Origin of the sequence: Amycolatopsis sp. VC5-11 (assembly GCF_037034185.1) — a bacterium.
Taxonomy (GTDB): domain Bacteria; phylum Actinomycetota; class Actinomycetes; order Mycobacteriales; family Pseudonocardiaceae; genus Amycolatopsis; species Amycolatopsis nivea.
Map to the genome: position 1 here is coordinate 56,512 of NZ_JBAGKF010000005.1, position 437,639 is coordinate 494,150.

The following is a 437,639-nucleotide window of genomic DNA, read 5'->3' on the forward strand; positions in this document are numbered from 1 at the left end:
CCCGAGCTGGTTCCTGCAGTTGCACGTGCTGCCGCCGCAGCTGCACGTGATCGCCAGCATCGTCCTGCTCGGCGCGGGCGTGGCGGTGCTGTTCGCGAACCGGGCGCGCAACCGCCGCCGCGGCTAGACTCGGGAGCATGGCGGCCGGTCCGGTTCTGCTGTTCGCCGTGGTCAGCGTGGCCCCCTCGGCGTTGTTCTGGGCTGCCCTCCGCGTCCCGGCGCTCTGCCGCTGGCTGCGTCGGGGACGTGGCGCTCCCGTGCCGTCCGCACCGCCGGTGGAGCAGGTGGCTGCGGACTTGCGCCGAGTACGCCGGACCCTCGCGCAACTCCCCGCCGGAACGCCTGCCGCGCGCCGCATCGGCACCCGGCAGGCGTACGACGAACTGCTCGTCACCGCCTGCCGCGAGATCGGCGTCGAACACCGGCTCGACGGCTTGCGCGAGGGTGCCGACCGGGATCTCGAACGGCTGCGGATCGAGGAATCGCTGAGCCGTAAAGGATTAGTGCTGTCCTGAGCGGAGTGGCAGGATGCTCCGGTGGACTTCCAGCCTCAAGACCGGCCTTCGGACGCGTTCCAGCAACCCCTCTCCGCCGACCAGATCGAACTGCTGTGCCGCCGCGCGCTCGGCACCAGCGTGCGGTCCGCCGTCGAAATCGGATGGGGCGGCTACAACAACACCTACCGGGTGGAACTGGCCGACGGTCCGGCGATCCTGCGCGTCGCCCCGGAACCGGCGCGGCAGACCCGGATCGAGCCCCAGTTCATGCGCAACGAATACCTTGCCGCGCCGTACTTCGCGCCGATCTCGCCGCTGATGCCGCGCACGCTCGCCGCCGATTTCACGCACCAGGTCATCGGCCGCGATTACGTGCTGCAGGCCGTTCTCCCCGGAGAGCCCGGCCCGGAAGTCCTCCGGGGCCTCGAGCCGGAGGAACGGGCGCCGTACTTCCGCCAGCTCGGCGAAATCACCCGCGCCATCCACGACGTGCGCGGCCCCGGCTTCGGTCTCGTGGCCGGGCCGCATTTCCCGACCTGGAGCGAAGCGCTGATCGCGTACTTCGAGGACAACGCCGCGGACGTCGAAGACCTCGGCCTCGACGGATCGGACCTGCGCGAGGTAGCCGCTTGGGCGAAGCGCGACGCGGCGCTGCTCGACGAGATCGCCGAACCGCGTCTGCTGCACGGGGACCTGTGGCACGTGAACGTGATGCTGACGCCGGAACTGGAGATCGTCGGGGTGTTCGACCACGACCGCAGCTGGTGGGGCGACCCGGCGGCGGACTGGACGATCCGCATGGCGTCAGCGAAAACCGGCTCGAGGCGGGACTGGTTCTGGGACACCTACGGCCAGCCGGACACATCCCCGTCGGCGCGGCGGCGAGCGTTGTACTACGAAGCCCGCCATCTCGGTGCGGTCCGGTTGGAGCGGTATCGGCTGGGCAAGGAGGGGAAGGTCGAGGAGTCGTATCCGGAGGTGGCGGAGATCCTGACGGCGCTGGAGTCATCGGAGTAGCGGTTTTGCCATCGCCGCCGCCACACCGAGGATGACTGCGCCGGCGAGGAACGTCGAGGTGGTCGTTCCGTGGTCGACCAGGAGCCCGGCGGTGGTGGAGCCTGCCGCGGTGCCGAGGTTGTTGGCGGTGTTGACCCACGTGCTGGCTTCGGTGCGCTGGTGTTCGGGAACCAGCTTGTCCGAAGCCAGGTAGGACACGATGAACAACGGCACCACGGCCAGGCCGGCGGCGGCCATGACGATGCCCAGCACCACCAGGTTTTCCGCGGTGGCGGCGAGCGCGATTCCCGCGGCGAGGACGAGGATCAGCCCGGTCAGCTGGGTGGACGCTGGCCGCTTGTGTTTCCGTTGTCCCCAGGCGAGCCCGCCGAGGACGCTCCCGGCGGCGAGCGCGGCTTCGAGGTAGCCGGCGGCTCCTGGGTTGCCGTGTTCTTGTGCGCGGGCGGCGACGGTGGTGACGGCGATGCCGGTGCCCGCGGCGGTGATGAGGATGATCGTGGCGAGTGCGGAGAATCGGCGGCTGCGCAGCGGTCCGAGGCTCCAGCTGAGCGGTTCTGCCGACACGGCCGACCGAGTGGACCGGACCACTGGCGTCGCGCAGAGCGCCAGCGTGCCGCCGAACAGCAACCCCGCGGCGGCGAGCAGCGCGGCAGCCGGGAAGGCTGTCGCGACTATCGCGCCGGTGATGACCGGACCCGCGAGATAGAGGGTTTCCTCGCAGGCAGAGTCCAGGCTGTAGGCGCGCTCGAGGAGCGCGGTGTTCGCGGTGAGGCTTCGCCAGAGCATCCGCATCACTGGCCCTAACGGCGGGGCACAGACGCCGAAGAAGATGCTGAGCAGCAGATACGGGGCCGAGGCAGTGACGCCGGACCAGGCCAGCAGCGCTAGTGCGGCGAGTGGGGCGGCAGTGGCGGTGGCGAGAACGGGAAGGGTCCGAGCTGGCCCGAAGCGGTCGATGACGCGGGCTTTGAACGGCATGAGGATCGAGGAGAGCCCGAAGCAGGCGACGGCGGAGCCCGCGGCGGTGAAGGATCCGGTGGCCTCTTGGACGGTGAACAACAACGCAAGCGGGAGCACCCCGAACGCGAGACGGCCCGTCAATGCCGCGCCGAAGGTCGCGGCGGCATGCGGGATCGTCAGGACAGCACGGTAGCTCCCAGCACTCGATGTGCTGGACAAGAACAACTCCTGGGAACGGCGACACGGCCGCAGGGGACTGCGGCCTTCAGGACAAGGCAGGGTCGCGAGGGACGGGTAGACCCGTCCGGGTTCCTAGGGCCGTTCGAACGACATGGCGCGACTGTAGCAGCGAATCCGCTCAGAGTGACGGGTCCGAGCCGCGCAAAGCGGCCCACCAGAACCCGAACGCCGCGATCAGCACGCTGACCGTCAGCCAGCCCGCGAATCCGCTCCCGTCGACCAGCGCCCAGAACGCGCCCACCACCGGGGCGACCGCCAGCACCGGCAGGTCGGCACGGAACTGCCGCGCGAGCCGTACCGGCGTGGCAGCGGCAAGTGCGCGTTCCTCGTCCGGCTCGGAAGGGTTGTCCAGGCGACGGCCGCGAGGCTCGCCCGTGCGCACCGAACCCGCTGGGTACAGCACCTCGTCGTTGATCCGGACGGCAACGTGGCGGTCCGTACGCAGGTCGCCCAGCACCTCGACGCGCGAAGGCGACGGCAGGCCGATCAGCGTCGGCGAGAAATACACCGGGATCCAGCGCGGCGTCGCGGTGTCGGTCTCCAGCCACGACCGCGTCAGCAAGCCGCGCTGCACCTTCACCCGGCGCATCGGCACCGACGCGCTCGCCTTGCGCCGAGAGGGCTGCACGAATCGCGTGAAGAGCAGGAAGCCGTTCACCGCCAGCATCGCGAGCACCGCGACCACGGTGACGGTCGCGTACGTCGAGGCACGGTCGGCGGTCACCAAAGCCGAAGCGCCGGTCGTGACCGCGCGCGAGGGGGCCGACGGGTCGTAGCGCACCGGAACCTTCGTGCCCAGCGGCGGGGGAGTGGTGTCCAGTTCGACCGCCGCGCTCGCTTCCGGCTGGTTCGGCACCGGGAACCGCACGGTGACCGTGTTGTCGTCGACCCGCGAGACGATCCCGGTCGCGTTCACCGTCAGCCCCTGCAGCCGCGGCCGGGCGCTGTTGAATTCCAGCAGCTGCACCACGAACACCGCGGCACATGCGACGAGCACGACCGCGCTCGTCACCAGGATGTGCCGCACCGGCCGCAATCGCAGGAACTTCCGCACAAGGATCACCTTAACTGTCCAAAAAGGAAGGAGCGGCGCGGGGAGTCCGCGCCGCTCCTTCGATTCCCGCTGGGGGAGGATTACTTCACGAATCCGATCTTCGGGTAGTCGTACGGGTTGTTCGCGTAGCCCGGCGAACCGAAGTTGGCCACCGTCTTGCGGACGGCGAAGGCTCCGACCGACTGGAAGATCGGAAGCTGGTGGCCCAGCGCCCAGATCTCCTTGTCCGCGGCGTTGATGTCCGCGGCCCGCTTGGTGTCGTCCAGTTCCTGCGCGGCGGTGTCGAGCAGCTGGTTTTCCTTGTCGCTGCCGATCCGGCCGTAGTTCTGGTTGACGTTCTTCGGGTCGAGGTAGTAGATGCCCTTGCTGCCGCCGATCGGGAACGAGTTCGAGATCCAGCGGAACAGCGTGAGGTCGAAGTTGCCGACGTTCACGTAGTTCTTGAAGAACTCGGTCGACGGGACCGCGACGATGTCGATGCCCACGCCGATCGCCTTCAGCTGCGACTGCAGGATCTGGCCGGTCTGCTGGCTGATCGGGGTGCCCGACGGGATGACCAAGCGCAGCTTCAGCTGCTTGCCGTCCTTGGCGCGCAGGTCGCCGGACTGCTTCCAGCCCAGCTTGTCCAGCTCGGCCTTGGCCGCGTTCTGGTCGAACTTGTACGGGCCGCTGTTGTCCTCGTAGGTCTTAGATCCCTTGAGGAACAGGTGGTTGCCGATCGGCGTCGTGTCCTTCTGCATCTGGCCGAGGATCGACTTCGCGATGGTCACCGTGTCCACGCCGCGCATGACCGCCAGCCGCAGGTCCTTGTCCGCGAGGATCGAGGACGGGGCGCCGTTGAGCGTCATGTGCGTGTAGTCGGGGTAGGCCGACTGGCGCACCACCGCGTTCGGGTCCGCCTGGGCCCGCTTGAACGCGTTGATGTCGTTGTTCAGCGGGTAGAAGTCGATCTGCCCGTTGGCGAACGCGTCCGCCAGCGCGGGACGGTCCACGACCTTGTAGGTCACGGTGTCCAGCTTCGGCTTGTCGCCCCACCAGTTCGGGTCGCGCTCGAACACCGCGGTCTTGGCGGTGTAGTCGACGCTCTTGATCTTGAACGGACCCGCGGTGATCTGGGCCTTCTGCGCCCAGCCCTTGTTGAAGGTGTTGGCGTCGGCCATCGCCTCCTTCGGGTACAGCGGCGAGAACAGCGACTTCCACTCCGCGAACTTCTTCGCGAAGGTGACCTTGACGTCGAGGTCGTCAGTGCCCTTCTCGACCTTGGCGATGTCCTCGTAACCCGTGGTGCTGGACACCTGGTAGGCGGTGTCCTTGCCGTTCAGCGCCTTCGCCATCGCGGCGAAGTCCTCCCAGGAGAACTGGCGCCCGTTGCTCCACTTGGCCTTCGGGTTGATCTTGTACTCGATGACCTGCGGGTCCTTGCTGACGATCTCAGCAGAGGTCAGGTAGTTCTTGTCCAGGCCGACCGTCGCGTCCGCGTTCTGCGGGAACGGGTAGGGCAGGATCGCGCCGAACATGCTCGCGCCGTCCAGGACCGTGCCGTCGACCTGGTAGTAGTTCCAGTTGTCCGGCAGCTGGTCGACCGGCCACTTGAAGTCGCCGCCGTCCTTCACCTTGTCCATCGGCTGCGCGTTGATGTCGGCGGTCTTGACGCCCGAGGAACCGGTGTCCTGCAATCCCTTGTCGCCGCCGCCGCTGCCTCCGCCGCAAGCGGCGAGCAGGAGCCCCAGAGCGGCAACGGGGGCCACGATCGCGGCCATTCTCCGTCGCATGTGTTTACCTTCCTTCTTCTGGTGTGCCAACGGATCGTGGCTACACGACTTCGCGGGTTTTGGCGTAGTGGCACGCGACGTCGTGGTCCTCGGCGCGGGATTCGCGCGGAGGTTCGACGTCGACGCACTTCTTCTTGTCCTCTTCGGACAGTTGGGAGAAGACGAAACACCGGGTGCGGAACCGGCAGCCCGACGGCGGGTTCGCCGGGCTGGGCAGGTCGCCGGTGAGGATGATCCGGCCGCGTTCGCGTTCCTTGGCCGGGTCCGGGATCGGAATCGCGGACAGCAGCGCCTGCGTGTACGGGTGCTGCGGCGCCTCGAAAACCGTGCGGACGTCGCCGATCTCCACGATCTTGCCGAGGTACATCACCGCCACGCGGTCGGCGATGTGCCGGACCACCGACAGGTCGTGCGCCACGAACAGGTACGACAGGCCCAGCTTGGCCTTCAGCTCGTCCAGCAGGTTGATCACGCCGGCCTGGATCGACACGTCGAGCGCGGACACCGGCTCGTCGAGCACGATCAGCTTCGGCTCCAGCGCGAGCGCCCGCGCGATGCCGATGCGCTGGCGCTGCCCGCCGGAGAACTCCGCCGGGTACCGGTCGGCGTGTTCGGGCCGCAGCCCGACCAGCCCGAGCAGTTCCGGCACCCGCTGGTCGATGCGCTCCTTCGAGAACCCGTGCGTCACCATCGGCTCGGCGATGATGTCGCCGATCGGCAGCCGGGGGTCGAGCGCGGCCATCGGGTCCTGGAAGACCACCTGGAGGTCGCGGCGGATCGACTTGCGGTCCTTGCCCGCGAGCTTCGCCACGTCCTTGCCGAGCACCGCGACCGAACCGTGCGACGGGGCCGCCAGTTCGAGGATCTCCATCAGCGTGGTCGACTTGCCGCAGCCGGATTCCCCGACCAGGCCCAGGGTTTCGCCCTCGACGATGTCGAAGGTGATCCCGTCGACCGCGCGCACGACGCCGACCTTGCGCTTGAAGACGGTGCCCTTGCTGACCGCGTAGTGCTTCTGCAGGTCCTGCACGTCCAGCACGGTCGAGCGCTCGGTGCGCGGCAGGGACGCGACCTCGGCCTCCTCGATCACCTCGGCCCCGTAGACCTCGGCGGCGTCCGCGTCGGGACGGGCGAGTTCCTCGGTGCGGATGCAGGCGGCCCGGTGCGTCGTGTCGACCGGCGCGTTCGGGTTGCCCGGCGTGATCGTGAACAGCTCCGGCTCGGCCGTCCGGCAAGCGTCGATCGCCAGCGGGCAGCGCGGCGCGAACGGGCAGCCCTGCGGCAGGTTCACCAGCGACGGCGGCTGGCCCTCGATCGGCACCAGCGGCTGCTTCTCCCGCGCGTCGACGCGCGGAATCGAACCGAGCAGGCCCAGCGTGTACGGCATCCGCGGCTGGGCGTAGATCGTCTCGACCGGACCCTGTTCCACCGCGCGCCCGGCGTACATCACCATCAGCCGGTCGGCGAACCCGGCGACCACGCCGAGGTCGTGCGTGATGATCACGATGCCCGCGCCGGTGACCTCCTGCGCGGTCTTCAGCACCTCCAGCACCTGCGCCTGCACCGTCACGTCGAGCGCGGTGGTCGGCTCGTCGGCGATGATCAGGTCCGGGTCGTTGGCGATCGCGATGGCGATCACCGCGCGCTGGCGCATGCCGCCGGAGAACTCGTGCGGGAACGCCTTCGCCCGCGCCGCCGCGTTCGGGATGCCGACCAGGTCGAGCAGTTCGACCGCGCGGTTGTTCGCCTGCTGCTTGGTGATCGTGCCCTTGCCGTGCACCAGCAGCGCTTCGGCGATCTGCGCCCCGACGGTGTACACCGGGGTCAGCGCCGACAGTGGGTCCTGGAAGACCATCGAGATCTTCTTGCCGCGGATCTTCGACAGCTCGGTGTCGGACTTGCCGATCAATTCGCTGTCCTGGAACCGGATCGAGCCCGAAACGCGCGCCTGCGGCGGCAGCAGCCCCATCACCGCCAGCGACGACACCGACTTGCCCGAACCGGACTCGCCGACGATGCCGAGCACCTCGCCGGCCTCGACCTGGTAGTTCAGCCCGCGCACCGCGTGCACGCGGCCGGACTCGGAGGGGAAGGACACTTCGAGGTCGGAAACCTCGAGCACGGTGCCAGTCGGCTTGCCCGTTTCCGCGCTCAGTTCGAGTGCGGCGCTCATGCTTCTGCTCCCACGGTCTGCGTCGAGGCGGTCGACTGGGTTTTTTCTTCGATCCGCTTGCGTTCCTTGCGCCGCGAACGGCTGGACGACGGGTCGAGCGCGTCGCGCAGGCCGTCGCCGACGAAGTTCACCGCGAGCACGGTGAACACCAGGAAGCCGGCCGGGATGTAGAACAGCCACGGGAACGTCCGGACCGCGTCGGAACCCGCCGAGATCAGCGTGCCCAGCGAAACGTCCGGAGCCTGCACGCCGAAGCCGAAGAACGACAGCGACGTCTCCATGATGATCGCGACGCCGACGTTGATCGTCGCGTCGATGATCAGCAGCGAAGCCATGTTCGGCACGATGTGCTTGAAGATGATCCGCCACGGGGACTGGCCCATGAACTTGGCGGCCTTCACGAACTCGCGCTCGCGCAGCGTCAGCGTCATGCCGCGGACGATGCGGGCGGTGATCATCCACTGGAACAGCGCGATCAGGCCGACCAGGATCAGCCAGGTCTTGCCGCGGAAAGCGGGCGACAGGATCGAGATGATCAGGAACGGCGGCAGGATCAGCAGCAGGTCGACGACCCACATCGACACCCGGTCGGTCCAGCCGCCGAAGTAGCCCGCCGCGGAGCCGACGATCGAGGCCACGCCGGTGGAGAACAGCGCGGCCAGCAGGCCGATGGTGAGCGACTTCTGCAGCCCGCGCATGGTCTGCGCGAACATGTCGCCGCCGATCTGGTTGGTGCCGAACCAGTGCGTGCCGTCCGGCGGCATCAGCGTCGAGGTCGGGTCCAGTTCGTCGTAGCCCCACGGCGAATACCAGCTGTAGGTGAACGCCAGCACGTAGAACAGCAGGATCACGACGAGCCCGACGAGGGCCAGCTTGTTGCGGAAGAACCGGCGGGCGACGAGCCTGCCCCGGCTGGAGGACTTCCCGGTCTGCTGCGAGGTGTCCGTTTCGGTGGCGGCGACGGCCGAGTCGGCGAGGTCGGCCTCGTTCAATGGGGCGGCCATCAGATCCTCACCCTCGGGTCGAGCGCGGCGTAGAGCACGTCCGCGAGCCAGCCGGCGAGCAGCACGCAGATCGCGATGAACAGGGTCACGGTGGTGACGATGTTGGTGTCCTGCTTCTGGATGCCGGTCACCAGCCAGTCGCCCATGCCGTACCAGCCGAAGATCTTCTCGGTGAAGACGCCGCCGGTGATGAGCAGGCCGAAGCCGAACGCGAACAGCGTCGCCATCGGGATCAGCGCGGTGCGCAGGCCGTGCTTGAACAGCGCGCGCCTGCGGGTGAGGCCCTTCGCCTGGGCGGTGCGCAGGAAGTCCGAGCCGAGCACGTCGAGCATCGCCGAACGCTGGTAGCGGCTGTAGTAGGCGACCTGCGTCAGCACGATCGCCAGGGTCGGCACGATGATGTGCTGCAGCCGGTCGAGCAGGACGTCGCCGAAACCGCCGTCGACCGCGCCGCCCTCGCCCTGCACGATGAAGAACTGGTAGCCGTCGAGCAGGTTGTCGTTGACCGACTGCGCGCCCGCCTTGAGGATCGTGGCGATCACGAACACCGGCGTCGACAGCACCACGAAGGAGAACGTGGTGGCGATGTAGTCGCTGATCTTGTACTGCCGGATCGCGCTGACCACGCCGACCAGCACGCCGATGATGATGCCGATCGTGATCCCGAGCAGGAACAGCCGCAGGCTCACGCCCGCGCGGCGGAACAGTTCGTCGGTGATCGCCTGATCGGCCACGGTGCGGCCGAAGTCGCCCTGGAACACGCCGCCCAGCCAGGTGAAGAACCGGTGCGGGATCGCCTGGTCCAGGTGCAGCTCGGCGGCCTTGGCGTCGATGGTCGCCTGCGGAGCCGGCGGATTGCGCAGCTTGAGCGCGTCCAGCGGGCTGAACGACAGCGACGCCAAGGAGAACGCCGCGAAAGTCGCGACGAGGCACAGGGCGATGTAGTTGACGAGTCTGCGGAGGAGGAACCCGATCACAGTTGCCTCGCTTCACCGGGGCCGGAGGATCCGCTCCGCGCCGCCGGGCATCCCTGGCTCGCTCGCGATTGAGTTTTCGTCGAAAACACTGGGCGGTGCTGCCTTCCAATACTGACGCTCGTTGTGGGCGCAGCTTAATGGCGATCACTCGTTGCGATCTTCGTTTTCAGGCAACCAAACAATCACGATTTCCGTGTTCGGGCAGAGAACAACCGACTTTCGCCTCTTGCCCGGGTCCCAGTGTCGCGGTGGGTGCGCGACTGTGCACCGGCGATGAGTATTCCGGAACGGTTCCGGGGGTTCCGGGTGAACGGTTGTGAACAGGAAACGGACACGCGCGCAACACCGCCGCGCCGAGTCGCCGCGGACTTGCATGTTCGGGTGCACGTTCGCCCGCCGCGATTCACTGCGCGGATTACCCTTGCGCCGCAGCGTAATTCGCATCGGGATCCGGTGTCGCCGGGTTTTCCGGAGTCGTCCGCGTCCACTGTGGTCAGACGAAGGAAGGATTTCGCGGAAATGCCGGGCCGATCCCGCGGCGGCGTTGTCGGTAAACGCAGAAACCCCGCCGCCGCGTAGTGCGGGGCGGGGTTTCTCGCGGGAACCGGAGAAGCTCAGTCCAGGTAGTCGCGCAGCACCTGCGAACGCGACGGGTGACGCAGCTTCGACATCGTCTTCGACTCGATCTGCCGGATCCGCTCGCGCGTGACCCCGTAGACCTGGCCGATCTCGTCGAGGGTGCGCGGCTGGCCGTCGGTGAGGCCGAAGCGCAGCCGGACCACGCCCGCCTCGCGCTCGGACAGCGTCTGCAGCACCGACTGGAGCTGGTCCTGCAGCAGCGTGAACGACACCGCGTCGACCGCGACGACCGCCTCGGAGTCTTCGATGAAGTCGCCGAGCTGCGAATCGCCCTCGTCGCCGATGGTCTGGTCCAGCGAGATCGGCTCGCGCGCGTACTGCTGGATCTCCAGGACCTTCTCCGGCGAGATGTCCATCTCCTTGGCGAGCTCCTCGGGCGTCGGCTCGCGGCCGAGGTCCTGCAGGAGTTCGCGCTGTATGCGGCCGAGCTTGTTGATGACCTCGACCATGTGCACCGGGATGCGGATGGTGCGCGCCTGGTCGGCCATCGCGCGGGTGATCGCCTGGCGGATCCACCACGTGGCGTACGTCGAGAACTTGTAGCCCTTGGTGTAGTCGAACTTCTCCACCGCGCGGATCAGGCCGAGGTTGCCCTCCTGGATCAGGTCCAGGAACGCCATGCCGCGGCCGGTGTAGCGCTTGGCCAGCGACACGACCAGCCGGAGGTTCGCCTCCAGCAGGTGGTTCTTGGCCCGCTCGCCGTCGCGCACGATCCACTTGAGGTCGCGGCGCATCTGGGTGACGAGCTTCTCGCCCTCCTCCTCGGCGGTGCGCACGCGCTCGGCGGCGTAGAGCCCGGCCTCGATCCGCTTGGCGAGCTCCACCTCCTCCTCGGCGTTCAGCAGCGCGACCTTGCCGATCTGCTTGAGGTAGGCGCGGACCGAGTCGGCCGACGCGGTGAGCTCGGCGTCCTTGCGCGCCTGGCGCAGCGCCTCGGACTCCTCCTCGTCCCACACGAAGTCCGGGTTGTCCGAGGACTTGCCGCCCTTCTCGGCGGCGCTCGCGCGGCGGCGGGCGGCGGTGGACGTCGCGGCGCCCGCGGCCCCCTCGGTCGCCTCGGCCTCGTCCTCGGAGTCGTCGTCATCGTCGTCGGTCTCGTCGTTGACCGTCTCGTCGACGACGTCGACCTCGACCTCTTCGAGATCGGACAGATCCGGGCTGTCGAGTTCGGCCTCGTCGAGGTCGACCGGGCCGTCGGGATCGCCGTCGTCGGTCTTCGGACCCTTCGCGGCGGCCTTCTTCGCCGGAGCCTTCTTGGCCGGAGTCTTCTTCGCGCCCGCCGGCTTCGCGGCGGTCTTGCGCGCCGGGGACTTCGCCGCTCCGGTGGCTGCCTCGTCGGCCGGCTCGCCGGCTTCGGTCGCTGTCTTCGTCCCGCCTCGGGTTGCGGTTCTTGCGGCTGCCACTTACGCCCTTTCGCAGCGGTCGATCATGACGAGCCGAGATGTCGCCACCTCAGCTGCCTCACATTCGGGGAACACGCCTCGGCCTGCGGTTTTGCCTCCGCAGCTCCTGCGCCGTGTTCCATTGTAACGACGTCGGCCCACTGCGTCGCGAAGCGATCACCCTCCGGCCCCCTTCCCGGCGCCTCCCGGTGACCGGTCCGAGACCCGGCGCGGACCCGGCGGTCAGTGCCCGGCGCCCTCCGCGGCGGCCGCGGCGGCCCCGACGATGCCCGCGTTGTTCTGCAGCGACGCGACGACCACCGGCGTGCGGATGTCCAGCAGCGGCACCCACTTCTCGGCCTTCTTGCTGACGCCGCCGCCGACGATGAACAGGTCCGGCCAGATCAGGTTCTCCAGCACCGAGAGGTACCGGTGCACCCGCTTGGCCCACTGCGGATACGACAGGCCCTCGTTGTCCTTCACCGAAGCGGCGGCGCGTTTTTCCGCGTCGTGGCCGTCGACCTCAAGATGGCCGAATTCGGTGTTGGGCACGAGCTTGCCGTCGTGGAACAGCGCGCTGCCGATGCCGGTGCCGAAGGTGAGCAGCGCGGTCACGCCGGTGCGCGCGGCCGCGTCGCCGAAGCGGATCTCGGCGAGGCCCGCGGCGTCGGCGTCGTTGAGCATCGTGACCTCGCCGACGCTCTTGCCGAGCCGCTTCGCGAAGAGCGCCTCGGCGTCGGTGCCGATCCACTTGTGGTCGATGTTCGCCGCGGTGTGCGCGGTGCCCCTCTTGACCACCGCGGGAAGCGTCACGCCGACCGGGCCGTCCCATTCCGCCGCGCGGACGATCTCGGCGACGACGTCCGCCACCGCGTCCGGCGTCGAGGGCTGCGGCGTTTCGATCCGGTGCCGGTCCCCGATGAGCTGTCCCTGTTCCAAATCGACCAGCGCGCCTTTGATCCCGCTGCCGCCGATGTCGATTCCGAAACCTCGGGTCGCCGTCACTGACGTGGTCCCTTCTCGCACGATTCAGAAGTCTGCTGCGGAGACTTTAACCGGATGTGGTGACATGGCGGGCGTGGGAGTTGACGAGGCGATGCTGAACGACCTGAAGAACACCTCCGAACAGGTCGCGGTCGAGGCCGCGCACCTGGTCCGGACGGCCTGGGTGCGGATGCGGTCCGGCGGCGAGGTCGCGGTGGACACGAAGTCCGCTGAGACCGACGTGGTGACCGCGGTGGACCGGGAGTCGGAGGAACTGGTCCGCGCCCGGCTGGAGCGGATCCGGCCCGGGGAACCGGTGCTCGGCGAGGAAGGCGGGGGAGCGCTCGGGGGCGGCGTCACCTGGGTGGTCGATCCGATCGACGGGACCGTCAATTTCCTGTACGGCCTGCCGGCCTTCGCGGTGTCGATCGCGGCGCAGATCGACGGGGTGTCGGTCGCGGGAGCGGTCGTGGAGCCGGTGAGCGGCCGGCGCTGGACGGCCGTCCGCGGCGGCGGTGCGTGGCTCGACGGCGAACGGCTGTCGGTGTCCGCGGCGGACCGGCTGGACCTGGCGCTCGTCGGGATGGGCTTCTCCTACGCGCGGGACCGCCGGATCCGGCAGGGCAAGCTGACCGCGGACCTGGTCGGCCAGGTCCGCGACATCCGCCGCCGGGGCGCGGCTTCGCTGGACCTGTGCGCGGTCGCCGCCGGATGGCTGGACGGATTCTTCGAGCACGGTCTGCACCGCTGGGACTGGGCGGCCGGAGCGCTGGTGGCGCAGGAGGCGGGCGCGACGGTGCTGCTGCCGGGCGAAGCGGCGGATCTGGGGGAGGACGCGACGTTCGCGGCCTCGCCGGGGATCGCGACGGAACTGCGCGCGGCGCTGGTCGCGGGAGGCGCGGCGGAGGTGTGACCGCGGGCCGGGCCTGCTGACCTCGTTCGCGGGGTCAGCAGGTGACGGAGCGCGCCGAGGCCAGGAGCGTCTGGTCGATCACCGGCGCGCCCGGACTGGCGGACTGCTCGCTGCTGCCGCCCCCCTGATGCGCCTGCGACCAGGCGGTGAGCTGCTTGAGGATCTTGACCGCCTCGGGCCGCGGCTGGACGTCGGTGAAGAGCTTGCCGGTGGCCAGGTCGACGGAGGCGTCCTTGCGGGTGTCGTGCACCAGTTCCGCGCAGGGGACCACCAGGCTGACCGTGCGGGCCGCGGCGGCACCGTTGTCGCCGTACCGGATCTGGCCGCGGCAGCGCGCGTCGCCCTTCGGGTACGCCGGGTCGTTGGCGGGGTCCCCGATCGCGGTGAAGCCGAGTTCGCGCAGCGCGTTGGTGGCGATGCTGCCCTGCCCGCGCGTGCTGCTGGCGTTGAGCACCTTCAGCGCGACCTTGTCCGGGGGCATCGGCGACCGGTCGTCCAGGCCGTTGTGCGGGACCGAGGTGTAGGTGATCCCCGGCGGCGCCTTGGGCTCCGGGCTGCAGCGCACCGCCTCGTCGATGTCGCCGCGGCCGACCACGGCGTTGACCCAGACGAACACCGCGCCGAGCGCGAGCACGCCGATCACGATCAACGCGGGCAGCGGACGGTGCTTGCGGTAAGGCCGCGCACCACGGTTCCCCGCCCCGTTCCCCGACGCCACCTGCCCCGTCCCTTCCCCTCGCAGAACCGGCCGCGGTCGCCCCGCCGCGCCTCGCGGTAACCGCCAGCGTACGCACCGGCGTGGTAGCCGGTGAGCCTAGGCGCTGTTCGCGACGCGCGGTGTCGCGGGTCACCTTCACCCGTTCCGCGTAATGCCCCTCGGTGGCGATCGCACCACGGACGGCTCCGCGCGAGCAAGCCGACTCGGCGGCGAGGTGATGTTTACGACGCCGGGGCAACCCGAACGGAGGACAGGCGTCTCACCTGCGCGTTCCCCCTCCCGGGTGACGCTGGACCGGCAATGTCCGACTCGGTGCGAGACGCGTCCGGCGGTGAGCTACCCTTCCCGGGCTCCGGCCGCAGAACGAGGCCCGCCAGGCTGAGACCTGGGTCACTCGCGGGCCGGGCACAAACAGGGGCGCTGGAACGTTGACCAGCGGCACGACCGGTATCGGGCGCCTCCGGAACCGGTGCAGGACGACACGCTGAATCGCAGGGGTGAGGGACACCATGGCTACCGACTACGACGCTCCGCGCCGCAGCGAAGCCGACGAGCTGGCCGAAGACTCGTTGGAGGAGCTGAAGGCCCGGCGGAACGAGAACCAGTCCGGCGTCGTCGACGTCGACGAGGACGCGACCGCGGAGAACTTCGAACTTCCCGGCGCGGACCTTTCCGGGCTCTCCGGGGAAGACATGACCGTGAAGGTCGTGCCGAAGCAGGCGGACGAGTTCACCTGCTCGGTCTGCTTCCTGGTGCACCACCGGAGCAGGCTCGCCGAGGACAACGGCGGCAGGCTGATCTGCCGCGATTGCGCCTGACCTGGGGATTTTCACAGGGAGATCTAGGGGAGATTCACGGGGTCAGCGTTTTCGCGGTCTTGGGAAGACCGGGTAAGCACGGGGGTCGGCCGGTTGGTCGGCCCCCTTACTCGTGTTCGGGGGGTCTGGTTCGGCTCGTCGCCTGGCGGCGACATCGCTTGTGGGTGCGTGGGGCACCCCGAAGCTTGATTGTGCTGACGGTTCGGGGGTGCTTGTCAAGGCGGGAAAGATGCCTTGACAAGCACCCCCGAACCGCAGATGCGCTTCGTATCGGGGTGCGGGGGAGGTGTGGGTGCCTCGCTCGTTGAGTGCACTGGCCGCGGGTGGGGGCTGGGTGCCTCGACCGTTGGGTGCACTGGCTGCGGTTGGCGGGTGGGATAGCGCCCCAATGTGGCATTGGGTGCATGGGACGCACCCAATGTGGCGTTCGGTGCATCTGACGCACCCAATGCCGCATTGGGTGCGTGTTCCGGCGGCGGTGGGGCCGTGAGGGGAACCCTGGGGGAATCAGCGGCTGTGAGGGTTCCCCTCACGGCCGGCGCGTGGGGTCAGGCGTTGTTGCGGAGCAGTTCCACTACTCGCTTGGGTTTGCGGGTGCTGAAAAGCCAGTACGGGGTGGGGTCTGCCGGGTCGGTCAGGGTGATGCGGACTGCGGGGCCTACCCAGCCTCGGTGCAGGACGAAGGCGGCTGGGTCGCCGTCGCGGCCCAGGGCGTGGCGTTTGGCGTCTTTTTCCACGACGGTGATCTCGCCGACGTAGCGGAGCGGCAGGTGGGCGTCGCCGACCCAGAGTTCGGGGTCGTCTCCGCTGGTGATCTTGATTTTCGCCCTGCCCAGCGAGAGCAGGAGGGCGGCCATGACCGGCACGGCGATCGCGAGCGGGATCCACAGCGGGATGGACGGGTAGCCCAGGTGGACCTCGACGCCCAGCAGGATCGCGCCTGCCATCGGCAGGGGCCAGCCCCACCACGGCAGGTAGAGCCGTTCGGAGTGTGCGACGACGCCCGTCGCGGCGGTGTTCACGCGGTCAGCCACAGGACAAGGGTAGTCTCGCCGCCCGTGTCCAGCGTTCAGGTCCTCCTCCAGCGGCTCGACCCCGAAGTCCCGCCGCCCGCCTATGCCCGGCCCGGCGACGCCGGGGCCGATCTCGTCACCACCTCGGATATCGTGCTCGGACCCGGAGAGCGCGGGGTCGTCGGCACCGGGGTCGCGATCGCGCTGCCCGCCGGGTACGCCGGGTTCGTGCATCCTCGCTCGGGGCTCGCGGCGCGCGTCGGATTGTCCGTGGTGAACACTCCCGGCACGATCGACTCGGGCTATCGCGGCGAGATCAAAGTCTGCCTCGTCAATCATGACCCGCGCGAGAAGATCGTGCTGGCGCGCGGCGACCGGATCGCGCAGCTGGTGGTCCAGCGGGTCGAGCACGCGGAGTTCGTCGAGGTCGCCGAACTCGAGACGACCGAACGCGGCGCGGGAGGTTACGGCTCGACCGGCGGGCACGCCACACTGGCACCCGGCGCCGGAGACACCGGCGCGGGCACCGGGGAAGGAACGGAACGATAGTGGGGATTTTCGGACGCAAGCGCCGGTCCGGCGACGACGAGACCGGAGGCGTCGCTTCCCAGCGCGGCGAGAACGCCGAAGCTGACGGCGCCGACGACGCGCTCGAACCCGAGGACCAGCTTTCGGAGACGACCGACGGCCCGTTCGACGCCGCCGAAGCCGAGGAAGACGGCATCCCGCGCATCGACCTGGGCTCGGTGCGCGTGCCGGTGCCCGACGGTTCGCAGGTGCAGGTCGAAATGGACCCGGAGGAAGGCGGCGTGCGCGCGGTGCACGTCGTGACCGAGGTCGGGCAGATCACCGTCAGCGCCTACGCGGCCCCGAAATCCGGCGGCCTGTGGCGCGAGGTGAGCAACGAACTGGCCGACCAGCTCCGCGCGGACGGCGCGAAGGTCAACGTCGGCCGGGGCGAATGGGGCATGGAACTGTCCGCGATCGTCGGCGACGTGGCCCTGCGCTTCGTCGGAGTCGACGGCCCGCGCTGGATGCTGCGCGGCGTGATCGCGGGCCCGCAGTCCACCGCCTCGCAAGCTCCCGAGGTGCTGCGGGCGATCGTGCGCCGCACTGTCGTGGACCGAGGCAACTCCCCGATGCCGGTGCGCACCCCGCTGCCGATCACCCTCCCGGACGCGGTCGCCCAGCACATCGCCGAACAACAGGGCTGACCGCTTTCGCTCTCCAGAAGGCCCTCGCGGACACCGTTCCGCGAGGGCCTTTTCGGCGCATCCTCACAACGCCCGCAAAAACGCCAAAACAGTCGCCCGCCCCAACGCCTCGCGATCCCGCCCCATCGCGGCGAGCGACGTCTCCCCGTACCGCCCTCGCGGCAACGCGCGAGCCCATTCCCGGGCAACCGAAGCGGGATGAACCGGATCATCCGCGCATCCGCCCACCCCGGCCGGAACGCCCACGCCCCGCAAGTCCGCCAAAACCGGCGCGGCTCTCCCCGCCGCAGCCCGCAACCCGGCCTCCAGCCCCGCCCCGTGCCGCCGCCAAGCCCGGTCCAGCTCCTCCGCGAGCCACCCCGGACTCCCCGCCGCCGCCTGCGCCAGCGCCCCGTCCACCCCCTCGGCGGCCACCAGATCCGCTGTGACCGTCGCGGCCAGCGCCGCGGGTGCTTGCCCGGATTCCCCGTTCCAAGCCGGGAGCGCCGCGAGCAGCCCCCCGCAACGCCCCGGATTCGCCGCCGCCCACTCCGCCGCGAGATGCGCCCCGAACGAGATCCCGCCCACCAGGACCGTCCCGTGCCGGTCAGCGAGACGGTCCAGTTCGGCCAAAAACGCTTCCGCGAGACCCGGTCCGGGCGCCGGCGCGGGCGTGATCATCGGCACGCCGAGCGCCGCGAGCGGGCCGCCGAACACCGAGCGCACGAAGATGTCGTCCGAGCCGGTGCCGGGAAGCAGGACGGCGGCCGGGAGACGGATTGCGGACGTCACGTTGCGATCTTGCCGCAAACCCGTTTCCCTGGCTGAGACCGCAGCTACGCTGGAATACGCACGGGCCGAACGAAGTCGGGGGCCCCGGAGCACAGGAGCACACCATGTCCGCCAAGGACGGCGGCTACTTCAGCCGGTTGGTTCGCAAGCTGACCAGCGACGTCGAGGACCTCGACGCCGACGAGATGTCCGAGAGGTCGGGTGCCGAAGGCGCGCAGCGCGCCTGTGACTGCCGGTCCGGCGAAGAGGTGACGGTGCTCGGCAGGCTCCGCAGCGTCGAGCTGTCGCCGACCGACGGGCCCGCCTCGCTGCAGGCGGAGCTGTTCGACGGCACGCAGGGCGTGACGCTAATCTGGCTGGGCAGGCGCCGGATTCCCGGCATCGAGCCCGGCCGTACCGTCAAGGTTCGCGGCCGGATGGCCGAACGGGACGGGCAGAAGGTGCTCTACAACCCGTATTACGAACTCCAGAGCCCGGTAGGGTGATCAACACTCGTGACTGAACCCGCTGCTCCCCGCGACGACAAGGACGCGCCCGGAAACGGGGACGAGCCCGAGCGGCAGCCGACGCTGATGGAGCAGATGGGCGGGGTTTCCGGCCTGTTCTACTCCTCGGTGCCGGTCATCGTGTTCGTCCTGCTGAACGCGTTCTTCGGGCTCACCGTGGCGATCTGGGGCTCGATCGGCAGCGCGGTGGCGATCACCGTCCTGCGCGTCGTGCGCAAGGAGCCGCTGCAGCCGGCCATCTCGGGATTCTTCGGCGTCGCGATCGCGGCGTTCATCGCGTTCCGCACCGGGTCCGCGAAGGGGTTCTTCCTCTTCGGCATCTGGGCGAGCCTCGCGTACTGCGCCGTGTTCGTGATCTCGGTGGTGGTGCGCTGGCCGCTGGCGGGCGTCGTGTGGAACGCGCTCAACGGCAACGGCACCGCCTGGCGCAAGGACAAGCCGTCCCGCTACGGCTACGACGTCGCGACGCTCGCGATGGCCGTCATCTTCGCCGCCCGGTTCGTGGTGCAGCGCTGGCTGTACGACGGCGACCAGACCGGCTGGCTCGCGTTCGCCAAGATCGCCATGGGCTACCCGCTGTACGCGATCGGGCTGCTGGTGGTCGTCTGGGCGGTCCGCCGGTCCGACAAGCGGCTGAAGGCGCTCGCCGAGGAAGAACCGGAGCCGGAGACCGACGCGCAGGTCGAGGCGCGGCTGCGGCAGAAGTACGCGCAGGCGCCGACTCCGGAGACCTGATCCGACTTACGAAAAAAGGGCGGACCCGTCGCGGGCCCGCCCTTTTTCGCGTCTCAGTAGCCCAGCGCCGTCCGGATCTCCGGCTCGACGTCCGAGGTCGCGACGAACAGCAGCTCGTCGCCCGCCTCGAGCGGGTCCTCCGGCTGCGGCACGATCACCCGGTCGCCGCGCAGGATGGTCACCAGCGCCGCGTCGCGCGGCAGCGCCAGTTCGCTCACCGGCTTGCCCGCGAGCGGCGTCTCCTCCGGCAGGGTGAGTTCCACCAGGTTCGCCTGCCCCTGGCGGAACGTCATGAGCCGCACCAGATCGCCGACGCTCACCGCCTCCTCGACCATCGCGGCGAGCATCCGCGGGGTCGACACGGCCACGTCGACGCCCCACGCGTCGGTGAACAGCCATTCGTTGGCCGGGTTGTTCACCCGCGCCACCACGCGCCGCACGGCGAACTCCGTCTTCGCCAGCAGCGACACCACGAGGTTCGCCTTGTCGTCGCCGCTCGCCGCGATCACGACGTCGCAGCGTTCGATGCCGGACTCCTCGAGGATCGACACCTCGCACGCGTCGCCGAGCACCCAGTCGGCCTGCGGAACGGATTCCGGCTCGAACTGGTCGGCGTCCCGCTCGATCAGCATCACCTGGTGGTTGCCGTCGATGAGCTCGGCGGCGATGGACTGCCCGACGGCGCCCGCGCCCGCGATCGCGACCCGCATCAGTTCTCCTCCTCGGGGGCGCGAGCGGCCAGGCTCGTCACGTCTCCGACGGTGCCCGAACGCGCCGCCACCCACACGTCGTCGTCGGCCTGCACGACGGTTTTCGCGTCCGGCAGCACCGGGGTGCCGAACCGCATCATGAACGCGACCCGCGCGCCGGTGGTCTCCTGCAGCTCGTGCACGCTGCGGCCGACCCAGCCCTCGTGCAGCGGCAGTTGCAGCAGCGCGACGTTGCCGGACGGATCGCGCCACGCGGAGGCGACGCCGTCGGGCAGCAGGGTGCGCAGGAACCGGTCGGTCGTCCACGGCACGGTCGCGACGGTCGGGATGCCCAGCCGTTCGTAGACCGCGGCGCGCTTGTGGTCGTAGATGCGCGCGACCACGTGCTCGACGCCGAAGTTCTCGCGCGCGACCCGCGCGGAGATGATGTTGGAATTGTCGCCGCTCGAAACGGCCGCGAAAGCGCCCGCGCGCTCGATCCCGGCCTCGACGAGCACCCGGCGGTCGAAACCCGCCCCGACGACCTGCTGGCCGTGGAAGTCGCTGCCCAGCCTGCGGAACGCCTGCTGGTTCTTGTCGATGACGGCCACGTCGTGGCCGAGCCGCTCCAGCGCCGCGGCCAGAGACGCGCCGACGCGGCCGCATCCCATGATCACCACGTGCACGCTTAGCCTCCTCGCAGGGTGCGGATGACCCGTCGGTGGGTACCCTCGGACACCAGCGCCGAACCTACCTTGCGGCGACCCGGTTACGCTCTCGTGGTGTCGAAGTTCCCGACAGTGCTGAAGCGACTGGTCCTAGGGCGCCCGTTCCGCAGCGACCGTCTCGCCCACACGTTGTTGCCCAAGCGCATCGCGCTGCCCATTTTCGCCTCCGACGCGCTGTCCAGCGTGGCCTACGCGCCGGAGGAGATCTTCCTGACGCTGAGCGTCGCGGGCCTGTCCGCGTACGCCTTCGCGCCGTGGATCGGGGTCGCGGTCGCGCTGGTCATGCTCGTCGTCGTGGCGTCGTACCGGCAGAACGTCCACGCGTACCCGAGCGGCGGCGGCGACTACGAGGTCGCGACGACCAACCTCGGCGGGAAGTTCGGCCTGACGGTGGCGAGCGCGCTGCTGGTCGACTACGTGCTGACCGTCGCCGTGTCCACTTCGTCCGGCGTCGCGAACATCGGCTCGGCGATTCCGTGGGTGGCCAACCACAAAGTGCTCGCCTCGGTCGTCATCGTGGCCGTGCTGACTGCGCTGAATCTGCGCGGAGTGCGCGAATCCGGCAAAGCGTTCGCCATTCCGACTTACGGGTTCATCGCCGGCATCCTGCTGATGGTCGTCTGGGGGCTCTTCCAGACCGTCACCGGCACCGAGATGCGCGCCGAGAGCGCGGGTTTCACGCTGCACGAGGAAGGCAACTGGGCGGGCATCGCCTTCGTCTTCCTGATCCTGCGGTCGTTCTCCTCCGGCGCGGCGGCGCTGACCGGGGTCGAGGCGATCAGCAACGGCGTGCCCGCGTTCCGCAAGCCGAAGTCGAAGAACGCGGCCACCACGCTGCTGCTGATGGGCGTGCTGGCGGTGACGATGCTCGTCGGCATCATCACGCTCGCGATCGTCACGAAGGTGAACTTCGCCGAGGACCCGGCGCGGCAGCTGGCCGGCGCGCCTCCCGGCTACGAGCAGAAGACGATCGTCGCGCAGATCGCGCACGCGGTGTTCGCCGACTTCCCGCCCGCGTTCTACTACATCTCGTTCTCCACCGGCATCATCCTGCTGCTGGCCGCGAACACCGCGTTCAACGGCTTCCCGGTGCTCGGCTCGATCCTCGCCCAGGACCGCTACCTGCCGCGGCAGCTGCACACCCGCGGCGACCGGCTGGCGTTCTCCAACGGCATCCTGTTCCTCTCGATTTTCGCGCTCGTGCTGATCATCGCGTTCGACGCCGAGGTCACCCGGCTGATCCAGCTGTACATCGTGGGCGTGTTCGTGTCGTTCACGGTCAGCCAGGCGGGCATGATCCGGCACTGGAACCGGTTGCTGGCCAAGGAAACCGACGCGGCGGCGCGGCGGCGGATGCGCCGTTCGCAGACGGTGAACGCGATCGGCCTCACCATGACCGGCACCGTGCTGGTGATCGTGCTGATCACCAAGTTCCTGCTCGGCGCGTGGATCGCGATCGCCGCGATGGTGGCGATTTTCGCGTTGATGACCGCGATCCGGAAGCACTACGACCGGGTGTCCGAGGAACTCAAGGACATGGGCGACGCGCCGACCGTGCTGCCCTCGCGCAACCACGCGATCGTCCTGGTGTCCAAACTGCACCGGCCGACGCTGCGCGCGCTGGCGTACGCGAAGGCGATGCGCCCGGACGTGCTCGAGGCGGTGACGGTCAATGTGGACGACGCCGACACCCGCGCGCTCACCCACGAGTGGGAAGCGCACAAGTTCAAGGTACCGTTGAAGGTCGTCGAATCCCCGTACCGGGAAATCACGAAGCCGGTGCTGGATTACGTGAAGCGGGTCCGCGGCGCCAACCCGCGCGACGTCGTGACGGTGTTCATTCCGGAGTACGTCGTGGGGCACTGGTGGGAGCAGGTGCTGCACAACCAGAGTGCGTTGCGGCTCAAGGGAAGGCTGCTGTTCCAGCCCGGCGTGGTCGTGGCGAGCGTGCCGTGGCAGCTGGAGTCGTCGCAGAAGGCGGTGGCGCGGCTGCGCAAGGCCCGTCCGTCCGCCGGTGACGTCCGGCGCGGCTTTACGCCGACGACGCCGCGTCCCCCGGACGCCCCGAAGCCAGCCCCTGCGACAAAGGAATCATCAGAATGACCGAGAGCTGGCTAGGCCGGATCCTGGAACTGGAAGTCGGCCCAGTCGCGCACGGCGGGCACTGTGTGTCGCGTGTGGACGGACGAGTGCTGTTCGTGCGGCACGCGCTGCCCGGCGAACGCGTCCGGGCCGAAGTGACCGAGGACAAGGGCGGCTCGTTCTGCCGCGCCGACGCGATCGAGGTGCTGAGCGGGTCCGAGCACCGGGTGACGCCGCCGTGCCCGCTCGCCGCTCCCGGCGGTTGCGGAGGCTGCGACTGGCAGCACGCCGAACCGGCCTACCAGCGGGAACTGAAGGCCGCGGTGGTGGCCGAACAGCTGCAACGGCTCGCCGGGATCACCCGCGACGTGGTCGTGGAACCGCTCGAAGGCGGCCCGCTCGGCTGGCGCAGCCGGGTCCGCCTCGTCGCCGGACGCGACGGCCAGGCCGGGTTGCGCGCGCACCACAGCCACCGCGTCGTCCAGATCGACGACTGCCCGATCGCGGTGCCGGGCTCGCTCGACACCGCGCTGAGCAAGCGCTGGCGGCCGGGCACCGAACTGGAAGTCACCAGCGACGGCGAGAACCACCTCCACCTGCGCGAACTCGCCACCGTGCGCGGGCGGACGCAAGGCAAGCAGCTCTCCGGCGGCATGGCGATCCAGCACGCGGCCGGCCGCGACTGGCGGCTCGACGCGCACGGCTTCTGGCAGGTCCACCCGCAGGCGGCGGACACGCTCGCGGAACTCGTGCGGGAGTGGGCGGCCGCGCCACGCGGCGGGGTCGCCTGGGACCTGTACGCCGGGGTCGGCCTGTTCGCCTCGGTGCTAGCCGACCAGGTCGGCCCGGACGGCCAGGTGCTGGCCATCGAATCCGGCCGGCGCGCGGTCTCCGACGGCGAGCGCAACCTCGCCGACCTGCCGCAGGTGAGCTGGCGTTCCGGACGCGTGGAACACCTCATCGGAGACGCCCCGACGCCGGTCGACGTCGTGGTCCTAGACCCGCCGCGCAAGGGCGCCGGCCGAGCGGTCGTCAACGCGATCGCCGAGGGCGAACCGGACCGGATCGTCTACGTGGCATGCGACCCGGCGGCTCTCGCGCGGGATGTGCAGTTCTTCTCGGAGCACGGGTATTCGCTGACGGATCTGCGGGCTTTTGACGCTTTCCCGATGACGCATCACGTGGAGTGCGTGGCGCTGCTGCAGTGACTTTTATTGCGCCCGTTGGACATTGGCTGCCGCGGCGAGTCCTGTCGCGGCCAAACCACGGGAGCGTGATCACGAGGTAGCGCAGGAGGATTCCCGCTACCGTGATGCCGGTCAAAGTGGTGAACGCCAGCGGTTCGCCTTGGCGTCGGCGGATGGTCAGGATCGCCAGCGCGAACGCTCCGATGCAGGCCAGCCGGAGGTCGGGTTCCACGGTGCCCCCGGCGGATAGTGCGCGGTCGGTAGAGCAAGCCCGACACCGCCGACCGCAGCGATCGCCCCGGCCTACGCGAGCGCCTGATTTCCTGCCATGCAAGGAAGTCCACGTTGCTGGGCCGTGGTTTTCGCCCAGCCTGGTCTCCTCACGAGGCCAGATGCGGACGGGGGCTGACTCGGCGTTTGGCAGCTTCCTGCCTTCGATTTCGCTGCTGTGCAACGAAATCCGCGGTTCGTGCGGCGCCGGGCGAAGGTGACTGTTGGTAACGATTCGGTTACCCGAGAACCTCAGCGCTCTCGCTGGCGACTGACCTGATGTGCATCGGAAAAGGTGCGCTCCGGCAGCCGCCGGAAGACGAGGCGAGGAGTGGACATGATTCTGCGCGCGATGCTGGCAGCGGCACGTGCTCTGGTGATTGGCCGTCGGACCAATCCGGCAAACCGGGGCGAGCGGGTGGTGGGGCCTAATCGGACACCACCACCCGCCGCGAGGTCAGCCCCGGTCTTCCTTCAGCATGTCCGCGCACTTCTCGCCGATCGCCATCGTCGTGATGCACGGGTTCACCGTCACGAGGAACGGCATCACCGAAGCGTCGGCCACCCGCAGGCCCTCGACTCCGCGGACCCGCAGCCGCTCGTCCAGCACCGCCTCGGGGTCGCCGTCCGCGCCCATCCGGGCCGTGCACGCCGGGTGGTACACGGTGTTGTGCGTTTTGCGCAGGTAGTCGGCGATCTCGTCGTCGGTCGTGCAGTCGCGGCCCGGCGCGAGTTCCACGCCCGCCCATTCGTCGAGCGCGGGCTGCGCGGCGATCTCGCGGGCGAGCTTCACGCCGTAGGTCATCACGCGCATGTCGTACTCGTCGGTGAAGTACCGCGGGTCGACGCGGGGCTTGTCGCGGAAGTCGCGCGTGCGCAGCCGCACCGTGCCCCGCGAGCGGCTGCGCGTCACGTTCGGCGTGAGGCAGAAGCCGTTCTCCGTCGTCGGGTAGCCGTGCCGGACGGTGTTCATGTCGAAGGGCACCGAACCGTAGTGGAACATCAGGTCCGGGCGGTCCAGGCCCTCCTCGGTCATGGTGAAGATGCCGATTTCCCACCACTGCGTGGATTCGGTGACCATCGGCTGCAGGGCGTCCCACATCACCAGGCCCTCGGGGTGGTCCTCGAGGTTCGAGCCGACGCCCGGCGAGTCCACGAGCACCTCCACGCCGACCTCGCGCAGGTGGTCGGCGGGCCCGATGCCCGACAGCATCAGCAGTTTCGGCGTGTCGATCGCGCCGGAGCTGACCACGACCTCGCGGCGCGCGGTGATCGTGCTGTGGTGGATGAGGTCCGCGTCCAGCACCTCGACGCCGGTGCAGCGGCGGCCGTTGAACAGCAGACGTTTCGCGCGGGCGCCGGTGCGGATTTCCAGGTTCGGCCGCTTGCCCATGATCGGGTGCAGATAGGACACCGACGCCGAAGACCGGGTGCCGTCCTCGCGGGCGTTGATCTGGAACCAGTTCGCGCCGTGGGTGACGGTCTTGCCGGAGTTGAACTCCGTCGTCGGGATGCCCGCCTGGGCGCACGCCGACAGCAGGGCCGCGCCCGCCGGGTCGTGCGGCGGGACCGACCGGATGGTGACCGGGCCGGAGCGGCCGTGGTGGTCGCCGGGGCCGTCGTTGGTCTCGAGCCGCTGGTACAGCGGGAAAACGTCGGCGGCCGACCAGCCGGGCAGGCCCATCGAGGACCATTCGTCGAGGTCTTCGGCCGGGGCCCAGAAGGCGATGCACGAGTTGTGCGACGAGCAGCCGCCGAGCACCTTCGCGCGGGCCTGGCGCAGGTAGGAGTTGCCCGCCTCCTGAGGTTCCACCAGGTAGTCCCAGTCGTACCCGGATTCCAGCAGACTCATCCAGCGCGTCAGCTCCAGCACCTCCGGCACGTCCGTGTCGGACGGCCCGGCCTCGAGGAGGCAGACGGTCACGTCCGGATCCTCGGACAGCCGGGCGGCCACCACCGATCCGGCCGTTCCGCCGCCGACCACCACGTAGTCGAACTCGCTTGCGCTCACCGGGAAACCTCCTCATCGGGCGCCGGGGCGGCGGCGTGGTCCGCCAGCACCCCGACCTTGTGCCGTTGCACGAACCAGTAGTAGGCGAAGCCGCCGGCCGCGAAGACGCCGACGAACAGCACCGAAATCCACTTCAGATACCAGTGGAAGGGCGGGGAAGCGTTGTAGATCTCGTTGCGGGGCCAGGCCAGGTTGACCGTCATCGCGCCGCCCCACAGCACCGCGAGCACGTTCACCGGGAGACCCCAGCGGCCGAGGGAGAACCGGCCGGCCGGGGTGCCCTCGCGCGGCCACCGCCCGCGCAGCCTGCGGATCAGCATCGGCACAGTCACGAGGAGGTAGGACAGGTAGATCAGGATGATCGCGAGGCTGGTCACGGCCGAGAAGATCTGCGTGGAGTTGATGTTCAGCACCAGCAGGGCGACCGCGAGCACGCCGATCACGATCGCGGGCAGCACCGGGGTGCCGGTCTTCTTGTTGACCCGCGCCAGTTTCCGGCCGCCGGGCAGTGCGTTGTCCCGTGCCATCGCGAACGCGATCCGGATCGCCGCGGTGTGCACCGCCAGCACGCACACGGTGATCGCGATGAACACGACGAACAGGAACACGCGTCCGATCGCCGGGCCGAGCGCGTCGGTGAGCACGTACTGCAGGCCGACCGTGCCGAGTTCCGGTGCGTTGATGTTGCCGACCGCCATGAGCGCGAACAGGATGATCAGCCCGCCCAGCACGAAGGAGGCGACCAGCGCGCGCAGGATCGCCTTCGGCGCGTTGCGGTGCGGGTTCAGCGATTCCTCGCCGAGCGAGGCGGCGGTGTCGAAGCCGTACATCACATACGAGGAGGCGATGCCGGCGATCAGGAACGCGCCGAGGTAGCCCGACGAATGCCCGGCCTCGGTGCCGTTCGTCTGGGTCACCACCGACGGGCCGCGCACGAAATGGAAGGCGAGGAACACCACCAGCAGCACCGCGAACAGCAGCTCGACGAACACGCCCGCGCTGTTGATCCGGGCCATCAGCTTCACGCCGAACGCGTTCACCAGCGTGGTGAACACGATCAGCACAGTGGCCAGCAGCACGCCGTTGGCCGCGTCGCTGGTGCCCGTGCCGTCGCCGATGAACTGGAAGAACGACGTGATCTGCGGCAGCGTCCGCTGGTAGGCGAGCGCGGTCGCGGAGATCGAGACGATCGAGGCCAGCAGCATCATCCAGCCGGCCATCCACGCGATGTGCGGGTTGCTGAGCTTCTTCGCCCAGTTGTAGACCGACCCGGCGACCGGGTACTGCGCGGCCAGTTCGGCGAAGCAGAGAGCCACCATCAGCTGCCCGACGAACACCGCGGGCCAGGACCACCAGTAGGCCGGTCCGCCCTCGGACAGGCCGAGGTAGGACAGCTGGAACACCCCGGTGAGCACCGAGATGTAGCTGATGCCGGCAGCGAAGGTGTGGAAACTGCCGAGCGTTCTCTTGAGCTGGTTGGTGTAGCCGAATTCGCCGAGTTCGCGGTCGCCGGTGTCGCTCAAGGGCACGGTCCTTTCGGTGGGGGAGGGGGGATCAGCCGGAGAACCAGTGCTGGGGGCCGGGCTTCAGGTTCTGGTGGATGTGCTTGACCTCGGTGTACTCGGCCAGGCCGGTCGGGCCGAGCTCGCGGCCGAAGCCGGACTGCTTGTAGCCGCCCCATTCGGCCTGCGGCAGGTACGGGTGGTAGTCGTTGATCCACACCGTGCCGTGGCGGAGCCGGTTCGCCACGCGCTGGGCGCGGGCCGCGTCCTGGGTGAACACGCCGCCGGCCAGGCCGTAGTGGGTGTCGTTGGCGATGCGGACCGCGTCGTCCTCGTCGGTGAACGTCTCCACGGTCAGCACCGGGCCGAAGGACTCCTCGACCACCGCGGTGCTGCCCTGCTGGACGTTGTCGAGGATCGTCGGCAGGTAGTAGAAGCCGTCCTGCAGCGCCGGGTCGTCCGGACGCTTGCCGCCGGTGCGCAGGACAGCGCCCTCCTCGATGGCGGTGGCGACGTAGCGCTCCACCTTCTCGCGGTGCGCGGCGGAGATGAGCGGCCCGGTCTCGGCGTTCTCGTCGAACGGGCCGCCGAGGCGGATCCGCTCCGCGCGGCGCACCAGCTCGTCGACGAATTTGTCATGCCATTCCTGCTGGATGATCAGCCGCGCACCGGCCGAGCAGACTTGCCCGGAGTGCAAGAACACCGCGGTCAGCGCGTAGTCGACAGCGGTCTCGAAGTCCGCGTCGGCGAACACGACGTTCGGGTTCTTGCCGCCGAGTTCGAGCGCGACCTTCTTCACCGTCGCCGCCGCGTTCGCCGCGATCACCCGTCCGGTGGCCAGGCCGCCGGTGAACGACACGAGGTCGACGTCCGGGTGCTCCGACAGCGGCGCACCGGCCGACGGACCCGCGCCGAGCACGAGGTTCGCGACCCCGCCGGGCAGCCCCGCCTCGGCGAGCAGCCGCATGAACAGGATCGAGGTGTGCGGCGTCAGCTCGCTCGGCTTGAGCACGAACGTGTTGCCCGCGGCCAGGGCCGGGGCGATCTTCCACACCGTCTGCAGCAGCGGGTAGTTCCACGGGGTGATGAGGCCGCAGACGCCGACCGGTTCGTGCACGATCCGGCTGAACGAGTCCGCGCTGCCGGTGTCCACGACCCGGCCCGCGTCGTTGCCCGCGAGCTTGCCGAAATAGCGCAGGCAAGCCGCGATGTCGCTCATGTCGTAGCGGCTCTCCACCAGGCGTTTGCCGGTGTCGAGCGATTCGGCGCGGGCGAATTCCTCGGCGTCGCGGTCGAGCAGGTCGGCCGCGCGCAGCAGCAGGTTGCCGCGCTCGCCCGCCGGGGTCGACGGCCAGGGTCCGGTGTCGAACGCCCGGCGAGCCGCGGCGATGGCGGCCTCCGTGTCCTCCGCGGTCGCTTCGGCGACCTCGGCGACCAGGCTGCCGTCCGCGGGGCACCGGATCTCGCGCCGCCCTCCCGCACGCGCGTCCACCCATTCGCCGCCGATGTACAAGTCCGCCATGGGGTCCTCTCGAGCTCGGGGGTCCGTCCGGGATTATCACGGCCACGCGGGGTGACCGCGACTTGACTGACCGGCCTCGTGATCTTCCCCGCTCGTGGAGTTGCGTTTCCGCCGGAGCTGTGATCCGGGACGCGGGCGGCCGGACCGAGGTGGCGGCCGTCCGTAGACTGGCCGGAACCGGCGGAGGAAGAGACGGACGGGGTGGAGCGGTGACCATGCTGGACTCGGTGCACGGACCGGCGGACCTGAAGCGCATGAGCGTCGAGGACCTCGGGGAGCTGGCGGCCGAGATCAGGGACTTCCTCGTGGACAAGGTCCGCCGCAGCGGCGGGCACCTCGGTCCCAACCTGGGCGTCGTCGAGCTGACGCTGGCGCTGCACCGCGTGTTCGACTCGCCGCGCGACGCGATCGTGTGGGACGTCGGACACCAGGCGTACGTGCACAAAATCGTCACCGGGCGGCACGGCGACTTCGACAAGCTGCGCCAGCAGGGCGGACCCACCGGGTACCCGTGCCGCGGCGAAAGCGAGCACGACCTGGTGGAGAACAGCCACGCGTCCGCCGCGCTGTCCTATGTGGACGGCATGGCGAAGGCGTTCGAGCTGTCCGGCGGCCCGCGCAGGCACGCGATCGCGGTGGTCGGCGACGGCGCGCTCACCGGCGGCATGTGCTGGGAGGCGCTCAACAACATCGCCGGGCGCAAGGACCGCCCGGTCGTGATCGTGGTCAACGACAACGGCCGGTCGTACTCGCCGACCATCGGCGGGATGGCCGACCACCTGGCTTCGCTGCGGCTGCAGCCGGGCTACGAGCGGCTGCTGGACGGCGGTCGCGAACTGCTGCGCAGCACCCCGGTGGTGGGCAAGCCGATCTACGCGGCGTTGCACGCGGCTAAGGCGGGCATTAAGGATGCGTTGAGCCCGCAGGTGATGTTCTCCGACCTCGGCCTGAAGTACCTCGGCCCGGTCGACGGCCACGACCTGGTCGCGCTGGAGAAGGCGTTCCAGAGCGCGCGGGCGTTCGGCGGTTCGGTGATCGTGCACGTGGTCACCGAGAAGGGCCACGGCTACGCGCCCGCGGTGAACCACCAGGCCGACCAGATGCACCAGACCGACCCGATCGACCCGGAGACCGGCCTGCCCCCGGTGAAGGGCCCGAGCTGGACCGGCGTGTTCGGCGACGAGCTGGCGAAGATCGGCGAGGAGCGCGAGGACGTCGTGGCGATCACCGCCGCGATGCTGCGCTCGACCGGGCTGGAGAAGTTCTCCGAGCGCTTCCCGGACCGCTGGTTCGACGTCGGCATCGCCGAACAGCACGCGGTGACGTCCGCGGCGGGCCTCGCGATGGGCGGCTGCCACCCCGTCGTCGCGCTGTACTCGACGTTCCTGAACCGGGCGTTCGACCAGGTCCTGATGGACGTCGCGCTGCACCGCCAGCCGGTGACGTTCGTGCTGGACCGCGCGGGCATCACCGGACCGGACGGCCCGAGCCACCACGGCATGTGGGACCTGTCGCTGCTGGGCATGGTGCCGGGCATGCGGGTGGCCGCGCCGCGCGACCCGGGAACGCTGCGCGAGGAACTGCGCGAAGCGGTCGCGGTCCAGGACGGCCCGACCGCGCTGCGGTTCTCGAAGGGCAGCGTCGGCCCGGACGTGCCCGCGGTGGAACGCATCGGCACGGTCGACCTGCTGCGCCGCCCCTCGGGTTCGACGGACGTGCTGCTGGTCGCGGTGGGTCCGTTCGCGCAGCTGGCCCTGTCGGCCGCGGACCGGTTGGCGGACCAGGGCATCGGCGTGACGGTCGCGGACCCGCGCTGGGTGGTCCCGGTGCCCGCGGAGCTGGTCGCGCTGGCTGAGCAGCACAAACTCGTGGTGACAGTCGAGGACAGCGGCCGCCACGGCGGCTTCGGCTCGGCCTTGGCGGCGGTGCTGCGCGACGCCGAGTGTGACGTCCCGCTGCGCGACCTCGCGGTGCCGCAGGCGTTCCACGACCACGGAACCCGCGCGGAGGTGCTGGACCGGATCGGCCTGACCGCCCAGGACGTGGCGCGGCGGATCACGGAGTGGGCGTCGGGTCGGCTGGGTGCCGATGTGGAGGAGACGGCGGGCGAGAAGCCGCGCGCCTGAGCGGAGTGGGCTCCGGGGCGGCTGGCTGCTGGCTTGGCGGGAGCGCGGAGGTAGGGCGCGCTTGAGCAAAGCGGGCTTCGGGTCGGCACTGGCTCGGAGGGACCGCAGGAGACAAGCGCGCCTGAGCGGAGTGGGGCTGGGGTCGGCACTCGGTGCCGACTTGCAGGGAGCAGCGGGGAGAAGTTGCGCGTCTGAGCCGAGTGGGCTCCGGGTCGGCGCTGGGTGTCGATTCGGCGCGGACCTCGCGTCGGCTGGCTGCTGAAATGGCGGGAACGCGAAGGACCAGCCGCGAGCCCGCGCGCAGTGGGGCAGGAGCGAAAGAAGTCCCGCGCTTGAACGGCGGGTCCCCGGCGCAGAAACCCGCCGTGTCCATTACTCAGCGGCAGCGGCCGGGACCTCGGCAGCGAAGGTCTGGTCAATGTCCGGGATCCAGTAGCAAATCTCGAGCGTCTTGATCCGCGACATGTGCCAGACCTTCCGGCTGCTGCCCAGCGCCCCGGCCGCCCCGAGCAGCGAAAGCGCGGCGGCTCCGGCGGCGATCACCCGGTGCGGCCCCGTCGCGGTCTGGACGAGTGCGACCACCGCGGCCAGCGCGAACGCGAACGCGATGTTGCGCAGCATCACCGACTGCGCGCGCATCCGGACGATTTCTCCCGCCGCGTCCTTGTCGTGCAGTTCAGCCGCGGCGACGAGCAGCGCCGGGTTGGACTGGACGTAAGCGCGGTCGCGTGCCTGCGGAACCTGGGCGACGAACTCCTGCCGCGCGGCCTCCGCGTCCCGGCGGGGGCGGAGTCGCTCCAGTTGTGCGGCCAGGGGGTGGAAGAGGTGTCCGAGCAAGTAACTGGCTACGACGGCGCCGGCGACCAGCAGTGCGCCCGGTGCGGACGTCAGTGCGGCGACGTGCAGCACGCCCAGCCGGTCGAGTACGTAGACCAGCAGCGACAACTGGACCGCTCCGGGCACGGCGAAGCTGAACAAGTCGAAGATGCCGACTGCGAACGTCACGAATCGCCTCCAGGACCGGGGTTTCCGGGATCCTCCCACAACTGTCCCGCGCGGGTACCGTGTTTGGTCATCGCTGCGCGCGATAGCTGTGATCCGCGCCGGGCCCTTTCCGTTTTCCGCGTTCCCGGAAGAATCAGGGGAGCAGGTTATGGGAAAGGTGGAGAGAATGTCGGAAATCAGCAGGCGTGGCGCGCTCGGGGCAGGTGCCGGAATCGCCGCGGCGACCGCGCTCGGGGCGAGTGGGACCGCGCGGGCGAGCACGGAGAAACCAGCGGAACCGACGTACGTTTTCCCGCTCGCCAAATCCGCGCCTGCCGTCCACGACGGCGGGACGTTGCGCGGGGCTCACGAGAAGAACTTCCCGGTATTGGCAGGTCAGCAGGGTTCGGTGTATCTGGTGCATCTCGACCCCGGCGGCGTGCGCGAGCCGCATTGGCATCCGTCCGCGTGGGAGTTGAACTACATCATTTCCGGCAGGGCGGACTGGAGCATTCTCGGGACGCACGAGGATGGCAGTTACCACAATGCGGTTTTCAGTGCGGAAGCCGGGGAACTCGTCTTCGCGCCGCAGGGATTCTTTCATTACTTCGCGAATTCCAGCAACACCGAGGGGCTGGATGTGCTCGTCATGTTCAACACCAGCACCGGGGAGCCGCACGACGACATCGGCATCGTCGGGACGCTGAACTCGCTGCCGCGGGAGATCCTCGCCGCCTCGTTCGGGGTTCCGGTGTCCGCGTTCGCCGCGGTGCCGAAGGATCTCAAGCCGGTGGTGATCACCCGCCGCCGGTAGTGGCAGTGGACACACCTGGTGCACGGTCGCACACCGAGAGTGGTACTCCGGAGTAGTGATCGATCCGGTGCTGCTGCGCACTTTTCTCGCGGTTGCCGAGGCGGGCGGGTTCTCCGAAGCCGCCCGCAGGCTGGATCTCGGGCAGTCGACGGTGAGCCAGCACGTCCGCCGCCTCGAAACGGCGCTCAGTTGCGTGCTGTTCGAGCGCGACACGCACAGCGTGCGCCTCACCGGCGACGGCGAGACGATGACCGGCTTCGCCCGCGGCATCCTCGACCAGCAGGACCGCGCACTCCGCTATTTCTCCCGGCCGGGCCCGCGCGGGCGGGTCCGGTTCGGGGTGTGCGAGGACTTCCTGCTCGGCCACGCCGCGGACGTCCTCGGCCGGTTCCGCGGCGCGCATCCGGGGATCGACCTCGAACTGTCGGTCGAGCTGAGCGAGGTGCTGCATTCCCGGCTCGCCGACGGAGACCTCGATCTGGTGCTCGCCAAACGCGATTCCGGACAGGGCGTGCGACGCGACCCGCTCGTGTGGGTGGGCGCGCCCGGGCTGGAGTTGATCCCGGGCGAGCCGGTGCCGCTGGTCCTCTACCCGGAGCCGAGCGTCACCCGGGCCCGCGCGCTGACCGCGTTGCGCCGCAACGGTGTCCAGTGGCGGATCGGCTGCGTCAGCGAACGGCTGAACGGCCTGCGGGTCGCGCTCGAAGCCGGACTCGGCGTGGGCCTGTTCGCGGAATCCGTGGTCCCGGACGGGCTGGACCCGATCGCGGGCCTGCCCGATCCGGGATCGGTGACGTTCGTGCTGAGCCACCGAGGGACGGCGCGGGGTTCGGCGGCTGCGCTGGCGGACGCGATCCTGTCCGCACAGTGGAGCCGCCCGCCGCTCACGCTTCGGCAACCACCGCTTCCGCAGCGACAGCCGGCGAAGGCCCGAAAACCTCCCGAGGCTCCGGAAACACCTTCACCAGCACTGGATACGCCACCGCGGCCGTGCACAGCGTCACCACCAGGCTGATGTCCACCCCGCCCGCGATGCCTGCCAGCGGTCCGGTGATCATCGGCGTGTTCGCGCACAGCAGGCCCAGTCCGGTGGCCGGGATCCAGGCCGCCATCGCGCGCCAGTTGACGCCCCGGTGGAACCAGTATCGTCCGCCGGTGCGGCCCTCGTTGAAGACTTGCAGGTCGGCCGGGTCGTAGTAGCCGCGGCGTTGTACGTAGCCGATCATCATGATCACCATCCACGGCGACGTGCACAGCACGATCAGCGTCGCGAACGCGTTGATGCTGGACACCATGTCGAGCACGAAATTGCCGACGAAGATGAACAGCACACTGAGCGTCCCGATCAGCAGCGTCGCCCGTACGCGGGACAGGCGCGGGAAGATCGAGCTGAAGTCCAGTCCGGTGCCGTACAGCGCGGTGGTGCCGGTGGACAGCCCGCCGATCAGCGCGACCACGATCAGCGGGATCGCGTACCAGAGCGGGGAAATCGCGGTCAGGCCGGTGACGTAGTCGGCCGGATCGGCGACCAGGGTCGCGGTCGCGATGCCGAAGCCGAACGGCAGCAGCGTCGCCAGCTGGGCGAGGAACGGCGCGGCCAGCAGCGAGCGGCGCGAGTGGGTGGCCGGGATGTAGCGCGACCAGTCTCCGAGGAACGCGCCGAACGAGATCGGGTTCGCCATCACGGTCAGCACGGCGAGGATCCACGTCGGCCAGAAGCCGCCGAGGGCGAAGTTGCCGCTGCCGGCGAACGACGGGTCGAACGAGCCGCCGTAGGCGAAGATCCCGACCAGCATGATGAGCGTGCCCAGCGTTACCGCGACACGGTTGACCAGCAGCATGAAGCGGTAGCCGTAAATGCACACGACGAGAACGGCGATCGCGATCACGCCGTAGGCGACAGCGCGCAGCACAGGACCACCGTCGATGCCGAAAAGCCGTTGTGCCGCACCGGCTACCGCGTCGCCGCTCACCCACACCGAGATCGCGAAGAAGGTGATCGCGGTGAGCAGCGACAGGAACGAGCCGACGCACCGGCCGACCACGCCGAAGTGCGCGCCGGACGAAACCGCGTTGTTGGTGCGGGTGACCGGGCCGAACAAGGCCATCGGAGACAGCACGAGCGCGCCGAGCACCACGCCCACGACAGTCGCCGCGAGCGCGGCCCAGAAGCTCAGCCCGTACGCGATCGGCAGCGTGCCGAGGATGATCGTGGCGAACGTGTTGGCCCCGCCGAACGCGAGCCGGAACAGGTCGCGCGGCCGGGACGTCTGCTCGGCTGGCGGGATCGGCGCGATGCCGTGCTGTTCGACCTCGGTGACCTTGTCGCTCATCACTCGAACCTCGTCATCACGTGCTTGACCCGGGTGTACTCGGCGAACGAGTACGCCGAGAGGTCCTTGCCGTGCCCGGAGTGGCCGAACCCGCCGTGCGGCATCTCGGCGGTCAGCGGGCCGTGCGTGTTCACCCACACACAGCCGAAATCGAGGTCGCGCGACACCCGTGCGACGCGGGCGACGTCGTTCGTCCAGACCGAAGAGGCCAGCCCGTACGGGACCCCGTTGGCTAGTTCCAGCGCTTCCGTCTCGTCGGCGAACGGCTGGACGGTGATCACCGGCGCGAAGACTTCCTCCTGCACCAGTTCGTCGTCCTGGCGGAGGCCGGACACGACGGTCGGCGCGAGCTGGAAGCCCGGTCCGGACGCGGCGCCGCCGGTTTCGACGCGGGCGTGCGACGGCAGCCGCTCCAGCAGGCCGAGCACGCGGTCGAGCTGGGCGCGGCTGTTGAGCGGGCCGTAGTCGACGTCCGGACGGCGGGTGGCGGCCGTTTTCGCCAGCGCGGCAACGAATTCGTCGTGGACGCTCTCGTGCACCAGCACGCGGCTGCCCGCGGTGCAGTCCTGCCCGGCGTTGTAGAACGCGGCGTCGGCGATCCGCTCGGCGGTGTCGGCGAGGTCGGTGTCCGGGAAGACCAGCAGGGGAGCGTTGCCGCCCAGTTCCAGGTGGGTGCGCTTGAGATCGGCCGCGGCGACGGTGGCCACGTCGATGCCGGCGCGCGTCGAGCCGGTGATGGACACCAGGTCGGTGTGCGGGTGCCGGACCAGCGCGCGGCCGGTTTCCCGGTCGCCGCACACGACGTTGAACACGCCTGGCGGCAGGAATTCCGCCGCTGCCTCGGCCAGCAGCACCGCGGTGGACGGCGTGGTTTCCGCCGGCTTGAGCACCACGGTGTTGCCCGCGGCGAGCGCCGGGCCGATCTTCCAGACGGCCATCATCAGCGGGTAGTTCCACGGCGCGATCTGCGCGCACACGCCGATCGGCTCGCGGCGGATCACCGACGTGTGCCCGGGCAGGTACTCGCCCGCGCCGGTGCCTTCGAGCTGCCGCGCGGCGCCGGCGAAGAACCGCAGCGTGCTCACGCATTCCGGGATTTCCTCGTCCAGCATGACCGAACGGACCTTGCCGGTCTCGCGGACCTCGGCGTCGGCGAACTCTTCCGCGCGGGCTTCCAGCGCGTCGGCGATCTTGAGCAGGGCTTCCTGACGCTGCGCGGGCGTGCTGCGCCGCCACGACCGGAACGCGCGCGCCGCCGACTCCATCGCGAGGTCGATTTCGTTCCGCCGGGAAATGACGCTCGTGCCGAAGACCTTGCCGGTGGCCGGATTGGTCAGTTCGAGCGTCGCCTCGGTGTCGGGCGTGTCGACCAAGGCGCCGCCGACGAAGTTGCGGACGTGGGTCATGAATGCTCCAAATGGGTTGGGGCGAACATCTTCAGCAGCGCGGGAAGCACGACGACCGACGGCCCCGGCGTGCGCAGCGCTTCGGCGAGATCCGTGCGGACACTGTCCACAGTGGTCTTTCGGGCGGGGATGCCGAACGATTCGGCGAGCGCGACGAAATCCGGTCGCGGCAGTTCTGTCGCGGTCGTCTGGCCGAACGCGCCGGTGAGGTACTCGCGGAGGATGCCGTAGCCGCCGTCGTCGACGACCAGCCAGGTCACGTCGAGCTGGTGCTGCACGGCGGTGGCCAGTTCGGCCAGTCCGTACATCGCGCCGCCGTCGCCGGACACGGCCAGCGACCGGACGCCTGCTGCGGCAGCGCCGAGCGCGCCGGGAAGGCCGTAGCCGAGGCCGCCCGCACCTTGCGCGGTGTGAATCGGCGCGCCGTCCGGATTCCAGACCGACCACGCCCAGTAGGCCGCGATGGTCATGTCCCAGAAGGTTTGCGTGCCTTCGGGAAGCGCGGCACGGATGTCGTCGATCAGCTTCCGTTCGAGCGTGAGCGGCTGACTGTCCAACCTGGACTCGACGCGCGCGAGCAGATCCTTCACCGCGGCTTCGGCGCGGCCGTCCGGAGTGCGCGGCGTGAGCTGGCCGAGCAGTGCGCGAAGGGTGTGCCGGACATCGGCGTGCAGCCCGAGCGCGGGGTAGTTCGACTCCAGCTTCCCGAGATCCGCTTCGACCTGCACGACCTGGCCGCGCGGCGCGAACTCGCGGTAGTTGCTGGACAGCTCGCCGAGCCCGGAGCCGAGCACCAGCAGGACGTCGGCGGCGGAGAGGAATTCCGTGGTGTGCCAGTCTTCCATCCACGATTGGGCGGACAGTTCGTGGTCCCAGGCGAAAACGCCCTTGCCGCCGAACGTCGACACCACCGGTGCGCGCAGCGTTTCGACGAGCTGGCGCAGTTCCTCCTGCGCTCCGGACCGCAGTGCGCCGCCACCGGCGAGGATCACCGGATTCTTCGCTGCGTCAAGGAGTTTCGCGGCTTCGGCCACCAGCTCCGGCAACGGTTCGAGCGGAGCCGGAGCCGTGGTCACTGACGTCAGCTGCGGCAGGATCGTCTCAGCGAGCAGCACGTCCTGCGGGATTTCCACCCACACCGGCCCGTACGGCGCGGTCGCGGCGGATTCCCACGCCTCGCGCAGCGCGGTCGGGATCTGGCTGATCGACCGGACCACGTGCACCGACTTCGCGACGTCCCGGAAGCTGGCCTGCTGGTCGGTGAGTTCGTGCAGGTAGCCGTGCCGCCCGCCGCCGAGTCCGGCGACCGGGACCTGGCTGGAGATGCCGAGCACCGGCACCGAGGCCGCGCGCGATTCCTGCAGCGACGCCAGCGTGAGCAGCGCGCCGGGGCCGGTCGACACGATCATCGGCGTGACCGGCACCGGACCGTGCGGATCGGCGGCGAGCCGGGCGCGCGCGTGGCCGTCCGCGGCGAAGGCGAGATTGTTCTCCACCCGCGAACTGACCACGCGCACGTCTTCAGCGCGGCGCAGCGCTTCGAACAAGCCGAGCGCGTGCTGTCCGGGCAGGCCGAACACAGTGTCCGCACCGAGCGCCCGCAGCGTCTCTACGACAACGTCGCCGCCGATCCGGGTCATGCGCCGCGTCCCAGCGCCAGCAGGCTGACCAGGTCGTAAGCGACGTGCGAAGCGGCTACCGCGGTAATCTCGGCGTGGTCGTAGGCCGGGGCCAGCTCCACGACGTCCGCGCCGACCAGGTTGAGCCCGCGTAGGCCGCGCAGGATCTCCAGCAGTTCGCGGCTGGTCATGCCGCCCGCCTCGGGGGTGCCGGTGCCGGGGGCGTGCGCGGGGTCGAGCACGTCGATGTCCACGGACACGTACAGCGGACGGTCGCCGATGCGCTGGCGAAGCGCGTCCACGGTCTCGTCGATGCCGCGGCGCAGTACGTCGCCGGAAGTGACGATGCCGAAGCCGAGGCGACGGTCTTCCTCAAGGTCGCGCTTGCCGTACAGCGGGCCGCGCGTGCCCACGTGCGACACGGCGCTGGTGTCGAGGATGCCTTCTTCGACCGCACGACGGAACGGCGTGCCGTGCGTGTACGGCTCGCCGAAGTAGGTGTCCCAGGTGTCGAGGTGGGCGTCGAAGTGAAGCAGCGCAACGGGACCGTGCTTCTTCGCCGCCGCGCGCAGCAGTGGGAGTGCGATGGTGTGGTCGCCGCCGACCGTCACCAGCTTCGTCTCGCCCGCCGTAAGCGCTTCGGCTTCCTGCTGCAGCTTCTCGATCGCTTCGCCGATGTGGAACGGGTTGACCGCGATGTCGCCGGCGTCGACGACCTGCTTCTCCGCGAACGGCGAAACGTCCAGACCCGGGTGGTAGGGCCGCAGCAGCCGGCTCGCCTCGCGAAGCGCCGAAGGACCGAACCGCGCGCCGGGGCGGTAGGACACGCCGGAGTCGAACGGCACGCCGACCACGGCTACGTCGGCGCTCGGTACTTCGTCGATCCGCGGCAGCCGCGCGAAGGTCGCGAAGCCGGCGAAGCGCGGGATCTGCGACGAGTCGAGCGGGCCGACCGGACGCTGTTCACTCACTGGGTCAACTCCTGTCGGGTTTCGGATGCGCTGAGATCTTCAGCGGCTTCGGAACCGTGGAGACGGCTTGTCCACACGGAAAGAATGCTGTCCGGCGTACGCGGTGTCGCGAGGCTGACGCCGACGTACACGACCAGGCTGACGCCGAGGCCCCAATAAATCGGACTGTTGGCCGCGACACCGTCGATGATCATGAAGGCGATGACGGACACCGTGCCGGCCACCATCGACGTGTACGCGCCTTCGCGAGTGCCGCGCTTCCAGAACAGCGCGCCGACGATCGTGACGAGAAGGCCGCCGACGAGGATGTCGTACGCGATGGTGAGCGCGTTGACGACGTCGTCCACGAGCATTGCGATACCGATGGCCACGATGCCCAGCACAAGTGTCGTCACTCGGTTACGCAAGACCTCGCCACTCTTAAGGCCGATCTTGCGGAACAGGTCCGAAGTCGTCGTGGTGGCGCACGCGATGAGCGCGCCGCTCGAAGTCGACATCAGCGCCGAGAGCGCCGCAGCGAGTACGAGACCGCGTACGCCGGTGGGCAGGAGCCGTTCGGCGATGGTGGCGAAGGCGTCCTGCGCGCTGCCGAGGTCTGGGTACAGCACCTTCGCCGCCGTACCGATCAGCGCGCCCGCGATGCCGTAGACGAGGCAGTACACGCCGGAGATGACGCCGCCGCCGGTCGCGACGCGCGGCGTGCGCGCGGTGAACACGCGCTGCCAGATGTCCTGCCCGATCAGCAACCCGAACGTGTAGATCAGGAAGTAGGTCAGGATCGTCTCGCCGCCGATCGAGGTGAACTCGAAGTACGACGCGTCCAGCTTCTCGGCCATCCCGCTGAAACCGCCCGCCGAGACGAGCGCGACCGGCAGCAGCACGAACAGGATGCCGATCGTCTTGATCACGAACTGCGCGATGTCGGTCAGCGTGATCGACCACATGCCGCCCAGCACCGAGTACAGCACCACGATCGACCCGCCGATCGCGATCCCGGCCCAGCTCGGGATCGAGAACAGCACCTTGAAGATCGACGCGAACGCCAGCGTCGAGGTGACCGTGAGCATCAGCGTGTAGCCCCACATCACCGCGCCGGACACCGCGCTCGCGCGGCCGCCGTAGCGCAGGTCGAGCATCTCGCCGACGGTGTAGACGCGCAGTTTCACCAGCCGCCGCGCGAAAACCGCGTGCAGCACGAGAATTCCGACGCCGATCGTGATCACCAGCCACGCGCCGGAGATGCCGTAGGTATATCCGAGCTTCACGCCGCCGACGGTCGACGCGCCGCCGAGCACGACGGCCGACATCGTGCCGGAGTACATGAACCAGCCGAGCCGCCGCCCGGCGACCAGGTAGTCGGATTTGGTCTTGGCCAGCCGGAGGCCGATCCAGCCGACCCCGATCATGCCCGCGATGTACAGCGCGATCACCGCATAGTCGCCGCCCACGGGTCCTCCTCGAAACGGGGTGGGGTTCTTGCGGGACACCGTAGGGTCGGGCGACCCCGCGGCGGCATGGGACGATGTATCCAGGACTTCGCCGGAGATTGGTTGAAATGACCCACCAGGACGTGCTGTTGCCCGCGGAGGTGACAGTTCCACTACGCACCGTCGCGGGCAACCCGGAGCTGGCGCTCGACGTCGTGCCCGAAACGCTCCGCCCGGGCGCGCTGGACCGGCCGGTGCGGTGGGCGCACGTGAGCGAACTGGCCGACCCCGCGCCGTACCTGGTGGGCGCCGAACTCGTGCTGACCGCGGGGGTGAACCTGCCGAAGGACGCCGACCGGTACGTCCGAGGGCTGCGCGACGCGAGCGTCACCGCGCTCGGCTTCGGCCTCACCCCGACGGTCTCGGAAACTCTGCCGTCCTCACTGCGCGACGCCTGCGCGGAGCACGGCCTGCCGCTGCTGGTCGTGCCGCCCGCGACGCCGTTCCTGGCGATCAACCGCGCCGTCGCAGTAGCGCTCGCCGAAGCGGGGCGGCATGAAGAACGGCGACTGGCGGAAGGCCGCGAAGCGCTGACGCGAGCCGCTGGCGGCGGCCTGGGGGAGTTGGTCGCCGCGCTCGCCGGACGCTTGCGCGGGTGGGTCGCGATGGTCGGCTCCGGGGACGTACTGGCGGCGGGCTACGACGCGCCGCAGCCGTTGCCGTCGCCGGTGAAGGAATTGCTCGCGACCTTGCGCGCTCGCTCCGGAATCCGCATCGCCTCCACTGAATTGCCGGACGGCACCCATGTTGTCGCGCAGCCGGTCTATCCGCAGGCGACCGCCGCGCACCTGGTCGTGGTCGGCCGGGCGCAACGGTTCGACAGCGGAGACCGGGCGATCCTGGCGGTCGGTGCGGCGCTGCTGGGGCTCGTCGGCCGCGCCGGGTCAGACAGCGCGGAACTCGGTGCCGCGGCGACAGCGTTGCTGCTCGGCGGTCCCGGCGCGGATGCGCTTGCTGGAGTCGTCGGCAGCGATCAAGCCCGGCTCGTCGCCGGAATCGCCCACCGAAAGGGTCCGGACGCGCTCGCCCGGCGGCCGGACTGGCTGCGCGCCCGCCTCGACACCCCGCTGGTCCAGGTCCTGCCCGGCCCCCGGTTCTACGCCATCGCAGGCGAACCCAGCGACCTGGACGGTCTTCTGGAACACGGCTGGCTCGCAGTCGCCAGCCCGCCGCACCCCGCCGCGGACCTGCCCGCCGCCGTCGCGGAAACCGAACTGCTGCTTGCCCGCGCCCGCGCGCTGGCCCGTCCGCTGGCCGCCAGCGCCGACCCGCTCGGCTTCGACGAACTGATCCCGCCCGCCGCGGCGGGCGCGTTCGCCGAACGACTGCTGGCCCCGCTGCGAGAACTGGACCGCGCGCACGGCCGCGAGCTGGTGCCGACGCTGCGGACGTGGCTGGCGAACCACGGAAGCTGGGACCGGACCGCCGCCGAACTCGGCGTGCACCGCAACAGCGTGCGGCATCGGATCGGTCAGGTGGAACGGGCGCTGGGCGTCGAGCTGGCCGACCCGGAAACGCGGATGCGGCTGTGGTTCGCGTTGCGGTGGGGCTGAACGCGAGCGTCCCCCTCCGGTATTGTGTGCTGGTCCGCCGGAACTCGGTCGCATGCCGGACCGCGTGAAATCTGTTCAAGACCGGAAAACGAGCTTTTTTAGCAGGAACTGCGCCGATCGGCGCAGAACCCGCTATGCGTCAGCGAGATCATGGAAGGCAGGATTGAGACATCGTGACTGTTGTCCGTTCGTTTCGGCTGCATTCCAGTGCCAACGAGGGCAAGCACGCTCAAGTGGCAGCTCTGTTGCCGCGGTGGCAAGCCGGTCTGGGCCGAGCGCAATCCGAAGCGGTCGCTGTCTTCTTCACCACAGGAAAGCTGCCGCGGTGGATCGACGCCAAAACATGGGGCGGCGGGTTGTCGCAGCGCCAGTGGGATTCGGTCGTCGCGCAGGCGATCGCGGCGCACCGTTCGTGGCTGGGCAGTTGCGAGAACGAGTTCCGTCGAATAGTCGCTCGCTCCGCTCTTTCAGCCGCGTGCAAGCGCGACCTGTTCTACCTCAACAAAGCACACGCATGGCATGCTCCCGCGACCGGCGAGCAGGTGGCGATCTCCGGCAAAAGCAGTATCCCGGCAGAGGTGCTGAGGCTGGCCCGCCGTATCTTCAAACAGGCCAGGACTCGTGTCCGGCATCCGGATTTGCGGCGGGTCCGCACGATGGTGATGGACGGTAAAATAGCCGCCGTGGAGACCTCCGAAAGGGAGCACGCCGACTATTGGGTGCGGATTTCCACGCTGCGGGCGGGCAAGCCGGTGCGGATTCCGCTGCACGCTCACCGTGCCTTCCTCGAACGCCTCGCCACACCGGATGCGCGGCTGGCCAGCCACTGCCAGGTTCGAGTTGCGGAGGACGGCACCGTGACCTACCGGCTGGCTGTCCATACCCCCGTCGCCAGACCACGTGAAGGCGGACGCACTGTCGGCGTGGACTGGGGTCTCTCGACACTGCTGGCCACCAGCGACGGCCATCTGCGCGGACGTGGCTTTCTCGCCCGGCTCCGTGCGTACGACGACCGATTGCGGCCTTTGGCGGCGGCGTTGCAGCGCAACGGAATCAAGCTCGGCAACTCCCGGCGTTATCGGGCGCTGGTCAACGACATCCGCGAGTTCGTCACCAACGAAACCAACCGCTGCCTCAACCGCATCGCGGCCGACCCCGCGATCTCGACGCTGGCGGTCGAACGGCTGGACCTGCGAGGCATGGTGCGGCAAGGCCAGCTCTCCCGCCGCATGCGCCGTCTGATAACCGTCGCGGGACGCGGGGCTGTGCGAGCCAAGCTCGATTCCTTGCGTGAAGACACGGGACTGTCCACTGTCGAAGTCAATCCTGCCCACACCAGCCGCGAATGCGACGGCTGCGGATACACGCACCCTGGCAACCGCCGAACCCAGGACATCTTTCGGTGCCGGTTCTGCGGAAAAATCGTCCACGCCGACATCGGCGGCGCCCGCACAATCCTGGGACGTTCCCAGCTCGAACGGCACTGGCTCGACCGGCCTCGTGGACACATCCTGACCGCACTCGACAACGACTTCCAGGCCCGCTGGGGACTGAGATTTGCCGATGTGGTTCAGCGACGCAACACCATGGTGCCACGAGTCGCACCCGCGCCGGCTGCTTCAGCGGCGGAAGCAAACGCTCATCCACGCGTTGCATGACTCTCTCAGGTGCTCTCAGGAAACTATGGGATTGTGGTCTGGTGCGAGTTCTGGTAGTCGAAGACGAAGAGCCGTTGGCCGACGCGATCGCCCGCGGGCTGCGGCGGGAGGGCATGGCCGTCGACATCGCGCTCACGGGCGACGACGGGCACGAGAAGTCGTCCGTCACGCGGTACGACGTGGTGCTGCTCGACCGCGACCTGCCCGGGATGTCCGGCGACGACCTGTGCCGCGAGATCGTGACGTCCGGCGAACTGACGCGCGTGCTGATGCTGACCGCGAGCAGTTCGGTGTCCGACCGGGTGGACGGGCTGTCCCTGGGCGCGGACGACTATCTCGCCAAGCCGTTCGCGTTCCCGGAGCTGGTCGCGCGCGTGCGGGCGCTGGGCCGCCGCGCGACGCCCGCCGCGCCGCCGCTGCTCACCGCGGGCGACGTCGAGCTGGACCCGGCGAAGCGCACCGTCCGGCGCGCGAGCGGGCCGGTCGAGCTGACCCGCAAGGAGTTCGGCGTGCTCGAGGTGCTGCTGTCCGCCGGCGGATCCGTGGTCAGCAGCGAGGAACTGCTCGAACGGGTGTGGGACGAGAACGCCGACCCGTTCACCACGACCGTCCGGGTCACCGTGATGACCTTGCGCAAGAAGCTCGGCGAACCGGGCATCATCGAGACCGTGGTCGGCTCGGGCTACCGGGTGTCGGTCGCCGGTTCCGAGTGAAGCTTCCCGGCGCCCGCAGCCTGCGGGTGCGCGTCACCGTCCTGGCGACCGTCCTGGTCGCCGCGGCGGGGTTGCTGCTGCTGTGGCTGGCGTGGACGCTCGTCGGCGACGCCGTCGACGCCGTGCCGCACATGCCGCCGGGCACCATCGTGCGGGTCGACGGCACCGACGTGGACGCGTCCACGCTCGCGCAGCACCTGCGTCAGCACGCGGTCACCCGGGTGCTGATCTTCGGCTCGTTGGCGTTCTGTTTCGTGGTGGCCGCGGCGGCGATCCTCGCCTGGACCTTCACGTCCCGCGTGCTGCGGCCGCTGCGCGAGATCACCGGGACCGCGCGTCGGCTGTCGATCGAGTCGATGGGGGAGCGCATCGGCGAGATCCGCTCGCGCGACGAACTGGCCGAGCTGGCGCGGACGTTCGACGACATGCTCGACCGGCTTCAGGACGCGTTCGATTCGCAGCGGCATTTCGTCGCCAACGCGAGCCATGAATTGCGCACGCCGCTGTCGGTGATCCGCACGGAATTGGACGTCACGCTGTCCGACGAACACGCCGACGAGGCCGAATTCCGCCGGATGGCCGGGGTCGTGCTGGACGCGACGAACCGGGCGGGCCAGCTGGTGAACTCGTTGCTGTTGCTGGCCAGGACCGACGGAGCCGGTCTGGTGACGCGGGAGCTGGTCGACCTGACCGTGCTCGTGGAACGGGCTTGGTCCGCGGTCCGCGGCGAGGCCGAACAACGCGGCCTGCGCGCGGATTTCGCGATGCAGCCCTCGCCCGCGATCGGGGATTCGGCTTTGCTGGAACGGATCGCCGGGAACCTGGTCGAGAACGCAGTGCGGCACAACGTCGACGGCGGCTGGATCGAGGTGACGACGGAGCCGGGCGCGCAATGGTCGACGCTGCGGGTGCGTTCGTCGGGCGGGCTGCTGGACCCGGCGGCGGTGCCGGAACTGTTCCAGCCGTTCCGCCGCGCCGGGGTGGCCCGGACGGCGCGTTCCGGTGCGGGACTGGGACTTTCGATCGTGCGGGCGGCGGTGCAGGCCCACGGAGGGACGGTGTCCGCGGAGCCAGTGGTCGGCGGCGGGCTGGCGGTGACGGTGCGGCTGCCGTCGGTGTAGCACTTATGTAGCACATGAGAGAAAAGGTTGCTACACTCCTGCCTATGGGGTACGCAATCGGCCAGCGAGAGCTGCGCAACGACAACGCGGAGATCATGCGTCGCGTAGCAGCGGGCGAGTCGTTTGTGGTGACCCGCAACGGGAAGCCGGTAGCCGACCTGGTGCCGCACCGCGCCCCGGAGGAGCCGCGGCGAGACCGGACGCTCGGCGAGATCCAGGAAGCTTTCCGCGGGCTGCCGCCGATGGACAGCGCCGAATGGCGTCGCGAGCGGGAAGCCGACGACGCTGTCTTCGGGCCGGACCGCATCGGCGATCCCGGCGAAGACCAGTGACCGCTCCGTCCCGGGTGCTGCTCGACACTTCGGTGGTCATCGATCTCGAGCGGCTCGATCTGGGCCGGTACGCGTCCTCGGTGCCCGCGGTCAGTTCGGTGACCGTCGCGGAGCTGGCCTACGGCCTCGTCACCGACGATCCGGTCCGGCTCGCGGAACGGATCGAGCGCTACCGCCGTGTTCTCGACCAGTTCGCGGTGCTGCCGTTCGGCGTCGACGAAGCCAAGATGTACGGAACGGGTGCGGGACTGGTCCGGCGGTTCGGGCGGGATCCGCGTCCCCGCCGGATGGACCTGCAGATCGCGGCGACGGCGGCGGCGCACCAGATCCCGTTGCTCACCAGGAATCTCAAGGACTTCGCCGGGCTCGACCGGCTGCTGACCGTCATCGAGGTCTGAGCACGGCCGTCGACTGTCCTCATTGGACTGGACGGCCTTCGGTCCCGAACTCCCGGAGGCAGAATTCCGTGAGCTCGGCGAGCGCGGCCGTGGGTTTGCTGCCGCGGACCCGGGCGAGCACGACCGCGTTCTCGGGCAAGTCGTCGGCGATGCGCCGGTAGATCAGCGGCAGCCCGTCGTAGCTGAGGTCGCCGTGCGGTCTCCCCATGAGCAGCGAATAGCCGAGCCCGCGCGCGACCATCGCGCGGATGGTGTCGACGTTGGACATGCTCCAGCCGACCCGCGGTTCGACGCCGACGTGCCGCATCAGGTTCTCGACCAGATCGCGCGCGGGCTGCAGGGACGTCAGCACGGCGGGCTCGGCGCTGAGTTCGGCGAGGGCGATCTCGTCGCGGCCGGCGAGGCGGTGGTTCGCGGGCAGCACCAGGCGCAGCCGCACCGGGGCGATGCGTTCGTGGTCGAGTCCGCGGCGCAGATGCGCGGAATACATCAAGCACGCGTCGATGTCGCCGTCGGCCAGTTGCCGCTGGAGTTCGTCGGACGGGCCTTCGGCGATCTCCAGGCGCAGCGCGGGATGTTCGCGGAGGAAGTGCTCGATGATGCTGGGCAGCAGCCACGGCGACAGCGTCGGGAAGCAGCCGATCCGCAGCGTGCCGACCAGCTCGCCGCGCATGACGTGCGCGGTGTCGCGCAGCCGGTCGGTCTCGGCGAGCACCGCGCGTGCCTGGTCCGCGGCGAGCCGTCCGGCGCGGGTGAGCGTCACGCCGGTGGCTCGTCTGCGCAGGGTCAGCTGAACGGCGAGGCTGGACTCGAGGTCGGTCAGCGCTTGCGAAACGGCCCCGGGTGAGACGTGCAGAGCACGGGCCGCGTCGCTGATCGACCCTTTCTCCGCCACCGCGACGAAGTACTGGAGCTGTCTGAGAGTGAGTTCCTTCATCAGTTCTTCTTAAAAAGATCCGCATCTTTTATGGCTTTTCCTGAGATCGGGAGCCTCCCATACTGAGCCGGACTTGCTCAACGTGGAGGTCCGCATGCAGCCAGAATCCCCAGAATCCGCCCCGCCGTACGCCGTCGCGCTCGGCACCGCGGGCGGGCCGAGGTGGTGGGGCTCCGGCCCCGGTCCGCGCCGGTCCGGCATCGCCACCGCGGTCGTCGTGGGCGGCGCCGCGTACCTGGTCGACTGCGGGCAGGGCGCGGGGGAGCAGCTGAGCCGGGCCGGCATCCCGCTCCGGTCGCTGCGCGGCGTTTTCCTGACGCACCTGCATTCCGACCACACCGTCGACCTGGCGGCGCTGACCGTGTTCGGCTTCATGTCCATGCGGAGCCCGCGGCAGCGTCCGGTCGCGATCCTCGGGCCGGGCAACCGCGGCGCGCTGCCGCCGGTCTCGCCGGTCGCGGACGTCGCACCTCGTCCGGCGTTCCCGGACAACCCGACGCCCGGCACTGCCGAGATGGTGACGAAGCTGTTGCAGGCCTACAGCACCGACTTGACCGACCGCATGCTCGACTCGCTGCGGCCGTCCCCGCTGAGCTTCTTCACCGCCAGCGACATCGCGGTGCCCCAGGACATCGGCTACCACCCGAACGACAACCCGTGCCCGCCCGGAATGGAGCCGTTCGAGGTCTACCGGGACGAACTCGTGCGTGTCACCGCGACACTCGTGCGGCATCCCCCGGTCGCGCCGGCCTTCGCGTTCCGGTTCGACACCGACGCGGGATCGGTGACGATCTCCGGCGACACGGCCTACTGCGAGAACCTCGTCCGGCTGGCCGAGGACACCGACCTCCTGATGCACGAAGCGATCGACTTCGACTGGGTCGAGCGAAGCTACGCCGACGAAGACCCGAAAGTCGCGCGTGCGGCCAAACAGCACCACCACAAGTCGCACAGTTCGCCGCAGCAAGCCGGGCGAGTGGCCGCCGAGGCAGGCGCGCGGGCATTGGCCTTGCACCACCTCGTTCCCGGCGACGCGGACCCGTCGGTCTGGCGTGGCGCGCGGGACACCTACGACGGCCCGGTCCTGGTGCCCGACGACTTGCAGGTGATCAGTTTCGCGCGGGCCGGATCCCGTGTCCCGCAGCCGGTCGGTGAAGCGTGACCGCGAAGTCCGCCCAAGAGGCACCCGCTCTCGTCGACGGGCTCGGCCGCAAGCACCTGCGGCGGGTTCTGGCGTCCAGTTTTCTGGGCAGCGCCATCGAATTCTACGATTTCGTGCTCTACGCGACCGCCGCCGCGATCGTGTTCGGGCACGTCTTCTTCACCGGCCTGGGACCCGGTCTCGCCGCCTTCGCCTCCTTCGGCACCCTCGCGGCGGGCTATGCCGCGCGCCCGCTCGGCGGAATCGTCTTCGGGCACTTCGGCGACCGGCTCGGCCGCAAACGCGTGCTCGTCGTGTCGATGCTGACGATGGGCCTGGCCACCACGCTGATCGGACTGCTCCCGTCGAGCGCCCAGATCGGCGCGGCCGCACCGGCTCTGCTGATCGTGCTGCGGGTGTTGCAAGGCTTCGCCGTCGGCGGCGAATGGGGCGGAGCGATGACCATCGCGCTCGAACACGCGCCCGGCGGCAAACGCGGGTTCGCCGCCAGCTTCGCCAACCTGGGCGGCCCCGCGGGCGCCGTGCTGGCCAGCGGCGCGGTGACGCTCGCCAGCCTGCTGCCGGACCGGAGTTTTCTCAGCTGGGGATGGCGGATCCCGTTCCTGCTCAGCCTCGTGCTGGTCGCGGTCGGGCTGTGGGTGCGGTCCTCGGTCGAGGAAAGCCCGCTGTTCCGGCGGTTCCAGGCCGAGGCGGCGGAACGCCGGATGCCGCTGGCGGAGGTGTTCGCCGGGCACTCCCGCCAGGTCGTCCTCGGCCTGTTCGCCGGGCTGGCCATGTTCGGCATGATGGGCATCGCCACGATGTGGGCCGTCGATTTCGCGGTGGGCCACGGAGCCGACCGCACCGCCGTGCTCAACGCCAAGACCTGGGCGGCGGTCCTCATGTTCGGTGCCACGGTGGGCAGCGCGCTGCTCTCGGACCGGATCGGCCGCAAACCCGTGATGATCGCCGGGATCGTCGCCATGATGGCGTTCGCCTTCCCGATGCTGCGTCTCGTCGGCAGCGGGTCGGCGCTCGGTTACGCCGTGGCGGTGGCCGTCGGGCAGGGGCTCCAGGGCGTCGTTCTCGGTCCGTACGCGGCGTTCCTCGCCGAACTGTTCCCGACCCGGGTGCGGTTCACCGGAGCTTCCCTGTGCTACCAAGGCGCCTCGACCCTGTGGGCGGGCTTCACCCCGGCGATCGCCGCCAGCCTGGTCCTGACGGCGGGCGGCGGGACGACGCTGCTGGGCGTGGTGTGGATCGGGGCGCTTGTCGTCTGTCTGGCGGCGGTGCTGTGCACCCGAGAGGGGAAAGGCCGGGATCTCCCGGAGTGACGGCTGAGCAGGCAGGCGCGGCCGGAACCGCGCCTGCCTGACTGTCCTCAGTGGACGTCGACGAACGTGGGGTTCCCGTACAGCCACAGATCTTCGTACGGGTTCGCCTGCCCGATCACGTCCATCGCCGGCTCGATCCCGCCCGCGACGTGCCGCTTGCCGTCCGTTCCGCGCACCCGGACGTAGAACGGCTCCCGTACGTTGCGGAACGTGTGCTTGAACGTCACTCGCCGTCCTGCGTAGCCGCGCGAAGGCGTGAACGACTCCACCACGCGCGTACCCGGCGCAGTCATCGCGTCGCGATCCGCCGCCGGGCCGGTGACCGCGCCCGAGATCAGGTCCAGCCGGCCGAGGCGCGGCACCGAACCCGAGCCGTTCGGTCGGTATGCGGTCACCGCGGAAACCACGACCGTCACCGTCGAGCCTCGGCGCACGCGCAGCCGTCCGCCGAACGTCGTGCAGTCGCCGCTGCCGTGCACGCCGACTTCCAGCTGTTGCACCAAACCGCCGTGGGACAGCCAAATCCGGCCCGCGCGCAGGCCTTCCAGCACGCCCTCGAAGCCCGGCCGGGACACGCCGACCACGGTGCGGCTGAACTCGCCGGGGTAGAAATCCGCGTACGGCACGGACAATTGCGGGACCCCGCTGTCGACCGGGTCCGGGTACTTGCCGGTCTGCTCGTACCAGCCGTCCGGCACCGCCGGGCGCACGAGCTGGTCGCCGCGGTTGTAGTGCGAATCGGAGTTCGTGGTGATCCACCACGGTTTTCCTTCGGCCAGCAGGGAATCCCACAGCCCGCCGACCTTCGCCGTGGTCCAGTCCCAGCCGCCGAACGTGCGGTACGCCTCGGCGGGGAAGCCGGGCCACGAATCCGCGCCGGGGTTGTTGGCGTAGCCGCCTCGTGCGCCGCCATTGCCTTGCGGCTTGGGGAATCCGTCGGCCTGCGCACCGGGCGCGCCTTCCATGCCGATCACGATTCCGGGCGCGGTGTCGCGGTAGTTGCGCAGTTCGTGCGGTGACACCCGGCCGTTGCGCAGCGGGTGGTTGATCAGCACGACCGGCGCGTGGATCCGGCGCTTGCGTTCCTGCTCGGCAAGCCACCGCAAACCCTTGAGCGCCAGCGCTTCGTGCTCCGGGCTGGACGATTCGGAACCCGTCAGCCGCCAGTCGAAGCCGCGCTCGAATTCGCGCAGCACGGTGGCCTGGTCGCGGCCGGCCTGGAAGAACAAGGTCGCGTGCTCCGCGCCCGGCACGTTCCACTCCATGCCTTGCCACAGCAGCAGATCCGGATGCTTGCGCTGCGCGGCGAGCACGTCGCGGCTGGTCGGCTCCACCGACGACTTCTCGTGCGTCGCGTGCCCGTGATCAGTGAAAACGATCCACTTCGCGCCGTGCTCGCGCGCGCCGGACGCGATCCGGTCGATGGTGTACATCGCGTCGTACGAGTACTGGCTGTGCGTGTGGTGATCGCCGACGACCCACTGGTAGCGGCGGCCGAACAGCCAGTCGAGATCGATCCCGAGGTCGAGCCCCAGATCGAGGCCCGCCGCGTCGGCCTGGCCCGAGGCCAGCACCGGGACCCCGGCCGCGACCGCGCCGGCCAGTCCCGCGCGCTTGAGGAATCCGCGACGGCCGACGCCGTCCGGGTTCGTGCTGTTCATCCTGCTCCTGACCTGCTCCGATGATTCGGCAGGACGCTATGGGGCAGCGGTGAACGGCTGGTGCTCAGAAGGTCACGAAGCGCTCGGTGTGTCCGGGTTCACGGCGGAGCCGCCCTGCACGGAACAGGGCGGCTCCGCCAAGGCGTTACGCCGGAACCGAAGCGACACCCTGGGACAGGAACGGCTTCCCGTTGACCCGCTCGGACACGCCCGCCCGGTCGAGGTACGGCGTGATGCCGCCCAGCCAGAACGGCCAGCCCGCGCCGAGGATCAGGCACAGATCGATGTCCTGGGCCTCCGCGACCACGCCCTCGTCGAGCATGATCCGGACCTCTTCGGCGATCGCGTTCAGCGCGCGGTCGCGGACCTGCTCGGCGGTGGACGGCTGGTCGCCCTGCGTCCACAGTGCGGCGACCTCCGGGTCGACCGACGGCGTGCCGGTCGCGTCCCAGGTCCAGACGCCCTTCTTGCCCGCCTTCACGAACTTGTCCAGGTTCTCGCTCACGGTGAAGCGGTCCGGGAACGAGCCGTGCAGCGTCTCGCCGACGTGCAGCGCGATCGCGGGGCCGACGAGCTGCATCAGGTTCAGCGGCGACATCGGCAGGCCGAGCGGCTCCAGCGCGGAGTCGGCCACGTCGAACGGCGTGCCCTCGTCCACCGCCACCAGCACCTCGCCGAGGAAGCGCAGCAGCAGCCGGTTCACGACGAACGCCGTCGCGTCCTTCACCAGCACGCTCGACTTCTTCAGCTGCTTGCCGACCGAGAACGCCGTCGCCAACGCCGCGTCGTCGGTCTTCTCGCCGCGCACGATCTCCAGCAGCGGCAGCACGGCCACCGGGTTGAAGAAGTGGAAGCCGACCACGCGCTCCGGGTGCTGCAGCTTCGACGCCATCGCGGTGATCGACAGCGACGAGGTGTTCGTGGCCAGGATCGCCTCGGGGGAGACGTGCTGCTCCAGCTCGGCGAACACCTGCTGCTTCACGCCCAGCTCCTCGAACACGGCCTCGATCACGAAGTCCGCGTCGGCGAACGCGGCCTTGTCGAGCGAGCCGGTGACGAGCGCCTTCAGGCGGTTCGCGCCGTCCGGGGACACGCGCTTCTTGGCCAGAAGCTTGTCGATCTCCTCGTGGACATAGCCGACGCCCTTGTCGATGCGCGCCTGGTCGACGTCGGTGAGCACCACCGGCACCTTGAGGCGGCGCACGAACAGCAGCGCCAGCTGGCTGGCCATCAGGCCCGCGCCGACGATGCCGACCTTGTTCACCTTGCGCGCCAACGACTTGTCCGGCGCACCGGCCGGCCGCTTCGCCCGCTTGTTGACCAGGTTGAACGAGTACAGCCCGGCGCGCAGCACGTCCGACATCAGCAGTTCGGCGAGCCCGTCGGTCTCCGCCGCGTAACCGCGGTCGAGGTCGTTCTCCCGCGCCAGCTCCAGCAGTTCGACGGCCTTGGTCGCGCCCGGCGACGCACCGTGCGTGCGACCGTCCACGATGGACTTGGCCCGTGCGATCGCCGCGTCCCACTCCGCGCCGCGGTCGATTTCCCGGCGAGCCGGGGTGATCTCGCCGTTGACCACCTTGGCCAGCCACAGCAGCGACTGCTCGAGGTAGTCCGCGGAACCGAAGACCTCGTCGACGATGCCGAGTTCGGCGGCCTTGCGCACGTTCAGCATCTTGTTCTGCGCCAGCGCGTTCTCGATGATCACGGTGACGGCGGCGTCCGGGCCGATGAGGTTCGGCAGCAGTTGCGTGCCGCCCCAGCCCGGGAACAGGCCGAGGAACACCTCGGGGAACGCGATCGCCGCGGTGTTCTCCGACAGCGTCCGGTAGTGGCAGGACAGCGCGAGTTCGAGCCCGCCGCCCATCACCGCGCCGTTGACGAACCCGAACGTCGGGATCTTCGACTCGGTGAGCCGGCGGAACACGTCGTGCCCGGTCTGTGCGATCTCGCGCGCCAGCTTCGGGTCCGACACCGCCTCGACGCCGGAAAGGTCCGCGCCGACGGCGAAAATGAACGGCTTGCCGGTGACCGCGATCGCGGCGGGCTCGGCGGCGAACGCCTCGTCCAGCGCGGCGTTCAGTGCGACGAGACCCTGCGGGCCGAAGGTGTTCGGCCGCGTGTGGTCGTGGCCGTTGTCCAACGTGATCAGAGCGACCGGCTTGTCCAGCCCCGGGACCTTGACCAGGTTCGTGACCGCGTTGGTCACCACCTCGTCCGGGAACGCGGCCTTCGCCTCTTCAGCGGTGAAAGTCATTACTTCGCCCCCTCAGAGCCGTTGTAGGCCGGGTTTTCCCAGATCACGGTGCCGCCCATGCCGATGCCGATGCACATCGTGGTGAGGCCGTAGCGCACGTCCGGGCGCTCGGCGAACTGGCGCGCCAGCTGCGTCATCAACCGCACGCCGGACGAGGCCAGCGGGTGGCCGCACGCGATCGCGCCGCCCCACTGGTTGACCCGCGGGTCGTCGTCGGCGATGCCGAAGTGGTCGAGGAACGCGAGCACCTGGACCGCGAACGCCTCGTTGATCTCGAACAGGCCGATGTCGTCGATGGACAGGCCGGTGCGCTTGAACAGCTTCTCGGTGGCAGGCACCGGGCCGATGCCCATGACCTCCGGCTCGACGCCCGCGAACGAGTAGCCGACCAGCCGCATCCCGATCGGCAGGCCCAGCTCGCGCGCGGTGTCCTCGTCGGCGAGGATCGCCGCGGTGGCGCCGTCGTTGAGCCCGGCCGCGTTGCCCGCGGTGATCCGGCCGTGCGGGCGGAACGGCGTCTTCAGCTTCGCCAGCTGCTCGACGGTTGTGCCCGGGCGCGGCGGCTCGTCCTCGGTCGCGAGGCCCCAGCCCAGTTCCTTGCTGCGCGTGGCGACCGGAACCAGCTCCGGCCCGATCTTGCCGGTCTTCACGGCCTCGGCGTAGCGCTCCTGGCTGCGCGCGGCGAACGCGTCCGTGCGCTCCTTGGTGATCTCCGGGAAGCGGTCGTGCAGGTTCTCCGCGGTCTGGCCCATCACGAGCGCGGTCGGGTCGACCAGCTTGTCCGCGACGATCCGCGGGTTCGGGTCGACGCCCTCGCCCATCGGGTGGCGGCCCATGTGCTCGACGCCGCCCGCGATGGCGATGTCGTACGCGCCGAAGCCGATGCCGCTCGCGGTGGTGGTCACCGCGGTCATCGCGCCCGCGCACATCCGGTCGATCGCGAAGCCCGGCACGGACTTCGGCAGCCCGGCGAGCAGCGCGGCGGTGCGGCCGATGGTCAGGCCCTGGTCGCCGATCTGCGTCGTCGCGGCGATCGCCACCTCGTCCACGCGCTCGGGCGGCAGCTCCGGATGCCGCCGCAGCAGCTCGCGGATGGCGTTGACGACGAGGTCGTCCGCCCGGGTCCCGGCGTACATGCCCTTGTCGCCCGCCTTGCCGAAGGGCGTGCGTACCCCTTCGACGAAGACGACATTGCGCACCCCTCGCGCGGTGGGCGCGAGCGGCGGCGTTGCTGGTGCGGCCACGAATGCTCCTGAAGTCGAGAGTGTTCCTGTCCCGCACCCTAGCCCTTGTTACCGGTGGGTAACCAGGGGAGTGGCCCGGTCGAGTGGGGGACGGCACACTCCCGGGTTCGCGGGGCGGCCCTGGCGACCCGGCCACGGCTGCTGCTTGCGGAGGCGTTTGGTCCGAAGCATCCGGATGCCGTCGAAGCATCCGGGTGGTTGACGAAGGATTGAACGGCGCAGCAGGCAGACTGTCCAAGTGGGACTCTTCCGCACGAAGCCAGAGCCGGCCGACGAGGTCGCCGCGCTGCAGTCCGCCCTCGCGAAGGCGCGCAACCCGAACAGCGTGCCGAACCTGCGTAGGCGGCTTCTGCTGGGTCAGTCGCTGGTCAAGAACGAGGACTGGCCCGCCGCCGAACGGCACTACGCGGACCTGGTGCCCGCGTTGACGGACGTCTTCGGTCCGCGCGAGCCGAACACCCTTGCCGCGTGGGCGAATCTGGCGTGGTGCCAGACGTCGCAGGGCCGTCCGGCAGAGGCGATCCCGCTGCTGGAACGCACCGCGGAGCTGTTCGAGGAAACGTGGGGCGCGCGCCAGCCCGCGACCTTCAAGACCCAGCTGTTCCTCGCGGAAGCCTATGCCGTGGCGGCGCAGTACGAAGACGCGCTGGCGGTCCTGGACGCGCATGTCGGCTACTGCACGGCTGAACTCGGCCCGGCGCACCCTCGGACGAAAGCCGGTCGACGCCGGAAGATCACCGTGCTGCGTGCGCTCGCCCGCTACGAGGCGGCTGAGCATCTGCTGTCGGACGAGGATTCGCTCTGCGAGACCGACGAGCAACGGGACGCGATCCGCGGTCTCCGTTTGGTGGTGCAAGCCGAAACCGGGGACCCGGAGGCGGCGATCGCTCCGCTGCGCGAGTTGTACGGGAAGCGGCAAGCTCTGGCGGAAAGCCTGGCGACCGTGCTGCTGAAAGCGGGGCAAGCCGCCGAGGCAGCCGACCTGCTCCGCGAGCTTCTGGTTGCAGCGCGAGGCCGAGGCGCGCTGCTCCTGCGCGGCACCCTCGCGCAAGCCTGCGTCGAGAGCGGCAACCTGGACGAAGCGGAGCACTCCGCGCGAACCGTGCTGGCCGCCGGTGCCTGGCCAGCCGGACACCCCGTGGTGCTCGGCCTCCGCGCGACACTGGCCCGAGCCGCCGCCCAACGCGGCGACCGAACGGGTGCCGCGGCCGAGCTGGAATCCGTGGTATCCGCCTTCAAAGCGGTTTTCGGCGATGCCCATCCGCGCACCGTCCAGGCAACCGGCTGGCTGAAGGAGTGCTGACGGCCGCGGGCCCGAACCCGCGGCCGCCGAAGGATCACTCCGCCGATTCGTCCTCCGGACGCACCGGAACCGGCGTCCCGTCCCGCAAATGCGGTTCCCGCAGCCGGAAGATCTCCTCGAACTCCCGCATCCGCGCCGCCCGGTAGTCCGGCACCCCGGCCTGGTCGAAGCGGTAGAACCCGGCTCCGTCCTGGAGGCCGCGCCGCTGGCCGGTCATGTTGTCCTCGACGATCGCGGGTGCCTGGAACCGCTCGCCGAGTTCGCCGGTCAGGTAGCGCGAGGCGTAGTACAGGATGTCGCCGCCGCCCCAGTCGATGAATTCCAGCGGGCCCAGCACCGAAAACCGCGGCCCGAGCCCGGCGCGCACGGCGAGGTCGATCTCGGCGGCTCCGGCCACCCCTTCCTCGACCATCCGCGCGGCCTCGTTCATCAGCAGCGCCTGCAGCCGCGGCACGATGTACCCGGCGGCGGGCCCGCACACCACCGGCACCTTGCCGATTTCGCGCAGCAGTTCCACGAGCCGGTCGACCGCGGCCGGGTCGGTGGCGTCGCTGCGGCTGACCTCGACCAGCGGCATCAGCTCGGCCGGGTTGAGCCAGTGCGCGTTGACGACCCGCTCCGGCCGGTCGGCGAGTTCCGCGATCTGCGTGACCAGGAAGGTCGACGTCGTCGAGGCCAGCACCGCCGACTCCGGCACCTGCGAACCGAGCCAGCCGAACACCTCGCGCTTGACGTCCATGACCTCCGGCACGGCCTCGAACACTACGGTCGCGTCGGCGAGTTCCTTCGCCGAACGGTCGCCCAGCGTCAGGCTTTCCAGCGCGTCCGCGTGGCCGAACATCGCGCGGAGCCGGTCGGCGAGACGCTTGCGGACCTCGTCGCGCCGGAGCTGGCGTTCCTCCTCGGTGCGGTCCTTGACGTCCGCGAGCAGCACCGGATGTCCCGCCGCGAGGAAGGCCAGCGCGATGCCCTCGCCCATCCGCCCGGCGCCGACGATGGCGATCACGACTGGACTCCGTCCCGCAGCAGCTCGGTCAGCCCGGCCCGGTCGAGATCCGCCAGGCCGAGATTCTCGAAAGTCCGTCCCTCGGCGTAGAAATCGCGGCCGGTGATCGCGGAACCGAGCGCCAGCAGACCTTCCGCGACCGGCGTCGGAACCCCGGCCCACCGGCCCGCGGACACCAGCAGCGACAGCCCGAGCCGGGTGTCTTCCACCATGTAGCGATGCGTGTGGAGGTCGATCTTCTCGCGCCAGTCGCCGCTGTCGGTGAGCCGCTCGTGCGCCGAGCGGCCGTACATCCACTCGTCGCCGTCGGCGGCGTAGTGATCGGCCAGCGGGAAGTGCGGCGCGCCGTAGCCGAACGCTTCGCGCAGCGCGACCCGCTCGGCGTCCAGCGCGTCGGTGACGCTGCGGATGGACGGCTGTGTGCCCTCGTTGTGGATGTCCCAGGCGGCGAAATGCTCCAGCGGACCGGCGTTCATCGTGATCAGCGGCGGGTGGATGATCGGGCCCGCGTTCATCAGCGCGCCGCTGAGCCCGTCGCCCGCGTCCTCGACGCTCGGGTACGCCTCGCGCAGCGTCTTGAACGCGCTTTCCGCCAGCCGCAACGGGAAAACCCCGGTCGGCAGCCGGGTCGCGTACCCGCTGATCACCACTTCCGCGTCCCCGTGCCGGCGCGCGAGATAAGGCAGCGTCCCGGCTTCGGCGAACGCGATCTCCGCACTTCCGCCCGCCTCCGCGACGGCCTTGGCGAACACCATCGAACCGAACGTGCCCGGCGGCATGAACACCACCTGGCCCTCGGTCAGCAGCGGAGCGAGCTGAGGAGCCAGGTCGTCGTGCGTGGTCGACGGCAGCGGGATCACGACCAGGGCCGCGTCGCGCACCGCCTCGGCGAGGTCCGCCACCGGGTTGATTTCCCCGGTGCCGTCGCCCACCGGCACCGATCGGGAGCCTCGGTAATCCCGGACGCTCACCGCTCCGGTCGCGCGCACCGCTTCCAGCGCTTCGGCGTTCCGCCGCCACCAGCGCACTTCGTGGCCGTTCTCGGCGAGCTCCGCCACCGTGGCCCAGGAACCGTGTCCGCCCCCGAGAACCGCGATCTTCACTGTCATGTGCTCCTGTCTCGTACTGGTGTGCTGTCGCACTTTCTCACGGATCGACCAGGTCGGTCTCGGCCCACAGCCGATCTTGCTGCTCGCGCACGATCGCCCCGAACTCGCCCGGCACGATCGTCCGGTACGACCCGGATTCGACCGCCACCCGCGCGATCGTCTCGACCGCCTGCGCCGGATCGCGTTGCATCGCGAGGAAATCCGAAAAGTCGTGCTCCGAGGCAGGCGCGTTCTCGACGAGTTTTTCGTTGAATCCCGTGGAAAACGGCCCGGGCTCGACGACCCGGACTTCGATCCCGTGCGGCCGCAGTTCCTGGCGAACCGCCTGCGCCATGGCTTCGAGGGCGAACTTGCTCGCCCCGTACGGACCCGCCCCGGGCGCGACGAACAGCCCCGCCACCGACGTCACGAACACGATCCGCCCGCCGCGCCCGGCGGCGACGAGCCGATCGGCGACCAGCCGCGTCAGCTCGAGCGTGCCGAAGACGTTGACCTCGAACGTCTTCCGGACCATTGCGGAATCCGTGCGCAGAAGCGGACCTTCCGCACCGAATCCGGCGTTGTTGAGCAGAACGGACGCGTCGAGCGCCGCCGCTGCCTCGCGATCAGCCGGATCGAGCAGATCGAGCCGGGAGACCTCCGCCGCAAGCCCGCGCTCGGCGAACGCCGCCCGCGTCGGCTCGATCTGGTCGTCCCGTTCGACGGTGGCGAACACCCGATGCCCGCGCGCCGCGAGCGTCAATCCCGCTCCCAGCCCCAGACCCGATCCCGCCCCGGTGATCACAACTGACTCGCTTGGCCGACCCACGCCCGCAGTGTCGCTTGCGCCGAGGCCCGGCCTCAATCAGACTTCCGCCACATGGAAGCCAGACCCACCGCGGCGGCGCGGCTGCTGTCGGTCCTGGACTGCTTCAGCCCGCAAACGCCGGTGCTTTCCCTGACCGAGATCGCCCAGTCCGCGAGCCTGCCGTTGAGCACGGCACACCGGCTGGTCGGCGAGCTGGCCGAATGGGGAGCGCTGGTCCGCGACGAACACGGCGGCTATCACCTCGGCCTGAAACTGTGGGAGCTCGGCTCGCTGTCGCTGGCCAGGGCGTCGATCCGCGAAATCGCCCTGCCGTACCTGGGCGACCTGTTCGACGCGACCGGCGAAAACGTGCACCTGTCCGTGCTGGACGGGACTGACGTCGTGTTCCTGGCCAGGCTGGCGGGACACCGTTCGGTCGGCATCCTGACCACGACCGGCAGCCGCCTTCCCGCGACCACCACCGCCACCGGCCGCGTCCTGCTCGCGCACGCCGCCGCCGACACCCGCGAATCCGCGCTGACCAGCCCGATCGCCGCGGAAACCCCGCACACCACGACTGACCCGGAAACCCTGCGCGCCGAACTCGCCGACATCGCCCGCACCGGCTATTGCGTCGCCGATCGCCAGCTCGCCGACGACGCGGTCGCCGTCGCCGCCCCGATCCGCGACGCCACCGCACGGGTCACCGCCGCGGTCGCGGTCGTGGGCCGCCGAGAGACGACCTCGGTAGCGCATCTGGTGCCCGCGGTGGTCACCACGGCGACCGGCGTGGCGCGGTCGCTCGGCTACCGCCGACCGACGCGTCGCCGTACGTGAGGTCTCACCTAGAGGTCTGAACCACCCGGCGCAGGTCAGGAAGCCGTGCTGTGCAACGCCTTGCTCAGCACCGCCGCGGTCAGCTCGACCTGCCACGGCCGCGCCCCGCCCGCCCGCAGCGCGTCCGCGACCGAGTCCTCCGCGAGATCGGCCGGGGGACGCCAGCAGGTACGCCGGACCAAATCCGGCAGCAGGAGGTTCTCCACCGGCAGCTTGCGGTCCTCCGCGATCGCGGCCAACGCGGCACGCGCGGCGGCGAGCCGGGCGGCGGCGTCGGGGTCCTTGTCGGCCCAGCGGTTCACCGGCGGCGGACCGTCGTTGGGCTGGCTCGGGCTCGGCAGCTCGCTCGCCGGCAGCGCTTTGGCCGCCTGGAGGTGCCGCAGCCAGCTCGCGGTGTACTTGCGCTGCACGCGTCCGCTGAACACCGGCAGCGCCTGCAACTCCTCGACCGTCTTCGGGTCGGAGGTCACCGCGTTGACGATCGCGCTGTCGGGCAGGATCCGGCTCGGCGCGCGGTCGCGTTTGCGGGCCAGTTCGTCGCGGGCCTGCCACATCTCGCGCACCGCGGCGAGGCCGCGCGGGCTGCGGATCTTGTGCACCCCGGACGTCCGGCGCCACGGTTCGGCGCGCGGCGCGGGCGGGGGAGCGGTGCGCACGGCCTCGAACTCCTGCTGCGCCCACTCCAGCTTGCCCTGCGCGGCCAGCTCGGTCTCGAGCTTCGCGCGCAGTTCGTTGAGCAGCTCGACGTCGAGCGCGGCGTAGTTGAGCCAGTCGATCGGCAGCGGACGCTTCGACCAGTCCGCGGCGCTGTGGCCCTTTTCGAGGGTGTACCCGAGCAGCAGCTCCACGAGCGTGCCCAGCGCGACGCGTTCGTACCCGGCCAGCCGTCCGGCCAGCTCGGTGTCGAACAGCGAACGCGGCCGCAGGTCCAGCTCCGCCAGGCACGGCAGATCCTGGGACGCTGCGTGCAGCACCCATTCGGTGTCGTTGAGGACGTCCCGCAGCGGGGCGAGGTCGTCGGCGAGCGCGATCGGGTCGATCAGCACCGTGCCGGAGCCTTCGCGGCGCAGCTGGACGAGATAGGCCTTGGGCCAGTAGCGATAGCCCGACGCCCGTTCGGTGTCGACGGCCACGGCACCCGTGCCCGCGGCGAGCCGCGCGCACGCCTCGGCGAGCGCGTCGGGATCGGCCACGACCGGAGGGGTGCCCTCCGCCGGTTCCCTGAGCAGCACCGGCGTTCGGGAGTCCCCGGAGGGGTCGGTGGTCTCGTCTCCGGTCCGGGCTCCGTCCGCCTGTGCAGTTCCCATGTCCGACGACCCTACGGGACGGGCGGACCGCGCCTGGTCCGCCCGCCCCGCAGGGACGTGGTTCGTCGTCGTCAGCGGATCACGCCGGCTCGCATCGCCAGCGCGACCATCTGCGCCCGGTCGCCCGTGCCGAGCTTGCGCCCGATGCGGGACAGGTGGGACTTGACGGTGAGCGCGGAGAGGGAAAGCTCCTCCCCGATCTCCTTGTTCGACTGCCCGTCCGCGACGAGCTGGAGCACCTCCACCTCGCGAGCCGACAGCTCGCGCGGGGTGTTGTCGGTGCCCGCCACTCGCGTGCCGGTCGCCAGGACCGGGGCCACGCTCGGGTCGGCGTAAACGCCGCCTTCGAGAACCCGGCGCACGCCGTCGGTGACCACCACCGGCGACGCCGACTTCAGCAGGTACGCCTGAGCTCCGGCCTGGAACGCGGAGCGCACCGCGTACGGGTCGTCGGAGGATGCCAGGACCACCACGCGCGGCCAGCCGTGGCTACGGAGTTCCGTAACCAGTTCGATTCCGCTGCCGTCCGGCAGTCCGAGATCGAGGATCGCCAGGTCGCACGGGCCGGTGGCCTGTGCTCGCGCCCTCGCCTCGGCCACCGTGGCGGCTTCGTGGACAGTGCCCGCACCCATTTGTGCGAGTCGTGCTGCGATTGCCTCCCTCAACAGCGGGTGGTCATCGACCACCAACACGGAAAAAAGCTCTTCCCGCGGGTGCGGAACCATGCTCGCCGGCAAGGCGCCGGCTGGCGTGGATCGGACGGCCTGAGATAAGCCGACGGTAGCCACGTCACTACCTCCCTGGAGTCGGTCGTGCCCCCCGACCGGCACCGGGACCTTCGGCCGTTCAGCCGCGCCAGCTTTAGACCGAAAGTGGTGTCGTCCCAGGCACTGTAGCCGTCCGGACGCCGTTGCGGGGGGATCGAATGGGTATCTATCCGAAACAGTTCGTCACTCAGCGAGGTCGTTGTAACACGATCGGACTAACGATCGGAGTCTTGTTAACAACTGACGACCGGGCTGCGATGCACCTGAGTTACCGGCAATGAAACGGGCGTGCAGATGGCCCGTGCACCTGCGGGTGCTCGCGGAGCCGGGCTGCCGCCCCCGCGATCCGGATCCGGAAATGCGCCCCGGCCGGGGCAAGATCATTTTCTTTCATGTTTTGCCGCCCGCGCCGCGCGGCCGCTCGCTCCCGCCCGGAGAGGCCGGAAAGGGCCCGGAAACCGCGTCGGAGCTGGTTACCGGGGGTTCACTGCCTGTGATCACGCCCGGCCACGAACGTGCGGCATCCGGAGCAGCGCCCGCTGCGGTCCACGATGGACGGTCGGGAGCGGACGCCCGGAAGCCCCGCCGAAGATCCCGCGGGAGCGCCGCGGGGGCCCGGATCCGCCCGGGAAGGCGCGTTCGTGCGCGTGCAAGCGCCGCGGAGACGCTGCCCGACCGGGTGAACTTAGGAAATCAGGAGCTCTGCCGCTGCTCGAACAGCGTGACGCCCACCGGAGGCAGCCCCACGACGCTCGCCATCACCTGGCAGAACGCGAGCCCGTGCGGCCCGAGCGCGCCGTCGGTGGGGGTCCAGGACGCCCGCAGCTCGAGGTCGTCGGTGCGGGCCGGACCGGAGATGTCGCCGAACCGGGCCGAGGACGTCTCGGTGACGGTGCCGCCGAGCGCCTTCCACGACGCACCGGAGGCCTCCAGCGCGTCGGTGAGCCACGACCAGCCGACCGCCGGGAGGAACGGATCCGTGGCCAGCTCGCGGTCGAGCTCGGCGCGGACGTACATGACCAGCCGCAGCACGCCGTCCCAGCCCTCCTGGCCGTCCGGGTCGTGCAGCAGGACCAGCCTGCCGGACGCCAGCACGTCCGCGGGCCCGGAAACGTCGCAGCTCAACGCATAGGACCACGGCGCGAGCCGCTGCGGCGCACGCATCGTCTCCAGGCGGATCTCCGGGCGCGGCCGGACGGCTTGCAGCGCCGCGACGGCTTCGCGGAAGAGATCGGGCACTGGCGTCATCGCGGTCACGCTCCGACTGTAGGGCGGCGACACCCGGTTGCGGACGCAGGCGCGCCGAGCGAGACCGACCCGCGACCCACGGGACCGCTTCGGCTCCCCTGCGCGGGGCCGCGGCGTGTGGAGGTCCGTGACGGAATCAGACCACGGGACGGCTCCGGCGGCCCTCCGCTTCCCTCTCGCGGGGGAGAGGGAAGCGGATTCCCCAGAGTTCCCCGTGGACCTAATCAGCGCGCTGTGCTGGGCGGACCCTCGTTCCGCGGTAGATGCTGCGCCGGGGCTGGGGTGCGTTCCCCCAGGGGTCCTCTCGCTGCGCTGTGCTGGGTGGCCTTTCGCTCTGCGGTAGATGCTGCGCCGGTGCTGGGCGCGTTCCCCAGGGTTCCCCTCGCGGATCTGCGCGGCTGTGCTGTGCTGGGCGGACTCTCGCTCCGCGGAAGACGCACCGCCGGGGGCTGGGCGCGTTGGACACGGGGCGGCCCGGGACTGTCGGGCCCGCGTGGGACCATGGGGTTCGTGCCTCAGGTTTCGTCCGCGCCCGTCGGCGCCCCGTCCGTTTCGCCCCGTCGCGCCCTGCCCGGCTCGGCCTTCCTCGCCGCCGCGCGCGGGGAGCGGCCGGCGCACGTTCCGGTGTGGTTCATGCGCCAGGCCGGTCGTTCGCTGCCGGAGTACCGCGCGCTGCGCGAGGGCGTCCCGATGCTCGACGCGTGCTTCGACCCGGAGATGCTCGCCGAAATCACGATGCAGCCGGTCCGCCGGCTGGGCGTCGACGCGGCGATCCTGTTCAGCGACATCGTGGTCCCGCTCAAGGCGGCGGGCGTCGACATCGACATCGTCCCCGGCACCGGCCCGGTCGTGGCCTCGCCGGTGCGCGACGCGGACGCCGTGCGCGCGCTGCCGAAGCTCGAACCGGAGCAGGTCGGCAAGGTCGCCGAGGGCGTCCGGCTGCTGGTGGAGCGGCTCGGCGAAACGCCGCTGATCGGGTTCGCCGGCGCGCCGTTCACGCTGGCCAGCTACCTGATCGAGGGCGGCCCGAGCCGCAACCACGAGCACACCAAAGCCCTGATGCACTCGCAGCCCGAGGTCTGGCACGACCTCGCCGCGCGCCTCGCCGACATCGCCGTCACGTTCCTGCGCGCCCAGCTCGACGCGGGCGTCGACGCGGTGCAGCTGTTCGACTCGTGGGCCGGTGCGCTGTCCGAGCGCGACTACCGCGAGTTCGTGCTGCCGCATTCGACCCGGGTGCTGGCCGTGGCCGGCGAGTACGACGTGCCGCGGATCCACTTCGGCGTCGGCACCGGCGAACTGCTCGGCGCGATGCGCGAGGCGGGCGCGGACGTGGTCGGCGTCGACTGGCGGATCCCGCTCGACGTGGCGGTCCACCGGCTCGGCGGCAAGGTGTCCGTGCAGGGCAACCTCGACCCGGCGCTGCTGTACGCGTCGTGGCCGGTCCTGGAGGCCGAGGTGCGCCGGATCGTCGAAGAGGGCCGCGCGGCTCGCGGGCACGTCTTCAACCTCGGCCACGGCGTGCTGCCGAGCGTCGACCCGGAGGTGCTGAAGCGGGTCGTCGACCTGGTGCACTCGCTGTGAAACACGTCGCGGTCGTCGGCGGCGGGATCTCCGGGCTGGCCGCGGCGTACCGGGTGCGCCGGCTGCTCGGCGACCGGGTGACGATCACCGTTTTCGAGAGCACGTCCGCGATCGGCGGCAAGCTGCGCACGGCGGAGGTCGGCGGAGTCAGCTACGACGTCGGGGCCGAGGCGTTCCTCGCCCGGCGGCCCGAGATGGTTTCGCTGGTCGAGGAGGTCGGCCTCGCCGATCGCCTGGTCCATCCGACGAAGGCGCGCGCCAAGATCCACGCCGGCGGTTCGGTGCAGAGCCTGCCGCCCGGCACCGTGATGGGAGTCCCGGCGTCCGCGGACTCGGTCGCGGGCGTGCTGTCCGAGGACGGCCGGAGCGCGGTCGAGAAGGAACGCTCGCTAGGTCCGGTCGAACTGGGCGAGGGCGACGTCCCGCTCGGGCCCTTGCTGCGCACACGCTTCGGAGATGAGCTGGTAGACCGGCTGGTCGACCCGCTGCTGGGCGGCGTGTACGCGGGCGGTGCCGACGGCCTCGGCCTCCGCGCGACGATGCCCGGCCTGGCCAACGCGATCGACGGCGGAGCGGGTTCGCTCACCGAAGCTGCGTCGTCGCTGCTGCCGAAAACGCCGGGCACCGCACCGGTTTTCGGCAGCCTCACCGGAGGCTTGCGAGGCTTGCTCGACCGGTTGCTGGAGCTTTCCGGCGCCGAACTGCGCACTTCGTCGACGGTCCGCGCGCTGACGCGGACGCCGTCCGGATGGCGTCTCGAATTCGGTGCTGCCGCGCCAGCGCACGCGCTTGCCGACAGCCCGGCGGATGCGGACGCGGTGCTGCTCGCCGTGCCCGCGCCAGCCGCCCGGAAACTGCTCGACGGGGTGGTCCCGGCGGCTTCGACCGCGTTCGGCGAGGTCGAACTGGCGTCGATGGCCGTCGTCGCGTTCGCGTTCCCGCCCGGCACGGAGCTGCCGGATGCGTCCGGAATCCTCATCGGCGCGGGGGAGCGGGACGCGGAAGGCGTGCCGTACGCGTCCAAGGCGTTCACGTTTTCGTCGAACAAGTGGGCTCACCTCGGCGACGCCGGACCGGTGCTGGTACGCGGTTCAGTCGGCCGGTTCGGCGAGCCCGGCGCGCTGAACGGCGACGACGATGCCCTGGTCGCAGCGGTCCGCGCGGATCTGGCCCGGCTCGCCGGCGTCACCGCGAAGCCGATCGACACCCTGGTGACGCGCTGGGGCGGCGGCCTCCCGCAATACGGCACGGGGCACCTGGAACGGGTGACCCGGATCGAGAGGGCAGTCGCAGATGTCCCGGGCCTGGCCGTGGCGGGCGCCACGCTGCACGGCGTTGGCCTGCCAGCGTGCGTGGCCACGGCCGACGCCGCTGCCCGGCGGATCGCGGAGCAGCTCTTCGTGTGACGGAGCCCCATGGCGATCGCCGTGCGAGGAGTGCCAGGATGGAGTCATGGCGCGGCTGAATTACAACGAACTCAACGACACGATCCGCTACACCACGTGGTCGGTCTTCCGGATCGAACCGGGGAAGTTGGGGGAGGACCGCGGCGCCGCGGGCCGGGAGACAGCCGAGTACCTCGACGGGCTCGAGGCCAAGGGCGTCGTCGTCCGGGGCGTGTACGACGTGTCCGGCCTCCGGGCTGACGCGGACTACATGATCTGGTGGCACGCCGAGGAGATCGAGCAGGTTCAGGCTGCCTACACCGGGTTCCGGCGCACGCCGCTCGGCCGCGCGTCCACGCCGGTCTGGAGCCAGACCGCGCTGCACCGGCCCGCCGAGTTCAACAAGAGCCACGTGCCCGCGTTCCTGGCCGGCGAGGATGCGCGCAAGTACATCTGCGTGTACCCGTTCGTCCGGTCCTACGACTGGTACCTGCTGCCCGACGAGGACCGGCGCAAGATGCTGGCCGACCACGGCAAGGAGGCGCGGGACTACCCGGACGTGCGCGCCAACACCGTCGCGTCGTTCGCGCTCGGCGACTACGAGTGGATCCTCGCCTTCGAGGCCGACGAACTGCACCGGATCGTCGACCTGATGCGCCACCTGCGCAACACCGAGGCGCGTCGCCACGTGCGCGTCGAAATCCCGTTCTACACCGGCACGAAGGTGCCGCCCGCCGAACTCGTCGCGGCTCTGCCGTAACCGCCGGTGCAGGACGTACTCGCCGGGGCCTGGCAGTCGCTCGCCGGGGAACCGCTGCCCGCCGTGTCCTTGACCGGCGACGAATCCGTGCTGCCCGGACACTTCCGGGTCCCCGCCATGGCGACCGCGAGCATCGCCGCGGCCACCCTGTCCGCGGGTGAACTGCTGCGGCTGCGCGGCATCGACCCAGGCACGGTGTCGGTCGACACCCGGCACGCCGCCGCCGCGTTCCGCAGCGAGCAGTTGCTGCGCATCGACGGCGAGCCCGGACCGAGCCCGTGGGGCCGCATTGCGGGCGACTACCGCGCCGCCGACGGCTGGATCAAGCTGCACTGCAACACCCCACGGCATGAAGCGGCGGTCTGCTGGGCGCTCGGCGTCCCGGCGACCCGCGAAGCCGTAACCAAGACCGTGGCCGCGAAATCCATGGCAGAGGTCGAATCCGCCGTGGTGACCGCGGGCGGCGCGGCAGCGTTGATGCGCTCGCGCGAGGACTGGCTGGCACACCCGCAAGGCCAAGCCGTCGCGGACTTGCCGCTGGTCGAACTGAACCGCATCGGCGACGCGCCGAAGCGCACGCTGTTCGACTCGGACCGTCCGATGGGCGGCGTCCGCGTGCTGGAACTGACGCACGTCCTCGCCGGACCCGTCGCAGGCCGCGTGCTGGCAGCGCACGGCGCGAACGTGCTGCACGTCGGTGCCGCACACCTGCCGCGAATCCCGGTCCTGACCATGGACACCGGCCAGGGCAAGCGCTCGGCGTTCATCGCACTCGACACCGAGGGCGGCCGCGCGAAGCTGAAGAAGCTCATCGCCCGCGCGGACGTCCTGCTCCAGACCTTCCGCCCCGGCGCACTCGCCCGCATCGGCTTCGGCCCGGAAGAGCTCGCCGAACTCCGCCCAGGCCTCGTGGTCGCGGATATCTCGGCATACGGCTGGACCGGCCCGTGGGCCCGCCGCCGCGGCTTCGACAGCCTCGTGCAGATGTCGTCCGGCATCGCCGAGGAGTACGCCACCGACGCCCCGGTGCCGCTGCCCGCGCAAGCACTGGACCACGCCACCGGCTGGCTCACCGCCGCCGCCATCATGACGGCCATCCGCCGCACAGTCACCGACGGCGGCACCTGGCACGCCCGCCTGTCCCTCGCCGGCACCGGACGGTGGCTGGATTCCTTGGGCCGCAAGGATCCGGAACCGTCCGAAGTGGACTACACGGACGTGCTCGAGACGGTCGACAGCGACTTCGGCCAGCTGACCCGCGTCCGGATGGCCGGCGAGTTGCCGGGCGCGCCGCCGCACTGGGACCACCCGTCGCACCGGCCTGGCGCGGATACGCCGGTGTGGTCGCCGGTCGTGGCTCAGCCGGTCTCGTAAGCGACGCCGGACCCGGCGAGCGGCCGCGCTGGCGACGCGGATACCGGTGTGCTGCACCGGCCTCGTGCGCGGCTTCGGCGAGCTGACTCGCGTGCGGATGGTCGGCGAGTTGCCGGGCGAGCGGCCGCACTGGGACCACCCGTCGCACCGGCCTGGCTCGGACACGCCGGTGTGGTCGCCGGTGGTGCCTCAGCCACTCTCGTAAGCGGCGCTAGCCTCGGCGAATGGCCGCGCTGGCGACGCGGACACCGGTGTGCTGCACCGGCCTCGTGCGCGACGTCGGCCAGGTGACCCGCGTGCGGATGGCCGGCGAGCTGCCGGGTGCGCCGCCGCACTGGGACCACCCGTCGCACCGACCCGGGGCGGATCGCCGGTGTGGTCGCCGGTCGTGCCTCAGCCGGTCTCGTAAGCGACGCCAGACCCGTTGAGCGGCCGCGCTGGCGACACGGACACCGGTGTGCTGCACCGGTCTCGTGGGTGCCGCGTTCCGCAAGAGCGCCGTGGTGGTTTCGCGTGGTGCCGCCGGTGTGGTGAGCGCCGTCGGCCCCGCGAGTGTCGCGTCGGTCCGGCGAGCGCCTTGTCAGCCTCGCGTGACACCTGCCAGTCCAGCGAGCACCGCCAGCTCCCGCGCGCCCAGGTCTGCGGTCGTCCCGCCAGTCCCGGCTCGCACGCCGGTCACGCGAGCGCTGCCGTGCCCACCCCCAGCCTCCTGTAGCACCGCCAGCGAACGCCGCCCGTGAAGCAGCGGCTAAATCGGCATAAGCCCTCCTGTAACCCGCTTGTCCGGATAAGCCGCCAGCCCGCCCACCGCGACCAGTTCAGCCGGTCCTGCGCCGCCACCCGCAGCCGCCTGCTGTTCGGCCCGTGCGAGGACCGTCGCCCCCGCAGTCGTCGGCGGCAGCGAACTGACCTTCCGTTCGCCGAACTGCTTGGTGATCCGCTGGCTGCCGACGAGACAGAGCCAGAGCGTCAGCGCCACCTCGCCGAAAACAAGCACCACCATGGCGTTCAGATGAGACCGGCCCACGTCGTAGACCAGCCGCCCCACCCCGGCCGCCAGCACGACCACGGCCACCGCGGTGAGTGTGTACCCGAGACCCGTCAACGGCCTGCGCCTGCTGACCAGCCGCCGCTGGACGAGATCGGTTTCGAGCGCCCGGATCGCAGGCTTGAGCACCGACGATCGCGCGACCCACGAGGCGAGACGACCGCGACCAGCCGCCTGATGCACGGCTTGCTCAAGCGGCGGCGACGCTGGCGGCGGACCAGCGGCGACGATCTCGCCCAGCGACCCGACCTGCAGCTGGCCGCGCGCGAACAGCGTCGCGATCACGGCCTCGACCAGCCGAGGCCGCCCGCCCGCCAGGTACGCGACGTCGTAGACATCGCGCGGCACGGCGGCCGACTCCGGCGCGGACGCCTGTGTGGCCAGCTTGTCCTTGCCAGTGGCCAAAATGCTCGCCAAACCCGCGGCGGTGGCGACGTAGACGAGCAGCATCGGGCTCACCGCGGCCCAGAATCCGTTCACGACAGGTTCCCTCCCTCCCGGCTCGGCAGAGATCGGATAACACCGCCGTAACCAGACATGTCGTCAGCGTAGCCAGCACCACCGACAAAAACCGAACGGGCTCAGCGCCGGAACCATCTGCGTCGAGGTTTGGGCAGGTCACCGCGGGCGATGAGCCACTCCGCAAACGCGTCGGCATACTCGCGCGCCCGGATCGAAGTCGTCTTCGGACGCTCCGCCGCGTACGCGTCGAACAATGGCCGATACCGCGGGCCCAGCGCCTCGGGCAGGTCCGGCCGCAGGTAAGCCACCAGCCGCCGTCGCTTGGCGAGCAGGACGTCCGCTTCGATGCGCAACCGCGAGGCATCGAAGCCGGACGGCGCCTCGGCCCCGGTCAACAAGCTGTCCAGCAGCGCAGCTTGCCGAGCCGCCAGTTCTTCCCGGCTCACAACGTCACCGCGGTGCGCAATGCGACCAGTTCGGCGGCGAGTTCGGAATCGGTGGGGTAGTCGTCGTCGCGCTCCAGGAGAACGCCCGGCGGATCCGTGCGCCGACGCAGTTCGGCGAGCAGATCCAGCACCTCCGGCAGCACCGGATGCGCGTGCGTGTCGTGATAAACCCCGTCGCGCTCCACGCCGCCCGCCATGTGCACGTACGCGAGCCGTTCCCACGGAATCCCGTCCAGGAACGCCACCGGATCGGTGCCCACGTTGCGCGCGTTCGCGTAGAGGTTCGCGACATCGATGATCAGCAGGCAGCCGGTCCGCTCGGTCAGCTCGGTGAGGAATTGTTCCTCGGTCAGCTCGTTGTCCGGCCACTCCAGCAGCGCGGCGATGTTCTCCAGCGCGAACGGTACGTCCACAATGGACTGTGCGAGCCGGACGTTGTCCACCAGCACGTCCAGCGCCGCACGCGAGCGCGGCAGCGGCATCAGATGGCCGGAGTCGAGCCCGCCCGCGCGGACGAAGCACACGTGGTCGCTGACCAGCGGCGCGTCGAGAGCCCGCGCCAGTTCGGCGAGGTGCTCCACCCGCGCGGTGTCCAGCGGCTCGGCCCCGCCCAGCGACAGCGACACCGCGTGCGGCAGCACCGGCATCCCGCGATCCTTCAGCGCTAGCAGGCTTTCCGGTAGGTGCGGGGCGTGCAGATTCTCCGCGACCACCTCGACCCAGTCCACGCCCGGCAGCCGCGCGATCGACAGGTCCAGTTCCGGCCGCCAGCCGATGCCGATCCCCAACCGGTCAGCCACCGCACCCACCTCCGCACCCGCTGCCACCGCCGCAGGACGATCCACCGCCGGACGACGTTCCCGCACCGCTCGTCAACGCCAAGCTTGTCGCATGGTCCGGGTACTGCGCGAACCCGCCCAGCGCGACCAGCGAAGCAGCACCGAACAGCAGCGCGCCGGACTGCGCCCGCTGCGTCACTGGGTTGGTCCGCACCGCGACGACCAGCGCGCGCCCGGCTTTGGTCGGGCGGACTTTCGGCCGCCTGCGACCGGCCACCGCCAGGACCGTCAGAATCGCGGTGATGGCCAGCAGGACGTTCAATCCCGCAGTCGGCCGATGCAGCGCGGAGCCGTTCACTGAGCGCACCAGACCGACTGCGAACAGGGCGACGTAGACCAGAACCACTCCGGTCGCGAAGGAGGCGGAGGCGATCGTAACCAGACCGCGTTTGCGGAGGTCGTTTCCGATGCTCCGCACCGGCGCGGAGACCGCTTCCGCCGTACGCAGCGTCGAAGCCGTGTGGGGCCGCTTCCGCACGGCCTCGTAGACCGCCTGCTCAACCGGCCCCGTCGGCGCTCCGGAGACAGCCGTGAGCTGGCCCCTGCTGTCGACCCGCAGCAGCCCGCGCTCCAGCAACGCCGCGATCGCCGTGTCGACCGTGCGGTGAGGGCCGCCGACGAGACAGGCGAGCTGGTAGACGTCGAGCGGACGGTGCACGTCCGCGGGCGCTTGGCGCAGCAGCGGCCAGACCAGCTGCACCGCCAGCGTCAAGGCCAGCGCGGAACCGTAGACCGCCAGGAACTGCGGGCCGGAGATCCCCCAAGGCTCGTGCACGGCGCCTCCCTCCTTCGGTTATCCGCCGCAGCCGCCCCCGCCGCCGCAACTGCTGCCTCCGCCGCACGAAGACCCGCTGCTGCACGAGGAACCGCCACTGCTGCACGACGATCCGCCGCTCGACCCACCGCCCCCGGTCCAGCTGCCGCCGCCGCTGATCAGCGCTGTGCTCATCTCCTCGTCCGGGTACAGCGCGATTCCGCCGAGCGCGACCACCGCCGCGGCGCCGACGAGCAACGCTCCGTTGCCGTTCCGGTTCGTGGCAGCGAACTCCTCAGGCCGCTCCTCGGCAGCCTTCGCGTCTTCGCGGGCGCGCACGACGATCGCGTGACCCGCGTCGGTCGGGCGGGAGGTCTTCGAGCCCTTGCGGACCGCGTAAGCGATCAACGTCAGGGTCCCGGCCACGACGAGCAACCCGATCAGCCCGCCGATCGGCCGGTCCAGCTGCGCTCCGTTGACCGCGCGGACGATCCCGATCAGCAGCAACACGGCGTACGCGGCCACGATCCCGGCGCGGAAGCCGTCCAGTCCGTCGCCGGCGACGAGCAGCCCGCGTCGTTCGAGGTCCTGGCGGATCTTCTCCACTTCCGGCTGGACCGCCGGCGACTTGCGCACCATGGCGACGGTCGCCGTTCCGCCCTGCGCGGCGTCGTGCACCGCGCGTTCCAGCCTCTTGCGAGCCGGTCGCTTGCCGATCGCGCTCAGCTTGCCCTTGCTGCTCACCCGCAGGAGTTCCTGTTCCAGCAGCGTCGCGATCGCGGTGTCGACCGTGCGGTCCGAGCCGCCGGCCAGGTACGCGAGCTGGTAGACGTCCGGCTGCAGCGGCGCCTCGACGGTCGCGGGCGCGTTCCCTCGCCGCGACCGCGCGATCGACGGCCAGCTGATCTGCACCAGCAGGACGACGGCCAGCGCCAGGCCGAAGATCAGCAGGAATTGCGGGCCGGAAATGCCCCATGGTTCGTCCACGGCTTCCCCCTCGTTTCAGCGTTGCCGGAACCCTAACCGGCCGGTCGCCGGAGGCTGTCGGCAGAACTGACGCACTCGATGTCCGGTTCGTTCCCGGCTCAGCTGTTCCCGCCGCCGCAGCCCCCGCCGCACCCGCCACCGCATCCCGACCCGCACCCGGAACCGCCGCATCCGGAGCCGCAGCCCGCTCCGCCGCCGCAGCCAGACCCGCAGCCCGTCCCGGCGGCCCAGTACCCCGCCGGTCCGGCGAACCCGCCCGCGGCTCCCGCGATGGCCGCCCCCGCCCGACGGGTCGCCGGGAGCCCGCGGAGCAGGGCGACCCGCAGCTCGCGATCCGGGTGGTTCGACAGTCCGCCGACCGCGACGCTCCCGGTCAGCCCGCTGATCAGGCTCTGATCCGGCCACGCCGCTTCGGCTGCTTCACGTCCGGCGTCGGTCGGCCGGATCCGCCGGGCCGCCCGGCGACGGGACAGCGCGGCGAACACGAACCACGCGGGCAGCAGAACCGAAATCAGCACGTAGCCGTTCAGCCCGCCGACGAACGCCGCCACACCGGCCGTCGCCAGCACCGCTTCTCCGATCGCGGTCCACTTCCACGCCTTGCGCAGCGCCTGGCCGTCGACCAGCAGTCCGCGCTTGGTGAGGTCGTCGACCAGTTCGCGGACCGTGTCGCCCCAGACGAGACCGCGCAGCACCGTCGCGATCCCGACCCCCGTGCCGGTCAGCTCGGCAGCTTCCCTGCTCAGCGCGTCCGACGGCTCAGTCGGCGTGCGATACAGCCGTCCCACGGAATCCGCGCGCAGTTGCTCCCGCTCCAGCATCGAGGCGACCGTCGTCTCGGCGACGCGGAACGGTCCGTTCGTCAGCAACGCGACCTGCGCCGCGGACGTCAGCCGGGTTTCGGGATGCCTGCCCCGGTGCAGCCGGGCGGCGGTACGCCGTCCGAGCCACCAGCAGACCAGCGCCAGCACCAGGATCAGCGCGGCCGGCATCGCGCGTTCGATCGTCCAGTCCATCACGGTCCCCCTCCGGATGAACAAACCACGTTACCCGCGTGCCCGGGGTTGCCGCCGGACGAAAAACCGCCCTCCCCGGGAGCGGGAAGGGCGGTTTCAGCGGACCTCGGCGTCAGTCGCCGGAGTCCTCGACGAGCTTCAGGGAAATCGAGTTGATGCAGTACCGCTGGTCGGTCGGGGTCGCGTAGCCCTCGCCCTCGAACACGTGCCCGAGGTGGCTGTGGCACGAGGCGCACAGCACCTCGATGCGCCGCATGCCCATGGTGCGGTCCTCGCGCAGCAGCACCGCGTCGGAGTCCGCCGGGTCGTAGAACGACGGCCAGCCGCAGTGGCTTTCGAACTTCGTGTCGCTGCGGAACAGCTCCGCGCCGCAAGCCCGGCACTCGTACACGCCGGTGGTCTTGGTGTCGGTGTACTCGCCGGTGAACGGCCGTTCGGTGCCGGCTTGCCGGAGCACCGCGTACTCCTCGGGGGCAAGCTGCTCCCGCCATTCCTGGTCGGACTTCACCACGCGCGGAGTGGTGCCGACGACGGGTTTCATACCTTTCACCCTTCCCACGTTACCTGGAGAGAAAAGCGACCGTGTGCAGCGCGATGTCCCAGGCGGTGACCAGCAGCCCGAGCACGATCAGCACCACGACCAGCGCGGACACCCAGTAGCGGAGCCCGCCGGTGCGGTTGCTGGACTCGGCGAAGTCGGCGACCTGGTCCAGGCACGCCTCGACGGTGAAAGTCGGCCCGGTGCGCTCCATCCGGTCGAGATGGGCGGCGAACGCACGGGCCTCCGGGTCGTACGGATCCAGCCCGACCAGATCCTCGTGGAACCGAGGATTCCAGCCCGGCGGCAGAGCTCCGTTCTCGGCCATGCTTCAAAGGTAGGCTATTCGTCCCGCTGGACCCACCTCTGCGGCGAGTGTCACTGCGCTGGCGCGTCGCTTCCGAGGCGAGGGTCGCTGTTGATCATCAGCGTGCCGTCCTCCGTGGCGATGACCTGCACGACCTTCTGCGTCTGCGCGCCGTTTTCCGGAATCAGCGTGATCTGAACGTCGGCGGAGCCGTCCGGGTTGTTCTGGCGTTTGTAAACGCTCGCGTTCCGGTAGGTGTTCAACTTGTTCTGTGCCCAGTACGAGGCGAACGCGGCCTGATCGCCGAAGGCTGCCTGCGCCGAGGGGGTCAGCATCGCCCACGCCTCGGGTTTTCCCACAGCCCCGTAAAAATCAATGACCCGATCACCCGCTGGCCCCCACTGCACGGTGCCGTTGGACTTGACCGGCGGCGCAGAGGAACTCGGCGTGCTCGACGGAGACGCCGGAGCGGAGGAGTTCGGCGCGGGCGGCTGCGCGTTCGACGAACTGCCGCCCTTGTCCCGACTGCTGCTCAACACGAGAAACACCACCAACGCCACCGCAACGACCGCCGCGGCACCGCCAGCGAGGAACGCCATCTTCTTCTTCCGCGCCGCAGCAGGCGAAACCCGATCCCCCGACCCAGCACCGGAGTAGTTCGGCGCGGCAGCAGTCGGCGTAGGCCGCACAGCGGGCTGCGGACGCGGCGGAGTGTTCGCCGGGGGAGCGGGACGCGAAGGCGCACCCATCGGCATGAACGCAGCAGTCGGCGTCCGAGGCGGGTTAGACGGAGCCTTCGGCGCAGCAGCGGCAGCCGCTGCCGGAGCACTCGCACGCGCCCACGGCGGACGGGACCCCGGACCGCGATTCCCCGACAGCAACTGCTGCGGCGCAGCCGGTTCCCCGGTCGCCAGCTGAGCCAGCCGCTCCCGCGCCTCGGCCATGCTCGGCCGCTCGGAAGCCTCGCTGCGCAGCAGGCTCATCAGCAACGCGGTCGCCGGACCGGCCTGCGTCGGCGGGTTGACCTGGCCGTTCGCCGCCGCGTAGAGCAGCGCGAGCTGGTTCGTGGTGTTGCCGTACGGCGTCTGCCCCTCGATCGCCTGATAGAGCGTCGCGCCGAGGGCGAAGACGTCCGAGCTGGGCACCGGGTCGGCGCCGCGGGCCAGTTCGGGGGCGAGGTACGCCGGGGTGCCGCCGATGAGGCCGGTCTGGGTGAGCGTCATGTCGCCGGCCGCGCGGGAGATGCCGAAGTCGGTGATTTTCGCGGTGCCGGTTTCGTCGATGAGGATGTTGCCGGGCTTGACGTCCCGGTGCACGATCCCGGCGCGGTGCGCGGCCACGAGCGCCGCGGCGACCTGCTCGCCGATCCGCGCGACCTGGCCGACCGGCAGCGTGCCCTGTTCGGACAGCACCGCGGAGAGGCTCGGGCCGTTGAGGTACTCCATCACCAGGCACGGGTCGCCGCCGTGCTCGGCGACGTCGAACACGACGATCGCGTTGGGGTGCTGGAAACGGGCCGCGTTCTTCGCCTCGCGCATCGCGCGCTGGCGCATGTTGTCGCGTTCGGCCTCGGAGACGCCCGGCTGCGGCAGGATCTGCTTGATCGCCACCGACCGCTCCAGGCGCACGTCCACGGCACGCCACACCACGCCCATGGCACCGCTACCAATGTGCTCGACGAGGCGGTAGTGCCCCGCGATCAGCTGCCCGGTGTCGATGACGCCCGCTCCTGACGAAAGTCCCGTGATCGTGGTCGTGCGCAGCGCGGATACCCCTCGCGCACCCGAACGAGTGTAGCGGTCGGAAGTACCTGCCCGCCGTCAGCCAGCCGGTGCCGACGGCACGGGCGCCTCCGGCTCGGCGGCGGGGACGCGCTTCCGCAGCACCCGCACCAATCCTGCCGCGCCGAGCGCGGCGAAGACCGCGTAGCAAGCCAGCAATGCGGGCGGCGTGTCGCCGGTCAGCGCGTCCGCGAAAACAACCACCGCGATGGTTCCGGGGACGCTCCCGAGCGCCGTTCCGGCAAGGTACGGAACGAGTTTCACGGACGAAACGCCGCACAGGTAGTTCATCGCCGAAAACGGGACGACCGGGATCAACCGCAGCGACGTGATGGCGAGCACGCCGCCGTCGGAGAGCCGGTCGTTGACCGCCCGCACCGGCGCGCGGTGGAGGTGCCGCAGGATCAAGTCGCGGCCGAGCAGCCGGGCCAGCCCGTACGCCAGCCCGGCGGCGATCGTGGTGGCCGCCAAGGCGATGACCACCCCCGCGACGCTCCCGACGAGCAAACCGGCGGCCAGATTGAACACCGTGCGCGGGATCGGCGCGACGGTGAGCAACGAGTAAGCCACGACGAGCACCAGCGGAGTCATCGATCCGGTCTCCGCGGCCCAGGTGCGCAGCTGCGCCGGTCCCGGAATCGGCAGCCACAGCGCGGCGGCGCCGAGAAGAGCTAGCACGACCAGGGCGGCGATCAGCTTGGTTCTCCCGGACACCCCGCCACGGTACGGCACTCGCGGCTACGGTGGCCGCATGGCCAAAAACGGCGATCCGGTCGAGTACCAGGTGGGGGAGCGCACCGTCCGGGTGTCGAGCCCGGACAAGGTCTACTTCCCCGAACGCGGCATCACGAAGCGGCAGGTGGTCGAGTACTACCTCGCCGTGGCCGATCCGTTGCTGCGCGCGATCGGCGAGCGGCCGACCACGCTGAAACGCTACGTCGACGGCGTCACCGGTGAGTGGTTCTACGCCAAGCGCGTGCCCAAGGGTGCGCCGGACTGGCTCGAGACCGCGCGGATCACCTTCCCGTCCGGCCGCACCGCCGACGAGGTCTGCCCGACCGAACCCGCGGTGTTCGCCTGGGCGGCCAACCTCGGCACGTTCGACTTCCACCCGTGGCCGGTCCGCCGTCCTGACCTGGATCACCCGGACGAGCTGCGGATCGACGTCGACCCGCCGGAGCGCGCCGGGTTCGCCGACGCGGTCGAGGTCGCCGGCGTCGTCCGCGAGGTGCTCGCCGACGCCGGGCTCACCGGCTACCCGAAGACCTCCGGCGGCCGCGGCGTGCACGTCCTCGTGCGGATCCGCCCGGAATGGGACTTCATCGCGGTGCGGCACGCGGTGATCGCGCTCGGCCGCGAGGTCGAACGGCGGATCCCGGACAAAGCGACGGTGTCCTGGTGGAAGGAGGAACGCGGCGGCCGCGTCTTCCTCGACTACAACCAGGCGGCCCGGGACCGGACGGTCGCCTCCACCTGGTCAGTGCGCGGCACCCCGCGCGCGACCGTGTCGACCCCGCTGACCTGGGACTTGCTCGCCGACGTCGACCCGGACGACTTCGACGTCCTGACCGTCCCCGGCTTCCTCGCTGAGCACGGCGACCTCCACGCGCCGATGGACGAGAAGGCGTTCGGACTGGAGACGCTGCTGGAGTGGTACGAGCGCGACGACCGCGACCTCGGCGGTGCGGAACTGCCATACCCGCCGGACTACCCGAAAATGCCTGGCGAACCGAAGCGGGTGCAGCCGAGCAAGGCCCGATCCGACCAGGCGTGATCGTCCGATCGCCGGGCGTGTTCACTCTCGGTGATCAACATTGCGGGGAATTTCGCGAATGTTTCCGCAGGTCGTACTGGTTTTTCCGAGGTCGATTACCGTGAGGTGCACCGCTAAGCGGTAACGCGCCGGGGTCGAGGTGCGACTATTGCCGGAACCGGAGGGGAGCCGGGACCGGAGGAGGGAGACGTCGTGGACGACCTGATCGCGTTCCTGGCCGCGCGCGTCGGACAGCGGCAGGCGCTGATCATGCAGGCGGTGCAGAAGGGCAAGGCCGGCGAGTCGCTCAACCGCGGCGAGGCCAAGGTCGGGCTCGAGGAGCGGGTCCGCTCCCTTGGCGACCTCGAACTCGACGTGGTCAACCAGATGATCAACGAGATCGAGGCGACGCGGCGGATCATGCTCGCGCATCGGACCACGGTGTCGGAGAAGGTGCCCGGGTTTCCGTTGTACGGCAGCGAGTATTGGTGTGAGACCTGTCATGTGCCCGCGGACGAGGCCGGGTCGAATTGGTGTTTGACGTTGCGGTTGCTGGCGTTGCCGTATGCGGATCATCCGGATTACAGCGAGCGGTGGAGGCCTTGAGCGGGCTCGGCTCGTCGCCTGGCGGCGACATTCGCACGGTGGTTGCGTGGGGCACCCCGAAGTTTGATTGTGCTGACGGTCGGTGGGTGCTTGTCAAGGCGGGAAAGATGCCTTGACAAGCACCCACCGACCGCAGGGGAGCTTCGTATCGGGGTGCGGGGGAGGTGTGGGTGCCTCGATGGTTGGGTGCACCGGCTGCGGTTTTAGGGCCGTGAGGGGAACCCTGAGGGAATCAGAGTCAATGAGGGTGGCCCTCACGGACGGTCGTGGGGGCGGGGAATTCGCGCTGTCCGGATGGCGTTGCCGTGGGCGTGGACGTTCCGATTTCTGTGCTGGACCGGTCGCCCGTGCGGCGAGGGCGGGGGACCGCGCAGGCGATCCGGGACACGGTCGCGTTCGCGCGTGACATCGAAGCTCTCGGCTATCACCGGTTCTGGGTTTCCGAACACCATGGCGTACCTGGGGTCGCCGGGTCTTCGCCTGCGGTGCTCGCGTCCGCCGTTGCGTCTGCGACCTCGCGTATCCGGGTCGGGTCCGGGGGCGTGATGTTGCCCAACCATCGGCCGCTCGTGGTTGCTGAGCAGTTCGGGATTCTGGAGTCCTTGTTTCCCGGGCGGATCGATCTCGGGATCGGGCGTTCTGTCGGGTTCATCGAGCCGGTGCGGCGTGCGCTTGGCCAAGGCAAGGACGCGGCCGACGGCTTCGACGGGCAGGTTCGCGAGCTTCTCGCGTTCTTCCGGGGTGAGCACGACGGGGTACACGCGATCCCGGCCGAGGGGTTGTCGGTGCCGGTGTTCTTGCTTGCGACTGGTGCGGGGGCGGAGTTGGCCGCTGGGCTCGGGTTGCCGCTGGTGATCGCTCCGGCCCATGGGCAGCGTGCGATGGTCGAGGCGATTTCGCGGTACCGCGAAACGTTCCGGTCCGATGTGGACGATCCCTATGTCGTCGTGTCGACAGCGGTCGCGGTGGCGGACACCGCGGAGGAGGCTCGGCGGCTGCTGGTGCCCGAGGCTTGGTCCACTGTGTACTCGCGCAGCCATGGCGTTTTCCCGCCGCTTTCGCCTGCGGACGAGATTTTGGCGCTGCCGATGACCGACCGTGAACGCCGTCGTCTCGACGACACGTTGGCCGGGCAGATCAGCGGCACCCCGGACGAGGTCGGCGCACGTCTCGCGGATCTGGTCGACTCGACCGGGGCGGACGAGTTGCTCGTCAGCACCAGCACTTACGACCCGGCGGCGCGCGTCGAATCGTTTGCCGCGCTTGCTGAGTTGACTGCGGCGGAACGGCTTTCGGTCTAGCCGAGGACGATCGGCAGCTTCTCCGTCAGCGACCCCAGCGCCGCTTTTTCCTCGTCGGTCGCGGCACGGCGGCCGGTCGCTACCAGGAGCGCGGCTTGGTCGTCCAGCGCTGCCGGAAGTGGTGAACCCAGCGCGGTTTCGACGGTTCGCCGGGTCGCGGCCAGGCAGTCTGCGTCTGGACCGTCCACTCCGGACAGATGCATGACGAGGTCCAAGTGGTGCAACGTCGCTTCCACGACGTAGGTCTCGAAATAGTCTGCGACCGTGAGCACGTAGTCGCGGGTTTCGACCTTCGACGCCGGGTCCGCGAGCGCGGCCGCGCGTCCGGCTGCCTGGGCGAGGTCGTCGAAGTGGTGCGCCAGCCAGGCGGTGGAGCCGTAGCTGAGCGCCGCGCGGCGGGTGAACAGGCCTTCTTCGTCCATGCCGGTCGGCAGGTCGGTGCCGAGTTCCCAGTATTGCGCGGCGGTGTGCGTCGGCTCGCCTTCGGCGGGGGTCGCGAGCGTGATCAGGATGTCCTGCGCGTCGATGACCAGGTGGAATACCAGATCCTGCACCAGCCAGCCGGTGCATCCCGACGGGGCCAGCCACTGCCCGCCTTCAAGCGATTTCACGGCGTTCTGCAGCGCGTTCCAGGAGCGGAAGAAGAGGTCCACGACGGCACTTTAGCGATCACGAACCCCCGCGGCATCCGATTTACAGCCGCAGCAACAGTTCAGTGAGCAGCCGCTGAGCCGGATCAGTCAGGTCGATCCCGGACACCTCCGACGCCCGCCGCACCCGGTAGCGCACGGTGTTCGGGTGGATGTTCAGCGAGCGCGCGGCCGTGCGGACGTCGCCGAAAGCGTTCAGATACGCCAGCACCGCGGGGATCAGGATGTCACCGTGGTCGGCGTCGTGGGCACGCAGTTGCGCGAGCCGCGGATCGCGCAACCGGGGCTGATCTCCCAAGTAGGCCAACACTTCCGACAGCAACACGTCCGCCCGGACGTCAGCCAGCGACGCGACGTCGGACGGCCAATGACCGCGCGTCATCGCCATCAGCACCCGATCGGCGTCGCCGCGCGACAACGCCGCGTCCGACAGTCTCGGCACGACCCCGCCGAGCGCGGCCCGGACCGGGACGTCGAGGTGTTTCCGTGCCGCACCAACGATTTCCTTCGCCAACGCCAGCACTGGCGCATCCGAGTGTTCCGGCAGATCCGGGAGCAACGCGTACACCCGGCCGCCGAGCACGCTCACGAGCGCGGTCCGCCGATAGGCCGCGGTGTGCACGGCGATCAGGTGCACCAATTCTGCCCGGCGCAGCAACCGGTCCGAAGCGGCCGTCGTCTGCTGCCGGGAAAGCGTGAACGCCAAAACCTGTGCTGGACGCGCCGGATCGGCACCGATGTCGTCTGCGACCGACTCGGCGTCGACGCGTCCTTCCAGCAGCCCGGCGAGCAAATCTTCGCGCAGCCGAAGTTGCGGATCGGGCAGGGTTCGGGCGCGGATCAGTTGTGGGGCAAGGGTTCTGCTCGCGCCGAGCAGCGCCACCTCGGCTTGTTCGGTCAGCGGCTGCGCGCCTTCCTGGACCCAGATCGTGCCGAGCGGCTGCGATCCGGCGTGGATCCCGGCGGCGATGCGGCGGCGGATTCCCAGCTCCGGGCGCTCGTCCACGCGCACGATTCCTTCGCCGGCCCGCAATCGCTGGTAGACGCCCCATTCGCGGAGGATCGCGAGGTACCGTTCCGGTCCTTCGCGGCCCAAGATCGACAACCGCCGCAGCTCGTCGACCTCGTCGCCGGCTCGTGAATACGCCAGGACGCGGCTCGCGGTGTCCTCGATGCTGACCAGGCCGCCGGTGAGCGTCGCGACCGTCTGGGCCAGCGCGAACAGGTCGCCGAGCACCTCGCCGGTCTCCGCTTCGCCGCCCGCGCGGGCCGCGTCGACGACCCCGCGCGCCAGCGCCTCGACCTGCTCCCACCGCGCCTCCGCGCCGACCGTGAGCAGCGCGACTCCAGCGTCCGCCGCGACGTCCGTGCCGCCTTCGCCCTTCACGGCCACCGCGGCCGCTCCGGCGCGTCCGGCCGCCCGGATCGCCGCCGCTGCCGACCGGCCGCGCGCGCCGATCACCAGGACCAGGTCGCCGGGGTGCGTTTCGGGCGGGTCCTCGGGGTCGAGGATCACCACGTCCTGCACCGGAACGCCCAGTCCGCGCGGCGCGACGAGCACCCGCACGAGCGGTTCGCCGAGCGTCGCGAGCACGTGCCGCAGCGAGGCACCGGCGAACGGTTCGGCGGCCGTCATCGCGTAGGCCGATCGGACAAAACCATATGGGCGATTCTAGCTGCTTGAACAAACCCCTGAACGCCGCGCAGCGTTATCTTTCGGGCATCCGACGAGTAAGCCAACGAGGGAGCCGCCGTGGACGCCGTGACCCAGACCCCCGCCCCGAAGAACGAGCCGGTGCTGACATACGCGCCGGGCAGCGCCGAGCGCGCCGAGCTGGAGGGTGCGCTGAAGAAACTGGGTCAGGCCGGTCCCGTCGACCTGACGGTCACCGTCGGCGGCGAGCAGCGCGCGGGCGGCGGCGAGAAGATCGACGTTGTCCAGCCGCACAACCACGGCCATGTCCTCGGCACCATCCAGAGCGCCACGAAGCAGGACGCGACCGACGCGATCGCTGCCGCCGCGAAGGCCGCTCCGGAGTGGCGCGCGCTGTCCTACGACGACCGTGCGGCGATCCTGCTGCGCGCCGCTGACCTGCTGAGCGGCCCGTGGCGCTCGACGCTGAACGCGGCCACCATGCTCGGTCAGTCGAAGACCGCGACGCAGGCCGAGATCGACTCCGCGTGCGAGCTCGCCGACTTCTGGCGCTTCAACGTCGCCTTCGGCCGCAGCATCCTCGACCAGCAGCCAGTCAGCTCGCCGGGCGTGTGGAACCGGATGGAGCACCGTCCGCTCGAGGGCTTCGTGTACGCGATCACGCCCTTCAACTTCACTGCCATCGCCGGCAACCTGCCCACCGCGCCCGCCCTGATGGGCAACACGGTGCTGTGGAAGCCGTCGCCGACGCAGAGCTTCGCCGCGCACCTGACCATGCGGCTGCTCGAAGAGGCCGGCATGCCGCCGGGCGTGATCAACCTGCTGCCGGGCGACGGCAAGGCTGTCTCCGAGGTCGCGCTGACGCACCGCGACCTGGCGGGCATCCACTTCACCGGCTCCACCGCGACCTTCCAGCACCTGTGGGGCACTGTCGGCGCGAACATCGCCGGCTACCGCAGCTACCCGCGTCTCGTCGGCGAGACCGGCGGCAAGGACTTCGTGCTCGCGCACCCGTCGGCCGACATCGACGTGCTTCGCACCGCGCTTGTCCGTGGCGCCTTCGAGTACCAGGGCCAGAAGTGCTCCGCCGCTTCGCGTGCGTACGTGCCGCGCAGCGTCTGGGAGCAGCTGAAGGACGGCCTTGCGTCCGAGACCGCCGCGCTCTCGTACGGCGATGTCACCGACCTGTCGCACTTCGGTGGCGCAGTGATCGACCGTCGGGCCTTCGACAAGCACGCCTCGCTCTTCGAGCGCGTTAAGAACGACAGCGAGGTCGAGATCCTCGTCGGCGGCACTGCGGACGACAGCATCGGCTACTTCGTGCAGCCGACCGTCCTTGTGTCGACGAACCCGAAGCACGAGATCTTCAGCACTGAGTACTTCGGCCCGATCCTGTCGGTCTATGTGTACGAAGACGCTGACTTCGACTCCGTGCTGCAGCTGGTCGACGAGACCGCTTCGTACGCCCTCACCGGCGCCGTCATCGCGAACGACCGCACGGCCGTCGCGAAGGCTTCGCAGGCGCTGCGGTTCGCCGCGGGCAACTTCTATGTCAACGACAAGCCGACCGGCGCGGTCGTCGGCCAGCAGCCGTTCGGCGGGGCGCGCGCCTCGGGCACGAACGACAAGGCCGGCTCGGTCTTCAACCTGCTCCGCTGGACGAGCCCGCGCTCGATCAAGGAGACGTTCGTGCCGCCGACCTCCGTGCGCTACCCGCACCAGGGCTGAGAAGGAGACACCGTCATGCTGCGTGCCCCGTTGCTCGCCGCCGCTCGTTCGCAGCGGATGCGTGCGCTCGTCGAAGCGGTACCGGTCACCCGGTCCGTAGTGCGCCGGTTCGTGTCCGGCTCGGCTATCGCCGACGCCGTGCGCGCCGCACGGGAACTGGCCGCCGACGGCCGGAAGATCACCATCGACCACCTCGGCGAAGACACCACCGACGCCGCACAGGCCACCGCCACCGTGCAGGCGTACGAGGAGTTGCTGACGGCGCTGTCCGAACAGGGCCTCGCCAAGGGCGCGGACGTCTCGGTGAAGCTGTCCGCGGTCGGGCAGTTCCTGCCGGGCGACGGCGAGGGCGTCGCGCTCGAAAACGCGCGGAAGATCTGCGCGGCGGCCGAAGCGGTCGGCGCGACAGTGACGCTCGACATGGAGGACCACACCACCACGGACTCGACGCTCGGCATCCTCCGCGAGCTGCGCGCCGAGTACCCGTGGGTGGGCGCGGTCCTGCAGGCCTACCTGCACCGCACCGAGCAGGACTGCCGCGAGCTGTCCGGTCCCGGGTCGCGCGTGCGGCTGTGCAAGGGCGCTTACGCCGAGCCGGAGTCGGTGGCGTTCCAGGACAAGTCCGAAGTGGACAAGTCCTACGTGCGCTGCCTGCGCGTGCTGATGGAGGGCAAGGGCTACCCGATGGTGGCCTCGCACGACCCGCGGATGATCGCGATCGCGGGCAAGCTCGCCGCCGACGCCGGCCGCACGTCCGGCGACCACGAGTACCAGATGCTGTACGGCATCCGGCCCGAGGAGCAGAAGCGGCTCGCGGCCGAAGGCGAGACGATGCGCGTGTACGTGCCCTGCGGCGACGAGTGGTACGGCTACTTCATGCGCCGGCTGGCCGAGCGTCCGGCGAACCTCGCGTTCTTCCTGCGCGGGCTCGTCACCCGGTCCTGAAACGCTGCGAAGGCCCGGCACCCTGGTGGGTGCCGGGCCTTCGTGTTTCCCCGGGTTGCGCCTGTGGCAGCGGGCTCAGGCCTGCTCGGCTTCTTGCGCGGCGGCGGCCTTGCGCACCTCGTCCATGTCGACCTCGCGGGCCTGGCGGATGAGGTCCTCCAGCGCGGCTTCCGGAAGGGCGCCGGGCTGGGAGTAGATGAGGGTCTTGTCGCGGATCACGGCGAGCGTCGGGATCGAGCGGATGTTGAACGCCGCGGCGAGCTGCTGCTCGGCTTCGGTGTCCACTTTCGTGAAGGTGATGTCGCTGTGCTTTTCCGACGCCTTCTCGAACACCGGCGCGAACTGGCGGCACGGGCCGCACCAGCTTGCCCAGAAGTCGATCAGCACGAACTCGTTGTCGGTCACGGTCTGGTCGAAGTTGTCCGCGGTCAGTTCCACTGTGCTCATGGGTGGTCCAACGAACGAACCGGGTGGGGAATTCCCCGGGGCGCGGTAGCGTCCTGGTGGGTGTCCGACGCTTCCTTGGAGGTTGATGTGGCTGACGGGATCTTGGGACGGATCGACGAGCTGATCGCGCAGGAGAAGGAACTGCGCGACCGGGCGATCGGGGTCGGGCTGTCCTCGGACGACCGGGAGCGGCTCCGCCGGGCCGAAGAGGAGCTCGACCAGTGCTGGGACCTGCTGCGGCAGCGCCGGGCCAGGGTCGAGTTCGACGACGATCCGGACGAGGCTTCGGTCCGGTCGGTGGGCGAGGTCGAGGGATACCGGCAGTAGCCTTTTGAAGGCTAACGGTTAGCTTTTGGCAACCGGTCGGATTTTGTGACTGATAGCATCCGCGGATGACTGAGCCGTCCGGGCGGCGCGAGCGCAAGAAGGCTGCGACCCGCCAGAAGATCGCCGACACCGCGCTCCGGCTGTTCCTCGAGCGCGGGTACGACGAGGTGGGGATCCGGGACATCGCGGCCGAGGCCGACGTCGCCGTGACCACGGTCTTTTCGCATTTCGCCTCGAAGGAAGCACTGGTCTTCGAGCAGGACTCGAACTTCGAGGAAAGCCTGCGCGGCGCGGTCGAGCGGCGGTCGTCGGCGGAGGCGCTGATCCCGGCGCTGCGCGACGAGATCCAGGCGCTGGTGCGGCATTGCACCGCGGACAGCGTCGCGCCGGTCTGGCGGATGATCGACGGGTCGCCCGCGCTGCGGGAGTACGAGGAATCGATGCGGCTGCGGCACGCGGAGTCGCTGGCCGCGGCGATGGCGGCCGACCCCGGTCTCGAGCGGACTCCGACAGCGTGCCGGGCGATCGCACGGTTCGTGGTCGACGCCTACTCGGTGGCTCGCGAGGCGGCTGATCCGGAGGCCGCGGTGGACGAGGTTTTCCGGATGATCGAGGCGGCCTGGGCGGCTGCCAGTCCGGCCGTGTCCCGTTAGGACCGTCTCCCTCGCGTTTGCTGGCTTTCTGGCCGCGAGTGGCGGAATTCGGTGCGCTGTCGGCGTTTTCGGCACTCCCGGTGAAAATCTCGGTCCCGTGTGGGTGAGCGGATCCCGCCGGGTCGAGCGATGCGCTGTCGAACAGGTGTTCGAGATACTGAATGGGTGTTCGAGACGACTTCGGCGGGACAGCCCCGGTTCCGCCATCTCAGACCTCAGCGGGGATTGCTCGGCCGGCTCAGCGGGCTGGTGCGCGGCTGGCGGCGCTATCTCGGCGAGAGGGGGCCGTTCGACAGACGCGCTGCGCACACCACGCGGCGCGAGCGGCTCCGCGCCCAACCTGTTGCTCGGCGACGCCGCGACCACCAAGCGGCCGCACCTGCGGCTGATCACCAAACAGCAGGCCGACTGCGCGTACTCCGTCTCGCAGGTCGCCGGCCAGGCCGGTCCCTAGGCCGGGCAGAGAGTGCCGTTGTCCGGAATCTTGCCGTCGATCAGGAAGGCCTGCGCGGCTGCGGTGACGCAGGAGGACTGGCCGACCGCGCCGTGCGCGACGCCTTGCCACGTGACAGTGACGGCGCTGGGCATCTGGTCCGCGGCCCGGGTCGTGCCGATCTGCGGCGTGACCGGGTCGGTGGCGGTAGCGGCCACCAGCATGGGCGGGGCGCCTGGCGCACCGGCGGGAGGCAGCGCCTCGCGGCGGACCGGCCAAGCGCCGCACCAGGCGAGTTCCTGGGCGACCGCAGCGCCGAACTGCGGGTACTTGGCGCGCATGTTGGCGGCGGCGCGGTCCAGTTGATCGGCGGGCAGCCGCGTGGTCGAGTCGTTGCATCGGGTCGCGATGGTGCCGCCGATGCGCGACGTGCGGCCGCGGACGTCCGCGACGATCGGATTCGCGAAGCCGGCCAGCGCGGTGACGTCACCGTTCTTCGCGGCGTTCAGCGCGTCGGCGAGAGCGGGCCAGTTCGACCGGTCGGCGAGGCCTTGGTACACCGCGTAAGTCGCCACGCCGGGGCTCATCGTCACGCCGTCGTCAGTGTCCACAGGGGACGTACGGAGCCGGTCGGTCACGGTCTTCAGCGCGACCTTCGCATCGCCCATCGGGCAGTTGCGGGCGGCGCAGTCCGCGGAGAAGGCGTCGAACGTCGACTGTGCGCCGGCGGCCACCGCGTCGAGCACCGCCGCCCGGTCGGCGCCCGGGTCCGGGATGCCGTCCAGCACCATGCGGCCGACCTGCGCCGGGTAGCGCACCGCGTACTCCGAAAGCACCTTCGAGCCGTCACCGCGGCCGAGCGCGTTCAGCCGGTCGAGGCCGAGTTGTTTGCGCAGCTGGTCGAGGTCCCCGGCGGTACGCCAGCTGTCCAGCGCGGTCTGCGCGGTGTCGAGGTCGAGCGCGCACTGCTGACCGGCGCGGCGAGCCGCGTCGAGCACCTCGCCGAGGCCGCCCTGCGCCGGGTCCGCGCCCAGCAGGTCCGAACGCACTTCCAGCGGCACGCACTGCACGCCGCCGGACAGCCCGGTGCCGCGCCGGTCCACGCCGATCAGCGAGAACTTCTTGAGGAACTCCGGCGGAAGCCGGGTCGCCAGGCGCGCGGCGAACAGCGAGCCCGGCTCGCCGCCGACGTCGTTGACCACCACGAGCGGGATCGGTCCGTCGCCCGCCTTGAGCACGAAGATGCGGGCGAGCAGGTGCTGCGAGTCCTCGGGCGCGTCGAGCGGGGAGGTCATGCGCGCGCAGCTGACGTGCAGCGAATCGGGCAGCGCCGGAGCGGCCATCCGCTGCCGGGTGTCCGCGTCGCAGTTGGCCCATCGCAGGGCGGACTTCTTGGGCTCTGCCAGCGGCGGCAACGGCACAGCGGCGGTGCTCGGGGGCGGCGCGGTGGTGGTGCGTCCGTCGTTGTCGATCACCGCGGGGCGCACGGAGGGACCGCTGGTGCACCCGGCCAGCATGAGCACTCCCAGCGTCGCCGCCACCAGCCGGGCGCGCGTACGGGAACGGCTGGGGGAACGGCGGTGCACGGGCTGGTCCTCACGTCTGCTCGGCGGAACTCTCGGACGAGCTTGGCACGCCTGGTGTGGGAAGCCAGTGAGCGGGTCCTGCGGCGTGTCCGGTCAGCGGGTCCGCACGACCTCGCCCCGGAACACCGCCGACAGGTCGTACCGGGCAGGCTCGTCCAGCTGCGAGTAGCCGCACGACGACGGCTCCCGGTCCGGCCGCCAGCGCGCGAACTGGGCGGTGTGGCGAAAGCGCGACGGATAGCCGCCCTCCGTGTGCTCGTACGAGACTTCCACCACGCGCTCCAGCCGCAGCGGCACCCACGGCTGTTCCTTCGACCGCCAGCGCGTGATGCCGCCCGGGATCCGCTGGCCCTCGCGGACCGCGTCGCCCAGCCACGGATGCCCTTCGCCGTCCGTGATCAACGGGGCCAGCTCCTGCGCCAGCTCGCGGCGGCGTGCGACCGGGAACGAACCGACCACGCCGACGTGGTGCAGCAGCCCGTTCTCGTCGTACAGGCCCAGCAGGAACGAGCCGACCGCCTCGCCCGGCTCGCCGTCCACGTGCCAGCGCAGGCCCGCCAGCACGCAGTCCGCGGTGCGGGAATGCTTGTACTTGAACAAAACCCGCTTGCCCGGCGAATACGGCTCGTCCAGCGGCTTGCCGATCACGCCGTCCAACCCGGCCCCTTCGAACAGCTCGAACCAGCGCCGAGCGGTCTCCGGATCGGTCGTCGCCGGCGTCAGCGCGATGCCCGAAAGGGACTCGAGACGTTCGCGGCGCGCCGACGTCGGCTCGTCCACAAACGACTCGTCGCCCAGCGCGAGCACGTCGAAAGCCACGAACTGCGCCGGCGACTGCTCGGCGAGCAGCTGGACGCGGCTGTCCGCCGGGTGGATGCGCTCGGTCAGCGCGTCGAAATCGAGCTTGCCGTCGCGGGCCACCACCAGTTCGCCGTCGAGCACGACCCGCTCCGGCAAGGATTCCCGCAGCGCAGCGAGGACTTCCGGGAAATACCGGTTCAGCGGCTTCTCCGCGCGCGACTGCAGGGTGATCTCGTCGCCGTCCCGGAAAACCAGGCAGCGGAACCCGTCCCACTTCGGTTCGAACAGCAGCCCCCCGGAATGGGGAATGGCTTTAGCCGGCTTCGCCAGCATGGGCTTGATCGGTGCCTGCACAGGGAGCGCCATGCGGGCATTCTGGGCGAAACGCGGGATCAGCGCACGCGTGCCGAGCCGGTCGTGTCGAGTTCGAGCCGCACCGCGGTCGGCAGGGTCTCGACGCCGAGCGATTCCCTGGCCCTCGTCAGCACGTACGCGTCGAGGTCTTCCCACACCCGCCGGACTTCCGCGCCCTCGGCCAGCCAGAGCGTGATCCGCAACGCCGGATCGGCAACGGTGCCCACCGAACGGACGCGAGCCCGGGTAACCCCGTCAACGCTCTCCGCGTCGGTTTGCACGGCGTTGGCCAGCGCTCCGGCCGTGACGGTGAGTTCAGCGCCGATCGTCTCGTCGAGCTTGAGGTCCGGACGGCGTTCCGGGCGCAGCGAACGGAAAAACCACCACAGGCCGAACACGAGCAGCAGCAGCCCGAGCACCACCGCACCGATCCGCGCGTACAGCGCGTGGTCGCCAAGCCAGCCGACCGCGATCGGATCGAGTACCGGCCGGTGCCCGCGGAACTGCCCGAGCCACCCCATGCCGACCACCAGCGCTCCGGCGCCAGCCAGCACACCGAGCAAGCCGACCAGGGAGGTCAGCGTGCGCTCGGCGCCGTACGAACGGCCTTGCGCGCGACGCGCCGCGGAAGCGCTCATCACCGGTCCTTCGGAGAGTCGACGACCACGGACACCTTCGGACGACGCTGCAGCGGGAGGTCGTCCAGCACCTGCGCGACGGTTTCCAACAGCCGCGGCCGCAGCTGTTCCTCGTTCTCCAGCCGGCTTGTCGCGCGCACGCGCACCCGACGGGAGCTGGCCGTCACGGACGCGCCGCGCACGTTGTCCTCCGCGCGCACCGCCAGCCCGACCAAGCGCGCGAGAGCTCGCGGCGAGGTGTTGACGGTGATGCCATCAGCGGGATCGGTCATCCGCACCGCTCGGTCGCCCGCGCCGAGGGCCAGCAACAGGAGCACGAGCCCGGCGAGCAAGACGATTCCCGCGGTGAGCCGCACTGGCGTGCTGGTCCAGTCCAGCTCGGCGATCGCGGCTTTCCACCGCGGCCACGGCACGAGCAGCGGTTCCTTGTCGGGCTGCCACCAGGCCCACCCGACCTCGAGCGCCAGCAACGCGCCGCCGGCTGCGACGGCCAGGCTGAGCAGCGTGGAGAGAAGACGGACGAGGATGCGCATCATCGCACCCTCGGCGGCACGTCCGGCAGCAACGCGGTGACCGTCACCGCGACCGAACGCACGCGATAGGAGGTGATGCGTTCGACCTCTTCGACGACCTTCTCGCGCACTTGCCCGGTCACCTCGCGCACCGGTGCCGGATAGCGCAACGCGAGATCGAGGGACAGCTCGACGTCGTTGTCCGAGCCGCCGACCTTCGCGGAGGCGCCGGTGGTCCCGGTGCTGACCCCCGCGACGCGGCGCTCAGTGCGCATCGTCCCGGGCACCTGGTCGGCGGCGTGCTGCGCGACCTTGCGGACCACGGCGTGCGCGATGGTCAGCGAACCTCGCTCGGCGGGCTCCGGAAGGTCGTTGCGGGACGGCCCTGCCTCGACCGCCTGGGTCACTTGTCTCGGCCCTTCCCGAACAGGTCGCCGAGGTCGAGTTCGCCGTCGAGGACCCGGCCGACCACGAGCCCGATGATGCCGACCGCGAAGGTCACCAGGAAAGCGGTGAATCCCTGTGTGGCGGCCAGGCCGAGAATCAGCCCGGCGAGGATCCCGGTCTGCGTAGCGTTCAACGTGCGCCCTCCTGGGATGTGCGTGCTGCGGTGATTGCTGGTGCTGCCGGTGTTCGGTTTGGCGAGCGTCTTCGCGGCTGTGGCTCACGCGGTGCTTCAGGACCGCCGCCCGGCCTGTGCCCCTGGGACCGGACGTGGGTGGGTGTCGCGGCCGACGCACCGGTCGGTCACGAGGTCATTCGACCCGGCTCGACTCGGGTTCGTCCTCTTCGCCGGGCAGGTGGACGTCGTTGACCGCGATGTTGACCTCGATCACCTCGAGCCCGGTGATCTGCTCGACGGAGGTGATGACGTTGCGCCGCACGTCGCGGGCGACCTCCGCGATGCGCGCGCCGTACTCGACGACGACATCGAGGTCGATCGCGGCCTGCTTCTCGCCGACCTCGACCGAGACGCCCGCGGTGGAGGTCGCGCCCGACCCCGGGATCCGGTCCCGGATGGCCCCGATCGCCCGCGACACCCCGCCGCCGAGCGCGTGCACCCCGGCGACCTCGCGCGTCGACAGCACCGCGATCTTCTGCACGACCAGCGACGAGATCGTGGTGCGCCCCGCGGTGTCCGTCTGGTCAGCCGCCGCCAGCGCGGAAGACGGGACAGCAGTAGGCACATCGGGCCGGTTCGCGCTCGACATGGTTCCTCGCTCCCTGTATGCGGACATGGCGCGTCCAGTGTCACCGCGAGCGGCCCGCGGCGCCGGAGACGTGCCCTCCGAAAGGACCTCCCGACCGGGCGAAAACTCACGCGGCATCCCTCGAATGGGTGAGTCGCCAGCCAGCCCGGCCCGCCCCGCGACGCACCGCATCCGACCGGCAGCCCACCTACTGACCCTCGCGCGATGGCTGCCTCGGCGGAATCGCTGCTGCCCCGCACGCCGATGACCGACCTCGCCCGCCACGATCCGCCGCTCCTGCCGGACCACGACGCAGCCCGCTCCGACACAGCGGAACGGCCGCCGCCTCGCTATTCGCGCCGGGCGGTGGCGCACCTTGATCCCACTGCCGCGGTGGCGGGCGACCTCGCAGTTTCCAGCGGCCTGGTCGCGCGGCTTGGTTCAGTACTGCGGCGAGTGGCCACTGCACCGATCTGGCCATGCCGCTTGGCCCGGTGCCCGGCCACTTCGCCGTTTGCGCCGGGCCCGGTCACGCGCCTCGGCCCAGTGCCGCGGTGCTGGGCAATCTGGCCATGCGGCCGGTCTAATCGCGCGGCTCGGATCGGCACCGTGGTGCTGGGCGGCAGCCGCCGTTTGCAGCGGCTTGGTCCACTGCTGCGGTGCCATGCCACTGCGCCGGGAAGATTCGCGTCGCTCGGTCGCTGCTGAGGTACCAGTGACCTCGCCGCTCGCGCTCGTCTGGTCAAGCGGCTGCTCCGGTGCCGCAGTCCCGGGCCGAGCCATTTCGCCACCCACCCCCCCGCAGTGCAGACCAGACCCGGCACCAAAGCGCCTGACCAGCGCCGCACCCCGGTGACAGTCACCACACGCAGCCCGCCTTACTGGCCCCCTCTGCGCCCGAAGGCGGCTCCGACCGGGGGATTTGCCCTTCCCTGCCCGGTCGAGGCGCGCCCGAGGGGCCGGGGCCGTCCGGATAGGCTCTTCCACCATGCCCGCAGCTGCGCTGACCGACCGGTTTCCCGAGCTTGGGGCCGACGAGCTGATCGCGTCCCTCGTACCGCCGCCGCGGTTTGGCGAGGCTCGGTTTTCCACTTACCTGCCCAACCCGGACGAGCCCAGCCAGGCGGCCGCGGTCGAAGCGTGTTCCGCGTTCGCTTCGCGAATCGGGGCGGCGAAGGCCAAAAAATCCCGCCTGCGGTCGCTCTTCGGCGGCGGGGCGGCGATTCCGGACGGGCCGATGGGGCTTTACCTCGACGGCGGCTTCGGCGTCGGCAAAACCCACCTCCTCGCGTCGACGTGGCACGAGACTCCTGGGCCCAAGGCGTACGGGACGTTCGTCGAGCTGACGCACCTCGTCGGCGCGCTGGGGTTCGCCAACGCGGTCGCGCGGCTGTCCGAACACCGGCTGCTGGCGATCGACGAGTTCGAGCTCGACGATCCCGGCGACACCACGCTGGTCAGCCGGCTGCTGCAGGAACTCACCGACGCGGGCGTCTACGTCGCGGCGACCTCCAACACCCTGCCGGACAAGCTCGGCGAGGGGCGGTTCGCGGCGGAGGACTTCCTGCGCGAGATCCAGGCGTTGTCGCGGCGGTTCGGCGTCGTCCGCGTCGACGGGCCCGACTACCGGCACCGCGGGCTGCCGGATGCGCCTCCGCCGGTCAGCGACGAGGAGATTGACGCTTCCGCGGCCGCGCACGAAGGGTCCACTGTGGACGAATTCAGCGCGTTGATGACGCATCTCGAGCGCCTGCACCCCTCGCGCTACGGGAAGCTGCTCGACGGGGTGCGGCGGGTCCACCTCAAGCACGTGACGCCGGTGCCGGACCAGATGGTCGGGCTTCGGCTGGTCGCGTTGGCGGACCGGCTGTACGACCGGGCGATTCCGGTCGTCGTGTCCGGCGTGCCGCTGCCCGAACTGTTCGGCGAGGAGATGCTGAACGGCGGCTACCGCAAGAAGTACCTGCGTGCGATCAGCCGGTTGACGGCTCTCGCGCGCGACGCGGTGACAGCGCCGCCCGCAGCGCGGTGACCACTGCGGGGGCGAAGCAGACGCCGCCGACGATGTCGGTCAGGTAGTGGTAGCCGAGGCCGATCATGCCGATGGCTGCGCAGCAGACCAGTACTGCGCCGACCGCAACGGCGACAGCCTTGAACCGCACCAGCAGCACTATGACGGTCAGCACGGCTAGCAGGCTGACGGTGTGGCCGCTGGGGTAGGCGAGCGTGCCGCCTTTCCAGCGGTCGAAGGCGGGTTTCAGCACCCAACTATTGAGCGCGATGGCGACGAGTGGGCCTGCCACGGCGAGTAGTGCGTCCAGGCGATTGCGTTGGTAGAGGCAGATGCCGGCGATGACGACGACGGCCGGGATGAGCACGTACGGCTCGGTGGGCAGCACGAGTGTGTTGAGCAGGGCCGGGCTCAGCGTCGAGGCGTACCTCTCGGTCCATTGGTCCACTGTGCCCGGCGCGTAGGGCGCGACTAGCAGTCCCAACGCAAGCGTGGCGAGCGCGCAGAGCGCGGCGAAGAGGGCGAGAGTCCGCCTGGCGGTCACAGACCGGAGCCTAGTCACATTCACCGCGGCGCGCGGGTCCTTCTTTCGACACTGATTGGAGGGCTGATGGGGGACACCGAAATCCACGGGACTGTCGCGGACGGCTTCGAGGCGGTCCGCGAGGAGTTCGTCACCGCGGCTGAGGCGAGTGCGGGCGTGCAGTTGGCGGTTCGCGTGCACGGGCGGCTGGTGGTTGATCTCTGGGCGGGCGACGTCACGGGCGAGACGCTGACCGGCGTCTATTCCTCGACCAAGGGGGCGACCACGCTGGTGGTGGCGTTGCTCGTCCAGGACGGCGTGCTGGACATGGACGAGCCGGTCGCGCGCCACTGGCCGGAGTTCGCCGCTGCGGGCAAGGGCGGGATCACGGTGCGCGACGTGCTGACCCATCGTTCCGGCGTGATCGGGGCGGAGGGCGGGCTGTCCGCCGAGGAGCTCGCGGACGATCGGGTGATCGCGCGACGGCTGGCCGGGCAGCGGCCGTTCTGGCGGCCGGGATCTGCTTACGGCTACAGCGGATTCGCCGGGTTCTCGATCGTCGCGGAGGTGGTCCGGCGGGTCACCGGGCGGTCGGTGCAGGAGCATTTCGAGACGCGGATCAGGGAGCAGTACGGCTTGGACCTGTACCTGGGATTGCCCGAGCAGGAGGATCACCGGTACCGCGCGGTGCTGGCGGGGGAGGCCAGCGCCGAGGAACTCGCGGCGTTCCAGGCGTACGTCCCGAGTCCGTACAGCTTGGGCGGCATCGGCTACGGGCTCGATTCGACGCCGCCGCTTGATCAGGTGGCGTTCGTCAACACGCGGCAGGTGCGGGCGCTCGGGCAGGTTTCCGCTGGTGGGGTCGGCAGCGCGCGGGGGCTGGCTGGGCTGTACGCGGCTGCGGTGTCCGGTTTGGACGGACGGCCGCCGCTGCTCGAACCTGGCACGCTCGGCGAGTTCGCGATGCTTCATTCCACCGGCCACGACCTGGTGGCGGGGGACGCGGGCCAGTACGCGCTCGGGTTTCAGGCGAAGGGGTTGCGGTATCCGTTCCTCAGCGCGAATGCGTTCGGGCACAACGGATCTGCCGGGTCCGAGTCCTTTGTGGATCCGCGCAGCGGCATCGCGTTCGGGTACACGCGGCGGCAGTTCTCCGCGACCTGGTCCTATCCCGAACACGACCGGCTGGCTGCGGCAGTCCACGCGGCGGCCAGCCGGTGAGCGCTGGGTAACCGCCGTGATGCGATGCTTGTCCCATGTCGCTGTTCTCGCGCCGTCCGGCCGAAACCCCGTCCGGCCCGTTCCGCTTCCGGATCTCCGAGATCTACCAGATCCCGACGCGCGGCATCGTGGTTACCGGCACGGTCACCGACGGCACGGTCCAGGTCGGCGCGAACGCGGTGGTGCAGATGCCCGGCGGCGCCCGCCAGGTCGTGGTGACGAGGATCGAAACTGCCCGCCGCAAACGGCAGTCCGCGGAAGCCGGTGCCGAGGCCGGGCTCTACCTGTCCGGTCTCAGCGCCGGCGACATCCCGACCGTGCCGGGCGGCGACGGGCAGCAGCAGGACAACAACGCGTTGAGCGGCGTCGAGGTGACCTCGGCCTGAGCGGACACTCTGTGTGAGCATTACCTCTGGCGTCTTCACGCGGAGTGCAGTAAACACCCATTGTGCTCAATTCACCCGAACCGCGGCGGTCGCCGGTGATCCGGCTGATCCGGTTCCTGCGGCTGGGGTACGCGGTGCCGCTCGGGCTCGCGATCGCGGGCGTCGTCGGCGGGTTCGTCCTCGATTACGGCTGGTACGTCGCGGCCGGGTCGGTCGGCGTCAGCCTCACCATCATGGTGCTGATCCTCGGCAGCATCGCCCGGTCGCTGCACGGGACCGCGTCCCCGCAGAGCAGGCGGTTCGTCCAGAAGCACGGCGATCGCGCGCTCGCCAAGATCGAACGCTTGAAGACGACTGGGACGCAGGTCAACGACGCCTATGTGACCGAGTTGAAGCTGGTCGTCGCGCCGCCGGACGAGGCCGCGTACCGGGCGACGGCTCGGGAGTTGATCCATCCGGTGCGGTCCGCGGCGTATCAGCCGGGCACGGTCGTCGTGGTCAAGCAGAGTCCGCGGTACGCCGGGGTGGTCGTGGTGGATGCCGATCCGCCGCGGGAATGGACTGAGCGGCCGTGGCAGGTCGGGGTCGTCGGCGAGGAACGCATGCCGGAACCCGAAGCGCGGCAAGGGAATGTCGTCGGACGCCTGGCGATGACGGTGGTGAGCGCGGTGGTCATCGCGGCGGCGCTGCTGGTGCCGATCCGTGACGACGTCCTCGGCCAGCTTCTCTCCCCGCCGAACTTGTTCACTGCGGAAGATTTGCGCGCTGGAGTGGCGAAACTGTCCGCCGAGAGTGAGCGTTTCGAGGACCTGACAGTGGAATCGGACCAGTTGCGCGCCACCGTTCCCGGCGCGTACCTCAGTTATCGCGGCGGCACGGTCAAACGCGACTCGATCAGCACTGGCGAGCCGGACAAGCAATTCGCCGCGAAGGAGGTCGATTTCGCCGCGATACCCGGCCTCGTCGCGAGTTTCGGCGGCGACCCGGCGGACGCTCGCGTGAGCATCCGCCGCGAGGACGTCGGGATCACCATGACAGTCCGGTCGGCCAACGACAGCGACCGGCAGTTGGTCGCGGACGCGAAGGGCGTACCGGCGCTCACCGTGGATGCGTTCACCGAGAAGGGTTTCCGACAGGTCGCCGAGTTGCTGACCAAGCTGAGCGGCCGTCCGGAAGCGTACGAGGCGATCATCCGGACCGACCACGTCGAGTTCCAAGTGCCTGGCCCGGGTCCGGGCACTTCGGACGACTACGACTGGTATCGCGGCCGTCTCGTCGAACACCGGCCCTCACCGATCCAGCCGGATCCGGGCACACCGCTGTTCGCGTTGTCGAAGCTGTCGCCGAAAGCGCTGCCCGCGATTCTCGCGAAGGTGGACGAGCGCATGCCCGGCTTTCCTCGCGACAAGATTTCGGTGGCGCTCAGGGAAAACGACGGAACGTGGAGCCTGACCACGTCCGTCGAGGACGAGTACGGCCGCGGCATCGAGGTGACCGCGTCGCCGGACGGGTCGACGGTCGCGGTGATGCCCACCCGGTGACCGCCGCCCGGAAAACGGCGGTCACCGAGCAGGTCAGCCGCGCACGACCTGGGCGATCGCGTCGATGCCGCGGTCCAGTTCGGCTTCGGTGATCACCAGCGGCGGCGCGACGCGCAGCGTGCGGTCGTGCGTTTCCTTGCACAGCACGCCCAACCCGGCCAACGCCTCGGACGCCGCTCGTCCGGTCGGACCGCCCGGCGCGATGTCGACGCCTGCCCACAGACCGCGTCCGCGCACCTCCGAGACGCCGTCGCCGACCAGCTTCGCCAGCCGTTCGTGCAGGTGCGCGCCGAGTTCGGTGGACCGCTTCTGGTACTCGCCGGTCTGCAGCATCCGCACGACGGCGCGGCCGACCGCGCAAGCCAGCGGGTTGCCGCCGAAGGTCGAGCCGTGTTCGCCGGGCTTCAGCACGCCCAGCACGTCGCGGCTGCCGACCACCGCCGACACCGGGACGATGCCGCCGCCGAGGGCCTTGCCCAGCGTGTACAGGTCAGCGCGGACGCCTTCGTGCTCCAGCGCCAGCACAGTGCCGGTGCGGGCGAGACCGGACTGGATCTCGTCGGCGATCATCAGCACGTTGTTCTCGTCGCACAGCCGTCGCACCGCGGCGAAGAACCCTTCGGGCGGCACGACGACGCCTGCCTCGCCCTGGATCGGCTCCATCAGCACGGCTGCGGTGCGCGGCGTGATGGCTGCCTTCAACGCTTCGGCGTCGCCGTACGGCACCTGGACGAAGCCCGGCGTGAAGGGGCCGTAGTCGGCGCGCGCGGTTTCGTCGTCGGAGAACGAGACGATGGTGGTGGTGCGGCCGTGGAAGTTCGACGCCGCGACCACGATTTCCGCCGTGCCCGCCGGAACGCCCTTGACCTGGTACGCCCACTTGCGCGCGACCTTCACCGCGGACTCCACGGCCTCGGCCCCGGAGTTCATCGGCAGCACCATCTCGGTCCCGGTCAGCTCGGCGAGCTCGCGGCAGAACAGGCCCAGCTGGTCGTGGTGGAAGGCGCGGGAGGTGAGCGTGACGCGGCCCAGCTGCTCGGTCGCGGCGGCGATCAGCTCGGGGTTGCGGTGGCCGAAGTTGAGCGCGGAGTAGCCGGACAGGAAGTCCAGATAGGACTTGCCGGCCACGTCGGTCACCGAAGCGCCCTCGGCTTCGGCGATCACGACCGGCAGCGGATGGTAGTTGTGCGTGCTCCATTGCTCGTCGAGCGCGATGAAGCCGTCGGAGGAGGAGGGACGCGCGGTGCCGGCAGGCTGGACGGACGCTGTCATGCGTTCAGGCTAGAGGCCGTTCGCGGGGAGTTCAGCCGGGAAACGTTGCTTTCCCCCGTCGTTCGTTGCGCAATCGAGGGGTCTTGCCGGCGATTCGCTGCGGCGCTCGCTCGACCGGATGACACCGGCGGAGAGGTCCCCGGGATTGTCAGTGCCCGCGGTTATCGTCCCGGGATGGCGAAGAAGCAGCAGAACGGAAACCGGGTCCGCGACGCGCTCCGGGCGGGCGGCGAGCTGCCGGACCCGGCTTCGTCGCCGGTGGGGCCGGAAAAGAAGGCGAAGGGCGGCAAGAAACTCGAGTCCGCCGGGGAACAGCTGGCCGGGTTGCAGGAGGCGCTGTACGCGGAGGGCATCGGCGGCGGCGCCCGCAGCGTGCTGCTCGTGTTGCAGGGCATGGACACTTCCGGCAAGGGCGGCACCGTCGGGCACGTGCTCGGCCTGGTGAACCCGATGGGCGTGCAGTACGCCGGGTTCAAGAAGCCGACGGCCGCCGAGCTGAAGCACGACTTCCTGTGGCGCATCCGCAAGAAGCTCCCGTCGCCCGGCCACCTCGGCGTGTTCGACCGCTCGCATTACGAGGACGTGCTCGTGCCGCGCGTGCTCGGCCAGCTCCCCGCGGCCGAGCGACGGAAGCGCTACACGCAGATCAACGCGTTCGAGAAGGAACTGACCGACAGCGGCACCGCCGTGGTGAAGGTGTTCCTGCACATCTCGCCGGAGGAGCAGCTTCGCCGGCTCACCGCGCGGCTGGACCGGCCCGAGAAGCGGTGGAAGTTCGACCCGTCGGACATCGACGCGCGACGGCAGTGGCCCGCGTATCAGAAGGCGTACGCCGACGTGTTGAAGCGCACGTCGACCGCGCACGCTCCGTGGTACGTCGTGCCAGCCGACCGCAAGTGGTACCGGAATTGGGCAGTTGCGGAGCTGCTGGTCGAGACGCTGACCGACATGGACCCGCAGTTCCCGGAGCCGACCTATGACGTCGAAGAGCAGCGGGCCGCGCTGCAGGGTGTTGGCGTGTCCGGCTGATCATCTGAAAGAGTGCTGGTCGTGACCGATTCTGCACTCGACGACGTTCCGTTCCTCCGCCAGCAGGCCCGCACCCAGCGGTTCACTCTCGGCGCGCCCAAGCAGTTCCGGGTCGCCCCCGACGGTTCGCGGGTGCTGTTCCTGCGCAGCGCCACCGGCGCCGACCCGCGGCACAGCCTGTGGTCGTTCGACCTCGCGACCGGCGAGGAGACGAAGCTGATCGACGCGGCCGAGCTGGTGTCCGGCGACGAGGACCTACCGCCGGAGGAGCGGGCGCGCCGCGAACGGGCCCGGGAGACCGGCGGCGGCGTGGTGGCCTTCGGCGTCGACGACGCGTTCACCGTCGTCACGTTCACGCTGTCGGGCAAGCTGTACACGCTCGACCTCGCGACCGGCGAGACGCGCATCCTGGTCGACGGGTCCGTGATCGACCCGCGGCCGAACCCGACCGGCACGCACGTCGCGTACGTGCGCGAGCGGCGGCTGCACGTGATCGAACTGGCGACCGGCGAAGACCGCGTGCTCGTGGGCGAGGACGACGAGGACGTCACCTGGGGGCTCGCGGAGTTCATCGCGGGCGAGGAAATGGACCGCACGCGCGGCTACTGGTGGGCGCCGGACGGGCGCAGCGTGATCGTGGAGCGCGCGGACCGCGGCCCGGTGCCGCGCTGGACGATCGGCGACCCGGCGAACCCGCAGCAGCCGGCGAACGTCGTGGCGTACCCGGCGGCGGGCTCGCCGAACGCCGAGGTGTCGCTGGCCGTGCTGAGCCTGGACGGCAGCCGCGTCGACGTGGCGCCAGGCGACTGGGAGTACCTGGTCACGGTGCACTGGTCGGCGGGCGGGCAGCCGCTGCTGGCCGTGCAGCCGCGGGACCAGAAGCGGCTGACGGTGCTCGCGCTGGATCCGTCTGACGGTTCGGTCGCCCAGGTGCACACCGAGACCGACGAGCACTGGGTCGAGATCTTCCAGGGCGTGCCCGCGTGGACCGCGGACGGCAAGCTGGTGGTGGAAAGCGCGGCGGACGGCGATCACCGGCTCCTGGTGGACGGCGAGCCGGTCACGCCGCCGGGCATGCAGCTGCGGATGGTGCTGCACGTCGGCGAGGAAATCCTGTTCACCGCTTCGGAAAGCGACCCGACGCAGATTCACCTGTACCGCACCGAAGACGGCAAGGTGCGGCGACTGTCCACAACGGATGGTGTGCACGTCGGTTCGGGAAGCGCGGCTCTCACAGTGCTTTCTTCGTGGAGTCTCGACCACAGCGGCCCGAAGGTGACCGTGCTGCGGGACGGTGCCGAGGCGGGGTCGATCGCATCGTCCACTGTGGACCCGGAGATCGTCCCGAACCTGACCTGGCTCACTCTCGGCGAACGCCAGCTGCGCGCGGCGTTGGTGCTGCCGCGCGGATACGAGCCCGACGAGGGCAAGCTGCCGGTCCTCCTCGACCCGTACGGCGGCCCGCACGCGCAGCGGGTTCTCCAGAGCCGCAACGCTTTCCTCACCCCGCAGTGGCTTGCCGACCAGGGTTTCGCCGTGCTGGTCGTGGACGGTCGCGGGTCGCCCGGGCGCGGACCGGCGTGGGAGAAGGAGATCGCGGGCAAGCTCGCCGACGTCACGCTGGCCGACCAGGTCGACGCCCTGCACGCGGCCGCCGCGGCGTACCCCGAACTGGACCTCGAGCGCGTCGCGATCCGCGGCTGGTCCTATGGCGGCTACCTCTCCGCGCTCGCCGTGCTGCGGCGGCCGGACGTGTTCCACGCGGCGGTCGCGGGCGCGCCGGTCACCGACTGGTCGCTGTACGACACCCACTACACCGAGCGTTACCTCGGCAAGCCGGACGACGAACCGGAAAGCTACGAGCACAACTCGCTCATCGCGAGTGCCGGTTCGCTCGAACGGGCGCTGCTGATCGTGCACGGCCTCGCCGACGACAACGTCTTCCCGGCGCACGCGTTGCGGCTTTCCTCGGCGTTGCTGGCGAAGGGCCGCGCGCACGGCTTCCTGCCGCTCGCGGGCGCGACGCACATGACGCCGCAGGCCGAGGAGGTCGCGGAGAACCTCATGCGCACCCAGGTCGAGTGGATCCACCGGGAACTGGCCGCTCTCGGGAAGGAGGGCTGAGGTTCGTCGATCCCGGACGATGCCGTGGACTCGCCGGTGCAGTCCTCTGTGGACAACGGGCTGACCACGCCTGTGCTCGCGGTGCAGGTGTGCGGGCTGGCTCCGTCGCGCTGACTCCTGCCTTGAAACGGCCGGTGCTCCCCAAGGGGGCACCGGCCGTTTTGCTGCCGCGCGGGCCCCGCTCGCAGCGTGCCGGTGGGTATCCGTATTGTTGCGCAGGGTAAGGCAAGGTTACCCTAAGAAAGGCGGTTCCATGGCGGATGCGCCCTCAGCGCCGACGGCCTCGTCCGGCGTGGCTTCGGCGGAGTGGCTCGCGGGCGGCCCCGGCGGTGCGGACCGGCTGGCCCAGCTGCTTCCGGCGGCGCTGCGCGGGATGGCGGCGGGCACGGCCGAACGCGGCGGTCCGGTTCCGGCAGGCGGCCCGGCCGCGGTGGCGGCGACCCTCGCCCGCACCCTGTCCGCCGACGGGCTCCCTCGGCACGGGGTGGGCGCCGAACAAGCCCTGGAAGAGCTTTCCGCCCTGCTCGCCGCCGGATCCGCCGACCCGGGCGACCCGGCGTGCGCCGCGCATCTGCACTGCCCGCCGCTGGCCGTTTCCGTCGCCGCGGACGTCGTCGCCTCCGCGCTGAACCCGTCGATGGACTCCTGGGACCAGGCCCCGGTCGCGAGCGAGATCGAGCGCGAGTTCGCCACCGGGATCGCCCGGCTCTGCTACCCGGACGCCGCTCGCCCGGACGCCGTCATCACCTCCGGCGGCACCGAATCCAACCTTCTCGGCCTCCTGCTCGCCCGGGAATCCGCGGTCACCCGCCCGGTTTGCGGGGCTAATTCGCACCACAGCGTCGCCCGCGCGGCATGGCTGCTCGGACTGCCCTCGCCGGTCGTAGTGCCGTGCGTCGACGACAGGATGGTCCCGTCCGCGCTGGCCGAGGCGTTGGCACCGCTCGGCGCGCAGGCCGTGGTCGTCGCGACCGCCGGCACCACCAACACCGGCCGGATCGACCCGTTGCCGGAGATCGCCGAAATCTGCCGCCGGACCGGTGCGCGGCTGCACGTCGACGCGGCGTACGGCGGTCTCGCGCTCTGCAGCGAAACCCTTCGCTCGCGCGTCGCCGGTCTGGAACTGGCCGATTCAGTCGCGCTTGACCTGCACAAATTCGGCTGGCAACCGGTGGCCGCCGGCGTCTTCGCCGCGCGCGGGGAGGCCGATCTGCAGGCGCTCACCGTCCGCGCCGAGTACCTCAACGCCGACGACGACACCGAAGCCGGACTGCCTGATCTGCTCGGCCGTTCGCTGCGCACGTCCCGGCGGCCGGACGCGTTCCGGATGGCGGTCACGCTGCGCGCGCTCGGCACGGCCGGGATCGGGGCGCTCGTGGAACGCTGCTGTGCCAACGCTTCCGGCGTGCACGCGATGGTCGAGGACCATCCGGCGCTGCGATCGTGGGGCCCGCCCGAACTGTCCACAGTGGTCTTCCGTCCGGTGGCGGCGGACGGAGCGGCCGGAGACGAGCTGGTCGCGCAGGTGCGCCGCACGCTTCTCGAGGACGGCACCGCGGTGATCGGTCGCGGCTCGTTGCCGACCGGACCGGACGGCGAGGCGCAGCTGTGGCTCAAGCTCACCCTCCTGCATCCGCACACCCGACCCGCCGACTACCGCGCGCTGCTCGACGCGGTGGCCACGGTCGCGGCGGACCTGCGCACGAGCGTCACGCGGGAAAGCCCGGTCGCGTCGTGAGGCGTTACGACGTCGCCGGGGTCGGGATCGGGCCGTTCAACCTGTCTTTGGCCGCGTTGGCGGATCCGCTCGACCAGTTGGAAGTCGTGCTGTTCGACGCGCGTCCCGAGTTCCGCTGGCACCCCGGGCTGCTGCTGGACGGCGCGACGCTGCAGGTGCCGTTCCTCGCCGACCTGGTGACGCTTGTCGACCCGACCAACCGCCATTCGTTCCTCAACTACCTGCGCGAACGCGGCCGGTTGCTGCCGTTCTACTTCGCCGAGCGGTTCCATCTGCCGCGCGCCGAGTACGACGACTACGGCCGCTGGGCAGCGTCCCGGCTGCCGTCGTGCCGGTTCGGGCACGAGGTCACCGGCTTGCGCTGGATCGACCGCGAAGAGGCGTTCGAGCTGACCGTCGAGGGTGCGGAACCGGTGCTGGCGGCGGCGGTCGTGCTCGGCGTCGGGACGCAGCCGAGCGTGCCGGAACCGTTGCAGCCGTTGGTTTCCGCGCCCGACGTGCTTGCGCTGCATTCCTCGGACTACCTCACGCATCGGCCGGAGTTGATCGCTGCGGATTCGGTGATGGTGGTCGGCTCCGGGCAGTCGGGTGCGGAGGTGTTTCTCGATCTGCTGCGTGCACGATCCACTGTGGACGGTCTTCGGTGGCTCGCGCGGACACCGGCGTTCGCGCCGATGGAGTACTCGAAGCTCGGCCTGGAGCAGTTCACTCCCGACTACACGGCGTACTTCCACGGCCTTCCAGAAGCGGTCCGGGACCAGCTTCTCCCCACGCAATGGCAGCTGTACCAAGGGATCGACGCCGAGACGATGGCGGAGATCCACGACGAGCTCTACCGCCGGAGCATCGGCAGCGGCTGGCCGGGTGCGGTGCTGACGCCGGGCGTCGAGGTGGTGTCCGCGACGTTCGGCGACAGGATCGAACTGGGACTGCGCCACGTCCAGCAAGGAACGACCGCGACGCACCGGACGTCCGCGGTGGTGGCTGCTACCGGGTACGCGGAAACGCCGACCGGGCCGTTGCTGCAAGGACTTGGCGAAGCGGTTCGCCGGGACGCGCAGGGGCGGCTCGTGATCGGTGCTGACTATCGGGTCGAACTCGACCTGCCGGGGCCGTTGTTCGTGCAGAACGCGGAACGGCACACGCACGGTCCCGGCGCGCCGGATCTCGGCCTCGGCGCGTGGCGGGCGGCGGCGATTCTCAACGCCGTATGCGGAAAACCGGTGTACGACCTGCCCGAGCGGACGGCGTTCACCACGTTCGGCCTCGACCAGACGGAGGACCTGTGACCCTGACCGATGACGCTGCTTGGCGGGCCGCTGGCTCGCTCGTCACGCACAAAATGCTCGGCGAGTTGTCCTACGAAGCGATGCTGGTGCCGGAGCCCGGCGAACCGACGCGGGCCGGACACCGCAGCTGGCAGCTCGACCTGCCCGACGCCGTTTCGTACCGTTTCGAAGCCCGCCGAGGCGCGTTCGAGTCGTGGACAGTGTTGCCCGGCAGCGCAATCCGGAGCGCCAACGGTGTGGAGACTCCGGTGGACGACCCGCGCACGTTGATCGTCGACGCGCGCGAACGGCTCGGTCTCACTGGTCTGCGGTTGGCGGACGTCCTCGCCGAGCTGACCTCGACGGTCGCCAACGAGGCAACCCGGTTGCGCCGCGCACCGACAGCCGCCGAACTGTCCACGATGGACTACAACCTCGCCGACGGGCACCTCACCGGCCACCCCCGGTTGGTGCTCAACAAGGGCCGCGTCGGGTTTTCCGCCCCCGACCGTGCCCGTTACGCGCCCGAATCCGGCGCCGACATCCGGTTGCGCTGGTACGCCGTGCACCGGGATCTCGCGCAGTTCCGCAGCGTGGCCGGGCTCGACGCGGAAACCCTGCTGCGCGAGGAACTGGACGACCAGACCCGCGCCGAGTTCACCGCCCGCACGGCCCAGCTCGGCGCTCCCGCCGACTACGTCTGGGTGCCGGTGCATCCTTGGCAGGCCGACGAAATCATCGGCACGCTCTACGCCGCCGAGCTGGCGACCGGCCGGATGGCCGAGCTGGGGGAGAGCAGCGACGTCTACCGTCCACATCAGACAGTCCGGACCCTCGCCAACCGCTCCCGGCCAGACCGCCGCGACGTGAAAACCGCCGTCTCCGTGCGCAACACGCTCGTCTACCGCGGTCTGAACTCCGCGGCGACGCTCGCCGGGCCGTCGGTCACCGAATGGCTGCGCGGGATCGACGCGGCGGATCCGTTGCTGTCCGAGAAATACCGTTTCGAGCTGCTCGGCGAGGTGGCGAGCGTGTCGGTCCAGCATCCGCTGTTCGGCTCGCTGGAGGAACTGCCGTACCGGTTCCACGAAACGCTCGGTGCGCTGTGGCGCGAGCCCCTCGTCGTCCGGCTCGGCGAGGGGGAGCAGGCGATCTCGTTCGCCGCGCTGCCGTACCGCGATGCCGCTGGCGAGACCGTGCTGACCAGGCTGATCGCGCAGTCCGGCGACGGTGTGGAGGCGTGGCTGTCCAGGCTGTTCGATCTGCTGCTCACGCCGTTGCTGCACTGGCTGCTCCAGTACGGCGTCGGATTCTGCCCGCACGGCCAGAATCTTGTGCTCGTGGTGGACGCGGACGGCCGCCCGCTGCGCATCGCGATCAAGGATTTCGCCCAGGGCGTCGACCTGCTGGACGAGGAACTGCCCTGCTATGCGGATCTTCCGCCGGACGCCGCCGCCGACATGCTGCGCTGGCCCGCGCACCTGCTCGCGCAGTCGCTGTTCAGCTCGGTTTTCTCCGGGCAGCTGCGGTTCTGGGCGGAACTGCTGCTGGACGATCTCGGATTGGCGCGCGGTGACTTCTGGGCGCTGGTGCGCGAGGTCGTCGGCCGCTACCGCGACGAAAACCCCGAGGTGGCCGAGCGATTCGACGCCTGTCGGTTGTTCGCGGCCGACGTCGAGCGGGTCACGCTCAACCGTGAGCATCTCGCCGGACAGGGCTTCGACAAGGTGGAACGCGACGACGAGTTCGACGTCCGCTGGGGTCGCGTGCCGAACCCCTTGCACGCGCCCGATCCGGACGGTGCCTGGTGAACCCGTTCGACCGTCCGGTCGGGCCGAGGTCGCTGGCCGTGCGCGCCGAGGCGGGTACGGCGGCGGCTGAGGTGCTGCGTCGAGTGCTCGCCGAGGACAGTGCTCGGCTGGTGCTTCTGGTGCCCGATCCGCACGCGCGGTTCGCGGCCGTCGAGCTGGCCGCGCCGTTCGCCGCTGAGGTGGTGGACAGCGGATACGGCGTGTGCAGCTACGTCTTCGCTTGGACGCCGGAGCGTGAGCCGCTGCCGGAGACCGGCGCGCTGAAGCCGTATCTCGGCGGGTTCGGCGATTTGCGCGTGCAGCTCGACGCGGCGACAGCGTTTCCGCTCGGCGACCAGACGTGGGCAGTGGTCGGGGACGCGGAGTTTCCGTCCGGCGAACCGGCTGGGCTCGCGCCGCGGACGGTGTTGCGGACGCAGCTGGCGCGCTTGGAGGAGCACGGGCTGGTTCCGTCGATCGGAATCGAACACGAGGTGGTTTTCCGTAGCCTCGCAGGAGAACCACTCACACGACACGGCGTGGACTACGCCCTCGGCGGCACCGAAGGGCTCGCTCCGCTGCTGGCGGATCTGCGGTCGGCGACGGCTGGTCTCGGCGTGGAATCGGCGCGGGCGGAGTGTCATCCGGGGCAGTACGAGGTTGTCCTGCGGCATCGCGACGCGCTCGCGGCCTGCGACGACGCGTTGCTGCTGCAGACGGTGACCCGGCGGGTGGCCACCCAGCACGGTGCGCAAGCCGACTACCTCGCCGCGCCGGAACCCGGTCAGGGGAATTCGTGCCACGTCCATCTGTCACTGTCTACTTCGGACGGACCGGTCGGGTTTCCGTTCGCGCTGGGGGCTTTTCTGGCCGGAGTGCTGCGGGACGCACGATCGTTGTCCGCGGTGTGGGCACCGACGTGGAACAGCTACGTCCGGCTGCGCACCGCTCCGTTCTCGCCGCGTGAACTGCGGTGGGGACCGGACGACCGGACGGCTTCGGTCCGGTTGTGCGGGACGTCCTCCGCACCGCGGTTGGAATTCCGCTTCGCAGGCGCGGACGCCCAGCCGCACCTCGTCGTCGCCGCATTGATCGCTGCCGGTACCGCTGGCCTGGCCGAACAGCTGTCGCCACCTGACGCGGGTGCGCTGTGCGGACAGCTGGCGTCGTCGCCGTGGGAGGCACTGGCGCTGCTGGAGAGGGGGCGGTTCGCGGAGTTGCTGGGGGAGGACGTCGCCGCGCAACAGGCCGCGTTGCTGCGCGAGGAGCTCGACGCCGCGCTCGGCTCGGTCACCGATCTGCACCGCCGCCGGGGCGCCTTGCGCTCGTGAGGACTTGCGCCGACCGGCGCTGATGCGCAGGCTCGGGTCCGTGAGCGAATACGAGTACGACCTCATCGTCATCGGCTCGGGCCCGGGAGGGCAGAAAGCCGCCATCGCGGCGGCGAAACTGGGGAAGAAAGTCGCCGTCGTCGACCGGCACGACATGGTCGGCGGCGTCTGCGTCAACACGGGCACCATCCCGTCCAAGACGCTGCGCGAAGCCGTGCTGTACCTGACCGGGATGAACCAGCGCGAGCTGTACGGCGCGAGCTACCGGGTGAAACAGGACATCACCATCGCGGACCTGATGGCGCGCACGCAGCACGTCATCGGGCGCGAGGTGCAGGTGGTGCGCGCGCAGCTGCTGCGCAACCACGTCGACCTGATCGGCGGCGTCGGCTCGTTCGCCGACCCGCACACAGTCCTGGTCGACGGCAAACACCGCGGCGACCGGCGCACCATCACCGGCCACTACGTCGTGATCGCGACCGGCACCCGTCCCGCGCGCCCGGACCACGTCGACTTCGACGCCGCGCGCGTGCTCGACTCCGACGAGATCTTGGCGATGGAGGCGATCCCGTCCTCGCTGGTCGTGGTGGGCGCGGGGGTGATCGGGATCGAGTACGCGTCGATGTTCGCCGCGCTCGGTTCGCGGGTGACGGTGGTCGAGCAGCGCGACCAGATGCTCGACTTCTGCGACCCGGAGATCGTGGAATCGCTGAAGTTCCAGCTGCGCGACCTCGGCGTCACGTTCCGGTTCGGGGAGAAGGTCGCGAACGTCGCGGTCTCCGACGACGCCACCGTGACGACCCTGGTCAGCGGCAAGCGGATCCCGGCGGACGCGGTGATGTACTCGGCCGGGCGGCAGGGCATGACCGGCGCGCTGGCGCTGGAGAACGCCGGTCTGACCGCGGACCGCCGCGGGCGCTTGGAGGTCGACGAGCACTATCGGACGTCGGTCGAGCACGTGTACGCGGTCGGCGACGTGATCGGGTTCCCGGCGCTGGCGGCGACGTCGATGGACCAGGGCCGGCTCGCCGCGTACCACGCGTTCGGCGAACCGGCGAACGACATCGGCGCGTTGCAGCCGATCGGGATCTACACGATCCCGGAGATCTCGTACGTCGGCGCGACCGAGGCGCAGCTGACGTCGTCTTCGGTGCCGTACGAGGTCGGTATCGCGCGGTATCGGGAGCTGGCGCGCGGCCAGATTTCCGGGGACAGCTACGGGATGCTGAAGCTGCTGGTGTCGACGGCGGACCGGAAGTTGTTGGGAGTGCACGTCTTCGGCACCGGCGCGACGGATCTCGTCCACATCGGCCAGGCGGTGATGGGCTGCGGCGGGACGGTGGATTACCTGGTGGACGCGGTCTTCAACTATCCGACGCTGTCCGAGGCGTACAAGGTCGCGGCTCTCGACGCGACGAACAAGATCCGCGCGCTGGAGCGGTTCGGCGGCTGAGCCCGCACCTCGCTCGTTCGAGGGGTGTTCGAACATATGTTTGACAGTGCTTTAGAACATGTGTTCGACTGTAGGGGTGCGTTGGGAACAGTTGCGAGCGGGGAAGGAGGAGCCGGCACTCCCCGGTCTCGGTGCCTTCGGGGATGTGGTGCGCTCGGTGCGCGCTCCGGAGTTCGGCGGCGTCACCTTTCACGAGGTGCGCGCCCGGTCCGTGCTGAACCGGGTGCCCGAATCGTCCGCGGTGCCGTTCCGGTGGTCGGTCAATCCGTATCGCGGGTGTTCGCACGCGTGCACGTACTGCCTCGAAGGCGACACGCCGGTGCTGATGGCCGACGGCCGCGCGAAGCCGATCGCCGAGCTGCGCGTGGGCGACCGGATCATGGGCACGCGCGGACACGGCGTCGCGCGCAGGCTCGCGCCCACCGAGGTGCTCGCGCACTGGACCACGGTGCGCCCGGCGTACCGCGTCACGCTCGACGACGGCACCCGGATCGTCGCCGGACCGGACCACCGGTTCCTCAGCTCGCGCGGCTGGAAATACGTCACCGGCAGCAAACTCGGCACCGCGCAGCGGCCGCACCTGGAACCCGGCACCGAACTGGTCGGCGGCGGCCGGTTCACGCGCACGCCGGACGACACGCTCGGGTACCGCGCCGGGTACCTCTGCGGAATGCTGCGCTCGGGCGGTTTCGCCGCGGAATCGGACGCTGCCGCGCGAGCCCTCGCGTATCTGCCGGATTTCGGTTCGTCAGTGGGCTTCATGCGCATCCCGCGCGAACCGGACGCGCACTGGGCGCGCGGTTTCCTGGCCGGGCTCTTCGACCTGGCGGGCGGCTACCGGCGCGGCACGCTCTCCATCGCGCACGACGAGAACGAAGTGGTGGACATGCTGTTCGCCGCACTGGACCGGTTCTCGTTCAGCTACGACACCGTCGGCCACCGCCAGCACCCCGGCCGCAGGCAAGCACGCCTCACCGGCGGCACCGGCGAGGTGCTGCGGTTCCTGCACCTGGTCGACCCGGCCGTCGAGTGGAAACGCTCCCTGGACGGCACCGTGATCGGGGGAGTCCGGCGCACCGTCGCGACCGTCGCGCCGACGGGGCTGGAGCTGCCGCTGTTCGACATCACGACGGGCACCGGCGATTTCATCGCCGACGGGATGGTGTCGCACAACTGCTTCGCCCGGAACACCCACACGTACCTGGATTTCGACGCCGGCCGAGACTTCGACACCCAGGTCGTGGTCAAGGTCAACGCGCCGGAAGTGCTGGCCGCGCAACTGAAACGGCCGAGCTGGCAACGAGAACCGGTCGCGATGGGCACGAACACCGACCCGTACCAGCGCGTCGAAGGCCGCTACCGGTTGATGCCCGGGATCATCCGCGCCCTCGCCGACTCCGGAACACCGCTGTCGATCCTCACCAAGGGCACCATGCTGAGCCGCGACCTGCCCCTGCTGGAATCGGTGGGCAAGGACGTCCCGGTCCATTTGGCAGTGTCGCTGGCCCTGCTGGACGGCGACCTGCAACGCCGCCTGGAACCCGGCACCCCGACTCCGCGAGCCCGCCTGGACCTGATCCGCAAAGCCGCCGCGGCGGGTCTGCCGTGCTCGGTGATGGTCGCGCCGGTGCTGCCGTACCTCACAGATTCGCCCGAGGCCCTCGACCCGCTTTTCGCCCAACTGGCCGAAGCCGGGGCGACCAGGGTGACGGTCCTGCCCCTGCACCTCCGGCCGGGCGCGCGGGAGTGGTTCGCCGCGTGGCTGAAGCGGGAGTACCCCGAGCTGGCACCGCGATACCGCCGCCTGTACGCCCGAGGAAGCTACGTCGACCGCGGGTATCGGGAACGCCTGGGCACAGTGGTAGCCCCATTGCTTCGGCGGCACGGTCTGGACCCGCGGGCCCCCAGGGCGCATTCGGAAACCCGGACGGAACCGGACCCGCCGGACGCGGAGGTGCCTGAACAACGGGTGGGGGAGGCGGAGCAGTTGCGCCTTCTGTGACCTGCCCGGCGCTCTCGGGAACGACCTGGTCCAGCCTCGCCGGGGTGCAGACTGCGGCGAGTCCGCTCACCCGCACCCGCCTGAACTCCAGCGTTACGGTCCCGACCAGTCCGCGTCACCCCTGCGTCGGCGCTCCAGTTCCTGCGAATCCGAGCTGTCCACGGCGTCGCGGGCGCTGACTCCGGGGTTTCTCGCCTCTCGCATTGCCTGGCCAGCGAGGTTTGACCTAGCCGCACTCGAGACGCGGCCCCCGGCGGACCGGAGCCGTCCCAGCCGAAGGCTTACCGGCCTCAGGGAGTCTCGCCCGGTCCTGCCTGCTCGGCTCGCGCCAGCAGCGCTGCCGCCTGGCCGAGCGGCACGGTCCAAGCCGAAGGCTTGCTGGCCTCGGAGAGTCTCGCGCCCGCGTTGCCCGCCCGGCTCGCGCCAGCAGGGCTGCCCCGACGAGCCGGAGCCGTCTCCGTCAAGCGGACACTGCCCGACCCGCGCTGCCCCCGCCGCCCCAAGCCAGCCGCAACGCCCAGGGGAACCTCGCCCCGGCCGTGCCAGCCGTCCACCGACCCGAACCCCGCCCCACCGCCCCGACCCAAACCTGCCCGCACCCCCGGACACCGAGTTCGTTAGCCTCTGTATCCGGCGAAATGCGTGTTCGGCTCAACCCCGTGCACCCGCCGCACCCGAATCTCGTGGACCTAGGGAGAGCAGTCGCAGTGCTCCGCACTCATCAAGCCGGCACTCTGCGTGCCGGGCAGGCCGGTCAGACCGTCACCCTCACCGGCTGGGTGGCGCGGCGGCGCGATCACGGCGGAGTCATCTTCATCGATCTCCGGGACGCCAGCGGCGTCGCGCAGGTCGTGTTCCGCGAGGGCGAGATGGCCGAGCGCGCGCACGCGCTGCGGTCGGAGTTCTGCGTGAAGGTCGTCGGCGAGGTGTCGAAGCGGCCCGAGGGCAACGCGAACCCGGACATCGCCACCGGCGAGATCGAGGTGCTCGCCACCGAGCTGGAAGTGCTGTCCGAGGCCGCTCCGCTGCCGTTCCCGATCGACGACCGGGTCGACGTCGGCGAGGAGGTCCGGCTCAAGTACCGCTACCTCGACCTGCGCCGCAGCGGTCCGGCGGCCGCGATCCGGCTGCGCAGCGAGGTCAGCCGCACGGCGCGCGAGGTGCTGCACGCGCAGGACTTCGTCGAGATCGAGACGCCGACGATGACCCGCTCCACCCCGGAAGGCGCCCGCGACTTCCTCGTGCCCGCGCGGCTCAAGCCCGGCTCCTGGTACGCGCTCCCGCAGTCGCCGCAGCTGTTCAAGCAGCTGCTCATGGTCGGCGGCATGGAACGCTACTTCCAGATCGCCCGCTGCTACCGCGACGAGGACTTCCGCGCGGACCGCCAGCCCGAGTTCACCCAGCTCGACATCGAGATGAGCTTCGTCGAGCAGGACGACGTCATCGCGGTCGGCGAAGCGATCGTGAAGTCGCTCTGGAAGCTGATCGGCCACGAGATCGCCACCCCGATCCCGCGGATCACCTACCGCGAGTCGATGGCGAAGTACGGCTCCGACAAGCCGGACCTGCGGTTCGACCTCGAGATCACCGAGCTCACCGACTTCTTCTCGGACACGCCGTTCCGCGTGTTCCAGGCCCCGTACGTCGGCGCCGTCGTTATGGCCGGCGGCGCCTCGCAGCCGCGTCGTCAGCTCGACGCCTGGCAGGAATGGGCGAAGCAGCGCGGCGCGAAGGGCCTGGCGTACGTCCTGGTCAACGAAGACGGCACGCTCGGCGGCCCGGTCGCCAAGAACCTGTCCGAGACCGAGCGCGCGAACGTCGCGGAAGCCGCGGGTGCGAAGCCCGGCGACTGCATTTTCTTCGCCGCGGGCAAGGTTTCCGCCGCTCAGCCGCTGCTCGGCGCCGCGCGCGACGAGATCGGCCGCCGGCTCGGCCTGATCGACGAGGACGCCTGGTCGTTCGTGTGGGTCGTGGACGCGCCGCTGTTCGCGCCGGTCGAGGACATCGGCGACGACGTCGCGGTCGGCTCCGGCAAGTGGACCGCCGTGCACCACGCGTTCACCTCGCCGACCCCGGAGTGGATCGACAAGTTCGAGCAGGACCCGGGCAACGCGCTCGCCTACGCCTACGACCTCGTCTGCAACGGCAACGAGATCGGCGGCGGCTCGATCCGTATCCACCGCGAGGACGTCCAGAAGCGCGTGTTCGCGCTGATGGGCCTCGGCGAGGAGGAAGCGCAGGAGAAGTTCGGCTTCCTGCTCGAGGCGTTCCAGTTCGGCGCGCCCCCGCACGGCGGCATCGCGTTCGGCTGGGACCGCATCGTGATGCTGCTGGCCAAGGCCGACTCGCTGCGCGACGTGATCGCGTTCCCGAAGACCGGCGGCGGCTACGACCCGCTCACCGCCGCGCCCGCGCCGATCACCGCGCAGCAGCGCAAGGAAGCCGGGATCGACGCGAAACCGGCGGTCCCGCAGAGCAAACCGGCTGCCGCACAGGAGAAGTAGTGGCCGCGCACAGCGGGTCCGTCGAGGGCGGCTGGCGGGGCGGGGCGAGCTAGTGCTGCACCTCAGGGCGATCTGCCCGCCGGAGCGCACTGACGAGACGCTGGAGCTGCTGCGCACCCACCCGGGCGCGGCGCACCTGATCGTGCACCGCGGCGCGTCCGTCTCGCCCGAGGGCGACCTCATCGAGGCGGACGTCGCGCGGGAGGCGGCCGACGACATCGTCGACGCCTTGTGCGCGCTCGGTCTCGACCGCAGCGGCGGCATCACCATGGAATCGCTGGACACAGCGCTCTCCGATGCCGCCGACGCGGCCGAGGAAGCCGCTCCCGGCGAAGGCGCGGACGCGGTCGTGTGGCAGGAGCTGCTCGGCCGCACCGGCGAGGAGTCGCGGTGGAACGCCACGTTCCAGGCGTTCCTCGCCATCGCGTGCCTGCTCGCCGCGGTCGGCGTGCTGACCGACTCGTCGGTGACGATCGTCGGCGCGATGGTGGTCGGGCCGGAGTTCGGCCCGCTCGCCGCGATCGCGGTCGGCATGGTGCTGCGCCGCTGGGACCTGGTGCGCCGGGCGGGGGTCGCGCTGGCCGTCGGTTTCCCGGTGTCGATGGCGATCACGCTGCTCGGAGTGCTGCTCGGCAGCTCGGCCGGTCTTTTCGATCCGCACGCGATAGTCAATAACCATCAGGTCGATTTCGTGTATCAGGTCGGACCCGCGTCGTTCGTGGTCGCATTGCTCGCCGGGGCGGCCGGAATGCTCGCGATGACGTCGGCGAAATCGGCCGCGCTCGTCGGCGTGTTCATTTCGGTGACGACGGTCCCCGCGGCCGGTTACGCCATGGTCGCGGCGGTCGCCGGACGCTGGGACCGGACCGGTTTTTCGGTGCTGCAGCTGCTGGTCAACCTCTTCGGAATCGTTCTTGCTGCGGCCATTGTGCTGATAGTTCGCCGACGCAAGCAACGTTCCGACGCGTTGCTGCGTCCGCTTTCCCGTGGGTGATTCCGGGCGCGTCCCGGCGCCCGGAACGTTGTGGTCATGGTTGCTCAGTCACGAGTAGGGTCGGTGACAATGACAGTCGACACCTCCTCCGCCGGCGACGCTGGAGTCCGGGCGGAAGCCGGGGAACTCGCAGTCGCCGCGGCCGTCGCGGCGGGCGAGGCGGTGCTCACGCGCCGGTTCGGGAGCGCGATCACGCTCGTCTCGCCCGAACACCTCTCCGGAAGCGGCCCGGCGACCGTCGTCCGGGCACGGGTCGTGTCTTCCTCCTTCGCTCTGCCGCGCACCCTGGTGGTCAAGCACTATCCGGACCCGCCGGAACCCGGCCGGGTCGACCCGTTCGCCCAGGAAGCCGTGAGCTACCAGCTGTTCACGGCACTGGCGCCGGACGAACGGATGTGCCCGGAACTCCTGGCCCACGACGGCGGCGACCGCGTGCTGGTGATCGAGGACCTGGGCCGCGCACCCACCCTGCGAGACAAATTGGCCGCCCGGGACTCCCGCGCAGCCGAGCGAGCACTGCTCTCGTGGGCCCGTTCGCTGGGCCGCCTGCACGCGAGCACCGCCAGCCGCGAAGCCGATTTCAACGCGCTGCTCCGCCGCCTGGGCGGCCCTGTACGAACCGACAACGACGGCTTGGCAGGCCTGGCCGACGACGTCGAAGAACTCCTGTCCGAGCTGCTGGACGTGCCCGTCCCCGAGTCCGTGCGCGAACGCATCGCCGAAGCCGTCGCCCAAGCCCGGTCGGCCGCCTTCCGCGCGTTCAGCCCCGTTGAACTGGCCCCGGAAAACAACCTGGTCACCGGCTCCGGAGTCCGCTTCCTGGACTTCGAACGCGGCCGGGTCCGAACCGCCCTGGTCGACGCCTCCTGCCTGCGGCTGCCGTTCGTGTCGGACCCGCGCGCGATGGCGCTCCCCGCAGGCATGAGCGAAGCGATGATCGCCGCCTGGCGAGCCGAAATCGTCGACGTATGGCCGTCCTTCGCCGACGACGTCGAGCTGGCGAAGCAACTCACCATCAGCGAAATGCTGCAAGTCTGGCAAATCACCCGCGAACTGCTCCCGCACCTGAACCTGAGCAGGCACGCAACCCCAGTAAGCCGCGAGGCAGCCCTGGTCACCTGGTGGCGCGAACTGGCAAGGCACGCGGGCTACTCGCGCCTGACCGAAGTCGCCGAACACTCCACCAGAGTCGCCGCAGCCCTGGCCGCCCGCCTGGGCCCGCACGCCGACCTGGCCTTCTACCCAGCCTTCCGCTGACCCCGCGCGCACTCTTCGCCGCTTTCCGTGAGGGCCACCCTCATTGACTCTGATTCCGTCAGGGTTCCCCTCACGACCCGCCTCCGGTCGTGAGGGGCCCCTTCACGGACTTGGATTCCCTCAAGGAGTCCTTCACGGCCCACCCGCCAGCCCGCACCCGCCGCGATGCGCCCCAATGCGGCATTTGTTGCGTCAGACGCACCGAACGCCACATTGGGTGCGTCCCACGCACCCAATGCCACATTGGGGCGCTACCCGCACCCCCCGCGACCCCCGCCTCCAGCTCCCCAAACTGCGCACTTCCACCGCCCAACCGCAGCCGATGCGCCCACCGCCGAGGCGCCACTGCTCCCCGCAGCCGATGCACTAAACGATCGATGCGCCAGCCGCTCCCCGCAGCGATGCACGAGCCGCTCCCGCAGCCGATGCACTCAAGCATCGAGGCATCCAGCCCCTCCCGCGCACCCCGATACGAAGCCTCCCTGCGGTTCGGGGGTGCTTGTCAAGGCATCTTTCCCGCCTTGACAAGCACCCCCGAACCGTCAGCACAATCAAGCTTCGGGGTGCCCCACGCAACCACCACGGCAATGTCGCCGCCAGGCGACGAGCCGCCGCACAGACCAAAACCAGCCCCCGAGTACCGGAAGTTCCCACCTCCGTCCATACCGCGTTACCTCCCCATCACCAGCGGTGAGCCTCAATACCGGATGGTCTTGGTCGTGACCGTGATCAGCGTCGGAGTCACCCCACCCGCAAAACCAACCCCAGCCCCCAGCCCCAAGACCCAGCCCCGACGAGCAACCCGCCTAGCAGTTCTAGGCGACTCCACCGCCGTAGGCCTAGGCGACCCCCTCCCCAACCGAGGCGGCTGGCGAGGCGTAGGTCCCTTGGTCGCGGAAGCCCTGGGCATCACCGAAGACGGCTACCTGAACCCGTCGTTCACCGGCGCTCGCATGTCCTGCGTGCGCACCGACCAACTCCCGCAAACCATCGCCCACCGCCCAGACATCGCCCTGGTCGTAGTAGGCATGAACGACACCCTCCGCCCGGACTTCAACGCGGACGCCATCGCAGCGGACCTCACCGCGATCGTCCGCGAACTGGCCGCGGTCGGAACCACCGTCCTCCCAGTGCGTTTCCACGATCACAGCAAGGTCTTCCGCCTCCCGCCGTCCCTGAAGCGAGCCCTCAGCGCCCGCGTAACGGAACTGAACGAGGCAATCGACCGAGTAGTGGAAACAGAAGGCATCGCCTGCCTGAACCTGGACACCCTCCCCGGCGCCTACGACCTCACCGTCTGGAGCGTCGACCGCCTGCACCCCTCCGAACTCGGCCACCGCATGCTCGCCGAAGGCTTCGCAAACCTAGCCGCAGCAGCCGGTTTCGAGGTGCCGCAACCAGTGAGCCTCACCTGCTCCGGCGGAGTCGAGCCAAGCGCAGCCGCGCACTTCGGCTGGCTCGTAGCCAAAGGCGTGCCGTGGCTCTGGCGGCGCGGCTGGGAGTTCCTGCCTTACGCCGCGGTCATCATGTGGCGCTCGTTCCGCGAGCGCGTGGGCTGAATACCCGCAACGCCTCCGCGTCCGACGCCGGATTCCGCACGAAATAGTCGTTCCAGTCCTCGATTCCGGGATACTCCGACGTCTCCGCCAACTCCCGGCACACGGCCTCCGCATCGTAAGCAGTACGCCGCAACTCGACGCCAGGGCCGAGCCGTGCCCAGTGTGCACCCGTTGTGCCATAAGGCATTCCGACGCTGCCGGGGTTCACGATCCGGCAGCGGTCGGCCAATCGCAGGAACGGCATGTGGGTGTGCCCGCAGACCACCGTCTCCGCCGTGACGCCGTCCAAGACCTCCGCCCAGCGCGACAACGGGCTGTCCACGAGCGCGACTTCTTCGTCGTCGCGCGGAGTGGCGTGGCAGAACAGCACTTCGCCGAGCCCGTCGATTTCGAGCGTCACCGTCAACGGCAACCCGTCGAGCAGCGCCACCTGATCCGGCCGCAGCTGCGTCGCCGCCCACGGGCCGATCGGGTCCGGGATCTTGGTGGGGCCGCCGCCCGCGAGCGTGACGAGTTCGCGATCGGCGTTGCCGCGCACCCACACCGCGCGGTCGCGGAGCGAAAGCAGCCGGTCGAGCGTCTGCCGGGGCAGCGGTCCGGCCGCGAGATCGCCGCACAGGACCACCAGGTCGGCGGCGTGGACGTCGGGTTCGGCGAGGACCGCGTCGAGCGCGGGCAGCACGCCGTGGATATCGGACAGCACCGCGACCGAGGAGACCATCGCCCCAGTCTGCCCCTCCGGCGGCGCTGCGGGGCCGGGCGAGCGGGATTGTCGGGGTGGTCGGATACCGTCGTCGGCGTGGCACAGGACGAACTCTTCACGGTGAACCCCGACGTGGGGCCGCCGCCGGAACCCTCCGGAGCGAACCAGGCCGAACCGCAGGCCGACCCGGCGACGTCGCCGCTCGCGGTCCGGATGCGGCCGCGCACGCTCGACGAGGTGGTCGGGCAGCAGCACCTGCTGCGCGAAGGGGCCCCGCTGCGCCGGCTGGTCGAGGGGGCCGCTCCGGCGTCCGTGCTGCTCTACGGCCCGCCCGGCACCGGCAAGACCACGCTGGCGAACCTGGTGTCGATCGCCACCGGACGCCGGTTCGTCGCGATGTCCGCGCTGTCGGCGGGCGTCAAGGAGGTGCGCGGCGTCATCGAGGAGGCGCGGCGGCGCAGGCAGTACAACACCGAGAACACCGTCCTGTTCATCGACGAGGTGCACCGGTTCTCCAAGACCCAGCAGGACGCGCTGCTCGGCGCGGTCGAGGACCGCACGGTGCTGCTGGTGGCGGCGACCACGGAGAACCCGTCGTTCTCGGTGGTGTCGCCGCTGTTGTCGCGGTCCTTGGTGCTGCAGTTGCGGCCGCTCACCGACGACGACATCGTCGCGGTGCTGGAGCGCGCGCTGACCGACGAGCGCGGGCTTGGCGGCGAGCTCACGCTGACGGATGATGCGCGGGCGCACCTCGTGCGGCTGGCCGGCGGTGACGCGCGCCGTGCGCTCACGGCGCTGGAGGCAGCCGCGGATGCCGCGTCCGCTACCGAGAACAAGACGATCGACCTTGCCGTTGTCGAGTCCACTGTGGACAAGGCGGCGGTGCGGTACGACCGCGACGGTGATCAGCACTACGACGTGATCAGTGCGTTCATCAAGTCGATCCGCGGGTCGGATGTCGACGCGGCGTTGCACTACCTGGCGCGGATGATCGAGGCGGGGGAGGATCCCCGGTTCCTCGCGCGGCGGTTGGTGGTGCACGCGAGCGAGGATGTCGGGCTGGCGGATCCGACGGCGTTGCAGGCGGCGGTCGCGGCGGCGCACGCGGTGCAGTTCATCGGGATGCCGGAGGGGCGGCTCGCGTTGGCGCAGGCGACGATCCATCTGGCTACGGCGCCTAAGTCGAACGCGGTGGTCACGGCCATTGATACGGCGTTGAGCGACGTTCGGTCGGGGGCTATCGGGACGGTGCCGCCGCATCTGCGGGACGGGCACTACGCGGGGGCGAAGCAACTCGGCAACGCTCAGGGGTACCGGTATCCGCACAACGTGCCGGAGGGGGTGCTGGCTCAGCAGTATCCGCCGGACGAGCTGGTGGGGCGGGATTACTACGAGCCTACGCAGCGTGGCGGGGAGCGGACGCTGGCTGAGCGGGTGCCTCGGTTGCGGCGGACGATCCGGGGCGAGCGGCAGGGGTGAGTGTGCCGGTCAGCGGTCGGTGAGTGAAGGTCGCCACTTTCTTCCGGTGGCGGGGGAACATTCGGGGGTCTCGTCGGTTGCTCCTCTTCAAGGAGAGGGGGCGGCGATGACGTTGTTGACCGTCTGGCCTGATGACCAGCCTGGGCATGTGCTGCTGCGGACTGAGGACACTGGGGCGATTGTCGCCGAGTTGGGGCGGGTGGGGGCTGGGTTCGCTCGGTGGCCCCTGGTTGAGGACGGTTCTGACGGCTCCGACGGCTCCGGTGGGGACTTGGTGGGTCGGTATCGGGAGTTGATCGACTCGCTGGGGGGTGGGTCGGTGGATGTGGTTGGTGGGGAGACCTCGCTGGTGGAGCGCAGCTGGGGTGGGGTTGAGGATCGGTTTTTCGTTCGGGGGGCTGCGGTTTGGTATCTGCATGCTGGGCGTGAGGTGCATGCGGTGTTGTGTGAGCCGGGGGATGTGCTGACTGTTCCTGCCGGGGTTCGGCATTGGCAGGACGGGGCGGCGGGGTGTGTGACTGTTCGGGTTCGGCGGGCTGGGGCTGTTCGGGGTGGGGTGGTTCGGGACTTGGTGCCGGGGGAGTTTCCTGGGTTTGCGGAGTTGGTTGCTGAGCGGGTTGGGGTGGGTCGGTGATCGGCTCGTCGCCTGGCGGCGACATTGCCTGCCTTGGTTGCGTGGGGCACCCCGAAGGTTGATTGTGCTGACGGTTCGGGGGTGCTTGTCAAGGCGGGAAAGATGCCTTGACAAGCACCCCCGAACCGCAGGGGAGCTTCGTATCGGGGTGCGGGGGAGGGCTGGGTGCCTCGCTCGTTGGGTGCATCGGCTGCGGTGGGGCCGGGTGGCTCGATAGCGGGTGCATCGGCTGCGGGGGTGTTGCTGGGTGCCTCGACGGTTGGGTGCATCGGCTGCCGGTTTTCGGGTGGGGCTTGCGCCCCAATGTGGCATTGGGTGCGTTGGATGCACCCAATATGGCGTTCGTTGCGTGAGATGCACCCAATGCCGCATTGGGGCGCATCGCTGGCGGGCTGCGGCGAGGATGGGTCCGTGAAGGGCTCCTTGAGGGAATCTAGGTCCGTGAAGGGGCCCCTCACCGTCGGTGGCTGGTCGTGAGGGGAACCCTGACGGAATCAGAGTTCCTCAGGGTGGCCCTCAGGACAGCGGCGGGGCGGTCATCCTGCCGAGGTTTGGGTCTGGCGGCACGATGGCCGGATGACCACAGTCGCATTTCTCGGTACCGGGATCATGGGCCGTCCGATGGCCGCCAATCTTGCTCGTGCTGGGGTGACCGTGCGGGCTTGGAACCGGACTCGGGCCAAGGCTGAGCTGCTTGTCGCGGACGGGGTCACCGTTGTCGGGTCGCCTGGCGAGGCGGTCAAGGGGGCCGATTTCCTGGTCACCATGCTCTCCGACGGGCCTGCGGTTGCTGAGGTGTTTCGCGGGCTCTCCCTCGAACCGGGGACTATTTGGTTGCAGACCAGCACCGTCGGGGTCGAGTGGGCTGATCGGCTTGCTGAGGCGTCCGTCGCGGCGGGGGTGCCGTTTGTCGATTGTCCGGTGATGGGGACGAAAGGACCCGCCGAGCAGGGGAAGCTGCAGGTGCTCGCGGCTGGGCCGGACAACGTGCACGACGGTGCGGCGGAGGTGTTTGACGCGATTGGTTCCACGACTCGCTGGCTCGGCACCGAACCTGGTACGGCGACGCGGCTCAAGCTGGTGATGAACGCGTGGATTCTCGCGCTCACCAACGGTACCGGGGAGAGTCTCGCCCTCGCGAAAGTGCTCGGGGTGGATCCGCAGTTGTTCTTCGACGTCATGAGCGGCACTGGGTTCGACGTGCCTTACGCGCGAGCGAAGGGACCCATGATGCTCGCCGGTGAGTACCCGACCAGTTTCCCGGCATCGCTCGCGGCGAAGGACGCGCGGCTTGTCGTCGAGGCTGCGGGGCACGCGATCGACGTCGGCGGGGCGGCGGCTGCGTTGGCGCATCTGGAGTCTGCGGTCGAGGCGGGGCATGGCGAGGACGACATGGCGGCGGTGTACGAGGGGATCGTCAAGCGTTGAGCAATGACGCGACACGGTCGACGCCGATGCCGGAGACGAGCAGGCGTTCCTTCGCGTTGCCGAGCAACCGTGCGGTCCACGGGGTGAAGCCGCCATCGCCGACGGGGACCAGGCCGGAGCCGAAGTCTGCGGTGACGGTGAAGCAGAGGCCGAAGTAGTAACCGCGGCCGACCGAGCGGTCTGGGGCGTCGGAAACAGCCACGTCGGGCAAGGATTCCTGCACCGAGGCGGCGAAATCGGCGAAGCGGGTGTCCAAAGTGGTCACTTCGAAGCCTGCCGCGCGGGCGCCGGCGGCGCGCACGGCTGTAGTGAGCAGCTGCGCGTGCTCAATCAGGTGTTCGCGTTCGAAGGACAGGCTGCCTCGGTCGCGACCGGCGGTGATGGCGGCGAACAGGGAGAAGTGCGCGAAGAGACCGGGGGCCGGAAGCTGGGCTCGGACGACGCGTTGCACGGTGGTGAGGCGCACCGGCGCGGAACCGGTGCGGCGGACTGCTGCTTCGAGCGCGAGGCCGTTCGTCGGGTCCGCGGCGACTTCTGTGCCGCGTCCAGTGGGGACGACGCGGTGCTGGGCCAGTCCGGCCACTGTGGAATGTGTGCCGAGCGGGGTAACCGGCGAGAGGGTCACTCGATCGAATTCCAGCGGCGCGGCGGAAAGCAGGGAGTCTTCGACCCGCCGCAGAACCTCGAACGGCAAGGGCGCGGGGGTGGTGAAGCGGTCCTCGCGGTAGCGGCACAGGACGTCCGGCCCGCGCAGTTTCGCGGCTCGGCGGCGGGCTACTTCCAGTTGCAGCGTGGTCAGGTCCGCGCCGGGAAGGCCGGCGAGCACGTCGGCGGCGGGGCCGCCCGGCCCGGCCAGCACGCGGGGGAGCGGGCCGCGTCCGTTCGAGGAGTCCATGGAACGAGCAGACCAGCTCGGACACGCCCGGCGCGAACTGTTTTCCGCGACGGCGACTGCGCTGGGTGACCACTGCGGCGGGGGGTCCCCGCCGAGAAGCGCCGCAGGCGGTAACCTCACACCACCTAAGACCCCGCACCACCCGAGGAGGGCCCGTGTCGGCAGGGCAGATCGCCGCGCTGATCGCCGCAGGAGCTTTCGTACTGCTGGTCTTGCTGCTGGCGATCCCGCTGCTCAAGCTCGGCCGCACGCTGGACGAGGCGACGATCGCGATCCGCAAGGCGCACGAGAACAGCGACCCGATCCTGATCGGGGCCAACGAGACGATCACGCACGTCAACACGCAGCTCGAGCGGGTCGACGGGATCACCTCGAACGCGCAGGCGGTCAGCGGCAACGTCTCGGCGCTCTCGTCGGTCTTCACCGCGACGCTCGGCGGCCCGCTGGTGAAGACCGCCGCGCTTTCCTACGGCATCAGCAAAGCCATCCGCGCACGCCGCAAGAAGCAGGAAGCCAAGGCCTCGAAGGCGCAGCGCCCGGCCCGCCGGGGGAAGAAGTGAAGCGGCTGTTCTGGCTCGGGGTCGGGGTCGTCGCGGGAGTCGCGCTGAGCCGCAAGGCGAGCGAAACCGCTCGTCAGGCCACGCCGGCCGGGTTAGCATCGAACTTGGGCGACGCCGTGCGGGAACTCGCGGGCGCCGTCGGTTCTTTCGGCGCCGAGGTGCGCGCCGGGATGAACGAACGGGAACAGGAGCTGCACGACATGGTCGAGGAGCGGACCGCCGTCGCGCCGCCTTCGGGCAGGCACGCCGCACGTCGCCCCGCCCGGCGAGCTCGCCGGGCGGAGGGCTGATCTCCGCGCGCCTTCCGCCGCCTCCGACCCCCGTTTCCTTTCCCCGGCCGAAGCCGGGTTCCAGCACAAGGACGTACCCGTGGACACACACGAGATCACCGACCGTTTCCTGCGCCACTTCGAGAGCAGGGGCCACACGCGCGTGCCGAGCGCCCCGCTGATCCTCGACGACCCGAACCTGCTGTTCGTCAACGCGGGCATGGTCCAGTTCAAGCCGTACTTCCTCGGCGAGGCCCCGCCGCCCTACCCGCGCGCGACCTCGGTGCAGAAGTGCGTGCGCACGCCGGACATCGACGAGGTCGGCAAGACCACCCGGCACAACACGTTCTTCCAGATGGCGGGCAACTTCTCGTTCGGCGACTACTTCAAGGAAGGCGCGATCGAGAACGCCTGGGAGCTGATCACCAAGTCCCAGGACGACGGCGGCTTCGGCCTCGACCCGGACCGGATCTGGGCGACCGTCTACGAGAAGGACAGCGAGGCGGCCGGGCTGTGGCGCAAGCTCACCGGCCTGCCCAGCGAGCGGATCCAGGTCCGCGACGGCAAGGACAACTACTGGGACATGGGCGTGCCCGGTCCCGGCGGCCCGTGCTCGGAGATCTACTACGACCGCGGCCCGGCGTACGGCCGCGAGGGCGGCCCGGTCGCCGACGAGGACCGCTACATCGAGATCTGGAACCTCGTCTTCATGCAGGACGTCCGCGGCGACCAGAGCCCGAAGCTGGGCCACCCGCCGATCGGCGAGCTGCCGAAGAAGAACATCGACACCGGCATGGGCGTCGAGCGCGTCGCGACGATCCTGCAGGGCGTCGAGAACGTGTACGAGACCGACCTGGTGCGCCCGGTGATCGGCCGCGCCGAGGAGTTCTCCGGCCGCCGCTACGGCGCCAACCACGCCGACGACGTGCGCTTCCGCGTCATCGCCGACCACGCGCGCACCGGCGTGCTGCTGATCGGCGACGGCGTCACCCCCGGCAACGACGGCCGCGGCTACGTGCTGCGCCGCCTGCTGCGCCGCATCGTGCGCTCCACGCGCCTGCTGGGCGTGCAGGAGCCAGTGCTGCAGGAGTTCGCGAAGGTCGTCAGCCAGACCATGGGCCCGACCTATCCCGAGCTGGTCAGCGGGTTCGACCGGATCTCCGAGGTCGTGCGCGTCGAGGAGGAAGCCTTCCTCGCCACCCTCACCAGCGGTTCGCGCATCTTCGACCTGGCCGCGGCCGAGACGAAGAAGGGCGGCGGCGACGTGCTCGCCGGCGACAAGGCGTTCCAGCTGCACGACACCTACGGCTTCCCGATCGACCTGACGCTGGAGATGGCGTCCGAGCAGGGCCTGACCGTCGACGAGGCCGGGTTCCGCACGCTCATGGAGGAGCAGCGCAAGCGCGCCAAGGCGGACGCGGCGTCGCGCAAGAGCGGCCACGGCGACCTGTCCGAGTACCGCAAGGTGCTGGAGCAGCACGGCGAAACCGAGTTCCTCGGCTACACCGAACTGCAGGCGGACGCGAAGGTCGTCGGCCTGCTCGAGGACGGCCTGCCGGTGCGCAGCGTCGCCGCGGGCCGCAAGGCGGAACTGGTGCTCGACCGCACCCCGTTCTACGCCGAGAGCGGCGGGCAGATCGCCGACACCGGCGTGCTGGTCGGCGACGGCGTCGAGCTGAAGGTGCTCGACGTGCAGAAGATCGTGCCGGGCCTGTTCGTGCACCGCGTCGAGGTGACCCAGGGCGAGGTCGGGATCGACACCCGGCTCACCGGGTCGGTGGACGCGAACCGCAGGCTCTCGATCGAGCGCTCGCACTCGGCCACGCACCTCGTGCACGCGGCCGTCCGCGGCGCGTACGGCAAGCGCGCGGCGCAGGCCGGTTCGCTCAACGCGCCGGGCCGGATGCGGTTCGACTTCACCACGCCGGGCGCGGTGTCGGCCGACATCCTCACCGAGGTCGAGCAGGAAGTGAACGACTACCTGCAGACCGACGTCGAGGTGCAGAGCTACACCACCACCAAGGACAAGGCGCTCGAGCTGGGCGCGGTCGCGCTGTTCGGCGAGAAGTACGGCAACGACGTCCGCGTCGTCGACATGGGCGAGTACTCCCGCGAGCTGTGCGGCGGCACGCACGTCGGCCGGATCGGCCAGCTGGGCCTGGTCAAGCTGGTGTCGGACGCGTCGGTCGGCTCCGGCGTGCACCGCGTCGAGGCGCTGGTCGGCCCGGACGCGCTCAAGCACGTCCGCAAGGAGCAGCTGCTCGTGTCGCAGCTGGCGAACACGTTCAAGGTGCCGTCGGACGAGCTGCCCGGCCGGATCGAGGACGTGCTGTCCCGGCTGAAGAACGCCGAGAAGGAGATCGAGCAGCTGCGCACGCAGCAGGTGCTCGGCTCGGCCGGCGCGCTGGCGGACAAGGCGCAGGACGTCTCCGGCGTCTCGGTGGTCGCCGAGGTCGTGCCGGACGTCGACGGCAACGGCCTGCGCGCGCTCGCCTCGGACATCCGCGGCCGTCTCGGCGACCGCGCCGGGGTCGTCGCGCTGTTCGCGCCCTCGGGGGAGAAGGTGGCCTTCGTGGTCGCCACGACCTCGGCGGCGCGCGACAAGGGAATCGCGGCGGGCAAGCTCGTGCCGTCGTTCGCCGGGGCGATCGGCGGGCGCGGCGGCGGCAAGCCGGACATGGCCCAGGGCGGCGGCAGCAACCCGGCGGGCGCGGAGCAGGCCGTGACGGCGCTGCGCGCGGCGGTCGCGGACCTTGGCCGCTAACCCCCGGAGAGGCCCGGATCGGCCCGGCGAGTCCGATCCGGGGCGGGGCAGGCGGCTCGCGGTCGATGTCGGGTCTGTCCGGGTGGGGGTCGCGCTCAGCGATCCCGCCCCCGTGCTCGCGAGCCCGCTCGTTACCCTCTCCCGTGATGCGAAGGACGACAGCGATCTGGACCGGCTTGCCGATCTCGTCACCGAACACGAGGTGGTCGAGGTGATCGTGGGCTTGCCGAGGACGCTGGCGAACCGGCAGGGCGCGGCCGCGGACATCGCGCTCGCGTATGCGGACAAGCTCGCCGGGCGCGTGGGGGACGTGCCCGTGCGGCTGGCAGACGAGCGGTTGACGACGGTCACCGCGTCGCGAATGCTGTCCCAGCGGGGGGTCAAGGGACGCAAGCAGCGCGCCGTGGTGGACCAGGCAGCGGCAGTCGAGATCCTGCAAGCCTGGCTCGACGCCGCCGCCGCGCACCGCGCCCGGAAAGGCGACTCATGACCGACCCCCGCGGCCCCGGCAATCCGGGTGGCCGCCGTCGGCTGCGCAACCCCGACAACCCGGATGTGCCGGACCCCGCGGCGGGTACCGGCGCTCCCGGCGGACGGCGCAGGCGACGCGAGCCCGAAGACGAAGCACCTCCTCGCCGCGCGATGCCGGAAGGCATGCCGCCTGGCGAACGACGACGTCCGCGCGGCGACGTGCCGCAGCGTCCCGCGGAAGGACGCCGGCGCGCACCCGAGGGAACCCCTCGCCCCGCCGGCGAACCGCCCCGTCGCGTCGCACCGGACGCGATGCCTCCGGCCGAACCGCCCCGTGGCCCGGCCGCCGACGCTCCGCCGGCCCGGCGACGCCGTCCGGTCGCGCCGCAGGACCGGCCGAAGCGGTCGACGGAGAACTGGGACTTGCCGCCGCACGCGGCCGACGACCTTCCCCGCGCCCGGCCGCGCCGCATAACTCCGGACGAGGTACCGGTGGCCGGGAACGACCTGCCGCCCGCGGAGGCCGAGCCGCCCGCCGGTCGACGCCGTCGCCGCGACGACGTTCCGCCGGTCGACGCTCCGGCAGGCCGTCGTCGGCTTGAGGACGCGCCGCCGCCGGTCGATCCTCCGGCTGGCCGTCGCCGTCGCCGCGAGGACATTCCGCCGCCCGTTGATGTCGAGCCGCCGTCCGGCCGTCGTCGCCGGGACGATGTCGAGCTGCCCGCGGAAGCTGCCGCGCCTGGCCGTCGCCGGGCGCCGGAGATGCCGCCGCCCCCTCCGGTCCGGCGCGCTCCCGCTCCGCCGCCGGACGGCTCCATGCCGCCGGATCCCCGGTTCGCCGAGGCTTCGATGCCGCGCGATCCTCGGTTCGCGGACGCGTCGATGCCGCCGGACCCGCGGTTCGCCGAGGCTTCCATGCCGCGCGACCCGCGTTTCGCGGACGCGTCGATGCCGCGCGATCCGCGCAGCCAGCCGCCGCGCCGGCAGCCGGTCGAGCAGCCCACCGAAGTGATCCCGGCCGTGCCCGCCGCGGCGCACGAACCGGAGCACCCGGACGAGCAGCCGATCGACGGCCTCTTCGAGGACGAGTACGACGAATACGGCGAGTACGAGGACTACGACGAGGACTACGACGGCTACGACGAGGACGGCTACCCCGAAGACGGGGCCGAGCCGCCGGTCGACGAACCGCCCGCGAAGAAGCCCCGCAAGAAGCGCAAGCGCGCGATCGGCTGGATCGCCGCGGTGCTCGTGCTCGTCCTGCTCAGCGGCGGCGCGTATTTCGGGTATCAGAAGATCTTCGGCTACGCGGACTTCGACGGTTCCGGCGAAGGCGACGCGCTCGTGCAGGTCGAACAGGGCGACACGACGTCCGCGATCGGCGCGAAGCTCACCGACGCGGGCGTGGTCGCGAGTTCCCGGGCGTTCGTGAAGGCGGGCGCGGAAAACACCGCGCTGAGCAAGATCCAGCAGGGTTACTACCTGCTGCGCCAGCACATGTCCGGCGAGAACGCGGTCGACCTCATCACCTCGCCCGCCGCGCGCGTCGGGCGGCTGGAAATCCGGCCGTACACCCAGTTCGACGACATCACCCAGCCCGACGGCAAGGTCACGCCGGGCGTGTTCAGCCTGATGTCGAAGGCCTCGTGCGCGACTTTGAACGGCAAGAGCACCTGCATTCCGGTCGACCAGCTGCGCAAGACCGTCGCCGACGCCGACCTCAAGGCGCTCGGCGCGCCGGAGTGGGCGCTGGCCGACGCGGGCAAGGCGCTGAGCAAGGACAAACGGCTCGAAGGCCTGATCGCGCCCGGCGTGTACGACGTGAAACCCGGCTGGAGCGCGACCGAGCTGATCACCGACCTGGTGAAGCAGTCGGCCGATTCGATCCAGGCGGCCGGGCTCACCGCGCAGAACACCGGGCCGGGGAAATCGCCGTACGAGACGCTGATCATCGCGTCGCTCATCGAACGCGAGGCGATCAAACCGGACTTCGGCAAGATTTCGCGCGTGATCTACAACCGGCTCACGCAGCGCATCCGGCTGCAGCTGGACTCCACGGTCAACTACGTGCTGGACCGCCCGACGCTGCTCACCAAACCCGAGGACCGGGCGAAAGCGGGACCGTACAACACTTACGCCAACTACGGTCTCCCGCCGACGCCGATCGCGGTGCCCAGCATGGACGCGATCAAGGCCGCGGTCAGCCCGACCCCCGGCGACTGGGTGTACTTCGTGAAGTGCGAGAAGGACGGGCATTCCTGCTTCGCGGTCACGAACGACCAGCACAACGCGAACAGGACCCTGGCGGAGCAGCGTGGCGTCATCAAGTGACCGGCCGCGCCGCGCGGCGGTGCTGGGCAAGCCGGTGGCGCATTCGCTGTCGCCGGTGCTGCACCGCGCGGCGTTCGCGGCGCTGGGGCTGGACGGCTGGACCTACGACCGGGTCGAGACCGACGCCGACGAGCTGCCTGGCTTCGTCGACGGTCTCGGCCCCGAGTGGGTCGGCCTCTCGGTCACCATGCCGGGCAAGCGGGCCGCGCTCGACCACGCCGCCGAGGTCACTCCGCGCGCGGCCGCGGTCGGTGCGGCGAACACGCTCGTGCGGCGTCCGGACGGCTGGCTCGCCGACTGCACCGATGTCGACGGAGTGACCGGAGCCCTGCGCTACGCCGGCGGCTACTCGCCTTCCGCGAGCGACCAGGCGGTGGTGCTCGGCGCGGGCGGGACGGCTGCGGCCGCGGTGGTCGGATTGGCCACGCTCGGCGTCGCGACGGTGAGTTTGGTGGTGCGGGAACCGGCGCGGGCTTCGGAAACCGTGGACGCGGCCAAGCGCGCGGGCCTCGCTGTGGACGTGCTGCGCTGGTCCGATACGGACTTCGCGGACTTGGCGGACCGCACGGCGGTGCTGGTCAACACGGTGCCGCCGGACGCGGTCGTGCCGCATCTCGCGGAGCTGTCCCGGATCGGCAGTGTGCTCGACGTGATCTACCACCCGTGGCCGACGCCGCTGGCCGAGGCGGTCGAACAGCGCGGCGGACGGCTCGCGACCGGGCTCGACATGTTGCTGCATCAGGCTTTCGGGCAAGCGGAGCACTTCACCGGGCAACCGGCACCGCGTGCGGAAATGAGGGCGGCGCTGCGCGAGGCGAGCGGAAACATCCTGCCGCTGCCGATCTCCTGATATCCTGGCGGGCTGCTTTTCAGCCAGCAACAGGGGGAATCACGGTGACCAGGCAACAGTTCGGCGAGAAAGAAATCCAAGCGGCGTGGGTTGGCGAGGCACCTAAACTCGGCACCACTATCACGCTCGCCGAGTACGACCCGGAATGGCCGCGGCTCTACGAACGCGAGGAACAGCGGATCCGCGCGGCGCTCGGGGATCGCGTGCTCCTGCTCGAACACGTCGGGTCCACCTCGGTGCCGGGGCTCGCCGCCAAACCGATCGTCGACATTCTGCTCGAAGTGCCGGATTCGGACGACGAGGACGCGTACGTCCCCGACCTCGAAGCGGCGGGCTACCGGCTGGTGATCCGCGAGCCGGACTGGGAGAAACACCGCCTGTTCAAGGGTCCGGACACGAACATCAACCTGCACGTCCATTCGCCCGGCAACGGCCAGACCGAGCGCTACCGGCTGTTCCGCGACCGGCTGCGCAGCCATCCGGAGGAACTGGCGCTGTACCTGGCGAAGAAACGGGAACTCGCCGCGCAGGTCTGGGAGTACGTGCAGAACTACGCCGACGCGAAGAACGATGTGATCGACGAGATCATCGAGCGGGCGCGCAACGCCTGACCCGGGGGTTACGGTGGGCGGCATGAAGATCGCGATCCTCGACGACTACCAGAACGTGGCTCTCCAGTGTGCGGACTGGGAGCCGCTCGGGGCGGAGATCGAGGTGTTCACCGAGCCGTTCGCCGGGCCGGACGAGGTCGTCGCGCGGCTGGCCGGGTTCGACGTCGTGGTCGCGATGCGCGAGCGCACGCCGTTCCCGGCCGCGGTGTTCGACCGGTTGCCGGAGCTGAAACTGCTGGTCAGCACCGGCCGGCGGAACGCGGCGATCGATCTGGACGCGGCGAAGCGCCGCGGTGTCGTGGTGTCCGCGACCGGGGCTCTCGCCGCGCCGACCGTCGAACACGCGTGGGCGCTCATCCTGGCCGGTGCGCGCAATCTGCTGCTCGAGTTCCGTTCGATGCGCGAGGGCGGCTGGCAGGTCGGTCTCGGGATGGCGTTGCGGGACAAGACGCTCGGCCTGCTCGGGCTCGGCAGGCTGGGAGCCGAGGTCGCCCGGATCGGCCAGGCGTTCGGGATGAAACCGATTGCGTGGAGCCAGAATCTCACTCCGGAGCGGGCGGCCGAGCACGGCGTCACGGCAGTGTCCAAAGAGGACCTGTTCGCGCAGTCCGATGTTCTGTCAGTTCACTTGGTGCTGTCCGAGCGCACTCGCGGTTTGGTCGGTGCGGCCGAACTCGCCGCGATGAAGCCGACCGCACTCCTGGTGAACACTTCGCGCGGGCCGATTGTCGACGAATCGGCGTTGGTGGATGCATTGCGCGGCAAGAAGATCGCGGCGGCCGCCCTGGACGTCTACGACGTGGAGCCGCTGCCCGCGGATCACCCGCTGCGGACGTTGGACAACGCGATCCTGACGCCGCACATCGGTTACGTGAGCCGGGAAACGTACGAGATCTTCTACGGCGGCGCGGTCGAGGACATCGCCGCGTTCCAAGCGGGCGAGCCGATCAACGTGCTGAACGGCTAGGGGAACGGCCGGACCTCCGGCGGGTAGACCGTCCCTTCCGGAGACACCGTCAGATCGGTGAAATACCGTGCCATCGCTGCGGAAGCGGCTGTGCTGGGCACGTCGAGCGTGGTGTGTCCGGCACCGTCGACCACGACTACGTGACCGTCGCCGAGTTCCCGTGCGGTGGCCTGGGCGTTGGCAAGCGGGGTGACCGGGTCGTTCCGGTTGGCCAGGATCAGGATCGGATGCTGCCGCGGCCGGTTCCACGGTCCGAGGTACCGGTCTTCGTCCCGGGCGGGCCAGCCGACGCACTGCGCCATCGAAAACACTGGCGCGACACCGAAATACGGCTGCCGTTTCGCTTCTTCCGCAGCGAGTTGGGCGTACTTGGCGGTGTCCTGCGGCAGTTCGCTGTCCAGGCACTGCACCGCCAGGAACCCGGGCGAATGCGTCGGCACGCGCGGATCCAGCACGGGCACGGGGGAGACTGGCGACGACGGCACGAGCGCGGCGAGCGTCTTCGCCAGCCGCGGCCACCGGGACGACTGATACAACGCCCGGTCGATCGTTTCCATCAGCGACGCCACCGTCATGCCGCCGACCGGACCGTGCGTCAGCCGGTCGAACACCGCGGCGAATTTCTGCTTCAGGTCACCTCCGGCGAACGCGCATTTGCCCGGCCCCGCCGCGTTGCAGGCAGCGAAGAACGCTTCGAGTTCCTGTTGCTGGGCAGTCGCGACGTCGGCGCGCACGTCGACCGGTTTCTGCTGCTGGCCCGGCTGTCCGGTGGAATTCGCGACGAGGTCGAGCGTTCCGTCGAGGACCATCGCGCGCAGCTTGCCGGGGAACAGGTTCGCGTAGGTGCCGCCGAGATACGTGCCGTAGGAATAGCCGTAGAAGTTCAGCTGCTGCTCGCCCAGCGCCTGCCTCAGCAAATCCATGTCCCGCGCGACATTCGCCGTCGACAGGTGCGACAGCTCGGCACCGGTGCCAGCCGCGCACGCCTTGCCGACGGCCGCGCTGGCGGTCCAGAACGCCGCGCTGTCCCGCAGCGGCGAACCGGCGGCGGGCGGAGTCCCCGGGCACTGCACCGGGGCGCTGCCGCCGATTCCGCGCGGATCGAAGCTCACCAGGTCGAACTTGGCCCGCAGCTCTTCGGGATATCGCGGGCCGAACCGCATCAGCTCGCCGACGCCGTCGGTGCCCGGCCCGCCGAAATTGATCATCAGCGACCCGACGCGGTGCGCGGGATCGGTAGCGGGCATGCGGATCACCGAGAGATTCAGCTTCGCGCCGCCGGGTTCGCGGTAGCTCACCGGAACCGGTGCCGTCGCGCACTGGAAACCGCCGTGACACGGTGCCCAGTTGAGTTTCGGTGCCGCGGCCCCGTTGGTGCCCAACGGAAGTGGCGCGTCCGGCGCGGGCAATGCTTGGGGCGCTTGGGTTTGCGCGGCCGGTGCGGAACAACCCGCGACGAGCAGCAGAGCGGCCAGCGCCCACCGGAGTCTCACGCGGAGAGTTCCGCCAGTACGGCGTCAGTGAACGGCGGCCACACTTGCGCCGCCCACGGCCCGAACGAACGGTCGGCGAGCGCGACGCAGGCGTGTCCCGCTTCCGGGTCCACCCACAGGAAGGTGCCGGACTGCCCGAAGTGACCGAACGTGCGCGGCGAACTGTTCGCGCCCGTCCAGTGCGGGCTCTTGTGGTCGCGCAACTCGAAGCCGAGGCCCCAGTCGTTCGGCTTCTGGTGCCCGAAGCCGGGCAGTACGCCGTTCAGCCCGGGGAACGCGATTTCCGTGGCCGCACTGAGGGTTTCCGGCGCGAGCAGCTTGGGCGCCTGCAGTTCCGCGGCGAACCGGAGCAGGTCGTCCAATGTGGACACCGCGCCCGCGGCGGGGGAGCCGTCCAGCCGGGTCGACGTCATGCCCAGCGGTTCGAAAAGTGCTTCCCGCTGGTACTCGGCGAAGGCGATGCCGGAGTGCTCGGCCAGCGCGTCGGCGAGTTCCTCGAACCCGGCGTTGGAGTACAGCCTGCGCGTGCCCGGCTCGGCCATCGCCTTGTGCGCGTCGAAGGCGAGCCCGGAGGTGTGCGCGAGCAGATGCGCGATGGTGGAGCCTTCCGGCCCGGCAGGCGTGTCGAGTTCGACGACGCCCTCTTCGATCGCGATGTGCGCGGCGTAGGCGGTGAGCAGTTTGGTGACCGACGCGAGCCGGAACGGGCGGGCCGGGTCGCCGTGGCGTCCGCGCACCTCGCCGGAAACGGAGACCGCCCCGGCCGCGGCGTTGTCCACTGGCCACTCGTCGATCAGGCGCAGACTCTCCATGCCCGCCAGCGTAATAGGACCCGCCGCCGGGCTGTTCCGCAGTGCCCTGACGCGAACGAACCGTGCGGGGCTCCGGAAGTCCGGGAGCCCCGCACGGTTCGTGTTTTCCCCGTGGAGCGGTATCGCTACTGAGCGTCGAGATCGGTGGCGACCAGCTCGGCGACGGCCTCGACCGCCGCCTCGGCACCGTCTCCCTCGGCGCTGATGACGACCTCGTCGCCGTACGCGGCGGCGAGGGTCATCAGGTTGAGGACGCTGCCGGCGGCCACCGGGTCGCCGCCGTCCTTGGCGATCTGGACCGCGACGGGCTGGGCCGCGGCCGCCTTGGCGACCAGTGCGGCCGGCCGGGCGTGCAGCCCCACCTTGCTGGCCACGGTGACGCGTTTCTCCGGCATGGTGTACCTCTCTTGCTTTTTCTCGGGTGTTACTTCGCGGCCGTGCGCTCGAGGTCGCCCTCGATCGAGTCGTCCTCGCGGCCCGGCGTGCGCAGGTTGAACTTGGTGATCACGACGCGGAACACGACGTAGTAGATCACGGCGAACACGAGCCCGATCGGGATCAGCAGCCACGCCTTGTGCGCGGTGTCCAGCGACGAGTTCAGCGCGAAGTCGATCGCGCCGCCGGAGAACGAGAAGCCGAGGTGGATGCCCAGCGCGTTGCAGACCGCGAGCGAGACGCCGGTCATCACCGCGTGGAAGATGTACAGCGGCCACGCGACGAACATGAACGCGAACTCGATCGGCTCGGTGACGCCGGTGATGAAGGCGGTGAGCGCGGCCGAGATCATGATGCTGCCGACGAGCTTGCGCTGGCCGGGACGCGCGGTGTGCACGATCGCGAACGCCGCCGCCGGGAGGGCGAACATCATGATCGGGAAGAACCCGGTCATGAACGCGCCGGAGCCCTGCACGTGGTGGAAGAAGTTGGTGAGGTCGCCGCCGCCGAAGATGAACCACACCGGCACGTTCAGCAGCTGGTGCAGGCCGATCGGGATGAGCAGGCGGTTGAGCAGGCCGTAGATGCCGCCGCCGAGGACCGGCGAGCCGACGACGGCCTCGCCCGCCGAGGTGATGCCCTGGTCGACGTACTTGAAGAGCAGGCCGAAGATCACGCCGAGCACGATCATCGCCAGCGCGGTGATGATCGGCACGAACCGGCGGCCGCCGAAGAAGGCCAGCCAGGACGGCAGCTTGATCCGGTGGTAGCGCTGCCACAGCAGGGCCGCCACGATGCCGGACACGATGCCGGTCAGCACGCTGTAGGGCCAGTGGATCGGCGCGAGGTCCCAGCCGGGCTTGTAGCCCTGCTGGCTCTTGATCGGGGCGATCGCCTGGATCACCTTGTTGAACACGACCCAGCCGATGACGGCCGCGACGGCGGTCGACCCGTCGCCCTTGCGGGCGAAGCCGACCGCGATGCCGATCGCGAAGATCAGCGGCAGCCAGTCGAAGATGCCGCCGCCCGCCGCGCCGATCACGTCGGCGGCCTTGCCCCAGTTCAGGCCGTCCTTGCCGAGGACGTCGTCCTGGCCGAGCCGGTTCAGCAGACCGGCCGCGGGCAGCGTGGCGATCGGCAGCATGAGGCTGCGGCCGAAGCGCTGCAGCCCGGCAAGGCCGCCGCCCTTCTTCTTCCCGCTGGCCCCAGCCGCGGTGGTGGCGCTCATCGGATACCTCCATTGTGGGGTTGGTCGCCGGAACCCGGGGAGTTCCGGTCCAGCTGCATGGTCACCTGGTAGTGGTCGCCCCGGTACCAGGACGTCATGTCCTCGACCGGTTCGCCGCCGGAGCTGGAAACCCGGCGGAACACCAGGAGCGGACTGCCGGTGCGCATGCCGAGCAGGCGCGCCGTTTCGCGGTCCGCGGATTCGGCCCACACCGTCTGGTACGCCTGGTCCGGCCGGAGCGAGAACGCGTCGGCAAGCTGGGCGTACAGCGAACGGGTCAGGTCGAGGTCGAGCAGGCCGGGAGTCCGGCCCGCGTGGTACCAGCCGCGCTCCACGGCCAGCGGGACGCCGTCGGCGCGCCGCAGCCGCACGAGCCGGTGCGCCGCCACGCCCTCGGCGAGGCCGAGCGCGTGCGCCGAAGTCACCGGCGGGACCTCGGTCGAGGTCGAGATCACTTCGGTGGTCGGGGTGAGCCCGCGCCGGCGCATGTCGTCGGTGAACGACATCAGGTACACCTGCAGTTCCATCCGCCGGGCGGCGGTGAAGGTGCCCTTGCCCCTGACCCGGGCCAGCAGTCCTTCCTCGACGAGCTTCCCGATCGCCGAGCGGACGGTGAGCCTCGAAACGCCGTAGTGCTGCGCGAGCTCTCGCTCGGACGGGATCGGCGAGCCCGGCGGGAGCTCGCGCTCCACCAGGCGGCGCAGGATCTCCCGCAGCTGGGCGTGCTTCGGGGTCGGCCCGTTGACGACGCGGTCGGCGGGGTCGGACGGCGGAATGTGCGCGGCCGCACTCATCTCGGTGTCACCCTCCCTCGCTTCTCGCGCACCGGGGCCGGTGCTCGCGTCCGCGCCGGAAGATTGGTACGTTCCGGTCTAGACCAATGATCTGATGGGGCAGGATGCTCCGCAGCGCGAGCAGGTGTCAACCACCGTTATCCGTTCGTGGCCGGGCTCGCTCGGCAACGTGGCAAACGGCGTAGTAATGGTGGCGGAGCGCACCTGTTCCAGGTGGAAAACCAACGGGATACGAGGAGGCCGCGATGGCGGATGACAGGCCGGAAAAGATTCTCGCGGCGCTCGGCGGCGCGGACAATCTCGTCGAGATCGAGGGCTGCATCACGCGGCTGCGGTGCGAGATCGAGGACATGTCCTTGGTGGACGAAGCCGCGCTGAAGTCGGCCGGCGCGATGGGCGTCGTGAAGATGGGCTCGGCGGTCCAGGTCATCGTCGGCCCGGAGGCGGACACCATCGCCAGCGACATCGAGGACTTGATGTGAGCCTGCCGATCCTGAGCCCGGTCGCCGGCGAGGTCGTCGCGATCACCGAGGTGCCGGACCCGGTGTTCGCCGAGGCGATGGTCGGCCCCGGCATCGCGGTGAAGCCGTCCGGCGGCCGCGCCGACGCGGTCGCCCCCGTCGACGGGACCGTGGTGACGCTGCACCCGCACGCGTACGTCGTGGCCACTGAGGACGGCCGCGCGGTGCTCGTGCACCTCGGCATCGACACGGTCAAGGAAAAGGGCGAGGGGTTCACCCTGCACGTCGTCAAGGGCGAGAAGGTGCGGGCGGGCCAGCCGATCGTGGGCTGGGACCCGGAGGCGGTCGCCGCCAAGGGCTACTCGCCGATCGTCCCGGTCGTCGGGCTCGACGCGTCCGCCGACGTCCTCGCCGGCCTCGAAGGCGGCCGCACGGTCGCCGCCGGGGACGAGCTTTTCACCTGGAACGATTGAGCCGAACGCCCTTTGTGGACGGTGAGCGTCCACAAAGGGCGATTCCGGTCATGCGGAGACGATGTCCCCGTTCTGGATCTTCACCGCCACTGTGGCCAGTGGCGTGCTCGCCGGTCCCTGCTTCACCGCGCCGGTCAACGCGTCGAATACCGAACCGTGGCAAGGGCAGCGCACCTGGCCGTTCTGCGGCGGGTTCACTTCGCAGCCTTGATGCGTGCAGACGGCGCTGAAACAGACGACCTTCCCCGCCGTCGGCTGCGCGACGACCACGTTGTCGCCGTTCATCAGCTTCGCGTATTTCGCTTGTCCCACCGGCACTTCCGCCAGTGCGATCACCTTCCCGCCCGGCTTCGGCGGGGCCGACTTGGGTTCTTGGCCCCCGGCCCCGCACGCGGCGAGGGTGACGGTGCCCGCGACGGTCGCCCCGCAGGCGAGGGCGGCGCGGCGGGAGTGCAGTTCGGCAGTCATGCCCAGTGCAACGAACCGCGGCGGTCCGAGTTGCCCGTGAACCGCCGCGGCCTTCCGTGCGTGTAGTCCGTATCCGGCTTTCCGCACGGAAGGAGACGCCCATGCTGACGACCTGGATGCGCGCACTCGGCGCGGCTGGCCTGGCGGGCTCGGCGGCGATCCACTTCTATCTGTATTGGGGTAGCGGCTACGCGGACATCCCGGTGGTGGGGCCGCTTTTCCTGGTGAACGGCATCGCTGGCGTGGTGATCGCGATCGCGCTGCTCGCCTGGCGGCATTGGCTGCCAGCGTTCTTCACGCTGGGCTTCGGCGGCGTGACACTGCTGGCGTACCTGCTGTCGGTGACGGTCGGCTTCTACGGCGTGCGCGACCAGTTCAACAGCCAGTACGAGTACTGGGGCGTGATCACCGAAGCGGTGTGCGTGGTCTGCGGTCTGGTGCTGCTGGTGCGGGAGGTCCGAGGACGGGTCAGAACGCGTAGCGGTGCACTTTCTCCGGGTGAATGACGATCCGGACCTGCGGCAGCTCTTCGAGGATTTTGAGCCCGGCCGTGCCCTCGTCGGTGCTGAGGTCCCAGTACCGTCCGGCGAGCCTGCGGGCGAGGTCGTGCCCGCCGTCTTCCTCGATCGTGACCCGCCCGGCGACGGACACCCAGCGCTCCGGTTCCCCGACCGGAGCCGCGACGACGATCGACGCGCGCGGATCCTCGCGCAGCTGGCGGATCTTCGCCGAGTCCGGCGCGGTGAACAGCTGGATCGTCCCGTCGTCGGCGGCCTCGAACCACACTGGCCGCGGCTGCGGCGGCCGCGGTCCGGCGGCGACGGTCAGGAAGCCGTGCAGGGGACGGCGGAGGAACTCGAGATCATGGTCGGTCAGCGTGCTCATGGCTGGGATTTAACCGGGCTTTCTCGGACGATCCCATAGGCGATACGCCGGATTGCCTGTCCATTCGTCTAACCTCGGGCAGGTGGATGCCTTCAGCGATTTGATCCGCGGGGTCCGGGCGCACGGCTCGTTGTTCGGCTGCACGGCCCTGTCCGCGCCGTGGTCGCTGCGCTTCGTGGACGGCCCTCCGCTGACCCTGTGCACGCTGTTGAGCGGCGAGGGCTGGATCGTGCCGGAAGACCATCCGCCCGAGCTGCTGCGCGCCCGCGAGACCATCCTCGTCCGCGGCCCGTTCTCCTTCGTGGACCGCCTGGACACCCCCGCCGCCCCCGTCGAATGCGGCGAGTTCTGCGCCACCCCCGACCAGGGCGGCACCCGGCACCACCTGGGCTGGAACGACCCGTACTACGGCGAAACCAACCTGATCGTCGGCGCGTATCCCGGACACAGCCGCAGCCGCATGGCCGCGCTGCTGGACGCACTGCCGGTAGTGGTCCGACCGCCTTCCTCGGACGCGGAAGACCCGGTGCTCGATCACTTGGCCGCCGAACTGGCCGTCGACGCGCCCGGTCAGCAAGTCGTCCTGGACCGGCTCCTGGACTGGATGCTGGTCTGCCTGCTGCGCGACTGGTTCGACCGCCCAGGCGGCACCCCGCCGCCGTGGTGGGCAGCCCAGCGAGACCCGGTGGTGGGCGCCGCGCTACGTCTCCTGCACGCGGACCCGGCAGCCCCGTGGACGGTCGTCACACTGGCCGCCCGCGCCGGAGTTTCGCGGTCCACCCTGGCTAAACGCTTCGCGGACCTGGTAGGGGAGCCGCCGATGACGTACCTGACCCGATGGCGGATGACCCTGGCCGCGGACCTCCTGACGGAACAGCCGTCAATGCCGATCGCGGAGGTGGCCTGCGCGGTGGGCTACTCGGACGCGTTCGGCTTCAGCGCGGCCTTCAAACGCTTGCGGGGCGTCAATCCGTCGGGATACCGGCGGGCTTTCCTGGCTGGGGAGTTGGTTTCTTCCCACGCCTGATTTTCGGCGGGCTGTGGCTTCTGCCCCGGCTGATGCTTTCCCCACTGCCGATCTCGGCGAGGTTTTGGCTTCTTCCGCCCGGCTGATGCGTTTTCCCACGGCTGATCTCGGTGGGGCTGTTGTTTCGTCCGCCCGGCTGATGCTTTGTCCCGCGGCTGGTCTCGGGGCTTTGGCTTTTTCCGCCCGGCTCATGCTTTCCCACGGCTGACCTTGCTGAGGCGTTGGCCTCTTCCCCCGGCTGATGCTTTTGCCCACGGGCTGATCCCGGCGGGGCTGTGGCTTCTCCCCTCCGGCTGATGCTTTTCCCACCGCTTTCCTCGCCGAGGCTCTGGCTTCTTCCCCCAGCTGATTCTGCCTCTGTCGAGTGAACCTTCCGGCGTGTCGCGCACGAGGGGTCCCCTCGCGCAGTGGTTTGTTTGCCCTGGTCCAGGCGGTGGCGACAGGCTGGTCGCATGGTTTTGACAGCAGTGCTCGCAGCCGGGGCGGTGGTCCCCGTGCTGCTGGTGATGACGAAGAAAGCCGGTGCCCCAGTCTCCGCAGTGCTGGGCATCACCACCGCCGTGGCGGCAGTCGCCGTAGCCGCGTCCCGCGCCGACGCGGGCGCACTCCCGGCTTGGTGGCTCCCCGTGGCGTGGCTGGTCTCGGTGCTCGGCGTACCCCTCGCGCTGGCGGACGCCCGGCACCGCCGTCTCCCAGACGTCCTGACCCTGCCCGCTTACCCCGCCATCGCCCTGACCCTCACCCTCGCCGCCCTGAGCGGCGGAGGCTGGCGCTTGGCCGCTGGCGCCCTCCTGGGCTGCCTGCTGTTCGGCGGAACACACCTGATCGTCCACCGACTGTCGGCGGGCGGCCTCGGCCCAGGGGACGTGAAACTGGCCGGGTCCTTCGGCGCTGTCCTAGGCGCAGTCGGCGGAATGGCCCCAGCGGTGGCGGCGGTCCTGGCGGCGCTGGTGAGCGTGGCGGCTTTCGTGCCGATGTGGCTGACGCGCCGGATCCGTCAACTGCGCGGGTCCGCTCGACTGCCCGCGTTCGCTCCGCCGTTGTCCGCCACCCCGACGCCTCCGCCCGTCATTGATCCGACCGTCGTACCATCGCTCCGCTCCGAAGCCGAAGGAGGCCTCCACGAGCCCACGCCGAGCCAACCCGACTCCCCGCCCCTAGCGGCCGACCCTGCCCAGCCGTCTACGCCGACTGCCACTCCGTCCACGCTCACGGACTCCGCTACTGCCACTCCCTCCGCGCCGACCAATGCCGCTCCCGTGCCGCGCGCTCCCGTTGCCGCGCCGTCTGGCTCGGCCTCCACGTCAACCGAGCCCGCTCTCGTGCCGAGGCCCGCCTCGTCCTCACCGCCGACCGGCCTCGCTTCCGCGCCGCCCGCTCCCGCTACTGCGCCGACTGCTCCAGCCCCCACGTCAACCGGCGTCGCCCTCCCGCCGAGGCCCGCCCAATCCGCACCGCCGCCCGACCCCGCCCCCTCCCGAATCCGCGCCGGCCCCCTCCGCGTCCCCTACGGCCCGGGCTTGGTTCTGGCCACCTGGGCGTGCGCGGTCTTCCCAGCCGCTGGAACGGGCATCGCCTGAGGCCAGGGGCTCTGCCAGGCCGCCGGACGCGCCGTGACAGGATTGGCCGGTGCTGCGCTGGATCACCGCTGGAGAATCGCACGGACCCGCCCTCGCCGCTGTGCTCGAAGGGCTGCCTGCCGGGGTGGAGGTGACGACCTCGGACCTCTCCGCGCAGCTCGCGCGGCGCCGGCTCGGGTTCGGCCGCAGCCCCCGGATGGGCTTCGAGACCGACCAGGTCCAGTTCCTCGGCGGGGTCCGGCACGGGGTCACCCAGGGCGGCCCGATCGCCGTCCAGATCGAGAACGCCGAGTGGCCCAAGTGGGAGAAGGTCATGGCGACCGATCCGGTCGACGAGGCTGAACTCGCCGGGCTTGCCCGCAACGAGCCGCTGACCCGGCCCCGCCCGGGGCACGCCGACCTGCCCGGCATGCAGAAGTACGGCTTCGACGAGGCCCGTCCCGTCCTGGAGCGCGCCAGCGCTCGCGAGACGGCCTCGCGGACCGCGCTCGGCACGGTCGCGCGGAACTTCCTGCGGCAGCTGCTCGGGGCCGAGGTGCTGAGCCACGTCGTCTCCATCGGCGGCGCGGACGCTCCCGACGGCCCGCTCCCGCAGCCGGGCGACCTCGCGGCGATCGACGAGAGCCCGGTGCGCGCGTTCTCGGCCGAGGGGACCGAGGCGATGGTCGCCGAGGTCGACGCGGTGCGGAAGGCAGGCGACACCGTCGGCGGCGTGATCGAGGTGATCGTCTACGGGCTGCCGCCGGGCCTCGGCTCGCACGTGCACTGGGACCGCCGTCTCGACGCGCGGCTCGCCGGCGCGCTCATGGGCGTGCAGGCGATGAAGGGCGTCGAGGTCGGCGACGGCTTCACCACCGCCCGCCGCTGGGGAAGCCAGGCGCACGACGAGATCGACCGCGGCACCGGACCGGTCGGCGTCACGCGCCGGTCGAACCGCGCGGGCGGGCTCGAAGGCGGCATCACCAACGGCGAACCGCTGCGGGTGCGCGTCGCGATGAAGCCGATCTCGACCGTGCCCAAGGCACTGTCCACAGTGGACGTCCGGACCGGCGAGCCAGCCGTGGCGATCCACCAGCGTTCCGACGTGTGCGCAGTGCCGCGCGCGGGCGTGGTGCTGGAGTCGGTCGTGGCGCTGGTCGTCGCGGACGCGGCACTGGAGAAGTTCGGCGGCGACTCGCTGGCCGAGACCCGGCGCAACGCGCAGTCGTACTTGAAGGCGCTCGAGGAGCGCTGGTGAGCCCGCGCGCGGTCGTCATCGGACCGCCGGGCTCGGGCAAGAGCACGGTCGGCCCGCTGCTGGCCGCCGCGCTCGGCGTGTCCTTCCGCGACACCGACGACGACATCGTCGCCCGCGCCGGCCGCGCCATCTCGGACATCTTCGCCGACGACGGCGAACCCGCCTTCCGCGCGCTCGAGGAGGAAGCGGTCGCCACCGCCCTCGCCGAACACGACGGCGTCCTCTCCCTCGGCGGCGGCGCCCCGCTCACCCCCGGGACCCGCGCGCGACTTCAGGAGCACACGGTGGTCTTCCTGAACGTCGGGCTCGCCGCGGGCGTGCAGCGCACCGGGATGTCCAGCGCCCGCCCACTGCTCGCCGGCATCAACCCGCGCGCCACGTTCAAAGCCCTGCTCGACCAGCGGCTGCCGGTGTACCGCGAGGTGGCGACCGTCGAGATCGAGACCGACAAACGCACGCCAGAAGAGGTCGTCGCGGCCGCGGTCGCCGCCCTCGAACCCGACCGGGTCCGCGAACAGTGACCCGCCACCGGCCCGGACCCAGCCAGCGGAGCCAGCCCGGCCCCGCCTGGCTGACTGCGCCGAGCCGACTGCGGTTCGCCGGGTCGAGCTGGATCGGTCGGCCGGATCCGCTGGCTCTGCCGGAGATCGGCCAAGGGAGCCAGCCCGGCCCCGCCCTTCTGGCCGCGCCGAGCCAACCGCGGCCCGCCGGGTCGCGCCGGATCGGTTGGCCGACTCCGCAGTCCCTGCCGGAGATCCGCCAGTGGAGCCAGCTCGGCCTCGCTCGGCTGGCCGTGCCGAGCCGACTGCGGTTCGCCGGGTCGCGCCGGATCGGTTGGCCGAGTCCGCTGGCCCCGCCGAGCCAACTGCGGTCGGCCGAGTCGAGCCGGACCGGCTGGCCGGTTCGATGGCCCTGCCGGACAATCGGTCAGCGAGGTCCGAGCGCGGCTGCCCGGTCGGCCGCGCCGAGCCGCGTTGCCGGAGACCGGTCTGCGGGCCTGCCTTGGCAGGTCAGCCACGCCGAACCGCGCGCCGCGGGCCGAGTCGTGCCGACCGGTTCGCCGGATCTGCTGGCCTCGGCCGTCCCCGCCGCGGACCAGCATCCCACCGCCAGCCACCCCGTCCGCACCAGCCTCGGCCGCACCCAGCCGATGCCGTTGAGTCACCACCCCGCCCAGGACCTCCCGGTCCGGGAGCAGTGAGGAGAACCGTGTCCGCCACCCCGCCCGTCCGGATCCGGGTCGCCACCGCGCAGCCGTACGACGTGCTCGTGGGGCGCGGCCTGCTCGGCGAACTCACCGAGCAGCTCGCCGACGCGTCGAAGGTCGCGCTGATCCACCCGCCGACGCTCACCGCCACCGCCGAGGCCGTTCGCGACGAGCTGGCCGCGGCCGGGCTCGACGCGCACCGCGTCGAGATTCCCGACGCGGAGGACGGCAAGGCGTTCTCGGTCGCCAGTTTCTGCTGGGAGGTGCTCGGCCGGATCGGGCTGGACCGGCGCGGCGTGGTCGTCGCGCTCGGCGGCGGGGCGGTCACCGACCTCGCCGGGTTCGTCGCGGGCACCTGGATGCGCGGCGTCCGGCTGGTGAACGTGCCGACGACGCTGCTCGGCATGGTCGACGCGGCGGTCGGCGGGAAGACCGGCATCAACACCGAAGCGGGCAAGAACCTCGTCGGCGTCTTCCACGAGCCCTCCGCCGTCCTGGTCGACCTCGCGACGCTGGAATCCTTGCCGCGCAACGAACTCGTCGCCGGCATGGCCGAGATCGTCAAGACCGGTTTCATCGCCGACCCGCGCATCCTCGAACTGATCGAGGCCGACCCGGAGCAGGCGCTCGACCCGACCGGCGACGTGCTCGCTGAACTGGTCCGCCGCTCGATCCAGGTGAAGGCCGACGTCGTCGCGGCCGACCTGCGCGAGTCCGACCTGCGCGAAATCCTCAACTACGGCCACACCCTCGGCCACGCCATCGAACGCCGCGAGCGCTACCGCTGGCGTCACGGCGCGGCGGTCAGCGTCGGCCTGGTGTTCGCGGCGGAACTGGCCCGCCTCGCCGGACGCCTCGACGACGCCACCGCCGACCGCCACGCCTCGGTGCTCAAACTGATCGGCCTGCCCACCGCCTACGACCCGGACGCGCTGTCGCAGCTGCTGGAAACCATGAAGGGCGACAAGAAAACCCGCTCCGGCGTGCTGCGCTTCGTCGTCCTCGACGGGCTCGCCAAACCCGGCAGGCTGGAAGGCCCCGACCCGTCGCTGCTCGCCGCCGCGTACTCGGCGATCGCGGCCGAGCCCTCCGGAAACGGCGGGAGCGTGCTGCTGTGAAGACGTTCGTGTTCAACGGCCCCAACCTGGGCCGCCTCGGCAAACGCGAGCCGGATGTCTACGGCTCCACCACTCATGACGACCTCGCGCAACTGTGCGTCTCGACCGGCCAGGAACTGGGCCTCGACGTCGAGGTGCGTCAGACCGACCACGAGGGCGAACTGGTCGGCTGGCTGCACGAGGCCGCCGACGCGGGCGCGCCGGTCGTGCTGAACGCGGGCGCGTGGACCCACTACTCGATCGCCGTCCGCGACGCCGCCGCGCAGCTCACCGCACCGCTGATCGAACTGCACATCAGCAACGTGCACAAACGCGAGGAATTCCGGCACCACAGCGTGCTTTCCGACATCGCGACCGGGGTGATCGTCGGCCTCGGCGTGGACGGTTACGGGCTCGCGTTGCGCTGGATTGCCGCGCACGCGTCCTGACTTCGCGGCGGGAGCTTCGGGACCGGCGTGATCGCTGGTTTGGGGCGGATGGTCACGGGCTCGCGTTGCGCTGGATTGCCGCGCACGCGTCCTGACCTCCCCGCGGACCCCCGCAACCTGCGGGATAGCTGGTTTTGGGGCGGGTAGCCAAGGGCTCGCATTGAGCTGGATTGCGGTGCACACGTCCCGACCTCGCGGCGGGAGCTGTGACGAGGTGGTTTCGGGCGCACGGCGGGCTTTCGTGCATCGCGACCGGCGGGATCGCTGGCGTTGAGGCGGATGGTTGCGGGTTCGTGTTGCGCTGGATTGCCGCGCGCTCGTCCTGACTTTGCGGCGGGGCGGTTCAGGCAGCAGGGCGGGCTTTCAGAGACCCCGCGCCCGCAACAACCGCCAGACTTGGCGCGGACAGCCATGCCCCGCCCGACGCCAGGCAGCCACCCCAGGCCAGCGGGCGAAAGACCACCGCGCACCAGCCGAAAAGCAAGCCCCCGGTAAACCCGCCGTCTGACCGGCGGATGCGCGACGTGGTTCACCCATCCGGTGCCGCTGTCGCTACACTCGGCGATCATGCACCCGTTTCGTCGTGGGGGTCGGCGACCCGTGCGTCAGCTGCTCTCGCTGCTGATCGCCGGATCCCTCGTTTCCGGGTGCAGTCAGACGTTGGCGCAGCCGCAGGCCGAGGGCACCGGGCACGGCGGCATCGCGGGCGGGGCACCGCAAACTCCCAAGGATCCGCCTCGGGCGGCGGACGTCGCGCTCGCCGCGGGGGCCAGCAGGCAGAGCGGCGGCGTCGTGGCGGCCGGGGCCGCGGACGCGTCCTACAACTACGGCCCCACCGTGATGGTCGAGAACGGCCGCACCCGGATCTGGTGGTGCAGCCAGTACAGCAGCGCCCCGCCGCCGGGGGACGACATCCTCTACGCCGAAGGTCCCTCGGCCGACGGACCCTTCACCGGGCCGGGCGGCGGCGCGCCCGCGGCGGTCCTGTCCGGCGCGCCCGGCAACTTCGACGGCATGCACACCTGCGACCCGTCCGTGCTGCGCGTCGGCGGCACCTACTTCATGTACTACACCGGCGCGGCGGGCGACCACGCGCTCGGCAACGCGATCGGCATGGCCACCAGCCCGGACGGCATCCACTGGACCCGTTCGAACGGCGGCAAACCGATTCTCGGCGCGTCCCACGACGTCCACCGCGCCAACGTCTACGGCGCCGGCCAGCCCTCGGTAGTCTTCCTCGACGGCTGGTACTACCTGATGTTCACCGACACCACCGGCCGCGCGGCGGGGTGGAACGGGGCGGGCCAGTTCGTGATCCGGGCGCACGACCCGGCGTTCCGCGAGGGCGTCGAAGCCTTGGGGGAGAAGGGTTTCGAGCCCACCGCGACCACCGCCGCGCCGCGGACCCGTTCGGTGGTCGACGCGTTCAGCGTCGACCTGGAGTGGGTCGGCGCGCTCGACGCCTTCGCCATCGCGCACGAAACCGCGGACGGCACCACGATCACCTTCTGGGACCGCGATTTCACGATGCAGCCGTACAAACCGGTCGTGATCCCGGGCGCGTGGAAGGAAGGCCCCGGCCTCGTCCGCCGTCCCGACGGGCACGCGCCGACGTCGGTCAGCGACCCGTGCGACCTGGTTTCGCTGGACGTCGTGCGCGCCACCGAGATCGGCCCGTCGGGCGCGCCGACCGGGCTGAAGCACTTCGGGCTCGACGTGAAGGGCGCGGGCGGCTGCTCGACCCCGGCGCGCAGCACGGCGACCTTCGACGGCGTCGCGATGCCCTCGCCGGACCGCATGATCGACCTCTACCGCCGCGGCGAGCGGATCCGGATCGACCGGCGTTCAGTCGCCGAGGTGCTCGCCGGGGAACTGGTGAACCGGCCGTTGCCGCAGGTGCCGGAGGTGCCGGTGAAAACCCGCCTGCGTTCGGGGGCGACCGTCGTGCACGCGTACGGCCGCGGCTACGGCATGGTGCTCGACGGGCAGCTTTACGGCCTGCCGGACACGACGATCGTGTCGCTCAACGGTTCCGGGGTGCAGGAGATCGACCCGCAACAGTGGGACGGCGCCGCGCGCGGTTTGCCGCTTGGCGGCTGACCGGAGACGGCTTCGGCTTCTCGGCCGGCGGCTTCTCCTCCCGCGGGGCCGGGCTCGGCGGGAGTTCGAGTTCGCCGGAACGGCTGCCGGTGCCGTCTTCGTCCTCGTCGTCGGGCTCCGGCTCGCAGTCGGCATCGGCGTCCTCGGCCGGACGCCGGATCCGGCCGCCGACGAACAATCCCAGCCCGGCGGGCACCAGTACCAGCAGCGCGGAGAACGCCGCCCCGCCGGTGAGCGCGGCGCGCAGTTCGGAAACCCCGGTCTGGTCGACGAAAATCGCCCGCCCGATCACGTACAGGATGCCCGAGCACACGCCCGCGACCAGGGAGGCGATGAACCACGCGCGCCCTCTGTCGCGCAGGCCGCGCCAGCCGTCGATCGCGCTCCACAGCGCCGCCACGCCGACCAGCACGGCGATGGCGAGCGACGTGAACAGCGTCTGGCCGGTCGGGTGGAACACGGACCACTTGGCGAGCAGCGTCATCGCGGCGGCGTGCACGACCGCCATGACCAGCCCGCGCGTCAACCAGGCACCCAGCATGGACGGAGTGTAGGCGCGCCGAAGTTAACCGCCAGTAGGCCGTCCTCCCCGCCGCGCCGGAACCGTGCCGGAGCCGCGCTGAAACCGTGCCCGAACAGGGGTCGGAAGCCGCTGGTTAAGCTGGTCGCGTGCCGGAAATCCACGCTCGCCGCCGCGCCGCGCTCGCCGCCCTGCTCCACGAGAACGGGGTCGACGCGCTGCTGGTCACCGATCTGCTCAACATCCGCTACCTGACCGGGTTCACCGGGTCGAACGCCGCGCTGCTGCTGCACGCGGCAGGCGACGCGAAGACCCTGTTCTGCACCGACGGGCGCTACACGACCCAGTCGGAGTCGGAGGTGCCCGACCTGGAGCGCGTGCTCGACCGCGCCAGCGCCCGCGCGCTCGCGGTGCACGCCGCGGAGCAGGGCTACGGCCGGACCGGGTTCGAGAGCCAGCACGTGAGCGTCGAGGAGCACGAGAACCTCAAGGTGCGCTTCGACCGGGTCGAACTGGTCCGCACGCCGGGCCTGGTCGAGCAGCTGCGAGTGGTCAAGGACGAGGTCGAGGTCGCCGCCCTGCGCGCCGCGTGCGCCGCCGCCGACCGCGCGCTCGCCGCCCTGATCGAGGCCGGGGGAGTGCGGCCGGGCCGGACCGAACTGGAAGTGGCCCGCGACCTGGAGAACCGGATGCTGGAGCACGGTTCGTCCGGGATCTCCTTCGAATCCATCGTCGCCGCCGGGCCGAACTCGGCGATTCCGCACCACCGCCCGACCGGGGCCGAACTGAACCGCGGCGACTTCGTGAAATTCGACTTCGGCGCCACCGTCGACGGCTACCACTCGGACATGACCCGCATGGTCGTCATCGGCGAACCCGCGGACTGGCAGCGCGAGATCTACGACCTGGTGCACCGCGCGCAGGCGGCGGGCTGCGAGGCCGTCCAGCCCGGCGCTGTGGTGTCCGAAGTGGACGCCGCGGCCCGCTCGGTGATCGCCGACGCGGGGTACGGCGAGCAGTTCGCGCACGGTCTCGGGCACGGCGTCGGGCTGGAAGTGCATGAGGCACCGAGTCTCGCCGCAGCGGGCGTCGGTACACTGTCCGCCGGTATGGCGGTCACCGTCGAGCCCGGCGTGTACCTCGCGGGGCGCGGTGGCGTGCGCATCGAGGACACGCTCGTCGTGCGGGACTCCGGACCCGAACTCCTCACCCTGAGCACCAAGGACCTCGTGGCCGTCTGACGGCCGCGGCCGAAGAGATCGAACACAGGAGACCTGAAGACTCGTGGCCACCACCAACGACCTGAAGAACGGACTCGTCCTCAAGCTGGACGGCCAGCTGTGGAGCGTCACCGCGTTCCAGCACGTCAAGCCGGGCAAGGGCGGTGCGTTCGTGCGCACCACGCTCAAGCACGTGCTGACCGGCAAGGTCGTCGACAAGACCTTCAACGCGGGCACGAAGGTCGAGACGGCCACGGTGGACCGCCGGAACATGACGTACCTGTACAAGGACGGCGCGGACTTCGTCTTCATGGACGGCGACACCTACGACCAGATCACCGTGCCCGCCGAGACCGTCGGCGACAACGCGAACTACCTGCTCGAGAACACCGAGGTCCAGGTCGCGGTGCACGAGAGCGAGCCGCTGTACGTCGAGCTGCCGACCTCGGTCGAGCTGGTCGTCCAGCACACCGACCCGGGCCTGCAGGGCGACCGCTCCACCGGGGGCACCAAGCCGGCGACGCTCGAGACCGGCGCGGAGATCCAGGTCCCGCTGTTCCTCACGACCGGCGAGAAGATCAAGGTCGACACCCGCGACGGCCGTTACCTCGGCCGCGTCTCCAGCTGATGGCGGACAAGCTTCCCCCGCACCCGAACCGCGGCGGCGCGATCAGCAGGCGGCAGGCGCGCCGGCGCGCGGTCGAGATGCTGTACGAGGCCGCCCAGCGGTCCGCCGACGCGGTCACGCTGCTGGCCGACCGGGTCGGCGCGGTCGAGGTCGACCCGGTCGCGGACTACACGATCACCGTCGTGGAGGGCGTCACGGCCCACCGCGAGCGGATCGACGAACTTCTCGCGGAACACTCGCAGGGCTGGACCCTCGAGCGGATGCCGCCGGTGGACTTGGCGGTCCTGCGCGTCGGCGTGTACGAGATGCTGTGGTCGGGCGACGTCCCGGACGCGGTCGCGATCGACGAGGCGGTCGGCCTCGCGAAGGAACTTTCGACGGACGACTCGCCGCGGTTCATCAACGGCGTCCTCGGCCGCATCGGCACGATCGCCGACCGGCTGCGCGCGGTCCTTTAGCCCTCGCGGCTCGGTAGTCGGAGGTAACCCGGCTGGGGGAAAGCGGCCACCTGATTGGCCGCTGCCTGATCGGGTCACCGCCGGACCGCGGCGGCCGGCGCGAGGGGCGTCCGGGAGAAAATTGATCACCGAGCGGAATCAGAACCGGTCGGCGGGCGCCCTTCGCGGCGGCAGAATCCGGGCGGGCGCGCGGCGAGCCGGGGCGGCGGTCTTCCGGATTCGCTGCGGTGAGTGAGCAACCCGCCGGAGCAGTGCCGCGCATGCTGCCGGGGAAACCGCGACGGGGCAACGGTTTCCAGGCGGGGGAGAGAAACCGCTGCCCGGAGCAGGAATGTCGCGGGCGGGAAAGCAGCGGGACCGGACAGCCGCCGATGCCGGGAGAGCGTGCCTGGGGCGGAAACCGGTCGCGAGCGGGCGAAATGCTCAGCGCGGAATTACCGCACTGCTTGGTCTCGGCGATTCAGGTTCGCGGCGGCGGGCAAGCTCTCGGCGCGAAACTGCAAGCCAGGCAAGGGAATCCGCTCGGGCGTCCGAAGCTCGGAGCGGGGCAGCGGCCGCGAGGAAAAGTCCTGGGCGGCGCTGCGGTGCGAAGCGGAAATGCGCCGGAATCCGGAACGAATCCGGGTTCTCAACACGGAAAACGTGGGCAATTACGGCGTTCGCCGAAGAGCGGAACACAGCAGGTCAACGGTCGCGGGCACCCCGGATCGCCCGAGGCCCGGCCGGACAGCGCGGAACCGCGGCGGTCGGAGCCTCATCCGAAGCGCGGCGGGCGTTCCCGGTTCCCCGGGTGCGGGAAGCCCGCCGCGTCGTGCACGGCCGTTGCCGCCATCAGTGCTCAGTCCTCTTTGGACGGGCGGGCTTCCGGCGGGAGGACGCCCCAGTCGATGAGCTGCTCGGTCAGCTCGCCGGGGGTCATGTCGTAGATGATGGCGAGCGAGCGCAGGTCCTCGGTGCGGATGGAGAGCACCTTGCCGTTGTAGTCGCCGCGCTGGCTCTGGATCGTCGCCGCGTACCGGGCGAGCGGGCCGACCTTCTCCGCGGGGAGCTGCTGGAGCCGCTCCAGGTTGATCACGATCTTCGTGGCGGGCTCGGCTCCCGAGGGGACCCGGCCCTCCGGCAGCAGTTCGACCACCGGCACGCCGTAGAAGTCCGCCAGCTCGGCCAGCTTCTGGACGGTGACCGCCCGGTCGCCGCGCTCGTACGAGCCGACCACGACGGCCTTCCAGCGTCCGCCGGACTTCTGCTCGACCCCGTGCAGGGACAGGCCTTGCTGCTGGCGGATCCCGCGGAGCTTGGCCCCGAGCGCCTTGGCGTAATCGCCCATCTGGTGGTTCTCCGTTTCATCGCCCCTGCCCGGCCGGGAGGACCGGAGCCGGGGACTCCTCGAGTCGAATACTCAGAGTAATGGTTACGCATAGTTGTCACCAGGTCAAGCAGAAGGTCGGTCCGCGCAGGTGGCGGCCGTGCGCGTACCACCCGGAAGACTGATTGACCGGTCCTGCTACTGTCGGTGCGGTTTCCGGCAGCAGCCGGTTGCCGACGTCCTTTAAGGACCCGTCCAGAGAGGCGGGGAAGGAGGTCCGCCTTGTCGTCACGTCCGCGTGGCGCGGCGGAGCCGGCGGGAGAGCGCGAGCTGCTTTCTGCCGGCGATGTCGCGCGCACGATCGCGAGGATGGCCCACCAGGTCATCGAGAAGACCGCTCTCGGAGCCGGTCCGCCGGAGCAGTACCCGGTGCTGCTCGGCATCCCCACCCGCGGCACTCCGCTCGCCGCGCGCCTCGCCGGGAAGATCGGCGAGTTCGCCGGGGCCGAGCCGTCGCACGGCGCCCTCGACGTCACCCTCTACCGCGACGATCTCCGCCGCCGTCCGCCGCGCGCGCTCGAGCAGACGCAGCTGCCGCCGGGCGGGATCGACAACCGGGTCGTCATCCTCGTCGACGACGTCCTGTTCTCCGGCCGCACGATCCGCGCCGCCCTCGACGCCCTGCGCGACCACGGCCGCCCGCGTGCCGTCCAGCTCGCCGTGCTCGTCGACCGCGGCCACCGCGAGCTGCCGATCCGCGCCGACTACGTCGGCAAGAACGTGCCCACCGCGCGCGCCGAAGGCGTCTCCGTGCTGCTGTCCGAAACCGACGGCCGGGACGCGGTGCTGCTGCGCGCGCCGGAAGGAGAAACCCGGTGAAGCACCTGCTCGCCACCGACGGGCTCGACGCGGACACCGCGACCGCCGTGCTCGACACCGCCGACGAGCTCAAGCACACGCTGCTCGGCCGCGAGGTCAAGAAGCTGCCGACGCTGCGCGGCCGCACGGTGATCACGCTGTTCTACGAAAACTCGACGCGCACGCGGGTGTCGTTCGAGATCGCCGGGAAGTGGATGAGCGCGGACGTGATCAACGTCTCGGCGTCCAGTTCCTCGGTGAACAAGGGCGAATCGCTGCGGGACACCGCGCTCACGCTGGCCGCCGCGGGCGCCGACTGCGTGATCATCCGGCACCCCGCCTCGGGGGCCGCGCACCGGCTGTCGGGCTGGCTCGCCGGACCGGGCACCGCGGTGGTCAACGCGGGCGACGGCATGCACGAGCACCCCACCCAGGCGCTGCTGGACGCGGCGACGCTGCGCGAACGTCTCGGTTCCCTGAAGGACCGGCGGATCGCGATCGTCGGCGACGTCCTGCACAGCCGGGTCGCGCGCTCGAACATCCACCTGCTCAGCACCCTCGGCGCGGAGGTGGTGCTCGTCGCGCCGCCGACGCTGCTGCCGGTCGGCGTCGAAAAGCTGCCGGTCACCGTGTCGCACGACCTCGACGCCGAGCTGCCCGCGGTCGACGCGGTGATGATGCTGCGCGTCCAAGCCGAGCGCATGCACGGCGGGTTCTTCCCCTCCGCGCGCGAGTATTCGATCTCCTACGGGCTCTCCGAGCGGCGCCAGGCGCTGCTGCCGGACCACGCCGTCGTGCTGCACCCCGGCCCGATGCTGCGCGGCATGGAGATCGCCTCCGCGGTCGCGGATTCCCCCTCCTCAGCCATTACCGAACAGGTCCGCAACGGCGTCCACGTGCGCATGGCGGTCCTCTACCACCTGCTGGCCAGTGAAGGAGCTGCCGCGTGAGCATCGTGATCAAGGGTGCCCGCCCGTACGGCGAGGGCGAGCCGGTGGACGTCCTGGTCGAGGACGGTGTGATCGCCGCGATCGGCGAGGTGGACGTTCCCGAGGGCGCCGAGGTGCTCGACGCCGAGGGCCAGATCCTGCTGCCCGGGTTCGTCGACCTGCACACGCACCTGCGCGAGCCGGGCCGCGAAGACACCGAGACCATCGACAGCGGATCCGCCGCGGCCGCGCTCGGCGGCTACACCGCCGTGTTCGCCATGGCCAACACCGATCCGGTCGCCGACAACGCGCTCGTCACCGACCACGTGTGGCGGCGCGGGCAGGAGGTCGGCCTGGTCGACGTCCACCCGGTCGGCGCGGTCACCGTCGGGCTCAAGGGCGAGAAGCTCGCCGAACTGGGCACGATGGCGAAGGGCACCGCGGCGGTGCGGGTCTTCTCCGACGACGGCGTGTGCGTCGCGGACCCGCTGCTGATGCGCCGTGCGCTGGAGTACTCGACCGCGCTCGACGCGGTGATCGCCCAGCACGCCGAAGAACCGCGGCTCACCGTCGGCGCGCAGGCGCACGAGGGCGAGCAGGCGTCGCGGCTGGGCTACGCGGGCTGGCCGGCGTCGGCGGAGGAATCGATCGTCGCGCGCGACTGCCTGCTGGCGCTGCACGCGAACGCGCGGCTGCACGTCTGCCACGTCTCCACCGCGGGCACGGTCGACGTCCTGCGCTGGGCGAAGGAACGGGGCACGAAGGTGTCGGCCGAGGTCACGCCGCACCACCTGCTGCTGACCGACGACCGGCTGGAGACCTACGACCCGGTCAACAAGGTCAACCCGCCGCTGCGCACCGGCGGCGACGCGGAGAAGCTGCGCGCCGCGCTGGCCGAGGGCGTCGTGGACTGCGTCGCCACCGACCACGCGCCGCACGCGGTGCAGGACAAGGACACCGAGTGGGCCGCGGCCCGGCCCGGCATGCTCGGCCTGCAGACCGCGCTGTCGGTGGTCGTCGAGACGATGGTCAAGACCGGCCTGCTCGACTGGCGCGGCGTCGCCCGGGTGATGAGCGAGCGGCCCGCGGAGATCGGGAACCTGTCCGGGCACGGCCGTCCGATCGAAGCGGGCGAACCGGCGAACCTGACGCTGGTCGACCCGGACGCCGAATGGACCGTGCGCGGGGCCGAACTGGCCAGCATCGCGGCCAACACCCCGTACGAGGGAATGCGGTTGCCCGGCGTGGTGACGGCGACCCTGCTGCGCGGGCGGATCACCGCGCGCGAGGGGAAGATCTGCTGATGGAGCGGTTGCTGCTGACGCTGGGGATCGTCGCGTTCTTCCTGCTGTGCCTGTGGGGCATGTGGATGGGCTGGCGGCGCAAGGCGCGTTCGCAGAGCGCGCGGATCGCCCCGTTCCCGGAAGTCCCGGCCGACCCCGGCGAATTCCAGCTGGAATCGACGGGCGTGTACGTGGGCACCACGACCGCGGGCAACTGGCAGGACCGCATCGTCACGCGCGGCGCGGGCCCGCGGTCCGGCGCGGTCTGGCGGCTGCACCCGGACGGGGTGGCCGTGGAACGCGGCGGGCTCCCTGACTTCTGGATCCCGCGCGCCTCGATCACCGGGATCCGCCGCGACTCCCGGCTCGCCGGGAAGGTCACCGGCACCGACGTGCTGCTGGTGATCACCTGGCAGCTCGGCGACGTCGCGCTGGACACCGGGTTCCGCGGCGACGATCTCGACGACTATCCATTGTGGATCAACGAACTTTCCGATCACGACATCAAGGGAGGTGCCCAGTGAGCACCGGCACTCGCGGCCCCGCCGCCCTGGTTCTCGAAGACGGCCGGGTGTTCCGCGGCGCGGCATACGGCGCGCGCGGGCGGACCCTGGGCGAGGCGGTGTTCTGCACCGGCATGACGGGATACCAGGAAACGCTGACCGATCCGTCCTACCACCGGCAGATCGTGGTGCAGACCGCGCCGCAGATCGGCAACACGGGCTGGAACGACGAGGACGACGAGTCGGCCCGGATCTGGGTTTCCGGTTACGTGGTGCGGGATCCCGCGCGCACGCCGTCGAACTGGCGCTCGAAGCGGTCGCTGGACGAGGAACTGGTGCGCCAGGGCGTGGTCGGGATTTCCGAAGTGGACACCCGCACGCTGACGCGGCATCTGCGCGAGCAGGGCGCGATGCGCGCGGGCGTGTTCTCGGGCGACGCGCTGGGCAGCGACGAGCAGATGGTCGCGGAGGTGCTGGCGAGCCCGCAGATGAAGGGCGCGGACCTCGCGGGCGAGGTCTCCACGGACCAGCCGTATGTCGTTGCGGCGCAAGGGGAGAAGCGGTTCCGGGTCGCGGCGCTGGACTTGGGGATCAAGTCGAACACGCCGCGGCTGATGACGCAGCGGGGCATCGAGGTGCACGTGCTGCCCTCGAGCACGAGCGCGGAGGAACTGCTGGCGCTGGAGCCGGACGGGGTGTTCCTGTCCAACGGCCCGGGCGACCCGGCGACGACCGCGCACGCGACGGCGTTGACGAAAACCGTTCTGGAGCAGCGGATTCCGCTGTTCGGCATCTGCTTCGGCAACCAGATCCTGGGCCGCGCCTTGGGATTGGGCACCTACAAGATGCGCTACGGGCACCGGGGGATCAACATCCCGGTGATCGACGTGGCGACCGGGCGGGTCGCGATCACCGCGCAGAACCACGGTTTCGCCCTCGAGGGCGAACCGGGCCAGCGGTTCGATTCCCCTTACGGGGCCGCGCAGATCAGCCACTACTGCCCGAACGACGACACGGTCGAGGGCGTGCGCGCGTTCGACGTGCCCGCGTTTTCCGTGCAGTACCACCCCGAAGCGGCCGCGGGTCCGCACGACGCCGCGCCCCTGTTCGATGAATTCGTTGAGTTGATGGAGAAGAAGGCCTGATGCCGAAGAGGACGGACATCCAGCACGTGCTGGTGATCGGCTCCGGGCCGATCGTGATCGGGCAGGCGGCCGAGTTCGACTACTCGGGCACGCAGGCCTGCCGGGTGCTGCGGGCCGAGGGCCTGCGGGTGTCGCTGGTGAACTCGAACCCGGCGACGATCATGACGGATCCGGAGTTCGCGGACGCGACCTACATCGAGCCGGTGACGCCGGACTTCGTGGAGAAGGTCATCGCGGCGGAGCGCCCGGACGCGCTGCTGGCGACGCTGGGCGGGCAGACCGCGCTGAACTGCGCGGTCGCGTTGCACGAGCGCGGCGTGCTGGAGAAGTACGGCGTGGAGCTGATCGGCGCGGACATCGACGCGATCCAGCGGGGCGAGGACCGGCAGAAGTTCAAGGACATCGTGCGCACGGTCGGCGCGGACGTGCCGCGGTCGCGGGTGTGCCACGACATGGACGAGGTTCGTTCCACCGTCGAGGAACTCGGGCTGCCGGTGGTCATCCGGCCGTCGTTCACGATGGGCGGCCTCGGCTCGGGCATGGCGCACACGCCCGAAGACCTGGAGCGGCTGGCGTCGACCGGGCTCACGGAGTCCCCGGTGACCGAGGTGCTGATCGAGGAGAGCGTGCTCGGCTGGAAGGAGTACGAGCTCGAGCTGATGCGCGACAAGCACGACAACGTGGTGGTCGTGTGCTCGATCGAGAACGTGGACGCGATGGGCGTGCACACCGGCGACTCGGTCACCGTCGCGCCGACGATGACCTTGACCGACCGCGAGTACCAGGTGATGCGGGACGTCGGGATCGCGGTGCTGCGCGAGGTCGGCGTGGACACCGGCGGCTGCAACATCCAGTTCGCGTTCAACCCGGACGACGGCCGGATGGTCGTGATCGAGATGAACCCGCGCGTGTCGCGTTCGTCCGCGCTGGCGTCGAAGGCGACGGGTTTCCCGATCGCGAAGATCGCGGCGAAGCTGGCGATCGGCTACACCCTCGACGAGATCCGCAACGACATCACCGGCGAGACCCCGGCGTCGTTCGAGCCCGCGCTGGACTACGTGGTGGTGAAGGTCCCGCGGTTCGCGTTCGAGAAGTTCCCCGGCGCGGACCCGACGCTGACCACGACCATGAAGTCGGTCGGCGAGGCGATGTCGTTCGGCCGCAGCTTCCCCGAAGCCCTCGGGAAGGCGATGCGGTCGATCGAGACCAAGGCGACCGGGTTCTGGACCCAGCCCGACCCCGAGGGCGCGACGGTCGAGTCCACGCTGGACTCGCTGCGCACCCCGCATGAAGGCCGTCTCTACGAGGTGGAGCTGGCGCTGCGCCTGGGCGCGACGGTCGAGCAGGTGCACGAGGCGTCGGGGATCGACCCGTGGTTCATCGACCAGATCGCTCTCATCGGCGAGGTCGGCGCTGAGGTCCGCGACGCACCGGTGCTGGACGGCGACCTGCTGCGGCGGGCGAAGCGCACCGGCCTGTCGGACCGCCAGATCGCCGCGCTGCGGCCGGAGCTGGCGGGCGAGGACGGCGTGCGGGCGCTGCGGCACCGGCTGGGGGTGCGGCCGGTGTTCAAGACGGTCGACACCTGCGCGGCGGAGTTCGCGGCGAAGACCCCGTACCACTACTCGGCCTACGAGACCGACCCCGCCGCCACCTCCGAGGTCGCGGTCCAGTCGGACAAGCCGAAGGTGCTTATCCTCGGCTCCGGGCCGAACCGGATCGGGCAGGGCATCGAGTTCGACTACTCCTGTGTGCACGCGGCGATCGCGTTGCGCGAGGCCGGGTTCGAGGCCGTGATGGTCAACTGCAACCCGGAAACCGTGTCCACCGACTACGACACCAGCGACCGGCTGTACTTCGAGCCGCTGTCGTTCGAGGACGTGCTGGAGGTCGTGCACGCCGAGCAGCAGTCCGGCACGGTCGCCGGCGTGATCGTGCAGCTGGGCGGGCAGACCCCGCTCGGGCTCGCGCAGCGCCTCGCCGACGCCGGGGTGCCGGTGGTCGGGACGCCGCCGGAGGCGATCGACCTGGCCGAGGACCGCGGCGCGTTCGGCGAGGTCCTCACCGCAGCCGGGCTGCCCGCGCCGAAGTACGGGACGGCGACCTCGTTCGAGGGCGCGAAGCGGATCGCCGACGAGATCGGCTACCCGGTCCTGGTCCGCCCCTCCTACGTGCTGGGCGGGCGCGGCATGGAGATCGTCTACGACGAGGAGTCCCTGGCCGGCTACATCCGCCGCGCGACCGAGGTCACCCCGGAGCACCCGGTGCTGGTGGACCGGTTCCTCGACGACGCGATCGAGATCGACGTCGACGCGCTGTTCGACGGCGAAGACCTCTACCTCGGCGGCGTGATGGAGCACATCGAGGAAGCCGGGATCCACTCCGGCGACTCCTCCTGCGCGCTGCCGCCGATCACCCTCGGCGCGCAGGACCTCGACGCGGTCCGCCGCTCCACCGAGGCCATCGCGCGCGGCGTCGGCGTCCGCGGCCTGCTCAACGTGCAGTACGCGCTCAAGGACGACGTGCTCTACGTCCTGGAAGCGAACCCGCGTGCCTCGCGCACCGTCCCGTTCGTGTCCAAGGCCACCGCCGTCCCGCTGGCGAAGGCCGCGGCGCTGGTGATGACCGGCTCGACGATCAAGGACCTGCGCGCCTCCGGAGTCCTGCCCGCCGAGGGCGACGGCGGCCGGATGCCCGCCGACTCCCCGGTCGCGGTCAAGGAAGCCGTGCTGCCGTTCCACCGGTTCCGCACGCCGGAAGGACACGGCGTCGACTCCCTGCTCGGCCCGGAAATGAAATCCACCGGCGAAGTCATGGGCGTCGACACCTCCTTCGGGAAAGCATTCGCGAAATCGCAAAGCGGCGCCTACGGATCGCTGCCCACCTCGGGCCGGGTATTCGTCTCCGTCGCCAACCGCGACAAGCGTTCGCTGGTCTTCCCGGTGAAGCGGCTGGCCGATCTCGGCTTCGAGATCCTCGCCACCTCCGGCACCGCGGAAGTGTTGCGGCGCAACGGGGTTGCCTGTTCGGTGGTGCGCAAGCACTCCGAGCCGGACCCGGGCACCGGCGAGCCGAACATCGTCGACGTGATCCTCGCCGGCGACGTCAACATGGTGATCAACACGCCGTACGGAAACAGCGGACCGCGCGTGGACGGTTACGAAATCCGGACTGCCGCGGTGTCGCGCGACATTCCGTGCGTCACCACGGTGCAGGGCGCCGCGGCTGCGGTGCACGGCATCGAAGCGCTAATCCGCGGCGACATCGGCGTGCGCAGCCTGCAGGACCTCCAGGCGGCGCTGAAGGCGACGTCGTGACCGCGCGATTCGGGACGCGGCTCGCCGAAGCGGTGGCCGCGCGCGGGTCGCTCTGCGCCGGGATCGACCCGCACCCCGGCCTGATCGAGGCGTGGGGCCTGCCGCTCGACTCGAGCGGGCTCGAACGCTTCGCGCTCAGCGCCGCGGAGGTGCTGGGCGAGGTGGCGGCGATCGTGAAGCCGCAGTCGGCGTTCTTCGAGGCGTTCGGGCCCGCCGGGGTGGCGGTGCTCGAACGCGTCGTGGACGTCGCTCACGACGCCGGAGCGCTCGTCCTGCTGGACGTGAAGCGCGGTGACATCGGCTCGACCATGGCGGCCTACACGGCGGCGTACGTGGCCGAAAAGGCGGCTTTCACCGCCGACGCGGCCACGGTGTCGCCCTACCTCGGCTTCGGCGCGCTCGACGCGGCTGTCGCGGCGGCGCGCGAAGCGGGCAACGGCCTCTTCGTGCTCGCGCGCACGTCCAACCCGGAAGCGGACGCGTTGCAGCGCGCGCGGCTCGAAGACGGCCGTACGGTCGCTCAGAGCGTCGTAGACGCTGCGGCGGACCACAACGCAGGTGCTGAGCCGTACGGCGACGTCGGCGTGGTCGTAGGGGCCACTGTGGCTCCTGGGGAAGTCGACCTGAGCCGGCTCAACGGACCGGTGCTCGCGCCCGGTTTCGGGGCGCAGGGGGCAACCGAGGCGGATTTGCGGGCAGTCTTCGGGGAAGGCCTCCCTGGCCTGCTCCCGGCGTCTTCGCGCGACCTGCTGCGGCACGGCCCGGACACGGCGGCGTTACGCCGTGCGGCCCAAGAGGTGAACGGCCGGTTGGCGGGACTGCGCGGAAAAGGCCAATAGCAGGCCCCGGAATCGCGCTCCACCAGCCACCCCCGCATTGTGGCCCCTGCTCAGGGGTGGGTACCGTCGCGTCACCCACCCAGATGTGAGAACTACCGGAGGAAAACGTGGCACTTCCCCAGCTGACAGAGGAACAGCGTGCTGCGGCGCTGGAGAAGGCCGCCGCCGCCCGCCGCATCCGTGCTGAGCTGAAGGAGCGGCTGAAGCGGGGCGGTACCACTCTGGTCGACGTGCTGAAGCAGGCCGAGGAGAACGAAGTCCTCGGCAAGATGAAGGTTTCGGCTTTGCTCGAGGCGCTCCCCGGCGTCGGCAAGGTCCGTGCCCAGCAGACGATGGAACGACTGGAGATCGCCCCCAGCCGCAGGCTCCGCGGGCTCGGCGACCGGCAGCGCAAGGCGCTGCTGGCCGAGTTCAGCGGCGAGTGAGCGGCGTCGGTCAGGACTACCCGGTGACCCGGGGCGCCGACCGCGGCAGTGAGCCGGTGGCGGGGGACATCTCCCGCCCCCGGCTCACGGTCGTCTCCGGCCCTTCCGGCGTCGGGAAGTCGAGTGTGGTGGGACAGCTGCGCCGGCTCGAGCCGAACCTGTACTTCAGCGTTTCGGTGACGACGCGGGCGCCGCGGCCGGGCGAGGTCGACGGAAACCATTACCACTTCGTGGATTCCGCCGAATTCGACCGGATGGTGGCCGGGAACCGGCTGCTGGAATGGGCCGAGTTCGCGGGCAACCGGTACGGGACGCCGCGCGAGCCGGTCGAGAAGGCGCTGGCGGACGGCCGTCCGGCGGTGCTGGAGATCGAACTGCAGGGCGCGCGCCAGGTCCGGGCCGCGATGCCGGAGGCGCGGCTGGTCATGCTGATGCCGCCGTCCTGGGAGGAACTGGTCGGCAGGCTCACCGGCCGGGGCACCGAGACCGAGGCCGCGGTGGCCGCCCGGCTGGCCGAGGCGGAACGCGAACTGGCCGCGGCAGGGGAGTTCGACGAACGGGTCGTGAACGCCGACGTCGAGGTCGCCGCGCGGCGGTTGCTAGACTTGATTACCGGCGGTGGCGATTCTGCCGCCGATCGATGTGACGATACGGAGCACCACGAGTGACTGTGCAACAGGCGACGCTGGAAGAGCTCGAAGGCATCACCAACCCGCCGATCGACGACCTGCTCGAGAAGGTCTCCTCGAAGTACGCGCTGGTGATCTACTCGGCCAAGCGGGCCCGGCAGATCAACGACTACTACGCGCAGCTGGGCGAGGGCCTGCTGGAGTACGTGGGCCCGCTGGTCGAGCCCGGCCCCCGCGAGAAGCCGCTGTCGATCGCGCTGCGCGAGATCCACGGCGGGCTGCTCGAGCACACCGAGGGTGAATGACGCCAAGCCCAGGGTCGTCCTGGGCGTGGGCGGCGGCATCGCCGCCTACAAGGCGTGCGAGGTCCTGCGGGGCCTCACCGAATCCGGGCACGACGTCCGCGTCGTGCCCACCGAGGCCGCGCTGAATTTCGTCGGCGCGGCGACCTTCGAGGCACTGTCCGGGAACCCGGTGCACACCGGGGTTTTCACCGAGGTGCCCGAGGTGCAGCACGTGCGGGTCGGCAAAGAGGCCGACCTCGTGCTGGTCGTCCCGGCGACCGCGAACCTGCTGGCCAAGGCCGCGCACGGGCTCGCCGACGACCTCCTCACCAACACCCTGCTCACCGCCCGGTGCCCGGTCGCCTTCTTCCCGGCGATGCACACGGAGATGTGGGAGCACCCGGCCACCCGCGACAACGTGGCGCTGCTGCGCTCGCGCGGCATGGTCGTCACCGAACCCGCGGCGGGCCGGTTGACGGGCGTCGACACCGGCAAGGGACGGCTCGCCGACCCGGCCGAGATCGTCGACCTGGCCCGGCTGCTGCTCGCCGAGCCGCGCGCGCTGCCGCGGGACCTCGAAGGCCTGCGCGTGGTGATCTCCGCGGGCGGCACCCGCGAACCGCTGGACCCGGTCCGCTTCCTCGGCAACCGCTCGTCCGGCAAACAGGGCTTCGCGCTCGCCCGGGTCGCCGCGCAGCGCGGCGCCGAGGTGACGCTGGTCGCCGGGCACACCGACGAACTGCCGTCCCCGGCGGGCGCGACGCTGCAACGCGTGTCCACTGCGGAGGAAATGCGCAAAGCGGTGCACGCCGCCGCGGCGGACGCGGATGTGGTCGTGATGGCCGCCGCGGTCGCGGATTTCCGGCCCGCCACGCTGGCCGACCACAAGATCAAGAAGTCCGACGACAGCCCGGACCCGGTCATCACGCTCGACCGCAACGCCGACATCCTCGCCGAATTGGTGCGAGAACGGCGTTCCGGGCAGATCGTGGTGGGCTTCGCCGCGGAAACCGGCGACGAGAACGGCAGTGTGCTCGACCACGCCCGCGCCAAGCTCCGCCGCAAGGGCGCGGATCTGCTCGTGGTCAACGCGGTCGGCGACGGCAAAGCCTTCGGCACCGAGGACAATTCGGGCTGGCTGCTCGCCGCGGACGGCACCGAGCAGGTCATCTCGCAAGGCGCTAAAGCCCGGCTGGCGGCCACATTGTGGGATGCCGTAACAGCGTTGATCGAACGTCGACTCTAGCTACAGGCCCGCTGGGTAGGGTGGGCTGTGCCAGGAGCGCCTGAAATACCGGTGGGGCGCCATCGCTTGACCGAGGGAAGTGACGAGGTCGTGTCTGCGTCCACGAAGAGGCTGTTCACGTCGGAATCCGTGACGGAAGGCCACCCCGACAAGATCTGTGACGCCATCAGCGACTCGATCCTCGACGGCCTGCTCACCAAGGACCCGCGCAGCCGGGTCGCCGTCGAGACCCTGATCACGACGGGCCAGGTGCACGTCGCGGGCGAGGTCACGACCGAGGCTTACGCGGACATCCCCACCATCGTGCGGGACGTCATCCTGCGCATCGGCTACGACTCGTCGGCCAAGGGCTTCGACGGCAACTCCTGCGGCGTGAACGTGGCGATCGGCTCGCAGTCGCCGGACATCGCCCAGGGCGTCGACACCGCGTACGAGTCGCGCGTCGAATCGGACGAGGACGAGATCAACCGCCAGGGCGCGGGCGACCAGGGCCTGATGTTCGGCTACGCCTGCTCGGACACGCCCGAACTGATGCCGCTCCCGATCGCGCTCGCGCACCGCCTGTCGCGCCGGCTGACCGCGGTCCGCAAGGACGGCGTGCTGCCGTACCTGCGCCCGGACGGCAAGACCCAGGTCACCATCGAGTACGCGGGCGAACAGCCGGTGCGGCTCGACACCGTCGTGGTGTCCACCCAGCACGCGGACGGGATCGACCTGGAGCAGATGCTCGGCGTCGACGTGCGCAAGCACGTCGTGGAGCCGGAGCTGGCCGAACTGGGCCTCGACACCGACAGCACCCGCCTCCTGGTGAACCCCACCGGCCGCTTCGTGATCGGCGGCCCGATGGGCGACGCCGGGCTCACCGGCCGCAAAATCATCGTCGACACCTACGGCGGCATGGCCCGCCACGGCGGCGGCGCGTTCTCCGGCAAGGACCCGTCCAAGGTGGACCGCTCGGCCGCGTACGCGATGCGCTGGGTGGCGAAGAACGTGGTCGCCGCGGGCCTGGCCGGACGGGTCGAGGTGCAGGTGGCGTACGCCATCGGCAAGGCGGCTCCCGTGGGCCTGTTCGTCGAGACGTTCGGCACCGAAACGGTCGACCCGACCAAGATCCAGTCGGCCATCAGCGAGGTCTTCGACCTGCGCCCCGCCGCGATCATCCGCGACCTGGACCTGCTGCGCCCGATCTACGCCCCGACCGCCGCGTACGGCCACTTCGGCCGCCCCGACCTGAACCTCCCGTGGGAAAGCACCGCCCGCGCCGACGCCCTGCGCTCACTCGCCGGCGCCTGATCCGTTTCGGTCCGTGAAGGGCTCCTTGAGGGAATCCCATTCCCTCAAGGAGCCCTTCACGGCTTTCGGCCCCGGTCGCGGTTCGTGAGGGCCACCCTCATTGACTCTGATTCCCCCAGGGTTCCCCTCACGACCGACCCGCTCGCCCCACGCCCACCTGCCGCCGGGATGCCGCCCCAATGCGGCATTGGGTGCATCTGACGCACCGAACGCCACATTGGGTGCATCTGACGCACCCAATGCCACATTGGGGCGCAAGCCCCCACCTCGCCCACACCGCAGCCAGCGCACCCAACGTTCGAGGCACCCAGCCCCTCCCGCGCACCCCGATACGAAGCCTCCCTGCGGTTCGGGGGTGCTTGTCAAGGCATCTTTCCCGCCTTGACAAGCACCCCCGAGCCGTCAGCACAATCAAGCTTCGGGGTGCCCCGCCGCACCTTCCCCCCGAAGGGGAATCTCCCTCCCCGAGCCGTCAGCACAATCAAGCTTCGGGGTGCCCCGCCGCACCTTCCCCCCGAAGGGGAATCTCCCCGCCGCACTGTCGGACCAGTCTGGTAGAGATCTCCAAGTGACCAGCTCCGAACCCACCCCCCTATGGGACCTCCCGGAGCCTCCGCGCTCCGCCCCGGAGCCGAAGGCCACCCCGGCGAAAAAGCCCGCCCGCAAACCGACCCGATCCCGAAAAGGCCAGCAAACCCCGGCCCCCGAACTCCCCGTCGCGAAGATCGCCGTAGACATCCCGCTGGCCCACCTCGACCGCACCTTCGACTACCAGGTCCCGGAAAAACTGCACGAATCCGCAGTCCCCGGCTGCCGGGTCCGGGTGCGCTTCGCGGGCCAGCTGGTCGACGGCTACCTCATCGAACGCACCGACACGACGGAGTACGAACGGAAACTCGCCTACCTGGAGCGAGTCACCTCGAGCGAACCCGTCCTCCCGCCGTCGCTGCACGCCGTCTGCCGCTCGGTAGCCGACCGCTACGCCGGAACCCTTTCCGACGTCCTGCGCCTGGCCCTGCCGCCACGCCACGCGAAGACCGAAAGCGAGCCGCCCGCGGAACCGGCCCCGAAACCCGAGGCCCCGGACGTCTCCGCCTGGTCCCGTTACCAACGCGGCGAAGCGTTCCTGGAAGCGATCGCCGAATCCCGTCAAGCGAACGCGGTCTGGCAGGCCCTCCCCGGCGAAGACTGGCCGCGCCGCCTCGCCGAAGCGGCGGCCACCGCGGCAGCTCAAGGCAGGGGGGCGGTCCTGGTAGTCCCGGACCACCGCGACCTCACCCGGGTCCACGAGGCGTGCATCGAACTGGTGGGGGAGCAGGGCGTCGCCGCGCTGATCGCCGGGCTGGGCCCGGCGGAACGGTACCGTCGCTGGCTTTCCGTGCTGCGCGGCGCGGTTCGCGTGGTGGTCGGCACTCGCGCGGCGATGTTCGCGCCCGTCGCCGATCCCGGTCTGTTCGTCGTGTGGGACGACGGCGACGATCTGCATCTGGATCCGCATGCCCCGTACCCGCACGTGCGGGATGTGCTGATGGATCGGGCGCATGCCACGAAATCGGCGTTCCTGGTCGGCGGATTCGCCCGGACCGCCGAGGCGCAGCTGCTGGTGGAATCCGGCTGGGCGCAACAGATCCAGGCCGATCGCGCCGAACTCCGCGCCGCCGCCCCGCGCGTGACCCCGGTCGGCGAGGACTTCGACGTAGCGCGCGACGAAGCCGCCCGGGTCGCCCGGCTGCCCGCGGTCGCGTTCGAAGCCGCGCGCCAAGCTTTCGCCGCCGGTTTGCCGGCTTTGGTCCAGGTTCCGCGCCGCGGTTACGTTCCCGGATTGTCGTGCGGCCAATGCCGGACGCCCGCCCACTGCCGTCGCTGCGCCGGTCCGCTGGCGTTGCCCGGCGGGTCGGCGGACGGTGCTCCGCGCCCGCCCGCGTGCCGGTGGTGCGGCGTCCCGGAGACCGCTTTCCGTTGTCCTGCTTGCGGTTCCGTCCGGTTGCGGGCCGTGGTGGTCGGCGCGAAACGCACCGCCGAAGAACTGGGCCGGGCTTTTCCCGGGGTTCCGGTCCGGACTTCCGGCGCGACCGAAGTCCTCGCGACCGTCCCGGGCCGCCCGGCGCTGGTGGTCTGCACGCCGGGCGCGGAGCCGGTCGCCGAAGGCGGTTACGGCGCGGCGCTGCTGCTGGACGGCTGGGCGTTGCTCGGACGCCAGGATCTGCGTGCCGCGGAAGAAACCCTTCGCCGCTGGATGGCCGCCGGCGCGCTGGTGCGCCCCGCGTCGGGCGGGGGCCGGGTAATCGTCGGCGCGGAGGCGGGGCTGGCGGTGGTGCAGGCGCTGGTGCGCTGGGATCCGGGCTGGCATGCGAGCCAGGAATTGGAACAGCGCCGGGAACTGGGTTTCCCGCCCGCGATGCGGATGGCGAGCGTCGAGGGAAGCCCGGCTGCGGTGGCGAGCGTGCTCGACGACCTCCCGCTGCCGGACAGCGGCGAGGTCCTGGGCCCGGTCCCGCTGGGCGACTACGACGACGAGGGCAACGCGGAACGCGAACGGGCACTGGTACGGGTGGCCCGCCCGGACGGCCGCGCCCTGGCGACAGTGGTGCGCGACGCGGTGGCCCGCCGGGACGCCCGGAAAGCCGTCGAACCGGTGCGGGTGCAGCTGGATCCGCTGGACCTGATCTAGGCGCCGTGCGGCGGGGAAGCGGTTGTTCCGCTGCGAGCACGGCTGGATCGGCTGGTCCTGATCGAGGCGCGGGGCGGCCAGGCAGCGGTCCTCCCACCGCCGCACAGACCCGCCAACACGACTGGATCCGCTGACCCCCGTCCGCCCGACCGTTCATTTGCGCGCCAAACCCACCACCGGAAGCGGTTTTCCGCACTACCGCCCGGTTTCCGTTTGAATCGGGGCGTCCTGGGGTGTATTGGGGACGTGGAAACCGGGGGAGGGGCGCGGCGGCGCAGGGCGGCCCGTTGCTCCGTTCGCAGGACCGCGCTGCGGCATTCGCCGTCTTCGCGGTGCCCAGGCGCGCACTTACCCTTGAGGCCGGGCGGCCAAGATCAGGACCGCGGCCCGGGCCTGCCGCTCGCGTGCCCCGGTCCCGCGGACAGGAGTCGGCGTTGATGGGCGAGGTCTCGATCCGGCCGGCTGAGCAGGCGGACCTCGCGGCGCTGGCGGGGATCCTCGGCGACCAGGGGTTTTTCGAGGACCGGTTCACCCGGCAGGCGAAGGGACTCGGCGTCCTGTTCGCCGCGTGGTGCTCCGCGCGGCCGGTCGGCGCCGTGTATCTCTGGCTCGAGGACGCCGAGGAGCCGCCGATCCGCGGCCACCTGCCGGGCGTTCCGCTCCTGAACCATCTGGAGGTCGCCCCGGACGCGCGCAACCGCGGCATCGGCGCGGCTCTCGTGCGCGCAGTCGAGGATTACTTGGTCGGCCACGGTCACGCGCTCGGCGCGCTCGCGGTCCGCACGGACAACACGCGCGCCGCGAGGCTGTACCGCCGCCTCGGCTATCACGACTGGGGTCACGGCACGGTCGTCTGCTACGCCGAGCGCGTTTCGCCGGACGGGCGCACGATTCTCGAAGCCGAACGCTGCCACGTGCTGGTGAAGCGGCTGCCGGACGACCGTCCCGCGCCGCTCGCCACCCGCGGCTGCGGCGAACGCTGAACCTTCAGGACTTGTGCACGATCTCCGCGATCCCCAGCGTGTCGAACGCGGCGTCCGGATCGCCCGGCGCGCCGTGGCGTGCGCGCAACGACAGCAGATGCGTTTCCCACGTGTCCCGGTCCCGTTGCCAAGCGCGCAGGTACCGGACGCACAGGTCCGGCTCGATCAGCAGGCTGCGGCCGAGCGCGGCCTTCAGCGCGGCGACCATCCGGTTCTCGTACGCGCCGGTCAGGTAAGGCGCGTCCTGGACCTGCTGCAGCGTGGTGCGGATGAACGCCCGGCGGCTTCCCAGGAAGTCCGCCCAGTACGCGACGTCCGCGCCGGCGATGCCGAGACCGTTGTCCAGCAGGCCGTAGATGCCCTCGGCGAGCGTGTCGCCCAGTTCCTCCGACCGGGCGCGCACCGTGTCGCGAAAGGGGTCGTAGTCGTGCTGGTAGGCGAAGCTGGTGATCGCCGTGGCGCGCAATCCGGTCGCGGTGAGGAGAAAAAACCAGTCCTCGTTGTAGATGTCCGGGAAGAACGACGAGAACGCGGCGCGTCCGACGGCCAGCGCGCCGCCGCCGACGAACGTGTCCTGTTTTCCGCCGGACTCGCGGTAGGCGTGGCACACCACGGAGTTGTCCGGCATGCCGACGTTGGCCAGGCCCGCTGCCGCGTACTGGTCGAGCAGACCCGCGGCGGCGCGCAGGTTGCTCGGGCGAAGGAGCGGGATGTCTTTGTGCGGGAACAGCCGGATGTCGTCGTCGAGGAAGAGGATGCGCTGCCAGCCCGCCAGGTCGGCGACGAGCACGCCGAGGTTGCGCTTGAAGCTCGTGTCAGTGCGGCGCAGCAGGCGCTTCGCCTGCAGCAGCTTGCTCGTCGCGAACGGCGGGACGGCGCCGAGACCGGCGGCCTCGTCGGTGTCGATCGCGCGGACTCGCACCCCGGCGCGCTTCCCGGCGAGCACCGCGTCGGTCGCGCGCGCGTTCTTGCTGCACAGCAGCAGAAGCGTGGCGTCGGCTTCGCGGGCGGCGCGGAACGCGTCCTTGAGATAGGCGGCGGGGCGGCCGTTGGGCACGACGATCGCGTCCAGCCTGGCCTGCGGCGCGTCTTCGGCGGCGACGTGGTGCAGCAGCCGCTGATGCGTCGTGTGCTGCGCCGGCGCTGCGACGGTCGCGGTCATGTGAGGCTCGATTCTGGCCACTCGTGCAGCCGGTTTTCGGGCAGGGTCCAGTCAGGGGTGAGCCCCTGGTTGTCGAAGACCGGGACCCGGCTGATGATGCTGAAGGAATCCGCGCCCGCGAAGCGCTGGTCGAGGTAGGCCTGGTTGCGGTCGCGGAAACGGCGGTCGGTCAGCGCTCGTACGGCCCCGAGGGTGCCGCGGCCGTACATTCCGTTGCACACGGTCACGGTGCGCTTGCGGTTGAGCGGGCTGACGCCGTGGTAGAAGTGCGCGACGTCCTCGAGCAGGATGCCGTCGCGCAGTTTGGCGCTGAACCTCTGGGTGCTGCCGTCCGGGCGGGTCACTTCGAACCCGGTGTCCAGCTGGTCCTCGTCGCCCTTGCGGCTGATCTGGCGGACCGGCACGTCGACCCGGTCGAGCAGCGCGCGGGTCTGCGGGTTCCAGTCGACGCCGCCGAGCAGCACCAGGTGCGCGGTGTACTCGTCCGCCGACAGCGTCGTGTTCTGGTCGGTGGTGCGGAAGGTGACGTTGCTGGCCGGGTTGCACGCGCGGATGTGGCCGTAGAGCTCCAGCAGCGCGTCCGGGTCGGCGTAGGTGTAGAGGTTCACGTAGTCCGGGCTGGACGGGTCGGTGTAGGCGATCCGGTACTTCTCCGGCAGCTGCGCGCAGACGATGACGATGTCCTGGTTCGGCGGGAAGTGCCACAGGCTCGACGGGGCGAACACCGGCTGGGCCGGCGGGTCGTCGAGGTCGCCGCGCAGCGCCTGCAGCTCCGCGAGCAGTTCTTTGCGGACGGTGTGCTCGTCGTCCGTCAGGTTTTCGGTGTCCAGGAGATGAAGCTGGGGGCCCTGCACCGAACGGCGGGTGGCGAAGAAGGTCGCGTACGCCTCGAGGCGGTGCGGCGGGGGCGTCACCGGTTTCGCCACGTTCTCCCACGACGACAGCAGGCCGGTGCTCACGCCGAAGGCCTCGGCGAGCTGCTTCTGGGTGAGCACCACGTCGGACCAGCTCTCCTTGCGCAGAGTACGCAGGCGAGCGGCGAGCGCGGGGTTGGGCTGAGACACGACTTCAGACCCTTCAGTGAAGTTCAGTCAGGCGTGAATGGCGGGGATTCTACACCCGGGAAGCCGGAGTGGCCGGACGGGCCGGGGTCGAGTGTCGGCGAGGGTTCAGGGGTTGCCTATCTCGGACTTGACCCGCACCTGAATCGAAGATGTCGTGTGCGCGACACCATTGTTTCAGTACGGGCCCACCCTTATAGTAGCTGCTGTGAAAGTCTACTAGATTTCAGTAGCTTCCTGAAATAAGGGGGCGGTCATGGACACCTCAGCAGTACCGGCACCAGTACACCGAGCCATCGTGGTCGTCGACATCGAAGGGTCGACCACCCGTACGAACCCGGCTCGGGCCGGGCTCCGTTCGGTTCTGTTCGCCCTGCTCGACGAGGCGTTCCGGGCCGGCGGCATCACGGAGCAGTTCCGGGATCCGTTCGTGGACCGGGGCGACGGGGCGCTGTGCCTCGTCCGGCCGGTCGACGAGGTGCCGAAGACGGTCCTGCTCGCCCGCGTGGTGCCCGCGCTCGCCGACCTGCTCGCCCGGCACGGCGACCAGGAGCCCGAACTGGCCTTCCGGCTGCGTGTTTCGGTGCACGCCGGCGAGGTGCACTACGACGCGCACGGGCCGTACGGCGAGGACATCGACATCGCCTGCCGTCTCCTCGACGCCCCTGATCTGAGACGCAGGCTGCGCAGCTCCTCGGGGCCGCTCGCGCTCGTCGTCTCGAACGCGATCCACCGCTCGGTCGTCCGGCACGGCTACGCCGGGATCGACCGCAGCTCCTTCGCACACGCCTTCCGCGTGCGCGTCGGCGGGCAGCGGACCCGCGGCTGGGTCCGCACCACCGACGCCGTCCGGCCGGGAGCGGGACTGATCGCCTGACCGGTCCGGCCGACGACGAGGAGGGGGACCGCCGTGGAAACGATCGGGTTCTGGCCGGCGCTGGGCGCCGCGGAGCGCGCGAAGTTCGAAGAGCTGTCCGTCCGCAAGGCTTACCGGCGCGGGGACGTTCTCTGCCGCGAAGGCGAGCGGGCCTCGGTGGTGCTTCTCCTCCTTGCCGGGCACGTCCGGATCACCAACGCGACGCCGGACGGGCGCGAGGTCGTGATCGGCGTCCGCGGCGCGGGCGACGTGATCGGCGAACTCGCCGTGATCGACGGCGGACGGAGGTCGGCGACAGTGCAAGCGCTCGACGAACTGGACGTCCTGGTCGTGCCCGCCGCGCGGTTCGTCGCGCTGTGCCGGCGCGAGGCGGCGATTTCCTGGGCGCTGCTGCAAGTTCTGGCGGACCGGATGCGCGACGTCGGACGGCAATGGCTCGACATCGGCGGCGGGACGGCCACCCGCCGCGTCGCCGCGCAGTTGATGCAGCTGGCGGTTCAGCACGGCGTGCGGCGAGGTACGGATATCGAAGTCGCGGTGCCCGGAACGCAAGCAGAACTCGCTATGACAGCAGCGATTTCGCGCGAATCGTGGGCACGGGTGACACGGGAACTCCGCCGCCAGGGGGTGATCAGCACCGCGCGCGGCAAGGTGACCGTTCACCGGCTCGCGGAACTGCGGAGGCTCGCCCGCTGAAACGTGTCAGCTGACACAGATTTCCCGGCGCCGCCGGGGTTTTCTGGAAGCACACCACCGAGGGAGGCAGTCATGGAACCGTTTCTTCCCGCTCCTCAGCCGGTTCGCTGGCGTCGGGGGGTGTACGCGGCAGCTCTGGTCATCCCGTTCACCGTCGCTCAGGTGTGGGCGCTGCTGGTGTTGCTGAGCCTCGAATCGCTCCACGGTCTCGTCGGACAGGCCTTCCTGGTGACCCTCGCCGGTTCCGTCGTCGCGACGGTCATCGGCTGGCGGTGGGTGTGGCAGCTGGGTTCGGAACGGCGGCGGGTGCGGGCGCGTGAGGAGATGCGCAGGCGGGCGTACGAGAACGTGCGCGAATTCGGGCGGGAGAGCTTGGCCGAACCGCGGATAGAGGTGCGGTTATGAGTGCCGTGCTGGCTGCTGCGGAGAGCGCTGCTGCGGAGAGCGGCGGGCAAGGGGTGTCGGCTGGGGTTTTGGTGCTGGCGCTGGTTGTGTTGATCGCGGTGGTTCGGGTGCTGCGGTGGGTTGCCGGGCTGGCGGTGCGGTTGGCTGCTTCGGTTGCGGCTGTGGCCGGGTTGGTTGTGGGGGCGGCTGGGGTTGGGGGGTTGGCGACTATTACTGCGGTGGCTATGGCTGCTTCTAAGTGAGTTGGCTCGGCTCGTCGCTTGGCGGCGACATTGCTTTTGAGGGTTGCGTGGGGCACCCCGAAGGTTGATTGTGCTGACGGTTCGGGGGTGCTTGTCAAGGCGGGAAAGATGCCTTGACAAGCACCCCCGAACCGCAGGGGAGCTTCGTATCGGGGTTGGGGGAGGGCTGGGTGCCTCGACCGTTGGGTGCACCGGCTGCGGGGTGGGGCTGGGTGCTCGATGCGTGGGTGCGTCGGCTGCGGTTGGCGGGTGGGGTAGCGCCCCAATGTGGCATTGGGTGCGTGGGATGCACCCAATGTGGCGTTCGGTGCGTCTGACGCACCCAATGCCGCATTGGGGCGTGTTCCGGCGGCGGTGGGTCGTGAGGGGAACCCTGACGGAATCAGCGTTCCTCAGGGTGGCCCTCACGGACCGAAGTGCCTGGGCGAGAGGGGGCGCAGCCGGAGTCAGCTGTTGGCGAGTTGGCGTTTCACCTCTGCGGCGACGCGGGAGCCTTCGGCGCGGCCTGCGATCTTTGGCTGTACGGCCTTCATCACGGCGCCCATTCCGGCCATTCCGGAGGCACCGGTTTCCGTCACTGCCTCGGTGACCAAGGTGCGCAGCTCGTCGTCCGAGAGTTGGGCGGGCAGGTAGGCGGTGAGGACCTCTGCTTCGGCTCGTTCGCGTTCCGCTGATTCCGCTCGGCCTGCCTTCTCGAAGGCTTCGGCGGCGTCGCGGCGTTTCTTCACCTCTCGGGTGATGATCTTTTGTACCTCGTCGTCCGAGAGTTCGCGGGCGGTGTCGCCTGCGGTTTCTTCGTAGCCGATCGCCGAGAGGGTCAGCCGCAGCGTTGCCGAGCGCAGCTGGTCTCGGGCCTTGATCGCGGTCGTCAGGTCGTCGTGCAGGGTCGCCTTCAGCGTGGTCATATACCCGATCCTGGCGCCCGCCGCGGCTGGCTGCCCGCGCCGCGCCGTCGATGCAGGGGTCTTCTAGACTCGCTTCCGATGTCCGACCAGCCTGAAATCCCCTTTTCCCTTCCGGAGGTGCGGTGATGCGTCTCGTTTTCGCCGGCACCCCGGAGCCTGCCGTGCCGTCGTTGCGCGCGCTGATCGAGTCTGAGCGGCACGAGGTCGTCGCGGTCGTCACGCGGCCGGACGCCCAGGCCGGGCGCGGGCGCAAGGTGCTGCGGTCCCCGGTGGGCACGCTCGCCGACGAGCACGGCATCGAGGTGCTCACGCCCGCGCGCGCCGGCGACCCGGCGTTTCTCGCCCGGTTGCGCGAGCTGGAGCCGGACGTCTGCCCGGTCGTCGCGTACGGGGCGTTGCTGCCGCAGTCCGCGCTCGACATTCCCGCGCACGGCTGGGTCAACCTGCATTTTTCGCTGCTGCCCGCGTGGCGCGGCGCGGCACCGGTCCAGGCGGCGATCCGGGCCGGGGACGAGATGACCGGCGCGTCCACCTTCCGGATCGTGAAGGAGCTCGACGCCGGGCCGGTGTTCGGCGTGGTGACCGAGCCGATCGGCCCGGACGACACGTCCGGTGCGCTGCTCGGCAGGCTCGCCGAGTCCGGGGCGCATCTGCTGGTGTCCACCGTGGACGGCATCGAGGACGGCACGCTCCGCGCGGTCGAGCAGCCGGGCGAGGGCATGAGCTACGCGCCGAAGGTGACCGTCGAGGACGCGCGCGTGTCGTTCGCCGACCCGGCTTCCGCGGTCGACCGGCACATCCGTTCGGTCACGCCGGATCCCGGCGCGTGGGCGGAGTTCCGCGGCGAGCGGTTCAAGCTGGGGCCGGTCACCGTGCTCGACGAACCCGGTCCGCGGCCGGGCGAGCTGGTGGTCGAGCGCAAGCGCGTGCTCGTGGGCACGGCGACGAAACCGGTGCGGCTTGGCGAGGTCCAGGCGGCCGGGAAGAAACGGATGGCGGCCACCGACTGGGCGCGCGGCACGAGGATCGACGAAGGAGAGCGCCTCCAGTGAACGAGCGTGGAGAACGGCGGCCGTCGCGGCCGCAGCGGGGCCGTCCGGCTCCGCGCAAACAGGGACCGCGGCGTCCGCCGGAGATCGACCCGGCCCGCCAGGTCGCGTTCGACGTGCTGCGCGCCGTCCGCGAGAAGGACGCGTACGCCAACCTCGTCCTCCCGCAGCTGCTGCGGGAACGTCGCGTGACCGGCCGCGACGCCGCGCTGGCCACCGAACTGACCTACGGCGCCTCTCGTGCGCAGGGCCTGCTCGACGCGGTGATCGCCGCGTGCGCCGACCGGCCGATCGAGAAGACCGACCCGGTGGTGCTCGACGCGCTGCGGCTCGGCGTCTACCAGCTGCTGCGCACCCGGATCCCGGAGCACGCCGCTGTCGGGTCCACTGTGGACCTGGTGCGCGCCGAAGCCGGTTCGTGGGCAACGGGATTCACGAACGCCATCCTGCGCGCGGTGTCCGCGAAGGACGAGACGCAGTGGCTCGACGAACTGACGCCGGACGAGGCCACCGACCCGATCGGCGCGTACGCGCTCCGCACCGCGCACCCGCGCTGGGTCGCCCGGTCGTTCGCGGAAGCGTTGGGGGACAAGGGCGCTGAGCTGAAAGCCGCCCTCGAAGCGGACGACGCCCGCCCCGAGGTGCACCTGGTCGCGCGTCCCGGCGAGATCAGCGCCGACGAACTGGCCGCCATCACCGGCGGCGACCCCGCGCCGTACTCGCCCTACGGCGTCCACCTGCCCGCCGGCGCGGGCGATCCGGCCGACGCGGAACCGGTGCGCGAGCGCCTCGCCGCGGTGCAGGACGAAGGCAGCCAGCTGTGCGCCATCGCCGTCACCAAGGCCCCGCTGGAAGGCTCCGACGAGCGCTGGCTGGACCTGTGCGCGGGCCCCGGCGGCAAAGCGGCGCTGCTCGGCGCGCTGGCCAAGATCAGCGGTGCGCACGTGGACGCCGTCGAGAAGGCCCCGCACCGGGCCCGGCTGATCGAGAACGCGACCGAGGGCCTGCCGGTCACCGTGCACGTCGCCGACGGTCGTGAATCCGGCCTCGAACCGGGTTACGACCGGATCCTGGTCGACGCCCCGTGCAGCGGTCTTGGCGCGCTCCGCCGACGCCCGGAAGCCCGGTGGCGCCGCAAGCCGTCGGACGTCGCGGACCTCACCAAACTGCAAGGCGAACTCCTGATGGCGGCGCTGGACCTGGTGCGTCCGGGCGGCATCGTCACGTACGTCGTGTGTTCGCCGCATCTGGCCGAAACCGAAGGCGTGGTAGGCGAAACCGCCCGCCGGACCAAGTCCGAGATCGTCGACGCCCGCGAGTTCTTCCCGGACGTCCCGCAACTCGGCGACGGCCCGTACGTCCAGCTGTGGCCCCACCGACACGGCACCGACGCGATGTTCTGCGCGGTGCTGCGCAAGCCGTGACAGATCTGGGTTTGGTCGCCAGCTCGTGCGGCGGACTGGACACCCGGTTCACCGACGAGCTGGCGAAACCAGCGGTAGCCCGAGGCTGGCGGCTGGCCGTCACCCTCACGCCGACCGCCTGGGGCTGGCTGAAAGCGACCGGCGGGCTGGGCGAACTCGAAGCCACGACGGATCTTCCGGTGCGCAGCACGTCCCGCCTTCCCGGCGAGCCGCGTCCGCATCCGGATCCGAAGGTGTTCCTTTTCGCGCCCGCTTCGGCGAACTCGGTGGCGAAGCTGGCGCTGGGGATCGCGGACAACCAGGCGCTCACGTTGCTCGGCGATGTCCTTGGCGCGCCAGGGATCACGATCGTCGTGGCCTACCAGATCCAGCCGACCCGGGAGCACCATCCGGCTTGGCGGCGGCATCTGGACACGTTGGCCGAGGCGGGCGTCCGGCTGCACCGGCTCGACCCGCGCCGACCCTGGTCGGAAGCGCTCGATCTGCTGCCCTCTCCTGCGTGAAAAGCCGTGAAGGGCTCCTTGAGGGAATCAGATTCCCTCAAGGAGCCCTTCACGGACTTCAGGCTCAGCGGAGGCGAAGAGCGCGCTTCACGGTGCCGAACAGGTCGGTCTGGTTGGTCAGCCCGACGACGTTCGCCGCCTGCGGCCCGTAAGCCGCGATCCGGACCTGCGTGCCGGTGTGCTCCATCGAGGAACCCGGCAGCGCGGTGCCGTAGTTGAGGGTCATGTTCACGCCCTCATTGGTGATCAGCGTGGCAGTCTGCCCAGGCGTCTTGGCGTCGTTGGACACGATCTGGCTGGTGTGCCCGTGGTCCGCGGTCACCACAACCAGCGTGTCGGTGTGGCTGCGCGCATACGCGAGCCCGGCGGCGACAGCGGCGTCGAAGTCGATCGTCTCGCCGATCTGCCCGCACGGGTCGGCCGCGTGGTCCTGCTTGTCGATCGACGCACCCTCCACCTGGAGGAAAAATCCCTTGTTGCTGCGGCGGTCTTCCAGCAGCTGCAACGCCTTCTGCGTCTGCGCCACCAGCTTCGGCTGAGTCTTCGGCAGCGCCGGGTTCGCGGTGCAGCGGGTCGGTGCGGTGCCGCCCTGCGTCGCCTTCGGGCCGGTCCAGTTCACCGGCAGGTTGCCCGGCGCGAACAGCCCGAGCAGCGGCTTGCCGGGACGCGCCTTGGCGAGGTCGTCAGCGGTGTTGACCACGGTGTACCCGGCGGCCTTGGCTTGCTCCAGCACCGGCTTGCCCTTGAACTGCCCGGCGGTCGCCTTCTGGTCGAAGTACTTCGCGCCGCCGCCGAGGAGCACATCCGGGCGGGTCTGCACGAGCTGCTCGGAGATCGAGCCCGCGCCGCCGTTCTCCTTGGCGTTCCGCGCGCACTTCTTGGTCGTCTCGTCCGGGCCCTTGCAGTCACGGTCGACGACGTGCGCGCCGAGCACGGCCGGGGTCGCGTCCTGGACCTCGGCGGTGGTCACGTCGCCGGTGCGCAGGCCGCTGCGCTTGGCGAGTTCGAGCAGCGTCGGGACCGGGTTGCCGTAGGCGTCCACGGAAATCGCGCCGTTGTAGGTCTTCGTGCCGGTCGCCCAGCCGGTGCCCGACGCCGCGGAGTCGGTGACGTAGTCCGGCTTCGCCGGGTTGCCCTTCTCGACCGCGTACGTGGTGTAGTCGCCGGTCAGCGGGAATTCGTCCATCGCGAGCCGCCCGGCCGCACCGCGCTCGTAGTTGCGCGCCGAGGTGATCTCGGACTGGCCCATGCCGTCGCCGATGAACAGGATGACGTTGCGCGCGTGCCCGCCCTGGATCGCCTGGCGGATCTCCTGCGTGCGGTCGCCCGCACCGGCCGAAGCGGCCCGCGCGCCCTGGTCGTCCTGGTTGCCCTGCGCGGCGATCGCGACCGGGGCGGCGGCGACCATCGCGACGCCGAGCGCGCCCGCGGCCAGCCACTTGCGGCGGCCTGCCAAGACCGTTCTCATGGTTCTCCTCGAAGTGCCTCTCGTCCGGAACTTCCGGACGTGACCCATTAGTGCTCGACGATGTGTTCGACGCGGAGAATCCGGATGAGCGCCGGATGTCCGTAAAGCGAACTCCGGTGCGGTCACGGCCGGTGAACAGGCCGGAACCGGGTCCTTTTACACTCGGGTCGTGGCTTCACCTCTCATCGCACCCAGCATCCTGTCCGCCGACTTCGCCAAGCTCGGCGAGGAGATCGCGGCCGTCGCGCGCCCCGGGGAGACCCGGGCCGACTGGGTGCACGTGGACGTCATGGACGCGCACTTCGTGCCCAACCTGACCCTCGGCCTGCCGGTGGTCCAGTCGATCCTCAAGTCCACCGACGTCCCCATCGACTGCCACCTGATGATCGACGACCCGGACCGCTGGGCGATCGGCTACGCCGAGGCCGGCGCGTACAACGTCACGGTGCACGTGGAAGCCGCCGCGGACCCGGTCATGCTGGCGAAGAACCTGCGTGCCGCGGGCGCGAAGGCCGGGCTGTCGATCAAGCCGGGCACGCCGCTCGAACCGCACCTGGAAACCCTCAAGCACTACGACACGCTGCTCGTCATGTCGGTCGAACCGGGCTTCGGCGGGCAGTCGTTCATCGCCGACGTGCTCGACAAGGTGCGCACCGCGCGCCGGCTGGTCGACACCGGGCACCTCAAGCTGGTCGTCGAGATCGACGGCGGGATCAACTCCGACACCATCGAACAGGCCGCCGAAGCGGGCGTCGACTGCTTCGTCGCGGGCTCGGCCGTCTACGGGGCCGAGGACCCGGGTCGCGCCGTCGCCGCGCTGCGCGAACAGGCCGCCCGCCTCCGCGTCGGCTGACGTTCCGGCCGGGGAAGCTCCCGGGGCCGGGCGGGTGTTGGATGGAGGGGTCGCCGAAGACGGCGGCCGGGCGAGGAGGCAGCAGTGTTCACGGGAATTGTCGAAGAGGTCGGCGAGGTCACCGCGGTCGAGCAGTTCACCGACGCGGCTCGGCTCACCGTCCGCGGCCCGCTGGTCACCTCGGACGCGGGCCACGGCGATTCGATCGCGGTCAGCGGCGTCTGCCTGACCGTCGTCACGGTCTCCGGCGGCGAGTTCACCGTCGATGTGGTGAACGAAACACTCCAGCGTTCGAGCCTCGCGAAGGTGGCCGTCGGCGACGCGGTGAACCTCGAGCGCGCGACCCCGGCGGGCGGACGGCTCGGCGGGCACATCATGCAGGGCCACGTGGACGGCACCGGCGTCTTCGTCTCCCGCGACGAGCGCGGCGTGACGACGTTCTCCCTGCCCCCGGCCTTGTCGCGGTACGTCGTGGAGAAGGGTTCGATCGCCGTCGACGGCGTTTCGCTCACCGTCGCGAGCATCTCCGAGGACCGGTTTTCGGTCGCGCTGATCCCCACCACGCTCGAGGTGACGACCCTCGGCAGGCGGCAGGAAGGTGACCACGTGAACCTCGAAGTGGACGTCGTCGCGAAGTACGTGGAGAAGCTCACTGCGCCACACGTGGCGGCGAACGCGCACAATGTGTGACATCCACCCGGCGGCGGCAGCGAAGGAGCACCCGTGAGCGAGACGAAGGCGGCCGAGCCGCAGACCGGATGGACCCCGTGCGGAGCAGGCGCGGCGGTCGACGTGGACGCCATCGAGGCGGCGATCGCGGACATCGCCGCCGGGCGTGCGGTGGTCGTCGTGGACGACGAGGACCGCGAGAACGAGGGCGACCTCATCTTCGCCGCCGAGAAGGCGACGCCGGAGCTGCTCGCCTTCATGGTGCGCTACACCTCGGGCTACGTGTGCGTCGCGCTGACCGAATCCGAGGCGGACCGGCTCGACCTGCCGCCGATGTACCACACGAACCAGGACCAGCGCGGCACCGCGTACAGCGTCACGGTCGACGCGGCGGAGGGCATCAGCACCGGCATCTCCGGCACCGACCGCGCGCACACCACCCGGCTGCTGGCCGACCCCGAAGCCACCGCGAAGGACTTCCGCCGACCCGGGCACGTGGTGCCGCTGCGCGCCAAGGAAGGCGGCGTGCTGCGCCGGCCCGGTCACACTGAAGCGGCGGTCGACCTGGCCCGGCTGGCCGGTCTGCACCCGGCGGGCGCGCTCTGCGAGATCGTGTCGCAGAAGGACGAGGGCGACATGGCCCGGCGCGACGAGCTGGAAGTGTTCGCCGCCGACCACGACCTCAAGATCATCTCCATCGCGGACCTCATCGCTTACCGGCGGCGCACCGAGAAGCAGGTCGAGCGCGTCGCCGAGGCGCGGATCCCGCTGGCCGCGGGGGAGTTCCGCGCGGTCGGGTACGACAGCCTGCTCGACGGGATCGAGCACGTCGCCTTCGTGTACGGCGAGATCGGCGACGGCGAGGACATCCTGGTCCGGGTGCACTCCGAATGCCTCACCGGCGACGTGTTCGGCTCGCTGCGCTGCGACTGCGGCCCGCAGCTGGACGCCGCGCTGCAGAAGGTGGCCGACGAGGGCCGCGGGGTCGTGCTGTACATCCGCGGGCACGAGGGCCGCGGCATCGGCCTGCTGCACAAGCTGCAGGCGTACCAGCTGCAGGACGCGGGCGCGGACACCGTCGACGCGAACCTGGCGCTGGGCGTCCCGGCGGACGCGCGCGACTATGGCACCGGCGCGCAGATCCTGTGCGACCTCGGCGTCCGGTCGATGCGGCTGCTCACGAACAACCCGGCGAAGCGGGTTGGCCTCGAGGGCTACGGCCTGCGCGTCACCGGGCGGGTCGCGCTGCCGATCTCGCCGAACCCGGAAAACCTGCGGTACCTGCGCACCAAGCGCGACCGGATGGGGCACGACCTCAGCCAGCTCGAGCACTACGACCAGGTCGGCGCGTCCGACCCGGGCACCGAGGAGGACACCACGCGATGAGCGGCGAGGGGCGGCCGGAAGCCGCGCTCGACCTGCGCGACTGCAAGTCCCTGCGGCTGGCGGTCGTCGCGACGCGGTGGAACGCGAAGATCACCGACGTGCTGCTGGAGCGCGCGCTCGCCGCGGCGAAGGACGCCGGGCTCGAGGAAGAGCCCACGGTCATCCGGGTGGCGGGCGCGGTGGAGCTTCCGGTCGCGGCGCAGGCGCTCGCGCGCAACCACGACGCGGTCGTCGCGCTGGGCGTCGTGATTCGCGGCGGCACCCCGCACTTCGAGTACGTGTGCGACGCGGTCACCGCCGGTTTGACCCGGGTCGCGCTCGACGAGAGCACCCCGGTCGGCAACGGCGTGCTGACCTGCGACACCGAGCAGCAGGCGCTGGACCGCTCCGGCATGCCCGGCTCCGTGGAGGACAAAGGCTACGAGGCGGCCGTGGCGGCGCTCGACACCGCGCACGTGCTGCGCGGTCTCGGCAAGCCGTGGACCGAGCGGGGATTCGTGTGAGCGTGATGACCGAGCAGCAGACCGCCCTGGTGATCCGGCCGCGCCGGGCGCTGATCATGTGCAGCGTGCTCGCGGTGGCGCTGCTCGCGGCGTTCGTGGTGGTGGCGGTCCTGCTGCGCAGTTCGCACACCGGCGTCGTGTTCGAGGCGTCGGACCAGATCGCGATGATCGGCATCGGCGTCGCGCTGTCGGCGGGCACGATGCTGTTCGGCAACGCCCGCGTCCGCGCGGACGCCACCGGCATCGAGGTCCGCAACGTGCTGGCGCGGCGGGTTTTCACCTGGGATCAGGTGCTGTCGATCAGCTTCCCGGACGGGGCTTCGTGGGCCCGGCTGGAACTGCCGGACGACGAGTACTTCTCGGTGATGGCCGTGCAGGCAGTGGACCGCGAACGCGCGGTGACGGCGGTGCGCGCGCTGCGCCGGTTGCACCGCGCCGCCACCGAGGCCTGAGTTTCTCCTACAGCTCCAGATCCACGACGATCGGCGCGTGGTCGGACGGTTGCTTGCCCTTGCGGGCTTCGCGATCCACGTAGGAATCGGTGACCGCCTTGGCGAAAACCTCGTTCCCGTAGACGAGGTCGATGCGCATTCCCTTGTTGTTGGGGAAGTTCCCGCCGCGGTAGTCCCAGTACGTGAACGGGTGGTCGTACTTCAGCGGCCGCGGGAACACGTCCGACAGTCCCGCGTCGCGGAGCTTCTTGAGCGCGGCCCGTTCGGGTTCGGTGACGTGCGTGGATTCGGCGAACAGCGAGATGTCCCAGACGTCCTCGTCCGTCGGCGCGACGTTGAAATCGCCGAGCACCGCGAACGGGCGCGCGTGGTTCAGTTCTTCGCCGACGAGGTCGCCGAGCTTCTCGAACCACTCGAGTTTGTAGGCGTAGTGCGGGTTTTCCGGCTCGCGCCCGTTCGGCACGTACACCGACCAGACGCGGATCCCGCCGCACGTCGCGCCGATCGCGCGCGCCTCGGCCTTCCCGTCGAAGCCCGGCTCGCCCGGCAGCCCGCGCACCACGTCGTCGAGCCCGATCTTGGAGAGGATCGCGACGCCGTTCCACCGCCCCAGCCCGTACGCTGCGACCTCGTACCCGCGCGCGGTGATCTCGTCGGCGGGGAAGGCTTCGGTGGTGTTCTTGAGCTCCTGAAGGCACAGAACGTCCGGAGCGGTGCTGTCGAGCCAGTCGAGCACGCGCGGCAGCCGGGGAACGATGGAGTTCACGTTCCAGGTGGCGACGCGGACGGTCATGGCTGCTCCTGATCGTTCGGCGGGTCGGCGAGGCTAGGCTACGGCAGCCCAGTTCCGTGCCTCGGGACGCCTTCCGCCGCACGACCCCCAGGGGACGCGAGCACACTGTCGCTCGCGAACGTCGCGGCCCGGCACCCCTGCCCGCAGCAAGGGGTCTCACGGAAACTGTCGGACCCTCGCCATACAGTGGGGCACGTGGCTGATCCGACCACCTACCGACCTCAGCCGGGGAGCATCCCGGACTCGCCTGGCGTCTACAAGTTCCGCGACGACGCCAAGCGGGTCATCTACGTCGGCAAAGCGAAGAGCCTCCGCAGCAGGCTCAACTCGTACTTCGCCGACCTGTCCGGCCTTCATCCGCGCACGCGGCAGATGGTCACCACCGCGGCGAGCGTCGAGTGGACCGTCGTCGGCACCGAGGTCGAGGCGCTCCAGCTGGAGTACAACTGGATCAAGGAGTTCGACCCGCGGTTCAACGTCCGCTACCGCGACGACAAGAGCTACCCGGTCCTCGCGGTCACGCTGAACGAGGAGTTCCCCCGGCTGCACGTCTACCGCGGCGCGCGCAAGAAGGGCGTCCGCTACTTCGGGCCGTACTCGCACGCGTGGGCGATCCGCGAGACGCTCGACCTTCTCCTGCGCGTTTTCCCCGCCCGCACCTGTTCCGCCGGCGTCTTCCGCCGCCACGGGCAGATCGGGCGGCCGTGCCTGCTCGGCTACATCGACAAGTGCTCGGCTCCGTGCGTCGGCCGGGTGTCGGCGGACGAGCACCGGGCGATCGTCGAGGACTTCTGCGACTTCCTCGCCGGCCGCACGGACGCGATGGTGAAGCGGCTCGAACGCGAGATGGCCGCCGCTTCCGAGGAGCTGGAGTTCGAGCGCGCCGCGCGGCTGCGGGACGATCTGGGCGCGTTGCGGCGCGCGATGGAGAAACAAGCCGTGGTCTTCGGCGACGGCACGGACGCCGATGTCGTCGCGTTCGCGCACGACGAGCTGGAAGCCGCCGTCCAGGTGTTCCACGTGCGCGGCGGGCGCGTGCGCGGGCAGCGCGGCTGGGTGATCGACAAGGCCGAGGAAATGGACGTCCAGGCGCTGGTCGACCACTTCCTCACCCAGTTCTACGGCGAGGAATCCGACCGCGCGGGCCGCGACGACGTCGAGACCGGTCCGGTCGTCCCGCGCGAGGTGCTGGTGCCGGAGCTGCCCGCGGACGCCGACGCGGTCGCGGAGTGGCTGTCCGGCCTGCGCGGGTCGCGGGTACGGCTGCGGGTCGCGCAGCGCGGAGACAAGAAGGCGCTCGCGGAAACGGTGGAGCGCAACGCCAAGGAAGCGTTCACCCAGCACAAACTGCGCCGCGCGGGCGATCTCACCGCGCGGTCCGCGGCGCTGCAGGAACTTCAGGACTACCTGGCGCTCGACAGCGCGCCGCTGCGCATCGAATGCATCGACATCAGCCACATCCAGGGCAGCGACGTCGTGGCGTCGCTGGTGGTGTTCGAGGACGGGCTGCCGCGCAAGTCCGAGTACCGCAAGTTCGCGCTGCGCGAGGCGGCGACGGAGGGCGACGTCGCGTCCATCGCCGAGGTCGTGCGGCGGCGGTTCTACCGGTACCTCAAGGAAACGGCCGAAAACGCCGAGGAGACAACGGAAACCGCGTCGGAGACCGCGGACGAGGCGGTCCGGCCGGTGCGCGCCGGGATCGACCCGGAGACCGGCCGCCCGCGCAAGTTCGCCTACCCGCCCAACCTGCTGGTCGTCGACGGCGCGGGCCCGCAGGCCACCGCGGCCGCGGACGTGCTCGCCGAACTGGGCATCACCGACATCGCCGTCGTCGGGCTCGCGAAGCGGCTCGAAGAGGTGTGGCTGCCCGGCGAACCGGATCCGATGATCCTGCCGCGCACGTCGGACGCGCTGTATCTGCTGCAGCGGCTTCGCGACGAGGCGCACCGGTTCGCCATTCGCTACCACCGCGAAAAGCGCGCCAAGCGCATGCAGACGTCCGAATTGGACAGTGTGCCCGGACTCGGGCAGGCTCGGCGCACCGCGCTGATCAAGCACTTCGGCTCGGTGAAAAAGCTCAAACAGGCCCGGGTCGAGGAAATCGAAGCGGTGCCCGGCTTCGGCAGGCGCACTGCCGAGGCCGTGGTGGCGGCACTGGCCGGGGAGACCGGCGCCGCACCGCGGGCAGTACCGGGAGGGGACCAGGGGTCGTGATCGGGAAGGAAGCACAGACGTGAGTGCGGAAGAGGAAAAGCGGGGCAGCGGGATGGAGGTCGCGGTCGTCAGCGGCCTGTCCGGCGCGGGCCGCTCCACGGCGGCCAAATGCCTGGAGGACCTCGGCTGGTTCGTGGTCGACAACCTGCCGCCGGAGCTGATCGCCACCATGGTCGAGCTCGGCGCGCAGGCACGGGGGGCGATCACGAAGGTTGCGGTGGTGATGGACGTGCGCTCGCGCGCGTTCACCGACGACCTCGCCTCGGTCATCAAGGACCTCGACGCGCGCGGGTACAAGCCGCGCGTGCTGTTCCTGGAGGCCACCGACGCGGTGCTGGTGCGCCGCTTCGAGTCGGTCCGCCGCGGCCACCCGATGCAGGGCGACGGCAGGCTCGCCGACGGCATCACCGCCGAGCGCAAACTGCTTTCGCCGCTGCGCGAGGAAGCCGACCTGGTGCTCGACACGTCCGCGCTGTCGGTGCACGACCTGCGCGCGAAAATAGAGGACGCGTTCGGTTCCGAGGCCAGCACGCAGACCCGCGTCACCGTGCTGTCCTTCGGCTACAAGTACGGTTTGCCGATGGACGCCGACCTGGTGATGGACGTGCGGTTCCTGCCGAACCCGTTCTGGATCCCGGAGCTGCGCGAGCACACCGGCCTCGACGGCGAGGTGCGCAACTACGTGCTGTCGCAGGAAGGCGCCGAGGAATTCCTCGACCGCTACCACCAGCTGCTGCGGCTCATCGGCGCGGGCTACAAGCGCGAGGGCAAGCGGTACCTGACGCTCGCGGTCGGCTGCACCGGCGGCAAGCACCGCAGCGTCGCGATCTCCGAGGAACTCGCCCAGCGACTGTCCAATGAGGACGGCATGGCAGTAAAGGTGGTGCACCGGGATCTTGGCCGGGAGTGACGTGCGCGCGGTGGCGCTGGGCGGAGGACACGGGCTGCACGCGACGCTGACCGCGCTCCGGCGGATCACCCGCGCCGTCACGGCGGTGGTCACGGTGGCCGACGACGGCGGGTCGTCCGGCAGGCTGCGGCGCGAACTGGGGCTGCTGCCGCCGGGCGACCTGCGCCAGGCGTTCGCCGCCTTCGCCGCGGAGGACGGCGGGCGGCTGTGGGCGGAGGTGTTCCAGCACCGCTTCGGCGGCGACGGCGCGCTCGCCGGGCACGCGGTCGGCAACCTGCTGCTCGCCGGGCTGTTCGAGGTGCTCGGCGACCCGGTGGCCGCGCTCGACGAGGCGAGCAGGCTGATGGGCATCTCCGGCCGGGTGCTGCCGATGTCGCCGGAGCCGCTGGAGATCGAGGGCGAGGTCAGCGGCCTGGACAGCGAAGACCCGGACGCGATCCGGCGCATCCGCGGCCAGGTCGCGGTCGCGAGCACGCCCGGCCAGGTGCACCGCATCACGCTGCACCCGGCCGGCCGCCAGGAGCGCCCGCCGCGCGGCTGCCCGGAGGCGATCGAGGCGGTGCTGGAGGCGGACGTCGTGTTCCTCGGCCCCGGCTCGTGGTTCACCAGCGTGCTGCCGCATCTTCTGGTCCCGGATCTGCACGACGCGCTCGTGCGCACGACGGCGACGAAGGTCGTCGTGCTGAACTTGGTCCCCCAACCGGGGGAAACCGGCGGATTCTCCCCGGAGCGGCATCTGGACGTACTCTTCGAGCACGCGCCCGCGCTGCGGGTCGACGCCGTCGTCGCGGACCGTGATTCCGTCCCTGACCCGGCAAGCCTGCGCCGGGCGGCCGAACGCCTCGGGGCGAGGGCCTGCCTGGGGGCGGTGGCCGACCCGGTCGTGGCGGGACGGCATGATCCTGGTGCGCTCGCCCAGTGCATGCGAGAGGCACTCGGCCTCGGCGGGGAGCACTGTGGGTGACGGCGGGCGCGCAGCGAAAGGCAGGAGGGGCAGTACATGGCGATGACCGCCGCGGTGAAAGACGAACTGAGCCGGCTCGAGATCACGAAGATCGGGCCGCGCCGGGCGGAGGTCGCGTCGCTGCTTCGCTTCGCGGGCGGGCTGCACATCGTGGCCGGCCGGGTGGTGGTCGAAGCGGAGCTGGACACGGGTTCGGTCGCGCGGCGGCTGCGCAAGGAGATCCACGAGCTGTACGGACATCATTCGGACGTCCACGTGATCACCGCGAGCGGCGGCCTGCGCAAGGGGACGCGCTACGTCGTGCGCGTGGTGAAGGACGGCGAGGGCCTGGCGCGCCAGACGGGTTTGATCGACCAGCGCGGCCGCCCCGTGCGCGGCCTGCCCGCCGCCGTGGTGTCCGGCGGAGTGGCCGACGCCGAAGCAGCCTGGCGCGGCGCCTTCCTGGCCCACGGTTCGCTGACTGAACCGGGCCGCTCGTCTTCCCTGGAAGTGACCTGCCCCGGCCCGGAAGCGGCCTTGGCCCTGGTCGGCGCGGCGCGGCGGATGGGCATCCAAGCGAAGTCCCGTGAAGTGCGGGGCGCGGACCGCGTCGTGGTCCGAGACGGCGACGCCATCGGCGCCCTGCTGACCCGTCTGGGCGCGCACACGAGCGTGCTGCAGTGGGAAGAACGCCGGATGCGCCGGGAAGTGCGAGCGACCGCCAACCGCCTCGCGAACTTCGACGACGCGAACCTGCGCCGCTCGGCCCGCGCCGCCGTGGCCGCGGCCGCCCGGGTGGAACGCGCCTTGGAGATCCTCGGCGACACCGCTCCCGACCACCTGCTCGCCGCCGGACGTCTGCGCCTGTCGAACCGCCAGGCGTCGCTCGAGGAACTGGGCCAGCTCTCCGACCCGCAGATGACGAAAGATGCCGTGGCCGGACGGATCCGCCGGCTGCTGGCGATGGCGGACAAGCGGGCGAAGGAACTGAGCATCCCGGACACCGAATCGGCGGTGACCCCGGAAATGCTGGAAGAAGAAGCCTGACACGCTTGACGGCGGGGTTCTAGGCGGGGATGCCTAGCCCCGCCGCGGTGGTTTGGCTGGGGGAGAGCGGCCTGCCTGGCCCGGTTTGTGGCTTTCTCAGGTGGAAGCCCGCTTCGCCCGGTCGCGTTGGTCTGGCGGCCAGCCTGCTCCGTTCGCGGTGGCTGGCGAGGGTCGACCCGCCAAGATCCGCGCGACAAGAAGCCGCGTCGGAGGATCAGCCGTGGTCGCCCGGGGCCTGCGTGATCGTTGGCGGGAGTCTCGTGAGTGTTCATGCCGGTTCTAACCGGCAAAAACGCTCACGAGAGTGCGCCCGCCGAAGAACCTCGCCACGCTGGCCGAGCCCGGCATCATCCCTTGCCCCGCGAACCTCCCGCTACGCCTTCCGTACCACGCCCCACCCCACCCTGCGCTTTCCGCACCACCTGCCCGCCCCCCAACCGCGCCGTCCCGGCCGTCAAGACTTCGTCCACAGTGGACAAATCACCCCCGCCACACCACCGTCTTCGCTACCGTAGGGGGCATGATCGATCTGCCGCTCTCCGCACTTGAACTCGCGCTGGTCGAGGCCGGGCAGTCGGCCACCGCGGCGCTCGAACCGCTCTCCGCTGTCGCGCGCCGGGTCGACGAGCTCGGCTACCGCAGGCTCTGGTTTGCCGAGCATCACGGTTCCCCGGCCATCGCCAGTGCCTCCCCGCAGGTGCTCGCGGCGCACGCGGGTGCGGTGACGTCCCGGGTCCGGGTCGGGTCCGGCGGCGTTCTCGCGCCCAATCACGCCCCGTTCGCGTTGGCGGAGCAGTTCGGCACCCTGTCCGCGCTCAACGGCGGCCGGGTCGATCTCGGGGTGGGACGGGGGCCGGGCGCGCTCGATCCGGACATCATCCGGGCGCTGCGCCGCGGAGCCGAGCCAGCCCAGGAAGCCGACTATCACGCTGACGTTGACGAGCTCCTGAAGCATCTCGGCAGCGACAAGGTCCTCCCCGGCGGAGTGACCGTGCCGGAGCCGTGGCTGCTCAGTTCCAGTCCGGCGGGCGCGGAGGTGGCAGCTGAGCGCGGGTTGCCGATCGCGTTCGCGCATCACATCCGGCCGGACAACACGGCGCCCTCGCTGGAGCGGTACCGGGAGAAGTTCCGGCCGTCGAAGTGGCGCTTCGAGCCGTACGTGCTGTTGTGCGTCGAGACGATCTGCGCGGACACCGAGGCCGAAGCCGAATACCTCTCCGGGCCGATGAACGTCCTCAAGTCCCATCTGCTCACCGGCGGCGGGGGAGACCAGCCGATGCTCACGCCGGACGAGGCCGCCGGGTACGAGTTCGCGCCGGAGATGGTTCCGCAGCTCGAACACTTCCGCGCGGCTCAGGCGTACGGCGAGCGGGAGCAGGTCCAGGCGCGGCTCGCGGAGCTGGCGAAGCAGACCGGCGCGGACGAAATCATGGTCACGGTCCCCGTCTTCGACGCGAAGGCGCGAATCCGCTGCTACGAACTGGTGAAAGAATAAGGTGCGGCAGGGGTGACCGGCGCCGCTCCGGTCACCCCTGCCGCGGCTTTATCCGGCGAACGCCGCGCCGGGGAACTTCAGCTGCACCACCACGTTGTCGATGGTGTCCGGCGTGCCGCCGAGCTTGTCGTTGTTCGTCGAGGTCACCCAGAGGCGCCCGTCCGGCGTCTTGGTCACCGAGCGCAGCCGGCCCCAGCGGCCGGAGAACACCGCCGACACGGTGCCCACGCTGTCGCCCTTGATCTGCGTCGCGAACAACTGCTTGCCGGTCACCGCCGCGATGTAGATCCAGTCGTTCACGATCTCGATGCCCGACGGCCCGGCCTGCGAGGTCGGCCACGTCTTCTTCGGCGCGATCGTCCCCTTGCAGTCGCCGATCGTGCCCTCGCACGCCGACCAGCCGTAGTTGCCGCCCTTCTGGATCAGGTTCAGCTCGTCCTGGCTGCTCTCGCCGAACTCCGACGACCACAGCCGCCCCTGCGAATCCCAGGCGAGGCCCTGCGGGTTGCGGTGCCCGTAGCTCCAGACGTACCGCGCGTTGCCGCCGGTGGCGTAGAACGGGTTGTCGCTCGGCGCGGAACCGTCCGGGTTGAGCCGGAGGATCTTGCCGTTGAGCGAGCTCTTGTTCTGCGCGTTGGCCTTGACCTTCGCGTCGCCGACGGTGGCGTACAGCTTGCCGTCCGGGCCGAACGCGATCCGGCCGCCGTTGTGGTACTGGTTCTTCGACATCCCGGTCAGCACCGGCGTGGTGGTCTTCGACAGCGTGGCGCCGTCGTAGGTGACCTTCACGATCCGGTTGTCGCTGGACGACGTGTGGTACAGGTACACCGCGTGGTCGGTGTTCCACTGCGGCGAAATCGCCAGCCCGAGCAGGCCGCCCTCGCCGTTCGTGGTGACCACGCCGGGGATCTTGCCGAGCGTCGTCTTCTTGCCGTCCGGGGTGATCTGCAGCAGTTCGAACCGGTCCCGTTCGGTCACCAAGGCGTTGCCGTTCGGCAGGAAACCGACCGCCCAGCCGAGGTCGACCTTCGCGATGTCCTTGTCGTACGACGGGATTCCGCCGCCCGCACCGCTGCTGCTGGTCGTCTTCGCGGTGACCGCGTTGCTCGCCGCGGAGGCGTTTCCGTTGGGGTCACGGGCTTTCACTGTGAACGTGTAGGACGTGTTCGGCTTGAGGTCGGTGACCGTCGCCGAAGTCTGCGACGTGGTCGAGACGACGGTGCCGCCCTGGTACACGTCATAGCCCGCGATCGAGCCGCTGTCGTCGGTGGAAGCCTTCCAGGACAACGAAATGCTGTCCGAAGTGCTGCCGGTGACCTTGAGCGAACCGGGCACGCTCGGCGGGGTTTTGTCGTCGCTGGGCGGGGTTTTCACGCCGACGACGTTGCTCGGCTGGGACGGGTTGCCCGCCGCGTCGTAGGCGATCACCGAAATGTCGTACGACGTGTTCGGCGTCAGCTGGTCGACGGTCGCCGAGGTGGTCTTGCCGTCCACGACCTTCAGCGTGTTGCCGCCGCGGTTGATCTCGTACCGCGTGACGCCGACGTTGTCCGTCGCCGCGTCCCAGCGGAAATCGGCCGCGGTGGGCCGGATGTTCGACGCCTGGAAGTTCTTCGGCGGCGTCGGCGGCTCGGTGTCGACCGGGGCGCTGAAGCTGTCGGTGATCTTGTCGGTGTTGGGCCCGCCGTTCGCGGACGCCGAAACGGTGCGGACGTGGTTGACGCCCGCGGTGAGCTGGACGGTCGCAGTGACGGTCTTCCACGTCGTCCAGGAACCCGTGCCGGGGAAGGAAACCGTGCCCTTGTCGCCGCCGTCGACCACGAGCTTCATCGGCCGGTCGTCGGCGGTTCCGTTGGCATAGCGGAAAGTCAGCGTGTGCGTGCCGGCCTGTGCCGCGTTGACCGAGTAGTCGGCGTAGCTGCCGACGACGTTTTCGAAATCCACGAATCCCTTGCCGGAGTAGCCGGAGTGGTTCGTGGCGATTTTGGCCTGGGAGAGCGTCGCGTCCTCGGACTCGTAATCCCCGGTCGCCGCGGTGGCGGTCACGGGGGTCAGCAGTGCGCAGCCGAGCGCGGTCGCCGCGGTACCGGCGAACAGCGCGCTCAACGTCGAGCGTCGTGCCACGGGGGCCTCCTGCTTGAGGGGGATCGGGGCGGCGGCGGGGAACTGCACGGTCTTCGTTAGGAAAGTTTCCTATTTATCGGGACAGATCACACACCCTCGGCAGGTGCGGTGTCAATAGTGCGATCGCGGCATTACGCTCCGCAGCCGTGGCCGCGGAGCGCGAGCAGAAAGAACGCGTAGGTCAGAAGCCGGCGATGTCCGCCCGCGCGATCACCTTCGTGATCCTCGCCCGGACGAGGGATTCTTCGGGGACGGCGTTGCGCTTGCCGTAGGCCGGGCCGTTCTCCTCGCCCATGTACCGCGCGCCGAGCCGGGTGGCCCACTCCAGCATTTCGTCGTAGTCGTGGTGCAGTTCCGCCTCGGCGGTGAACTGGACGTACGAGAACGGCGGCCGCTGGTCGTCCACCGCGAGCGAGAGCCGCGCGTCGCGGCGCAGGGCCTTGCCCTTGAGCGTGTCCGTGCCGGTGGTGAAGATCAGCTCGTCGCCGTTCGGTCCCTCGTTCAGCAAGAACCACACCGGCGTGACGACCGGGGCCCCGTTGGCCCGCACGATCCCCAGCATCCCGGTCCGCGTGCCCTCGCTCGCGAACTTCCACCACTCCGCCCTGGTCATCTCCCGCATGCCCGCCACGCTAGCCGTCCGCGTGTGCGGGCTCCCGGCCGGGCCGACTAGCCTGACCTGCTGTGCGATACGACGAGATGGGCGCCGCTGGGCTCGCCGACGAGGGGCTGACCCGTCGGCTGAAGGCGCTCGCCTGCACCGCGCCGTTGCACGACCTCGACGCGCGCAAGGCGAAGCTCGACTGGGCCGACGCCACGGTGTACCAGATGGCCGAGATCGCGCTGCACACGATCGACCAGGTCACCATCGCGATGGACTTCGACACCGGCGCGGGCCACGACCAGGTCATCGACCGGCTGCTGCCGTTCATCTCGCTGCAGGCGCCCTCGCGGATGCCGGACGAGCACGTGCGCGTGGCGAAGTGGGTGCTGGACAACCTGATCAACGTCGGCACCACCGACCGCGGCTTCCGGCGCGTGTACGGCTCGCTCGGCCCCGGCGGCTACCAGCGCCGCCAGTTCGACTTCAAGCTGCTGGTCGAGCTGGCCGCCCCCGACGGCGAGGTCTACCTGCGCGCCACCGACGAGGCGATCAACGTGCTGGTCGGCGCGCTGGACACGGACGTCGAGTCGGCGCAGATCGCGGCCGAGGTGAAGCTGGAGAACCTGATCAACCGCGGCCGCCTCGCCGACGCGAAGCTCGCCGCGGAGCAGGCGCGCTACCGCACCGTGCAGTACGGCGAGACGCTGCGCGCGAAGCTTGACGCGACCCGCCGCGACGTGCGCGCGGTCGACTGGGAGAGCGAGGTGCCGGAGCTGATCGAATCGGCGCTCGGGCACATCGAGTCCCGGTTCCGCGCGGAGAACGCGATCCTGAAGAACATCACCACCGCGCGGGACGAGTCCGAGGACGCCGACCACAAGCGCCGCGCCGCCGAACTGGTCGACATCGTCGCCGACTGCATCCGGCGGCACACCCGCCTCCAGTCGCGGCTCGCCGACGCGGGCGCGGTCTTCCGCGCCGAACAGGACCGCCAGCAGTTCTCCGGACCGCCGCAGCGGGCCACGATCGACCTGTTCGGCCAGCTCCTGATGCCGACGCTCGGGCTGCCGCTCGCCGACGCCACCGCGCCCGCCGAGCACTTCTTCCACGCGGTCGCCGGGATCACGACGCCGGTCGTGCCGTCGCTGTCCTCGCTGGTGTCGCTGCTGCTGCGGCCCGCTCCGGAACGCGACCAGCTGGTCGGCGAGGTGCCGGAGCCGGAGCTGGTGCCCGCCGAGGTGACCGACCGGTTCGGCGACGACGTGTGGCGGCTCGCCGACGAACTGCTCGACCTGCCCGACGTGCCGCGGCGGCTGTCCGGGCTGCTGGAGGACGCGCGCCGCTCCGGGCAGCCGAACCTGGCGTCCCTGGTCGCGCTGCGTGCGCTGCACGCCTACAGTCCCGAGGTCGGCGCGGCGCGCCGGCAGGGGGAACGCCAGGTGCTGCTCGCCGTCGACGACGGCACCCTGCTCGACGACCCGGAGTTCGGCGGGGCCGATCTGCTGCTGATCACCGCGGAGGTCGAACGAGCTGACGACGAGACCGAGGAGGTCGCCTGATGCCGGTGACGCACACGAGCGTCGACGCCGAGGCCGCCGCGCGCCTCGTCGCGTTCGGGATGCGCCCGAAGCAGCTGCCCGCCCGCGACGTCGTGTACGGCGAGCTGGTGCGCCGCTACGGCGAGGACAACGCGTTCAAGGCGCTCACCCACGCGGTCGCGTCCGGGCTCGGGCTGATGGTGCTGGAGGTGACGCAGCAGGCCGGATGCGTGCTCGCGGCCACTGACGAGTCCGTCTTCGAGATCAAGATGGACAGCTACGCGCGGCAGGCCAAGATCCGCGAGCGGCGCGAGACGGAAAAGGTGCTGCACGGCCTGATCCACCTCGCGACGGCCGCGCTCGGCTACCCGCGGCCGGACGACCTGGCCAACGACACCTACATCGGCCGGGTGAGCGTCGAGCAGGTCGACGCGATGGTCCGCGAAGCCGCGCGGGTGCTAGACGAGCGCGCGCAGCTGGCCGAGGCGAACAACGACCCGCTCGCGGACGCGCCGGAGCTGGAGCAGGCGTGGCGCGCGTACGCTCGACGTCCGGCCGCAGCGGCGACGAAGGACGGCCGGATGGCGGCGGACACCACGCGCGGCATGGTGTCGCGGGCGCTGCGATTCCTTGCCGATCAAGGCTTTCTGGTGCAGGTGAGCGACGAGCAGGGCGGCACGTACCGCACGACGCCGCGGTACCAGATCCAGGTCCGGGAGCTGGCCGCGGACGCCGCGTTTGACGACCTGCTCGCGCTCGATGTCGTCGCGGTCGCTGGGGCCGGGGGAACGCTGCGCGCGACGGCCTCGGACACGCTGCAGTAAGAGGGGACGGGAATGTACGAGCTTTCGCGGGTCCGCCTGCATTCGGTGGGCCCGGCGGGCGCCCGGTACCAGGACGTGGTGCTGGACTTCAGCGGCGTCGGGGCCACGATCACCGCGCCGAAGCAGGACGCGTTGTTCTCCGCGGGCATCCACGCCGGCGGGCCGGTGCGCCGCCCGTCTCCGGCGAGCGTGCTGTTCCTGGAGAACGGCGGCGGCAAGTCCGTGCTGATCAAGCTGATCTTCTCGGTGATGCTGCCCGGGCGGCGCCAGGTCGTCGGCACCACGAGCACGAAGGTGCTGGAGAAGTTCGTGACGGCCAAGGACGTCGCGCACGTGGTGCTGGAGTGGCTGCACGTCGAGACCGGCCAGCGGGTGATCACCGGCAAGGTGTCGGAGTGGCGCGGGCACGTGACGTCGGCGGACTCGGAAAACCTCGTCGACTCCTGGTACTGCTTCCGGCCGACCGCCGACGTCGCGCTCGATTCGCTGCCGCTGACCGAGGACGGCCGTCTGCTGACGATGTCCGGGTTCCACGACCGGATCGCGGGCGCGGCGATGGCCGAACCGGAGCTGGAGCTGTTCTGGACGCGCCGGCACCACGAGTGGACCGGGCGGCTCGACCAGCTCGGTCTCGACACCGAGCTGTTCCGCTACCAGCGCGCGATGAACGCGGGCGAGGGCGAGGCGGCCGACGCGTTCCAGTTCTCCACTGACGAGGCGTTCGTGGAGTTCCTGTTGCGCGCGGTGCTGTCCGAGGACGAGCCGAAGGACCTCGCCGAGGTCGTGTCGACGTACGCGAACAACCTCGCGCAGCGCGGCGATCTGATGGCGGAGAAGGAATTCGTCGAGGGCGCGCTGGAACTGCTCGGTCCGCTGGCCGAGGAGGAAGGCGTGGCCGCGGCTTCGCGCCGGATCGCCGAATCGGCGCGTGAGGACCTCGGTGAGCTGGCCGGGCGGATCCACGCGCGCAACGAGCTGGAGAACGCGCGGCTGTCGGGGCTGGAAGAACACGTCGAGGAAGTGCGCAGTGCGGAAAAGCTCGCCGAGGGCGACCATCGGCGGCTGACCGCGGGCGTCACCGAGCTGCGGCGGCTGGTCGCGGTGCTGCGGCTGGAAGAAGCGCAGATCGAACGCGAGCGCGTCGACGGCGAGCTGGCCGAGGCGAAGACGCAGGCGGAAGCGTGGCGCGAAACCGCGACCGTGCTGAACCGGCTGAACGCCGCGCGCAAGGCGAAAGACCTGCGGGAGCTGGTCGGAAACCGCGAGGAGAAGGCGAAGCCCGCGTTGGCCGCCCGGGATGCGGCGGCGGTCGCGTTGGGGCGCGGTTTGCTTTCGTTGGCGCGTGACGCGCAGCGGCAGGCGGACAAAGCCGAGGCGCACGCGGACGCGTTGCGCGCCGAAGCGGAGAAGGCGCAGGTCGAGCGGGACGAGGCGGCGAACCTGGCTGCTGGTCGTCGGGCTGAGGCGCGTGGACTTTCGTCGCGGATTGCTGAGCTGCGCGAGGAAATCTCCGAGTCTGTCCGAAGTGGACTGTTGCCCTCCGGGGCGGATGTCGCCGAAGCCGCGCGGTCCGCGCGGGCGGAAGCCGAGGCCGCGGCGGCGGAGTCCGTTCGCCGGGAACAGGAACTCGACCGCGTCGGCGAGGATCTGCAAGCGGCGCAGCGTTCGGTGAACGAGGCGCATCAGCTCGCCGGGTCCACTCAGGACCGTCTCGTGCGGGCGGCCGAAGACCTCGAACGCGCGCACCGGCGGACCGACGCGCTGGCCGCGGAACCGCGGTTGATGGAGCTGCTCGGCGCGGACGACGTCAAGCTGGAGAGCGATCTTCCGGTCCTGCTGCAGCGGTTGCGCGACGCGAGCGCGGCGGTGGAGAAGGAACAGACCGCGCTGCGGATGGAGGAGTCGGCCGACGAGCGGGCGCTGGCCGCGCTCGGATCGGGCGGGCTGCTGCCGCCGCCGGAAGACGTCCAGGCCGCGCTGGATGCGTTGGAGCAGGCGGGAATCACCGCGTGGTCGGGCTGGCGTTATCTGTCCAAACTGGACTCGGTGCGGCGCGACGAGGTGCTGGAGCGGATGCCGCAGCTCGTCGCCGGCGTGCTGCTGAACGACGCGGCGCAGGTGAAGCGGGCACGGGAAGTGCTGGCGGCCTCGCGGCTGCTGCCGAGCGCGGTGATCGCGGTCGGGACCACGGACGCGTTCCAAAAGGACGGTCCGGCCGCGGCGGGTGTCGAGTTCCTCGTGCCGCCGAACCCGGCGATGTACGACGAGGAAGCCGCGGACACCGAGCGGGAAGCCGTGGCGCAGCGGCACGCCGAACGGCAGCGTCGGCTGGAGCAGTTGTCGGAGTCACTGGCGGCCGATGGCGCGTTGACGTGGAAGCTCACCACCTGGCGCGAGGACTATCCGGCCGGGGCGATCGGAACGCTTGCTGAGCAGGCTGAAAGCGCTCGCGTCGCCCGGGAGACCGCGCAGACCGCGCTCGCGCAGGCGGAGGCGGAATTCGCCCGGTTGAGCGAAAAAATCACCGCCTTGCGGGAGCGAGTCCCGGCGTTGCGGACCGCAGCGGCAGAAGCCGAGGAGAAGGCGCGTCGGCTCGGCGAACTGTCCACTCGGGCCGCGCGTGTCGCGGAGTGGACCGAAGAAGTCGAGCGGGCAACGGAAATCGCGGAACGCGCGGAGACCTCGGCAGCTGAGGCATCGGCGCGAGCGGCGCGGTTGCGCGAGCAGGCGGCGGAGGAGCAGCGGACCGCTGACGGACACCGTCGCACGGTCACGACGGCACGGTCCGAGCTGGCCGAGGTGCCGGGCGCGGCCGAACTGCCGGAGGATGTCGAAGCGCCTTCGGAACCGGTGGACGCGTTGCGACGCACCTTCGTGTCGGCTTCCGAGTCGTACGCGAAGGTCGAGGTCGGCAGTGATCTCCGGGCCGAGTTGGAGCAGGCGGAATCCGCTGAGGCAGCGGCGTCGTCGGCCTTGGAAGCGCTGGACGAAGAGGTCCGGGTGCGCGCGGGGGCGTTGCTGGAGACGCCGGACGGCTCGGACGCTTCCACCCGGGCGGCGGCGTTGGCGCGGGCGCGGCGGGTCGTCGATGCGCTGGAGGAGGAACGCACCGAGGCGATCGGCCAGGTGTCGACGCGCCGGGCGGAGCTGGACGTGCTGCCGTTGCAGACCGGCGTCGCTTCTCCGGCTGAGCGGCCGCGCGACATCGAGCACGGCCTCGAGCTGATCGACGCGGCTTCGCTGGAAGTGTCTGCGGCGGCCCGGAAATGGGAAGAGCTGCAGGAACGCCGGGCGGCGGCGGAAGCGACGCTGGAAGCGGGCAAGGCTTCGGCGTCCGGCTTCGGATTGCTGTCGGAATCGTTGGCGCACTTGCGTTCCGAGGAACCCGCGGACGCCTACGACGGCGACGTCGAGTCCGCGCGGACCCGGTACAACCAGCTCAACACCGTCCTGAACGACGCGCAGTCGGCGGCCGATTCCGGCGACCGGCGGGTGCGCGCGGCGGCGGACCAGCTGGCGCAGTACGCGACCGAGAAGCGGTTCGAAAAGCTCAGCACGCCGGTGCGGCAGCAGGTGATTTCCGTGAAGCGGGACCAGCTTCCCGCGCACGCGGCGGAATGGAGCGAGGCGCTGCGGCCCCGGCTGCGGACCCTCACCGACGACCTCGCGCAGATCGACCGGCACCGCGGCGGCATCATCACGCGGCTGCAGGGGATGGTCGAAGGCGCGTTGCGCACCCTGCGGTCGGCGCAGCGGGTGTCGCGGCTGCCGGACGGGCTCGGCGACTGGTCCGGCCAGGAATTCCTGCGGATCCGGTTCACTGAGCTGGAAGACCATGTGCTGGCGGAAAAACTGGGCGAGGTCGTCGACGAGGCGGCCGCGGGCAAGACCGCCGACGGCCGCGACGTGAAGCGCGACGGGCTGTCGCTGGTGCTGCGCGGGGTGCACGTCGCCGCGCCCAAGGGGTACCGGGTCGACATGCTCAAGCCGGACTCCGTGCTGCGCACCGAACGCCAGCGGGTGTCGGAAATCCGCGACGTGTTCTCCGGCGGCCAGCAGCTGACCGCGGCGATCATTCTGTACTGCACGCTCGCCGCGCTGCGCGCCAACAATCGGGGCAAGGCGCGGAACCGGCATTCGGGCGTGCTGTTCCTGGACAACCCGATCGGCCGTGCGTCCGCCGGATACCTGCTGGAACTGCAGCGGGCCGTCGCGGAGGCGCTGGGCGTGCAGCTGATCTACACGACGGGCCTGTTCGACGCGGGCGCGCTGGCAGAATTCCCGCTGATCGTGCGGCTGCGCAACGACGCGGACCTGCGGGCCGGGCGCAAGTACCTGTCGGTGGACGCGACGATCCGGAATTCCCTCGACGACCTCGGGGACCCGGACGGGGTCGCCCGGCTTTCGGCGACGCGGATGTTCAGCCGGGGGTCTTCGGCTCCCGCGGTGGACTCGTCTGCCGAAGAAGAACAACCGGCCTGACGGCTGGCGCGCGGTCTGCCCGGGCGGCACACCGCGCGCCGAGACCCGTCAGCTGACGGGCACGTACGCCAGCCCGTGGCCGCCTGCCGCTCCGGCCGCTTCAGTGTCCAATGTGGTCACCAGGGTGCGGGTCTGGAGATCGATGACCTCCACTTCGGTCGATGCCGCCCCGGACACGAACGCGATCCGGCCGTCCGGGGCGGCGAGAATCGCGAGCGGAAAGTCCGTCCGCAGGTCCATGGACCCGAGCAGTTCGTGACTGGTCGCCGAAAACGCCAGCAACCGCCCGCCCAGCTCGGCGGCCAGCACCTCGCCGGACGCCGTGCAATGGATCGGCAGCACCGGATGTTCCGTCGGCAACAGGGTTTCTAGAGTCCCGGTGACCGCGTCGAACACCCGGATCCCGGGCGCCGCGCGAACCGGCTCGGTCCCGTTTTCCAGATACGGAGCCGCGACGTACAGCCGCTTGCCGTCCCGGGAAACCTCCAGCCCTTCACTGCCGGGCACGAAGATTTTCTCGACCTCGCCACTGTCCAGGTCCACAAAGGACACGAACGGCGCTTCCTTGTTGGTCACGAACCCGCGCCGCCCGTCCGGACTGATGGCGACCCAATGCGGCCCCGGCGCGCCGGTCGCGAGATGCCGGACCGGCCGCCGCGTCGCGGTATCGACGACCACCAGACCGCCCTCGCTTTCCGGATTGGCCTCGACCGTCACGTACAGCAGCCCTCGCGTCGGATCGATCGCCAGACCGTGCGGCGCGTGATCCGGCGAGAGATCGACGACCTCCAGGACCTCGCGCGAATCCGGATCGATCGCGGTCAGCTCGGTCGCTCGTTCGCCGTGGCTGTGGTAGGCCCCGCGGCGGTACGCGCTCGCGGTCCAGACGAGGCGGTGGACGGGGTCGAAGCACAGGTCGTGCGGCTGCGCAGGCACCTCGACGGTGCCGAGATGCTTCCCGGACCCGACGTCGAAGAAGGCGACCGCCGGCCCCTTCGCGCCCGCGACCGCGAGTATCGCTTCTCGCATTGGCTCTCTCCTTTGTGTTCGGCTACGAGATCCACTCTGGGCGGCCGCGGATTGCGCGTCGATGCAAGAATCGGCATGGAATTCTTCCGCTGAACGCAAACCTTCCGGGACGGCCGTGGACCTGAACCTCTTGCGCGTGCTGGACGTCCTGCTCCAGGAAGGCAGCGTCACGCGCGCCGCGGCCAGACTGGGCAGCTCGCCCGCCGCGGTGAGCCGAACCCTCGCCAAACTGCGCCGCGCCGCCGGCGATCCCTTGCTGGTCCGCGCAGGTCAAGGCTTAGTCCCGACCCCACGCGCGCTGGAACTGAAAGACGAAGTCGCCACCCTGGTGCACCGCGCCGACCGCATCCTCGGCCCAGGCCCTGGTTTCGTCCCCGCTGACCTCCGCCGCACGTTCACCGTCCAGGCGACCGACCTGGTCGTGAGCGGCCTGGCTGGTTCTCTGACTGCCCGCCTCCGCGCCGAAGCCCCGCACGTCGAGGTCATCTTCGTCCCGGAGTCCACAGAGGACAGCGGAGCCTTGCGCGACGGCCGGGTAGACCTGGAAATCGGCGCCGCCGGTCACCACGATCCGGAAACCCGCACGGAGCCGTTGGTGCGCTCGACGGTCCTAGGCATTGCGCGCCAAGGGAATCCGCTCTTCTCTGCCCCCATCGATCCGGTTTCCTTCGCCGCCGCCGACCACATCGGCATCTCCCGCCGAGGCAAGCAACAAGGCCCGATCGACGCCGCCCTCGCCCGGCTGGGTCTGCACCGCCGAGTCGCCGCGGTCGTCCCCGGCCACCCGAGCGCCCTGATTTTGGCGAGCGAGAGCGACCTGGTGACCATCGGCATCGCAGGCTGGCTGGACCCGTTGCTGGCCGCTCTGGGCCTGCTGACGTTCGCCATCCCGCTCGACCTGCCGCCCGTCGAACTGGGCCTGGCCTGGCATCCCCGGACGGCAGCCGATCCCGCCCAGGCCTGGTTCCGGAACCACGTGCGCGCCGCACTGCTCGCATCCTCCTGACCAGCGCGGATGCGTTCTTTGTCGGACCTAGCTGGTAGGAATCAAGTCGTGAAGATGACCCTCGCCCAACGCCGGGCCCGCCTCGGCATACGCCACCACCTCGCGGCACGGGCGACGACCGTCGAGGAAGCAGTCGGCGGCGTCGTCGCGCTGCACGCCACCGATCCCGCTTCGGTGTACCTGTCCGCCTGGTCGCGCGTGCGTGACGTCTCGATCGCCGACGTCGAGGACGCGCTGTACTCCCGGCGCACCCTGCTGCGCATCCTGGGCATGCGGCGCACCGTTTTCGTCACCGACGTCGCCACTGCCGGTGCGGTGCAAGCCGCGTGCTCATACGACGTCGCCGCCCGGCAACGCCGCTTGCTCGAGAAGCAGCTGGGCACCCTGGGCCATCCGGAGAATGTCGCGCGTCCTGGCGAATGGCTGGACGAGGTCATGGCGAGCGTCGAAAAAGCCTTGCGCGCCAGGGGATCGGCGACCGCTCAGCAACTGACGGACGACGAACCGCGCCTGCGGCAGCAACTGCTGATGGCGAAGGGAAAACCGTACGAGTCGATCGGCAACGTCACCAGCCGAGTGCTGTTCCAGCTGGCCGCAGAGGGACACATCGTGCGCGGACGCCCGCGGGGGAGTTGGCAGAGCACGCAGTACCACTGGTCCCCGCTGACGGATTGGCTGGCAAACGCCGAGGGGTCGGCTGGTTCTGGCGCTGGCCGTGGAGGCAAAACCGGTGCTGGGTCCGGCAGCCCCGCCCTCGTCCCCGCCGACTCGCCGGGCTCTACTGCTGGGAATCCGCGCCACTCCGTTCCCGGCGTCGCGGGCTCGGGTTCTGGAACCAGCGGGCCAGGCCGCTCCCAACCCGGCACCGCCGGACAACCAAACGGCTCTGATTTGGGCACCGTCGGCGGATCCTCCGACTGGCCAGGCCTCTCCGAAGACGAAGCCCGAGCCGCCCTGGCCCGGCGATGGCTGCACGCCTTCGGCCCCGCCCCGGTCGCCGACCTCCGCTGGTGGACGGGCTGGACGACAGGTCAGACGAAAAAGGCCCTGACCGCCGTCGCCCCCGCCGAGGTCGACCTGGACGGCGAACCAGCGATCGCCCTGCCCGACGACCTGGCTCCGGTAGCCGCGCCCGACCCGTGGATCGCCCTGCTCCCGGCCCTCGACCCGACCGCGATGGGCTGGCAGTCCCGAGACTGGTACGTCGGCCCGCACCGCCCCGCCCTGTTCGACCGCAGCGGCAACATCGGCCCGACGGTCTGGAGCGACGGCCGCATCGTCGGAGCCTGGTGCCACCGCCCGTCGGGAGAAGTCGCGGTCCGCCTGCTGGAGGACATCGGAACCGAGAAGACCGCCGCGGTGGACGCCGAGGCAGCCCGGCTGAGCGCCTGGCTGGGAGACGCCCGGGTCGTGCCGAAGTTCCGCACGCCGGTGGAGAAGGAGCTGTCCGGATAGCGCCCGTGCACGGTGCCGAACCGACCGGCGGCGGGTGGAGCTGCTGAGAGCCGGACGACCCGGCGATGGGTGGGGCAGGCGACAGCCAGACTACCCGGTGGCCGGGCTCGTGACCAGGCTGTCCAGCCTCGGGACGCCTGGCAGCCAGTCCTGCCGGGGACACGCGGACGGCCGTATACCGCGCGGCTGCCGAGTCGCCGAAGAGAGCCCGGAACGAAGCATGTCCTAAAGGTTCGGCGGGTAGGCCGCGCCTGCCCAACTCGCCCGAGGCGACCTAGACCGGCGCAGCGTGGGACGCGGCGGCTGGTGCGAGTTCGCTGTGCGCTTCGCGGGAGTCCGGTACTCGGCCGCGAATCACTCGGACGTTCGCGCGACGGGGCCCGTGCCGAGCGCATGCCGTGCCGGTTCCCGCCGGACCCCCTAGCCCTGCCGAGTTCGGCCGTCGTGCTCTTGCTGGCCGGGTTCTGCCGAGCCTGGCCCCGAGCTCCTGCTGCGCCGCTCCCGCCGAGCCCAGCCCTCGAGCCACCCCGTCTCGGTCCTGCCGACCTTGCCCCAAGCCCCCACCCGGCCAACCCGAGCCGCCCCCCTCCTCTGCCCCACCCCCGCGACCCCGCCCCACCACCCCCGGCGAAACCGTCCCGACAGCGTGAACCGGGGCACCAAGACCGATCAAGCCACTGGTCCGCTCCCGCCCCCTGACACCGCGGGAGCGTCCGCCCCGTTTTCGGTCCTCACCCGGCTGAGCTGGGTTCTTAATCGATTCTTGACGTCTCCCGGCAGTGGTGGAAGTCTCGTCAGGGCAGTCCGGGGCAACGGGGCCCGCACGCTAGGGTTGCACCGATTCCGGAAGTCGCAGAAGTCGTCCGGGGCGGGCGCCCCGGGGAACTTCCGCAGTGACCAACTTCAGCGGTCGGCGGCCGGCGCGCCGCCGCCGTGATCAACACCAGAGGAGTGGCAGCAGTGACCGTTCGCGTAGGTGTCAACGGCTTCGGCCGGATCGGCCGCAACTTCTTCCGTGCCGTGAAGGCGAGCGGTCACGACATCGAGGTCGTCGCGTTCAACGACCTCGGCGACGTCGCCACCATGGCCCACCTGCTCAAGTACGACTCGATCCTCGGCCGCTTCCCGGGCGAGGTCAGCGTCTCCGACGAGGGCATCGTCGTCGACGGCAAGACCATCAAGGCGCTCGCCGAGCGCGACCCGGCCAACCTGCCCTGGGGCGACCTGGGCGTGGACGTCGTCGTCGAGTCGACCGGCTTCTTCACCAACGCCGACGCCGCCAAGGCGCACATCGCCGGCGGCGCCAAGAAGGTCATCATCTCCGCGCCCGCCAAGGGCGAGGACCTGACCGTCGTCCTCGGCGTCAACGACGACAAGTACGACGGCTCGCAGACGATCATCTCGAACGCGTCCTGCACCACCAACTGCCTCGGCCCGCTGGCCAAGGTCCTCAACGACGCCTTCGGCATCGAGCAGGGCCTGATGACCACGATCCACGCCTACACGCAGGACCAGAACCTGCAGGACGGCCCGCACAAGGACCTGCGCCGCGCCCGCGCCGCCGCCCTGAACGTCGTCCCGGCCTCCACCGGCGCGGCCAAGGCGATCGGCCTCGTGCTGCCGGAGCTGCTCGGCAAGCTGGACGGCTACGCGCTGCGCGTCCCGGTCCCGACCGGCTCGGCCACCGACCTCACCGTCACCCTCAAGAAGTCCGCCACGGTCGAGGAGATCAACGCCGCCTACAAGGCCGCCGCCGAAGGCCCGCTGGCCGGCATCCTGAAGTACTCGGTCGACCCGATCGTGTCCTCGGACATCGTCACCGACCCGGCGTCCTGCATCTACGACTCGCCGCTCACCAAGGTGATCGGCGACCAGGTCAAGGTCGTCGGCTGGTACGACAACGAGTGGGGCTACTCCAACCGCCTCGCCGACCTGATCAAGCTCGTCGGCTCGAAGCTCTGAACCTGATGAGCGTCAAGAACCTCGACGACCTGCTGGGCGAGGGCGTTCAGGGCCGCTACGTGCTGGTGCGCAGCGACCTGAACGTCCCGCTCGACGGGTCGGCCATCACCGACGACGGCCGGGTCCGCGCCGCGCTGCCGACGATCAAGAAGCTCGCCGACGCGGGCGCGAAGGTCGTCGTCACCGCGCACCTGGGCCGCCCCAAGGGCGAGCCGGACCCGAAGTTCACGCTCGCCCCGGTCGCGAAGCGGCTCAGCGAGCTGCTCGGCGCCGAGGTCCCGCTGGCGGGCGACCTCGTCGGCGAGTCGGCGAAGGCGCTGACCGCCGGTCTGGCCGACGGCAGCGTCGTCCTGCTGGAGAACGTGCGCTTCGACGCGCGCGAGACCAGCAAGGACGCCGTCGACCGGTCCGAGCTGGCGGCCGAGCTGGCCGCGCTGACCCCGGGCGGAGCGTTCGTCTCCGACGGCTTCGGCGTCGTGCACCGCAAGCAGGCCTCGGTCTACGAGATCGCCGCGGTGCTCCCGGCGTACGCGGGCGGCCTCGTGCTGGCCGAGCTGGACGTGCTGAAGAAGCTCACCGACGACGTCAAGCGGCCGTACGTGGTCGCGCTCGGCGGCTCGAAGGTGTCCGACAAGCTCGGCGTCATCGCGAACCTGCTCACCAAGGTCGACCGGCTGCTCATCGGCGGCGGCATGGCGTACACGTTCCTCAAGGCCAAGGGCTGCGAGGTCGGCACGTCGCTGCTGCAGGAAGACCAGCTCGACCAGGTCAAGGGCTTCCTCGCCGAGGCCGAGAAGCGCGGCGTCGAACTGGTGCTGCCGGTCGACGTGCTCGCGGCCGACGGGTTCGCCGCCGACGCGGCGCACGAGGCCGTCGACGTCACCGCCATCCCGGCCGACCGCATGGGCCTCGACATCGGCCCGCGCAGCGCCGAGCTGTTCGCGCGGAAGCTCGCCGACGCGGCGACCGTCTTCTGGAACGGCCCGATGGGCGTCTTCGAATTCGAGGCGTTCGCCGGCGGCACCCGCGCGGTGGCCGAGGCGCTCGTCAAGAGCGACGCGTTCACCGTGGTCGGCGGCGGCGATTCGGCCGCCGCGGTGCGGCAGCTGGGCCTGCCCGAGGACGGCTTCTCGCACATCTCCACCGGCGGCGGCGCCTCGCTGGAGTACCTGGAAGGCAAGGAGCTGCCCGGCGTGGCGGCGCTGGAGGGGAAGAACTAAGTGGCACGCAAGCCCCTGGTGGCAGGCAACTGGAAGATGAACCTCAACCACCTCGAGGCCATCGCCCTGGTGCAGAAGATCGCCTTCGCGCTGCCGGAGAAGTACTACGCGAAGGTGGACGTGGCCGTGCTGCCGCCGTTCACCGACATCCGCAGCGTGCAGACGCTCGTCGACGCCGACAAGCTCTCCCTCACCTACGGCGCGCAGGACCTGTCGCCGCAGGACTCGGGCGCGTTCACCGGCGACATCTCCGGCCCGATGCTGGCGAAGCTGGGCTGCAGCTTCGTCACCGTCGGGCACTCGGAGCGGCGCGCGATCCACGGCGAGACCGACGAGCTGGTCAACAAGAAGGTCAAGGCCGCGCTCAAGCACGGCATCACGCCGATCCTGTGCGTGGGCGAGGAGCTCGAGATCCGCGAGGCGGGCGAGCACCTCGAGCACACCCGCAACCAGCTGATCGAGGGCCTCAAGGGGCTCAAGGCCGAGCAGGTGCAGGCCGTGGTGATCGCGTACGAGCCGGTGTGGGCCATCGGCACCGGCAAGGTCGCGACCGCAGCCGACGCCGAAGAGGTCTGCAAATCCCTGCGCGGGACGCTCTCGGAGAAGTACGGCGACGAGGTCGCCACCGCGGTCCGCGTGCTCTACGGCGGCTCGGTGAAGTCCGGGAACGTCTCCGAGCTGGTGGCCGCGGACAACATCGACGGGGCGCTGGTCGGCGGCGCGAGCCTCGACGGCGAGGAGTTCACCAAGCTCTGCGCGCTCGCCGCCGGTGGCCCGCTGCCCTGATCGTGGGCACTACCGGGTAGCCTGTGTGTTCGGTCCGTCACTAGAGCAGTGGACGAGTCCAGGGGTACGGTGAAGATCCGCACGCTGTGCGGGTTCGGCCGTACCCCTGCATGCTCCGACAAGCACAGAGGATGACATGAAGCTGTTCCTGCAAATCCTGTTGATCGCCTCCAGCGTCCTGCTGGTGGTGGCCGTGCTGCTGCACCGCGGCCGGGGCGGCGGCCTGTCGTCCCTGTTCGGCGGCGGGATGCAGTCGAGCCTCGCGGGGTCCAGCGTCGCCGAGAAGAACCTCGACCGGATCACGCTGCTGCTCGGGGCCATCTGGCTGATCAGCATCGTGGGTCTCGGCCTCCTGCTCAAGGTATGACCGGGTCCCCGGAAGGGGACTTGCGATCGGCGTGCCTATTGGGGGGCGCGCCGCCGATTCCAACGGGTGAGGATTCATGGTTGGCGGTAACGCGATTCGCGGCACCCGCGTGGGTGCCGGTCCTTCGGGCGAATCGGAGCGGGGTGAATCGGCGCCACGGCGCCGGGTGTCGTATTGGTGCGCGAACGGGCACGAAGCTCGCCCGTCGTTCGCGATGGACGCGGAAATCCCCGACGAATGGGACTGCCCGCGCTGCGGGCTCCCGGGCGGTCAGGACGAGCAGAATCCGCCCGCCGCGCCTCGTACCGAGCCGTACAAGACACATCTGGCTTACGTGAAGGAACGCCGCAGCGACGCCGACGGCGAGGCCATCCTCGCCGAAGCGCTCGAGCGCCTCCGCCAACGCCGCGAATTGATCTGAGGCACGGTTTCTCCGGGACCACCGGCTTCCCGTCCGCGAGGGCGAGGGCCGGTGGTTTTTTAGTTCCCGGGGTGGTCTGGACCGAGGCAGGTCCAGACCACCCCCGGGCGTTCCCGTGCGGTGGGGATGCCTCGGCGGTCTGGACCGCGGCCGGGTCCGGCGGTTCGGTTCGGTGGGGATTGGCTGTCGTCCGGGCGGTCCAGCCGGGCGAGAAGACGGGTGGGGACCTGTGGTGCGGTCCGGAGCGCGGGGCGTCGCCTGCGTGGTCCGGACCTTCAGGACCTTTGCGGGCCCGAAGACCCTCGGTTTGCGCCGGGGGAGTGGCTGTCGCCCGGGCGGCTCAGCCCGGCGGAGAGCTCCCGCTCGGACCGCCGGGACTGGATGCCGCCCAAGTGGTTCAGACCGCTCAGGAGCAGGTCTAGACCTCCGGAAAGGCCCGATTCCCGCTCTGGTGCCAGCAAGACCCGGCGCGGCCAAGGCTCTTGACCGGTCCAGACCAATCCCCGTCAGGTTCAGCGGTCCAGCGGATACCGCGCCCGCACCCGGAATCCGCCGTCCTCCGTCCCGGAGGTTTCGAAGCTTCCGCCCAGCAGGCGGGCGCGTTCGGCGAGTCCGGTGAGTCCGTGGCCGCCCGACGGGAAGGCCTCGCCCGCACGGCAGGCGCGGGCGTTCTCCACCTCGATGTCCAGCGCGCCGCTCGCCGCGTGGATGCGGATGGTGGCCGTCGCGCCGGGGGCGTGCTTGTGGACGTTCGTCAGGCATTCCTGCACCGTCCGGTACGCCGCCGCCGAGACCTGGCTCGGCAGGGTGTCCGGGAGCTGCTCGACGGTCAGCTGCACCGGGACGTCGCACTCGCGGATCAGGTGGTCCAGCTCGCCGATGCCGGGCCGCGGGCCGTCGTCGCCGGAGCCGGAGCGCAGCACGCTCACCAGCGAGCGCAGTTCCTCGAGCGTCCGCGTCGACAGCTGGCGGATGACCTGCGCCGTTTCCAGCGCCGGACCGTCCTTCGCCTGTGCCTGCAGCGCGCCGGCCTGCATGGCGATCAGCGTGATCTGGTGCGAAACCACGTCGTGCATCTCGCGGGCCAGCCGGGCGCGTTCCTCGGCGCGCACCGCGTCGGCGTGGAAGCGGCGTTCGCGGTCGCGGCTCTTGGCCAGCTCGCGCAGTTTCGCCGAGATCTCCGCGCGCGCCCCGATCAGCAGGCCGATCGCGATCGGCATCCCGGCCACCAGCACGCCGTAGATCCCGTCGAGGACGTGTTCGCGCCAGCTCAGTTCCGCGAACTCCGACAGCGGCCACCGCACGAACCGGCAGGTGAACACCAGTCCCGCGCCGACCCAGGTCTGCCAGTGCAGCTGCCGCCGTGTCGCGAGCATGCCGAGGTTGAGCATCGACGCGAGCTGCGCCCATCCGGCGAAGAACCCCGGTGCCGCGGCGAGCACCGCGAGGAACGGGAACCGCCGCCGCACCACGACCGCGAGGCACGCGGCGGCCGACAGGTAGAGCGAATAGGGCTGTGCTTTCGGCGGCACGACGAGCCAGACGTCGAGCACCGCCAGCAGCACGACCACCGCTTCGACGGCGATCGTCGCGACGATGGGCTTCCGGAACACGGCGAACGCCCCGGTCAGGCTGACTCGCCTGTCCCGCCGGGCGGCTCCCGCGGCGGAGCTGCTCATCGAGATGCCAGGAATCGAGAGTCCCTCAGTGCTCATCGCGGCGACCCCATTCGTCTTGTGGACTTAGTGATGAGATGCTCCGGCCACCCGATCGGGACGCGCGGCGGTGAACAAATGTGCGGATGCTAACGGGAACGTGTGTGTTGCCAGTAAGTTTCACCCAGAGTGGTTCTTGTGGTGTTGTAATCTCCACAACTGCTCCAACAGGATGAACATAGCGCGGTCGACATCACCTTGTGTCGATCACATCACCTTATGTTCACCATACGGCGGTTCCCACATACTGGTGAGCCGCTTTTTGGCGCAGTGTCAGTTACTCCGTTTGCCGCCCAGGTCGACGCCGGGTCCGTGCCACGCGTACAGGGGAGAGATCACCCGTGCGGGTGGGTGGGAAGTGTCGCTGCGCAGTCGAAGGCCGCCGCGTCGTGGCGAGCACGGACGCGGCGGCCGGGTAAGCGGGCGGGCTGAGGCTTACGCGGGCGTCTCCGCGGTCGCGACGAGAACCGCGCGGCCGAGCACGTGGCCGAACATGGTGAACCCGAGGACGGCGGGCGTCGCGTCGGCCGGGACGCCGATCGACGCGACATCCAGGGCGTGCACGACGACGAAGTAGCGGTGCTCGCCGTGGCCGGCGGGCGGGGCCGCGCCGATGAAACGGGCGGCGCCCGCGTCGCCGCGCAGCTGGAACGCGCCCTCGGGGAGTCCGGAGCCGGTGTCGTCGCCCGCGCCTTCCGGCAGGTCGGTGACGGTGGCGGGGATGTCGGCGACGGCCCAGTGCCAGAAGCCGGAGCCGGTCGGCGCGTCGGCGTCGTACACCGTGACGGCGTAGCTCTTCGTGCCTTCCGGAGCGCCGGACCAGGACAGTTGCGGCGACGTGTCCTTGCCGCCGGGCACGCCGAAGATCCCGGAGAACTGCTCGGCGGACCAGGCCGCGCCGTCGGCGACGGTCGTGCTGGTGACGGTGAAGCTCGGCACCTCGGGAAGGCGCGCGAACGGGGAGTTGGCGGACATGGGTTCCTCTCAGGAGAAGCGGTACGTCATCGACTATAACACTAATAATCGATGATTTGAGGGATCGTCTATCCTGAGGGCATGAAGCAGATGCTGTCCGAGCAGATCTACGACCAGGTCCGCGACGCGATCATGCGCGGCGAGGTCGAGCCGGGGCAGGCGCTGAAACCGCAGGAACTGGCGGCGCGGTACGAGGTCAGCCTGGCCGTGGTGCGGGAAGCGCTGGTGCGGCTGGTCGGGGAGGGCTTGGCGGAACGGCTGACGAACCGCGGATTCGCGGTGCCCTCGCTGGCGGATCGGCGGTGGCAGGAGATCGTCGAGGCGCGCCAGACGGTCGAGCCCGCGATGCTGCGGTTGTCGGTCGCGCGCGGAGACCTGGAGTGGGAGACGCGGGTGCGCGCGGCGGGGCACCGGCTCGCCCGGACGCCGATGTATGTGCCGGACGAAGGCAGCTACTACTCCGCTGCTTGGGCGGAGGCGCACCGCTTGTTCCACCGCACGCTGCTCGACGGCTGCGGGAACGCGGTGCTGCTGGAGAATTTCGACCGGATGTGGATGGCGAGCGAACTGGCCCGGCGCTGGACGGTGCACCCGGCGTACCGGCTGCCGGTGGAGGAGGTGCTCGCCCAGCACGAGGCCTTGGAGCGGGCCGCGCTGAGCCGGGACCCGGAGGAGGCGGCGGGACTGCTGACGGACCACCTCGGGGCGACGGCGGCGCTGCTGACTGGGGCGGAGACGGGGGAGTCGTGAGTGTTTACGCCGGTTAGAACCGGCGTGAACACTCACGAGCCCAGTCCGCCCGCTTCCCTTACCGGGCAACGAAAAAGGCTCCCCGCGCCACACGCGCGAGGAGCCCTTCCCGGCAAACCGTCTTACTCGGCAGGCGGCTGATACACCTTCGTCAGCTTCCCGGCCGCCTCGCGGTCGAGGAGCCACAGCGTCCGCCGGTAGCCGCGGGCGCCCGAGACGGGGATCTGCGTTTCCGGCGCACCGGCCAGTGCCTGCGCGACCGCGTCCGCCTTGGCGGTTCCTGCCGTCATCAGCCACACCTCGCGGGCGCGGCGGATGGCGGGCAGCGTCAGCGATACGCGCGTCGGCGGGGGCTTCGGGCAGTCGCGGACCGGCACTACCGAGCGCTGTGTTTCGCGCACCTCGGCGGTTTCCGGGAACAGCGACGCCGTGTGGCCCTCGCCGCCGAGGCCCAGCAGCATGATGTCGAACTCCGGCACGTCCGCGCCGGGGCCCGCCGCGTCGGAGAGGACCTTCGCGTAGGCCTCGGCGGCAGCGTCGACGTCGTCGCCGAACTCGCCGTCCGACGGGGCCATCGCGTGCACCCGCTCCGGAGCCAGCGGCACGTGGTCGAGCAGGGCTTCGCGGGCGCCCTTTTCGTTGCGCTCGTCCGAATCCGCCGGGACGAACCGTTCGTCGCCCCAGTAGATGTCCAGCCGCGACCAGTCGATCGCGTCCCGCGCGCTCGACTCCCGCAGTTCGCGCAGCACGGCGATGCCGGTGCCGCCGCCGGTGAGCACCACCGACGCGGCACCGCGGGCCGCCTGCACGTCGACGATCCGGGTCACCAAGCGGGCCGCGGCGGCCGCGGCGAGCAGGTCCGGGTTTTCGTAGACGACGACCTCGGTCCGGCTCATGAGCTGCTCTTTTCCGCCGTCTTGCGTGCCGTCTTCGGCTTCGCGGCCGCAGCGGGCTTAGCGGCGGCCGCAGGCTTGGCGGCAGCGGGCTTCGATCCGTTGGAAGCGGCGATCTTGTGCAGCCCGTGCAGCGCCGCCTCGTAGATCTCGTCCGGGTCGAGCCGCCGGAGTTCCTCGACGAGGCATTCCGGGTTGCTGCGCCGCTGCAACGCGATCCGCCGCGTCGGCTGGCCCGGCTGGGTCAGCGTGCCGACCCGCCCGTCCGGCCGCGTCAGCTCCACCGCGCCCGACTTCCGCTCCAGCTTCACCGAGATGATGCCCTGCGCGCTCGAGCTCTTGACCCGGTGCACCGGTGCCTTGAGGTACTCGGCGAGCCAGCCCGCGAGCAGTTCGGTGGACGGCGAATCCGCCTCGCCGGTGACCGTCGCGCTCGTGATCTTCTCGTACGGCGGCAGGTCCAGCGCCGACACCAGCTGCGCCCGCCAGCGGGTCAGCCGGGTCCACGCCAGGTCGGTGTCACCCTCCACATAGGACTTCGCGCGCGTGGTGAGAGACCTTATCGGGCTCTTTTCCGCGGCCGAGTCGGTGATCCGCCGCTGTGCCAGCTGACCGAGCGGGTCCTCCGCGGGAGCCTTCGGACCGGCGCCCGGCCACCAGGTGACGATCGGCGCGTCCGGCAGCAGCAGCGGCACCACGGCGCTCTGCCCCTGCGCGGCCAGCGGACCGTACAGCCGCAGCACGATGACCTCGCTCGCGCCGGCGTCGCCGCCCACGCGGATCTGGCCGTCTATCCGCGGCGCGGCCGTGCGCGCGCCCTTCGCCACGACGATCACCCGCGACGGGTGCTCGCGGCTGGCGTCGTTCGCGGCCTCGATGGCGTCCTCGAGCTTGGCGTCGTCGTCCGCGACGATCACCAGCGTCAGCACCCGGCCGAGCGCGACCTGGCCGCCCTGCTCGCGGATCTCCACCAGTTTCTTGTTCAGCGCCGACGTCGTGGTCGACGGCAGGTCGATGATCACGGACGCCTCCAGTGCCTGCCGGTACGTTCCAGCATCTCGTCAGCCGACTTCGGTCCCCAGCTGCCCGGCGGGTATTGCTCCGGCGCGGTGCCGAGCTTCGCCCAGTGCGACAGCACCGGGTCGAGGATCTCCCACGACAGCTCGACTTCCTCGTTCACCGGGAACAGCGACGGCTCGCCCAGCAGCACGTCCAGGATCAGCCGTTCGTAGGCCTCCGGCGACGATTCGGTGAACGCGTGGCCGTAGCCGAAGTCCATCGTGACGTCGCGGACCTCCATCGTGGTCCCCGGCACCTTCGACCCGAACCGCAGCGTGATGCCCTCGTCCGGCTGCACGCGGATGACCAGCGCGTTCTGCCCCAGTTCCTCGGTGGAGGTGGAGTCGAACGGCAGGTGCGGCGCGCGCTTGAACACGACCGCGATCTCGGTGACGCGGCGGCCGAGCCGCTTGCCGGTGCGCAGGTAGAACGGCACGCCCGCCCAGCGGCGGTTCTGCACCTCCAGCGTCACCGCGGCGTACGTCTCGGTCTTCGAGTCCTTCGCGAACCCGGCTTCCTGCAACAGCCCCGGCACCTTCGTGCCGCCCTGCCAGCCGCCCGCGTACTGCCCGCGCGCGGTGGTCTGGTCGAGCGGCAGCATCGGCTTGGTCGCCGCCAGCACCTTGGCCTTCTCCGACCGCAGCGCCTTCGGCTCGAACGACAGCGGCTCGTCCATCGCGGTGAAGGCGAGCAACTGCAGCAGGTGGTTCTGGATGACGTCGCGCGCGGCGCCGATCCCGTCGTAGTACCCCGCGCGGCCGCCGAGGCCGATGTCCTCGGCCATGGTGATCTGCACGTGGTCGATGAAGTTCGCGTTCCAGATCGGCTCGAACAGCTGGTTCGCGAAGCGCAGCGCCAGGATGTTCTGCACCGTCTCCTTGCCGAGGTAGTGGTCGATGCGGAACACCGACTCCTCGGGGAAGACGTCGTTCACGATCGCGTTGAGCTCCTTGGCGCTCTTGAGATCGTGCCCGAACGGCTTCTCGATGACCACGCGCCGCCAGGTGTTCTCGTCGGCCTGCGCGAGGCCCGAACGCGCCAGCTGCTTGGTCACCACCGGGAACGCGCCCGGCGGGATCGACAGGTAGAACGCGGTGTTGCCGCCGGTGCCGCGTTCCTCGTCCAGTTCGCGCACGGTCTTCGCGAGCCGGTCGAAGGCGTCGTCGTCGTCGAAAGTGCCCTGGACGAACCGGATTCCTTCGGCGAGCCGGTTCCACACCGACTCCTTGAACGGCGTCCGCGCGTGCTCGCGCACCGAATCGTGCACCAGCTCGCCGAAGTCCTGGTGTTCCCAGTCCCGGCGGGCGAAGCCGACCAGCGAGAACCCGGCGGGCAGCAGCCCGCGGTGCGCGAGGTCGTAGATGGCGGGCATGAGCTTCTTGCGCGCCAGGTCGCCGGTGACGCCGAAGATCACCAGGCTCGACGGCCCGGCGATCCGCGGCAGCCGCTTGTCGCGGGGGTCCCGCAGCGGGTTGCGCCAGGTGGTCACTGAGCGGCCTCCTGCACTGCCCGCACGAGCTCGGCGAGCCCGGCGGCGCGGTCGGTCAGGTGCAGCCGCAGCACCGGGCGCCCGTGCTCGGCGAGCACCTGGCCGTCGCCGAGCGCCTGCGCGTGCTGGAGCTGCCCCAGCGTGTACGGGCGGTCCGGCACCGACAGGTCGTCCTCGACGGCTCCGGTGATCTGCAGGAAGCTGCCGTTCTGGTGGCCGCCCTTGTGGTACTGCCCGGTGGAGTGCAGGAACCGCGGGCCCCAGCCGAACGTCGTCTGCACGCCGGTCCGCTTGGCGATTTCGCCGCGCAGCAACGAAGTCGACGCGTCGTCCAGCCGGTCGAGGTAGGCCTGCACGGCGATGTAACCGCCGTCGGCCACCGAACCGAAGAAGGCGCGCAAGACGTCGGCGAGCTTGCCGTCCGTCGAAACTCCCTCGCTGCCAAAGACTTCGACGGCACCGTCCACAGTGGCCGGTTCCTCGCCGCCCTTCAGCTTCTCCGGGTCGTCCAGCAGCGCACGCGCCGCCTTCTTGGCCGCCTCGACGTCCGGCTGGTCGAACGGGTTGATCCCGATCAGCCGTCCGACGAGCGCGGTCGCGAACTCCCACAAGAGGAACTGCGCGCCGAGCGGGCCGGTCACCGAGATCTGCGCCGCGCCCTCCGGAGCGCCGATCGCGACCGCGGTCGCGTCCTTGCCGTGGCCGGCGAACCCGGGTGCGTCCGGGCCCTCGACGGCCACCGGCAGCAGGCCGGTGCCGAGCTTGCCGGTGGACTCGGCGATCAGCTGCTCCGCCCAGTCCGGGAAACCCTTGATGCCCGAACCGGTGTCGGCCAGCACGACCTTCTCCGCGCCCGCCTCGTGCGCCGCACCCCACGCCGCCGCCAGCTGCACGGCCGGGTTCTCCGGCGCGTCCTCGGCGAGCGTTTCCGCGACCGATGCCGCCTGGTCGAGCAGCCGCGCGACGTCCGCGCCCGCGAGACCGGCCGGCACGAGGCCGAACGCGGTCAGCGCGGAGTAGCGGCCGCCGACGTGCGGGTCGGCCAGGAAGGTCTTGCGGTAGCCCTCCTTCTCCGCCAGCTCGGAGAACGGGGAGCCGGGATCGGTGACGACGACGATGCGTCGCGCCGCGTCGATCCCGGCGTCCGCGAACGCCTTGGCGAAGATCCGGCGGTGGCTGTCGGTCTCGACGGTGCCGCCGGATTTCGACGACACCACGATGACGGTGCGCTCGAGGTCGCCCGCGAGCGCGTCGGCCACCTGGCCGGGGTCGGTCGTGTCGAGAACCGTGAGCGGGACGCCGGCGGTGGCGGTGATGACCTCCGGCGCGAGCGACGAACCGCCCATGCCGGCGAGCACCACGCGGTCCACGCCCTCGCTGCGCAGTTCCGCGCGCAGCGCTTCGATTTCCCCGATCAACGGACGCGACGACTTGTGCAACGTCGTCCAGGACAATCGGATCGACGCTTCGGACTCGGCGTCCGGACCCCACAGGGTGGAGTCCTTGGCGGCGAGCTTGGCAGCGGCGCCGTCGGCGGCCAGCCGCTGCGCCAGCGGCGCTGCCTTTTCTGCCAGTTCGGCGTCGACGATCACGACGCCGGTTTCGTCCCCGCTCATGGTCTCTGGTTCAGCCCCTCGCTTTGTTCAGCTGCCCGGTCACCGTGTCCAGCAGTTCCTGCCAGGACTTCTCGAACTTCTCGACGCCTTCGGTCTCCAGCGTCACGAACACGTCCGGCACGTCGATGCCGGCCGCCGACAGCTTGTCGAAGATCGCCTGCGCCTGCTCGCCCTTTCCGGAAACCGTGTCGCCGGTGATCTCGGCGTGGTCGGCGACCGAGTCCATGGTCTTCTCGGGCATCGTGTTCACGACGTCCTTGACCACGAGCTGGTCGACGTACCGGGTGTCGGAGTAGGCCGGGTCCTTCACGCCGGTGGAGGCCCACAGCGGACGCTGCGCGTTCGCGCCGGCCTCGGCGAGTGCCTTCCACTGGTCCGTGGCGAACAGCTTCTCGAAGGCCGCGTACGCGAGCCGCGCGTTGGCGATGGCCGCCTCGCCCAGCAGCGCCTTGGCCTCGTCGGTGCCGATCGCGTTCAGCCGCTTGTCGACCTCGCTGTCCACGCGGGACACGAAGAACGACGCGACCGAGTGGATGCCCTTGAGGTCGTGGCCGTTGGCCTTCGCCTGCTCGAGACCGGCGAAGAAGGCCTTGATGACGGCCTCGTAGCGCTCGACGGAGAAGATCAGCGTGACGTTGACGCTGATGCCCTCGGCGAGCACCGCGGTGATCGCGGGCAGGCCCTCTTCGGTCGCCGGGATCTTGATCATCACGTTCGGCCGGTCGACGGTCTTCCACAGGTCCTTGGCCTCGGCCACCGTCTTGTCGGTGTCCTTCGCCAGGCGCGGGTCCACCTCGATGGACACGCGGCCGTCGACGCCGTTCGTGGCGTTGTACACGTCGCGGAACAGGTCCGCGGCGTTGCGCACGTCGGTGGTGGTCAGCTCCCGGACGGTGCCGTCGAGGTCCGCACCGCGCGCGGCGAGGTCGTTGACCTGCTCGTCGTAGGCGGCGCCCTTCGACAGCGCGTTCGCGAAGATCGTCGGGTTGGTGGTCACGCCGACGACGTGCTTGTCGCGGATGAGCCCGGCGAGGTTGCCCGAGTTCAGGCGCTCCCGCGAGAGGTCGTCCAGCCAGATCGAGACGCCTGCTTCGGACAGCTGTGCGAGCCGATCAGTGCTCATGGTTGCTCTCCCTTCAGTTCTTGGTGTTGGCGATCGAGCGGCGGGCGGCGTCGACCACGGCTTCGGCGGTGAAGCCGAACTCGCGGAAGAGCGTCGCGGCGTCGGCCGAGGCGCCGTAGTGCTCGATCGACACGTTCTCGCCGGCGTCGCCGGTGAAGCGCTGCCACGGCATCGCGATCCCGGCCTCGACCGAAACGCGGGCCTTGACCGTCGGCGGCAGGACGGCGTCCTTGTAGTCCTGGTCCTGCGCGTCGAACCACTCGACGCACGGCATCGAGACCACGCTGGCGGGGATGCCGTCGGCCTCGAGGGTCTTGCGCGCCTCGACGGCCAGCTGGACCTCGGAACCGGTCGCGATCAGCACGACCTCCGGGGCGCCGTTGGACGCCTCGGCCAGCACGTAGCCGCCCTTCTTGACGCCCTCGGCGTTCGTGCCCTCCAGCACCGGCACGTTCTGCCGGGTCAGCGCGAAGCCGGACGGGTGGTGCACGTCCTCCAGCACGGCCTTCCACGCGTACGCGGTCTCGTTGGCGTCCGCCGGGCGGACGACGTTGAGGCCCGGGATGGCGCGCAGCGCGGCGATCTGCTCGATCGGCTGGTGCGTCGGGCCGTCCTCGCCGAGACCGATCGAGTCGTGCGTCCACACGTAGATGACCGGGGCCTTCATCAGCGCGGCGAGCCGGACCGGCGGGCGCATGTAGTCGGAGAAGGTGAGGAAGGTCGCGCCGTACGGGCGGGTGCCGCCGTGCAGCGCGATGCCGTTGAGGATCGAGCCCATCGCGTGCTCGCGGATGCCGAAGTGCAGCGTGCGGCCGTACGGGTTGGTCTTCCACATGTCGGTGCCGGCCGCGGCCGGGCCGAACGAGTCGGCGCCCTTCATGGTGGTGTTGTTGCTCTCCGCGAGGTCCGCGGAACCGCCCCACAGCTCGGGCAGCGGCTCGGCCAGCGCGTTGAGCACCTCGCCGGAGGCCTTGCGGGTGGCGATGCCCTTGGCGTCGGGCTCCCACGACGGCAGGTTGTCCGCGAAGCCCTCGGGCAGCGTGCGGGTCGACAGCCGGTCGGCCAGCTTCTTGCGCTCCGGGTTCGCCGCGGCCCACGCCTCGAAGCGCTCCTGCCACTCGGCGCGCTGCTTCTCGCCGCGCTCGATCGCCTGGCGGGTGTGCGCGAGCACGGCCTCGTCGACGTCGAAGTTCTTCTCCGGGTCGAAGCCCAGCGCCTTCTTGACACCCGCGACCTCTTCCGCGCCCAGCGCCGCGCCGTGCGCCTTGCCGGTGTTCATCTTCGTCGGGGCCGGGTAGCCGATGATCGTGCGCAGCTGGATGAAGGACGGGCGCTGGGTCTCGGCCTGCGCCGCCTTGATGGCCGCCTCGATCGCGACGACGTCCTCGCCGCCCTCGACGGTCTGCACGTGCCAGCCGTAGGCCTCGTAGCGCTTCGCGACGTCCTCGGACAGCGCGATGTTGGTGTCGTCCTCGATGGAGATCTTGTTGTCGTCGTAGAAGACGATCAGGTTGCCCAGCTCCTGGCGGCCCGCGATGGACGAGGCCTCGGAGGTGACGCCCTCCTCGATGTCGCCGTCGGAGGCGATCACGTAGATGTGGTGGTCGAAGATGCTCTCGCCGGCGGGGGCGTCCGGGTCCAGCAGGCCGCGCTCGCGGCGCGCCGCCATCGCCATGCCGACGCCGTTCGCGAGGCCCTGGCCCAGCGGGCCGGTGGTGGTCTCGACGCCCTTGGTGTGCCGGTACTCCGGGTGGCCCGGGGTCTTGGAGCCCCAGCGGCGCAGCTGCTCGAGGTCTTCCAGCTCCAGGCCGAACCCGGCCAGGTACAGCTGGATGTAGAGGGTCAGGCTGGAGTGCCCGGCGGAGAGGACGAACCGGTCGCGGGCGGGCCACTCCGGGTCGGCGGGGTCGTGCCGCATCGTGCGCTGGAACAGCGTGTACGCCAGCGGCGCCAGGCTCATCGCAGTGCCCGGGTGCCCGCTGCCGCATTTTTCGACGGCGTCCGCGGCCAGCACGCGGGCGGTGTCCACGGCGCGGGTGTCGGTCTCGGTCCAGTCGGCCGGCACGTTGCGCCGGAGCAAGGGGTTGGTCTCGCTGCTAGAGGTTTCGGACACTGAACTCGAACTCCTGCGTCGGTGAAGTGGTGGCTGTATTCCGTGCGTGCCGCTCAAGTGCTGCGGTGTGCGCCCTCAGTTATCTCAATCGATCCCGAAGGGACGATATTCCTGCTGGCGGCGCTGTGCAGGCGGAGCGAGCGGCCCGTCGCTGTCACCCTAGTGCGTACGCGTGCGCGCGAGCGCGGGCGCGCACCCTGCGGGTGAGGTGATCCTGCCCGCCTGTCTGTCTCCGGCTACCCGCCGCGGGCCGTCCCGACTCATCGCGGCCGCCGCGGCGGACGTGACGGAGGGAACACCGCCGGGCGTGTCCCGGACCCGCGGGCGTCGGGCCGGTCCGTCACGTCTAACATCGATCGCGGGCCAGGCACGGAAGTTCTCCATGAGCACCACCTCTTCTTCCGCGCCGCCCGGCCCAGGACTGACTCAGGGAGAGAAATGTCGTTGGTGAACGCTGCGCACGGACGCAGTGAAGACACCAGCGCCGTACCCCCGGACGGCGGACGGCCGAGCGGGGCCCGGCGAAGCTTCCGCCAGGTGGCCGGCGCGTACGCCGCGCTGGCGAAGCCGCGCGTGATCGAGCTTCTCCTCGTCACCACGATCCCCGCGATGTTCCTCGCCGGGCGCGAGGTGCCGAACCCGTGGCTGGTGGTCGCGACGCTGGTCGGCGGCACCATGGCCGCGGGCAGCGCGAACGCGCTCAACTGCGTGATCGACAGCGACATCGACAAGGTCATGAACCGCACCAAGCGGCGGCCGCTGGTGAAGGACGCGGTGCCGCGGCGCAACGCGCTGGTCTTCGGCCTCGTCCTGGGCATCGCCTCGTTCGCCGTCCTGTACTTCACGGTGAACCTGCTGGCGGCGGTCCTCGCGATCGCGACCATCCTGTTCTACATCTTCGTCTACACCCTCGGCCTCAAGCGGCGGACGTCGCAGAACGTGGTCTGGGGCGGGGCCGCGGGCTGCATGCCGGTGCTGATCGGCTGGGTCGCGGTCACCGGCACCGTGCAGTGGCCGGCGTTCGTGATGTTCGGCGTGATCTTCTTCTGGACCCCGCCGCACACCTGGGCGCTGGGCATGAAGTACCGCGACGACTACGAGCGCGCGGGCGTGCCGATGCTCCCGGTCGTCGCGACCGCCGAGCACGTGGCCCGGCAGATCGTCATCTACTCGTGGGTGATGGTCGCCTGGACGCTGCTGCTGCTCCCGGTCACCAGCTGGCTGTACGCGACCTTCGCGATCCTCGCCGGCGGCTGGTTCCTCTTCTACGCGCACCGGCTGCAGGCCGCCGTGCACCGCGGCGAGGAGACCAAGCCGATGGCGCTGTTCCACCGGTCGAACACGTACCTGATGATCGTGTTCGTCGCGCTGGCGGTCGACTCGGCGATCGGCTTGCCGGTCCTCGGCCTGCCTTTCTGACCCGACCCGTTCGCACCCGATCCGCGCCGGGCAGGAATGGCCCGGGATCCTCGCCGGTTGCACTCTTCCGGCCCCGATCCCGACCTGAAAGCAGGACCTTTCCTTGCCCGAGGAACCGGCCTACGAAGCCGAGCTGCGCCGCGAGCAGGCTTATGTCGACGCGCTGTTCGCGAAGCTCGACGCCGAACGCACCCAGACCCAGCGCCGCCTCGACGAGACCCTGCGCCAGACCGGCGGGACGCCGCAGGCGCGGACCGAACGCGAAGCCGCCACGAACCTGCACAGCGACCGGCTCGCCCAGCTCGGGTCGGTCGAACAGGGACTGTGCTTCGGGCGGCTGGACTTCGTGCCCGGCAGCGCCTCCGAAGACACCGAGGAAACCGCCTACATCGGACGGCTCGGGCTGTTCGACGAGGACGACGACTACCGGCCGCTGCTGATCGACTGGCGCGCGCCGGTCGCGCGGCCCTTCTACCTCGCCACCGCCGCTTCGCCGGACGGCGTGCGCCGCCGTCGCCACCTGCGCTCGCTGAGCCGTCGCGTCACCGGGTTCGACGACGAGATCCTCGACCTGACCGCCGCCGACCAGGGCCAGAACCTCGGGCTCGCCGGCGAGGCCGCGTTGCTGGCCGCGCTGGAGCGCCGCCGGACCGGCGAGATGGCCGACATCGTCGCCACCATCCAGGCCGAGCAGGACCGGATCATCCGCGCGCCGCTCGGCGGGGTCATGGTGGTGCAGGGCGCGCCGGGCACCGGCAAGACCGCGGTCGCGCTGCATCGCGCGGCGTACCTGCTCTACACACACCGCCAGCAGCTGACCACGCGCGGCGTGCTCGTCGTCGGCCCGAACTCGACCTTCCTGCGCTACATCGGCCAGGTGCTGCCGTCGCTCGGCGAGACCGGCGTGCTGCTGTCGACCATCGGGCAGCTGTGGCCGGGCCTGGACGCGGACGGAGCCGAGTCGCCGGAAGCGGCCGAGGTGAAGGGCCGGCTGGTGATGGCCGAGGTGCTCGCCAAGGCGGTCCGCGACCGGCAAGGTGTACCCGATCCGGTGATCGAGATCGAGCACGAACGCGAGATCCTCAAGCTCGACCGCAAGACCTGCGCGCAGGCCCGCACCCGGGCCCGCCGTTCGCGCCGGCCGCACAACCTCGCGCGGCGGCTGTTCGTCTCCGACGTGCTCGACGTGCTCACCCGGCAGGCCGCGCGTGCGCTGGGCGAGGATCTGCTGGACGCGCAGGACGTCCAGGACATCCGTGCGGAGCTCGCTTCGAGCCCCGCGGTGGCCGCCGCGCTGAACTCGCTGTGGCCGAAACTCACGCCCGCGGGCCTGCTGGACGACCTGTTCGCCGAGCGCGAACACCTCGACCGGGCGGCGGGCGAGCTGCTGTCCGAAGAGGACCGGAAGCACCTGGAGAGCGGCCGCGACGCGAAGTGGACGCCCGCCGACGTGCCGCTGCTCGACGAACTGGCCGAACTGCTCGGCAGCGACGACTCCGAGGAGGAGGCCGAGCAGAAGCGCCAGGAACGCGTCGAGCGCGCGTATGCCGAGGGCGTGCTGGACATTCTCGAGCAGGACGAGGAAATCCAGGACGAGGAGATCCTGCGGGTGTCCGACGTACTGGACGCCGAGCTGTTCGCCGAACGTCAGCAGGCGCGCAGCGAGCTGACCGCGGCGCAGCGGGCGGCGCAGGACCGGACGTGGACGTTCGGGCACGTGATCGTGGACGAGGCGCAGGAACTGTCCGCGATGGACTGGCGCCTGCTGATGCGCCGCACGCCGAACCGGTCGATGACGCTGGTCGGCGACGTCGCGCAGACCGGGGCCGCCGGGGGTGCGCGGACCTGGGACGAGGTGCTGTCGCCGTACGTCGCGGACCGCTGGCGGCTCGAGCAGCTGACGGTGAATTACCGCACCCCGGCGGAGATCATGGCGGTCGCGGCGGGCGTGCTCGCCGAACTCGATGTGGACCTGGCCGCGCCCGCGTCGGTGCGGGAGACCGGGGTGCCGCCGTGGGGCGTGGAGGTCGCCTCGCTGGACGAGGAACTGCCGTCGCTGGTGGCCGCGGAACTGTCCGCTGTGGACGGTGGGACGGTCGCGGTCCTGGTGCCGGGTTCGCGCGTGGACGAGGTGCGGAAGCTGCTTCCGGAGGACGACCGGCTGAGCGTGCTGACCGTCGATCGTTCCAAGGGACTGGAGTTCGACGGGGTCGTGCTGGTGTCGCCGGACGAGATCGTGGCTGGCTCGGCGCGCGGGCTGAACGACCTGTACGTGGCGCTGACCCGGGCGACGCAGCGGCTCGGCGTGGTGCGGACTGGTCCGGCGGTGCCCGCGCTCGGCGGGCTTGGTTAATCTTCCGGCATGCAGAACATCGGTAGGACAGCTGTCTTCGGCGCGGTCGTGGCGGTGGCCGCGTTCGGCCTCACGGCCTGCGGCGGCGACAGCAGCGCGGCTCCGGCGACCCCGAGCCGCGAGTGCACCGCGGACGACGTCAAGACCACCGGGAACTTCGGCCAGGCGCCGACGATCACCATCCCGGACGACTGTGCCCCGCCGAAGAAGCTGCTCACCAAGGACCTCTCCGCGGGCACCGGGAAGGCCGCGGCCGCCGGGTCGAAGCTGTCCATGAACTACCTGGTCGTCACCTGGTCGAACAAGAAGAAGCTGGACAGCTCGTTCGACCGCGGCGAGCCGTTCGGCCTCGATCTCGGCGCCGGCCAGGTGATCGAGGGCTGGGACCAGGGCCTCGTCGGCGTCAAACAGGGCGGGCGGCGGTTGATGATCATCCCGCCCGCCCTCGCCTACAAGGACGGCGGACGCGGCATCGCGCCCAACGAAACGCTGGTGTTCGTGACCGACGCCCTCTCGGTTTCCTGAGTCAGGGGATCAGCAGCAGCTTCCCGGTCGTCCGGCGTCCCTGCAGGTCCTCGTGGGCCTTGCGGGCGTCGGCGAGCGGGTAGCGGCCGCCGATGCGGACGTTCAGCGAACCGTCCTGCACGGCGGCGAACAGTTCGCCGGCGCGCCAGTCGAGTTCCTCGCGCGTGCGCAGGTAGTGGCCGAGCGTCGGGCGGGTCAGGAAGAGCGAGCCGCCGGAGTTGAGCCGTTGCGGGTCGACCGGCGGCACCGGGCCGCTGGCCGCGCCGAACAGCGCCAGGGTGCCGCGGATTTTCAGGCTCGCGAGGCTGCCGTCGAAGGTGCTCTTGCCCACGCCGTCGTAGACCGCGGCGACGCCTTCGCCGTTGGTCAGCTCGCGGGTCACGGCGGCGAAGTCCTCGCGGTCGTAGCGGATCACGTGGTCCGCGCCGGCGCCGCGGGCGAGCTCGGCCTTCTCGTCGGTGGACACGGTGCACAGCACTCGCGCGCCGCGCGCCTTCGCCAACTGCACCAGCAGCAGACCGACGCCGCCGGCCGCCGCGTGGACGAGGATGTCGTCGCCCGCCTGGACTTCGTAGGTCGAACGCACCAGGTAGTGCGCCGTCATGCCCTGCAGCATCGTGGCGGCGGCGAGCTCGTCGGACACGCCGTCCGGCACCTTCACCGTGGCGCTCGCCGGGACCACCGCGCGCTGGGCGTAGCTGCCGAGCACGCCCTGCCAGGTCACACGGTCGCCGGGGGCGAACTCGGTGACGCCCTCGCCGGTCTCCACGACGGTCCCGGCGCCCTCGGAGCCGAGGACGAACGGCAGGTCGATCGGGTAGATGCCCTGGCGCTGGTAGGTGTCGATGTAGTTGACGCCCGCGGCGGCGAGGTCGACCAGCAGTTCGCCCGCGCCGGGCGGGCCGGGCTCGATCTCGGCCAGTTCCAGCACTTCCGGGCCGCCGGTCCGGGTCACCTGCACTGCGGTCGGCATCGTTCCTCCTCGAGATGGGCGCGTCTGGCGTCCACTATGGCCGAGAACACGGTCGGGCCGCGGGGGCGGGGGTCTCGGGTTAAGCTCCGGACGTGGCTGAGGAGACCGAAAACACGCCGACCGCGCCGACTGCCCGCCAGCTGGCGTCCGCCCGCGACTTCGTGGCGAAGCACGGGAAACCGTCGCGCGCCGTGGTCGAGAACATCGGCCTCGCCGGCGCGCGGGTCGTGCTCGTGGGCCCGGACGGGGCGATGGGCGACGTGCTGGTCGCCGGCGTCGAGACCGGGAACGCGCTGGTCGAGCAGGTCGACGACCTCGAGGCCGCGGAGTGGGACAGCGAAACCGTGAAGACGGTCAAAATCGGTGCCGCGCACCGGCGCAAGATGGCCGGGCCGCGAGCAGGCCGGTGACCAGCTCGGCGATTTTCGTCGGCTGCGCCGCGCTGCCCGAGGGCGACGGCGACGAGGCCGCGGTGCTGCCCGCGCTCGCGGACCTCGGATTCGCCGTGAGCTGGGCGGCCTGGGACGCGGCCGCGGACTTCGCGTCGGCGGACATCGTCGTGCTGCGCGCCGCCTGGGACTACCCGGAGCGGCGCGAGGAATTCCTCAGCTGGTGCGAGGACGTGCCAGGGCTGAGCAATCCGGCCGCGGTCGTGCGCTGGAACACGGACAAGACGTATCTCGGCGAACTGCTCGACGCCGGGGTGCCGACGGTGCCGGTCGAGATCGTGCCGCCGGGGGAGAAGCCGCGCTGGCCGAAGAAGCCGTTCGTGGTGAAGCCTTCGGTGGGCGCGGGAGGCCGCGGCGCCGCCCGATTCGCCGCCGCCGGTGCGGACGCGGAGCAGCATCTGCGCACTTTGCACGACGAGGGCCGCGCGGGTCTGGTGCAGCCGTATCAGTCCAGTGTGGACGCTCAGGGCGAGATCGCGGTGACGTATTTCGGCGGCGTTTATTCGCACGCCTTCACGAAATTCGCGCCGCTGGAGTCCTCAATGGACAGTTCCGGGCTGTACCGGGAGGAGCGGCTCGCGGCCGCGGTCCCGGCCCCGGAGGTGCGCGCGGTGGCGGAGGACGCGCTGGACGCCGCTTGCGGGCTGCTCGGGATCTTGCGGGCGGAACTGCTGTACGCGCGAGTCGACCTGGTCCGCGGGGACGACGGGCGTCCGCTGGTGCTGGAGCTGGAATTGACCGAGCCTTCGCTGGGTTTCCGGCACGCAGACGCGGGTGCGCCGTTGCGGTTCGCGTCGGCGATGCGGCAGCAGTTGGCCTAGCTCGGGCGGGCTACGCGGCGTTTCCCGGGGAGACTTTGCGCTCAAGCTGAGCGGATGTGAGTCGCCCGCTTGAGCCGCGCGTTACGCACGCTCGATTCGCGTCGGCGATGCGGCAGCAACTGGCCTAACTCAAGCCGTCCGCCGCTTAGCCGCCAGTCGTTCCGCTCGGGGCCACCGGACGTCCGTCGCCCAGCCGAGGCGTTCGAAGGTCCAGATCACCCGCGCCGAGACGTCCACTTGGCCGCGCAGGACGCCGTGCCGGGCGCAGGTCGGGTCGGCGTGATGGGAGTTGTGCCAGGACTCTCCCATGGACAGCAGCGCCAGCGGCCAGAAGTTCGCGGCGCGGTCGCGGCTCGCGAACGGGCGGTCGCCGATCAGGTGGCACACCGAGTTCACCGACCAGGTCACGTGGTGCAGGAACGCGATCCGCACCAGCCCGGCCCAGAAGAACGCCGTCAGCGCGCCCTGCCAGGTGCCGCTGAAGGCCCAGCCGAGGGCGGCGGGCAGGGCGAGGCTGAGCGTGATCCACAGCCAGAAGAACCGGTTCACCAGGCGCAGGTCGCGGTCGCCGACGAGGTCGGGCGCGAAGCGGTCGGCGTTGGTGACCTCGCGCTGGAACATCCAGCCCATGTGCGCGTGCCAGAACCCGCGCAGCAGCGCCGCCGGCGAGGTGCCGAACAGCCACGGCGAATGCGGATCGCCCTCGCGGTCGGAGAACGCGTGGTGGCGGCGGTGGCTCGCGACCCAGAAAATCACCGAACCCTGCACCGCCATGCTGCCCGCGATCGCGAGCGCGATCCGCAGCGGGCGGCCCGCTTTGAACGCGCCGTGGGTGAAGTAGCGGTGGTACCCGACAGTCACGCCGAGGGTGGCGAGCACGTAGAAAACGGTCGCGAGGATCAGGTCGGTCCAGCCGATGCCCCATCCCCACACCAGCGGCACGGCGGCGATCAACGCGGCGAACGGCACGAGCAGGAACGTCTTGAGCACGAGCATCTCGGCGGTCCCGCGCCGGCCGGAGAGCAGGGGTTTGGCGGCACGGGCAGGGGCGGTCGGCATGGCGGCACCTCGGGCTTTTCGGAAAGCCGGACGGCGACGACGGTAAGCCGCCGACCTGTCCGCCGGGCCGACGCGCAGTTACGCCCGGATGACCGTCAGTTCGCGGTGGCGAGTTCCCGCTTCTCGGCGGGCTCCAGCGACGTGACCGGGCCCCGGTCGCGAGTGCCGGTCCACAGCACCGCCGTCACCACGATCACGAGCGCCGAGCCCAGCACGTGGAAGGACACCATCGCCTCGGGCACGCCCAGCGCGTACTGCACCGTCCCCAGAACACCCTGCAGCAGCGCGACAATCCACACCCACGCGTACCGCCGCCACACGCTCTTCGGCGCGCCGACGCGCATCAGCGTGAGCCCGAAGACCCCCAGCACGACGAGGTACGCGATCAGCAGTCCGCTGTGGATCCGGGCCAGCTGCTCGATCGGGGCGTCGAGGCGATGCGTGTTGACGTCGCCGCCGTGCGGGCCCGCGCCGGTGACCGTGGTGCCGGCGATGAGCACCGCCCACATCAGCACCGTCAGCAGCACCAGCATCTGCCGTCCCAGCTTCGGGACCAGCGGGCGCGCCGGTTCGTCTCCTTCGCGGAAGGCCTTCAGCAGCAGGACCGCCAGCCACACGAGCGGCGTCGACGCGAGGAAGTGGATCGCGACCGTCCACCATTCCAGTTTCGCCAGCACCGTCAGCCCGCCGATGACCGCCTGCAGCACGACGCCGCCGGGCATCGTCCAGGCGAGCTTCACCAGCCGCTTGCGCTCCGGGTGGTCGATCTGGATCCGCCACGCGGTGAGCACGGCGAGCGCGGCCACCACGATCACGACGCCGGTCAGCATCCGGTTCGAGAACTCGATCCACTGCGTGACCGCGTCGATGCCGGAGTGCCGCACCGGCACCAGGCTGCCCGCGACGCACTGCGGCCAGGTCGGGCATCCCAGCCCGGACCCGGTCACCCGCACCACGGACCCGGTGACGCCGATGCCTGCCTGCGCGACCACCGCGGCGATCCCGACCGCGCGCTGAACCGCGGCGGACGGATACGGCAGGCGGGCGATCAAACTGCGAAGGGACACGCCGAAAGAATACTCGCGCGCGTTTTCCCGCCTGCACGCGGCGGTATTGTTCCGCCCGGATTTGCCAGCGTGCGCAAGGAATCGGGTGCGGCGGCGGTCACATTCCGGCGCGAAATTCCGCGCGGAAATCGCGGTGTGGGATTCAGGTGAGTTTTGTGGTTCGCGTCGCCAGCACGCCGGCCACCGCCGCCCACACCACCAGCACCGCGGCCGGTCCGAGCGGGAACTGCCCGTCCACCAGCGCCGCGCGCATCCCTTCCGCCAGCGCGCCGGAAGGCAGCAGCGACACCACGAACCCGACCCCGGACGGCAGCGCCGACGGGGCCAGCAGAATCCCGCCCGCCAGCAGCAGCACGAACCACACGATGTTCGCCAGCGCCAGTACGGCTTCCGCGCGCAACGCGCCGCCCAGCAGTACGCCCAGCGCGCCGAAAGCCAGCGTCCCCAGCACCAGCAGCACCACCGCGGAACCGATCCCGGCGGCCGACGGGGACCAGCCCAGGAAAGCCGCCACGATGCCGAGCACCACGGACTGCAGCGCCACCACGACCAGCGCCGCCACGACCCGTCCGGCCACCAGCAGCCAGCGCGGCAGCGCCGTCGCCGAAAGCCGCTTCAGCACGCCGTACCGCCGGTCGAAGCCGAGCGCGATCGCCTGGCCGGTGAACGCCGACGACATCACCGCGAGCGCGAGGATCCTCGGCGTCATCCAGTCCACTTTGGACGTCGAACCGAGCTGGCTCGCCGGGAGGATGTCCAGCAGGCTCAGGCCGATCAGCAGCGCGAGCGGAATGATCAGGGTGAGCAGCAGCTGCTCGCCGTGCCGCAGGGTCAGCGCGGCCTCGACGCGCGCGTGCGTGCGCAGCATCTTGCCGAGCGAACCGCGGCCGGGCGCGGGGGCGAAAGTGCCCGCGGGGAACGGAGAACTCATGCGCGCAGCTCCCGTCCGGTGAGTTCGAGGAACACTTCTTCGAGCGTCCGCCGTCCGACTTGCAGTTGTTCGGGCAGCACGCCCTGTTGCGCGCACCAGGCGGTGACGGCGGAAACCACCTGCGGGTCCACCGCGCCCTCCACCAGGTACGAACCGGGCGCGGTTTCGCTGACCCGGTAGCCCTCCGGCAGCGCGGCCGCGAGCAGCGTCGTGTCGAGTTTGGTGCGGGCGCGGAACCGCAGCTGCGCCGCGTCGCCCGCCTCCAGGGTCAGCGAATGCGGCGTGCCTTCGACGACCACCTTGCCGTGGTCCACGATCACCACCTGGTCGGCCAGCGTTTCCGCTTCCTCCATCAGGTGGGTGGTGAGCAGGACGCTCACGCCGTCCGCGCGCAGGGCCGCGAGCAGGTCCCAGACCAGCCGCCGCGCCTGCGGGTCCATGCCGGCGGTGGGCTCGTCCAGGAACACCAGCTCCGGACGGCCGACCAGCGCGCACGCCAGCGAAAGCCGTTGCTGCTGCCCGCCGGAGAGCCGTTTGAACGGGGTGCGCTTCGCGCCGGCCAGCCCGAGCACGTCGAGCAGCCACGCCGGATCGTGCGGATTCGCCGCGCAGGAAGCCACTAGCCGCAGCATTTCCTCCGCGCGCACGCCCGGGTACGCGCCGCCGCCCTGGGGCATGATGCCGACGCGGGGGCGGAGCCGGGAGCTGTCCGCGAGGGGGTCGAGGCCGAGCACGCGCACCCGGCCCGCGTCAGGTCTGCGGAAACCCTCGCAAATCTCGACAGTGGTCGTTTTTCCGGCGCCGTTCGGCCCGAGCAGGGCCAGCACGCAGCCACGCTCCATGCGCAGGTCGATGCCGTCGACCGCGGTGGTGGAGCCGTAGCTTTTCGCCAAGCCGGAGATCTCGACGGCGGGGTTGTCCACAACGAATCACGATACGACGTCGGCGGGCGCGCGCGGTGCTGGGGACGCCGGAGGTGTCCTGGACAACAGCAGCGGCGAAACCCGGTACACGATCGCGAGGCCGCCGAGGGTCACCAGAGCGGCCGCGCCGTAGGCCCACGGCAGGACGTAGGAGCGGCCGTCGAAGGTGCCGCCGGTGGGCGGCAGCAGGAACGGCAGCCCGGCGCTGATGACCGTGGCGACGACCCGGAACCGCGACGTCCCGGCCGCGGCGGCGAGCGGGATCACCGCCCACAGCAGGTACCAGGGCTGGAGGTTGATCTGCAGGATCATCGCCGCGCCCAGCGAAACGCCGAGCCCGATGATCGGCCGGTACCGCCATTTGAAGCTGGCCCACAGGAATTTGATCGTGACGGCCGCGGTGATCGCGTTGCCGAGCGTGCCGAGGATCGGCACCAGCGCGTCGGTGTGGTTGCCCAGCCCGAGCGTGATGCCGAGGACGCCGCTGAGGTTCGCGATCTCCGCGGTGGGGGAGATGAACGACCGCACCAGCCCCGGCGTGCTCGCCGTCGCGCCGATCCAGCCGAAGCCCAGCCCGGTGCCGACGCAGATCGCGGTGAGCACCACGCCGAACAGCAACGCCATCGGCGCGCCCGCCCACACCAGGTCCTTCAGCCGCCCGTGCCATCTGCGCGCGACCATCACCGACAGGAACGGCAGCGCCAGCACCGCCGGGATCTTCACGGTGGCGCCGACGGTGATGATGACGACGCCGAGCGCGATGAAGAGCAATTCGCCCTTCGCCAGCGGCGGCGGACTGTCTCCCTTCACCCGCACCGGCAGCCGCCGGATGCCGATCTCCAGCCCGGCCACCATGAGCCCGATGGCCAGCGAATCGTTGTGCGCGCCCGCGACGAAATGGAAGATCAGCAACGGGTTCGCCGCGCCGAGCCACAGCGCGGTGGCCGGCTGCACGCCGAACCGCCGGGCCAGCCGCGGCACCGCCCACACGATCAGCAGCACGCCCACCATCGCGAGGCCGCGCTGCAGCAGCACGCCGACGACGATGTTGTTGCCGCCGACCGGGGCCAGCCACCCGCCGAGCCGCAGCAGCAGCGGGCCGTACGGGGCGGGCGTCTCGCGCCAGATGTTGGTGACGCCCGCGGTGAGCGGGTCCGCGACGCCGAGCGCCTGCGCCGGGCCCAGCTGGTACGGGTCCATGCCGCGGTGCACGATCTCGCTCTGCGCGAGATAGCTGTAGACGTCGCGGGAGAACAGCGGCGGGATCAGCAGCAGCGGCGCGACCCACATCGCGACGGTGCGGGCGAGCTGCCCGCTGGTGGCCAGCCGCGCGCTCGCCGGACGGGCGAACCGGGCGAGCATGAGCCAGCTCAGCACCAGGATGCCCATCCCGGAGAACGCGATCGCGAGCGAGACCGTCGGGATCCGGATGAACAGCCGCAGCACCGGCAGGTCCTGCACCGGGTTGATCACCGGCGCGGCGCCGGCCCCGAGCGAGCCGAGCGCGAGGAACAGCGAGCCGACCGTGCCGAAGCGGCGGACCGCGTCGAGGCCGCGGGTCTCGGCGGCGTTCAGCGGATCGGTGCGGCGCGGGCCGACCGGCGACGGCACGGTCGCCGGGTGGTCAGCGCTGTCGGCGCCGCCGGATACGTCCGGTTCCGGTGCCCGCTGGTCCGGGTGTTCGCCGACTGCCACGCCCGGAAGCGTATCGAGTCCGGTCCGGGCGGCGTGGCGAGTCCGGCCGGAAGGCTGCGGGCGGGTGCGGGGCGGCGGGTCGCGGGTGGGTTTGGCGGGGGGTGCGGAGGGGCGGATCGGTCTGGTTCGGGCGGAGGGGAGGATCGAGTCCGGTCGGCGTGCGGAGTCCGGCGGGAACGGTGTGGGCGGGTGCGGGGCGAGGCCCGTTCCGCGTGAGTCGGGTCACTGGGCGACACCCCGCCTTTGCCCGGCGGCCGGAAATAAGACACACTTGTGTTGTGAAAAAGAACGGGACCACCGGCGAGGGGCGCGGCGAGCAGCCGCGCACCGCGGCTGTCGGCGTTCCCGTGCAGGTCAGCGCCGCGAACGTGGCCGAGGGGCGCACCCGGCACGAGGTCGCCCGGCTGCTGCTGGAGCAGGGCCCGATGACCGCCGTGGTGGTCGCCGAGCAGCTCGGGATCAGCCCGACCGCGATCCGGCGGCACCTCGACGCGCTGCAGGCCGACGGCGAGGCCGAGACCCGCGACGCCCCCCGCAAGGGCCCGCGCGGACGCGGCCGCCCGGCCAAGCTGTTCCTGCTCACCGAAGCGGGCCGCGCCCGGTTCGGCCACGCCTACGACGATCTCGCGGTCTCGGCCATCCGCTTCCTCGCCGAGCACGCCGGCCCGGACGCGGTGCGCGCGTTCGCCGAGCGCCGGGTCGAGGGGCTCGTCGGGCCGCACCGGCAGGCGATCACCGGATCGGCTGATCCGGTCGAGCGCGCCGAGGCCCTCGCCACCGCGCTGAGCAGGGAGGGCTACGCTGCCTCGACCCGTCAGGTCGGGGCGGGAACCCCCGCCGCGAACGTCGGCGCGCAGCTGTGCCAGCACCACTGCCCGGTCGCGCACGTCGCCGCGGAGTTCCCGCAGCTGTGCGAGGCCGAGACGGAAGCGTTCGCGAAGCTGCTGGGCACCCATGTCCAGCGGCTGGCGACCATCGCGCGCGGAGACAACGCGTGCACCACACACGTACCCGCCGGACCGGCGGGTATCCCGGCCCATCCCGAGCCGGACCGCACGACGCCCGGACCAGCGGCCCCGCCGCCCGAAGGGCACGCACCACGGATCCCGAATGGAGGGAAACCCGCATGACTGCCGCTGCCGAGCAGCGCACTCCCACCACCGAGCCGTTGAGCCAGGAAGAGACCATCGCGTCCCTTGGCAACTACGCCTTCGGCTGGGCGGACTCCGACGAGGCTGGCGCCAGCGCCCGCCGCGGCCTGAACGAGGATGTCGTCCGCGACATCTCCGCGAAGAAGTCCGAGCCCGAGTGGATGCGCGACGCCCGATTGAAGGCGCTCAAGCTGTTCGACCTCAAGCCGATGCCGAACTGGGGCGCCGACCTCTCGGGGATCGACTTCGACAACATCAAGTACTTCGTGCGGTCCACCGAGAAGCAGGCGGCCAGCTGGGAAGACCTGCCCGAGGACATCAAGAACACCTACGACAAGCTGGGCATCCCCGAGGCGGAGAAGCAGCGCCTCGTGGCCGGCGTCGCCGCGCAGTACGAGTCCGAGGTCGTCTACCACCAGATCCGCGAGGACCTGGAGGAGCAGGGCGTCCTGTTCCTGGACACCGACTCCGCGCTGCGCGAGCACCCGGAGATCTTCCAGGAGTACTTCGGCTCCGTGATCCCGGCCGGCGACAACAAGTTCTCCGCGCTGAACACGGCGGTGTGGTCCGGCGGCTCGTTCATCTACGTGCCGAAGGGCGTGCACGTCGAGATCCCGCTGCAGGCCTACTTCCGGATCAACACCGAGAACATGGGCCAGTTCGAGCGGACGCTGATCATCGTCGACGAGGACGCCTACGTCCACTACGTCGAGGGCTGCACCGCGCCGATCTACCAGTCGGACTCGCTGCACTCCGCGGTCGTCGAGATCATCGTGAAGAAGGGCGCCCGCTGCCGCTACACGACGATCCAGAACTGGTCGAACAACGTCTACAACCTGGTCACCAAGCGCGCCAAGTGCGAAGAGGGCGCGACCATGGAGTGGGTCGACGGCAACATCGGCTCCAAGGTGACGATGAAGTACCCGTCGGTCTTCCTCATGGGCGAGCACGCCAAGGGCGAGGTCCTCTCGGTCGCGTTCGCGGGCGAGGGCCAGCACCAGGACGCCGGGGCCAAGATGGAGCACCTCGCGCCGCACACGTCCTCGACCATCGTGTCGAAGTCGGTCGCGCGCGGCGGCGGCCGGACCTCCTACCGCGGCCTGGTCAAGGTCGCGAAGCGGGCGCACCACTCGCGCTCCAGCGTGGTCTGCGACGCCCTGCTGGTGGACACGATCTCGCGGTCGGACACGTACCCGTACGTGGACATCCGCAACGACGAGGTGTCCATGGGCCACGAGGCCACCGTGTCCAAGGTCAGCGAAGAGCAGCTGTTCTACCTGATGTCGCGCGGCCTCGACGAGGCCGAGGCGATGGCGATGATCGTGCGCGGGTTCGTCGAGCCCATCGCGCGCGAGCTGCCGATGGAATACGCGCTCGAGCTGAACCGCCTGATCGAGCTGCAGATGGAAGGGTCCGTCGGCTAAATGTCCGTGGCAGAGAACAACGTTTCCGAAGCCATCCGCGAGGGGGCCGTCATCCCGGCGGCCTCCCGCGCGGAGCGCTTCACCTCCTACGACGTCGAGGCCTTCGAGGTCCCCGGCGGGCGTGAGGAAAACTGGCGCTTCACGCCGATGAAGCGCCTGCGCGGCCTGCACGACGGTTCCGCCGTCGCCTCCGGCGAGATCACGCTGGAGACCGAGGCCGCGCCCGAGCTGAAGATCGAGACCGTCGGCCGCGACGACTCGCGGCTCGGCCAGGCGGGCGTGCCGAGCGACCGCATCGCCGCGCAAGCGTACTCCTCCTTCGCCAAGGCCACCGTCGTGACGGTGCCGAAGGAGACGAAGGCGTCGACTCCGTCGGTGCTGCGCATCCACGGCCCGGGCGAGGGCCAGGTCGCCTACGGGCACCTGCAGGTCCGCGCCGAGGCGTTCGCCGAAGCCGTGATCGTGCTCGACCACGTCGGGTCCGGCACCTACGCCGACAACGTCGAGTTCGTCATCGGCGACGGAGCCAAGGTCACCGTGGTCAGCGTCCAGGACTGGGCCGACGACGCGGTGCACGTCTCCGAGCAGCACCTCAAGCTGGGCCGCGACGCCGCGCTGCGGCACACCGTGATCACCCTGGGCGGAGACCTGGTCCGCATCTCGCCGACCGCGACCTTCACCGACAAGGGCGGCGACGTCGACATGCTCGGCGTCTACTTCGCCGACGGCGGCCAGCACCAGGAGCACCGGCTCTTCGTCGACCACGCGGTGCCCAACTGCAAGTCGCGGGTCGGCTACAAGGGCGCGCTGCAGGGCGAGGGCGCGCACGCGGTGTGGATCGGCGACGTGCTGATCCGGGCCGCGGCCGAGTCCACCGACTCCTACGAGTTCAACCGCAACCTGGTGCTCACGCCCGGGGCGCGCGCGGACTCGGTGCCGAACCTGGAAATCGAGACCGGCGAGATCGAAGGCGCCGGCCACGCGAGCGCGACGGGAAGGTTCGACGACGAGCAGTTGTTCTACCTGCAGTCGCGCGGAATCGCCGAAGAAGCCGCCCGCCGCCTGGTCGTGCGCGGGTTCTTCCACGAAATCCTGGTGAAGATCGACGTCCCCGAGGTGCGCGAGCGCCTCGAAGCCGCGATCGAGGCCGAACTCGAAGCCGTCGGCGCCTGACGCCCTCCACCGCAGACTTTAGGAAACGAAGAATGGCTACCCTGGAAATCAAGGACCTGCACGCGTCGGTGACCACCGACGAAGGCGCCAAGGAGATCCTCAAGGGCGTCAACCTGACCATCCGGTCGGGCGAGACGCACGCGATCATGGGCCCGAACGGCTCCGGCAAGTCCACCCTGTCCTACGCGATCGCCGGCCACCCGAAGTACACGGTGACCTCCGGCGAGGTGCTGCTGGACGGCGAGAACGTGCTCGAGATGAGCGTCGACGAGCGCGCCCGCGCCGGCCTCTTCCTCGCCATGCAGTACCCGGTCGAGGTGCCCGGCGTCTCGATGTCGAACTTCCTGCGCACCGCGGCCACCGCGGTCCGGGGCGAGGCTCCCAAGCTGCGCCACTGGGTCAAGGAGGTCAAGGAGGAGATGGGCAAGCTCGGCATCTCCCAGGAGTTCGCCGAGCGCTCGGTGAACGAGGGCTTCTCCGGCGGCGAGAAGAAGCGCCACGAGATCCTGCAGCTGGCGCTGCTCAAGCCGAAGTTCGCGATCCTCGACGAGACCGACTCCGGCCTGGACGTCGACGCGCTGCGCGTCGTGTCCGAGGGCGTCAACGAGTACAAGGCGGGCAACGAGGTCGGCGTCATGCTGATCACGCACTACACCCGCATCCTGCGGCACATCACCCCGGACTTCGTGCACGTCTTCGCCGACGGCCGCATCGTCGAGTCCGGCGGCCGCGAACTGGCCGACGAGCTGGAGGAGAACGGCTACGTCAAGTACGTCGGCTCCGCCGAGCCGGCCAAGGCCTGACGTTCCCCGCGCCCCGTTCCCGACGACACCGAGAGAGAGGAGTTGGCTCGATGACCACCACGGCTTCGAACAGCCCGACCAACTCTGTTCCCCTTGACGTGGCGGCACTGCGTGCCGACTTCCCGATCCTGACGCGCACCGTGCGCGACGGGAAACCCTTGGTGTACCTGGACTCCGGAGCGACCTCGCAACGGCCGGTGCAGGTGCTCGACGCGGAACGGCGGTACGTGTTCACGTCGAACTCGGCCGTGCACCGCGGCGCCCACCAGCTGTCCGAAGAGGCCACCGACGCCTACGAATCCGCGCGTGCCAAGACCGCGGAATTCGTCGGCGCGGACCCGGAAGAGCTGGTGTTCGCCAAGAACGCGACCGAGGGCATCAACCTCGTGGCGTACGCGATGAGCAACGCCGCCACCGCCGGACCGGAAGCGGAGCGTTTCCGGATCGGCGAGGGCGACGAAATCGTCATCACCGAGATGGAGCACCACGCGAACCTCGTGCCGTGGCAGCAGTTGTGCCAGCGCACCGGGGCGACGCTGAAGTGGTTCAAGGTCACCGCCGAGGGCCGGCTCGATCTGTCCGACATGGACAGTGTGATCACGCCGCGCACCAAGGTGGTCGCGTTCGCGCACCAGTCCAACGTGCTCGGCACGGTCAACCCGGTGGCCAAGCTGGTGGCCAAGGCGAAAGAGGTCGGCGCGCTGACCGTCCTCGACGCCTGCCAGTCCGTGCCGCACTTCCCGGTCGATTTCCACGCGCTGGACGTCGACTTCGCGGTGTTCTCCGGGCACAAGATGCTGGCCCCGTCCGGGATCGGCGTGCTGTACGGCCGGACCGAACTGCTGTCCGCGATGCCGCCGTTCCTGACCGGCGGTTCGATGATCGAGCTCGTCACGATGGAGCGCACCACGTTCGCCGCGCCGCCGCAGCGGTTCGAGGCCGGGGTGCCGATGACGTCGCAGGCGATCGGCCTCGGCGCGGCGGTGGACTACCTGTCCGCCATCGGGATGGACCGCGTCGCGGCGCACGAGCACGAGCTGGCCGCGGCCGCGATCGCGGGCATCAGCGCGATCCCGGGCGTGCGCATCGTCGGGCCGACCGACCTGGAAGACCGCGGCGCCACCGTCGCGTTCGTGATCGACGGCGTGCACCCGCACGACGCCGGCCAGGTGCTCGACAGCCTCGGCATCGCGGTGCGGGTGGGGCACCACTGCGCGTGGCCGCTGCACCGGGCGTGCTCGGTGCCCGCCACCGTGCGGGCGAGCTTCTACCTGTACAACACGCTGTCCGAAGTGGACGCTCTGGTCGCCGGGATCCGCGAGGCGCAGAAGTTCTTCGGGGTGGCCCAGGACGGGGCCGAGAAGTGAACCTGGAGAGCATGTACCAGGAGATCATCCTGGACCACTACAAGAACCCGCACGGGCGCGGCCTGCGCGATCCGTTCGACGCGGAGTCGTTCCAGGTCAACCCGACCTGCGGCGACGAGATCACCTTGCGGGTGAAGGTCAGCGACGGCAAGGTCGAGGACGTGTCCTACGACGGGCAGGGCTGCTCGATCAGCCAGGCGTCCGCGTCGGTGCTCACCGACCTGGTCGTCGGGCACACGGTCGACGAGGCGTTCACGACCATGGACGCGTTCGTGGAACTGATGCAGGGCAAGGGCAAGGTCGAACCGGACGAGGACGTACTGGAGGACGGCGTCGCGTTCGCTGGCGTCGCGAAGTACCCGGCGCGCGTGAAGTGCGCCCTGCTCGGCTGGATGGCGTTCAAGGACGCGGTGTCCAGCACCACCACAGGAGCTGAGAAGGCATGAGCGAAGAGACGGCCACCGACCCGCGCGAGGGGCGCACCGCCGCGGACCTGCCCGAGCAGTCCGCCGCCGTCCCCGCCGACATCGCCAAGATCGAGGACGTCGAGGAAGCGATGCGCGACGTCGTCGACCCGGAACTCGGCATCAACGTCGTGGACCTCGGCCTGGTCTACGACATCCGGGTCGAGACCGACAACACCGCGACGATCGACATGACGCTCACGTCCGCGGCGTGCCCGCTCACCGACGTGATCGAGGACCAGACGTCGGCCGCGCTGACGTCCGGCGGTCTCGTGAACGACTTCCGGATCAACTGGGTCTGGATGCCGCCGTGGGGCCCGGAGAAGATCACCGACGACGGCCGCGAGCAGCTGCGGGCGCTCGGTTTCACTGTCTGACGTTGTGCTTCGAGAAGGCCGCTCCCGGTTCGCCGGGGGCGGCTTTCGGCGTATCCGGGCTGGTGCGTTCGGGCGCTGCCGGGCGGAACGCCGGATTCTGTCGGGGACGGGTGCTATTACTGGTCAATGACCGAACCCGACTCCGAATCCGTGCGTTCTTCCGAGGAAAGACCCAGCCGCGGCCTGGCCGTGGGAGCGGTGTCCGTGGCCGCGGTGAGTTTCTCGCTCGCGGTGCTCACCTGGCTGGCGTGGCTGCTGGTCCGGCCCCGGATGCTGACCGCCGGGGTGTATCCGCTCGTGGCCGAGGTGTTCGTCTTGGTGCTCGGTGCGTTGTGGTTCCTGGCGCTGCTGGCCGGGGTGCTGGCGGTGGTGCTGGGGCGGCTCGGGGGAGGACTGCGCTACGGCGGCGACCTGGCCCGCAAAGGCGCGCTGCTGGGCGGGCTGACGGTGGTGGTGGCGCTGGCCGGGACGGTCGCGTTCACGGTTAGTCCTGGGTTGATGCCTGCTTATGGGGATGTTGGGCGGCCGCTTAATTCGATCCTTCGGGAGTAGGGGTTGTATAACGGCCTATACGGGGGTGGGTGGTTGTGTGGGTCCGTTGTGGATAGAGGGGCGTTGGTCGTTTGCGCGGTTCTGGGCCGCGTGACGGATTCGCGGGTCCGGTTGATCCTCGCTCGGTGATCGATGGGTTTCTGGCACCGCCGCTGGTTTTCTGCGTGCTTCGCCGGTTTTCGGCGGGGCTGGCGCGTATGCCGTTGCGCAGGGGTATTTCACCTTGCTGGGTCGGGGGATGCTTGGCGTGACTTGCTGTGGTGGTGAGGGCGTCGTGGTTTCGGGCGGCTCGTCGCCTGGCGGCGACATTGCGCCCGTTGGTTGCGTGGGGCACCCCGAAGCTTGATTGTGCTGACGGTCGGTGGGTGCTTGTCAAGGCGGGAAAGATGCCTTGACAAGCACCCCCGAACCGCAGGAGAGCTTCGTATCGGGGTGCGGGGGAGGGGCTGGGTGCCTCGCTCGTTGGGTGCACCGGCTGCGGTTGGTGGGTGGGATAGCGCCCCAATGTGGCATTGGGTGCGTGGGACGCACCCAATGTGGCGTTCGGTGCGTCTGACGCACCCAATGCCGCATTGGGGCGCTACCGGAGTGCGGTCGTGAGGGGAACCCTGACGGAATCAGAGTTCCTCAGGGTGGCCCTCACGTACTTCGCCGAGGCGGGTTCGGCCGGGGTCAGCGGGTTCGGGGTCGTCGTCCGGAGCGTCGGAAGACGACGAAAAGCAGTCGTAGCCCCGCCAGTGCGCTGATCATCAGCAGGTTGTAGCCGAACACGTGGTTGAGCGTCAGCCCGGGCACCAACTGCGGGCCGCTCGAGCTGGACAGCAGCAGTACGGCCATGAGCCCGGTCGCGATGCCGACCAGGGCCAGCAGTACCTCGTGCACCAGGCCGGTCACCAGGTCGCGGTCGCGTTCGTCGGAGAACAGGCGCATGTTCACCGACAGTCTTCCTTCCTCCAGCGCCGCGCCGATTCGGTCGACGCGGCGGGGGAGGCGGCGCAGCACTGGCAGCAAGGCGGTGAATTCGTCGGTGACGGTGCGGCGCAAGGTGTCCGGGCGCAGGCCGATGCGTTCGGTGGCGAATGCGCGCGATTCGGCGACCAGGTCGAAGTCCGGGGCTAGCGTCGCGAGGGTGCCTTCCATCGTCGCCAAAGCGCGGAACACCGCGGCGATCGGCGGCGGGACGGCGAGGCGGAAGTCGGCTACGACGCGGAACAGGCCGGTGAACAGGTCGAGACAGGGGCTCCGGCCGGGGCCGAAGTGTCGGGCCAGCAGGGCGCCGAGGGCGCGTTCCAGGCGTTGTTCGTCGAGATCGTCCGGGCGGTTGACGATTTCCAGCAAGCCGTCGCGGACGCCGGCTGGGTCGCCGCGGTCGATGGCGGGCAGCAGGGCTTGCAGGCCGGCGCGCAGGCCGGTGTCTAGGCGGCCGACGGAGCCGAAGTCGAGCAGGCCGAGGGTGCCGTCTTCGAGCAGCAAAACGTTGCCAGGGTGCGGATCTGCGTGGAAGACCCCGCCGAGCAGCACCTGGTCGAGCAGGCCGCGCAGGAAGGTGCGGGCGAGTTCTTCGCGGGAGTGCGCGGAACCTGTCGCGAGCGGTTTGCCGTCCAGCCGGCGCATCACCAGAACGCGCTCCGTGGACAGTGCTTTGTGGACAGTCGGAAGCGTGACGCCGGGGACCGGATGTGCGGCGATGGCGTCGATGTTCGCGGCTTCGGTGCGGAAATCGAGTTCGTCCTCAAGGGATTCGGCGAAACCGTCGGCCAGTTCCCGGACACCGAGCGAACGTGCCCAGCCGGCGCGTTCGTACAGTACGGCGGCGAGGCGGCGGACGATGTCGATGTCGCGTTCCACTTGCTCGCGGATCCCGGGCCGCTGCACCTTCACGACCACCTCGGCACCGGACCGCAGCCGGGCGCCGTAAACCTGCGCGATCGACGCTGCGGCAAGGGGTTTGTCGTCGATGTGGGCGAAGGCGGTGAGGTCGATTTCCTCCCGCAGCAAAGCGCGCACCTCGTCTTCGGGCGCGGGCGGAACTTGATCGTGCAGCTTGCTGAGTTCGCGGATGTAGACCGGCGGCAGGAGATCGGCGCGGGTCGAGAGCAGTTGGCCGAGCTTCACGAACGTCACGCCGGCTTCTTCCAATGCAAGCCGCAGCGATCGCGCGAGTTTCGCCGAGCCGTCGGGTCCCGCGGTGCGCCGGCCGGTGAGGAACGAGCCGAGGCCGTGGCGGATCGCGATGCGCATGATCCGCGAGTAACGACGGGCGCGGGACGCGCGGGATCGCAGCGAGCGCATCCGGGCGAACAGGCCCGGTCCGCCGGACGGGACCGCGAGTTCGGCGACGAACAGGACCAGCAGGGTCACCGCGAGCGCGCTGCCCGCCAACGGGATCAGCAGTCCGATCGCGACCCCGGCGTTGGTCAGCACGGCGATCGGGAACAGCCGGACGGCGGTGCCCGCGACGAGCCAGCCGGCCAGCGCGGCGCCGAGCGCCCGGACGAGACCGACGCGCACTCCGAGCACTTTGCGGGCCGCGGCGACGAGCGGCCACAGCACGACGACGTAGGCCACCAGGCCGAGCAGCAGCGTTTGCATGCCGAAGAGCACACCAGCACGGCGGCGCGTGCGGATCCAGCCGGGGCGGGACGGGCCTCCCTCTCGCGGGGGAGCGCCCTACTTTCGGACGTAGTCGGCCCCGGTGGTGAACTTCTAACGTCATCGAGCGGACAAAGGGTTGCTTGCTTTCCCCGATGAGTACGGAGGACACGATGCACGCACGAGGGTTCCGGCGGATCGCCGCACTGGCCACGGTCGCCGCCGTGCCGCTCGGCTTCGGCCTGGCGACCGCACCCGCCGCGTCCGCCGCCGCGGCGACCACCGTCTACTACAGCTCGGCAGGCGCGCCGGACTACCTCGCGCAGATCGACCAGGGCGCGGCGAACTGGAACGCCGCGGTCACCGACGTGCAACTGGTCAAGGACGAGGGCAAGGCGACGATCACCATCCACGAGGTGCACAGCGGCGGCTCGTACACGCAGACCGACGGACACGGCAACGGCGACGTCTACCTGGACACGAGCCAGGTCGCGGAGGGCTACGACCCGACCCGCATCGCCGCGCACGAACTCGGGCACAACCTCGGGCTGCCGGACCACTACGAAGGGCCGTGCACGGAGCTGATGTCGGGGCACGGGCCGGGCACGTCGTGCACCAACGCGAAGCCGGACGCGCAGGAGTCGGCGAAGGTGCAGCAGTTGTGGGCCAACGGGGTCCGGGCCGCGGGCACGCGGGTCACGACGACTGTCTACTGAGGACTCGTGAGTGTTTATGCCGGTTCTAACCGGCATAAACACTCACGACACCCCAGCGCACCCGGGCCCGCGCCGGGAAGTCCTCGCCGGACCTCGTGAGTGCTGGTGCCGGTTAGAACCGGCACCAGCACTCACGATGCCCCTACTCCGAGTGCAGCACGAAGAACAGGCAACTCGGACTGACGCACAGCATCCGGTAGTCCTCCGGGAACAGCTTTTCCGCCTCCGGAACCGGTTTCGGCTCGCTGAGCACCGCAATCCGGAACCCGGCCGCCGTGAATGCGTCGGTCATCGCGTGCACCGGTCGGTTCCAGAAGCTCATCGGCATGGTGCGGCCGTCGATTTCCCAGGTCTCGGTCCACTCGTAGGTGGCCGAGTAGTCGGTCTGCTGTCCGGCTTGCCGCTGCAGCAGGTGAATGGCAAAGGGATGGTCGACCACCACTATCAGCCGTCCGCCGGGCTTGAGGATGCGGTGGAACTCGCCGAGCGTCGGGCCCCAGTCTTCGAGGTAGTGCAGCACCAGTGAGGCGACGACGTCGTCGAACGCGTTGTCCGCGTAGGGGAGCGGCTCGGCCACGTCGGCGACGCGCAGGTCCACGTCCGGTCCTAGCCGCTCGCGGGCGATGTCGAGCATGCCGCTGCTGAGGTCGAAACCGGAGACTTCCGCGCCGCGATCGCGCAGGGCGACGGTCAGCGGCCCGGCGCCGCAGCCCGCGTCGAGAATCCTCCGCCCGGTCACGTCCCCGGCCAGCGCCAGCACGGCGGGCCGCTCGTAGTAGGCGTTCTGGATTTCGGTGTCCGACCATCGGGTGTAGGTGTCGGCCAGCAGGTCGTAGTCGTTGACGACGGTGCTCTCTTCAGGAGGCATGCGGTCCACGGTGCCAGAAAATCGGCCGCCGGGTCCCGCCCTGGAGGGAGGCGTCCGCCGGCGCCGCCTGTCAGGATTGGCGGGTGCGTTTCTTCCGTCCGCTGGTCAGCGGGGTCACCTATCGCCGGTGGGTGTACTTGATCCTCGGTGCCGCGCTCAGCGTGCCGTACCTGCTGCTCGCCATGGTCGCGATGCCCGCGCTGGTGCCGTTCGCCACGACGATGGGGTGGGCGAGCCTCGCCGGGTTCGTCGTGATGCTCGTGGTGCTGGCCGCGACCGCGTTCCTGCCCGCGGTGCGCGTGCTGGAGGCGGCGGCGGTGCGGGAACTGCTCGCCCAGCCCGCGCCGGGACGCGGACGGCTGCGGTGCGCGACGATGTTCGTGCTGCACGTCGTGACCGGTCTGTGCACCGGTCTCGCGACGCTCGCGGTGCCTGCCGGGTTCGGCTTCGCGATCAACGCGGTGTTCACCGGTCGGCTTGTCGACACGCCAGATTTCCACCTGACGGTTCCGCGCGGCTGGGCTTCGGCGTGGCTGCCCGCGGCGTTCGTGGCGGCTTTCGTCGTGCTGATCTACGTCGTGTGGGCCCTCGGCGGAGTGCTGCGCCGCGTGGCCGCCCGGTTGCTCGGCTGGTCCGCCGCCGAACGCATCGCGCAGCTCGAACGCCGCACCGACCAGCTCGCCGAGCGCACCCGGCTCGCGCGCGAACTCCACGATTCCGTCGGTCACGCGCTTTCGGTGGTCACGCTGCAAGCGGGGGCCGCGCGGCGGACGTTGCACACCGACCCGGGCTTCACCGAGGAAGCGCTCACCGCGATCGAGGAATCCGCCCGCACCGCGCTCGACGACCTCGACCACGTGCTCGGCCTGCTCCGCGACGAAGCACGCGACCGGACACCGCACGCGGGTCTCGCCAATCTGCCCGCGCTGATCACCGTGACGCAGCAGTCCGGGACGGAGTGCCGCTACGAGGTGCACGGCGACATCGCCGCGGTGCCGGCGGTGGTTTCCCGTGAGGTGTACCGGATCCTGCAGGAATGCCTCACCAACGCGGTGCGGTACGCGGGCAAGGTGCCGGTCACCGTCGCACTGGCGGTCGCGGACGGGCAGCTGCGGGCGGCGGTCGCGAATCCGCTCGGCTCGGCCCGGCCGTCGCGCGCCCGCGGCGGACGCGGTCTCCGGGGCATGGCGGAGCGGGCGGAACTGGTGGGTGGCAAGCTGTCCGCGGGACCGGTCGGCGATAACTGGGAGGTCGTGGTGACGGTGCCGTGGGGGAACCGGTGAGCGTGCGGGTGCTGCTGGTGGACGACGAACGGCTGATCCGGGCCGGGCTGCGCGCGATCGTGGACAGCGAACCGGACCTGACCGTGGTCGGCGAGGCGTCCGACGGCGCGGAGGTGCCGGGTCTCGTCGGGCAGCTGCGGCCGGACGTCGTGCTGATGGACGTGCGGATGCCCGCGGTGGACGGGATCCGCGCGACCGAGCATCTGCTGTCCACTGTGGAGGATCCGCCGAAGGTGATCGTGGTGACCACCTTCGAAAACGACGACTACGTGTACGACGCGCTGCTCGCCGGGGCGAGCGGATTCCTGCTGAAACGCGCGCGCCCGGAGGAGATCGTCGCCGGGATCCGCACGGTGCTGGCAGGGGATTCGCTGTTGTTCCCGGCCGCGATCCGGGGCATGGCGGCTCGCCGCGCGCCGGGTGCCGCCGCCCCGCTGGACTTCCTGACCGAACGGGAACGCGACGTGCTGCGGCTGATGGCGGCGGGACTGTCCAATGGGGAGATCGCGGCGGAGCTGTATCTGGGGCTGCAGACGGTGAAAACGCACGTCGGGAATGTGCTGTCGAAACTGGGCGCGCGGGACCGGACGCAGGCGGTGATCCGGGCCTACGAGTCGGGATTCGTCAGGCCGACCGGCTGATCGCGACGTCCCGGCCGATGCCGCGCAGGACTTCGACGCGGTCGCTGCCGGGGCGGCTGAGGACCCAGCTCGAACCCGGAACCGCTTTGGCGCGTTTCTTCAGCGGTGCGAGGAGCCGGGAAGCGTCCCGATAGGACGGAATGGCGCCGCTGCCGCACACGAGCGTCGCCAGGGAAACCGTGACCGGTATGCCCTCGGCGGACCAGTGCGTGTCCAGCAAAGCCGCGGCGACCGTGCCGATCTCGTCCACGTCGCACACGATCAGGAAGTCGTCGCCACCCACGTGGCTCACACGCATCCGCGGCAGCCGCCGGGCGAGGTCGGTGAGCGTTTCGCCCAGGGCGCGGATCAGGTCGTCGCCCGCGGCGAAACCGGCGTTGTCGTTGACCGATTTGAAGGCGTCGACGTCCAGCCACGCCGCCACGAACTGCTCGCCGCTCGCGATCCGGCGTTCGACGTCGCGGGCCGCCGCTTCGCTGCCCGGCAGCCGGGTGAGCGGGCTGAGCGTGACCGCCTCCTCGACCTTCGCCTCGGCGACCCCGCGCACGACCTCGGTCACCAGCACCACGCCGAGGCAGTGCCCGGACGCGTCGACCACCACGACGTCGTCGCCGGTGCGGCCCCAGTCGGCGTCGGTGACCAGTTCGAGGAATTCCAGCGCGCTCGCGCCCGCCTCGATCAGGTGCGGTTTGTCCGCCAGCCGGGCGGCGGGCCGCTTCGCGTGCAAGGCGTGTCCGTACGGACCGGTGATGGTGACGAGGAACCGCGTCCGGTCGACTGACCACTGTGGACGGTTGTCCGCGTCGACGCCGACCACGCCGCTCGGCGCGTCCGCGGCGGCGAGCACCTCGCGGACGTCGTCGCAGGTCGCGTCGACCGGCAGGGTCGTCGCCGGGCGGAGGAAGTCGCCGACGCGCGGGGCCTGCGGCGGCGCGGGCGTGCGCCGGTCCTCCGGGATGACCGCGCCGGAGGCGGGCGCGGACCGGTGCGCGGCGGGCGGCGCGAGCAGGTTGCCCTGCGCGATCCGGACGCCGAGGCTCTGTGCGGCGTCGAGCTGCGACTCGGTTTCGATGCCGGTCGCGACCAGCCGGATGTTCGTGCGCGTCGTGAAGTGCAGCAGCGCCTCGACCACCGCTGTCGACGCCGGGTCGCCGGGCAGGCCGCGCAGCACGCTGCGGTCGAGTTTCACCAGGTCCACCGGCGACTGCGCGAGCAGCGCCAGCGGCAGGTCGCCGCGGCCGAGGCCGTCGAGCGCGAGCCGGAAGCCCTGTTCGGTGAGCGCGCGCATGCCGTCGAGCAGACGGCCAGTGGGCAGGTGCGTGAACGGCGGTCCGACCTCCAGCACGACGTCGCGGGTGCGCCGTCCGGCCGCGCCGAGTTCGGCGATCAGCTCGTCGAACGCCTCCAGCGGCGACGCGAGCGTGCGGGCGGAGACGTTGAGGTGCAGCGGGAGCGCGCTGGGCCGCTCGGCCTCCTGGCGCACCGCGGCGGCGGCCAGCCCGAGGTCGACCTCGGTGAGCTTGCCCGCGCGGCGGGCCTCGGCGAGCAGTTCGTGCGCCGTGCCCCGGCCCGGCCGGGCCAGCGCTTCGTACGCGACGACTCCGCCGGTGTGCAAGCTGTACATCGGCTGGAAGGCGAATCGGACCGCACGCAGCGTCGTCACGGACGCGATACTCGCACCGCCGAAGGGGGCCGCGAAACCGTTGTCAGCTGATGTTCACCGGCGCGGCACTTCGGCCACCGGATCGGAGTAACAAAATGCTTTTCCCGTTCGCTCGATCGGGCAAGGCAAAATCCCGGCACGGACTCAGCCGAGCAGCCGCCGGCGCAGCCGGGCCGGGGCGGCGCGGAACAGGTTTGCCATGGTCGAGGCGGTGCCGGGCAGGTCGGTGCGGCCCGAGGTGAACGCGCGCTGTGCCGGGATCGGGAGCTCGAAGAACAGGTCGAAGAATTGCGCCGACTGAGCGGGTGACATTCCGCACAATGCACGGAGTCCGTGGCGGCGCAAGGCATGCACAGCACGGGCTTCCGGCGGCCACAATGCCTTCCGGGCAGCGCCGGCCGCGGCCGCCGGACCTGCGTCGAACGCGTCCGCCAGAGCTTCCGCGACGCGAGGCGCGAGCTGCAGTGCGGTCGCGAGGCTGAAACCGGTCGCCGGGTGCACGAGCGCGCCCGCGACCCCGAACGGCACCGCCTGGCCGCGCTTCGGCAGCGGGACGTCGAGCACGATCCGCACCTGTTCGACCCGGCCCGCCGGACGGATTCCCGCTGCTTTGAGCCGCGCGTGCAGCCGCTGGGCCAGTTCGGACACCGGGAGCCCGGGTTTGCGGGCCAGCGAGGTCTCCTCGACCAGCACGGAGCCGTCGCCGAGGGGCAGGAGATAGCGGAAGCTGTCGGTGCCGTCGCGCCAGTCCATGAAGACAGCGGTGTCGGGCGGGGCCAGTCGCTCGGCCTGGTCCGCGGGCAGCACGAGCCCATACGCGGTCTGCTCGGCGCGCGGAGCCCGGAGCTTGGGCGCACCGGACGCGTCGACGAACACGGCGGCTGCGAGCCGTCGACCGTCGGCGAGCAGGACCGTCGAACCGTGCGGACCGTGTTCCGCGCCGGTCACCTTGCCCGTGATGACCTCGACCTTCGGTTCGGTGAGCCACTCGCGCAGCCCGGCGTTGTCGAGCACCCGGTAAGCCCGGTCGACGCGGTGCTCGCGGGTCCCGAACGCGAGCGTCGTTGCCGGAGCCGCGGCGATCGCTTTATCCGGCAGCTCCGGTACTTCGTCTGCCCACAGTCCGTAAGTGTTCGGCCACTTTCGGTGCGGATCCGGGTCGAGCACGGCCGTTTCCAGTCCTCGCCGGGCGCACGCGGCCGCCAGCGCCCGTCCGGCCGGGCCGCCGCCCGCCACCAGCACGTCGGTCATCCCGCAATCCTGCCGGACGGCCGGATACGGTGGGACACATGGACGAGACCGATCCGAGGGCAGCGCGGCGGGACCCGCAGGACGGGACCGGCGGGTTCACCGATCTGGCGACCAGCCCGTTCCGCGTCGACCGCGACCGGATCACCGCGTCGCCGTTCTTCGCGCGGCTCGGCGGGGTCACCCAGGTGGTCAGCGCCGGCGGTGCCGGGCTGCTGCACAACCGGCTGACCCACAGTCTGAAGGTCGCGCAGGTCGCGCGCGGGATCGCGGAGCGGATCACCGGATCGAGCGAGTCGGCCGAACTCGCGGCGAAACTCGGCGGCTGCGACCCGGACGCGTGCGAGGCCGCCGCGCTGGCGCACGACCTCGGGCACCCGCCGTTCGGGCATCTCGGCGAGCAGATCCTGGACCGGATCGCCCGGCACCGGTTCGGCCTGGCCGACGGTTTCGAGGGCAACGCGCAGTCGTTCCGCATCGTCACGACGACCGACGTGCGCGGCCCGTCCGCCATCGGCCTGGACCTGACGACCGCGGTCCGCGCCGCGGTCCTGAAGTACCCGTGGGCGCGGCTGCATTACCCGCAGCCGCATCCGACCGCGATGCCGCTGCCGCCCCGTGGCGCGGCCGAGCCGGACGACGCTCCCGGCACCGGCGCGAGCAAGTTTTCCGCGTACGTCACGGAATTGGACGACTTCGAGCAGTCGCGCGCCCCGTTCGCCGGCCGGATCGAGCCGTGGCAGCAGACGGTCGAAGCGTCCGTTATGGACACTGCCGACGACATCGCGTACGCGATCCACGATCTGCAGGATTTCCACCGCATCGGCGTCCTGCAGCACGCCCCGGTCGCCGCCGAACTGGGGGAGTGGCTGGCGCACGCGGTCGAGCTGGCCTCTTTGGACGATGCCCGGCTGACCGCGGAGATCCGCCGGCCAGGCCGTTCCCTGGAGCGGATGCGCCGCCGCATGCACCTGAAGGACAGCTGGATCGTGGACGACGACGCCTTCGCCGCGGCCGTCGCCCGAGTCCAGCGAGAACTGGTCGACGGCCTCCTCGCGGACGGCTTCGACGGCTCGACCGAAGCCGAGCAAGCGACGGCCGCCTTCTCGGCGAACTGGATGGCGCGGCTGGTGGACGGGGTGTTCGTCCTGTCGTCGCCCCCGACCCGGTCCGGGCACGTCTCGCTGCGTCCCGCGCAGTGGCACGAGGTGCAGGTCCTGAAGTTCGTCCACCGGCGGTTTGTGTTGCTGCGCCCCGATCTCGCCCTGCACCAGCGCGGCCAGGCAAGTCTGGTCACGACGCTGGTCGACGCGCTGGACGCGTGGCTCCTGGACCGCGACGAGGCTTCCCGCTTGCCGCGCCGGCTGCACGACCTGATGGAACTGGCACACGGCGAGTACTCGGACCTCGCCCGGGTCGCGCCGGAACTACTGGTGGGCGCGACTGGCGAACGAATCGAGGGCGCGGACGCGGTGCGCGGACTGGCCCGGGGACGCGCGGTCGTGGACTTCGTGGCTTCGCTGACCGACAAGCAGGCGGTGACCCTGCTGGACGCTCTGTCAGGCCGGTCGAGCCAGCCTTGGTCGGATTCCTTTGTGCTGTAAATAGGTTGCGTTCGCCGGGGCTGGTCAGGACGGTAGGCAGATGCCGTTGACGATCCGGGACGCTGGTGCCGACGATTGGCCGGGGATCTGGCCGATCATCCGGGACGTGGTGACCGAGCAGCAGACGTTCCCCTACGACCCGGCGATGAGCGAATCCGAAGCCCGTCAGCAGTGGCTGGTCGCAGCCCCGGCGCGGGTCGTGGTCGCGGTCGACGGGGATCGGGTGCTGGGCACGGCGAACATGTACGCCAACCGGCCGGGCCCGGGCAGCCACGTCGCTTCGGGAAGCTTGATGGTGTCCAGGGACGCCCGAGGCCACGGCGTCGGGCGGGCGTTGGTGGTGGACTTGATCGCTTGGGCACGGCGGATGTCGTTCGCGGCGATTCAGTTCAATGCGGTGGTGGAGACCAATGTTCATGCGGTGCGGTTGTACGAGAGTTTGGGGTTCGTGACGCTGGGGATCGCACCGGGGGCGTTTCAACATCCGGTCGAGGGGCGGGTCGGGTTGCGGATCATGTGGCTGGAGTTGTGAGCGTTGTATCGGCTTCTGTCCGAAGCGGACCGTCCGGGGTTTGCGCTGGCCTTCGAATCGATGTCCGGCTTCCTCAGCGAGGGCCGGGCTGCTGGGCTGGTAACTCTCGAAAACGTGGTCGGCGCGGCTGAGGCGATACCGGTGACTGTCGAGGACGCGGAAATCGAGGTGGTCGACGGCGCTGGCAAGGCTATCGGCCACTACTGGTTCGGCCGCCTGGAATTGCGGCCGAAGAACCTTGTCCGGATGCCGGACGGATCGGTGCGCCTCGAAGTTTCGTGTCCCGACGGTTGGCCTTATCCGCACGCGCAGGCGATCTGGTCGCGATGGCGCCGCGGCTCGATCCTGCCGGGCGAGTGGACGCGTTATCCCGCGGCCCAGCACGGCGACTGGCTGCACGTCGTGCAAAACGCGTGGTTCACCTCCGGGAAGCGCGCGATGCGCTACAACACGGGCGACATCGTCATCGACGGGCAGGGCTTGTCCTCCGAGGACTCGTTCTATTGCGCCCTCGGCGAGGCGGCGAACGGGCCGGGAGGTTACTTCGGCAGCAACTTGGACGCACTCGACGACTGTCTCCGCAGCGAACCCGCTTCAACTCCGCCCTATCCGGTGGTCTGGAACGCCGCGGCGGAATCCCGCCGAACCTTGGGCGATGCGTTCGTGGAGGCGGTCGCGGAAGTGTTCGCCGACCACCGCATCGAACTGCACGAGCGGTGAATCCGCTGTCCAGTAAAGCCTCGCCAGGACAACCGAGGCGGCAGCAGCTCCGCCGAACGGCCTACGACGTCCGGCGGGCAACGGATATTGCCTCACCAACGTCACTCCAACGGCCGTTTTTCCCGGACAGAAGTGGTACTTAGCTGGATCCAGCCGGTGATCACCGGCGTTGGCCAGCGTGAGTCGGGGCACGCGGTGCGAGATCGGAGGGCGCACGTGCGTCGTACCCGTTCACCTGGAGCCTCGATAAGAAGACGGACGGGCGTGGTCGCCGCGGCGGTGCTTGCCGCCGGGCTGGTGACACCGCCCTTGGCCGATGCGCAGGAGTCTACTGTGGACTCCACTGCGAAAAGTCAGATCGCCGCATTGCAAGCGGTGAAAGCAGGACAGACCGCGACTGAGTCCAAAATAGACAGCAAACTGCTCGTCCAGGAGAAGATGCGCACGCGGAGCCTGAGCGCGGCCGCGTTGCCCGGAATCGGCAAGACCGCCGACAAGGCACTGGTCGACATCCGGGTCACGAAGGTCAGCGACGGGCTCGTCAACGACCTGCGCAAGGCCGGGGCCGAGGTGCGTGCGGTGTCGAGCACGGCGGCGAGCATCCGGGCCGACGTGCCGTTGGCCGCATTGCCGGAGATCGCGAAGCGCGGCGACGTGAAGCACGTCGAAACCGCGGATCAGGCGATGACGGCGCGGCAGCGGGAAAACAAGAACGGCACGGAAACCAAGCAGCAGAAGGCCGATCGGATCGACCGGCAGCTCAAGGAAGCGATCGGGACCAAAACGCAGGTGGTCAGCGCGGGCGACCGGGCGCACAACGCGGACACGGCGCGTCAGCAGTTCGGCGTGACCGGAACTGGCGTGAAGGCGTGCGCGCTGTCCGACGGCGTCGATTCCCTGGAGGTTTCCCGCACCAAGGGCGAGCTTCCGGCGGTCGATGTCCTGACTGGACAGGCCGGCAGCGGCGACGAGGGCACCGCGATGCTGGAGATCATCCACGACCTCGCGCCGAACGCGAAGCTTGGTTTCGCGACAGCATTCACCTCTGACGCGAGTTTCGCCGACAATATCCGCAAGCTCCGTTTTGAAGCACATTGCGACGTCATCGTCGACGACGTCATTTACTTCAAGGAATCCCCGTTCCAGGACTGGATCATCGCGCAAGCGGTGAACGACGTGACGGCCGACGGCGCGCTTTATTTCTCCTCCGCGGGCAATGAAGGCAACGTCGCCGACGGCACCGCAGCGCACTGGGAAGGCGACTTCGTCGATTCGGGAGTCTCGATCGGCAAGTTCGCCGGCACCGCGCACAACTTCGCGGGCGCAGCCGGAAAGCAGGTGTACGAACCGATCTCGGACGCGTCGTCGGCGAGCATCCCGGTGACGCTGCACTGGTCCGACCCGATCGGCGCGGCCTCGGACGACTACGACCTCTACCTCCTCGACGCGCGCGGCAACGTCGTGAGCTTCAGCCAGGACGTCCAGAACGGCACCCAGGACCCGTACGAGCAGCTGGCGACCCCGCTGTTCGGCGGCACCGGGCTGCGGCTCGCCGTGGTGAAGTTCTCCGGGGCGAGCCGGTATCTCTCGCTGACCGCGTTCGGCAGCCGGTTCCGCGATTCCGCGGACGGGCTCAAGGCGTACTCCACGCCGGGTGCGGTCGTGGGCCACGCCGCGGCGCGCAAGGCGTTCGCGGTCGCTGCGGCACCGGCCGAGGCGGCGTTCGGGCGGCCGCTCGAACCGGGCGACCCGGCGAACCCGACCGGACCGTATCCGGCGGCGTATTCCGCGGCCAGCAAGGCGGAACGGTTCAGTTCGGACGGTCCGCGGCGCATGTTCTACGAAGCCAACGGAACGCCGATCACGCCGGGCGACGTGTCGTCGACCGGGGGAGAGGTCCGGCAGAAGCCGGAAATTACCGCGGCGGACGGCGTGCACACCTCGGTGAGCGGGTTCGACCCGTTCTTCGGCACCTCGGCGGCCGCACCGCACGCGGCCGCGATCGCGAGCCTGGTGCTGTCCGGCAATCCCGGACTGTCCTCTTCGGGCATTCGCGAGGCGTTCCTCAAGACCGCGGTGGACATCGAAGCACCCGGCACGGACAACCTCACCGGGGCCGGAGTGCTGCTGGCGGACAAGGTGCTCGCGTACACCGGAGCCAGCCCGCAGCCGTACGCGGAAGCGGGACAGCCGACGGTCCGCGGACCCAGCGGCGGCAGCACGCTCAACCCCGGTGACACCGCGACTGTCACGCTTCCGGTGAAGAACACCGGCGACGGCACCGCAGTCTCCACGAGCGTTGTGCTCACTTCGCCGACCCAGGGCGTCACGATCGAGCCGAGGGCGAAGTCGTACGGCACGATCAGCCCGGGACAGACCGGAATCAACGACTTCACCGTCACGGTTCCGGCAAGCCAGCAGCTCGGCTCGCCGGTGGTGCTCACCGCGAAGGTGACTTTCGCGGGCTCGTACTCGCCGCGCACCAGCACGTTCTCGCTGCCGGTCGGCACGCCGTCGCCGGTTTCGCAGGCGTTCGCCTACGCCGGTCCGGCGGTCGCGATCCCGGACAACTCGCCGCTCGGCGCGTCGGTCCCGCTCGTGGTGAGCGGCGTCGGTCCCGCGTCGAAGGTGTCGCTCTCGATCGACGGCGCCACCTGCACCACGGCGGAGAAAGCGACCACGGTCGGCATCGACCACACCTACGTCAACGACCTGGTCGGCACGCTGACCTCGCCTTCCGGCGCGACGGCGACGCTGTTCCAGAAGGGCGGCGGCAGCGGGAACAACCTCTGCCAGGTGGTCTTCGACGATTCCGCGACCAAGCTGTTCAGCTCGACCGGGTCCGGGGACGCGCCGTACACCGGCACCTACCGGCCGGTCGCGGCGCAGAGCCAGCTCGGCGCTTCGGCGGACGGCACGTGGACGCTCAAGGTCGTCGACACCACCGGCGGCGACACCGGTTCGATCCGCAGCGTTTCGCTGCACGTCAACGGGTACGTCTCGGCCGGGCATCCGGCGGACGTGCACAAGACGGTGACCACCGGGCCGGTGCGGCCTCAGCTGGCCTAAGCGATGCGGGGCCGTCGCACCGCGCGGCGGCCCCGTACCGTTTCCGGCATGGCACGGCAGGTCGCAGGCGGCGGACGGGCGGTGGAAGTCCCGCCCGAACGGCTCGACGGCTGGTTCGCGCGCTTCGCCGAACGCAACCACGGCGTGCGTACGACCGTTCTCGCCGCGACGCACGTGCAAGTCACCGCCGAGAACGGCACCACAGCTACCGCGACTGTCCCGTTTGGACCGTTGAGCGAGCGAGGCGAATACTCCGGGCTGGCCGTCGAACCGTTGCTTCGCCACGTGCAGACACCGCGACTGATCGCGCTGCTGCTGGTCCGAAAAGGCGGACACTCCCTCGGACTTGCCTACGACGGCCGCGTAGTCCTCTCCCGAACCGATCGCCACCACGTGCAAGGCCGAACCGCGGCGGGCGGCTGGTCGCAGCAACGCTTCGCCCGCCGCCGCGAAGGCCAGACGCGGGCCGCGCTCCGCTCAGCCGCCCAGGACGCGTACGAGGTTCTACTGCCTCGACTGTCCGAAGTGGACGCTGTGGTGCTCGGCGGAGACCGTCGCGCGCTCGACGGACTGCGCTCCGACAGACGGCTCGCCGAGTTGTTCGACCGGGCGGAGCCGCGGGTGCTGGAGATTCCCGAGCCCGGCTATGAGGTGCTGGCCGAAGCAGCACAGCGAGCGCGTGCCGTCCACCTGGTGGTGAGGGATCGAACACCGGGACCCGAGTGAATCCGGACACGGCCGCGAAAACCGTTCGACGCCGACCCGTACACTGGGTTCGTGGTCAACAGGGCATTGGTGCGGATCCAGAGAGAGTAGCCGCCCGCCCCGCATCGCACGCGGTGCCGGGGCGCTCCAGCACGTCCACCTGACCGCCCCCGTATCCGGGAGTTCTCTTGATCACGGCCACTGGCCTTGAGCTGCGCGCCGGTTCGCGCATCCTGCTCGACGGCGCCACCCTCCGCATCCAGTCCGGCGACCGCATCGGCCTCGTCGGCCGCAACGGCGCGGGCAAGACCACCTCGCTGAAGGTCCTCGCGGGCGAGGGCGAACCGCACGCCGGCGACGTCCGGCGCAGCGGCGAACTCGGCTATCTGCCGCAGGACCCGCGCGAGGGCGACCTGTCGGTCACCGCGAAGGACCGCGTGCTGTCCGCGCGCGGGCTCGACACCCTGCTGCGCGACATGGAAAAGGCGCAGACCTCGATGTCAGAGCTGGTCGACGACAAGCAGCGGGACAAGGCGATCAACCGCTACGCGCGGCTCGAAGAGCGGTTCTCCTCGCTCGGCGGGTACGCCGCGGAGAGCGAAGCGGCGCGAATCTGCTCGAACCTCGGCCTCGCCGACCGCATCCTGTCGCAGACGCTCAGCACGCTGTCGGGCGGTCAGCGCCGTCGCGTCGAGCTGGCGCGGATCCTGTTCGCCGCCGCCGAGGCGGGCGCGGGCGGCAAGTCCGAGACGATCCTGCTGCTGGACGAGCCGACCAACCACCTCGACGCCGACTCGATCAACTGGCTGCGCGGCTTCCTCAAGCAGCACGACGGCGGGCTCGTGGTGATCAGCCACGACGTCGAACTGCTCGGCGACGTCGTGAACAAGGTCTGGTTCCTCGACGCGACGCGCGGCGAGATCGACATCTACAACATGAGCTGGCAGCGCTACCTCGACGCGCGCGCCACCGACGAGAAGCGCCGCCGCCGCGAGCGCGCGAACGCCGAGAAGAAGGCGTCCGCGCTGCAGGCGCAGGCCGCGAAGCTCGGCGCGAAGGCGACCAAGGCCGTCGCGGCCAAGAACATGGCCCGGCGTGCGGAGCAGATGCTGTCCTCGCTCGACGAGACGCGCCAGGCGGACAAGGTCGCCCGGATCAAGTTCCCGGACCCGGCCTCGTGCGGGCGCACGCCGCTGACCGCCGACGGGCTGTCCAAGTCGTACGGTTCGCTCGAGATCTTCACCGGCGTCGATCTGGCGATCGACCGCGGCTCGAAGGTCGTCGTGCTCGGATTGAACGGCGCCGGAAAGACGACATTGCTCCGGCTGCTCGGCGGAATGGAAACCCCGGACACCGGATCCGTCGAACCGGGTCACGGATTGCGTTTGGGCTATTACGCACAGGAACACGAAACGCTCGACCACGACGCGTCGGTGTGGGAAAACATCCGCCATCTCGCACCGGACACCGGCGCGCAGGAGCTGCGGAACCTGCTCGGCTCGTTCCTGTTCACCGGCGAACAGCTCGACCAGCCCGCCGGAACCCTGTCCGGCGGCGAGAAGACCCGGCTCGCGCTCGCTGGACTCGTGTCCAGCCAAGCCAATGTGCTGCTGCTCGACGAACCGACGAACAACCTGGACCCGGCCAGCCGCGCACAGGTTCTCGACGCGCTGCGCAGCTTCGCCGGCGCGGTCGTGCTGGTGACGCACGACCCGGGCGCGGTCGAGGCACTCGAACCCGAGCGCGTGATCCTGCTTCCGGACGGAACCGAGGACCACTGGTCGGCGGATTATCTGGAACTTGTCCAGCTTGCCTGACCGAGTGCGTCCGTTCGGGTGCTGACCGTGTCGGGCAAAGCACTGGAATGGCCCAATGTGATCGCGGTTTCGATCGTTTTACGGCTGTCGTCTGGCAATCCGGCGCGTAGTGTTCGATCATTGCCCCGGCAGGGGCCGTGAATGGCCCGGAACAACCACTCGGCGGGAAGGCGATCGACGTGGCTGATCTCAAGAAAGGCGCGCGGATCACCGGCAACACGCGCGACAAGCTGGCCGCTGACCTGAAGAAGAAATACGAGAAGGGCTCGAGCATCCGGGCTCTGGCCGAATCCACCGGACGGTCCTACGGGTTCGTCCACCGGGTGCTGTCGGAGTCCGGGGTCCAGCTGCGGGGGCGCGGCGGGGCCACGCGAGTCAAGAAGAAGTAGCGTCAGCGCGGCCGCTGCGCGGGGGGCGCACGGTCGGAGAGGTCGTCCGGAAGGTCAGCGCGGCGCCGAGGAGTACCAGCGGGTACACGAGGTAGCCGTACCGGGTGGCCGGAGTAAGCAGGATCAACGCGCCGAGTCCGACGGCGGTTCGCGTCAGTGCAGCGGATCCCGTCGCGGGGGGCCGGCGCGCCAGCCAGATCAGCATCGCCACCGCCGCGACACCCACCAGCACCAGGGAAATCACGGTGCCGGCCGGTCCGGCCTGCGCGATCAGATGCCCGGGCAGCGGGCTCGCCGCGGGGGAGCGGACCGCGCCCATGCCGAGCGGGAAGCGGATCACGTGCTCGGTGAACGCCGCCGGGTTCGCCAGATACACCGGCAGATGCAGCGCGATCGTCGCCGCGGCCAGCGCGCCCGCGAAGCGACCCGTTGCCGCCCAAGGATTTCCGCCGCGAGCCCGCTGCCAAACGAAGACCGCGAGCACTGCGGCGGCGGGCGCGACGATGAGTTTCGCGCTGATCACCAGCGCCAGCACGAACCCGGTCCATCCTGGACGCCCCGAAGCGGCCAGCGCGAACGTCAGCACGAGCAGGCCCACGATCGCGAGGTCCGGTCCGGCGACCGCCCAGGTCAGCGCGGTCAGCGGACAGGCGATCGCGAGCTGTGCGGCGAAAACCGGGATCCGGGGCCGGTTCAGCAGCCGCCAGGACGCGTACGCGCAGAGCACCGCGGCCAGCGCGAACATCCACCGCGCGTCGGTCAGTGCATTGAGGACCGGACTGCCGCCGAACAACGCGCGCGGGAGCCCGAAAACGGTCATCACCGGGCCGTACGGCGTGTAGTCGTTCACTTCCGGTGCGCGGTGGAGCGCGGTGATGTCGATGTACGGGGTTCCGTTCCGCAGCAACAGGTCCGCGCTGCGTTCGATCACCCACACCTCCGGCTGCGCGGCCCAGGAGAACGGGGTGATCAGCCAGTCCGTTCCGGTCAGCCGCCGGATCACGAGCGTCACCAGCGGCGCGCACATCGCGAGCACGACAACCGCGCCGATACCGATCCAGCGCGACCCGAATTTGCCGTTAGTTTGCATTACGCGGCGCGCGGAAATCGTCAGCCAGGCGCTGTGCGCGGCGGCCAATCCGTATCCGGCGACGGCGAAATTGCCCCAGATCCGATAGCCGTAGAACTCCGAAGCGAGCGCGGTGCCGAGCGCGAAGGCGAAGCAGCCGAGATAGAAGACGAGATCCCAGGCGGCGACGCGCACGGGATGGGCTTCCCCGGCACGCGCAGGGGCCATCAGCAGTTGCACCCGCGTTTCCTCCCCGGCTCGCCGACCCCGAAACGCCAGGCTACCGAGCCGGGCCGCGCCGGATCCCACCGCCCGTGGCCCGCACCGGCCCGAGGTCCGTGATCGGAATCCGAGTCCCCGGAGAGTCCTCCACGGACATCGGGAAGAATGCCGGGCGTCCCGGTGTTGTGCAGGGCATCTCCGGAAAAAAGTTCAACTAATCTAGAGGTTTTCACGAGCTGGGGGACACTCCGATGGACAACACCTGGGCGCTGCTGAGCTCCGCGATGCGGGCGGGCGACGCGCCGAAAGCGCTGACCCGAGGCACGGTCCGCCGGGTCGCGCGGTTCGCCCGGCCGCACTGGAAGCGGCTGCTGGCCTTCCTGGTGCTCACCGTGATCTCGGCGGTGCTCGCCGTGACGACGCCGGTGCTCGCGGGCAAGGTCGTCGACGCGATCGTGGGCGGGCACGAGCTGAACGTGGTCATCTGGCTGTCGGTGGTGATCGCGGCGCTCGCGATCCTCGACGCCGGGTTCGGTCTCGCGGAACGCTGGCAGTCGTCGCGGATCGGCGAGGGCATCATCTACGACCTGCGCGTGGCGGTGTTCGAGCACGTGCAGAAGCTGCCGATCGCGTTCTTCACCCGCACCCGCACCGGTGCGCTGGTCAGCAGGCTCAACAACGACGTGATCGGCGCGCAGCGCACGTTCACGGCGACTTTGTCCGGTTTGGTCACCAATGTGATCCAGCTGGTGCTGTCGCTGGTGGTGATGGTGTCGCTTTCGTGGCAGGTCACGCTCGTCGCACTGGTCCTGTTGCCGATTTTCGTGCTGCCCGCCCGCAGGCTGGGCCGCCGCATGGCCGGGCTGCAGCGCGAGGCCGCGCAGCTCAACGCCGGGATGACCACGCAGATGACCGAACGGTTCTCCGCGCCGGGCGCCACGCTGGTGAAGCTCTTCGGACGGCCGCGCCAGGAGGTCGCCGACTTCGGCCTCCGCGCCGGACGGGTCCGCGACATCGGCGTCCGCACCGCGATGCTGACGCGCTGGTTCATGACCAGCCTGACGCTCGTGTCCGCGCTCGCGCAGGCGCTCGTCTACGGACTCGGCGGCTACCTGGCGCTCACCGGCAAGCTCGAACCGGGCACCGTGGTCGCGCTGGCGCTGCTGCTGACCCGGCTGTACACGCCGCTGACCGCGCTCGCGAACGTGCGCGTGGACGTGATGACCGCGCTGGTGTCGTTCGAGCGGGTCTTCGAGGTGCTGGACCTGGAGCCGATGATCAAGGAACCGGCGGAGCCGAAGAAGCTGCCCGAGGGTGGGGTTTCGGTCGAGTTCTCCGACGTGAAGTTCGGATACCCGGCGGCGGACAAGTTCTCGCTCGCCTCGCTGGAGGACGTGGCCACTTTGGACAGCCGGGGCGGCGAAGAGGTGCTGCACGGCATCAGCTTCCGCGCCGAAGCCGGGCAGATGGTCGCGCTGGTCGGTTCGTCCGGTGCGGGCAAGTCGACGATCGCTTCGCTGCTGCCGCGGCTGTACGACGTGGACGCCGGTTCGGTCCGGCTGTCCGATGTGGACGTCAAGGACCTGAGTTTCGCTTCGCTGCGCGAAACCGTCGGCGTGGTGACCCAGGACGGGCACCTGTTCCACGACACGATCCGGGCCAACCTGAGCTACGCGCGCCCTGGCGTCGCGGACGACGAGATCTGGGCCGCGCTCGAAAAGGCGCGGCTGGGCGATCTGGTGCATTCGCTGCCGGACGGACTGGACACGACCGTCGGCGAACGCGGCTACCGCCTCTCCGGCGGCGAACGGCAGCGGCTGACCATCGCGCGCTTGCTGCTGGCGCAGCCGAAGGTCGTGGTGCTGGACGAGGCGACCGCGCACCTGGACTCGGAATCCGAGGCCGCGGTGGGCGAAGCGCTCACCGGTGCGCTGGAAGGCCGGACGTCGCTGGTGATCGCGCACCGGCTGTCGACCGTGCGGGCGGCGGATCTGATCCTGGTGGTGGAAAACGGGAACATCGTGGAACGCGGCACGCACGACGAACTGCTGGCTGCCGAGGGGCGGTACGCGGAGCTGTACCACACGCAGTTCGCGGAGGAACCAGCCGCGGCCTGACCCGAACGCCCCGGTGGGGGTTTCTCGTTGGCGCGGCGTCGTTGGGGCGATGCGTAGCATCGGCCCAACCGCGTAGCTTCCCCGCTCCCGCCGACGTACGTGAGGGGAACCCTGAGGGAATCTGATTCCCTCAGGGTTCCCCTCACGTACGTTCAGCGGGAGCGGGCTGCTCGGCGGGTCGCCGTAGGTCGGTGCTCCGCAGGGTCCGGACGAGCACCGCTGCCGCGAACCCAACGCACACCGCGCTACTGAGAACGCCCCAATGCCACATTGGGTGCGTCCGACGCACCCAATGTGGCATTCGGTGCGTCACCTGCACCCAATGCCGCATTGGGCGCGTGGGTCAGCGCAGCGCGGGCACCCGGGGTTCGTACTTGGCCAGCAGCGCCGCGTTCGCCGCGTCCCCACCCTCCACATTGGAGCTGCGCCACAGCGGAACGTCGAGCCCTTCGGCGGTGCCGCGGTCGTAAACCTCGGCCAGGATCAGGTTCCACAAAAACGCATTGACCACAGTGGACAGTGGACCGGTGCGCGGCGCGGAGGCGGGATAGCTGGCATCGCCGGGAATCACCAGCGAATCCAGCACCACGGTGCCTTCCTCGACCAGCGTCGTGGCGGACCGGCGCGGTGCCGCAGCCACGCAGGCTCGCGACGTCACGGCGATCACCGAGGCGCCGCGGCGGCGTGCGCCTGCGGCCAGTTCGACCGGGTACGGATTCACGCCGGACGTGGAGAACACGACCAGCACGTCGTCCGGTCCCGGTGCGCGTTCGGCCAAGACCTCTTCGGCGAGGCCGGAACGGCGCTCGGTGCGCGTGCTCTGCTGCGCGCCGTGCAGCGGCAGCAGTTCCGGGTGGTACACGGGATACACGCAGGCGAGCCCGCCCGCGCGGTAGAACGTCTCGGCGACCGCCGCGAGCGAGTGCCCGGCGCCCGCGGTGAAGACCAGCGCGTCGGCCCGGATCACCCCCAGCAGCAGGTCGGCGGCGGCGGACACGTGCGCGGCGTTGGCCTCCGCGGCCGCCGCAAGCTGGTCCGAAGTGTTCTTCACGAGATCCGTGGCGCTCACCACACCTGCCCTTCCTCGCGGGTCCGGGCACCGAATCTATCGGGTGGACACGCTTCGTGGTGGATTACCGTGGAGTTGATCGAAACGGGGGTGCCGGTGAACGGGAAACGGCGGAACGGCCGGACGGATCCGGCTGTGCGGGTGTGGCGGGCCCCCGGGCAGACCCGCGCGGTGGCGCTCGTGCTGCACGGCGGGGCCGAACGCAGCACCGCGGCCGTCCAGCCGTGGCGGCTGGCGTACCAGCGGATGGTGCCGCTGGCCCGCTCGCTGCACCGCGCCGGAAAGCGGCACGGCCTGGAAGTACGGCTCATGCGGAACCGGCTGTACGGCTGGAACGGGCGGACGGAAAGCCCGGTGCCGGACGCGCGCTGGGCCCTGGAACGGATCCGCGCCGACCACCCGGGGCTCCCGGTGGTCCTCGTCGGGCATTCCATGGGCGGCCGCGTCGCGCTGCGCGTCGCCGACGATCCCGCGGTGACCGGGGTGTGCGCGATGGCCCCGTGGACGCCGCAGGGCGAGCCGGTGGACGCCGTCGCGGGCCGCGCGGTGCTGATCGCGCACGGCACCCGCGACCGGATGACCTCGCCCGCCGAGTCCTACGCCTTCGCCGCGCGCGCCCGCGAGGTCACCGACCTGGTCGCGCGGTTCGAGATCGCCGGCGAGGGCCATTCGATGATCCGCCGTCCCGCGGTCTGGACCCGGCTCATGTGTGCTTTCACACTGGACCGGATCGGAGTGGGCGAGACGGACGAGACTCTTCGTCAGGCCTGGTCCCGCCCCTCCGGCGACCGGCTGCGCATTCCGGGGTAACCGGAGGGTGCGGCCCGGTCGCGAGGGCGACGGGGACGAAGCGGGAATATCATGGGGAAGGGCTCGAAAAGCCCGTTCGGAGGGAGTGTCTTGTCCACGTCACGAGTCGATCCGACAGTGGTCTCAGCGGTCTCGCAGCCGGTGCCCGACGAATCCCGATGGCCCGGTCTCGCCACGCCGCCGCATTCGCCGCTGCGGGCGCGCGCGGCCGAGGCGCTCTTCCGGCACGCGGTGAAAACGCTGGACGTGCGGGTGACGTTCCCGGACGGCACGGTGCTCGGCGCGGGCGGCCCGGACGCGCCGGAGATGCGCATCCACCGGCCCGCCGCGTTCTTCCACCGGCTCGGAGCCGACGCGAAGATCGGCTTCGGCGAGGCGTACCTGGTCGGCGACTGGACCGCGGAGGATCTGGCGGGCGTGCTGACGCCGTTCGCCGAGCGGCTCGCCACGCTCGTGCCGCCCTTCCTGCAGCGGTTCCGCCGGTTCGCCGAGCGCATGCAGCCGTCCGCGGAAGAGAACACGATCGAGGGCGCCCGGTCGAACATCCACCGGCACTACGACCTGTCGAACGACCTGTTCAGCGCGTTCCTGGACGAGTCGATGATGTACTCCTCGGCGCTGTTCGGGCCCGGGGACACGCTCACCCAGGCGCAGCACCGCAAGCTCGACAGCGTGCTCGACTACGCCGGCGTGCGCAAAGGCAGCGAGGTGCTGGAAATCGGCACCGGATGGGGCGAGCTGTCCATCCGCGCGGCCTCTCGCGGCGCGAAGGTGACGTCGCTGACCATCTCGCAGGAGCAGAAGGTGCTCGCCGACGCGCGGATCGCCGAGGCGGGCCTGTCCGACCGCGTCGACGTGCGGCTGTGCGACTACCGCGAGGCCACCGGCGAGTACGACTCGGTGGTCAGCGTGGAGATGATCGAGGCGGTCGGCGCGTCCTACTGGCCCACGTTCTTCTCCACGATCGGCAAGCGCCTGCGCCCCGGCGGGCAGTTCGGCCTGCAGGCGATCACCATGGACCACGACCGGATGGAGGCCTCGGCCAAGTCCTACACGTGGATCCACAAGTACGTCTTCCCCGGCGGCATCATCCCGTCGGTGCAGGCGATCGAGGACGGGATGCGCGAGAACACCCGGCTGAAGCTGGCCGGGATGCGCGAGTTCGGCCAGGACTACGCCCGCACGCTCAAGCTGTGGCGGGACCGCTTCCAGCAGCGCTGGGACGACATCCGCGGCTTCGGGTTCGACGACGTGTTCCGGCGGATGTGGGAGTTCTACCTCGCCTACTCCGAGGCCGGGTTCCGGTCGGGGCACCTGAAGGTCCACCAGTTCGGGTTCGCCGACCCGCGCTGACCTCTCCTCCCCCTTCCGGAACAACCCGCGTAGGGTCCCGCACGTCCACCGCAGGAGGACCGTGCAGGATCCTGCGCGGCCACACCCACCGGATCGGGGAGACAGGCCCATGACGTACGGAGGCGACGACGGCAGGCGGCGGATGCCGCCCAGGCCACCGCAGCCCCCCGCACGCCCGCGTCAGCAGCAGCAGCGGGCGCAGATGCTGCCGCTGCCGGGGAGAGGGCAGAGCCCCTACGACGCCCGCACCCGGCCGATGGGCGCGCGCGGCGAGGCCCCCGCTCCGCCGCCCGGACCGCCGAGGCAGGACCCGCCGGAGCACGGCGGCCGCCAGCCGCGGCCGCGTCGTCGCCGCCGGTGGAGCATCGGCAAGATCCTGATGACGCTGCTGATCGTGTTCGTGCTGTTCGTCGGCGCGATCTGGGCGTATCTCGAGTTCTCCATCAACCGGGTGGACGCGATCGGCGACTACTCCGGGCGCCCGGCCGCCGCGTCGGGCACGAACTGGCTGATCGTCGGCTCGGACAGCCGCCAGGGCCTGACCGCGGAGGACGAGGAGCGGCTGGCCACCGGCGACACCGGCGAGGCGGGCGGGCAGCGCACCGACACGATCATGATCGCGCACCTCCCGGACAACTCGACGAAGCCGACGCTGCTGAGCCTGCCGCGCGACTCGCAGGTGAAGATCCCCGGCCACGGCACGAGCAAGATCAACGCGGCGTTCGCCCTCGGCGGGCCGAAACTGCTGGTCCAGACGGTCGAACAGGCCACCGGGCTGCGCATGGACCACTACGCGGAGATCGGCTTCGGCGGCTTCGCGAACATCGTCGACGCGATCGGCGGCGTCGACATGTGCATCGACAAGGACATGAGCGACCCGATGACCGGCATCGACATCAAGGCGGGCTGCCAGAAGCTCGACGGCCGGTCGGCGCTCGGGTTCGTCCGGATGCGGCACGCCTCCGCGACGCCGCGCTCGGACCTCGACCGGGTCGCGAACCAGCGGAAGTTCATCGGCGCGCTGGTGAGCCAGGTGGCGAGCCCGGGGACGCTGCTGAACCCGTTCGACTTCTTCCCGCTGCTGGGCTCCGCGCCGGACGCGCTGACCATGGACACCGGCGACCACGTGCACAACCTGGTCGGCCTGGCGATCGCCATGCGCGGCATTTCCTCCGACGGCGTCACGACCACGACGATGCCGATCACCGACGCTTCGGCGCAGCACTGGGACAAGAAGAAGTCGGCGCAGCTGTTCGACGCGCTGAAGAACGACACCGAGGTGCCGCAGGACATCGTGGTGAACTGACGTTTTCTTGGGAAACGGCGGCGGCCTTCGCGAAATTCGCGAGCCTGCCGCCGTTTCTGCTGTCAGGATGGCTCGCATGGAAACTCTCGCCGACGGTGTGATCACCCTCGTTCGCTGGCGCCCGGACCATCGCGACGCGCAGGTGGAGACCGTCGTGGGATCCCTGGACCACCTGGCCGCCTGGATGCCCTGGGCGATCGACGGTTACGACTCCGCCAAGGGGGACGAGTTCCTCGCCCGCGCGGCGGCGCAGTGGGAGAGCGGCGAGGAGTACAACTACGCGATCTTCACGCCGGACGACGAACTGGCGGGCAGCTGCGGGTTGATGCGGCGCGGGGACGGGTGGGAGATCGGGTACTGGCTCGCGAAGTCCCAGACTGGCAAGGGTTATGTGACGCGGGCGAGCGCTTTGCTGGTGTCGTTGGCCTGGCGGCTGGACGCTGCGTATGTGCTGATCAAGCACGATTCGGAGAATGCGCGCAGCGGCGCGGTTCCGGCTCGGCTGGGGTTTTCGCGAGTGGGGGAGGAGAAGGCCGAGGGGCGGCTTCCGTCGGCTTGCAGCGGGGTAAATGTGGTGTGGCGGCTTGAGCGGGCCGCTTGAGTCTGCGGTTGGCTTCTGTCGAAAGCCGTGAGGGGAACCCTGAAGGAATCAGATTCCCGGAGGGTTCCCCTCACGTACGTTCGCCGGGTAGTCAGGCGTCCGCGCGCTCCCGAAGGACTTTCAGCGCCCGATCCGCATGCGCCGTGAAGTTCAGTTCGCTCTTGATCACGTCCAGCACCCGCCGGTCCTCGCCGATCACGAACGTCTGGCGTTTCGTGTGCAGGGGCAGGATTTTGCGCCACACGCCGAACTGCTTCGCCACCGTGCCGTCCACATCGGACAGCAGCGGATAGTCGAAACCGTGCTTCGCCGAGAATTCGCGCTGTTTGCCGACCGCGTCCGGGCTGATGCCGACCCGTTGCGCGCCCGCCTCGGCGAATTCCGCGGCGAGGTCCCGGAAGTGGCAGCTTTCGGCGGTGCAGCCGCTCGTCATCGCGGCCGGGTAGAAGAACAGCACGACCGGGCCGTCGGCCAGCAGGGCGGACAGGGTGCGTTCGACGCCCTGGTCATCGGGGAGGGTGAAGTCGGGGGCGAGGTCGCCAGGCTGCATCGGGGAGGGGTCCTTCCGGAAAAGAGGTCGTCGTGCCCGGGGGTTCGGCGCCGGGCGGGCGGCGGATGGGTCAGCTGGCGTGCCGGGCGATCATTTCGTCGACCTCGTCGCCCGTCGCGGACTCCGCTACGAACGAACCCCGCGCTGCCAGCACGCCCTGTTCCCGCAGGCGTGCGGCATGACCGTGGTCGCGCACGCCCTCCGCGCCGATGCGCAGCCCCAGTTCCTTGGCCCGCGTGACCAGTTGCGACAGGTGCCGCACGTCAGTCTCCGCCGGGTTCGGGTCGGCCAGGGCGTCGACGACCGGACCGCTCAGGATCACGTGTTTCACCGGGAGCTGGTAGCGCGGGATGAGTTCCAGGTCGGACGATCCGGTGATCGTGAGCACGAGCTGCGCGCCGAGGTCGGCGAGCACGCTGAACGAGTCCAGCAGTTCGCCCTCGCTGTCGAACATCGACTCGCGGTCGGTGCACAGCCGCAGCGCTCGTGCGGGCAGGCGGTGCCGGTCGAGCTGGTTCTTGACCATCAGCACCAGGTCCTCGTCGGTGGCGAGGCGCTTCGGCAGGCGGATGCACACGTCCGGCGCGGCGGGGCCGTACTGTTCGCGCCAGCGCGCGGTCGCGCCGAGCGATTCCTGCAGCAGCCATTTGCCGAGCGGCACGGTCATTCCGGTGGTCTGCGCGAGCGGGTAGAACTCCTCGGGCCCGAGTTCGCCGCGTTCGGGGTGGCTCCAGAGCAGTCCGGCGTTCACCGCGGCGATTTCGTCCGGCTTCGCGAGTTTGACCGTCGGCTGGTAGATCAGCGAGAACTCGCCGTTCTCCAGCGCACCGGCGATCACCGCGCCGAGCTGGTAGCGGTTGCGGTCCCGTGCGTCGAGCTGCGGGTCGAACAGCATCCACTGCGCCTTGCCCGCTTCCTTGGCGCGGTGCAGCGCCAGTTCGGCCGCGCGCAGCAGGTCGCCGTGGCTGCCTTCGTTCGCCGGGCGCACGACGATCCCGATGCTCGCGCTGACGCCGATGCCGTGTCCGTCGACGTAGACCGGCTCGCTGAGTTCCTCCAGCACCTGGTCGGCCAGCAGGACCGTCTCCTGCCCGGTCAGCGCCGGGCCGCGCAGCAGCACCGCGAAACCGTCGCCGGACAGCCGCGCGACGTAGCCCTCGTGCTTGCCGGCGAACACCGCCTTCAGTTTCCGCGAGATCTCCTTCAGCACCTGGTCGCCCATGCCGGCGCCGAGCCCGTCGTTGATCACCTTGAACCCGTCGATGTCCAGGTACAGCAAGGCGATCTCGGAGGAGCCGCCCGAACCGAGCGCGAGTTCGAGCTGGGCGGTGAACGCGGCGCTGTTGGGCAGCCCGGTCAGCGGGTCGTGCAGGTTCTGGTGCCGTAGCCGTTCCCCGAGCAGGTGCAGGTCGTCGTCATCGGCGGCCATGAACACCGGGAAGTACGTGCCCGGCCGGTCGCCGGGCAGCGACGCGAGCGTGACGTTCGTGGTCAGTTCGCCGTCGCGGCTGTGGCCGAGCTGCACGCTCTGCACGGTCCGGCGCGCGTCGGCGGTGAGCGGCAGGCCTTCGAGCGCGGTGCGCAGCCGGGTGGCGTCCTGCGGGCCGGCGGCGAGGTCCGCGATGTGCTTGTCCCGCAACGCGGCCGCGGACGTGCCGAGCAACCGGGCCAGCGCGCCGTTCGCCTCGACGACGTTCCCGGCCGGGTCGGTGAGCGCGATGCCGAGCGGCGCGGAGGAGAAGAGCGCGGTGAACCGCCGCGTGGCGCCCGCGTCCTCAGGACGCGCGGCGACCTCGCCGGCGAAGTCGAGCAGGATCCGCTCCACCTCGGCGGGAGGGAGCGTTACTCCGTTGGTGTCGGTCAGCGCCGCCGCGTACTTGCGCGCGACGTCGACCAACCCTGGCATGGCACCAGGCTCCGGCACACTCCACCTCTTCATACGCGGACAAAGACCAGCTCAGACCCGGTGCGGAGGATCCGAAGACCCACACTGGGTACGAGTTGGCCGCAAGTGATGCCACGGCATCACGGACCAAACAGGGTGTCTACCGGCTGAACGAGTGATGGGCACTACACAACTGGTGACATCAAGTCACCTTGAGTACACGAAGGTGGCTTGTACTGCAGTTTTGTCTCCAGCTGTCGACCTTTCTGTCCCGCTCGGCGGCCGTCAACGATAGGCCAACCGGGCGGGCAGTCCGTCGGCGGGCACCGGAAGCGAGACGTAGTCCCACTTCGCGACGTAGTCCTCGGGCACCGACCAGCGGTGCGCCCGCAGCAGTTCGTGCATGAGCGCTTTCACCTCGAGACCGCCGAACTGCAGCCCGATGCACTTGTGCGCGCCGCCGCCGAACGGCATCCACGCGAACCGGTGCGCTTTGTCCTCGCGGCGGTCCGGGCCGAACCGCTCGGGGTCGAAGCGCAGCGGATCGGTCCAGTGCTCGGGGGAGTAGTGGTTCAGCGTCGGCGAAACCGCGACCATCGTGCCTTCCGGCAGGTAATGGCCGAGGACGGAAGTGTCCTTTGTGGTCTTTCGTGCCAGCGACGGCACGGGCGCGCGCAGCCGCAGCGCCTCCTTCATCACCAGATCCAGTGTTTCGAGGCTCTCCAGCGCGTCGAGGTCCGGCAGGTCGTCGCCGAGGCGCAGCGACTCCTCTCGGGCGCGCTCCTGCCATTCCGGGTGTTTCGCGAGGTAGTAGGCCATCGCGCTGGCGGTGATGGTGGTCGTGTCGTGCGCGGCCATCATCAGGAAAATCATGTGGTTGACGATGTCGGCGTCGCTGAACCGGTCGCCGTCCTCGGAAACGGCGTGGCAGAGCGCGGAGAACAGGTCGTCGCCGTCCGCGTCGCGCTTGGCCGCCAGGTTCTCGCCGAAATAGCGCTCCAGCGTCCGCCTGCCGCGCAAACCCGCGGCCCAGCGACCGCCAGGCACCGGATAGCGCACGACGGCGGTACCGGCGCGCACAGCGGCCACGAATGCGCGGTTGATGCGCTCGGCGTCGGAGGCGGAGCGCATGCCCATGAAAACCTGCGTCGCGACGTCCAGCGTCAGCTGCTTGAACGCCCAGTACAGCTGGGGGCGGCCGGAAGGCAGCGCGGCGACGCCCTCGCGCAGCGCCGGACCCATCTGCGCGACGTAGCCGCGAAGCCGGTCGCGCGTGAACGCCTCCTGCATGATCCGCCGGTGCAGGTGGTGCTCGCCGAAATCGAGCAGCATGAGCCCGCGCTCGAAGAAGCGCTCGATGAAGAACTTCCAGCCCTCCTGGGAAAACGCCTTGTCCTTGTTGACGAGCGCGGCCTGGGTGGCTTCGGCTCCGGACAGCGTCACGATCCGCTGGCCGAACACGCCCATCCACGACACCGGGCCGAACTGCTCGAAGCGGTGCAGGCTGAAGTCGAGGCCGAACCGCATCCCGTCGAGCGTGTGGCCGATCAGCGGCGGCCCGTCGTCGCCGAGCACCGGCTTCAGGCCGCTGCCCGCCGGGGGCGCCGCGAGTTCGCGGACCGGCCAGCGCGCGCCGAGCCAGCGTTCGTCGAACTTGCGCGGCAACGGGATCGCGGTCAGCGGCGGCATCCGGCCGCGCAGGTTCTCCGACAGCCGCGTGACGCCGTCGCTCCCCGCGTGGGCGACCTTGCCGAGCGCGCCGCCTGCCGCCGGGAGCCTCGTCTTTCCGGTCACGTCCGCCATGGCGACCACCTCCCGGTCAGGGTATCGGCCGCCTCCACGGTCCCGCGTTATTGACGCATTGACAATACCTCGCGGGCCTGCCGTTCGGGTGATCCTCGGGCCGGTGCCGGGCAGCGGGACGCGATGCCCGGCACCGGGACGCGTCAGCGAGGTTCGGCGCGCAGTTCCCGGGCCGCGCCGACCAGATGCCGCAGCGCCGGCTCGACCTCGGCGTAACCGCGGGTCTTGAGACCGCAGTCCGGATTGATCCACAGCCGTTCCGCCGGAACCGCGCCGAGCGCCGTGCGCACCAAGTCCGTCATCTCGGTCTGGTCCGGCACGCGCGGCGAGTGGATGTCGTACACGCCGGGTCCGACGCCGCGGCCGAAGCCCGCTTCGTTGAGGTCGGCGAGTACTTCCATCTTCGAGCGGGCGGCCTCGATGCTGGTGACGTCGGCGTCGAGGGCGTCGATCGCGGGCAGCACGTCGCCGAATTCCGAGTAGCACATGTGCGTGTGGATCTGCGTCGTTTCCGCGACGCCTGAGGTAGCCAGCCGGAACGCGGGCACTGCCCAGTCGAAATACGCCTCGCGGTCCGCCGCGTGCAGCGGCAGCAACTCGCGCAATGCCGGTTCGTCGACCTGAATGATGCGGATTCCGGCGGCCTCCAGATCCGCGACCTCGTCCCGGACGGCCAGCGCGACCTGGCGTGCGGTGTCGGCCAGGGGCTGGTCGTCACGGACGAACGACCACGCCAGGATCGTGACCGGGCCGGTCAGCATGCCCTTCACCGGGCGGTCGGTGCGGCTTTGCGCGTACTGCGCCCATTCGACAGCCATCGGGCGTGGCCGGGAGACGTCGCCGAAGAGGATTGGCGGGCGGACGCAACGGGATCCGTACGACTGGACCCAGCCGAGGGCGGTCGCCGCGAAGCCGGTCAGTTGTTCGGCGAAGTACTGGACCATGTCGTTGCGCTCGGGTTCGCCGTGGACCAGGACGTCTAGGCCGAGGTCTTCCTGCAGCCGTACGACGCGGTCGATTTCGGTGCGCATCGCGGTGCGGTAGGCGGTGTCGTCGAGTTTGCCCGCGCGGTGTGCGGCTCGGGCTCGGCGGACCTCGCTGGTTTGCGGGAAGGAGCCGATTGTGGTGGTCGGGAGTGGGGGCAGGTTCAGTGATTGTTGTTGTGCCGCAGCGCGTTCTGCATACGGCGCGCGGACGGTGTCTACTGGGCGGAGTGCGTTGACTCGTGCACGGACGTTGGCGTCGTTGAGTTCGGCGGCTCCGGCTCGGTCGGCGGCCGCGGCTCGGGCTGGAGTGAGGTCTGCGGTCTCTCCGCTGAGGGCTCGGCCTAGCAGGACGACCTCGTCCACCTTTTGCTTCGCGAACGCCAGCCAGTTCTTGAGGCGCGGGGCGAGGTCTGTTTCCGCGTTCACGTCGTAGGGGACGTGAAGTAGCGAGCACGACGTTGAGATGCTCACGTGTGCGGCGGTGTCTCGCAGTTGTGCTGCGTGGGCTAGTGCGACGTCTGGGTCGGTGCGCCAGACATTTCGGCCGTCTACTACTCCGGCTAGGACTTCCTTGTCTCGCAGTGCTCCTTCTGCTGCAATTTTGTCCACAAAGGACTCATCGGTTACCAGGTCCACGGCTATTGCTTCGATGGGGGAGCGGGCCAGGACGCCCAGTGCTCGGCCGAGGCCGCCGAAGTATCCGGCTGCCAGCAGCTTCGGGCGATGGATTTCCTTGGCCAGCCAGTGGTAGGCGCGGGTGAGTGCGTTGAACTCCGGCGTGGTTCGGTCGGCTGCGAAGGCTGGCTCGTCCAGCTGGACCCATTCGACGCCCTCGTCGGCCAGTTTGCCCAGAAGTTCGGCGTATGCGGGCAGTAGTTCGTCCAGCAGTTCCAGTGGGGTGAAGCCGGGTTCGGTGGGCTTGGCCAGCAGTAGGAAGGTGACTGGTCCGACGAGTACCGGGCGTGGCGTGATGCCTAGTGCCTTTGCTTCGCGGACTTCGTCGATCGGGGCGGTGCCGGTGAGTGCGAAGCGGGAGTTCGGGCCCAGTTCCGGGACCAGGTAGTGGTAGTTGGTGTCGAACCACTTCGTCATTTCGAGGGCGGGTGCGTCCGGGATTCCTCGTGCGGCGGCGAAGTAGGTGTCCAGTGGCGAGAGGCCCAGCCGGGTGAAGCGGTCCGGCAGAGCGCCGAAGAGGGCGGCGGTGTCCAACACCTGGTCGTAGAGCGAGAAAGTGCTGGACGGGATCGAGTCGAGGCCCTGGTCTCGCAGGGTTGTCCAGGTTTGCTCGCGCAGCTGGCGTCCAGCGGTCAGGAGGTCTTCTTCGGTGGTTTTTCCTGACCAGTAGGACTCGAGTGCTCGTTTGAGTTCTCGCGCTGGGCCGATCCGCGGGTAGCCGAGAATCGTGGTGCCGATCGTGTTCACAGCATGCATCCTCACGTGCTCGCCGGAAGAGTCCGGGCACGCGGAAGTCGTGCTTCGGTCGGTGCCCTTCCCGCGAGGCCCGGACTCACGCACGCCGTCGGCGTGCGTGCCAGTGGCAGGTATTCGGACTCGTGGGCGTGGTGCTCGTGCCTACCGGCTGTCGCTTCCCGGGCTGGGCACCCAGTGCTTTACCGCGTTTCGCGGTGACAGCTTTCGTTCCCACATACCGCTGCGGGGCAGTCCCGGAATCGCACCGGGTTCCCTGTTGCCTCGCCCGCGCGCGGCCGCGCGAAAAGCTCGGCCACGCACTGGCGAACCAATGGCGTGGCCGAGCTTAGCGCTTTCGGTGGGGATCCGACACAAGCCGCAATCGCATCTCGCGCAGTGGGATCGCTGTGTGAGAGCCATGGTGCAGGCGAATCGGTGCTCTGCCGGGCTTAGTCTCGATAAGGCTGCCAGCCATCGCTTGTCGCGTCGAGCACCAGCGCGCTCAGCTTCAGCGTTCCGCTGCCGGTCGACGTCCAGTTCATCGAGAGCGACCCGATCTGGACAGCGTCCGTCATTAGCGGATCATCCAGCCAGACGACGTTCCCGCAGCCCACCGCGAGTGAGAACTTGTCGGGAACCTCAAACAGGACGGTCGTGACTTCGCCGCCACGGAGATCTAGGTTGCTCACCGGCAGCACAGGCGGGTCGCCGTAAGCGACCAGCTGTCCGAAGACATCACTGGCCGCAACGGTGATCAGGCGGTCGACCTTTCTGAAGGCTTCGCTATACGAGCGGGCCTTTCCGGAGAGTGAAGCGACGAGGTCGGCGGTCACTTGCTCGCGATACTTGGCGCGGGGGAGGGCCAGTGCTGGTTCGTGCGCGTCGACGGAGGCTGACGAGAGCTCTTTCTGTAAGCGTTTGCGAGCGTCGGCGAGTTCATTCTTCGCCATGTCGTCCAACCCTGCTGCTTCCTCCTCAAATGATCTCCACAAGTCCGTGCGGCCGAGTGCCGCAGCCACGGTATGTGCAGCATGCACCAAATCCGCATGCATTTTCGGCGGCGTACCCAAAAGGCTGCTTGTGTCAGGCGGGTGGGGCAGGTACTGGAGACCTTGTCGCCGCTCACCTCGGGTCCAAACGAGCTCGAAAGTCCACTCCTCTGTGGTGAACGGAGTGTTGAAGCACAATTGCGGAGCTTTGATCAAGGGATAACCAGGCAATCTCGATCTGAACCAGGCGATAGTTCTGCGGTGAGCGGAATCGATCCGTTGGGCCGCGGCGAGCCATCGCGCGAAACTTGCGTCCCGCGTTGCCCGATGAAAGCTGAGGTTGGAATCCAGAAGCGGCGGGATGTTCGTGCCAAGCCGAAGCGGGTGTGCCATTGCGCTCCCGAATCCGGCATTTAGCTCTTGCAGAACACCAGGCACCCCGTCAGATTTTTGCGAGGCATTGCGGGGCAGGAAAATTCGGAAGGTATTTGCAAGAGGAGTTTTCGACCAGAGATCAGCTTGTTCCCAGACGGCCGTCCACAAATCAGCGTAGGACGTCATGTTTTCCTCTCCGCTCGGGTATGGTTCTTCGAATAATCAGAGCCAGTTTCGTTCAGTCAGGTCGTTGATCGCCGCGCGTATCCGGCGGACCGCCGCCTGTCGAGCCGGTTCTCTGACCAGATGGCTCACTACCGTGCGGCTTGCAAGAGGTGTGGTCTCAGGTTGAACCCCTGCGTGGACGGCTACTTTGTCGGTCCGACGGTAGTCGACATGCCAATCTGTGATACCGAGGAAGTCAACATGTGCGTGAAGTGCGGCGGTGAGGCCGTATGGGCCGATCGCGGCGGCAAGGATCTCTGCCTTTCCCGGCGGCGCTATCGTGGGAACGAGTTCGGCGAGCGCTTGGGCTTCCTGACTCGCGTGTAGCGCCAGCGCGTTACACGCGTCCTCCCGTGATTCGAAGTGCGATTTGCTTGTTCCAGACGAATTTGGCAGGGCATCCAAAAGCGCTAAGCGCCACAATCTTACTGCCACGGAAAGCGGGCTCGTCGGTGATCCGCAGACTGCGTTCATTGAACTTCGCGCTAGTATCTTTCCCTCGGCGGGATTGACCCACCGGGGTGATCCTTCGCAAAGTGATGCGACCACCCGATCGCCGTCGCGCCACATCGCAACTGAGCAGAGAGAGCCTGGCGGCGCAAGTCGCCGGAGAAGCGAGAACACCTCCGTGGGGAAGGACTCGCAGGCCGGACGAGCGTCGTATTCGGCTAGCTTGATTGCGAGATACGGCATATCTCGCGTGACCTTGTCGGAGATGTCGTCGGTCACTCCACCGATAGCAGCAGCGAAAAGCACACGCTGCTCGTCCTCTTGTCCGAGTTCGCCTGGCCACGAGGACAGGCCGTTGGCGAGAGCTGCGCCAGCCAGATAGTCCGCGTAGGAATCGTGAATCGGCGCTTGCACCTGCGTATTGCCTATCGAAGCGACGAGGCCGGTCCGTTGCAGCGTCTCGCGCAGCGAAGCGGAGTCGACGGGTACGCCAGCGTCCTTCAACCTTTGAGCGGCCGCGTGGAGGCGACGATTCCATTCCACAGGATTGGCGTATCGTCTGCCTTCGTCGAGCAGCGCGGCGAATACAATCCCCAGTGCCGCAACGGCGACGTGAACGTTGTCCGCGTTCCCTCGCTCGGCGAGCCGGCTCACTGTGGCCTCGTAGATCGAGGCCCGGTCGGTGAATTCGATGCCGTCGAGGAGCAGTCGGACGCCCATCGACAATAACATGGGATTGCCCGCTGCGTCTCCGAGCGCGGCTTCCGCTTGCACTGCAAGCCGTCGGCACACGTGATCATCGGCTCCCGTCATTCCGCGAACAAGCTCCAGGCGTGCAGTCCAATCGAAGCCGACGGTCAGGTAACGGGCTGGTTCGACAGTCGTCGGAAGCACTGAGCTCAGTGCAGCAAGGTCCCGTCCGACGAGTACAAACTGTGCGCCGACTCCAGTCGATGCTGGTACCCGGATCTCGTCGCGGAGCGCTGACCGGACCAGTGGTGGCACCTCGGAAACGCCGTCTATTACGAAGACAGCGCTGCGATCATTGAGAAGTTGCCGTCCCGTAGCTGCAGGTAACGTACGGCCGACAACGGCGGACAAGGCGTCCGCTGCCAACGCATCCAGCCGTCCTTCGAGATATGCTTCGGCGTGTCCGATAAGAACGGTCTTGTTGGACAAGGCAGCTTCGTGCCGAAGCTGCTCCATCGCTGTCGACTTTCCGCTACCAGTTCCTCCTGCGATGATGACGGGGCCTTTGACATCCAGCAGGCCTGAAGCTATTGTCTCCTGCGGTGCATCGAAGAGATCCGAGGAAACGACGCGGGATAGCGTAGCTGATACCGAAGCCAGGCTTTCGCAAGCGATTGATCGCTCGTATTCGCTACGCAAAGTTGATGGCCAACGGTCAGATTCTGGTACGTGGGTTAGCCCTCCGAGGACTTCGGCGATTTCAGCTTTGGTAACGATTCGTTCGGTCGGCGCTTGGCGCCCAGCCCGGTCCATGAGCAAGCGAAACAGCTCGTCGACAACATGCCGGGCAGTCGCTTTGAGGTCGGTTTCCGTTCTCGCGCCGGGCAGTATGGAGCGCACTTCCCGTTCCGCGTCATGCAGGACTTCTTCGGCACCGGACTTTTCCAGGCGAATTCGAGCACGGCTCAGCACCTGGCATGCGTCATCGGATGTATGGACGTTAAGCAGTTTCGCCAGAGCGGCTGGATCGCCCTCGGCTGCCGCTTCGAGAGCGACTCGTACAGACTCGCCGCTCGTCCCGAGAGTGCCGTTGGTGATGAATTCGAAAGTTGCTGTTCTGGCGACATCGAGCGTTGCCCAACTGCGCATAATGTCGAGTAACTCTTTACGACCCCATGCCCTGTTGCTTACGCGCGACTTGATTTGCGCAGCCTCGACAACAGTACCGAGGATGTCATGGACTTCGATGTCCATGACATCCTCAGTACCCTCTGCGCGAAGGCTTCCCAGAGTCTCGTCCGCGTGCACGTCAAGCGCGATGCGGACGGCATGAGCTTGTTGGTAGCCGATACCTCGGACTGTGTCGACACCGCTCATGACTTGCCCCTTTGCCAGTCAAGCAAGTGGTCCCGGAGAAACCGGGATCAGTCCCAGTCGAGCGCGCCGCCGGACTGGTATTCGATGACGCGGGTTTCGAAGAAGTTCTTTTCCTTCTTCAGGTCCATCGCCTCGGACATCCACGGGAACGGGTTTTCGTTCTCGCCGTAGATCGGGGAGAGGCCGATCTGCTGGGCGCGCCGGTCGGTGATGAAGTGCATGTACTGCTCGCACAGGTCAGCCGACAGGCCGAGCATGCCGCGCGGCATGGTGTCTCGGGCGTACTTCACCTCGAGCTCGCACGCGTCCTGCAGCATTCCGCGTACCTCGGCCTGGAACTCCTCGGTCCACAGGTGCGGGTTCTCGATCTTGATCTGGTTGATGCAGTCGATGCCGAAGTTCAGGTGGATCGACTCGTCGCGCAGGATGTACTGGTACTGCTCGGCGATGCCGACCATCTTGTTCCGCCGGCCCAGCGACAGGATCTGCGCGAAACCGGTGTAGAACCACATGCCCTCGAAGATCACGTAGAACGCCACGAGGTCGCGCAGGAACGCCTGGTCGGCCTCCGGCGTGCCGGTCTCGAAGTCCGGGTTCTCCAGGTTCTGCGTGTACTTCAGCGCCCACGCGTCCTTGTCCGAAATGGACGGGACCTCGCGGTACATGTTGAACAGCTCGCCCTCGACCAGGCCGAGGCTTTCGCAGATGTACTGGAAGGTGTGCGTGTGCACGGCCTCCTCGAACGCCTGGCGCAGCAGGTACTGGCGGCACTCCGGGTTCGTGATCTGGCGGTACACCGCGAGCACGATGTTGTTGGCCACCAACGACTCCGCCGTGGCGAAGAAGCCGAGGTTGCGCTTGAGCATCTGCCGCTCGTCCTCGGTGAGGCCGTCCGGCGACTTCCACAGCGCGATGTCGGCCTGCATCGCGACCTCGGTCGGCATCCAGTGGTTGTTGCACGCCGCCAGGTACTTGTCCCACGCCCACCGGTACTTCATCGGCAGCAGCTGGTTGACGTCGGCGCGCGCGTTGATCATGCGCTTGTCGTCGACGTTGATCCGGGCCGCGCCGACCTCGATCTCGCCGAGGCCGGTCGCGTCCGTCGTTTCCACGTTCGTCATGGTGCAGGAATTCCTTACTGGCAGGCTTCGCAGTCGGGGTCGTCGATCCGGCAGGCAGCGCCCTCGGTGGCGACGAAGTCGACGTCGGTCTTCGGCATCTCCTTCGGCTCCGCCGGGACGGCCGCGGCGGGCGACGGCGACGGTGCGGGAGAAGCGGCCGGGACCGCGGCGGACGGCGACGGCGACGGTGCCGGGGAAGGCGCGGCGGCCGGAGCGGCGGCAGCCGGAGCGGCCGGGGCGGGGGTGGCGGAGACGGCGTTCAGCTTGCCGTCGGTGCCGCGCAGGGTGCTCTTCTCCACGTGCGTCGCGGACTGCGCCCGCAGGTAGTACGTGGTCTTGAGGCCCTTGTGCCAGGCGTAGCGGTACAGCTCGTCGAGCTTGCGGCCGCTCGGAGCCGCGATGTACAGGTTCAGCGACTGTGCCTGGTCGATCCACTTCTGCCGCACCGAACCGGCGTCCACGATCCACTTCGACTCGATCTCGAAGGCGGTCGCGTACAGCGCCTTGAGGTCGTGCGGAACGCGGTCGATCTGGCCGAGGCTGCCGTCGAAGTACTTGAGGTCGCTGACCATGACCTCGTCCCACAGGCCGCGCGCCTTGAGGCTCTTGACCAGGTGCGGGTTGACGACGGTGAAGTCGCCGGACATGTTCGACTTGACGTACAGATTCTGGAACAGCGGCTCGATCGACTGGCCGACGCCGGAGATGTTGGAGATCGTCGCGGTCGGCGCGATCGCCATCACGTTCGAGTTGCGCATGCCGACGGTCTTGACGCGCTCGCGCAGCGGGGCCCAGTCCAGCGTCGTGGAGGTGTCGACGTCGAGGCCGTCGCCCTGGCGGGCGTCGATGAGCAGCTGCATCGAGTCGATCGGCAGGATTCCCTTGCTCCACAAGGAACCCTCGAACGTCTGGTACTGGCCGCGCTCCTCGGCGAGGTCGGTCGAGGCCGAGATCGCGTAGTAGGAGAGGTGCTCCATCGACACGTCGGCGAACTTCACCGCGTCGGCGGACGCGAACGGCACGCCCAGCTCGAACAGCGCGTCCTGGAAGCCCATGATGCCCAGGCCGACCGGACGGTGGCGCAGGTTGGAACGGCGCGCCTCCGGGATCGTGTAGAAGTTGATGTCGATCACGTTGTCGAGCATGCGGACCGCGGTGCGCACGGTCTTCTCGAGCCGCTCAGTGTCCAAACCGGACGGAGTGACGTGCTTGAGCAGGTTCACCGAGCCGAGGTTGCAGACCGCGACCTCTTCGGTGTTCGTGTTCAGCGTGATCTCGGTGCACAGGTTGGACGAGTGCACGACGCCGACGTGCTGCTGCGGCGAACGCAGGTTGCACGGGTCCTTGAAGGTGATCCACGGGTGGCCGGTCTCGAACAGCATGGTCAGCATCCGCCGCCACAGCTCGACCGCGCGGACCTTGCGGAACACCTTGATCTCGCCGCGCGCGGCGGCCGCCTCGTACTCGCGGTAGCGCTGCGCGAACGCGTTGCCGTAGAGGTCGTGCAGGTCCGGCGTCTCGTTCGGGGAGAACAGCGTCCACTCGGCGTTCGCCTCGACGCGGCGCAGGAACTCGTCCGGGACCCAGTTGGCGGTGTTCATGTCGTGCGTGCGCCGCCGGTCGTCGCCGGTGTTCTTGCGCAGGTCGAGGAATTCCTCGATGTCGACGTGCCAGGTCTCCAGGTACGCGCACGCCGCGCCCTTGCGCTTGCCGCCCTGGTTGACCGCGACCGCGGTGTCGTTGGCGATCTTCAGGAACGGCACGACGCCCTGGGACTGGCCGTTGGTGCCCTTGATGTGCGCGCCGAGGCCGCGGACCGGGGTCCAGTCGTTGCCGAGGCCGCCCGAGTACTTCGCCAGCAGCGCGTTGTTCTTGTACGCCTGGAAAATCGAGTCCAGGTCGTCGTCCACCGTGGTCAGGAAGCAGGACGACAGCTGGGCGCGGTTGGTGCCGCTGTTGAACAGCGTCGGGGTCGACGCCATGAAGTGGAACGTCGACAGCAGCTCGTAGAACTCGATCGCGCGGGCTTCGCGGTCGTCCTCGCGGATCGCCAGGCCCATCGCGACGCGCATGAAGAACGCCTGCGGCAGCTCGAACCGCACGCCGTTGTGGTGCTGGAAGTACCGGTCGTACAGGGTCTGCAGGCCGAGGAAGCCGAAGTCGAGGTCGCGCTCGGCGTGGATGGCGGCGGTGATCTTGTCCAGGTCGAAGCGCAGCAGTTCGCCGTCGACCAGTTCCAGCTCGACCGCGCGGCGCAGGTAGGCGCGGAAGTACGCCGGGTATTCGGCCGCCATCTCGTCCTGGCTGGCCTGGCGCGGCTGCTGCGCGAGGTAGCTCAGCGCCTCGCCGCGCAGCTTGTCCAGCAGCAGGCGGGCGGACACGAACGAGTAGTTCGGCTCCTGCTCGACGAGCACGCGCGCGGCCATGATCTGCGCGAGCGCCAGTTCGTCGGCGGTGATGCCGTCGTAGAGGTTGCGCTTGGCCTCGGCCAGCACCGGCTCGGCGGAGACGTCCTCGAGCCCGGCGACGGCCTCGCCGACGACGTGCGAAACACGCGCCCAGTCGAGCGGGCGCAGCGTCCCGTCGGCGCCCTTGACGCTCAGCGCGACCTCGGCGGACGCCGGCGCGGCGGCCTCGCGGGCCTTCGTGCGCTCGTCGCGGTAGAGCACGTAGGCGCGGGCGACCTTGTGGTGCTCGCCGCGCATGAGGGCGAGTTCGACCTGGTCCTGGATCTGCTCGATGTGCAGCGCGGTCTCCGGGCCGGTGTGGCGCAGCAGCGCCGCCTCGACCTGCCCGGTCAGCTCCGCGACCACGTGGTGCACGCGGGAGGACGCGGCGGCGTCGCCGCCCTCGACCGCGAGGAAGGCCTTGGTCAGCGCCACCGAGATCTTGCCCGCGTCGAAGGGCGAGACGCTTCCGTCCCGCCGGATGACGCGGACCGCGCTCGGGGCCCCCTCCGCCGCCGACGGCGGCCGCTGACCGGTTTCCACTGACATGCGTGTCTCCAACAGTTCCTCGAAATGGGCGCGTTCGAGCGGCACACGGCCGGTCAAGGCCATGCGCTGCGGTTTCGGCGAAACAGCCCGGCCGCCCTCTTCAAGCGGTCTCCCCGTCGCTGGGGGCTGCCGGTTCCCAGAGACTACATGTTGGGGTGGGGGCTCGCACGGGCCCCAAGGTATGGCGTGTCGGTCTCACCCTGGCGGGTTATCCGATCACCGAGGGCAAGATCCGAAACGGAGCCTCGTGGCACCCAGTGCGGCACTGGCCACGGGCCGTTTCCCGGCGAGATACGCCAGCGGACCGGCCGGGTTGACCGACCAGTCGGCGGCCGCCGCGCGGGGCTTCGAACGCCACTCGACCGGGGTACGCAACGGGCTGCCGTCGCGGTCCTGAGCGATCTCGAAGCGTACCGGGAGCGTGATCGGGAGCCCGACCCGCGGGGTGAAGGCGGCGGTGGCGATCCAGTCGTCGGAGGTCGCCGCGGTGAAGGTGCGTCCGCCGGTGAAGGCGAAGGACGCGAGGTCCTTCGGGATGCCCCACAACTCGCGCCCGCCCGCGCGCGAGACCTCGCTGTCGACCCAGATGTCGGTGATCGACGCGGCGAGCCCGCGGCCGCGCACGGCGACGCAGGAGAGGAGTTCGTGGTAGCTCAGCTGACCGGACGGCAGGTAGTCGATCCAGGCGGTGAAGACGGCGGCCTGCTTGCCCAGGAGCAGCGGTTCGGTGCCGGCGGGCAAGGCGGGCAGCTCGTCGACGGGGACTCGCCACATCGACACGCACGCGTCGGCGGCGAGGTGCCACGGTTCGGGCGGGTACTCGGTCATTCGTCGATCCATGGCAGGTAAGGCGGCAGATCGCGGTCCACGCGCAAGGGGAACTCCGGCGGGCGTTTCTGGAAGAACGAGGCGATGCCCTCGACAGCGTCCGGGTTTGAGCCCAGCTGGGAGATGAGCTTCGAGTCCACCTGGTGGACGTCGAACGGAGACGGGGCCGAGGCCATCCGGTAGAGCAGCTGCCGGGTGACCGCTACCGCGACCGGCGCGGTCGTTTCGGCGATCTCCCTCGCCTTGGCTTGGGCTTGGGCGAGGACGTCCCCGGGGGCGTGGATCTGGTGGACGAGTCCGGCCTGGAGTGCCTCGTCGGGTCCGAAGAGCCGTCCGCTGACCATCCAGTCGACGGCCGCGCCCATCCCGACGAGGCGGGGGAGGAACCACGCGGACGCGCCTTCGGGGTAGATGCCGCGGCGGGTGAAGACGAAGCCGAACTTGGAGTCGGTGGAGGCGAACCGGTAGTCGCAGGACAGCGTGATGGTGATGCCCGCGCCGACGGACGCCCCGCGCAACGCGGCGAGCACGGGTTTGTTCATCGTGAAGATCCGCTTCGACACACGGCCGGCCGGTTCCTGCCAGTCGTCCGGCGGACGGTCGCCGAAGTCGAAGCCGCCGGAGGAGAGGTCGGCCCCGACGGAGAAATCCTTGCCGGTGGTGCCGAGCACGACCGCGCGGACGTCCTCGTCCCGGTCGGCGCGGTCGAGGGCGTGGGCGAGTTCGTCGGCCATCCGGATCGTGTAGCCGTTGCGGGCTTCGGGCCGGTCGAGCAGGACGGTCGCGACCTTGGCGGCGACCTCGTAGGCGATCTCCGCGTAGGAGTCCATGGGAGGACGGTAGGGGGCTTGTTTTCGCGGTGTCAATAGCGGTGGGGTCCGCCTCGTCGCCTGGCGGCGACATCGGCCTCGTTGGTTGCGTGGGGCACCCCGAAGCCAAGTGTGCTGACGGTTTGGGGGTGCTTGTCAAGGCGGGAAAGATGCCTTGACAAGCACCCCCAAACCGCAGGGGAGCTTCGTGTCGGGGTGCGGGGGAGGGGCTGGGTGCCTCGATCGTTGGGTGCACCGGTGCGGTTGGGGTGGGGTGGGGGCTTGCGCCCCAATGCGGCATTGGGTGCGTGGGATGCACCGAATGTGGCAATTGGGTGCGTCGCGGTCCGTGAAGGGCTCCTTGAGGGAATCTGGGTCCGGAAAGGGGTCCGTCACGACCGGGTGGCGGGTCGTGAGGGGAACCCTGACGGAATCAGAGTCAATGAGGGTGGCCCTCACGGACCCGGTGCCGGAGCAAAACAATCATGCGCGCTTGATTTTTCCGGGGCCAGGGTCCACGCTGGGTCCGCACGAGGTGGTGCGGCGGACGCAGGGAGGCGCAGGAATGGCTGATCTCGCGGGGATCCTCCGGGATCTCGCGGCCGAATCGCAGGCGGTCGACGACCTGGTCGCCGGGTTGCCCGCCGGGGAATGGGCGCGGCCGACGCCCGCGCCCGGCTGGAGCATCGCGCATCAGGTGGCGCATCTGGCGTGGACCGACGGCAAATCGCTGATCTCCGCGAGCAGGCCGGAGGACTGGCAGTCCGAGGTCGAAAACCTGTTGAGCATCGGCGAGAACTACGTCGACCAGGGTGCCGAGGACGGGGCTCAGCTCCCGCCGGACGAGCTGCTGGCGCAGTGGCGCGCGGGACGGGCCGCCCTCGCCGAGGCGCTCGCCGCGGTTCCGGACGGGCAGAAGCTGCCGTGGTACGGCCCGCCGATGAGCGCGGCTTCCATGGCGACCGCGCGGATGATGGAGACCTGGGCGCACGGCCAGGACATCGCCGACGCGCTCGGCGTCACCCGCGAACCCGCCGAACGGCTGTGGCACATCGCCCGGTTCGGCACGCGCACGCGCGATTTCGCGTACAAACTCCACTCGCTCGCGCCGCCGACCGAGGAATTCCGGGTCGAGCTGACCGCGCCGGACGGCAGCACGTGGGCGTTCGGGCCGGAGGACGCGGAGCAGCGGCTGACCGGCAGCGCGCTCGACTTCTGCCTGGTCGCGACGCAGCGGCGGCATCCGGCGGACACTGATCTGGTCGCGACCGGCGCGGACGTCGAGGAATGGCTGGGCATCGCGCAGGCGTTCGCCGGGCCGCCCGGGGCGGGGCGCAAGCCGGGGCAGTTCGCGTGAGCGCGCCGTTGCGCGTCGGGAACGCGTCCGGGTTTTACGGCGACCGGTTCTCCGCCGTGCGGGAAATGCTGACCGGCGGCCCGCTCGACGTCCTGACCGGCGATTACCTCGCCGAGCTGACCATGCTCATTCTCGGCCGCGACCGGATGAAGGACCCGGCGCGCGGCTACGCCAAGACGTTTCTCCGGCAGATGGAGGAAAACCTCGGCCTGGCGAAGGAGAAGGGCGTCCGGATCGTCGCGAACGCGGGCGGGCTCAACCCGGCGGGGCTGGCCGACGCGTTGCGCGAACTGGCTGAGAAGCTCGGTCTCGAGGTCCGCGTCGCGCACGTCGAGGGCGACGACCTGATCGCGCGAGCGGACGAGTTCGGCTTCGAGAAACCGTTGACTGCCAACGCTTATCTCGGAGCGTGGGGCATCGCGGAGTGCCTTAAGGCTGGGGCCGACATCGTGGTGACCGGGCGCGTTACGGACGCGTCGGTGATCGTCGGACCGGCGGCGGCGCACTTCGGCTGGGCCCGCGACGACTACGACGCGCTCGCCGGAGCGGTCGCGGCGGGACACGTCATCGAGTGCGGCGCGCAGGCGACCGGCGGGAACTACTCGTTCTTCCGGGAACAGCCGATCGGCCTGCCAGGGTTCCCTCTGGCGGAGATCCACGCGGACGGTTCCAGTGTGATCACGAAGCATCCGGGCACGGGCGGCGTGGTCAATAAAGGGACTGTGACGGCGCAGCTGCTGTACGAAATCACCGGTGCGCGGTACGCGAATCCTGATGTGACGGCGCGGTTCGACACGTTGTCGTTGTCGGACGACGGACCGGACCGGGTGCGGATCAGCGGGGTTCGCGGGGAAGCGCCACCGCCGACGTTGAAGGTGTGTCTCAACCGGCTCGGCGGCTTCCGGAACGAGACGACGTTCGTCCTTACTGGACTGGACATCGAAGAAAAAGCCGCGCTGGTACAGGAACAGCTGGAAGGCGCGCTGGCGAAGCGTCCGCCAGCCGACGTCCGGTGGACGCTCGCGCGCACCGATCACGCGGATGCCGACACCGAGGAACGCGCCAGCGCGCTGCTGCATGTCGCGGTGAAGGACAATGATCCGAAGATCGCCGGACGTGCGTTCAGCGGAGCGGCGATCGAGCTGGCGCTCGCGAGCTACCCGGGATTCCATGTGACCGCACCGCCCTCGGACGCTTCGCCGTTCGGGGTGTATTCGGCGGCCTTTGTGGACGCTGCTGCGGTTCCGCATGTCGCGGTGCTGCCGGACGGGTCCAAGGTGGACATCGCGCCCGCTGCCGAGACGGTTTCCTTGTCCGAAGTGGACGAACCGGCACTGCCGGAACCGTTTCAGGCGAACAAGGTGCGGCGCGTTCCGCTCGGGCTCGTCGCCGGGGCGCGCAGCGGCGACAAGGGCGGCAACGCGAACCTCGGCGTGTGGGTGCGGTCCGAGGAGGCGTGGCGCTGGCTCGTGCACCGGCTGACGGTCGGGGAATTCCGCCGTCTGCTGCCGGAAACCGAAGGACTGCCGGTCACCCGGCATCTGCTGCCGAACCTGTGGGCGATGAACTTCGTGGTCGAGGGCATTCTCGGCGACGGCGTCGCTTCGCAGGCCAGGTTCGATCCCCAGGCGAAGGCGCTCGGCGAATGGCTGCGGGCGCGCGAACTCGACGTCCCGGAGGCGCTGCTGTGACCGTGGATCCGTTCCGCACGCCGGAACGCACCGAACTGCGCGCGACGGTGCGCCGGTTCGTGGAGAAGGACGTGCTGCCGCACCTGGACGACTGGGAGCGGGCCGGGGAACTGCCGCGCGACCTGCATCGCAAGGCGGGAGAGTTGGGCCTGCTCGGGGTCGCGTTCCCCGAATCCGCGGGCGGCGGCGACGGCAATTACCTCGACGCGCTCGTGGTCGCCGAGGAAATGCACTACGCGGGCGGGTCCGGCGGGCTGTTCGCGTCGCTGTTCACCTGCGGGATCGCGGTGCCGCACATCGTCGAGGCCGGCGACCCGGTGCAGATCGAACGGTGGGTGCGGCCGACGCTCGAAGGCGAGAAGATCGGCTCGCTGGCGGTCACCGAACCGGACGGCGGTTCCGACGTCGCCGGGATCCGCACCACTGCGGTGCGCGAGGGCGACGAGTACGTGATCAACGGGGCGAAAACGTTCATCACTTCCGGCTGTCGCGCGGATTTTGTGACCACTGTGGTCCGAACCGGTGAAGCGGGCGCGCACGGGCTTTCGCTGATCGTGGTCGAGCGCGGAACACCAGGGTTCACGGTGTCGCGCAAGCTGGAGAAGATGGGCTGGGCGGCTTCGGACACCGCGGAACTGTCTTATGTGGACGTCCGGGTTCCGGCGGAGAACTTGGTCGGCGCGGAGAACAGCGGCTTCGCTCAGGTGGCCACGCAGTTCGTCACCGAACGGCTTTCGCTGGCGGTACAGGCATATGCGCACGCGCAGCGGGCACTGGATTTGACGCTGGACTGGTGTCGGATGCGCGAGACGTTCGGGCGTCCGCTGATCTCGCGGCAGCTGGTGCAGCACAAACTCACCGAGATGGCCTGCAAGGTCGACGTCGCGCGGACGTACGCCCGGCAGGTCGCGCTCCGGCACGTGTCCGGCGAAGAAGTGATCGCCGAGGCGTGCTTCGCGAAGAACACCGCGGTGCAGACCGCCGAATGGGTCGTGAACGAGGCGGTGTAATTGCACGGCGGGCTCGGCTACATGCGCGAGTCCGAAGTGGAACGGCACTACCGCGACGTCCGCATTCTCGGCATCGGCGGCGGCACCACCGAAATCCTCACCGGACTGGCCGCGAAGCGATTGGGATACACCGCATGACCACTATCAGGTCCACAGTGGACACCCGGGCCGACGAGTTCGCCGCGAACCGCGAGGCGATGCTGGAGAAGCTCGCGGAGATCGACGCCGAACAGGCGAAAGCGGTCGCCGGCGGCGGGGAAAAGTACGTCGAACGGCACCGCAAGCGCGGGAAGTTGCTGGCGCGCGAGCGGATCGAATTGCTGCTGGACGAGGACTCGCCGTTCCTGGAGCTGTCGCCGCTGGCCGCGTGGGGTTCGGACTACAAGGTCGGCGCGAGCGTGATCACCGGGATCGGCGTCGTGGAAGGCGTCGAATGCCTGATCTCGGCGAGCGACCCGACGGTCAAGGGCGGCGCGAGCAACCCGTGGACGACGAAGAAGTCGTTCCGGGCGGCGGACATCGCGGCGCAGAACCGGCTTCCGGTGATCAACCTGGTCGAGTCCGGCGGCGCGGATCTTCCGACGCAGAAGGAGATCTTCATCCCGGGCGGCCGCGTCTTCCGCGACCTGACGCGGTCCTCGGCGGCGAAGGTGCCGACCGTCGCGCTGGTGTTCGGCAACTCCACCGCGGGCGGCGCGTATCTGCCCGGCATGTCCGACTACGTCGTGATGGTGAAGGAACGCGCGAAGGTGTTCCTCGGCGGGCCGCCGCTGGTCAAGATGGCGACCGGCGAGGAATCCGACGACGAATCCCTCGGCGGCGCGGAAATGCACGCCCGGACGTCCGGGCTCGCCGATTACCTCGCGGTCGACGAGGAGGACGCGATCCGGCTCGGCCGCAGCATCATCAAGCGGCTCAACTGGACCAAACAGGGGCCGACGCCCAAACCGGACTACGCCGAACCGCTGTTCGACGCCGAAGACCTGCTCGGCATCGTGCCGACCGACCTGAAGATCCCGTTCGACCCGCGCGAGGTGATCGCGCGCGTCGTGGACGGTTCTGACTTCGACGAGTTCAAGCCGCTGTACGGGCCGAGCCTGGTCACCGGATGGGCGAGCATCCACGGGTATCCGGTGGGAATCCTGGCCAACGCCCAGGGCGTGCTGTTCGGGGAGGAATCGCAGAAGGCCGCGCAGTTCATCCAGCTGGCCAACCAGATCGACACGCCGCTGGTGTTCCTGCACAACACGACCGGCTACATGGTCGGCAAGGAATACGAGCAGAGCGGCATCATCAAGCACGGTGCGCTGATGATCAACGCGGTGTCGAACTCGAAGGTGCCGCACCTGTCCGTCCTCATGGGAGCGTCCTACGGCGCCGGGCACTACGGGATGTGCGGCCGGGCCTACGACCCGCGGTTCCTGTTCGCCTGGCCGAGCGCGAAATCCGCGGTGATGGGGCCGGCGCAGCTGGCCGGCGTGCTGTCCATTGTGGCCCGTGCCGCGGCGGCGAGCCGGGGACAGGAGTACAGCGAGGAAAACGACGCCGCGATGCGCGCCATGGTGGAAAACCAGATCGAGGCGGAATCGATGCCGATGTTCCTCTCCGGCATGCTTTACGACGACGGCATCATCGACCCGCGCGACACCCGCACGGTGCTCGGGCTGAGCCTGTCGGCGATCCACAACGGACCAGTGAAGGGCGTCGAAGGCGGCTTCGGCGTCTTCCGGATGTGAGGGCCATGATCCAGAATCTGCTGGTCGCCAACCGGGGCGAAATCGCCCGCCGTGTGTTCCGCAGCTGCCGGGACGCCGGAATCGGCACTGTCGCGGTGTTTTCCGACGCGGACGCCGACGCGCCGCACGCGCGGGAAGCCGACGTCGCCGTCCGGCTGCCGGGCAACGCACCGGGCGAGACCTATCTGCGCGGCGAACTGATCGTCAAAGCCGCGGCGGACGCCGGTGCCGACGCGATCCACCCCGGATACGGCTTCCTGTCCGAGAACGCCGGGTTTGCCCGGGCAGTGCTCGACGCCGGGCTGACCTGGGTCGGCCCGCCGCCCGCGGCGATCGAGACGATGGGTTCCAAAGTGGAGTCCAAGCGGCTGATGGCTGCCGCCGGGGTTCCAGTGCTGTCCGAATTGGACCCGTCCTCGGTGACCGATGCCGATCTTCCGTTGCTGGTCAAGGCTTCAGCTGGCGGCGGCGGTCGCGGCATGCGCGTGGTCCGCTCGCTGGACGAGCTGGCTGAGGCGGTTGAGAGTGCTCGCGCGGAGGCGGGATCGGCGTTCGGCGACCCGACGGTGTTCTGCGAGCGGTATCTCGAAACCGGACGGCACATCGAGGTCCAGGTGCTCGCCGACTCGCACGGCACCGTCTGGGCGGTGGGGGAGCGGGAGTGCTCCATCCAGCGGCGGCACCAGAAGGTGGTCGAAGAAGCGCCATCGCCCTTTGTGGACGATGCCATGCGGGCGGAGTTGTTCGACGCGGCACGCAAGGCCGCGCAGGCGATCGACTACGTCGGCGCGGGAACGGTCGAATTCCTCGCTGGCCCGGACGGTCGGTTTTACTTCCTGGAGATGAACACGCGGCTGCAGGTCGAGCATCCGGTGACGGAGAACGTCACCGGACTGGATCTGGTGGCGTTGCAGCTTTCGGTGGCCGAAGGCGGTCGGTTGTCTGCCGAACCGCCTGCTGCTAATGGGCATTCGATCGAAGTCCGGCTGTATGCCGAAGACCCGTCGGCCGGATGGCAGCCGCAGAGCGGGACGCTGCGCACGTTCGAAGTGTCCGGAGTGGACCGCGAATTCGTCCACGGCACCGGGCTGCGCCTCGATTCCGGCGTGGAGTCCGGCTCGGTGATCGGTGTGCACTACGACCCGATGCTGGCGAAGATCATCACGTGGGCTCCTACGCGGGCGGAAGCAGCGCGTCGGCTCGCCGGTGCCTTGGCAGGCGCGAAGATCCACGGTGTGGTGACCAATCGCGACCTGCTGGTCCGGATCCTGCGCCACGAAGCTTTCCTTGCCGGAGAAACGGATACCGCGTTCTTCGACCGGCACGGACTGGACACTTTGGCCGCGCCACTGGCCACTGTGGACACCGAACGCTGGTCCGCGCTGGCCGCCGCCCTGGCCGATGCTGCGGGGAACCGGGCCTCCGCGACCACTCTGGGACGGCTGCCCAGCGGTTGGCGCAACGTCCGTTCCGGTGGCCAGCGCAAGGTATTCGCCAAGGGAGACAACCGTTACGAGGTCGTCTACTCGCTGACCCGCGACGGCCTGCGTGCCGAGGGTTACGACGACGTCGCCTTGGTCGCCGCGACGCCGGACCAGGTGGTCCTCGACATCGCCGGAGTGCGCCGGACCTTCGCCGTCGCCAGGCACGGCGCGGTGTCCTATGTGGATTCACCATTGGGTTCGGTGACATTGACCGCCGAGCCGCGGTTCGCCGACCCCGATTCGGCACTGGCCGCGGGTTCACTGCTCGCGCCGATGCCGGGCACAGTCGTGCGGCTCGCAGTGTCCGCAGGGGACAGTGTGCGGGCGGGCGATCCGTTGCTGTGGCTGGAAGCGATGAAGATGGAACACCGGATCTCGGCCCCGGCGGACGGCGTGGTCGCCGAACTGCCGGTCGAGGTCGGGCAACAGGTCGAGGTAGGCGCGGTGCTGGCTGTGGTGGGAGAGACCGAATGAACGCGATGAACTTCGTCGAGCCCGAAGAGCGGGTGGCGCTGCGGAAGGCCGCGGCCGATCTGGCGGGCAAGTACGGGCACGACTATTACGCGAAAAAGGCCCGCGCGGGCGAGAAGACCGACGAACTGTGGAACGAGGCCGGACGGCTCGGCTACCTGGGCGTGAACCTGCCGGAGGAATACGGCGGCGGGGGAGCCGGGATCGCGGATCTCGCCGCGGTGCTGGAGGAATTCGCGGCCGCGGGCTCGCCGCTGCTGCTGATGGTGGTGTCGCCGGCGATCGTCGGGACGGTGCTGTCGCGCTTCGGCACGCCGGACCAGAAGAAGCAGTGGCTGCCCGGAATGTCGGACGGCAGCAAGAAAATCGTCTTCGCGATCACCGAACCGGACGCCGGTTCCAACTCGCACAAGATCACGACGACCGCCCGTCGCGACGGCGGCGACTGGGTGCTGTCCGGGCGCAAGGTGTTCATCTCGGGCGTCGACGAGGCGGACGCGGTGCTCGTCGTGGGCCGCACCGAGGACGCGAAGACCGGTCGCCTGAAGCCCGCGCTGTTCGTGGTGCCGACGGACGCGCCCGGGTTCGAGTTCACGAAAATCGACATGGACATCGTCGCGCCGGAAAACCAGTTCTCGCTGTTCCTCGACGACGTGCGGTTGCCCGCGGAAGCCCTGGTGGGCGAGGAGGACGCGGCGATCGCGCAGCTGTTCGCGGGCCTGAACCCGGAACGCATCATGGGCGCGTCGTTCTCGCTGGGCACCGCGAGGTACGCCCTGGACAAGGCGGTCGGCTACGCCAACGAACGGCAGGTGTGGGGCGCGCCGATCGGGTCGCACCAGGGGCTCGCGCATCCGCTCGCGCAGGTGAAAATCGAGCTTGAGCTGGCGAAACTGATGACGCAGAAGGCCGCCTCGCTGTACGACGCGGGCGACGATTTCGCCTCCGGGGAGTCCGCGAACATGGCGAAATACGCGGCGGCGGAGGTCGCGATCCGCGCGGTCGACCAGGCAGTGCAAACCCACGGCGGAAACGGGCTGGCGACCGAATACGGCCTGGGAACCCTGGTGACGGCCGTGCGCCTGGGCCGGATCGCGCCGGTGAGCCGCGAGATGGTGCTGAATTTCGTGGGGCAGCACAGCCTCGGGCTGCCGAAGTCGTACTGAGCAAGGGTGAAGTCATGAGGTGCGTCGGCGATCGGGTGCCCGGCCGTGGAGTGCGGCCGGGTCCCCGGTGCGGGCCTGGTCTGAGGTCCGGGAGGGGAGCAGAGTCCCGCAGGGCTCCCGTCACGGACTTCTGCCGGAGCGGGCTGGGACTGATGCTTCACGAGCCGCAGCAGGATCGCAGTCGTACCACTCGGCGTGTGTCTGGCTCGAGGTCCGGGTGCGTGCTGGTTCGGGCGGGTGAGGGCTGATGCTCCGCGAACCGCAACAAGAACGCAGCCGCACCACCCGGCGGCGGTTGATCGAAGCCGCGATGGACTGCATCGGGGAGCGCGGCTGGCACGGGGTGACCGTCGCGGTCATCGCGGAGCGGGCCGGGGTTTCCCGGGGTGCCGCGCAGCACCACTTCCCGACGCGGGAATCGCTGGTCGCCGCGGCCGTCGAGTTGCTCGGCGAGGCCCAGCTGGACGAACTGCGCACGCGCGCGGCCGGGTCGCCGGGCGGCTCGTCGCGGATCGAGTGGGTCGTCGAGATGCTGCTGACCCTCTACACCGGGCCGATGTTCCGCGCCGCGCTGCAGCTGTGGGCCGTCGCGTCGACGGACGACCAGTTGCGCGACGTGCTGGTGCCGCTGGAGGCGCGCGTCGGGCGGGAGGCGCACCGGGTCGCGGTCGAACTGCTCGGGGTCGACGAGGCCCAGCCGGGCGTTCGCGAACTGGTCCAGGCCACTCTCGACCTCGGGCGCGGGCTCGGCCTCGCCAACCTCCTCACCGACGACACCCGCCGCCGCGAGCAGATCGTGCGCGAGTGGGCGCGGACGATCGAGTCTCGCCTGGCGGGAACCGAACAGGTCTAGGCATCGTCACATTCCCGAACCGCTACAGTGTGGCTGTTAACACATTCGGCCTAATCGGCGATAACGTTGAGTAAGTAGCCCACGAGGAAGAAGGCGATCCCGGTGTCCGGTGCAGAAGGGGTGACCGTCGAGCTGACCCATCGCGCGATGGCCATGCTCAAAGCGGTCGCGCAGCAGCGCGCGGAGATGTCCACCAGCTGCGAGCCCGACCTGTTCGTCGACGGTTTCGCTTGCTGCGACCAGATGACCGCACACGCACTCGCCAAGGGCGGCTACGTCCGCCCGGGCGCGGGAGTCACCGCCGCGGGCCGGGTCCCCGCCGAACTGACCGAGGCCGGCGCGGCCGCGCTGTCGGTCACCGCCGCTGCCTGATCTTCACTCGTTCGGCCGTATCCGCACACGGTGTGTGACGGACGGCAGAACGGGGACCTCCCGGGCGGGAAGGTCCCCGTCGCCAGACCCGGCGGCCGCGATCCAGGCGTGCACCAGGTGGTTCAGTCCACCGGGGTGACCCGCGAGTCTTCGCTCGAACGGTGCCCGGTTCGCTCAGCTGAACCGCCGTCGGTTTGATCCGGGCCGGTCGAACCCGCCAACCTGACCCGAGTCGGCGGAGTTGCTGCCCGGCTTGATCCGGGCCAGCCCAATCGCTGCCCAGCCGGGCCAGGGCCAGTCGAGCCGCCGTCAGTTCGGCCGAGGTCGGCAGGATCGCTGCCCGGCTTAGCGCGCGTCGGCCGGACCGGCGCCGAGCCGGGCTGGGGCCGGACCGCTGCCAGTTCGGCCCAGGTCGGCAGGATCGCTGCTCGACCTAACCCGCCTCGCCCGAACCGTCGCCTGGCTCAACCCAGCCCGGCCCCGCGATCAGCCGTTGTACCCGGCCACGACCTTCGTGAACGCGTAGTTCTCCTGGTCGATCCCGCTGCAGCCGCCGCAGTCGCGGTTTGTCGCCCAGAACGTGACGCGGCCCAGGTGGTGTTCGGCGGCCCAGTCGCGGATCGCGGTGAAGTCCGCGACCGACACGACCTCGCCCGCGCGGTCGGTCTTGCCGTTCATCGACGACAGTCCGGCGCGGTGGTAGGCGGTGGCGTCGTCCCAGCCGAACGTCGACTTCAGTTCGCCGACCAGGCCGTCGACCGCGGATTTCGTCATCGCGACCATGTCGCCGCCGTTGGAGAAGTCGAACGGCATGAGCGACCACACGTCGACGTCCGCGCCCAGTGCCTTCGCCTGCGAGACCAGGCGCTTGCCCCAGTCGTTCGGGCCCTGCGGCGTGGTGCCCATGGTGATCACGACGCGCACGTTCGGGTTCTTCTCCTTGACGATCTTGACCGCGCCGAGGATGCGGTCCTGCACCGCCGCGTTCTCGAACTCGTCGGTGTTCTCGATGTCGAGGTCGATCGCCTTGAGGTCGTAGGCGTCGATCACCTTCTGGTACGCGCCGGCCAGTTCCTCCGGCGATCCGCAGTTCGGGCCCAGTTTGTTGCCCTGCCAGCCGCCGAACGACGGGATCACGTCGCCGCCCGCGGAGCGGATCTTCTGGATCATCGCGGCGTCGGTCCCGTCGAGCGGGCGGTTGCCGTCCCAGGCGGGCGTGCAGCCGCCGCCGGAAAGCATGAACGCGAGGGTGAACGCGCTGACGCCGGTCGCGTCCATCGCGGCGGACGGATCGCTCTGGCCGCCCCACTGGTACAGGTACGGGGCCGCGAGGACCGGGTCTCCCGCGGCTGAGGCGGTGCCGGTCGCGGTGGACAAAGCGGCGCCCGCGGCGAGCGCCAGCACGCCGAGACGTCCGGCGAGTTTCCGGCGGGAACTGGTGCGGCGCAAGGATTTCATGGGTCCTCCAACGGGGGAACGCGCACCTCGCGGCACGCGTCATCGGAGCACCTGGCGAAGCCGGACGTGGCGGCGGCGCCCCGCAGGCACTCGGGGGAGTGTGTGCGCAGTCACAATGGACTAGACCATTGAGAAGTGTCAAGACATGGGCGGGAGTGGGAAAAAACCTCACCGAGGGCGCCGAGGTCGCCGGGAGGTTCCGGGGTGCCGGTCAGCGGGACGATCGGGAAGCGGTGCGTGGCCGGGAGGGCAGACGAGTCCGCTCAGCGAGCGCGGTCGCGGGGCTGTGTCAGGCTGGAAGGGCGAGCGAACGAAGTGGGAGCGTCATGACCGAACCGGTCCGGATCAGCGGTGCCGACGTCGCCCCGGAGCAGCAGGCTGTCCGGTACGAGCTGGCGATTCTGTCGTTCCAGCTGCTCGACGGGCCGAAAGCCGTCGAAGGCGTGCTGCCGTGGGTCGAGGGGCACGGCGAACTGCTCGGCTGCTGGCAGACGGAAAACGGTCCGCTCGGCAGGCTGGTCGTGCTGCGCGGGTTCGAGAACCAGCAAGCGCTGGACGAGGAACGCTTGCGCGCCCGGCACAGCCGCGAACCGTTCGGCGGCGGCTGTCTGACCGACCTGTCGCTGCAGAGTTTCGCGCCGTTCCCGTTCGTGCCGCCGGTGCGGCCGGGAACGTACGGCTCGGTGTACGAGATCCGCGACTACCACCTCCGGCCGGGCGGTCTGACCGCGACGATCGACGGCTGGCGCGAAGCGTTGCCCGCGCGGCATCTGGTCGATCCGCTGACCGTCGTGATGTACGCGCTCGACGGCCCGGACCGGATCATCCAGATCTGGCCGTTCGCGAGCTTGGACGAACGGCTCGCGATCCGTCGCGACCTCTACGCGAAGGGGATGTGGCCGCCGCCGGGCGCGCCGGAGGAGATTCTCGGCGCGGACTCGGTCATCGCGGTGCCGCTGGAGTTTTCGCCGCTGGCGTGAGTCACGTCGGTTCGCCGATGTCCTCGAACCAGAGCGCCGGTTCCCGTTCGATGAATTCCGTCATCAGGGCGACGCAGGCGGGGTCGTCGAGGAGGTCGACGCGGACGCCGTGGTCGGCGAGCCAGCCGTGGCCGCCGGTGAAGGTGCGGGATTCGCCGATCACCACGTGCGGGATGCCGAATTGCCGGACCAGACCGCTGCAATACCAGCACGGCGACAGCGTGGTGACCATGATCGTGTCGCGGTAGTGCGGGCGGCGGCCGGCGGCGCGGAAGGCGGTGGTTTCGGCGTGCAGGGACGGGTCGCCGTCCTGGACGCGGCGGTTGTGGCCGCGGCCGAGCAGCTTCCCGTCGCGGTCGAACAGGGCCGCGCCGATCGGCACGCCGCCCTCGGCTTTTCCGGCTTCCGCCTCTTCGCGGGCGACAGCGAGCAGGTCGTCGAGCATGCGTCACTTTCGCACGTCGCCGCGTTGCCCTGGCGATCGAGGACCGAACCTGTCCGCGAAGCGTGGCAGAGTGCTCGGCATGTACGGAACCTCCGAACGCCTGTTGCGCCTGCTCTCGCTGTTGCAGGCGCGTCGCGAATGGCCTGGTCCGGACCTCGCGGGCCGGCTGGGGGTCGACGTCCGGACGATCCGCCGCGACGTCGAACGGCTGCGGCAGCTCGGTTATCCGGTGCACGCGACGCCGGGGGTCGCGGGCGGGTACCGGCTAGGTTCCGGTGCGGCGCTGCCGCCGCTGCTGCTGGACGACGACGAGGCGGTCGCGGTGGCGGTCGGCCTGCGCACGGCGGCGAACGGCACGGTGGCGGGCATCGAGGAGACGTCCGTGCGGGCGTTGGCGAAGCTCGAACAGGTGCTGCCCGCGCGGCTGCGGCACCGGGTGCGGGCGATGGATTCGGCGATGGTCCGGATCCCCGGCGGCGGGCCGACGATCGACGCGGAGCTGCTGACCGTGGTCGCGGCGGCGTGCCGGGACAACGAGCGCCTGCGATTCACCTACGGCACCCACGCGGGCGAGGTGACCGAACGCGACGTGGAACCGTTGCGGCTCGTGCACGCCGGCTGGCGCTGGTACCTCGTCGCGTGGGACCTCGGCCGAGACGACTGGCGCACCTTCCGGCTGGACCGCATCGACGGTCTCCCGGTGCCTAGTTTCCGTTTCACGCCAAGGGAACCGCCGGCCGAGGACCTCGCCGCTTACGTGTCGAGCCGGATCGCGACCGCGCCGTATCCGCACATCGTGACGCTGCGCGTGTCGGCTCCGGCGGAAGTGCTGACGGCGTGGATTTCCCCGACGACGGCGGTGATCGAGCCGATCGACGACGAAACCTGCCGGATCCGCACCGGCGCGAAAACCTTCGAATCCATTCCGTTTTACCTGGCGCAGTGGGAATTCGACTTCGTGGTGGAGGACGGGCCGCCGGAATTGCTGGACCGGATGGCGAACATCGCGCAACGATTCGCGCGGGCGACGTCAGGCCGGACTTCCGCCGGTGGCGACGGCGAGCAAATCCGCGGCGGCGGTTGACAGGGCCCCGGGGAAACTGTTGCTGTCGCGGTGTTTCTCGGTCATCCAGCGTTCGGTGGCGAGTCGTAGGACGGAGAGTCCGAGGTCGGTGGCCAGCCGGGCGGTTTGGGGATCGATGCCGCGGTCTTTCAGTGCGCTGGTGAGGGTTTCGGAAATGGTGACGAGTTTGATCAATTCCCGTTCACGCAACGGGGGATTGGCAGCGATCACGGTCGCTCGGCGCAGCAGGAATTCGCGCGGACGGAATACGCGTGGCGCCGTAGCGAAGGCGGCCAGCAGGGTCGGCAGCGCGGGCGTTCCTGGCGGGACGGCGTCGATCGCGGTGACGAATTCGGTTTCCAGTTCCTGGCTGCCGCCGAACAGCACTTCCCGTTTGTCCGCGAACCAGCGGTAGAACGACCGCTCGGTGAGGTTCGCGCGCTGGGCGATCTGCGCGACCGTCGTGCGGTCGTAGCCCTGTTCCTCGAACAACTCCAGTGCGGCTTGCTCGAGCCGGTTCCGGGTGTTGCCCTTCCATCGCGCCATGGGGCCAGTGTAGCGACAGCAGATGCTGTCATCACTCTGGTAGCGTCAGTGACGACAGCTTCTGTCATCACTCACGAGGAGACAGCCGGATGCGCACCCTTCGTTTCTCTGAACACGGTCCTGCGGCCCAGGTCCTGCGGGTCGAGGACGCCGCGGTCCCCGAACCCGGGCCGGGGCGGATCCGCGTCGCGGTCCAGGCGTGCGGTCTGAACCCGGCGGACTGGGCGTTGTGCGAGGGCCTCTTCGCCGGTGACCTGCCGCGCGGGATCGGCCTGGAGGTGTCCGGCACGGTCGACGCGCTCGGCGAAGGCGTGACCAGCGTCGAGGTCGGCGACCCGGTTTTCGGCATCGCGCCGTTCACCGGCCCCACCGCGGGCGCGTCTGAACAGGCGCTGCTCGACACGTGGTTCCCGCGGCCGGACGGGCTCGATGCGGTCCACGCGGCGGCTCTGCCGATGGCGGTCGGAACGGCTTACGCGGCGCTCGACGCACTCGGCTCCGGCACCTTGCTCGTACACGGTGCGGGCACCACCACCGGGTTCGCCGCGGCGCAGATCGCGCTCCTGCGCGGGGCACGCGTGATCGTCACCGCGGGCGAAACGCACGCCGCCGCGCTCCGTTCGGCTGGTGCGGAAGTCACCGGCTACCAGGACGGAATCGCCGAACGCGTGACGGCGCTGGCCGGGGGGCCGGTCGATCGAGTGCTGGACGCGGCGCCGTTCAGCGGCAAGGCGGCCGAACTCGTGCGCACGGTCAAGGAACCCGGACACGTGCTGACGCTCGACCTCAGCTCGGACCAGCCCGGGGTCCAGACCATTGTCAGCTCGGGCGCTCAGCCGCGCTACGACGTCCTCGGCGAGTTCGCGTCGCTCGCGGCGGAGGGACGGTTTTCGATCCCGGTTTCCCGGATTTTCCCGCTGGACGACTGGCGGGCCGCGCTCGAACTGAGCCAGTCGCGGCAGGCGCGGGGCAAGCTGGTGCTGGTGCTCTAGCCCGCGCCGAGCATGCGGAGGACGAGTTCGCCGTACTCCTTGCCGAGTTCGGTGGGGGTCTGCCGGGTCCGTTCGCTGTACCAGCGCGCGACGTCGACGCCCAGCGACAGCACCGCGCGCGCCGCGATCCCGACGTCGCCGACGGTGAACGCACCGGACTCGACCCCGTCGGCGATCACCTCGCGCACGCGCTGCTCGATCTTCCGCCGAAGCTGCGCGACGACCTGGTATTCCTTCTCCGGCAACGCATTCAGCTCGTACTGCACGACCCGCGCGACCGTGTGCCGCCGCGCGTGCCAGGCGACGAAATCCTCGACGAGCAGCCGCATCCGCTCCACCGGACCGGTGACGCGCCCGATCACGTCCTCGACGAGGGCCAGCGTCTGCTCGTGCCCGTTGCGGCTGATCGCGAAAAGCAGCGCGGCTTTGGACGGGAAGTGCACGTACAGCGCGGCCGGGCTCATCCCCGCCGCACCGGCGATGTCCCGCGTGGTGGTGGCGTGGTAGCCGCGCTCGGCGAACGACTCCACCCCGGCGAGCATCAGCCGTCGCGCGGTCTCAGGCTGCACGTCGGGCCACAGGTCGGCCGAGAGCGTGGTCATCCGGCGATCCTCCTCTAGTCCCGCGCCGGCCGGTGAGTCCGCCCGTCGGATTCATTGTAAGCGCTCGCTCAGTGAACTGGCCCGGTCAGGACTCCGGCGGTTCGGCCGGGCCGTGATGGCGTCCGGTCAGCGCGGACCGGAGGAGGAAGACCACGTCGAGGCCCCAGAAGCCGCCGACTGGGTACACCGCGTCCTGGTTCAGCCAGGCGGTTTTGTGCTCATGCGCCACAGAGCCGAGGAACGCGAAGCCGCCGATGAAGCGGGCCAAGGCGACGAAGGACTGCCCTTTGCGGGGCACGGATTCACCCGTCCTTGAGTCCGAGCGAAAGCCGGGCCTGCGCCGTCCACGCGGTCAGGAAGGCTTCCTCGCCCACGTCGCCCGGTGTGTGCCCGACGAGGGCGTCGAGGATCGGGTAGTAGGTCAGCGCAGCCAGCAAGACCGACGCGGTGGCTTCGGGGTCCTCGACCTGGAAGTCGCCGCGTCGCACGCCGGAGGCGATCCATTCCGTCGCGGCTGTGTAGACCGAACCGAGCACGCCGTGCCACATTTGTTCCAGCAGGTCAGGGAACGGTTCCAGTTCGCGGAAAATGATGCGCAGGGCCGCGCGGTCCTGGCGCATGCTCTCCCAAACCAGCCGCGCGATCACTGGAAGCGCCTTCTCCGGTGCTTCGGGCAGCGCTATTGCTTGCCTGCTTCGGTCGCTGATACCCGCGAGGTGTTGCTGCACGATTTCCTCCAGCAGCGCCCGCTTGGAGGGGAAGTGTTTGTACAGCGCCCCGGAGCCGGGGTTGAGGCCGCAGGCTCGCTGGATGTCGGCGGTCGAGGTTTTGTCGAAACCCCTTTCCGCGAACAGCCGGGTGGCCGCTTCGACCAGGTGCTGCCTCGTCACGCCGGGAGTTGAACGCGCCATAGTGAGAGAGTACTCTCTTTCCAATGATCGAGGTTCAGGTGACTGAGACGATCAACTGCCCGGCGGGCCGGGTGCTCGAGTTCGTGATGGATCCCCGTGCCTATGCGGCGGTCGACCGCAAGATCGGTGCGATCGAATGGGTGCGGCGCGCCGGGGACGTCACCGAATTTCGTTTCGGCAGCAGGCTTCCGGGCATTCCCGGCCCGGCGGCCAAGGTGGTTTCGCGGATGACCCGCACGCCGGGCGAGCGGGTGGACGTGCGATTGCCGCCGATCCCGGCGAATCGGCTGGCCAATCTCGTTTCCGAGTTCAGCGCCAGCTGGGTGTGCGCGGCTTCGGGCGAGCGCACTGCGGTTACCCGGACTGTGCGATGCGGGTTCAAGGGGCCGTTGAAGTGGTTCGCGGAGCCGGTTTTGCGCCGGACACTGCGGCCGGACGTCGAGGACGAGATGCGGCAGGCCAAGGCGGCGCTTGAGTCGTCCGGAGAGATGCCGCCGGTGATTGACTCCCGCGGCGGTGGGTAATCAGTGATCGTGACTGCTTCCCCCATTGCCGTCCTCGACATCGACGGGACGCTCGTCGATTCCAACTACCACCACGCTCTCGCCTGGTACCGGGCGTTGCGGTCGGTGGGCGAGGTGTATCCGGTGTGGCGGCTGCACCGGTTGATCGGGATGGGCGGGGACCAGTTCGTCGCCGCGGTCGGCGGGGAGGAGCTGGAGCGCAGGGCGGGCGATCGGGCCCGGGAGCAGCAGGGCAAGGAGGTCGACGCGCTGCTCGAGGAGATGGCGCCGTTGCCGGGCGCGCGCGATCTGCTCGTGGCCCTCAAGGAGCGCGGCCACCGGGTGGTGCTCGCCAGTTCGGCTCAGCAGCGTCACGCGGAGGTCTTCCTCGACAAACTCGACGCGCGCGACCTCGTCGACGACTGGACCACCAGTGCCGACGTCGAGGCGTCCAAACCGGCCCCGGATCTGCTGCAGGCGGCGTTGAAGAAGCTGGGCGCCCCGTCCGACGCGTCCGCGGTCATGGTCGGCGACTCGGTGTGGGATGTCGAAGCGGCGAAACGAGCCGGGATGCCCGCGATCGTCGTCCGCTCCGGTGGCTTCGGCGACGACGAACTCCGGGAGGCCGGTGCCGTCGCCCTCTGCGACACGCCGGGGGATCTCGCGAAGGCTCTGGACGACACTCCGCTCGCTTGAGTGGAGCGCCGGAAGCGGTCAGCAGACCACCTACGCAGCGGGGCGTTCGACGGCTAGGCCGATGCCGAACGCTGCGAGGATCGCGCCGCCCGTCCGGAGAATTGCGCGGACCACTCGTGCGTTGCGCAGCATCCTGGCAGCGGCGCTGAAAACGAGGGCGTAGCTGGTGAGGGAGAGGAAGCCGATCACCGCGAACGCTGCCCCGAGGACCAGCGTGTCGACGGGTCGCGCGCCGTGGTGGAGGAATTGGGGGATGACGCTGGTGAAGACGATGACGGTCTTGGGGTTGGACAAGTCGCTGAGCAGTCCTTCCCGGAACGCGCGCCATCCGCTGCGCGGCCTGCCGGTGGTCAGCGCCGCCAAGTCCGGCCCGGAGCGGGTCAGCAGGAGTTTGCCGCCCAGGAAGATCAGGTAGGCGGCGCCCAGGTAACGGACCACGTCGAACGCCACCTGCGAGGACACCAGCAGTGCGGTCAGTCCGGCGACGGACGCGCCTGCCCAGACCAGGTCGGCTGTCAGCACTCCCAGCGCGGTCAGCAGGGCCGGACCCCGGCCGCGAGCGATCGCGCTCTTGAGGATCAGCATGACCGCGGGTCCGGGAATGAGGACCAGGAGGACGGACAGGGCCGAGAAAGCCGCAATCGAAGACATGGGGACATTGTTGCCCGAGCCCTGTTGATTCCGGTCCGGTTCACCCGTCCCGCCCATCTGAGCGGCGCCGGCGCGCCAGTTGCCCGGAAGTCCGTGCCGGAGTGGACGAACGGAGCAGTCGCGGCGACAGGTTTCGGACAAAACGTGGGCCGTCGCTGGACCGGCTTCGCGCACCCTCCGCACACTCGGCCGACAGTGGGTTTCTTTCCCCCGGCCTTCGAGGAGTTCCGATGCGTCGAAGAATCACCCTCAGCCTCACCGGTGCGGCCGTTCTCGCGGCCAGTCTCACCGCCGTGGTCGCGCCCGCCGCCCAGGCGTCGCCCGGACTGATCTCGGCCATGCAACGGGATCTCGGCCTCAGTGCCGCACAAGCGCAGACCCGGCTCCGGCAGGAGCTGACCGCGTCGAAGCAGATGCCCGCGGCCCAGCAGGCGGCTGGAACGGCCTTCGGCGGGGCCTGGTTCGACCCGGCGCGCGGCAAGCTGGTCGTCGGCGTGACGGACCCGGCCGTGGCCGACGCCGTTCACCGGACTGGCGCGGAAACTGTTCCGGCAAAGGTCACCGCCGCGGCGCTGGACGCGGCGAAGACGGCCATCGACACCGCCGCGAAAGCGAAACGAGCCCCGGCCTCGGTCAGCGGCTGGCACGCGGATCCCCGCAGCGGCAGTGTGGTCGTCACCCTCCAGCCGGGCGCGCACGGTCCGGATGTCGACGCCTTCCTCGCGCGAGCCCGTGAAGCAGGTCCGGTGACCGTGGCGTCCGGCGCCCGGCCGCAGACCTTCTCGGCAGGCACCGTCGGCGGGGATCCCTACTACATCAACGGAAACACCCGCTGCTCCATCGGTTTCTCGGTGCACGGCGGGTTTGTCAGCGCCGGGCACTGCGGCAGCAAGGGCAGCTCCGTCGTCGGCTGGGACAACTCGGCGATGGGCACGTTCGCCGGATCTTCCTTCCCCGGCAACGACTACTCCTACATCACCATCGGCAACGGCTGGTGGACCGCCCCCGTCGTGCTCGGCTGGGGCACGGTCAGCGACGTGATCGTCCGCGGGTCGGCCGTCGCGCCTGCCGGTTCGTCGATCTGCCGCTCCGGCTCGACCTCGCATTGGCACTGCGGCACCGTGCTGGGATTGAACGAGACCATCAACTACGCCCAGGGCGCGGTCTACCAGGCGACGCACACCAACGCGTGCGCGGAACCCGGCGACTCCGGCGGCTCGTTCATCACCGGCGACCAAGCCCAGGGCGTCACTTCGGGCGGCTTCGGCAACTGCAGCACCGGCGGCGAGACCTGGTTCCAGCCGGTGAACGAGATCCTGCAGACCTACGGCCTGTCGCTCGTCACCGGGTGACCCGTCCGGGCTGCGGCATCGGCCTCTTCCGAGACCGGTGCCGCAGCCCGGCGCCGACCGCGCCCGGGTCAGCTGCCGGTGGTCGCGAGTTCTTCCGCAGCCGGGGCCGGGGCGGCGGTCACACGGGACCGGTTGCCCAGCAGGACGTACGCGGCTCCGACGAGAAGCCCGCCGCCGACCAGGTTTCCCAGCCCGACGAACAGCAGGTTGCGGCCGAACGCGCCGATCGTCGCGCCGGGCACGCCGTCCAGGAGGCCGAGGGTGTAGGTCGTCATGTTGGCGACCACGTGCTCGAATCCGGAGCTGACGAACGCGAGCAGGCACCAGAAGATCAGCGCCAGCTTCGCGCCGTCCGACTTCGTGCGCGCGGCCATCCACACGGCGAGGCAGACCAGGAAGTTGCACAGCACGCCGCGGAAGAACAGCGCACTCGCCGATTCCGCGGTTTTCGCCTTGACCAGGCTCGCGAGCAGAGCCGCGCCCGGACCGGGGTGCCCGGCGGAGCCGCCTACGGACAGCACTCCGCCCTCGTGCACGAGCCAGGCGAAGACGAGCGAACCGAGCAGGTTGCCGACGAACGACACCACGATCACCGCCGCGGCCGCACCGGCGCCGCGCCGCCGGACGAACGCGCCCTGCACCATCGTCATCATGTTCCCGGTGGACAATTCGGCGCCGGCGAACACCACGGCGGTCAGCGCGATCCCGAACACGAGGCCCTGCACCGTTTTCGTCCACGGCGAACTCGCCGCGTTGAGAGGTCCGGTCGCGGACAGCAGCAGCACGACCGCCACGCCGATGAACGCCCCGGCGAGCATCGAGCTCACCAGGTAGCGGCCGGGACGGCGCAGGTCCTCGATCTTTCCGTCGGCGACGTCCGCCTGCAGGTCGAGAGCTTCGGATACGGGAATCGGCATGGCGCGGGCCTTCCGGGCCGGGGGCGGGTACCCCGGCATTCGACCCCGCGGACTCTGCGTCCGGGTAGCGTCGTGATCAGCATCTGGTGTCCGAGTGCGCACAGCCCGCGGCGGCCGCGGTGAATTGCCCCGTCCAGTGCGTAACGGGGCATAACGGGCATTCGCTCGATCGCGCCGGGATGGAAAACTCGAGATGCCGCCCCCTGGAAGGGGACGGCATCTCGGTGCGGGGCAAGGAACTCAGCCGAAAACGAACCAGAAGAACGTCGTCGCGGCAGACTTCCCGGACGCGTCAGTGACCGTGACGGTCACCTGCCTGCTGTCGGCGCGCGTCGGCGTTCCGGACACGATTCCGGTCGCCGGGTCGAGCGTCAGGCCCGGGGCGAGAGCGGTCGACGACCACCGGTACGGGCTGGCGCCGCCGGAGGCCTTCAGCTGCAGGTTCACCGCTTTGCCGGTCCAGCTGTCCTGGTTGCCCGGGGCCGCCAGCATCAGGGCCGAGGGCTGCCCGCCGGTGACGGTCAGCTGGTAGTGCGTCGTCTGCGTCGATTTCGGGCTCTTGCCGGAGATCGTGACGTCGTACGTTCCGGCCGGAGTGCTCGCGCTCGTGGCGATCGTGAGCGTGGAGCGGCCGCCGAGGTCGACGCTCGCCGGGCTGAACGTCGCCGTCGCGCCCGAGGGCAGTCCGGCGGCGGTCAGGCCGATCGACCCGGTCGGCGGCGGCGGGTTGTCGCCGCCCGGCAGGTGCGGGGCGAGGTCCGCGGCGTAGGTGGAGACCCGGGCGTAGACGGCGTACCAGTCGCACGAGGTGGACATCCACGAGAACACCCCGACGACCGTGTTGCCGACCAGGTACGGTCCGCCGCTGTCGCCGACGCACGCGCCGGCGTGGTGGTCGGCGTATCCGGTGCAGAGCATCGCCGGGGTCTTGTACTCCTCCTGCCCGTGGGGATCGGTGAACCGGCCCTTGCAGGCGCTGTCCTCGGCGACCGGCACGTCGGCCTGCCGCAGCACGTTGCTGTAGGTGTTCGCGCCGGTTTCGCCCCAGCCGATCGAAACGCCCTTGGTGCCGGGCGCGTCGAGGCTCGGGTCGGTGTTGAGCTTCGGGTACGTGATCCCGGCGGGGACCGGCATGTCCTTGTCGAGGGTCACGACCGCGACGTCCGCGCCGATGCTCCAGTCCGTGTAGTCCGGATGCACCCACTGCGACGCGATTTCGGCGGTGGTGCCGGTGTTCTGCGTGAGGTCGTCGTCGCCGTAGACGAACCACTTGTGACCGGGTTTCTCCAGCAGGCAATGCGCGGCCAGCAGCACGGTGTGCGGTCCGAACAGCGTGCCGGTGCAGGACTGCTGTCCGGGGAAGGCCGAACCTTCGCGGCGCATCGAGATGATGAAGGGATGATCCGCCGTGGTGGTCGGAGTACCGCCTACGACGCTTGGCGAAGCAGCGGAGGGCGCGTTAGCGGTGACGGTCGTGCTCGCCGAACTGCCCGCGGCGACGCTGCCGGAAGACGGCGAGGCGGACAGCGTGAAGTCCTGCGCCGGAGGCGGGGTGTCGCCGCCGGTCAGCTTCGAGGCCAGCGCGTCGGCCTTCGGGGAACCCCAGCCGGTGCACAGGTCGTAGCCGGTGCCCGCGTTGTAGGTGCCGTTGCCGCCCGAGGTGACGTCGTGGAACGTCGAGGCGTAGTCCGCCGAACCGGCGATCCGGTAGAGGCTCGGGTTGAGCTGGCCGAGCCGGGATTTGCCGCCGCTGAGGGATTTCTGGTTCAGCATCGCCGCGTAGCCCGCCCAGAGCGGGGACGACAGGCTGGTGCCGCCGACGTCGAGCCAGCCGCCGTTCATGTACACCGACAACGCGCCGGCGCCGTAGTCGGCGACCATCGAAACGTCCGGAACCGAGCGGTACTGGTTGGTGCCGGGCTGCCAGTCCGGGCGCGAGTAGATCTTCGAATACCCGCCCCCTGACCGGGTATTGCCGCTGCCGCCCTGGTTCCAGCACGATTCCGACTGCCACGTGCCCGCGCTGTCGGACGTCCGCAGCTGGGTGCCGCCGACGCCGGTGAACAGCGGGTCGCTCGCCGGGTAGTCGGCCTGGATCGTCTTGTTGTCGCCCTGGTAGCCGCAGCCGGTGCCGCCCCAGTCGCCGGACGCGGAGAACATCGTGACGCCCTGCGCGGCGAGTTGCGTGTAGGAATCGTGCGAGGCCGCGATCGGGCTGGATTCGCAGAGTTCGCCGTTGAGCCACGATCCGGAAAGGACGGTGATCTTGTTGTCCGACGCGATCTGCGCCATTTCGTGCACCCACGCCTGGTCGGAGTTCGGCGCGGAGTAGACGACCTGCTTGGCCTTCGGCGCGGTCGCCGCGACGGCCTGGACGTCGAGCGTGACTTCCATCTGGTCGCCGCCCGGATTCGGGACCCCGCCGTCCACCTTGACGACTTCCGGCGTGACCGCGGGTTGCTTGAAGTACTGCGTCCAGGCGTCGATGTCGGACTGCTTGAACGTGTCGAACTCGATCAGCCCGACCGTTTCGCCGGAACCGTCGTAGCTGCCGGAGACGCCGGTCATGCTGTAGGCGGTGCGCAGCTGCGCCGGGGTGTAGCCGCCGCCGGGACCGGACGGGCCCGCCGGTGCGCTTGCCCGGTGCGCGGCGGGCCGGTTCGTCAGGCCGGTGACCCCGCGGACGACGGCTGCGATGTCCGAGGGGACCGCGGTTGCCTTGGTAGCGTTGAAAAACCGCTCGCCCTTGGCGGACCGGAAGCCGGAAAGCGAGGTGCTGAACGCGTTTTCCACTTCCGCGGGCGTGCCGGACGCGGTGACGACCTGGCGGTTGCCGGTGACGTCGTCGATGCGCAATCCCTTGCCGGTCAAGTACTTCCGCACCTGGCTGACCGCGCCGGCGGTGGGACCGAACCGGTCGGTGTATTCGGCGGCGCTCAAATAGTGGTGGTACAGCGGGGATTTCGGGTTGGCCGTGTCGGCGACGTACCGCTCGGCTCCCGCTGCGTCGTGGGGCTTGAGCGCGACGGACACGGTGACTTGGCCGGGCAGAGCGGAACTGTCCGCGGTGGCGCCCGCGGGGACAGCGGGGGCGTTGTTCAGCGGGACCAACGGCTGGGCTGCGGTGGCTGTCGGCGGGGAAAGTGCCGCTGTCGTCAGGAAAGCGGCTACGAGGAGAGCTGGACTTCGCATGTGCTGCTCCGGAGTTGTGAGGAGGAATACAGCACTGCGCACGGTAAGAACCGCGTTCCGGCCTCTGCCACGAAAAGTGGAAACTGCGCCGCGCTGCCGGGGTATCCCCAGCTCAGCGGGCTGTGTTCACAGAATTGCTACCAGGTCCACTCGACGCCGATGATCCCGGCGCCGACGTCCCTCGCCGCCAGCGTCACCGAGCCGCTGCCTGCCGCGCGCAGTTCTTCCACTTTTCGGCGGGGTGCGGCGAGGTCGCGTTGTTCGAAACGGCGAACGCTTTCCGGAATGTCCGAGCCGAATTGCACCCGGCAGGTGTACAGGGGAGCGGGCCGGGTGAGCCTGCGGTGGTATCCCCGCACCGGGCGGCCGTGCGGGAACACGAATTCGTACTCCACTGCCGCGACCTCTCCGGCCCGCAGTTCCCGGTCGAAGAACAACTCCGCGATCAGGAGCCCGCTGACCGCGTCGACCCGGGTCCGGCCCGCGCGGCAGCAGTGCCCGGCGGCGAAGCGCGGAGGCTGCCGCGCGCGGTCTTCGGTCTGGTAGTAGGCGGCCATCCGGACGACCCCGTCCACGGCGGCCTCGGCCACCACGCGCACTCTGAGCAGGCGTTCCTGCCGGTCGTCGTCCACGAGAAGTTCGTCGTGCACCGACCGCAGCCGCACCTGGTCCTCCGGCGGCAGGTCGAATTCGAGCGACGAGGGCCGCACCGACGGCCACAGCCGGCGCCGTTCGAGCAGGGGAGTCCGCTGCGGGCGCGAACCTTGGCGGTCCTGCGGCCCGAGCAGCGACGTGAGGCGGCCCGCGCCGAGGCCGAGCACCTGCTCGAGTTCGACGACCGCGTGCAGCGACGTCTCGCGGCCCGGCAGCGACCGGCCGGTCCGCCAGTACGCCAGTGCGCTGCGCGACACCGTCACCCCGCGGGCCGCCAGATGCTCGCGCAGCCGGTCCAGGGTGAGCCCGGCACCGCTGATGGCGGCGTCCAAGGCGTCGGCGAACGAGGGCACGACGTCCACTGTGGTGCGCCGGTATCCGCCGGACCAGCGTCGTTCGTCGGATACCGGGGGTAACTGCGGACTTTCGGAGGTTCCGGAACGCCCGCCAGTGAGATCATCCTGGAAACGTGACTCGGCCTTCCGCGGGCTCGTTCGCGGTCACGCTGGACACCGCGATCGAGGAATCCGGACTGTCGCTCGACCGGCTCCAGCACCACCTCGCCGCGCGCGGGGTGCGGCTTTCGCGCTCGGCGCTGTCCTACTGGCGGCGCGGCCGGTCGCAACCGGAACGCGAGACGTCGATCGCCGCTGTCGCGCAGCTCGAATCCGTGCTGAGCCTCGAACCCGGGACGCTGACGTCGAGGCTCGGCCCCAAGGCGCCGCGCGGGCGCTGGCTCGGCGAACCCGCCTGCCGGATCGAGCGCCGCCGGCTGTGGCCGCAGCTGCGGGCGTTCTCCGCCGAGCTGAAACCGCCGCCGGACGGACAGCTGTCGTTCTGGTCGATCCACGACCGGATGCTGCTCGACGAGCACGGCGGCGAGCGCGCGCTGCAGGTCCGGATGGTCGCCGAGGCCGCCGTCGACGGCGTGGACCGCCTGATGGCCTACTACCAGGCCGACTCGTTCCTGACCGCCGACCCGGTTTACCGCAGCGCGCGGTCGGCGCGGGTCGGCCGGGTCTGCGTCGACCGGGAAACCGGCATGATCGCGGGCGAACTGCGGCTGGAGCGGGCCCTGGCGCTGGGCGAGGTGACGATCGTGGAGTACGAGGTCCGGTTCCCGCCGGGTCCGCCGATCGACCACTACCACCGCCGGTTCACCCGGCCCGTCGCGGAGTACGTCTGCCAGGTGAGCTTCGGACCGCGCGTCCCGCGCCGGGTCCGGTCGTTCGAGCAGCGCGGGCTCGGCGGTCCCGAACATCCCGGCAGCGCGCTGTCCGCCGGTGCGACGCACACGACGACGCTGGCTCTGCGCGACGTCCGGCCCGGCATCTACGGCACCGGATGGCAGTGGTGAGCAATTCTGTGAACGGGAAGCCCCGACCAGGGAAGACGATCAGCGGCGGACCAGTCGTCCACAAAGGTCTGGTTCGAAGGTGATCAGCGACTTACCGTCACGGCGCACTTACTCCCCGAAGCAAGAAAGGCCCTCCCCATGCGCCGATCCTCCCGTGCCGTACTCGCCCTCGCCGCCGCGGCCGCCTTCGCGGTCAGCGGAACCGGTACCGCCTCCGCCTCCACGGCGACCGCGTCCGCTGCTGCGTCGACGTCGATGGCCGCTCACTTCGGAACCGTCCCGGCCTCGTCGACGGCGGGCACCATCGGCGACATCTACCCCTCGAAGTGGCGCGACGTCCCGCAGGACTCGGTCGTCGACGACTGGAACATGTACAACCGCGAGTGCGTCTCGTGGGCGGCCTTCAACATCGCGCGCCACGGCGAAAGCGCGAACAACTACGGCGACGCGAAATACTGGGACGACAACGCCCGCAACCACGGCTACCGCGTCGACAACACCCCGACGGCGGGTTCGATCGCCCAGACCGACAACGGCACCTACGGCCACGTTGCCATCGTCGACAGCGTCCACAACGGGACGGTCACCGTCGAGGACTACAACTGGACCGGCGACGGCCACTACCTCGTGCACGACGTGAACGCTTCGTCGTTCCGCTACATCCACTTCTACAACTGATCCCGGAGTCCGACATGCGTTCGTTCAGCCGGAGATCCCTCCTGGCGACGACCACGGCGGCGGTCGCGGTCGCGCTGGTGCCGGGGGTGGCCGCGGCGGCTTTGCCGAGCGTCGCGGCCACCGCCCGCGACTACGAGAAGGACGGGCCGCACCAGCCCGTGAAAGCAGCTGGCGACAGCGCGCACACCCTCTATTACCCCGCCGACCTCGCTTCGAGCACCGCCAAACATCCGGTGCTGATCTGGGGCAACGGAACCGGTGCCACCGTCGACCAGTACGAGCTCCTGTTCACCCACCTCGCCACTTGGGGTTACGTCGTCGCGGCCGCGAACACCGGACAGTCCGGCTCCGGCATCGAGATGCTCGACGGGGCGAAGTATCTGATCGCCGAGAACTCCCGACAGGGCAGCGTTTTCCAGAACCGCATCGACACCGGGCAGATCGCCGCCGCCGGGCACTCCCAGGGCGGCGGCGGTGCGATCGCGGCCGGTGCCGACCCGTTGGTCAAGACCACGATCCCGATCATGCCGGGGCCACAGGGCACCGTGGGCGCGTTGCACGGTCCGGCGTTCTTCGTGTCGGGGCAGGCGGACATCATCGTCCCGGCGCTCTATGTCCGCGCGCGTTTCGACGCGTGCGATCAGGTGCCTGCCGTCTACGGGCAGCTGCGCAGCGCCACGCACTTCTTGCAGGGCGACACGCGGTACCGGCTCGTCGGCGCGATCACCGCCTGGCTGCAGTATCACCTGACTGGCGACCAGGCAGCGAAGAGCGTGTTCTACGGCCCGAAACCCGGGCTGCAGCAGGACACCGCGGCGTGGTCGGATTTCGCGCGCAACAGCCGGGCCGACAGTGCGTAGGGCGATCATCGCGGTTCTCGCGTTCACGGCCGCCGTCCTCGGGTGCCAACCGGCCGGCGCCGCCGAGTCGCCGACCTCGATGGCCGCGCTCGGCGATTCGATGACGCGGGCGTTCAACACCTGTCTGCTGCCATGGACGGACTGCGTCCGCAATTCGTGGGCCACCGGCACCGACGTCGACAGCTACTACCAGCGGCTGCGGAAGCCGGACATCGCGAACCACAACTTCGCGCTGACCGGCGCCCGGATGAAGGACCTGCCGAGACAGGCGAAGGTCGCCGTCGCCAGCCGCGTCGACCTGGTCACCGTCCTGATGGGCAACAACGACGCCTGCAGCGGCGGCACGGAGGTGACGACGTTCGCGAACCAGTTCAAGGAGGCGATGACGACTCTGCAGGAAGGAGTGCCCGGCGCTCAAGTCAAGGTGGCGTCCATTCCGGACATTTACCAGCTCTGGGATGCCTTGCACACCAACGAATCCGCGGTCGCGAAGTGGGGCACCTTCCATGAATGCGATGCACTGCTGGCGAACCCGACCTCGACCGCCCCGGCCGACCAGCAGCGGCGCGACGCGTTCCGGCAGCGGATCGTCGACTACAACGCCCAGCTCGCCGCGGTCTGCGCCGAGTTCGCCCAGTGCCAGTACGACGGAGGCGCGGGTTTCGCGGCTCGGTTCGATCCGAGCGATGTGTCCACTGTGGATTACTTCCACCCGAGCGCGAAAGGGCAGGCGTTGATCGCTGACGTCGCCTGGAAAGCCTTGGGTTCCTGATCGCCGGAAGCGGTGCCGCTCGCGGAGCGCGGCGCCGCTTCCGCGCGTCCGGGACGCCGAGGAATTCCTAACGCTCCGCTGCAGGCGCGGCCGAGTCCTTGGATGCCGTCCGAACCGGAATCGCGTCGGCGGCCCAGTGCTCGCCGAGCCGTTCGGCGGCGAAGTCGAGAAGGGCGGAGGCGCGCGGAGTGAGCTTCATGTCCGCCGGCCAGATCCCCACTACGTGGGTCACCGTGACCGGGGGGTCGAGGGGCCGGATGACGACCGGTCGTCCCTCGATGCTCATGGGGAGCGCGTGGGGCCGGGACATGAGCAGCCCGTAGCCGAGTCCGCGGCCCACCAGTGCCTCGACGAGGCCGATCTGGGAGACCCTGGCTTCGATCTTGGGCTCCAGGCCGCGCGCGGTGAACGCGTCCGCCACGTTGCGGACGCCCGGTGTCGCGTCGTACTGGATGTAGGGCTCGTCGGCGAGATCCGCCAGGTCCACTGTTTCGGCCGCCGCGAGCGGATGCCCGGGAGGCAGGTGCGCCTCGAGTTCGGTCGCGTAGATCCTGCGGCGGCGGCATCCGGTCGGCAGCGACACGTCGTACACGAGGGCCACGTCGAGCCGCCCTGCCTCGAGATCGGAGAGCAGCTCTTCGTTGGTGCCCACCGTGATCCCGATGCTCACGCCGGGATGGCGCTTGGGAAAGCCCTCGAGAAGCTCCGGCACCACGTTCGCGGCGAAGCTCGAGTAGCAGCCGAGCCGCACCGGACCCCGCAGCTCCTGTTCGCGCCCGGCGTTCAGGACGAGTTCGTGCGTGTCGGCCACAATCTGACGCGCCCGTCTGGCGAAATCCTGACCGGTCGGAGTGAGCGTGAGCCCTCTGGCCTTGCGCCGCACGCACAGCTGCTCGCCCACGGCGCTCTCGAGGCTCGACACGGCCTGCGACAGCGCGGATTCCGAGATGTGCAAGTGCGCCGCGGCCGCGCTGAGCGTGGGGAAGTTCGGCAGTGCCGCGAACAGTTCGAGTTGCCGCAGGCTCACCTCGGAGATGGCTGCCCTTCCCCTTCTTCAGTTCAGCCGAATTACATCCTCACATTACCACGATTTACACGCAGAGGAAGGCCTCGCATGATGGGAGGAACAGCTTCCCGATCCCTCCGAACGGAGGGCTGGCAAGGACTTTGGGGGAGAAGCAGTGGCAAGTCAGGACACTCGCATCGCGATCATCGGCGGAGGGATGGGCGGGCTGACGGCCGCGATCGCGCTGCGGAAGATCGCCGGAGTACGGGCCACCGTGTTCGAGCAGGCGGGCAAGCTGGGCGAAGTGGGCGCGGGGGTCACGGTCGCGCCGAACGCCGCGCGCGTCCTCGAGAGACTCGGCGTGCTCGATCGGATCAGGCGGGTCGGAGCGGTCCCGGACGGGCACGGCGTCTACCTGAACGCCATGGGCGGTCTGGTGACCGACGCGGCCTGGGAGGACTCGGCCAAGCAGCACCGGAACATCGGCATGTACCGCCCGGACCTGATCGACGCCTTGGCGCAGGAGGTCGATCCGGCGACCATCCGTCTCGGCCACCGGCTGGTTTCCGTGGAGCCACTGGGCTCCGGCGTCCGCGTCGAGTTCGAGAACGGCGCGGACGGCGTGTTCGACGCCGTGATCGGAGCGGACGGCATCCATTCGGTGGTGCGGGGAGCCGTCGGCCAGTTCCCAGAGCCGGTCTACTCCGGGTACATCGTCTATCGCGGAGTGGTCGACGCGTCCCGCCTGCCCGGCGACTGGCCCATGATCAGCCAGGTGTGGATGGGCAACCGGCGGCACTTCATGTGCTATCCGCTGCAGCAGCGGAAGCTGTTCAACTTCGTCGCAGGCATCCCGAGCGACCGGCCGCTCGACGGGGCCTGGTCCGGCCCGGCGGCGGTCGGCGAACTCGCCGCCGAATTCGCGGGCGCGGACTGGGACCCGAAACTCCAGGAGTTCATCGGGCGCATCGAGCACACCTTCTGGTGGGGCCTCTTCGACCACGAACCTCTCGCCAACTGGTCCCGAGGGCCGATCACCTTGCTCGGCGACGCGGCGCACACGATGCTGCCGCACCAGGGACAGGGGGTGAACCAGGCGATCGAGGACAGCATGGCGCTCGCGACGTTCCTCGCGGCGGCCGACAGCGTCGCCGACATTCCCGAGGCGTTCAGGCGCTACACCTCGGTCCGCATGCAACGCACGGCAATCCTGCAGAACGGCTCTCGCCGGGCCGGTGCCATGTTCGACGCGCAGTACGAATTCGCGGACCTCGAGAAGCGCGACGCCGATCTCCGGGTCGGGCGCGATTTCCGGCGGAGCGCGGTATTCGACTACGACGCACAGAAGGTGGCCGAACAGGCGCTCAACCGATTTCAGGGGGTACCGGTCGCATGACCTCGATCAGCATCATCGGCAGCGGCAAGATGAGCGGGGCGATCGCGGAGGTCGCGGCCCGGGCAGGCGCAAGCGTCCAGATCATCAAGCGCAGTGCGGAAAGCAGGTCCGCGGCGCGTCCTGGTCCCGGCTACGGCGTCATGGGCGACAAGCTCACCGGAGACCTGGTCGTGCTCGCCGTTCCCTACGGAGCGTATCCGGGCATCGTCGAGCACTATCGGGAGCAGTTCCGCGAAAAGGTCGTCATCGACATCAGCAACCCCATCGATTTCTCCACCTACGACCGGCTGAAATCACCCGCTGATTCGTCCACCGCGGCCGAACTCGTGAAGCTGCTGCCCGCGGGCACGGCCGTCGTCAAGGCGTTCAACGTCAATCTCGGAGACACGCTCGTCAGCGGCACGAACGGCACGACGCGCACGACCGTCCTGTTCGCCGGTGACTACGCCGAGGCGAAGATGGCCGTCGCGGAGTTCATCGAGGCGGCGGGAATGCGCGCGGTCGACGTCGGCCCGCTGACCCGCGCAAGGGAACTCGAGGCGATGGGGTTCCTCCAGATCGTGGTGGCGGCGCTCGGCAAGACGCGGTACGAGTCGGGCTTCGCGCTGCTGGAGTGAGCGGGATTGATCGCCTCCGCGTGCTTCCGGTGAACGGGGTCAGTGCCGGCAGGCGGCCGCCCCGTGGCAGGAGGCCATCGCCCGCAGCGTGTCGTGCAGTTGCTGGGCCTTGTCCGGCGGCAACTGAGCGGCGGTGTTGTGCAGTTCCTGCGGATCTGTGGTCCGGTCGTAGTACTCCTTGGCGCCGTCGGCGTACTCGACGTAGGTGTAGGCGGTGCTCCGAATCGCCTCATAGGTGGTCGGATTGCCGCTGTTCTTCGCGGGCTTGTCGGGGTCGTTCTTGTCGAAGTCGGGGCCGTGGTGCTCCACCAGCCCGACGGTGCGCCACGCCGGCGGTGCGGTGCCGTTCAGCAGCGGCACCAGGCTTTCGCCGTCCACTGGTGCGGGGGTTGGTGCCCCGGCCAGCGCTTCGAAAGTCGGCCGCAGGTCGATGTTCTCGGCGGGCTGGTCCACCGTCGCGCCCGCCTTGACGCCGGGGCCGGTGACTACCAGCGGGACGTGGACGTCCGTGTCGAACGCCGTCTGCTTTCCGGGGGTGAGCCGGTACTCGCCCATGTGGTAGCCGTTGTCCGAGGTGAAGACGAGGTCGGTGTTGCCGCGTACTCCGGCTTTGTCCAATGCCGCTTGCACGGTGCCGATCATCTTGTCGACCGACTGCACGGCCTGCGCTCGTTTGCGGAAGTCCTTGTCGATGGTCTGTTTTTCCCGGTCGGTCAACGGGGTGCGGGAGGCGAGCCACGACGGCGGCGACGACGGGAGCGTGTCGTACGCGGGGCCGCGCGGTGCGGTGAGCCCGGGGAACGCGCCGGCGTCGCGGGGCGCGGGGGTGTAGGGGCCGTGCGGGGCGAACGTGGCGAGTTCCATCGCGAACGGGGTGTGGTCGGCCGCCGAACTGGCCACGAACCGCGCGGCCTTGTCCGCCATGACGTCGACGAGGTAGTCCGCAGGCTTCTTGCCGTAATGCTTGACGGTGCCGTTCTCGTTGAGGTCGTAGTCGAATTCGCGGTAGCCGTTCCCCGCGACATCCCATTCGTTCCAGCCCGGCGGGATCCCGTCGGATTTCGGCTGGTAGCCGTTGAGATACTTGCCCATCATCGCGGTCCGGTACCCGGCCTGCTGCAACGACGTCGCGTAGGTCGACTTGTCGTCGCCGCGGCCGTGGAAGACGCGGTAGCCGCCGTCCTCGCCGCCGTTGGTGAACACGCCGGTGTCGTGCGGGACCATCCCGGTGAACAGCGACGAGCGCGACGGGCAGCAGAGGGAGTCGGTGACGGTGTAGTTGGCGAACGAGGTGCCGTTGCGGGCCATTTCCTGGACGTGCGGCAGATACGGCAGCAGGTTCATCGACAGGTCGTCGGTGAGCACGAGGACGATGTTCGGTTTGCCGCCGGCCGCGGCGGGCTGGCCCGGCACGCAGGCGACGGCCGTCGAAGCCACTGTCAAGGCCAGCAGCGAGATCAGGAGCGAACGAGCGCGTTGCGGCATGCCCCGCACGCTAGAACCGCGATCCGCGAGTTCGGTTCGGAGCGTGTTCGGGTTCGGTAAATCCGCCGCGCGCTCAGCCGAGTTCCTGAGCGAGCCCGACGACGATGTTCTCCGGCCCCCGGACGTAACACAGCAGATAGATGTCCTCGTACTGCACCACCTCGTTGACCAGTTCGGCTCCGTGGGCGCGCAGGCGGGCGAGGGTGTCCTCGAGGTCGTCGACCGCGAACATCATCCGGCGGATGCCGAGCGTGTTCGCCGGGGCCTGCCACGGCTCCGGAGCGATCGCCTTCGGCTGGTGGAATTTCGCCAGTTCGACCCGCCCGGGTCCGTCGGGGACGCGCAGCATGGCGACGTCCTGCCGGATGTCCTTCAGGCCGACCACCCGTTCCGCGCCGCGCCAGTCCAGCGGGCCCTTGTTTTCCAGTTCCAGCCCCAGTTCGACGAAGAACGCGATGACCGCGTCGAGGTCCTCGACGACGATGAGGACGTTGTCCATCCGCTTGACCGTCATGCGGTCACCGTAGCCTGCTCCGAAAAGCCTTAGTGGTGCTATTCTTAGCCCAAAGCTATTCAGGGGGTGCCGGATGCCGAAGCGGACCGAGCCGGACGAGGTCGACGAGATGCTCGCGCAGTGGCGGGACGAGGTGCCGGAGGTAGACACGTCGCCGCTCGCGGTGTTCGGGCGGTTGCACCGTTCGTTCGACCGGTACCAGCGGCAGCTGACGCGCGTGTTCGCCCGGCACGGGATCACGGTGGCGGACTTCGGGATCCTCGCCGCACTCCGGCGGGGCGGCGCGCCTTACCGCCGCACAGCCGGGGACCTCGCCGACACGAACCTGCTCACCACCGGCGGCATCACCCAGCGGGTCGACAAGCTGGTGCAGGCCGGACTCGTCCGTCGCGAACGCGACGAGGACGACCGCCGGGTCGTGTTCATCGGCCTCACCGAGGAGGGGCTCGCGGCCACGGACAAAGTGGTGCACGAGCATTTCCCCAACGAGAATCGCATGCTGGCCGGGTTGACCGCGACGGAACGGGCGCAGCTGGCGAAATTGCTGGGGAAGCTGGAGCAGTCGCTGGACCAGGCCGAGTTCGGGGACTGAATCCGTCCGGCTGGGGCCGAGCGCGTCGCCGTAATGATCGCCGCCGTGCGTGCGGTACTGGACGGCCAAGCCCGGACGTGCTGATTCAGCCCCGAGCCCACGGGATCGGTTCGTCCGCCAGTCTCAAATAGACGCGACGCCGCATTGATCGCTGCCGTTCGTGCGGCACCGCCGATTCCCGGCTGAGGTCGGCAGGGAGTCGACGGCGCGGCACTGGACGGCCAAGCCCGATCTTGCTGATTCAGCCCCGAGCCCACGGAATCGGTTCGTCCGCCAGGCTCAGATACAAGCTCTTCTGCCGCTGATAACTCCGGATCGCGGTGCGGCCCTTGTCCGTTCCGAGGCCGCTTTCCTTCGTGCCGCTGAACGGGGTCGAGATGCTGAACTGCTTGTACGTGTTGATCCACACCGTCCCGGCCTCGACGCGGCGGGCCAGGCGGAGCGCGCGGCGGTAGTCGGCGGTCCAGATGCCGCACGCCAGGCCGTAGACGGTCGAATTCGCCTGGGCGACCAGGTCTTCCTCGTCGTCGTACGGCAGCAGGACGCCGACCGGGCCGAAGATTTCCTCCTGGCACGTCTTCGCGTCGGGCGCGAGGCCGTCCAACAGGGTCGGCAGGTAGTACGCGCCGCGCGACAAGCGTTCGTCGGAAGGGATTTGCCCGCCGCAGCGGACCACCGCGCCTTCTTCGCGGGCGCGGTCCACCATCGCGGCCACCTTGTCGCGGTGGGCGAACGTCGCCAGCGGACCGACCTGGGTGGCCGGGTCGGTGCCGGGGCCCAGGCGCAGGGCGGTGGCCGCCTCGATCAGGCGGGAAGCCCATTCGCCGTACTGCTTGCGCGGCAGGAAGATCCGCGATCCGGCGATGCAGCTCTGCCCGGTCGACGAGAAGATTCCATACAGGATTCCGGCGACAGTCTCCTCGACGTCGGCGTCCTCGCAGACGATCGTCGGGGACTTGCCGCCGAGCTCCATGGTGACCGGGATGATCCGGTCCGCGGCGATCCTGCCCAGCACGCGTCCGGTGGTGGTGCCGCCGGTGAAGGCGAGCTTGCCGACCAGCGGGTGGCGGGAGATCGCGTCGCCGACGACCGAGCCGGGGCCGGGCAGGACGGACAGCAGTGCGGGCGGTACGCCGGCGTCGTGGACGAGGCGGGCCAGCGCCAGCGAAACCAGGGGAGTGGCTTCGGCCGGTTTGAGCAGGACGGCGTTCCCGGCGGCCAGCGCCGGGGCGATTTTCTGGGCGTCGCTGGCGATCGGCGAGTTCCAGGGCGTGATCGCGGCGACGACGCCGATCGGTTCGTGCACGCTCATCGTCAGGTGTGCGCCGCGGCTGGGCGGGAGTTCGCCTTCGAGGGTTTCGAGCGCGGCCGCGTAGTAGCGGAAGGTGCCAGCCGCGCTCGCGACCAGCGCACGCGTTTCGCCGAGTGCTTTGCCGGTATTGCGGGTTTGCAGCAGGGCGAGCTGCTCGGCGTGGTCCTCGATCGCGTCGGCGACGCGGGTCAGCAGGCGGGCGCGCTGGTGCGGCAGCAGGTCTCGCCACGCCGGGTCCGCGGCGGCCGCGGTGCCGGCCCGGGCAGCGGCGTCGACCTGGGCGGAGTCGGCGGCGTGGATCGAGGCGACCGTCGACCCGTCGGCGGGGTCCACGCACGCGGACGCGGGACCGCCGCCGCGCTGCCAGTCGCCGCCGACCGGGATTTCGTCGGGCGGGACGGGGAAGGGCTGCATGGCGACGTCCTTTCGGCGCGGATGACGAGGGGTGCGACCGAGGAAACCTTAGACCTAAGATTTCGTCAAGGCCTGACGCCGCGCGCGAGCCGCCGGGAGACCGCCGGAAAGAATTTTAGGTCTAAGGGGTTGTGCGGATCACAGCCCTCGGGGTACAACCCTTATCAGTAAGTCTCTTAGACCTAAGGCATTCGGCGGCGAGCCCGCCGAGGACCACCGGAGGAGTTGCCCCGCGATGACCACCACCGAAAACAAGCACCAGGAACTCGAGGAGCTCATCGACTCGTGCATCGCCGCTCGCGAGACGCGGTACGAGGACTGGGACACCCTCGGCTTCCAGGCCGCCGCGAAGGGCGACGAGTTCCGCCGCGCGCAGATCCGCTACATCGGCTCCGGCGCGACCGGCAACCACGAGGGCGACGCGCGCCAGCTGCCCTCGGAGCACTTCACCTTCTCCAACATGCGGCTGCCGGTCGGCGCGATCGGCCCGGAGCACACCCACCACGACGTGGAAGAGGCGTTCTTCGTCCTCGAGGGCACGCTGGAGGTGACCGTGCACGACGTCGAGGACGGCACCAAGACCGCGACCCGCGTGCTCGGCTACCGCGACCTGATCCGCGTGCCCGCCGGGGTGCCGCGCAGCCTGCGCAACGCCGGCGACACCGACGCGCTGTTCTGCGTCATCATCGGCGCGCAGAAGCCGCAGCTGCCGACTTACCCGCCCACCTCGCCGATGCACGGCGTCACTCGCTGAGAAGAGACCGCGATGCCGACGATGCTGCGGGTGCACCGGACGACGTGGCTGGCCGACCGGGTCACGCAGGTGGAACTGCGCGATCCGGAAGGAAAGCCGCTGCCCGGCTGGGAGCCGGGAGCGCACCTTTCCCTGCACCTGCCGAACGGGCTGGTGCGCGAGTACTCCCTCTGCGGCGACCCGGCCGATCGGCACAGCTGGACGGTCGCGGTGCTGCGGGAGGAATCCTCGCGCGGCGGCAGCGCGTGGGTGCACGAGCGGCTCACCGCGGGGAGCGTCATCCCCGTCGAGGGCCCGCGCAACACCTTCGAACTGCACGACGCCCCGGAGCACCTGCTCATCGCCGGCGGCATCGGCGTCACCCCGATCCTCGCGATGGCCCGGCAGCTCGCGGCGGGCTCCGCGCCGTGGTCCATGCTCTACTGTGGACGGTCGCGCGGCGGAATGGCTTTCCTGGACGAGCTTTCCGGGCTCGCCGGGGACCGGCTGGAAGTGCACGCCGACGACGAGCACGGCGGTCCGCCCGATCTGGCCGCGAGGCTGGCCGGGCTCGCCCCGGGCACGGTCGTGCACTGCTGCGGCCCGGAACCGCTGCTCCAAGCGGTCGAGGCGGCTTTGCCGGAAACGGCGACCTTGCGGGTCGAACGCTTCCGGGCCCCCGAGGCTCCGGCCGCCGCGCCGGGAACGGGATTCGACGTCGTGTGCGCCGGTTCCGGGACCCGGGTCGCGGTCGCGGCCGACGAGTCCATTGTGGACGCCCTCGGCCGCACCGGGATTTCCGTGCCGACCTCGTGCCGCGAGGGCGTGTGCGGGACTTGTGAAACGAAGGTGCTCTCCGGCGAACCGGACCACCGCGATTTCGTGCTCGACGACGACGAGAAGGCGACCTCCGGGACCATGATGCTGTGCGTGTCGCGGTGCCGGTCCGCCGAACTCGTGCTCGATCTGTAGAAGAACCGATCCTGAGGAGCCGGCCATGGCCGGACACACCCACCGGCAGCTCGCCGTGCTGCGCGCCGCCGCCGCGGGGCACGTGGAGATGACGTGCAGCCGCGAACCGCACCTCTACGTCGACGGCCTCGCCTGCTGCGACCCGACCCTCGGGCACCAGCTGGCCGGCCTGCTCGCCCCCGAACCGGCCGCGCCGCGCGGACCGGGGCTCCGGGTGCCCGCGGTGCTCACCGCCGCCGGGCAGGCCGTGCTCGCCCCGTCCGCCGCCTGACGGCTCGTGCGCGGCGCCGCCGGTGAGAACCGGCATCGCCACGCACGACGCCCGACCCACCACGAACCGAAGGGAACGCCCGATGCCGCTGCAGCTGCGGCCGGTGCAGAGCCGCACCGCCCCGCCAACGAGCTACGAGAACGCGCTGGCCGACGAGCTGGAAGCCGTCTACGGCCGGGGCGTGCACGACCTGCCCGGCGTGGTCTCCGCGCTCAACGCGGGCGGCCTGCGCCCGGCGGACGGCTCCGACTGGACCGAAGAGACGTTCGCCGCCGAACTCGCGCGGCTGGCAGGGGAGGCGTGATGGCGACCAAAACCGCCGAAGAGCTGCTGGCACTGGGCCTGCGCGACCGCTGGTACCCGCTGTGCCCGTCCGGCACCGTCAAACGCGGCGAGCTGACCCGCATCGAACGGGCCGGGGAGCAACTGCTGCTCTGGCGCGACTCCGCCGGGGTCGTGCACGTTCAGGAAGACCGCTGTCCGCACCGCGGCGCGCGGCTTTCGCTCGGCGTGCACATGGGCGACCGGGTCGCCTGCAACTACCACGGCGTGCAGGTGGACGGCGACGGTGTCGTCGTGTCGGTCCCCGGCAGCCCGGGTTGTGCTCTGGAGGGCCGGCGCGCGCTGCGGACGTTCCCCGCGGAGGAACACGCCGGTGCCGTTTTCGCCTGGTTCGGCCTGGACGAATCAGCCGAGCCGACGCCGTTGCAGCTGCCGGACCCGATCGCGGGCGGCGAGTGGGACAACTTCCTCTGCTACGTCGAATGGGACGCGCCGTACGGTTACTCCCTGGACAATCTGCTCGACCCGATGCACGGCGCGTTCCTGCACCGCAACAGCCACACCATGTTCGGCGGCAAGCGCGAGGCCGTCTTCCAGATCCGCGCGATCGACGACGGGTTCGTCTTCGAGAAAACCGACCAGCGCGGCGTGAACTTCGACTGGGTGCAGCTCACCGACGCGGGCGCGCAGTGGGTCACGCTCGACATCCCGTACCCGGACACCGCCGGTCCGGGCGGCGCGTTCACCATCGTCGCCGCGCTGTGCGCGATCAACGAGACCCAGCACGCGGCCTTCTTCTGGCGCTGCCGCAAGGTTTCCGGCTGGGAACGCGACAGCTGGCGCGTGCTTTACCGCAACCGGCTCGAAGCCCGCCACTGGGCGGTGCTGGAGCAGGACCGCGAGATGGCCGAGGCGATGCCGCTCGACGCGTGGGACCGGGAAAACCTGTACCAGCACGACATCGCGCTCGTCCGGATGCGCCGGCTGCTGCGGTCGGAAGCCCGCCGCCAGGCCGCCGCGCTCGCCGCTCCCGCCGCCGCACCGGCCCCCGCCGCGCCCGTGCCCGCCCCGACCCGCTGACGTTTCAGGAGGCCCCATGTCCGCCGAACCCATCGCGCGGCTCCGCGCCCTGCGCGCGGTGACGCTGCGTTCGACGCAGTGCGCCGATTCCGGCGAGTTCTACCGCGAAGTCTGGGGGCTGCAGCAGGTCGAAGCCGACCGCGGCACCGTGTGGCTGCGCGGTTCCGGCGACGAGCACCACGTGCTCCAGCTCGAACAGGCCGACCAGAACGCGCTGGGCAAGATCGCGTTCGCGGTCGCCACTCCGCGCGAGGTCGACGCGGCCGCCGCGCGACTGGCCGCGCACGGCGTCCCGCTGGTCACCGAACCCGGCAAGCTCGACCAGGTCGGCGGCGGGTACGGCCTGCGTTTCGCCGACCCGGAAGGCCGGCTGGTGGAGCTGTCCGCCGAAGTCGACGCGGTCGTCCCGGGCGACCCTTACGGCCGCGCCGCGGTGCCGCGGAAACTGGCGCACGTCGTGCTCAACACGGTCGACATCGACGCGGCCTGCGAGTTCTACACGCGGGTGCTGGGCATGCGGATCTCGGACTGGTCCGAGCACCAGATGGCGTTCCTGCGCTGCAACGCCGACCACCACGTGATCGCGTTCAACCAGGCGGAATTCGCGTCGGTGAACCACATCGCGTACGAGATGAACTCGATCGACCACTTCATGCGCGGCATCGGGCGGCTCAAGCACAACGGCGTCACGCCGCTGTGGGGCCCCGGCCGGCACGGTCCGGGCAGCAACACCTTCGGCTACTTCGCCGACCCGGCCGGGCTCGTCTGCGAGTACACCTCCGAGGTCGCGCAGGTGGAGGAAGACGCGTGGCTGTGCCGGGTGTGGCGGCGCACGCCGGAGCTGTCCGACCTGTGGGGCACCGCGGGTCCGCCGTCGAAGGACGTCCGCGCGCACATGCGCGGCGTGCCGGACCCCGGCTACTCGGCGTGGTGGCAGTCGTGAAGGTAGGAGTGCTGGGCGCGGGATCGATCGGCTCGGTCGTCGCGGAAGCGTTGCGCGACGGGCTGGTGCCGGGCGCGGAGCTGGCCGGGGTCGTCGATCCGGCGCTGTCTCCGGCGGGACTGCCGATGTGCGCGCTGCCGGAGCTGCTGTCCACTTCGGACTTGGTGGTCGAGGCGGCGGGACAGCGGGCGCTGACGGACGCGGGGCCGCAGGTGCTGTCGGCGGGGTGCGACCTGCTGGTGGTTTCGGTCGGCGCGCTGGCGGCGGACGGGCTGCTGGAGAAGCTGCTCGCGGCCGGTCCGGGTGCGGTCCATTTGTCGACCGGTGCCATCGGCGGGCTCGACCTGCTGCGTTCGGCGGCGCTGCTCGGGCAGTTCGAGCGGGTGGTCATCGAGACGACGAAGAAGGCGTCTTCGCTGGTCCAGCCGTGGATGTCCGAGGCGGAGGCGGAGGAGTTGCGGCGGGCGACCGCGCCGGTCGAGTTGCGGCGCGGGCCCGCGCGGGAGATCACCGCGGCATTCCCGAAGTCGGCGAACGTGGCTGCGTCGGTGGCGCTGGCGGTGCGGGATTGGGACGTCGTGGAGGCGGCGGTGATCGCCGATCCGGCCGCGCCGTTGACCTCGCACGTGATCACCGCGGCCGGTCCGGCGGGGGAGTACCGGTTCGAGATCCGCAACCGGCCGTCGCCGCAGACGCCGACGTCGAGCCAGGTCGTGCCGTACGCGGTGCTGTCCGCGCTGGAAGCGCTGGCGACGCCGAGGGCGGTGTTCCGGTGACTTCCACAGTGGACGGTGTGCGGGTGCGGATCGCCGGGGACGGCAGTCCAGTGCTGTTGCTGCACGGCATCGGCGGATCGAGCGCGTCGTTCGACGCGCAGCTTGCTGGTCTGGCGCCGAAACACCGGGTGCTGGCTTGGGACGCGCCGGGCTACGGCGGTTCGGCCGATCCGGAGAAGCCGCTGGGCATGGCCGGATACGCGGCGCTCGTCGGCCGTCTGCTGACCTCGCTGGACGCGGCGCCCGCACATATCGTGGGCGTCTCGTGGGGCGGCGTGATCGCGACCCGCGTCGCGCTGGACTACCCGGAGGTCGTGCGGTCGCTGGTGCTGGCCGATTCGACCCGGGGCTCCGGCGTCGACTCCGAGCGCGCAGCGGTGATGCGGGCCCGGCCGAGCGAACTGAACCGGGTGGGCGCGGCGGAATTCGCCCGTCAGCGCGCGCCTCGGCTGCTCGCGCCCGGCGCGGATCCTGCGGTGGCGCAACGGGTCGAGGACATCATGGCGGGCATCCGGCTGCCCGGGTACACGTCCGCCGCCGAGTCGATGGCGGAGACGGATCACGGCCCGCGGCTGGCGCGGATCTCGGTGCCGACGCTGGTGCTTGTCGGCGAGCACGACCAGGTGACCGGCGTGTCCGAGTCGCGACGGCTCGCCGCGTCGATCCCGGGTGCTCGGCTGGAAGTGCTGCCCGGCGGGCACGCGGCGAATCAGGAATCGCCGCGCCGGTTTTCCGCCGAGGTGCTGGACTTCCTGTCCCAAGTGGACTCGGTGGTGGCGCGATGAAGGACCGGCTGTATGTGGTCACCGGCGCGGGCCGCGGGCTCGGCTGGGCGATCGCCCGCGAGATCGGGCGTCAAGGCGGTCGCGTCGTGATTGCCGAACGTTCTCCGGATCGGGCCGCGGACGGGGTCGCCCGGTTGCGGGCGGAAGGCGTTGAGGCGCACCGGATCGATACGGATGTCGCGGATCCGGAGTCGGTCGCGGCTTTGGCGGACGCGGTCGCGAAGCTCGGCCCGTTGCACGGCTTGGTGAACAACGCGGCGATGGCCGATGGCGTGGGCGGCAAGCACTTCGCGGAACTGGACGTCGAAGCGTGGGACACGTTGATGACCGTCAACGCGCGCGGCCCGTGGCTCGTCTCTCGCGCGCTGTATCCGCAGCTCGCGCAGACCGGCGGACGCATCGTGAACCTCGCGTCCGACGCCGCGCTGTACGGCTCGCCGCGGCTGGTCCAGTACGTGGCCTCGAAGGGCGCGGTGATCGCGATGACCCGTGCGATGGCGCGGGACGGCGGTCCGGACGGCGTGACCGTCAACGCGGTCGCGCCCGGGCTGACCGAGGTCGAAGCCACCGCGGGCATTCCGCGGGAGCGGCACGACCTGTACGCGATGAACCGCGCGCTGACCCGGCCGCAACAGCCGGAGGACGTCGTCGGTTCGGTGGCGTTCCTGCTGTCCGACGCGGCCTCCTACATCACCGGCCAGACCCTCGTGGTCGACGGCGGATTCGTCTGCAGCTGAAGGGAAAACCCGTGGATTTGGGATTGAAGGGCGCGGCGGTGCTCGTGACCGGGGCCAGCTCCGGCGTCGGGCTCGCGACCGCGGCCGCGCTGCTGGCCGAGGGCGCGCACGTCGCCGCCTGCGCCCGCGACGGCGTCCGGCTGGAGAAGGCCCTCGCCGACCTGCCCCGCGCCGACGGAGCCCGGCTGTACACCGCGTCCTGCGACGTGCTCGACCAGGCGCAGGTGGAAACCTTCGTCGCCGACGCCGCCCGCGAGCTGGGCGGCCTGGCCGGGGTCGTGAACAACGCGGGCCGGTCGCTGATGGCGCGGCTCGCCGAGACCACCGACGACCAGTGGCGGGACGAGCTGCACCTCAAGATCTTCTCGGTCCTGCACGTCGTCCGGGCCGCGTTGCCGTGGCTGCGGGCCGCGGCGAATCCGGCTGTGGTGAACGTGAACGCGATCCTCGCGCGCCAGCCCGAACCTCGGTTGGCAGCCACTTCGGCGGCGAGGGCGGCGTTGCTCAATCTCTCCACGACGTTGGCGACCGAATTGGCCGAAGACGGCGTACGAGTCAACTCGGTCTGCCTCGGCCTGGTCGACACCGGACAGTGGCGGCGCCGGTACGAGGCCTCCGGCAGCGCGCTGTCCTTTGTGGACTGGTCGGCGGAGCTGGCTGCCGACCGCGGCATTCCGCTCGGCCGCCTCGGCACCGCGGAAGAGGTCGCTTTCCCCATCGTCACGCTGCTTTCGCCGCGTGCCTCCTACGTGACCGGCGCGACGATCGACGTCGGCGGCGGCATTGCCCGTTACGTCTAGAAGGGACGGACCCATGAATCACGGTCACGGAGGCGAGCTTCTCGTTCGCCTGCTGTCCGAAGCCGGAGTGGACACCGCCTTCGGCGTGGTGAGTGTGCACAACCTGCCGCTGGTGGAAGCGGTCGCGCAGCAGTTGCGGTTCGTGCCCGTGCGGCACGAAGCCGCCGCGGTGAACGCCGCCGACGGGTACTCCCGGGCCAGCGGCGGCCTCGGCGTCGCGATCACCAGCACCGGCACCGGCGCGGGCAACGCGGCGGGCGCGCTGGTCGAGGCCCTCACGGCGGGCAGCCGCGTGCTGCACGTGACCGGTCAGATCGACTCCGAATTCCTCGGCAGCGGACGCGGGGTCATCCACGAGACGCGCGACCAGATCGGCATGCTGACCGCGATTTCCAAGCACGCGGCCACGGTCACGTCGGTCGAGACCGCCGAGGAGACGCTGCGTGCGGCGATCCGGCACGCGCTGTCGGTGCCGAGCGGTCCGGCGAGCGTCGAATGGCCGATCGACCTGCAGTATTCGCGGCACGAGTTCCGTACTGGCTCGCTCGAACCGACCCCGATCCCGCCGCCCGACGCCGCTGCGCTCGCGGAAGCCGCCGAACTGCTCGCTGCTGCCCGCCGTCCGGTGTTCTGGCTCGGCGGGGGAGCGAACGGCGCGCGCGACGAGGTGCGCGCGCTCGCGGAACGGCTCGGCGCGGCCGTGTTCACCAGCAACTCCGGCCGCGGCACGGTGCCGGAGAACCACGAACTGGTCGTCGGGAACTTCGCCGCGCACGAGTCGGCGGCGCAACTCCTCGCCGACGCCGACCTGCTCGTCTCGATCGGCACGCACTTCCGCTCGAACGAAACCAAGCACTACCACCTCGCATTGCCCGAACGGCACCTGCAGATCGACGTCGACGCCGACGCGCTGGGCCGCGTCTACCCGGCCACTGTCGGAGTGCAAGGCGATGCCGCGACGGTGCTCGCCGGTCTGTCCACTGTGGAAGCCAACACCGAACCGGGCTGGCGCGACCGCGTCGTCGAGACCCGGAAAGCGGTGCGGGACAAGCTGAACGAGGCGATCGGCCCGTACGCGGAGATCTGCGCCGCCCTGCGCGACGGCCTCCCCGCCGAGTCCGTGATCGCCCGCGACGTCACCATCCCGTCCAGCCAGTGGGGCAACCGGCTGCTGGACATCCACGACCCGCGCACCAACGTGTTCCCGGTCGGCGGCGGCATCGGACAGGGCCTCGCCACCGGCATCGGGGCCGCGCTCGCGACGCCGGACGCGCCGACCGTGGTGATGGTCGGCGACGGCGGTCTCGCGGTGCACCTCGGCGAACTGTGCACGCTGGCGCAGGAACGGCCGTGGCTCGCGCTGGTCGTGTTCAACGACGGCGGATACGGCGTGCTGCGCAACATGCAGGACCACCACCGCGGACAGCGTGCCGGAGTCGACCTGTTCACCCCCGATTTCGCGCGCCTGGCGCAGTCGCTGGACCTGCCGCACACGCTGGTGTCGAAGCCGGGCCAGTTCGCCGACGCGCTGGCGAAAGCGGTGGCCCAGCACGGTCCGTCGGTGATCGAGGTCGACGTGACCGCTTTGCCCGCCACGCCGCGGCCGTTCGTGCCGCCGGTGCCGGTTCCGGAGAGCTGAGGGAGACCAGACGTGGGAGGCACCATCGAAGCTGCCGAAGTCCACCATCACGGGCACGGACCCGCGAACCGCCGCCGCCGGGTGGTGCGGACGTCCGCGCCGCTGCTGGTGCGGCATCCGCCCGGCCGCGTGCGCGGCGCGGTGCTGGTGCTGCACGGCGCCGCCGGCCTCGACGAACCCGTCGAGAACTGCTGCCGCACGCTCGCGAGCTGCGGATACGTCACTGTCGCGCCGCTGTTCTACTACGAGACTGGCGGCCACACCTTCGGTCCGGACAAAGCGGATGCCGCCTTCGCCGCGCTCGCGCTTCCCGACCTTGAAGCCGACCTCGCCGGCGCGCTCGATTACCTCGGGACCCGGCTGGGCATGCCGCGCCACCGCGTGGCCGCCGCCGGTTTCGGCTCCGCCGCCCACCTCGCCGAACTGGCGGGCGTGGACCTCGCCGCCGCTCTCGGACCCGCGCCGCCACCGTGGCCCGGTACGCCCGGATTCGACCCGCACGCACCCGACCGGCTCGTGCTGCCCGCCGGACCGTCCGCCGCGGACGACCTGGTCCGGTTCCTGGACGCCGAGCTGCCGGACTCTCCTCCGGCCCGCTGAAACCCCCTACGATCGATTGCACGCTCCGGCTCCGAGGAGGGCCCATGAGTATCGCCGCCACCCCCGAGGTGACCCAGCGGGACATCGCCGCCCGGCTGGAACGGCTCCCGATGTCGCGCTGGCAGGTGTCGATTCGCCTGATCATCGGCATCGTCACGTTCTTCGAGGCGTTCGACCAGCTGCTGATCGCCTACACGCTGCCGGTCATCGGCCGCGAATGGCACATGACGACCGCGTCCAGCACCGCGACGCTGACCATCGGCTCGATCGGCATGCTGCTCGGCGCGCTCGCGTCCGGCTGGGCCGCCGACCGGATCGGCCGCGTCAAGGTGATCACCCTGTGCGTCGCCGTCACGGCGTTGTGCAGCTTGGCGATGACGCTGTGCACCGCGTTGCTGCCGTTCCTGATCCTGCGATTCGTCCAAGGCCTCGCGATCGGCGGTGAAGTGCCGACCGCGGCCGCGTACATCGCGGAGATCAGCCGGGCCCGCCGCCGCGGCCGCTTCGTGCTGATGTACGAGATCGTCTTCCCGGCCGGGCTCGCGGTCGGCGCACTGGTCGCGGCCTGGGTCATCCCGCACTGGGGGTGGCGTCCGCTGTTCGCGCTGGCCGCCGTTCCGGGCCTCGCCGCGGTGCTGCTGCAGTTGCGGATCCCGGAATCGCCGCGCTGGCTCGCCTCGCACGGGCACATCGAGAAGGCCGAGGCGACGATGGCGCTGATCGAGCGCCGGGTCGAGGAATCTCTTGGCCGTCCGCTTCCTCCGCCCGCCGAAGCCGTCGCGGCACCGGCAGCGGTTCCTTCGAAGCGCAGTTCGTTCCGCGACCTGTTCGCCGGTCGCTACCGGCGGCGCACGCTGATGGTGTGGACGATCTGGTTCGTCGGCTACCTCGCCAACTACGGCATCACCTCGTGGCTGCCGACGCTGTACAAGGGTTCGTTCCACCTCTCCATCGGCCAGGCGCTCTGGTACAGCACCGCCACGTCCGTCGCCGGTCTCGTCGGCTGCCTGATCGCCGCGCTGGTCGTGGACAAGCTCGGCCGCCGGGTCGTGCTCGCCGCGGGCCTGGGCGGGACGACGGCGATGCTGGTCGTGCTGGGCGCACTCGGCGCCGGGACTCCGTTGCAGCTGCTGGTGTGGTCGTCGCTCGCGGCGATGTTCAACTTCGCGGTGAACGTCTGCCTGTACCTGTACACGCCGGAGCTGTACCCGACCCGCAGCCGCGCGCTGGGCGTCAGCCTCGGCGGCGTGATGAACCGGTTCGGCCTGATCCTCGGCCCGATCCTGGTCGGCGCGCTGTACGCGGGCGGCAGCGGGCTCGCGTCGGTGTTCCTGGTGCTCGGCGGGATCTGCTTCGTCGGCGCACTCGTCGCCGGGTTCTTCGCCGAGGAGACCAAGGGCCGCACGCTGGAAGAGGTTTCGCCGTGACGGACGCGCTGCGCGTGGTCCTGCTCGGCACGGCGGCCGGGCCGTACCCGGCGCCGGGCAGGCAGGGCTGCGCGAACGCGGTGGTGGTCGGCGGGCGTGTCTACCTGGTCGACGCGGGCTACGGGACGCTCGGCAAGTACGTCTCCGCCGGGCTGTCCCTGCGCGATCTGGGCGGGGTGTTCGTGACGCACCTGCATTCCGACCACGTCGCCGAGCTGTTCACGCTCTTCCTGCTCGGCTGGGGCCCGGCGAACCAGGGCGTCGTCGATCCGGTGCGGGTCTACGGCCCCGGCCCGGACCCGACCGACCCCGGTCCGCCCGCCGCGGGCACGGAGGGGCTGGTGGCGGGCAATCTCGCGGCGTTCGGACAGGACGTCGCGGTGCGCCAGCGGACCAGCGACCGGCCGCGGCTGGCCGGGCTCGTCCACGCCACTGATCTTTCGGCGACGGGTGCGGAAATCGTGGTGCACGAAGACGACCGGGTGCGCGTGACGGCTCGGGCCGTCCCGCATCCGCCGCTGCACCTGGCGCTGGGCTACCGGTTCGAGACGGAACACGGTGTCGTCGCCTTCTCCGGCGACACCGCCCGAAGCGACGCGGTCGGCGAGCTGGCCGCGGGCGCCGACTTGCTGGTGCACGAAGCGATGGAGCCCGATTTCTACCGCAGCATCGGCTATTCGCCGAAGCTGCTGGACTTCCTCGCCGCCTCGCACACCTCGCCGGCGGACGTCGGCCGGGTCGCCGCGGCGGCCGGGGCCCGGCGGGTCGCGCTGTCGCACCTCGGTCCGTCCGATCCCGCCCGCCTCGACGACGAAGGCTGGCTCGGCCGGGTCCGCCCGCACTACTCCGGCCCGGTCGTCGTGGGCCACGACCTGCTCGACCTCACTGTCTAAAAGGAGCTTTCGCTGTGCCGGAAATCGCGATCGTCGGCGGCGGGATCGGCGGCCTCGCCGCCGCTGTCGCCCTGCGGAAGGCCGGATTCTCGCCGGTCGTGCACGAACAGGCGGCCGGATTCGGCCGCGTCGGCGCGGACATCAACCTGACCCCCAACGCCGTCCGCGCCCTCGACGGCCTCGGCATCGGCGACGAACTGCGCGAAACCGCCGCGCGGCCGAAGTACCGGATCAGCCGCACCTGGGACACCGGCGAGGAAACGTCGCGACTGCCGATGGGCGACGAGGCCGAACGCCGCTACGGCTCGCCGCAGCTCACGATGCACCGCGCGGACCTGCTGGCCGCCTTGGAACGCGCGCTGCCCGACGGCGTAGTCCACTTGGGACACAAGCTGACCGGACTGTCCACAACGGACTCGGTGTCGCTGGACTTCGGATCTTCGACTGCTTCCGCGGACGTCGTGATCGGCGCCGACGGCATCCACTCGGCCGTCCGCACCGCGTTGTTCGGCGCGGAACACCCGGAGTTCACCGGCGTGGTCGCCTACCGCGCGGTGCTGCCAGCGGGTTCGGTGGACGTGCCGAACCTGGACTGCTTCACCAAATGGTGGGGCCCGGATCCGGACACGCAGCTGGTGACTTTCCCGCTCAACCGCGGCGAGGACGTGTTCGTCTTCGCCACCACGCGGCAAAGCCAGTGGCGGCACGAATCCTGGACCACGCCAGGGGATGTCGACGAACTGCGCGAGGCGTACCGCGGCTTCCACCCCGAGGCCCGCGCGTTGCTGGCGGCGTGCGATTCGGTGCTGCAATCGGCGCTGTACGTCCGCGATCCGCTGCCGAACTGGTCATCCGGCCCGGTGACGCTGCTGGGCGACGCGTGCCACCCGATGATGCCGTTCATGGCCCAGGGCGCGGGAATGGCCATCGAGGACAGTGTGGTGCTGTCACGGGCGCTGGCGGCGTACCCGAACACCGAGGTAGCGCTGAAGGCCTACCAAGCGGCCCGGCTGGACCGGACCCGCGAAGTGCAACTGGCCTCGCGGGGCAACAGCTGGCTCAAGGCGAGCGGAAACAGCTCGGCCGCGGCGGACGCGATCTACGGGTACGACGCTTGGCATACTTCGGTGTGACCCAGGTCATAGTTCGGGTCGCGGGTGGCGTGTCTGGCCGGGACGGTGCCGTTCGACGCGTAGGTGAGCAGGCACCGTCCCGAACCAGGAGCTGATCCCATGCGCACCATCATCGCCACCGCGTTCGTTTCCCTCGACGGCGTCGTCGAAGCCCCCGGCGGCGAAGCCGGCTACCGGAACTCCGGCTGGACCTTCAAGGACATCGAATTCGACCCCGCCGCCTACGCGCTCAAGGGCGCCGAGCAGGAGGAAGCGACCGCGCTGCTGCTCGGCCGCGTCAGCTACGAGGCGTTCTCGCCGGTGTGGCCGGACATGACCGAGGAGTTCCCGCACTACAAGGTGATGCCGAAATACGTCGTGTCCACCACCCTGCGCGACGAGGACCTGGTGACAAATTGGGGCGAAACGACCATTCTCCGCTCCATCGACGACGTCGCCGCGCTGAAGGAAACCGAGGGCGGCCCGATCATCGTCAACGGCAGCGCGACACTGGTCCGCGCCCTCACCGACGCGGGCCTGGTCGACCGGCTGCACCTGCTGGTCTTCCCGGTCCTGCTGGGCGCGGGGAAGCGGCTGTTCAGCGAGACCGACAAGGACAAGCAGCCGCTGAAGCTGATCGAAAGCGAAAGCTACTCGAACGGGATCCAGAAGCAGATCTTCGAGTTCGTCCGCTGAACGGATCCGCAGGGGCACCTCGACGGCAGCCGAGCAACCCCGCCAGCCTCATCTAGGCACTGACAAGCCGGTGCATACTCGACGCCATGGCCCGTCGTTACCACCACGGCGATCTGCGGCAGGCGGTGCTGACCGCGGCCGTCGAGGTGCTCGGCGAATCCGGCCCGGCCGCGGTCAACCTGCGCGACCTCGCTCGCCGGGTCGGGGTCTCGCACGCCGCTCCGGCGCACCACTTCGGCGACCGCACCGGCCTGCTGACCGCCGTCGCCGCGCAGGGGTTCGACCTGCTCGCCGACACGCTCGAGGAGATGCCGCCCGCGCCGGACCTGCTCGAGGCCGGGGTCGCCTACGTCTCGTTCGCGGTCGGGCACCGGGCGCATTTCGAGGTGATGTTCCGCGCGGACCTGCTCCGCGGCGACGACCCGGACCTGCGGGCCGCGCAGGAGCGCAGCAGCCAGGCGCTGGACTGGGCCGTCGCCGGGTTCCGGGACGGCAGCGTCGACCCGGTGGTCGCGGGCGCGGCGGCCCGGTCGCTCGTGCACGGGTTCGCGACGTTGTGGCTGCAGCGGGCGCTGCCCGCGGACCTCGGCGACGACGCGGCGGCGGCCGCGCGCTCGGTCGCCGGACTGCTCGTCCGGGGTGCGCACCCGCCGTCCGGGTGACCCGCGGAACCGCGGCCGCGGCGGGCTCGTCTCATCGCCGACTTTCCCGGACCGGATGCCTGCGGTCCGGCTGGCTGACATACTGGTGCGCGCGTCCGAGGAGGACGCCCGCTGGGAGGTGGACTGGGGTGAGTTCGCACCGGGTTTCCGACTGGGCAGACGTCCGTGCCCTGCACAAGAAACAGGCCAAGGAGACGCACCGGTCCGGGCGGCCGGAGACGTCGGATTCCGTGCGGGACCCGTCGGGGGCGGGCAACGCCGAGATCGTCGCCGACACCGGGATCATCGAGCTCGACCCGGCCGAGATCGCCGCGGCCGACGCGGAGCTGGAGAAGCGCCAGCAGGAGCTGACCGCGTGCCTCGAACAGGCCAAGGCGCTCGTGCATCCGCTCAAGGACGGCACCAGCCCGGTGGCCGCGCACCTGCGGAAGGCGTTCGGCCTGCGCGGGTCCGCCGACGGCGGCGCGCAGGCGATCCTGCAGCAGTACCTCGAGGAGCTGTCGTCCTTGCGCGAGGCCATCCGCCGGGCGAGCGCGGGGCACGTCCAGCAGGAAAGCGACGCGAAGGACTCGCTCGACGCGCTGGGCCGCCGGGCGGACGACGGGGGAGGGACGCCGGCATGAGCCGGACACCGGGCTACGAACGGCTGCCGTACGAGAAGCACCGCAAGCACCGGCTGTGGAGCGAGGACCACCCGCCCACCGCCGCGCAGCGCCGCGTCCTGCGGCGCACGAAGCTCGCCCAGCGGGCCAACATGAAGGACACGTCCTTCGGCAAGATCAACTGGAACGCCTGGGCGCACACCACGCTCTACGACATGATCATGACCGCGGACCCGGTCGCCATGGGCGCGTCCGCGCACCAATGGGGGAAGCTGGCGTACGACGTCGATTCGGCGACCTCCGCGGTGCACAAGACGGTGCAGAAGCTGCTGCTGTCCTGGCGCGGCGGCGCGGCCGGGAACGCGGCGCAGTCGGCGTCGAAGCTGACGTCCTGGGGCGCGGGCGCGAGCGAGACGATGCGCACGGTCGGCGACAAGCTCGACCACTACACGAGCGCGGTCGAAACGGCGAAGCACAAGATGCCGGAACCGGTGTTCTACACGGCGGAGAACCAGTTCCGCGACGGCTACGACCTCAACGCGGCCAGCGGTCCCAGCGGCGCGGTGATGGTCGATCAGCTCCTCGACGACCACCTGCCCGCCAAACGCGCGGCGTCGCACGCCAAGGCCGAGGCGGTCCGCGTGATGGAAGGCTACGAGACGTCCAGCAAGGGCGTGCACGACAAGCTGCCGCATTTCACCGAGGCGCCCGCGGTCACGAACGTCGATCCGGACGGCCGGTCGCGCAGCGATTCGCGCGGCTCCCGGGATTCGTCCGATTACTCGGACGCGGCCGTCACCACGGCTTCGTCCGCTCCGGCGGGAGGCGCCGGGCTGCTGCCGGGGATGAGCGGTCCGGGCGGAACGGCCGGAATGCCGGGTTCGCTGGGCGCCGGGCCGGGCGGTGCGCTCGGCGCGGGCGCGGGCGCCGGAAGCGGGGGCGCGTTGCCGGGCGGACTGCTGGGCGGCTCGGTCGGAGCAGGCGGCGCGGCGGCCGGGGCGGCCGGTGCGGCCGGCGCCGCGGCGGGCGCGCGCGGCGGCAGTCCGATGTCCGGCGGGTTCTTCCCGCCGATGGCGGGCCAGCGCGGCGACGGCTCCGACGACCATCAGAACCGCTACACCAAGGGCAGCTCCTTCGACTTCCTCGAGGACCTGCCGGACGCGTACCCGCCCGTGCTGGGCGAGTGAGGCGGGGATGGCCAGACATCTCCCGGAGGTCGACGGGGTAGCGCTTTCGCACCTGGAATTCGACCTGCTGTGGTCGGATTTCGACCTCGGCCCCATGCCGTATCCGTTCGACGTGCCCTCGCACGGTTCCACGATGGACGAACGCGACCAGCTCGGCGTCCAGGTCGCGGAGAGCCTCGCGGCGGCCGGGCTGCTCGACGAGGACGACGAACCGCACCCGCGGCTGGGCCAGGTGTTCGCGGTGCTGGCCGAGCCGGTGTTTTCGGTCGACCTGCTGGTCTTCCGGGATCCGCCGCTGCGCGCGCTGGCCGCGGCCGGGCGCAAACTGGGCGTGCTGGCCGTGCTCGACGCGGGCGAACTCGCGCTGCGGCCGTGCCTGCCCGACGACGTCCCGCAGCTCGCCGCGAGCGTCGTCGGCCCCGCCGAACCCGGTCCGGGCAACGTGGTCCGATTGCCGCGCTCGGTGTTTTCCGAGGCGATGCAAGCGTTTGCGGACAGCGGGCACGCCGCGTTCGAGCGGGTGCTCGGCCGGGCCGGTCTGGCCGGCCGGGACCTACGGGCGATTTCGACGCTCGTCACCACGCCGCGCGTCGCGTACGGACAGTTCGCGGTGAACGGCCCGGGCGGACGTTCGCCGGTGGTCGCCTGGTACGACACGGAAGCCGGGCGGTACGGCGCGGTCGTGCACGAGTCCGCGGGCACGAAGTGGGTCACCCTCGCGCCCGCGGACCACGCCTGGCTCGCCGACCGGATGCAGGAACTGGGGCGCGGGGTTTCGTCCGTTCGGGGGACTAGGGAACCTGAGGACGAAGGCTTCCGTCTCACTTAGGGCAGCGGCGAAGCGCCCTGCTGAAGGGGGCAGGAAATGAGCAAGTTGTCGGCCGAGGAGATCGCCCAGCACGCGTACCGGGCCGGGTTCCGCGGGCACGCGCTCACCACCGCGGTCGCGGTGGCGCTGGCGGAATCGGGCGGGAACACCCGTGCGCACAACGGGACCCCGCCGGACAATTCGTACGGGCTGTGGCAGGTCAACATGCTCGGCTCGCTCGGGCCCGCCCGCCGCCACGAGTTCCATCTGCACTCCAACGACGAACTGTTCAACGCGGACGAGAACGCCAAGGCGGCCTGGGCGATTTCGGGGCACGGCAAGAGCTTCCAGCCGTGGTCCACCTACACCAACGGCGCGTACAAGAGCCATCTCGCCGCCGCGCGCAAGGCCGCGGAGGACGTCACGCGCCACCACGGCAAGGGCGCGCACCATCCGCACAAAACCGAGCACCACCCGCACAAACCGCACCACGGCAAGGGCGGCAAGGACGGCGGGTTCAAGGCCGATCTCGAACAGTTCCTCGCCTACGAGCGCACCACCGAGCACGTCGCGAACGAACTGGTGTCGGTCGGCCGGAAGACGGTGCACCGGGTCACCGGGATCGCCAAGGACAGCTTCGGGAAAGTCGGCGAGGAAACCGGATTCTCCGACGCGCTGGGGGATTTCAGCCGTTCGCTGGAATCGCAGGTGCGGGCCACCGGAGCGCACGCGCGCACGCTGAGCGCCTCGGTTTTCCGGGCCCGGCAGGCATACGCGGGCGCGGATTCCGACGCGAGCGCGGCGATCAGCGCACACGACATCAAGGGCATCCTGGGCTGAGGGGGAATCCGTGCTGGACACCGCAGGGGTCGCGACGCTGTTCGCGGACGAGATGAAAACGCACCACGGCAAGCTTCGCGGCAAGGCCGCGGACTCGCAGGCCGCGCAGCACGCGCTGCAGCAGGCCGCGCGCGAGATCACCGAACAGTACGAGGCGCAGCGCAAAGCCGCGCACGCGCTGCTGAACACCTGGCACAGCAAGGCGAATCCGGCGTTCGAGCACGACACCGGCAAGTTCGGCCGCGATCTCAAGGTCACCGCGCAGGCGAGCACGCACGGGGCCAAAGTGGTCAGCGAGGTCACCGACGCGCTCGCCGGGCGGCACCAGGCCACCGGCAAGCTGATCGACGAGTTCGTCGCGAAGGCGCGCAAGATCATCGACGCCGGATACGTCCTGGCGCGCAACGGAAGCCCGGCCGCCCTGCTGATGGCGATCGGCGACGTGGCCGACCTGGCGGGCAAGTACCTCAAGGAGTCCGGCGGGCACCTGAAGAACGCCCGCGCGGAGATGGAGGAGGCGGCGCGCAAACTGCGTGCGCTGCAGAAGGACCTGAACCACGACGGCGTCGCCGACCCGGGCGGAACGCACCGCGCCAAGCCGGGCGACCACCGCAAGCACGAGCAGCACAAAAAGCACGAAGCGCACAAAAAGCACGAGCAACACCACGGCAAGACGCACGCGAGCCACAGCAAGAAGGTCGACAAGATCCTCGACCACGCGCGGCACAACCTCGGCTACCACGAGGGCCCGAACAACCGGAACAAGTGGGGCCCGACCGGACAGCCGTGGTGCGCGTACTTCGCGACGTCGATGTGGCGTTCGGCCGGGGTGGACATCCCGAAGTACGGCTTCACCGGCGACGTCTACAAGTGGGGCCAGCGCCACCACCTCGCCTACGACCGCGGCGCGCTCGCGCACAACGCGCGTCCGGGCGACACGATCCTCTTCGGCGACGGTCCGTCCTGGGGGCAGAGTCACCACATCGGGATCATCGAAAAGGTCGAGGGCAACAAGATCACCACGATCGAGGGCAACGCGAACGACCAGGTCGAGCGCCTCACGTACACGCTGCCGCGCGACCTGCACAAGTTCTACGGCGGAGTGCACCCGAAGTGAGCATCACCGGCACGGCGCGGCACGCCGGGGTGATCGTCGAAGTCGCCCCCGGCGGCGCTTTGCGCACCCTGGAACTCACCGCAGACGCCCTCCGAGCCGGCGGCCCCCGCCTGGCAGACACGATCCTGCACGCAGTCCGCGAGGCGGCCGCCGAGGCGAACGAACGCGCCCGCCGCGCGCTGGAAGCCGAACTGGGCGACCTCGGCGGCACCGACCTGCGCAGCCTGGGCCTCGGTTCGGAGCAGGACCTGGCGGACCGCGCCGAAGACACCACACCGGACACGTGGAGGGTGTGATGGCGGAGGCGTACCAGGAGAACGAGGATTCGCGCGCGGACGCGAATCCGGCTGCGCAATTCGGGCCCGGCGAGTCTCCGGGGGAGTTCGTCGACCCCGCCGACCCCGCCGACCCCGCCGGGGACGAACGAGGGATCGACGAACTCATCGAGATCGCCGAAGAAATCCCGGACCAGCTGGGCCTGTCCGAAGGCCTAGCCGCCCTCCGCGCGACGGCCAGCCGAGAGGGACTGAGCGTCACGGTGAACATGCACGGCATGCTCGTTCACCTGGACATCGGAGAACCCGCCCTCGAACTGGGCCCGGACGCCCTGGCCGCGGAAATCTCGCGACTCAGCACTGAAGCAGGCACACAGGCGCTGCACCAGGGCTTGCGTGCCATCCGCGCAGGATGCGTCCCCGCGGTCGCGGCGGCAGTCGAAGACGAGCTGGCACTGGACGAGGTTCCGGAACCAACGCCCGATCCAGCCGCCACCCGCCAACCTGACCCGGCACCGCCACCGGCACCGCCCGCGCGACGCCGGGCCCCGGCCGAGGAATCGGACGACGGAGGGTTCGTACTCAAGCCGGTCAAGGAATAAGCGGGCGCACCTCTCGGGGCACCTGCCCACGGTCCTCACTCGGCCGCGGTCTCGCGGCCCTGGTCGATAACCGAGACGGCGAAGGATGCCAGGCTGCCCGCCCGAGGTTTCTTCGCAGGCGAGTCAGGAGCACTCGCATGCCCAGGCATGTGCCCGCAGTCCTGAACCAGCAGCCTTGCGCCTCAGCTGACGACGAGATCGTGCCTAAGCCGGTCAAGAACGGATACCGCGCACGGCATTCACCTGCCCGGGTGTGTCTCCGAGAATCCGTCCGCGGTCCTGAACCGGCCTCGGTTGACGACGGGCTCGCCCCAATCCGGTCAAGGCCCGAACACCGCGCGCGACACCCGCCTGCTCGTGTCCCGTCGAAGCGCTCGCACCCAAGCCGGTCAAGAACCGAACATCACATCCGTCCCTCGAGCGCGCTCGGTGCGTCCCCGAGCGCCCGCCCGCCGCCGATGCCATCCTGGGAGGCATGACCCACTACGCGCTGACCCAGTCCGTGGCGATCGCGACCGACCTCGAGGCCAAGGGATTCCTCGGCACGGTCGGCAAAATCGCCGCTGCCACCGTCATTTTCTTCATCGCCATCGGCCTGATCGTCGGGCTCATTCTCGGGTACTTCATCGGCCGTTCGGTCGGACGGCGCCAGGGCAGCGGCGGCTGATCGGGTTAACCCGCCTGTCCGGAACGGGACAGAACCTCGCGCGGGTCTTCACCGTCACCCGCGCGGGTTTCTATTCTGGGTGGAAAATTCACCCAGGCGAGGGGACGAGTCCATGCGGACCGTGCTCGTAGTGCTGCTCGTGTTCGCCTCGTTGACCGTCCCGCGCGCGGCCGCCGCCGTCTGCGCGCTCTCGTGCGACACCCTTGACCCGTCGCGGGCCGCGCAGGAGAGTTTTCCCTTGCCGGACAAGGACATCAACGGCCGGGTGCTGCGCCTGCACGTCTCCGACCAGGACGGGATGGCCTGGGCCAGCATCGACAACGGCCGCGTCGGCGACGCGGTGTGGCTCGACCGCTCCTGGGACGGCGGCCGCACCTGGGATGGCCTGCTCGGCAAAGCGAGCATCCCGGACACGTGGACCGGCACCCGCACGCTCATGTACAACCTCACCGACCCCGTCGGCCACCGCCGCGGCCTGCTCCGGGCCTGCGGGGACGCACAAGCGGTCGCCTGCACAGCCTGGCTTTACCCGACCGTCTGCGCCGCCGCCTGCGACGGTTCCGCTCCCGGCCCCGGCGACACCCAGCCGGTCCCGCCCGCGACGATCTTCGGCCGCACCGTCCGGCTCCACTTCGACGACCGCGGTATGGCCTGGTCCAGCATCGATTCCGGCGGCCCCGGCGACGAAACCTGGCTGGACCGTTCGTGGGACGAAGGCACGACCTGGCCCGACGGCTCGTCACTCGGCCGCACGAGTGTCCCCGCCGCCGCGACCGCGACACAGACCGCAACGTTCGCCACCCAAGATCCACGCGGACGGCTGAATGGCGGCGCCGTTCGAGCATGCGGCCGGGAAGCTTCTCACAACGAAGGCGCCTGCACCGCCTGGGCACGCCCCGCGCAATCCCGGGTCTCGGCCGCCGTCGACGCTTTGCTGTGGTCCCACGACATTTACCGCGCCTGGTGGCCGTCGAGCTGGTGGAATTCTGCGGTAGCGGTGACCGCACTGGCGGATTCCGGAGTGTCCAACCTAGATCCAGTACTGGCAAGGGTTTTCGACGTGAACCGCGCCGCCTTCCCCGCCGGAGCCCGCAGCTCCGACCCGATCGACGGCGACTTCATCAGCCGCGCCATCGACGACTCCGCCTGGTGGGCCCTGGCCTGGCTCGCGGCATACGACCGTACACACGACTCCCGATATCTCGCCGAAGCCACGAAAATCGCCGATTACGTGCACGGTTTCTGGGACCCCGGCACATGCGGCGGGGGAGTGTGGTGGGATCGCGAACGGACGTACAAGAACGCCGTCACCAGTGGCCTCTACCTCCGCCTAGCCGCCGCCCTGCACCGCCGCCTGCCCGACGACACCGAATGGCTGGCCCGCGCCCGCACCGCCGGCGATTGGTACCTGCGGAGCGGCCTGATCAACTCAGCCGGCCTGGTCAACGACGGCCTGACCGCAAGCTGCACGAACAACGGCCAAACCGTCTGGACCTACAACCAGGGCTTAGCCATCGGCGGCTTCACCGAACTCTGGCGAGCAACCGGCGACCAGTCCTATTTGGACGCCGCCCACCGATTGGCTGATTCGGCGATAACCGGTCTGACTTCGGGTGGGGTGCTGGTAGAATCGTGTGAGAGCGGCTCGTGCGATGACAATCAGAAGCAATTCAAGGGCATCTTCCTGCGCTACTTCGGCGACCTCGCGACGGCTACCGGCGAACAGAAGTACCGAGATTTCGTGCAGCAGCAAGCGGATTCGATCTGGCTGCGAGACCGGGACTCCCTGAACCGAATCGGCCAACGGTGGACTGGCGGCACCCAGAACGCGGTGGACTGGCGGACACAGGCTTCGGGACTGGAGGCGTTGATCGCCGCCGCCGCGCAGTAGGACCGCGCTGGCCGAGATGCCGCGCGGTGGCGGGAATCCGTCGGGACGGCTGGTGCCGCGCGATCGTCGGGCTTTTGCGTGACATCTGGACCTTGCGTGGTAGTGAGGACACCGGACGTTCGTAGGGATGTTGCGTGACGCCGGGATGTTGAGTGGCGGTCAGGTTGCCGGACGCTCGTGGGATGCCATGTGACGTCTGAATGTTATGTCGCTGCCCGAACGCCGCACGGATCGTAGGATGCCGTGTGGTGCGTGGTGACCGGGACGTCGCGGGGGTCGTGGAGATGTTATGCGGCGGCTGGATGTCGCGTGGTTGCCGGGACTCCGCGCGGTCGTTCGGAATGTTGCATGGCGGCCGGGTTGCTGCGCGATAGCTTGGGACGCTGTGCGGTGGTTTCGATGCCGCACTGACCGCAGGGAATCTGTGCGGTGGTCGGACGTCTTGTCGAAACCGGGATCCTGCATGCTCGCCAGGATCCCGCCAGGCGTGACGTCGCCCCGATCCTGAGTCGCCGCGCCACCTGGACCGCGGCGGTGCATCAGGACCCGTTTCGCCAGACGCGGCGAACGGAAAGAGTGTCGCCAACAGCGACCGTAGGGTCGCCGTCGACCAGTACGAGGTCTGCGCGCAGTCCGGGCTTGATGTGGCCGCGGTCGGGCAGACCGAAGCGTCGAGCGGGGACCGAGGTCGCTGCCCGCAAGGCTTCGGTCGGAGTGAAGCCCGCCGTTGTCAGAAGGCGCAGTTCGTCGTGCAGGCTCGCCCCGTGGGCCGTCCCTGGCGCGCCGAGGTGTGCTGCGTCCGTGCCCGCCAGGATGTCGACTCCGGCCTTCTTCAGTGCTGCCAACGTTTTCACTGCGTAGCCGAAGTGTTCGCGCGGGCTCGTGGCGATCGCGCCGGACAGGTTCTCGAGCCATTCCGTAGTCAGCTTGGGGAAGACCCGCGCATCCTCAGCGAGTCGGCGGCCAGCGGGTTCGCCGGTGATCGACGCGATTACCGTCAACGTCGGAATGACGAACGCACCAGCGGTCGCGATCTTTTCGATCAACTCCGCGGTGTGCGGACGGTCGAAGAACAGATGGCTGAGTCCGTCCACTCCGGCGTCGACGACCTGTCCGGCAGTCTCGACGGTCATCGCGTGCGCCAGCACCATTTTCCCGCGACTGTGGCCTTCGCGAACTGTCGCTTCGACCAATTCGGGAGTGAGCCTGGGCAGGTTGCCGCTACCGAAAAGCTGGCCGTCCTCCACCAGGACCTTGAGGTAGTCGGCACCCTCCGCGAGCCGGGCCTCGACAAACGCCGCCACCTCGTGCGGACGCGTGGCAGTCGGCCATGGCGGGTCGCCCTTTCTGAGCTGCTGCGGATGTCCGCCCGCCGGGGTGAGACCGATGGACGGAGACCGCACGTCAGCTAAGTCATTCGAGGCGGCGGCCTTGCGGCGCAACGGAATCATCTGTTGCGGCATTGAGAGCATGTCGAATTCGGTGGTGACTCCGAAGGTCAATGCTTGGCGCAGCGACTGCTCGTCGGTGTGCGTGTGTGCGTCGATGAAGCCGGGCAGCAGCGTGGCGCCTGCTCCGTCAATGAGGTCGACACCCTCGGGGCGGGCCCCGCCGACGCTCGCGATTCTTCCGTCAGCGACCTCGACATCGACGGCTCCGAGCGAGTTCTCGCCGTCGAAGACATGTGCGCCAGTGATGACGAAGTGGTTCACGGAGGCTCCCAGCGGATGGTGCGAAGGTGGCTCCGGAACCGTAAGCGGCGGGTGATCAAGGTGCCAAGAAGGCACTTTTCGGGTAGGTGGTGAGGGCGAGGTGACCGGCTTACCTGGCGGCTGAAGGGGCCGGGCCTTGTGGTCAGCGGATCCCGTGCAGTCGCGCAGGGCGAGGCGGGATCCCCTCGGTCGACACGCCATTATCGGTGCTTAGGCAGCGGCTCGAACCGGGTGCCGTCGTCGCGGATTCGCCCGGCCAGGGGTGACACATCAGGGCAACCGCGTCGGGGAAGTCCCGGGCGAGGTGCCAGGGCAACTGCGGTTACAGGACGTTCCGGCGGAGGCACGAGGGCTACCGCAGTGACAGGACGTTCCAGGCGACAAGTCAGGGCGTCGCCCCGACGTTCAGCGCGACCCATCACGGCGCCAACACGAGGTCCCGCGCGGGCCCATCGGGACCACCGCCCCCAAGTCGCCTCCCCGACAACACACACCCTTCTCCGCGAGCGAGCCCGAGCCATCCGCCCCGGGCAACGCGACCCTCCTCCGCAGGCGAACACGAGGCCGCCACACTCGGCACACCCGCTCAACCTCGGCAAACACCCCTTGCCCGCCTGCCATGCGTGATGTATACATCTTGTCCATGAGCAGTGTACGACAGGCTGGGCGGGCCGGGTCCGCGCAGGACGTCACCTATCGGTTCCTCAAGCAGCGCATCGCCGAGCTGCCTCGCGACGGCGGGACGTTCCTCACTGAATCGGAGGTTGCCGAGGCGGCGGGGACGTCTCGGACGCCGGTGCGGGAGGCTCTGCTGCGGCTCGAGGCCGAGGGGTTCCTCGAGATCGTGCCGAAGAAGGGTGCGTTCGTGCCGCCGATCTCCGACGCGGAGGTGCGGGCGGTGATGGAGGCGCGCGAGCTGGTCGAGGACTGGTGCGTTCGCAAGCTCGCCGAGCGCGTCGACGAGACCTTTCTCGGCGAGCTGGACGACATTCTCGCGAAGCAGCGCGAGGTGGTGGACGAGCCGGTGCGGTTCATTGAGTTCGACCGCGCGTTTCACCGGGCGATCGTGCGGCGGGCCGGGAATCCGGTGCTCGCCGAGTTCTACGAATCGTTGCGGGAGCGGCAGGTCCGGATGGGGTTGCGCGCGGTCGCGGGCAGCGAGACCCGGGCGGGCACGGTGCTGGCTGAGCACGCGGCGATCGTCGAAGCGTTGCGCGGTGGCGAGCAGGAGGTGGCTGGGGAGGCGCTGGCGAAGCATCTCTCCAGCACGATGACGGCACTGCGAGTCGGGGAGCGGCTGTGAAGGTCGCGTTGGTGCAGCTCGTCAGTCCGCCGGACGAGACGGCGGCGGATCGCCGGGTGCGGGCTGGCCAGTTGGTGGAGTCCGCGCGCGGGGCTGATCTCGTGGTGTTGCCGGAGTTGTGGGCGGCCGGGTATTTCTCGTTTGACGCGTATCCGGACGAGGCGGAATCGCTTGACGGGCCGACGGTCGCGGCGGGGCGCGAGTGGGCGCGAAGCATTGGTGCGTATGTGCATGTGGGCAGTTTGGTTGAGCGGGATGCGGCCGGGCGGTTGTTCAATACCGCGGTGTTGCTCGCGCCGGACGGCACGATCGCGCATACCTATCGCAAGGTGCACGTCTTCGGATATGCCTCGCGTGAGGCGGAATTGCTTACGCCGGGCGAAACGCTCAGCGTCGCGGAAACGGGACTCGGGCCGATCGGGGCGACGACCTGTTACGACCTGAGGTTTCCCGAATTGTGGCGCGGGCTCGTGGATCGCGGCGCGAAGACGGTCGTGGTCCCGGCTGCGTGGCCGGCGGCGCGGCGCGAGCACTGGCGGATGTTCACGTCGTGCCGGGCGGTGGAGGAGCAGGTCCTGGTGATCGCGGTCAACGCGGCCGGCACCCAGTACGGCGGCGTCGAGCTGGCGGGTACCAGCCGGATCGTCGATCCGTGGGGGACTGTGCTGGCCGAGGCGGGCACCGGCGAGGAAGTGCTGCGCTGCGAAATAGACCAATCCATTGTGGACACGGTCCGGGCGGAGTTCCCGGTGCTGGCCGATCGGCGGTGGCCGGTGTCCACAGCAGACTTTACGGGAGCGGGAGTATGAGCACGATTGCCCTGCACGTCGCGGGAACCGGGGAGGAACTGGCGTTCGCCCCGGCGCGGCTGGTGGTGGCCGGGTACACCGGGAGCGACGAGGCCGCGGTCGAGGAGCACATCGCGGAATTGGCGGCGATCGGGGTGCCGCGGCCGGAATCGGTGCCTGCGTTCTACCACCTGGACACGGGATTGCTGACGACGGAGCCGGTGGTCGGGGTGAGCGCGCCGGGGACGTCCGGCGAGGTCGAACCGGTGCTGCTCCGGCACCAGGGGCGGTATTTCCTCGGGGTCGGGTCCGATCACACCGACCGCGACCTCGAGCGGGACGGGGTGGCACTGTCCAAAGCGGCCTGTCCGAAGCCGCTCGGGGAGGTGGTCGCCGAGCTCGGGACCGAAGTGTCCATTCCGGACTGGGACCACGTCGTCGCGGACTCCAGTGTGGACGGATGTCCGTACCAGAAGGGGGAACTGGCCGCGCTGCGGCATCCGGCGGATCTGCTGGACCGGCTCGGTCCGGTCGAGGGCGATTTCGCGCTGTACTGCGGCACTTTGCCGTTGCTCGGCGGCGAATTCACCTACGGCGCGTACTGGCGCGTCCACTTGGAACTGCCCGGCGGCCCGACCCTGACCCACGCGTACGAAACGAAACAGAGGAGCGAGTGATGCGCAGCGGAGCCGACTATCTGGCCGCACTGAAAGGCCCCCGGCGGATCTACCTCGACGGCGCGCCGGTCGAGGACGTCGCCCACCACCCGGCGTTCGCGCCGATCGCGAAGACCATCGCGGAACTCTTCGACCTCGCGGCCGACCCGGAATCCGGCATCTCGGTCACCGACCCGGCGTCCGGGTCCACAGTGAACCGTCTGTTCACGCCGCCACGCAGCCGGGAAGACCTCAAGGCGTACCGCGAAGCGGCGACCACCTGGGCGCGGCACACGCACGGCTGGGTCGGCCGCAGCCCGGACCACGTGGGCGCGTTCGTCGCGGCGTTTTCCGCGCATCCGGAAGCGTTTTCGCAAGGGGAGCACGACTTTTCGGCCAACATCGCCGCGTACCACAAGCGCGTGCTGGAAGAGAATCTGTACGTTTCGTATGCGATCATTCCGCCGCAGGTTTCGCGGGCGACGACCGCGCACGCCTGGGAAGGCGACCTGATCCAGGCGGGAGTCGCGGAGGAGCGCGAGGACGGCATCGTGATCCGCGGTGCGCAGATGCTCGCGACCGGCGGCGCGGTGGCCGACGAGATCTTCGTGTCTTGCATCAAACCGCTCGGACCGGAGGACGCTGACTTCGCGCTCGGATTCGCGGTTCCCGTTGACGCAGAAGGACTTAAGCTCTACTGCCGCCGTCCGTACGCGCCGGCCGCCACGAGTGAATACGACTATCCGCTCACCTCGCGTTACGACGAAACCGACGCGCTGGTCGTCTTCGACGACGTCTTCATTCCGTGGGACCGAGTGTTCGTCTACCGCGATGTCGCGGGATTGCGGCGGCAGTTCTTCGACACCGGCGCGCACGTGTTCGGGAACTGGCAGGCGCAGATCCGGTTCATGGTGAAGACGCAGTTCATCGCCGGGCTCGCGCGCAAGGTCGCAGCGGTCAACGGGGTCGACAAATTCCCCGGCGTGGTCGAGAAGCTTGGGGAGCTGGCTAGCCTCGCGTCCATTGTGGAATCGGCGGTGCTGGCAGCGGAGTACACCGCGGAGCCGGACGAGAACGGCATGTGGCGCCCCGGTTCTCGCGCGGTGTACGGCGCGATGGGGCTGCAGGCCGAGTTGTACCCGCGGCTGCTGGCGATCCTGCGCGACCTGGTCGGCGGCGGCGTGCTGCAGGTGCCCTCCAGCGTCGCGGACCTGACGAACCCGGAGACCCGCGCCGATATCGACAAATACATTTACAGCCCGTCCGCGCCCGCCGAGGAGCGGGTGAAGCTGTTCAAGCTCGCCTGGGACGTCGTCGGCAGCGAATTCGCCGGCCGCCACCACCAGTACGAGATGTTCTACGCGGGCGCGCCGTTCGTGGTGAAGGGCTACGCCTTCCGCAATTACGGCTTCGACGGCGCGCTCGGCGACATCGACGCCTTCCTGTCCAGCTACGACCTCGACGGAGCGATCACCCGATGAGCAAACCGGAACACGAATTCTTCCCGGTGACCGACGTCGCCTTCACGGTGTGCCCGGGCGACGACCCGAAGATCACCGAGCGGATTCTCGCGAAGGACCCGGAAACCGGTGTGGCGACGCGGATCCTGCGGTACGAACCGGGTGCCGATTCGACGCCGATGGGCGTGCAGAAACACGATTTCTGGGAGGAGGTCTACATTCTCGAGGGCTCGTTCACCGACCTCACGCTCGGCCGGACGTTCACCGCGGGGATGTACGCCTGCCGTCCGCCGGGCATGCCGCACGGCCCGTGGCGGACCGACGAGGGGGTCGTCACGTTCGAGGTCCGCTACCCCGCCTGAGCCCGCTCGGGGGCGGCGGTCACCGGACTGCCGCTCCCTTCGCAAGGAGAACGCCATGATCACTTCCTCGGCCGAGGTCGACCCGATGACGATGCGCCGCACGATGGGGCGTTTCGCGACCGGCGTCGCGGTGGTCACCACCCGGGCGGCGGGGGTGCCGCACGGGATGACCGTCAACTCGCTGACGTCGGTTTCGCTCGACCCGCCGCTGCTGCTGGTGTGCCTGACGACCGGCGCGCGCAGCACCGACGCGGTCGTCGAGGCGGGCCGGTTCGCGGTCAACATCCTGTCCGCGCGGCAGGAACAGCTCGCGCTCCGCTTCGCCCGCCGCGGCGAGGACCACTTCGCCGGGCTGGAGGTGACCGAGGGCCGCCACCGCGTGCCGGTGATCCCGGACGCCTTCGCGCACCTCGAATGCGACGTCGAACGGCATCTGGTCGCCGGCGACCACGTGGTCGTGTTCGGGCACGTGCGCAGCGTGTGCGAGCGCGACGGCGACCCGCTGGCGTTCCACGGGGGCCGGTTCGCCGACGTCGCCGACCGGGCCAACGAGCCCGTGCACTGGTTCTTCTGAGGCAGTTCCCAGGGGGGGAGCACGCCTCGGTGGCTGCGCCAACAGCCACCGAGGCTTCCGGCATCAGCACTTCATCCGCGTCACGGACCCTCCGACCACAGGAGCCGAAATGGCCGATACCTCTCGCGAACGTAACAGAAAACGCCCGCACACGCGGCTGGGGGTGGTGGCGGCGTCGAGTCTCGCCGGCACCGCCGTCGAATGGTACGACTTCTTTCTGTACGGCACCGCGTCCACTTTGGTCTTCAACAAACTGTATTTCCCTTCGCACGACCCGTTGGTCGGCACGGTGCTGGCTTTCGCCACCTATGCCGTCGGATTCCTGGCCCGTCCGCTGGGCGCGGTCGTGCTCGGCCACCTCGGCGACCGCAAGGGACGACGTTCGACGCTCATCGCCAGTTTGCTTTTGATGGGTGCTTCGACATTCTTGATCGCCCTGCTGCCCACGTACGAAGCAGTCGGTGTGCTGGCACCGTTACTGCTCGTGGTCTGTCGCCTGGTGCAAGGATTCGCGCTCGGCGGCGAATGGGGCGGGGCCGTGCTGCTGGTGTCCGAACACGGCGATAGTGCGCGTCGCGCGTTCTGGTCTTCGTGGCCGAATGTCGGGCCGCCGCTGGGGAATCTGCTCGCCGCCGGTGTGCTGGCGGTGCTCGGAGCGGTGATGCCTTCGGCGCAGTTCCTTTCTTGGGGCTGGCGGATCGCGTTCGGCTTGTCCGCGGTGCTGGTCTTGATCGGGTTGTGGCTGCGGCTTTATGTCGCGGAAACTCCGTTGTTCAAGGAAGCGCCGAAGCCGAAGGGGCTGCCCGCCGGTGTGGTGGTCCGCAAGCATTGGCGCAGTGTTCTGCTCGCCGCGGCAACGCGTTTCGGGGAGAATGCCGGGTTCTATCTGTTCTCGTTGTTCGTGATCACTTATGTCACGACTGTGCTCAAAATGGACAGTTCGCTCGGATTGACGGCGGTGCTCGTCGGGCAGGCTTGTGCGGTGGTGACGATTCCGCTGTTCGCCCTGCTGGCCGACCGGATCGGACGACGGCCGATCTACGTGGTCGCCTCGGTGGCGACGATCGTGTGGGCGTTCGTGTTCTTCGCACTGGTCGATACGCGCAGTCCCGGACTGATCACGATCGCGGTGGCAGGCGGGTTGCTGATCTTCGCCGCGTACAGCTCGGTGATCGGCGCGTTCTTCGCGGAATTGTTCCCGACGGAGGTGCGGTATTCCGGGGTTTCGCTGGCGTACAACCTGGCGTCGGTGCTGGCTGGTTCGCTCGCGCCGATCATCGCGATCGGGTTGTATGCGAAGTTCGGCACCGGATATGCGATCGGGGTCTATCTGGCGGTGATGGGCTTGATTTCGTTGGTGGCCTCGTTGCTGGCGAAGGAGACGAAGTCGGTCGATCTTGGTTCGGTGGCCGGGAAGACGGAGGAGGAAGTCCGTGCATCCGTTGACTGAGCACTCCGGGCGGTTTTGAGGTCCGTGAAGGACTCCTTGCGGGAATCAGATTCCCCCAAGGAGTCCTTTACGGCTTTTCCACGAGCCGGTAGCTGGCCCCGTGCCGCACCAGGTGGCCGCCGGTGGGCGGGGTGAAGTGTGTGCCCAGTACGAGCGCGCGCGAATCGACCAGTTCGGCGAGCAGGCGGCGGCGGGTTTTCTCGGATTCCGCCGGGTCGATGTCCACCGACGCGCCGATCTCCGGGTGCGCGAACTGCACCGGATGGTGTACCGCGTCCCCGGTGATGAGCGCGGTCTCGCCGGCACTGCGCAGTTCGATCGAGACGTGCCCCGGCGTGTGGCCGGGCGTCGGCAGCAACCGCACGCCGGACACGATTTCCACCCCGTCCGCCGGGACGTCGACCAGGTCCAGCAGACCCGCGCGTTCCACCGGCAGCACGGAATCCTCGAACATCTGCCGCCGCGGTTCGTACATCGCGTAGCCCGCCCAGAACTCCCGCTCGGCGCGGGCGGTGACGTGCCGGGCGGAGGGGAACGTCGGCACCCACTCGCCGTCCTGCTCGCGGGTGTTCCAGCCGACGTGGTCGGCGTGCAGGTGGGTGAGCAGCACCAGGTCCACCTCGTCCGGCGCGAACCCGGCGGCTGCCAGCGCGTCCAGGTATCCGGTGTCGAGACCGTGCCACGCAGGGTTGGCGCGGGTCTTCCCGTTGCCGATCCCGGTGTCCACGAGGATTTTCATCCCCTCCTTCTCGAACGCGAAACTGTGGCTGTGCAAGCGGATCGAGCCGCCGTCGGCGAAGTCCGGCCGCAGCCAGTCCTCGCCCGAGACGACTTCCGCGGTCGCGCCGGGGAGCAGCCAGGGGCCGGTCGCGGCGGGGAATTCGATCTCGTCGATCCGGTGGACAGCGATCTCGCCGACGGTCCAGGACATGGGCAACGCCTCCTTAACGCAACATGTTTGCGTTAAGCCACGGTAGTCGCTACTGTCGCTTAACGCAAACGTTTAGCTTTTAGGAGTCCTTGTGTCCGACCTGACCCCCGAGGAGGCGGCGAGCCTGGCCGCCCGAGCCGGGTTGCCGCTGGCTGCCGCCCGGCATTCCGACGTCGCCGCCGTCGCCAACCACATCCACTCCGTGGTGACTGTCCTGCGCGACCTGGATTTCGGCGACACCCCGCCGGCTTCCCTCTATCGCGCGGAGGAGAGCCATGTCGCTCGCTGACCTCACCCTCGCCGAAACCTCCGCCGCGATCCGGGACCGGCGGGTGTCGCCGACGGAGCTGGTCGAAGATGTCCTGGCGCGCATCGACGAGGTAGAACCCCGCCTGCACGCGTACGTCTCGGTGGACGCCGATCGGGCTCGTGCGGAAGCTACGGAACTCGGCGACCTCCGCGGCCCGCTCCACGGCATCCCCATGGGGTTGAAGGACCTGATCGACGTCGCCGGAACCGCGACCACCGCCAGTTCCCAAGTCCGCGCCGGGCATCGCGCCGAGCGCGACAGCACTGTCGCGGCCCAGCTCAAGGCCGCCGGAACGGTCCTCCTCGGCAAAACCCACACGCACGAATTCGCTTACGGCCTCACGACTCCGCAGACGCACAACGCGCGCAACCCGTCCCGCGTCGCCGGAGGATCCAGCGGCGGTTCGGCAGTAGCGGTCGCCGCAGGTGCCGCGACCTTCGCCCTCGGCACCGACACCGGCGGTTCGATCCGGGTCCCCGCCGCGCTGAACGGAGTCGTCGGCCTCAAACCGACTTACGGGCTCATCCCGCGGAACGGCGTGACGTCGGTGTCCTGGTCGCTGGACCATGTCGGCCCGATCACCCGTACCGTCGAGGACGCCGCGCTGGTCCTGTCCGTCCTCATTGGACAGTCATTCTCCCTTGACGAAGATCTGACCGGGCTCCGCGTCGGGGTGCCGGGCAACTACTACTTCGACCACCTCGACCCGGCCGTGGAAACCGCCGTCCGCGAGGCGATCGACCACCTCGCCGAACTGGGCGCGAAGCTGGTCGACGTCGAAATCCCGATGACTCGCTACCTCCAGGCGACGCACTGGGGCTTGATGGTTCCCGAGGCCACGGCGTATCACGAACGAAGCATCCGCAGCGTGCCCGACCAGTACACCGCGGACGTCCGCGTGCTGCTCGAAGCCGGCGAGCTCATGAGTGCGGGGGACTACCTGCGTGCCCAACGCGCCCGCACCCTCATGCGCCAGGAATGGGCGCGGCTGTTCGACAAGATCGACGTTCTCGCCGCGCCGACCGTCCCGACCACCGCCGTTCCCGCCGGACAAGAGACCGTCACCTGGTCGGACGGGAGTGTCGAAACAATCTCGGACGCGTACATCCGGCTCTCGGCCCCGGCGAACATCACCGGCGTGCCCGCCTTGACGCTCCCGATCGGCGACGATCCCGACGGGATGCCGATCGGGCTGCAACTCCTTGCCCGGCCGCGCGGCGAGTCCGTGCTGCTGCGGACCGGACACGCACTGGAACGGGCGCGGCTTACAGTGGCACGGTGAGCCAGAAGCGGATGGTGCGCCCGGGCGGGCGCAGTGCGCGAGTCCAGGAATCGGTGCACGCCGCCGTCCGCGACCTGATCGCCGAATCGGGCCGGGACGCGCTGACCGTGCCGCAGGTCGCCGCCCGCGCGGGCGTCACGCCGTCGACGATCTACCGGCGCTGGGGCGACCTGCAGGAACTCCTGTCGGACGTCGCGGTCGAGCGGCTGCGCCCGGAAGCCCCGCCGGAGGACCACGGTTCGCTGGCGGAGGACCTGACGGCGTGGACCGAACTGTTCCTGGACGAAATGTCCTCGCCGGCGGGCCGCGCCTACATCCGCGACGCGCTGCTCGGCGATCCGGACGGCAGCAACGCCGGACAGTGCTCGGCGTACGCCGTCGACCAGGTGGAAGTGGTCCTGGCCAGGGCGGTGGCCCGGGGCGAGGCCGCACCGGCGGCGGAGACGGTGATGGACCGGGTGGTCGCCCCGATCATCTACCGAATCCTGTTCCGCCCGGACGGCCTCGACGCGGCGTACGCGCGCCGGTTGGCGGCTGAGGTGCTGGCTTAGAACCAGTGCACGCAGTGGGGTGCGCGGTCGGATCGGAACAGCGCGTCCGCCGCCCCGGCCGCGTCTCCGTGGTGCGCCTGAACATGCCCAGCCCGCACCAGCACACTAGGCAAGGTCCCGCCGGGGCAGATCGCTCTCGCCCAGCGACAGGTCCGGCGCGGGGGTCGTCCGGACGGCCTCGACGCGGCGTACGCGCGCCGGTTGGCGGCGGAGGTGCTGGTTTAGAACCAGTGCACGCAGTGGGGTGCGCGATCTGACCGGAACAGCGCGTCCGCCGCCCTGGCCGCTTCTCCGTGGTGCGCCTGAACATGCCCGGCCCGGATGAGCACACTAGGCAAGGTCCCGCCGAGATAAATCGACCCGAGATCGCTCACATCCAGCGACAAGTCCGGCGCGAGCTCCGTCCGCACGCACTCCGCCTTCCCGTCGCGCACCGTGAGCCGGTACCGGCCGCTCTCCGCCAGGAACGGATCAGTCACGTCGAGGACCAGCGACCCGTCCGTGAACCAACCACGGCTGGTCAGGGCGCGCGGGACGTCCAGCAAACGCACCCAGAGCCAGTCCGTCGTGGTGGGCTCGCCCGCGCGCAGGTCCGCCAGCTGCCAGCGCAGCGGGTTTCCCGGCGGGAGGTGCCGGAAGTCGATCTTCTTCACCAGATCGTGCCCCAGCAGGTACTGCGTGAGCGAGGTGAAAGCCGCGTCATCGACGGCGATGACCTCGTCGACGGTCAGGACGGCGTCGTTGACCAGGTAGCTCGCGTACCCGTCGGCAGTGCCGTCCGCATCGCGGTGCACGGCGAGGTACCGCGGCTCCGGGCCGGTCGGCGGGTGTCCCGCGCCCAGCGCCCACCAGCGAGGCGGTCGCGACAACGCGCCGGGCTGGGTGCGGCGGTAGCGGTCGTAGATCTCTTCCAGCAGCTCACCGCAGTCGACGCGCCGGAGCAGCTCGACGGAGCCGGTCGCGACCGCCGTACCGCCGCGTGGGGTGCCGAAACCGGAGCGGTGCCGTTCGACGGTCATCTGTTCCGTGTAGGTCGCCGGTCCGTAGCCGAATCGCCGGTAGATCACCGCTTCGGAGCAGAGCAGGACCGACAGGAACTCCCCGCGGGCGCGGACGTCGGCGAGATGTTCCTGCATCATCGCGCGGAGCACGCCCTGCCGCCGGTGCGTCGGCAGCACACCGACGGCGGTCACGCCGGCGGCGGAGGCGAGCACGTCGCCCGGAAGCGTGAGGTCGAACGAGTACGCGCCGGTGGTGCCGACCGGTTTCCCGTCCGGCGCGTGCGCGATCAAGCTCCGTTCGCTCTCGAAAGCGCCCAGGATCCCGCTGCCCGCCGAGTCGGGCCAGTACCGGCCGAACGCGGCCTGGACGGTGCTGAAGAAGAGGTCGTAGTCGTTGTTGCGCCGGATTTCCATCGCAGGAGGCCCCCAGGAGCTGACGGTGTCTCCCCGTATCCCAGTCGTGCTCCCGGGGGCAGGCAAGCGAATTACGCCTTAAGGGCTCCCGGCTGGACGCGCGCCTGGAATTTCTGCAGCAATGAAGCCGCGACGCTCACCGCGATCACCGCCGGTTCCTTCCCGGTCAGGTCCGGAAGCCCGATCGGCGTCGTGATCCGGGACAGCGCCGCCTCGTCGTGCCCGAGGTCGGTCAGCCGTTTCCGGAACCGCGACCACTTCCCGGCGGATCCGATCAGCCCGATCGACCCGCAGGTGCCGCTGCGCAGAGCCGCGTCGCACAGCGCGATGTCCTCGGCGTGGTCGTGCGTCATGATCAGCACGTGCGTGCCCGCGGGCAGCTCCGACAGCACCGTTTCCGGCAGCAGCGGGACCTGGTGGACGTGCACGCTGGCCACGGCGTCGTCGAGCACCGCCAGCCGTTCCGCAGTGAGCTGCGCGGGTCGGCTGTCGATCAGGTGCAGCGAAACCTCGTGCCGGGCGAGCACCCGCGCCAGTTCGAGACCGACGTGCCCTACCCCGAAGACCGCCACCGCCGGACGCACCGGAAGCGGCTCGAACAACAGCGTCATCGTCCCTCCGCAGCATTGCACGCCGTGCTGGTAAGGAGCCTTGTCGGACAACGAAAGCGTTTGCAGCACCGGCGCGGTCGCGTTGTCCCGCAGCAGCTCCCGGGCCCGCTCGATCGCGACCGCCTCGGCGTTGCCGCCGCCGATCGTGCCGTGCGTTTCCGACGAGCCGACCACCATTTTCGCGCCGCCCTCGCGCGGGGTGTGCCCGCGCGAGGACGTCACGGTGACGAGCACGCCCGCCAGCCCCGCGTCCCGCAGGTGCTGGACCGCGCTGAGCCAGTTCACGGCTGGCCCACCAGATCCGGTACCTGCTCCTCGACCACCGGAGCAGCGGTGACGGCACGGTCGATCGCCCAGAACACGGCCTCCGGTGTCGCCGGCGAAGCGAGATCGACGCTGTGCCCGGGCTCGCCGAACGCGGAGACCGCCTGCCGCAACGCTTCCCGCACCGCGAAGGCCAGCATCAACGGCGGTTCGCCGACCGCCTTCGAGCCGTAGACCGCGCCTTCTTCGGCGGCGTCGGTCAGCAGCGTGACGTTGAAGACCTCCGGCATCTCCGAAAAACTCGGCAGCTTGTACGTGCTCGCCGCCTGGGTCGCGAGCCGTCCGCGAGAGGGCCGGTCGGACTCGTCCCAGCGCAGGTCTTCCAAAGTCAGCCAGCCCATGCCCTGCACGAACCCGCCCTCGATCTGGCCGATGTCGATCAGCGGGGACAGGCTGTCGCCGACGTCGTGCACGATGTCGACCCGCCGCGTCCGGTACGCGCCGGTGAAGTCGTCCACCTCGACCTCGGCCAGCGCCGCGCCGTAGGCGAAGTACTTGAACGGGGTGCCGCTCATCGTCGCGGAATCCCAGCTCAGGCCCTCGGTCCGGTAGTACCCGGCCGCCGACAGGTGCACCCGGTCGAAGTAGGCCGCGTGGACGAGTTCGTCCCAGCCGATCTCCTCGCCGGAAGGGGTGCGCGCGGCGCCGCGGACGATCCGGACGTCGCTTTCGGGCACGCCGAGCTTGCCCGCCGCGACGGTGAGCAGCCGGTCGCGGATCTGCTCGCAGGCGTTCTTGACCGCGCCGCCGTTGAGGTCCGCGCCCGAACTCGCCGCGGTGGCCGAGGTGTTCGGCACCTTGTCCGTCCGGGTCGGGGCGAGGCGCACCTTCTCCGGCGGCACGCCCAGCGCGGTCGCGGCCACCTGCAGCATCTTCGTGTGCAGGCCCTGGCCCATTTCGGTGCCGCCGTGGTTGATCAGCACCGAGCCGTCCTTGTAGACGTGCACCAGCGCGCCGGCCTGGTTGAACGCGGTGAGGTTGAACGAAATCCCGAACTTCACCGGCGTGATCGCGAGGCCGCGCTTGGAATGCGCGTGCTTCGCGTTGTACGCCGCGATCTCGGCCTGCCGCTTTTCGGCGTCGCCCGAGTCCAGCAGCTGCTGCCAGATCCGGTGGATGCGTTCCGGGTGCCGCACCGGCATGCCGTACGGCGTCTCCTGGCCTTCGGAGTAGAAGTTGCGCCGCCGCAATTCAGCCGGGTCGATGCCGAGCAGCGGTGCGCAGCGGCCGAGGATGTCCTCGATCACCAACATGCCCTGCGGCCCGCCGAATCCGCGGAACGCGGTCTGCGACGTCTTGTTCGTTTTCGCGATCCGCCCCAGCGCGCGGACGTGCGGGATCCAGTACGCGTTGTCGACGTGGCACAGCGCGCGGGCGAGCACTGGCTCGGACAGGTCGAGGCTCCAGCCGCCGTCCGCGGTCAGCACGACGTCCAGCGCCTGCAGTTTGCCGTCGGAGTCGAAGCCGACGCTCCATTCGGCGCGGAAACCGTGCCGTTTGCCGGTCATCGTCATGTCCTGGGTGCGGGTGAGCCGCAGCCGCACCGGACGTCCGGTGAGCGTCGCGCCGAGCGCGGCGACGGCGGCGTACCCGTGCGGCTGCCATTCCTTGCCGCCGAACCCGCCGCCCATCCGCAGGCTTTGCACGGTGACCTCGTGGCTGTGCTTGCCCAGCACGTGCGCCACGATGTCCTGCGTTTCCGACGGATGCTGCGTGCTGCTCTGCACGAAAACCTGGTCGGATTCGTCGAGGTGCGCCAGCGCGCACTGGGTTTCCAGGTAGAAGTGCTCCTGTCCGGCGAAGTCGAATTCGCCGCGGAAAACGTCCGCTGAACTGGCCATCGCCGGGTCGACGTCGCCACGCGCCACCACTCGCGGCTCGCCCTGGAAACTGCCCGCGGCGATCGCGTCGGCGACGGTCACCAGCGACGGCAGCGCTTCGGTGTCCACCTCGACGGCCGCCGCGCCCAGCCGCGCCGCTTCCAGCGTCTCGCCGAGCACCCAGGCCACCGCGTGGCCGTAGAACATGACCTCGGACGGGAACAGCGGTTCGTCGTGGTGCACGCCGGAATCGTTGACGCCAGGGACATCCGCCGCGGTGAGGACGCGGACCACGCCGGGTACGGCTTCCGCTGCCCCGGTGCGGATCGCGAGCACCTTCGCGTGCGCCTCAGGTACCTGTACGGGGTATGCGTGCAGGACGTCTTTCGTGCGGGCGACGAGGTCGTCGGTGTACAGCGCGGTGCCCCGGACGTGCGCGGCGGCGGCTTCGTGCGGACGGGCGATCCCGATGGACGGGCTTTCCGGGCGTTCAGAAAGTGCGCTCATGCTCGTGCTCCCTCAAGAGAGTCGGCGTGAAGTTTCAGCAGGCTGCGGCCCAGCGTCGCGGCGCGGTAGGCGGCACTCGCGCGATGGTCGTCCATCGGCGTGCCCTCGCCGCGCAGGATTTCCGCTGCGGCGCGGACGGTTTCCTCGTTCCAGGACTGTCCGACGAGTGCCGCTTCGGTGTCTTTGGCGCGAATCGGCGTCGCGGCGACCCCGCCAAGGCCGATCTGGGCGGTGCGCACGAGACCGTCCTCGATGTCGAGCGCGAACGCGACGGCGACGCTGGAGATGTCGTCGAACCGCCGCTTGGCGACCTTGTGGAACGCGGTGGTCCCGGCCAGTGGCAAGGGAATCCGCACGGATCGGATCAGTTCGTCTTGCCGTCGCACACTTTGCCGGTATCCGGTGAAATACTCGTCGAGCGGCACTTCGCGCTCTCCGTCCACAGAGGACAACACGACGCTTGCGCCCAGGGCGAGCAACACCGGTGCGGAGTCGCCGATGGGCGAACCGGTGCCGAGGTTTCCGCCGAGTGTCGCGGTGTTCCGGATCAGCCGCGACGCGAACTGCGGAATCAGCTGGCTCAGCAACGGCACCCGGCCGTCGAGGCGGCGGTCCATTTCGGTGAGGCTCAGCCCGGCCCCGATTTCGATGGTGTCCGCGCCGATGTTCAGCACCTGCAGTTCCGGCACGCGGTCGATGGCGACGACGAAGTCCGCCCGGACGCCGCGGATGTTCACCTCGACGCCCCAGTCCGTCGACCCGGCCACGAAAGTCGCGTTAGGACGGTCGTGGCGCAGTTGCAGCGCTTCGCTCCAGCTGGCCGGGCGGAGGTAATCCCGTCCGTCGTCGTGCAGTCGCGTCGCAACGGGTTCCGGCGCGCGGCAGGTGCGGCGCTGTGCCAGCGGATCCTCGGCCGGGGGAGCGCCGAGCGCGTGCGCGGCGTCGCGGATCGGCCGGTATCCGGTGCAGCGGCAGAGGTTTCCGCTCAGCGCGTGGATGTCGAAGCCGTTCGGCGCGTGCTCGTCGCCGGTCGCGGCGCGGTCGCCGCGGTAGTACTCAGCGGCCATGCTGCAGACGAACCCGGGAGTGCAGTAACCGCACTGGGATCCGCCGCGCACGGCCATTTCGTGCTGCACCGGGTGCAAGTCCTCAGTGGACCCGAGACCCTCGGCCGTCCACACTTCCTGCCCGTCCAGCGATCCGACCGGGGCGAGGCACGCGTTGATCGCGACCAGGTCCGTCGGGGATTCGACGCCGGGCCGCGCGACCAGGATCGCGCACGCGCCGCATTCGCCTTCGGCGCAGCCCTCCTTGCAACTGGTCAGGCCCTGTCCGCGGAGCCAGTCCAGTGCCGTGGTGTGCACGGGAACGGCGCCGATCGCGGTGCGTTTCCCGTTGACGGTCACCTCGGGGTCGACCATCGGAGTTCCTCTCGTCTTTTCTCGGCTGGGGCCACGGCCGCCGACGCGCCGGGTCGGCGCAGGTCAGGGGACCGTGGGAGGAGCGGCAACGGGAAAGCGATCCCGTGCGCGGAGCGTGACCGAGCGGAGACCGCTCAGCGCCGCGTTGGCCAGCCGTGCGCGACGCGCCCCTTGTTCCAAGCGGACTGGCGCGTGCGCTGACGGAGGTCGGCGAGCTGTCCGGAAGTCAGAAGCACGCGCACCTCCTCGAGAGCGAACGGAACGGACGGTGCGGGCGCACCGCCGTCGACGAAGCGTAACGCCGGTCTCAGCCCGAGACAAGGGCCGGGGTCGCCCGGAAGGAGACCCAGCACACACTTCCAAATACCCCCATGGGGTATAAAGTTCGTGCCGTCGAGAACGAGCGAAGGAGAGTCCGATGAATGTCAACGGCACCGCACTTTCGGCAGGCGAGGTCCAGCTCGGCGCAGTGCGCGCCCCGGTTCGAGCGGGGGAGGACGGCGAGCTTTCGTTCACCGTCGCCACTGCCGGCGGAAAACCGGTAACCAAGTACGAGGAGGCGCACGGCAAGCAGTTGCACCTGATCGTGGTCCGCAGCGACGGCGCGCATTTCCGGCACCGTCATCCGGTGCTCGACCCGGAAACCGGAGTCTGGACGATCCCGTGGACGTGGGACGCGGCAGGCACCTACCGCGTCTTCACCGACCTGACCCCGGCGGGCGGCGAGAGCGTGACGCTGTCGCGGACGGTCGAGGTCGCCGGTGACTACCAGCCGCTGGCGGCGGAACCGATCGCGGTGAGCGAGGTCGACGGCTACGAGGTGACTCTCGAAGGCGCGCTAGCAGCTGGCAGCGGAACGATGCTGACCGCGCGGGTGACCCGCGACGGACAGCCGGTCACCGATCTGGAGCCGTACCTGGGGGCGTTCGGGCACCTGGTCGCGCTGCGTCAGGGCGACCTCGCCTACCTGCACATCCACGCGCTCGACGACGGGAAACCCGGCCCGGACATCCGGTTCCACGCCGAGGCCCCGACGACCGGTCGCTACCTGCTGTACCTCGACTTCCAGGCCGAGGGCGTCGTGCGCACCGCCGCCTTCGTCCTCGACGCCGCCTGAGCAGCCGCATGCCGTGCTGCCGTTCCCCTTGAAGAGAAAGCGAAAGACGATGACTGCTGCCCCGGACACCCGGCCGAACACCCTCCGCTGGTGGGCGCTCGGACTGATCGCCCTTGCCCAGTTCATGGTGATCATGGACACCTCGATCATCGGCGTCGCCCTGCCGCGCATGCGCGACGCCCTCGGCTTCACGCCCAGCACGCTGTCCTGGGTTTTCAACGCTTACGTGATCGCCTTCGGCGGCCTGCTGCTGCTCGGCGGACGACTGTCGGATTTGTTCGGCGCCAGAAGGCTTTTCGCCGCCGGGTGGGCGATTCTCCTGGCCGGTTCGGTGCTCGCCGGGGCCGCCGGGAACGTGCCGGTCGAACTCGCCGGCCGGATCGTGCAGGGCGCGGGAGCCGCGCTCATCGCCCCGTCCGCGCTGACGTTGCTGATGATGCTCTTCGGCAGCAACCCGAAGGAACTCACGAAAGCCCTCGCGCTGTACGGCGCGGCGGCTCCGGCCGGCGGTACCGCTGGGGTGTTCCTCGGCGGAGTGATCACCGAGTACCTCTCGTGGCCGTGGGTCTTCTACCTCAACGTGCCCATCGCGGTGCTCGCGCTGTTCGCCATCCGCGCCGTACTCCCCGGCGGGGCGGCCGGAACCCGTGGCACCGTGGACGTTTTTGGCGCACTGACCGTCACGCTCGGCCTGGGGACCCTGGTGTACGGAATCGTCCGCGCTCCGGAAGCGGGCTGGGCAGCGACGTGGATCGCGCTCGGTGCCGGTATCGCGCTGCTCGCGGTTTTCGTTGTCCGGCAGGCGAAAGCCCGCACTCCGCTGATGCGGCTGTCGATCTTCCGCGCCCCGCGGCTCGGCGCGGCGAACCTGGCGCAGGTTTTCCTTGGCGCGGCGTGGATTCCGATGTGGTTCTTCCTGAACCTCTACCTGCAGCAGGTGCTCGGCTTCCGCGCCTTCCCGGCCGGTGCGGCGCTGCTGCCGATGACCGCGCTGATCATGCTGGGGATGATCGCCCTCGCCCCGCGGGTGATCGGCAAGTTCGGCCCGAAGCCGCCCATCGTCGCCGGGTTGCTGCTGCTGGCGGCCGGGCTGGGCTGGCTCGCGCTGGTGCGCGCGGACGGCAGCTTCTGGGTGGACGTCCTGCCCGCGTCGCTGGTCGCGGCGCTGGGGATGTCGCTGGCGTTCATCCCGTCGCTCGGCACGGCGATTTCCGCGGCCCGGCCGGAAGAAGGGGGCCTCGCGTCGGGGATCGTGAACACCGGCTACCAGGTGGGGTCGGCGCTGGGGCTGGCCGTGATGACCGCACTGGCTGCTGCTTCCGGCGCGGGCGCGCTCGGCGACCCGGCGGCGTTGACGAACGGCTACTCGGTCGCGTTCGTCGGATCAGCGGTGATCGCGCTGGTTGGCGCCATCCTCGCGGCTCTCACCTTCCGCCGCCAGTAAGTCCGTGAAGGGCTCCTTGAGGGAATGAGATTCCCTCAAGGAGTCCTTCACGTCACGCCTTCGACTCGGCGGGCTTCCAGATGCGGCCGTGGAGACCGACGAACAACAGGACGAACGCGACCGTCAGCAGGATGTGCCCCAGCCCGGCGATCCCGGCGATCGCCGCGCCGGATTCCTTGCCCAGCACGGTGAGCGTGCCGTGCACGACCATTCCGCCGACCGTGACGAGCATCCCGGCGTGGTAAATCCAGAAGAACGGCGCGAACGACCTCGTCGCCGAGAGCGTGAACACCTTGTCCAGCACCAGGACGATCAGGAACACGAGCGTCCCGAGCGCGAGCAGGTGAGTGTGCACAATGGACAGCTGGGTTTCGCCGGTGAAGTGCTCCGCCTTGGTCAGTTCGCGGTAGTACAGCCCGCCGAGCAGGCCGAGGATCGTGTAGATCGCGGCGGCCCAGTAGATTTTCTTCGTCATCGGTTCTCCTCGGCGCCGGCCCGGGCCGGCTGGTGGATCCGTCCGTCGACGACCTCGTGCACCGAGTCGACCCCTTCGAGGTGGGAGCGGTCGTGGGTGACCAGCACGGTTGCCGTCGCCTGTTGATGCGTGATCGTAGTGAGCAGATCGATCACCGCCGCGCCGCGGTCCTGGTCCAGCGCGCTCGTCGGTTCGTCGACCAGCAGCACGGCGGGCTCGTTCATCAAGGCGCGCGCGATGTTGACCCGTTGCTGCTGTCCGCCGGAAAGACGGCCCGGCCGGTGCGTCGCGCGATCGGCCAGCCCGACGGCGTCGAGCAACTCCGCCGCCCGTTTCGCCGCCTCGCGGCGCGGCGTTCCGCTCAGGTGCGCCATGACTTCCAGCTGTTCCGCCGCGGTGAGCGACGCGAGCAGATTCGGTTGCTGGAACACGATCCCGATCTTGGTGCGCCGCAGTTCCGCCAGCGCGGCGCGGTCCAGCTCAGTGGTGTCGACGCCGCCGACGACCACGCGACCGCGATCGGGCCGGATGAGCGTCGCGGCGACGGCCAGCAGGCTCGATTTGCCGGACCCGGACGGTCCGACCACCGCGGCGACGCTCCCGGCGGGCACGTGGAGGTCGACCTGGTCGAGAGCGGTGAGACGGGAATCGCCGTCGGGGTAGGTGAGGGTGATGCCGGACAGGTGCAGGCTCATCAGTGCGCTCCGGAGGTGAGGGCGGTCAGCGGGTCGACGGACGTGATGCGGCGGACCGCGAGCGCGGCGCCGAGCACCCCGAGGGCCACCAGCACCGCCGCCGGGCCGAGCAAGGTGCCCGCGTTGAGCACGAACGGCACCGTCCCGGACGCGACCGCTCCGAGCGCGGCGGCGAGCCCGGTCCCGAGCGCGGTCCCGCCGACCAGCAGCACGACGACCTGGCCGAGCGCGTCCCGCAACAGGTACTTCGTCGTCGCGCCGAGCGCTTTCAGCACCGCGATGTCGCGGCCGCGCTGGATCGTCCACACGGTGAAGAACGCGCCGATCACCAGCGCGGAGATCACGAACAGGAAGCCGCGCATGAGCTGGAGCGAGCCGTTTTCCGCGGAATACGAACCGATCGCGGACAACGCGTCGTCCTTCGTGACGGTCCGGGTGCCGAGGCGGGCGTCCGCGGCGGCGAGATCGACGGACGGGCCGGTGGTCACCGCGAGCACTGTCGCGTTTGGACCGGCGAGGTGCGTCCACACCACTGGGAGATGGCTGTAGGACGCGTCCCCGGAGATGGCGGACACGGTGACCTTCTGGCCTTGCAAGGTGAGCTGATCGCCTTCGCGGGCCTTCAACGCGTCAGCCGCATCGGTGGACAGCACCGCGGTGCCCGGGCTCTGGGTTTGGACTCCGAACGCCGCCAAGGTCGCGGTGCGCTCGCCGACCGCCGCGCTGGCCGTGCTGATCGCGATCGGCTCCGCGCTGGTCACTCCCGGGACCCGGGCGTACTGCGCGGCTTGCGCACGGGTCACTGTGGACTGTCCGAACGAGAGCGATCCGCTGCCGGGTTCGGCGAAGACCAGGTGGTCGGCCTTCAACCCGGTGATCGCGGACGTGCTCTGCGCGGCCAGCCCCGCGGTCAGCCCGGACAACAGCCCGACCAGCAACGTCATCAGCACGACGACGGTTCCCATCAACGCGAACCGCCCCTTGGCGAAGCGCAGATCCCGCCACGCGACGAACATGTGCGTCCCTTCCTTCTCGGTGTGCTTCCCAGCGTCGTCCGGCCGGGGCGCGGGGACATCGCGCCGCGGACGGTCTCCCGGGAATCGATGGGTGCACTCGCCGCTCAACCTTTCGATTGATGCGGATTCCGGCCGGGACCCGGACAATCGGCGGGGGAGGTAGCCGCTTTCGTGAACCCGCACACCCTCGACCGGCCGTTGCGCGTGCTGCGCGTCTGCCTGCACCTCCTGCTCGCCGGGCTGCTGGTGCTCGCCGTCGCGCGCGCGTTCGCCGACGGGGTGCCGCACGCGCCCGCGGTGCTGGCGGGCGCGTTGGTGATGGGCGGCGTCTACACCGCGGGCCCGCTGCTGCCTCGCGTCGGCCGGTTGCCGGGCGCGACGGCCGGGTGGCTGGCCGTATTGGGCGTCGCGTGGCTCGTGCTGCTGTGGCTCACGCCCGACGGGGTGTGGCTGGCTTTCCCGCTGTACTTCCTGCAAATGCACCTGCTGCCGACGCGCTGGGGCCCGGCTGTCGTCGCGCTGACCACGGTCCTGGCGATCGCCGGTTTCACGCGCCACCAAGGCGGATTCAGCGTCGGCGTGATCATCGGCCCGGCGCTCGGGGCGGCGGTCGCGATCGCCACCGTGCTCGGCTATCAGGTGCTCTACCGCGAGAGCGAGCAACGGCGGCAGCTCATCGAGGAGCTGCGCGAGACCCGCAACGACCTCGCCGCGATGGAACACTCCGCGGGCGTGCTGGCCGAACGGGAACGCCTCGCGCGGGAAATCCACGACACCCTCGCGCAGGGTCTTTCGAGCATCCACCTGCTGCTCCGCGCCGCCGAGCGTGCGCTGCCGGACCGTCCCGACGCCGCGGTCCCGCACGTCACGCAAGCCCGGCAAGCCGCCCAGGACAACCTCACCGAAGCCCGCCGCCTCGTCTACGCACTGGCCCCGGTGGAACTGGAAGGCGCGTCCTTGCCCGCAGCCCTGGAACGCCTGTGCGCGACCACGCAACAGCGTTCCGGCCTGACTGTCCACTTTCACCTCAGCGGCACCCCGTTCGACGTGCCGACCGCGTACGAGGTCGCCTTGCTGCGGATCGCCCAGTCGGCGCTGGCCAACACCGTCCGGCACGCGGCGGCCGGCCGCGCCGAGCTGACCTTGAGTTACATGGACACGAGCATCACCCTGGACGCCGTGGACGACGGCATCGGCTTCGACCCGCAGGAAGTGCGCGGCGGCAGCGGCTTCGGCCTGCCCGCGATGCGCGCCCGCGCCCGCTCCCTCGGCGGCTCGTGGACGGTGGAATCGTCGCCCGGCAACGGCACCGCGCTGGCCGTGAGCTTCCCCGTGGACCCGCGATGATCCGCCTCCTGCTGGCCGACGACCACCCCGTCGTCCGCGCCGGATTGCGCGCCGTCCTGGAAACCGAACCGGACCTGGAAGTCGTCGCCGAAGCGTCCTCCGCCGAAGAGGCCGTGCGGCTGGCGGCAGGCGTGGACGTCGTGCTGATGGACCTCCAATTCGGCTCCGGAATGCACGGCTCCGAAGCAACCGCGGCGATTACCGCGGCGGCCGACGCGCCGAAAGTGCTGGTCCTGACGACGTACGACACCGACGGCGACATCCTGGCCGCGATCGAAGCGGGCGCGACCGGATACCTGTTGAAGGACGCCCCGCCGGAAGACCTCGCCGCCGCGGTGCGCAACGCCGCCACCGGACAGACCGTGTTGGCCCCCGCGGTCGCGCACCGGCTGATGAACCGCATGCGCACCCCGGCTGCCGCGTTGTCGCCGCGGGAAATCGAGGTGCTGGGTCTGGTCGCGGACGGATTGTCGAACCTGGAGATCAGCAAACGGCTGTTTTTGAGCCAGGCGACGGTGAAATCGCATCTAGTGCACATTTACACGAAGCTGGGAGTGGATTCCCGGACCGCTGCGGTGGCGGCGGGGAAGGCGCAGGGGCTGATCCGCCGCTGACGCGTACCGCTTCGGACCTGGCCCGCCCGCCTGCGACCGGACGACAATGGCTCCCGTCGAATCGAGGGAGGCGTCGTGAAGGAACACTGGAAAGACGAACCGGACGAGCACGATTATCCTGCGGCATCCGACTATCTCACCCTGGTCGCGCCCGAGGACATCGCGACCCGTCTGGTCGATCAGCTGAAAGACGCGAAACTGACGCACCGCAAAGCGAAAGACATCCTCCGGGCCAGCAAGCTGAAGCTTCTCCCGGAGGACAACGCGCACGTCGCGAAGGACCTCGAGAAGGTCAAGGACGGCAAAGCGCTCTCGCCGGTCCTGCTCGTCCGCGGGCACGGCCACCCCGGGTTCGAGACGGCCGACGACCTGGTGATCGCGGACGGTTACCACCGCGTGTGCGCTTCGTATCATCTCGACGAGAATGCCGACATTCCGTGCAAATTGATTTGAACCCCGCTTGGATTCCGAAATGATTGCGAAGCCCGGCCGCTCGTAACGCCTGCTCGCGGTTGTCGATCTTTCGATGCGAGATCGACGAGACAGGCGGGGGCACGTGGACGAGCACGACATCGAGAGCCATCCGGACCTGATGGACCCGGATTGGCAGCGGCACGCCGAGAAGGAAGCCTGGACCGGCCTGCGCCGCGGCCGCCGCCGCGCGCGTCGGCGCAGGCTGGCCGCCATCTGGGGCGCGGTGGTGATCGTCGTGGCGGCGGCGGGGTTCTACCTGTGGAAGCAGGGGACGCGCGCGGAGGAAGTCGCCGGGAGCACTCCCGCCACACCCGCGCTGACCACCACCACCGCGCCCGCGCCGACCGATCTCCCGGACTCCGGGCACGTCGACCTGACCCGGCCGTTCCTCGACACCCCGGCGCAGAACTGGCCCGAAGGCATCGCCGGACTGAAGATCCCGGCCCCGGCGAAGGTCGGCTCATTCTCAGCGAAGCAGGTGGGCGAGGCACAGGAACAGGTCAAGCACGCGGTCGAGGTCGCGCAGTTCGACCCGGACACCCAGGTCGGGCGGCATCCGTCCGGGTACGTCGGTCTCTTTGCCCCGGACGCGCGCAAGGACCTGGAAGCCCACGTCCAGGGCTACGTGACCTACTTCGCCGAGGGCTACCACCTGCTTCCCGTGCCGCCGCGGATGACGGGGAGGATGACCGTCCGCCCCGGCGCATCCGGCGAGCTGACGGTGCACGTCTCCTACGTGGTGGCCTACGCCTTCGACCCGGGCAGCCGCGTCGTCTACGGCCCCGCCGATCTGGAACCGTTCGTCCGGGTCGACCGCGACTACATCCTGCGCAGCGGCCCGCGGTGGGCGCCGGGCAGCCGCGGGCTGTGGACCGGCGACGGCGGCGGGTTTTACACCAGCATCGCGTGCCGCACGGGCAACCCCGAGGACCTCGCGCCCGCGTTCAGCGACCCGGACTACGGAGGTCCCTCGATGAGCCGGGCACCAGGCCAGTTCGACCCGGACAAACCGTTGCCCACCAAGGGAAACTGCGGCGAGTAACCAGGCCGGGAACCGAACGGGGGATTCTCTGGAACGCGCCAGGGCGCGGCCCGGTACCATCACTCCCGATGATCACGAATGCGTCTCGGCGGCCCCGGTCCGGCGCCGTCGCCCCGTGGCGGGTCGACGAGGTCGGACGGAAGGTGCGGCTGCGCGAGGTCCGCCCCGGCGACCAGCGCACCCTCGCCGGATTCGACCGGGACTCGGTCCGGGCGCGCGATCCGCAGGTCGGCGGCTACCGGCACTGGGCGACGCACCGCGGGCACTCCTCCCCGGACGGCTTCCACTTCGCGATCGAGACCCTGCACAACCGGACGCTGGTCGGCTCCGTGTGGGTCGAAACGGACCCGTTCTCCGGCCGGTTCAGCTACGGCGTCGGCATCGGCCCGCAGCACCGTCGCTGCGGTTACGCCGCCGACGCGGTCGCGCTGCTGCTGGCGTTCATGTTCGAACGGTGCCGGTACCGGGCGTGCGAGGTGAGCGTCAACGGCAGCAACTTCGCCTCGCTGGCGCTGCACGGCGAGCTGGGCTTCCGGGAAGAGGGCCGGCTCCGCGACGCCGAGTTGCTCCGCGGGGAGGTCAAGTACCCCGTTCTGATGAGCATCACCGCCGAACAGTTCGCGGAGCGTCACGTGGCACTGGAAGCTCGCGACTCCGGCCGGTCCTCGTCGCGCGGACGGCACTGGCGAGTCCAACGCCCCGGACGGCACCGCCGCATCGCCTACTCCGCCGGCAGCTAGCTCCCCTTTCTCCAAGACCCGCGCCCGGCGGATCTGCGACGCTCACCGGGTGATCAACCGCATCATCGCCTACTCCGAAGGCATCGACGACGCCGCGACCCGCGACTTCTACGTCCACGTCCTCGGACTCGACGTCGCCATGGACCATCCCGCGCTCGGCCTCCGCAGCAGCGACAACCCGGCCGCGCAGGTGCTCGTCCTCCCGCCCGGAAGCACCGACCCCGTCCCTCGCTGGGGCATCGATCTCGGCACCCCCGAGGCAGTCGACGCAGCCCACGCCGAGTCGGTCCGGCGCGGGCTGCGGGTGGTTTATCCGTTGACCGACGAATCGTGGGGCGTGCGACGGTTTTTCGTCGAGGATCCAGGCGGCAATGTGGTCAACGTGCTCGCCCACGTGACGGGCAGTTCGCGCACCGAGTAGAAGATCGCGTTCTCCTTGAACTCCAAGCGATCCAGCGGCACCGCCAGCGCCAGCGTCGGCACCCGTCGCCGCAACGTCGAGTACGCGACCTGCAACTCCACCCGCGCCAGCGGCGCACCCAGACAGAGGTGCCGCCCGTAGCCGAACGCGACGTGGTGCCGGGCGGACCGGTGGAGGTCGAAGGAATCGGGATCCGGAAAGGCCAGCGGATCCCGATTCGCGGTGCTCTTCACCGCGATGATGCCCTCGCCCGCGCGGATCACCTGCCCGCCGATTTCAAGATCCGCCAAGGCGACGCGACGCGCTTCGGTGTGCGTGATCGACAAGTAGCGCAACAATTCCTCCACCGGATCCGCCGCATCGTGGAACTGCTCCGGATGCGTCAACAACACGGCCGTGCCTAACGCGATCATGGCCGCGGTGGTGTCGTGGCCCGCCACCAGCAGAAGCTGCCCCAGCACCGCGATCTCGCGCGGAGCCATCGCGGGAGCCAGTTTGCCGAGCAAGCCCGGCCCGGCGGATTTCGTGGCGACGAGGTCTTCCAGATACGCATTCAGCTCTTCGCTGGCAGCCACGGCACGCGCCGGGTCCGGGTCGTCCATGACGAGTGTGCGGGCCACTCCCTGAAAGAAGTCGCGATCCGCGTAAGGGACGCCGAGCAGTTCGCAGATCACCAACGAGGGCAGCGGCATCGCGAACGCCTCGACCAAATCGGCCGGATTCGGCCCCGCGAGCATTCCGTCAAGAAGGTCGTCCACCAACTCTTGAATACGCGGCCGCAACGCCGCCATTTTCCGGACGGTGAATTCCGAGGCGAGCATCCGCCGCTGAACGGTGTGCTCCGGCGGGTCCATCTGCATCAGAGTCTTCATCCGCGCGTCCCGGGCCTTGCTGACCGCGTTGGTGTGCGGAAAACCAGGCTGCGCGACATCGACGCTGACGCGCGGATCCGCAAGCACGGCACGGACATCGGCATACCGGGTGATCAGCCAGGGCTCGCTGCCGTCCCACAGCCGCACCCGCGACACCGGTGGCCGCGCCGTCAATCCAGGGGCGGGGGCGAAGGGGCATCCAGCCGCCCGCGCCATCGGGAAGGTTTCGCTGCCGGTCATGCCAGCTCCTCACGGTCGAGTGCGTTTCGGAGCTGAAGCATGGCTGCGCGGGGGAGCCCGGTAATCAGACAAAAGGGATGTGACGTGCGCCTCAGTCTTCGGCGATATCCGGCTCTCCGGGGCGTTCGACCACGCTCCACAGGAACGAATGCCTCCGCCCGGCCGGTTCCTCGCGCGCGACGAACTCGTCCAGCAGTGCGTCCAATCGCGACTGCAGTTCGGCCGCGGCCTCGTCGCTCAGCCGGACCACGCCGCGGCGGGTTTGCTGGATCGACGTGGGGTCGGCTTCGAGCATTTCGGCTCGGTGGGCGTCCAGGGTCGCCAGTTCGACGCGTGCGGTCAGTGCCGGATCGCCTGCTTGGTCGAGGTCGAGGTGCCAGGTCCGCCGCGTCGTCCGGTAGGGGCGTTCCCAGGCACCGAGGTCGCTCCGGCGGGCCGGTTCGGCGACCAGGAAACCGGCTTCGGCGAGTGCGTGGACCCGGCGCAGGACGGTCGCCGGCGACTCCTGCAGCCGCTTCGCCAGTTGCTGGTTCGTCCACGCGGAATCCAGGCACAGCCGCAGAATCCGCCAGCTCAGCGGGTGTGCGAGCGCGCGGAGGTCGTCGGCGGTCGCTTGGCGCGGGAGACGGTCGTCCATTGACAGCAGCTTAGCCGATTTGCTTCGATGGCATCGATATCAGAAAGTGAAATCACTGGAGGTCGGGTGCGCCGCATCGAGTCGTACGTCGAGCAGTACCGGGAGCGGCACGAGGCGGAGCTGGCCGAGTGGATCGCCGTCCCGAGCGTGAGCGCCACCGGCGAGGGCATGGCGGAGGCGGCGGAGTTCGCGTGCGAGTTGCTGCGGCGCAGCGGGCTCGAAGCGCGGCGGGTCGAGACCGGCGGCTGGCCGTTGGTGGTGGGCCGCGCCGACGGGCCGCCCGGATCGCTGCACGTGGTGATCTACGGCCATTACGACGTCCAGCCCGCCGGACCGCTCGCGGCCTGGGACAGTCCGCCGTTCGAGGCGAGCGTCCGGGACGGCCGGATGTACGGGCGCGGCACGGGGGACAACAAGGGGCAGCACCTCGCGCAGCTGCTTGCCTTGCGCGCGCTCGCCGAGACCGGCGGACTGCCGTGCAGCGTGACCGTTCTGCTCGACGGCGAGGAAGAAATCGGCAGCCCGAACCTGGAGTCCGCGCTCGCCGGTCTGCGCGACGAGTGGGACGCGGACCTGGTGCTGTGGAGCGACGGTCCGGTGCACGACAGCGGCGAGCCGACGGTCAGTCTCGGCGTGCGTGGTGCCGTCCGGTTCGAGATCCGGGTGCACGGCGCCCCGGCGGCGCTGCATTCGGGAAACTGGGGCGGGGTCGCGCCGAATCCGGCGTGGGAGCTGGTGTGGCTGCTGTCGACGATGCGCTCGCCCGAAGGCGAGGTGCTGGTCAAGGGAATCGCCGACGGCATGGTTCCGCTGAGCCCGTCGGAACGGGACGCGCTGGACGCGCTCCCGGTCGACGTTCCCGCCGCGCTCGCCGAAGTCGGGCTGGACCGGATGGACGTGCCCGACGGCGTCGGGTTCAACGACCGCTTGGCTTTGCCCACCTTCAGCATCAACTCACTGTCCTGTTTGGACGAAGGTGACCACCGCACGGTCATTCCGGCCGTCGCGGTCGCCCGCTGCGACATCCGGACGATCGGCGGCCAGCGTGCCTCGACGGTCATCGAGGCGTTGCGCGCGCACCTCGCCGAACACCTTCCGCACGCGGAACTGCACGTACCGGGCGGGCGGATGGAAGCGTCCCGGACGCTGCCGGAATCGCCTTACACCGCGGTGATCGCCGACGCGGTCAGCGCGGCCGCCGGCCGTCCGGCGGTGCTGGTGCCCGCGATGGGCGGGAGCCTGCCGATCGCCGCGCTGTCCGACGGCCTCGGCCTGCCCTGTTACGGAATCCCGCTCGCCAACGTCGACGAGCACAATCACGGCCCCAACGAGAATTTCGAACTCGCCCGGTTCCACGCCGGAATCACCGCCGCCGCGAATGTCCTGCTCGAATTGGGCAAGCTTCGCTGAATTCCCCGCGCACATGGTTGGTCCGGGCCGGTGTGCCCGGAACCGCGCTTCACCAATGACGCCGAACGCACCGCCCCGGAGGCGACCATGTCGATCCCTGCTCCCGATTCCCCTGCCGTCAGAACCGAAAACACCCCCTCGCCGCGCTCGTCCCGGATCGTGCTCGCGGCCACGATCGGCAATACCCTGGAATGGTTCAGCCTCGGGGCCTACACCCTGTTCGCCGACGTCCTGGCAAAACAATTCTTTCCCGCGACGGATCCGGCGGTCTCGCTGATGCTGGCTTTCGCCAGTGTCGCGGTCGCGTATTTGATCCGCCCGTTCGGCGGGATGATCCTCGGCTCCTACGCCGACCGCGCGGGCCGCAAAGCCGCGCTGGTGTGGTCGATCCGCATCATGGCCGTCGCCTCGTTGCTGATCGCGATCATGCCGAACTACGCGACGATCGGCATCGCAGCCCCGATCGGGCTGGTGTTCGCCAACCTGCTGCAGGGCTTCTCCGCGGGCGGCGAATTCGGCAGCGCGACCGCGTATCTGGTGGAGAGCAACCGGAAACGCCGCGGATTCATGGGCAGCTGGGGCGCGGCGAGCCAGGGCTTGAGCACGTTGCTGGGCATCGTGTTCGCCGCGGTGCTGAGCGCGGTGCTCACCGAACAGCAGCTCGGGTCGTGGGGCTGGCGGATCCCGTTCGCCTTCGGCCTGCTGATCGCCCCGATCGGCTACTACATCCGGCGGCACGTCGAGGAATCCCCGGCGTTCGAGGAGGACGCCGCCGAGGCGCCGCTGCGGGAAGTCCTGCGCTCGCAGAAGACCCGGATCCTGGTCGCGATGGGCGCGATGGCGGTGTCCACCGCGATCAGCTACCTCATCATCTACATGCCGACCTTCGCCATCCGCAACCTAGGACTGCCCAAATCGCTGGCCTTCACCACGACCATCGTCACTCAGATCGTGCTGACCGTCCTCGCCCCGGTCGCCGGGCGCTTGTCGGACCGGACCGGCCGGATCCCGCTGATGGCGGCCGCTTGCTCGGTGATGCTGCTCGCGATCTTCCCGCTGTTCCTCGCGCTGAACAGCCAGCCGACGTTCGCGATGATGACGGCGGTGATGGCCGCGATCGGCCTGGTCAAGGTCTGGTATGTCGGCCCGCTGGGCACGATGATGGCCGATGTCTTCCCGACCCGGACCCGCGCGACCGGACTGTCGGTCAGCTACAACATCACGGCTTCGTTGTTCGGCGGGTTCACGCCGCTGGTGGTGATTTGGCTGATCCAGGTGACGGGAAGCAATCTGGCGCCGAGTTACTACGTGATGGCGCTGGCGGTGCTGAGCCTGGGCGCTCTGGTTTTCGCGCGGCGGCGGTTGCGGGTGCGGTGAGTCCTGGTCCGTTGTGGACTCTCGATCGGAAGTGCCGTGCGCGCGATGCCAATGGGGCACCGCACGCACGGCAGGTCAGCTACGGATGAGTCCGGAAAGCGTCCACGATCAGGTAGCTGCCATTCTTCATCGTGCCGGTAACGGTATGCACCCCCGGCGGCAGACCGGAGACACTCGCGACTGTCGACTGGTACTGCCGGGTCGGCGTCACGAAACTGACCGTCCGATAAGGCGCACCGTCCAAGGCCAGGTCGACGTCGCCCTCGTCGGTGTTGGTTTCGGAGATGATGTCGATCCCAGTGCCGTAGAATGTCAAACTCCACGAATCGCCGACGTTCTGCGTCGCCCAGATATCGTCGAGATACGAGTTCGCGCCTCCCGCAGAACTGCCGCGCCAGAGCCATCCCGTCGACGGGGTGCCGGTGTTGGTGTAGACGACGCCGGACGTGTTGTTGAGCAGCTCCGATTCCCGCGTCTTGGCCAAGCGAACGGTGACATCGGCCTGCCCGCGCCGCACGGTCAGCGTGATCGGCGCACCCGGCGCGAGTTTGTTGTAGCTGAGCCAAAAAGTATTGCGATCGTCGGTCACTGGGGTGCCGTTGACGGCGGTGATGTCGTCGCCGGTCCGCAGCCCGTTTTGCGCCGCGTAGCTGCCCTGCGGCACAGAGGACAGGTAGAGGCCGTACGGTTTGGTCAAGCCGAGCGACGACTGGACCGCGAGCGACGGGATGTTGGTGGCGGTGGCGCCCATCAGCATTTCGGGTTGGACGATCATCCCGTTGCTAGGCCCGCCGGAACCGGGGCCGTAAGCGAAGACCGCCTTGGGCGGAAGCGGCCCGCCCGAGGCGCCGAAGCCGGTCATCGGGAAGTTGGCGTACCCGAGGCCGAGCGCGGGCGAATCGGCGGCGACCGTGAAATCGTAGCTGCCGAGCGGGTCGGCCGCGGCGAACTTCGGGTCGGCGACGAGCGAATGCGGGTCCATGCCGGCGCGGACCCAGGCCGACTGGGGGTTGATCGTGGCGCCGTCCGCGGAGAGCGCTTCGTTGCCGCTGCCGTCGGGATTGACGTAGACCGGGTAGCTGTCGTTCCAGAAGAGGTTGCGGTCGACGCCGTACTTGGCGGTGGACGGATTGTTCAGCACGTTGTTGTACGCCTGCGGTCCGAGCGTGATGTTGTGCTCGATGACGTCGCCGCAGTCGGAGTGGCTGACCTGTTCGTAGATCGAACCGTCCACGAGCAGGTTGTTCCGCACGGTGCGCTCGTAGCCGTCGCGCAGTTTGATTCCGCCCTTGAGGACGAGGTTGTCCAGCAGGCGGAAGTTGGACGATCCGTCGTCGAGGTCGATCGCCCAGTCCCCGGCGTGCCAGAACCGGTTGTGCTGGATGGTGATCGGCCGGACGACGTCCAGCTTCATCAGGCTCCGGGCCTGGGCGTCGGTCAGCGCGGTGCCGGTGGATCCTTCGTAACTCGTGCCCGGCGCGAGGGTGTTGTTGCCGGAGCTGGCCCAGAACCGGCCGCGGCCCCACACGTTGACGGACCCGTTGTCCCCGGTTTCCTCGACACAGTTGAAGAGATCGTTGTTCTTGATGGCGTGTCCGCCCCACGTGCCGTCCTCGATGTTGAGGCACGCGCGCGGGCTGCCGGAGACGGTGTTGCCGTCGACCGTCACGTCCGCGCTCATGGAAATGTTGACGCCGGAGGACTGCTTCTCGAACCGGCCCATGTTCTGCATGAGGTTGTTCCGCACGACGATGCCGCGGGGATAGTCGTCGGTCTTCGGCCCCGGCGCGGTGTCGGTGACCGCGACGTTGTCGTAGTAGTTGCCGGAGTAGTCCCGCACCGCGCTCGGCGAGCCGACGATCTGGACGTCCGTGGCGCCGTCGGAGGCGAACTTGTTGTCGCTGATCGTGTTGTGCTTGTTGTAGCTGTCGAGGAAGATGCCGTTGCCGCCGAGCTGGTCGAAGAACGACCCGGTGACTGAGATGTCAGCGGCGTTCTTCAGAGATACCGCGCCCTTGCGGACCACCGCCCAGTCGCCCTTGGCGTCGGCCTCGAAGGGGCTGTCGAAGAGCGTGCGGTGAGTCGCGGTGAAGTGCAGTCCGCGCAGCGTGATGTCGTGGACAGGGTCGGCAGCCGAGGTCCCGGCGAGGGTGATCAGCTGATCCTGCTCGGCGGTTTCGACCGTCGCGGCAGAAAGATCGGTTCCCTCCGGCGGGTAGTAGAGCAGTTGGCCGCTCGCCCGGTCGTAGAACCACTCGCCGGGCGCGTCGAGCTCCTCTTTGACGTTCTCGGCCATCGCCGGTCCGACCCGGCCAGGTCCGTTGCCCTTCGTCAGCCCGCAGTCCTGCGGCCGGTTGTTGTCGCCGACGTAGTGCAGAGCGAGCCCGTCGCCGGTGCGTCCGCTGACGGTGAACGAGACGGATCCCCAGTCGCCGCAGTGCATCGCGCGCACCAGCGCGGTCGACGGGTCCGCCCACTTCGCCGATTCCCGTTGGAGGTCGGCCAGCGAGGTCGACCCCTGCAGCCGGGCCGCGCTGGCGTCGTAGTTCGGGTAGCGGGCCAGGATCTGACGCTGGCCGTCGACGAACAGGCCGTCGAAGTCCAGTCCGGCCGGGAGGGCCACGGCCATGATCTTGCTGCCGGGTGCGGCGGACTGCCAGGCCGGACGCAACGGCCGGCCGCCGCTGATCGTCACGACGGCGTCGGTCGCTGGCTGCCAGGTCACGGTGTGGCCGTTGCGCCCGGAGTCCAGCGGACCCAAGGCCAGCGGAGCGGAGAGGTAGTAGGAGCCGCCGGCGAGCTTGACCACGATGTCGCGGTGGTTGCCGACGCCGGTGCCGAGAAGATGCCGGACCCGTTGCTGCGCCTGCGAAAGCGAACAGGGGCGCGGCTGGGTGCAAGGGTTTCCGGGCGGTGCGTCGGCGCCGGGAGCGGCATAGACGGTCATCGGCGGCGGCCCGCTCGCGGCGGCTGGCGGGCCGAGGGCGAGCGTTCCGCCAAACCCGGCGACGGCGGACAGGACGATGCTCAGAAGGCGGCGGTTGGCCATTCAGGTCCTCCTTGACCAGGCATCGGACGTTCTGTACGCCAGGACATCCGATGTCTAGGAGACTATGCAGGAGGGTGTAGCGGTCGTCAAGGAGCTCTCCGGGTGGTGTCCGGAGGCGGGTAACTGGCTTTGCAGCACGGGTACGGGCCTGATCGGCGAGGTTGCCGGGCGAATGCGGTAGGTGGACGACGGCGGGGTTTACATCTGATCTTTGGGCTGTGTGCTGAAGCCTTTCCCGAAGCTGACCCGGGGCGGGACCCGGATTTCCGCGCTGCCCGGAGCGCTCCGGTCACCCGGGAAGCGGCGTGATCGACACCGGCGTGACCAAGACCCGGTCGTGGCCTGCTTCGCGGACCGGGCCGGTGAGTTCGAACCGGCCGGTGCAGGGCAGGTCGCCCGCGGACGGGCCGGCCAGGACCTCGATCGTTCCGGGTTCGACGATCCGGCGCAGGTCGAGTCCGGTGAAGCTGGTGCGGTCGGCGTGCAGCGCGAACGTGACCCTGGCGGCGCGGCCCGCCTCGAGCGGCACCCGGGCGAAGCCGGCGAGCTGCCGGACGGGGCGGGTGACCTGGGCGTGCACGTCGTTCAGGTACAGCTGCACGATTTCGTCCGCCGCGCGCTCGCCGGTGTTGCGGACGGTGACCGAAATGGACAGTTCGCCGTCGGTGGGGATCTCGGACGCGCTCAGCCGCAGGTCCGAGTAGGCGAACGTGGTGTAGGACAGGCCATGGCCGAACGGGAACAGCGGGGTCGGGTCGAGGTTGCTGATGCCCGCGCTGTCGCGGCCCAGCGGCGGAGCCAGGTAGGTGCCGGGCGAGCCGCCGGGCACGCGGGGGACCTGCACCGGCAGTTTCCCGGACGGGGCGGTCCGGCCGGACAGGATCCCGGCGACGGCGCCGCCGCCCTCCTCGCCCGGCAGGAACGCCTGGACCAGAGCGGCGGCGCGGCCGGCGTGGCGGCCGAGGGCGTACGGACGGCCGGACACCACCACGACCACGACCGGGGTGCCGGTCGCCAGGAGCGCGTCGAGGAGTTCGTCCTGGACGCCGGGGAGGCTCAGGTCGGGGGCGTCGCAGCCCTCGCCGGAGGTGCCGAGGCCGAACATGCCTGCCCGGTCGCCCACGACGGCGACGCACACACCGGCGGCTTCCGCGGCGCTCGCCGCGGCGGTGATGCCGGAGCGGTCCTCGTCGAGGATCGGGCAGCCTTGGTGCAGCGCGATCTCGGCCGCGGGCAGTTCGAGCCGCAGCGCATCGGCCAGGGACGGAACGCTTACGCCGAGGCCGAATTCGGGGTGGCGCGGCAGGACGTGGTTGGGGTAGGAGTAGCAGCCGAGGAAGACCAGCGGGTCGTCGGCGCACGGCCCGACGAGGGCGATTTTCCCGGCGGACAGCGGAAGCGTGCCGTCGTTGGCGAGCAGCACGACGGACTTCTCGGCGATTTCCCGGGCGAGGGCTCGATTCCGCGGTGAATCCAGATCGACCGGCTCGGCCCGCGGCGCCCAGTCCGCGTCGAGCAGGCCCAGCTCGGCCTTCTGCCGCAGGAGCCGTCTCGCGGCCCGGTCGACGAGCGCCTCGGGGACCTCCCCGGAACGGACCAGCTCGGTCAGTTCCTTGCTGTAGCACAGGGTGTCCGGCAGTTCGACGTCGATCCCGGCGGCCAGCGCGAGCGCGCCCGCCGCACCCGCGCTGGCGGCCACGCGGTGCATGCTCTTGAGGAACGCGATCGCCCAGTAGTCGGAGACGACGACTCCGTCGAAACCCCATTCCTCGCGCAGAATCGTGGTGAGCAGCGCTTCGCTGGCCGCGGCGGGTACGCCGTCGAGGTCGCTGTAGGAGTTCATGACCGAGCGGGCCCCGCCGTCGCGCACCGCCATCTCGAACGGCGGCAGGACGACGTCGCGCAGCTCGCGCGGCCCGATCGAAACCGGCGCGTGGTTGCGCGCCGCCCGGGACGCGGAGTAGCCGGCGAAATGCTTCAGCGTCGCGATGATCCCGGCCTTCTCCAGGCCGCGGACGTAAGCGGTGCCCAGCATGCTGACGAGGTACGGGTCTTCGCCGAGGGTTTCCTCGGTGCGGCCCCAACGGTAGTCGCGCACGACGTCGAGCACGGGCGAAAGCCCTTGATGCACGCCGACCGCGCGCATGTCTTCCGCGATGGCCGTGGCCATCCGCTCGACGAGACCGGGATCGAAGGTCGCTGCCCAGGCGAGCGCGGTGGGGTAGACCGTGGCGCCGAGGGTCGTGAAGCCGGTGAGGCACTCTTCGTGCACGATCGCCGGGATGCCGAGCCGGGTCTCGGAGACGATTTCGCGCTGCAGCGCGGTGATCCGGGCGACGCCGTCGGCCGCGCTCACCGGCGCCGTGCCGAACGGGCGGGTGAGGTGCCCGATCCCGTCCGCGCGCACCTGTTCGAACGGGACCTCGCCGCGGGCGAAAACGTCCTGCATGGGGGCGACGTTCCCGCTGATCTCCTGATTGCCGGGCCACGCGCTGCCCAACTGGGCGACCTTCTCCTCGAGCGTCATCCCGGCCAGCAGCGCGTCCGCGCGTTCGGCGGGGGAGAGGGTCCGGTCGTGCCAGCGGCTCATCGTGCTCCTCGGTCGGCTGCGGGGGCGGTCGACTCGCGCACGACGAGATGGGTCGCGAGTTCGACGTGGTGGGAATCGAGCGTCTGCCCGGAAATCAGCTTGAGCAGGGTGCGCAGCGCGACCCGGCCCATGTCGTGCAGCGGCTGCCGGATCACGGTCAGCGGCGGGGTGGCGAGGCCGGCGAGCATGGTGTCGTCGAAGCCGACGACGCTCAGGTCCTGCGGCACCCGCAATCCCCGCCGCCGGGCGGCTTCCAGCACGCCGAGCGCGGTGGCGTCGCTGGCGGCGAACACCGCGGTCGGCGGATTTTCCATGGCCAGCAAGCGGTTTCCGATCTCCAGTCCGGCCGGGTGGCCGAAGTCGCCGTGGCGCACCAGTTCCGGGTCGAAGGCGACGCCCGCGTTGTCGAGGGCGGCGCGGTACCCGTGCAGCCGGGCCTGGCTGCAGGAGGCTCCGACCGGCCCGCCGGCGAACGCGACGCGCCGGTGCCCGAGGCTCAGCAGGTGCTCCGCGGCGGCGATCCCGCCGGACCAGTTCGTCGCCCCGACGCTGGCGACCTCGGTCCTCGGCAGGTTGATCGGGTCGATGACCACCAGCGGCAGCCCGGCGCGTTCGAAGCTTTCGACCTGGGCGAGCGAGAGTTCGGAGGTCACGACGATCAGCCCGGCCCGGCCGTTGCCCTTGAGCCGGTGCGTCCACTGGTCCTCGGGGCTGAGCGGGCCGCCGGGCACCGCTTCGGGCATCCGGCTCACCACCACGTCGGTGCCGAGTTCGGTGCCCGCGGCGGTCACCCCGCGCAGCACTTCGAGCGCGTACGGGCTGACGAGATCGTCGAACACGACGTCGACGATCCGGGTCGCGGGGGCGTTCCGGCTCCCGCTGCGCGGCACGTATCCGGCCTCCCGCAACGCTTGTTCCACTCGGGCGCGGGTGCGCGCGGCCACGTCGGACCGCCCGTTGAGCACCTTCGAGACGGTCGGCAGCGAGACGCCGGCGGCTTCGGCGACCGCCGCGAGCCTCGCGCCAGTGCGGGACGGCATCAGGCTCCCTCTTTTCGAAATGTTTCGAACCATGATTGTTGGCTATGAAAAGGGAATTTAGCACTTGACTGGCCCGAATCACTACCCTAGATTTCGGCCAGCCTACGAGAAGTTTTCGAAACTTTTCGAACCTTCGGAGCGGAAGGTGCATCATGAAACTGGGTACTCGCCGGACGGTCCGCGGGACGCGGACGACGCTCGCGGCGACCGGGTTCGCGGCTCTGCTGGCGTTGACCGCGGCGTGCGGCACGAGCGGGCCCACGGCCGCGGCCGGCGGGAAAGCGACGGCATGGGCGTTGACCGGCGGCGACGAGCAGGTGTTCCGCGCTTCGTTCGCCAGCGGCGGCGTCGAGGGCCAGTTCTTCGGCAACGACGCGTACAAGCAGAAGATCCGCTCGGCCGTCGGCGCCGACCAGGCGCCCACCCTGGTGTTCAGCTGGGGCAACGGCGGGATGCTGAAATCCTGGGTCGCGGCAGGGAAAATCATGGATCTGACCCCGGAGGTGCGGAAGGACCCCGCGCTGACCGGCCGGTTCCTGCCCTCGGTGGCGAAAACCGGGGTGCTGGACGGAAAGACCTACGCCGTGCCGAACAACAGCATGCAGCCGGTTTTCCTGTTCTACAACAAGGATCTCTTCGCCCGGGTGGGCGCGCAGCCGCCGAAGACCTGGGACGAGCTGATGGCGCTGGTCCCGAAGTTCGCCGCCGCCGGGATCGCTCCGTTCTCCCTCGGCGGGCAAAGCAAATGGCCGCAGCTGATGTGGGAGGAGTACCTGGTCGACCGGATCGGCGGGCCGGGCGTCTTCGCCGCGATCGCCGCGAACAAGCCGGGCGCCTGGTCCGATCCCGCGATCCTGGACGCGAACCGCAAGATCCAGCAGCTCGTCGACGCGGGCGGGTTCGCCAAGGGGTTCAATTCGATCAGCACCGACAGCAACGCGGACCTCGCCCTGCTCTACACCGGCAAGGCGGCGATGTACCTGATGGGTTCGTGGGCGTTCCCCACGATCAAGGAAGCCGACCCCGGTTTCGCCGCGGGCAAACTCGGCTACGTCGGCTTCCCGGTCGTGCCGGGAGGGAAGGGCGATCCGGCGGACATCGTCGGGAACCCGGCGAACTTCTGGTCGGTGTCCGCGCACGCCTCCGACGCGCAGAAACAGGCGGCGGTGAAATACCTGCGCGAGGGCGTGATGAACGATGCCTACGTCGACGCGCTGCTCGCCGGGGGCGCGGTGCCGCCGGTCAACGGGATCGAGGCCAAACTGGCCAAGGCGCCGGACCCGGCGTATCTGTCCTATGTGTACGGACTGGCGCGGAACGCGCCGAATTTCCAGCTCTCCTGGGACCAGGCCCTTTCCCCCGGACAAGCGGACGCGCTGCTGAACAACCTGGACCAGCTGTTCCTCAAGCAGATCACGCCCGAGCAGTTCTCGGCGAACATGAACGCGACGGTCGGGAAGTGACGGTGTCCGCTGCCCTCGTGCGGGAGCGGTCCGGGAAGCGGCCGCGGTCCGCCGCGACGCCCGGCCGCGCCGGACCGCATCCGCTGACGGCCGTTCCCGCGCTGGCGTTCTTCTCGATCTTCGCGCTGCTCCCGCTCGGCGGGGTGGCGGTGCTCAGCCTGATGAAGTGGGACGGGATCGCCGACCCCGTCTGGACCGGGCTGGGCAACTGGACGGCGACGCTAAGCGACCCGGCTACTTATCACGCGCTCTGGCTCAGCGTGCAGGTGATGGCGGCGAGCTGGTTGTTCCAGACGCCGGTCTCGCTTCTGCTGGGCGTGCTGACCGCGGGCCGCGGCCGGTACCGCGCGGTGCTGGGCGTGCTGTATTTCCTTCCGCTGCTGCTGTCCTCGGCCGCGATCGCGATCGCGTTCAAGGCCCTGCTCGACCCGAACTTCGGGATGAGCCGTGCTTTCGGGGCCGACTGGCTCTCCCAGGACTGGCTCGGCGAGCCGACACTGGCTCTGTACGTGGTGATCTTCGTGATCGGCTGGCAGTTCATGCCGTTCCACACGCTGCTCTATCAAGCGGGAGTGCGGCAGATCCCGGCCCAGCTTTACGAAGCCGCGCAGATCGACGGCGCGGGCCCGGTCCGGCAGTTCTTCCACATCACCCTGCCGCAGCTGCGCTACACGATCGTCACCTCCTCGACGCTGATGCTGGTCGGCTCGCTGACCTATTTCGACCTGGTCTTCGTGCTCACCGGCGGCGGCCCGGGCAACGCCACCCGGTTCCTGCCGCTGGACATGTACCTCAACGGTTTCTCCAACAACGACATGGGCCGCGCGAGCACTCTGGCCGTGCTGCTCGTCGTCGCCGGGCTGGCGCTGTCGCTCGGCCTCTCCCGGTTCGCCCGCTTCTCCCGCGGCAGCCAGCAGGACGGTGTGTGATGGCCAGGAGCAGGCCCAACGTGCTCGGCGGGCTCGCCGGATTCGCCTGGCTGTTCGTCGTTCTCGTGCCCGTGTACTACATCGTCGTGACGAGCCTGCGCGGCCAGAGCGGGTTCTTCGGGGCCAACCCGTTGTCGCTGCCCGCCGCTCCCACGTTCGAGAACTACCGGCTGGTCCTGGACAACGGCTTCCTGCGCTACCTGATCAACAGCGCGGTCGTCACGGCAGGCACTGTGGTTATCACCGTCGCGGTATCGCTACTGGCGGCCTATTACATCGTGCGCGGCCGGACCCGGTTCTCCGCGACCACGTACAAGATTTTCCTGCTGGGGCTGGCGATCCCGCTGCAGGCGACGATCATCCCGATCTATTACCTGATCACGCGCGCGCACCTCTACGACACCCTGCTCGCGATCGTGCTGCCCTCGGTCGCCTTCGCGATTCCGCTCTCGGTGGTCGTCCTGGCCAATTTCCTGCGCGACGTGCCGAACGAGCTGTTCGAATCGATGCGCGTGGACGGCGCCGGGCACGGGCGGATGCTCGTCAGCCTGGTGCTGCCCATGGTCAAACCCGCGATGGTCACCGTCGCGGTGTACGACGGCCTCAACGTGTGGAACGGATTCCTCTTCCCGCTCATCCTCACCCAGAGCGCCGACCAGCGCGTGCTTCCCATGGCGCTGTGGGCTTTCCAAGGCCAGTTCCGGGTCAACATCCCCGCGGTCCTCGCCGCGGTCGTCCTTTCCACCCTGCCGGTCCTCGCGCTGTACATCCTCGGCCGGCGCTACCTCGTCACCGGTCTCACTGCGGGTTTCGGCAAGTAATCCTTCGCCCGGACTTCCCGGCCAGGCGAACGCACAGGGTCGCGAGGGTGGTCACTGTCTGTGGTCGCTATGCGGTTCGAGGTTGCGCGAGGGACCAGCGCTGAGTCCGTCGGGGGCAGATCTGCTTCACTCAGCCGGCGCGCCAGCAGTCATCGACTTCTGTGTCTCGCTGTTCCTCGCATGTCGCCAGAACTGCAGGCGGGCGTGTTGTCGAGCGCCACTGGTCGGTGAATACGCAGGGTCCGGACGGCAGTGGCCCACCGCGTTGTGAGGGCCGAGGCGACGGCCCAGGGTTGCGTAAGCGAGCCTCGCCGTTATCCTGCGACTAAGCAACCGCTTAGCGGTGGCTGTCCAGCGGCGGACAAGGAGACGGTGTGGTGGAGTCGTTCAAGGATCGCGTTGCCCTGGTCACCGGGGCCAGCCGGGGGATCGGGCTGGCTATCGCGCAGGGGCTGGTCGAGCGCGGGGCGAAGGTGTGCATCACCGCTCGCAAGCCGGAGCCGCTCGCGGAGGCCGTCGAGAAGCTCGGCGGGCCCGAGGTCGCGATCGCGGTGCCCGGCAAGGCCGACGACGCCGCGCATCAGCAGGAGGCGGTCGCCGCCGCGGTCGAGAAGTTCGGCAGTCTCGACATGCTGGTCAACAACACCGGCATCAACCCGGTCTACGGGCCCACGCTGGACGTCGACCCGGCCGCCGCGAGCAAGATCTTCGCGGTGAACGTCGTGGCGCCGCTGTCGTGGATCCGCGTCGCGCGGGACGCGTGGATGGGCGAGCACGGCGGCGCGGTGGTCAATGTCGCCTCGATCGCGGGCATCCGCACCTCGCCGGGCATCGGCATGTACGGCGTCAGCAAGGCCGCGCTGATCCGGCTCACCCAGGAACTCGGCGCGGAACTCGGTCCGAAGATCCGGGTCAACGCGGTGGCTCCGGCGGTGGTCAAGACGCAGTTCGCGACCGCGCTGTACGAGGGGCGCGAGGAAGAAGTCGCCGCGGCGTATCCGATGAAGCGGCTCGGGGTGCCGGAGGACATCGCGGGCGCGGTGGCGTTCCTGCTGTCCGGCGAGGCGGGCTGGATGACCGGGCAGACGGTCGTGCTCGACGGCGGCGTGACGCTCGGCGGCGGTCTGTGAGCGCCGGAGTCGTCATCACCGGCGGTGGCGGCGGGATCGGGGCGGCACTGGCGAGGCGGTTCGCGGCGGACGGGGCTCGCATCGTGGTCGCGGACCTCGACGGGGACCGCGCCGCCGAGGTCGCGGCGGAGGTGGGCGGCACGTCGTTCGCCGGTGACGTCGCCAGCGAATCCGGGGTCGCCGACCTGATCGACACCGCCCGCGAAACGCTCGGTGAGATCGACGTTTTCTGTGCCAACGCCGGGGTCGCGCCGTTCGGTGACGCCCACGCGGACGAAGACGCGTGGGCGCTGGCGTGGGACGTGAACGTGATGGCGCACGTCCGCGCGGCCCGGTTGCTGCTGCCGGCGTGGCTGGAGCGTGGTGAGGGGCGGTTTGTCGCGACGGTGTCCGCGGCGGGCGTGCTCACGAGTCTTGGCTCGGCTCCGTATTCGGTGACCAAGCACGGCGCGCTGGCGTTCGCGGAATGGCTGTCGGCCACCTACCGGCACCGCGGCATCACCGTGCAGGCGATCTGCCCGCAGGGCGTGCGCACCGCGATGCTCGAGGAGACCGGCGAACGCGGCAAACTGCTGATGGGCGCCAGCGCGATCGACCCGCCGCAGGTGGCCGACGCGTTGTTCGCCGCGATGGCCGAGAACCGGTTCCTGGTGCTGCCGCACGCCGAGGTCGCGGATTTCTATGCCTTGCGCGCCACCGAAACCGACCGCTGGCTCGGCGGGATGAACAAGCTGCAGCGGAAAATGGAGGAGCTGCCCGGCGAAGCGTGACCCGATATTCTCCCGGGGCGGCACCGGGCCGCAGGGGAGAACAGGGAGCCGGAATGACCGCACCCGCGCGCACCGACATGTCGCGCATCGCCACCGCCAGTTTCATCGGCACCGCCATCGAGTTCTACGATTTCTACATCTACGGGACCGCAGCGGCGCTGGTGTTCGGGAAGGTCTTTTTCCCGACGTTTTCCTCGACCGCCGGGGTGCTCGCCTCGCTCGGCACCTTCGCGGTGGGATTCGTCGCGCGCCCGGTCGGCGCGATCCTTTTCGGACACTGGGGCGACCGGATCGGCCGCAAGTCCATGCTGGTCACGTCCTTGCTGGTGATGGGACTGTCCACAGTGGCTGTCGGGCTGGTGCCGGACTACGGCACGCTCGGCATCTGGTCGCCGATCCTGTTGGTGGTGCTGCGCTTCGTGCAGGGCATCGGCCTCGGCGGCGAATGGGGCGGCGCGGTGCTGATGTCAACGGAGTACGCGCCGCCGGGCAAACGCGGCCTGTACTCGGCTTTCCCGCAGCTCGGCCCTGCCATCGGATTCGTGCTGGGGAACCTGCTGTTCCTGCTGCTGGACGCGGTGCTCCCGCCCGCCGAGTTCCTGTCCTGGGGCTGGCGGCTGCCGTTCCTGTTCTCCGCGGTGCTGCTGGCGGTCGGGTTCTACATCCGGATCAAGATCGCCGAGACGCCGGTTTTCCAGGCCGCATTGGACAAAGCCGAACAGGCGAAAGTCCCGCTCTTCGAACTGCTGCGGAAACAGCCGCGGGTTTTGGTGCTGTCGACGTTGTCGTTCGTGCTCGCACACGCGCTTTTCTACACTGTCACCACATTCTGTCTTTCGATGGCGACGACCACGCTCGGCATCCCGCGCACCACTGTCCTGATCAGCCTGCTCATCGCCGCCACCGTGATGGGCGTGGCGACGCTGGTGTTCGCGATGAAGTCCGACCGATGGGGCCGCAGGCGGCTGAGCGCGGCGGCCGCGGTTTCCGTTGTGGTGTGGGCATTTCCGCTCTTTGCCTTGCTGCAGACGGGAAACCCGGTGCTGCTGACGCTCGGATTCGTCGGCGGCCTGGCGTGTTTCGCGATGCTGTACGGGCCGATGGGTGCGTTCCTGCCGGAGCTGTTCCGGGTGCGGTACCGGTATTCCGGCGCTTCGATCGCGTACAGCGTCGCGGGCGTGATCGGCGGCGGGATCGTGCCGCTGATCTCGACCGATCTGTGGGCGTCGACCGGCTCGACGGTGCCGGTCGCCCTGGTGCTGGTCGTGCTCGGGGTGCTCAGCTTCCTGTGCGTGCTGGCCCTGCCGGAGACCCGCGACCACGACTTCTCCGACGGGCTCGGCGAGGGGACCGCCGCCGGCCGCCCCTGACTTTCGGCCCCACCCGGCCGGGGGAAATCCGGCCGGGCGCGGTGTTTCCGGCCCGGTGCGCCGTTCGGGCTGCGGCTCTTGACACGCCGATTTGGTCTAGTCCAGTGTGTGACGGCACCCTTCCGGGTGCACTCCTCCCGGGTTGATCCCGCCGCCTCAAACCGGAGGTGTTCCGTGGTGCTCGTGGGAGGAACACGATGAAATCAGTGCGTCGGCTGGCCGCGCTCGCGGCGGCGGCAGGGGCGGCTCTCGCGACCGCGGCCGGGGTGGCCACGGCCGCGCCCGCGTCCGCTCCGCAGGTGGCGGCCGCTCCGGACCCGGTGCTCGCTTCGCCGTACCTGTACCAGTGGGCGGGGCAGACCAGCGCGTCGGCGGCGATGTCCGCGACCGGGATCAAGACGTTCACGCTCGCGTTCATGCTGTCGGACGGCTCGTGCAACCCGAAGTGGGACGGCGACCGTTCGCTGACCGGTTCGGACAAAACCCTGATCAAGTCCATCCGCGACGCGGGCGGCGACGTGATCCCGTCCTTCGGCGGCTGGTCCGGCGCGAAACTCGGCGCCAAGTGCTCGTCGGCCTCGGCGTTGGCGGGGGCGTACCAGAAGGTGATCGACGCGTACGGCCTGAAGGCGATCGACCTCGACATCGAGAACACCGACGAGTTCGAGAACGCGACAGTGCAGGACCGGATCCTGAACGCGGTCAAGATCACCAAGCAGAAGAACCCCGGCGTGCGCGTCGTGATCACGATCGGCACCGAAACGTCCGGCCCGAACGACTGGGGCAAGCGGCTGATCAAGCAGGCGAAGGCGATCGGCGCGCCGGTGGACGTGTGGTCGGTGATGCCGTTCGACTTCTCCAGCGGCGGCGACATGGCGGGCAAGACGAAGTCCGCGGTGGACGGTCTCGTGGGGCAGCTGAAGTCGACGTTCGGCTGGGACAGCGCCACGGCGTACCGGCACGCGGGCCTCTCGTCGATGAACGGCAAGACGGACAACCCCGGCGAGGTCGTCTCGGTGTCGGACTTCACCGCGATCCGCGACTACGCCTCCAGCCACCACCTCGGCCGGTTCACCTTCTGGGCGACCAACCGGGACTGCTCGGGCGGCGGGGAGTGCAGCGGAATCTCGCAGCCGAAGTACGCGTTCACGAAGATCGTGGCCGGGTACCACGGCTGAGCTGGTCCAGGCCGGTGACGAGGCCGCCGTTCCGAGGGGTGCGGCCTCGTCGCCACCTGCTCCGCGACCGGGTGGGGTGCTCGGTGGGATTCGGAGCGGCCGGTCGATGCCGGGGAGCCGCTTCTGACTGGGCGGACTGGCTGGGCTGAGTTCTGGCGCAGGGGGACAGCGGTCGGGTTGCGCCGAGGTTGGGGGTGCAGCGGGTCCGGATGGGCTCGGGACGGTGCGAAGAGGCCGGTCTGGACAGATGGGCCGCGGCAGCCCGGAGACGTTGGCGCGGGCCGGGGTGATTGCCGCGGTTGCTGGAGTGTCGTCTGGTGACTGCGATTGGTGGGGTTGCCGAGGGCACAGGGTTTGGGGTGGTCGCCGGGGTTGCTGGAGCCGTGTCGTCTGGCGGCTGCGATTCCCAGGGGCTGCGAGGGCGCAGGGTCGAGCGCAGTGGTGAGCGCGCGATGTGGCGGCCGCGATTTCGCACAGGTGCCGCTGGGGCGGGGGTGATCACGGTGATGTGGAGTGGCGGCTGCGATTCCCAAGGGCTGCGGAGGGCGCAGTGGCGGGCGGGGCGAGCGCGGTGGTTATCGCCCGACATGGCGGTCGCGATGTCGGGCAGGTGGCGCTAGAGCAGGGTGATCGCGGTGGCGTGGAGCGGCGGCTGCGATTCGCAGGAGCCGCTGAGGGCGCGCAGGGCCCGGCGGGATGATCGCCGGAGCACCCTCGACCGCAGAAGGCTCGGCGCAGAGGAGCTCGGCGCAGAGGTCGGCACGGTCGCGCGGTGGGGGCGCGACCGTACCGGGCTCGAACAGCGAGACTCGGCGCTAGCCGCAGCACACAGCCCTCAACCGCCCAAAACCCGCAGGACGAACTCCGTCTTCCCCGCCGTATAAACCTCCCGGTCAGCCACCTCCCCGGCCAGCCGTCGCTTCACCTCGGCGTACTCCTGGGCCAACCCGGGATCCGCCCGCAGCGCGTCCCGGAATCGGAGTTGTGCCTGCCACCGCGGATGTCCCTCCGGCAGCAGGTGCAGGTGCGCCACCCGACGCCGTCCCTCCGCATCGGGCAGCACGAAGAACCGTCGCCACGGTGCCGCGACGTCCAGTTCCGGCGGCACGAAACACCAGCCCTCAGCGGAAAGCACCGGCACTACCGCCGAGACCGTCTCCGCGGACAGGTCCCGCATCGGGGCCATCACGTCGAGCACCGGTTTGGCTGCCAAGCCGGGCACCGCTGTCGAGCCGACGTGCTCCACCTGCCCGGGAGCGAGCCAAGGCGCGAGCAGCCGCGCGACCTCAGCGCACAGCGCGGTGCCCCGTGAAGCCCACGTCGGATCCGGGGGACGGATTTCGGGCCGTTCGTAGGCCCAGGCCGGAGCATGGGACGGGTCATCCATGCCGGGCCGCAAGGGAGGCCGGGGTTTCGTCCATGCCGATCACGGTAACCCCGGCCACCGACAAAAACCGTCAGGCGGGAAGATCCACCAGATCAGCCAGCCGGGCCCGATGCCGTCCGGGGGTGCCGAAAGCGATCTGGTCGCTCTTGGCCCGCTTCAGATACAGATGCGCCGGATGTTCCCACGTCATCCCGATCCCGCCGTGCAGCTGGATCGCTTCCTCCGCCGCGTGCACCGCGATCGGCGACACCCTGGCCTGCGCGACCGACACCGCGATCGGCACGTCGTTCCCCGTCGCCAGCGCATCCGCCGCGTACCGAGCGGCGGCCCGCGCGTTGACCAGTTCCGTGTACAGATTCGCCAACCGGTGCTTCAGCGACTGAAAACCCCCGACCGGACGGCCGAATTGGTACCGCCCCTTCAGGTACGTGACAGTCTCCGTCAACGCCCACTCGGTGATCCCGGTCTGCTCCGAAGCCAGCAGCCCAGCCGCAGTGGTCAGGGCGCTGTCCAAAGCCTCGGCAGCAGCGGAACCGGTGCAAATCGTCTGTGCGGCAACGGAATTGAGAGTCACATCGGCGACCCGGCGCGTCAGGTCCAACGACACTGCCTCGGTCACGGTCGCCGCGGAAGCGTCCACGGAGTAAAGGCCAGGGCCGTCAGGGCCGACAGCCGGAACGATCAGCAGATCGGCGACCGAAGCATCGGCCACTGTGGATACTTGGCCGGACAAGGTTCCGTCGAGAAACGAAACAGCAGAGGGGAAAGCAGCACCCGGAGCGGTCGACAAAGGAACCGCCAGAGCGCCGATCACCGAGCCGGAAGCGAGCTGGGGGAGCAGGTCCGAACCCGCGGCCAGCAAGGCAGCCGTCGCGAGCACTGCACTGCCCAGGTACGGCACCGGCGCGACACTCCGGCCCAGTTCCTCCATCACGACCGCGACCTCGCGCGTCGAAGCGCCATGTCCGCCAAGGGATTCCGGCACCATCAGCCCGGCCGCACCGAGCTCGGCGGCCAGTGTCTTCCACAGCGCGAGGTCGTACGGCGTGTCCGTTTCGACCCGCGCCAGCAGCGCAGCCGGCCCGGCTCGGTCGGTCAGCAGCGCGCGCACCGACGACCGCAGGTCCTCTTCCACATCCGAGTACAGCAGGTCCGGCGTGCTCATCGCGGCAGGTCCTTCCAGGCGACGTCCTTGTCCACCCGCGGCTCGGACGGCAGCCCCAGCACGCGTTCGGAGATGATGTTCCGCAGCACCTCCGAGGTACCGCCCTCGATCGAGTTTCCCTTGGCGCGCAGGTACCGGTACCCGGCGTCGCGGCCGAAGAAGTCGACCTGTTCCGGGCGGCGCATCGTCCAGTCCTCGTAGCGCAGGCCCTCTTCGCCGAGCAGTTCCAGCTCCAAACCGGACAGCTGCTGGTTCAGCTCGGCGAACGCCACCTTCATCGCCGAACCTTCCGGACCCGGCGCGCCCACCGCGAGCTGCTGCCGCTGCCGCATTCCGGCCAGCCGCAGCGATTCCGCCTCGACCCAGTGCTGCACGAGCCGGTCGCGCAGTTCCGGCGTGCGCAGCTCCGGACGGTCCCGCCACGTCTTCGCGACCAGCCCGATCATGCCGCCCTCGCGCGGCATCGCGGTGCCGCCGATCGCGACGCGTTCGTTCATCAGCGTGGTCTGCGCGACCTTCCAGCCCTCGCCGACCGCGCCGATCCGCTGCGCGTCCGGGATCCGCACCTCAGTGAGGAAGACCTCGTTGAACTCCGCCTCGCCGGTGATCTGCCGCAGCGGCCGGACTTCGACGCCCGGTGCCGTCATATCGCACAGGAAGTACGTCATGCCCTGGTGTTTCGGCACGTCCGGGTCGGTGCGGGTGACGAGGATGGCCCACTGCGCGAGATGCGCACTGGACGTCCACACCTTCTGCCCGGTCACGACCCAGTCGTCGCCGTCGCGGACCGCTCGCGTCGCCAGTGCGGCGAGGTCGGAGCCGGCGCCCGGTTCGCTGAACAGCTGGCACCACGCCTCCTCGCCGGTCCACAGTGGACGGAGGTAGCGCTTCTTCTGCTCCTCGGTGCCGAACGCGAGGATGGTCGGCGCGGCCATGCCGAGCCCGATGAGGATCCGGCGCGGGTTGTTGTCCGGCGCGCCAGCCGCGGCGAAAGCTGCTTCGACCTCACCCTGCAGTGCACGCGGAGCACCCTGGCCGCCGAGTCCCTCGGGGAAGTGCACCCAGGCGAGCCCGGCGTCGAACCGGGCCCGCAGGAAGTCCACAGTGGACAAGGAAGCCGGATCGTGCGCGGCGAGGAACGCGTCGACCTGCGCCCGCAGCTCCTCGGCGGTCACTTGCCCGCCTCCGTCCGGTACTTCTTCAGCTCGCGCCGCGCCAGCGAACGCTTGTGCACCTCGTCCGGACCGTCGGCGAGCCGCAGCGTGCGCACCCCGGCCCAGATCTCCGCCAGCGGGAAGTCCTGCGAGACGCCGCCCGCGCCGTGCGCCTGGATCGCCTTGTCCAGGATCCATTCGACGGTCAGCGGGGTGGAGATCTTGATCGCCTGGATCTCGGTGTGCGCGCCCTGGTTGCCGACGGTGTCCATCAGCCACGCGGTCTTGAGCACCAGCAGCCGCTGCTGTTCGATCCGCACGCGCGCCTCGGCGATCCAGTCCTGCACCACGGCGGAATCGGCGATCGGGCGCCCGAACGTCTCGCGCGACAGCGTGCGGCGGCACATCGCCTCCAGCGCGCGCTCCGCCATGCCGATCGCGCGCATGCAGTGGTGGATGCGGCCCGGCCCGAGGCGGGCCTGCGCGATGGCGAACCCGGAACCCTCGTCGGCGATCAGGTTCTCCGCGGGCACCCGCACGTCCTCGAACAGCACCTCGGCGTGCCCGCCGTGGTCGCCGTCGGTGTAGCCGAACACCTGCATGCCGCGCACGACGGTCAGCCCCGGCGTGTCGCGCGGGACCAGGATCATGCTCTGCTGCTGGTGCGCGGGCGCGTCCGGATCGGTCTTGCCCATCACGATGAAGATCTTGCAGTTCGGGTTCATCGCGCCGGTGATGTACCACTTGCGCCCGTTGACGACGTACTCGTCGCCCTCGCGCCGGATGCTGGTCGCGATGTTGCGCGCGTCCGAGGACGCCACGTCGGGTTCGGTCATCGCGAACGCGGAGCGGATTTCCCCGGCCAGCAACGGTTCCAGCCACTGCTTCTTCTGCTGGTCGCTGCCGAACATGGTCAGCACTTCCATGTTCCCGGTGTCCGGCGCGGCGCAGTTGACCGCGGCGGGCGCGAGGTGCGGGCTGCGGCCGGTGATCTCGGCCAGCGGCGCGTACTGCAGGTTCGTGAGTCCCGCGCCGTGGTCGCCGGGCAGGAAGAAGTTCCACAGCCCGCGTTTGCGCGCCTCGGCCTTCAGCTCGTCGACGACCGGCGGCGGCGACCACGGGTCGGTGCGCGCGGCCAGCTGCTCGTGGAAAACAGCCTCGGCGGGGTAGACGTGCGAGTCCATGAATTCGAGCAGTTGCCCGCGCAGTTCCTCGGTACGGGCGTCGAACGCGAAGTCCATCAGTTCTCCTTGCTGAGCGTCTTGGCGCCCTGCTCGATCAGGGGAGCGACGGCGGCGCCGATCTGGTCGAAGCCCTCGCCGACGGTTTTGCCTTGCTGGAAGCGGAAGTAGATGCCCTCGAGGATCACCGCGAGCTTGAAGAACGCGAAGCTCACGTACCAGTCCAGCGCCGACAGATCGCGGCCGGACCGCTGCGCGTAGCGGGCGATCGTCTCGTCGGTGCCCGGATAACCGGGCGCGCTGCTGGCGTTGGACACCATCGGCAGCGAGAGCTGGTCGCGCTGCGCGTAGGTGATCATCAGGCCGAGGTCGGTGAGCGGGTCGCCGAGCGTGGACATCTCCCAGTCCAGCACCGCGGTGATCCGGTCGTCACCGTCGACGAGCACGTTGTCCAGCCGGTAGTCGCCGTGCACGATCGCGGGCGGGCCGGACGCCGGGATCGCCGCGGCGAGCAGGTCGTGCAGCCGATCCGCGCCCGGCAGGTCACGGCTGCGCGAACCGTCGAGCTGCTTCTTCCACCGGCGCAGCTGGCGTTCCAGAAAGCCTTCCGGACGGCCGAAATCGCCGAGCCCGACCGCTTCCGGATCGACCGCGTGCAGGTCGACGAGCGTGTCCACCAGCGAATCGGCGATCGCCCTCGTCCGCTCCGGGCCGAGCTGCTCCAGCTCCTCCGCGGTGCGGTACGGCGTGCCCTCGACGAACTGCATCACGTAGAACTGCGCGCCGAGCACGTCCGCGTCCTCGCACAGCAGAACGGTTTCCGGCACCGGCACCGGAGTCCCGGCGAGACCGCTCATCACGCGGAACTCGCGGCGCATGTCGTGCGCGGTCGGCAGCACGTGGCCGAGCGGCGGACGCCGCACGACCCAGCGCTGCGTGCCGTCGGAGACGAGATAGGTGAGATTGGACCGCCCGCCCTGCACCACTTCCGCGGTGAGGGCTCCGGAGACGAGCCCGGGCCGCTCGCGGTCGAGATGGGCGCGCAGCCTCGCCAGATCGAGGCCGGGCGGGTCGGTTTCGGTCATCGGAAGGACTCCAGTTCGTGCGAGGTCGGGGCTTGCGCGCCCATGCCGCGTCGGGTGCGGGGACGCACCGGACGCCGCATCGGGGCGCGGGCGGGGGCTCAGAGGATGAGCCGGGAAACCATCTCGGCGACGCAGGCGGGTTTGTCCTCGCCCTCGATTTCGACGGTCCAGCGCACCACGGCCTGCTTGCCGCCGGGCACGTCGGTCAGCTCGACCAGCTCGGCGGTCCCGCGCACCCGCGAGCCCACCTTCACCGGCTGCGGGAACCGCACCTTGTTGAGGCCGTAGTTGATGCCCATCTTCAGGCCCTCGACCCGGTAGATCTCCGGCAGGAACGCCGGGATCAGCGACAGCGTGAGGAACCCGTGCGCGATCGTCGTGCCGAACGGGCCGGCAGCGGCCTTCTCGGCGTCGAGGTGGATCCACTGGTGGTCGCCGGTGGCGTCGGCGAACAGCTGCACCTGCTCCTGGGAGACGGTGTGCCATTCGCTCGTGCCCAAGGGCCCGCCCACTGCTTCGGCGAGTTCGGCGACATCGGAGAACACGCGCATCGGGATCAGTCCTTCGGTCCGCCGGCGACGTAGATGACCTGGCCGGACACGAATCCCGCGCCCTCGCTGACCAGGAACGACGCGACGTTCGCGATGTCCTCGGGCGTGCCGACGCGCTGCACCGGGATCTGCGAGGCGGCCGCGGCCTTGAAGTCCTCGAAGCTCATGCCGACGCGCTCGGCGGTCGCCGCGGTCATGTCGGTGGCGATGAACCCGGGCGCGATCGCGTTGGCGGTGACGCCGAACTTGCCCAGCTCGATCGCCAGCGTCTTGGTGAAGCCCTGCATGCCGGCCTTGGCTGCGGAGTAGTTGACCTGGCCGCGGTTGCCCAGCGCCGAGGTGCTGGACAGGTTGACGATCCGGCCCCACTTCTCCTGCGTCTGGTACTTCTGCACGGCGCGGGTCATCAGGAACGAGCCGCGCAGGTGCACGTTGAGCACCGAGTCCCAGTCCTGTTCGGTCATCTTGAACAGCAGGTTGTCGCGGGTGATGCCGGCGTTGTTGATCAGCACGGTCGGCGCGCCGAGCTCCTCGGCCACGCGGGTCACCGCGGCCTCGACCTGCTCGGCGTCGCTGACGTCCAGCGCGACGCCGACCGCGCGGCCGCCGTCGGCGACGATCGCCTCGGCGCCCTGCTTGACCCCGGCCTCGTCGAGGTCCAGCAGGCCGACGGCGAACCCGTCGGAGGCGAGGCGGCGGGCGACGGCGGCGCCGATGCCACGGCCTGCGCCGGTCACGATGGCCACACGGGAAGCGGTCACGGGGATCTCCTCATCGTCGAGAAAGCGGTTCGGCAGCGGCGCTAAGCGTACGCTTAGTACGAGAATTTCGCGAGACCTCGGAAGGGCGGTTCGCCGCGTGCGGCCGGAATTGTCGGTCCGGCCCGGTAGGGTCGCCGCCGATGAAGATCACGAGCGCGCCCCTCGTCGCGGCGGGACGCGCGCTGGGAGAAGCGGTCGCCGGCGGCGGCGGTCCGGCGGTCGCGCCCGGCCGGACGCACCAGGCGCTGACCGGGCTCGCGGCGCTCGTCGCCGGGGTGCTCGCGTTTTTTCCGGCCGACCGCGCGACCGAGGGCGCGCGGGTGCTGGCGGCCGCGCTGACCCTGTTCGCGGTCGGGCTGACGCTGGTGCGTCCGCTGTGGTCCTGGCGGGTGCTGATCGTCCTCGTGGGCTGCGCGGACCAGCTGTACGGGATCCATGCCCGGTTCGGCTGGCCCTGGACCGAGGGGTTCGCGCTGGCGGCGATCCCGGTGCTCGCCGCGGTCGGCCGCAACCACCGGCCGGGCGTGCTGGCGTGGGTCTGGCTGATCTCCACCGGGGTCAGCGCCCTGCTGGCGAACGTGCGCGGCGAGCTGGTCGTGATCTCCGTGCTGCTCGCGGTGCCGCTGGCGTTCGGCTGGCTGGTTTCGCGGCTGCGCGGTGCCGAACGCGACCTGGAAGCGGAGTCCACCCGTCGCGCGGTGCTGGAGGAACGCGCCCGGATCGCCCGCGAGCTGCACGACGTGGTCGCGCACCACATGTCGGTGCTGGCCATGCGTGCGGATTCGGCGCGCTACCGGTTCCCCGGCCTCGACGACGGGCTGCGCGAGGAGTTCCAGTCGATTCAGGACACCGCCCGCAACGGGATGACCGAAATGCGCCGGCTGCTCGGCCTGCTGCGGGCCGAGCAAGCCGGTCAGGAGACCGAGCCGCAGCCCGGAGCCGAGCAGATCGAACAGCTGGTGGAACGGGTCCGCGCGGCGGGCACCGACGTGCGGTTCGAGCTGCGCGGCGATCACCGCGGGCTGCCCGAGGGCGTCGGGTTGTCCGCGTACCGGATCGTCCAGGAAGGGCTCAGCAACGCGGTGCGGCACGCGCCCGGCGCGCCGGTCGAGGTGTTCGTGCACGTCGGACCAGGTGAGCTGCGGCTCGTCGTGCAGGACACCGGTGCCGTCGCGAGCGCTCCCGAGGACACCGCGGGGCGGGCGAAACACGGACTGCTCGGGATGCGGGAACGCGCGGCGGCGCTCGGCGGTACGTTCTCCGCGGAGCGAAGGGACAACGGCGGATTCGCCGTCGTCGTGACCGTTCCGCTGGACTAGGGGGACAGCCATGGCGGTGACGGTGGTGATCGCCGACGACCAGACCATGGTCCGGCAGAGCTTTCGCGCGGTGCTGGCCGCGCAGCCGGACATCGAGGTGGTCGGCGAAGCGGCCACCGGGACCGAGGCGGTGGCCGCGTGCCGCGCGCTGCGCCCGGACCTGGTGCTGATGGACATCCGGATGCCGGACCTCGACGGGCTCGCCGCCACCCGGCTCATCCTCGGCGACGGCGAGGACGCGGGGCCACGGGTGCTCGTGCTGACCACGTTCGACGCGGACGAATACGTCTACGGCGCGCTCAGCGCCGGTGCCAGCGGTTTCCTGCTGAAGGACTCGCCGCTGGACGACCTGGTCGTCGCGGTCCGGATGGTGGCGGCGGGCAACGCGCTGTTCGCGCCCGCGGTGACCCGCCGCGTGATCGAGGGGTTCGCCGGGACGCGGCGGCCGACTCAGGACGTCGGCAGGCTGTCCGAGCTGACCGCGCGCGAACTCGAGGTGCTGCGCCTGATCGCGCGCGGACTGTCCAACGCGGACATCGCCGCGCAGCTGGTGATCGCGGAACAGACCGCCAAGACGCACGTCAGCCGGGTGCTGGGCAAGCTCGGAGTCCGAGACCGCGCACAAGCCGTGGTCATGGCCTACGAGGCGAAGTTCGTGGTGCCGGGCCAGTGATACGCCGGTAGCACTCGCGCGCGGGCACGCTACCGGGGGAGCAGCCGAAGACAGCTCCGCGGACCGACGCTTCCGGGGCACTCGTCTCCCTAGCTTTCCCTTGTGCGCCAAGAGAAAAACATTGTCGTCGTGGTGATCGCCGCGTTGGCCGGGATCGCCGTCTTCCGCTGGCTCGGCGGAGCACCGCTCGGGGTGGACAGCGCGGTGTACCGCGCCGGTGCGCTGGCCGTGCTGCGCGGACAGCCGCTTTACGAGCCCTTGCTGGCTCTCGACCCGAAATCCGCGCTGGAACTGCCTTTCACGTACCCGCCGAGCGCGGCGTTGCTGTTCCTGCCGCTGGCCGCGCTCCCGGCGCACTTCGCGTGGCTGCTGATCGCGGTCGGCTCGGTGCTCGCGCTGTGGTCGGTGTCGCGCCGGTTCGCCCGTGAACGGCCGCTGCTGGCGCTCTGTCTCCTGCCCGTGCTGGAACCCGTGTGGCGGATGATTTCGCTGGGCCAGATCAACGGCGTCCTGATGGCCATGGTCGTGCTGGACGCGCTGCCGGTCCGCAACCGCAGATCCGGCGGAATGCTGATCGGACTCGCCGCGGCGGTGAAGCTGACCCCGCTGATCTTCGTCCCGTACCTGCTCCTGACCGGCCGCCGCGCCGACGCGTGGCGCGCGCTGGCGACCTTCCTCGGAGTGAGCGCCGCCGGGGCGCTGCTCCTGCCAGGGGATTCGATCCGGTACTGGACCTCGGCCATGCTGGACAACCGCAACGCCGGAACCCTCGACTGGGTCCTCGACCAGTCCCTGCACGGCATGTTCGCGAGGTTCGGCGCGACCTCGCTCGGTTGGTACGCGGCGTCGGCCGCAGTGTGCCTGCTGGCGGGCGCGCTGCTGGTCCGCGAGTTCCACCGGCGCGGCGACCCGCGAGCCGCGCTGCTCGTGACGGCGGGCTGCGGGCTGCTGGTGAGCCCGCTTTCCTGGACGCACCACTGGATTTGGGCCGTGCCGCTGGTCGGTTTTCTGTCGGGCAAACGGGCCGGGCTGATCTGCGCCGGAGCGGTTTTCAGCGGGATCGCGCTGGCTGTGGTTCCCGAAGGCGGGCACCGGGAACTGTCCTGGAACCCGGTCGAGATGGTGCTGGGCAACGCCTACGTGCTGAGCGCGTCGGCTGTCGGCGCGGTCCTCAGCGTCCGGCTGCTGACCCGGCGCTCGGGGCGGCTAGTGCGGCCAGCGCGACAAGTTCGGTGAGCGCCATCCCGCGTTCGACGAGGCCGAGCGGGATGAGCAGCCACCAGCGCTGGTCGGTCAGCGCGGCGACGGCGACCGCGCCGAGGATCACCGCGAACCAGGCGAGCGACGCGACGGCGAGCGCGCGGGCGACGAACCGGCGGCGCGGGGAGTCCGGAAAAGCTGCGCGCGCCGAGACGAGCACCGCAAGCGGAAGGCAGACGAAGGCGACGACACTGGCGATCCGGTGCAGCGTGCCGCCCGCGCCGGTCGCCGCCGCGTTGGTCCAGTCGGTCTTCGGGAACGCGACGATCACCAGCAGCCCGGCCGTCCAGAACGCGCCGAGCACGGCCGCGAGGACCGGCAGCCGTCCTTGCAGCCGCAGAACGGCGAACGCGATCGCCGAACCGGCCGCGACCAGCACGATTGCCAGGTCGAACACCCATTTGTGGTCCGACCGCCCGTACTCGCTGATAGTCCGCCAGGTCGCGCTGATCTCGTCGGTCGGCGGCACCAGTTGCAACAGCAGCATCAGCACGGCGCCGAGAGCCAGCGCGGCGATCCCGGCCAGCGCGAGCAGGACGGGGCGGCGGTCGGCGCGCACGGTTGTCATGCACTCACAGTGACACATGCCGGATATGTCCCGGGTGAATCAGGCCGCCCGGCCGGATCCGGTGACCTGCGCGCGCACCGTGCGCAGCGCGTTGTGGTCCACAGTGGACGGTTCGGCGGACAGCCAGCCGCCGATCTCGTGCAGGAACTGCTCCGGCGTCATCGGCGGACCGGGCTCGCCGTCCGGTTCGGCGGTGGTGACCTCGCCGTCGCGGCTCGGGTACACGATCATCGCGCCGCGCAGCGCGACGCCGGGCAGCAGTTCGCGGTAGCGCTCCAGGCTTTCTTCCAGCTGGCTGCCGCCGCCGCGGAACGGGCGCCCGTTGCGCAGCAGCCGTCCGTCCTCGGCGGTTTCGTAGTGCCCGGGCAGCCAGAGCTTCGATTCGACCAGCACCAGGCGTTTCCCGCACAGCACCGCGTGGTCGACGTCGGCGAACACCGAACCGGGCCACGCGAGACCGTGGAAGATGCGCGCGCCGGGCAGCCGGGTCAGATACCGCTCCAGCAGGTCGGCGGTGAGCCGTTCGGCCAGCTCGTCGGCCTCGGCGCCGGGGGCGCCGAACACCGCGCTGCCGCCGAATTCCTCCGCGAACTCGTGCCGGGCGTGGCGCGCGGACAGGAAACCGCGGGCGAGCCGGTGCACGAGCAGCGCGGTGCCCGCGGTGAGCGCGAGCCAGACGATCAGCACCGGCGGGGTGAAGTCGATCCCGGCGAGCAGCGGCAACAGCACCAGCACCGTGCCGGCGACCGCCGCGACGACCGGCGTGTGCCCCGGCCCGCGCCGCCGCCCGTGCCGCATCCGCGGGTCGGCCGCGGCGAACGACCACCACTCCAGGGTTTCCGGATCGATCTCCGGCGCCTCCGGGCGATAGCCGGGCTGCTCGCCGAACCGCCGCCGCGGCCGCGGTTTGGGCACCGAGGCGGCCGGGACGCCGGCGTCGTAGCGGGCGCGTTCGCTGGGGTCGGCGAGGGTGTCGTACGCCTCGCGCAACAGCTGGAAGGTGCCGACCGTGCCGCCCGCGTCCGGGTGCAGCGTCTTGGCCAGCCTGCGGTAGGCGGCCTTGATCTCCGTGGGGGACGCGGTTTTCCCCACGCCGAGTACCGCGTAGTAGTCGGGCACGGTTCGGGTTCCACCTCCGGACGGCTGCTGCGCAACGATATGGGGTCGCCGGGGCGGCGTGCCATCCGCCTCCGCGGCGCGCCGGGGTGAACGTGTTTCCGCTAGGTGCGGGCCAGCCACTCGTCGCGGGTGAGCGCGTACTCGACGGCGTGCCGGTCGTCGCCTGGCGCGAAGTAGTCGGGATCGTCGGAGACGAAGTCGCGGATGTGCCGGAGCCCGATCGACGCCATGGTCGCCAGGGAGGCCTTGTTGCCCGCCGCGGTCCCGGCGAAGATCCGGTCCAGACCGACCTCGCGGAAGCCGTACCGGAGCAGTTCGAGCGAGCCTTCCTTGGCGAGACCTTTGCGCCAGTGCTTGCGGAGCAGCCGGTATCCCAACTCGGCTTCTTTCGGTGCTTCGGCGGGGCGCAAAGCCCAGTAACCGGCGAACTCGGCTTCGAGGAACCCGGCCCAGCAACCGAGCCCCGGCTGGGTGTCCGCGAGCAGTCTCCGAAGGGCTTCGGCCGACTGGTCCCGAGTCCGCACGCCGCCCAGGTAACGCATGACTTCCGGGTCGGCGGACATCTCGACCTCGTGCTCGAGATCTCCGGCGGACAACGGGACCAGCCGGAGGCGTTCGGTGCGCAGGACCGGTTGGGACATCAGGCGAACTCGCTAGCCAGCCACTCTTCGCGGCCGACGGCGTACTCGACCGCGTGCCGGTCCTCGCCCGGCGCGAAGTACTTCGGGTCGCCGATGAAGTCGCGGAGGTGCCGGAGCCCGATCGAGGCCATCGTCGCTTGGGAGGCTTTGTTGAGCACCGCCGTCCTGGCGTAGATGCGGTCGAGCCCGACGTCGCGGAACCCGTGCCGGAGCATCTCAAGCGCCCCTTCCTTGCCGAGTCCCTTGCGCCAGTACCCGCGAAGCATCCGGTATCCCAATTCGGCCTCTCCCGCGGATTCGCCGGGACGCAGCGACCAGAAGCCGGCGAAAGCGGCGTCGACGAAGCCGGTCCAGCAACCGATCCCGCCTTCGGCGTACGCGAGGGTTCGCCGGAGCTCGTCCGCTGACTGCTCCGGGGTCTGCACGCCGGCCAGAAAGCGCATCACCTCGGGATCGGCGGAGAGTTCGACCAGGTGCTCGAGATGTCCGGCGGACAACGGGACCAGGCGGAGGCGTTCGGTGTGCAAGATCGGTTGGGACATCAGGCGAACGCTCCCGGGTCGGCGGACGGCGGAAGCAGTCTGGCAGTCGCGCGGTCCGCCCGTCAGCCGGTTTTCCGCTCGCTCGGCACGGCTCCCGGTCAGCGGCGCCATCCCGCCGGAGCGCCCGCCCGCGTCGCGAGGGGCCGTGCCTGCGGGACCCGCGCCCCACCGTCCCCTTCTCCCACTCCCGCACCGGTTTCGGCAACTTTCCGGACGCAGCCCTTCCGCACCCCGTTCATTCTATGTTAAGAAGCTTTACTAACTATTGGATGGAGGCACGACGTGAGCTCACCCACCCGCCCGGGGGACTCCGCGACCCTTCCGGGGAACGGTCTCGAACGCCGGATCGGGCCGCTGCAGGCGACCGCGATCAACATGACGCAGATGTGCGGGATCGGCCCGTTCGTCACGATCCCCGCGATGGTCGCGACCATGGGCGGCCCGCAGGCGATGTTCGGCTGGATCATCGGCGCGATCATCGCGCTCGCCGACGGGCTGGTGTGGGCCGAACTGGGCGCCGCGCTGCCCGGGGCCGGCGGCACCTACATCTACCTGCGCGAAGCGTTCCAGTACCGCACCGGGCGGCTGATGCCGTTCCTCTTCGCCTGGAGCGCGGTGCTGTTCATCCCGCTCATCATGTCCACCGGCATCATCGGGCTGGTCCAGTACCTGGGCTACCTGGTGCCGGGCGTGACCGACGCGGGCGGCGTCACCCCGCTGGGCAAGGTCATCGGCATCGGCCTCGTCGTGCTGATCGTGCTCGCGCTGTTCCGCCGGATCGGCCAGATCAGCAAGCTCACCACCGCGCTGTTCCTGATCATGCTGTTCGCCGTCTTCGCGGTGATCATCGCGGCCTTCTCGCACTTCGACGCGCACCAGGCGTTCGACTTCACCCCGGGCGCCTTCGGCTCGGGCGGCGCGTTCTGGTCCGGTCTCGGCGCGGGCCTCGTCATCGCCGTCTACGACTACCTCGGCTACAACACGAGCGCCTACCTCGGCGGCGAGGTCCGCAACCCGGGCCGCACGCTCCCGCGGTCGATCATCTTCTCCATCCTCGGCATCATGACGCTCTACTTCCTGCTGCAGGTGGGCGTTCTCGGCTCGCAGCCGCTGGAGTCGATCAAGAACGCGACGTCGGTGGCGTCGTCGGTGCTGGAGCAGGCATGGGGTTCGGTGACCGCGAAGATCGTCACCGTCTTCATCGTGATCGCTGCGGTCGGTTCGGTGTTCGCCGGTCTGCTCGGCGGGTCGCGGGTGCCGTTCGAAGCCGCGCGCGACAAGGTGTTCCTGCCGGTGTTCGGCAAACTGCATCCGAAGCTGAACCTCCCGACCGCGGGCGTGCTCGCGATGGGCGTGATCACCGCGATCGGGTCGCTGTTCACTTTGACGGACGTGATCAACGCGGCGGTTACGGTGCTGGTGATCATCCAGTCTCTGGCGCAGGTCGCGGCGATCGTCGTGCTGCGCCGCCGCCAGCCGCACCTCAAGCGGCCTTACCGGCAGGTGCTGTATCCAGTGCCGACGATCATCGCGCTCGTCGGGTGGGTTTACGTCTACGTGTCGGCCAGTTGGCTTTCGATCTGGCTTTCGGTCGCCTGGATCGTCCTCGGCGTCCTCGCCTTCCTGATCTACGCCTCGAAGGAAAAGGTGTGGCCGTTCGGCCCCAAGGAAATCCGCGAGGCGTTCGCGTCCCAACCGGCCGCGGGGGTGGAGTCGTGAGGAAGCCGCTGATCGCCGGGATCACCGCGCTCGTCCTCGTCCCCGGCGTGGTGACCGCCGTGTCGAGTACCGCTTCCGCGCAGCAGCCGGAAACGGCGGTAGCGTCCCGTCCGCAGGGGCAGTCGACGATCGGCCTCGGCGGCTGGCAGGTGCTGACCACCGCGCAGGTCAAGGACGGCGGCACGGCGGTGTCGAAGCCCGGCTACCCGACGCACGGCTGGCTGAAGGTGAAGCCGGACGACGCGGGCGCGCCGGGCACCGAGATCAACGCGCTGGTGCAGAACGGCAAATGCCCCAACGTGTTCTACTCGGACAACATGCGTAAATGCTTCGGCTACCAGGCGAAGCGCGGACCGGTCACCGCGAAGCAGTTCAAGGACCCGTGGTGGTTCCGCACCGATTTCAACCCGGGTTTCCGGCCGGGCAAGAACGCGAAGCTGACCATCCCCGGCGTCGTCGGCGAGGGCGACGTGTGGCTGAACGGCACGCTCGTCGCGGGCAAGGACGTGGTGAGCGGCGCGTACGCGGGCCACACCTTCGACGTCACGAAACTCCTGCGGCCGGGCAGGAACACGCTCGCGGTCAAGATGTACCCGAACGACCCGAATTCGATGTACACGCTCGACCAGGCCGACTGGGCGCAGATCGTGCCGGACAACAACACCGGCTTGCAGTTCCCGCCGACGCTGCAGCTGTCGGACGCGCTGAGCGGCGACAACGCGCACGTCGTGCAGGACAACGCGGCGGATCTGTCGGCGTCTTCGCTGACCGCGAAGGTCGACGTGACCAACAACGCGGACACGCCGCAGACCGGCGAGGTCGCCGCGATCGTCACGCCGCCGGGGCACGGGCGGCCGATCGTGGTGCGGCAGAACGTCACGATTCCCGCGCACGCCAAGCAAACCGTGACGTTCACGCCGGCGAAATTCCCGCAGTTGAAGATCGTGAAGCCGCAAGTGTGGTGGCCGTACTCGATGGGTGCACAGCCGTTGTACACCTTGGGTACGACAGTTTCGCAGGGCGGCGTGGTGTCGACCGCGTCGTCGGAGACGTTCGGGATCCGGACGGTCACGTCAAAGCTGATCGGCAAGTCCCCGGCACTGCCGGACGGCGCGCGGAAATTCGCGGTCAACGGCCGCGACTTCGTGTTCCGCGGCGGCGGTTTCGCGCCGGACCTGTTCCTGCGCTACGACAAGGCCGACATCGCGCACCAGCTCGCGCTGATCAAGAACATGGGCCTGTCCGGCGTCCGGCTCGAGGGCCACGACATGCCCGCGGACTTCTACGAGCAGGCCGACCGCGCCGGACTGCTGGTGCTCGGCGGATTCCTCTGCTGCGACGCCTGGCAGCCGGAACATCCGGAGAAACTGACCGACCGCGACTACCGGATCATGCACGATTCCGCGTATTCGATCGCACAGGCCGAACGCAGCCACCCCAGCGTGATCACCTACGGATGGAGCGACAACGAGCCGATCCCGCGGCAGGAAACCGAGACGCTGAGCGCGTTCAAGGCGGCCGACTGGGACGTGCCGGTGATCGCGTCGGCGGAGTACAAGAGCACCAAGACGCTCGGCCCGTCGGGGGAGAAGGAAGGCCCGTACGACTGGGTCCCGCCGACCTATTGGTACGACTCGTCGACCTTCGACAAGACCGACCCGAGCCGCACGAACGCGGGCGGCGCCTGGGGTTTCGCGAGCGAGCAGAGCGCCGGGCACACCGTGCCGACGCTGGATTCGCTGCGGCGGTTCCTCTCTCCGGAGGAGCAGGCGAAGCTGTGGCAGGACCCGGCGTACAACCAGTACCACGCGAATTACGAGTCCGGGCACGGCGGCTACAAGTTCGGCACGCTGTACACCCTGGACGAGTCGATCGCCCACCGGTACGGGAAATGGGATTCGCTGGAGTCCTATGTGGAATCCGCGCAGATCGCGAACTACGAGAACACCCGTTCCCAGTTCGAGGCGTTCCTCGCGCACGCCAACGACAAGAAGAACCCGTCGACCGGCGTGGTGTACTGGCAGCTGAACAAGGGCTGGCCGACCCTGCTGTGGTCCCTGTACAACAACGACGGCGACCAGCCGGGCGCGTATTTCGGTGCGCAGAAGGCGAACAAGCCGTTGCACGCGCTCTACACCTATGACACCGGCACGGTCGCGCTGTCCAACCTGGGCGCCGCGCGGCAGGACGGGATTTCGGTGCAGGCCAAGGTGTATGACACCGCGGGCAAGGTCCTGGACGACCAGACCGCTCCGGCGGTTTCGCTGGACAGCCAGGGCGTCGCGACCGGGTTGCTGAAGCCGAACGTCCCGGCGGAGACGAAGGCTCCCGCGAAGGCGCAGGTGTACTTCGTGGAACTGCAGGTGCGCCAGGGCGGGAAGGTCGTGGACCGGAACGTCTACTGGATGTCGACGCAGAAGGACGTGGTCGACTGGGCGAAGACGCTGCAGAACCCGCAGGCGACGATGAGCCAGTACAGCGACCTCACCGCGCTGCGCGATCTGCCGAAGTCGCAGGTCAAGGTGACCGCCTCGACCCGCCCTTCGCGGGGCCCGGACGACACGGACACCGCGACCACGGTCACCATCGCCAACACGTCGAAGACCTCCGCGGTCAGCTTCTTCCTGCGCGCGGACTTGCGCCGCTCCGCGGACGGGTCGCAGCTGCCGGCCGCGACCTGGGACGACAACGACATCACGTTGTGGCCGGGCCAGTCGCAGACGCTGACCGTCCGCTACCGGGCCGCCGACCTCCACGGCGCGGCCCCGACCGTCAGCGTCGACGGGTTCAACACCGGCAGGGTCGTGGTGCCCGCCGGTCCGCACCGGGACGGCCAGGAGGCTGTCCCGCCGGTCATCGAGGGGACCCGCGAGTGACATCGGAAGACCTGATCCTGGGCATCGACTTCGGCGGCACGAAAGTGGCGCTGGGTCTGTCCGACCGGACCGGCGCCCTGCTGGCCACGCGCCGCCTGGACACCGACGCCGAAGCAGGCGCCGAACAGGTGGTCACGCGAGCTTTGGCCGCCGCCGCCGAGCTGGTCGCCGGCGCCCCGCTGACCGCGATCGGCGTGGTCAGTCCCGGAATCGTGCTGCCGGACCGGATCCTGCTGGCCCCTAATGTGCCCGGCTGGGAAGAACTCCACCTGGCTGAACTGGTGTCGGCAGCGTTCCCCGACGTTCCGATCGCGGTCGGCACCGACGCCAAAGCCGCGGCACTGGCGGAATGGACCTGGGGCACGCTGCGGGGAGCCGACCCCGCGGTCTTCCTTTCCCTGGGCACCGGAATCGCCGCCGCGGTCCTCGTCGGAGGCCACCTGCTGACCGGCGCGAACGGGGCGGCCGGGGAGATCGGGTACAACCTGCGCACCCCCCAAGACGCCGACGGATTCGCCAGCGGAGCGGCGCCGCTGGAAGAAGCCGTCGGAGGCCGGTGGCTGGGCACGCGGGCAACCGCGCTGCTCGGCCGCCCGGTCACGGCGGGGGAGCTGTTCGCCTTGGCGCGGGAGAACACGGAGGCCAAGGAACTGGTCGCTTCGGCGCTGGACGAGCTCTCCATGCACGTGGCCAACCTGGCAATCGCCTTCGACCCCGCCCGGATCGCAGTGGGCGGCGGGTTGGTCCGGTCGGCTGATGTGCTGCTACCCGCCCTACGAGAACGCCTGACGGCTGCGGTGCCGTTCCCGCCGGAACTGGTGCCTGCGCGGTTCGACCAGGACGCTTCACTGCTGGGCGCGGTGGCTTTGGCGCTGCGAGAGTGAGACTTCCGTGACCGGCGGGGTTGGGCTGACGCTTCGCCGGTCACGGGTACCAATCGGTTGGCTTGTTCGCCGGTTGTGGTGGGTTGTTTGTTAGCCGCGCTGGGCTGGCTGGGTTTGGCAGCGTTGTTTGCCAGCTGTGGCGGGCTAGCGGCTGTTTGTTAGACGCGTTGGGCCTGGTTGGAGTGGCTAGCCGCTTTTGCCTGCGCTGTTCGGCAACTGCGTTCGCTCACTGCGGCGGCTGACGGCTGTTCGTTAGGCGCGTTGAGCTGGCTGGATTTGCCAGCTGTGCTCACCAGCCGCGGCCGCCAAGGCAGTGGGCTCGGAGCCGTTCGCTCGCCCGTGCTGGGCTGGCTGCGTTTGCCTACGGCGTTTGGCGGCATTGTTCGCCAGCTGTGGCGGGCAGGCGGCTGTTTGTTAGTCGCCCTGGGCTGGCTGGGTTTGCCAGCTGTGGTTCACCTGCTGCGGCGGGCTCGAATCCGTTTGCCGTGCAGGCTGGCTGTGTTTGCCTGCGGCACTTGGCAGCTGCGTTCGCCAGCTGTAGCGGGCTGGTTGTTTGCTGGTCGCGCTGGGCTGGGTGGCGTTGGCTAGCCGCCTCTGTCTGCGGTGTTTGCCAGCTGCGGCGGGCTAGGAGGTGTTTGCTAGCCGAATTCCTCAGCCGCGCTTGCCTGCGGCGTTCGCCAGGCGCAGTGGTCCCGCGTTTCCGCCACCCTTCTGGCCAGCCTCGAACGGCGATGCCCCGCGCTCACGTTCCCGCGGCGAGTTCCGTGGGTGGTTGTGGCTGACGAGAACCGCGGCCCGCCGCGGCCAGGAGCCTGCCCCCACCCCGCAGCGTTGCCACGCGCTCCAATTCGCCGAACCTGCCCAGCCGCTAGCCGTGCCAGATCGCGTCTCGCACCTCCGTCGCCGCCGCCCGTTCCTTCTCATCCGAGGCTCGGCCAGCATCCGTTCACACTCAGCGAGCCCCCGCGCCCCGTAGGCCGCGCAGCCCGGCCACCGACCCCCGCCAGACCGCATCTCGCGCTCCTTCCCCCGCCCTCCCGCCACGCACTTCGCCCCTCTCGCCGGGCCCCTGACCAGCCAAAACGCCCGCTAGATCCAACCTGGCAGCGCCGCGCACCGATCTGGCGCCCAAGAAGTGTGGACGAGGAGCTGCGGGTAGCCGTGCTCGTCGCCAGCACCCGGGAGGGCCGGGTCGGCGGCGAGATCGGCCGATGGTTCGTCGAGCGGGCCGCCGGGCACGGCGGGGTGGTGCTCGACGTGCTCGACCTCGCGACGTTCGCGATCCCGGCCCGGTTGCCTGCCGAGCCGACGGCCGGCATGGCCGGGTTCGCGAAGCGGATCGCGGCGGCCGAGGCGTTTGTGGTGGTCACGCCCGAGTACAACCGCAGCTTCCCGGCGTCGCTGAAGCAGGCGATCGACTGCGCGTACGAGGAATGGCGGGCCAAACCGGTCGGCTTCGTCTCCTACGGCTACCGCGCGGGCGGCCGCTACGCGGTGGAGCATCTTCGGGATGTCTTCACCGAACTGCACACGGCGACGGTGCGGGATTCGGTGTGTCTCGACCTGCTCGAGCACGAATGCGGTGACCCCGGCGCGGGTCCGCACGGCGAATCCGCAGGCCACGCGGCCTCTGCTTTGCTGGACGAACTGCTCTGGTGGGGCCTCGCGCTGCGCGACGGCCGGCGCGCGCGGCCGTATCGCGGATGAAGAACTGAGGGGAAGGAAAAAACATGAGCAACGCTGCCGGGGAACCGGCGATCGAGACTTCCGGGCTCGTCAAAGTGTTCGGCGAGACCCGGGCGGTCGACGGGGTCGACCTCGTGGTGCCCGCCGGAACCGTGTACGGCGTCCTCGGACCCAACGGCGCGGGCAAAACCACCACTGTCCGGATGCTCGCCACGCTGTCCCGTCCGGACGGTGGCGAAGCGCGGGTGTTCGGCCACGACGTGGTGCGCGAGGCGGACGCCGTGCGCAGCCGGGTCAGCCTCACCGGCCAGTACGCCTCGGTCGACGAAGACCTGACCGGGCAAGAGAATCTGGTGCTGCTCGGCAAATTGCTGGGACATCGCACCGCCGCCGCGCGCGATCGGGCGGCTCAGCTGCTCGCGGCGTTCGGGCTCACCGACGCCGCGCGCCGGCAGGTGAAGAACTACTCCGGCGGGATGCGCCGCCGTCTCGACATCGCGGCGAGCATCCTCAACACCCCGGACCTGCTGTTCCTCGACGAGCCGACCACCGGCCTCGACCCGCGCAGCCGCAACCAGGTGTGGGACATCGTCCGCGCGATCGTCGCGCAGGGCACCACAGTCCTGCTCACCACGCAGTACCTCGACGAGGCCGACCAGCTGGCGTCTCGGATCGCGGTCATCGACCACGGCCGCGTCATCGCCGAGGGCACCAAGGGCGAGCTGAAAGCCTCGGTCGGAGTCGGCGCCGTCCACTTGCGACTGCGGGACGCCGACCAGCGCGCGACCGCCGCCGAAGTGCTGGAACGCGCGCTGTCTGCCACCGTGCAACTGGATCCCGACCCGGTCGCGATCACGGCGCGGCTGTCGTCGGACGCGCACGAAGCCGCCGCCGACCGCGCGTCGCGGGCTCTCGCGGAACTCGCGAAGGCCGGCGTCACCGTCGACACGTTCTCGCTCGGCCAGCCCAGCCTCGACGAGGTTTTCCTGGCTCTCACCGCCCGCACAGCCACCGAGGAGGCGGCGTGACCACCGTCAAGGAACCCGATCTCGACCTCGCGGCCCCGAAACCGGACGAGCTGGCCGCGGTCCTGCTCGCCACCGAACGCCCGCCGCGGCCGAGCGCGCTGTCCGCGTCGTTCTCCTTCGGCTGGCGGGCGGTGCTGAAGATCAAGCACGTGCCGGAGCAGCTGTTCGACGTCACCGCGTTCCCGATCATGATGACGCTGATGTTCACCTACCTGTTCGGCGGCGCACTGGCCGGTTCGCCGACGCAGTACCTGCAGTTCTTCCTGCCGGGCATCCTCGCGTCGAGCGTCGTGATGATCACGATGTACACCGGCGTCGCGGTGAACACCGACATCGCGAAGGGCGTGTTCGACCGCTTCCGCACCCTCCCGATCTGGCGGCCGGCCCCGATGGTCGGCTACCTCCTCGGCGACGTGCTGCGGTACCTGATCGCGTCCGTAGTGATCATGGTCGTAGGCCTGATCCTGGGCTTCCGCCCGGACGGCGGCGTCGGCGGCGTCGCCGCGGGAGTCCTGCTGCTGCTCGTGTTCTCGTTCGGGCTGTCGTGGGTGTGGACGATGTTCGGGCTGCTGCTGAGGTCCGAGAAATCGGTGATGGGCGTCAGCATGATGGTGATCATGCCGCTGACGTTCCTCAGCAACATCTACGTCGACCCGTCCACCATGCCCGGCTGGCTCCAAGCCGGCGTCTCGGCCAACCCGATCAGCCACCTGGTGACGGCAGTGCGCTCGATGATGTCCGGCACCTGGGACGGCGGCGCCATCACGTGGACGTTGATCGCGTCGGTCGCGCTGACCGCGGTGTTCGGGACGCTGACAATGCGGCTGTACAACCGAAAGTGACCTTGCTTCGCGGGAGGCCGTGCGGTCGCGGACCGGACGGTCTCCCGGACAGGTCAGGGCTTCAAACGGCGGGGGAGAGGACGTAGGAGAACCGGCGGACGGCCGGAATCCAGTGCTGGAACCGGGAAAGCGTGTCGATGCGCAGCGTGGCCGACACGTGAGTGAGGCCGCGATGCAGCTGATGCCAGTCCCGCTGCTTCGCATTTCCTCAGCGACAACACCGAATCTGGTGACTGCCAAGCAGTCATGGCTTTGCTCGGTCTGCTCACCGCGCCGGGGCACTTTCCCCTTCTTTCCCTTCCCCGGTGCCCGGCCTGGTCGCGGCAGGACGCAGCGGCGGTTACAAGCGCCAGGTCATAGGCGTCTCCGGTTGGTAGCTGCAGGACGAGCCGGTCGTGATGGTGTGGCGGAGGTGGTCGGCCAGTTCCGGGTGGAGGTCGGTCAGTTTGCGGAGGGTGTCGCGGATGCGGGCGGTCACGGCTTTGCGCGCGCGTTCCGTTTCGTCGCCGAGGCGGCGGGTTCGGCCGGACAGGCCGGTCGACGTTCGGAGTTCGTCCAGCAGGGCGGCGCGTTCGGTGTCCAACGTGGCGGCTTTCGCGTCGTCGCCGCGGAGGGTGGCGGCGTCGATGGCTTCGTCCAGGTGCTCCAGGCGGCGGCGGTAGGCGGCTTTCGCGGTGTCGTCCAGGATCGGGTCGCCGCTGAAGAAGCGGGTGGCTTCGGCTTCTTGGCCGCCGTCGGGGGAGAGCAGTTGTGCGGCGGGGATTTCGGTGCCCGGTCTGCTCAACAGGAAGTTCAAGTCTCGCAGGCCTTTCGCGTCTGGCATGCGTACTTCGCGGTCGGCGAAGCGAAGGGTCCAGACTGAGTCGGTTCGGTGGAATTCGTTCGGGGCAACGGGTGGTGGCGGCGTCGTGGGGCGGGGGTGGGCGGTGATGTGGTGCAGGCCCAGTTCGGCGGCTTCCGCGGAGACGGCCTCGGCCAGGGCGGTGGCGCGGTCTCTGTCATCTAGGTCCAGCAGCGTGCTTGCCAGGTGGTTGCGCGCTTCGACGGCCCACGGACGGGCGCGCAGCCGGTCTGCGGAGCGGGCGGCGGAGGTGAAATGGGCGGCGGCTGTTTCGTGGTCGCCCAGGGTTTTGTGCAGCAGGCCGGTCCACAGGTCTACCGGGCCGCTCAGTTCGCAGCCGTACAGGGAGACCAGCCATTCTCCGGCGTGTGGGGAAAGCTCGCGTAGCAAGCGTTCGGCTGCTTCGCGGTCTTTCAGCACGACGGCGGCTTGGGCTTGGCAGCGCAGCCACAGCGGGGTGAAGACGCGGGCGTACGGGCCGTCTGCGAGTGCTTCGGACAGTTCGTGCCGGGTGGTGGCGGCGTCGCCGGCGAGGGCCGCGGTGAGGGTGCGCAGCAGGGCTGGGTGCGGGAAACCGGTGTCGGCCATTTTGGCGGGCAGTTCGGCGGCTTCGGCGAAGCGGCCTTGCACTAGCAGCGCGCTCCAGCGCAATTGGTCGGGCATGTAGCCGTAGTCGTTGCTGCCGAAGATTTCCGGGGCGGCCAGTGCTTCCTTGAGTGCTTCGTCCGCTTCGGCGAAGCGGCCGCGGAAGGTGCAGATGATGCTGCGGTCGATCGCTTCCGCCAGTTTCGCGGCTCGCACGCCTTCGTCGGCGATCCCTTGGAACAGGTGGAATTGGTCCAGGTACCGCGGATCTCCCTGTTCCAGCATCGCGACCCACTTGAGCGAGGCCGCGAAGAACTCGTTCTCCCGGTCGCCGGTGCGTCGCGCGATGGCGGCGAGCTCGTCGGTGAGCCGTTCGCGTTCGGCACCGCTGCCCAGGCCCCAGATCGCGTCGTGTCTGGCCCATAAGGTGAATGCCAGCGCGTCGTCGTCCTCGTCGTCGCGGGCGAGGATCGTGGCGCGGGCGGTGAGTTCCAGCCGGATGCGGTCCAGCGAGAGGGGTTCGGCCGCGTTGCCGCCGCACAGTTTTTCGTGTGCTTCGCGGAGAACTTGAACGGTGAACTCGTGCCGGACGCCGCCGGTGCTGAATTTCGACAGAGTGAGGGCGGCGCGGGCAAGGAGGTTCGCGTTGTCTTCTTGGCGAGCCAGGGCGACGGCTTCCTCGCAGAGCAGCCAGGCTTCGTCTTTCACCTCGAAGCGCCACAGCGCGGTGGCCAATTCCAGCGCGACGACGGCTTGGCTGCGTTTGTCTGCCGCTCGTTCGCGGGCTCGGCGCAGGTGCGCGATGGATTCCTCGAAGGCCATCCGGGCCCCTGCGTCCTTGGCCGCGGCGAGCAATAGCCGGACTGCTTGCTTCGGGTCGAGGTCGGTATGGGCGAGGTAGGCGTGCCGGGCGCGTTCGGCGACGCCGACCAGGGCCGGGGTGTGTTCACCGGCGCGCACGACCGCTGCGTGGCGGCGTTGTGCTTCGGCGGGCGTCAGTTCGGCGTATCTCGACTCCCGTACGAGGTCGTGCGCGAAGGAGAAGCGGCCTTCGCCGAGTGCGATCACGAGCCGAGCGGCTACGGCGCGGGTGAGCAGGTGGTCGACCTGTGCGGCGGGCGCAGCGGCGGTGGCGGCGAGCAGGTGGAGCGAGAATTCGCGACCGAGCACCGCGGCGTTGGTGAGCAGTTCGGTGACTGGGCGGGGGAGCAGGGACAGCCGCCGCTGTAGTGCGTCCGCGACTCCGGGCGCGACCGCGGACACTGTGCTCCCGCTGCGCCACAACCGCGCCGTCTGCTCGACGAAGAACGGGTTGCCGCCGGTGCGGCGCTGCACTTCGGTGGCCAGCTCGGCGCCCGGCTCCACGCCCGCGGTGCGGCTCATCAGCTCGGCGACCCCGGTTTCGTCCAGGCCGGTGAGCGTGATCGTGGTTGCTTTCGCGACCAGCGGCAGCATCAGCTCGTGCAGCGGATGGCTGGGCGCGTCCACCTCGACATCGCGGTACGTGCCGATGAGCAGCAGCCGTTCGAACCACGTGTGCCGGGCCGCGAATTCGAGCAGCCGCAGCGACGCCGGGTCAGCCCAGTGCAAATCGTCGAGGATGACGACCACCGGTCGGTCTTGGGCCACCGTGACCAGCGCGCGGGTGACCGCGTCGGGCAGCTGGAACCCGTCGTCGGCCGGTTGTTCGGGGGTTTCGCCGAGCAGTGCGGACAGCGTCGGCGAGCTGGCGACGGCCCATTCGTGCGGCGCGGCCTCCCGGCGCAATGAGCGCATGACCTGGACCCATGGCCAGTAGCCCGGCGCGGCCCCGGACTCCCAGCACGTGCCGCCGAGGACGAGCGCGCCTGCCTCGCGCGCGTCGTCGGCCAGTGCGCTGACCAGCGTGGTCTTGCCGATCCCGGCCTCGCCGGTGACCAGGGTGAGGCCGCCGTGGCTGGCGGTGGCGCGCGAGAGCTGCGCACGCAAGGTCGCGGCGGGGTGGGCCCGCCCGATCAGCGCCGCAGTCATGTCCGGTTCCTCCCTTTCTCTCCGAGCCTCTCACGGGACTCGCCTCGTCGTCGCGTGCTTTCACCGGCTGCGACCGGCTGGTCACGCAGGTCGCTGCCGATGCGGGCCATTCTGTCCGGGGGGTCTGACAATTCCCGGGACCCGTCACCTGGCCGGGTGACGGGAGTCCACAGTGGACTCGCGCTGGTCACAGGGTGACGGGCGTCTCCGCCCGGGACCGGCGGAAGGGGTGGTTGCGGTACTGTCGCCGCCATGGGGAGTATTCGTTCGCGCATCCTCGCTTGGGCCGGCCGCCGGTACATCGCCCGCCAGCAGAAGCGCGGCTTCGATCTCGAAAAGATGGCGCTGCTGCCGGATTCGGCGCTGGAGCCGTTGCGCCGCCAGGGCCTCGACCCGGTTCCGGACCTCGGCCGGCTGCGCGGCGAGGCGCCGATCAGCAAGCTGGACCTGCCGTTCGGGATGAACGCCTGGCTCGTGACCGGCTACGAGGAGGCCAAGGCCGTCCTCGGGAAGGGCACCGAGTTCAGCAACGATTTCACGAACCTCGTCGGCAACGCGGGCGTCACCGAGGACCAGAACCCGGGCGGCCTCGGATTCGCCGACCCGCCGGTCCACACGCGCCTGCGGAAGCTGCTGACGCCCGAGTTCACGATGCGCCGGCTCTCCCGGCTGACGCCGCGGATCGACGAGATCGTCGCGGACCAGCTGGACGCGATGGCCGCCGCGGACGGGCCGGTGGACCTGTGGGAGCAGTTCGCGCTGCCGATCCCGTCGCTCACGATCTGCGAGCTGCTCGGCGTGTCCTATGAGGACCGCGCCGACTTCCAGCGGCTGAGCACCGCGCGGTTCGACCTGTTCAGCGGCGCGGGCGCGTCGCTGGGGGCGATCTCGGAGTCGCTGGGATACCTGCTGGAGATCGTGCGCAAGCAGCGCGAACAGCCCGGCGACGGCCTGCTCGGCATGCTGATCAAGGAGCACGGCGACGAGATCGACGACCGCGAGCTCGCCGGTCTCGCGGACGGCATTCTCACCGGCGGCCTCGAGACCACGGCGAGCATGCTGGCACTGGGCGCGCTGGTGGTGCTGCGCGACCCGGCGGCGTTCGAGGCGGTCCGGGGCGACGACGATTCGGTGCACCGGTTCGTCGAGGAGCTGCTGCGCTACCTGACGGTGGTGCAGATGGCGTTCCCGCGGTTCGCGAAGCAGGACATGGACATCGCGGGCGTGCACATCAGCGAGGGCGACATCGTGCTGGTGTCGCTGTCGGTCGCGGACCGCGACCCGGTGCTCGGCAAGGGCGACATGGACCGCTTCGACCCGACCCGCGAACCGTCCTCGCACCTGGCGTTCGGGTACGGAATCCACCGGTGCATCGGCGCGGAGCTGGGCAGGATGGAACTGCGGGCGGCGTACCCGGCACTGGTCCGGCGGTTCCCGAACCTGCGGCTGGCGGTGCAGCCGGAGGAGCTGGAGTTCCGGAAGGTGTCGATCGTGTACGGGCTCGATTCGCTGCCGGTGCTGGTGGACTGACTTCGGATTGTTGGACGGCCGGGGTGGCTCGGGTTGGTCGCCTCGTGCGGGCCGTCGGGTCTCGTGCGGCTGGGGTCGCGGGGTTGGTCGTGTGCTGCCGGAGGTGGCGGACTTGCCCGGTGGGCGGCTTGGGCATGGCTACGCCGCTCGCGGACGCGTGGCATGCCCGGCGGCACGGCGCTGAGGGCGCACGCTCCGCGTGCGAGAGTGCGCGGCGGCTTCACTGAACCGGCGGTGTTCGGGGTGGTGTGCGCGGCCGCGCGGTTGAATCGGTGGTGCGCTGGCCGTGCGCGAGGCGGCCGAACCGGTGCGCGCCAGTGGCGCGCGTGTTGGCGTCGAATCGACGGCGCGCTCGTAGGTAGCCCGCGCGGCTTGGTCTCAGCGGCAGCGTGCTCGCGGTGCGCAGCGGCGCGGTCGAATCCACAGTGCGCGGATGAACGCCGAGGCGGTCTGACTGGACCAACGACACGCCAGCGGTGTGCACGGCCGCGCGCTTGGATCGGCCTGCTGGTGGATGCTCGAGGCGGTCTGGCTCGACCGGCAGTGTGCCGCGCGGCGCGGCCGAGTCCGCGATGCGCTCGTCAACGCACGAAGCGGCCTAGCCGAACCGGCAGCGCACTCGTCGCGGGTGAGGTGGTGCGTCGAACCGGCAGCGCACCCGTGACCGGCGAGGTGGCGTGGTCGAACCGAGCCCAGTCCCGTCACCCGCCGCTCTCTCGCGGCACCGTCATCGTCGGGCTCTCATCGCACCCCTCTCGGCCGGAATTGGATGCTGATCCTCGGTCCCACCGCGCGGGATGTCTTCGGGATCGCGTGTTCCCACGTCCGCTGGCAGGACCCGCCCATCACGATCAAGTCTCCGTGGCCCAATGGGTACCGCACTGAGTCGCCGCCGCCTCGTGGGCGGAGGGCCAGGTGTCGGGCGGCGCCGACGGACAGGATGGCCACCATGGTGTCTTCGGTGCGGCCGCGGCCCAGGTCGTCGCCGTGCCAGGCGACGCTGTCTTGGCCGTCGCGGTAGTAGCAGAGTCCGGCCGTGCGGAATGGTTCGCCCAGTTCAGCTGCGTAGTGGGCAGTCAATGCTTCCCGGGCCTCGGTGAGGACTGGGTGCGGCAAGGGCGCGTGCTCCCGGTAGAAGCACAGCAACCGCGGCACGGCGACCACGCGGTCGTACATCTGCCTGCGCTCCGCGTACCACGGGACCTCGGCCGCCAGGTGTTCGTACAGCTCGTCCGAGCCGTCGAGCCACCCGGGCAGCACGTCGATCCACGCGCCTTGACCCAGTTCGGTGCGTTGCACGCCGGACAGCGAACCCAGCGTGGCCGGCCCGCTGGCACCGAACAGCGAGCCCTGAAATGCCTGACTCATGCCTCCAAGCTACACGACAATCGAACACCTGTTCGGGCGAACTACTCGGCGGGTTTGGGGTGCGCGGTGACGACGAGGCGGTGCAGGCGGGCGTCGGGGGCGGATTCGTTGTGGTAGCGGGACACGAGGTCGGTCACGAGGGTGGTCAGCTCGTCGGTGAAGGCCGACCGGTCTCGGGCGGACGCGAAGGCGATTTCCGTGTCCAGGGTCAGCGTCGAGAGCGGTTTGCCTGCGCGAGCCGCGCGGCGGGCCAAGCCGGCGACTTCACGCAGGGTTCGGCCGGCGACGGCGAGCAGGTAGCTCACCGATAGGCGGTCCGCCTTCACGTGGGCGGAACCGGCGGCGCCGAGGGCCGCGGGGGAGACCAGGTAAGCGCTGGCGGTGGCGGCGAAAAGGCGTTCGGTGAGGCCGCCCCACTGCCGGGTTCCGGCCGGTTCGACCAGGCCGTGCGATTCGAGCGCGCGCAGGTGGTAGTTGACCTTTTGCCTGGTCAGGCCCACTCGGGCGGCCAGCGCCGCGGCGGACGCCGGTTCGGTCAGCGCGGCCAGCAGGCGGGCGCGCACCGGGTCCAGCGCGGCCGCCGCGACGGCGGGGTCCTCGATCACTTCGACGTCCTGCATCCCCTGAGCCAAGCAGTGACAAACAAAGTCGTCAAGGGATGCGCTCTTGTCCGCGACCGGCCGGGGACCTACAGTGATCAGCCAGTGGTCTGGACCTGTACCGCTACCGCCGCCCTGAGTTCCACGGAGGTTGGCACGTGCGCACGAGAACCCGGATCGGCGGAGCACTGGCGGCGGCGGTGTGCGGGCTCGCGATTCTCGCCCCGGTCGCGGACGCCCAGGTCGGCGGCGGCACCTGGAAATCCTGGTCGCCGGGGTACAAGGAACAGCAGAAGGGCTGCGGCCAGATCAGCGGGCTCACCTTCAAGCTGACCTGCTCCGACGGCAGCGGCGAACAGCGCGCCGAGCGCCGCTACGAGACCTACACCGGCGGCACGCACCAGTTCGAGGGCTCCTTCAAGATCACCAGCATGGGCGGTTCGCGGATCAGCCTGAAGCAGACGTTCCGCGACGGTTCGAACGCCGGGCCGTACTTCCTGCTGGCGGTGGAGAAGGGCGGCCGCCTCTACACCGTCGAGAACGGCCAGACGGTGGCGACCGGCGCGACCGTCGGAACCTCGGTGCGGGTGAACACGATCAATCAAGTGGGCAGCTCCCACAAGGTATACATCAACGGCTCGCTGAAGCAGACCGACGACAGCCCATCGGGTAGTTATTACGACAAGTTCGGGTCGTACCGGACGGCGAGCGGGGCGGGGCCGATTACCGTGCAGTGGAGCGGAATCAAGTTCTGGACCAGGTGATCGCCCGCGCGGGTGCCAGCCGCCGCCTGGCACCCGTCCGGCGGGAATTCCGTTGCCTCGGCAGGGGAACTCGGTCACTGTTGCGCGCATGACTTTGGTTGAGCACTACGACACCGAGACCTCCGAGGACACGCGGCTCGTCAGATCGCCGCACGGCAGGCTGGAATTCCGGCGCACCCAAGAACTCGTGCGCAGAGCGATCCCGGCGACCGCGCAGCGAGTCCTCGACGTCGGCGGGGCGACCGGGGTGCACGCGCGATGGCTGGCCGCGGACGGATATTCGGTGCACGTAGTCGATCCGGTGGCCACGCACGTCGCAGCGGCAGCCGAAATCGAAGGCGTCACGGCGGAAGTCGGCGATGCGCGAGCTTTGGCATGGCCGGACAACAGTGCGGACGTCGTGCTGTTAATGGGGCCGCTCTATCACTTGACCGAATCCGGTGACCGCCAGCAGGCGCTTGCCGAAGCCCGCCGCGTCCTTCGTCCGGACGGCATTTTGTGCGCCGCTGCGATCAGCCGCTATCTCTCGGCCATGGAGACCGGAACCAACGGTCAGCTCACCGAACAGATGATCCCGGCGGTAAGAGCCGTGCTCGATACGGGCAGCTACGACGGTCACGTCGGCTTCGTGCCCGCGCATTTCCACACCGCCGACGAGCTCCGCGACGAGCTGGAAACCGCTGGCGTGAACGGGATTTCCGTGTACGGAGTGGAAGGCCCGGCGTGGCCCGCGCTGGACGTGGCCGGGGTCGAGGAATTCGACGCGCGCGTGGACGCGGCCCTCCGCTGCGCCCGGCTGGTCGAACAGGATCCGCTCTTGATCAACGCCAGCGCGCATTTCCTCGCGGTAGCCGTCAACTAGACCATTCTTCGAGCGAATCCCACGCCGTGAGCGTCCGGTGGCTGGTGAACCGGCGGTGCTCACCGGTGAGCGGATCGTCGAACTCCAGCACTTTCGCCAGCAGCTGCAACGGTTTCGTGAAGTCGTCGAGCGGTTTCTCGTGCAGCTCCGGATAGAAATCGTCGCCAAGGATCGGAATCCCCAAAGAACACATGTGGACCCGCAGCTGGTGCGTGCGTCCGGTAGCGGGCGTGAGGCGATACCGGCCCAGCCCGTCCCGGTGTTCGAGAAGCTCCACTGTGGACTCCGCGTTCGGCGGCCCGGGAACCTCCTGCGCGGCCAGCACGCCGCGTTCCTTCACGATCCTGCTGTGCACCGTCCGGGGCAGCTCGAGCGACGGGTCGTAAGGCGCGATCGCCTCGTATTCCTTGTGCACCAGCCGATCGCGGAACATCGTCTGGTACGCCCCGCGCGCGGACGGCGTGATCACGAACATCACCAGCCCCGCCGTCACGCGGTCGAGCCGATGGGCGGGGGAGAGGGCGGGCAGGTCCAGCGAACGGCGAAGGCGCACCAACGCGGTTTCCAGCACGTGCCGCCCGCGCGGGATGGTCGCCAGGAAGTGCGGTTTGTCGACCACGAGCAGATGGTCGTCACGGTGCAGGACGGTGACGTCGAACGGCACCGGGACCTCGTCCGGCAGGTCGCGGTGGAACCAGATGAACGAACCGGGGACATACGCCGCGTCGATCCCCAGCGGACCGTCCTCGCCGTGGATCCGCTGCTCGTGCAGCATTTCCTCGATCCGCGCGGGGGCGACGCGGGGCAGGCGTTCGACCAGGTGCTCCAGCAGGGTCGTCCACGGACCCTCTTCGGGCAGCCGCAGCCGTGCCGGGTCTAGGCCGTGCCGGGGCGGGATCGGGGCCGGGCGCTTGCGTCTCATCGGCTCCCGAGTCTAGTCGGCGGAGTTCTGCCGGTAGGCCGCGATGTAGCGGGCGGTCGCCTCGGCGTTGGCCTCGGCGGCTTTCTCGCGGCGGACGCGCTTGCCGGTTCCGGGCGGGAAACCGTTGCGGGACAACCGGTGGTCGATGCTTTCTTCCATGTACGCGCACGAGTAGAAGTACGACACCAGCGCGGCCATCAGCACGATCGCCAGCCGCAGCCCGAGCGGGGCCGGCAGCAGCAGCCAGACCAGGCACAGCGGCGCGATGCCGACCGTCGCGCGCAGGACGTGCCGGGCCTTCCAGTGCTTGGACGTCGCGTCGTGCAGCAGCCAGTCGCGGTAGCGCTCGGGAAGCCGCCCGCTCACGGCGTAGGCGAACCAGCGGAGAACGCCGGGCCGGTCGGTCATCGTTCCTCCTCGGGGTCTGCGGCAACAGTACCCTAATGATTAGTACACTAACTAATAGTGTGGTGCAGCCCGCGCTAGAGTGGGCCCGAGCACGAGGAGGACGAGTGGCCGAGATCGACCTTGGCGAGGACCCGCTGAAGCTCGACCGGCAGGTGTGCTTCGCGCTGTCGGTCGCTTCGCGCAGCGTGATCGCGATTTACCGGCCGCTGCTGGAGCCGCACGGGCTGACTCATCCGCAGTACCTGGTGATGCTGGCGCTGTGGGAGCAGTCGCCGCGGTCGGTGAAGGACCTCAGCACGGCCTTGCGGCACGAGCCCGCGACGCTGTCTCCGCTGCTCAAACGGCTGGAGGCGATCGGATACGTGACCCGCGGCCGCAGCCGGGCCGACGAGCGCCAGTTGACCGTCGAGCTCACCGGGAAGGGCCGGGAGCTGCGCGCCGAGGCGGAGAAAATCCCGTATCGCGTCGTGGAGCGGCTCGGCATGGAGGTCTCCGAACTGGAGGCGCTGCACGCCGCGCTGGGCCGGGTCATCGAAGCGACCGCCGGATAAGGAAGAACTCGCGCCGGGATCCGGTTCTGTCGAGGGGAACGTGCCGACAGAGCGGAGCGAGCGTGGACAAGATCCGGGTGGGGGTGGCTCCGGGACTCGGGACCGGGCCGGCGGAATTCACCGGTTTGGCCGAGCTGACGGAGGCGGCGGGCGTCGACTCGCTGTGGCTGTCGGAGGTGGTCTATTCACCGGATGTCGACCCGTTGATCGGCATGACGCATGCGCTCGCCCGCACCGAGCGGCTCAAACTGGGCACGGGCGTGGCGATCCTGCCCGGACGGAATCCGGTCCTGGTCGCGAAACAGCTGGTCACGCTGGCCGGACTGGCTCCGAAACGGGTGCTTCCGGTGTTCGGCCTGCTGCCCGCGCAGCCTGCGGAACGAGCCCTGTTCCCGGTGCCGGAGGGCCGGCGCGCGGCGGTTTTCGACGAGTCGCTCGCGCTGCTGCGCCTGCTCCTCGAACAGGACAACGTGTCCTTCGACGGCGAGTTTTTCCAGGTCGACGGCGTGACGATCGGGCCGCGTCCGGCGAAGCGGCTCGACGTCTGGGTCGGCGGGGCCGCGCCTGCCGCGTTACGTCGCGCGGGCCGGTTGTCCGACGGATGGCTCGGCAGTTTCCACACGCCCGAGCAGTCCCGGGTGGCGCGGCTGGCGATTCAGGAAGCGGCCGCCGAAGCCGACCGGGAGATCGAATCGGACCACTTCGGGCTGAGCATGGTCCTTGCGCTGCACGGGATCCCGGAACGGCTGCGCGCCGTGGCGCAGCAGCGCAATCCGGGCCGTCCCGCGACCGATCTCGTGCCCACCAGCTGGGCCGAGGCACGCCGGATGATCGAGCAGCACGTCGAGGCCGGACTCACGAAATTCGTGGTCCGGCCGGGATACTCCGGTGACTACCGGCAGTTCCTCGACGATTTCGTGCGCGAACTCGTGCCGCTGCAGAACTAGAACGTCAGCTGCTCGGTCTTGCGGGGCATGAGCAGCAGCGCGACGACACTCACCACCGAGACGGCGACGATCGCGAGGAACACGTTGTGCGTGGCCCCGGCGAGCGATTCGCGCACGTACGCCGTCGCCGGTGAGGTGTCGTGCGTGCCGCTGAGGATGCGGCTGGTGGCGTCGACGCTCTGTGGCAGGTGTCCGGCGACCTCCGCGGGCGGGTTCGCGAACCGGCCCGCGAGGGTCGCGTTGGCGATCGCGCCGAAGATGGCCGTGCCGACCGCGCTGCCCAGCGAACGGCTGAACATGTTGGTCGCGGTCACGACGCCGCGACGCTCCCAGCCGACGGTGGACTGCACGGCCACGACCGTCGGGCTGGAGGAAAGCCCGAGCCCGATCCCCACCACGAACACGGCCGCCGCGGCCGTCCAGACCACCGAGTCCAGGCCGAGGAACGTCGCGATGACGGTCCCCACGAGCAGGAATCCGGTGCCGATCAACGCGGTGTCGCGGAATCCGATCCGCAGGTAGATCTTCCCGGACAGTGACGCCGCGATCGGCCAGCCGATCGTGAGCGCGGCCAGCGCGAAGCCCGCGGTGAGCGCGTCCGTGCCGAGCACGCCCTCGGAGTAGGTGGGCAGGAACGAGCTGAAGCCGAGCAGCACCGCGCCGGTGACGAGCGCGACCAGGTTCCCGCCGATCAGCGTGCGGCGGGTGAACACCCACAGCGGCAGCACGGGTTCCTCCGCACGCCGCTCGACCAGCACGAACGTGACCAGCATCAGGACGGCGACGGCGAAGATCGCCAGGCTCGGCGCCGACGTCCAGCTCCACGCGACCCCGCCCTCCAGCAGGGCCAGGATCAGCAGCGCGCAGCCGAGCGTCAGCAGGATCGCGCCGGCGTAATCGACCTTGTGCCGCGTGCGGTTCACCTGCTCGGTGAACTTGCGGTAGAGCATCCACGCGGCGAGCGCGCCGAGCGGCAGGTTGACGAAGAAGATCCACCGCCAGCTGAGGTATTCGGCGAACACGCCGCCCAGCGTCGGCCCGATCACCGACGCGACCGCCCACACCCCGGCGAGGTAGCCCTGCACCCGGGCGCGCTCCTCGACCGTGTACAGATCGCCGACCATCGTCATGCTGATCGGCTGGACCGCGCCCGCGCCGATGCCCTGCACCGCGCGCGCCGCGATCAGCACTGGCATGCTCCACGCGACCCCGCACAGTACCGAGCCGAGCAGGAACGCGGCGATGCCGAAGAACATCACCGGGCGGCGGCCGAGGACGTCGGCGAACTTGCCGTACAGCGGCACAGTGACCGCCTGGGTCAGCAGGTAGATCGAGAACAGCCACGGGAACTGGGAAAACCCGCCGAGGTCGCGGACCACGGAGGGGACCGCGGTGGCGATGATGGTGCTGTCGAGGGCCACGAGGCCGGTGCTCAGCATGACGGCGGCGAGGACGGGTCCCCGCTCGGATCGAAGGCCCACGGCGGCGCGTTTCGCCGCGGGCGGACTGCTCGTGCTACCCATGCCGGGAATAAACTCCTTCGCCCCGGCAAGCATTCCCCAGCCGATCGATCGGTGCCCGGGTGTTCGCCTGGCCGTCATCATGGAGGGATGGACAGATGGGTGCGGCCGATCGGCCGGGGCTGGGTCGTTCAGGGCGCGGTGCCGGGACCGGATGTCGACGAGTTCGCCGAACCGGAGGCGGTGACGAGGGCGCTCGCGGCGGCGGAAGGGGACACGCTGCTGGCCGCGCAGCATCCGGCGCGGACGCCCGCGGCGCTGGCGGCCGGGCTGGACGTCGAAGCGGCGCTGCCGGAGGCGCGGGCGACGCTCGAACGGCTGCTGACCAGGCATTACCGGCCGGAGACCGGGTTCGTCGCGGCCTACCGGATCGGCGAGACGATCGCGGGCGTGCTGTGCGTGGTCGACGTCCGGGAGCTGACCTCGGGCCAGGCGCACGTGAAGCACACCGAGGAGGTCTATCCGGAGGTGGTCGCCGAGCGCGCGGCTGTGCTGGACGGCCTCGGGTGTGCGACGAGCGCCGCCCTGCTCGTGCCGGTCGGCGACGCCGCGGAGCTGACCGCGGCGGTCAAGGAAGCGGCGAGCTCGGCGGATCCTGATGTGTCCACTGTGGACCGGGCAGGACTGGCGCACGAGCTGTGGGTGGTGCGGCCGGGGGAGATGCAGGAACGGCTGCTGGAGGCCGCGTCGGCGAGCGATCTGCTGGTGGCGGACGGGAATCACCGCGTCGCGGCCGCGGCGGGGAGCGGTCAGCTGCTGGCGTTGGTCACGGCGGGTTCGCAGTTGGAGATCCGGGCGATCAACCGCGTGCTCCTCGGCACTGGGCACTCCGCGGAGAGCCTGTTGGCGGCTTGGCAGAAAGCCGGGCTGGACGTGGCTTGGTCGGATGACGCGACCCCGCCGTCTTGCCCCGGCACGGCCGTGGTGCTGGCCGGATCGCGCGTGCTGCGAGTGCGGCTGCCTGTGGCGGATCCGCTGGTGATCGACCACGAGGTCGTGGAACAGACACTCCTCGGCTCGGCGCTCGGCCTCGACCCGGACGGCCCGCACGTGCGTCCGCTGCTGCCGGGCAGCCCGGTCCCGCCGAGCGCGGACGCGGTGGTGCAACTGGCTCCTGTGCCGTTCGAGACGGTGCAGGCGGTGCACGCGGCGGGACGGCGGATGCCGCGGAAGGCCACGTACTTCACGCCCAAGCCGCGGGGCGGGCTTGTGCTGGCGCGCTGGTAAAAAGGTGCAGGTCAGCGTCTGTTCCGCTTAGGATCGCGCAGGTGGAGTTACCGCTGATGCCGCCGGTGCGGCCGATGCTCGCCAAAGCTGTGCACGAGGTGCCGCGCGACGGCGGGTTCTGGTACGAGCCGAAGTGGGACGGCTTCCGGTGCGTCGTGTTCCGCGACGGCGACGAGGTCGAACTGGGTTCGCGCAACGACCGGCCGCTCACCCGGTACTTCCCGGAGCTGGTCGAGCTGCTGCGCGACGCGTTGCCGGAGAAATGCGTCGTCGACGGCGAAATCGTGCTGGTCACGCCGCGCGGACTGGACTTCGGGGCGTTGCAGCTGCGGCTGCATCCGGCGGCCAGCCGCGTCCGGAAGCTCGCGGAGGAGACCCCGGCCAGCTTCGTCGCGTTCGACCTGCTCGCGCTCGGCGACCGGGACCTGACCGAGGAACCGTTCGCCGAGCGGCGCCGCGAGCTGGAGGGCATTTTCGCGCCCTCGACCGGCTTGCAGCGGGTGCACCTGACGCCGCTCACGACGGATCCGGACACCGCGCAGGACTGGTTCACCCGGTTCGAGGGCGCGGGCTTCGACGGGGTCATGGCGAAGCCCGCCGATCTGCCGTATGAGCAGGACAAACGCGTCATGCTGAAGGTGAAGCACGAGCGCACCGCGGACTGTGTCGTCGCGGGTTTCCGGTGGCACAAGGACGGCAAGGGCGTCGGATCGCTGCTGCTCGGGCTGTACGACGAGGAGGGTTCGCTGCACCACGTCGGCGTCGCGAGCAGCTTCACCGCGGCGCGGCGCCGGGAGCTGGTCGAGGAGCTGGCCCCGTGGCGGGAGGACGCGCTCGACGGGCATCCGTGGCGCACCTGGGCGGAATGGCAGGCCGACGAGGTGCGCCGGCCGGGCGCCAACAGCCGGTGGGCTCCGGACAAGGACCTGTCGTGGGAACCGCTGCGCCCGGAACAGGTCGCCGAAGTCCGCTATGAACACCTCCAAGGCGGCCGCTTCCGCCACGGCGGGCGATTGGTGCGCTTCCGCCCGGACCGGACCCCGGAATCGTGCACCTACGCGCAACTGGACGAAGCCCCGCCCGCCGAGTTGGCGGATCTGTTCGGGGAGGCCCGATGAGCGGGGTGACGCTGGAACTGGACGGCGTCGAACTGACCATTTCCAGCCCCGACAAGGTCTATTTCCCGGAACGAGGCGAAACCAAACTCGATCTCGTCCGCTATTACCAAGCTGTCGCAGGCCCTTTGCTCGCTAGACTCGGCGGTCGCCCCCTGCTGCTGGAACGCTATCCGGACGGCGCGGGCGGAAAATCGTGGTTCCAAAAACGCACGCCCAAGAACGCGCCGTCTTGGCTGACCACCGCCGTCGTTTCCACGCCCAACGGAACCACCAGCGACGCACTCGTGGCCGCAGACCTGGCCCACGTCCTGTGGGCGGTCAACCAGGGTTGCCTGGGCTTCCACGTGTGGCCAAACCGCGCGGCAGCACTGGAAATCGCGGACGAACTGCGCATCGACCTGGACCCGTCGCCCGGAATCGGGTTCCCGCAACTGCGCGAGGCGGCGGTTCTCGTGCGAGAATTCCTTGCCGAACTGGGAATCGAGGTCTACGTGAAGACCTCCGGTTCGCGCGGCCTGCACCTGTATTCAATACTGGAACCGCGCTGGGACGGCTACGAAGTGCGAGCCGCCGCGGTGGCTCTGGCAAGGGCGTTGGAACGGCGGCATCCCGACCTGATCACCGCACAATGGTGGAAGGAAGAACGCGGCTCGCGAGTTTTCGTGGACTTCAACCAGAACGCCCCGCATAAAACAGTCTTCGGCGCTTGGTGCGTACGCCCGAGGGTCGGCGGACAGGTTTCCACGCCGATTTCCTGGGACGAACTGGCGACAGTGGAACCGGACGCCTTGACCCTGTCGACGGTCCCCGCGCTGGTCGCGGAACGGGGAGATCCGTGGGCTGGTGCGAACGACCGGCCGCAGTCGATCGAAGCGCTGCTGGAGATGTCCCGGGAGGATCTGGCCAGCGGCCTCATGGACGCGCCGTGGCCGCCCGTGTACCCGAAGATGCCGAACGAACCGCCCAGAGTCGCACCGAGCAGGGCGAAAAAGGCAGCCGCCGAAGGTGTCGAGGCGAGTCAGCAGGAAAGTCCGTGAGGGGCTCCTTCACGGACTTGGATTCCCTCAAGGAGCCCTTCACGGCCCGCCCCCGCCAGTCTCGCGCCCGCTCGGGATGCCGCCCCAATGCGGCATTGGTTGCGTCGCATGCACCGAACGCCACATTGGGTGCGTCCCACGCACCCAATGCCACATTGGGGCGCTAGCCCCACCCCCAACGAAACCGCCACCGATGCACTCAACTCGAAGTGCACCCACACCACCCCCGCACCCCGATACGAAGCTCTCCTGCGGTCTGAGGGTGCTTGTCAAGGCATCTTTCCAGCCTTGACAAGCACCCTCAGACCGTCAGCACTGAGGTTTCCCCCGGGGATCGGACACCGGGTTTTATGCCGCGTGGGCGTGGTGGTGATGGTAGTTCAGGCGGGTTTCGTGGGGTGTGCGGTAGTCGAGGGTGGAGTGCAGGCGGTGGTGGTTGTAGTAGGCGAGGTAGGCGAAGACCGCTTGTCTGGCTTGGTCGCGGGTGGTCCAGGTGCGGGTGCCGATTTCGGTTTTGAGGGTGGCGAAGAAGGATTCGGCGGCGGCGTTGTCGTAGCAGGACCCGGTCCTGCCCATCGACGCCCGGATGCCGTGCGCGGTCAGGGTGTCGCGGAATTCGGTTGAGGCGTATTGGGTGCCGCGGTCGGAGTGGAACACAGCACCAGTGCCGGCCAGGCCGCGGTCCGCGGCGAGGGTGATCGCGTCGCGGACGAGGTCGGCGCGCATGTGCGGGGCGAGGGCGTGGCCGACGATTTCGCGGGTGTGCAGGTCGAGCACGGTCGCGAGGTAGAGCCGGCCTTCGTCGGTGGGCAGGTAGGTGATGTCGCCGACCAGCCGCTGCCCGGGAGCGTCGGCGGTGAAGTCGCGGCCGATCAGATCCGGCGCGGCCGCGGTCTTGTCCTGGCGGGTCAGCGACCGCGGCCGGTGCCGGGTGATCCCCGTGATGCCGCGCTCGCGCATCACCCGCTCGACCCGCTTGTGGTTGACCGCTTCGCCGCGGCGGCGCAGTTCCGCGGTGATTCTCGGGCTGCCGTAGGCACCGCGGTGGGCGGCGTGGATCCCGGCGATCTCGCCCGCCAGCCGGTCCTCGGCCGCGGCCCGCTGTTCGCGGGCCGGGGCGGCGGCGAGCCATTCGTAGAAGCCGGGACGGCGGATCTCGAGGACACGGCACAGCCGGGCGACGCCGTAGGCGGCGCGGTGGTCGGAGATGAACCGGTAGCTGCGGGTCAACGATCCATCTCCTGCGCGAAATAGGCGGCCGCTTTGCGCAGGATCTCCTTCTCTTTCTCCAGCTCCGCGACCCGTTTGCGCAACTGGCGCAGCTCCCGCTCCGCCGCGTCGCCGCCGGTCTCGGCGGCTTGATCGGCGCGGTCGGCGGCCCGCACCCACGTCCGCAGCGTCTCGTGATTCACCCCCAGCTCACGAGCCACCTGCGCCAACGGACGAGACGACGACCGCACCAACGCGACCGCATCCCGCCGGAACTCCTCCGGATACCTCGACGAACCAGACACAACAACATCCTTCCCCAGGCCAAAGCCAAGGATCAGAGTGTCCGACCCGACGGGGAAACCTCACACAATCAAGCTTCGGGGTGCCCCACCGCAACCACTCAAAACGATGTCGCCGCCAGGCGACGAGCCGCCGTCACCCCAACGGCAGATCAAACGCCAACTGCTCCTGCCCGCCAACCCCCACCGGCACCCCAGCCAACGTCCCCGCACACCCAGCACAAGGCGTGACATGCCCAGTCCCAGGCGCGGTCAAATCGATCGGCGTCCAAGTCCGCGATTCCCGCTCCCCGCAAGCAGACCGCCGATACCGCAGATCATCCGCCCGGGTCATCACATGCGCGACCGGATCGTCCTCCGGCAACGCACCCACGAGGTACCACCGAGCCGCAATCGTCTCCGCCATGGAACGAGTCCTCCAAAGAGGCTGGTCCGAGCTACGAAGACATAGTGCGACTCCACCACCATCAATCCGCGCGTTTACGCATCTTCGGCGTGGCGCGCCCCATCATCGGGCTCGTCCAGATACCGGAGAAACCGCAAAAGCCCCCGCTCGTCCGGCACCTCATCCTCCGCTACACAAGCCGCAAGCTCCCGCTCAACAGCCGCAGAATCAATCCCAGCACCAATCAAAACCAGCTCGGTCCGCCGCGGCCCAGACCCCCAGCTAGACCGCTCTACCTGCACAAATGCCCCGACAGTATGCAATCCGAACCGAGACCGAGCCTCCGGAGACCCGAGATCCACCTGCCCCTTAACCCGATACAACCCAGCAGGCCGGCTCTCCAGAAACGCCAAAAACCGCCGAGGCGAAAGCGGCCGCTCAGCACTGAACACGACGCTCTCATACCGCGCGTGCAAATGCTCGGAATGATCATGTTCGCGCAGATCGTCAAAAGACAACTGCCCGTAACTTTCCCGAGGCCGGGGATCGAAAAACAGCCCCGGATCAACCCGCCCCCGCTCGGTCTCCAGCACCGGCACCCCTGGCGCGTACTCCTCGACCACCGCACGGACCTTGGCCAGCGCGTCCGCCTCGGCCCGGTCGACCTTGTTGAGCACCACCAGGTCGGCCACCCGCAGATGCTCAGTCAGCTCCGGATGCCGCGCCCGGGTCGCCTCGAACTCGACCGCGTCGACGACCTCGACCAGCCCGCCGTACCGGATGTCCGGGTTCTCGCTGGCGATCATCAGCCGCAGCAGGTCGCGCGGTTCGGCGATCCCGCTCGCCTCCACCACGATCACGTCGATCCCGGCTTCGGGCCTCGACAGCTTGCCGAGCATCGCGTCCAGCCCGCGGGCGTCGACCGCGCAGCACAGGCAGCCGTTGCCCAGCGAAACCATGGTGTCGACCTGCCCGGCGACCGCGAGCGCGTCGATGTTCACCTGGCCGAAGTCGTTCACCACCACCCCGACCCGGACGCCCTGGCGGTTGGCGAGCAGATGGTTGAGCATCGTGGTCTTCCCCGCACCGAGAAAACCCGCCACGAGCACTACCGGAACCCGCTGCCTGGCCACGCGTCAACCCTCCTGTCGTCCGGGCAGCCGACGATACCCGCAGCGGGCGCCGGGCCGTGGCAGCCCGGTGCCGTGCCCGGCGAAAAGCAGTTGGCGCAGTGTGCCGTCGTGGCAGGATGAGCGGATGATCTGGACGCCGGGCAGGGAGGACCGGGTCGACGGCATGCCGACGGCCGGAGAATGGCGGCAGTTGTCGGTCGTGCCGGAGAAACGGGAGGTCTTCGGCTACGACCTGTACTTCCGCGAGGGCTGGGCGGACGTGCTCGCGGTGTTCGGCAGCGACGCGACGAGCGTGCTCGGCGGGCTGGCGATGCTGGTGGTCAAACCGGACGCGGTGGTCGGCCGCAGGCTCGGCCCGATCATGGATTACCTGGCGGACAACGGTTTCGTGCCCGTCGCCGCCACCCGGTTCGGCTACACGCGGCATTCGATGCGCGAGGTGTGGCGCTACGACTGGCACATCTACACCGTCGACCGGCTGCAGTTGTGCACTTTCTGGTATCTCACCAACGATGTGCTGCTGTTCCTGGCGCGCGACGTCCGCCCGGTCGCGGGATTGCCCGCGACGGTCCGGCTGTGCGAGCTGAAGGGCGTCGGCGATCCGGCGCAGCGCCGGCCGCACCATTTGCGCACGAAGCTGAACCCGCCCAACCGGATCCTGAACTTCGTGCACGTCGGCGACGAACCGGCGGACATCGTGCGCGAGCTGACGATTTTCCTCGATCGCCCGGATCGACTCCGGTTTCTCAAGGAGTTGCGGGCGCATCTCGCCGAGGACCGCACGGCGCAGGCGCGAGCCGAGATCGCCGCCATCGAAGCGGATTGCCCGGTGCACGACCTGGACATCGACGCGACGCTCGCCCGGCTGGCTCCGATAGCGGGCGAGGCCGCGGTTTCCCGGTTGCGGGACGTCGTCGAGGGCGGGGACCGGATCAGCTGGGACGAGCTGGCCGAGCTGGTGCCCTTCGAGAAGGCCGACCGCTGGGACGTGATCGTGACCGCGTCGTTCGTGGTGCACAACGAGCGCCCGGTGCCGCATGCGCTGCTGCCTGCCGTTTCGGCGGAGGCGTGGACCGCGCAGGTGCGGTAGCGCGCCGCCTACAACGGACGTCGGGCCCGGGGCTTGGCCCAGTGCGCCGGATCCGGGTTGGAGATCAGCTTCGCTTCGCCGGGCTCGTCGCACTCGATCAGCCCGGCCCCGATCGCGGTGAGGTCCCAGCGATCGACCTCGGCTCCGCTTTCGGCGACTGCCTCGGCGACCTCGATCCAGGGCACGGATTCCCCGAACCGCAGGCGTTCCAGCAATTGAAGCGCCCCGCTGCCGTGCTCTGCCCGCTTGAGCGCGTCTGCCACCGCGTCGGCGGCCGTGTTGGCGTCGAAGGTCCGCGGGGTGGCGGCGGCTTCGGCGGCGAGTACTTCTTCGAGCAACGGGAGACCGGCTGGGGTGTCGACGGCCAATGCGTTCAGCGCTTCCCGTCGCTGCGGCGGTTCGAGCAGCAGGCCGAGTTCCCGGATCAAGTCGGCGGGCTCGTCGGCGACGTGGATGTAGCTGAAGTTGCGATTGTGCTGCTGCAGCAAGGCGCGCAGTGTGCCGGGTTTTTGCTTCGACAGATCGGCTGAGCCTTTCAACGCGGCCAGCCTCATCGTCGCGGGCGTCGGCCCGGGCTGCTCGTCGCGCAGGAGCAGCAGCAGGGCGGAGCCGCGGTAGATCAAGTCGTTCAGCGCGAGCCGGTCCACGGTGGCCGAGGTCAGCTGGTACCGCCACATTTCCCGCCACCGCAGGCCGTCCAGTTCCGGACGCTGTACTGCTTGGACAGCGAACCCCTGCTCAGCCAGCCAACCGAGCACAGGGCGCACCTTGCCCGCGGCGACGCCGTCCGGTTTGACCAGGAGAAGCGCGTGCTGGCGCAGGATTTCCGCGGCCCGGTTGCCGAGGAACCGGGCGGTGTCGCGGGCGCCTTCCCGGAAGTAGGTCTCGCGACGGTAGGCAATGCGCTTCGCGGGCATGCGCGTGAGCGCGGCCCAGTTCATGTCGTCGATCTTCTCCCCCTTGGCCGATGCCGGATCCGGTGATGTTATCCCGGCCCGCGGGGGCCTCGTGGAGGAAGCGCCGATGGGCAGTTCGCCAAGAAATGTCGAACGTCTTCGGAAGCGTGCCGCCGTGCGGGTGAGGGTCCGGGCCTCGGACCGGCGGATCGGCGTACGGTCGCTGTGGCGTCCGGGCGAACCGGTTGATTCCATTCCCGAACGTCTCGCGCGCCAATAGTCTACTGTGGACAAAGCAGATTGGGTTGAACTGCCGTGTGTTTCGGGTGTTGTCGTATCGGCTGCGGTCGCGGATTGCGCCGGATGTCGCAGGCGGATTGGTCGGTTCCGAGTCTTGTCTTGAAGAATTCTCCGTTATTTCGAGAATGTGCGGAGGAAATTGTTCACTCGGATGGTCGCTGCCCGGGTCGGGTCGGCGTCCATAGAGTTCTGAGCGGCAGTGCACCGGAGGGGGTGCCGTGAGCCCGAGGAAGATCATTCCCGGAGGGCTGGAATGCACCGATTGCTCGAGTCCCGCAGCACCACGCTGACCACCCAGCAGGAGGCCGGAACATTCGGCACCGGCTGGCGTGCTCGCGCTTTCCGCGACGTCGAGTCCCGGCTCACCGACCGCGGCTTCCCGTGTGTCTTCTCGAGAAACGCTTTCCGAAAGGGACTGCTGCTGTTCGCGTTCGCCGAAGATGCCGGGCCGGACGCTATCGCGAGACTCGGTGTTGAACTCGCCGACTATGTCGAGCTTTCCCGGAATTGGAACGGCCGGCTCGACACCGCGTACCCGTTGCTGATCGTGTTTTCGCCCGCGGCGGTGTCCGCCGGATCGGTCGCGGAGTATCAGGCATTCGGCTGGGAAGTGCTCCAGAAGCTGCACCACGTCGATCCGGCGCCGTGGCCGGAGAACGTCGGAACTGACCCCGGCGAAAGCTCGTGGTCTCTGTGCTTCAACGGAATGCCGTTGTTCGTCAACATGAGCAGCCCCGCCCACGAGGTCCGGCGCAGCCGCAATCTCGGCGAGCACTTCGTGCTCGTGATCAACCCGCGCGAGCGGTTCGACGTCGTCGCGGGCGACACCCCCAGCGGCCGGAACGTCCGCGACAACATCCGGGCGAGGATCGACCGCTACGACGGCGTCCCGCGCGCTCGCCAGCTCGGCTCTTACGGTGTCGCCGGGCTGGAATGGTGGCAGTACGGCCTGCCCGAAGAGGATGTCGACCGGACCGATGCCTGCCCGTTTTCCTTCCGGGAAGCCGAAACCGCGCGGCCCCGTGTTTGATCGGAGAGAGAAACTTTACGGCTGGTGCCGCGACCGGAATGAGTCCATTATGGACATGACTGCGCCGGTGTTCGTGACCGCGGCGGTGCGGTAAACCGGCAGCCGGACGGCAAGCAAGGCTGTTGCCGACTCAGCACCCGACCGGGCAAGATCGGTGAGGTCGCCCGGCGCTGGGCGGAGTGCTCCGGTGGCGGGGGAGAAGTTCCGATGATCGACGACCCGGTTCTGCTGCCAGCCCGGCCCGCCTCCGCGGTCCCCGGCGCGGTGGCCGCATGACCGCCCGTCCCGGGCCCGTTGCCCCCGAACGCGCGACCCCGCTGCGTCCTGCGCTCGTCCTGATCGGCGTCCTGCTGATCGCCACGAACCTGCGCGCCGCGATCACCTCGCTCGGCCCCATTCTGGGCCTCGTCCAGGCCGATCAGGGGCTTTCCTCGGTAGCCGCGTCCGTCCTGGTCAGCGTGCCGCTCATCGCCTTCGCCGGGTGCTCGCCGATCGCACCCAAGGTCGCCGCGAAGCTCGGGCTCGAGCGGTCGCTCGGCGCGGCGGTGCTGCTGCTCGCGATCGGGATCCTGCTGCGCTCGACCCCGCCGCAGTTGTTGCTGTGGACCGGAACCGCGCTGCTCGGGGTCGCCATCGCGATCCTGAACGTCCTGCTCCCCGCGCTCGTCAAACGCGATTTCCCCACCCGGATCGGGCCGATCACCGGCACGTACACCGCGGTCCAGTCCGGCGTCGCCGCGATCGCCGCCGGGGTTGCGGTCCCGCTCGCCGGGCAGCAGGCCGGCGGATGGCGGCTCTCGCTGGGCGTCTGGGCGGGGCTCGCGCTGATCGCTCTCGGGGTTTTCCTGCCGCAACTGCGCCGGTCCGCCGCCGCACCGCCGCTCGTGCGGACGACCGGTGCGGCACGGCCGTGGACGAACGGGCTGGCCTGGCAGGTCACCCTCTTCATGGGGCTGCAGTCGCTCGCCTTCTATGTCCTGGTGACCTGGCTGTCCTCGATCGAACAAGCCGCTGGCATCAGCTCCGTGACCGCGGGGTTCCACCAGCTGCTCTTCAACCTTTGCGGCCTGGTCGGCAGCTTGGTCAGCTCCATGCTGATCCACCGGTTGCCTGATCAGCGTCCGGTCGCGATCACCGGGTCATTGCTGTTGACGGCCGCACTGACCGGGCTCCTGGTCGCGCCGGGTATCGCGGTGCTCTGGGCGGTCTTCGCGGGGTTGGCCGGCGGGACCACGTTGGCATTGGCGTTGTCGCTGTTTGGGCTGCGTACGAGGGATTATTCCGACGCTGGGGCGTTGTCGGGGATGGCTCAGTCCGCGGGTTACACGCTCGCGGCGCTCGGGCCGATCGTGATCGGCGCGATTCACGACGCGGCTTCGTCCTGGACGCCTGCGCTCGGGGTGCTGATCGCGCTCGCGCTGGTGCAGACGACGTTCGGCGCGCTGGCCTCTCGCCCGAAGACGATCGGCTGACCGTCTGGGCCGCTGTCGGACTTCGGCCGGGCGCGGTCCGGCGATGGGGTGGAGAATGAAGGCATGATCAACGTCCTCGTCGCGTACGCGGGCAAGCATGGCGGCACCCGCGAGATCGCCGAAGTCGTCGGCGAGGAGTTGCGCGCCGCCGGGTTCGCTGTCGACGTGCGCGACGCGGGCGAAGTCGACAGCGTGACGGGGTACGCCGCGGTGGTGGTCGGCAGCGCCCTCTACTACGCGCGTTGGCGGCCCGAAGCGGTGCGGTTGCTGGAGCGCAACACCGAGGCGCTGCGGGCGCGTCCGGTCTGGCTGTTCCACAGCGGACCGTGCGGCCCGGGCGCGAATCTCACCCGGGTGAGCCTGCCCGCGCGGGTGACGTTGCTGGCCGCCGCGATCGACGCGGGGCGCACCGAGACGTTCGGCGGGCGGCTCGACCCGGCGCTCGCGGAAGGCGTGCTGGAAAAGCTGATGGCGCGCGGCAGCCGGGCGGGCGATTTCCGCGACTGGGACCGGATCCGGGCGTGGGCGCGGGACATCGGCCGCCGGGCGCAGTCTCGCGTGGCGATCTGAGCGTCAAGACGCGCCGAGCACGCGCAGCACCGTCGCGGACAGCTCTTTCTCGGCTTCGGCCGGCGAAAGCCGTCCCGCGTCGGCCTCGCCCGCGGCCGCGTGGCCCAGCTGGATGATCACCGTGACCAGCCAATCCGCCGGCGGCTGCCGGTCGAACTCCCCGGCGAGCTGCCCGCGTTCGACAATCCGCCGCAACCGCTCGGCGACTGGCTCGTGCTGCTCGCGTCTGCCCTCCGCGGAGGACGCCGTGGAGGAGAACCGGCGCAGCAGCGACGGATAACGCGAGGACGCCCGGCGCGCGGCGTTGAGCACCCGCAGGATCGCGTCCGCCGCCGGCCCGGTGTCCGGACCAGCGGCGTCCATCGCGTCGACGGCTTCCTCCGTGAGCCGATCGAGGACCGCGGCCAGAAGCCGCTCGCGGGAAGGGAAATGGGCGTACACGGTCTGCCGGGTCACGCCGGCCGCCGTGGCGATGCCCTCGACGCTCGCGTCCGGATCTGTTTCCAGCACACGGAGCGCCGCGTCGAGGATCGCGGCGCGGCTGCGCTGGGCGTCCGCGCGGAGTTTCGCCATCTCTTACACCTTGTCAAGGTTAGCTTGAACGGATATCTTACAGGGTGTCAGAGTTTATCTGGGAGGGGTTCATGGGCACACTCGAACACGCTGATCCGAAGGCATTCATCGCGCGCTTCTTCACTTCTTTCACCGACGATCTGGTGCACACCGACGAGGACGCGGCGACGGTGGTCGACCGCTATCACACGCCCGACGTCGTGCAGATCGCCGACGGGGTGCGGATCGACCGCGCGCGGCTGGTCGCGCATTGCCGTCCGGTGCGGAAGAACCGGCCGGACAGCCGGATCGAAGTCCACGACGCGATGGCGGACGGCGACCGCGTCGCCGCGCGGTACACGCTGCACGTTCGCCAGCGGGGAAAGGAGCTCGAGATCGAGGTGTCGTTCTTCGGCCGGTTCGCCGAGGACGGCCGGATGCGCGAGGCGCACCTGCTCACTCGTTCGGCGAAAGCGCCCGAGTAACCCGATTTCTCCGCTTTTGCTTGGTATGTCAGGGATGTGCTGAGTCCACATGCGACTCTTGCCTCTCCGCCGCACCGGGTGTAGACCAAGCCGGTGACCGAAAACGCAGCCGGGGGCAAGGGAAAACGCAAGCTCAGCGCCGATCAGCGGAACTCGTTCCTCGCCGCGTGGCTCGGCTGGAGCATGGACGCGTTCGACTATTTCCTCGTCGTGTTCGTGCTCGCGGACATCGCGAAGGACAAGTCGTTCGGCGCCACCGCCACCCAGCTGGCATTCATCACCACCGCGACGCTTGTGATGCGCCCGGTCGGAGCGCTCCTGTTCGGACTGTGGGCGGACCGGTCCGGACGGCGCATTCCGCTGATGGTCGACGTCCTGCTGTATTCCGCGGCTGGTGTGCTGTGCGCGGTCGCGCCGAACTTCACCGTGCTGCTGATCCTGCGATTCATCTATGGCATCGGCATGGGCGGTGAATGGGGCCTGGGCGCGGCGCTCGCGATGGAGAAGATTCCGGTGGAGCGGCGCGGGTTCTTCTCCGGGCTGCTGCAGGCCGGTTACTCCGCCGGGTACCTGCTGGCCGCGCTGGCGTACCTGCTGTTCCACACCGCGCTCGGCCTCGAGTGGCGGTGGATTTTCGTGCTGAGCATCTTCCCGGCGCTGATCAGCCTGCTGATCCGGGCGCGGGTCAAGGAATCCGAGGTGTGGGAGGCGGCGCAGGAGAAGATGCGCGTCACCCGGACGTCGGTCAAGGACGTCCTGTTCAACCCGAAGGTGCTGCGTCGGTTCGGGTACCTCGTGCTGCTGATGACCGCGTTCAACTGGATGTCGCACGGAACGCAGGACGTCTACCCGACGTTCCTTAAGGCGACCGAGCACGGCGGCGCCGGCCTGAGCGCGGCGACCAGCACGTGGATCGCCGTGCTGTACAACGTCGGCGCGATCATCGGCGGCCTGGTCTTCGGCTCGCTGTCGGAACGCTTCGGCCGCCGGATGACGATCGTCGGCGCCGCGGTTCTCGGGTTGCCGATCGTCCCGATCTTCGCCGTCGACCACGGAGCCGGGATGCTCGCGCTCGGCTCGTTCCTGATGCAGATCATGGTGCAGGGCGCGTGGGGCGTCATCCCGGCGCACCTCACGGAAATGTCGCCGGACGCGATCCGCGGGTTCTTCCCCGGCGTGACCTACCAGCTCGGCAACCTGCTGGCCGCGCTGAACCTGCCGATCCAGGAAAGCATCGCGCAGTCGCAGGGGTACACGGCCGCGCTGCTGTGGACAGTGATCCCGGTGCTGATCGCGGTCGCCGTGCTGACCTCCCTGGGCAAGGAAGCGAAGTCCATCCGCTTCGGCGGCGAGGGCGCGACCACCGCACCCGCCGGGTCTTCCTGACCTTTTCTGTCCCTGCTGGGTTCAGGCGGCCTTGCCGTCGAACAATCGCCGATATATCGTGGGCATATCGGCGATCGTTCGACGGAGGAGGAAGACATGACGAGGACCGCAGGCGGAGACCACCTGTTCCGAGGCTTCGGCGGCCCGGAACGCTTCGGCGGGCACGGAGTGCCGTTCGGTTTCGGCCGCCCCGGACCGGTTCACCCTGGTGACGGCGGTCGGGGAGGGCCGTTCGGCAGGCCGGATGCGCCGGGCGACGGGAGGGGGCGACATCCGGGCGGGCCAGGCGAAGGACACGGGTGGCCTTGGGGAGGCGAGCCGGGCGAGGAGCGCGGGCGTTCGGGCGGCTTCGGTGGCCAGGATGCCTGGTTCGAGCTGGGCGAACGCGGCTGGGCGGGCTTGTTCGGCGGGCGAGGCTTGGGGGTCGGCCAGCATGCGGTGTTCGGTGGGCCCGGGGCCAGGTTCGGGCAGACCGGGCTCTTCGGGGGGCCGGGAGTCGCCTTCGGCTGGCCTGGTCACGGGGGTGAGCACCACGGCTGGTCGGGCGAGTCAGGCGAGCACCACGGTTGGCCGGGCGAACACCACGCGCACCCTGGTCATGCGGGCGAGGCGGGGGAACGCCACGTCGACCCCGGTTGTTCGAGTGGGGCGGGGGAACACCACCCGCACCCCGGCCGTCCGGGCGAGGCTGGTGAGCACCATGTGCACCTCGGCCATCTGGGCGGGCATCCAGGACACCCGGGCTACTCGGACCACCTAGGACATCCGGGGCACCCCGGTCACCCGGGCCATCCCGGTCATCCGGGGCACCCCGGTCACCCGGGCCATCCCGGTCATCCGGGGCACCCCGGTCACCCGGGCCATCCCGGTCACCCGGGCCATCCCGGTCACCCGGGCCATCCCGGTGACGGGGGAGCCTGGGACGGCACGGTCTTCGAAGCCCGTGGCGGTTTCCCGCCGGGGCCTCCGGGTCCGCCTGGGCCGCCTGGACCGCCGCATCGGCCGGGGTTTCCTGGGTTCCCTGGCTTTCCCGGGTTTCCCGGCGGTCCGGGAGGCCCCGGTGGTCCGGGAGGGTTCTTCGGTGGCCCGCCCCGCGGCGGTCGGGGACCGGCGCGGCCGGTGCGTCCGGCGGTGCTTGCTTTGCTCGCGGAGGAACCCCGGCACGGGTATCAGTTGATGCAGGAGATCCGGCGTCGCACGAATGACGAGTGGCGGCCCAGCCCTGGGTCCATTTACCCGATTTTGCAGCAGCTCGAGGACGAAGGCCTGGTCCGCACGGCGGAGGAGGGCGGCCGTCGCGTCGCGCATCTCACGGAGGCGGGGCGGGAGCACGTCGCGGGGCGCGAGGAGGAGTTCGCGGCGCTCTGGGCGTCTCCGGCTCGTGACGAGGATCCGGGTGCGGACCGGTTCGCGGCGCTGTATCAGCAGATCGGCGAGTTGGCCGGGGCGGCGGCGCAGGTCGCGCACACGGGCAGCGAGGCGCAGTGCGCGGAGGCGCGCAAGGTGCTCCGCGAAGCCCGCCGCCGGTTGTATGCGTTGCTCGCGGACGACGACTCCGAAGATTAGAAACCATCGGTTGGCGAGTCCATTGTGGACTCGCCAACCGGCGGTCACCTCGGGCTACAACCGGAGGTGGTCCGGGCGCGCGTGTCGGTTGTTGGACGGCGGCGCGCTGCGGCGGGTCCAATGCGGACATGCCATCGTTTGTCCATCTGCACGTCCACACCGAGTACTCCATGCTGGACGGTGCGGCGAAGATCGGTCCCTTGTTCGCGGAGGCGGCCCGGCTGAACATGCCGGCGGTCGGGATGACCGATCACGGGAACATGTACGGCGGGGACGAGTTTTATCAGACGTCGAAGAAGCACGGGATCAAGCCGATCATCGGGATCGAGGCGTATG

The 437,639-nt window shown here is 69.9% G+C and carries 394 protein-coding genes, 5 pseudogenes and 1 riboswitch (1 of these 400 running past the window's edge); of the genes and pseudogenes, 244 read left to right on the forward strand and 155 right to left on the reverse strand.

Features of this window, described 5'->3' with window-relative positions:
* The 3 genes in view from WA670_RS17510 to WA670_RS17520 are tightly spaced (at most 21 nt apart) and all read left to right on the forward strand, a layout consistent with a single transcriptional unit that may run on beyond the window.
* On the forward strand, positions 1–127 hold the 3' portion of the coding sequence (locus WA670_RS17510; RefSeq protein WP_037819169.1) for a hypothetical protein. It extends 77 nt beyond the left edge of the window; 127 of the gene's 204 nt are visible here — the last part of the coding sequence; its start codon lies off the left edge, out of view; the stop codon is at positions 125–127.
* Between the two features lie 10 nt (positions 128–137).
* Positions 138–515 carry a hypothetical protein gene (locus WA670_RS17515; protein ID WP_336158284.1) on the forward strand — a complete coding sequence of 126 codons (378 nt, stop codon included), beginning with the start codon at positions 138–140 and terminating at the stop codon, positions 513–515.
* A gap of 21 nt (positions 516–536) precedes the next feature.
* Positions 537–1,514: a phosphotransferase family protein gene (locus tag WA670_RS17520; RefSeq protein WP_336158285.1), complete on the forward strand. Its 978-nt coding sequence runs from the start codon at positions 537–539 to the stop codon at positions 1,512–1,514.
* On the opposite strand, the gene WA670_RS17525 is transcribed toward WA670_RS17520, so the two are convergent.
* The 8 genes from WA670_RS17525 to ppgK form a co-directional block, all read right to left on the reverse strand.
* Positions 1,503–2,693, reverse strand: coding sequence for an MFS transporter (locus WA670_RS17525; RefSeq protein WP_336158286.1), 1,191 nt, complete (start codon positions 2,691–2,693; stop codon positions 1,503–1,505). The two genes, WA670_RS17520 and WA670_RS17525, sit on opposite strands and share 12 nt — an antisense overlap.
* Before the next feature lie 139 nt (positions 2,694–2,832).
* Complete coding sequence (locus WA670_RS17530; protein ID WP_205673274.1) at positions 2,833–3,768, reverse strand: DUF3592 domain-containing protein; 936 nt, start codon at positions 3,766–3,768, stop codon at positions 2,833–2,835.
* A gap of 80 nt (positions 3,769–3,848) precedes the next feature.
* Entirely contained in the window at positions 3,849–5,540 is a 1,692-nt protein-coding gene (locus WA670_RS17535; protein WP_134731131.1) for an ABC transporter family substrate-binding protein, read from the reverse strand.
* A 40-nt stretch (positions 5,541–5,580) separates the two neighbouring features.
* Positions 5,581–7,713 carry an ABC transporter ATP-binding protein gene (locus tag WA670_RS17540; protein ID WP_037819153.1) on the reverse strand — a complete coding sequence of 711 codons (2,133 nt, stop codon included), beginning with the start codon at positions 7,711–7,713 and terminating at the stop codon, positions 5,581–5,583.
* Complete coding sequence (locus tag WA670_RS17545) at positions 7,710–8,717, reverse strand: ABC transporter permease (protein ID WP_336158287.1); 1,008 nt, start codon at positions 8,715–8,717, stop codon at positions 7,710–7,712. Before WA670_RS17545 ends, WA670_RS17540 begins: the two co-directional genes overlap by 4 nt.
* Positions 8,717–9,694, reverse strand: coding sequence for an ABC transporter permease (locus WA670_RS17550; RefSeq protein WP_037819149.1), 978 nt, complete (start codon positions 9,692–9,694; stop codon positions 8,717–8,719). Before WA670_RS17550 ends, WA670_RS17545 begins: the two co-directional genes overlap by 1 nt.
* A 614-nt stretch (positions 9,695–10,308) precedes the next feature.
* Positions 10,309–11,736, reverse strand: a complete 1,428-nt coding sequence (locus WA670_RS17555) for an RNA polymerase sigma factor (RefSeq protein WP_134666455.1) — start codon at positions 11,734–11,736, stop codon at positions 10,309–10,311.
* Between the two features lie 222 nt (positions 11,737–11,958).
* Positions 11,959–12,720 carry a polyphosphate--glucose phosphotransferase gene (ppgK, locus tag WA670_RS17560; RefSeq protein WP_037819144.1) on the reverse strand — a complete coding sequence of 254 codons (762 nt, stop codon included), beginning with the start codon at positions 12,718–12,720 and terminating at the stop codon, positions 11,959–11,961.
* Positions 12,721–12,784: 64 nt separating this feature from the next.
* On the opposite strand from ppgK, the gene WA670_RS17565 reads away from it, so the two are divergent.
* Positions 12,785–13,612, forward strand: coding sequence for an inositol monophosphatase family protein (locus tag WA670_RS17565; RefSeq protein WP_134731129.1), 828 nt, complete (start codon positions 12,785–12,787; stop codon positions 13,610–13,612).
* Positions 13,613–13,646: 34 nt separating this feature from the next.
* Here the strand turns inward: WA670_RS17565 and cei are convergent, their stop codons facing one another.
* Positions 13,647–14,330: an envelope integrity protein Cei gene (cei, locus tag WA670_RS17570; protein WP_336158288.1), complete on the reverse strand. Its 684-nt coding sequence runs from the start codon at positions 14,328–14,330 to the stop codon at positions 13,647–13,649.
* A gap of 509 nt (positions 14,331–14,839) precedes the next feature.
* Here cei and WA670_RS17575 point away from each other — a divergent pair.
* Positions 14,840–15,148 (forward strand): DUF4193 domain-containing protein, encoded by a 309-nt coding sequence (locus WA670_RS17575; protein ID WP_013224476.1) that lies wholly within the window; start codon positions 14,840–14,842, stop codon positions 15,146–15,148.
* Positions 15,149–15,696: 548 nt separating this feature from the next.
* Here WA670_RS17575 and WA670_RS17580 read toward each other — a convergent pair.
* Entirely contained in the window at positions 15,697–16,182 is a 486-nt protein-coding gene (locus WA670_RS17580; protein ID WP_336158289.1) for a DUF3093 domain-containing protein, read from the reverse strand.
* Positions 16,183–16,206: 24 nt separating this feature from the next.
* Here WA670_RS17580 and dut point away from each other — a divergent pair, with 24 nt between their 5' ends.
* Together dut and WA670_RS17590 are read left to right on the forward strand one after the other, a co-directional pair.
* Complete coding sequence (gene dut, locus WA670_RS17585; protein ID WP_043838363.1) at positions 16,207–16,710, forward strand: dUTP diphosphatase; 504 nt, start codon at positions 16,207–16,209, stop codon at positions 16,708–16,710.
* A complete protein-coding gene (locus tag WA670_RS17590) occupies positions 16,710–17,375 on the forward strand; it encodes a DUF3710 domain-containing protein (protein WP_037819129.1) in 666 nt (221 codons plus the stop codon). Before dut ends, WA670_RS17590 begins: the two co-directional genes overlap by 1 nt.
* A 63-nt stretch (positions 17,376–17,438) precedes the next feature.
* On the opposite strand, the gene WA670_RS17595 is transcribed toward WA670_RS17590, so the two are convergent.
* Positions 17,439–18,146, reverse strand: a complete 708-nt coding sequence (locus tag WA670_RS17595; protein WP_336158290.1) for an alpha/beta hydrolase — start codon at positions 18,144–18,146, stop codon at positions 17,439–17,441.
* A 104-nt stretch (positions 18,147–18,250) separates the two neighbouring features.
* Here WA670_RS17595 and WA670_RS17600 point away from each other — a divergent pair, with 104 nt between their 5' ends.
* Positions 18,251–18,631 (forward strand): OB-fold nucleic acid binding domain-containing protein, encoded by a 381-nt coding sequence (locus WA670_RS17600; protein ID WP_009075573.1) that lies wholly within the window; start codon positions 18,251–18,253, stop codon positions 18,629–18,631.
* A gap of 9 nt (positions 18,632–18,640) precedes the next feature.
* Complete coding sequence (locus tag WA670_RS17605; protein ID WP_037819126.1) at positions 18,641–19,387, forward strand: DUF3159 domain-containing protein; 747 nt, start codon at positions 18,641–18,643, stop codon at positions 19,385–19,387.
* Positions 19,388–19,440: 53 nt separating this feature from the next.
* Here the strand turns inward: WA670_RS17605 and WA670_RS17610 are convergent, their stop codons facing one another.
* Together WA670_RS17610 and WA670_RS17615 are read right to left on the reverse strand one after the other, a co-directional pair.
* The gene (locus WA670_RS17610) at positions 19,441–20,097 is read right to left on the reverse strand and encodes a potassium channel family protein (protein WP_009075577.1); all 657 of its coding nucleotides are present in this window, start codon (positions 20,095–20,097) and stop codon (positions 19,441–19,443) included.
* Positions 20,097–20,762: a potassium channel family protein gene (locus WA670_RS17615; protein ID WP_037819124.1), complete on the reverse strand. Its 666-nt coding sequence runs from the start codon at positions 20,760–20,762 to the stop codon at positions 20,097–20,099. The genes WA670_RS17610 and WA670_RS17615 overlap by 1 nt, the downstream gene beginning before the upstream one ends.
* Before the next feature lie 96 nt (positions 20,763–20,858).
* Here WA670_RS17615 and WA670_RS17620 point away from each other — a divergent pair, with 96 nt between their 5' ends.
* The gene (locus WA670_RS17620; protein WP_134666449.1) at positions 20,859–22,907 is read left to right on the forward strand and encodes an APC family permease; all 2,049 of its coding nucleotides are present in this window, start codon (positions 20,859–20,861) and stop codon (positions 22,905–22,907) included.
* Positions 22,904–24,094: a class I SAM-dependent RNA methyltransferase gene (locus WA670_RS17625; RefSeq protein ID WP_336158291.1), complete on the forward strand. Its 1,191-nt coding sequence runs from the start codon at positions 22,904–22,906 to the stop codon at positions 24,092–24,094. The genes WA670_RS17620 and WA670_RS17625 overlap by 4 nt, the downstream gene beginning before the upstream one ends.
* Positions 24,095–24,800: 706 nt before the next feature.
* Here the strand turns inward: WA670_RS17625 and WA670_RS17630 are convergent.
* Genes WA670_RS17630 through WA670_RS17640 form a run of 3 tightly spaced genes read right to left on the reverse strand, consistent with a single transcriptional unit; the run spans position 24,801 to position 29,378 of the window.
* The gene (locus WA670_RS17630; protein ID WP_336158292.1) at positions 24,801–26,354 is read right to left on the reverse strand and encodes a GMC family oxidoreductase; all 1,554 of its coding nucleotides are present in this window, start codon (positions 26,352–26,354) and stop codon (positions 24,801–24,803) included.
* A complete protein-coding gene (locus WA670_RS17635; RefSeq protein WP_037819112.1) occupies positions 26,351–27,877 on the reverse strand; it encodes an APC family permease in 1,527 nt (508 codons plus the stop codon). The genes WA670_RS17630 and WA670_RS17635 overlap by 4 nt, the downstream gene beginning before the upstream one ends.
* 31 nt (positions 27,878–27,908) lie before the next feature.
* Positions 27,909–29,378 (reverse strand): aldehyde dehydrogenase family protein, encoded by a 1,470-nt coding sequence (locus WA670_RS17640; RefSeq protein WP_134666443.1) that lies wholly within the window; start codon positions 29,376–29,378, stop codon positions 27,909–27,911.
* A 209-nt stretch (positions 29,379–29,587) separates the two neighbouring features.
* Between WA670_RS17640 and dxs the strand changes: the two genes are divergently transcribed.
* Complete coding sequence (gene dxs, locus WA670_RS17645) at positions 29,588–31,504, forward strand: 1-deoxy-D-xylulose-5-phosphate synthase (protein ID WP_037819106.1); 1,917 nt, start codon at positions 29,588–29,590, stop codon at positions 31,502–31,504.
* Positions 31,505–31,876: 372 nt separating this feature from the next.
* Here the strand turns inward: dxs and WA670_RS17650 are convergent, their stop codons facing one another.
* A complete protein-coding gene (locus WA670_RS17650; protein ID WP_037819103.1) occupies positions 31,877–32,509 on the reverse strand; it encodes a hypothetical protein in 633 nt (210 codons plus the stop codon).
* Positions 32,510–32,675: 166 nt separating this feature from the next.
* Between WA670_RS17650 and WA670_RS17655 the strand changes: the two genes are divergently transcribed.
* Both WA670_RS17655 and WA670_RS17660 read left to right on the forward strand, forming a co-directional pair.
* Positions 32,676–33,302, forward strand: a complete 627-nt coding sequence (locus tag WA670_RS17655; RefSeq protein ID WP_336158293.1) for a cupin domain-containing protein — start codon at positions 32,676–32,678, stop codon at positions 33,300–33,302.
* A 67-nt stretch (positions 33,303–33,369) separates the two neighbouring features.
* Positions 33,370–34,125 (forward strand): annotated as a pseudogene (locus WA670_RS17660) (LysR family transcriptional regulator); the annotation flags it as partial.
* A 61-nt stretch (positions 34,126–34,186) separates the two neighbouring features.
* On the opposite strand, the gene WA670_RS17665 reads toward WA670_RS17660, so the two are convergent.
* From WA670_RS17665 to WA670_RS17685, 5 genes are read right to left on the reverse strand one after another with little or no spacing between them, the layout of a single operon-like run.
* Positions 34,187–35,635 (reverse strand): purine-cytosine permease family protein, encoded by a 1,449-nt coding sequence (locus tag WA670_RS17665; protein ID WP_336158294.1) that lies wholly within the window; start codon positions 35,633–35,635, stop codon positions 34,187–34,189.
* Positions 35,635–37,041 carry an aminobutyraldehyde dehydrogenase gene (locus tag WA670_RS17670; protein WP_336158295.1) on the reverse strand — a complete coding sequence of 469 codons (1,407 nt, stop codon included), beginning with the start codon at positions 37,039–37,041 and terminating at the stop codon, positions 35,635–35,637. The genes WA670_RS17665 and WA670_RS17670 overlap by 1 nt, the downstream gene beginning before the upstream one ends.
* On the reverse strand, positions 37,038–38,681 hold the full coding sequence (locus WA670_RS17675) for a thiamine pyrophosphate-binding protein (protein WP_037819092.1): 1,644 nt from the start codon (positions 38,679–38,681) through the stop codon (positions 37,038–37,040). Before WA670_RS17675 ends, WA670_RS17670 begins: the two co-directional genes overlap by 4 nt.
* Positions 38,678–39,631 (reverse strand): agmatinase, encoded by a 954-nt coding sequence (gene speB, locus WA670_RS17680; RefSeq protein WP_037357511.1) that lies wholly within the window; start codon positions 39,629–39,631, stop codon positions 38,678–38,680. Before speB ends, WA670_RS17675 begins: the two co-directional genes overlap by 4 nt.
* Entirely contained in the window at positions 39,628–41,079 is a 1,452-nt protein-coding gene (locus tag WA670_RS17685) for a sodium:solute symporter (protein ID WP_336158296.1), read from the reverse strand. The genes speB and WA670_RS17685 overlap by 4 nt, the downstream gene beginning before the upstream one ends.
* A gap of 107 nt (positions 41,080–41,186) precedes the next feature.
* Between WA670_RS17685 and WA670_RS17690 the strand changes: the two genes are divergently transcribed.
* From WA670_RS17690 to WA670_RS17715, 6 genes are all read left to right on the forward strand, one after another.
* The gene (locus WA670_RS17690; RefSeq protein ID WP_336158297.1) at positions 41,187–42,671 is read left to right on the forward strand and encodes a PucR family transcriptional regulator; all 1,485 of its coding nucleotides are present in this window, start codon (positions 41,187–41,189) and stop codon (positions 42,669–42,671) included.
* A gap of 173 nt (positions 42,672–42,844) precedes the next feature.
* A complete protein-coding gene (locus WA670_RS17695; RefSeq protein ID WP_336158298.1) occupies positions 42,845–44,329 on the forward strand; it encodes a transposase in 1,485 nt (494 codons plus the stop codon).
* Positions 44,330–44,370: 41 nt separating this feature from the next.
* A complete protein-coding gene (locus WA670_RS17700) occupies positions 44,371–45,042 on the forward strand; it encodes a response regulator transcription factor (protein ID WP_009075614.1) in 672 nt (223 codons plus the stop codon).
* Positions 45,039–46,163 (forward strand): sensor histidine kinase, encoded by a 1,125-nt coding sequence (locus WA670_RS17705; RefSeq protein ID WP_037819085.1) that lies wholly within the window; start codon positions 45,039–45,041, stop codon positions 46,161–46,163. Before WA670_RS17700 ends, WA670_RS17705 begins: the two co-directional genes overlap by 4 nt.
* Positions 46,164–46,207: 44 nt before the next feature.
* Complete coding sequence (locus tag WA670_RS17710) at positions 46,208–46,495, forward strand: type II toxin-antitoxin system Phd/YefM family antitoxin (RefSeq protein WP_238607504.1); 288 nt, start codon at positions 46,208–46,210, stop codon at positions 46,493–46,495.
* Positions 46,492–46,893, forward strand: a complete 402-nt coding sequence (locus WA670_RS17715) for a type II toxin-antitoxin system VapC family toxin (RefSeq protein WP_336158299.1) — start codon at positions 46,492–46,494, stop codon at positions 46,891–46,893. The genes WA670_RS17710 and WA670_RS17715 overlap by 4 nt, the downstream gene beginning before the upstream one ends.
* Before the next feature lie 19 nt (positions 46,894–46,912).
* On the opposite strand, the gene WA670_RS17720 is transcribed toward WA670_RS17715, so the two are convergent.
* A complete protein-coding gene (locus WA670_RS17720) occupies positions 46,913–47,830 on the reverse strand; it encodes a LysR substrate-binding domain-containing protein (RefSeq protein WP_051729680.1) in 918 nt (305 codons plus the stop codon).
* A 94-nt stretch (positions 47,831–47,924) separates the two neighbouring features.
* On the opposite strand from WA670_RS17720, the gene WA670_RS17725 reads away from it, so the two are divergent.
* Together WA670_RS17725 and WA670_RS17730 are read left to right on the forward strand one after the other, a co-directional pair.
* Positions 47,925–48,992 (forward strand): MBL fold metallo-hydrolase, encoded by a 1,068-nt coding sequence (locus WA670_RS17725; RefSeq protein ID WP_336158300.1) that lies wholly within the window; start codon positions 47,925–47,927, stop codon positions 48,990–48,992.
* The gene (locus tag WA670_RS17730; RefSeq protein WP_336158301.1) at positions 48,989–50,305 is read left to right on the forward strand and encodes an MFS transporter; all 1,317 of its coding nucleotides are present in this window, start codon (positions 48,989–48,991) and stop codon (positions 50,303–50,305) included. The genes WA670_RS17725 and WA670_RS17730 overlap by 4 nt, the downstream gene beginning before the upstream one ends.
* A 47-nt stretch (positions 50,306–50,352) precedes the next feature.
* On the opposite strand, the gene WA670_RS17735 is transcribed toward WA670_RS17730, so the two are convergent.
* From WA670_RS17735 to WA670_RS17745, 3 genes are all read right to left on the reverse strand, one after another.
* Positions 50,353–51,966 carry a PHP domain-containing protein gene (locus tag WA670_RS17735; protein WP_336158302.1) on the reverse strand — a complete coding sequence of 538 codons (1,614 nt, stop codon included), beginning with the start codon at positions 51,964–51,966 and terminating at the stop codon, positions 50,353–50,355.
* Between the two features lie 145 nt (positions 51,967–52,111).
* Positions 52,112–54,220: a 3-hydroxyacyl-CoA dehydrogenase NAD-binding domain-containing protein gene (locus WA670_RS17740; protein WP_238607499.1), complete on the reverse strand. Its 2,109-nt coding sequence runs from the start codon at positions 54,218–54,220 to the stop codon at positions 52,112–52,114.
* Entirely contained in the window at positions 54,220–55,419 is a 1,200-nt protein-coding gene (locus WA670_RS17745; protein ID WP_037819076.1) for a thiolase family protein, read from the reverse strand. Before WA670_RS17745 ends, WA670_RS17740 begins: the two co-directional genes overlap by 1 nt.
* Positions 55,420–55,702: 283 nt before the next feature.
* Between WA670_RS17745 and WA670_RS17750 the strand changes: the two genes are divergently transcribed.
* On the forward strand, positions 55,703–56,767 hold the full coding sequence (locus WA670_RS17750; RefSeq protein WP_336158303.1) for a tetratricopeptide repeat protein: 1,065 nt from the start codon (positions 55,703–55,705) through the stop codon (positions 56,765–56,767).
* Positions 56,768–56,801: 34 nt separating this feature from the next.
* Here WA670_RS17750 and WA670_RS17755 read toward each other — a convergent pair whose 3' ends face one another.
* From WA670_RS17755 to WA670_RS17765, 3 genes are read right to left on the reverse strand one after another with little or no spacing between them, the layout of a single operon-like run.
* Positions 56,802–57,773, reverse strand: a complete 972-nt coding sequence (locus WA670_RS17755) for a 3-hydroxyacyl-CoA dehydrogenase NAD-binding domain-containing protein (RefSeq protein WP_336158304.1) — start codon at positions 57,771–57,773, stop codon at positions 56,802–56,804.
* Positions 57,770–58,882 carry an NAD/NADP-dependent octopine/nopaline dehydrogenase family protein gene (locus WA670_RS17760; RefSeq protein WP_336158305.1) on the reverse strand — a complete coding sequence of 371 codons (1,113 nt, stop codon included), beginning with the start codon at positions 58,880–58,882 and terminating at the stop codon, positions 57,770–57,772. The genes WA670_RS17755 and WA670_RS17760 overlap by 4 nt, the downstream gene beginning before the upstream one ends.
* Positions 58,883–58,919: 37 nt before the next feature.
* Entirely contained in the window at positions 58,920–59,690 is a 771-nt protein-coding gene (locus WA670_RS17765) for an SDR family NAD(P)-dependent oxidoreductase (protein ID WP_336158306.1), read from the reverse strand.
* Between the two features lie 51 nt (positions 59,691–59,741).
* Between WA670_RS17765 and WA670_RS17770 the strand changes: the two genes are divergently transcribed.
* Positions 59,742–60,506, forward strand: a complete 765-nt coding sequence (locus WA670_RS17770; RefSeq protein ID WP_336158307.1) for an IclR family transcriptional regulator — start codon at positions 59,742–59,744, stop codon at positions 60,504–60,506.
* A 35-nt stretch (positions 60,507–60,541) separates the two neighbouring features.
* Here the strand turns inward: WA670_RS17770 and WA670_RS17775 are convergent, their stop codons facing one another.
* The 3 genes from WA670_RS17775 to WA670_RS17785 form a co-directional block, all read right to left on the reverse strand.
* Complete coding sequence (locus WA670_RS17775; RefSeq protein ID WP_238607493.1) at positions 60,542–61,813, reverse strand: ribonuclease D; 1,272 nt, start codon at positions 61,811–61,813, stop codon at positions 60,542–60,544.
* 71 nt (positions 61,814–61,884) lie between these two features.
* Positions 61,885–62,601, reverse strand: a complete 717-nt coding sequence (locus WA670_RS17780; RefSeq protein ID WP_033291604.1) for a response regulator transcription factor — start codon at positions 62,599–62,601, stop codon at positions 61,885–61,887.
* Between the two features lie 672 nt (positions 62,602–63,273).
* The gene (locus WA670_RS17785; protein WP_037819065.1) at positions 63,274–63,837 is read right to left on the reverse strand and encodes a DUF3000 domain-containing protein; all 564 of its coding nucleotides are present in this window, start codon (positions 63,835–63,837) and stop codon (positions 63,274–63,276) included.
* Positions 63,838–64,329: 492 nt separating this feature from the next.
* Between WA670_RS17785 and hemE the strand changes: the two genes are divergently transcribed.
* From hemE to WA670_RS17805, 4 genes are read left to right on the forward strand one after another with little or no spacing between them, the layout of a single operon-like run.
* A complete protein-coding gene (gene hemE / locus WA670_RS17790) occupies positions 64,330–65,412 on the forward strand; it encodes a uroporphyrinogen decarboxylase (RefSeq protein ID WP_238607492.1) in 1,083 nt (360 codons plus the stop codon).
* The gene (gene hemG, locus WA670_RS17795) at positions 65,409–66,818 is read left to right on the forward strand and encodes a protoporphyrinogen oxidase (RefSeq protein ID WP_336158308.1); all 1,410 of its coding nucleotides are present in this window, start codon (positions 65,409–65,411) and stop codon (positions 66,816–66,818) included. Before hemE ends, hemG begins: the two co-directional genes overlap by 4 nt.
* A 46-nt stretch (positions 66,819–66,864) precedes the next feature.
* The gene (hemQ, locus tag WA670_RS17800; RefSeq protein ID WP_238607490.1) at positions 66,865–67,557 is read left to right on the forward strand and encodes a hydrogen peroxide-dependent heme synthase; all 693 of its coding nucleotides are present in this window, start codon (positions 66,865–66,867) and stop codon (positions 67,555–67,557) included.
* Positions 67,558–67,563: 6 nt separating this feature from the next.
* Complete coding sequence (locus WA670_RS17805) at positions 67,564–68,931, forward strand: CoA transferase (RefSeq protein WP_336158309.1); 1,368 nt, start codon at positions 67,564–67,566, stop codon at positions 68,929–68,931.
* A gap of 748 nt (positions 68,932–69,679) precedes the next feature.
* Here the strand turns inward: WA670_RS17805 and WA670_RS17810 are convergent.
* From WA670_RS17810 to WA670_RS17855, 10 genes are all read right to left on the reverse strand, one after another.
* Positions 69,680–70,459: a TIGR04222 domain-containing membrane protein gene (locus tag WA670_RS17810; RefSeq protein WP_037819058.1), complete on the reverse strand. Its 780-nt coding sequence runs from the start codon at positions 70,457–70,459 to the stop codon at positions 69,680–69,682.
* Between the two features lie 101 nt (positions 70,460–70,560).
* On the reverse strand, positions 70,561–70,887 hold the full coding sequence (locus WA670_RS17815; RefSeq protein ID WP_037819056.1) for a hypothetical protein: 327 nt from the start codon (positions 70,885–70,887) through the stop codon (positions 70,561–70,563).
* Positions 70,884–71,687 carry a DUF692 domain-containing protein gene (locus tag WA670_RS17820; RefSeq protein ID WP_037819213.1) on the reverse strand — a complete coding sequence of 268 codons (804 nt, stop codon included), beginning with the start codon at positions 71,685–71,687 and terminating at the stop codon, positions 70,884–70,886. Before WA670_RS17820 ends, WA670_RS17815 begins: the two co-directional genes overlap by 4 nt.
* Entirely contained in the window at positions 71,680–72,501 is an 822-nt protein-coding gene (locus WA670_RS17825) for a TIGR04222 domain-containing membrane protein (RefSeq protein WP_336158310.1), read from the reverse strand. Before WA670_RS17825 ends, WA670_RS17820 begins: the two co-directional genes overlap by 8 nt.
* An 18-nt stretch (positions 72,502–72,519) precedes the next feature.
* The gene (locus tag WA670_RS17830; RefSeq protein ID WP_037819051.1) at positions 72,520–73,467 is read right to left on the reverse strand and encodes a TIGR04222 domain-containing membrane protein; all 948 of its coding nucleotides are present in this window, start codon (positions 73,465–73,467) and stop codon (positions 72,520–72,522) included.
* Positions 73,468–73,565: 98 nt separating this feature from the next.
* Positions 73,566–74,483, reverse strand: coding sequence for a TIGR04222 domain-containing membrane protein (locus WA670_RS17835; protein WP_336158311.1), 918 nt, complete (start codon positions 74,481–74,483; stop codon positions 73,566–73,568).
* A 112-nt stretch (positions 74,484–74,595) separates the two neighbouring features.
* The gene (gene msrB / locus WA670_RS17840) at positions 74,596–75,024 is read right to left on the reverse strand and encodes a peptide-methionine (R)-S-oxide reductase MsrB (protein WP_037819046.1); all 429 of its coding nucleotides are present in this window, start codon (positions 75,022–75,024) and stop codon (positions 74,596–74,598) included.
* A gap of 19 nt (positions 75,025–75,043) precedes the next feature.
* A complete protein-coding gene (locus WA670_RS17845; protein WP_009075657.1) occupies positions 75,044–75,349 on the reverse strand; it encodes a hypothetical protein in 306 nt (101 codons plus the stop codon).
* 50 nt (positions 75,350–75,399) lie between these two features.
* The gene (locus WA670_RS17850; protein ID WP_336158450.1) at positions 75,400–77,031 is read right to left on the reverse strand and encodes a serine/threonine-protein kinase; all 1,632 of its coding nucleotides are present in this window, start codon (positions 77,029–77,031) and stop codon (positions 75,400–75,402) included.
* 117 nt (positions 77,032–77,148) lie between these two features.
* The gene (locus WA670_RS17855; RefSeq protein ID WP_336158312.1) at positions 77,149–77,823 is read right to left on the reverse strand and encodes a TVP38/TMEM64 family protein; all 675 of its coding nucleotides are present in this window, start codon (positions 77,821–77,823) and stop codon (positions 77,149–77,151) included.
* Between the two features lie 37 nt (positions 77,824–77,860).
* Here WA670_RS17855 and WA670_RS17860 point away from each other — a divergent pair, with 37 nt between their 5' ends.
* The 3 genes from WA670_RS17860 (at position 77,861) to WA670_RS17870 (ending at position 80,769) form a co-directional block, all read left to right on the forward strand.
* On the forward strand, positions 77,861–78,883 hold the full coding sequence (locus tag WA670_RS17860) for a DNA polymerase domain-containing protein (protein ID WP_238607481.1): 1,023 nt from the start codon (positions 77,861–77,863) through the stop codon (positions 78,881–78,883).
* Between the two features lie 192 nt (positions 78,884–79,075).
* Positions 79,076–79,468: a DUF6221 family protein gene (locus WA670_RS17865; RefSeq protein ID WP_134666391.1), complete on the forward strand. Its 393-nt coding sequence runs from the start codon at positions 79,076–79,078 to the stop codon at positions 79,466–79,468.
* A 305-nt stretch (positions 79,469–79,773) separates the two neighbouring features.
* Positions 79,774–80,769 (forward strand): LLM class flavin-dependent oxidoreductase, encoded by a 996-nt coding sequence (locus tag WA670_RS17870; protein ID WP_037819038.1) that lies wholly within the window; start codon positions 79,774–79,776, stop codon positions 80,767–80,769.
* Here the strand turns inward: WA670_RS17870 and WA670_RS17875 are convergent.
* Positions 80,766–81,422 carry a maleylpyruvate isomerase N-terminal domain-containing protein gene (locus WA670_RS17875; protein ID WP_336158313.1) on the reverse strand — a complete coding sequence of 219 codons (657 nt, stop codon included), beginning with the start codon at positions 81,420–81,422 and terminating at the stop codon, positions 80,766–80,768. The genes WA670_RS17870 and WA670_RS17875 overlap by 4 nt on opposite strands.
* A gap of 40 nt (positions 81,423–81,462) precedes the next feature.
* On the reverse strand, positions 81,463–83,055 hold the full coding sequence (locus tag WA670_RS17880) for a PucR family transcriptional regulator (RefSeq protein WP_336158314.1): 1,593 nt from the start codon (positions 83,053–83,055) through the stop codon (positions 81,463–81,465).
* Between the two features lie 117 nt (positions 83,056–83,172).
* Here WA670_RS17880 and pruA point away from each other — a divergent pair, with 117 nt between their 5' ends.
* Both pruA and WA670_RS17890 read left to right on the forward strand, forming a co-directional pair.
* The gene (pruA, locus tag WA670_RS17885; RefSeq protein ID WP_336158315.1) at positions 83,173–84,801 is read left to right on the forward strand and encodes an L-glutamate gamma-semialdehyde dehydrogenase; all 1,629 of its coding nucleotides are present in this window, start codon (positions 83,173–83,175) and stop codon (positions 84,799–84,801) included.
* A gap of 15 nt (positions 84,802–84,816) precedes the next feature.
* A complete protein-coding gene (locus WA670_RS17890) occupies positions 84,817–85,746 on the forward strand; it encodes a proline dehydrogenase family protein (RefSeq protein ID WP_336158316.1) in 930 nt (309 codons plus the stop codon).
* 75 nt (positions 85,747–85,821) lie between these two features.
* Here WA670_RS17890 and trxA read toward each other — a convergent pair whose 3' ends face one another.
* Positions 85,822–86,193 (reverse strand): thioredoxin, encoded by a 372-nt coding sequence (trxA, locus tag WA670_RS17895; RefSeq protein ID WP_009075676.1) that lies wholly within the window; start codon positions 86,191–86,193, stop codon positions 85,822–85,824.
* Positions 86,194–86,280: 87 nt separating this feature from the next.
* Here trxA and WA670_RS17900 point away from each other — a divergent pair, with 87 nt between their 5' ends.
* Both WA670_RS17900 and WA670_RS17905 read left to right on the forward strand, forming a co-directional pair.
* The gene (locus tag WA670_RS17900; RefSeq protein WP_037819206.1) at positions 86,281–86,520 is read left to right on the forward strand and encodes a DUF2630 family protein; all 240 of its coding nucleotides are present in this window, start codon (positions 86,281–86,283) and stop codon (positions 86,518–86,520) included.
* Between the two features lie 65 nt (positions 86,521–86,585).
* Positions 86,586–87,173: a TetR/AcrR family transcriptional regulator gene (locus tag WA670_RS17905; RefSeq protein ID WP_037819032.1), complete on the forward strand. Its 588-nt coding sequence runs from the start codon at positions 86,586–86,588 to the stop codon at positions 87,171–87,173.
* Between the two features lie 450 nt (positions 87,174–87,623).
* Here the strand turns inward: WA670_RS17905 and WA670_RS17910 are convergent, their stop codons facing one another.
* From WA670_RS17910 to WA670_RS17940, 7 genes are all read right to left on the reverse strand, one after another.
* Positions 87,624–89,123: an alpha/beta hydrolase gene (locus WA670_RS17910; protein ID WP_336158451.1), complete on the reverse strand. Its 1,500-nt coding sequence runs from the start codon at positions 89,121–89,123 to the stop codon at positions 87,624–87,626.
* Positions 89,124–89,285: 162 nt separating this feature from the next.
* Positions 89,286–90,359, reverse strand: a complete 1,074-nt coding sequence (locus WA670_RS17915) for an ATP-dependent DNA ligase (protein ID WP_336158317.1) — start codon at positions 90,357–90,359, stop codon at positions 89,286–89,288.
* Positions 90,360–90,385: 26 nt separating this feature from the next.
* Positions 90,386–90,985 (reverse strand): alkaline shock response membrane anchor protein AmaP, encoded by a 600-nt coding sequence (locus WA670_RS17920; RefSeq protein WP_336158318.1) that lies wholly within the window; start codon positions 90,983–90,985, stop codon positions 90,386–90,388.
* Complete coding sequence (locus WA670_RS17925) at positions 90,985–91,518, reverse strand: DUF6286 domain-containing protein (protein ID WP_336158319.1); 534 nt, start codon at positions 91,516–91,518, stop codon at positions 90,985–90,987. The genes WA670_RS17920 and WA670_RS17925 overlap by 1 nt, the downstream gene beginning before the upstream one ends.
* Positions 91,518–91,904, reverse strand: a complete 387-nt coding sequence (locus WA670_RS17930; RefSeq protein ID WP_336158320.1) for an Asp23/Gls24 family envelope stress response protein — start codon at positions 91,902–91,904, stop codon at positions 91,518–91,520. The genes WA670_RS17925 and WA670_RS17930 overlap by 1 nt, the downstream gene beginning before the upstream one ends.
* Positions 91,901–92,077: a hypothetical protein gene (locus WA670_RS17935; protein ID WP_009075692.1), complete on the reverse strand. Its 177-nt coding sequence runs from the start codon at positions 92,075–92,077 to the stop codon at positions 91,901–91,903. The genes WA670_RS17930 and WA670_RS17935 overlap by 4 nt, the downstream gene beginning before the upstream one ends.
* A gap of 175 nt (positions 92,078–92,252) precedes the next feature.
* The gene (locus WA670_RS17940) at positions 92,253–92,708 is read right to left on the reverse strand and encodes an Asp23/Gls24 family envelope stress response protein (protein ID WP_336158321.1); all 456 of its coding nucleotides are present in this window, start codon (positions 92,706–92,708) and stop codon (positions 92,253–92,255) included.
* A gap of 967 nt (positions 92,709–93,675) precedes the next feature.
* On the opposite strand from WA670_RS17940, the gene zapE reads away from it, so the two are divergent.
* Complete coding sequence (zapE, locus tag WA670_RS17945) at positions 93,676–94,719, forward strand: cell division protein ZapE (RefSeq protein WP_134666375.1); 1,044 nt, start codon at positions 93,676–93,678, stop codon at positions 94,717–94,719.
* On the opposite strand, the gene WA670_RS17950 is transcribed toward zapE, so the two are convergent.
* On the reverse strand, positions 94,661–95,242 hold the full coding sequence (locus WA670_RS17950; RefSeq protein WP_238607474.1) for a phosphatase PAP2 family protein: 582 nt from the start codon (positions 95,240–95,242) through the stop codon (positions 94,661–94,663). The genes zapE and WA670_RS17950 overlap by 59 nt on opposite strands.
* Positions 95,243–95,308: 66 nt before the next feature.
* Here WA670_RS17950 and WA670_RS17955 point away from each other — a divergent pair, with 66 nt between their 5' ends.
* From WA670_RS17955 to WA670_RS17965, 3 genes are all read left to right on the forward strand, one after another.
* Positions 95,309–96,442: a serine hydrolase domain-containing protein gene (locus WA670_RS17955; protein WP_336158322.1), complete on the forward strand. Its 1,134-nt coding sequence runs from the start codon at positions 95,309–95,311 to the stop codon at positions 96,440–96,442.
* Between the two features lie 35 nt (positions 96,443–96,477).
* The gene (locus tag WA670_RS17960; RefSeq protein WP_336158323.1) at positions 96,478–96,828 is read left to right on the forward strand and encodes a hypothetical protein; all 351 of its coding nucleotides are present in this window, start codon (positions 96,478–96,480) and stop codon (positions 96,826–96,828) included.
* Between the two features lie 62 nt (positions 96,829–96,890).
* Positions 96,891–98,369, forward strand: a complete 1,479-nt coding sequence (locus tag WA670_RS17965) for a hypothetical protein (protein ID WP_336158324.1) — start codon at positions 96,891–96,893, stop codon at positions 98,367–98,369.
* A 33-nt stretch (positions 98,370–98,402) separates the two neighbouring features.
* Here WA670_RS17965 and rocD read toward each other — a convergent pair whose 3' ends face one another.
* Positions 98,403–99,641, reverse strand: coding sequence for an ornithine--oxo-acid transaminase (gene rocD, locus WA670_RS17970; protein WP_037819004.1), 1,239 nt, complete (start codon positions 99,639–99,641; stop codon positions 98,403–98,405).
* Between the two features lie 174 nt (positions 99,642–99,815).
* Here rocD and WA670_RS17975 point away from each other — a divergent pair, with 174 nt between their 5' ends.
* The 12 genes from WA670_RS17975 to WA670_RS18030 all read left to right on the forward strand — a co-directional run bounded on the left by WA670_RS17975 (position 99,816) and on the right by WA670_RS18030 (position 118,690).
* Positions 99,816–100,670 (forward strand): PPK2 family polyphosphate kinase, encoded by an 855-nt coding sequence (locus tag WA670_RS17975; RefSeq protein WP_336158325.1) that lies wholly within the window; start codon positions 99,816–99,818, stop codon positions 100,668–100,670.
* A 21-nt stretch (positions 100,671–100,691) separates the two neighbouring features.
* Positions 100,692–102,794: a S9 family peptidase gene (locus tag WA670_RS17980; RefSeq protein ID WP_336158326.1), complete on the forward strand. Its 2,103-nt coding sequence runs from the start codon at positions 100,692–100,694 to the stop codon at positions 102,792–102,794.
* Between the two features lie 253 nt (positions 102,795–103,047).
* Positions 103,048–104,532 carry a pyridoxal phosphate-dependent decarboxylase family protein gene (locus WA670_RS17985; RefSeq protein ID WP_336158327.1) on the forward strand — a complete coding sequence of 495 codons (1,485 nt, stop codon included), beginning with the start codon at positions 103,048–103,050 and terminating at the stop codon, positions 104,530–104,532.
* Complete coding sequence (locus WA670_RS17990; RefSeq protein WP_336158328.1) at positions 104,529–105,821, forward strand: lysine N(6)-hydroxylase/L-ornithine N(5)-oxygenase family protein; 1,293 nt, start codon at positions 104,529–104,531, stop codon at positions 105,819–105,821. Before WA670_RS17985 ends, WA670_RS17990 begins: the two co-directional genes overlap by 4 nt.
* A complete protein-coding gene (locus tag WA670_RS17995) occupies positions 105,818–107,611 on the forward strand; it encodes an IucA/IucC family protein (protein WP_336158329.1) in 1,794 nt (597 codons plus the stop codon). The genes WA670_RS17990 and WA670_RS17995 overlap by 4 nt, the downstream gene beginning before the upstream one ends.
* Positions 107,608–108,921, forward strand: coding sequence for a glutamine synthetase (locus WA670_RS18000; protein ID WP_336158330.1), 1,314 nt, complete (start codon positions 107,608–107,610; stop codon positions 108,919–108,921). Before WA670_RS17995 ends, WA670_RS18000 begins: the two co-directional genes overlap by 4 nt.
* 22 nt (positions 108,922–108,943) lie before the next feature.
* Positions 108,944–110,374: a Si-specific NAD(P)(+) transhydrogenase gene (gene sthA, locus WA670_RS18005; protein WP_043838282.1), complete on the forward strand. Its 1,431-nt coding sequence runs from the start codon at positions 108,944–108,946 to the stop codon at positions 110,372–110,374.
* Between the two features lie 58 nt (positions 110,375–110,432).
* A complete protein-coding gene (locus tag WA670_RS18010) occupies positions 110,433–112,376 on the forward strand; it encodes an intein-containing Rv2578c family radical SAM protein (RefSeq protein WP_336158331.1) in 1,944 nt (647 codons plus the stop codon).
* A 707-nt stretch (positions 112,377–113,083) separates the two neighbouring features.
* Entirely contained in the window at positions 113,084–114,880 is a 1,797-nt protein-coding gene (gene aspS / locus WA670_RS18015; protein WP_336158332.1) for an aspartate--tRNA ligase, read from the forward strand.
* A 52-nt stretch (positions 114,881–114,932) separates the two neighbouring features.
* Positions 114,933–115,874, forward strand: a complete 942-nt coding sequence (locus WA670_RS18020; protein ID WP_037818991.1) for a DUF389 domain-containing protein — start codon at positions 114,933–114,935, stop codon at positions 115,872–115,874.
* A 69-nt stretch (positions 115,875–115,943) separates the two neighbouring features.
* Positions 115,944–117,131 carry a hypothetical protein gene (locus WA670_RS18025; RefSeq protein WP_037818989.1) on the forward strand — a complete coding sequence of 396 codons (1,188 nt, stop codon included), beginning with the start codon at positions 115,944–115,946 and terminating at the stop codon, positions 117,129–117,131.
* Between the two features lie 707 nt (positions 117,132–117,838).
* Positions 117,839–118,690 (forward strand): SGNH/GDSL hydrolase family protein, encoded by an 852-nt coding sequence (locus tag WA670_RS18030; protein WP_336158333.1) that lies wholly within the window; start codon positions 117,839–117,841, stop codon positions 118,688–118,690.
* Here the strand turns inward: WA670_RS18030 and WA670_RS18035 are convergent.
* Positions 118,656–119,411 (reverse strand): metallophosphoesterase family protein, encoded by a 756-nt coding sequence (locus WA670_RS18035; protein ID WP_037818986.1) that lies wholly within the window; start codon positions 119,409–119,411, stop codon positions 118,656–118,658. The genes WA670_RS18030 and WA670_RS18035 overlap by 35 nt on opposite strands.
* Before the next feature lie 78 nt (positions 119,412–119,489).
* On the opposite strand from WA670_RS18035, the gene WA670_RS18040 reads away from it, so the two are divergent.
* Positions 119,490–120,872, forward strand: coding sequence for a replication-associated recombination protein A (locus WA670_RS18040; RefSeq protein ID WP_037818985.1), 1,383 nt, complete (start codon positions 119,490–119,492; stop codon positions 120,870–120,872).
* 1,210 nt (positions 120,873–122,082) lie between these two features.
* Positions 122,083–122,934, forward strand: coding sequence for an NAD(P)-dependent oxidoreductase (locus WA670_RS18045; protein WP_336158334.1), 852 nt, complete (start codon positions 122,083–122,085; stop codon positions 122,932–122,934).
* Here WA670_RS18045 and WA670_RS18050 read toward each other — a convergent pair.
* The gene (locus WA670_RS18050; protein ID WP_336158335.1) at positions 122,924–123,829 is read right to left on the reverse strand and encodes a hypothetical protein; all 906 of its coding nucleotides are present in this window, start codon (positions 123,827–123,829) and stop codon (positions 122,924–122,926) included. The genes WA670_RS18045 and WA670_RS18050 overlap by 11 nt on opposite strands.
* A gap of 155 nt (positions 123,830–123,984) precedes the next feature.
* Here WA670_RS18050 and WA670_RS18055 point away from each other — a divergent pair, with 155 nt between their 5' ends.
* From WA670_RS18055 to WA670_RS18090, 8 genes and pseudogenes are all read left to right on the forward strand, one after another.
* The gene (locus WA670_RS18055; protein ID WP_037818980.1) at positions 123,985–124,389 is read left to right on the forward strand and encodes a DUF948 domain-containing protein; all 405 of its coding nucleotides are present in this window, start codon (positions 123,985–123,987) and stop codon (positions 124,387–124,389) included.
* Positions 124,386–124,679, forward strand: coding sequence for a hypothetical protein (locus tag WA670_RS18060; RefSeq protein WP_037818978.1), 294 nt, complete (start codon positions 124,386–124,388; stop codon positions 124,677–124,679). The genes WA670_RS18055 and WA670_RS18060 overlap by 4 nt, the downstream gene beginning before the upstream one ends.
* Positions 124,680–124,758: 79 nt before the next feature.
* Complete coding sequence (gene alaS, locus WA670_RS18065; RefSeq protein ID WP_037818976.1) at positions 124,759–127,422, forward strand: alanine--tRNA ligase; 2,664 nt, start codon at positions 124,759–124,761, stop codon at positions 127,420–127,422.
* Complete coding sequence (ruvX, locus tag WA670_RS18070) at positions 127,412–127,912, forward strand: Holliday junction resolvase RuvX (RefSeq protein ID WP_037818975.1); 501 nt, start codon at positions 127,412–127,414, stop codon at positions 127,910–127,912. The genes alaS and ruvX overlap by 11 nt, the downstream gene beginning before the upstream one ends.
* Entirely contained in the window at positions 127,909–130,224 is a 2,316-nt protein-coding gene (mltG, locus tag WA670_RS18075; RefSeq protein WP_336158336.1) for an endolytic transglycosylase MltG, read from the forward strand. Before ruvX ends, mltG begins: the two co-directional genes overlap by 4 nt.
* Positions 130,208–131,074 (forward strand): shikimate dehydrogenase, encoded by an 867-nt coding sequence (locus WA670_RS18080; protein WP_336158337.1) that lies wholly within the window; start codon positions 130,208–130,210, stop codon positions 131,072–131,074. The genes mltG and WA670_RS18080 overlap by 17 nt, the downstream gene beginning before the upstream one ends.
* 44 nt (positions 131,075–131,118) lie before the next feature.
* A pseudogene (locus WA670_RS18085) lies at positions 131,119–131,682 on the forward strand (GrpB family protein); the annotation flags it as partial.
* Positions 131,683–131,707: 25 nt separating this feature from the next.
* Positions 131,708–132,652, forward strand: coding sequence for a D-2-hydroxyacid dehydrogenase family protein (locus WA670_RS18090; RefSeq protein ID WP_336158338.1), 945 nt, complete (start codon positions 131,708–131,710; stop codon positions 132,650–132,652).
* Here WA670_RS18090 and WA670_RS18095 read toward each other — a convergent pair.
* The 5 genes from WA670_RS18095 to WA670_RS18115 all read right to left on the reverse strand — a co-directional run bounded on the left by WA670_RS18095 (position 132,649) and on the right by WA670_RS18115 (position 137,414).
* Positions 132,649–134,145 carry an alpha/beta hydrolase gene (locus WA670_RS18095; RefSeq protein WP_336158339.1) on the reverse strand — a complete coding sequence of 499 codons (1,497 nt, stop codon included), beginning with the start codon at positions 134,143–134,145 and terminating at the stop codon, positions 132,649–132,651. The genes WA670_RS18090 and WA670_RS18095 overlap by 4 nt on opposite strands.
* Positions 134,142–134,957: a serine hydrolase domain-containing protein gene (locus tag WA670_RS18100; RefSeq protein WP_336158340.1), complete on the reverse strand. Its 816-nt coding sequence runs from the start codon at positions 134,955–134,957 to the stop codon at positions 134,142–134,144. The genes WA670_RS18095 and WA670_RS18100 overlap by 4 nt, the downstream gene beginning before the upstream one ends.
* Positions 134,958–135,082: 125 nt before the next feature.
* A complete protein-coding gene (locus WA670_RS18105) occupies positions 135,083–135,352 on the reverse strand; it encodes an HPr family phosphocarrier protein (RefSeq protein WP_037818967.1) in 270 nt (89 codons plus the stop codon).
* A gap of 29 nt (positions 135,353–135,381) precedes the next feature.
* On the reverse strand, positions 135,382–136,620 hold the full coding sequence (locus WA670_RS18110; protein WP_238607453.1) for a PTS transporter subunit EIIC: 1,239 nt from the start codon (positions 136,618–136,620) through the stop codon (positions 135,382–135,384).
* Positions 136,617–137,414, reverse strand: a complete 798-nt coding sequence (locus WA670_RS18115; protein WP_037818964.1) for a GntR family transcriptional regulator — start codon at positions 137,412–137,414, stop codon at positions 136,617–136,619. Before WA670_RS18115 ends, WA670_RS18110 begins: the two co-directional genes overlap by 4 nt.
* Positions 137,415–137,659: 245 nt before the next feature.
* Here WA670_RS18115 and WA670_RS18120 point away from each other — a divergent pair, with 245 nt between their 5' ends.
* Together WA670_RS18120 and WA670_RS18125 are read left to right on the forward strand one after the other, a co-directional pair.
* Complete coding sequence (locus WA670_RS18120) at positions 137,660–137,896, forward strand: glucose PTS transporter subunit EIIB (protein WP_037818963.1); 237 nt, start codon at positions 137,660–137,662, stop codon at positions 137,894–137,896.
* Positions 137,893–138,348, forward strand: coding sequence for a PTS sugar transporter subunit IIA (locus WA670_RS18125; RefSeq protein ID WP_037818962.1), 456 nt, complete (start codon positions 137,893–137,895; stop codon positions 138,346–138,348). The genes WA670_RS18120 and WA670_RS18125 overlap by 4 nt, the downstream gene beginning before the upstream one ends.
* A 48-nt stretch (positions 138,349–138,396) precedes the next feature.
* On the opposite strand, the gene WA670_RS18130 is transcribed toward WA670_RS18125, so the two are convergent.
* A complete protein-coding gene (locus WA670_RS18130; RefSeq protein WP_134666331.1) occupies positions 138,397–138,816 on the reverse strand; it encodes a Rieske (2Fe-2S) protein in 420 nt (139 codons plus the stop codon).
* Between the two features lie 104 nt (positions 138,817–138,920).
* Here WA670_RS18130 and WA670_RS18135 point away from each other — a divergent pair, with 104 nt between their 5' ends.
* Entirely contained in the window at positions 138,921–139,322 is a 402-nt protein-coding gene (locus WA670_RS18135; RefSeq protein WP_167756583.1) for a hypothetical protein, read from the forward strand.
* Here WA670_RS18135 and WA670_RS18140 read toward each other — a convergent pair.
* Positions 139,285–139,701 (reverse strand): pyridoxamine 5'-phosphate oxidase family protein, encoded by a 417-nt coding sequence (locus WA670_RS18140; RefSeq protein WP_134666327.1) that lies wholly within the window; start codon positions 139,699–139,701, stop codon positions 139,285–139,287. The two genes, WA670_RS18135 and WA670_RS18140, sit on opposite strands and share 38 nt — an antisense overlap.
* 82 nt (positions 139,702–139,783) lie before the next feature.
* Here WA670_RS18140 and WA670_RS18145 point away from each other — a divergent pair, with 82 nt between their 5' ends.
* The 8 genes from WA670_RS18145 to WA670_RS18180 all read left to right on the forward strand — a co-directional run bounded on the left by WA670_RS18145 (position 139,784) and on the right by WA670_RS18180 (position 148,398).
* Complete coding sequence (locus WA670_RS18145; protein ID WP_134666325.1) at positions 139,784–140,728, forward strand: AraC family transcriptional regulator; 945 nt, start codon at positions 139,784–139,786, stop codon at positions 140,726–140,728.
* 506 nt (positions 140,729–141,234) lie between these two features.
* Positions 141,235–142,308: a prepilin peptidase gene (locus tag WA670_RS18150; RefSeq protein WP_336158452.1), complete on the forward strand. Its 1,074-nt coding sequence runs from the start codon at positions 141,235–141,237 to the stop codon at positions 142,306–142,308.
* 49 nt (positions 142,309–142,357) lie between these two features.
* Positions 142,358–143,545 carry a chorismate synthase gene (gene aroC, locus WA670_RS18155; RefSeq protein ID WP_037818955.1) on the forward strand — a complete coding sequence of 396 codons (1,188 nt, stop codon included), beginning with the start codon at positions 142,358–142,360 and terminating at the stop codon, positions 143,543–143,545.
* Complete coding sequence (locus WA670_RS18160; protein ID WP_199818109.1) at positions 143,542–144,066, forward strand: shikimate kinase; 525 nt, start codon at positions 143,542–143,544, stop codon at positions 144,064–144,066. The genes aroC and WA670_RS18160 overlap by 4 nt, the downstream gene beginning before the upstream one ends.
* Positions 144,067–144,590: 524 nt before the next feature.
* Positions 144,591–144,746, forward strand: a complete 156-nt coding sequence (locus WA670_RS18165; protein WP_336158341.1) for a hypothetical protein — start codon at positions 144,591–144,593, stop codon at positions 144,744–144,746.
* Between the two features lie 8 nt (positions 144,747–144,754).
* Positions 144,755–145,870, forward strand: coding sequence for a 3-dehydroquinate synthase (aroB, locus tag WA670_RS18170; RefSeq protein WP_134666321.1), 1,116 nt, complete (start codon positions 144,755–144,757; stop codon positions 145,868–145,870).
* Positions 145,867–146,298, forward strand: coding sequence for a type II 3-dehydroquinate dehydratase (gene aroQ, locus WA670_RS18175; RefSeq protein WP_037818952.1), 432 nt, complete (start codon positions 145,867–145,869; stop codon positions 146,296–146,298). The genes aroB and aroQ overlap by 4 nt, the downstream gene beginning before the upstream one ends.
* Before the next feature lie 609 nt (positions 146,299–146,907).
* Positions 146,908–148,398, forward strand: a complete 1,491-nt coding sequence (locus WA670_RS18180) for a beta-xylosidase (RefSeq protein ID WP_336158453.1) — start codon at positions 146,908–146,910, stop codon at positions 148,396–148,398.
* On the opposite strand, the gene WA670_RS18185 is transcribed toward WA670_RS18180, so the two are convergent.
* Positions 148,322–148,939, reverse strand: coding sequence for a B-4DMT family transporter (locus WA670_RS18185; protein WP_336158342.1), 618 nt, complete (start codon positions 148,937–148,939; stop codon positions 148,322–148,324). The two genes, WA670_RS18180 and WA670_RS18185, sit on opposite strands and share 77 nt — an antisense overlap.
* A gap of 128 nt (positions 148,940–149,067) precedes the next feature.
* Between WA670_RS18185 and WA670_RS18190 the strand changes: the two genes are divergently transcribed.
* From WA670_RS18190 to nusB, 3 genes are read left to right on the forward strand one after another with little or no spacing between them, the layout of a single operon-like run.
* Positions 149,068–150,159 carry a M24 family metallopeptidase gene (locus tag WA670_RS18190; RefSeq protein ID WP_037818948.1) on the forward strand — a complete coding sequence of 364 codons (1,092 nt, stop codon included), beginning with the start codon at positions 149,068–149,070 and terminating at the stop codon, positions 150,157–150,159.
* Between the two features lie 43 nt (positions 150,160–150,202).
* A complete protein-coding gene (gene efp, locus WA670_RS18195) occupies positions 150,203–150,766 on the forward strand; it encodes an elongation factor P (RefSeq protein ID WP_037818947.1) in 564 nt (187 codons plus the stop codon).
* Positions 150,766–151,224 (forward strand): transcription antitermination factor NusB, encoded by a 459-nt coding sequence (gene nusB, locus WA670_RS18200; RefSeq protein WP_037818946.1) that lies wholly within the window; start codon positions 150,766–150,768, stop codon positions 151,222–151,224. Before efp ends, nusB begins: the two co-directional genes overlap by 1 nt.
* Positions 151,225–152,062: 838 nt before the next feature.
* Here nusB and bldD read toward each other — a convergent pair.
* Entirely contained in the window at positions 152,063–152,551 is a 489-nt protein-coding gene (gene bldD / locus WA670_RS18205) for a transcriptional regulator BldD (protein WP_003096372.1), read from the reverse strand.
* A 261-nt stretch (positions 152,552–152,812) separates the two neighbouring features.
* Between bldD and pyrR the strand changes: the two genes are divergently transcribed.
* From pyrR to WA670_RS18275, 14 genes are all read left to right on the forward strand, one after another.
* Positions 152,813–153,409 (forward strand): bifunctional pyr operon transcriptional regulator/uracil phosphoribosyltransferase PyrR, encoded by a 597-nt coding sequence (gene pyrR, locus WA670_RS18210; protein ID WP_037818943.1) that lies wholly within the window; start codon positions 152,813–152,815, stop codon positions 153,407–153,409.
* Positions 153,406–154,338, forward strand: a complete 933-nt coding sequence (locus tag WA670_RS18215; RefSeq protein ID WP_037818941.1) for an aspartate carbamoyltransferase catalytic subunit — start codon at positions 153,406–153,408, stop codon at positions 154,336–154,338. Before pyrR ends, WA670_RS18215 begins: the two co-directional genes overlap by 4 nt.
* Positions 154,335–155,621: a dihydroorotase gene (locus WA670_RS18220; protein WP_037818940.1), complete on the forward strand. Its 1,287-nt coding sequence runs from the start codon at positions 154,335–154,337 to the stop codon at positions 155,619–155,621. The genes WA670_RS18215 and WA670_RS18220 overlap by 4 nt, the downstream gene beginning before the upstream one ends.
* The gene (locus WA670_RS18225) at positions 155,621–156,124 is read left to right on the forward strand and encodes a PH-like domain-containing protein (protein ID WP_336158343.1); all 504 of its coding nucleotides are present in this window, start codon (positions 155,621–155,623) and stop codon (positions 156,122–156,124) included. The genes WA670_RS18220 and WA670_RS18225 overlap by 1 nt, the downstream gene beginning before the upstream one ends.
* A complete protein-coding gene (gene carA, locus WA670_RS18230) occupies positions 156,121–157,248 on the forward strand; it encodes a glutamine-hydrolyzing carbamoyl-phosphate synthase small subunit (protein WP_037818937.1) in 1,128 nt (375 codons plus the stop codon). The genes WA670_RS18225 and carA overlap by 4 nt, the downstream gene beginning before the upstream one ends.
* Positions 157,248–160,565, forward strand: a complete 3,318-nt coding sequence (gene carB / locus WA670_RS18235) for a carbamoyl-phosphate synthase large subunit (protein ID WP_037818936.1) — start codon at positions 157,248–157,250, stop codon at positions 160,563–160,565. The genes carA and carB overlap by 1 nt, the downstream gene beginning before the upstream one ends.
* Positions 160,562–161,404, forward strand: a complete 843-nt coding sequence (gene pyrF, locus WA670_RS18240) for an orotidine-5'-phosphate decarboxylase (protein WP_336158344.1) — start codon at positions 160,562–160,564, stop codon at positions 161,402–161,404. The genes carB and pyrF overlap by 4 nt, the downstream gene beginning before the upstream one ends.
* Before the next feature lie 107 nt (positions 161,405–161,511).
* On the forward strand, positions 161,512–161,829 hold the full coding sequence (gene mihF / locus WA670_RS18245) for an integration host factor, actinobacterial type (protein ID WP_003096398.1): 318 nt from the start codon (positions 161,512–161,514) through the stop codon (positions 161,827–161,829).
* Positions 161,826–162,497 carry a guanylate kinase gene (gene gmk, locus WA670_RS18250; RefSeq protein WP_037818934.1) on the forward strand — a complete coding sequence of 224 codons (672 nt, stop codon included), beginning with the start codon at positions 161,826–161,828 and terminating at the stop codon, positions 162,495–162,497. Before mihF ends, gmk begins: the two co-directional genes overlap by 4 nt.
* A complete protein-coding gene (rpoZ, locus tag WA670_RS18255) occupies positions 162,494–162,763 on the forward strand; it encodes a DNA-directed RNA polymerase subunit omega (protein WP_020658117.1) in 270 nt (89 codons plus the stop codon). Before gmk ends, rpoZ begins: the two co-directional genes overlap by 4 nt.
* Entirely contained in the window at positions 162,756–163,988 is a 1,233-nt protein-coding gene (coaBC, locus tag WA670_RS18260) for a bifunctional phosphopantothenoylcysteine decarboxylase/phosphopantothenate--cysteine ligase CoaBC (RefSeq protein ID WP_078870735.1), read from the forward strand. Before rpoZ ends, coaBC begins: the two co-directional genes overlap by 8 nt.
* 90 nt (positions 163,989–164,078) lie before the next feature.
* Positions 164,079–165,281, forward strand: a complete 1,203-nt coding sequence (gene metK, locus WA670_RS18265; protein WP_037819197.1) for a methionine adenosyltransferase — start codon at positions 164,079–164,081, stop codon at positions 165,279–165,281.
* 568 nt (positions 165,282–165,849) lie between these two features.
* Complete coding sequence (locus tag WA670_RS18270) at positions 165,850–167,952, forward strand: primosomal protein N' (protein WP_037814603.1); 2,103 nt, start codon at positions 165,850–165,852, stop codon at positions 167,950–167,952.
* A 437-nt stretch (positions 167,953–168,389) separates the two neighbouring features.
* Positions 168,390–168,935, forward strand: a complete 546-nt coding sequence (locus WA670_RS18275) for a GNAT family N-acetyltransferase (protein ID WP_134730954.1) — start codon at positions 168,390–168,392, stop codon at positions 168,933–168,935.
* 4 nt (positions 168,936–168,939) lie between these two features.
* Here WA670_RS18275 and WA670_RS18280 read toward each other — a convergent pair whose 3' ends face one another.
* Positions 168,940–170,097, reverse strand: a complete 1,158-nt coding sequence (locus tag WA670_RS18280) for a hypothetical protein (protein WP_134730952.1) — start codon at positions 170,095–170,097, stop codon at positions 168,940–168,942.
* Positions 170,094–171,161, reverse strand: coding sequence for a helix-turn-helix domain-containing protein (locus WA670_RS18285; protein ID WP_134730950.1), 1,068 nt, complete (start codon positions 171,159–171,161; stop codon positions 170,094–170,096). The genes WA670_RS18280 and WA670_RS18285 overlap by 4 nt, the downstream gene beginning before the upstream one ends.
* A 253-nt stretch (positions 171,162–171,414) precedes the next feature.
* Between WA670_RS18285 and WA670_RS18290 the strand changes: the two genes are divergently transcribed.
* The 3 genes from WA670_RS18290 (at position 171,415) to WA670_RS18300 (ending at position 173,136) form a co-directional block, all read left to right on the forward strand.
* Positions 171,415–172,035: a hypothetical protein gene (locus tag WA670_RS18290; RefSeq protein WP_037814607.1), complete on the forward strand. Its 621-nt coding sequence runs from the start codon at positions 171,415–171,417 to the stop codon at positions 172,033–172,035.
* 33 nt (positions 172,036–172,068) lie between these two features.
* Positions 172,069–172,731, forward strand: a complete 663-nt coding sequence (locus WA670_RS18295) for a Crp/Fnr family transcriptional regulator (protein ID WP_037814608.1) — start codon at positions 172,069–172,071, stop codon at positions 172,729–172,731.
* Positions 172,732–172,851: 120 nt separating this feature from the next.
* The gene (locus WA670_RS18300; protein ID WP_199817737.1) at positions 172,852–173,136 is read left to right on the forward strand and encodes a hypothetical protein; all 285 of its coding nucleotides are present in this window, start codon (positions 172,852–172,854) and stop codon (positions 173,134–173,136) included.
* Positions 173,137–173,824: 688 nt separating this feature from the next.
* Here WA670_RS18300 and WA670_RS18305 read toward each other — a convergent pair.
* Positions 173,825–174,283, reverse strand: coding sequence for a GatB/YqeY domain-containing protein (locus tag WA670_RS18305; RefSeq protein WP_134730946.1), 459 nt, complete (start codon positions 174,281–174,283; stop codon positions 173,825–173,827).
* Positions 174,284–174,408: 125 nt separating this feature from the next.
* Here WA670_RS18305 and fmt point away from each other — a divergent pair, with 125 nt between their 5' ends.
* Genes fmt through WA670_RS18320 form a run of 3 tightly spaced genes read left to right on the forward strand, consistent with a single transcriptional unit; the run spans position 174,409 to position 177,259 of the window.
* Positions 174,409–175,335, forward strand: a complete 927-nt coding sequence (gene fmt, locus WA670_RS18310) for a methionyl-tRNA formyltransferase (RefSeq protein ID WP_134730944.1) — start codon at positions 174,409–174,411, stop codon at positions 175,333–175,335.
* The gene (locus WA670_RS18315; protein ID WP_134730942.1) at positions 175,332–176,756 is read left to right on the forward strand and encodes an RsmB/NOP family class I SAM-dependent RNA methyltransferase; all 1,425 of its coding nucleotides are present in this window, start codon (positions 175,332–175,334) and stop codon (positions 176,754–176,756) included. The genes fmt and WA670_RS18315 overlap by 4 nt, the downstream gene beginning before the upstream one ends.
* Positions 176,753–177,259 (forward strand): flavoprotein, encoded by a 507-nt coding sequence (locus tag WA670_RS18320; protein ID WP_037814614.1) that lies wholly within the window; start codon positions 176,753–176,755, stop codon positions 177,257–177,259. Before WA670_RS18315 ends, WA670_RS18320 begins: the two co-directional genes overlap by 4 nt.
* A gap of 64 nt (positions 177,260–177,323) precedes the next feature.
* On the opposite strand, the gene phoA is transcribed toward WA670_RS18320, so the two are convergent.
* On the reverse strand, positions 177,324–178,727 hold the full coding sequence (gene phoA / locus WA670_RS18325) for an alkaline phosphatase (protein ID WP_134730940.1): 1,404 nt from the start codon (positions 178,725–178,727) through the stop codon (positions 177,324–177,326).
* A 169-nt stretch (positions 178,728–178,896) separates the two neighbouring features.
* Here phoA and rpe point away from each other — a divergent pair, with 169 nt between their 5' ends.
* The 5 genes from rpe (at position 178,897) to WA670_RS18350 (ending at position 182,590) form a co-directional block, all read left to right on the forward strand.
* Positions 178,897–179,580, forward strand: coding sequence for a ribulose-phosphate 3-epimerase (rpe, locus tag WA670_RS18330; RefSeq protein WP_037814617.1), 684 nt, complete (start codon positions 178,897–178,899; stop codon positions 179,578–179,580).
* 84 nt (positions 179,581–179,664) lie between these two features.
* A complete protein-coding gene (locus tag WA670_RS18335; protein ID WP_037814618.1) occupies positions 179,665–180,270 on the forward strand; it encodes a riboflavin synthase in 606 nt (201 codons plus the stop codon).
* Positions 180,271–180,303: 33 nt separating this feature from the next.
* The gene (locus WA670_RS18340; protein ID WP_037814620.1) at positions 180,304–181,635 is read left to right on the forward strand and encodes a bifunctional 3,4-dihydroxy-2-butanone-4-phosphate synthase/GTP cyclohydrolase II; all 1,332 of its coding nucleotides are present in this window, start codon (positions 180,304–180,306) and stop codon (positions 181,633–181,635) included.
* On the forward strand, positions 181,632–182,138 hold the full coding sequence (gene ribH / locus WA670_RS18345) for a 6,7-dimethyl-8-ribityllumazine synthase (RefSeq protein WP_037814621.1): 507 nt from the start codon (positions 181,632–181,634) through the stop codon (positions 182,136–182,138). Before WA670_RS18340 ends, ribH begins: the two co-directional genes overlap by 4 nt.
* Before the next feature lie 5 nt (positions 182,139–182,143).
* Complete coding sequence (locus WA670_RS18350) at positions 182,144–182,590, forward strand: PH domain-containing protein (RefSeq protein WP_037814999.1); 447 nt, start codon at positions 182,144–182,146, stop codon at positions 182,588–182,590.
* Positions 182,591–182,597: 7 nt separating this feature from the next.
* Here WA670_RS18350 and WA670_RS18355 read toward each other — a convergent pair whose 3' ends face one another.
* Complete coding sequence (locus WA670_RS18355) at positions 182,598–183,383, reverse strand: exodeoxyribonuclease III (RefSeq protein ID WP_134666278.1); 786 nt, start codon at positions 183,381–183,383, stop codon at positions 182,598–182,600.
* A 195-nt stretch (positions 183,384–183,578) separates the two neighbouring features.
* Between WA670_RS18355 and uvrC the strand changes: the two genes are divergently transcribed.
* The 5 genes from uvrC to WA670_RS18380 all read left to right on the forward strand — a co-directional run bounded on the left by uvrC (position 183,579) and on the right by WA670_RS18380 (position 189,992).
* Entirely contained in the window at positions 183,579–185,597 is a 2,019-nt protein-coding gene (gene uvrC, locus WA670_RS18360; RefSeq protein WP_238607435.1) for an excinuclease ABC subunit UvrC, read from the forward strand.
* 52 nt (positions 185,598–185,649) lie between these two features.
* A complete protein-coding gene (gene rapZ / locus WA670_RS18365) occupies positions 185,650–186,507 on the forward strand; it encodes an RNase adapter RapZ (RefSeq protein ID WP_020658140.1) in 858 nt (285 codons plus the stop codon).
* A 1-nt stretch (position 186,508) separates the two neighbouring features.
* Positions 186,509–187,471, forward strand: a complete 963-nt coding sequence (locus WA670_RS18370; RefSeq protein ID WP_043827416.1) for a gluconeogenesis factor YvcK family protein — start codon at positions 186,509–186,511, stop codon at positions 187,469–187,471.
* 36 nt (positions 187,472–187,507) lie between these two features.
* The gene (gene whiA / locus WA670_RS18375; protein WP_093574335.1) at positions 187,508–188,497 is read left to right on the forward strand and encodes a DNA-binding protein WhiA; all 990 of its coding nucleotides are present in this window, start codon (positions 187,508–187,510) and stop codon (positions 188,495–188,497) included.
* A 520-nt stretch (positions 188,498–189,017) separates the two neighbouring features.
* Positions 189,018–189,992, forward strand: coding sequence for an LLM class flavin-dependent oxidoreductase (locus tag WA670_RS18380; RefSeq protein WP_336158345.1), 975 nt, complete (start codon positions 189,018–189,020; stop codon positions 189,990–189,992).
* Between the two features lie 51 nt (positions 189,993–190,043).
* On the opposite strand, the pseudogene WA670_RS18385 reads toward WA670_RS18380, so the two are convergent.
* Both WA670_RS18385 and WA670_RS18390 read right to left on the reverse strand, forming a co-directional pair.
* Positions 190,044–192,089, reverse strand: a pseudogene (locus WA670_RS18385) (PQQ-dependent sugar dehydrogenase); the annotation flags it as partial.
* Between the two features lie 208 nt (positions 192,090–192,297).
* A complete protein-coding gene (locus WA670_RS18390; RefSeq protein ID WP_037814629.1) occupies positions 192,298–192,738 on the reverse strand; it encodes a PPOX class F420-dependent oxidoreductase in 441 nt (146 codons plus the stop codon).
* Between the two features lie 77 nt (positions 192,739–192,815).
* On the opposite strand from WA670_RS18390, the gene WA670_RS18395 reads away from it, so the two are divergent.
* The 3 genes from WA670_RS18395 to WA670_RS18405 are packed head-to-tail and all read left to right on the forward strand — an operon-like array spanning position 192,816 to position 199,564.
* On the forward strand, positions 192,816–194,279 hold the full coding sequence (locus WA670_RS18395; protein WP_037814630.1) for a hypothetical protein: 1,464 nt from the start codon (positions 192,816–192,818) through the stop codon (positions 194,277–194,279).
* A complete protein-coding gene (locus WA670_RS18400; RefSeq protein ID WP_037814632.1) occupies positions 194,279–195,082 on the forward strand; it encodes a hypothetical protein in 804 nt (267 codons plus the stop codon). Before WA670_RS18395 ends, WA670_RS18400 begins: the two co-directional genes overlap by 1 nt.
* 12 nt (positions 195,083–195,094) lie before the next feature.
* The gene (locus tag WA670_RS18405) at positions 195,095–199,564 is read left to right on the forward strand and encodes a hypothetical protein (RefSeq protein WP_336158347.1); all 4,470 of its coding nucleotides are present in this window, start codon (positions 195,095–195,097) and stop codon (positions 199,562–199,564) included.
* A 48-nt stretch (positions 199,565–199,612) separates the two neighbouring features.
* Here WA670_RS18405 and WA670_RS18410 read toward each other — a convergent pair whose 3' ends face one another.
* Positions 199,613–200,593 (reverse strand): YncE family protein, encoded by a 981-nt coding sequence (locus WA670_RS18410; protein WP_336158348.1) that lies wholly within the window; start codon positions 200,591–200,593, stop codon positions 199,613–199,615.
* A gap of 115 nt (positions 200,594–200,708) precedes the next feature.
* Here WA670_RS18410 and WA670_RS18415 point away from each other — a divergent pair, with 115 nt between their 5' ends.
* The 7 genes from WA670_RS18415 to WA670_RS18445 all read left to right on the forward strand — a co-directional run bounded on the left by WA670_RS18415 (position 200,709) and on the right by WA670_RS18445 (position 207,810).
* Positions 200,709–201,599 carry a LysR family transcriptional regulator gene (locus WA670_RS18415; RefSeq protein ID WP_336158349.1) on the forward strand — a complete coding sequence of 297 codons (891 nt, stop codon included), beginning with the start codon at positions 200,709–200,711 and terminating at the stop codon, positions 201,597–201,599.
* A gap of 54 nt (positions 201,600–201,653) precedes the next feature.
* Positions 201,654–203,054 carry a winged helix DNA-binding domain-containing protein gene (locus tag WA670_RS18420; protein WP_336158454.1) on the forward strand — a complete coding sequence of 467 codons (1,401 nt, stop codon included), beginning with the start codon at positions 201,654–201,656 and terminating at the stop codon, positions 203,052–203,054.
* Between the two features lie 960 nt (positions 203,055–204,014).
* Positions 204,015–205,016 (forward strand): type I glyceraldehyde-3-phosphate dehydrogenase, encoded by a 1,002-nt coding sequence (gene gap / locus WA670_RS18425; protein ID WP_037814640.1) that lies wholly within the window; start codon positions 204,015–204,017, stop codon positions 205,014–205,016.
* 5 nt (positions 205,017–205,021) lie between these two features.
* Positions 205,022–206,236, forward strand: coding sequence for a phosphoglycerate kinase (locus WA670_RS18430; protein WP_037814642.1), 1,215 nt, complete (start codon positions 205,022–205,024; stop codon positions 206,234–206,236).
* Positions 206,237–207,022: a triose-phosphate isomerase gene (tpiA, locus tag WA670_RS18435; protein WP_037814643.1), complete on the forward strand. Its 786-nt coding sequence runs from the start codon at positions 206,237–206,239 to the stop codon at positions 207,020–207,022. It abuts the gene before it with no gap.
* Between the two features lie 136 nt (positions 207,023–207,158).
* Positions 207,159–207,389 carry a preprotein translocase subunit SecG gene (secG, locus tag WA670_RS18440; RefSeq protein WP_033292761.1) on the forward strand — a complete coding sequence of 77 codons (231 nt, stop codon included), beginning with the start codon at positions 207,159–207,161 and terminating at the stop codon, positions 207,387–207,389.
* Positions 207,390–207,465: 76 nt separating this feature from the next.
* Positions 207,466–207,810 (forward strand): RNA polymerase-binding protein RbpA, encoded by a 345-nt coding sequence (locus WA670_RS18445; RefSeq protein WP_009075886.1) that lies wholly within the window; start codon positions 207,466–207,468, stop codon positions 207,808–207,810.
* Positions 207,811–208,322: 512 nt separating this feature from the next.
* Here WA670_RS18445 and WA670_RS18450 read toward each other — a convergent pair.
* Positions 208,323–209,525 (reverse strand): sensor histidine kinase, encoded by a 1,203-nt coding sequence (locus WA670_RS18450; protein WP_167754239.1) that lies wholly within the window; start codon positions 209,523–209,525, stop codon positions 208,323–208,325.
* Between the two features lie 435 nt (positions 209,526–209,960).
* Positions 209,961–210,500 (reverse strand): YbhB/YbcL family Raf kinase inhibitor-like protein, encoded by a 540-nt coding sequence (locus WA670_RS18455; RefSeq protein WP_275295519.1) that lies wholly within the window; start codon positions 210,498–210,500, stop codon positions 209,961–209,963.
* A gap of 90 nt (positions 210,501–210,590) precedes the next feature.
* On the opposite strand from WA670_RS18455, the gene WA670_RS18460 reads away from it, so the two are divergent.
* Complete coding sequence (locus tag WA670_RS18460; RefSeq protein ID WP_336158455.1) at positions 210,591–211,250, forward strand: GntR family transcriptional regulator; 660 nt, start codon at positions 210,591–210,593, stop codon at positions 211,248–211,250.
* Positions 211,251–211,372: 122 nt separating this feature from the next.
* Here the strand turns inward: WA670_RS18460 and pgl are convergent, their stop codons facing one another.
* The 6 genes from pgl to tkt are packed head-to-tail and all read right to left on the reverse strand — an operon-like array spanning position 211,373 to position 219,543.
* Entirely contained in the window at positions 211,373–212,146 is a 774-nt protein-coding gene (gene pgl, locus WA670_RS18465; RefSeq protein WP_037814650.1) for a 6-phosphogluconolactonase, read from the reverse strand.
* Positions 212,143–213,165 carry a glucose-6-phosphate dehydrogenase assembly protein OpcA gene (gene opcA / locus WA670_RS18470; protein WP_037814651.1) on the reverse strand — a complete coding sequence of 341 codons (1,023 nt, stop codon included), beginning with the start codon at positions 213,163–213,165 and terminating at the stop codon, positions 212,143–212,145. Before opcA ends, pgl begins: the two co-directional genes overlap by 4 nt.
* A complete protein-coding gene (gene zwf, locus WA670_RS18475; RefSeq protein WP_037814653.1) occupies positions 213,162–214,691 on the reverse strand; it encodes a glucose-6-phosphate dehydrogenase in 1,530 nt (509 codons plus the stop codon). The genes opcA and zwf overlap by 4 nt, the downstream gene beginning before the upstream one ends.
* Positions 214,688–216,307, reverse strand: a complete 1,620-nt coding sequence (locus tag WA670_RS18480) for a hypothetical protein (RefSeq protein ID WP_037814655.1) — start codon at positions 216,305–216,307, stop codon at positions 214,688–214,690. Before WA670_RS18480 ends, zwf begins: the two co-directional genes overlap by 4 nt.
* A 10-nt stretch (positions 216,308–216,317) precedes the next feature.
* Complete coding sequence (gene tal / locus WA670_RS18485) at positions 216,318–217,430, reverse strand: transaldolase (protein ID WP_037814657.1); 1,113 nt, start codon at positions 217,428–217,430, stop codon at positions 216,318–216,320.
* 13 nt (positions 217,431–217,443) lie between these two features.
* Complete coding sequence (tkt, locus tag WA670_RS18490) at positions 217,444–219,543, reverse strand: transketolase (protein ID WP_037814659.1); 2,100 nt, start codon at positions 219,541–219,543, stop codon at positions 217,444–217,446.
* Between the two features lie 438 nt (positions 219,544–219,981).
* Here tkt and WA670_RS18495 point away from each other — a divergent pair, with 438 nt between their 5' ends.
* The 3 genes from WA670_RS18495 (at position 219,982) to WA670_RS18505 (ending at position 223,840) form a co-directional block, all read left to right on the forward strand.
* Positions 219,982–220,962 carry a heme o synthase gene (locus WA670_RS18495; protein ID WP_134730917.1) on the forward strand — a complete coding sequence of 327 codons (981 nt, stop codon included), beginning with the start codon at positions 219,982–219,984 and terminating at the stop codon, positions 220,960–220,962.
* Between the two features lie 103 nt (positions 220,963–221,065).
* Positions 221,066–223,315, forward strand: a complete 2,250-nt coding sequence (locus WA670_RS18500) for a HelD family protein (RefSeq protein WP_336158350.1) — start codon at positions 221,066–221,068, stop codon at positions 223,313–223,315.
* Positions 223,316–223,324: 9 nt separating this feature from the next.
* The gene (locus tag WA670_RS18505; RefSeq protein WP_037814664.1) at positions 223,325–223,840 is read left to right on the forward strand and encodes an FKBP-type peptidyl-prolyl cis-trans isomerase; all 516 of its coding nucleotides are present in this window, start codon (positions 223,325–223,327) and stop codon (positions 223,838–223,840) included.
* 1 nt (position 223,841) lies between these two features.
* Here WA670_RS18505 and WA670_RS18510 read toward each other — a convergent pair whose 3' ends face one another.
* Positions 223,842–224,813 carry a quinone oxidoreductase family protein gene (locus WA670_RS18510; RefSeq protein WP_037814666.1) on the reverse strand — a complete coding sequence of 324 codons (972 nt, stop codon included), beginning with the start codon at positions 224,811–224,813 and terminating at the stop codon, positions 223,842–223,844.
* A 92-nt stretch (positions 224,814–224,905) separates the two neighbouring features.
* Here WA670_RS18510 and WA670_RS18515 point away from each other — a divergent pair, with 92 nt between their 5' ends.
* Both WA670_RS18515 and WA670_RS18520 read left to right on the forward strand, forming a co-directional pair.
* Positions 224,906–225,223 (forward strand): hypothetical protein, encoded by a 318-nt coding sequence (locus WA670_RS18515; RefSeq protein ID WP_009075903.1) that lies wholly within the window; start codon positions 224,906–224,908, stop codon positions 225,221–225,223.
* Positions 225,220–226,083, forward strand: coding sequence for a hypothetical protein (locus WA670_RS18520; RefSeq protein WP_336158351.1), 864 nt, complete (start codon positions 225,220–225,222; stop codon positions 226,081–226,083). Before WA670_RS18515 ends, WA670_RS18520 begins: the two co-directional genes overlap by 4 nt.
* A 129-nt stretch (positions 226,084–226,212) precedes the next feature.
* Here WA670_RS18520 and WA670_RS18525 read toward each other — a convergent pair whose 3' ends face one another.
* The 5 genes from WA670_RS18525 to mptB form a co-directional block, all read right to left on the reverse strand.
* Positions 226,213–227,142: an acyl-CoA desaturase gene (locus WA670_RS18525; protein WP_037814670.1), complete on the reverse strand. Its 930-nt coding sequence runs from the start codon at positions 227,140–227,142 to the stop codon at positions 226,213–226,215.
* A 95-nt stretch (positions 227,143–227,237) separates the two neighbouring features.
* Entirely contained in the window at positions 227,238–228,209 is a 972-nt protein-coding gene (locus tag WA670_RS18530) for a COX15/CtaA family protein (RefSeq protein ID WP_037814671.1), read from the reverse strand.
* Between the two features lie 142 nt (positions 228,210–228,351).
* Complete coding sequence (locus WA670_RS18535) at positions 228,352–229,140, reverse strand: ABC transporter permease (RefSeq protein ID WP_043827456.1); 789 nt, start codon at positions 229,138–229,140, stop codon at positions 228,352–228,354.
* Positions 229,137–230,063, reverse strand: a complete 927-nt coding sequence (locus tag WA670_RS18540; protein WP_336158352.1) for an ABC transporter ATP-binding protein — start codon at positions 230,061–230,063, stop codon at positions 229,137–229,139. The genes WA670_RS18535 and WA670_RS18540 overlap by 4 nt, the downstream gene beginning before the upstream one ends.
* Positions 230,064–230,069: 6 nt before the next feature.
* Entirely contained in the window at positions 230,070–231,674 is a 1,605-nt protein-coding gene (gene mptB / locus WA670_RS18545) for a polyprenol phosphomannose-dependent alpha 1,6 mannosyltransferase MptB (protein ID WP_037815015.1), read from the reverse strand.
* A 362-nt stretch (positions 231,675–232,036) separates the two neighbouring features.
* On the opposite strand from mptB, the gene WA670_RS18550 reads away from it, so the two are divergent.
* The 8 genes from WA670_RS18550 (at position 232,037) to WA670_RS18585 (ending at position 239,069) form a co-directional block, all read left to right on the forward strand.
* A complete protein-coding gene (locus WA670_RS18550; protein ID WP_037814675.1) occupies positions 232,037–232,888 on the forward strand; it encodes a helix-turn-helix transcriptional regulator in 852 nt (283 codons plus the stop codon).
* Positions 232,885–234,333 (forward strand): Fe-S cluster assembly protein SufB, encoded by a 1,449-nt coding sequence (sufB, locus tag WA670_RS18555; RefSeq protein WP_037814676.1) that lies wholly within the window; start codon positions 232,885–232,887, stop codon positions 234,331–234,333. Before WA670_RS18550 ends, sufB begins: the two co-directional genes overlap by 4 nt.
* On the forward strand, positions 234,334–235,506 hold the full coding sequence (gene sufD, locus WA670_RS18560) for a Fe-S cluster assembly protein SufD (RefSeq protein ID WP_134669652.1): 1,173 nt from the start codon (positions 234,334–234,336) through the stop codon (positions 235,504–235,506).
* Positions 235,507–235,538: 32 nt separating this feature from the next.
* A complete protein-coding gene (sufC, locus tag WA670_RS18565) occupies positions 235,539–236,309 on the forward strand; it encodes a Fe-S cluster assembly ATPase SufC (RefSeq protein ID WP_037814678.1) in 771 nt (256 codons plus the stop codon).
* A gap of 50 nt (positions 236,310–236,359) precedes the next feature.
* Positions 236,360–237,676 (forward strand): cysteine desulfurase, encoded by a 1,317-nt coding sequence (locus tag WA670_RS18570; protein WP_037814680.1) that lies wholly within the window; start codon positions 236,360–236,362, stop codon positions 237,674–237,676.
* A complete protein-coding gene (gene sufU, locus WA670_RS18575) occupies positions 237,673–238,122 on the forward strand; it encodes a Fe-S cluster assembly sulfur transfer protein SufU (protein WP_037814681.1) in 450 nt (149 codons plus the stop codon). The genes WA670_RS18570 and sufU overlap by 4 nt, the downstream gene beginning before the upstream one ends.
* A complete protein-coding gene (locus WA670_RS18580; RefSeq protein ID WP_037814682.1) occupies positions 238,119–238,517 on the forward strand; it encodes a metal-sulfur cluster assembly factor in 399 nt (132 codons plus the stop codon). Before sufU ends, WA670_RS18580 begins: the two co-directional genes overlap by 4 nt.
* Before the next feature lie 126 nt (positions 238,518–238,643).
* Positions 238,644–239,069, forward strand: a complete 426-nt coding sequence (locus WA670_RS18585; protein WP_037814686.1) for a hypothetical protein — start codon at positions 238,644–238,646, stop codon at positions 239,067–239,069.
* Positions 239,070–239,741: 672 nt separating this feature from the next.
* On the opposite strand, the gene WA670_RS18590 is transcribed toward WA670_RS18585, so the two are convergent.
* Positions 239,742–241,661 (reverse strand): ABC1 kinase family protein, encoded by a 1,920-nt coding sequence (locus WA670_RS18590; protein ID WP_336158353.1) that lies wholly within the window; start codon positions 241,659–241,661, stop codon positions 239,742–239,744.
* A 173-nt stretch (positions 241,662–241,834) separates the two neighbouring features.
* Here WA670_RS18590 and WA670_RS18595 point away from each other — a divergent pair, with 173 nt between their 5' ends.
* Complete coding sequence (locus WA670_RS18595) at positions 241,835–242,377, forward strand: snapalysin family zinc-dependent metalloprotease (protein ID WP_134669685.1); 543 nt, start codon at positions 241,835–241,837, stop codon at positions 242,375–242,377.
* A 142-nt stretch (positions 242,378–242,519) separates the two neighbouring features.
* On the opposite strand, the gene WA670_RS18600 is transcribed toward WA670_RS18595, so the two are convergent.
* Positions 242,520–243,245 (reverse strand): class I SAM-dependent methyltransferase, encoded by a 726-nt coding sequence (locus WA670_RS18600; RefSeq protein ID WP_336158354.1) that lies wholly within the window; start codon positions 243,243–243,245, stop codon positions 242,520–242,522.
* A gap of 83 nt (positions 243,246–243,328) precedes the next feature.
* On the opposite strand from WA670_RS18600, the gene WA670_RS18605 reads away from it, so the two are divergent.
* Positions 243,329–244,528 (forward strand): sensor histidine kinase, encoded by a 1,200-nt coding sequence (locus WA670_RS18605; RefSeq protein ID WP_037814698.1) that lies wholly within the window; start codon positions 243,329–243,331, stop codon positions 244,526–244,528.
* Entirely contained in the window at positions 244,525–245,169 is a 645-nt protein-coding gene (locus WA670_RS18610; protein ID WP_336158456.1) for a response regulator transcription factor, read from the forward strand. Before WA670_RS18605 ends, WA670_RS18610 begins: the two co-directional genes overlap by 4 nt.
* Here WA670_RS18610 and WA670_RS18615 read toward each other — a convergent pair.
* Positions 245,153–246,832, reverse strand: a complete 1,680-nt coding sequence (locus tag WA670_RS18615) for a GGDEF domain-containing protein (protein WP_336158355.1) — start codon at positions 246,830–246,832, stop codon at positions 245,153–245,155. The two genes, WA670_RS18610 and WA670_RS18615, sit on opposite strands and share 17 nt — an antisense overlap.
* Positions 246,833–246,976: 144 nt before the next feature.
* Entirely contained in the window at positions 246,977–248,083 is a 1,107-nt protein-coding gene (locus WA670_RS18620) for a lycopene cyclase family protein (protein WP_336158356.1), read from the reverse strand.
* A 38-nt stretch (positions 248,084–248,121) separates the two neighbouring features.
* On the opposite strand from WA670_RS18620, the gene WA670_RS18625 reads away from it, so the two are divergent.
* The 8 genes and pseudogenes from WA670_RS18625 to WA670_RS18655 all read left to right on the forward strand — a co-directional run bounded on the left by WA670_RS18625 (position 248,122) and on the right by WA670_RS18655 (position 256,916).
* Positions 248,122–249,684, forward strand: coding sequence for a deoxyguanosinetriphosphate triphosphohydrolase family protein (locus WA670_RS18625; RefSeq protein ID WP_037814706.1), 1,563 nt, complete (start codon positions 248,122–248,124; stop codon positions 249,682–249,684).
* Positions 249,685–249,724: 40 nt separating this feature from the next.
* A complete protein-coding gene (locus WA670_RS18630) occupies positions 249,725–250,216 on the forward strand; it encodes a GNAT family N-acetyltransferase (protein WP_336158357.1) in 492 nt (163 codons plus the stop codon).
* A 60-nt stretch (positions 250,217–250,276) separates the two neighbouring features.
* A complete protein-coding gene (locus WA670_RS18635) occupies positions 250,277–250,936 on the forward strand; it encodes a barstar family protein (protein WP_336158358.1) in 660 nt (219 codons plus the stop codon).
* Between the two features lie 264 nt (positions 250,937–251,200).
* The gene (locus WA670_RS18640; RefSeq protein ID WP_442893105.1) at positions 251,201–254,005 is read left to right on the forward strand and encodes a S8 family serine peptidase; all 2,805 of its coding nucleotides are present in this window, start codon (positions 251,201–251,203) and stop codon (positions 254,003–254,005) included.
* A gap of 48 nt (positions 254,006–254,053) precedes the next feature.
* Positions 254,054–254,731 (forward strand): acVLRF1 family peptidyl-tRNA hydrolase, encoded by a 678-nt coding sequence (locus WA670_RS18645; RefSeq protein ID WP_275293909.1) that lies wholly within the window; start codon positions 254,054–254,056, stop codon positions 254,729–254,731.
* A 158-nt stretch (positions 254,732–254,889) separates the two neighbouring features.
* Positions 254,890–255,477 (forward strand): annotated as a pseudogene (locus tag WA670_RS45200) (ATP-binding cassette domain-containing protein); the annotation flags it as partial.
* 114 nt (positions 255,478–255,591) lie between these two features.
* A complete protein-coding gene (locus WA670_RS45205) occupies positions 255,592–256,527 on the forward strand; it encodes an ABC-F family ATP-binding cassette domain-containing protein (protein WP_370318245.1) in 936 nt (311 codons plus the stop codon).
* 179 nt (positions 256,528–256,706) lie between these two features.
* Complete coding sequence (locus tag WA670_RS18655) at positions 256,707–256,916, forward strand: helix-turn-helix domain-containing protein (RefSeq protein WP_003071237.1); 210 nt, start codon at positions 256,707–256,709, stop codon at positions 256,914–256,916.
* Here WA670_RS18655 and WA670_RS18660 read toward each other — a convergent pair.
* Positions 256,903–258,213, reverse strand: coding sequence for a glycosyltransferase 87 family protein (locus tag WA670_RS18660; RefSeq protein ID WP_238607365.1), 1,311 nt, complete (start codon positions 258,211–258,213; stop codon positions 256,903–256,905). The two genes, WA670_RS18655 and WA670_RS18660, sit on opposite strands and share 14 nt — an antisense overlap.
* Before the next feature lie 245 nt (positions 258,214–258,458).
* Here WA670_RS18660 and WA670_RS18665 point away from each other — a divergent pair, with 245 nt between their 5' ends.
* Positions 258,459–260,324: an ABC transporter ATP-binding protein gene (locus WA670_RS18665; protein WP_238607364.1), complete on the forward strand. Its 1,866-nt coding sequence runs from the start codon at positions 258,459–258,461 to the stop codon at positions 260,322–260,324.
* A gap of 343 nt (positions 260,325–260,667) precedes the next feature.
* Here WA670_RS18665 and WA670_RS18670 read toward each other — a convergent pair whose 3' ends face one another.
* Positions 260,668–261,396 carry an SIS domain-containing protein gene (locus WA670_RS18670; RefSeq protein ID WP_037814721.1) on the reverse strand — a complete coding sequence of 243 codons (729 nt, stop codon included), beginning with the start codon at positions 261,394–261,396 and terminating at the stop codon, positions 260,668–260,670.
* Positions 261,397–261,462: 66 nt separating this feature from the next.
* On the opposite strand from WA670_RS18670, the gene WA670_RS18675 reads away from it, so the two are divergent.
* The 4 genes from WA670_RS18675 to WA670_RS18690 all read left to right on the forward strand — a co-directional run bounded on the left by WA670_RS18675 (position 261,463) and on the right by WA670_RS18690 (position 265,463).
* Complete coding sequence (locus WA670_RS18675) at positions 261,463–262,203, forward strand: alpha/beta hydrolase (protein WP_240691373.1); 741 nt, start codon at positions 261,463–261,465, stop codon at positions 262,201–262,203.
* A gap of 90 nt (positions 262,204–262,293) precedes the next feature.
* The gene (locus tag WA670_RS18680; RefSeq protein WP_051729088.1) at positions 262,294–263,556 is read left to right on the forward strand and encodes an SAM-dependent methyltransferase; all 1,263 of its coding nucleotides are present in this window, start codon (positions 262,294–262,296) and stop codon (positions 263,554–263,556) included.
* A gap of 109 nt (positions 263,557–263,665) precedes the next feature.
* The gene (locus tag WA670_RS18685) at positions 263,666–264,862 is read left to right on the forward strand and encodes an LCP family protein (protein WP_043833270.1); all 1,197 of its coding nucleotides are present in this window, start codon (positions 263,666–263,668) and stop codon (positions 264,860–264,862) included.
* A 76-nt stretch (positions 264,863–264,938) separates the two neighbouring features.
* On the forward strand, positions 264,939–265,463 hold the full coding sequence (locus tag WA670_RS18690; RefSeq protein WP_238607363.1) for a GNAT family N-acetyltransferase: 525 nt from the start codon (positions 264,939–264,941) through the stop codon (positions 265,461–265,463).
* 91 nt (positions 265,464–265,554) lie between these two features.
* Here WA670_RS18690 and WA670_RS18695 read toward each other — a convergent pair whose 3' ends face one another.
* The 10 genes from WA670_RS18695 to WA670_RS18740 form a co-directional block, all read right to left on the reverse strand.
* Positions 265,555–266,013, reverse strand: coding sequence for a peroxiredoxin (locus WA670_RS18695; protein ID WP_037814731.1), 459 nt, complete (start codon positions 266,011–266,013; stop codon positions 265,555–265,557).
* Positions 266,014–266,083: 70 nt separating this feature from the next.
* Complete coding sequence (locus WA670_RS18700) at positions 266,084–267,919, reverse strand: diguanylate cyclase domain-containing protein (protein WP_336158359.1); 1,836 nt, start codon at positions 267,917–267,919, stop codon at positions 266,084–266,086.
* A 264-nt stretch (positions 267,920–268,183) separates the two neighbouring features.
* Positions 268,184–269,587, reverse strand: a complete 1,404-nt coding sequence (locus tag WA670_RS18705) for a cytochrome P450 (RefSeq protein ID WP_051729089.1) — start codon at positions 269,585–269,587, stop codon at positions 268,184–268,186.
* 257 nt (positions 269,588–269,844) lie between these two features.
* Positions 269,845–272,118: a 5-methyltetrahydropteroyltriglutamate--homocysteine S-methyltransferase gene (gene metE / locus WA670_RS18710; protein ID WP_442893106.1), complete on the reverse strand. Its 2,274-nt coding sequence runs from the start codon at positions 272,116–272,118 to the stop codon at positions 269,845–269,847.
* A gap of 100 nt (positions 272,119–272,218) precedes the next feature.
* A riboswitch (cobalamin riboswitch) is annotated at positions 272,219–272,432 on the reverse strand.
* 114 nt (positions 272,433–272,546) lie between these two features.
* Positions 272,547–273,647 (reverse strand): hypothetical protein, encoded by a 1,101-nt coding sequence (locus WA670_RS18715; protein ID WP_336158361.1) that lies wholly within the window; start codon positions 273,645–273,647, stop codon positions 272,547–272,549.
* Positions 273,648–273,683: 36 nt separating this feature from the next.
* Positions 273,684–276,203 (reverse strand): hypothetical protein, encoded by a 2,520-nt coding sequence (locus WA670_RS18720; RefSeq protein ID WP_336158362.1) that lies wholly within the window; start codon positions 276,201–276,203, stop codon positions 273,684–273,686.
* Positions 276,204–276,250: 47 nt separating this feature from the next.
* Positions 276,251–277,324 carry a ribonucleotide-diphosphate reductase subunit beta gene (locus WA670_RS18725; protein ID WP_037814745.1) on the reverse strand — a complete coding sequence of 358 codons (1,074 nt, stop codon included), beginning with the start codon at positions 277,322–277,324 and terminating at the stop codon, positions 276,251–276,253.
* Between the two features lie 14 nt (positions 277,325–277,338).
* Positions 277,339–280,320, reverse strand: a complete 2,982-nt coding sequence (locus WA670_RS18730) for a ribonucleoside-diphosphate reductase subunit alpha (RefSeq protein ID WP_336158363.1) — start codon at positions 280,318–280,320, stop codon at positions 277,339–277,341.
* A gap of 216 nt (positions 280,321–280,536) precedes the next feature.
* Entirely contained in the window at positions 280,537–281,148 is a 612-nt protein-coding gene (locus WA670_RS18735; RefSeq protein WP_238607360.1) for an acetoacetate decarboxylase family protein, read from the reverse strand.
* Complete coding sequence (locus WA670_RS18740; protein ID WP_037814748.1) at positions 281,145–281,978, reverse strand: enoyl-CoA hydratase-related protein; 834 nt, start codon at positions 281,976–281,978, stop codon at positions 281,145–281,147. Before WA670_RS18740 ends, WA670_RS18735 begins: the two co-directional genes overlap by 4 nt.
* Positions 281,979–282,522: 544 nt before the next feature.
* On the opposite strand from WA670_RS18740, the gene WA670_RS18745 reads away from it, so the two are divergent.
* From WA670_RS18745 to WA670_RS18780, 8 genes and pseudogenes are all read left to right on the forward strand, one after another.
* Positions 282,523–283,314 carry a TIGR03084 family metal-binding protein gene (locus WA670_RS18745; protein WP_336158364.1) on the forward strand — a complete coding sequence of 264 codons (792 nt, stop codon included), beginning with the start codon at positions 282,523–282,525 and terminating at the stop codon, positions 283,312–283,314.
* Complete coding sequence (locus WA670_RS18750) at positions 283,311–285,005, forward strand: acyclic terpene utilization AtuA family protein (RefSeq protein WP_336158365.1); 1,695 nt, start codon at positions 283,311–283,313, stop codon at positions 285,003–285,005. Before WA670_RS18745 ends, WA670_RS18750 begins: the two co-directional genes overlap by 4 nt.
* Positions 284,960–286,153: pseudogene (locus WA670_RS18755) on the forward strand (acyl-CoA dehydrogenase family protein). Before WA670_RS18750 ends, WA670_RS18755 begins: the two are co-directional and overlap by 46 nt.
* The gene (locus WA670_RS18760; RefSeq protein WP_051729070.1) at positions 286,150–287,751 is read left to right on the forward strand and encodes an acyl-CoA carboxylase subunit beta; all 1,602 of its coding nucleotides are present in this window, start codon (positions 286,150–286,152) and stop codon (positions 287,749–287,751) included. Before WA670_RS18755 ends, WA670_RS18760 begins: the two are co-directional and overlap by 4 nt.
* Positions 287,752–287,756: 5 nt before the next feature.
* Entirely contained in the window at positions 287,757–289,709 is a 1,953-nt protein-coding gene (locus tag WA670_RS18765; protein WP_238607356.1) for an acetyl/propionyl/methylcrotonyl-CoA carboxylase subunit alpha, read from the forward strand.
* Entirely contained in the window at positions 289,706–290,872 is a 1,167-nt protein-coding gene (locus WA670_RS18770; RefSeq protein ID WP_078870531.1) for an acyl-CoA dehydrogenase family protein, read from the forward strand. The genes WA670_RS18765 and WA670_RS18770 overlap by 4 nt, the downstream gene beginning before the upstream one ends.
* A gap of 247 nt (positions 290,873–291,119) precedes the next feature.
* Complete coding sequence (locus WA670_RS18775; RefSeq protein WP_336158366.1) at positions 291,120–291,725, forward strand: TetR/AcrR family transcriptional regulator; 606 nt, start codon at positions 291,120–291,122, stop codon at positions 291,723–291,725.
* Positions 291,726–291,827: 102 nt separating this feature from the next.
* On the forward strand, positions 291,828–292,097 hold the full coding sequence (locus tag WA670_RS18780; protein ID WP_275293926.1) for a hypothetical protein: 270 nt from the start codon (positions 291,828–291,830) through the stop codon (positions 292,095–292,097).
* Between the two features lie 486 nt (positions 292,098–292,583).
* Here WA670_RS18780 and WA670_RS18785 read toward each other — a convergent pair whose 3' ends face one another.
* Positions 292,584–293,555: a chitinase gene (locus tag WA670_RS18785; protein ID WP_336158367.1), complete on the reverse strand. Its 972-nt coding sequence runs from the start codon at positions 293,553–293,555 to the stop codon at positions 292,584–292,586.
* A gap of 326 nt (positions 293,556–293,881) precedes the next feature.
* Here WA670_RS18785 and WA670_RS18790 point away from each other — a divergent pair, with 326 nt between their 5' ends.
* Positions 293,882–294,535, forward strand: a complete 654-nt coding sequence (locus WA670_RS18790) for an NIPSNAP family protein (RefSeq protein ID WP_051729072.1) — start codon at positions 293,882–293,884, stop codon at positions 294,533–294,535.
* Position 294,536: 1 nt separating this feature from the next.
* Here WA670_RS18790 and WA670_RS18795 read toward each other — a convergent pair whose 3' ends face one another.
* Positions 294,537–294,980: a nucleoside deaminase gene (locus WA670_RS18795; RefSeq protein ID WP_037814760.1), complete on the reverse strand. Its 444-nt coding sequence runs from the start codon at positions 294,978–294,980 to the stop codon at positions 294,537–294,539.
* Positions 294,981–295,059: 79 nt separating this feature from the next.
* On the opposite strand from WA670_RS18795, the gene WA670_RS18800 reads away from it, so the two are divergent.
* Positions 295,060–296,064, forward strand: coding sequence for a helix-turn-helix transcriptional regulator (locus WA670_RS18800; protein WP_275293927.1), 1,005 nt, complete (start codon positions 295,060–295,062; stop codon positions 296,062–296,064).
* Here the strand turns inward: WA670_RS18800 and WA670_RS18805 are convergent.
* Positions 296,011–296,589 (reverse strand): TetR/AcrR family transcriptional regulator, encoded by a 579-nt coding sequence (locus WA670_RS18805; RefSeq protein ID WP_336158368.1) that lies wholly within the window; start codon positions 296,587–296,589, stop codon positions 296,011–296,013. The two genes, WA670_RS18800 and WA670_RS18805, sit on opposite strands and share 54 nt — an antisense overlap.
* 89 nt (positions 296,590–296,678) lie before the next feature.
* On the opposite strand from WA670_RS18805, the gene WA670_RS18810 reads away from it, so the two are divergent.
* Positions 296,679–297,581, forward strand: coding sequence for an NADP-dependent oxidoreductase (locus WA670_RS18810; RefSeq protein WP_134730867.1), 903 nt, complete (start codon positions 296,679–296,681; stop codon positions 297,579–297,581).
* Here the strand turns inward: WA670_RS18810 and WA670_RS18815 are convergent.
* The 3 genes from WA670_RS18815 to WA670_RS18825 all read right to left on the reverse strand — a co-directional run bounded on the left by WA670_RS18815 (position 297,578) and on the right by WA670_RS18825 (position 299,094).
* Positions 297,578–298,183, reverse strand: a complete 606-nt coding sequence (locus WA670_RS18815) for a TetR/AcrR family transcriptional regulator (RefSeq protein ID WP_037814765.1) — start codon at positions 298,181–298,183, stop codon at positions 297,578–297,580. The genes WA670_RS18810 and WA670_RS18815 overlap by 4 nt on opposite strands.
* Before the next feature lie 85 nt (positions 298,184–298,268).
* Positions 298,269–298,481: a hypothetical protein gene (locus tag WA670_RS18820; protein ID WP_336158369.1), complete on the reverse strand. Its 213-nt coding sequence runs from the start codon at positions 298,479–298,481 to the stop codon at positions 298,269–298,271.
* Positions 298,482–298,485: 4 nt separating this feature from the next.
* Positions 298,486–299,094 (reverse strand): TetR/AcrR family transcriptional regulator, encoded by a 609-nt coding sequence (locus WA670_RS18825; protein WP_336158370.1) that lies wholly within the window; start codon positions 299,092–299,094, stop codon positions 298,486–298,488.
* A gap of 23 nt (positions 299,095–299,117) precedes the next feature.
* Here WA670_RS18825 and WA670_RS18830 point away from each other — a divergent pair, with 23 nt between their 5' ends.
* Together WA670_RS18830 and WA670_RS18835 are read left to right on the forward strand one after the other, a co-directional pair.
* Positions 299,118–299,618 carry an SRPBCC family protein gene (locus tag WA670_RS18830; protein WP_336158371.1) on the forward strand — a complete coding sequence of 167 codons (501 nt, stop codon included), beginning with the start codon at positions 299,118–299,120 and terminating at the stop codon, positions 299,616–299,618.
* Between the two features lie 9 nt (positions 299,619–299,627).
* Positions 299,628–300,293 (forward strand): HAD family hydrolase, encoded by a 666-nt coding sequence (locus WA670_RS18835; RefSeq protein ID WP_336158372.1) that lies wholly within the window; start codon positions 299,628–299,630, stop codon positions 300,291–300,293.
* Between the two features lie 30 nt (positions 300,294–300,323).
* On the opposite strand, the gene WA670_RS18840 is transcribed toward WA670_RS18835, so the two are convergent.
* Positions 300,324–300,944 carry a LysE family translocator gene (locus WA670_RS18840; protein ID WP_134734253.1) on the reverse strand — a complete coding sequence of 207 codons (621 nt, stop codon included), beginning with the start codon at positions 300,942–300,944 and terminating at the stop codon, positions 300,324–300,326.
* Between the two features lie 230 nt (positions 300,945–301,174).
* On the opposite strand from WA670_RS18840, the gene WA670_RS18845 reads away from it, so the two are divergent.
* Positions 301,175–302,296 (forward strand): S1 family peptidase, encoded by a 1,122-nt coding sequence (locus WA670_RS18845; RefSeq protein WP_037814769.1) that lies wholly within the window; start codon positions 301,175–301,177, stop codon positions 302,294–302,296.
* Between the two features lie 68 nt (positions 302,297–302,364).
* Here the strand turns inward: WA670_RS18845 and WA670_RS18850 are convergent, their stop codons facing one another.
* The 3 genes from WA670_RS18850 to WA670_RS18860 all read right to left on the reverse strand — a co-directional run bounded on the left by WA670_RS18850 (position 302,365) and on the right by WA670_RS18860 (position 307,412).
* Positions 302,365–303,213 (reverse strand): formate/nitrite transporter family protein, encoded by an 849-nt coding sequence (locus WA670_RS18850; protein WP_037814770.1) that lies wholly within the window; start codon positions 303,211–303,213, stop codon positions 302,365–302,367.
* A 240-nt stretch (positions 303,214–303,453) separates the two neighbouring features.
* On the reverse strand, positions 303,454–306,405 hold the full coding sequence (locus WA670_RS18855; RefSeq protein ID WP_336158373.1) for a trypsin-like serine protease: 2,952 nt from the start codon (positions 306,403–306,405) through the stop codon (positions 303,454–303,456).
* 137 nt (positions 306,406–306,542) lie between these two features.
* A complete protein-coding gene (locus tag WA670_RS18860) occupies positions 306,543–307,412 on the reverse strand; it encodes an XRE family transcriptional regulator (protein WP_336158374.1) in 870 nt (289 codons plus the stop codon).
* A 116-nt stretch (positions 307,413–307,528) separates the two neighbouring features.
* Between WA670_RS18860 and WA670_RS18865 the strand changes: the two genes are divergently transcribed.
* The 4 genes from WA670_RS18865 to WA670_RS18880 all read left to right on the forward strand — a co-directional run bounded on the left by WA670_RS18865 (position 307,529) and on the right by WA670_RS18880 (position 310,726).
* On the forward strand, positions 307,529–308,416 hold the full coding sequence (locus WA670_RS18865) for an XRE family transcriptional regulator (protein WP_134734249.1): 888 nt from the start codon (positions 307,529–307,531) through the stop codon (positions 308,414–308,416).
* Positions 308,417–308,554: 138 nt separating this feature from the next.
* Complete coding sequence (locus WA670_RS18870; protein ID WP_336158375.1) at positions 308,555–309,094, forward strand: CHAP domain-containing protein; 540 nt, start codon at positions 308,555–308,557, stop codon at positions 309,092–309,094.
* A 14-nt stretch (positions 309,095–309,108) separates the two neighbouring features.
* Positions 309,109–309,954, forward strand: a complete 846-nt coding sequence (locus WA670_RS18875) for a poly(ethylene terephthalate) hydrolase family protein (protein WP_336158376.1) — start codon at positions 309,109–309,111, stop codon at positions 309,952–309,954.
* Positions 309,947–310,726 carry an SGNH/GDSL hydrolase family protein gene (locus WA670_RS18880; protein ID WP_336158377.1) on the forward strand — a complete coding sequence of 260 codons (780 nt, stop codon included), beginning with the start codon at positions 309,947–309,949 and terminating at the stop codon, positions 310,724–310,726. The genes WA670_RS18875 and WA670_RS18880 overlap by 8 nt, the downstream gene beginning before the upstream one ends.
* Positions 310,727–310,793: 67 nt before the next feature.
* Here WA670_RS18880 and WA670_RS18885 read toward each other — a convergent pair whose 3' ends face one another.
* The gene (locus tag WA670_RS18885; RefSeq protein WP_336158378.1) at positions 310,794–311,753 is read right to left on the reverse strand and encodes a LysR family transcriptional regulator; all 960 of its coding nucleotides are present in this window, start codon (positions 311,751–311,753) and stop codon (positions 310,794–310,796) included.
* Positions 311,754–311,907: 154 nt separating this feature from the next.
* Here WA670_RS18885 and WA670_RS18890 point away from each other — a divergent pair, with 154 nt between their 5' ends.
* Complete coding sequence (locus WA670_RS18890; protein WP_336158379.1) at positions 311,908–313,128, forward strand: FAD-dependent monooxygenase; 1,221 nt, start codon at positions 311,908–311,910, stop codon at positions 313,126–313,128.
* Positions 313,125–313,745 (forward strand): NADPH-dependent F420 reductase, encoded by a 621-nt coding sequence (locus WA670_RS18895; RefSeq protein ID WP_336158380.1) that lies wholly within the window; start codon positions 313,125–313,127, stop codon positions 313,743–313,745. The genes WA670_RS18890 and WA670_RS18895 overlap by 4 nt, the downstream gene beginning before the upstream one ends.
* 39 nt (positions 313,746–313,784) lie before the next feature.
* Here the strand turns inward: WA670_RS18895 and WA670_RS18900 are convergent, their stop codons facing one another.
* Together WA670_RS18900 and WA670_RS18905 are read right to left on the reverse strand one after the other, a co-directional pair.
* The gene (locus WA670_RS18900) at positions 313,785–315,230 is read right to left on the reverse strand and encodes a sulfatase family protein (RefSeq protein WP_336158381.1); all 1,446 of its coding nucleotides are present in this window, start codon (positions 315,228–315,230) and stop codon (positions 313,785–313,787) included.
* Between the two features lie 73 nt (positions 315,231–315,303).
* Entirely contained in the window at positions 315,304–315,744 is a 441-nt protein-coding gene (locus WA670_RS18905; protein WP_238607341.1) for a VOC family protein, read from the reverse strand.
* A gap of 73 nt (positions 315,745–315,817) precedes the next feature.
* Between WA670_RS18905 and WA670_RS18910 the strand changes: the two genes are divergently transcribed.
* Positions 315,818–316,336: a MarR family winged helix-turn-helix transcriptional regulator gene (locus WA670_RS18910; RefSeq protein WP_037814782.1), complete on the forward strand. Its 519-nt coding sequence runs from the start codon at positions 315,818–315,820 to the stop codon at positions 316,334–316,336.
* A gap of 241 nt (positions 316,337–316,577) precedes the next feature.
* Here WA670_RS18910 and WA670_RS18915 read toward each other — a convergent pair whose 3' ends face one another.
* Entirely contained in the window at positions 316,578–318,062 is a 1,485-nt protein-coding gene (locus tag WA670_RS18915; RefSeq protein ID WP_336158382.1) for an aldehyde dehydrogenase family protein, read from the reverse strand.
* Between the two features lie 235 nt (positions 318,063–318,297).
* Here WA670_RS18915 and WA670_RS18920 point away from each other — a divergent pair, with 235 nt between their 5' ends.
* From WA670_RS18920 to WA670_RS19045, 26 genes are all read left to right on the forward strand, one after another.
* Positions 318,298–318,816, forward strand: coding sequence for a cupin domain-containing protein (locus tag WA670_RS18920; RefSeq protein ID WP_037814787.1), 519 nt, complete (start codon positions 318,298–318,300; stop codon positions 318,814–318,816).
* Positions 318,817–318,828: 12 nt separating this feature from the next.
* Positions 318,829–319,767 carry a PDR/VanB family oxidoreductase gene (locus WA670_RS18925; protein WP_134663578.1) on the forward strand — a complete coding sequence of 313 codons (939 nt, stop codon included), beginning with the start codon at positions 318,829–318,831 and terminating at the stop codon, positions 319,765–319,767.
* A gap of 25 nt (positions 319,768–319,792) precedes the next feature.
* Complete coding sequence (locus WA670_RS18930) at positions 319,793–320,038, forward strand: hypothetical protein (RefSeq protein WP_037814791.1); 246 nt, start codon at positions 319,793–319,795, stop codon at positions 320,036–320,038.
* 82 nt (positions 320,039–320,120) lie between these two features.
* On the forward strand, positions 320,121–320,342 hold the full coding sequence (locus tag WA670_RS18935) for a recombinase-like helix-turn-helix domain-containing protein (RefSeq protein ID WP_009076039.1): 222 nt from the start codon (positions 320,121–320,123) through the stop codon (positions 320,340–320,342).
* Positions 320,342–321,400, forward strand: coding sequence for a Rieske 2Fe-2S domain-containing protein (locus WA670_RS18940; RefSeq protein ID WP_043840273.1), 1,059 nt, complete (start codon positions 320,342–320,344; stop codon positions 321,398–321,400). Before WA670_RS18935 ends, WA670_RS18940 begins: the two co-directional genes overlap by 1 nt.
* A 16-nt stretch (positions 321,401–321,416) precedes the next feature.
* The gene (locus tag WA670_RS18945; RefSeq protein ID WP_275293948.1) at positions 321,417–322,343 is read left to right on the forward strand and encodes a VOC family protein; all 927 of its coding nucleotides are present in this window, start codon (positions 321,417–321,419) and stop codon (positions 322,341–322,343) included.
* The gene (locus WA670_RS18950) at positions 322,340–323,119 is read left to right on the forward strand and encodes an aspartate dehydrogenase domain-containing protein (protein ID WP_336158383.1); all 780 of its coding nucleotides are present in this window, start codon (positions 322,340–322,342) and stop codon (positions 323,117–323,119) included. The genes WA670_RS18945 and WA670_RS18950 overlap by 4 nt, the downstream gene beginning before the upstream one ends.
* A complete protein-coding gene (locus WA670_RS18955) occupies positions 323,116–323,904 on the forward strand; it encodes an alpha/beta fold hydrolase (RefSeq protein ID WP_336158384.1) in 789 nt (262 codons plus the stop codon). Before WA670_RS18950 ends, WA670_RS18955 begins: the two co-directional genes overlap by 4 nt.
* Entirely contained in the window at positions 323,901–324,641 is a 741-nt protein-coding gene (locus tag WA670_RS18960; protein WP_336158385.1) for a 3-oxoacyl-ACP reductase family protein, read from the forward strand. Before WA670_RS18955 ends, WA670_RS18960 begins: the two co-directional genes overlap by 4 nt.
* An 11-nt stretch (positions 324,642–324,652) precedes the next feature.
* Positions 324,653–325,441: an SDR family oxidoreductase gene (locus WA670_RS18965; protein ID WP_336158386.1), complete on the forward strand. Its 789-nt coding sequence runs from the start codon at positions 324,653–324,655 to the stop codon at positions 325,439–325,441.
* Between the two features lie 13 nt (positions 325,442–325,454).
* Positions 325,455–327,080, forward strand: coding sequence for a thiamine pyrophosphate-binding protein (locus WA670_RS18970; RefSeq protein ID WP_336158387.1), 1,626 nt, complete (start codon positions 325,455–325,457; stop codon positions 327,078–327,080).
* Positions 327,081–327,092: 12 nt separating this feature from the next.
* Entirely contained in the window at positions 327,093–327,680 is a 588-nt protein-coding gene (locus tag WA670_RS18975; RefSeq protein ID WP_336158388.1) for a dienelactone hydrolase family protein, read from the forward strand.
* Between the two features lie 44 nt (positions 327,681–327,724).
* Entirely contained in the window at positions 327,725–329,107 is a 1,383-nt protein-coding gene (locus WA670_RS18980) for an MFS transporter (protein WP_134734237.1), read from the forward strand.
* A complete protein-coding gene (locus WA670_RS18985; RefSeq protein WP_240691550.1) occupies positions 329,104–330,000 on the forward strand; it encodes an MBL fold metallo-hydrolase in 897 nt (298 codons plus the stop codon). Before WA670_RS18980 ends, WA670_RS18985 begins: the two co-directional genes overlap by 4 nt.
* A 14-nt stretch (positions 330,001–330,014) precedes the next feature.
* Positions 330,015–331,133 carry an FAD-dependent monooxygenase gene (locus WA670_RS18990; RefSeq protein WP_037814806.1) on the forward strand — a complete coding sequence of 373 codons (1,119 nt, stop codon included), beginning with the start codon at positions 330,015–330,017 and terminating at the stop codon, positions 331,131–331,133.
* Between the two features lie 99 nt (positions 331,134–331,232).
* A complete protein-coding gene (locus tag WA670_RS18995; RefSeq protein ID WP_336158389.1) occupies positions 331,233–331,808 on the forward strand; it encodes a dihydrofolate reductase family protein in 576 nt (191 codons plus the stop codon).
* A gap of 86 nt (positions 331,809–331,894) precedes the next feature.
* Entirely contained in the window at positions 331,895–332,470 is a 576-nt protein-coding gene (locus WA670_RS19000) for a TetR/AcrR family transcriptional regulator (protein ID WP_336158390.1), read from the forward strand.
* A gap of 128 nt (positions 332,471–332,598) precedes the next feature.
* Positions 332,599–333,093, forward strand: coding sequence for a hypothetical protein (locus tag WA670_RS19005; RefSeq protein ID WP_238607332.1), 495 nt, complete (start codon positions 332,599–332,601; stop codon positions 333,091–333,093).
* Positions 333,090–334,259, forward strand: coding sequence for a WXG100 family type VII secretion target (locus WA670_RS19010; RefSeq protein ID WP_336158391.1), 1,170 nt, complete (start codon positions 333,090–333,092; stop codon positions 334,257–334,259). The genes WA670_RS19005 and WA670_RS19010 overlap by 4 nt, the downstream gene beginning before the upstream one ends.
* A gap of 7 nt (positions 334,260–334,266) precedes the next feature.
* Complete coding sequence (locus WA670_RS19015) at positions 334,267–335,088, forward strand: ESX secretion-associated protein EspG (protein ID WP_043840249.1); 822 nt, start codon at positions 334,267–334,269, stop codon at positions 335,086–335,088.
* A 36-nt stretch (positions 335,089–335,124) separates the two neighbouring features.
* Positions 335,125–335,907, forward strand: coding sequence for a transglycosylase SLT domain-containing protein (locus WA670_RS19020; protein WP_134663566.1), 783 nt, complete (start codon positions 335,125–335,127; stop codon positions 335,905–335,907).
* 10 nt (positions 335,908–335,917) lie between these two features.
* A complete protein-coding gene (locus tag WA670_RS19025) occupies positions 335,918–337,024 on the forward strand; it encodes a CHAP domain-containing protein (protein ID WP_238607331.1) in 1,107 nt (368 codons plus the stop codon).
* Positions 337,021–337,320: a YbaB/EbfC family DNA-binding protein gene (locus tag WA670_RS19030; RefSeq protein WP_134734053.1), complete on the forward strand. Its 300-nt coding sequence runs from the start codon at positions 337,021–337,023 to the stop codon at positions 337,318–337,320. Before WA670_RS19025 ends, WA670_RS19030 begins: the two co-directional genes overlap by 4 nt.
* Positions 337,320–337,901, forward strand: coding sequence for a hypothetical protein (locus WA670_RS19035; RefSeq protein WP_336158392.1), 582 nt, complete (start codon positions 337,320–337,322; stop codon positions 337,899–337,901). The genes WA670_RS19030 and WA670_RS19035 overlap by 1 nt, the downstream gene beginning before the upstream one ends.
* Positions 337,902–338,376: 475 nt before the next feature.
* Complete coding sequence (locus WA670_RS19040; protein ID WP_037814825.1) at positions 338,377–338,568, forward strand: hypothetical protein; 192 nt, start codon at positions 338,377–338,379, stop codon at positions 338,566–338,568.
* 112 nt (positions 338,569–338,680) lie between these two features.
* Complete coding sequence (locus WA670_RS19045; protein WP_336158393.1) at positions 338,681–340,459, forward strand: glycoside hydrolase family 76 protein; 1,779 nt, start codon at positions 338,681–338,683, stop codon at positions 340,457–340,459.
* 539 nt (positions 340,460–340,998) lie between these two features.
* Here WA670_RS19045 and WA670_RS19050 read toward each other — a convergent pair.
* Positions 340,999–342,171 (reverse strand): amidohydrolase family protein, encoded by a 1,173-nt coding sequence (locus tag WA670_RS19050; RefSeq protein ID WP_336158394.1) that lies wholly within the window; start codon positions 342,169–342,171, stop codon positions 340,999–341,001.
* A 643-nt stretch (positions 342,172–342,814) separates the two neighbouring features.
* Between WA670_RS19050 and WA670_RS19055 the strand changes: the two genes are divergently transcribed.
* From WA670_RS19055 to WA670_RS19085, 7 genes are all read left to right on the forward strand, one after another.
* Positions 342,815–343,474, forward strand: a complete 660-nt coding sequence (locus WA670_RS19055; RefSeq protein ID WP_336158395.1) for a GntR family transcriptional regulator — start codon at positions 342,815–342,817, stop codon at positions 343,472–343,474.
* Positions 343,471–344,283, forward strand: coding sequence for a carbon-nitrogen family hydrolase (locus WA670_RS19060; protein WP_336158396.1), 813 nt, complete (start codon positions 343,471–343,473; stop codon positions 344,281–344,283). Before WA670_RS19055 ends, WA670_RS19060 begins: the two co-directional genes overlap by 4 nt.
* Positions 344,280–344,939, forward strand: a complete 660-nt coding sequence (locus WA670_RS19065; protein ID WP_336158397.1) for a DUF2848 family protein — start codon at positions 344,280–344,282, stop codon at positions 344,937–344,939. Before WA670_RS19060 ends, WA670_RS19065 begins: the two co-directional genes overlap by 4 nt.
* Complete coding sequence (locus WA670_RS19070) at positions 344,939–346,399, forward strand: 4-hydroxyphenylacetate 3-hydroxylase family protein (RefSeq protein ID WP_336158398.1); 1,461 nt, start codon at positions 344,939–344,941, stop codon at positions 346,397–346,399. Before WA670_RS19065 ends, WA670_RS19070 begins: the two co-directional genes overlap by 1 nt.
* Positions 346,396–346,740 carry a cupin domain-containing protein gene (locus tag WA670_RS19075; protein WP_043840232.1) on the forward strand — a complete coding sequence of 115 codons (345 nt, stop codon included), beginning with the start codon at positions 346,396–346,398 and terminating at the stop codon, positions 346,738–346,740. Before WA670_RS19070 ends, WA670_RS19075 begins: the two co-directional genes overlap by 4 nt.
* 55 nt (positions 346,741–346,795) lie before the next feature.
* Positions 346,796–347,314, forward strand: coding sequence for a flavin reductase family protein (locus WA670_RS19080; RefSeq protein WP_037814847.1), 519 nt, complete (start codon positions 346,796–346,798; stop codon positions 347,312–347,314).
* 109 nt (positions 347,315–347,423) lie between these two features.
* On the forward strand, positions 347,424–348,764 hold the full coding sequence (locus tag WA670_RS19085) for an MFS transporter (protein WP_336158399.1): 1,341 nt from the start codon (positions 347,424–347,426) through the stop codon (positions 348,762–348,764).
* A gap of 67 nt (positions 348,765–348,831) precedes the next feature.
* Here the strand turns inward: WA670_RS19085 and WA670_RS19090 are convergent, their stop codons facing one another.
* Positions 348,832–349,695, reverse strand: coding sequence for an MBL fold metallo-hydrolase (locus WA670_RS19090; RefSeq protein WP_336158400.1), 864 nt, complete (start codon positions 349,693–349,695; stop codon positions 348,832–348,834).
* Positions 349,696–349,786: 91 nt separating this feature from the next.
* Here WA670_RS19090 and WA670_RS19095 point away from each other — a divergent pair, with 91 nt between their 5' ends.
* Genes WA670_RS19095 through WA670_RS19105 form a run of 3 tightly spaced genes read left to right on the forward strand, consistent with a single transcriptional unit; the run spans position 349,787 to position 351,838 of the window.
* A complete protein-coding gene (locus WA670_RS19095; RefSeq protein WP_037814852.1) occupies positions 349,787–349,984 on the forward strand; it encodes a hypothetical protein in 198 nt (65 codons plus the stop codon).
* Positions 349,971–351,287: an amidase gene (locus WA670_RS19100; RefSeq protein WP_037814855.1), complete on the forward strand. Its 1,317-nt coding sequence runs from the start codon at positions 349,971–349,973 to the stop codon at positions 351,285–351,287. The genes WA670_RS19095 and WA670_RS19100 overlap by 14 nt, the downstream gene beginning before the upstream one ends.
* Positions 351,284–351,838: a TetR/AcrR family transcriptional regulator gene (locus WA670_RS19105; RefSeq protein WP_336158401.1), complete on the forward strand. Its 555-nt coding sequence runs from the start codon at positions 351,284–351,286 to the stop codon at positions 351,836–351,838. Before WA670_RS19100 ends, WA670_RS19105 begins: the two co-directional genes overlap by 4 nt.
* Positions 351,839–352,059: 221 nt before the next feature.
* On the opposite strand, the gene WA670_RS19110 is transcribed toward WA670_RS19105, so the two are convergent.
* The 4 genes from WA670_RS19110 to WA670_RS19125 form a co-directional block, all read right to left on the reverse strand.
* On the reverse strand, positions 352,060–353,253 hold the full coding sequence (locus tag WA670_RS19110; protein ID WP_336158402.1) for a GNAT family N-acetyltransferase: 1,194 nt from the start codon (positions 353,251–353,253) through the stop codon (positions 352,060–352,062).
* A 71-nt stretch (positions 353,254–353,324) separates the two neighbouring features.
* Positions 353,325–354,149, reverse strand: coding sequence for a xanthine dehydrogenase accessory protein XdhC (gene xdhC, locus WA670_RS19115; RefSeq protein ID WP_336158403.1), 825 nt, complete (start codon positions 354,147–354,149; stop codon positions 353,325–353,327).
* Complete coding sequence (gene xdhB / locus WA670_RS19120; RefSeq protein ID WP_336158404.1) at positions 354,146–356,515, reverse strand: xanthine dehydrogenase molybdopterin binding subunit; 2,370 nt, start codon at positions 356,513–356,515, stop codon at positions 354,146–354,148. Before xdhB ends, xdhC begins: the two co-directional genes overlap by 4 nt.
* Complete coding sequence (locus WA670_RS19125; RefSeq protein WP_336158405.1) at positions 356,512–357,936, reverse strand: xanthine dehydrogenase small subunit; 1,425 nt, start codon at positions 357,934–357,936, stop codon at positions 356,512–356,514. Before WA670_RS19125 ends, xdhB begins: the two co-directional genes overlap by 4 nt.
* 418 nt (positions 357,937–358,354) lie before the next feature.
* Between WA670_RS19125 and WA670_RS19130 the strand changes: the two genes are divergently transcribed.
* Positions 358,355–359,053 carry a hypothetical protein gene (locus tag WA670_RS19130; RefSeq protein WP_336158406.1) on the forward strand — a complete coding sequence of 233 codons (699 nt, stop codon included), beginning with the start codon at positions 358,355–358,357 and terminating at the stop codon, positions 359,051–359,053.
* A 49-nt stretch (positions 359,054–359,102) separates the two neighbouring features.
* Positions 359,103–360,497, forward strand: a complete 1,395-nt coding sequence (locus WA670_RS19135; protein ID WP_336158407.1) for an MFS transporter — start codon at positions 359,103–359,105, stop codon at positions 360,495–360,497.
* A 52-nt stretch (positions 360,498–360,549) separates the two neighbouring features.
* Here WA670_RS19135 and WA670_RS19140 read toward each other — a convergent pair whose 3' ends face one another.
* From WA670_RS19140 to WA670_RS19150, 3 genes are read right to left on the reverse strand one after another with little or no spacing between them, the layout of a single operon-like run.
* Entirely contained in the window at positions 360,550–360,972 is a 423-nt protein-coding gene (locus WA670_RS19140; RefSeq protein ID WP_037814871.1) for a DUF2871 domain-containing protein, read from the reverse strand.
* Positions 360,969–361,667, reverse strand: coding sequence for an ABC transporter ATP-binding protein (locus WA670_RS19145; protein WP_275294652.1), 699 nt, complete (start codon positions 361,665–361,667; stop codon positions 360,969–360,971). The genes WA670_RS19140 and WA670_RS19145 overlap by 4 nt, the downstream gene beginning before the upstream one ends.
* Positions 361,667–362,683: an ABC transporter permease gene (locus WA670_RS19150; protein ID WP_336158408.1), complete on the reverse strand. Its 1,017-nt coding sequence runs from the start codon at positions 362,681–362,683 to the stop codon at positions 361,667–361,669. The genes WA670_RS19145 and WA670_RS19150 overlap by 1 nt, the downstream gene beginning before the upstream one ends.
* Positions 362,684–362,854: 171 nt before the next feature.
* Between WA670_RS19150 and WA670_RS19155 the strand changes: the two genes are divergently transcribed.
* The 6 genes from WA670_RS19155 (at position 362,855) to WA670_RS19180 (ending at position 367,321) form a co-directional block, all read left to right on the forward strand.
* Complete coding sequence (locus WA670_RS19155; RefSeq protein ID WP_238607301.1) at positions 362,855–364,030, forward strand: sensor histidine kinase; 1,176 nt, start codon at positions 362,855–362,857, stop codon at positions 364,028–364,030.
* A complete protein-coding gene (locus WA670_RS19160) occupies positions 364,027–364,644 on the forward strand; it encodes a response regulator (protein WP_134663545.1) in 618 nt (205 codons plus the stop codon). The genes WA670_RS19155 and WA670_RS19160 overlap by 4 nt, the downstream gene beginning before the upstream one ends.
* A gap of 75 nt (positions 364,645–364,719) precedes the next feature.
* Entirely contained in the window at positions 364,720–365,097 is a 378-nt protein-coding gene (locus tag WA670_RS19165; RefSeq protein WP_336158409.1) for a hypothetical protein, read from the forward strand.
* Between the two features lie 103 nt (positions 365,098–365,200).
* Positions 365,201–366,160 carry a hypothetical protein gene (locus WA670_RS19170; RefSeq protein ID WP_336158410.1) on the forward strand — a complete coding sequence of 320 codons (960 nt, stop codon included), beginning with the start codon at positions 365,201–365,203 and terminating at the stop codon, positions 366,158–366,160.
* A gap of 143 nt (positions 366,161–366,303) precedes the next feature.
* Complete coding sequence (locus WA670_RS19175; RefSeq protein ID WP_037815060.1) at positions 366,304–366,900, forward strand: GNAT family N-acetyltransferase; 597 nt, start codon at positions 366,304–366,306, stop codon at positions 366,898–366,900.
* Between the two features lie 49 nt (positions 366,901–366,949).
* Entirely contained in the window at positions 366,950–367,321 is a 372-nt protein-coding gene (locus WA670_RS19180) for a VOC family protein (RefSeq protein ID WP_134663544.1), read from the forward strand.
* Here the strand turns inward: WA670_RS19180 and WA670_RS19185 are convergent.
* Both WA670_RS19185 and WA670_RS19190 read right to left on the reverse strand, forming a co-directional pair.
* Entirely contained in the window at positions 367,210–368,433 is a 1,224-nt protein-coding gene (locus tag WA670_RS19185; protein WP_240690662.1) for a cytochrome P450, read from the reverse strand. The two genes, WA670_RS19180 and WA670_RS19185, sit on opposite strands and share 112 nt — an antisense overlap.
* A 91-nt stretch (positions 368,434–368,524) precedes the next feature.
* A complete protein-coding gene (locus tag WA670_RS19190; RefSeq protein WP_205669959.1) occupies positions 368,525–369,070 on the reverse strand; it encodes a winged helix-turn-helix domain-containing protein in 546 nt (181 codons plus the stop codon).
* A gap of 66 nt (positions 369,071–369,136) precedes the next feature.
* Here WA670_RS19190 and WA670_RS19195 point away from each other — a divergent pair, with 66 nt between their 5' ends.
* Positions 369,137–370,480: a M20/M25/M40 family metallo-hydrolase gene (locus tag WA670_RS19195; protein ID WP_336158411.1), complete on the forward strand. Its 1,344-nt coding sequence runs from the start codon at positions 369,137–369,139 to the stop codon at positions 370,478–370,480.
* An 87-nt stretch (positions 370,481–370,567) separates the two neighbouring features.
* Positions 370,568–371,857, forward strand: coding sequence for an MFS transporter (locus tag WA670_RS19200; protein WP_037815065.1), 1,290 nt, complete (start codon positions 370,568–370,570; stop codon positions 371,855–371,857).
* A 79-nt stretch (positions 371,858–371,936) separates the two neighbouring features.
* Here WA670_RS19200 and WA670_RS19205 read toward each other — a convergent pair whose 3' ends face one another.
* The 3 genes from WA670_RS19205 to WA670_RS19215 all read right to left on the reverse strand — a co-directional run bounded on the left by WA670_RS19205 (position 371,937) and on the right by WA670_RS19215 (position 378,536).
* Positions 371,937–374,906 (reverse strand): PDZ domain-containing protein, encoded by a 2,970-nt coding sequence (locus tag WA670_RS19205; protein WP_336158412.1) that lies wholly within the window; start codon positions 374,904–374,906, stop codon positions 371,937–371,939.
* Positions 374,907–375,195: 289 nt separating this feature from the next.
* Positions 375,196–377,496: a beta-glucosidase family protein gene (locus WA670_RS19210; RefSeq protein WP_336158413.1), complete on the reverse strand. Its 2,301-nt coding sequence runs from the start codon at positions 377,494–377,496 to the stop codon at positions 375,196–375,198.
* Positions 377,493–378,536, reverse strand: a complete 1,044-nt coding sequence (locus tag WA670_RS19215; RefSeq protein WP_336158414.1) for a LacI family DNA-binding transcriptional regulator — start codon at positions 378,534–378,536, stop codon at positions 377,493–377,495. Before WA670_RS19215 ends, WA670_RS19210 begins: the two co-directional genes overlap by 4 nt.
* Positions 378,537–378,688: 152 nt before the next feature.
* Between WA670_RS19215 and WA670_RS19220 the strand changes: the two genes are divergently transcribed.
* The 7 genes from WA670_RS19220 (at position 378,689) to WA670_RS19250 (ending at position 386,197) form a co-directional block, all read left to right on the forward strand.
* Complete coding sequence (locus WA670_RS19220; protein ID WP_134663536.1) at positions 378,689–379,999, forward strand: extracellular solute-binding protein; 1,311 nt, start codon at positions 378,689–378,691, stop codon at positions 379,997–379,999.
* Positions 379,996–380,928, forward strand: a complete 933-nt coding sequence (locus WA670_RS19225) for a carbohydrate ABC transporter permease (RefSeq protein WP_442893107.1) — start codon at positions 379,996–379,998, stop codon at positions 380,926–380,928. The genes WA670_RS19220 and WA670_RS19225 overlap by 4 nt, the downstream gene beginning before the upstream one ends.
* Complete coding sequence (locus WA670_RS19230; protein ID WP_336158415.1) at positions 380,928–381,749, forward strand: carbohydrate ABC transporter permease; 822 nt, start codon at positions 380,928–380,930, stop codon at positions 381,747–381,749. The genes WA670_RS19225 and WA670_RS19230 overlap by 1 nt, the downstream gene beginning before the upstream one ends.
* Before the next feature lie 377 nt (positions 381,750–382,126).
* On the forward strand, positions 382,127–382,879 hold the full coding sequence (locus WA670_RS19235) for an SDR family oxidoreductase (RefSeq protein WP_106961427.1): 753 nt from the start codon (positions 382,127–382,129) through the stop codon (positions 382,877–382,879).
* Complete coding sequence (locus WA670_RS19240; protein ID WP_336158416.1) at positions 382,876–383,649, forward strand: SDR family oxidoreductase; 774 nt, start codon at positions 382,876–382,878, stop codon at positions 383,647–383,649. Before WA670_RS19235 ends, WA670_RS19240 begins: the two co-directional genes overlap by 4 nt.
* 53 nt (positions 383,650–383,702) lie before the next feature.
* Positions 383,703–385,019 carry an MFS transporter gene (locus tag WA670_RS19245; protein WP_336158417.1) on the forward strand — a complete coding sequence of 439 codons (1,317 nt, stop codon included), beginning with the start codon at positions 383,703–383,705 and terminating at the stop codon, positions 385,017–385,019.
* Positions 385,020–385,216: 197 nt separating this feature from the next.
* Positions 385,217–386,197 (forward strand): chitinase, encoded by a 981-nt coding sequence (locus tag WA670_RS19250; protein WP_336158418.1) that lies wholly within the window; start codon positions 385,217–385,219, stop codon positions 386,195–386,197.
* 835 nt (positions 386,198–387,032) lie between these two features.
* Here WA670_RS19250 and WA670_RS19255 read toward each other — a convergent pair.
* From WA670_RS19255 to fabG, 7 genes are all read right to left on the reverse strand, one after another.
* A complete protein-coding gene (locus WA670_RS19255; protein WP_336158419.1) occupies positions 387,033–387,584 on the reverse strand; it encodes a GrpB family protein in 552 nt (183 codons plus the stop codon).
* 70 nt (positions 387,585–387,654) lie between these two features.
* Positions 387,655–388,749, reverse strand: a complete 1,095-nt coding sequence (locus tag WA670_RS19260; RefSeq protein ID WP_336158420.1) for an acyl-CoA dehydrogenase family protein — start codon at positions 388,747–388,749, stop codon at positions 387,655–387,657.
* Positions 388,746–389,924 (reverse strand): acyl-CoA dehydrogenase family protein, encoded by a 1,179-nt coding sequence (locus tag WA670_RS19265; RefSeq protein ID WP_336158421.1) that lies wholly within the window; start codon positions 389,922–389,924, stop codon positions 388,746–388,748. The genes WA670_RS19260 and WA670_RS19265 overlap by 4 nt, the downstream gene beginning before the upstream one ends.
* Positions 389,921–391,144 carry an acyl-CoA dehydrogenase family protein gene (locus WA670_RS19270; RefSeq protein ID WP_336158422.1) on the reverse strand — a complete coding sequence of 408 codons (1,224 nt, stop codon included), beginning with the start codon at positions 391,142–391,144 and terminating at the stop codon, positions 389,921–389,923. Before WA670_RS19270 ends, WA670_RS19265 begins: the two co-directional genes overlap by 4 nt.
* Positions 391,144–392,169, reverse strand: coding sequence for a phosphotransferase family protein (locus WA670_RS19275; RefSeq protein ID WP_037814917.1), 1,026 nt, complete (start codon positions 392,167–392,169; stop codon positions 391,144–391,146). The genes WA670_RS19270 and WA670_RS19275 overlap by 1 nt, the downstream gene beginning before the upstream one ends.
* 98 nt (positions 392,170–392,267) lie before the next feature.
* On the reverse strand, positions 392,268–392,720 hold the full coding sequence (locus WA670_RS19280) for a MaoC family dehydratase (protein ID WP_037814918.1): 453 nt from the start codon (positions 392,718–392,720) through the stop codon (positions 392,268–392,270).
* A 5-nt stretch (positions 392,721–392,725) separates the two neighbouring features.
* The gene (gene fabG / locus WA670_RS19285) at positions 392,726–393,481 is read right to left on the reverse strand and encodes a 3-oxoacyl-ACP reductase FabG (RefSeq protein ID WP_037814923.1); all 756 of its coding nucleotides are present in this window, start codon (positions 393,479–393,481) and stop codon (positions 392,726–392,728) included.
* 140 nt (positions 393,482–393,621) lie between these two features.
* On the opposite strand from fabG, the gene WA670_RS19290 reads away from it, so the two are divergent.
* From WA670_RS19290 to WA670_RS19300, 3 genes are all read left to right on the forward strand, one after another.
* Positions 393,622–394,800, forward strand: coding sequence for a sensor histidine kinase (locus WA670_RS19290; RefSeq protein ID WP_336158423.1), 1,179 nt, complete (start codon positions 393,622–393,624; stop codon positions 394,798–394,800).
* A gap of 10 nt (positions 394,801–394,810) precedes the next feature.
* A complete protein-coding gene (locus tag WA670_RS19295) occupies positions 394,811–395,473 on the forward strand; it encodes a response regulator (protein ID WP_043835809.1) in 663 nt (220 codons plus the stop codon).
* A gap of 102 nt (positions 395,474–395,575) precedes the next feature.
* Entirely contained in the window at positions 395,576–396,709 is a 1,134-nt protein-coding gene (locus tag WA670_RS19300) for a glycosyltransferase 87 family protein (RefSeq protein ID WP_238607286.1), read from the forward strand.
* Here the strand turns inward: WA670_RS19300 and WA670_RS19305 are convergent.
* From WA670_RS19305 to WA670_RS19320, 4 genes are all read right to left on the reverse strand, one after another.
* Positions 396,645–397,301, reverse strand: coding sequence for a DUF998 domain-containing protein (locus WA670_RS19305; RefSeq protein WP_238607285.1), 657 nt, complete (start codon positions 397,299–397,301; stop codon positions 396,645–396,647). The two genes, WA670_RS19300 and WA670_RS19305, sit on opposite strands and share 65 nt — an antisense overlap.
* Positions 397,302–397,340: 39 nt before the next feature.
* The gene (locus WA670_RS19310; protein ID WP_336158424.1) at positions 397,341–398,420 is read right to left on the reverse strand and encodes a J domain-containing protein; all 1,080 of its coding nucleotides are present in this window, start codon (positions 398,418–398,420) and stop codon (positions 397,341–397,343) included.
* Between the two features lie 101 nt (positions 398,421–398,521).
* Complete coding sequence (locus tag WA670_RS19315; RefSeq protein WP_336158425.1) at positions 398,522–399,061, reverse strand: GNAT family N-acetyltransferase; 540 nt, start codon at positions 399,059–399,061, stop codon at positions 398,522–398,524.
* Complete coding sequence (locus WA670_RS19320; protein WP_336158426.1) at positions 399,061–399,603, reverse strand: GNAT family N-acetyltransferase; 543 nt, start codon at positions 399,601–399,603, stop codon at positions 399,061–399,063. Before WA670_RS19320 ends, WA670_RS19315 begins: the two co-directional genes overlap by 1 nt.
* Before the next feature lie 282 nt (positions 399,604–399,885).
* Between WA670_RS19320 and WA670_RS19325 the strand changes: the two genes are divergently transcribed.
* The 6 genes from WA670_RS19325 to WA670_RS19350 all read left to right on the forward strand — a co-directional run bounded on the left by WA670_RS19325 (position 399,886) and on the right by WA670_RS19350 (position 408,638).
* Entirely contained in the window at positions 399,886–401,322 is a 1,437-nt protein-coding gene (locus WA670_RS19325) for an APC family permease (RefSeq protein WP_134663520.1), read from the forward strand.
* A complete protein-coding gene (locus tag WA670_RS19330; protein ID WP_336158427.1) occupies positions 401,319–404,198 on the forward strand; it encodes a glycosyl hydrolase 2 galactose-binding domain-containing protein in 2,880 nt (959 codons plus the stop codon). Before WA670_RS19325 ends, WA670_RS19330 begins: the two co-directional genes overlap by 4 nt.
* The gene (locus tag WA670_RS19335) at positions 404,195–405,082 is read left to right on the forward strand and encodes an ROK family protein (protein WP_336158428.1); all 888 of its coding nucleotides are present in this window, start codon (positions 404,195–404,197) and stop codon (positions 405,080–405,082) included. The genes WA670_RS19330 and WA670_RS19335 overlap by 4 nt, the downstream gene beginning before the upstream one ends.
* A gap of 1,137 nt (positions 405,083–406,219) precedes the next feature.
* A complete protein-coding gene (locus WA670_RS19340) occupies positions 406,220–406,789 on the forward strand; it encodes an NADPH-dependent FMN reductase (RefSeq protein ID WP_037814941.1) in 570 nt (189 codons plus the stop codon).
* Positions 406,790–406,812: 23 nt separating this feature from the next.
* Positions 406,813–407,796: a daunorubicin resistance protein DrrA family ABC transporter ATP-binding protein gene (locus WA670_RS19345; RefSeq protein ID WP_043835797.1), complete on the forward strand. Its 984-nt coding sequence runs from the start codon at positions 406,813–406,815 to the stop codon at positions 407,794–407,796.
* Positions 407,793–408,638, forward strand: a complete 846-nt coding sequence (locus WA670_RS19350) for an ABC transporter permease (RefSeq protein ID WP_037814945.1) — start codon at positions 407,793–407,795, stop codon at positions 408,636–408,638. Before WA670_RS19345 ends, WA670_RS19350 begins: the two co-directional genes overlap by 4 nt.
* 340 nt (positions 408,639–408,978) lie before the next feature.
* Here WA670_RS19350 and WA670_RS19355 read toward each other — a convergent pair whose 3' ends face one another.
* Complete coding sequence (locus tag WA670_RS19355; RefSeq protein ID WP_336158429.1) at positions 408,979–412,074, reverse strand: ATP-binding protein; 3,096 nt, start codon at positions 412,072–412,074, stop codon at positions 408,979–408,981.
* A 252-nt stretch (positions 412,075–412,326) separates the two neighbouring features.
* Between WA670_RS19355 and WA670_RS19360 the strand changes: the two genes are divergently transcribed.
* Positions 412,327–413,604: a cytochrome P450 gene (locus tag WA670_RS19360; RefSeq protein WP_037814948.1), complete on the forward strand. Its 1,278-nt coding sequence runs from the start codon at positions 412,327–412,329 to the stop codon at positions 413,602–413,604.
* A 741-nt stretch (positions 413,605–414,345) separates the two neighbouring features.
* Here the strand turns inward: WA670_RS19360 and WA670_RS19365 are convergent.
* Together WA670_RS19365 and WA670_RS19370 are read right to left on the reverse strand one after the other, a co-directional pair.
* On the reverse strand, positions 414,346–414,972 hold the full coding sequence (locus WA670_RS19365; RefSeq protein WP_037814952.1) for an alpha-ketoglutarate-dependent dioxygenase AlkB: 627 nt from the start codon (positions 414,970–414,972) through the stop codon (positions 414,346–414,348).
* Between the two features lie 41 nt (positions 414,973–415,013).
* A complete protein-coding gene (locus tag WA670_RS19370) occupies positions 415,014–415,592 on the reverse strand; it encodes an ArsR/SmtB family transcription factor (protein ID WP_043830187.1) in 579 nt (192 codons plus the stop codon).
* 137 nt (positions 415,593–415,729) lie between these two features.
* Between WA670_RS19370 and WA670_RS19375 the strand changes: the two genes are divergently transcribed.
* On the forward strand, positions 415,730–416,335 hold the full coding sequence (locus WA670_RS19375; protein ID WP_043830185.1) for a hypothetical protein: 606 nt from the start codon (positions 415,730–415,732) through the stop codon (positions 416,333–416,335).
* Between the two features lie 88 nt (positions 416,336–416,423).
* Positions 416,424–417,197: a class I SAM-dependent methyltransferase gene (locus tag WA670_RS19380; protein ID WP_336158430.1), complete on the forward strand. Its 774-nt coding sequence runs from the start codon at positions 416,424–416,426 to the stop codon at positions 417,195–417,197.
* Here WA670_RS19380 and WA670_RS19385 read toward each other — a convergent pair.
* Positions 417,190–418,119 carry an RluA family pseudouridine synthase gene (locus WA670_RS19385; protein WP_336158431.1) on the reverse strand — a complete coding sequence of 310 codons (930 nt, stop codon included), beginning with the start codon at positions 418,117–418,119 and terminating at the stop codon, positions 417,190–417,192. The two genes, WA670_RS19380 and WA670_RS19385, sit on opposite strands and share 8 nt — an antisense overlap.
* A 12-nt stretch (positions 418,120–418,131) precedes the next feature.
* A complete protein-coding gene (locus WA670_RS19390) occupies positions 418,132–418,527 on the reverse strand; it encodes a DUF5313 domain-containing protein (protein ID WP_037814960.1) in 396 nt (131 codons plus the stop codon).
* Positions 418,528–418,631: 104 nt separating this feature from the next.
* Between WA670_RS19390 and WA670_RS19395 the strand changes: the two genes are divergently transcribed.
* Both WA670_RS19395 and WA670_RS19400 read left to right on the forward strand, forming a co-directional pair.
* A complete protein-coding gene (locus WA670_RS19395; protein ID WP_037814963.1) occupies positions 418,632–419,078 on the forward strand; it encodes a MarR family winged helix-turn-helix transcriptional regulator in 447 nt (148 codons plus the stop codon).
* Positions 419,079–419,140: 62 nt separating this feature from the next.
* Positions 419,141–420,025, forward strand: coding sequence for a TIGR03854 family LLM class F420-dependent oxidoreductase (locus WA670_RS19400; RefSeq protein WP_336158432.1), 885 nt, complete (start codon positions 419,141–419,143; stop codon positions 420,023–420,025).
* Here WA670_RS19400 and WA670_RS19405 read toward each other — a convergent pair.
* Entirely contained in the window at positions 420,022–421,548 is a 1,527-nt protein-coding gene (locus WA670_RS19405) for an MDR family MFS transporter (RefSeq protein ID WP_336158433.1), read from the reverse strand. The two genes, WA670_RS19400 and WA670_RS19405, sit on opposite strands and share 4 nt — an antisense overlap.
* 87 nt (positions 421,549–421,635) lie before the next feature.
* Between WA670_RS19405 and WA670_RS19410 the strand changes: the two genes are divergently transcribed.
* The 3 genes from WA670_RS19410 to ligD are packed head-to-tail and all read left to right on the forward strand — an operon-like array spanning position 421,636 to position 424,927.
* Complete coding sequence (locus WA670_RS19410) at positions 421,636–422,772, forward strand: DUF1015 family protein (protein ID WP_336158434.1); 1,137 nt, start codon at positions 421,636–421,638, stop codon at positions 422,770–422,772.
* Between the two features lie 41 nt (positions 422,773–422,813).
* Entirely contained in the window at positions 422,814–423,890 is a 1,077-nt protein-coding gene (locus WA670_RS19415; protein WP_336158435.1) for an ATP-dependent DNA ligase, read from the forward strand.
* A complete protein-coding gene (gene ligD / locus WA670_RS19420) occupies positions 423,887–424,927 on the forward strand; it encodes a non-homologous end-joining DNA ligase (RefSeq protein WP_336158436.1) in 1,041 nt (346 codons plus the stop codon). The genes WA670_RS19415 and ligD overlap by 4 nt, the downstream gene beginning before the upstream one ends.
* Before the next feature lie 348 nt (positions 424,928–425,275).
* Here the strand turns inward: ligD and WA670_RS19425 are convergent.
* Together WA670_RS19425 and WA670_RS19440 are read right to left on the reverse strand one after the other, a co-directional pair.
* A protein-coding gene (locus WA670_RS19425) for an IS3 family transposase (RefSeq protein WP_442893108.1) occupies positions 425,276–426,441 on the reverse strand; the annotation gives its coding sequence in 2 pieces (ribosomal slippage) (positions 425,276–426,172 and positions 426,175–426,441; 1,164 coding nt in all).
* 477 nt (positions 426,442–426,918) lie between these two features.
* Positions 426,919–427,956 (reverse strand): CobW family GTP-binding protein, encoded by a 1,038-nt coding sequence (locus WA670_RS19440; protein WP_336158439.1) that lies wholly within the window; start codon positions 427,954–427,956, stop codon positions 426,919–426,921.
* Positions 427,957–428,080: 124 nt separating this feature from the next.
* Between WA670_RS19440 and WA670_RS19445 the strand changes: the two genes are divergently transcribed.
* Positions 428,081–429,046 (forward strand): nucleoside-diphosphate kinase, encoded by a 966-nt coding sequence (locus WA670_RS19445; protein ID WP_336158440.1) that lies wholly within the window; start codon positions 428,081–428,083, stop codon positions 429,044–429,046.
* A gap of 8 nt (positions 429,047–429,054) precedes the next feature.
* Here WA670_RS19445 and WA670_RS19450 read toward each other — a convergent pair whose 3' ends face one another.
* Positions 429,055–429,987, reverse strand: coding sequence for a nucleoside-diphosphate kinase (locus WA670_RS19450; protein ID WP_336158441.1), 933 nt, complete (start codon positions 429,985–429,987; stop codon positions 429,055–429,057).
* A 508-nt stretch (positions 429,988–430,495) separates the two neighbouring features.
* Here WA670_RS19450 and WA670_RS19455 point away from each other — a divergent pair.
* The 3 genes from WA670_RS19455 to WA670_RS19465 all read left to right on the forward strand — a co-directional run bounded on the left by WA670_RS19455 (position 430,496) and on the right by WA670_RS19465 (position 433,314).
* Positions 430,496–431,272 carry a YqcI/YcgG family protein gene (locus WA670_RS19455; protein WP_336158442.1) on the forward strand — a complete coding sequence of 259 codons (777 nt, stop codon included), beginning with the start codon at positions 430,496–430,498 and terminating at the stop codon, positions 431,270–431,272.
* 272 nt (positions 431,273–431,544) lie between these two features.
* On the forward strand, positions 431,545–432,744 hold the full coding sequence (locus WA670_RS19460) for a CynX/NimT family MFS transporter (protein WP_336158443.1): 1,200 nt from the start codon (positions 431,545–431,547) through the stop codon (positions 432,742–432,744).
* A gap of 63 nt (positions 432,745–432,807) precedes the next feature.
* Complete coding sequence (locus WA670_RS19465) at positions 432,808–433,314, forward strand: flavodoxin domain-containing protein (RefSeq protein WP_037814984.1); 507 nt, start codon at positions 432,808–432,810, stop codon at positions 433,312–433,314.
* 3 nt (positions 433,315–433,317) lie between these two features.
* Here WA670_RS19465 and WA670_RS19470 read toward each other — a convergent pair whose 3' ends face one another.
* Positions 433,318–433,887 carry a TetR/AcrR family transcriptional regulator gene (locus tag WA670_RS19470; RefSeq protein ID WP_037814987.1) on the reverse strand — a complete coding sequence of 190 codons (570 nt, stop codon included), beginning with the start codon at positions 433,885–433,887 and terminating at the stop codon, positions 433,318–433,320.
* Positions 433,888–433,958: 71 nt separating this feature from the next.
* Here WA670_RS19470 and WA670_RS19475 point away from each other — a divergent pair, with 71 nt between their 5' ends.
* Together WA670_RS19475 and WA670_RS19480 are read left to right on the forward strand one after the other, a co-directional pair.
* Positions 433,959–434,351, forward strand: coding sequence for a nuclear transport factor 2 family protein (locus WA670_RS19475; RefSeq protein ID WP_037814988.1), 393 nt, complete (start codon positions 433,959–433,961; stop codon positions 434,349–434,351).
* 183 nt (positions 434,352–434,534) lie between these two features.
* On the forward strand, positions 434,535–435,737 hold the full coding sequence (locus WA670_RS19480; protein ID WP_439098630.1) for an MFS transporter: 1,203 nt from the start codon (positions 434,535–434,537) through the stop codon (positions 435,735–435,737).
* Positions 435,738–435,758: 21 nt separating this feature from the next.
* Here the strand turns inward: WA670_RS19480 and WA670_RS19485 are convergent, their stop codons facing one another.
* The 3 genes from WA670_RS19485 to WA670_RS19495 all read right to left on the reverse strand — a co-directional run bounded on the left by WA670_RS19485 (position 435,759) and on the right by WA670_RS19495 (position 436,637).
* Positions 435,759–436,172, reverse strand: a complete 414-nt coding sequence (locus WA670_RS19485; RefSeq protein WP_336158444.1) for a hypothetical protein — start codon at positions 436,170–436,172, stop codon at positions 435,759–435,761.
* Between the two features lie 114 nt (positions 436,173–436,286).
* Positions 436,287–436,466 carry a hypothetical protein gene (locus tag WA670_RS19490; protein WP_336158445.1) on the reverse strand — a complete coding sequence of 60 codons (180 nt, stop codon included), beginning with the start codon at positions 436,464–436,466 and terminating at the stop codon, positions 436,287–436,289.
* Positions 436,467–436,493: 27 nt separating this feature from the next.
* On the reverse strand, positions 436,494–436,637 hold the full coding sequence (locus tag WA670_RS19495) for a hypothetical protein (RefSeq protein WP_336158446.1): 144 nt from the start codon (positions 436,635–436,637) through the stop codon (positions 436,494–436,496).
* 231 nt (positions 436,638–436,868) lie between these two features.
* Between WA670_RS19495 and WA670_RS19500 the strand changes: the two genes are divergently transcribed.
* Both WA670_RS19500 and WA670_RS19505 read left to right on the forward strand, forming a co-directional pair.
* Positions 436,869–437,303 carry a PadR family transcriptional regulator gene (locus tag WA670_RS19500; RefSeq protein ID WP_240691473.1) on the forward strand — a complete coding sequence of 145 codons (435 nt, stop codon included), beginning with the start codon at positions 436,869–436,871 and terminating at the stop codon, positions 437,301–437,303.
* A 128-nt stretch (positions 437,304–437,431) separates the two neighbouring features.
* A partial coding sequence (locus WA670_RS19505; protein WP_336158447.1) for a PHP domain-containing protein occupies positions 437,432–437,639 on the forward strand: 208 nt, incomplete at its 3' end.

What these genes read in the sequence shown, in the direction of transcription:
- WA670_RS19295 (WP_043835809.1), top strand. Translation starts at nt 394,811, where the DNA reads ATGGCGGTGACGGTGGTGATCGCCGACGACCAGACCATGGTCCGGCAG.
- WA670_RS18410 (WP_336158348.1), bottom strand. Translation starts at nt 200,593, where the DNA reads ATGCGAGAAGCGATACTCGCGGTCGCGGGCGCGAAGGGGCCGGCGGTC.
- WA670_RS17735 (WP_336158302.1), bottom strand. Translation starts at nt 51,966, where the DNA reads ATGAACAGCACGAACCCGGACGGCGTCGGCCGTCGCGGATTCCTCAAG.
- WA670_RS18915 (WP_336158382.1), bottom strand. Translation starts at nt 318,062, where the DNA reads ATGCAGCCCTTCCCCGTCCCGCCCGACGAAATCCCGGTCGGCGGCGAC.
- WA670_RS19280 (WP_037814918.1), bottom strand. Translation starts at nt 392,720, where the DNA reads ATGCGCGTGTTCTCCGATGTCGCCGAACTCGCCGAAGCAGTGGGCGGG.
- WA670_RS18645 (WP_275293909.1), top strand. Translation starts at nt 254,054, where the DNA reads ATGGCACGGCAGGTCGCAGGCGGCGGACGGGCGGTGGAAGTCCCGCCC.
- WA670_RS19275 (WP_037814917.1), bottom strand. Translation starts at nt 392,169, where the DNA reads ATGACCGAAACCGACCCGCCCGGCCTCGATCTGGCGAGGCTGCGCGCC.
- WA670_RS18305 (WP_134730946.1), bottom strand. Translation starts at nt 174,283, where the DNA reads ATGACCACGCTGAAGGCGACCCTGCACGACGACCTGACGACCGCGATC.
- WA670_RS18595 (WP_134669685.1), top strand. Translation starts at nt 241,835, where the DNA reads ATGCACGCACGAGGGTTCCGGCGGATCGCCGCACTGGCCACGGTCGCC.
- WA670_RS18090 (WP_336158338.1), top strand. Translation starts at nt 131,708, where the DNA reads ATGAAGATCGCGATCCTCGACGACTACCAGAACGTGGCTCTCCAGTGT.
- WA670_RS19070 (WP_336158398.1), top strand. Translation starts at nt 344,939, where the DNA reads ATGCGCAGCGGAGCCGACTATCTGGCCGCACTGAAAGGCCCCCGGCGG.
- WA670_RS18875 (WP_336158376.1), top strand. Translation starts at nt 309,109, where the DNA reads ATGCGTTCGTTCAGCCGGAGATCCCTCCTGGCGACGACCACGGCGGCG.
- WA670_RS17515 (WP_336158284.1), top strand. Translation starts at nt 138, where the DNA reads ATGGCGGCCGGTCCGGTTCTGCTGTTCGCCGTGGTCAGCGTGGCCCCC.
- WA670_RS19290 (WP_336158423.1), top strand. Translation starts at nt 393,622, where the DNA reads ATGAAGATCACGAGCGCGCCCCTCGTCGCGGCGGGACGCGCGCTGGGA.
- WA670_RS18115 (WP_037818964.1), bottom strand. Translation starts at nt 137,414, where the DNA reads ATGAGTGCGGCCGCGCACATTCCGCCGTCCGACCCCGCCGACCGCGTC.
- carB (WP_037818936.1), top strand. Translation starts at nt 157,248, where the DNA reads ATGCCGAAGAGGACGGACATCCAGCACGTGCTGGTGATCGGCTCCGGG.
- WA670_RS18405 (WP_336158347.1), top strand. Translation starts at nt 195,095, where the DNA reads ATGTACGAGCTTTCGCGGGTCCGCCTGCATTCGGTGGGCCCGGCGGGC.
- WA670_RS19250 (WP_336158418.1), top strand. Translation starts at nt 385,217, where the DNA reads ATGAAATCAGTGCGTCGGCTGGCCGCGCTCGCGGCGGCGGCAGGGGCG.
- WA670_RS17775 (WP_238607493.1), bottom strand. Translation starts at nt 61,813, where the DNA reads ATGGGAACTGCACAGGCGGACGGAGCCCGGACCGGAGACGAGACCACC.
- WA670_RS18960 (WP_336158385.1), top strand. Translation starts at nt 323,901, where the DNA reads ATGAAGGACCGGCTGTATGTGGTCACCGGCGCGGGCCGCGGGCTCGGC.
- WA670_RS18770 (WP_078870531.1), top strand. Translation starts at nt 289,706, where the DNA reads ATGAACGCGATGAACTTCGTCGAGCCCGAAGAGCGGGTGGCGCTGCGG.
- WA670_RS18390 (WP_037814629.1), bottom strand. Translation starts at nt 192,738, where the DNA reads ATGCGGGAGATGACCAGGGCGGAGTGGTGGAAGTTCGCGAGCGAGGGC.
- WA670_RS18900 (WP_336158381.1), bottom strand. Translation starts at nt 315,230, where the DNA reads ATGCCGCAACGCGCTCGTTCGCTCCTGATCTCGCTGCTGGCCTTGACA.
- xdhB (WP_336158404.1), bottom strand. Translation starts at nt 356,515, where the DNA reads ATGAGCGCACTTTCTGAACGCCCGGAAAGCCCGTCCATCGGGATCGCC.
- WA670_RS18280 (WP_134730952.1), bottom strand. Translation starts at nt 170,097, where the DNA reads ATGACCGCGACCGTCGCAGCGCCGGCGCAGCACACGACGCATCAGCGG.
- WA670_RS17655 (WP_336158293.1), top strand. Translation starts at nt 32,676, where the DNA reads ATGTCGGAAATCAGCAGGCGTGGCGCGCTCGGGGCAGGTGCCGGAATC.
- nusB (WP_037818946.1), top strand. Translation starts at nt 150,766, where the DNA reads ATGGCGGACAAGCTTCCCCCGCACCCGAACCGCGGCGGCGCGATCAGC.
- WA670_RS19130 (WP_336158406.1), top strand. Translation starts at nt 358,355, where the DNA reads ATGAATGTCAACGGCACCGCACTTTCGGCAGGCGAGGTCCAGCTCGGC.
- WA670_RS17915 (WP_336158317.1), bottom strand. Translation starts at nt 90,359, where the DNA reads ATGGCGCTCCCTGTGCAGGCACCGATCAAGCCCATGCTGGCGAAGCCG.
- WA670_RS17670 (WP_336158295.1), bottom strand. Translation starts at nt 37,041, where the DNA reads ATGACCCACGTCCGCAACTTCGTCGGCGGCGCCTTGGTCGACACGCCC.
- WA670_RS19255 (WP_336158419.1), bottom strand. Translation starts at nt 387,584, where the DNA reads ATGGATGACCCGTCCCATGCTCCGGCCTGGGCCTACGAACGGCCCGAA.
- phoA (WP_134730940.1), bottom strand. Translation starts at nt 178,727, where the DNA reads ATGAGAACGGTCTTGGCAGGCCGCCGCAAGTGGCTGGCCGCGGGCGCG.
- WA670_RS19305 (WP_238607285.1), bottom strand. Translation starts at nt 397,301, where the DNA reads ATGACAACCGTGCGCGCCGACCGCCGCCCCGTCCTGCTCGCGCTGGCC.
- WA670_RS19190 (WP_205669959.1), bottom strand. Translation starts at nt 369,070, where the DNA reads ATGGACGACCGTCTCCCGCGCCAAGCGACCGCCGACGACCTCCGCGCG.
- WA670_RS18400 (WP_037814632.1), top strand. Translation starts at nt 194,279, where the DNA reads ATGCCGGTGACGCACACGAGCGTCGACGCCGAGGCCGCCGCGCGCCTC.
- sufB (WP_037814676.1), top strand. Translation starts at nt 232,885, where the DNA reads ATGACTGCCGCTGCCGAGCAGCGCACTCCCACCACCGAGCCGTTGAGC.
- WA670_RS18695 (WP_037814731.1), bottom strand. Translation starts at nt 266,013, where the DNA reads ATGCAGCCTGGCGACCTCGCCCCCGACTTCACCCTCCCCGATGACCAG.
- WA670_RS19140 (WP_037814871.1), bottom strand. Translation starts at nt 360,972, where the DNA reads ATGACGAAGAAAATCTACTGGGCCGCCGCGATCTACACGATCCTCGGC.
- WA670_RS17600 (WP_009075573.1), top strand. Translation starts at nt 18,251, where the DNA reads ATGTCCGCCAAGGACGGCGGCTACTTCAGCCGGTTGGTTCGCAAGCTG.
- WA670_RS18535 (WP_043827456.1), bottom strand. Translation starts at nt 229,140, where the DNA reads ATGAGTTCTCCGTTCCCCGCGGGCACTTTCGCCCCCGCGCCCGGCCGC.
- sufD (WP_134669652.1), top strand. Translation starts at nt 234,334, where the DNA reads ATGTCCGTGGCAGAGAACAACGTTTCCGAAGCCATCCGCGAGGGGGCC.
- WA670_RS19485 (WP_336158444.1), bottom strand. Translation starts at nt 436,172, where the DNA reads ATGCTGGCCGACCCCCAAGCCTCGCCCGCCGAACAAGCCCGCCCAGCC.
- pgl (WP_037814650.1), bottom strand. Translation starts at nt 212,146, where the DNA reads ATGAGCCGGACCGAGGTCGTCGTCTACGAAAACCCGGACCTGCTCGCC.
- WA670_RS18800 (WP_275293927.1), top strand. Translation starts at nt 295,060, where the DNA reads ATGTACGGAACCTCCGAACGCCTGTTGCGCCTGCTCTCGCTGTTGCAG.
- WA670_RS18395 (WP_037814630.1), top strand. Translation starts at nt 192,816, where the DNA reads ATGGGCGCCGCTGGGCTCGCCGACGAGGGGCTGACCCGTCGGCTGAAG.
- WA670_RS19150 (WP_336158408.1), bottom strand. Translation starts at nt 362,683, where the DNA reads ATGTTCGTCGCGTGGCGGGATCTGCGCTTCGCCAAGGGGCGGTTCGCG.
- WA670_RS19410 (WP_336158434.1), top strand. Translation starts at nt 421,636, where the DNA reads ATGGACAGATGGGTGCGGCCGATCGGCCGGGGCTGGGTCGTTCAGGGC.
- WA670_RS18980 (WP_134734237.1), top strand. Translation starts at nt 327,725, where the DNA reads ATGAGTATCGCCGCCACCCCCGAGGTGACCCAGCGGGACATCGCCGCC.
- WA670_RS18970 (WP_336158387.1), top strand. Translation starts at nt 325,455, where the DNA reads ATGAATCACGGTCACGGAGGCGAGCTTCTCGTTCGCCTGCTGTCCGAA.
- WA670_RS18140 (WP_134666327.1), bottom strand. Translation starts at nt 139,701, where the DNA reads ATGAGCACGCTGACCGACCATGATCTCGAGTTCCTCCGCCGTCCCCTG.
- WA670_RS19090 (WP_336158400.1), bottom strand. Translation starts at nt 349,695, where the DNA reads ATGTCCTGGACCGTCGGCGAGATCGCTGTCCACCGGATCGACGAGATC.
- WA670_RS19260 (WP_336158420.1), bottom strand. Translation starts at nt 388,749, where the DNA reads ATGAGCACGCCGGACCTGCTGTACTCGGATGTGGAAGAGGACCTGCGG.
- WA670_RS19365 (WP_037814952.1), bottom strand. Translation starts at nt 414,972, where the DNA reads ATGAGTCAGGCATTTCAGGGCTCGCTGTTCGGTGCCAGCGGGCCGGCC.
- WA670_RS18855 (WP_336158373.1), bottom strand. Translation starts at nt 306,405, where the DNA reads ATGCGAAGTCCAGCTCTCCTCGTAGCCGCTTTCCTGACGACAGCGGCA.
- WA670_RS19145 (WP_275294652.1), bottom strand. Translation starts at nt 361,667, where the DNA reads ATGAGCCTGCACCTGTCCGGCATCACCCTCACCTACCCCGACGGCGAT.
- WA670_RS18895 (WP_336158380.1), top strand. Translation starts at nt 313,125, where the DNA reads ATGACCTCGATCAGCATCATCGGCAGCGGCAAGATGAGCGGGGCGATC.
- WA670_RS17910 (WP_336158451.1), bottom strand. Translation starts at nt 89,123, where the DNA reads ATGCTGGCCGGGTGCACCAGCGGTCCCTCCGTGCGCCCCGCGGTGATC.
- WA670_RS18350 (WP_037814999.1), top strand. Translation starts at nt 182,144, where the DNA reads ATGACCGAGCAGCAGACCGCCCTGGTGATCCGGCCGCGCCGGGCGCTG.
- WA670_RS18660 (WP_238607365.1), bottom strand. Translation starts at nt 258,213, where the DNA reads ATGGCCCCTGCGCGTGCCGGGGAAGCCCATCCCGTGCGCGTCGCCGCC.
- WA670_RS17880 (WP_336158314.1), bottom strand. Translation starts at nt 83,055, where the DNA reads ATGACGGCCGCCGAACCGTTCGCCGGTGCCTCGCTGCGGCACGTGCTC.
- WA670_RS17940 (WP_336158321.1), bottom strand. Translation starts at nt 92,708, where the DNA reads ATGTCGAGCGCGAACCGGCCCGATGTGCCTACTGCTGTCCCGTCTTCC.
- WA670_RS17565 (WP_134731129.1), top strand. Translation starts at nt 12,785, where the DNA reads ATGGCGGGCGTGGGAGTTGACGAGGCGATGCTGAACGACCTGAAGAAC.
- WA670_RS18035 (WP_037818986.1), bottom strand. Translation starts at nt 119,411, where the DNA reads ATGGTCTCCTCGGTCGCGGTGCTGTCCGATATCCACGGCGTGCTGCCC.
- WA670_RS18580 (WP_037814682.1), top strand. Translation starts at nt 238,119, where the DNA reads ATGAGCGAAGAGACGGCCACCGACCCGCGCGAGGGGCGCACCGCCGCG.
- WA670_RS19080 (WP_037814847.1), top strand. Translation starts at nt 346,796, where the DNA reads ATGATCACTTCCTCGGCCGAGGTCGACCCGATGACGATGCGCCGCACG.
- WA670_RS18510 (WP_037814666.1), bottom strand. Translation starts at nt 224,813, where the DNA reads ATGCCGACCGCAGTGCAGGTGACCCGGACCGGCGGCCCGGAAGTGCTG.
- WA670_RS19055 (WP_336158395.1), top strand. Translation starts at nt 342,815, where the DNA reads ATGAGCAGTGTACGACAGGCTGGGCGGGCCGGGTCCGCGCAGGACGTC.
- WA670_RS19215 (WP_336158414.1), bottom strand. Translation starts at nt 378,536, where the DNA reads ATGCCGTCCCGCACTGGCGCGAGGCTCGCGGCGGTCGCCGAAGCCGCC.
- WA670_RS18730 (WP_336158363.1), bottom strand. Translation starts at nt 280,320, where the DNA reads ATGTCAGTGGAAACCGGTCAGCGGCCGCCGTCGGCGGCGGAGGGGGCC.
- WA670_RS19230 (WP_336158415.1), top strand. Translation starts at nt 380,928, where the DNA reads ATGGCCAGGAGCAGGCCCAACGTGCTCGGCGGGCTCGCCGGATTCGCC.
- WA670_RS17955 (WP_336158322.1), top strand. Translation starts at nt 95,309, where the DNA reads ATGGGGGACACCGAAATCCACGGGACTGTCGCGGACGGCTTCGAGGCG.
- WA670_RS19445 (WP_336158440.1), top strand. Translation starts at nt 428,081, where the DNA reads ATGATCTGGACGCCGGGCAGGGAGGACCGGGTCGACGGCATGCCGACG.
- WA670_RS19460 (WP_336158443.1), top strand. Translation starts at nt 431,545, where the DNA reads ATGACCGCCCGTCCCGGGCCCGTTGCCCCCGAACGCGCGACCCCGCTG.
- WA670_RS18275 (WP_134730954.1), top strand. Translation starts at nt 168,390, where the DNA reads ATGGGCGAGGTCTCGATCCGGCCGGCTGAGCAGGCGGACCTCGCGGCG.
- WA670_RS18825 (WP_336158370.1), bottom strand. Translation starts at nt 299,094, where the DNA reads ATGGCGCGTTCAACTCCCGGCGTGACGAGGCAGCACCTGGTCGAAGCG.
- WA670_RS18705 (WP_051729089.1), bottom strand. Translation starts at nt 269,587, where the DNA reads ATGCCGCCGCTGACCGCGATCCCGTTGCCGCGCAAGTTCGACGAACGC.
- WA670_RS18805 (WP_336158368.1), bottom strand. Translation starts at nt 296,589, where the DNA reads ATGGCGCGATGGAAGGGCAACACCCGGAACCGGCTCGAGCAAGCCGCA.
- WA670_RS18460 (WP_336158455.1), top strand. Translation starts at nt 210,591, where the DNA reads ATGCTGTCCGAGCAGATCTACGACCAGGTCCGCGACGCGATCATGCGC.
- WA670_RS19065 (WP_336158397.1), top strand. Translation starts at nt 344,280, where the DNA reads ATGAGCACGATTGCCCTGCACGTCGCGGGAACCGGGGAGGAACTGGCG.
- WA670_RS18830 (WP_336158371.1), top strand. Translation starts at nt 299,118, where the DNA reads ATGATCGAGGTTCAGGTGACTGAGACGATCAACTGCCCGGCGGGCCGG.
- WA670_RS17925 (WP_336158319.1), bottom strand. Translation starts at nt 91,518, where the DNA reads ATGCGCATCCTCGTCCGTCTTCTCTCCACGCTGCTCAGCCTGGCCGTC.
- WA670_RS18045 (WP_336158334.1), top strand. Translation starts at nt 122,083, where the DNA reads ATGACCACAGTCGCATTTCTCGGTACCGGGATCATGGGCCGTCCGATG.
- WA670_RS18010 (WP_336158331.1), top strand. Translation starts at nt 110,433, where the DNA reads ATGTGTTCGACTGTAGGGGTGCGTTGGGAACAGTTGCGAGCGGGGAAG.
- ligD (WP_336158436.1), top strand. Translation starts at nt 423,887, where the DNA reads ATGAGCGGGGTGACGCTGGAACTGGACGGCGTCGAACTGACCATTTCC.
- WA670_RS19370 (WP_043830187.1), bottom strand. Translation starts at nt 415,592, where the DNA reads ATGCAGGACGTCGAAGTGATCGAGGACCCCGCCGTCGCGGCGGCCGCG.
- fmt (WP_134730944.1), top strand. Translation starts at nt 174,409, where the DNA reads ATGCGTCTCGTTTTCGCCGGCACCCCGGAGCCTGCCGTGCCGTCGTTG.
- metE (WP_442893106.1), bottom strand. Translation starts at nt 272,118, where the DNA reads ATGCATGCTGTGAACACGATCGGCACCACGATTCTCGGCTACCCGCGG.
- WA670_RS17610 (WP_009075577.1), bottom strand. Translation starts at nt 20,097, where the DNA reads ATGCGGGTCGCGATCGCGGGCGCGGGCGCCGTCGGGCAGTCCATCGCC.
- WA670_RS18920 (WP_037814787.1), top strand. Translation starts at nt 318,298, where the DNA reads ATGACCACCACCGAAAACAAGCACCAGGAACTCGAGGAGCTCATCGAC.
- WA670_RS18105 (WP_037818967.1), bottom strand. Translation starts at nt 135,352, where the DNA reads ATGCCGGAGAAACGCGTCACCGTGGCCAGCAAGGTGGGGCTGCACGCC.
- WA670_RS18910 (WP_037814782.1), top strand. Translation starts at nt 315,818, where the DNA reads ATGCCGAAGCGGACCGAGCCGGACGAGGTCGACGAGATGCTCGCGCAG.
- WA670_RS18630 (WP_336158357.1), top strand. Translation starts at nt 249,725, where the DNA reads ATGCCGTTGACGATCCGGGACGCTGGTGCCGACGATTGGCCGGGGATC.
- WA670_RS18050 (WP_336158335.1), bottom strand. Translation starts at nt 123,829, where the DNA reads ATGGACTCCTCGAACGGACGCGGCCCGCTCCCCCGCGTGCTGGCCGGG.
- WA670_RS18815 (WP_037814765.1), bottom strand. Translation starts at nt 298,183, where the DNA reads ATGACCACGCTCTCGGCCGACCTGTGGCCCGACGTGCAGCCTGAGACC.
- WA670_RS19100 (WP_037814855.1), top strand. Translation starts at nt 349,971, where the DNA reads ATGTCGCTCGCTGACCTCACCCTCGCCGAAACCTCCGCCGCGATCCGG.
- WA670_RS19000 (WP_336158390.1), top strand. Translation starts at nt 331,895, where the DNA reads ATGGCCCGTCGTTACCACCACGGCGATCTGCGGCAGGCGGTGCTGACC.
- WA670_RS18905 (WP_238607341.1), bottom strand. Translation starts at nt 315,744, where the DNA reads ATGACGGTCAAGCGGATGGACAACGTCCTCATCGTCGTCGAGGACCTC.
- WA670_RS17545 (WP_336158287.1), bottom strand. Translation starts at nt 8,717, where the DNA reads ATGGCCGCCCCATTGAACGAGGCCGACCTCGCCGACTCGGCCGTCGCC.
- WA670_RS17675 (WP_037819092.1), bottom strand. Translation starts at nt 38,681, where the DNA reads ATGACCCGGATCGGCGGCGACGTTGTCGTAGAGACGCTGCGGGCGCTC.
- WA670_RS17920 (WP_336158318.1), bottom strand. Translation starts at nt 90,985, where the DNA reads ATGAGCGCTTCCGCGGCGCGTCGCGCGCAAGGCCGTTCGTACGGCGCC.
- WA670_RS19245 (WP_336158417.1), top strand. Translation starts at nt 383,703, where the DNA reads ATGACCGCACCCGCGCGCACCGACATGTCGCGCATCGCCACCGCCAGT.
- WA670_RS19125 (WP_336158405.1), bottom strand. Translation starts at nt 357,936, where the DNA reads ATGGTCGACCCCGAGGTGACCGTCAACGGGAAACGCACCGCGATCGGC.
- WA670_RS19160 (WP_134663545.1), top strand. Translation starts at nt 364,027, where the DNA reads ATGATCCGCCTCCTGCTGGCCGACGACCACCCCGTCGTCCGCGCCGGA.
- WA670_RS18150 (WP_336158452.1), top strand. Translation starts at nt 141,235, where the DNA reads ATGACGAAGAAAGCCGGTGCCCCAGTCTCCGCAGTGCTGGGCATCACC.
- WA670_RS17575 (WP_013224476.1), top strand. Translation starts at nt 14,840, where the DNA reads ATGGCTACCGACTACGACGCTCCGCGCCGCAGCGAAGCCGACGAGCTG.
- WA670_RS18495 (WP_134730917.1), top strand. Translation starts at nt 219,982, where the DNA reads ATGTCGTTGGTGAACGCTGCGCACGGACGCAGTGAAGACACCAGCGCC.
- WA670_RS19360 (WP_037814948.1), top strand. Translation starts at nt 412,327, where the DNA reads ATGGGGAGTATTCGTTCGCGCATCCTCGCTTGGGCCGGCCGCCGGTAC.
- WA670_RS19495 (WP_336158446.1), bottom strand. Translation starts at nt 436,637, where the DNA reads ATGGCCCGGGTGACCGGGATGGCCCGGGTGACCGGGATGGCCCGGGTG.
- WA670_RS18725 (WP_037814745.1), bottom strand. Translation starts at nt 277,324, where the DNA reads ATGACGAACGTGGAAACGACGGACGCGACCGGCCTCGGCGAGATCGAG.
- WA670_RS17760 (WP_336158305.1), bottom strand. Translation starts at nt 58,882, where the DNA reads ATGACAGTGAAGATCGCGGTTCTCGGGGGCGGACACGGTTCCTGGGCC.
- WA670_RS18940 (WP_043840273.1), top strand. Translation starts at nt 320,342, where the DNA reads ATGGCGACCAAAACCGCCGAAGAGCTGCTGGCACTGGGCCTGCGCGAC.
- WA670_RS18525 (WP_037814670.1), bottom strand. Translation starts at nt 227,142, where the DNA reads ATGCCGACCGCCCCTGCCCGTGCCGCCAAACCCCTGCTCTCCGGCCGG.
- WA670_RS17985 (WP_336158327.1), top strand. Translation starts at nt 103,048, where the DNA reads ATGGCGGATGCGCCCTCAGCGCCGACGGCCTCGTCCGGCGTGGCTTCG.
- WA670_RS17845 (WP_009075657.1), bottom strand. Translation starts at nt 75,349, where the DNA reads ATGGCCGAGAACGGAGCTCTGCCGCCGGGCTGGAATCCTCGGTTCCAC.
- WA670_RS19210 (WP_336158413.1), bottom strand. Translation starts at nt 377,496, where the DNA reads ATGAGCCGCTGGCACGACCGGACCCTCTCCCCCGCCGAACGCGCGGAC.
- WA670_RS18455 (WP_275295519.1), bottom strand. Translation starts at nt 210,500, where the DNA reads ATGTCCGCCAACTCCCCGTTCGCGCGCCTTCCCGAGGTGCCGAGCTTC.
- ribH (WP_037814621.1), top strand. Translation starts at nt 181,632, where the DNA reads ATGAGCGGCGAGGGGCGGCCGGAAGCCGCGCTCGACCTGCGCGACTGC.
- WA670_RS19045 (WP_336158393.1), top strand. Translation starts at nt 338,681, where the DNA reads ATGCGGACCGTGCTCGTAGTGCTGCTCGTGTTCGCCTCGTTGACCGTC.
- WA670_RS18995 (WP_336158389.1), top strand. Translation starts at nt 331,233, where the DNA reads ATGCGCACCATCATCGCCACCGCGTTCGTTTCCCTCGACGGCGTCGTC.
- WA670_RS19220 (WP_134663536.1), top strand. Translation starts at nt 378,689, where the DNA reads ATGAAACTGGGTACTCGCCGGACGGTCCGCGGGACGCGGACGACGCTC.
- WA670_RS18355 (WP_134666278.1), bottom strand. Translation starts at nt 183,383, where the DNA reads ATGACCGTCCGCGTCGCCACCTGGAACGTGAACTCCATCGTTCCCCGG.
- WA670_RS19085 (WP_336158399.1), top strand. Translation starts at nt 347,424, where the DNA reads ATGGCCGATACCTCTCGCGAACGTAACAGAAAACGCCCGCACACGCGG.
- WA670_RS17535 (WP_134731131.1), bottom strand. Translation starts at nt 5,540, where the DNA reads ATGCGACGGAGAATGGCCGCGATCGTGGCCCCCGTTGCCGCTCTGGGG.
- WA670_RS18570 (WP_037814680.1), top strand. Translation starts at nt 236,360, where the DNA reads ATGACCACCACGGCTTCGAACAGCCCGACCAACTCTGTTCCCCTTGAC.
- WA670_RS18130 (WP_134666331.1), bottom strand. Translation starts at nt 138,816, where the DNA reads ATGACTGCCGAACTGCACTCCCGCCGCGCCGCCCTCGCCTGCGGGGCG.
- WA670_RS18810 (WP_134730867.1), top strand. Translation starts at nt 296,679, where the DNA reads ATGCGCACCCTTCGTTTCTCTGAACACGGTCCTGCGGCCCAGGTCCTG.
- WA670_RS19010 (WP_336158391.1), top strand. Translation starts at nt 333,090, where the DNA reads ATGAGCCGGACACCGGGCTACGAACGGCTGCCGTACGAGAAGCACCGC.
- WA670_RS17625 (WP_336158291.1), top strand. Translation starts at nt 22,904, where the DNA reads ATGACCGAGAGCTGGCTAGGCCGGATCCTGGAACTGGAAGTCGGCCCA.
- secG (WP_033292761.1), top strand. Translation starts at nt 207,159, where the DNA reads ATGAAGCTGTTCCTGCAAATCCTGTTGATCGCCTCCAGCGTCCTGCTG.
- WA670_RS18945 (WP_275293948.1), top strand. Translation starts at nt 321,417, where the DNA reads ATGTCCGCCGAACCCATCGCGCGGCTCCGCGCCCTGCGCGCGGTGACG.
- WA670_RS18775 (WP_336158366.1), top strand. Translation starts at nt 291,120, where the DNA reads ATGCTCCGCGAACCGCAACAAGAACGCAGCCGCACCACCCGGCGGCGG.
- WA670_RS18025 (WP_037818989.1), top strand. Translation starts at nt 115,944, where the DNA reads ATGACAGTCGACACCTCCTCCGCCGGCGACGCTGGAGTCCGGGCGGAA.
- WA670_RS18840 (WP_134734253.1), bottom strand. Translation starts at nt 300,944, where the DNA reads ATGTCTTCGATTGCGGCTTTCTCGGCCCTGTCCGTCCTCCTGGTCCTC.
- WA670_RS17770 (WP_336158307.1), top strand. Translation starts at nt 59,742, where the DNA reads ATGGAAGCCAGACCCACCGCGGCGGCGCGGCTGCTGTCGGTCCTGGAC.
- WA670_RS17975 (WP_336158325.1), top strand. Translation starts at nt 99,816, where the DNA reads ATGGCGAAGAAGCAGCAGAACGGAAACCGGGTCCGCGACGCGCTCCGG.
- WA670_RS19040 (WP_037814825.1), top strand. Translation starts at nt 338,377, where the DNA reads ATGACCCACTACGCGCTGACCCAGTCCGTGGCGATCGCGACCGACCTC.
- WA670_RS18685 (WP_043833270.1), top strand. Translation starts at nt 263,666, where the DNA reads ATGACGTACGGAGGCGACGACGGCAGGCGGCGGATGCCGCCCAGGCCA.
- WA670_RS18505 (WP_037814664.1), top strand. Translation starts at nt 223,325, where the DNA reads ATGCAGAACATCGGTAGGACAGCTGTCTTCGGCGCGGTCGTGGCGGTG.
- WA670_RS18420 (WP_336158454.1), top strand. Translation starts at nt 201,654, where the DNA reads ATGACCCTCGCCCAACGCCGGGCCCGCCTCGGCATACGCCACCACCTC.
- WA670_RS19385 (WP_336158431.1), bottom strand. Translation starts at nt 418,119, where the DNA reads ATGAGACGCAAGCGCCCGGCCCCGATCCCGCCCCGGCACGGCCTAGAC.
- WA670_RS18185 (WP_336158342.1), bottom strand. Translation starts at nt 148,939, where the DNA reads ATGCTGGGTGCCTGGTTGACGCGCGGGCTGGTCATGGCGGTCGTGCAC.
- WA670_RS19020 (WP_134663566.1), top strand. Translation starts at nt 335,125, where the DNA reads ATGAGCAAGTTGTCGGCCGAGGAGATCGCCCAGCACGCGTACCGGGCC.
- WA670_RS18110 (WP_238607453.1), bottom strand. Translation starts at nt 136,620, where the DNA reads ATGAGCGCCACCACCGCGGCTGGGGCCAGCGGGAAGAAGAAGGGCGGC.
- tal (WP_037814657.1), bottom strand. Translation starts at nt 217,430, where the DNA reads ATGAGCACTGATCGGCTCGCACAGCTGTCCGAAGCAGGCGTCTCGATC.
- WA670_RS18120 (WP_037818963.1), top strand. Translation starts at nt 137,660, where the DNA reads ATGGCGGATGACAGGCCGGAAAAGATTCTCGCGGCGCTCGGCGGCGCG.
- WA670_RS18585 (WP_037814686.1), top strand. Translation starts at nt 238,644, where the DNA reads ATGACCGAACCCGACTCCGAATCCGTGCGTTCTTCCGAGGAAAGACCC.
- WA670_RS19380 (WP_336158430.1), top strand. Translation starts at nt 416,424, where the DNA reads ATGACTTTGGTTGAGCACTACGACACCGAGACCTCCGAGGACACGCGG.
- rocD (WP_037819004.1), bottom strand. Translation starts at nt 99,641, where the DNA reads ATGACAGCGTCCGTCCAGCCTGCCGGCACCGCGCGTCCCTCCTCCTCC.
- WA670_RS19135 (WP_336158407.1), top strand. Translation starts at nt 359,103, where the DNA reads ATGACTGCTGCCCCGGACACCCGGCCGAACACCCTCCGCTGGTGGGCG.
- rapZ (WP_020658140.1), top strand. Translation starts at nt 185,650, where the DNA reads ATGGAGGTCGCGGTCGTCAGCGGCCTGTCCGGCGCGGGCCGCTCCACG.
- WA670_RS19270 (WP_336158422.1), bottom strand. Translation starts at nt 391,144, where the DNA reads ATGGACTTCGCGTTCGACGCCCGTACCGAGGAACTGCGCGGGCAACTG.
- WA670_RS19480 (WP_439098630.1), top strand. Translation starts at nt 434,535, where the DNA reads ATGGACGCGTTCGACTATTTCCTCGTCGTGTTCGTGCTCGCGGACATC.
- WA670_RS17710 (WP_238607504.1), top strand. Translation starts at nt 46,208, where the DNA reads ATGGGGTACGCAATCGGCCAGCGAGAGCTGCGCAACGACAACGCGGAG.
- WA670_RS19035 (WP_336158392.1), top strand. Translation starts at nt 337,320, where the DNA reads ATGGCGGAGGCGTACCAGGAGAACGAGGATTCGCGCGCGGACGCGAAT.
- WA670_RS18740 (WP_037814748.1), bottom strand. Translation starts at nt 281,978, where the DNA reads ATGGACTCCTACGCGGAGATCGCCTACGAGGTCGCCGCCAAGGTCGCG.
- WA670_RS18935 (WP_009076039.1), top strand. Translation starts at nt 320,121, where the DNA reads ATGCCGCTGCAGCTGCGGCCGGTGCAGAGCCGCACCGCCCCGCCAACG.
- WA670_RS17860 (WP_238607481.1), top strand. Translation starts at nt 77,861, where the DNA reads ATGGCCAAAAACGGCGATCCGGTCGAGTACCAGGTGGGGGAGCGCACC.
- WA670_RS18590 (WP_336158353.1), bottom strand. Translation starts at nt 241,661, where the DNA reads ATGCAAACGCTGCTGCTCGGCCTGGTGGCCTACGTCGTCGTGCTGTGG.
- WA670_RS19470 (WP_037814987.1), bottom strand. Translation starts at nt 433,887, where the DNA reads ATGGCGAAACTCCGCGCGGACGCCCAGCGCAGCCGCGCCGCGATCCTC.
- WA670_RS17720 (WP_051729680.1), bottom strand. Translation starts at nt 47,830, where the DNA reads ATGAAGGAACTCACTCTCAGACAGCTCCAGTACTTCGTCGCGGTGGCG.
- WA670_RS17640 (WP_134666443.1), bottom strand. Translation starts at nt 29,378, where the DNA reads ATGGCGGACTTGTACATCGGCGGCGAATGGGTGGACGCGCGTGCGGGA.
- WA670_RS19185 (WP_240690662.1), bottom strand. Translation starts at nt 368,433, where the DNA reads ATGACCGGCAGCGAAACCTTCCCGATGGCGCGGGCGGCTGGATGCCCC.
- WA670_RS18870 (WP_336158375.1), top strand. Translation starts at nt 308,555, where the DNA reads ATGCGCCGATCCTCCCGTGCCGTACTCGCCCTCGCCGCCGCGGCCGCC.
- WA670_RS18765 (WP_238607356.1), top strand. Translation starts at nt 287,757, where the DNA reads ATGATCCAGAATCTGCTGGTCGCCAACCGGGGCGAAATCGCCCGCCGT.
- WA670_RS18850 (WP_037814770.1), bottom strand. Translation starts at nt 303,213, where the DNA reads ATGCCGATTCCCGTATCCGAAGCTCTCGACCTGCAGGCGGACGTCGCC.
- WA670_RS18625 (WP_037814706.1), top strand. Translation starts at nt 248,122, where the DNA reads ATGGACGAGACCGATCCGAGGGCAGCGCGGCGGGACCCGCAGGACGGG.
- WA670_RS18930 (WP_037814791.1), top strand. Translation starts at nt 319,793, where the DNA reads ATGGCCGGACACACCCACCGGCAGCTCGCCGTGCTGCGCGCCGCCGCC.
- WA670_RS18620 (WP_336158356.1), bottom strand. Translation starts at nt 248,083, where the DNA reads ATGACCGACGTGCTGGTGGCGGGCGGCGGCCCGGCCGGACGGGCGCTG.
- WA670_RS18785 (WP_336158367.1), bottom strand. Translation starts at nt 293,555, where the DNA reads ATGAAATCCTTGCGCCGCACCAGTTCCCGCCGGAAACTCGCCGGACGT.
- WA670_RS18450 (WP_167754239.1), bottom strand. Translation starts at nt 209,525, where the DNA reads ATGAGCACTGAGGGACTCTCGATTCCTGGCATCTCGATGAGCAGCTCC.
- WA670_RS19405 (WP_336158433.1), bottom strand. Translation starts at nt 421,548, where the DNA reads ATGGGTAGCACGAGCAGTCCGCCCGCGGCGAAACGCGCCGCCGTGGGC.
- WA670_RS18380 (WP_336158345.1), top strand. Translation starts at nt 189,018, where the DNA reads ATGATCGATCTGCCGCTCTCCGCACTTGAACTCGCGCTGGTCGAGGCC.
- sufC (WP_037814678.1), top strand. Translation starts at nt 235,539, where the DNA reads ATGGCTACCCTGGAAATCAAGGACCTGCACGCGTCGGTGACCACCGAC.
- WA670_RS17835 (WP_336158311.1), bottom strand. Translation starts at nt 74,483, where the DNA reads ATGGACTGGACGATCGAACGCGCGATGCCGGCCGCGCTGATCCTGGTG.
- WA670_RS19475 (WP_037814988.1), top strand. Translation starts at nt 433,959, where the DNA reads ATGGGCACACTCGAACACGCTGATCCGAAGGCATTCATCGCGCGCTTC.
- whiA (WP_093574335.1), top strand. Translation starts at nt 187,508, where the DNA reads ATGGCGATGACCGCCGCGGTGAAAGACGAACTGAGCCGGCTCGAGATC.
- WA670_RS18760 (WP_051729070.1), top strand. Translation starts at nt 286,150, where the DNA reads ATGACCACTATCAGGTCCACAGTGGACACCCGGGCCGACGAGTTCGCC.
- mltG (WP_336158336.1), top strand. Translation starts at nt 127,909, where the DNA reads ATGACCGACCCCCGCGGCCCCGGCAATCCGGGTGGCCGCCGTCGGCTG.
- WA670_RS18290 (WP_037814607.1), top strand. Translation starts at nt 171,415, where the DNA reads ATGGACACCTCAGCAGTACCGGCACCAGTACACCGAGCCATCGTGGTC.
- WA670_RS19200 (WP_037815065.1), top strand. Translation starts at nt 370,568, where the DNA reads ATGTCGATCCCTGCTCCCGATTCCCCTGCCGTCAGAACCGAAAACACC.
- WA670_RS19390 (WP_037814960.1), bottom strand. Translation starts at nt 418,527, where the DNA reads ATGACCGACCGGCCCGGCGTTCTCCGCTGGTTCGCCTACGCCGTGAGC.
- WA670_RS19315 (WP_336158425.1), bottom strand. Translation starts at nt 399,061, where the DNA reads ATGTCCCAACCGGTCCTGCGCACCGAACGCCTCCGGCTGGTCCCGTTG.
- WA670_RS18745 (WP_336158364.1), top strand. Translation starts at nt 282,523, where the DNA reads ATGGCTGATCTCGCGGGGATCCTCCGGGATCTCGCGGCCGAATCGCAG.
- WA670_RS18845 (WP_037814769.1), top strand. Translation starts at nt 301,175, where the DNA reads ATGCGTCGAAGAATCACCCTCAGCCTCACCGGTGCGGCCGTTCTCGCG.
- WA670_RS18480 (WP_037814655.1), bottom strand. Translation starts at nt 216,307, where the DNA reads ATGAGCGGGGACGAAACCGGCGTCGTGATCGTCGACGCCGAACTGGCA.
- trxA (WP_009075676.1), bottom strand. Translation starts at nt 86,193, where the DNA reads ATGAGCACAGTGGAACTGACCGCGGACAACTTCGACCAGACCGTGACC.
- WA670_RS17665 (WP_336158294.1), bottom strand. Translation starts at nt 35,635, where the DNA reads ATGAGCGACAAGGTCACCGAGGTCGAACAGCACGGCATCGCGCCGATC.
- WA670_RS19490 (WP_336158445.1), bottom strand. Translation starts at nt 436,466, where the DNA reads ATGCCCGCCCAGATGGCCGAGGTGCACATGGTGCTCACCAGCCTCGCC.
- WA670_RS18700 (WP_336158359.1), bottom strand. Translation starts at nt 267,919, where the DNA reads ATGCCAGGGTTGGTCGACGTCGCGCGCAAGTACGCGGCGGCGCTGACC.
- WA670_RS19110 (WP_336158402.1), bottom strand. Translation starts at nt 353,253, where the DNA reads ATGGAAATCCGGCGCAACAACGACTACGACCTCTTCTTCAGCACCGTC.
- WA670_RS18600 (WP_336158354.1), bottom strand. Translation starts at nt 243,245, where the DNA reads ATGCCTCCTGAAGAGAGCACCGTCGTCAACGACTACGACCTGCTGGCC.
- WA670_RS17690 (WP_336158297.1), top strand. Translation starts at nt 41,187, where the DNA reads ATGACCCACCAGGACGTGCTGTTGCCCGCGGAGGTGACAGTTCCACTA.
- WA670_RS17725 (WP_336158300.1), top strand. Translation starts at nt 47,925, where the DNA reads ATGCAGCCAGAATCCCCAGAATCCGCCCCGCCGTACGCCGTCGCGCTC.
- bldD (WP_003096372.1), bottom strand. Translation starts at nt 152,551, where the DNA reads ATGGGCGATTACGCCAAGGCGCTCGGGGCCAAGCTCCGCGGGATCCGC.
- WA670_RS19450 (WP_336158441.1), bottom strand. Translation starts at nt 429,987, where the DNA reads ATGAACTGGGCCGCGCTCACGCGCATGCCCGCGAAGCGCATTGCCTAC.
- WA670_RS18635 (WP_336158358.1), top strand. Translation starts at nt 250,277, where the DNA reads ATGTCCGGCTTCCTCAGCGAGGGCCGGGCTGCTGGGCTGGTAACTCTC.
- WA670_RS18665 (WP_238607364.1), top strand. Translation starts at nt 258,459, where the DNA reads ATGGACAACACCTGGGCGCTGCTGAGCTCCGCGATGCGGGCGGGCGAC.
- WA670_RS19205 (WP_336158412.1), bottom strand. Translation starts at nt 374,906, where the DNA reads ATGGCCAACCGCCGCCTTCTGAGCATCGTCCTGTCCGCCGTCGCCGGG.
- WA670_RS19075 (WP_043840232.1), top strand. Translation starts at nt 346,396, where the DNA reads ATGAGCAAACCGGAACACGAATTCTTCCCGGTGACCGACGTCGCCTTC.
- WA670_RS18790 (WP_051729072.1), top strand. Translation starts at nt 293,882, where the DNA reads ATGACCGAACCGGTCCGGATCAGCGGTGCCGACGTCGCCCCGGAGCAG.
- WA670_RS19345 (WP_043835797.1), top strand. Translation starts at nt 406,813, where the DNA reads ATGAGCAACGCTGCCGGGGAACCGGCGATCGAGACTTCCGGGCTCGTC.
- WA670_RS17540 (WP_037819153.1), bottom strand. Translation starts at nt 7,713, where the DNA reads ATGAGCGCCGCACTCGAACTGAGCGCGGAAACGGGCAAGCCGACTGGC.
- WA670_RS19465 (WP_037814984.1), top strand. Translation starts at nt 432,808, where the DNA reads ATGATCAACGTCCTCGTCGCGTACGCGGGCAAGCATGGCGGCACCCGC.
- msrB (WP_037819046.1), bottom strand. Translation starts at nt 75,024, where the DNA reads ATGAAACCCGTCGTCGGCACCACTCCGCGCGTGGTGAAGTCCGACCAG.
- WA670_RS17960 (WP_336158323.1), top strand. Translation starts at nt 96,478, where the DNA reads ATGTCGCTGTTCTCGCGCCGTCCGGCCGAAACCCCGTCCGGCCCGTTC.
- WA670_RS17740 (WP_238607499.1), bottom strand. Translation starts at nt 54,220, where the DNA reads ATGACTTTCACCGCTGAAGAGGCGAAGGCCGCGTTCCCGGACGAGGTG.
- WA670_RS19015 (WP_043840249.1), top strand. Translation starts at nt 334,267, where the DNA reads ATGGCCAGACATCTCCCGGAGGTCGACGGGGTAGCGCTTTCGCACCTG.
- WA670_RS19355 (WP_336158429.1), bottom strand. Translation starts at nt 412,074, where the DNA reads ATGACTGCGGCGCTGATCGGGCGGGCCCACCCCGCCGCGACCTTGCGT.
- hemQ (WP_238607490.1), top strand. Translation starts at nt 66,865, where the DNA reads ATGGCGCGGCTGAATTACAACGAACTCAACGACACGATCCGCTACACC.
- WA670_RS19455 (WP_336158442.1), top strand. Translation starts at nt 430,496, where the DNA reads ATGCACCGATTGCTCGAGTCCCGCAGCACCACGCTGACCACCCAGCAG.
- WA670_RS18100 (WP_336158340.1), bottom strand. Translation starts at nt 134,957, where the DNA reads ATGGAGAGTCTGCGCCTGATCGACGAGTGGCCAGTGGACAACGCCGCG.
- WA670_RS18735 (WP_238607360.1), bottom strand. Translation starts at nt 281,148, where the DNA reads ATGACCGAGTACCCGCCCGAACCGTGGCACCTCGCCGCCGACGCGTGC.
- WA670_RS18690 (WP_238607363.1), top strand. Translation starts at nt 264,939, where the DNA reads ATGGAAACTCTCGCCGACGGTGTGATCACCCTCGTTCGCTGGCGCCCG.
- WA670_RS17890 (WP_336158316.1), top strand. Translation starts at nt 84,817, where the DNA reads ATGCTGCGTGCCCCGTTGCTCGCCGCCGCTCGTTCGCAGCGGATGCGT.
- WA670_RS18430 (WP_037814642.1), top strand. Translation starts at nt 205,022, where the DNA reads ATGAGCGTCAAGAACCTCGACGACCTGCTGGGCGAGGGCGTTCAGGGC.
- sthA (WP_043838282.1), top strand. Translation starts at nt 108,944, where the DNA reads ATGCGCAGGCTCGGGTCCGTGAGCGAATACGAGTACGACCTCATCGTC.
- WA670_RS18925 (WP_134663578.1), top strand. Translation starts at nt 318,829, where the DNA reads ATGCCGACGATGCTGCGGGTGCACCGGACGACGTGGCTGGCCGACCGG.
- WA670_RS17905 (WP_037819032.1), top strand. Translation starts at nt 86,586, where the DNA reads ATGACTGAGCCGTCCGGGCGGCGCGAGCGCAAGAAGGCTGCGACCCGC.
- WA670_RS18720 (WP_336158362.1), bottom strand. Translation starts at nt 276,203, where the DNA reads ATGAGCGGTGTCGACACAGTCCGAGGTATCGGCTACCAACAAGCTCAT.
- WA670_RS18715 (WP_336158361.1), bottom strand. Translation starts at nt 273,647, where the DNA reads ATGACGTCCTACGCTGATTTGTGGACGGCCGTCTGGGAACAAGCTGAT.
- WA670_RS18445 (WP_009075886.1), top strand. Translation starts at nt 207,466, where the DNA reads ATGGTTGGCGGTAACGCGATTCGCGGCACCCGCGTGGGTGCCGGTCCT.
- WA670_RS18030 (WP_336158333.1), top strand. Translation starts at nt 117,839, where the DNA reads ATGGTCTTGGTCGTGACCGTGATCAGCGTCGGAGTCACCCCACCCGCA.
- WA670_RS18225 (WP_336158343.1), top strand. Translation starts at nt 155,621, where the DNA reads ATGGAGCGGTTGCTGCTGACGCTGGGGATCGTCGCGTTCTTCCTGCTG.
- WA670_RS18795 (WP_037814760.1), bottom strand. Translation starts at nt 294,980, where the DNA reads ATGCTCGACGACCTGCTCGCTGTCGCCCGCGAAGAGGCGGAAGCCGGA.
- hemE (WP_238607492.1), top strand. Translation starts at nt 64,330, where the DNA reads ATGGGGTTCGTGCCTCAGGTTTCGTCCGCGCCCGTCGGCGCCCCGTCC.
- zapE (WP_134666375.1), top strand. Translation starts at nt 93,676, where the DNA reads ATGCCCGCAGCTGCGCTGACCGACCGGTTTCCCGAGCTTGGGGCCGAC.
- WA670_RS19320 (WP_336158426.1), bottom strand. Translation starts at nt 399,603, where the DNA reads ATGTCCCAACCGATCTTGCACACCGAACGCCTCCGCCTGGTCCCGTTG.